Origin of the sequence: Sporomusa termitida, assembly GCF_007641255.1 — a bacterium.
Lineage (GTDB): Bacteria > Bacillota > Negativicutes > Sporomusales > Sporomusaceae > Sporomusa > Sporomusa termitida.
In genome coordinates, this window is record NZ_CP036259.1 from 692059 (window position 1) to 1153431 (window position 461373).

Genomic DNA, 461373 nt, shown 5'->3' on the forward strand with positions numbered 1-461373 from the left:
CATATTGCAGCCTCCAGTACATTAATGCAATCCCTGGTGGATGAAGATAAACGCGGTCGCGTTATGAGCCTGTATTCCATGTCGTTCGGGATGACTCCCTTTGGCAATTTGCTGGCCGGCATCATGGCGAGCTACATCGGCGCAGCGGCAACCGTTAGTACGGGCGGGGCGGTTTGTGTTGCCGGGGCAATACTGTTTTTTTGCCGGCTGCAGGACATAGAAAAACATACCAAAACTAATAATAAAATAGATGAACAAAATGTGATTGTCCCTACGTCCTGTAACAGAGTTTCCGGCGAGAAAATATAGATGAATATACAACTGCAAAAGCGCTGTAATGATTGTAACGACTGGCCGGTTAACCAGAATCGGCATTCGGTAAGTTCGGATGCACTCTTTAAGATTTGGAGGATTAGCAATGGACAGTAAAAAAATATTTTCTGATAAAGTTAATTATTATGTGAAGTACCGCCCGCAATACCCTAATGAATTTATTGAGTATCTTATTAATGGGGTCGGTGTGTCCCCGGCTTCTATTGTCGCTGATGTGGGCGCCGGGACCGGGATTTTCACCAAATTGCTGGCCGGCAAAGTGAAAACAATCTATGCAGTTGAGCCTAATCCGGATATGAGGGCGGCCTGTGTGGAATATTGCCGTGGCTATAAAAATTTTGTGGCTGTTGACGGCAGCGCCGAGGAAACTTCCCTGCCAGGCCACAGTGTTGATTTCGTTACGGTAGCCCAGGCTTTTCACTGGTTCGATGCGGAAAAGGCAAAAAATGAGTTCCAGCGCATACTTAAGCCGCATGGCAAAGTTATTTTAGTATGGAATCGTGATGAGGAAAATGACTTTGCCCAAGAATATGGCGCATTACGCAGAAAGCTATTTCCTGATTCCTGGCAAGATGGCAGCAACGGCAATGGGAAAAATCCCGCTGCATATCGCACATTTTTTCGCGAAGGCAAATATGATGCCAAAATCTTTAAAACAGGCAATACAGTGTCATTGGAACAGTTTATTGGTGCTTCCCTGTCAACGTCATACGCTCCTTCTGAAAAAGATGAGAAATTTCCAGCATTCATTGATGGTTTGACGGCGCTATTTGCAAAATATAGCCAAGACGGGCAAATACGATTCCGTAATCATGCGTATAGCTATGTGGGGGAGGTGTAAATATCACGGCTTTTCAGCCGCAATAATGTTCATGGCATGCTTGTGCGCAAGGCCGGAGGAGTTACAGTCAAATATTATTTCATCACATTCTTTGATCAGCCAATTGCTGTAAAGAGTAAAAAGTTCGCCCGACCGCCAGCTGTGGGCATTCGGTTCCTGTTCCGGGGCAGGGGGAATAAACGGTTTGGTCACAAAGGCCGATAAAACATGAAGTCCCTGCGGGGATGTATGCTGCTGGTAGTTGAGAAATATCTCCTGCCGGAGTTCCGGTTTTAAATAATGGAGAACGCCATTGGAATAAAGGATATCGTAGTTAGATTCCAGTCTGAAATCAAGGACATCGGCCTTAAAGACATTTACATAGACACCAACGTTGTCAGCCAGTCTTTTGGTTTTCTCAATGCCGGCATCGGCTATATCAAAGGCTGTTACCTGATAGCCGTTTCTGGCAAAGAATACGGCGTCTTTGCCTTCACCACAGCCAATGTCCAATAGTTTTAGGGGTTTAGCCGGCGGCAGCATGGATAATATTTTATAACACAGTTTTGAGGGCGCAAGACCCCAGTAATAACCATCCTGGGCATACTCATCCTCATAAATGGTCCGTTTCTGTTCCTGATGCGAGGTATAGCCCATAAGTCTGTCAATGCTTACCTCTAATATACTGGCTAGATGCGGTAAAAGGGTGATATCCGGATAGGTCTGATTGGTTTCCCATTTTGACACGGCCTGAAATGTAATATTAAGTTGAGTAGCTAATTCCTCCTGCGTGATGTTTTTGAGTTTACGGTATCTACTGATATTTTTTCCTAAACTGTTTTTCATAAAGTAAGACCTCGTTTTCATTGTTTTAATTTCATTATATCGGTGAAAATGTAGCTGAACAATAACCGTATGATTGAATACTTGTGAGACTCGACAGGCAGTTGATTGACAAAATTTACCGTATGTGATATGTTGAAAAATAAGCTCGTATACTTTGCTTTAATAGTAGTTGGTTGATTAGTAAAGACTAAAGGCCAAGAAGCTTTCCATCAGGATTGTTTCTTGCCTTTTTATTTAATTTAAAAGGAGCGTGGTAACATGCCGGTTATTACTATTGAGACAGGAAAGCTGGAAAAAGAACAGAAGGTGCTGCTGGTTGAGCGGTTTACTAAAACTGCGAGCGAAATACTGAAGATTCCGGAACAGTCTTTCATTGTCCAGCTTAAAGAGAATGAGAGTGACAACATCGGCGTTGGCGGTAAACTGTTAACTCAGGTGATTGCGGAGCGAAATAGCAAATAAGCCGCTTGTTATCGTAGGTCTGCCCTAAAAAGCAATTCTGCTTAAATCTGCAGGATTCAGCTGCCTGGAGGCAGACGCGCCTTGCACCCGCCAGTAAAGAACAGCAGGATCATATAATATGATTCGGCTGTTCTTTTTCTAAAGGATGAAGGGTGACCTATGACTTGATAGACCTACCAACAAATTGGTGCATGGAAAGTTGCGACTGTTTATAGATTGTCTGTTATACTGACAATAAAGAGAGGATAGCATGATGGACTGGATCGAAAGAATGAATGGGGCGATGAGTTATATTGAGGACAATTTAACGGCAGAAATTGATTTTAAAACCGCAGCGGCAACAGCCTGCTGCTCGGTATATCACTTTCAGCGGATGTTTTCTTTTATTACCGAGATTCCTTTATCGGAGTACATACGACGGAGAAGGCTGACCTTGGCCGCAGCCGATCTGCAAAATACTGATATTAAAATCATTAATTTAGCCCTCAGGTATGGTTATCCTTCACCCGCGCTTTTCAAAAAATGCACGGTGTTACGCCCTCGGCGGCGCGGGCGACAGGAGTTCGGTTAAAAGCTTATCCACGGCTATCCTTTCATATTTCATTGAGAGGAGATCAGGAAATGAATTACAAAATCGTTAAGAAGGACGGGTTTGCGGTTGTTGGCAAATCGATGCGGGTATCTACGGTTAATCAAGACCAATTAAAAACAATTCCCCGGTTTTGGGCTGAAGCTTGCCGGGCTGGAACTGTCGGCAAACTTACTGATATTGCGGCGAACGGTGCGGATGGCCAAACTAACCGAAAGCTGCTGGGGATTTGCACAGATTTTAATGACAATAACGAGTTTTCTTATGTTATTGCCGTCGAAAGTACGGCTAAAGAGGAATATGCAGGGTTTGAGGTTTTTCCTATTCCCCCTGCGGACTGGGGCGTATTTGAGGCAACCGGCCCAATGCCGGGGGCCATCCAGGAGCTGTTTAAACGCATATATACCGAGTTTTTTCCGGCTGGCGGCTATGAAAGGGCTGAGGGGCCTGACCTGGAAATCTACTATGAGGGTGATATTGCCAGTCCGGACTACCGTTCTGAGATCTGGATACCGGTGGTTAAACAGGCTATGGCTGGTGCCAAAGGATAGCCAGGAATTGACATCAATATGAAACAGGAATATAATTTAGCCAATAATAGTAAAGTGGCAATGTTAAGCTGACTGTAAAAAAACAGAGGCTGCGAGTATGAAGTTTTCTACTCGCAGCCTCTTTGTTTTTTTCTATTACTGCAAACAGGCTTATTTACAGCGAATGACAGCCGGGTGATTCGTTGTGTTATAAAGTTAAAAATCAGGAGTGATTATGATGAAAATTATTGGCTTGGCCGGCAGCCCGCGAAAAAATGGCAATACCGACGTACTGGTGCAAAAGGCTTTGGCCGGAGCCCGGGCCCAGGGCAGTGAAACAGAGCTGTTTCATTTAAATGAGCTTGCGGCCCGGGGCTGTCAGGCCTGCTACGGCTGTAAGAAAGCCGGCAAATGTGTCATAAATGATGATTTGACCAACGTATTCACAGCCATTGAGACTGCTGACGGTATTGTACTGGGGTCGCCCATTTATTTTGGGCGGTTTACAGCGCAAACAGCCACTTTTATGGACCGGTTGTACGGCTACATTAAACCTGATTCCACCAGCAGTCTTGGTGCCGGAAAAAAGTTTGGACTGGTATTCACCCAGGGGCAGCCAGACGCCGGCTTATACACCGGCACGACGGAAGCAACCGCCCGGGTCCTGGCCCGCGTTGGTTTTGAAGCTGGCCCCGGAACCCTGGTGGGAAGCGGCTTACGGGAACCTGGCATAGCCCGGGAAAATGAACAGTTTCTCCAAGCCGCTTTTGCTATAGGTCAAGAACTAGCCGGACGGTAGGGGGATTGTATTGTGAAAAGAGGGTTGAGATTTACGCTATCTTAATAGAAACGTAAGATCTCAACCCTGTTTAGTCCCTTATTTGATTATCGTTACCGTACCTTCCCGGCGCGGCGGCGCGGCCGGTGCTGCGCCCGCATTATAGCCGAAGGCTCCTGAGCCGATGATTGTGTAGCCGGCGGGAATGCCTAACTCCTGATTCAGTGCCCGACCTGCTTCTGTATCAAACAGCAGGCGCAGGGAATGAATCCAGCAAGAGCCTATACCTAAAACGTGGGCTGCCAGAAACAGGTTGCCTAACGCCAGACTGCCGTCTGCCTGGGGGGCAATGGCTTTTTCATCACCAGAGACAATAATTAATGTCGGGGCATGATAGAAGGGGCTGAAGTTTTCCGCTTTGGCCCGTTCTATTAACCCGGGATTGCCTGAATTCAAAAAAACAGTCTGCAGCGCATTATTGATTTTACTCAATAAATCCTGTTTTTGCACGACTGTAAAATGCCAGGACTGCTCATTTCTGGCACTGGGGGCAAATTGGCCCGCCTCCAGGATAGTCTGCAATTCGTCATCGGTTATTTGTTCGGGTTTAAAAGTCCTGATACTCCTGCGCTGTACGATGGCCTTTAAGGTTTCACTCATGTCATGTTCCCTCCTAATCATGATTTATCCGACAGCGTACGCCACTGAGCCTGGCCTATCTTTGCGGGCGGGTGTGGCATGGCTTTTGGGATCAGACTTCCACTTCCAGTCTTTTTTCTGCGGGTTCCTGCACAACAAGGGTCATGAGAAAGCCGTATTGATTTGAGGACAGCTTTAAATGAACTGAATAGTTGGATCATTTCTTCCCTTTGATGTTAAAAGTACTGAAGGCTAAGGTATATCAAGCAGGTATACCTTAGCCTTCAGTACTTACCGATCAGCTGTTGCCAACACATGTAATTATAGTTAATTAATAACAGTGACTTGATTATCATTTTACATTTTATAGTACTACAGGCATTGAATGATGTCAATATACCAACAGTCTGTACTGTAAGGGAGAACTGACAGGGCAGTAATAATCGGTTGCTCTGTTGACCTGCATACTGCCTGAATTTTACATTAACCAGCAGGATATTTACATGAACAGTAGTATATTAACATTGAACAGATGACTAATACAACAAATATCAGGTAAGTCACTTTAACAGGAGGCGGCATCTATGTACAATGACACCGTACTTGATCATTTCTCAAATCCGAGGAATATCGGTGAAATCGCCGATGCTGACGGGATTGGTACTGTGGGCAACCCAATAGACGGTGATCTTATAACGCTTTATATAAAAATAGACGGCAACATCCTGGCTGATGTCAAAGTCAAAACCTTTGGCTGTGCCGCGGCGATCGCGGCCAGCAGTATGGTTACGGTTATGGCTTGTGGCAAGACGGTGCAAGAGGCCCTGACGATAACCAACGAAGCCGTAGCTGCAGCCCTGGACGGGCTGCCACCCCAAAAAATAAGGTGTTCCAATATTGCTGCCGATGCGCTTCACAATGCGATTGCCGATTATTGTGCCAAAGCCGGCGGACAGGGAGGTGAGCCGGATGATACTTGCCAGAGAGCAGATAAATAGGTATTTACGGCATATTATTATGCCGGAGATTAGCGGTCCGGGGCAGAAAAAACTGTTGGAGGCGGCGGTATTTGTCTGTGGGGAAAGTATAGAAGCCGCAGCCCCGGCCATATACTACCTGGCGGCGGCCGGTATAGGCCGCATAAACTGCCGGTTGGAAACGGCAACCGGGTTTGACCGGCTTGCGGCCGATATCCGGGATTTAAACAGTGATGTGGCGCTGGCGTTGGCGGACGGAGCGGATAGCCAATTCCGGATTTTTTTAGGCAGTCCGGCATTTATTGTCAGGCAGAGAGCAACTATAGCCCAGGATTTTTTGCCAGCCGTAATAGCCCTCCACAAGGGCTGGCAAGGGGGCATTCAGGTATGTAAGGAACTGGCAGCAGCAGAAACTTTGCTGGCGGCCTTAGCGGCCGGGCAGCAACCGGCTGGCACCGGTGCCAGCCGGTTGCTGCCGAATAGGGTATTTTCCCGTTGCCTTTCAGGCGCATTAGGCGTTATGGAAATCGTCAAGCTAATCCTGGCTATTGGCGAAACAACAGCTAGCCTGCTCTGTTTTGACCTGCTGTCCATGGAATTTAGAAAATCCAGTGGCCAGGATCTTGACCAGCTGGCCGCCGAACTGGGTGCGGTAAAACCCGAAGACTGCCGGGAAACCAGACTGGAGCACGGCAAGGTGCTGATTGTCGGTACCGGCGGGCTGGGTTCGCCGGCCGCCTACGCTCTGGCCGCCGCAGGTGTCGGCACCATCGGCCTGGTGGATTATGACGTTGTGGAGATCAGCAACCTTAACCGCCAGATATTGCATGCCGCTTCCCGGATTGGCATGCCGAAAGTGGAATCAGCGGCAGTTTTTCTGAAACAGTTAAATCCGCAGCTTACAGTTAATGTTTACAATACCAGCCTGACCAAGGCAAACGTTTATGATATTCTTGCCGGTTATGATGTTGTCATTGTCGCCGTCGACAATTTCCCGGCCAGGTTTTTACTTAACGATGCCTGCTTTTTTGCCGGCAAACCGATGATTGATGCCGGCGTGCTCAGATTTGCCGGTAGTTCTATGACCGTTGTCACGCCCGCAGGACCCTGTTATCGCTGCACACTGCCGGCGATTCCCTCTGCCGGCAGTGTACCATCCTGTTCTGAGACCGGGGTACTGGGAGCCTTGCCTGGGATTATGGGCTTCATCCAGTCTGCAGAAGCGGCAAAATTATTATCCGGCCAGGGCCAGCTGTTACGAGGCAGGGTTGTTTACCTGGACGGATTATTCAGCCGTTTTCTAACCCTCCGGTTGCACAAAGCCGACAACTGCGCCCTGTGCGGGCCTAAGCCGACGATTCATGAACTGCAGGAGTATGAGTTTGTGTGTGCCGATGCGGCTGAGCAGACGGCCCCATGAGGCTGTCTGCCAGTCATCAACCGGTGCAGCTTACGAAGGAACAGGCCCGGCGCTTCGTGCTTGCCCACCAGGGCTTATGGCCGCCTTGCCGGTGGGCCGGCAAGCAGGGGATACTTAGTTATATCCGGCGTGTGGGCTGTATTCAGTTTGATCCCCTGAGTATTGTCGGTTATAATCAGGAGTTGGTGCTGCAGGCCCGTGTGGCTGAATTTCGTCCGTCCCTGCTGCAGGAGCTGCTGTATCAGGACCGCAGCCTGATCGATGGCTGGGATAAGAATATGTCCATCTACTGCACGGAGGATTGGCCTTATTTTGCCCGCAATCGAGAACACGCCTTTCATAGTCCGCGCAATAGTTCCGAGCTTGAGCTCTTTTTGCCTCAGGTCCGTAATGAGATTGAAAAACGGGGACCTTTGTCTTCAGCGGATCTTAACTATGATCAGATCATAGACTGGTCCTGGGCCCCTACCCGGATCGCCCGGGCGGCATTGGAAACCCTGTATTTCCGGGGAGAATTGATTATTCATCATAAGGCTCGTACCCGTAAGATCTATGATCTGGCCAGCCGGCAGCTTCCCCGGGTTTTGCTGCAGTCCCCGGACCCCAATAAAACAGAACAGCAGTATCACGATTGGTATATTACCCGGCGGATCGGAAGCATTGGGCTGCTGTGGAATAAGTCTGGTGATGCGTGGCTGGGGATCTCGGGAATAAAGAGCAGCGCGCGTAGTGAAGCCCTGCAGCGGCTGCTTATGCAGGGCAGGATTATTGAGCTAGCAGTGGCAGGGATCAAACCTGTACTGTATATGCGGCGTGAGGATAGCTACTGCCTGGACAGTGTCCTGCATCAGTCTGAGCAGGAATGTCAGGCCTCTATCCTTGCCCCCCTCGATAATCTGCTCTGGGAGCGGCAACTCGTGCAGGCGTTATTTAATTTTGATTACCGCTGGGAGGTTTACAAGCCGGCTGATAAACGTTTATATGGCTACTATGTATTGCCGGTCTTGTATGGCGATCAGTTTATAGCGCGGTTTGAGCCGGCAATAGATAAACAGAGCAGAACACTGGTGATTAAGAACTGGTGGTGGGAGCCTGACGTACAGCAATCAGAACCAATGCGGGCTGAAATTCGCCGGTGTTTGTTGCGTTTTGCAGACTATCTGGGGATTGTGTTTATACCAAGTCAGGCTGATGTCTATAATTAGCCTGTGGCAGGTGTGAGACCCCCGGCGCTTATACTCTCCGGGGGTCTCATTGTGATCTTTATGAAGGAAAACGCTTATGGTCAGCGTGGTAGTTTATTGCCGCAGGCCTCTTTTTTCTAATTCCTGTTCGACACTGGCCAGTTGAATGCAAAGTGTAAATAACTCCATGGCTTGTTTTAATTCCGCAAGCGGCGGGAAGGTGGGCGCCAGCCGGATGTTGCTGTCCTTAGGGTCCCTGCCGTAGGGAAAGGTGGCTCCGGCTGATGTCAGGACAACACCGGCCGCTGCCGTCTTAGCCACTGTTTTTTTGGCACAGCCGGGCAGGGTATTGACACTAATGAAGTAACCGCCCTGCGGTTTACTCCAGGAGGCCAGGTTTTTGCCGCCTAACTCAGCTTCCATAATAGCTATGGCCAAATCGAATTTTGGCTTAATGATTGCCGCATGTTTGCGCATATGGGCTTCAATCCCGGCCCGGTCTTTAAAGAACCGCACATGCCGCAATTGATTCAGTTTATCAGGACCGATGGTCTGAATGCCAAGGTGCTTTTTAAACCAATTGATATTGGCCTCGCTGGCGGCCAGGGCGGCAATCCCGGCACCGGCCAGGCTGACCTTGGAGGTGGACGTGAAGACAAAGACCCGGTCAGGCTGACCGGCCTGTTTGCATTCGGCCAGCATATTTAATAGCCGGGGCGGGGTATCGGTCAAATGATGCACGGTGTAAGCATTATCCCAGAAAATCCGGAAGTCAGGGGCTTTAACCGGCATGGCTGCCAGTCGTTTTACCACCGCGTCAGAATAGGTGATACCGGTGGGATTGCTATGCTTGGGCACACACCAGATACCTTTAATTGACGCATCGGCCGCTGCCAGTTGTTCTACCTGCGCCATATCCGGGCCATCATGCTGATATTTAATAGGTATCAGCTCAATGCCAAGATGCTCGCAGATGGCAAAATGCCGGTCATAGCCGGGGCTGGGGCAGAGAAACTTTACCTGCGGCTGTTTTACCCACGGGGTTTCACTGCCTGGCAGTCCATGCAGCATCGCCCGGATAATAAGATCATTCATCAGGTTCAGGCTGGAATTGCCGCCAATGATGACTTCAGCAGGTTTTGCTTCCAGTAGCTGGGCAAAAAGTTCTTTGGCCTCAGGGAGACCGTCCACACCGCCATAATTCCGGCAATCAGTTCCGTCGGCAGCTTTGTAATTTGTCTGATTGATGCAATCTAAAAGCCCGGCAGCAAGGTCTAGCTGGTCAGGGCCTGGTATACCGCGCGACATATTTAGCTTTAGCTTCTGGGCCTGGAATTTCTCATAATGCCGGACTAATTGTAAATAATATTCCTGTAAGGCAGGGTCATTCATTTTTTCTAACTCAGTCATGTTGCATCACTCCTTTGCACTTTTACATTATACAGGATTTGCTAAATTCCGGACAATAAATTTATAGCATTATTTTCATTTTAAACTATAGTAGTACAAAAAAGCGAAGTTAGGTCTTGACAATAGCAGGGAATCATACTACATTTAATTTAACATGAAAGTTGCCTTGCTACGGAACATTTCGCATAGTTAACTGGCTGATCAAAAAAAATGAAGGCCAAAGAGGTTGTTTGCCAACAGCTTCTTTGGCCTTTGGTGTTTTCTAAAATACTGTTTAAAAATGGGGAGTGATAATATGTCTAAAGTTGCTGTTGCCAGTACTGACGGCATCGCGATCAATGAACATTTTGGCAGGTCTAAAGAATTCTGGATTTATGAAGTAGCGGAAACCGGCGCATACCAGTTTATTGAACGCCGGGAAAAAAATGCTCAAGCTGCTCATGCCGGTAAAGGCCACACCATTGCAGCCCAACTGCTTGCTGATGTGGAGGTTGTACTGGCAACTCAGATTGGCCCCCGGGCCGAGCAGGAATTGCAAAGCCACGGCGTGCTTGCCTTGCCGGTGTCAGGCCCTATTGATAAAGCGCTGAAAACCTATGGCCAAAGGCGTAAATTTATCAAAGATAATATCCCCAGAGCAAGTATCGCCAGTCATCCAGGGGGGTGCGGCGGTTGTGCCCATGGTTGCAAGTAGCCGCAAGATTACTGTCAAAACAATATTGACAATTGAATTTGCGCAGATGTATAATGACTTAAGCGTACATGCAAAGTAGCATTGCTGACTGGTCAAAAGAATCAGAGGCTGTGTTCCATTATTATGGGATACAGTCTTTTTTGTTCTACCAGAATTTATAAATAAATTCTGTAGACATTAGATCGGCTATAGGGGATAAAACCTTATTGGATTTCATAGACCGGGTATCATTCAAAGTTGACCAGACATACTGGAGGCTTGGGTTTACTCTTGTTGCGAGACAGGGGTAAAACCAGGCTTCTTTATTACTTCTTTCAGTAAAGCGAGGCGAAAACTATCATCACCATAACAGATGTAAGCAAGACCTATGTTACGCCCCACGCCAGCATAACTGCCCTGCGCAGCGTAAACCTGCAAATTGAAAAAGGTGATATTTTTGGCATTATCGGCTTTAGCGGGGCCGGTAAATCAACCCTCATCAGGTGTTTAAACAGGCTGGAGGAACCTGATTCCGGATCAATTGTGATTGAAGGTCAGTCGATTACCGGCATGGACAAAAAACACCTGCGGCAGGCAAGACGGAAAATTGGCATGATTTTTCAGCAGTTTAATCTCTTTGATGCGAAAACGGTGTTTGAGAACGTGGCTTTCCCGTTAGAGGTTGCCGGTCATTCCCGGGAATTTATCAATAGTAAGGTAAAACAGCTGTTGGAGCTGGTTGGTTTGGCTGATAAGGAGCAGGCTTATCCACTGCAGCTGAGCGGTGGCCAGAAGCAGCGCGTAGGCATTGCCCGGGCCCTCTCTAACGAACCCAATGTCCTCTTAAGTGATGAAGCCACCTCGGCCCTTGACCCCCAAACAACTCTCTCTATCCTGGAGCTGTTGAAAGATATCAATAAAAAACTGGGGCTGACAATCGTGCTGATCACCCATGAACTGGATGTATTAAAGCATATCTGCAATAACATGGCGGTGCTCGAACAGGGCGAAATTGTCGAAACCGGGCCTGTGGATAAATTTTTCCTTAACCCGGAAAGTGATACGGCGAAACGGTTTATTACGATTCTGCAGGGATTTCAGGCCAAAAGGATATACCGGGAGGGAGAAGGCATTTGAGTGAGGATTTATTGGATTTATTGCTCACTGGTTTCAATGAAACCATCTATATGGTCATTCTCTCCACGCTGGCAGCCTTAGCGCTTGGTTTTCCCCTGGGGATCATTCTGGTAGCAACTGAAAAGGGGCATGTGCTGGAATCGCCCAGAATCAATAAGGTGCTTGGTACAACCATCAATATCATTCGCTCTTTTCCGTTCATTATTTTAATTGTCGTTTTGTTGCCCTTAGCAAGGTTTATCGTGGGCACCACCCTCGGGGCTACGGCAGCGGTCGTGCCGCTGGCGATTGGATCGGCGCCGTTTCTGGCCAGAATCATTGAAAACTGCCTGAAGGAGGTCAGTTACGGCAAGGTTGAAGCGGCAATGGCTATTGGCGCCAACCCGCTCACCATCATTACCAGAGTAATGATCCCGGAGGCGCTGCCCTCGCTGGTCAGAGGCATAACCCTTGCTATTATTGCCATAACCGGCTTTACTGCCGTGGCCGGGGCCATCGGCGCCGGCGGGCTGGGCAGTCTGGCGATTCGGTTTGGGTATATGCGCTTCCGGGATGATATTATGCTTGCCACTGTCGTCGTGCTCATTCTTTTGGTTCAGGGGGTGCAATGGGGAGGTGACAGTCTGGCCAAGTATATTAACAGAAAAAGGTATAAATTTGACTAACAATTATAATAAGGGGATGATTTTGTGTTAAGAAGAAACATGATCTTTAAGGCTTTGTTGGCAATTCTCAGTGTTGTTTTTGCCGGCAGTATATTGGCAGGCTGCTCATCAGGCAATAAACAAAGTGCCCAGCCGGCCGCACAACCGGCAGCAAACCAAGAGGTGACTGTTAAAGTCGGGGCGGCAGTGGTACCCCATGCCGAGATATTAAACTTTATTAAACCCAAACTGAAACAAGAGGGGATTAACCTGGAGGTCGTGGTGCTGGATGATGAGGCGCAATTAAATCCGGCCCTGCAAAGCAAGCAGATTGATGCCAACTATTTCCAGCATGTTCCGTATTATGAGTCGGTAGCCAAAGAAAAAGGGTACAATTTTACTGTGGCCGCCAAGGTGCATGTAGAACCGATCGGCTTTTATTCACAGAAGATCAAATCTAAGGATGAACTAAAAGACGGCGCCACAATCGCGATTCCGAACAATCCCTCCAACGAATTCAGGGCGCTGGTGTTATTACAGGCCAACGGGCTGCTCAAATTAAAAGACGGTGTAGCCAACTTCTCAGCCACCCCGCGTGATATTGCCGATAATCCGAAAAAGCTGAAATTTGTAGAAGTCGATTCGGCGCAGCTTACCCGGTCGCTGCCTGATGTTGATGGTGCTATCATTAATACTAACTTTGTTCTCGAAGCGAAAATAGATCCCCAATCGGCTTTGTTCAGAGAAGACGCCAACTCACCCTATGCGAATGACCTGTTTGTCAGGACCGGCGATGAAAACAGGCCTGAGATCAAAAAGATTGCGGAGATTCTAACCTCACCTGATGTAAAGAAGTTCATCCAGGATAAATACGGTGTTGCTGTAGTACCTGCGTTCTAACCAACTCAGCATATTTTACAGAACGATAGGGGGTTGAGCATGAAGCCTGTTAACCTTACCGAGGCGGAGGTTCCCGTGCGGGAAATCCGCCTCGGGTCTATTACCGGTTTTGAGGGAACAGCCGGCGAACTGGTGCGCTGTGCCCGGGCCGGCAGCCTTACCGACAGTACCCGCAGTTTCAGTCAATGTATGGACTGCAGCTCCATTAATGCTTTTTGCCAGCTGGCGATGATTCAGGATGCTGCTGTTGTCAACCATGCGCCGGTAGGTTGTGCCGGTGATTTCTTTACCTTTAACTTTGTCTACCGGGTAGGCCAGATGGAGAGAAAGCAGCCGGCGGTGATCGGCCGTTATTTTAATACCAACATTGAAGAACAGGATACTATTTTTGGCGCGACGCAAAAACTGGCAGACACCATCCGCGCCGCTTATCAGCGTGTACAGCCTAAGGCCATATTCATTACCACCTCCTGCGCCTCCGGCATCATCGGTGATGATGTGGAAGGGGTGGCCAATGATTTAGCCGGGGAATTGGGAATTCCCGTTGTTGCCTGTTTTTGTGAGGGGTTTAAGTCCAAAATCTGGACGACAGGCTTTGATTCAGCGTATCATTCGATTGTCAGAAAGATCGTAAAGCCACCGGCCAGGAAGTCTAATAAGATTAATATTATTAATTTCTGGGGCAGTCATATCTTTGATCAATTATTGCAGCGCTTAGGGTATGAAGCCCATTATATTGTCCCCTTTTCGACGATCGCCCAGCTGGAGCAGATTGCCGAGGCAGCCGCTACCATTCAGATTTGTCCGACGCTGGGTACCTATATCGGCGCCGCGCTGGAGCAGGTATATGGGGTGCCGGAAATCAAAGCCCCGCCGGCTTATGGCATTGCCGGTACTGATCAATGGCTGCGGGAACTGGGAAAAGTCCTGGACCGGGAGCAGGAGACAGAGACAATCATTGCCGAGGAGCATGAGCGGGTACTGCCCAGGCTCAGCGAATACCGCGACAAGCTACAGGGAAAAACCGCGTACCTTACGGCCGGAGCCGCCCATGGGCATGCCTTGATTGCTGTATTAAGAGAATTGGGTATGACCGTGCAGGGGGCCGCCATTTTCCATCATGACCCTATTTATGATAATGGCGATATAACTGCTGACGCCCTGGCCCATGACGTAACTACCTACGGTGATATCCCTAATTATAATGTCTGCAATAAACAGGCCTATGAACTGGTTAATATCTTAAACAAAGTAAGGCCGGATATTATGATTGCCAGACATGGCGGCATGACGCTGTGGGGAGCCAAGCTGGGAATACCAACACTGTTGATCGGAGATGAACAGTTCGGCTTTGGTTATCAGGGAATCCTTAACTATGCGGAACGCATTCTGGAGACCCTGGATAACCGGGAATTTGTCACAAATCTTGCCAGACACAGCACAATGCCTTATACCAAGTGGTGGCTGGAACAAAACCCATTCTCGTTTCTCAGGGGTGACTTAGATGTCAAAGTTTATTGAACAGCCGCGCTACTCTTGCGCCTTAGGCGCACAGCAGTCGGTCATAGCGATAAAAAGGGCTGTTCCTATCCTGCATTCCGGGCCTGGCTGCGGTGATAAAGTCAGCCGGCTGCTGGGGCAGGGAGAGGGCTACGCGGGCGGCAATACTGTGCCCTGCACCAACGCCAGCGAGGCGGAGATTGTCTTTGGCGGCGAGGGCAAACTGGACAGTGTGATTGCGGGGGCGTTCCAGGTTATTGATGCTGATCTCTATGTAGTGCTTACCGGCTGTACTGCCGATATTATCGGCGATGATGTCGGGCAGGTGGCAGGCAGGTACCAGTCTGAGGATAAACCGCTTGTGTATGTGGAGACAGGCGGCTTTAAAAGTAACAACTATGTAAGCCATGAAACCGTGGTTAAAGCCATTATTGACCAGTATGCCGACAAATTCAAAACAGGCACAACGCCAATTAAAGGGCTTGTCAATGTGTTTGCCTCTATTCCCTACCAAGACCCGTTTTGGAACGGAAATCTGGAAGAGCTCAAGCGGATACTGGCAGGGATCGGGCTGACAGTTAATATTCTGTTTGGCGCAGCGTCCGGGGGCGTAGCGGAATGGAAAACCATCCCCCGGGCCGAGTTTAATATTGTTGTAAGCGCCTGGCCGGGTCTGGATATTGCTAAGCATCTGCACGGTAAATATGGAACTCCTTATATTCAGTTTCCGTATTTGCCAATCGGTGGTGTGGAGACAACAAAGTTTTTGCGGCAGGTTATTGATTTTGCCGGTCTGGATGAAGTGAAAGCCGGGGCTTTTATTAAGGCCGAAGAAGAACGCTTCTATCTGCATATTGAACGGACAGCCGACTTTATGCTGGAATTCAGATATGGTCTTCCCCGCCGATTATATACAATACTAGATGCTTCGTATGCGATCGGTTTCGCTAAATATCTGCTTAATGAACTGGGGATTATTCCTGCCAGGCAGTTTATCATCGACGATACGCCGGCGGAGTTTCAGGCGGCGATCTGCGAGCAGTTTAAGCATATTTCGGAATTGCGCTCGGCCCTGGTGAGTTTCTCAACAGATGGCGGCGCTATTCAGGCGGAAATCAGAAGTGATGTTCATAAAAGCCGGGCCTTGATTATTGGCAGTGGCTGGGAACGGGACCTAGCCAGGGAGATCGGGGCCGACCTGTTGATTGTCAGCGTGCCTGTGGCGTACAGGCTTGTCCTGAATTGTGGCTATGCCGGTTATAACGGCGGCCTGCGCGTTATCGAAGATATTTATGACAGAGTGCTTGATACCTATAGATAAAAAGAATTATACCTACTGTTATTTCCAGGCTGATTAGAAGGACTGAAGGCCGGGATTGCTTTACAAGCATTCCTGGCCTTTGGTATTTCAATACAATGAGAAAATTAGGGAGGGGAAATTATGACATTGCACAGGTTTGTAGTGGTCTCATTTTTGGTATTCGTATTGGGGCTTGCTGCCCTATATTCCGGGGTCAACCGGGTGCCGCTGCGGCAGCAGGGCGGCACACATGAGATGCATAAATCGTTCCTGCAGGTTCCTGCAGCCAGCAATACGAAGCTGGTGGCGACAATACCGGTCACTATCCCTGTAGCTAAACATGTGGGTTAAAAGGAGTTGATCGAATGACAAAATATAAGTTTTTTTCCTGGAGCGCAATCCTGCTCAGTGTCCTGCTGCTTGTTTTACCCAGACTAATTCCTATTTGTAACGGGCTGATGCAAAATGGCAGCCCGATGCATTGCCATTATACCTATCAGGCGGAGTTTGTTATTGCCTTACTTGCACTCATTCTTGCCAGTGCCCTGCTTGTGCTGCGTACAGATGAAGCGCGCCTGCTCAGTGGTTTTGTTATTTTACTGCTAGGCATTACTGTGGTTATCCTGCCCCAGACCTGGGCGCTTGGTATTTGTGAGGCTGGCGGGTGCCAGAAAACGGCTTTTTTCAGTGCTATTGGCGGCAGTTTGCTGGCTTTGGCAGGGGCCGGGATTGTATGGCTGACCTGGCGCAGCAATCAATTTCATGAATAAGGGGTTGGGAAGGAGACTAGACTATGATCGTTCTTATTTGGAAAAGTCTGCTGCACCGCAGGCTCCAAAGCCTGGCCATCGTTGTTTCCATTGCCGTTGGCGTAGCCATAGTCTTCAGTGTTGCCGCTATATATAACGGGGTGGCATCAGGCATGGAGCTTTCCAAGCAACGGATGGGCGCCGATATTGTCATTGTGCCGTACGGTGTGACGCTGGAGCCAAGCCTGCTTTTGTTCGGCGGGGCAACTGCCAATTCTTATATGCCCCAAGAGTATACCGAGGGGGTGCGGGGTGTTGAAGGGGTCCGTACGGTTACACCCCAGTTTTATACCCATTCCCTGACTGCCGATTGTCACGACATTGGCAGTCAAAACAGGATGATCGGTTATGATCCGGCGAGTGACTGGATCATTGCCCCCTGGCTCAAGCAGGTGCATAAAACCGGACTCAGCGATGATGAGGTAATTCTTGGTGCGAAGGTGCCGATTTGGACCCAGGATAAAATATCGATATTGGGCAAGTGGTATAATATCGTAACCATTGCCGAGGAAACGGGAACAACCCTGGATTATTCCCTGCTGGTCAGCATGAATGAGGCCAGACGGGTGGTGGCCAGGGATACCTCGCTCAAGCAGGTGTGGCAAAAGCAGGGGCCGCCGGAGGGCCTGATCTCGACGCTGCTGGTGCAGGTTGATGAAGGGGTGGATATTGATAAGGTAGTAGCTAACATCCAAGCGGTTGGACTCATGAAACCTATTGTGGCGGCAGAAGTCAAAAAACGGATTGCTGATCAGTTTACGGTATTTGTCTTTCTGATTGGCGGCATTGGCTTACTGGCAGTGCTGACATCGTTGCTGCACCTGTTTTCGCGGTTTTATACGCTGACCTGGGAACGGCAGGCCGAATGGGGGCTTTACCTGGCCTTTGGCGCCTCCGGACGGCACATTGGCGCCATTATTGCCGGCGAGGCAGTGGCAGTTTCTCTGGCCGGATCGGTAGCCGGACTGGCGCTGGGCAGCGGGTTGTATACTGCCGGCCTGCACCTGCTGGCCAGTTATCAGTCCTTTCCCTTTGTGCAGCCGTCCTGGCTTTTTTTTGCCGGTACCGCCGTGTTAATTACCGTGGTATTTACCGGGTTGGGGGCTTTGGCTGCCTGGCTGCCGGCCTGCCGGGGCAGCCGTATTGATCCTAGTGTCATTATGACGCGGGGGGAGTTTGACTAAAAGGAGAAGGAAAATATGAGCAACCTGATTGAACTGAGGGATGTTGGCAAACAGTACGGGGAGGAGGTTATCTTAGCGAAGGTTTCTTTTGCTTTGGCCAGGGGAACGGCGGCGGCGATTACCGGTCATTCCGGCGGCGGGAAGACTACCCTGCTGTCAATTATGGGATTGCTGCAAAGGGCAACCTCCGGTACAGTACTGGTAGACGGTCAGGACATTGGCAATTTGGCTGCTTCCCGGCTGGCAAAACTGCGGGGGGAGTATGTGGGCTTTGTTTTCCAAAGAGCCCGCCTGATCCATTCGCTGACCGCGCTGGAGAATGTAATCGCTCCGGCCTGGTTTATCAGGAAGGGGGTAAAAGTCGAACAGGAGGCAAAGGTTTTGCTGGAGAATTTTGGGCTGTCCCACCGCTTGCACCATAAGCCCCAGGAACTTAGCCTTGGACAATTGCGGCGGATTGCCCTGGCCCGGGCCTTGCTGCTTAAACCGCCGGTATTACTGGCCGATGAGCCGACTAATGATCTTGATCCGTCTCTGGCGGCTGAGGTAACTGAATGTCTGCTGGCAGCCCGCACCGGCGGGACCGGTGTTGTTATTGTTACCCATGATGCCGGTTTGGCAGCCCGCGCCGACCAGACCTTCCAACTGGCGGAAAAAACGCTGCGTCCGGCCTAAACGGCTGGTTAGTGAGGGGCGCAGGCAACAAAATAAAGGTGAGCCGCCTGATTTTGCTTCAGGTAAGCTCACCTTTATTATTTCTGGCAATCAATGTCCTTGGCATAAGGTGCCCAGCCTGTTTTTTTGTATAATTAGCCACCGGGTTACCAGGTCGGTCAGCTCCTCATGCCGGCCTGTAAACACATGGTCTGCCTCCAGCCGGATAATCTCTTTCCGGCCCCGGTATTGATCATAGATAACCTCGGAGCCTGCCGGCGGTACTACGATATCCTGAGTCCCGTGGATAACCAGCAGGGGTGAGCGCTGCCGGCCAAGCTGCGGCAGCAGCTCATAGCGGTTTTCCAGCAGGTCTTGCACAAAATTCGGGCTGAGACTGAAGCCCTTGCCTAAAAAGTTGGCAACTGTCCGGCCCTGTAAAGAACGCTGCCAGAGGTCCTGGCCCAGGATAATGTCCCGGAAGTTTTCCACAGGCTGTGTTACCGGCGCTAACACCACCCGGCCGGCAATCCCCGTATCTTCATGCCTGAGCACAATCAGACCGCCCAGGCTGTGTCCTACCAGATAAACCGGCAGACCTTCAAACTCGGGCACGTTCCTTACCCAGCTTACGACATTCCGCAGATCTTCCTGCCAGTTTTTAATGGTTGTATCTGCCGCAAACTCGCCTTCGCTTTCCCCGGAGCCGGTAAAGTCAAAGCGAACGGCAATCATGCCGGCCGTAGCAATGGCATTGGCCAGGTGCAGGTTTAATTGATTGGAGCCGATTTTATCGCTGGTAAAGCCATGGCAACAGATCACAACCGGTGTCTGGGTTACCGTGAAGCTGTGGGCATGAATCATGGCTGACAGTTTACGGTTTTGGCTTATTATCCATTCATGCTGTTTCATTTGTGGTCATCCCCCTTAAAATAAAAGAGGCCAGAAAGCGACTTACGTCGTTTTTGGCCTTTAGTTTTTCTAATCAGCGGTAAGTATTAATTTTATTAAATAAAATTATAGCAGGGGTTGCGAGGTTCGTCAAGAGAGATAAAGGAAGCGTGTGTTTGGCAGTAGAAACAGATAGCTTGCTTTTCTACACCCTGCTGAAACATATTCATCAGCAGCCGGCAAAAAAAGGGAATCAGCAACTTCTTTACCTGCAAACACATGTGATTTATAATGAACTATAAGGTCGTTGCAGGAGGATTTAATATGTCGGAATATTCGTGAATTATATTTCGTTCGCTCCAAGGAACAGACTGCCGTTGGCACCTGACTGAATTGTAGGAGGAAGTGTTAATCTTGCAAACAGATAAAATTGCCCTGATTGCTCCTAACCAGGACTTTACTTTACGGGCTGTGGATTTATTCCGTGACTGGGGAGAAAGGATTCATGTGGCGATGGCCTCAGGCAAAGATGTTATTGCGATCGCACAGCAGCTCAGTGAAAAAGGTGCCGATGTGCTTATTTGTTATGCAACCTTTGACGAAGCCGTGAAAACAACAGTCAGCATCCCGACAGTTTCTCTCCGCCCCGGTGTTCTGGACATTTTACGGGGGGTGCAGCAGACAAAGAACTGGCTGGCAGAAAATAAAGAGGAGCAGGATAACACTAAGCTGGTGGTAGGGTTAAGCGGTGATTCTATTGTTGATAACGCCACACTGATAACTGACATTGTGGGGCTAAAGACTAAGGTTTTATCCGGAGTGCCGGCAGCAGGTCCGGACGAAATCGCCGCCATAGTCAGCGAAGTTCCGAACATAGCTGCACTTGAGAATGTTCAGCCGGAATTTATCACCAACGGAATTCCGGTTTTTCCGGTGGCGGTAGGCCGGGAAGCATTACTGCAATCTGTGCGGCAGGCCCGGGAATTAGTCGCTGCCGGTCGTGCTAATGCGGCCAAACTTAAGCAGTTTCAAGCCATTATGGAGTTTACGGGCGAAGGAATTGTGGCCATTGACAGCCGCCGACAGATCACTTATATGAATCATGCGGCAGAAAAAATGCTAAAGACGAGTGAAGAACAGGTGAACACCAATCTTGCTGCGGCTTTCTTGGCCGATATCAACCTAGACGATACCCTGCACTACGGCCAGACAAGAATCGTGTCATTGACAGGAGGGGATCAACAAGCTTTGGCTTGCCGGGTGGTGCCGATGATTGTGGGCGGGCAAACGATTGGCGCGGTATTAACGATCACCGAAGCGCAATTTGTTTATAAGGATAAGTGGAGTAAAGATCATGGCGGGAAAGGGTATAAGGCTGTCTACCATTTTGACGACTTTATCACTGCCAATGCAAGCATGAAAGAAACCATAGCGGCAGCAAAAAATTATGCCGGTGTGGATTCTACAATCCTTATCAATGGCGACACCGGAACCGGAAAAGAGATTATCGCCCAAAGTATCCACAATTATAGCCGGCGCTCTGGCGGACCCTTTGTTGCTGTTAACTGTGCTGCTTTACCGGAAAGCCTGCTGGAAAGTGAACTTTTTGGCTACGAGTACGGGGCTTTTACCGGTGCACGCAAGAATGGGAAAAAAGGTCTGTTCGAACAGGCTGATCAGGGAACTATTTTTCTCGACGAAATTGGCGAAATATCGTTAAGCATTCAGGCCAGGCTGTTAAGAGTTATTCAACAGCGTGAAATTATGCGCATCGGCGGGGATAAAATTATCCCGGTAGATGTCGGTGTCATTGCGGCGACGCACAGAGATCTACCGGAGTTGATCGCAAAAGGATTATTTCGCCGGGATCTTTATCACCGGTTAAGTATCCTCAGGTTAAAACTGCTGCCGCTGGCGGCCAGACAAGAAGATATTCCCTGTTTGGTCGAAAAAATCAATCATAAGCTGGCGGCAAAGTTGTTGAAACGGCCGCTGCAGTTTAGTGCCCCGGCCTGGAATATACTGAACAGGTATCAGTGGCCGGGCAATGTAAGAGAACTGGAGAGTGTCATTGAGCGGTTAATGATTCTCAAGCAAGATTATGTTGTCACCGGTAATGACCTGGAAAGGGTATTGGACTCAGACTGTGACCGGCAGGATGACGGAATAAGATTGGTGCCAAAAGGAACCATGCAGGAAATGGAGCAGTCAATTATCAGGCAGGTATTGCAGGAAACAGGCAGCCACGAACATACTGCAAAAATTTTGGGAATCAGTACGACTACGATTTGGCGGAAAACGAGAACGTTTCAAAATGAAAGAAGCAATTTCAAAATGAAAGAAGAATAAAAATGGCGGCTATAACTCGAATAACAGGCCTGATATATCATTTTTGCATATATCAGGCTTTCAATTTGAAATCGAGAATTTTTGAAAAAATTATAACAATACAACTATTTAGACAATGATCCGCGCCGTTCTTGCTTTTGCCGGAATAAAATGATTAATCAGAAAAATTGGCGCGATACTTGCATTATATATTTTTTGAAAGTGAGGCTGGATATATTGATGGAACGGCTGGCGATTATCGCAGACAACCTAATCGGGGCCAATGACGCGGGGGTACAATTTCGGAAATTTGGCTTTAGTACACAAGTTGTACTGAACCATTTGGATGTAGTTGGCCGCTGCGCGGGTGTAGACGTTATTTCAGTCAACACCAACTCACGGACCGTTTCGGCCGCGGTGGCTTATGACCGCGTTAACCAAGTAGCGGCGGCGTTGCACAAGCTTGGGTTTAAGCGATTTTATAAAAAGATTGACTCCACGTTACGGGGAAATATTATCGAAGAACTACAAGCCATGATGGATGCACTGGCGCTTACTCTGGCGGTCATCGTACCCTCTTATCCGGCTCATGGACGGATTGTGGAAAATGGGTATTTGCAGCTTGTGCAAGAATGGGGCGGCAGCAGTGTGCCTGTTCCTGTCGGTTATATACCTTCCATTATCAGATGCAGCCCCAGTTTACCGGTGGCTGTTATTGACCTTAATGATGTCCGCCAGGGTGAGAAAAAGATTGTCCAGAAAATTACCGCTTTGCATACCGCCGGCATCCGCGTGATTGCCATTGATGCAGTGACTGAAGTAGATCTGCGGAATATTGCCGTAGCTTTATGCCGCTTGCCGCTCCCGTATCTGGCCGCCGGTTCATCCGGTTTAGCGGGTAGTCTGCCGATTGCCTGGAAGGTTGTAAACCAGGCAATTTTGAGCGCGCGGCAGGGGACCCTGGTGGTTGCCGGAACGTTAAATCAGGTTACCGCAGAGCAAATAACCAGCATGCTGGATTATCCCGATACGGAGTTAATTCCTATTCAGGCAGCGGCTATCTATGCGGGCCGGATTGCGGAAGAACAGGCAAGGGTGATGACAAGTATAGGAGCCGCGCTGATTAACGGCCGGATTCCGGTAGTTGTCATTGATACACTGCTGGAAAACCGCAACCACACAGATGCTCTCAGTCTGTCGGTACAGGTACAAAAGGTTGGTCATATTGTCACTGCCTTATTAGCCCACATTGCCAAGGAAACTGCTGAACAGCATGGTTTATGTAATCTTGTTATATCCGGCGGGGGGACGGCGACAAGTATTTGCCAGACTCTGGGGATCACAGTCATTGATCTTGAGCGGGAATTACTCGCAGGGATACCGATTGGCAAAGCAGTTGGCGGCCATTGCGACGGGTTGCATCTGGTCACTAAAGCCGGTGGTTTTGGCAAGCGAAACTCGCTGCGGAAAGTATTGGAGTTGTTATAACAAGGGATTCATATAGTGTCAATGGCTGCTAATGGCAGGGCAAGGGAGGGATAAGGCAGGAAAGGAATGGCATTTGCCAGGCACTATATAGAAAAATAAGGGGGAAATTATGAAAAAACTGCTTTTGCTGGCCTTGCTGACGGTTAGCCTTGTTACTGTGGCTGGCTGTGGCGGAACCGGCACGAAAAGTGAGCCCGGATCTGCGAAGAAACCAATTACACTCAAGTTAGGACACATACAAAGCGAAGCCGATTTGTGGCATCAAGGAGCCCGGAAATTTGCCGAACTGGTTGAGCAAAAGACGAATGGGGAAGTGAAAGTTCAAATATTTCCCAACTCCACCATTGGCAATGACCGCGATATGACGGAAGGTTTACAGATGGGCTCGGTAGACTTTGCTTTAGTTGCCGGAGTTCTCGGCAATTTTGAGCCGACCTTACAAATCATGGAAATGCCTTATTTATTTAAGGATGAAGCACATTTACGCAAGGTAATCTATGGACCGGTAGGCGATGAACTGTTAGACAAATTACTGAAAAGCTCGAACATCAGAGGGCTGTCCTTCTGGGAGCGCGGCCCGCGTCAATTAACCACAAATAAGCCGGTTAACTCGCTTGCGGACATTAAAGGAATAAAAATCCGGGTACCGGAGATTCCCCCCATGGTCGCCGCCTGGAAAGCTATGGACGCAAATCCCACCCCGATGGCTTGGGGAGAAGTCTACACCGCATTGCAGCAAAATGTGATTGAAGCTCAGGAAAACCCTGTACCGTACATCCATGCCGGTAAAATTTATGAAGTGCAAAAATATCTTGCCATGACCAATCACAAGTATGAGTATGTTGTTATGGCGATGAGCAATAAGACCTGGGAGAAGCTGACGCCTGATCAGCAAACAGCAATTAGCGAAGCTGCCATAGAAGCCACTCAATATGAGAACAAACTGGTTGCCGACAAATCGAATGACCTGTTAAACGATTTACAGGCCAAAGGAATGCAGGTAACCAAACCGGATACTACTGAGTGGGCTAAAGCAGCCCAAACCACGCATCAGGAATTTGCTGAAAAATACGGGCTGGATCTCTATAATAAAATTATCGAAGCCGGCAAGTAATTCTAACTAAATTCTGCTGCACAGCAGAGGACTTCCCCGGGATGAAGTCTCCGGGGAAGTCCTCTTAATTAAGAAAGGGGAAATGCCTGTGTTCTCAGTGTGGGAAGAAAAGTTATACAAGCTTCTCTTAGGGCTATGCTTTTTGTTAATGCTGGCTATGGTATCGATAATTTTTCTCCAGGTCATTGCCCGCTATGCCTTTGGCAACTCATTAACCTGGTCGGAGGAAGCGGGGCGGTACCTGTTTGTATGGATGACATTCCTGGGCACGCCCCTGGCAGTGCGCAACCGGTCCCATGTGGCGCTCGACGTGCTCATCGGCAAACTGCCGCGGCAGTTACGAAAGCCGGTAATCGCTTTTGGCTACCTGGCGATGATGGCGCTGGCCGGTGTTATGATTTATGCCGCGGTCAATATGATGACCCTTGGTTCGCGTCAGGTCAGCGCAGCATTGCAGCTGCCAATGAAATGGGTGTACCTGGTTTTACCGGTCAGCGGTGCGCTGATTGTTTTTTACCTGGCCAAAAACCTGTATGAAGATTGCATACAAGGAGGTCCTAAGGTTTGACGCCTATACTATTTTCAACTTTTATTGCCTTGGTTTTTCTCGGAGTGCCCATTGCCTTTGTCTTAGGTATAGCCTCCTTAGCGGCCATGGTATTTGTTGGTGATTACCCGTTGCAGGTAGTAGTGCAGCGGATGTTTGCCGCAGTAGACTCTTTCCCGCTAATGGCCATCCCCTTCTTTATGCTGGCCGGTTCGCTCATGGAAAAAGGCGGGATTACCAGCCGCATTGTTGGTTTTGCTTTATCGCTGGTGGGTGGCATCCGCGGCAGTTTGTCGCATGTGGTTTCGATTACCGGGGTCATTATGGGCGGTATTTCCGGGTCAGCTGTTGCCGATACGGCCGCTATTGGGAGCATCATGGTGCCGGAAATGGCAAAACGTAACTATCACAGGGATTATTCTGCCGCTTTGGTAGCTGCGGCTGGCAGTATCGGCCTGATTCTGCCGCCCAGTATTGCCATGATTATTTACGGGGTGTCGGCCAATGCTTCCATTGGTGACTTGTTTATGGCCGGGTTTTTGCCTGGTTTACTGTGTGCCGGCGGTTTCATGCTTTACGCCCATTATGTAGCTATCAAGCGCGGTTATCCAATTGAAGGCAAAAAGTCCTGGTCGGAGCGGTGGGTTTCTTTTAAAGATTCGATCTGGGCCCTCCTGATGCCGGTAGTTATTATTGTTGGTATTCGCTATGGTGTTTTCACTCCCACCGAAGGCGGGGTTGTTGCTGCTGTATACGCTATCGTGGTCGGTAAGTTCATTTATAAGGAATTACAATGGAGCGATTTTCCCCAGGTTTTTGGGCAGGCAACGATCAGTACAGCCACAATTTCTTTCCTGATTGCCACAGCCTCGTTATTTAGCTGGTTGCTAGCCTGTGAACAAATACCGCAGCAGCTTACCGCGGCAATTTTGAGTCTTTCCGACAATAAATTTGTTGTTTTAGCCATGATTAACCTACTGCTCCTTTTTGTCGGCATGTTCTTAGACAGCGGGCCGGCCATTATTTTACTGGTGCCTGTGCTGGTACCTGTAGCCCAGTCACTGGACGTTAACCTTGTCCAGTTTGGTTTGATGATGGTCATCAATGTAACGATCGGTTTGTTGACGCCCCCGGTAGGGACAGCCCTGTTTGTTGCCAGTAATATATCTAAAGTACCTTTATTAACCTTAAGCCGGGCGATGCTTCCCTTTGTCGGCATTATGCTGATTGTGTTACTGCTCATTACCTATGTGCCGGAATTGACTACCTGGGTAATTAAAAAATAATAAGCATGGAAGGCGGTAGCAATGAAACAGGAACTGTACTTAATCAAAGATACGGAGCGGCCGGATAAACTAGAGCTTGCCGATATATTCCGCCATATTGACGAGGGGTTCAGAGACCAAACGGCGGGAAAATCACTGGCAGGCAAGAAAATCGGCGTTCTGTCAGGCAGCCGGGGTATCCGTAACATGAAGGAAATTATTAAGCATGTTGCCGGCCTGCTGCAGGCAGCCGGGGCAGAGGCCGTTGTCCTGCCGGCCATGGGTAGCCACGGCGGAGCCACCGCCGCAGGGCAAAAAGCCGTTTTGGCTGATTACGGAATTACTGAGGAGTATCTTGGTGTGCCCATTGTTTCCGGCATGGAAGTCGAACAGGTGGGTGACGTCAACGGCCATCCGGTATATGCCGACAGAAACGCGGTGGCTCTGGATGGTGTCGTGCCTGTCAACAGAGTAAAAGCGCATACCGATTTTCATGGTCCCCATGAGAGCGGTGTGGTTAAAATGTTAGCGATCGGGATCGGGAAACGGGCGCAAGCCGAGGCCATCCACCGCCACGGCATCAGCGGGCTCAGGGAGCTCATTCCGCAAGTAGCCGCCGTCGTGCTGCAGCGGGTGCCGTTAATCGCGGCGGTGGCTATTGTTGAAAACAAGTTTGATGAAACCGCAATGATCGAAGTGCTGGGGGCGGGAAATATTTTCAGCCGGGAGCAAGAACTGCTGGTATTGTCGAAGAAACTGCTGCCCCGGATTCCCTTTGACAATTTAGACGTGCTTGTTGTCCGGGAAATGGGAAAAAATATTTCCGGGGTTGGGGTAGATCCCAATGTTACGAAACGGATGCGCATCGGCGAGGTAGTTGACGAACCGGGGGGGCCAAAACGGATCGTGGCTCTGGATTTAACCAAAGAATCCGGAGGTAATGCAGTTGGCTTGGGAATTCCGGACGTTATTACTGAACGTCTGTATCATAAAGTGGATTTTCCCAAAACGTATATCAATACCATCACTTCCGGTTTCTTAGAGCGGTGTTTCGTACCGGTAAAAGTGTCTAATGATTACGAAGCCGTTCGCGTCGGACTCAACACATGCGGCCGTGCCGCAGACTGGGACTGTGCGCGCATGGTGTTTATAAAAAACACGCTATCGCTTGGCGAGATGTATATTTCACCGGCATTGATCAGGGAAGTGCCGGCAGAATATGTTGTCGAAAAAACTGCTGTAACGAAAGTGTTTGATAGTAATGGCGACTTAATGCTAGCATGGTAAGCAGCAGGCTTGATAAGAGTTAATAATAAGGGGGCTGACTAAATGAGTTGTAGTTGCAAGCGCAGTCGCAGTCAGTATTTACGAACCGTAAATTATCAGGGTGATGGCTTGAGAGCCGGAATGCAATGGGATGATTCCGATCTGGGGAAAATGCAGATTCTCATTGACACTGTTCATGGCGATAGTCATCCTGGCAGCAGCCACTTGGGCGGACTTGCTGATGAGGCTAAAATTGGTGTTTATGAAACACAGGGAAAACCGGCAGTTTATGCAGTTACCGATATCTGTGACGGTATTGCGATGGCCCATGACGGGATGAATTACTCCCTGGCCAGCCGGGAGATTATGTCCTTTATGTTCGAAATCCATGCCCTGGCGTCACCCTATGACGGCGCCATATTCATGGCATCCTGCGACAAATCGGTACCCGCGCAATTAATGACCATGCTGCGTCTTGATATGCCGGCAATCCATGTTTGCGGCGGTTCAATGCTCAGCGGCCCTGAGTATATGTCTTCCGAGATACTGTATGGAGCAGGCGACAAATATGCCAAGGGGAATCTCAGCGAGCAGGAGCTGATGTACTATTCGCGGAACTGTTGTCCCAGTGCCGGTGCCTGCCAGTTTATCGGGACGGCCAGTACCATGCAATGCATGGCAGAGGCGCTGGGACTGGCTCTGCCGGGAAATGCCCTGGCCGCAGCGTACACGACTCATCTGACCCGGTTTGCCCGCCGGTCAGGCCGGCAAATTACCGAGAATGTCCAAAATTCCTTGATTCCCCGCAAGTTTATTACGAAAGAGAGCTTCATGAATGCCCTGATGGTTCACGCGGCGTTGGGGGGGTCTACCAATGCGCTTTTGCATCTGCCGGCTATTGCCCGTGAGGTGGGAATTTCGATCGAACAGCAGGAGTTTGACGCTGTTAATCGTGAAGTACCTGTACTTGTCAGCCTGAAAACAGGGGGACAATGGCCAACCGATTTATTCTGGTATGCCGGCGGTGTACCGGCCCTTATGCGTGAGCTTAAAGATATATTATATCTTGATGCCATGACTGTTACCGGCAAGACTGTGGGTGAGAACCTGGAACAGCTGGCAGCAGCAGGCTGGTTTGCCGAAGTAAACAGTTACCTGACAAATTACAAAATATCAGCAGGTGATATTGTTAAAACCCGGCAAAAGCCGGTGAAGCCCCAGGGTAACATCAAAATTCTCAAAGGCAACCTGGCGCCTGAAGGCGCTGTAATTAAGTTGTCCGGTGTAGATGAGGCCATTCACAACTTTATTGGCACGGCGCGTGTATTTGATTCTGAGGAAACAGCGGTGGCTGACTTGCTTGCCGGGAAAATTGGCCCGAAAACAGCCCTCTTTATCCGGTTTGAAGGACCAAAAGGCTCCGGCATGCCGGAAATGCTGAGAACGACCGAGGCCTTATGGAATATGCCTGAGCTGGCGAGCAGCGTGGCTCTGTTTACCGATGGCCGTTTTTCCGGCGCCACCCGGGGACCGGCAGTCGGTCATATTGCTCCGGAAGGAGTAGCAGGCGGCCCGATTGCCTATCTGGAAGATGACGATCTGATAAAAATGGATGTCGCTGCCCGCACTCTGGATATTGTCGGCATTAAAGGTAAACCGGCCACACCTGAAGCGGTGGCCGCAATCCTGGCCGAACGTAAGAAAACCAAAGTATTCCCGGTAAAAGAGACAACACCGCTACTTAGGCTCTACAAAAAACTGGCCCGCACGTGTACTGAAGGAGCAGGCTTAGAGATTTAGTCAATAACCGAACATGCTAATAAAAAATAGGAGGGTGCTATTATGGCAAAAAAGACAATTAATGATTTCAGTTTCATGGCGGCCAAAGGAGAAAAGATTGTTTACTTAACGGCCTATGACTATCTTACTGCCAAAATGCAGGAAAAGGCCGGCATTGATATGATTTTGGTGGGAGATTCGCTGGGCATGGTAAGTTTGGGCTATGACACCACTTTCCCGGTAACGATGGATGATATGGTTCGCCATTGTCAGGCCGTACGGCGCGGCGCTCCCCAGACCTTTATTGTTGGCGATATGCCTTATATGTCTTATCAAAAATCGGATGAAGACGCTATTGCTAATGCCGGGCGTTTGGTAAAAGAGGCTGCGGTTGACGCCATTAAGCTCGAAGGTGGCGGCGAAATGATTTCCCGCAGGGTTAGAGCCATTCAACAGGCCGGTATCCTGGTCATGGGCCATATTGGTCTAACTCCGCAATTCATGGGACAAATTGGCGGTTATAAAGCGCAGGGGCGCAGCGCGGCGGCGGCCATGAAGCTGGTGGATCAGGCCAAAGTGCTTGAAGCAGCCGGGGCCTTCAGTATTTTAGTCGAAGGAGTACCGCCGGTGGTTGGTAAGGCAATTACCGAAGCCGCCGGCATTCCCATTCTTGGCATTGGTGCCGGATCTTACACGCATGGCCAACTGCTGATTTACGCCGATATGGTCGGCATGTATGATAACTTCACCCCGAAGTTTGTTAAGAAATATGCCGGTGTTGGCGAAGTCCTGACCAATGCCTTCAGGGAATATGCCGCTGAAGTAAGACAGGGACAATTCCCGGTTGATACTGAGCATGCGTACAAGATGAGCGAGGAAGAGACCAAAGAGTTTTTAGTGGCGTTGGCAGGCGGCCACCGCCCCACCCCCCAGCCGGATAAACAAATTTAAATCTGGTAAAAGATAAAAATATTGCAAAATCCTCTTGTGTTTTTGGCAGGTATTCGGTATAATGTGTTAAAAGTTGAATTGATTTATAGGCGACTGATTGGTAGATAACCAAAGGTCAGAACAATACTTCGGCCGAAGTATTGTTCTGACCTCTTTTGGTTTTTCTGGCAATTCTCTAGGAGGAATAACAAATGAGCAAAAAGATTAAACAGATTGCCATCTATGGCAAAGGAGGAATTGGTAAATCAACCACAACCTCCAATATCAGCGCTTCGTTATCGAAGTTAGGTTATAAAGTGATGCAATTTGGTTGTGATCCGAAAGCGGACTCGACCAATACCCTGCGTGGCGGTACCTACATTCCTACAGTCCTGGATACACTTCGTGAAAAAAACAAGGTGCAGGCGGAAGACGTAATTTACAAAGGGTTTAATGGTGTGTATTGCGTGGAAGCAGGCGGGCCGGCCCCGGGTGTGGGCTGCGCCGGGCGGGGGATTATTACGGCCGTGCAGCTGCTCAAACAGTTGAAAGTCTATGATGAACTGGATCTGGATGTTGTTATCTATGATGTGTTAGGCGATGTGGTGTGCGGCGGCTTTGCCGTTCCCATTCGCGAGGGCATTGCCGAGCATGTATTTACTGTGTCTTCCGCGGATTTTATGGCCATTTATGCGGCCAACAACCTATTCAAAGGCATTCAAAAGTACTCTAATTCCGGGGGGGCACTGCTGGGCGGCCTGATTGCCAATTCCATCAATCTCCCCTATGCCAAAGAGATCATTGATGATTTTGTGCACCGCACACAAACACAGGTTGTCGAGTATGTTCCCCGGTCGGTAACTGTAACCCAGGCTGAACTTCAGGGGAAAACAACCATCGAGGCAGCACCCAACTCAGAGCAGGCGAAAATCTACAGCCGCCTGGCGAAACGGGTGGTTGAAACAGTGGAATCCAAAGTACCGTCACCGCTGGAAACAGCTGAATTGCGCGAGTGGGCGGCCAAATGGGCTGATCATTTGCTGGCTTTGGAAACAGGTGAAGTCCGCAGTGCGGCTGCCGGCATCTAACGCGCCTGAGGGGATTGTAACTGTGCGTATCTGAAAAAGCGAGGTGAAACCATATGGCATGCATATGCTCCGGCTCTCTAGGCGGGGATACCCTGGAGAAAACCAGTAAGCATCCCTGCTACTCTGCCGAGGCCCATCATAAATACGCCCGTATGCATTTGCCGGTGGCTCCCCGGTGCAACATCCAATGTAATTACTGCAACCGGAAGTTTGATTGTGTCAATGAGAGCAGACCGGGGGTTACCAGCGAGGTATTGACACCCGGGCTTGCCTGCGATAAATTTGTCTGGGTCAAAGAAAAAATTGCGAACCTGAGTGTAGTCGGCATTGCCGGTCCGGGCGATGCCCTGGCGGACTGGCACTTAACCAGGCAGACGATTGCCGGCATCAAAGCCATCAATGAAGATATTACGTTTTGCTTATCCACGAATGGTTTGCTGCTGCCGGCCTACGCCCCGGAGATTGTGGCATTGGGTGTCCGGCATGTTACGGTAACGGTTAATGCCTTAGATCCGGTTATCAGTGCCAGGATTTATGCCTTTATTACTTATCAGGGTAAGACCTATACGGGCACTGAGGGGGCAGAATTGTTGCTGGCTAATCAGTTAGCCGGCATAGCGAATCTGGTGGCACAGGGTGTGCTTGTCAAAATCAATATTGTTATGATTAAGGATCTCAATGATACACATATACCGGCAGTCGTCAAAAAGATGAAAGAGATGGGTGTGTTTGTTACTAATATTATGCCGTTGATTCCGGCCCCGGGGAGCGCTTTTCAGCATCTGCCCCAGACAAGTACGAAAGAGGTCAATGCCCTGCGGGATGTCTGTCAGCTTGATATTCAGCAGATGCGGCACTGCCAGCAATGCCGGGCCGATGCCGTCGGCTTATTGCACGAAGACCGTTCGCAGGAGTTCCGGATGGGCAACCGCAGCCAGGACAGCACAACAGTGCCCAGCAATGAAGCCCGGAAATCATACCGAATTGCCGTAACGTCAAAATACGGCAAGCTGGTCGACCAGCACTTCGGCCATGCAACCCGGTTTTTTATTTACCAGGGAGACGGGCAGGCGTTCCAGCTCCGGGAAACCCGGGCCGCCGCCCAGTACTGCGCCGGGCTGGCAGAATGTGATACAACCGGCTTGGACAGCCGGCGGGAGCAGCTCATTGACTCACTGCAGGATTGCGATGCGGTGCTGACGATGCGGATTGGCTATCATGCCAAGGAAAAACTGCAGAACAGTGGCGTTTATATTAGCGAATACTGTGACACCGTTGAAACCGGTCTGCGTTACACGGTAAGCCAGCTTGAGGCTCTGCCCCTTAAACAGGCCAGCGGATTTAAGTGAGCCGGAAAAAGTGATTGACAAATACTTACTAATCAGTATAATTGTAGATAATTATACTGAAAGATTATTGGCTGATCAGAATGACTGAAGGCTGAGGTATTATCCGCGGATGTGCCTTGGCCTTTTTATTTGCCTGGTAACCTGACAGTCGAAAATACTGAGGGCTACCAATCTGGCGAAGACATGTTAATACAACGATTTGACTGATCAGTAGAACATGCTGAAGGCAAAGATTATTCTGTTTAGAATTATTCTTTGCTTTTTTGTTTATCAGGAAAATTTTTAAGGAGGATAAGCTATTATGTCTAAAATTGCCAGCAGCATCACCGCATTAATCGGCGCGACACCGCTCCTGCGGCTCAATAAAGTAACCGCAGGAGCTCAGGCTGAAGTGGTTGCAAAACTGGAGTCTTTTAATCCTGGCGGCAGTATTAAGGATCGTATTGGTTTTAGCATGATCAAAGATGCCGAAGAAAAAGGAATTATTAATAAAAATACTGTGATTATTGAACCTACAAGCGGCAATACCGGCATTGCCCTGGCCTTTATTGCCGCTGCCAAAGGCTATCGCCTGATCCTGACGATGCCGGAAACCATGAGTGTGGAGCGGCGCAGTCTGTTAAAAGCCTATGGGGCTGAGCTGGTTCTAACTCCCGGCCCGGCCGGCATGAAAGGGGCGGTTTTAAAAGCTGAAGAACTGGCGGCGGCAACGCCTAACTCCTTTATTCCCCAGCAGTTTAACAACCCGGCCAATCCGGAGATTCACCGGGCCATTACCGCCGAGGAAATATGGCAGGATACAGACGGCAAGGTCGATATTATTGTGGGGGGAGTAGGTACAGGCGGCACCATTACCGGTGTCGGCGAGGTACTCAAAAAACGGAATCCTGCTGTCCAAGTGGTGGCAGTTGAACCCTTCGACTCGCCCGTACTGTCCGGTGGTCAGCCTGGTCCCCACAAGATTCAGGGAATCGGTGCCGGGTTTGTTCCCAATGTGCTGAACCAGGACGTGATTGATGAGATATTTAAAGTAAAAAATGACGAAGCGCTGATCATTGCCCGCCGGCTGGCCAAAGAAGAAGGGCTGCTTGTCGGTATTTCTTCCGGTGCGGCCGCTTTTGCTGCTCTGCAGGTGGCCAAACGCCGGGAGAATACAGGGAAAACAATCGTGGTCATCCTGCCGGATACCGGTGAACGCTATTTGAGTACTGTGCTTTTCGCGGAGGAGTAATTCTCTTTAGCGTGTGCTGCTAACAGCACAATTCCTGTTCATAGACTAACAATAAAGGGGGATCTATTATGACTGACAGCCAGGTGGCAGCAGACAGTGCCGGCACAGAAGCTAAAATTATTGCCCGGAATATCCGGCGAGTCTACTGGGTCAAACGGCAGCCGAACGAAGCCGCAACTGAATTTGAAGCAATTAAACACCTTGATCTCACTGTCAAACAAGGAGAGTTTCTGGCCATTGTCGGACCAAGCGGCTGCGGCAAATCCACCTTCCTGGATATGGTTGCCGGGCTGGCCTTTCCCAGTTCCGGCGAGATCACAATTGACGGCAAATTAATAACCGGACCGGCCCTGGATAGGGGGATTGTCATGCAGGGTTATGCCCTGTTTCCCTGGCGCACGGTCAGAAAAAATGTGGAATTCGGGCTGGAAATAAAAAAAGTCCCGAAAAAAGACCGTAAGGAAATCAGTCAGCGGTACATTGAAATGGTTGGCCTGACCAACTTCGAAGAGCGGTATCCCCATGAACTGTCCGGCGGAATGAAACAGCGGGTAGCCATTGCCCGGGCTTTGGCCTATGACCCGGAAGTACTGCTGATGGATGAGCCGTTTGCCGCTGTCGACGCCCAGACCAGAGAAGTGCTGCAGGAAGAATTGCTGCGCATCTGGGAAAAGACGAAGAAGACAATAATTTTTGTTACCCATGGCATTGACGAAGCTGTCTTTTTGGCGGACCGGGTAGCGGTAATGTCGGCCCATCCCGGGACTATAAAGGAAATTGTCAGCATTAACCTGCCGCGGCCCCGTGACGGCATTCGGTCATCGGCCGATTTCGGCTGGGTCAGGCATAAAATCTGGGAACTGCTCCAGAATGAGCATTTTACAGGCGGCAAGAAGCCGGCGGCAGATCAAAGTGTTGCGGAATCAATATCCTCCTCGGCCGCCCTGTAGGCAGGATCTGCAGTTGAATAACGGGATTAGCTGATCAGACATACTGAAGGCTAGGGGACTTGTTGCTTGGCAAATCCGTCCCTTAGCTTTTTTATTTCACACATCTTGTTTTCGGTTACTGCTTAAAAAATGGGAGGTGTTGTGGGTGGAGAAATTAACGCCTAAGAAGCTGCTGCTACCTCAAGTTATGGAATTGATTCGGCATTCTCTTCATACTGTCCAGTACGGACACTTGATTTTAACAATTCAAGATGGGTGTGTCATTAAGATGGAGAGAACAGAAAGGTTCATTTTCTCCTCAAAAAATAGAAAAGGCTATGTAATCCGTGATGTACCTGAGGGCCAGCATTCTTTACAGTCCAAAATTATTGCTCAGCTGCAGGGGTTGATGTATGGGCAGCTAATCATCCGGATTGAAGACGGCAGGGTGGACCAGATTGAGAAAACGGAGAAACGGCGTATTAATGAATATGAGGGAATACACGGCGATGGCATCTAAAGCAATGGCGAAAGCGATGACAATTACCTATAAGCTGGGGACTGCCTTATATATCAACATAACCAACCGCTGTACCAACCGCTGTGTTTTTTGCGTAAGAACCACAGCGGCTGGTGTTGCTGACGGCCTTAATCTCTGGCTGGAGCGGGAACCCACAGTCACCGAGGTGCTTAGGGACATTCAGCAGTGGGATACTGCAGGCTTAAGCGAGTTTGTCTTTTGCGGTTATGGCGAACCGCTGGCCCGGGCAGACGCTACTATCGACATCTGCCGGGAACTGAAGAAAAGCTATGCTGTACCCATCCGGGTTAATACCAACGGTCAGGCCAATTTGCTTTATGAGCAGGATATTACGCCGTTGCTGGCCGGGCTGGTAGATGCTGTTTCTATCAGTATGAACGCAAAAAATGCCCAAGAGTATCAGGCGATCTGTCTATCGGAATTTGGTGAAAAGGCCTATGCGTCGATGCTGGAATTCGCCGGTAAATGTAAACAATATATCCCGGTAGTCGTATTGACAGTCGTCGATATCATGCCGCCGGCAGATATCAGGGCTTGTCGGGAGATTGCCCGGCAAGTCGGTGTGGACTTCAGAGTGAGGAAGCTTGTTGACTAATTAACAGGGCGATGAACTGGACAACAGTTTATCGCCCTTTTTGTATTTTCCAGGCGGTGGTATGAGGACCGGGTAATCCAGGCTAGGTATGCAGAATAGCCTCCTTTGTTCCCTGCAAGTAGACGGTTGTATTAATGAAAAAAGAAAGGCCATAATGTATTGACAATAAAGATGTAAAGGTGTATAGTGTGCTTTGAGTACAAAATACATAAATTCCTCGACACAAATACATTCTAAAACAAAAGGGCCCAAGTACATACTTGCGGCAGGAATCATCGGTCCGGGGAACAAGAAGGGCAGGAGCAAAGATGCGAAAAAAATTAGTTGCGGCAGCTATGAGTACGCTGCTTATGGCCGGTGTACTGGCCGGTTGCGGCGGCGGCGCCAAAGAAGAAACCAATGTCATCAAACTCGGCGGTAATTTTGAACTGACAGGCAGTGTTGCCAATTACGGCAATCAGGCGGTCAACGGCATTAAACTGGCAATCAAACAGGCCAATGCCGCCGGCGGGATTATGGGCAAGCAGATTACTCTGGTCCTGGCCGACAATAAGTCAGAAGCGGCCGAGGCAACCAATGCTGCCACCAAACTGATTACCCAGGACAAGGTTGTGGCTATTTTTGGACCGGCGACCAGTTCCAATACCCTGGCTACCGTGCAGGTGTCCCAGGACAATAAGGTGCCGGTGCTTACCCCGACAGGCACTAATGAAAAGATTACCGTGGATAATGGCAAAACCCGTCCGTATGCTTTCCGGTCCTGTTTCATTGATCCGCTGCAGGGTACCATTATGGCCAACTTTGCCAGCAATACGCTGACGGCCAAAACAGCTGTCATCTATATTGACAACAGTTCCGATTACTCAAAGGGGCTGGCCCAGTCTTTCGAAACCCTGTTTACGCAAAATGGCGGCCAGGTGCTGGGCAAAGAGGCTTTTCTTCAAAAAGACCAGGACTTTAAGTCTACCCTGACTAAAATTAAAGCTCTTAACCCGGATGTGGTCTTCCTGCCGGCTTACTATGAAGAGGTAGGCAAAATCCTTAAACAGGCCCGGGAGATGGGCATGAATATGCCGTTTTTGGGCACTGATGGCTGGGATGATGCCAAAGTGGTGGAAATCGCCGGCGCGGCACCGCTCAATAATTCATTTTTCAGCAGCCATTTTTCCTCACAGGACACCGACCCTCATGTTGTAAAATTCATTGCCGACTACAAACAGGAATACGGCCAGGAACCCAGCGTTTTTTCCGCTCTGGGCTATGATGCGGGCTTACTGATGATTGATGCCATCACGCGGGCCAACAGCACTGATCCGGCTAAAATTCGCGATGCGCTGGAGCAAACCAAAAATCTGCAGTTAAGTACAGGCCTGGTGACCATCGACGCCAATCACAACCCGATCAAAAGCGCCGTTGTAATTGAGATGAAAGACGGCCAGCAGATATTTAAAGAAAAAGTGACGCCTAAACTATAAAGACCAGTTTTCGATTGCCAGGATGCGGCTTGTCAACCGGATAATTTGCCCAAAAATGGTTGACAGTTTACTGCACATGTGCTACCATATATATATAAGATATATTCTTGCTGACCGGAAAACCGGAGGCAATCGACGGCTGAGTTAGCTTCGATTGCCTCTTTTAGTTTACGGCCCTCCATCAATACTTATTTTTAGTAAAAAAGGTTAAAATATCATTAACGATATGAGAGGATGGGATATCATGGCTAAAATTTATGGGAATTTGACTGAACTAATTGGTAACCCCCCACTTGTCGAACTGAAAAGCTATGCGGCAAAAAGAGAACTTGGCGGTAAAGTACTTGCCAAACTTGAATACTTTAACCCGCTGGGCAGTGTCAAGGACCGTATCGGTCTGGCAATGATTCAGGACGCGGAAGAAAAAGGGCTTATTAATAAGGATACTGTCATTGTCGAGCCTACCAGCGGCAATACCGGCGTTGGCCTGGCTTTCGTCGCCGCCGCCCGTGGCTATAAGCTGATTTTGACAATGCCGGAAACCATGAGCATTGAACGGCGCAAGCTGGTCAAGGCCCTGGGGGCGCAAATAGAGCTGACACCAGGCGCGAAAGGGATGAAAGGCGCCATTGCCCGGGCCGAAGAGATTGTTGCCACTACCCCTGATGCCTGGATACCGCAGCAGTTCAAAAATCCGGCTAATCCTGCCATCCACCGCACGACGACTGCTGAAGAAATCTGGAGCGACACTGACGGGGCCGTTGATATTGTCGTCGGCGGCGTCGGTACAGGCGGCACGATTACCGGTATTGCCGAAGTCCTTAAAGACCGCAAACCCGGCTTAAAAATCGTTGCTGTTGAGCCGGCAGACTCGCCGGTACTCTCCGGCGGCAACCCCGGTCCCCATAAAATTCAGGGCATTGGCGCCGGTTTTGTGCCTGATGTGTTCAAACCCGGCCTGATTGACGAAATCATTACCGTCCAAACAGATGAAGCCTATCAGACGGCAAGAGATGCGGCTGCCAGCGAGGGACTGCTTGTCGGCATATCCAGCGGCGCGGCCCTTCATGCGGCCTCCGAACTGGCCAAACGTCCGGAGAATAAAGGCAAAACCATCGTTGTCATTTTACCGGACACCGGTGAACGCTATCTGTCAACCCCGCTGTTTGGCGAGGAATAATAAAGAGAATAAAAAAGAGCGCTCTGCAGCAGCTGCTGCAGAGCGCTTATTTTTTCATCAGTTTATAAAATTCAAGGCTGTGAATTTGCTTATTCTTGCACTTATTAGAATAAACCGCTGACCTTGCCGGTTTTAACATCAACATCAATGCGGCGATAGGCAGGATCGGAGCTGGTGCCCGGCATCAGGCTGATAGCGCCGGCCATCGGGCAGAGGAACTTGGCGCCGCCATAAACCAATACATCTCTGATCGGCAGCCGCCAGCCTTTGGGCACGCCTTTCCAGGTTGGTTCATGCGACAGGGACAGGTGCGATTTAACCATCATTGTGCAGTAGTCGGCATATTTAGGATCAGACTCAAACTTCTTGGCTTTCTCTTCGGCCAGCGGCGCCCAGTCCACGCCGTCAGCGCCGTAGACTTCGGTGGCGATCCGCTCAACCCGCTGCCGCAGCGGCATTTCCAACGGGTAGAGGTATTGGAAGTCGACTTCTTCTTTGCAGGCATCCATGACCGCATCGGCCAGATCCAGGGCACCGTCGCCGCCCTTTAACCAATGCTCCGAGACCGCGGCGCGGGCGCCGGCCTGCTCGGCAATTCTCTTGACCAGGGCATGTTCGGCCGGCGTATCGGTGTAGAAGGCGTTAATGCATACAACCGGTTTGACGCCGGACTTCTTGATCATGTTGATCAAATGCACCATGTTCTCGCAGCCTTTTTCCAGCAGGCCCAGGTTTTCCCGGGTGTATTCATCAGGCAACGGCCGCCCTGGTACTACGGTGGGGCCGCCGCCATGCATCTTCAAAGCGCGTACAGTGGCTACCAGGATCGAGACGTTTGGCTTCAGACCGCTCAGGCGGCATTTTACATTCCAGAATTTTTCAAAACCGATATCGGCGGCAAAACCGGACTCGGTAACATGATAATCAAAGCACTTCAGGCCGATGCGGTCCGCTATGATCGAGGACTGACCGATTGCAATGTTGGCAAACGGGCCGGCATGAACAAAACAGGGCTGCCCTTCCACGGTGGCGCACAGGGTCGGGTTGATGGTATTGCGCATCCAGGCGGTCATGGCCCCGTCCACTTCCAGGTCGCCGGTCGTAACCGGGTTACCCTGGCGGTTATAGCCAACCACGATGTGTTTGAACCGTTCCCGCATATCGGCCAGATCTCTGGCCACAGCCAGAATCGCCATCAATTCCGAGCCAACGGCGATACCAAACTTGGAGTGCATCATAAAGCCGTCTTTTTTGCCGCCCAGGCCAATGAGGATATTACGCAGGCCCTGGGCGGCAAAGTCCAGCACCCAGCCCATTTCAATATTTTTCGGATCAATATCCAGCCGCTTCAGACCGCGTTTGTCCAGCTCGGCATCGGTATAATTGGCCTCATGCTGCATGCGGGCATTTAAGGCGACCATCGCCAGATTATGCGCATTCATTATGTCGTTGATGTCCCCGGTCAGGCCCAGGGAGAACTCGGTCATCGGAATTAACAGGGCATTACCGCCGCCGGCCGCAGTCCCCTTAACGTTCATAGTCGGCCCGCCGGAAGGCTGACGCAGGGCGCCGCCCACATTCACACCGCGTTTGCCCAGGCCTTCCATAATGCCGATGGAAGTGGTTGACTTGCCTTCCCCTAAGGGGGTGGGCGTGATCGCGGTTACTTCAATATATTTGCCGTCCGGTTTATCTTTCAGACGGTCGATCACCTTCAGGAAATCAATCTTCGGCGTTTTACCATAAGGAATTATTTCATCTTTTTGCAGCCCCATCATCTCTTGGTACTGGGCGGTAGTTGGGATATTCCCCTCTGCCGCTTCGGCTATTTGCCAGTCCTTCAATACTGTAGGATCCCAAGCCATAAAAATACATCCCCCTCTTTTTTAACTACACATTGGTTTACTGTCTGCAGCTTATATCATCAATTGCCTGCAGCTTCTGAAATGGATGGCTGAGCATCTTTTTTAAGAGTAAATTTCTTATTGTTCAATACGAGCGTAATAAGCAGACCCAGCAGCAGGAGTACGGCAGCGGACACAAAGGTATACTGGGCCGCCTGACTTGCAAAATTATCTTTAAGGAAAGCCACAATCTGCGGTCCTACGATCCCGCCGCAGCCCCAGGCAGTGAGAATGGCACCATAAACAACAGGCATCAGCCTCTGCCCGAAGACATCAAGCACAAAGGACGGCATGGAGCCAAAGCCGCCGCCATAGCAAAGCAGGATATAACAGACAAGTACGCCAAAGACCATTGGATTATCAACAAATAACAGGGCAAGAAAAACCACTAACTGAGTACCAAGAATGTAACGGAAGGTCTGTACCCGCCCGATCTTATCTGACAGGCCCCCCCAGAAGAAGCGCCCCAGACCATTGAAAATTGAGCTGATGGCAATCAACGTGGCGCCGGCAGCAGCCAGTCCGGCAACCACTTGCGGGTCAGACAGCGTAGCCGGGTCCATCGTCTTTTTCAATAGATCCTGCAGCAGGGGGGATTGAAACCCAATAAACATGATGCCGGCAATAATATTGAAGAAGAATACGGTCCACATCATCAGAAATTTGCCGGAAAAAATGCATTGTTTGGCGGTAATCGTATCCTCAGCCGCCTGCGCGCCGGCAGAGACTATCGGCGGCGAATAACCTGCCGGGACAAAGCCCGGCGGCGGGTTAACAAGATAATAGCCGGCCGGCAGGGTGATAATGAGCATAACTGCGCCGATATAAGAGAATACCAGCACCAGATTATCGCCGGTTATGGACATGAACAGGGGAGCCAGCAGCTTGGCCATAATCAGGGCCCCGAAGCCAAAACCCATCACAACCATGCCGGTAATAAGGCCCTTCTTGTCAGGAAACCACTTGGCGGCAGTTGCCACCGGGGTTACATAGCCAAGGCCCAGGCCTATGCCGCCAATAAAACCATAGCCGACATAAAGCAGCATGAGGCTTTTCGTATAAAGTGCATAGGCAGCAACAAAATAGCCGAGGCTAAACAGAAAGCCACCGGTCATCGCAAGCTTTCGCGGGCCGTACTTGGGGAGATTAATGCCCCCCCAGGCAGCCGCCAATCCCAGAAAGAAAATAGCCAGACTGAAGGCCCAGGCGGCCTGGGAATTAGTCCAGTTGTTTGCGGCCATAATCGGTTGCTGGAAGAAACTCCAGGCATAGACCGTCCCTAGCGCAAGCTGCAACAAGGTTCCCATGCTGGCTATCAGCCACCGGTTGGGGACGCTCTGTAATTCTTTTCTCATGGCTCTTACCTCCCTTTCTATCGTTGCACTTCTTTTAATCAGGTGATTGTACAGATTTCGATATTGAAAAACAAAAAAACTAGGCGTATAATAAATTTAGGCATAGCAAATAAACCCTGTGCTAAACGGTTTATTGTGACTGTCTATGCTTCACTGGTACGACCGATACCGGTGAAGCACTCTTACTTTTGAGGTACCTTTATAAACAATACTTCCTTCGCCAGAACCAACTCCTTTTTGTTTATTTCAAGCAGCTGAAACTACAAAGTTTTTTGACCGTCCCCCCCTTTCAAAACAAGGAATTTTTTAAACAACAAAAAAACCATCTGGACATAATATAAAATGCTGTCCAGACGGTCGACGTTACTGCGAAAAAATTGCACTTCATGTGGTGAACTCCACTAATACCGTCAGTCATGCAATTTATTTATTCGATTATGTGAATATAATAACATGATAGATCCGGTTTGTCAATGATAATTTTCAAATAAGCCTGAATATTTTTAATATGGCTGAATAATATATTTTTTTTGCAGGCAGAGTGATTCTTTGGGCTGGTTGTCGCTGCTTAACTAACAATCAGGCCATTTTTATAAGCAAAGGCAATCAATTGCATCCGGTTTTGCAAATGTAATTTATCCAGGATATTACGCAGGTGGTTTTTTACCGTGCTTTCACTGAGATATAATTTTTCACTGATTTCTTTATTGCCAAGGCCCTGGCTGATCAGCTGCAGGACTTCGCGTTCCCGTTCGGTAAGCCTGTGGTCAAGGACCGTCTGTTTTTGTCCGGCGAATTCCTGCAGGATTTTGGTCGCCAGCACCCGGGAGATCGGTGCTTCCCCCTGGGCGATACTGATAATATAGTCTAGCCAGTACTCAGGCTCCATATTTTTGAGCAGATAACCCTGGGCTCCCCTTTTAATAGCTTCGAAAAAGTCCTGGACATCGTCGGATACACTGAGAATAATAATTTTTATATGCGGCATGGCGGTTTTAATCATACCGGTAGCTTCCAGTCCGCCACCACCCGGCATGCGAATGTCCATAAGAATAAGATCAGGCAGCAACTGTTTTGCTTTGGCCAGTGCTTCTGTCCCATTGGTTGCCTCACCGATAATTGTAAACAGGGAATTGGCGGAAAGAATGCTGGCAATTCCTTTACGGGACAACAGATGGTCGTCAACGATTAACACCTTAATGGTCATGACGATAGCTCCTTTTTTTAGTTTTTGTAACCGTTACGGTGGTTCCGGTACCGGGAATACTGGTGAGGGTGAGACTGGCGCCAATTGAGCGGATATCCTGCTCCAACATTTTATAACCGAAAGATTGCTTTTGCCGGAGGTTGTCGGCAGCTACAAAGCCCTTGCCGTTGTCGGCGATGGTCATAGTAAAAGCTTCGTTGTTTTCGCTTAAACTGACAATCACCTGCGTTGCCGCGGCATGTTTGCGAATGTTGAATAATAATTCCTGGAAAATATGAAATAACTGTTTGCGCTCATACGCGCTAAAGGGAATTTCGTTGTCACAAGTGATAATGAAATCTATTTTGGCGCCGGTCTGGGCCTCATACTGGCGCAAATGATTTTGAATGGCGGTGATAAGATTGATATTATCATCCAAGGCAACTGTTTGCAGCGCAAAAATATGCTGCCGCAGTTCAGTATCCGCAAAACGAATGGCTTCCCGCAATTCGTTGATTGCTGACAGGGGCTCCTGCTGGTTTTTCCAGGCAGCTTCAATCTCCATTATTTTTACATTCATAAAAAATAGTGACTGGGCGATACTATCGTGCAAATTGCGGGCGATCCGGTACCGTTCCTGCAATACGGCAGTTTCTTGCTTTTCCTGCTGCAGTTTGCCGTACAGGTTTTCCATTAAGGCAAAAATGCCGTGAGAAAACAAAATAAAGATGATGCCTGTCAATACCGCGACCAAAACATTGCCCCAATCCATGGAAATAACATGCAGGAATTTGTGCCTGGCAAATTCAAACAGGCCAATGCAGATTGCCGGTACAATGGCCGCGATCCATTTCATTTTAGTAATCTGCATATGATCCTCCCGGTAGATAAGCGTGATACGAGGACTGGCTATAACGTAGCATTATTTCAGTTCGGCCAGGCCGCCGGCGCGTAAGGTGATACTATGCGTTGCCTTTAAATCGAGCTGCTGCCACTTCAGTTGTTCGCCACAACAGGTAAGGCCCACAATATCCCACTGCAAAACGCGGGGATCATAATTGGGAAAGTGAGCACGTATACTGCGGCCGCTTAGTAATTCTTGCCCTTTTAAGGTGTCTGGCCCCCGGGCGGTACTGTTGGCGGGCATAATCGACAAATCATACAGGTCGGAATCACTGGCATTAATAATGATGAATTCCTGACCGGCGGCCAAAGCGGCAGCGGAAAAGATTGTCAGGAGTAAAGCGATAAGCAGTACGGTAAGGCTATATATTTTCAATTTGCGAATCCTCCCTCTTGTGGTTTTAAGCATAGCTGTCAGAATTAATTCCCCGGGTTATGGCATGCCGGAAACAATGCATAAAGGGATGGCCACAGGGCCATCCTTTAGCGGTATTAACGCCTGTCAATGCTGGTTTTCATGAGCCTCTGCCAACAGGCAGCCGCGTGCTGCCTGGCTGCTTTTTGCCAGCCAGCCGTCTATGCCATGCAAGCGTAAAACAAAGACGGCATAGGCCCCGTCCACAGCAGAGTCGCCAATGACCAATACGCGCTTGTCGCGGGGCAATTCCCGCAAATAGTCGTGCAAAACAGGGAGCGGCACATTCAGGGCCTCTTTGACCGGCGATGTCCGGAAGCTTTCTGCAGCGCGCACATCCAGCAGGAGATCATTAGCCGTTTTACTTTCCGGACTGACAACAAAGGAATGATTTTCCGGCACCGATTTTAATAATTTGTCAATTTTCTGGTGGATCGACACATTGCTGCTGGCGCCGCCGGGTGTATGGCCGGCCGCGTTCCCTGCCTGCGCGTAGGCCGGAGTTAACGTGAAAGATAAAATCAGGGTTAATACCAATAGAACACGATTTTTCATACAAAAGCCTCCTTGTTTGTGGAATTTTACTGCAGGTGTGCTAACGGCAACAGTTTCCGAAGCGGACTTTCACCGTCGTTACTGCCTATACCGGGAAAGCAGCAAAGGCTACAAAGGTCCTGCGACCTTTGTAGCCTTTAGCTTCTTGCTAATCAACTATGTTATATATAATAAACCATTTTTTTGTAATAGTCTACGGTTCAAAAGTACTATTGATACTGTCCGGAGTACTATGCAGCCAGCTGCCGGCCGCTTTTGATAGAAGGCGCGGGCGGATAAAAGAGTATATAAGCAACAGGCTTAATCGATGATTTTGGTACTTACGGGTAGTATGATAGTACTTTAGGATAGTATTCCGCTGCCAAGTAAAGGAGTATAATCAACATCAGGATAAGTGAATATTGGCTGATTAGTAAAAACTGAAGGCCGGGATGTTCTTAGGAACACCTGGCTTTTGCCGTTTTTAGGCCGCGACCGGAAGGGGCGATGTTACAAGCCACAGCCAACGGGCTTGGGGACATAATAAAACGATTAGTAAAGTGAGCAGGTTTATGGTAATGAGTTTACAATAATAAAATAAAGGGATGATGAATGATGAAAAAAGTAGGGACCGTTGTTGTTTCTTCCTTATTGCTGCTGGCTGCGAATACTCAGCCAGTGTTGGCAGCAGAAGGGAAGAAAGTAACATTTACGCTGGCGGAGATCGTTGTTACCGCGCCGGCGGTCAGTAAGCCTTTACTGGTGGAAACCGATCCCAAGTCGCCGCGGCAGCCGGTGCCGGCTGCTGACGGGGGCGGGTACTTAAAAAATATTCCCGGATTTTCCCTGTCCCGGCAGGGCGGAACCGGCGGCGATCCGGTTTTCCGGGGATTAGGGGGAACACGGCTGAATATCCTGCTGGATGACACTTATCAGTTTGGGGGGTGTCCAGGCCGGATGGATCCGACCACCGCTTATATTTTTCCTGAATCATACAGCAAAATTACCATTCTGAAGGGGCCGGAAACCGTTAAATACGGCGGCGGCAATATTGCCGGGACGGTACTTTTTGAACGGAATACGGAGAGGTTTGACAAGGCGGGCATCAGGATCAGCAGCAGTGTGCTTATCGGCAGCGCCGGCCGCGATGATGAATTGCTGGATATTGCAGCCGGCGATGCAGCTGGTTATGTGCGGCTCATAAGGACCAGAGCAAATGCCAATGACTACGAAGACGGTAAGGGCGATAAAGTCCATTCTTTCTATACCCGCAACAGCCTGACCGGGATTTTTGGCTGGACGCCGGATGCGGATACGGTGTATGAATTTACGGCCGACACGAGTGACGCCCAGGCCGCTTATGCCGGTAAAGGTATGGATGGTCCTAAATTTGATCGCAATGACTACAGCGTCAGGTTTGTCAAAAAAAATATTTCACCGGTTGTTGCCGGCCTGGAGTTTAAAGCATTTCATAATTATATCGATCATATAATGGATAACTACTCATTACGGCCCCGGCCCGGGCTGATGGCAATGGCGATGGAAGTAGACCGGGAAACAAACGGCGGGCGCTTAACGGCCGACTTGATTTTAGGGGAAGCAACCACGGCAACGGTAGGGCTGGATTATCAAAGAAATGCTCACCGCGGCCGCAGCAACATGGGCATGGGCTATGGAAAATGGACCCGGGACCTGACATTTACTAATTATGGCCTGTTTGGCGAAGTTAAGCGGCAGCTAAATCCACATGACCGTTTGTTAGGCGGACTGCGGACAGACAGCCTTGCTGTAAGGCAGGAAACAGCGGGAGTAGAGGCGCACAACCGGACCTATGGGGCTTTTCTGCGCTATGAGCATGATTATAAGAGTGCTCAGGCTACTGCCTACATCGGTCTTGGCCATGCCCAGAGACCGGCTGATTATTGGGAACGAAGAGTAAACTTTTTTCTTAAGCCGGAAAAGAATACCCAGCTTGACACCGGTCTCATCTATCGATCAGGTAAATTAAACACCAGTCTGTCTTTGTTTTATGCGGATATTAACGATTTCATCCTGTTTAAAAATAAAAAGGCGGCAGCGGAAAATATTGACGCAGCAGTATATGGCGGTGAAGTCGATTTTGCCTATGCCCTGAACCGGCGCTGGACGGCAACTGCCTCGCTGGCTTATGTACGTGGCAATAATGACACTGAGCATAAGCCTTTGGCCCAAATTCCGCCGCTGGAAGGAACGCTGGCGTTGAAATACAGCGCTGATAAACTGGCCGGCGGCTTGTTGTGGCGTGGGGTGCGGTCGCAAACCCGGTATGACTTAAACAACGGCAGCGAGATCGGCCATGATCTTGGCGCAAGCAGCGGTTTCGGTATTCTTGCCGCCAATATTGCATATAAAGCCGGTGCACAACTTATTTTTGCCGCCGGTATTGATAATCTATTCGACAAGGATTACGCTGAATTCATTAGCCGGGCAGGCGTGCCGATTCCCGCACTGGGCATAGATTCTTCCTTCAGAGTGAATGAACCTGGCCGTACAGTCTGGGTAAAAGCAAGCTATAATTATTAATTAATTCCATTCCTGCCGGCGATGAGGAATTCAATTTGCCAATAAAATCGAAACCCGGGCTTCGCAATAGAACGGTTCTACGGAGGTGGCGATGTCGTCGAGGGTGTTTTCGATATAGCCGTGGCCGGTAAAGGTAAGCCTGTGGACGGCTGCATAGTCTGTCAGCTGCTGCAAGGCCTGCTGTATCTGCGGCCAGTCTCCTTTGTAATAGCCTACCAGGTAACGACCGCCAGGCTTATAGGTACAATTTATGGATTGTGCCTTTTTTTCATCAATTGTGTAAAAACAATGGGTAATCTGACTGAAGGCGTTGGGGCTGGAATTTCTCTGTTGCAAATGCCCGGCCGCCAGCATGTAACCGCCCGGATAGCCGCTGTAGCTGTGGGTATGATAGCAGTCGTACATAAAATCAGTGAGTGTTTTCATCGCTTTTTCAACCGCCATGCCGGCAATGGATTCACTGACCACTATTGCCTGGGGGGGAAGTTCTAAAATCTCAATTTTGGCCGGATCAATCGTCAGTTTTGCTTCCATAGTGCCGATTTTATTCCGCACTACCTTTTGCAGCCATAAGAGCTCGGAAATTTCCTCGGTCAGCCTTTGATTCTGGTTATGAAGGAATTCAAGTAAAGATTGCGGGGTATAGTGGGTCAATTGTTTTTTTATTTCTGCCAAGGGTACCCGGAGTTTACGCAGCAACTGAATCGCATCAAATAATGTAGTTTGCGCAATTGTGTAATAGCGGTAGCCATTTTCTTTTACCACCGCGGGTTTAAATAAACCGATGCTGTCGTAATACATCAGGGTTCGTTTGTTAATGCCGTACATGGCGGCAAATTGTCCGGTAGTAAACTGTTTTTGCAAAAACTCATTCATCATGCAGCCTCTCCTCTTGACTATTCAGTTACTGTATACTTTATAATAACCCAATAAAGTAAAAATGGTCAATTCTGGAAGGAGGCAAGTTGGCAGAGCGGCACAAAAGGCTGCTCTTCCTTTAGTTAAGCAAATGAGGAGGTTAAAGCCGTGTTTTCAGTAAATAGGAGGCGAGGCTGCTGGGCAGGGATAAGTGCGGTAATGCTGATTTTAATGATTGCCGGCTGCGGCGGCCGGTCAGAAACTGCCCAGGTAACCGCAGTGCCGGTTAAAGCCGTAAAGGTTATCCAGCAGGATATCCAGTTAACCAATGAGTATGCGGGGCAGGTGCAGGCCAAAAATGAAGTCAAAATTCAGGCGCGCGTGTCAGGCAATATTGCTGAAAAACTGATTGACGGCGGCGATATTGTTACAGCCGGGCAGCCGTTGTTTCGTATTGACAGCATTCAATACGAAAGCAACCTGCTTTCGGCCCAGGCGCAGCTGGCCCAAGCCGAGGCTAATTGGGAAAATGCAAGGATTGATTCAGAACGGTATCAATCCTTGTTGAAGGCGGCCGCGATTCCGGAGCAGCGCCTGACTACCCAGAAAGCGACCGAGCGGCAGCAGGAAGCGGTTGTGGCTTCCTACCGGGCCCTGGTAAGAAAAGCGCAGGATGATGTAAACAGCACTCTGATTGTTTCCCCGGTTAACGGACGTGCTGATGTAAACGCTGTTGCTGTAGGCACGTATGTGCAGGCCGGGAGTACGACCTTGGTTACGGTGAGCGATTTGGATCCGGTGTTTGTTGAATTTAATATGAGCGAAAATGAATACCTTACCTTGCGGCAGGTGGCGCAAAACGATGTTGCCAGCAGCGGCTGGGGCGAAAATGTGACAATTACATTAAGCAATGGGGCCGTATATCCGCTGAGCGGGAAAGTCACGCAGGCGGACCGGGGCCTGGCCAACAACAGCGGCACCCTGACGTTAAAAGCTGCTTTTGCCAATCCGGAGGGAATTCTGATTCCGGGCATGTTCGCCAGGGTTAAAATCCCCGGCGTACCGATAAAGGCGGCGGTATTGGTTCCCCAGCGGGCTGTGCAGCAGATATTGGATAAATCGCTGGTCATGGTTGTCAATGCCGATAACCAGGCGGAGCCGCGGCCGGTTATCCTCGGGGAAAAGGCGGGCAGTTATTACCTTGTCAGGGAAGGGCTGACAGTGAATGACACGGTTGTTGTGGAAGGTCTGACAAAGGTGCGGGAAGGAGCGGCGCTTGCGGTGACTGTCGTCACTCCGGCCGAGTTGGCGTTAGCGATTAACCCGTAGGAGGTGACCATTGTGGCAAGATTTTTTATCGAACGGCCAATTTTTGCCATTGTTATTTCTATAATGATTGTAGTAGCAGGCACGATTGCCGGGCTGAATCTCCCCATCGCCCAGTACCCGCAGATCCAGCCGCCGACGGTATCGGTGGCGGCTGCGTATATCGGGGCCAACGCCGAGGTAGTCAACCAGACGGTAGCCCAGGTTTTGGAAGAGCAGATCAATGGTGTGCAGGGCATGAACTATATGAGCTCAAACTCCGATGACTCGGGCGCCTACAGCCTGGAGGTTGTCTTTGATTTGGGAGTCGATGGCGATATTGCCGCCGTTAAGGTCCAGAACAGCGTTGCCCAGGCTAACGCCTCCTTGCCGGCCGAGGTAACTGCGGCCGGCATCACCACCAGAAAAGCATCTTCCGACATGGCGATGATGCTGAGCATCTATTCGCCGCAGGGTACTTACGACAGTACATTTTTGACTAATTATTTCAATGTCTATTTGAAGGATGCGGTTAAACGGGTTAACGGTGTCGGGGATGTCATGGTGCTGGGAGCCGATTTTTCCCGGCGTATCTGGATCAATCCCGACCGCATGGCCGAACTGGGGTTAACGGTAACCGATGTGATCGAGGCTGTGCGGGAACAAAATGTTCAGGCGCCGGCCGGTACCATCGGTGCTATGCCTGTACCCAAAACACAGGAATTTCAATATACCGCGAGAGTGCAGGGCCGTTTAGTCAGTATCGCCGATTTTGAAAATATCATCGTCAAGGCTCAGCCTAACGGCTCTTTTATTTATCTGAAGGATATTGCGCGGATTGAAAATGCGGGGAAAGAACTAAATTACACGGCGAAACAGGATGGCGCCGATACGGTTGCGGTGGGCATTCAACTGACCAGTGATGCCAACACAATGAATACCATTCAAGGGGTAAATCAGGCTATGGCGGCGGCAGCGGCCGATTTTCCGCCGGATATGAAATACGGGGCTATTTTTGACACTACCGAGTATATTGCGGAATCCATGACCGAGGTGGTTAAAACCTTTCTGGAAGCCATGGCCCTGGTTATGATTATTGTCTTTATTTTTCTGCAAAGCTGGCGGGCAACCCTGATCCCGATGCTGGCCGTGCCCGTATCGTTGATTGGGACCTTTGGCGCCTTTATGCTGCTGGGCTTCTCCATCAACACGCTGACTCTGTTTGCGATGGTGCTGGCCATCGGCCTGGTCGTCGATGATGCCATTGTCGTGATTGAAGCAGTTGAGCATCACATCCGCTATAATAAACTGACACCGCTGGCGGCCACAAAACGGGCCATGGACGAAGTGTCGGGACCGGTGATTGCCATCGCTTTTGTGCTGGCTGCCGTATTTATCCCGGTTGCTTTCATCGGCGGCATGGTGGGCGTACTCTACCGTCAGTTTGCCCTGACCATTGCGGTGTCGATGGCTTTATCCGCTTTTGTCGCCTTGTCGCTGACCCCGGCCCTGTGTGCTATGTTGTTAAAACCCCATGAAGAGCAGGCAAAGAGCAGGGTTATGGGCAGATTATTCGGCCGGTTTAATGACTGGTTTGACCGGACTACCAGCGCGTACAGTGAAACGGTAAAATCATTAATCGCCAAAGCAAGGTATTGTTGTATCTTTCTGTTGATCCTCCTGGTGGGAACGGTGTACTTATACAAAATTGTGCCGACGACGTTTATACCGGATGAAGATCAGGGATTTTTTGCGGCGGTTGTCAATCTGCCGGAAGGGGCCAGCATGAACAGGACCCAAGCGGTAACCGACCGGGTGGCTGCAGAAATCAGACAACTGCCGGGGGTCGACAAGGTCATTTGGGTTGTCGGCTTTGATTTGTTGTCAAGCGGGGCCAAAGCCAACGCGGCAACCCTGTTTGCCGGGCTGGAGCCGTGGAGCCAGCGCAGGGACCCGGCCACCCAGATCGATTCTCTCCTTAATCAGGTGATGGCCGGCGGGGAACAAGTTCCGGAAGCTTCGATTATGGCCTTTAACATTCCCTCTTTGCCGGGTCTGGGCATGGTAGGCGGGTTTACGCTGGTGCTGCAGGACATGTCCGGCCACAGCAAGGAAGAGCTGGATACGATTACAAGGGACTTTGTCCTGGCCGCCAATCAGCTGCCGGAAGTAACGGCAGTATATTCCACCTATAAAAGCGATTCTCCCGGTTATGAATTTGTAGTGGACCGGGAAAAGGTGAAAAATATGGGGATTGCGTTAAATGATGTATTCACGGCTTTGCAGGTTAATTTCGGCGGCACCCAGGTAAATGATTTCAATATGTTTAACCGTACCTATAAAGTGGTTATGCAGGCCGATACGATGTTCCGCAATGAAGCGGACATGACGCGGTTTATCAATGTCCGGTCAGCGAATGGCACCATGGTTCCGTTAGATACCCTGCTGACCCCGAAGCTGACTACCGGGCCGTCCATTATTTCCCGGTTCAATGCCGCGCGCAGCATTCCGATAAACGGCTCCGTCAGCGAAGGTTACAGCTCGGGCCAGGCCCTGGCTGCCATGGAGAGACTGGCCAGGGAAACGCTGCCGGCCGGATTTAATGTGGAATGGTCAGGGCAAAGCCGGGAGGAAAAAAAGGCCGGCAGCACGACTATGCAGATTCTGGCGCTGGCCCTGGTATTTGTCTTTTTATGCCTGGCGGCGCTGTATGAGAGCTGGAGCATTCCGTATGCGGTTATGCTTTCCGTGCCAACCGGCATTTTCGGGGCCTTACTGTCTCAATATGTTATGAATCTGCAAAACAGTGTCTATATGCAGATTGGGGTAATTATGCTAATTGGCTTAGCCGCCAAAAATGCAATTTTGATCGTCGAATTTGCGAAAGTCAGGGTGGATAAAGGGATGGAACCGGTTAAAGCCGCGATTGAGGCCGCCGCTTTGCGGCTGCGGCCGATTCTGATGACCTCCTTTGCCTTTATTATCGGCTGCCTGCCGCTGGCGCTGGCCAGCGGCGCCGGGGCCGGGGCCAGGCAGGCAATGGGCACTGCGGTTGTTGGCGGCATGACGATCGCCACCGCGTTGGGCATTTTTCTCATCCCCGTATTATTTGTGGTTGTGGAATGGGTTGCGGCTAAATTGCCCGGGAAGAAAAAGCAAGCGGCCGGCTGCTCCGACTGATATTTTGCGAATTAAGAACAGCTCATCTGGCCAAAGTCAGGTGAGCTGGCTTTATACGGGTTTATTTCCATATATTTCTGGTTTTTGGCGCTGTTGTTCTTGACAAAGCAATTGCTCTGTACAATAATAACAGCTAACAAACATTAGCTGAATTTGCCTGCCGTAAAATTCTGTTTTAAAAGAGCTAAAATCATGAACCGCTACTGGCTTGATGTATTGGTGGCAATATTGCAGGAATGCCCGGGTTTCCGGCCTTAAGCATTCTGCCACCCCGGCTGAGTGAAGGCCATGTGGCAGCGCCTGCATGGTAAATGCGAATTCATTGTGAGGAGGAGAAAACCTATGTTAAAGAAAATTGCTTTAAAATTATTGTTACACAAATGGAAACGAGGCGGGTTTAACGTCGTGTTTTGGGATGGCGAACAAGAGTCTTACGGCGATGAGGCGCCGGCATTTACAATTACATTCAAACAGGAACCTCCCCTCAGGATTGGCAGTGACGATGCTGTGCTATTGCTGGGAGAAGCCTATATGGACGGTATCCTTGAGATTGAAGGCTCAATGGACGAGGTGCTGCGCGTTGTTTTTCTTAACAGCCCTCCCGGGGCAAACGCTGCCGACAAAAAAGCAAATGCCCAGTCAGATTCCGCCGCCCAACAGAGAAATATCCACCATCATTATGATCTGGGCAATGACTTCTTCAAACTATGGCTGGATGAAACCATGAGCTATTCCTGCGCTTATTTTAAGACGCCTGACGATTCCCTGACCCAGGCCCAGCTCCAGAAAATCGATCATATCCTGAAAAAAATAAATCTCAGGCCCGGGGACCGGTTGCTGGACATTGGCAGCGGCTGGGGCTGGCTCATTATTAAAGCCGCACAGCAGTACCAGGTGCAGGCTACCGGCATTACCCTGAGTACAGAGCAATACCAGGGGACCAGACAGCGTATCAGGGAGCTGGGGTTGGAGCAGCAGGTGGATATCCAACTAGTAAATTACCAGGACTTTGAAGCCAGCCAGCCCTGTTTTGACAAAATAGTCAGTATCGGGATGTTTGAGCACGCCGGCCGGGAAAACCTGGCCAAGTATATGCGTAAAGTCAGCGATTTGCTGGTGCCTGGCGGCGTATCCCTAGTACATACGATAACCGGCATGTTTGAAGAAACCAGCAATGCCTGGATAGGGAAATATATCTTTCCCGGCGGTTATGTGCCGTCATTGCGGGAAACCGTATGGTTGCTGCCTCAATTCGATTTTCACCTGCTGCATGCGGAAAGTCTGCGCCTGCACTATGCGATGACACTTGACCGGTGGTACAAAAACTTCGCCGGACAGCTTAGCGCTGTCCGGGCCAAGTATGATGAGCGCTTTATCCGCATGTGGAGTTTGTATTTGCGCGGCTGTGCTGCGGCTTTTCGGGTTTCCGGGCTGGATGTCTATCAGTTATTGTTTACCAAAGGCTTAAATAATGACCTTCCTTTAACTTACCGGCATCTTTATCATGATGCAATATAACCTTACCAGCAAGGGACGGGATAAAGAGCGCAATACTCGTTAGTAACCGTGTAATTCGTCAGTCCAAGCCGCCCCTGGCCTGAAAGTGCGGCTTTAGGCCGCTCCTTTACTTGCAGGGGCAAATATAAGGCCGGTCCGGTTTGGGCACAGTTTTGGCAGTGGTAACGTTAACCACGGCCATATTTTTTTTCTGCTGTTTTTCCACCTGAATCGTACCCCTGACGGTCAGCCAGGTGTCTGTCGGATAAGTGGTGGCAGTGCCATATACGTCCCTAGGGAGAGCGTTGGCAATAGCTTCGATAACCGGCATGCTCTCACTCTTCCGTACATGCTACCTAATAATATTTACACTAAATATTTACAATTACAATTCATTGTAGTATAATCGTAAATAGTAATATTATTATTTAAGAGGTAACGCATATGGAAAAATGGATTGCTGCCCTGCGGGCACAAGGCTTTAAGGTTACACCACAACGCCGGGTTGTGATTGAGGCGTTGCAAACAGGGGGCAAGTTTACTACCGCTCAGCAAGTGTTAGAGGCGGTACGGCAGAAGTTTCCCGAGATGAGTCTGGATACCGTTTATCGCAATTTGAGCCTGCTCGTTGAAATCGGCCTGGTGCATGAGGTGCGGACCAAGGGGCGGGAGGGCAATGTTTTTGAGATTGCTGTAGCCGGCCATCATCATCACACGGTATGCCTGCAATGTGGCAAGGCCGAGTGCCTGGATTTTTGCCCTATCCATGAACAGGATTTGGCAAGGGCCGAGGGGGGCGGTTTTAAAATTACTGCTCATTCCCTGGAATTCTATGGCTATTGCGCCGCTTGCCGCCAGACCGGTTGATGCGGTCACATATATAAGGGGGTTGCTTATGAAACTTATGGTAAAAATTGGACTGATGTGCCTGTTGGGGGCGGCTGTGTTACTGGCAGGCTGCGGCGGCAAAACAAAATCCACCCAGTCGTCACCGGATAAGCTTAAGGTTTTCGCGACGGTGTATCCTGTATATGATTTTGCCAAACAGGTGGGCGGCGATAGGATTGAGCTGGTCATGCTGATGCCGCCAGGGGCGGAACCCCATGACTGGGAGCCAACGCCCCAGGATATTATCAAGCTTAAGTCGGCGCAGCTGGTGCTCTATCATGGCGCCGGGCTTGAACCTGTTGATAAGCTGCTGAGTAAAGACGTACTGGCGACCGTAAAAGCTGTCGAGGTGAGTAAAGGCATTACCCTGCTTGCCAGCCAGGAAGACCACGGGCATGCAGACGAAGCGGACGACCATCATCATGATCAGGATGAAAAGACAGAGCACCATGCGCATGAGTCGGAGACAGATCCCCATGTCTGGCTTGATCCGGTCAATGCCCAGCAGGAGGTAAAGACCATTGCCGCGGCCCTGAGTGAGGTGGACCCTGCCAATGCCGACTATTACCAACAGAATGCGGAACGGTTTATTCAGGAATTAGCCCAACTGGACAATGACTATCAAGCCACGCTGGCTAAAGCGGCCAGGCGCGATATCATTACCAGCCATATTGCCTTCGGTTATCTGGCTAAGCGGTATAACCTTGAACTGATTGGCATCATGGGGCTAGCGCCGGATAGCGAGCCTACGCCCGACAAAATGGCCAAAGTCGTTGATTTTTGCCGGACCCACCAGGTTAAATACATATTTTTTGAAACCCTGGTCAGCCCCAAACTGGCTGAAACCATTGCTAAAGAAACCGGGGCAGGCCTCCTGGTGCTCAATCCGCTGGAAAACCTGACTGCCGAGGAAATGAAACAGGGTAAAGACTATTTATCGGTTATGCGGGAGAATTTGGCCAATCTGGCTAAGGCTTTACAATAATAAATACCCAATAATCTACAGGCAGCAAGGGAGTTCCTGTCTGTAATGCTTATTCGCTATTGTGGAGAATAGATATAGAAAACGACTTGGCTTGTGCCAAGTCGTTTTTACTTGCCCCGTCAGAATTTATAAAAATTCGCTGCTATGATCTAAGGGATAAGAAAAATCTTTGACTTCTACCGGCGTCCTCTAGGACCTGGTATAAGCCATGTAGAGCATGTAAAAAATCCTGCTGAGTCAGCAGGATTTGAAAGCCGGTATTAGTCTTTTAACTGGGAAACCAATGCCTGAGGAGCCGTTGCTGACTGCGCCAAGGCGGCAATGCCTGCCTGCTGGGCTGTCTGTAAGTGAATAAGGGGAGCAGCTTCTGCAGCTGCGGTGGCCGCAGCCACCCGCATTTCCGGTTCACTGGCCGGTAACCGGTTGGGTAGCGTATTTTGGCTGCCGCTTAATTCTACTAAATAGGCCGGGCCGATCCGGGTGTTTAGGTCCTCAGTTTTGTCAGCCGCGCCTGTTGCCAAACCTGTCGTAATACGAGTTTCCTGGGTCTTGTCTGTTGCTGATTTTGTAAATTGATAATCGGTATCTGCAATCATAAGGTTTACCGACGGCATAGCCTGCACCTCCTGCAATCTTCACCTTACCCCTACTATGCTACCATACCCATGAAATGTCAAGACAAATCATTAAAAAAGCAGACGGTTTCAGTCAGCCCGGGTCCCGCGCACTTGACGCCGGCGCTTCAGGCCCCTGAACGAAAGGTTTTGTGACAGTCAGCAGCCACATACCGAGCACGATGAGTAATCCCCCCAGCCAGTGGCTCCAGTTTATTTGCTCATCGAGCAATAATACCGACAAAATCAGGGCAGTCAAAGGCATTAAGCCGGAAAATGCCGCTGCCACTGCCACGTCGCAGCGTTTGATTCCCTGGTACCAGCAAATAAACGCCAGGGCTGTAACGAAAAAACCATACCAGGCTAAGGCCAGCCAGCCGCTTACCGGTAGTGATAAAAGTGCTTCTGCCTGGTTTTCTGCTATTGCCGGGCCAAGGCAGATCACTAAGGCCGTACCTGCTACCAGGGAAGCCCAGACAGCGGGCTGTACAATCAGTGCTTGACCGGCCGCAGTTGTAATACTGCTGCGGCGGGACAACAGGTTGAACAGAGACTCACTCAGGGCGGCGCAAAGCACCAGTAGATTGCCCGGCAGGTGATTGTCCGCCCAAACAATACCGGCAGACCATAATCCCTGGATGGTCAAAATGCCGGCAACTGTGCAGCCGATGCCCAGACAGCGCGCCGGGCTTAAGGGTTCCTGCAAAAAAATCCAGCCCAGCAAGGCCGTAAACGCCGGGGTCGCCCCGGTGAGCAAGCCTGCTTCGCCTGCGCTGGTGTGGCGCAGTCCCAGCAGTAAAAACAGCCGGAATAAAAAAATGCCCAGTAATGCCTGCAGCAGCAGTCGGCGCCAGTCATTGCCGGTCAGCCGCCCCAGGCTGCTGAGAATCTCAGGCCCATAGAATGGCACCAGTCCCAGCAGGGCAAAGAACAGGCTGACGGCGGTAATGGTAAAAGGCTCTAATACTTCGCAAACCAGGCGGCCGGCTATGATCGAAGTGCCCGCCAGGCTAAAGGCTGCGGCCAAAAACAGTGCTCCGGCAACTGACTGCATGATAAATCCCCCTCTCTGGCTATTTACGCTTCCAGTTATGATATAATAGTAACAAATTGACTGGTATTAGCCAGAGCCAGTAGAAGGCGAAAATCAGGGTGCCAGTTAGGAGGGCTCATGTGGGGAATTGCGTTGCAGCGTCATAGCGAGGTTGCTTTAGCCCGTCAGCTTTATCAAATACTGCGCGAGAAGATGACCGACGGGCAGCTTAGACCGGGGGAGGCGCTGCCCTCCACCCGGGAACTGGCCAAACAGTTGGCTTTATCCCGGAATACAATCTGTGAGGCCTACGAAATGCTGGCGGCAGAAGGGTACATTATCAGCAGCCAGGGGGCAAAAACCAGGGTCGCTGATGGCTTGCAGCTGGAGAAAGCAGCGCCGGCGTTTACAGAAAATACCCCGCCGGCAGCACCGGCTATTGCCGCTGATTTTCAGACAGGCCGCCCGGATATCCGGCAGTTTCCCAGACATCTCTGGCTGCAATTGCTGCGTAAGGCGACCAATGAACTTTCGCCTCAGCTGTGGGGCTATTCAGGCCCGGCCGGTCTGCCGGTCCTGCGGCGGGAGATTTCTGCCTGGCTGTACAGAAGCCGGGGGCTTGCTGCTGAGCCGCAGGATATTTTCATTACCGCCGGTGCCACCCAGGGGCTGAAGCTGCTGGCCGGCGAAGGACAGGCGATGATTCTGGAGGACCCCTGCCACAGCGGCCTGCGGCAGGTATTGCAGAACCGGGGCATTTCGATTTATCCGGTGCCGGTCGACCGGCAGGGGCTGCAAACCGGCAATCTGAACAGAAACGGCGCGTGTGCAGTCTATGTGACCCCGTCCCATCAGTTTCCCCTGGGCGGGATCCTGCCGGCCAGCCGTCGCGCCGAGCTGGTCCGTTATGCCCGGGAGAACGGGCTGTATTTGCTTGAAGACGATTACGACAGCGAGTTTCGCTATGCGGGACCACCGGTGGCCCCGCTTTATTCCCTGGACCCGCAGCAGGTGATTTACATCGGTACGTTTAGTAAAATCCTGTTTCCGGCCTTGCGTATCGGCTATGTGATTCTGCCGCGCCGGCTGCAGGCACGGTGGCGGCACCTGCGTACCTATGCCGATGTCCAGAACCCGCCTTTTGCCCAGGCCGCCCTGGCTGAGTTCCTGCAGAACCGCAAGCTGGACCGGCATATCCAAAATATGCGCAGGCTGTACGGACACCGGCGCCACATACTGCTGCAGACGCTGACGGCAATGTTTGGCCCTGGCTGGTCGGCCTGGGGGGATACCGCCGGCCTGCATCTGGCCGTGGAATTTCCCGGTATGCGTTTTGATGATATGTTTGTCCGGCACTGCCAAAGTAAGGGGCTGCGGCTGGCGACGGTTGAAACTCACTGCCTCCGTAAAGGCGAGCATCGGGACAAGCTGCTGTTGGGCTATGGACACCTGGAACCGGCGGAAATTAAACAAGGCCTGGCCTTATTGCGTACTGCTTTCCCCGCTTAGCCAAAGGGGGAAAGGACACAAAAAACACTGCCGGCGCGTCAGTCACTAGACTGAGCCGGCAGTGTTTTTTTAGATCTGGGTTACCCGGTTGCTGGTCCTGGCCGGGTCCGGTTAAAACGTATAGTTGATACCGAAGCCGACACCATCAGCGGTGTCTGTATCGTCTTCCTTGTAGGATTTATAGCCAAGGTGCAGAGCGGTTTGATCAGTCAACTGGTAGTTTAGACCGGTTTGCCACTCGGTGGCAAGACTGTTTGTTGTTACCGATGCATAGCCGTCAAGCCTCGGGCCTAAGTTGGTGCTGGCGCCGATGCCGTAAAATACCTTGGAGCCTTCGTCGTAATCACGGTTGCCAAGCATAAGCCGGAAATTCGGGTCAAGCTTGTAATGGGCGTAGATGTCGGTTGTCTTGGCAGAATAGCCGGAGTAAGCATAAGAATTTCTTTCCAGGCCGAGAATTACTTTGTCTGACAATGCATGTTCCAGATAAAAGCTGTCGTCGTTAAGGTCTTCCCCGTATACGGACAGGTTGTAGTGGTTGTAGCCAATGGTAGAATCACCTTGCTGTAAATCAGTCAGCGGCGCGGCGAAGCCGACGCTGGCCGTAAGCATTGTTCCGGTGAGAATAGTCAGGATTTTTTTATTCATGATATATATTCCTCCTCTGAATAGAGTAATCTGTGAGGTTCTACCCAAAGATTACCACAAATGTGTGACAAAAATGTGACAACTGCCAGACCGGGCAAACTATGATTTCCGCGGTTGCTTTTAAGAACTGGCGTCATATCTTCGATATATATAATATAACAAAGAAGCAACAGGGTCAAGGGAGGTGAATTTCAATGCAGAGTATATCCTTAGATGAAATACAGCCGGGGATGCTTTTGGCAAAACCCCTTATTCTGGCGGATGGCACAATTTTACTCCATGAGGGCACCGAGGTAAAGGCCCGATATATCAATTATCTGCGTGATAAAGGGTTTACCTCCTTGTTTGTCGGCGAAACTGCTGTTACTGTTGAGGACGTAGAGGACTGCTATGATTCCAAACATAAACAAGCGGCTATGGCCGCAGCCCATGAGGTAGTGAATCAGTTTCGCGTTGGCAAAGGCATTCAGCTGGACCGGGTAAAAATGATTGTCAGTGACCTGATTGACCAGCTTGGCCAGAAACCGGAAAACATGATTCACCTTCTCGATCTGCGCCGTAAAGAAGAGTATATGTTTTCTCATGCCGTCAACACCTGCATTTTGTCGGTTATGACCGGGCTGGCCATGGGGTATGATGCCAAACAGTTAAGTGAACTGGGGTTGGCAGCCATGCTGCATGATATCGGTAAAATTAGATTTTCCCCGCAATTAGCCCGGCAATTTCCCCATTATTTAACCAAACAGGACAAAGAGGAGTACCGGCGGCATTCTTTCTATTCTTTGGAAATCCTGCGGGAGAACACTACTTTGTCAACTGAGGTTATTAATGCCTGCTTCCAGCATCACGAGCGCTGGAATGGCAGCGGTTATCCCCTGGGGCTCAAAGGGGCTGCTATTTCCGAATATGCGCAAATTATCAGTATTGCCGATGTGTATGACCGTTTGCTGGTGGGGATGCCGCACCGTCTGCCAACACCTATCTATTATGCGGTTGCTATTTTGAACAAAGCCGCCGGCGAGTATTTTAATCCGGCGATTGTCGAGCGGTTCAATCAGAATGTAGCTGTTTACCCCATGGGCAAGACGGTGAAGCTTAGCAATCAGCAGAGTGGCCTGATTCTGGGGGTTGGCATCAAGAGTAAAACGATCCCTGTTGTTCGCCTTACCGCCGGCCAGGACGGCAATGATATCAATCGGATTGTGGAGCTGGATTTGGCAAAAAATCCTGACCTTTTCATCCTGGATATTGAAGAATTATATTCAAGTTATGCCCAGGCCTATGCCGATCGTGCGCATGTGTATCATACAAAAATCGAGCAGGTATGACCGGGCAAGGTACAGGACTAAATAACCAAGGCTGCCGCCGGCAGCCTTGGTTATTAACGCTTGGTTTTTATTGAACGTTATACAGGCCTTTACTGCTCAGGTAGTTGAAGATCCCTTCACCGTGCTTTTGCTCTTCTTTTTGGATATGGTTCAAAGCCTGGCGCACATTGGTGTCGGTAAATTCAAAAATAGCTGTGTCATAGGTGTTAGAGACATATTTCTCTGTCATCAGCATATCTTTACAAAGCATGGCATCGGCAGTGTTCGTGCTGGCAGCAGAGGCAGACGGGGCTGCCGCCGTTGCCTGACCGGATTGAGACTGGGCCTGCGCGGGCTGTTGCCCCTGCTGGGCCTGGTTCATATTGGGAACCTGCCCGTTCATGATGGCGGTTATTGTATTCAGGTGCTGCTGCTCCTGTTGCGCGAAAGATTGAAATAACTGTTTAAGTTGAGGATCACTTGCCTGGGCGGCATATTTCTGATACTTTTCAATACATACTTTTTCATGGGTTTCCTGGTCTTTCAGAAGGGTTGTTTCTTTCTGGGTAAGTTGTAATGCCATAGGTCAGCCTCCCTTGTTTTTTTATCCTGATAGAAAGTATACCTTTCGCCTGGATAAGGGCAACAGCGGCTTACGCTTTCGCCAACGGCTCGGCGCAAGCCGTGTTTTCTTTATAGCTTTCCCAGGATCGCAGTGGTCATTCCCTACCGGCAACATTTTGCTGGCCGCGGTTGCTTTTACAGTTCCCAATAGATACTAAGAAACGAAAAAGTGCGTACTTGCCAAAAAAACTATTATTGTCTATCATTACATCAGATGATAAAAATGGGGAAACTTACTATAAAGGAGTGAAAGTATGAAAAAATCAATCGGTGCCAAGACCTTTGCCATGCCTGCGCCGGTATGGGTGGTAGGGACCTACGGGGCCAACGGCGAGCCGAATATCATGACTGCTGCCTGGGGTGGCATTTGCTGCTCAACCCCGCCGTGCGTAGCCGTGTCTTTGCAAAAGATCCGGGCCTCCTACGACAATATTATTAAACGCAAAGCCTTCACTGTCAGCATACCGTCGAAAAAGTTTATTAGTGAAGCTGATTTTGCCGGAATGGTCAGCGGCAAAGACGCGGATAAATTTGCCGCTGCCGGTTTGACCGCTGTTAAAAGTGAACTGGTGGATGCCCCGTATGTGCAGGAGTTTCCCCTGATATTGGAATGCAAATTAGTGCATACAATTGAGATCGGGCTGCATACCCAGTTTATTGGCGAGATTGTTGATGTCAAAGCAGAGGAAGCTGTGCTGGGCGACAATGGTCTGCCGGTGCTGGGAAAGGTAGATCCCTTTTCCTACAGCCCGCCGGAAAGGTTATATTATGGTGTGGGTCAGAGTGTAGGGCAGGCCTATTCTCTTGGTTTGAAATTTAAAAAGTAAATGAGCGGAGGCTGTCTATGATTGTTTTAGTAGCAACTATGAAGGCCAAGCCAGGTAAAGAAACAGAGCTTGAGAATATTCTTACATCAGTCATGCCCAAGGTAGAACTGGAACAGGGTACGCTGCAATATGTGCTGCACCGTTCGCAGCAGGACGCCGGTAAGTTTCTTTTTTACGAAAAGTACGTGGATAAAGCAGCCCTTGACTTTCATGGGTCTACCCCCTATCTGCAAGAACTGTTTAAAGCAATTGCCGGCCTGTTGGCAGAAAAACCGACTATTGACTTATATGAAGAGGTTGCGGGTATCAGTAAATAAATTGAAATGGCAAGACCTTTATTCAGCCTGCTGCAGGCCGGAATAAAGGTCTTTTTTAGATAAGGCAATATCTGCTTTCTTCAATCATACGGCTGCTGCAGGCAGGTCAGAACTCCAGGCGTACCTGGTAACGGGAGACAGGCAGCCCGTTTTTTTCCCTAGTCGGTTGCATAATTTACAGTCTATGGGTTAATATAAGAAAGCTCTGACGTGCTCGACACACGTCAGACCGGCAAGTTGTCTAGCCGAACGGTTAGCCCGGATCAAAGGCTATAAGAAATAACCGCAATTCCTGAAGTGAACCCCTTTTATTATACCAGTAAATTCCAGACTCAACAATATACGGGGACATTTGTTAGATATTTGGGGACGCCAGACTGTGCGAAAGCAGTCTGACGTCCCTGTTGTCCTCTGCTATCAAAAATAAGAAAGCCATGCCGGTATTCCGCCTGGGAAGGCCCGGCCAGCCATCCAGTATCCAGCCTTGGGACTGAAGTGGTAACGCCAGGTCTAAGCGCAGGCAGGAAGGGCAGTGGGCCGAAAGCGCACGCTGAAGATGCAGAAGGCAACTGAAGACAAAACACTTCATAAAAGTCTATTGCAGAACCGTATCACACTGGCCACGGCAAAAAATATAAACCTCCTGTCAGAGCTCGTGTAGCTCTGACAGGAGGTTTATGCCTTTAGCGGTAATGTCGCTTTTTTTTCTCAATAAACTTGGTGAGCGTTTTATATTTCTTATCTGTACCTATTTAAAATGTAAGTTCTGCCTATTTTAATAGTATCAAAATTGTTTTATAATACAAACATGTTTTGCAAAAGGTCTAATAGTGGTGATAGTAAAACTCAAGCTTTAATAAGACGGGAAAGGTGGAAAAAACAGTATGGAACAACGGTCTTTCAGTCAAACAAAACAACTAGTCTATGCAGCATTGGGCATTGCTCTCGTATTTATTTGTACAGTATTTGTTAATGTTCGTCTTCCCATTGCTGCTAATGGCGGTTTAATTCATTTAGGGAATGTGCCTTTATTTATAATTGCCATTCTTTACGGGCGCCGGTTTGGCGCTTTGGCGGGAGGAATTGGCATGGCTCTTTTTGACGTGGTGGGCGGCTGGTTTCTGTGGGCGCCCTTTACCCTGATCATTGTCGGGTTCATGGGGTATACGGTCGGCGCTATTTGCGAAAAGAACCAGACTCTTAAGGCTTATGTCCTGGCTTTGGCAGCGGCTTGTATTATTAAGGTAGTTGGTTATTATGGTGCCGAAGGGATTATTTACGGCAATTGGCTCGCGCCGATGACATCGGTACCGGGTAATCTCGTTCAGATCGGCGTGGCGTCAGTAATTGTGCTGCCTGTCGTGCTCAAGTTGAGAAAGCATAGAGCCTTTTTATCCGGGCAGGAGGCGGCGGATAAAAAACATCGCCAACTGTCTTGCTAAAACGTACCGGATACTACTTGAAAATCTGCTCCAAAATATATAGCCTTGAGAAAGGAGCGATTTCACTGCCTGACATTCGTGTTCATCTCTACTTTAACGTTAACTGGGGCCAATAGGCAGGAAGCCCTTTACCGGTTGCGCCCCAATGCAATCCCGTGTGCGCAGCTTCGATTGCGCGAATGAAGCTGCAATCACGGGCTTTGTCAAGAGCGGTGGCGATATTGTCAAGATTTTTTAAATATCGGCGTTTTCTCTCGAAAGCCGTGTTTTCTTCTCCCTAGAGTGTGCAGGAATAAGATGAATAATAGCGAATACGGTAATAGAATATTTTTATAATTTAACTATAATTAATCTATTACAATCTGATAGGTGGTCTATGAAAGCTAAAATAGTTGCCGGCATTGATGCCGGTTCTTCGGCAATTAAGCTGACGTTGTATGATGGCAAAACCATGGCCAATAGCCTTTGTCCGGCCGGCTGGGCGCCGCAGGAGCAGGCCGCCGGTCTGCTGGCGGCGGCATTGGCCGGCAAAAGCCCGGCGCAGGCGGCTTATATTGTGGGGACAGGTTATGGCCGGCTCGGTCTGCCGTTTGTAACTAAGGCCATGACGGAAATAACCTGCCATGCCAGAGGGGCAGGTTATTTATTGCCGGCAGCCAGGACGGTCATTGATATCGGCGGCCAGGATGCCAAGGCCATCAGGGTGGATGAGGCCGGCAAGGTTGAGGATTTTGTGATGAATGATAAATGTGCGGCCGGCACCGGCCGGTTCCTGCAGGTTATGGCGCAGGCCCTGGGGCTTGCCATTGCTGACATCGGTGCGATTGAGGCCGATCCGGACGGCCCGGCATGTAGGATAAACTCGATGTGCACTGTCTTCGCCGAATCCGAGGTGATTGGCCTTGTCAACCGGGGCGTCCCCCGGGAGGCAATTATTGCCGCCTTGCATACTTCAATTGCCAATAGGGTGGCAGTTATGGCCGCCGCCATTCAGCCGCTGCCGCCGGTGGCGTTTACCGGCGGCGTGTCCCAGAACCAGGCTCTCCGGCGTCAGCTGGCGCTGCGGCTGGGGCTGTCTGTTATTACCACCGGGCAGGCAATATTTGCCGGTTCGATCGGGGCGGCACTGTATGCCTGGGAGGCTGCCGGTCAGCTTTAAAAACTTGTATAAATGGGGGAGCAGTTTATGGCAGATGCGTTTACGATGCTTAAGGATATTAAGGCAGCAGGCAAAAAGGTTGTCGGTTTTTACTGTGTCTATGCACCGCAGGAGCTTGTGCTGGCGGCCGGTGCCCTGGGGTTTTCCCTGTGCGCGACCAAAGAAGAGGGGATTCCCGACGGGGAGAAGTCACTGCCCCGTAATTTCTGTCCGCTGATTAAATCTTCCTATGGCCTGGCGGTGACGGATAAGTGTCCGTATTTTCTGTATGCCGACCTTATTATTGGCGAAACAACCTGTGACGGCAAGAAAAAAATGTTTGAGCTTATGAAAGGCTTTAAAGCGGTGCATGTCATGAAAATGCCGCAAAGTTATCTGGCTGACAGCGACAAGGCTTATTGGCTCCATGAGGTACAGGTATTAAAGGAACTGCTGGAGGCTGAGCTTGATACCCAAATTACTGATGAAAAACTGCAGGCCGCCATTCAGGTCCTGAACGAAGAACGGCGGCTGATGCAGCAACTGGCCGGCTATTTGAAAAATGACCCGGTCCCCATGACCGGTCAGGATTTCCTGAAGCTGCTCTGGGGCCGGAACTTTGTGACCGACCGGGCCGCGTTTGCCGAGCAAATCAAGGCGGTTATCAGTGATATCGAAGAGAGTGTCGCCAATGGGGAAGCGGCCAGGCCCCAAGGCGCCAAGCGGATTTTGGTTACCGGTGTGCCGACCGGGGTCGGCGCCGACAAGGTGATCAAGATTATTGAAGACTGCGGCGCCGCTGTCGTCTATATTGAAAACTGTTCAGGGATGAAGCAGTATGTTACGCTTGTGGATGAAACCAAGCCGCCGCTGACGGCTATTGCTGAGAAATATCTGGCGATTCCCTGTTCCTGTATGAGCCCGAATCCCACCCGGATGGAGCAGCTTGACCAACTGGTCGGGGAATATCGCGTTGACGGTGTTGTTGATATTACCTGGCAGGGCTGTCATACCTACAATGTTGAAAGCCGGGTGGTAAAAGAATTTTTAAAACAAAACGGCAATACCCCGTTTTTGCAGATCGAGACCGATTATTCCCAGGGCGATGTTGAGCAAATCACAACCAGGGTCCAGGCTTTTCTGGAGATGATGGGATAACTCACATACGCTGCCGGCAGCAGCCGGCAACAGGGCAGCCCGCGCAGGCGGGCTGTTTTTTGCAATGCCGTTTGGCATGCTCCACAATCAGGCCGTGAAACTCCCCGTACAGATACACATCCTGCGGCAGGTGCGCTTCCAGCTGCAGCCGCAAGCCGTCATAAGTGGCCGGGAGGTCATAACCAAGCCGGTGCAATAGGCGTTTTGTATAGGTATCTACCACAAAAAAAGGTTTGTTCAGGGCATACAACAGGATGGAATCAGCGGTTTCCCGGCCGATGCCTTTTACGGCCAGCAGTTCAGCCCGGAGTGCTTCGCCGTCACCGGCGGCCGCTATTTTTATATTATACTCATACTTTTCATACCACTGGGTCAGAGCTTTTAGTTTCAGCGCCTTTTGGTTATAATAGCCGCTGGAGCGGATGAGCTGGGCCAGTTCTTCGGTCTGTACCCCGGCAATAAAGGCTGGCGATAACCGGTCGCCTAAATTGGTCAAGGCCTTTTCCACATTGGTCCAGGTGGTATTTTGCGTCAGAATGGCACCTGCCATCATTTCAAAGGGTGTCTCGGCCGGCCACCAGTTTCGCTGACCATAGGCAGTCAGCAGGGTATTGTATAGCTCATATAATCCACGCATACTATTGCTCCTTACCATTATGCCGGGCGGCGTAGTCGGGAGGACAAAATCCCTGTATCTATTATAATCGGTTTTATGGTTAAATGCCTCCTTAAATTGTAAAAAAAGCAAAGGATATACTTGACAAATGTTCTCAGCTTAGCTATCATTTATACATTACAACCCGCTAATTTCATATTAACTCTTATCCAGAGAGGTCGAGGGACTGGCCCGATGACACCCGGCAACCGGCGTATTTACGCAGAGGTGCTAATTCCAGCAGGAATCAGTAGATATTCCTGGGAGATGAGAGGGATTAGGTATATATTAATATGCCCCCTCTAGCGAGGGGGTTTTCAATTTTTATTACCTAGTGCCTTGACAAAGTCAAATGTTAGGTTATACAACGCATCTTTTCCCGCACTGCTTCGTTGTCGTCGCCTTACAGATTGCCGATCTGCGCGGTTCCTCCGCCTTACATTGCGAAAAAATCTACGTTGTCTAAAACTAACATCTAACTGTGCCAAGGCACTAGTACCTTGACAAAGTCAAATGTTAGGTTATACAACGCATCTTTTCCCGCACTGCTTCGTTGTCGTCACCTTACAGATTGCCGATCTGCGCGGTTCCTCCGCCTTGCATTGCGAAAAAATCTACGTTGTCTAAACCTAACATCTAACTGTGCCAAGGTACTGGTTAAATCATTACAAAGGGGGCTAAGTTCATGGTTGTTACCTTTTTTCCCGGTTTTAGATGGCGGTCACAGCTCAAGCTGGCCCAAATTGCCAGCCCGGAAGATCCTTTTACCCTGGAGCAGGGCGGTTGTTTAACCGAGATAACGGTGGCGTATGAAACCTATGGTACACTGTCTGCGGCCGGTGACAATGTCATCCTGGTGGCGCATGCGCTGACCGGTGACAGCCACCCGGCGGCCCACGGGCCCTATGATGAGCAAGGCTGGTGGGAACCGTTAATCGGTCCCGGGCGGACGCTTGACACCGACCGGTTTTATGTTATTTGCGCCAATGTGCTCGGCGGCTGCCAGGGGACAACAGGTCCCGCTTCGCCTGATCCGGCTACCGGCCGGGCCTATGGCATGGGTTTTCCGGAGATAACCGTTAAAGATATGGTAAAGGTCCAGAAACGGCTGTTGGAAGTGCTGCGGATTCAGCACCTGGCGCTGGTCATTGGCGGTTCGATGGGCGGGATGCAGGCGCTGGAATGGGCGGTAAGCTATCCGGGTTTTATTGATGCCGTTGTTGTGATTGCCGCCCCAGGCTATGCAGCCCCTCAGGCCATTGCCTACAATCGGGTGGGCCGCCAGGCGGTTATGCTTGATCCCGCCTGGCAAAACGGTAATTATTATGGCGGGCCTGGCCCGGAGAAAGGCCTGGCGGCGGCCCGGGCCCTGGGCATGATTACCTATCAGAGCGAGTTGTCTATGGCCTATAAGTTTGGCCGGCGCACACGGAGCGGACAGTTTGAAGTGGAAAACTATTTAGACTACCAGGGCGCGAATATCGTTAAACGCTTTGATGCCAATTCCTATCTCTATCTGTTGCGGGCCCTGGATCTTTTCGATATAAGCGCCGGTTACGCAACGTATGAGGATGCTTTGGCCCGCATCGATGCCCGGATGCTGATTGTCGGGGTCAGTTCCGATATCCTGTACCCGCCGCATCAGCAGGAAGAATTGGCGGCAACCTTGCGCCGGGTGGGCATCCGGGCCGAATTGGCGGTGATTAACAGCCCGCACGGTCATGACGGATTTCTGATCGATTTTCAATTGCTCAGGCCAATCCTTACCCGCTTTATTGATGCCGCCCTGCCGGCGCCGGTTACTGTGCCGATCAGGCAATGGTTCCGGTTCCGGGCGTCCAGCCTGGCCTATCTCGGCGCCCGCCTGATGCCGGCGGTAGAGCTCCGGGAGGTGTGAGCGTAACCCTTTCTCCCTTGTATAACTACAGGTAATTATGCCTATGCATAATAGATATTTTACTTAAGTGGCCGATACCTTTACAATCAATGTAAGCGCCAGTCATTTAGGTAAAGGGGAGAAACATATGCAAGCGTTACTAACATGGCTATTCGGCTATAAACTGCCGTCCAATGATAAGGGGTTAACAAAACCGGGTGTGCTTGTTGATAAACGGGAAAAAATTGTACCCATTCCTGTTACGCAGGACATAACCAGGACCAAGGAATTTTGGGACCGGGCTGTACCCTCGTAACCACAAAATACTCTTGACAGTTATTGGTAAGGCCAGCCATAGTATAAGGTATATAGTTCTTTTTTGAACTATGTACCTTATTTTTTGATGGAGGAGCATATTTTTTTGTGGACATTCTGCATTTAACATATTTTATTGAAGTAGCAAAGCAGGGGAGTTTTACCAGAGCAGCCCAGGCACTTCATGTTTCGCAGCCGTCTATCAGCAAGATGGTGCGCAATCTGGAGAATGAACTCGGGGTTATCCTGATCGACAGGTCAGGCCGGAAAACTAAACTGACTGATGCCGGCCAGGCGCTTTATGAACACGGGATTAACATCATCGCTTCGCTCAACAATGCCGCTGCCGACCTGGATGCGTTGATCGGCTGCCGCAAAGGGCAGATTCGTATTGGGATTCCGCCAATGGTTGAGACGAGCTTTTTTGCGATTGCTATTGGCGAATTTAAGAAAAAATATCCTGATATTCTGATTGATTTAATCGAGGTTGGTTCGAAAGCGATTGAAAAGATGGTGGAAGAAGGTCAGCTGGAAATCGGGGTCGTAGTGTTGCCCGTTAAAAATAAAGCAAACTTTTCGCTGTTTGCTTTTGTTAAAGATCCGATCCAGCTCATTGTTCACCCGGAGCACCGGCTGGCGGCCCGGGATATTGCCCATATTACGGACTTAGCCGATGAGTCGGTGGTTATGTATCGTAAGGACTTTGCCCTGCATGACCATATTATCGAAAAGTGCCGGGAATATGGTTTTATGCCCAGGGTATTGTGCGAAAGCTCGCAGTGGGATTTTATGGTGGAAATTGTGGCCGCTAAGCTGGGGGTGGCCCTGTTGCCCAAAATGGTATGTGCCAAACTGGCGGGTGGTGTTGTGAAAGCCTTGCCCCTGGCGGAGGAAATCAGGCCCTGGCATTTGGCTGTAATCTGGAAAAAAGATACCTATTTGTCCTATGCCGCCCGGGAATGGCTGAATTATACCGCCTGTTTATTTGGTGTTGACGTAAGACTGAAATGAAGCCGGACTCCAGGCCGGCGCAGAAGCGGCCTGCTGAACAAAAAAAAAGCCTTAGACACCTGGTCTTTAGGCTCATGACGTGGGCATATTTAATGCCTGTATATAGTTTACACTTTACAGAACTATAAGTAAAATACATAAAACGAATAGCTTTTATTACCTAAAGTTATATATGCCGTACTGCTGCTGGCTGTGGGGGTCTGGACGATGGTGCGGGTGCGGGACTAAGAGCAGGCAAGGAAACAACAATAAAACAGGCAGGGTGGCTAGCCACCCTGACTGTTTGCTATCCTATAGGGTCATGACTACTTTTCCGAGCACATGACTGACCGGAACGGGTCCGATATAGCGGCTGTCGCTGGAGTTGTTGCGATTATCGCCTAACACGTACACCTGGTTGGACGGGATAATGACCTTTTTCGGAGCGGCTACCCGCATAGTTTCCTTGAGATAAGTTTCGTCAAGCAAGGTGCCGTTACGGTATACTTTTCCATCCTTGATTTCAATGGTATCGCCCGGCTTGCCGACAACCCGCTTTATCCAGATATGATTGTCGACCTCGGCCAGTTTGGCAACACTAAGATAAGTGGAGACCGGGTCGGCCAGGTCGTCTTTTACGCTGCGCTCCCGGAACACACGGCTGTCAATAATAACAATGTCACCATATTCAGGCACATTGGCAAAGGTGTGGGACCACTTCGATACAAAAACATAATCATTGTTATGCAGGTTGGGCTCCATCGAGTTCCCTACTACCCGGGTGGGCTGAAAGACAAAGGCGTTAATCACAATGGCCAGTGCTAAGGCCACAGCCAGGCTATAGGCCCAGTCGGCAATTTCTTTAATGAGTTTCATTATTGAATTCCCCCTAATATTAAAAGTTTAACAGATAGCGTTAGCGGGGGCAAGGGTTATTCCGAATAAGCAGTATGGAATTATTGACAGGCCTGTATATAAGAATACTCTTTTGGTAATAAACTAAGATCAGAAATCAAAGGAGGTACAGGACCTGTATGGCTAATGATACGCTAATCAAAAGTGATGATACGACCAGCCGCGGTGATGTGGAATCAGTGCCTAATAAAGGCGATGCCAGCAGCACGAACAATCCGGACGGGCATTTTGACGTGCATAAGAACGCCAGGAAATATTATGATATCGAAAAAGCCCCGGCCTCTATGCCGGCAGTACATAAGTGGCAGCGGGAGCATATCAAGGTGCAGGATCAGTCGAAAGACGGTTTTCCGCTCAATGTCATTATTGATCCGGCCCTGCGCGAGATGTATCAGCATGTCCATGCGCAAGGTCTGACCAATGTGTTTGATCGCTTTGAACAACAGGAGAAGATTCGCTGCAATTTCTGTTCTTCCGGTCTGTCCTGCCAGCTGTGCGCCAACGGCCCTTGCCGGATCAGCCCCAAAGCCCCCCGCGGCAATTGCGGTGTTGATGCCGATGTTATGGTGGCCAGGAATTTTGTGTACCGCCATGTAACCATTGGCACCTCGGCGAATATCTTTCACGCCCAGCAGGCTGCCCGGGCCCTGAAAGCTGCTGCCGGGAACCCCGACAGCGGCCTTAAAATACGGGACAGTCAAAAGCTTTTAAAATATGCGGAAATGGCCGGCTTAAACAGCCGTGAGGAGTTAAACAAAGTCGCGGTTAATTTTGCCGACTGGGTGCTGGCCGATATGGGCAAACCCTACTGGGAAGAAGCCGCGATGGTGAAAGCATTCGCTCCTGCCAAACGCCAGGAGCTGTGGCGGAAGCTGAATATCTACCCCGGCGGTGGCTTCAGTGAGGTTGGTTTTGCGCAAACAAAGTGTATGACTAACCTCAACGCAGATGCTGTTGACTTTCTGTTAACCTCAGTCCGGCTGGGCATAATCAACGAATACCAGGGCTTGTTCGCCCTTGACATACTTCAGGAAATACTTATGGGCACCCAGAAAATCCGGGCGGCCAAGCAGAATATGGGACTCCTGCAAAAAGATAAGGTCAATATCATTACCAATGGCCATATGCCCCTCACGGCGCATGTGGTTATTGAACTGGCCTCCACGCCGGAATGGCAGGATAAAGCCCGGCAGGCCGGCGCCAGCGGCCTGCAGGTGCTGGGCCATGTCTGTGAGGGGCAGCAGCTGCTCAACTATAGTGATACCGGGGCAATGAGCGCTTACGCCGGCCAGGAGGGCGAGTGGCTTTCGGAGGAATATCTTCTGGCCACCGGTGCCGTGGACCTGTTTATGTTTGACTATAATTGCACCATTCCCACCCTGCCGCTTTATGCCCAGCGGTTTGGCACAATGATGGTAAGTACCCATGAAGTCATCCGCATGCCTGGTACCGAGGTTGTCGAGTTTAAGCCGGCAGAGATGAAACAGCAGGCAGCAAAAATTCTCGATATGGCCGTCAGCGCCTTTGGTAAACGGAAAGCGGAAAATCGTGAGGTATATATTCCCCCCCATGTTTCCGAGGGCTGCATGATTGGTTTTAGCACCGAGTCGGTTAAAGAAGCGCTCGGCGGCACCTGGAAACCGCTGATAGATGCCATTGCTGCCGGTAAAATCCGGGGTATCGCCACAATTGTCGGCTGCACCACCGCCCGCTACGGCCAGGGTGGCAGTAATATTTTCCGCATTACCAAAGGCCTGATCGAAAAAGACATTCTGATTCTATCCGGCGGCTGCACGTCTTCGGTAATGGAATACACCGGCCTAACTAATCCGCAGGCCGCCGAAGAATGCGGCCCCGGCCTGAAAGAGGTGTGTAAGGCCCTGGGAATTCCGCCGGTACTTTCTTATGGCGCCTGTGTCGATATCGGTAAAATGACGCAAACTGCCAAGGAAATCGCCGATGCCTTAGATGTGGATACCAATAAACTGCCGCTTGTTATTGGCGCCCCGGAATATCTGGAGCAGAAGGCGGTTGCTGATGCCTGCACCGCCATTGCTTTAGGCTGGCTCGTCCATGTCGCCCCGGTACCGTCCGTTACCGGCAGCGAGCTGGTGGTTAAGACGCTGACCGAAACCACTGAAACCCTGGGTCTGGGGAAACTCACGGTCGAAACCAGTGCCGACAAGACGGTGCAAATCTATGTGAACCATATTGAAAAGAAACGCAAAGAGCTGGGCCTGAATTAGTAAGACCGGCTAAACAAAAAAAGATTGCCACGGCATTGCTTAGCAGCGGTCAGCCGTGGCAATCTTTTTTCCGGATGTCTTTCTCCGGTATTCTGACGATAATAACGCCGTCGGTTCTGGGAAAAAAATTCGATTAGCTGTCGGAGATAAGCTATAATATAACTGTTATATCATTACCCAGCCTGGTTGTATATTTGAGTGACGAAGAGGAGGGTTTTTCTTTCATGCAAGACCATGAGCATAAAACAGATATGCAGGCGGTGTTAGAGGCCTTTAACCTGCTGGCGCCCTATCTCCAGCAACTATTTGAAGATGATGTTACACTGTCGGTGACCGATAAGCAAAAATACCTGACTATCCTGCACAGTCCCAGCATCAGGGTTAATGTCAAAGACGGCGATCCCCTGCCGGCAGGATCGTCTTCCAGCAAGGCTATTGCCCAGGCAGCGGCCATATCGATGGTAATACCCAAGGAAGTAGTCGGTATTGATGTGCGATCCGTTGATGTGCCGGTGAAAGACAACCAGGGCCAGGTAATCGGGACGATTGGTATTGCTAAAAGCCTTAACCGGCAGCGGGAGGTCTATAATCTGGCCAACAGTCTCTCCGCCTCACTCCGGCAGATTACCGACGGGATCAGCCATGTAGCGGCCGGTATTCAGGATCTGGTTACCTCTAATAAGGAGCTGCTGCAGTATACGGATGAAGCTAAACATGATACCAAGGATACGGATGAGGTCGTGGCTTTTATTAAAAATGTCGCCGGCCAAACCAATCTTTTAGGTCTGAATGCTGCAATTGAGGCGGCCCGTGCCGGTGAGCTTGGGCGGGGGTTTAGTGTGGTTGCCGGGGAAATCAGGAAACTCTCAAGCTCCAGTAACGAAAGCATAAGCCAGATTAATGCCATTTTGCAGCGGGTTCAATCCCAGGTTGGTTTGATTGGCCAGGGAATTCATAAGGCGAATGCGGTGGTCGAGGAGCAGGCCGCAGCTATCCAGGAGATAACGGCTTCCATTCAGGAGCTTAACGCCGCTGCCGGCATTCTGGAAAATATGGCGGAGAAGCTCTGATTCGCGGCTGCAGATAACCGCAGGCTAGGCAAAATGTAACTGGAAGCTCAGTGCTGTGTGTGCTGAGTTTTCTGCTGTGCATTGTACTGGTACCATACTGTAAAAAGACGAAAGTATTCCGGATTTTTTTACAGTATGGTAGAATCCTATTAGGGGTAAGATGAATGTAGGATTAATTGGAGGAATGTATGCGAAATAAGTTTAATCAATACTTTTGGGTAGCTGTCGGCTGTGTTATCGCCAGCATTTCCATTAATGGGTTTTTGGTCCCCCATCACCTGCTTAGCGGCGGGATTTCCGGTCTGGCTATTATTTTTTATTTTTTGTTTGGCCTGCCGATCGGCATACAGATCTTTGTGATGAATATCCCGTTGCTTTATGCTGCCTACCGGCTGCTGGGGAAAGACTATACGATCAACACAATATTTGGCACCATCCTTTTTTCTGTGGCCGTCGATGGCACTCGGTTTTTTTCGCAGTACAACCTTATTGATGACCCTATCATCTCCGCCCTGACCGGCGGGGTGATTTCCGGGATTGGCAGCGGCCTTATTTTCCGGGTCAATGGCAATGCCGGCGGACTCGATATCGTTGCTGCCATTGTCAAAAAATACTATTCTCTTAATTTTGGGGTCGTTGGTTTTGCCATTAACTGTGTTATTATGGTGGTTGCCGCCCTGTTATTCGGGCTTAAGCTGGCCATGCTGACGCTATTTGCCATGTTCGTCACCGCTAACCTGACCGATAAGGTGGTAGAGGGCTTTAACCGCAGGAAAACGGTCTTTATCGTTTCCTACAATACTGACAGTATTGTTTCGTCCATCCTAAAAGAGGTGGGGCGGGGGGTTACTATCCTTAACGGCGAAGGCGCTTTTACCCATCAAAGCAAGCAGGTGCTGTTTGTCGTCGTCAGTCTTACCCAGATTGCGAAGATTAAACAGCTTGTCCACGAGTCTGATCCCCAGGCGTTTATGATTGTTCAGGATGCGGCTGAAGTTATGGGGCGGGGCTTTACGCTGCCGAACTCCAGACAACTATGATGAGCGCAAGTTTGCCCAATATTTTCTCAGCTTTTTATTGCTGTCCGGCACTATTTGCGGTACAATATTGCTATACGGCCAACCAACCAGAATAACTTCCTGGAGTGACTAGGAGGACAGAGCTTTTCGAGCAAAGAAAGGTTCGATAATTCTAGCAACTGATTATGCCCCCGGGAAGCTCCTTCTAACCGGATGTCCGCCTTCAAATAAACGGAGGTGCATTCGTATGAGCGGACAGGAGATTATGTTGTTAGTACTGGTGGGGGTTGGCTGGACAGTGGCATTGTATTATAAGTCATGTAAGCTTCTTGGTATTAATACCAAAAAACAATAAAGTATGTGAATCTACAAAAATCACCATTTATGAGATGTTAATGGTGATTTTTTGTTTATAATTTTAGCCAATCTTTAACGAATATATAGTCTTAATAAAGATTGACAGTTTATCAGTATATATTTAAAATAATGGTACAAGGTTATATAATTTTCCAATATTTTAATTAAAAAAAGAAATCTGTAAAAAAAAATTGTGGTCTGGTAGCGTAGTTAGATATAAGGAGGTGAAAAAGTATCTAATATAAATATCTGAAATCAGGCATAAGCCATTAAAGTAATCACTAAATAAAATTTGGAGGCTGAGTGTGTATGAGTGATAAGGAACAGAAGATTTTAACGACAAATTTGGGTAATCCAGTTTTCCATGATCAAGACTCGATTACCACAGAAAACCCCCGATATACTTTATTGAGTGATACTCATCTCATTGAAAAGCTGGCTCATTTTGACCGGGAAAGAATCCCCGAGCGTGTTGTGCATGCCAAAGGAACCGCAGCCCACGGTTACTTTGAGGTTACCCACGATATTACTAAATATACCCGGGCGGCTTTTCTCTCTGAGATTGGCAAGAAAACAGATCTTTTTCTCCGGTTTTCCACAGTAGGCGGAGAAAAGGGTTCGGCCGATTCGGCAAGAGATCCCAGAGGTTTTTCTATTAAGTTTTATACCGAAGAGGGCAACTATGACATGGTTGGCAATAATACCCCCATTTTCTTTATTCGTGATGCCATCAAGTTCCCCGATTTTATACATACACAAAAAAGACACCCGGCTAAGCATACCAAAGACCCTGATATGATGTGGGATTTTCTGTCCCTTACCCCTGAATCTATTCACCAGGTCACAATTCTTTTCTCTGACCGGGGGACCCCTAAAACCTTCCGACATATGGATGGGCACAGCAGCCACACCTTTATGTTCTATAACCATGAGGGCCAACACTACTGGTTTAAATGGCATTTTAAAGCTGACTTAGGCTTTAAGACCCTTACTGAGGCAGAAGCCACTGAATTGGCCGGCAAAGACCCGGACAGTGCCACCCGGGATCTGTTTGACAGCATCGAAAAGGGTGATTATCCGTCCTGGACCGCCTATGTGCAGATCATGCCGCCGGAAGACGCCGCCACTTACAAATTTGATCCTTTTGATATTACCAAGGTTTGGTATCATGCGGATTATCCGTTAATTCCGGTTGGCAAGATGGTTTTGAACCGGAATCCGGACAATTTCTTTGCCGAAGTGGAGCAGTCTGCTTTTTCACCGGGGAACTTTGTTCCGGGAATCGCGGCCTCACCGGACCGGATGCTGCAGGGACGTTTGTTTAGCTACCCTGACGCTCATCGTCACCGCCTGGGGCCAAACTTTCACCAGATACCGATTAATAAACCTAAGGCCGCCAGTGCCAGCACCTATCAGCGTGATGGTTTCATGACCGTTGATGACAACGGCGGTGCGGGGCCTAATTATTATCCTAACACCTTTGGCGGACCGGCTCCTGCTCCGGAGTATGCGCCACCGGTGCTGCCTGTTACCGGCACGGTTGCGCGGCATGAATATCCATTGGCTGATGTGGATTTTGTTCAGGCCGGAGAACTCTACCGCCGGGTAATGAGTGATACCGACCGGGACCATCTGATTTCGAATATCTGTGGCAACCTGGGGCAAGCCCAAAAAAGAATTCAGCTCCGGCAGGCGGCTTTATTCTATAAAGCAGATGCCGATTATGGAAAACGTGTTGCTGAAGCTCTGGGGCTGGAGGTGGCGGCCGTACAAAAACTGGCGGCAATGTCCCAGGCGGAGCGGGTGCAAGCCACATTGGCCTAGTGAAAGCAGAGCATGGAGAAAGGGGCTGAATGGCAATGGGGAAGAATTTAGGGATCTACCAATGTCCGGCCGGCGACTATATGCCGGCAGCCTATTGCAAGCTCCATGGCTTATGGAAATCAAGCATCAAAAACTAAACGGGCTGAGTTTTTTCCCGCTACAGAAAGCAGATTCGAAAAAAGGATGCCTTCAAGGCATCCTTTTTTCCAGTCGAAATGTCACGGGGACGGTTCTCTTGACACACCCAATATTATATGTAAAGATAAATTGTGGGTGATAATTAATGCCGAGACATGCCAGGCGAAAAAGTCAATCGGGAATTTATCACATAATGCTGCGTGGAAATGAACAAAAGGCAATTTTTGGTGCAAATGAGGATAAGGATAAGTTTGTCAAAATCCTTTGGCAAAAAAAGCAAGACTCTAAAGAAAAGCTGTATGCATTTTGTATTATGGATAACCATGCCCATTTAGTGTTGCGAGAAGATCTGGAAAGTGGTGATCCCGTTCACACGCTCATGAAACGCATTGGCGTAGCTTATGCCAACTATTATAATCAAAAATTAAAAAGGGTCGGTCATGTTTTTCAGGACCGCTTTCGCAGTGAGCCGGTAGAAGATGAAGCCTATCTGCTTTCCTTGCTCAGGTATGTCCATCATAATCCGCAGAAAGCTGGCGACAAACGTGGTTTAAGTTATCCCTGGAGCAGTTATGGCCTGTATATGGGTGGTCCGGTTGACCGCAGCCTGTGTGAGGTGGAAGAAATTCTTGAGCTGTTCCATATTAATAAAGCGATTGCCCAAGAATGCTTTGCCCGGTTTCATCGGGCCGTGGAACCCAAAACCTTCTTGGATGTACCGGAAAGGTCTGATAAAGAACCTGCTGTTATATTACAGGAATTATTGGTTAAACATAGAATAAACCCTGAGGATATAAATAAAAGGGAGTGTTTGTCTGCTCTGAGGCATGTCATCCGGGAACTTGTACAGGCAACAGGCATTTCGCTGCGGCAAGCAGCTGAAATAGTGGGAATTAACAGGGAAAAACTGAGGAAGCTGGTTATGTCAAAAGAACCGTCCCCATGACAGCCCATGACAGAAGGAGATGCAGCAATGATTAAAGAATTTGAAGGAATCACACCAACTCTTGATGAAAAAATTTTTATTGCCGATGGTGCCAAGGTGATTGGAGCAGTGACAATGCAGGCATTCAGCAGCCTGTGGTTTAATGTTGTCGTCAGAGGTGATGTAAACCGGATTGAAATCGGCAAATATTCCAATGTACAGGACAGTAGTGTTGTGCATGTTGCTGATGAGCATCCGGCCCTGATTGGCGATTATGTTACGGTTGGTCACAATGCCATTATTCATGGCTGCACAATTGAAGAGCATTGTTTAATCGGCATGGGGGCAGTCGTGCTTAATGGTGCCGTCGTCGGCAAGGGCAGCATTATCGCAGCCGGCGCCGTGGTTAGAGAGAACCAGGTAATTCCCCCGCACTCTCTGGTAGTCGGGGTACCGGCAAAAATTATTAAATCAGTGCCGGGAGAGTGGGACAGTATTCATGCACAGGCAATAAAATACAAAACGTTGTGGTCTGAGCGCTACAAGGTGATGCCGGCGGCCGGCGGTGAGCGCTATCAGGGGGAAAAAATAGTATAGGGAGGCAAGAGCCATGAAGTTTGACTTTATTTATCAACGCCACAGTGTCCGGCAGTTTACCGGTGAACAAATACCTGAGGAGACGATTAAAGAGCTGATTAAAGCCGCTGTCCAGGCTCCTTCCGGCAAAAATCAGCAAAACTGGCATTTTGTTGTTGTAACCGATAAAAGTAAAATTGCCGAGATTGCCCGGCTGGTTGAAGCCAAAAATGCCGAGCTGAGCACCTATTTAAAAGATGAGGCCAAAATTAAGGCTTTTCGGGGCACTGTCGGCTATCATACCGTTTTCAAGGGAGCACCGGTGTTGATTCTGGTTTATGCCGGTCCTTATGAAACCATTGCTGATATGCTGCTGGCTGACGGTATGATGCCTGCAAGTGAGACTGAACAATACGCCCGGGCCAATCCGGGTATCCAGAACATTGCCGCCGCCATGGAGAACCTGCTGCTGGCTGCTGCCAGCAGTGGTTATGGTACTTGCTGGATGACCGGGCCAACCTATGCGGCTGAGGAAATAACCAGGTATGTCGGCTTTGCCAAAGACGGGTACCATCTGGCCGCAATGACCCCGCTGGGGGTGCCGGCCAATGACAAGATCACAGCAACGCCGCGCAAGCCGGTAGAAGATGTGATGACTATTTTACGGTAGCGGCCGGGGTTAAACACCGCCATAATCATATTTAACAGGCAGGATGCTGATTAATGAGCATCCTGCCTGTTTTTTTATAATGCCGGATAGAAATCCTGCAACCGGGTTTCCTGGCCGGGGTTAAGCACAATGAACTCTTCATCCCATGGGCCTGTCAGCAGTTTTTGTAATAACCGCAGGGAACCGGGAACAACCCCGTACTGCATATTCAGCCTGGCGGCGAATTTTTGGACGCTATTTACCATCTCGCCGATATCATAGGAACCGGTATCGATAATGAGAAACCGGGTGTAATGGTGCAGCAGCTTTTTTACCAGCCGCAGGGCCTTTTGCTCCCCATAATGCTCAACCCAGGCTGTATAGGACCACATAATATTCCCGCCAGGATCAAGCCAGCCTTTGGTCAGGAAATAGGTGCTGATTTCATTGGGGATGCTTTTGCGGGCTTTGGTTGATCCCAGCAGCAAGGTGATGCAGTCATCAATGCGGGGAATGACAAGGGTGGCCTGGGCGGCTCTGAGGCCGGTCAGGCCATTGCCGCAGCAGCCAAAGGCCAGGAGAATTACGTCGTCCGTGCTGCTCAGCCCGTTAATCTGTTCCTGGAGTTGCCGGCGCAGCTCGTCCGGGGTGTTATGCAAGCCGGAAGCAAAGTAAAATACAGGATAGCTGGTACCTGCCTGTTGCCTGGCCAGCTCAACCTCAGCCTGCATCGTCTGGCAGGCCAGTAAAATTGTGGGCATTAGAGCCACCCCCTTCCATTTGTCTCGCCCTAAAACTAAAATCTAACATAACCAAGACACTACTGTTTGTCCAAGACCAGGGCGCTCGCTTCTTTTAGGGTTAAGCCCCTTGTTTCCGGCGCCCAGGCCACACAGACCACTAACCCCAGAAAAGTCAGCAGGGTGCTGAGCAGCATGGTAGTGCTTATGCCCAGGGTTTGTAAAGAATAGGGCAGGGCAAAAGTGCCAATGGCGGCGCCGATCCGGCTGATGGCAGTCACTACGCCGACGGCCGAGGCGCGGATGCTGGTGGGAAACAGCTCGTTGGGATAGATCCAGTCAAGGGCACTGGGCGGGCCGGAGAAAAAGGCATAGACAGCAAAGCCGCAGAAGATCAGCCAGGCCGGGGCTCCGGGCGCTATCCCTAAGACGAACATGGCCAGGGTCATAAAGCTAAAGCTCCAGATGATGAGGGGACGCCGGCCAAAGCAGTTAACAAGATAGATTGACGCTAGCGTCCCGGTGAGAAAAAATATGTTGATGACGGCATAGCCGATGATCCAGTCATTGCCGCTGCCCAGACGGAAGGCCGCTAAAATTTGCGGGGCAAAGGTATAAATGGCAAAACACGGCGCTACCTGGAAGGTCCAGAATAAGCCCACAAACAGGGTTTTTTTGAGATAATCCGGTTCCAGCAGTTTGCGGAGCCGGGTTTTCTCCGTTGCCCCCTCATCCAGGTCCTGCAGGCTGGCATGAGGTCCGTATACCTGTTTAATCACTGCAAGCGCCTCACCGGTTTGTCCCTTGCTGGCAAGCCAGCGGGGCGACTCGGGGGTGCCCCAGCGCCCGCTCACTAGTATAAGGGCAGGGATGGCAGCGCTCCCCAGCATCCACCGCCAGGCATCAGGGCCTGTCTGTAACAGCAGGTAGCCGGCGATACCGGCGGCAACGGCACCCGCATACCAGGCGCTGGCCAGCAGTCCCATCATGGCGCCGCGATACCGGCGGGGTGAGAACTCGGCCAGCAAAGCGGTGGCAATCGGATAATCTGCACCAACCGCCAGCCCAATGAGAAATCTTAGGAAGACTAGTTCTCCGGCTGTAGTAATAAACATTTGCAAAATTGAAAAAATTATAATCCCAATAAGATCAATTTTGTACATAAACTGGCGGCCGGTCAGGTCGGTCACATAGCCAAAGACTGCGCCCCCCACCAATAAACCGATCAGGGCGGCGGCGCCGATCATCCCTGTCCAGAAGGAGTCCAGCTGAAGTTCCGGCTGCAGCTGGAGCAGGGCCATACCGATGATTGTCAGGATATAGCCGTCTAAAAAGGGACCGCCGCTGGTATAAACAGCCAGCTTTTTTAAGAAAGGCGTCAAGGGTGAATCTTCGACGCCGGGCAAGTGAGTAGTTTTTGTCATTTTTCAGCCTCCTTGGGTAGATCATGTTATTAAAAAAATAAAGCAAATATTATGCCAATTGCTGTGATAGAGGAGCGATGCTGAAAAATAAATACCGGTTAGCCCTGCGCAATGGGCTGTTTTTTATCTGAAAAGACTTATTCATTTTGTTTTGTAGGCCGAGGATTTAATGCCCAGCTTACGCAGGCGGTAATGCAGGTCCTGGCGGGAAATGCCCAGTTGCCTGGCACTGTCGCTTACGTTGCCGTTAGTCAGTCGCAGGGTGTTGTGTATTAACTCGGCCTCACACTGCCGGAGGTATTCCACCAGCGGTTTGCCGGTTGTTTCAGCTGCCGGCAGGGTAGCGGGCTTTTTTTCCGCTAAATTATTAAGCATGCGTTTTATTAAAAAGGCGGGCAAATCTTCCAGGACCACCTCGGTTGCCGTGCTTTCAACAATACTCATGGCGCTCTCAATGACATGCTCCAGCTCCCGCACATTGCCCGGCCATTTATATAGGGATAAAAGCTCCAGCAAGTCGGGTGAGATCTGATGAATCGCCAAATGTAGCTGCTCGTTAAAGCGGGCTATAAACTCCTGGGCGAGTACGGGAATATCCTCCGGGCGCTGTCTGAGGGGCGGGATATGTAAAACAACAGGTGTTAAACGGTAGAGGAGATCATCCCGGAAAGAGCCGCTGCCGGCAGCTTCATATAAATTCTGGTTGGTTGCGCTGAGGATGCGGCAGTTGATTTTACGCTCGGTTTTGTCGCCGAGCCGCCGCACCTTTTTATCCTGCAGTAAGCGCAGCAGCTTGGCCTGCAACGGAATACTCAGTGAGTTGATTTCATCCAGGAACAAGGTGCCATTTTCGGCCTGCTCGCATAGTCCCGGGGCATCAATAGCGCCGGAGAAGGCCCCTTTTACCGTACCCATCAGCAGACTCTCCATCAGGGTTTCCGGGATTGCGGCACAGTTGACGGCGATGAAGGGGCGTGAGCTATAGGAGCTGGCATTATGGATTCCCTGGGCAAAGAGTTCTTTGCCGGTGCCGGTTTCCCCATAAATCATTACTGTCGAGGCGGTTGTGGCTATCCGGCGGGCTTGCTTAACCGCCTGCTTGATTAAGGGGCTGATGCCGACAATGTCATCAAGGGTGAAGCTGGTGCCGTTGGGCCGGTTTTTTGATTTGTTCTGATCGAAACAGTTGACAACCTTTGTTAAAAGCTCGTTGATAGAGGGGATATCCCGGTTAATGGAGTACACTGCCGTGAGTTCGCCATCCTCGAAAAATGGATAGGAATTGTAAACAATATCAACCCTTTTTCCGGTATATAAATGATAGGTCATGTACTGCTCCAGAAGCGGTTTTTTACTTTGCATCACGGCCATGCGCTGCAGGGTCCCCGATGGCAGCGAATAGACGTCAACATCCTTCCTGCCCAGCATATTCGACCTTTTGGTAGCCTCGATTTTCTCAAAGGCCTGGTTGTAAATCAGGATAGTTCCATCTTTATTGGCCGCATAGACACCTTCCGATATCGCGTCGATAATTTCGTGCAGCAGCCTGTTTTCCCGGCTTAATTCCTCCCGGCTTTTTTGTTTATGTTCAAGCAATGAAGATCACCCCTTCACGTAGCGTGTAGAGAAAAGAATTTTTTCAGTGACAAGATTCTTTTCATTTGCGTAAATCCCTGGTAGACATACTGTTTATTCCGTATAGGTGAAAAATAATTCTTCACCGGATAGACAAAGTGCTGTTTTTAAAAAGATAACAGCCTTTGCCGGCAATAAGGGGATTTTTCATAAAAATCAAACTATTCGGGGTTTGTTCCGGCCTTGTTGTCAATTATGGCATAACAATTGCGTTAGTTACTGGCGAAACCACACCTGGAGGAGGGGAAATAAGGCAGACCGTACAGGCGGAATCATTTAAATTGTAGTCAGGAGGGGCGTGCAATGAGTACAGAAGAAAAAAAGATTGATCAAATGTTGTTTTGGCCGCCATTATTATTAGTTGCCGTGATCTGCGGGGCAATTATTACGAATCCTGAGGCCGGAACCAATGCCGTAAACACCGTATTCACCTTTTTAACCGGCCAAATGGGCTGGGCTTATGAAATCTTTGTTCTGGCCAATCTGGGGGTAGTGCTCTACTTTATATTTGGTAAATTTGCCAATAAGAGATTTGGCGGCGAAAAACCGGAGTTTAGCACCCTGAGCTGGCTGGGGATGCTTTTCTCGGCCGGTACCTCGGCTGCTATTCTGTATTGGAGTCCGATTGAATTTTACTTTTATCTCACGGCGCCTCCTTTTGGCTTAGAACCGCTGTCCCCGGAGGCTACAGCCCTGGCGACGGCATACCCCCTGTTTCACTGGGGACCCAGCAGCTATGCCCTCTATGTCGGGGTGGGCGTTGTATTCGGCTACCTGTTTTTCGTGCAGGGCAAAGAGGTGTTCCGCCCCAGTACGGCCTGTGAAGCGATGCTCGGCAGCCATGCCAGCGGTTATGTGGGTAAAGCTATTGACATCTTTTATATGGTAGGGATTATTGCCGGGATCAGTACTTCGATTGGCCTGGGAACACCGCTGTTGAGCGAGGTTATTACCAAGATTACCGGTATCCCGCATACGCTGGGCCTGGATGCCGCCATCCTGATTATTTGGACAGTTATTATCGGCATCAGCGTGTACGGGGGACTGGATAAAGGCATCAGGCAATTAAGTGATTTCAGAAACTGGCTGGGCTTTGCCCTGCTGGCTTATGTTCTGATTGTAGGGCCAACGGCGTTTATGTTTAACAATTTTTTTGACAGCCTGGGTGTTATGTTCAATAACTACTTTAGAATGAGCCTGTATACCGATCCTGTGCAGAAATCAGGTTTCCCTCAGGGGTGGACAATATTTTACTTTGCCTGGTTTATCGCCTTTGCTTTGAGCACCGGCATCTATCTGGCACGGATCTCACGGGGCCGAACGGTGCGGGAGTTTACCTTAGGGGCCACCTTCTCCGGTATTACCTGTGTCTACACCTATTTTATGGTTTTTGGCAACTATACCATGGATCTGCAGGCCCGGGGCGTGTTAAACCTTGCTGAAATTATAAAAACCGAGGGAGTGCCACGGGCGATTGTGGAGATATTTGCGACTTTGCCCTTGGCCTCGGTCATCCTGCCGATTATTTTGGTGCTGCTGTTTATTTCCACGGCAACGGTTATTAATAGTATAGCATATACACTTGCTATGGTAACTACTGAAAAATTAAAAGCCGGTGAAGAACCTGCCAAATGGAACCGGGTATTCTGGGCGCTGGTTTTAGGAGGCCTGTCACTCACGCTCATATTCCTGGGCGGCATGAAACCATTGCAGGCTGCCTCGGTTGCCGGATCATTCCCGACCATGTTTATCATGGCGATTATCCTGATCGGCTTCATTAAAAAAGCGGGCCGTGAATGGGAGGTCGCCAAGCCTGAAGGCCTGCCGGCTGCAGGGGACAGTAAGGAGACTGGCCGGCCGGTTAAGCCGGAAAATGAAAATATCAAAGCGTAAAACATAAACCTGTGTAGGAGTGTGAGACGATGTTCAGATTTACTGCAGAACAACATGTGTATGACATTAATGGTGTAAAGATCGGCGGCCAGCCGGGCGAGTTCCCGACAGTGCTGATTGGCAGTATGTTTTACCGGGGCCACAAGATTGTCGAGGACGCAACCAAAGGTAGTTTTAATGAGACCGAGGCCAAAGCGCTGCTGGCGCAGGAGGCCGAGCTGAGCGCCGAGACGGGTAATCCCCGGATTGTGGATGTTTTAGGCGATACCCCGGCAGCGCTGGCCCGTCATGCCGAGTTTATTCTCCGCCACACCTCTTCCCCGTTTCTGCTGGACAGTGTCAGTCCCGAGATCCGGACCGGGGCCTTGCAATTGCTGGGGAAAGACCCGGCTATTACTAACCGGCTGATCTATAATTCGATTGAAGAAAACTATACGGAAGAGGAACTGCACATTATCAAGGAATTTGGCATCAAGACCGCAGTCGTGCTGGCGTTCAGCAAGAAACACCTGAAACCAACCAGCCGGCTGAAGTTGTTGCAGGGCGATGACAAGACCGAGGGCCTGATCGCGGCAGCCAAACGAGCCGGTATTGAACAGCTGCTGGTAGACCCGGGGGTGCTGGATGTGGCCAGCAACAGCTGGACAACCAGGGCTATTTACGATGTTAAAGAGCAATTAGGCTACCCGGGCGGCTGCGCCCCGTCTAACGCCTTATATCTGTGGAAAAAGATGCGGTCTAAAGGGTCCCCGTATTTTGAGGCGGCAGGAACAGCGGTCTTTACCTACCCTGTCACTCAGGGCGCCGATTTCCTCCTGTACGGCCCGATCCTGAATGCCCCCTGGGTATACCGGGGCATTGCAACAACTGATGCCATGCTGGGCTATACCACCAAGCTTACCGGTACCAAGCTGGGGACGGCGGAGCATCCGTTACTAAAGCTGTTTTAACTGTGCAGCCCGGTTCCCCGGTGAGATATAACATGAAAAAGAGGTGTTGGTTATGATTCCGAAATTTAATGTATTAACACCCGCGCAGGTTGATCAGGTTCATGAGCAAACTATGAAGATTTTGAGTGAGATCGGCGTAGAGTTCTCCTATCAGCCGGCGCTTGAAGTGCTGAAGTCGCACGGCCAACGAGTAGAAGGACAGCGGGTGTATTTTTGCCGGCAATTTGTGGAGGCGCAGGTGGCTAAAGCGCCGGCCGAGTTTTTACTCCATGCGCGCACCCCCCAAAACAACCTGACAGTCGGCGGGGAAAATATCATCTTTATGCCTGGTTACGGCGCCCCGTTTATCCATGCAGCAGACGGCAGCCGGCGCAACTCGACCATGGCAGACTTTGATAATTTTGTTAAACTGGCGCAACTGAGCCCGAACCAGCACATGACCGGCGGCAATGCTGCCGAACCGAACGATGTGCCTGATTCGATCAGGCATTTAAAGATGGCCTACAGCTCCATCATCCATTCGGATAAATGCTTTATGGGCAGTGCCTCCGGTTATGATAAAGCGCAGGATAATATTGAAATGACCGCAATTCTTTTTGGCGGCCGGGAGGTTATTAAAGCCAAACCGGCTTTGATTTGCCTTATCAACTCGGTTACCCCCCTGAAATATGACGATCGGATGCTGGGCGCCCTGATGGCGTACGCCGAGGCCGGCCAGGCCATGGTTATTGCTTCCCTGGTTATGGCCGGGTCCACAGGGCCGGCCACAATGGCCGGTGCGTTAGCCCTGCAGAATGCCGAGGTGCTGGCCGGCATCACCCTGGCCCAGAGTATTAATCCGGGTACACCGGTGGTGTACGGCTCAACCTCAGCGATTACGGATATGCAGACAGGCTCACTGTCCATCGGTAATCCGGAAGGGGCCTTGTTTACCTCGGCCAGTGCGCAGCTGGCAAGGTTTTACCGGGTCCCGAGCCGGGGCGGCGGCGGTTTGAGCGATGCCAAGATTGTTGATGCCCAGGCCGGCTATGAATCGATGATGACCCTAATGGCAGCCAGTGTGACCGGGATTAACTTTGTCCTGCACACCGCCGGCATTTTGCAATATTTTATGGCCATGTCTTATGAAAAGTTTATCGTCGATGATGAGATTGCCGGAATGATCCTGCGATATTTGCGCGGTATTGAATTTGCTGAGGATAAATTTGCCTTTGAGGTCATTGCCAAGGTCGGACCGGGCGGGCATTTCCTGACCCAGAAGCATACCCGGCAAAATCATGCCAGGGAGCTGCGGCGGGCAACACTCAGTGACCGCCTGTCTTATGACGGCTGGGGAAAAGAGCGGCTGGACACGAATCAGCGGGCCGAGCGGAAATGGAAGGCGATGCTGGCCGAATATCAGGCGCCGGCACTGGCCAGCAGCACCGACCTGGCTTTGCAGTCCTTTATTAAGACAAGAACGGCTGAATTATAAGGCCAGCCTGGTTTTCGCAAGGTATTGTACGGAAAATAAAAAGATAACGGAGGTATATGGATATGGCTGATATTTTTGCAAATCTTAAGCAGGCTGTTCTTGATGGTGATGAAGAACTGGTGGCCGAATATGCCCAGCGGGTGATTGACGAAAAGATTGATCCGGTCGCCGCGATTGAAAAAGGCCTTATCAAGGGAATTGAGGAGCTGGGGGCCAAGTGGAAAGCGGGCGAAGCATTTTTGCCAGATGTCATGATGGCGGCCGATGCTCTTAAAACCGGTCTTGATATGCTGGAGCCGCTTATTGCCGAGTCCGGCGCCACCGGCGGCGAGGCTAAGGGCAAGGTGATTATTGGTCAGGTAGCCGGTGATATTCATGATATCGGCAAAAATATCGTCGGCGCTTTGCTGACGGCTGCCGGCTACAAGGTGTATGATATCGGTATCGACCAGCCGGCCGAGAATTTCCTGGCCAAGGCGGAAGAGGTCGGAGCCGGCGTTATTGCCGCCGGGGCCTTATTAACCACCACAATGGCTGCGCAAAAGCATATTATCGAATATCTTAAAGGCCAAAATGTGCGGGATAAATATAAGGTTATGATTGGCGGCGGTCCCACCAGCCAGGCCTTTGCCGATGAGATCGGCGCCGATGCCTGGGCTGAGACTGCTGACGAAGCCGTAATGCTGTGCAATAAGCTGATTGCCGGCTAAACTGAATACAAACCGGCCTGCCTTTTGCGACTGCACATAGGCCGGCCGGTTTTTTCCCAGCGCCATAGTTATATCCGGCTTAACCGGAAATACTAATTGTATTGCGTAATAACCCTTGCCAGGATAGGGGAGGCATATAAGATTCCATGCCTATAGAACTGACGGTGCCAGCGGTTTTTAACAGCATAGGTGATCACAGCTATGCTGTGCTGCTGGGAGCCATGCTGCTGGCCGGTGTCGGCGTGCCCTTGCCGGGCGAGCTGACACTGGGGTTTACCGGCTATTTAGTATATACCGGCCAGGTGGACCTGATGCCGGCGATTGCCGCCACCACGGCCGGTGATTTGCTGGGGGCTGTGTTTAGTTACGGTGTCGGTTATTTTGCCCGCACCCGGGTTGTAGCCCAATATTTATATTTTTTCCTGCCGGCCGAGGCCAAGCTGGCTAAGCTTACCTGCTGGCTTAACCGCTACGGTATTGCCGCCTTGATGATCGGCAGGCTGCTGCCTGTTATCCGGGGGGGAATCCCCCTGACCGCCGGTTTTGTCCGGATGAATGCCAGGCTGTACCTGACCGGCAGCCTGATTAGCTCAGCCGTCTGGTGCAGTGCTATTATTTCTTTAAGCCTGGGCCTGGGCCATAACTGGCAGCAGCTTTCCGGTTTGGCAACAAATGCCGGTCTGGCGGCTGCCGGCCTGATCATTATTATCTTTGCCGGCGGTTATATGCTGCGCAGGTTATAAATAGTATATTACTATAAAGATAATATAATGGCAGGTAGTATTGCTGCGGCACTGCTACGGCGGGGGTGAATATGCTGACTGTGAATTTGGTTGCGGCTAAAGCCGGTACGCAGAGCTTCGATGCCGAGGCCCATCGGGGCGGGCGGGATGCCAGGCCGGAAAATACACTGATTGCCTTTGCTTATGCCATGACGCTGGGAGTAACTACCCTGGAAATGGATATGCAAATGACCAAAGACGGTAGAATTGTTATCAGCCATGATCCCTATATGAACAATTATCTGGCTAAAGGCCCGGACGGCCGGTATGCGGAACCCGGGAAATATGATATCCGGACAATGACGTTAGCTGAGATCAAACAGTTTGACCTTGGCACTATGAACCCGGCCGCCGGCGATTATTATGAAAGCCACGGCAAAACCCAGCTAGCCTGTCCGGGGATGAAGATGCCTACCCTGGAAGAGGTTTTTGAATTGGTCAAGGCGTATGGTAATGACCAGGTAATGTTTAACCTGGAGACGAAAACCTACCCTGAGCCGGCTTTGCCGGCGGCTAAGAATAGTCCTGCTCCGGCTGTATTTGTAAAAACAGTCTACAAAATTATAAAAAAATACCGGCTGGAAGACCGGGTTATGCTCCAGTCTTTTGACTGGCGGAATTTGAAAGCGATGAAAAAGCTGGACCCTGGCATTGCCCTGGCAGCACTTACCTGTGAACAGCCTGCCTGGGGCCGTGGCAGTAGGTGCCGTCAACCGGGTGAGCCCAGGGCCTCGCCCTGGATGGCCGGTCTGGATATTGATACTTTCAAAGGCGACTATGTAAAAGCCGCCAAGGCTGTCGGCGCTGATGTCGTATCACCGTACTGGGAAGAGTTGTCTAATGAACTGGTCAGTGAAGCCCATGAGCTGGGCATGAAGGTTGTACCCTGGACTGTAAATCAGCCTATTAAGATGAGCATGCTGCTGGCTATGGGCGTAGACGGGATCATCACTGATAAACCGTGGCTGCTGCGGGAGCTGCTGATCAACAGGGGAATTGCTGTAGCCGCGCCAACGGTCAATGCCGGCAATCCCTACCATACCGGTACCGGAATTGCGGCCGGGGCTGCCAGGATAGGCTTATAATCCCTCTTGGGCAACGGTAGGATTAGGGCAACCTCCCACCAGACCAGGTTCTGATTATTCTATCTTGACGAAATTAATCGAATAATGTAGAATTAAGGCAGAGTAATATAGAGGGAATGAGCATGAATAAGCATAAGCCACCGTTTATGGTGGAAAGTAGCAAAAGTGTCGGGACCGCGGCGATGCTGCTGGCCTTAACCCGGACTATGGCCGACGAGGATACGGTCAAAGCGATGCTTGCCGAACAGGGCTATAAAGTCGTGGTGACGGAAGTAGGCGGGAATTCGGCTGTGTCTGAATTCCAGGGCAAGGTGACGAAGGCGGTGCTGGGAGCCGCGCTGAATACCGGCATCATCACTAAGACCTCAGCCAATTACCATGCGCTGCTGCATGCGACCGATGAAGCCAAACGGGGCATCATGGTCAATGTAGCGAGCAGTGCCAGTATTGCTGTCAAAATAGCCATTGTGCGGGATAGCCAGTGGGTTGCTGTTGCCTTATTCGGGGAATCGGCGATTCATCCGCTGACTAACCATGAGCGGGCAGGTCTGGGGATTATGCATTTAGGTATGTAAAACTAATAGCGAGTGAATGAGGGACAGAGTGGAATTTATTCCAAGCTGTCCTTTTTGTGTTTTTTAAACCCTCTATACCACGCAAATTATTGATAAAGGACAAGGAGTGATTTATTGTGAAAGCACTTGCAGGCATAAGAGTATTAGATTTAAGCCGGGTTTTGGCAGGACCGTACTGCACAATGATGCTGGCTGATTTCGGCGCAGATATCATTAAGATTGAACCACCTGATGGTGGCGACGACTCCCGGGCTTTTGGCCCTTTTATCGGTAACGAAAGCGCTTATTTTATGAGTCTCAACCGGAACAAGCGTTCAATGACCCTGAACTTCAAACGTCAGGCCGAGTGCGACCTGTTTAAAGAAATGGTAAAACAGGCCGATGTGGTTGTTGAGAACTACCGGCCGGGGACCATGGAGAAATTCGGGCTTGGTTATGATGTTTTACAACAGATTAACCCTAAGCTGATCTATGCTGCCTGCTCCGGCTTTGGCCATACCGGGCCATACCGGGATAAACCCGCCTACGATATTATTGTCCAGGCTATGGGGGGCATTATGAGTATTACCGGGGCAGAAAACGGGGAACCGACCCGGATTGGCGCTTCTATCGGGGATGTTATTGCCGGCATGTTTACCGCCTATGGGGTTATGCTGGCCCTGTACCACCGGGAGCGGACCGGGGCCGGGCAAAAAGTTGATGTCGGCATGCTGGATTGTCAGCTGGCAATCCTGGAAAACGCAATAGCCCGCTATGTGACTTCGGGAGCAGTTCCCGGACCGTTAGGCAATCGCCATCCCTCGATTACACCTTTTGCGTCTTACACGGCCAGTGATGGTTATATTATTGTCGGGGCCGGCAATGACCGCCTGTGGGAACGCTTGTGCACCATCCTGGACCGCCCGGACCTGATAAAAGATCCGCGTTTTGATAATAATGGCCATCGTACCGCTCATGCCAAAGAGCTGGGCGATATCCTAAATGGAATTTTTAAGGCCGGGACAATTAAGGAATGGCTGGCCATTCTGGAGGCGGCCGGCCTGCCGTGCGCGCCGATTAACACCATTGATAAGGTTGTCAATGACCCTCATGTTAAGGCCCGGGATATGATTGTGGAGGTGGAGCATCCGGTAGCCGGCAGCCTGAAAATGCCCGGGGTGCCTGTAAAGCTGTCGGCAACGCCCGGCGCTGTTGAAACCCATGCCCCGCTGTTAGGGCAGCATACCGGGGAGATATTAAAAGAAATTTTGGGCTGGGACCAGGAACAAGTTGACTCGTTTTTCAGCAATAAACTAAGTGGCGGCCAGTCCCCGCTTATGCGGGCTGATTAAGATAAAACACACAAATAATTGATTAATAGCGCTTGCCAAAATAATTAGAGTATGTTATTATCTAAGTGAGCACCATCCTTATAGCGCTTTAGATTCAAGCCCAGTGCAGTAGGTAGGAAACATCCCGTTTTCCGTTTGTTGCAAATTGGTTATTAATCTGGCAGGATAGTGTTTTTCGTTTATCAAAAATTAGTTTAAATCGCGTTTGAGCCATCCAGTGTAAGTAAAGTGAAGGTGTAAAATCAATTAGCTTGTTTCAATTAGTAATTTGTGTAAGCTTGGTAAGCAGTGTGTACAGTAAATGCTATAGGGATGGGCGCTCTCCAGGTAAGGAGGAAGGTTAAGCCTTCCTCCTATTATGTTGTAGGTTGCGGTGCTGCCCAGACGGCGTGCAGGGGGATAAAGCTGTGAATATATTTTTTTGGGATATTGACGGGACACTGATCAGAACGTCCAAAGCCGGCTTAGTTGCCTTTAGCCAGGCAACCGAAGAGCTGTGGAACAGGTCAGTGGATTTTGCCAATATCAAGGCAGCCGGCATGACCGATAATTTTATTGCCAGGCAGATTATCCGGTCAGTGTTCAGGCGGGAGGCAGAACCGGCAGAAATTGAACTGTTATGCCGCCGTTATGAATCATTCCTGCCGGCGCAGCTTGCTGCCAGACCGGGCTGGGTTTTACCCGGTGTCCGGGAGATCTTGTCGGGGCTTGCCGGCCAGGAGGACTGTAAGCTGCTGCTGTTGACAGGCAACAGTTCCTGCGGGGCCCGGATAAAACTCAAGCATTTCGGACTGGCCGATTTTTTTGATTTTTCTGTCAGCGCTTTCGCCGGGCAGTATGAACTGCGAGTTGACATAGCCCGCAGCGCGCTTGCCAGCGTCCAGGCCAACTGGGGTACTCCTGACAGGCAGGCAATATACGTGATTGGCGATACGCCGCATGATATCGAATGTGGTAAGGCCATCGGGGCCTACACCATCAGTGTGGCTACCGGAACCTATTCGGGCGAACAACTGGCAAGCTGCTCACCCTGGTGGCATGTTGATACCCTGCCGGCCGCGGAAGATTTTATTAGAAAAACCCGGCTTGTGCCAGGTCCTTCCGGGCGCCGGCAGGAGCCAGCTGGTCCCTGTAGGGTATAGATTTTTCTTATCCCTTAGATCATAGCCTTGAATTCTGATGGAGTAGAAAAAAACAGCAGCCCGCAAGGTACTGAGTGAAGTGCCTTGGGGCTGCTGTTTTTGATTTCCTCAGAATGGATGAAGCGCAATTGCCGTGTGCTCGCTAATAACCCAGTTCTTCGCCTGCCAGCCAGACATGAATAGCAGAGGCCGGCGGACATTTATGAATGACTGTATCCACATTACATAACCGTGTCGGTCCCTGGCAATCGACACAGTAACCGGTTTCCACACAAGGATTGGGCCGGTTTAACCGCTTATTGTTTGCCGGGGCTGCTGTGGCCCGGATACGCTCCCGGGCTTCTTCAAGGCTAGCGGCAATTTTATTGATGCCGGCCAGAACAATAACTTTTTTGGGGCCAAAGATCATGGCTGCGACCCTGTTGCCGGTGGCGTCAGTGTTTACCAGCCGGCCGTCCTGCGTGACGGCATTGGTGCTTGTTAAAAATACATCACAGGTTAATTGCCGGCGCCGGATGTCTAGTATCTGTTCCGGACTTAGACCTGGTTTGTGATGACATAAAACAGTATTGCCCCGGGCTTCCAGCTTTTCCACTAATTCAAGCTGGATCAGGGTCCAGGAACCGCCGATCCCTACGGTCGCCGCCGGCGGGATTACGGACAACAGTTGGTCGATAGCTGCAGCAGCGGTGGGGAAATAGGCGGCAGTAAATCTGTTTTTTTGCAAGGCTGCCACCGTCTGTAAGGCCAGTTTCTCAGTATGCATCATTATTCCTCCCAAAGTAGAACGTATACTTTATTGCTATAATAAACGGTATCATGATACGATATGTATGTAATTTTAAGCAGGTTGCCGGTTTGGCGGCCTGTGAATAGCCTGCAGCGAAACCCCGGGCGCTGTATACCGTCTGAAATATTTGGTATGGGACAAGGCTGCCAGCAAGGCGGCAACAGGCTTAAGGCGCAACAGATGATGCAGCAGCCAGCAGACAAAGGCCACACTGCCAAGGGTATAGATATATTGTATGAGAAAAATCATAATGCCGGGGGCAATCGACATCACCTCATAACCAATCTGGCCGGTCAGCCAGTGCGTTACCGGCAGGGAAACAATATAGGCAAAGAGAAAGACGGTCAGGGGGCTAACCTGAATGGATTGCTGCGGGCAAAAATTCATACAGGCCATGCAGCTGTCACAGGTGTAGGTCCAGTGCGGTTTGCCGCCGACCATGACAATGGAGGCTTTGGGGCAGAGGCGCTGACATAAGCCACAGCCGGTGCAGGTGTTGGACGCAAAGAACAGTTTAGCCAAAACCAACTGGCCAATAATTAAATACATAAGCGATATCCGGGCTAATAAAAGGCCGGTGCAGAGCGGCAGGAGGCCGCGATAAACGGTCTGGCCGGCGGTGATTGCCTGGGCCAGTTTCGTTACCTTGGCCGCGGCTTTAGCAAAAATGATGTTTACATTCTTCTCATTCAGCCCCCAATGCACGGCCGTCCAGTTGGAAGGCATATCAACCGCGGCCACGCCCCTTATTTTATAGCCTTTGAACCACAGGAGCAGGGCGATCAGATAGCCTGCAGTCCCCTCCATACCAGGCAGGGTTAGGCCGAACATTCTGGTGCCTGCCCGTGTTGGCAGGAGTACAGCATGAATACCGTTGCTCTGGGGCAGGCGAAATATATATTTTATCATTAACCAGGGGGCGGTAAAGCCATGAGTTGGATAGCTGAAAACCAATAAGTCCTGAGCCCCGATGTTGACGTCGATTTGTTTATTTTCGTTAACCTGAAATAATTCGGCGGGGACTTGTTTGACAGACTCTGAAAACCATTTAGCAACCTGGTATGAATTTCCTGTCCCGGTCATAAAGAAACCTGTTATTTTAGTGTACATGCAATTCACCTCATTCCTATTATATAATAAACCCATTTTATATTGTTAAATTATTAATTAAGAACGCCGGACCAGTATTCACCTTTGGAGGAAGCGCATCGTAATTGTCGAATTTACTTTTATTAGAGTAAAGATACAGGCTGCAAGTGATACTTGCAGCAGGGAAAAACTTAAAAATGGAGGGAAAAAGGATTATTTACTAACTGAAAGAAAAGAGGAGTCAATGTGAAAAGGACTATTGGAATCCTGGTTATCTCAATGCTGCTGGTATTTCTGGCAGGGTGCGGCGGCGGCAAAAAGGAAGATGCAGCACCGCCAGCGGCCCAATTACAAACAATTACGCTGGGACTTATGCCTGATGTCGATTCTATTCCTTTTATTATCGCCGAGGAAAAAGGATATTTTAAAGAAGAGGGTTTAACAGTAACGCTGAAGCATTTTAAAAGTGCCATGGAACGGGACAGTGCCCTGCAAAGCGGCAATCTGGACGGGGCTGTTTCGGATATGCTGGCCGAGGCTTTTGCCAAGGCCGGGGGTTTTGATACTGTGATTACCTCGCTGACAACCGGCAGCTATAAGCTGGTTGTAAATAAAGATATGGCCGCAGCTTCCCTACAGGACTTAAAAGGCAAGGATGTGGCTATTTCCAAGAATACAATTATTGACTATGTGACAGACCGGGTAATAACCGAGGGCGGACTGACCGCAGCGGATATTAACAAGGTTGTTATCCCGCAAATCCCGGCCCGGCTGGAGATGCTGCAAAACGGTAAGATTACCGCGGCGACCTTGCCGGAACCGTTGGCGACAGTGGCTGTTAACAGTGGTGCCAAGGTAATAAAAGCATCAGAGCAGCTAGGGCTAAATCCGGGGGTGCTGCTATTTACGACCAAGGCAGTGCAGCAAAAAGAGCAAGAAATTCAGGCCATGTACCGGGCTTATAGTAAGGCCGTTGACTATTTAGCGCGGGAGCCGATGGAAAACTATATTGACTTACTGATCACGAAAGGCGGCTTTCCCCAGGCTGTAAAAGGGGTACTCACCCTGCCTCAGTACAAAAAAGCAGCTGCCCCGGCGCAAAAAGACATTGATGATGTCATCGCCTGGATGCAGGCCAGGCAGCTTATCCAGCAAAAATACCAGTATTCAGACTTAGTTGATACCCGGTTTGTCAGATAATGCGATGATTCGAATTCAAGATCTGACAATGAGTTACGAAACCGGCAGCACCCGCTATGATGCGCTCCGGGATATTAATCTGGAGCTTGCGGCCGGAGAAACCTGCGCGATCATAGGCCCTTCCGGCTGCGGCAAATCAACTTTGTTGAAAATACTGGCCGGAATTATTACCGACTTTACCGGCACTGTTGCAATTAATGAGCAGCCGGTCAGGCCTAAGCAGCAGATCATTGGGTTTATTCCCCAAAATTACGGCCTGCTGCCCTGGAAAAATGTTTATGAAAATATTTGTCTGGGGTTTAAAATCAAGCATAAAAAACAGGATGAATATGAAACAGATCTCAATTCGCTGGTCCAACTGCTGGGGCTGGGAGGCCTGGAAGCCAGGTATCCCGGGGAGTTAAGCGGGGGGCAGCAGCAGCGGGTGGCTTTGGCGCGGGCTTTTCTGTTAAAGCCTGACCTGCTGCTCATGGATGAACCGTTTTCCGCCCTGGATGCTATGACCAGAGAAGAGATTCAGAATGTATTCCTACATGTCTGGCGAAAACACTCGGTGTCCACTATCCTGGTTACTCATCATATGGAGGAGGCGGTGTACTTAGGCCGCAAGATTGTTATTATGGCGGCTGCTCCCGGCAAGATCAGCCAAATTGTTGATAATCCCTTATTCGGGGTCGATGGTGTGCGGGACAATAAGGATTTTTTCCAACTGTGTGTTGCGCTGAGAAAGATGATAAAAGAGGATTGGTCAAAGTGAAAGATAAAGGCCCGGGGGTTTGGTATTTTTATGGTATATTCATTTTCTTAGCGATGTGGCAGGTTGTTTCCCTGGCGGTACAGTTGCCGATTATTCCGTCGCCGGGGAAGGTAGTAGGGAACTTAGCCGCCATTTTTATGTCTCACATTGCTATTCACGGTTTATACAGCTTATGGCGCATTTTGGCGGGAGTTTTTCTGGCAGTGCTTGTCGGTATCCCCTTAGGGCTTTGTATGGGCTACTTCCCCGGCTGGGACCGGTTACTGTCGCCAATCGTCTATCTTACCTATCCGATTCCCAAAATTGCACTTTTACCGGTCGTGATGCTGTTATTCGGTTTAGGGGAGCTTGCCAAAATACTGATGATCTTTCTGATTATTGTTTTCCAGGTCATTATTGCTGTCCGGGATGGAGTTAAAGGCATTCCCAAAGAAACTTATTACCCCTTATATTCACTGGGGGCCGGTTTTATGGATGTTTTCAGGGAGATTCTGATTCCGGCGTCTATGCCGAAATTCCTGACATCACTGCGGGTGGCGATGGCAACAGCGGTCTCCGTATTGTTTTTTACCGAGACATTTGGCACCCAATATGGCATGGGTTTCTTTATCATGGATGCGTGGCTGCGGGTCAATTATTTAGAAATGTATTCAGGTATTGTGGTGTTAAGCAGTATCGGCCTTGTTTTATTTGGCACAATCGATTATTTAGAAAGAAAAAAATGCAGTTGGCAATATAAGTAATAATAATACAATATTATTGACAAAAATAAATATTATTGTATAATGTTGGTTAATAATATCGGTTAACGTCAGTTAATATAAGGTCGGTAATATGACTGAACAACCTCTGTGCAGAGGCTTCGGTCTTTTATTTTGTTTATAGATTAGTAAGGGGGAGAAATATGTCGATAAGAACGAAAACAGTTGCGCTGCTCCTGGTTTCCCTGCTGGTTGTTGGTATGATTATTGCCGGTTCGGGTATGTATGTTTTATACCAGCAGACGTTAAACAGTACGCAAGTTTCTATGAATAACCAGGCAGTACAGCTGGCCGGACAGGTGACTGATCTTTTTAATTCCTTTGAAAAAAGCGGCAAGGTTTATCAACAGGACAGTGATTTACAGTCCGGTGATCCAGCGCGTATCCAAGCTAAAATTAACACCTATTTCGGTGTAGCCTGGGGAATTGACCGGCTGAATTTTTTGGATGCCGCCGGCCAAAGGACAGCCCTTGCCCCTTATGATGCCAAAGTTATCGGGGATAATCTCTCAGACCGGAAATTTTACAAAGATACGGTGGGGGATAAAAAATCGCATATTAGCGATATCATTATCAACAGGGTTACCGGTGTCCCCTCGGTTGTTGTCACCCAGCCGGTAACCGGGGACAACGGTCAATTGGCGGGGATGGTACTGCAGGCGGTTAATCTGGAAACCTTGCAGGACTATCTGGCTCAGGTTAAGGTTGGCTCAACCGGGGTAGCTGCCATTGTCAACCATGACGGCACACTGATCGCCCATTCTAAAAAAGAATTGCTTAAAGAGCAGAAAAAAATATCCGGGGACCTGATGGCCCGGCTAAGCAGCAGCCCCGGCCGGCTGATTAAGTATACTGACTTGTCTGAGCGCGAGTCGGTAGCGTTGTTTATCCCTGTCCAAGGTACAGACTGGTTGGCCATCGTGTCTCTGCCGTCAAGTGAATTCCAGGCCGGATTTTTCAGCAGTCTGCAGTGGATGTTAACTGCGTTAGGCATTGGCCTTATCCTCGTAGGTTTTATCGGCTGGTGGTATTTGCTCAAAACATTGCGCCCGATTGAAAGCCTGGTGCAGGAAGCTACCCGCATCGCCGCCGGCGACCTTACACTTTCGCAGCTGAAGCTGGATTCTAATGATGAAATCGGACGACTGGCCCGGAGTTTTGAGCAGATGACCAAAAATTTGCGGAGCCTGATGCTCCAGGTTGCGGAGGCGACGGAACAGGTAAGTGCCTCTTCTGAACAACTAAATGCCAGTGCCGAACAGTCGGCGCAAGCCGCCAACCAGGTTGCTGCCGCCATTGCCAGAACCGGCGCCGGTGTTGAACAGCAAACTGCCGGCGTGGCTAACGTGCTGGTTTTAATTGAGGATATTGCCAGTGGTTCGCGGGAAGGGGCCAATGCCACTAAACTTGCATCTGATATAACCGGCCAGGCCGTACTGGCCACTAATGATGGCAGCAAGGCCGTTGAGAATGCCATTCGCCAGATGAACCAAATTCAAAATACCGTCAATGATTCGGCAATGGTTGTTGCCGAATTAGGGGCCAGGTCCAAGGAGATCGGCGTAATTGTCGAAACAATTGCCGGCCTGGCGGGCCAGACCAATCTGCTGGCCTTAAATGCCGCTATCGAAGCAGCCCGGGCCGGAGAACAGGGCCGGGGGTTTGCTGTGGTTGCGGAAGAGGTGCGTAAGCTTGCTGAACAATCGCAGGCGGCTGCCAAGCAGATTGCAGAGCTGATTGCTGAGATTCAGGGTAAAACCGGGCAGGCAGTTGCGGCTATGTCGGCCGGTACGGAAGAGGTGCAAAAAGGAACGAGTGTTGTTGATCAAGCCGGCATAACCTTTAAAGAGATTGAACGCCATGTTAAAGAGGTGGCCCAAATCAGCAGCGGCATAGCAGCCGGGCTGAATGAGTCCGTCAATGCCAGCACTCAGGTGCTTGCTGCCATCAAAGCCGTTGATGCCGTCAGCAGGGAGATTGCCGGCCAGTCGCAGAATATATCAGCCGCCACCGAGGAACAATCGGCATCCATGCAGGAAATCGCCGCCTCAAGTCAGGCCTTATCCCAGTTGGCGGAAGAACTCCAGCAGGCTGTCGGGCAGTTTAAAATCTAGACCAGAATGTTAAAGCCTGGAATAGCACCTACGCTATTTCAGGCTTCATTTGTTTGCTGCCGCCCGGTCATTTTCCACAATCCCAATACCCCCTGTAGCTGGTCAGGCTAAAATGATTCAGCCTAAAGCCCGCGACAAAGTTTATGAACATACAGGCGTGATAAGAGAAATTTAGTTTACAGGACCGGCCGGCAGGATTGTTGCAATAGATACAGAATCTGTAAGGGGAGAAAATAATCATTAGGAGGTGCAAGCTAGTTGACAACAATACTGGCACTGCTGGGAAGTCCGAAGCCTAATGGTACAAACAGTCTGCTTATTGATGAAGTGCTGCGTGGCGCAGCTGCCGCCGGCGATGTAGAGGTGCAAAAAATTCTCATTAATGAACTTAAGGTTGCACCCTGTCAGTCTTGCGATTACTGTATGCACACCGGCCGTTGCCGCTTGCGGGATGACATGGAGTCTGTCTATGAAAAAATTGTGGCTATGGATGCTTTCATTTTTGCCGCCCCGGTGTATTTTAACGGTATGAGTGCCCAGGCAAAAGCGGTGGTTGACCGCTGTCAGCCTTTTTGGTCGGCAAAATATATTGTAAAAACAGATGTATTTGGCGGACGCAAGCGACCGGGCATATTTATTGCCACCGGCGGCCAGCCCCTTTATAATGAACAGTTTATTGGCTCGCTGCATGTAATAAACCTATATTTTAAGATGATCGGCGTAAACAATAGCGGTACCCTGACCCTGGCGGACCTTGATGCCAGACCATTAGCCGGCCGCCCTGACGATCTGGCCCAGGCCTTTGCGCTGGGCAGGAAGCTAATTGCCGGCGACCGTCATAATGTAAGCTGACCGACGAACAAAAGAAACCTGCATAAGTTGCAGGTTTCTTTTGTTTCGTAATTATTTATCTATAAATTATCTATAAAATAATGTATAATAGATAAAAAAAGATATAAAAGAAGGTGAAGGCTTGAATGATCATGACTTAAAGATAATACAGCGGCTGATGAATCAGGCCCGTACCACCTGGGCAGATTTGGGCGCGCTTCTCGGCCTGTCGGCTCCTGCCGCCGCCGACCGGGTCCGTAAGCTGGAAGAAATGGGGGTTATTAAAGGCTACACGGCGCTGATCGATCCTGAGGCTGTGGGTTATGGTTTGGCGGCTCTCATAGCAGTCACGCTGGACCGTTCCGGGCAGAAACCGGAATTTCTGCAAATGGTTCATACCGTACCGGAAATTCAGGAGTGTCATCATATAGCCGGGGCCGAAGATTATATTCTAAAAGTGCGGTGCACAAGTACCCGCGACCTGGAACGGCTAATCAGTGAAGAAATCAAATCTTTGCCAGGCATTAGGACCCGAACAACCGTAATTTTATCGACCATTAAAGAAACGCCGGTATTGCCGGTTGCCTTTGTGAAAGGATAATAAGCCGTGGAAATAGTTTTGTTTATAAAAGGGCTTATTTTAGGATTTTTGATAGCGGCGCCGGTGGGACCTATGGGCCTGCTTTGTATTCGCCGGACCTTAGCTCAGGGCCTGCTCAGCGGTTGTTTTTCAGGCTTAGGGACTGCAACCGCCGATGCTCTTTATGGCTGTATCGCTGCCTTTAGTCTAACGGCCATAGCCACTCTCGTCCTGGAGCAGCAATTTTATTTACGCTTGTTTGGCGGCGTATTTTTACTTTATTTGGGTTATACCGCATTTACAGCCGCACCGGGAGAACCAACTGCCAAGCCTGGCGACAAAAGACTTTTGACCACCTATATATCCGCTTTCTTCTTAACGTTAACCAATCCGCTCACAATTATGTCGTTTGCGGCTGTGTTTGCAGGCTTAGGCCTGGGTGAGGCCGGGGGCAATTACCAAGCCGCAGGAGTACTGGTTCTCGGAGTGTTTATCGGATCAATGCTGTGGTGGCTGGCCTTAAGCAGTCTGGTGGTGCTGCTGCGCTCCCGCTTTGATCATAAGCGGCTGGCCTGGATTAACCGGCTTGCAGGGATAATAATTGCCGGCTTTGGCCTAGTGAGCCTTATTGCCAGCCTTTCTTAAAGCCGGTAAGGATGTAGTACTGTCTATTTCGGGGATACCAGCTGTTTGTCAGCCTGGCAAGCTGTTGGCTGGCCGGACGGCTCAATCTCATTTACATAATTTTGACCCCATTCGCAGAGCGAGGTCAGGATGGGCAAGAGGCTTTTGCCGGCAGGGGTCAGGGAGTATTCTACTTTGGGCGGTATCTGCGTATAGATATACCGGTTTACCAGGCCGCTTTGTTCAAGTTCTCTGAGCTGCTGGGTCAGCATTTTTTGCGTAACCTTAGGCAGGGCTTTTTTCAGTTCGCTAAACCGCAGGGTATTTTCGCCGAGATACCATAAAATAAGCGATTTCCATTTGCCGCCGATAAGCTCTAAGGTCAATTCCATCGAACACTGATATTCGGAATTTTTAAAATAAATCATAAATATCGTCCTTTCGGTATCTAAATAGGTACTAGGAAACAAATAAGTGCGTACTTGCTGAGTTGTATACCAGTACTTATAATTATAACAAAAGAGTAAGCTTACGAAAATCAAAAAGTGTAAGCCATAAGGAGGATGTAAGATGAAAGTAGTTGCTTTTAACGGCAGTCCGCGGGTGAATGGCAATACTGCGCAGGGGATTACCATTGTGCTTGCGGAATTAAAAAAGGCAGGGATTGAAACTGAGATGATTCAGCTTGGCGGCCGCAAGGTTTTTGGCTGCCTGGCCTGTGGTAAGTGCTGGGAAACCAAGAACAACCGCTGTATTCGGCAGGATGATGAGATGAATGCCTTCATTGAAAAGATTCAGGCAGCTGACGGCATTATTATTGGGTCCCCCACTTATTTTAGCAATGTTTCACCGGAAGTGAAGGCCCTGATTGATCGCTGTGGCTTTGTCGCCAAGGCCAATGGCGGCGATCTGCTCCGGGGGAAAGTCGGTGCGGCCGTGGTTTCCGTCCGGCGGGCCGGTTCCACGTTCACCTATGCGGCCATAAATTTCTTTTTTGGCATTGCCGAAATGGTTATTCCCAGTTCCAGCTACTGGAATATGACCTTGGCCCTGGAGCCGGGTGACATTCAAAAAGATGAGGAGGGGATACAAACCTTCCAGACACTGGGCAGGAATATGGCGGGTGTGCTGCAAAAACTCAATAGTTAATAGAGTATAGCTATATGCTCTGCCTGCTCCGGCAATATAAAAAACCGCGGCTGGTCGCGGTTTTTTATATCCCTTGTACCCGGCCTGGGGCTGTCTCTGAAGTGTATAACGGTTATTACCCCGGCACATACTTTAGAAAGCAGGGAGTAAATTTGAAATGAGGTTATGCATATGAAGGATTTTTGTTCTTTCTACCGTAGTAGCTATCACCCAGGACAATCGTGTTGAAACCGCCAGCTCTGTGCAGGATATTCTGACTAACTACGGCTGTCATATACGGGTCAGACTGGGGCTGCATGATGCAGACCGCGACCAATGTACGAATAGCGGGATTATTCTCTTGCAAATGTGTGCCGATCAAAAAGTAATCGCAGAATTTGAGCAGGCGCTTAATCGGGTCCCCCATGTCAAAACTAAATATATGACCCTGAATTAACCTTGATTTCAGCAGTTAGCCATATTCCAACTCAGTGACCATAATTTTGCGCAGCTTACGGGCCCGGACTGTCCAGGAGTTTTCACAGGCGAACTGAATTCCGGCAGCCCGTTTTTTTTCATCTGCCGCCGGTGAAAACCCTGGCAGCATAGCCTCAGTGATGAACGTAACATATTCAGGCGGTATTTCCGGCAACGGGGTGCTCAAAATCGGGATACCGCCGGCAAGATATTCCCAGAACTTTACCGGATTGACCCCTCTGGTCATTTCCGTAAGCTTAAACGGGATCAGACTGTAATTAAAATTACTCAGATAGCGGGGCAGCTCAGCATAAGCCTGATGGTGCAGATAGTGCATATTGCGATTGGGAAAGGCTATTGTATTTTGGTACAATAACGAACCAATAAACACGAACTCATAATCAGGCAGGCATCTGGCCAGGGAATTGACCAGTTGCATATCCAGCCAGGGGGCGATGGCGCCGATATAGCCGATAATCGGCTTACTGCCGGTGAAGGGCAGGCAATGGATGTCGTGGCGTTGCTGCGCAGTTTTAAAATGTTCGTAATCACAGCCATTAGGAAGCAAATGGACTTCTTTGGTGACGATAGATTTGGCCCTGCTGACAAGCGAGCAGGCCGTGGCCGTGACCACATTCGCCTGTTGTAGCGCCCGGGCATAGTCCGGGAGCCAGGAAATGAATTCGCCGGCCGGTTCATCTACAGAATCAAAGATAATCAGGTCAGGCTTGGCCGACTGGATTGGCGTGATATGCGCCGGATAGGTGAAATAGGCCGTGATTGGAAGGCCGGGGTAATTGCTCCGGGCCCACTTGACGGCTGCAGTAAAATCCCAGCCATTGGCCAGCAGCAGGTTTTCTTTAAGCTGGATAATACCGCCAGGGTGACGCTTATACAGGTTTACATTGCAAAAAATGCAGATGCAGTCAAGCCCCGCCAGGGCTTTCAGTATTTGTTGCGGGCGTTGGTGCAGATAGTCCCAGTCGATGGTTGGCGGATAGATAATAACAGGCTGCATGATATCACCTCCTGTCATTATATTCCCGGGTATGGGCTGTTGGTTCATTATTGCCGGCTTAGTGAAAAAAGCTCGTGTATACTTAATTAAGTTGCACGGGCTTTATTGATTGGCTTTAGTTTATCGGCAGCTTGATTGTGCCGCTTGCCAGCGCAGCGTTTCCCCGGAACCTTAGACTCTTCACCGCTATGAATTACTTGTTAAAATACAGAAAGATTTATTATTGGATTTCAGGTAAAATGAATATAAGCAAGCAGGCGCCTGCTGCCGGTAAGCCCGGGGCAGTATTTGACAAAATTAAGAGTGGACATGGCGGTGCCAGCTGCTGCAGCAGAGTGATGCCACAATTCTTGAGATTGCTTATGCGACCGGTTTTATAAGCCTGTCTAATTTCTACAAGTGTTTTCAGGCCCTAACAGGAGATACACCTAACCGGTTTAGAAAAAAGCGAGGTGACTTATAGTGTCTTTATATTTTTATCAAACCGATATCGGACAAATTGGTATCCGCGAACAGGCGGGCAGCATTACGCAGCTTTATTTTGCCGGCGACCAGGTACCGGCGGCTTGCACGCTATCGGAAACACCGGTGCAGAGAGAGGCCGCCCGGCAATTATCCAGTTATCTCGCCGGCTCACTCGCAGAGTTTACGCTGCCGCTGGCCCCGGCCGGCACTGTTTTTATGCAACAGGTCTGGACCCGGCTGTGTGAGATCCCGTACGGCACAACCGCTTCTTATCAGGATATTGCTGTAAAAATTGGTAAGCCGCAAGCAGCCCGGGCAGTGGGGCTTGCCAACCACCGCAATCCTATTCCGATTTTTATTCCCTGTCACCGGGTGATTGGTGCCAATGGTTCCCTGACCGGCTACCGGGGCGGACTTGACCTTAAGCAAAGACTGCTGGCGCTGGAACAGGGCAGAATTGTCGAAAGGAGTGACTATATCGGTAAATGAGCTGGCTTGGCCAGGCATTGAGATAGATATGCGGTTTTTGTCTGTGGCAAAGTCTTTTATGGATGAATATAAATAGTTAAACAGCCAGGGAGTTGCGTCATTTGCGCAACTCCCTGGCTGTTATTAGAGATAATCAATCTGTCTATTTACGTTGATTTTTGATTTTTTCAAGAATGCCGGTATCTTCTAAGGTTGATGTGAGTTTTTGACTATCGGCCAGCCATTTGTCTTGTGTTTCCTGTGGTCCTAAATATTGAATAGGAAGTCCGATATTGTTCATATTTTTGATAAATTCGGGATCGGAAATCATAGCTTTAAATCCTTCCGCCAATTTGTTTTTTATTGCCGGCGGCGTTTCTTTAGGTATCGCTATGCCATACCAGTTAGTTAGAGTAATGTCTAATCCCTGCTCTTTAAAGGTAGGTGCCTGCGACAACACAGCATCGTCTATTCGTTGTTCCCCTGTTACCGCTAAGATTTTAATGGTACTGTTTTTGACATGTTCTCTAATTACCATCGGATTGACAAAACTAAGGTGCACATGTCCCCCTAATAAAGCAGCGGTAGCTTCACTTGCGCCGGAAAAGGGAACCTGATCGATAGTAATCTTGGCCGTTTGGGCAAACATCTCACCGAGCAGATGCGGAAATGAGCCAATACCACCATGGCCAAATTTTAGTTCCCCTGGATGCTGCTTGGCATAATCTATTAATTCATCAAGTGTTTGCCAGGGTTTGTTCGTTTGGACTGCCAGGACCATTGGTGTTGCTGCAACTTGTACAATGGGCGATAGTGCAGTTGGATAATTGTATTTAACAGATCCATATAGTGGCAGCAACAGCATATCAATACCTGTTATGCCAAGGGTATAGCCATCCGTATTTGCTCCGGCCAATTCATTCCAGCCGATAGTACCTGCTCCTCCCGGGCGATTGACGACTGTCAGCGGTTGGCCTAAGTATTGGGGTGCAAATTTTTCTAATGAGCGGGCTGTTAAATCCAGGCCTCCGCCTACGGCGAACGGCACAATAACAGTAATTGGTTTTTCGGGAAATTTAGCAGCTTTGCTGACCGGGATAGTTTGTGTTTGTATATCGCTACAACCTACCAATACTAATACCATCAAAATTGTTATTGACAAACTAACGAATATTTTTTTGGGTAGCATAGGTTTTCTTTAACACCTGCCTGTCTTTATTTTTTCTGAGCTTTGATTTTTTCTAAAACGCCACTGGCCTGGAGGGTTTTAGAAAGTTGTTGACTATCAGCGGCTGGAATCTTTTCACTTTGCAGATCACTCAGCCTCCCAACATTATCGAAATAAGAAATACACCTACTAGCGAGAAGCTAATTGGTTTTTTCCACATGGCTGCATACCCCCTTGTTACTCACAGATTTTAACAGCTTCCCTCCCTTCGCCGCTTATTGCTTTTGATAAGCCAGCTGGTTAGATTATAGAGGATGACCAAAGCCCCTATTGTCAGCAGGAGGCTGGAAATTGGCCGGGTAATCATTGCCCAGATATCGCCGTCGCAGATGATTAAGCCGCGTACTAAGCCCTGTTCCAGGCTTGGCCCCAGGATTACACCGATCAGCAGGGGGCCTGGCTCAAAACCTGTCCGCCGCAAAAAGAAGCCGATGATGCCGCAGATTACGATTAATACCAGATCGGACATGCTGTTATTGATGGAATATGCCCCGGTGAGGGTCAATAAGGCAATCAGCGGCATGAGGATATTAAGGGGTGTTTTGAGCATCTGGACAAAAACGCCAATTAATGGCAGGTTAATGATTAAAAGCAGTATATTGCCAATGTACATACTGGCAATTAACCCCCAAAACATGCCGGGCTGTTCGGTTATTAAGGCCGGACCAGGGGTAATGCCATGAATCATAAAGCCGCTGAGCAAGATGGCGGTAGCGCCGGAGAACGGCAGTCCCAGCGACAATAAGGGGATCATGGTGGCGGAAACAGCAGAGTTATTGGCGGCTTCCGGTCCGGCGACCCCCTCAATCGCCCCCTGGCCAAATTCAGCCGGATTTTTGCTGAGGCGTTTTTCCATGGCGTACGAGGCGAAGCTGGAGATGGTGGCCGCCGGACCGGGCAGTAAACCAACCAGAAACCCGATGACACCGCCGCGGAACATGGGGGGGACGGAACGCCGCCATTCTTCTTTGGTCGGGTATAGGTCCCGCAGCTTTATGGAGGGCAGGGTGGGCGGTGTGGTGGGTTTTGTCATTACCGTAAGAATCTCGCCGATGCCGAATATCCCCATGGCCAGAATCGATAATTCAAACCCCCGGTCAAGTTCAGGCACCCCCATGGTAAGACGGCTGATGCCGGATAGGCTGTCCAGGCCGACGGTGCCGAGCATAATGCCGGTGCTGACCATCATCATCGACTTGAGGGTGGAAGTGCCGGTAAGATTAGTTAAAATGATGATGCCAACAAGGGCCAGGGCAAAGTATTCCGGCGGACCGAAGGCGAGTGCCGCCTGTGCTAACGGCGGGGCAAACAGGGTTAAGCCAATTACACCGATGGTACTGGCAATAAAAGAGCCAATTGCCGATACGGAAAGAGCCGCCCCGGCCCGCCCCCGCTGGGCCATCGGATAGCCATCCAGACAGGTGACCACTGATGCCGCCTCGCCGGGAACATTGAGCAGAATAGAGGTTGTTGACCCGCCATACTTTGAGCCGTAATAGATGCCGGCAAACATGATTAAGGCCGCCGTGCTGCCCATGGTATAGCTAAAAGGCAGCAGCAGGGCAATTGTGCTGATTGTGTCAATTCCCGGTAATACCCCCACCAGCGTCCCGATAATAACCCCAATCGTGCAGGCCATTAAATTGGCGGGAACGAGGCTGACTGATAAGCCTTGCAGCAACAGGTCTAAGATTTCCATGTTTATCCCTCCTGAGCTATGGCAGAGTAACTGCTAAATAGTAACCAAATACAAGATAGAATATAACCGAGCAGCTGCCGGCCATGGCAACCGGCACCAGCCAGCCGCCGGTATCGGCCACTTTAAACAAATAGAGCAGAAAGATAAACGCCGCCGCCAGATAACCGATAATATTCAGGACTGTAATGTAAACGATCAGGCCAATAATAACAAAGATGAATTTAGTCCAGTCGACCATATCCTGTTTTACCGGCTTACTCAGGCATTGCCGGTTTACGATAAGCAGGACAATGGCCAGCACAATACCGGCTAAACCTGCCAGATTCGGGAGAAATCCGGATTTGGGGGAATCGATAGTGCCAAAAGTCAGTTGTTGAGCACCAAACAGATAAATACTGCTTCCCAGCAAAAAACACAGGGTAACTATTCGTTCAGCCATGTAAATATCACCTCAAGTAAGCACATTTTTTAATACTGTGACTACATCGAAACTATCAGGACTGCTTGAAGCCGATGGTAAAGGTTGTCCCCTTTCCCGGGCTGCTTTCAATACTTAATGTGGCAGAATGGCGCTGGATAATCTGGTAACAAATCGCCAGACCCAAGCCGGTGCCCTGTTCTTTGGTCGTAAAGAAGGGGGTTCCCAGCTTTTCCCTGATTTCAGGGGGAATACCGACGCCACAATCCTGGATGGACAATAATACCTTCGAGTCAACTGCTTCTGTGTAGATGTTAATGATACCGCTTTTAGGCATTGCATCAATCCCGTTTCTTACCAGATTTAAAATAAGCTGGCGTATACTGCTTTGGTCTGCAGACACACTGGGTATATCGTCCAAAATGACCTTAATCTCGCAATTATTCCGCATGGCATCGGCCTGCAGGAGCGGGTAAATATCATGGATAATCGTATTTAAGTTTATGTAGCTGAATTCCATGTTCTTATTTTTGGCAAGTGACAAAAACTCCGTAATAATACTGTTGGCACGGTCCAGCTCATCAATCATCAGGTCGAAATTTTCCTTTTGTTTTATAAATTCATTTTTGATACTGAGAAACTGTAAAAACCCCCGGACGGTTGTCATTGGGTTGCGGATTTCATGGGCAATCCCTGCGGCCATTTCACCAATGATATTCAATCTGTCCAGTTTTGTCATTTTTTCTGTTTGTTCACTGATGTATTTTAGAATCGGGGTGAATTCCTCAATTTCACTTTTATAATTATAAGTACGGCCGTCAAGGATCGATTCGGCAAATGTGCGCAAATCTTTTTTTAATTTTACAAACAACTCGCGAAACACGGCGACACAGACTAATACCATGAGAAACGCACCTAAAAAGGTACTAATTGTCCGCCGCCAAAGTACGGAGTAAACGGCATCCTGATTGATCGAGGCGAAGGCATGACCAATAATAACCCCATTTTCGCTAATCGGTTTAACATAGGCAAGGGAGTTGGCGCCATGCCAAACGACTGAGCTTTTGTTTTTTATCAGCAGTTCAGTATTGGATTCGTTGATTTGTCGCAGCTTGCAAGGGCTGATACCGATAAGTAATGATGTGTCTAATTGTGGCCCAATGGCAACAATACAGTCATACTGACGGGCATAATAACCAAATTTAATGATATCTAAAGGCACAAATATTTCGTTTAGCAGGGGGTGGAGCTGCCGGTTGATAGCTAACACCTGCTCCTGGGCCGGTTGCAGGGGGCTAACCTGTTGGGCGGCAATATCTGCAAAGGAACCGGCGGGCTTTTTCTGGACAAGAAACTCCGTAATGGACATCAGCAATGTGATATTCTTATCGTTCTCCTCTTGTACGTAGAGCCAATGATTATAAGCGGTAACAGTGATCATTAACAACAAAACAACAAAAACTATCTTAAAGTTCAGTTTTGTCGTTAGATTGATTCTTTTCATCGTTTCCGGTCCCTCAAAATTGTCGCACCTCTCGTTTTTTAGTTTACTTAAGTCATCGCCGCATGATTACATAATTCATGATATTTTTTCCTTATAATACAAAATTTACCTATCGTATATTGTAAATGTTTCGCTAATAAATGGGAATATCCTTCTAAAGCTGATATAAATTTGCAATTGTTTGATTATAATAGCGTAAAAAAACGTAAACTGAATCTTGTATAGTTTAATATTGACATGATACGGTGAAAGGGTTATAGTAAAAACAATTCACATACGTGTATATACACGTTAATACTGAAACTTAAATATACTTTTATTCAACGAGGAGGCAGGCTGTGAAACTAGGCATTCTGGCATGCAGCATCTATCAGCCGGAGTTAGAAGTAGTTCTGGCGCAAATAAGACGAGACAGACTATTTGCTTGTGAGTTGGTGGTTACTTATTTACCATTAAAACTGCATTCCAATTTAAAACATTTAAAAGCAGCGATCATTACAGCTTTGGCTGAGATAGCGGCAGACCGCCTTATCCTGCTTTATGGCTCTAAATGTCACCCGGAGTTTGATGATTTTTTACAAAAGTATCAGTTAGGCCGGGTTTGTTCAGGCTAACTGTATTGAACTGATACTGGGGGAGCGAATCAATGCGGCGGGCAGTGCCAAGACCTTTTATTTAACTCCCGGGTGGTTAACTAAGTGGCGGGAACTCTTTGATACGGGTTGGGGAATTGATGAGGTAGCACTTAGGCAGAGTTTCGGGTTTTATGATCAGATATTATTCTTCGATACCGGTGTGAGTGAAATTACCGATGAGATGATCCTGAATTTGTTCGAGTACACCCGGGTGCCCATTGTGGGGGAAACCTGGAAACATTTAAAAGTAATATTCTGGCAGCAATCCGGGCGGCAGTCCCGGCGCCTGCAGGACCATGAATAGCCAGAAATTATTCGCTTTAATAAAAACAAGGGCCAGGGATATTTCTGCCAAGATGCGGGCCGGAGGGCGTCTCTCACCGGGGCGGAATATATCCTTGGGGGTTTTAGTAAACCGGTATCTATCTTCAGCCTCGGCAACAATAATCGGCTGAATGATTCTCGAAGCATTGCATGATATATCCACTCTTAAGCTTGTGTTGGCATACTAAACATGTACCAGGACAAGCTAGGGGACAACCAAGCTGTCCCCTTGTCCACTTAGCGGACCGGTTGCCGCTTCAGTAGAGTGAAAGGGTTATTCTGCCGGCGCCGGCTATTCTTCAGGTGAAAGCTTGGGCGGGAGCTTGGTTGTATCGCCGCCCATGCGGGCTATCAGGTAGATCAGAAGCAAGAGGATGGCGATGGTGCCGGTGATTGTTGCCGGGGTTAAATACTGACCAGGCAAATATTCGTAAAGGCCAAAAAGGCCAAAGCCGATAAAGACAATGGCGGCAAACCACTTTACGGCCCGTTCCGGGATTCTTTTCCCCAGCACAATGCCAATTATGATCCCAATGCCGTCGGCAACCATCATGCCGGTAGTTGTTCCCAGCCATACCGGGATAATCGCATTAAATTGAGCGGCTAATGCCACTGTGGCCAGCTGTGTTTTGTCTCCCATTTCGGCGATAAAGAAGGCAATGGCTACTGTCCAAAAGGGAGTGCGTTTACAGGCTTTGTCCTCGCCGTTGAGTTCATCACCACGGATTGTCCACAAACCGAAGATAATAAAAGAGGCAGCGGCGGCAAGCTGGATGTAATTCATGGGAATAAAATAGGTCAGGTAGCTGCCGACAACCACGGCAAACAAATGATTGAGTATGGTCGCGGCGAATACGCCCCACATGACTGTCCGCCAGCAGTAGCGGGTGGCAAAGGCCATAGCCAGAAGCTGTGTTTTATCACCCATCTCTGCCAGTACTACAAAGACAAGTGAAGTTAAAAATGCTGTCATAATAAACCTCCCCAAATGGTGTTATATATAAAAAACGAGACCTTTAGTATGACAATATTAGTCATACTAAAGGTCTCACTATTGACAACTGTCAACAACAGAGCCAGATGATTACTCACCAGTATGTTGACTCTGTTCTAGAGCTACTCCCCTTTAGGAGTGTTAAGGAATATTATATTGTTTTTATTCTACACTACCACGCAGGTATTGTCAAATAACGAATTTCCCCTGCCGGGGAGAGGGGCACTATTCTGGGTAACCGCGGCGGATTGCCATGAGAATAAAGCAGATAAGACCTGCGAGCAGCGGGTAGATATAGATACTCCGTTATAAATACTAAAGAGCAGATAAGTAAAGAAGGATGAATACCAGTTGTGTCCCCAAAATCAGCTCCTTACCGATCATATCAACTTGCCGGCTTGGCCGGGCCGGTACCGGCGGCGGACAGTTCCGCAATCCCCGGCTGGGCAGCGGGTGGGGCGTATGTAAAAAAAATATGGCAGCACAAGGGGTTTGCTGGTGGAATATCGAAAATGATAAAGAAAGCACTAATAGCTGACATAAGGAAGAGATGAGGTATTTTGGTTGCAAGCTTTGGTAATGTGGTTAGACAAAACCCTGAGCAGAATTTTACTGGCACTATTGATCTTTGTGGCTGGGTTAATACTGGCTGTCGGAATTATTACAAAAAAATTTGAAGTGAATCTCTATGATTACCGGCGGCAAGAGCTTAAGCGTATTAGTGAGGTCGCCCGCAATTCGATTGAGCCGGTTATTGCCCAGTACCGCACCGGGGAATTATCCCGGGAGGCAGTGTTACATAAAGTCCGCGATCGTGTCCGGACCATGACTTACAGCGATATATTTGGGGCAAACTACGTATTTATGAGCTCTTACCAGGGAGTAATGCTTGTACAGCCGTTTGAGTCCGGTCTGGAAGGCAGTGACCAAAGTCAGCTTACCGATGCGCAGGGTTACCCCATCCTCTTGTCGCTTATTGAACAGGCCCGCCAGGGGGCGGGGTATGTTACCTATTTTTATCATCCGCCCGGCCGGGCTCAACCACAGCAAAAGGTTTCTTATGTAGTAGGGATACCTGAGCTTGAAGCCTACATCGGCACAGGCATGTATGTGGAGGATATTCAAACAAGCTACCAGGAGTTTCTTATACAGCTCCAGGGCATATTCCTGTTTTTCTTTTTACTGGTAATGGGAGCGCAATATACGTTGCTGCAGCCGCTGTTTAGCAGCTATCAGCTGTTAATACAGGCTTTTGACCGGTTTAAGCGGAACTCTGGGGAAGCTCCCCTGCTTGCGGCTGCAACCTATCGTCAGGGCTCGGAAGCAGAGAGGCTGATTACCGGCTTCAATGCCATGCTGGCAGAAATGTGGGCCAAAAACACGGCCATGCTGCAGGCCCATGCAGAACTTACCCAAAGCCATGAAGAATTAACGGCCGGTAATGAGGAGCTGATTGCCTTATACACCGAATTGACAGCTGCTAATGAATTGCTCCGGACCAGCGAAGAACGTTATCGCCTGGCGATGGAAGGTGTCAATGACGTTATTTATGACTGGGATCTGCGTACCAATAAAATAGCGTTATCAGAACGCTGGAACAATATCCTGGGGCTGTCTGCCGTGGAGGGGGTTGACATCCGGCTAGGCTGGGAAACGAGGATACACCCGGAGGATAAAGTGATTCGGGAGCAGGCAATGGCTGATCATTTTACGGGAAAAACACCATTTTATGCTGCCGAATACCGGGTGAGGAACCAAAACGGGGAATATTTTTGGGTATTATCACGGGGGAAAGCTTTGCTGAACGGGAACGGCAGTGTAATCCGCCTGGCCGGATCATTCACAGATATTAATGAGCATAAACGGCGGGAGGCTGAAATCTGGCGTCTGGCTTACCGGGATCCATTAACCGGACTTGCTAACCGGCGGCTATTAACGGAACGTCTGCGCAGCGAACTGTTATTGGCGCAAAACGGTCAGGGAAGCGGTACCATGTTATATCTGGATCTCGATAATTTTAAGTTTGTTAACGATTCCTGTGGACATATGCAGGGTGACCAACTCCTGATTGAAGTGGCCGGCACCCTTGTACAACTTGTTGGGGAAGATCATCTGGTAGCCCGTTTGGGTGGTGATGAATTTGTGGTACTGCTGACAAATATAAGTGAGACCACCGTGGTATCCCAGTATGCGGCAACCCTTATCAAAGCCTTGTCCAAAGAAGTTAATCTGTGCGCCCACCCTTTTTTTCTTTCGGTCAGCATCGGCATTGCCTGTTATCCCCGTAACGGCACTGAAGTTGATGAAATACTCAAGAACGCCGATACAGCGCTTTATGCAGCTAAAAATGCCGGTAGGAACGACTACCGTTTCTTTGAAAACTCAATGCAGGAAAACCTGATTCAGAAGCTTAAAATGGAGCGCAGTTTGCGGACTGCGCTCAGCAATGAAGAGTTTCTGCTGTATTTTCAGCCAATCGTGCAGTTAGCCACCGGCCGGGTTGCCGGTTTTGAGGCGCTGTTACGCTGGCATAATCCCCACCGGGGCCTGATATTCCCGGACAAGTTTATCCCGTTAGTGGAAGAGTCAGGACTTATTGTTCCGATTGGCAAATGGGTTATCCAGGCGGCCTGTGCGTTTGCCCGCCGGCTGGCTGATATGACTGTTGACCAGCCTATTTATGTTGCTGTTAATGTTTCGGTAAAACAGCTGGCCTGTGATGATTTCGTCCAGGTGGTTAAGGCCGCCTTGCAGGCAGCGGTGCTGCCTGCTAATAGGCTGGAAATTGAGATTACGGAAACAATCCTGATGAATTCGGATTGTTTAGCGTCAAATATTGCAAAACTTAAGGAGTTAAAAGCTATTGGGGTTCGTATTGCCCTTGACGATTTTGGGACAGGCTATTCTTCATTGACCTACCTGAAACAATTACCTATTGATGTCGTCAAGATTGATAAGGGCTTTGTCGATGATTTGGCCACCAGCGGGAACAATGTTCCCCTGATTGGTTCCATCATTGCCCTGGCGCACAACCTGGGGCTTGAGGTTGTGGCGGAAGGCGTGGAAACCAAAGAACAATGTGAGCTGCTGCAAATCTGGCGCTGCGATTCGATCCAGGGGTACCTGATCAGCCGTCCTGTACCGGAGGCAGAGGCGTTGAGGCTAGTTAATAAAGACAACTTAGCTTGAGGTGGGGAGTTAACCCCAGGTTAAGGGGTTAGCTGTTCTACCTTCCACTGGCAGAAGCGGGCGTTAGAGACGGTTAGTCACAGGCTAACGTTTAGGCGTATAATCAGAGAACCAGGGTCATGTCATACCACTGGGATCCACCGTGGACGGACTGGGAAACTCCGTTATTTACATAGCCAAACGACTCGTAATAAGGGACTAACCGCTCCTTACAGGTCAGAATAATGCTGCTGCGACCGGTATTTCTGGCAGTCTGAATAAAATGCTGCATGAGCTGGGACGCAACGCCCTGTCGGCGGTAGGCGGGGATTACGTCCAGTCCAAAAACAGCCAGATTTTTCCCAGCCGGTATATGCTGCTCAGTGCTATGAAAAAGTTCATCATAGATAAAGGCGCTGTTGGTGGCACAGCCGTTGATAAACCCGATCATCATTCCAGCTGCTTCAGCTACTAAGAAAGATTCAGGGAAGGCTGCGATCCGTTCCCTGAATACTTCCCGCTGGGCGGCTTCGGCAGGCGGGAAACAGACAGCTTCTATTGCCGTTATCCGGTCCAAATCCTCCGGATAAACACTTCTAATGGTAATTTCGGCCATGGGTATCCTCCTCTAGTTTGTCAGTAAGGGTGCAATACACTAAATTTTATTATATCATTCTTGCTATTAGTTGTCGCTTAGTGTCTGTGCATATAGTCTGTACTACATAAGGCCGCCAATAAGCTTTACGGCTGGATGTTTGTTTAAGCCGCAGGCAAGCGGAATCTTTCAAAGGAAGGACTTTGATATGGCCTATAAATTAGTCTGCATTGATGTTGACGGGACGCTTTTAAATAGTAAGCATAAAATTACAGACAGGACAAAAGCAATATTGCTGCAGGCACACCAACAGGGGGTTCATATCGTAATCAGCACAGGCAGAATGTACACTGATGCTGAATATTATTCCAATCTTATTGGCGTCAAATCACCGGTGATTGCATCAAACGGGGCTTTTATCAAAGACAAAGATACGGATAAGGTTATTTATCAGGATGTTTTGGGCGAGAGCTTATCCTTAGAGCTACTGGCGATATTTCGCAAACACCGCACAAAACCATATTTTTGTACGCCCCATAAATTCTATTATGGTACTGTTATGTTTAAATTTTTTTATGTTGCCTCTAAACTGTTGGGCAAGAGGAGTAATAAGCTGGATATGGAATATATTTTCTCCTGGCAGCAGTGGCAAAAAATATTAAATAAAGAGAAAAACAATATTGTAAAATGTGAGATTATATACAGCAATATAGAGGTAATCAGGGAATTACGCAAGGAAATACAAACTATCCAACAGCTGGAGATCGTGGATTCTTCCCGATATAATATTGAAATTACCCGTAAAGGGGTTTCCAAAGGCAAGGCAGTCGCAAGGCTGGCCGCTATTTATGGTCTCAGGCGTGAGGAAATACTAACAATCGGTGATAGTGAAAATGATTTATCCATGATCGAGTACGCCGGTCTGGGCATTGCCATGGAAAATGCTGCGGACAGGGTGAAACGAAAAGCTGACTTTATCACAAGCTCTAATGACAATGAGGGCGTTGCCAATGCAATAAACCGGTTTATTCTGGACAACCGGTTTTAGCGAGAGATATGTAACTCTGACCGCAGGACAAAGAGGCCATTTGTGCTATGCACAAAGGCCTCTTTGTTTGTGGAACAAAATCAATGTCCCCGCCTATTAACTTGAATAGGTGGCAACTGGAGCGAGAGTAGTAGGTTTACTTACTAATAAACTCCTGCACTACATACACCTGTCCGCTTGCGTTGCGCACTACGCCGACGCCGACATCGGTGTAAGCGGAGTTAAGAATATTGGCCCGGTGGCCTGAACTGTTCATAAATGCCTTTTCGGCATTGGCTACGCTTGAATTGATGGCTAAGTTTTCACCGGCCGTTTTATAGCTGATGCCGGCTGCCGTCATGCGGTCGAAGGGCGACTGCCCTTCCGGATTGTAATGGGAAAAATAGTTACGGTCAATCATATCCTTGGCATAGGTGCGGGCCAGGGTTGTTAGCTGCGAGTTGGATTTTAATGTTGAAAGACCGTTTTCTGTGCGGTCCTGGTTCAGCAGGGCCAGGGCCTGCTGCTCATCAGCTGCCGAAGTGCTGGTTGAGCCACTGGAGCCTGTATTGCCAGTGCCTGTGGAACCTTGATTGGACTTGTCTGAAGACTTGCTGCCGTGATTGGTAAGGGCCGAAATCAAGCCGATTGCTACAATCCCGGTCAGAATGTTTTTAGCAGTTTTGTTTTCTTTTAGCGTTTCTTCAACAGTTGTTTCCGTATCTAGAGTTTCGTTGGCCGGAACTTCATTGACAGCAGCCTTATTGGCGGCAGTCCCATCGGCTATCGCTTCGGTAGCAGCTTCTGCTGCATATGCGGAGGTCACAAGTGTACCCCCAAAAGATGTGGTCAAAAGCGAAATGGCAATAATGCCTGAAAGCACTTTCTTTTTAGTACTGAGGTTCACATGCATCCACCTTTCGTTTTGTATAATGGGAACTAGGTAATAGTTATTCGACATTGTTTTATGATATCCTGTTTACATAACATTGTAGATATTGTTAGCTTTGGATATATCTGAGATCACTGTAAAAATAATGGTAGTAAATATAGCCAATGAACAAACAGTTCGGCCTATGGTATAATAGTACAGATCCACAGCCTGCCCTGCCGTTACCCTGGTTTTTAACAAATATAACTTATATTGAAAAGGAGATAATTAGTGGAATTATTTGCAATACTACTCAGTCTTATCCTGCTAATGTATTTTGCCTTCCGTGGTTACTCCATCATCCTGTTTGCGCCATTATTCGCTATTCTGGCGGCAGCGGCCAGTCATTTCAGCCTTATGCCTGTATATACGGAAATCTTCATGACTAAAGCAGCTGAATACTTTAAGATGTATTTCTCGATTTTTCTGTTAGGGGCTGTTTTTGCGAAGGTAATGGAGGATGGCGGTCTGGCCCGGGCGATTGCCGGGTCGATTGCCGGTAGGTTAGGCAAAGAGAATGCTATACTGGCCGTGATACTTGGTTGTGGTTCTTTGACTTACGGCGGCATTAGCGTATTTGTTGTGGTGTTTGTCATGTACCCGTTTGCTGCCGCTCTTTTCCGCGAGGCTGATATTCCTAAACGGCTGATACCTGCGGCTTTATGGCTAGGTACATTTACTTTCAGTATGGGGGCCTTTCCGGGGTCCCCGCAAATTCAAAATATTATTCCCACCGCTTTTTTCGGTACGACAACATGGGCCGAGCCTTTGATTGGCGTCATTAGCGGGGTAAGTATCTTTTCTTCAGGCTGGGCCTGGCTGCTATACAGACAGCGACAGGCGGCAGCACAGGGCGAGGGCTATGGGCTGCATACACTGAATGAACCGGCCAAGTCGGCAGCGGAGCAGCTGCCTGGGCAATGGCTGTCGGTGTTGCCGCTGGCAGTTGTCCTGCTGGCTAACTTATATCTTAGCAACCCTTTTGCCTGGTCCTGGGCTTATCAATGGAATGAAGATATCCTGCTGCCCTTTAAAGCCCTGCACCTGTCACTGTTAAGCAGCAGCCTTGATAAGGTACGGGCAATCTGGTCTTTGAACATAGCTCTGATTCTGGGTATCCTGCTGGCGCTTGTGATTGGCCGCCAACAGTTGCGGCAGAAAGGGGGGGCTGCTGCTGCCCTAAACGGTGGCGCGATTAGTTCCCTGGTCGCAGTTCTTAATACTGCCTCAGGGTATGGCTATGGCAGTGTGGTTGCCAGTCTGGCCGGTTTCCAGGTGATTAAATCTTTTTTAATGGATATTAAGATTGGTACCGGCCCGCTGGTGTCGGAGGCGATTACTGTCAATATTATGGCCGCTATTACCGGTTCGGCATCAGGCGGCATAACAATTGCTCTTGGTATGCTGGGGACTGATTATCTGGCCTGGGCCCAGGCTGCCGGTATGCCGCCGGATGCCCTGCACCGCTTTGCGGCCCTGGCTTCCAGCGGACTCGATTCTATGCCGCACAACGGCGGGCTTATTACTGTTATGGCCGTGTGCGGTCTAACACACAAAGAATCCTATTATGATCTCTTTGTTATTACAATTATCAAGACATTGCTGGTCTTTGTCTTTATTGGCTTGTATCTGGCAGCTATATAGGGGAGTGGGGCGGATTTGCCGCCTTGATCATAGCCGGGATATTCAGCGCATTATTCATCCCCGGTGAATACACTACAGTATAGAAGTTTTATATTGGAGTGGTTGGCATGGGATACCATATTCAGGTAGAAGCAAATATCAATATTTATGTGGAGGACCTTAACCCGGAAGGCTGTAAAACAATCGTGTTTATTCACGGCTGGCCGGCAAACCATAAGATGTTTGAATACCAGTTTGATCAGCTGCCGCGCCAGGGGTACCGCTGTATCGGCATTGATCTCAGAGGTTTTGGCAATTCTGACAAGCCTTGGGATGGCTACCACTATGATCAATTAGCCGATGATATCCGCTGTGTGGTTGAAGCCCTTGGCTTGCAGCAGTTTATCCTGGGGGGACATTCTACCGGCGGAGCTATCGCTATTCGTTACATGGCCCGTCATAGCGGTTATGGGGTAGCTAAGCTTGCCCTGTTTGCAGCAGCAGCCCCCAGCCTTATTCAACGGGCCTATTTTCCTTATGGTCTAGAAAGAGCGGCGATAGAAAAAATCATTGAGGACACCTATAATGACCGCCCTAATATGCTGCAGGGATTTGGCAATATGTTTTTCTTTCAGCACGTCACCGGCCCTTTCTCAGAATGGTTTTTCCAATTGGGATTAGAGGCGGCAGGCTGGTCAACCGCGGCCATTGCCAAAACCTGGCTGGACGAAGAGGGATTATTTTCCGATCTTGGGACAATCCGTGTTCCCACACTAATCCTGCATGGCCTGCATGACCGGGTGTGTCTGTTTCCCCTGGCTGTTGCCCAGCATAAAGGTATAAAAAATTCCCGGCTGGTACCATTTAAATATAGTGGCCATGGATTGTTTTATGACCAGCGCGATAAGTTTAATAAGGAATTAGTAGAATTTATCGAGGAATAATACCATAAATATCAATAACAGATCCTAAGCGGCACCCTTCTCTTCTAACTTTGCAAAAGGGGCACCTGCGGGTGTCTTTTTTATGTTTGCCCGCAGCCCGGGGCGAGTCCTGTTTTTTTACCTATAAAAATATTTGACAAAATTTGTTTTTAAGCATATGATTGGCTTGAATTTCAAGTATAATTTGGTCTTACCAGCGGATAATCAAAGGAGAAATGTGTATGAACTATTTAGAGGAAATCACTCATGAATTATTTACTTTTTTCAATGCTTTTTCTTCCTGGGAGAATTCAGTAATAAAAACAAGTGATTTAGCTGTTTCCGAGGCCCATGCCATCGAAATTCTGGGCAAGTTTGGACAAATGAATATGAAGAGTCTTGCTCAACATCTGGGAGTAACTACCGGTACGACTACCGTCACGGTGGACCGCCTGGAAAAAAAACAATATGCGACCAGGGAATCAATTAAAGAGGATCGGCGCGTGCACTTAATTACGCTAACCGAAAAAGGCCAGCAGGCTTTTGCCGAACATCATCAGTATCATTATAATTTAACAGAGCAAATACTTTCGGTCTTATCGGAAAAGGAAAACGAACAGTTGCTGGCTCTCTTAAAAAAAATTAACAGAGAGGCGTTTTAGCAACTATTTACTATAAATTTATAAATAGTTATAAATTGGCTGTCCTTGAGGCGGCAAGAACCGGTGAGCAGGGGCGTAAGCGACAATTAATATTTTCCTATTTTTTGACATTGACTACACAGTCGGTTGCGGTATAATCAAAATATAGTAGAAATACTAAATTTGCTATGGAGGACGTTAACATGCGGAAAAAAAAGGTTGTCATTGGTATGTTACTGGTTTCCATGCTGCTGCTTACAGCTGCGCCCGTATCGCAGGCCTTGGGTTTAGGTGATATTCTTAAGGTTGGTGGCATGTCTATCCTTATCGATAGATTTGCAACACCGCTTAATAATTTCATCAACCAACTGACATTTAAACATAAGATGGGGACTGAATACGCGACAAAAGTGGTCCCGATTCTATCTGTCGGTAATCACGGGTACATAGGAGCGGCGCAGATAACCGGAGCGCAGGAATTGGTGGACAAAACCAAGGCTGTTATGCAGGTGGAAGGCAACTTTAATAATAACCAGTTCAGGGTAAAAGCATTGATTCCGGTTGATAGTACTAACCCTACCAACTTCACCCGCGTACAGGGGGTTGGGGTTTCGGCTATCATTGACATTAAAATATAAACTCCAGGCATAAAAGAACCTCTTGCTGTAAGTAAAACTTACGGCAAGAGGCTTTTTTTCATGATCAGAAGTATAGCGGTTTCTGATCATAAGTGAGAACGCCTATGCCCTAAAGGGCACCGGCGGCTTCAAGGGCAACAGCGGCTTACACTTTCGCTAAAGGCCCGGCGCAAGCCGGGTTTTCTTTAGCAGGCGTTGCAATGCGGCGGCTACCGTGCGGCTGGCGATATTAATTTATCTTCTTTTAAAATATGGTCGACAAGCCATTCGATAACAAATTTAAGGATTTCTTTTAAATAGGCATTTTGTTCATTATCGATCTTTGCCAGGTCGATGGATCCCATTTTTTCGATAAACTCATTATGCAACACCTTATGTGACAAAAACTTGGGATATTTATTAGCCAGCATATAGGCCTCTTCGGCCGCGAAATGTTCTGTTGTATAATCCCGTAGTTCCTCAATAATAGCTACAATGTGATCATATTTGTCAGTTATTAATTCATTGTTTAATAATTTGTCGATAGCATTGGCGATCTCAAATAATTTTTTGTGTTGCTCGTCAATGGCAGGGATACCGAGATCATAATCATGTTTCCAAATTACCACGGCACTAACCACCTTTTAATAATTTAATAATAACATTTTCTCCATCCTTGGGATAAGTCCTGTTATAGCGTGAATTGTAAGTAAAATAATAAAAGCGCAGGTTGAAGGAATTTTACCTCCGCCTGCGCCCTTGTGCCCTTAGAATTTGATTGTTTTCGCATTACCCTTCATATCCTGGATAGTTGCCTCGGCATTCTCAATATAAAACAACTCAAAAATGGAATCATCCACACTGTACCTATTAGCGAGCGTTGGCATTGTATCAAGTGCCGCCTGCTTGCTTTGTTTACTTGTGTTAAAAACAGCGTTGCCTTTTAAGCGTATCCATTCCCCGGTTTTGGCGGTTGTGGATATTTCAATATTGGGATTGGCTTTCAGTTGCTGGTATACAGGCTTTTGGTTGCTTGTACAAAAATGCAGTTTGCCTTCGAAATTCATTGCAAAACCGAAAGGGCGAACCTTGGGGGTGTTACCGTCCACAGTGGCCAGATAAAAAATTGAATTTTCAATGAGAAATTTCAACACTTCTTCCATGACAAATCTCCTTTACTTTATGTATTTTTATGATACGATTATACAATAAAAGGATAATAAAACAAAGTATGCAGTTATTTCTTACTTAATCAGTAATATATGAGTATTGGAGAGAAGTATGAGCAATAAACACACTGCGCAGGCCGGGTGTCCTGTACTATATGCCCTTAGTCTCATTGGGGGGAAATGGCACCTGCCAGTGATCTGGGCTCTCAGCCGTCATAAGCTGCTGAGATATAATGAATTAAAAAGAAATGTCTGCGGCATAACGAATATGATGTTGTCCCAATCGCTGAAAGATCTGGAAAACAATGGTTTAATTAAGCGGGTTCAGTATAACGAGATTCCCCCCCGGGTGGAATACTCGCTTACCGAAGCCGGTCTGAGTTTATTACCGGCACTGGACGAGTTAGCCAAGTGGGGGGTTAAGCAAATGGTAAGGATATAGTTTGCCTGCCTTACGTGTTAGCATGCTGTAAAACCGGAATTTATATGCTATGCGACTATTTTACCGTAAATTCTGAGTAAACAAAAAAACAGGGGTAGAGAGTAGCAACCTATTCCTGTAAGAAGACAACAGTCAACCTGCCTAAACAGATAAATTAGTGTTTACCGGATGGGGGAGAGGGATGCAAGTGAAAAAACAACCGGTACTTATAGTTCTTATCGGGGGTGTAATTCTTTTGCTTGGCTGGGCGGCAATACATTATTTTATTGCCGGCACGCCTGTCGCCGAGCCGGTTCGCGGCCAGCAGGAAGAAGTTCATGGGCGGCCGCTTACCGAGCAAGACCCTGACGACAGTTTGCAGCCAGCCATTGCTGATCCCGGTCTGGCCAAACCGCAAGAAGAGAAACTGGGGTCGCAGCAGTTTATTCCTGACAAAGACATAGAATCGTTAAATAATGTGGACAATACGCGCTTTAATCTGTCTAACCATACATATACAATAGAGAAAGAGGAGAAAAAAAGTTTTGAGATCATGCCGGGTGTTAATCTGAAAAGCCGGCGCATCCATGTTGAAATCGATGAGGAGGCTAAAGAGTGGATTGAGATTGAACGGAGTCCGTCTAATTCCAATAGTGATTACCAAATACTGCTCAAAAAGAAATTTTAGGCGGTTTCCTTGGTATAATCAAGCTAACCTGTAAATACCTTTAATGTATATTAATGGTATTTTTTTGAGGGTTCCTTAGAGGAAAATATACAATCCGGGGAGAAGTAGCCATAACTGCACCTGCCGCAGGAGCTAAGTAATGGGTGCTTTTCATTTTAAGACAATACCGTGTTGATAATACCTAAAAGGAGTAATTGGCATGAATAATCAGGATAGGCCTAATCTTGGACCGGCAGCTAAGTATAGAATGAAACAAGATCTTGTGAAAAATGCCTACCGTGAATTTCAGGAACAACAGACTTATGGTCAGCGGGTTGCTGACTATGTTGCCAGGGTAGTCGGCAGCTGGCCGTTCATTATTGGCCAAAGTGTCATTATTTTAATCTGGATGGGGGCTAATGCCTATTTGGTTTATATGAAGGTAATGGACCCGGGATATTTTGATGCCTGGGATCCATATCCCTTTATTTTGCTTAATCTGGTGTTAAGCTTTCAGGCGGCTTATACCGGGCCGGTAGTCATGATGAGCCAAAACAGGCAGTCTGAAAAGGACCGTTTAATGGCCGAACTGGACTATCAGCTTAATAAAAAATCGGCAGAAGAAATCGAGGTTATTATGGCGCATTTGGTATATCAGGATGAGGTTATGAACAAACTGATGTCCCGGTTAGAGGAGCGGGCAACAACTGCTGACAAAGATAAATGAGCAAGGCGATTCTGATAATACGAAAAGTCTGCCGGTCAGTATTCTGACTGGTAGGCTTTATTTTTTGGTTACCTGATCAGGGGAACACAGGTAATCAGCGATTTATCACAATTTACCTGACCAACAATAACTTTAATGCCATAGGTCTGATAAATATTTTCTTCTGTAATTACTTCTGCGGGGGAACCCTGCTTGGCAATTTTCCCCCCGGCAATAATGGCGACTGTGTTAGCGGTAAGGAATGCATGGTCAGGAAAGTGTGTCGACATAATGACAAGCATACCTTGCTCGGCCAGGCTGTTGATGATTTTTAGCAAACGGATTTGATTGCCAAAGTCAAGATGCGAGGTAGGTTCGTCAAGCAGCAATATTGAAGTTTGCTGGGCAATAACGGCAGCCAGTAAGACCAGTTGCCTTTCGCCGCCGCTTATCTCAGTATAACGTTTGTCCCGCAAGTGGTATATTCCCAGAGAATTCATGGCCTGCTTGGCGATTTCTATATCCTTTTTACCGGGAACGGCTAAAAAATTAAGGTGCGGTGCTCGGCCCATGAGTACAACATCCAGGGCAACAAAAGGGAATGTTGGTATATGGGACTGCGGGACATACGCGATTTTCCGGGTAAGCTCCTGGCGACTCAAACTACGGATATCCTGCCCGTCAATCTGTATGCACCCTTTGCTTAGCGGCATAAGATTATTCAAGCATTTCATTAATGTTGATTTTCCCGCTCCATTGGGGCCTAATAAACACATAATATTTCGTTCTTGGACGGAAAAGCTGATATCGGCAAAAATGTGCCGGGAGCCATCATAAGAGAAGGTTGCCTCATGTACATCCAATCTCATTACCAGCCCACCTTATTCTTGATAATTAAATAAGCAAAAAACGGTGCGCCGATAAGGGCTGTTAAAATTCCCAGGGGAATTTCGGTCTCAATAAGCGTCCGGGATAAATTGTCAATCATCAATAAATAGCAGGCTCCGATGGATATACAGGCAGGTATTAGTTTCCTGTGGTCCGGTCCTACCAACAGTCGGCCAATATGAGGTATAACCAGCCCAACCCACCCAATTGTTCCCGCCAGACAGACGGCTGCTGCGGTAATGACAGTACATAGGAAAATAATTAGGCCGCGCTCCCGTTTGATATTGACACCAAATGCCAGAGCCTCCTCGTCGCCCATAGATAATATGTTGATCCGCCAGGCCAGTAGGGTCACCAGAAAAATTGAGATGATAATAACAGGCCCGGCTACTGCCAGGGTGGCTTTACTGACGTTTGCCAGCGATCCCATTAACCAAAATACAATTGCCGGCAGTTTTTCGTAAGGGTCAGCAACATACTTAATCAGTGATATCAAAGAGGAAAAAAAAGATCCTACAACCACTCCAGCCAGGATCAGAGCCAAAGTATTGGCCGACTTATACACACTGCTAATTGCATAGGCGCTTACCACTGCCAATAAGCCGAAAAGCAAAGCCAAGACCTGAATGAGTATTGTATGTTCAGCCAGCAAAATTGCTAATGCTGCACCAAAGCCGGCCCCGGCCGCAACCCCCAGGATATAAGGCGAAACCAGGGGATTACGGAATATTCCCTGGAAGGCCGCCCCGGCTACCGATAATCCGGCACCAATGATTAAAGCGGCCAGTATCCGGGGAAATCTAACTTCAAATATTACTTTTTCCGCCATCGGCGTCCATGTATGTTCAATGGTCGTGAATCCGGAAAAAAGAATTTTGACGACACTATCTAGGCTGATCGGGTATTTACCAATAACAAACGAAAGAAAAAATAAAACCACCGGCGTTAGGCATAGTATAGATGTAAGGATTGGACGCTTCAGCCTACGCATTATTAGTGATCCCCGGTATAAGGCACCCCGTAAAATGTAATGTAGAAATCATTTGCTTTTTCTTGCAGATCAATATCTGAGAATTTCTCCGGATGCAGCTTTTTGGCTAACCAGAGTTCACCAAGCGCCATTGATTCGGGGCATGGATGCCCCCAGGGTTTTGCATACTCCGGCGCAACATACACCCGGTCATTTTTGACTGCATCAATTTCTTGCCACGCAGGATTTGTACGAATCTCAGCGGCGACTTTTTTATAGCGATCTTGCACAAAAATAACCTCAGGATTCCATTTCATTATTTGTTCCATAGTAACCTGCTTATAGCCGTCAATCTCCTCAGCCACATTGCGCCCGCCGGCCCGTTCGATAATGACCTGTGTATACTTGCCTGTCCCATATGTATACATATCCGGATTAGCCATATAGCTGGAGACCCGCTGACCAACCAAACCGCTCAGCCTGGTTTTTACCAGCTCGCGACTTTTTAGGGTGTAGTCAACAAGTTCAGCCGCTTTCTGTTCTCTGCCTACTACGCTGCCAATTAAGGCTACCCCCTCTTTAAAGCCTTCGGTGTATGCATTGTCAGGGTCTTTCAGTTTCGGGTTTAATTTTGAAGCTTGTTCATAATCAGCTTTATACAAGGAAATTGCAATTACCGGAATACCCAGCTTCTCAATTTGCTCAATCACATTTTTGGGCATATAGTGGGTCACTAACACCAGGTCAGGGTTTAAGTTTGTAAGAGCCTCAAGGTTGACTGTTTCTAGATCACCGGGAGTAGGCAGGTCTTTTAAGCGCGGATAAATATCAGAAAGCCGGGGGGATATTAAATTTTGCCATTTATTAATGACGCCGACTAGCTTGTCACCGGCCTGCAGTTCTAAAATAATATCAAGTGTATGGTGTTGCAGGCAGACAATTCTTTGGGGCTCAGCGGGAATTATCACCGTACGCCCGAGTTGATCGACAACTGTCCTGGTAGCAGCTTGTAGTCCGGGTACGGCCGTTTGCTGTTTGGTTATCCCCAAGAAGCCGCCGGCAATAATCAGCAACAATATACAGCCCAGTACCATAGTACGTTTGGTCATATTTACACATCCTCTCTTATGTGGTCAAGACACTGGCTAAGATTAAAAAAACGGCGTAGTCGAAAAGGCAAATGCAGGTTGTCCTTTGGCGGAATGATCGGCGGCGACAGTGGGATAAGGCCGGCAGCAACAATGGGAGCAGTCCCCTGGTCCAGGAGAAATTCAAGAAATTGCAGGGCTAGGTCCCGCCGGCGTGTTGTTTCGATCAGGGTGATACTATAGATAATTGGCTGCCCTTTAACAGTCATGACCGTTCCGGGCTGTTTGCCTGATAACTGCAATGCAGCCTGTTCATAATATGATGAATATTCGTCAGCTGAAAAGTTAATTGCATCAGGCAGGTTAATAAACCGGTAGCTGTTTTGGCGTGCCGTTGATTCATAGCCGAAAAAATAGTCTAACTTGCCACTGGTGAGCCGCGAACGAATTATTGCACTATCTGTCAGTATATTTTCCGGCAATAGATTAGTATTCAGGCAGTTGAATAAGCCGGCCTGCTTATAATATCTCTCCGCTAACTGCCAACATAATTTGGTCCGATAGCCGGCCGGGTCCAGTTCCGGGTCAGTATGCCCATAGGTAACGCCAGGCTTTAATAGTATGTTGTACCAATTGTCAGGCTGAATAGCGTTGGCATATTGGCTCTGGTCCGAAAAAGACAGAACGAGCCGGTTTTTTGCCAATTGAATATTAAAGGTTGCATATTCAGGTTTCAGAAAGTCATCAATTATGCTGTAATCGGCCGAAGCAACAATATCGCAGGTGTCAGGATGCTGGATTGCCTTGCGGGCAGCCATTCGTGCACCGCTGCCTTCCAAATGTACTGATATACCGGGATTTTGAAGCTCAAAAGCTAGGGCAATCGGCTGTAGCACCCTGCTTAAACTTCCTGCATGAAATATTGTTAGTTTTTTTGTCAAGCTAACCTCCAATCATGTTGTATTAATGTATGTATATATTTGTCTATAGCAAAAATCAACTAACCCGGAGCATAATTGTGCTTGGTTAGTTGATTGCACCATCGTATCAGCAACTTTTTTAGCCTTGAAGGGAGAATTTACTGTTTTTAATAATAAAATAAAAATTAACAAAAATCAATATAAACAAACTTATTTTTACATATTAATTTATTTTTATTTGTTTATATTGCAATCTGTTTGGCTGCTGGCCTATTCTAAGGCTGTTTGGTAAGAAAATAATCTTAGCGCAACTTTGGGCTAAAGGTTTATTTTTGATTACCAGCGTTATTTTCGGGGCAAGGCAGGAATCCTGCAATGTACGTGTAAAATTATAAAAGGAAATAAATTATAGGAGGGTAACCAGGTGCAAATTTTTGATTTCGCATTGAAAATGGAATTAGACGGGGAACAATATTACCGGAGCCTTGCCGCCCAAGTGCAATACGACGATCTTAAAACAGTCTTAATCGGCTTGGCCAATGATGAGCGGTCTCACTATGATATAATACTGGCAGCCCAAAATAATCATTTTCACCCCCCGGCCGCCGCCCCCTTTTTAGCCGGGCAGCAAAATGTTTTTGCGATTAACAGGGAATTTATTAATCACAATGAAGAATCTATCGTAAAACTAAAAGATGAGCAGATTGACATATACAGAGGGGCATTGATAAAAGAACAGGAAAGTGTGGAGCTTTATAAAAATTTACAAGCAACAGCGGTGACGGAGGCGGAAAGAGCAATCTGTATTACGCTCATGCAGGAAGAAGAAAAGCATGTGGCTGTGCTGGAGAATATCATTGAGATGCTTAATCATGTTCATGACTGGGTCGAATCGGCCGAGTTCAATCTTAAAGAAGAGAAATATTAAACAATAGAGGTGATACCTGATGACGGCCAAGAAAATTGGGGTTCTGGTTGGCAGCCTGCGTAAAGAATCATTTTGCCGCAAGGTTGCTAAGGCCTTGCAGGAACTAACTCCGGCCGGTTTCTCGCTGGAGTTAATTGAAATAGGTGACCTGGCGATGTATAACCAGGATTTGGACGATGAGGGCCATCCGCCTGCTGCCTGGACCGCTTTTCGTGAATGTGCAAGGAACTATGACGCCTTTCTTTTCGTTACACCGGAGTATAATCGCTCAGTGCCCGCCGTGCTGAAAAATGCTCTCGATATCGGCTCACGTCCATTCGGTAAAAATGTACTGGATGGCAAACCAGGGGCAGTAATGAGCGTATCGCCAGGGGGGATAAGTGGATTTGGCGCAAATCACCATCTGCGGCAATCACTGGTTTGCTTGAATGTTCCTACTATGCAGCAGCCTGAGGCCTATGTCGGCAATGCGGCGGTGCTTTTTGACACAAATGGGGATCTTATTAGTGATAATACACGCGCGTTTTTCCAAAAGTTTATGACCGCATTTACAATATGGATTATGACTAATACTGGCAACAACCGTTAATTGATACTGCCTATATATTTCCATGTATTAATACATGAAATCGGCAGATACTATGAGTGTAAAGGGTCTGTAATGGTTGAGCCAAGATTGGTGCCGGGTTTGCAAGAGCTCGGTATTAGTCGGCCAAAGATTGGCGTCGGGTCACATGGTTCGGCGTTAGTCGGCGGGAAGACTGGCATGGGTCTTGAAAGGCTGTACGGTAGCCCAACTGTTGCCGTGTGGTCCCAAGGGATGTATGTTGGTCGAGCTAAGACTGCTATGGGTTGTGAATAATAGGGGTCGTTTGCAGTCGAGAGATTGCAGGCGGTTCAGTAGCTATCTGTGGTAGTCGAGCAAAGGTTTGCAGCGGTTGTGTAATGCTTGTGGGTAGGCGAAAGTCTGCGTATAGGTATGTAATGATCGGTGTAGGCTGTAGCGTAGATCATTGCGGGCTCTTTACTTTATATCGGATTAGCTGAGTCACTCATAAGGAGTGGCTTTTTTAGTTTGTGGAATGCATATAAAAAAAGCAGGCACCTTACGGTACCTGCTGAGTTGAGGGCGTCTATCTGGTATAGGTTCTTGCCAGCCGGCGGCTGGCGGCATTAATGGAAGCTGTAATCTCTCGGGTATAATCGGTACTGCCGCTAATAATGTCAAGCAATGTTTTTTGTTTAAACCGGACGAGATCGAGTTTGGACTGAAGGCCAATTGCCTCAGTCATCATTAGGTATTCATCTGAAATATCTGTGGGAATACCAAGACTGGCAACGTATGCCCGGAGTTTGCCCGTCTCCTTTAGCACCGTTTTACTCTCCATATCGTTAAGCGAGGAGCCTAAATCATCCCAGAATTCAACAGGCTTATAAATTGAGTATTCATATTCCATGAATCGTTGGGTAAAGGTCGCTGCCCCCTCAGAGAATTTGAAACCAAATTTAGCGGCATCCTTATACCAATTGGTTTCCGGGAAAGGTCCGGGAGGATTCACAATAACCGTATCCGGCAGTGCTTCATCAATTAAGGTTACATTGGCCTGAAAAACTTCTTCCATAGAAATTCCCGGTGGCAATGGGCAGGGATAAATCAGCGAGAGCCCGACCCGGCAAGGCAACCTGACTGCGTCGGATGCCAGGCGGATAGTAACGATCGTATTAATAATATCTTTTCGCTCTATCCCCTTATTCATTATTTCCCGGTTAACGCCGTCATGTCCGGTTTCACCGCCCATAAATACAGCCCTGAGGCCAGCCTGAATCAGGAGGCGATAGGTTGCCAAAGTCTCCGCACTCACGTTGGCGGCACGAACAAACATAGAAAAACGGATATTCAGGCCATGGGTTAAAATAGCTTCAGCAATTTCCCGCCCATGAACCATCGGTGTCTCTGAACTGCTAAACCGGAAAAATGATATACCGCGTTGGAGCATTGCCTTAATCTCAGTAATAATATCCTCCACCGGTCGTGGCGTAAAAGGAACAGTGCAGCGGGTATGGGAGCAAAAGTTACAATTATTCCAACTGCAACCCACACCGTCGACAATTGTGTGAAAAAGAATTTTGCCGTCAAGATCGGCAGCGTAATAGTTGGGAATTGTTTGCGCGGCCAGGCCCCGGACAACCTCCGTATGATCGCCGGCAAAGCCGCCTGTTTTTAACAATGGTCCCCCCCATTGGGCGTGGACTTGTTGCAGAAAAATGCTTTTCGAGGGTGTCTGCCGGCGTAAAGTAATCAGCTTTTCCAGAATTTCTTCGCCTGGTCCCATGATAGCGAGATCAAAGTCTGTGTGGGAAAGTACGATATCACCATAAACTTTAACCTGAGGACCGCCGGCGATGATAATTGTTTCCGGACTATACTGCCTGATTTCAGCTGCAAGTTCCCGGCCCCAGGTATAGGCTTCTCCATACCATAGCTTCAGGCCGACAATGGGAATCTGCCGGGCCTGTACATCGGCAGCGATCTGCCGCCGCCTGTTGCGCAGATATTCCCGCCGGCATTGAAGAGCATACGCCTGCAATGGCCAGGCCGCAACTAACATGCCGGCAGCTAACGGTTTTACGCGGTAGAACTTCATTAACAACCGGGTCATTGTTTTTAATAGCCGCAGGCACCACTGGGGTACACCCTTTTCCAAAGCAGTAACCCTTTGATCATCGACAATTTCAGCGTGAATGCCTTTGTACTCCAGATAGGTACGCAGTATCACCAGGCTGTTTTCAAGGGCCGCGTCTGAAACAACCCGCTGCCGCGGGGCATAACTGTTAATCAGCAGGATATCCGGAGTAGTTTTCATTATTGGTCCTCCCTAGACAGGCTTAGGCGCAGTTTGCGGCCCAGATCAGGCTGGAAACGCTGGAGCTTCTCGAAAGCAATCCGGGATATTGTCAGTATTTCACAATCGGCAACTGCAGTGGCATCAACCTGATGGTGAGTCTGGGCAAACAGGCCGACAGTGCCTATGATATCACCGCATTTAGCTTGGGAAACCTCTCCTACCTGAGAAGCAATCCTCATAACTCCGGTAATAAGCAGATTTAGTTCGTTACACACATCTCCCTGGCGGATAAATTCGCTTCCCTGGCGGCATTCGACCGGGGTAGCTATGTGCAGCAGTTTTTTTACTTCATTTTCATTCAAAGTACTCAGTGCCGATAAAGGATGATTGATACGCTGTTTAACGAAATCCCATCGTTTTTGTTTACTGGTAAATATGCCGACAGGGTAGCGAGAAGCTTCAGGAAAGTTAGCCAGAAACCATTCTCTGGCTGCAGTTGAGTTAGTATATTTTTTTGCAATACGTAAATATGGTGAACGAATGGCGGTCAGGTGTTCGATATCCTCCGGCATAAGTAGAATTGGGACCACAAACCCGTAGCCAGGATCCTGAAAGCCTGGCGCAAAAGACTGATAGCCCAATTGTTCATACATGGGGAGAAGATATGGATTGCAGCCGCTTAAGTTGAACTGTATATTGTGTTCGCGCAGGAATTTATAGCAGTGTGTTAAAAGCTGAAAAAATACCGGAGTCTTTCGGTACAATGGATCGACCATCATTTTGGTCCCAAAACAAATATTTTTACTATTAGGACTGAATTTCTGGAAACGTGCGAGTTGAAAGATATGTGCCAGCCCAGTCGGAAAGTCGCTGGCTTTACCAAAAGTTGCCCGGACAGCACCAACAATACGGCCATCTGCTAATTTCGCGTAAGCTTGCTGACTCCACGAATCCAGTTCATCAATTATAACTTTTCGATAATGGTCGGTACTGGGGATAATGCGCTTCATTTCGCCAATATGAATTTGATAACGAAAATGGTAGATAGCTTCTTTTTCTTCGTTTGTATAGGCATCATAAATTTTAACACTTTCCCATTCTGGTTTGGCAGCAGTTTCCAGTTTTTGTTTTTTTGTTTGCATTGTTAGTCACCCCTTGAGTTTTAGTCAATGTATTTCAACAAGCTATACTGTCGCTCACATACAACCACCTCCTAAAAAATTTCGTCCTATCTATTTACCCTTGCAAATGGAAATGATAGAGACGAAAAAAAAAGGCCTTGCGGCCTTCTTTATCAATTAATTGTTTCAAATCTTATGTTTATTGTCGTTCCGGCCGGTCCAGTATTGATGTCCAGTTTAGCGTTATGCCTGTGCGCGATGCGATAGCAGATGGCCATACCCAGGCCGGTACCGGTAGCTTTGGTAGTGAGAAATGGCTTGCCCAGATTTTCAAGAACCTGTTGAGGAATACCTGGTCCTTGATCGGCGACGCTCAATATAGTTCCCTTGCTGTCAATAGTGGTTGTAATAGTCAGTTTTCCGCCTGATGGCATGGCTTCAATGGCGTTGCGAGTAAAATTAAGGATAAGCTGTTTGATCTCTTTGTCATCAAGATAAAGATTGGGGATTTTTCCAAGTTCGAGAACGGTTTCAATATTAAAGGAAACAGCATCGGCCTTAATTAACGGATGGATTGTTAATATAATTTCATTAAGATTGCATTTCTTCATTTCGATGCTTTTATTTTTACTTAATGCGAGATATTCGGTTATAATATGGTTGGTTCGGTCCAGTTCGTCAAGCAATAAGGTAAATTGTTCCTTATAATGCTGAAACTCACGTTTATTACCAAACAACTGCAAATAGCCGCGCACAGTGGTAAGGGGATTGCGAACTTCATGTGCCAGATTGGCAGCCATCTGCCCTACAATGTTTAGTCGGTCAAGGCGCGCCACATCCTGCTCCAGTAGGACTCGTTTAGTAATATCCCGCATTATTCCCTCAATAGCAAGAGGTTGACCATCTGAATTAGCAATAACATTTTGTTTTGGTTCTACCCATAGAATATCACCGTTTTTATGTACCACCCGGAGTGTGGTGAAATCATTGAGACCTATCGGCGGTTTAATTAACTTCTTAAAGTTTCCACGATCGGCCGGATGAATGATGCGCATGACATTGCGAAGTGTTTTTATTTCAGCAGGATCATATCCAGTCAGTTTCTTAACAGACGGGCTGATGTATTCGAATCCAACAGGTCGAATTAACTGATAGCGATAAATAACATCAGTGGCATTATCTGCTAACAGACGATAGTACTTTTCTTTTTCGGCAAGTTCGACTCTTAGCTTTTCAAAGTAAATCAAAACAATACCAATTGCAACTGTAGAACGAAGCAGTGCATCCATCAGATAACCCCAAGGAGCAAACCATCTAATCTGGAATAGGAATGGCATATCTAATGCGTGGATACCGAGAAGGAAAAAACCGCCGGCAGTAAGCCAAACTCCCAGGCCATTGTTAATTTGACTCACTGCTCTCGCGGTAGAGGCATATGCAAAGGCAATATAAATTGCACCAGGCAGCAGGTAAGCTTCGGTAGGTAACCCCATTAACCGGCCTATTACAGAAAAAAATAAGACCAGTATACAACCGGATAACCAAATGACGGAAAATTTTTTCCCGGCTAACTCCATTGTACCAGCCGTCAAAAGCAGACAGTGTGCAAAAACCAGCACCCCATACATTATTCCTAGGTATAATGAAGATTGGTCGATAAAAGCTTTTTCAAGAAAAATAATCCTGACTTCATGTATGATCCATGCAGTCAGCCATTTTACCAGGTAACTATGTTTATATTGAATGTAAAGATAAGCATAGGTCAAAACCATTAATGTACTCGCGATGATATTCGTGGTTAAAGCGGCGTCCATAGACATGGAATGACCTCCTGCTAACCTGTTATATTTCGATATTGACTTAGATGAGTATGGCTAAGAATATAGTCTATTTTTCTAGATAATTACTCAAAATCCTCTATATATTTCCAAAACTTCCAGTAGTAACCGACAGATGTTGTCAGGGTCAAATGGAAAGTTGGACAGGCTTATATGAGAGGAGAAAACCCAAAACAAAAAATATTAACCGCCTTGAACAGTGACAATAGTTAGCTTAATACTGATAAATCACTGTTACAACAAAATGCAAAGAGCCGGAAAGATTGTGTATTTCCGGCTCTTTGCCAATAATTTGAGTGATTAACCTAATGTGCTATTACTCAATTGTAAGCCCGGCACTGGCATAACCCAACACAAAGGTTTCGAGGTTGGCGCCTGTGGCTGATGCGGAAAAGAGGAGGATCAGGCGGGAACCAGCAGTTATCGGGATTGTGAGTCCGGTTACAAGGATGCTGCTGCTAGTGCCGATGGGGGAAGATCCTGTAAACGGTGGCGCTAAGTCTACAGCAGTACCGGCAAGGGGGGTAAAAAGATTATCTGTCGTGAGTGATTGATAAAGTTGTGCGGTTACGGTTACGGTCGTGTCGACAAGGTTTAATGGATTAGATAAGGTAAAGTACGCAGCAATTGCAGAAATTATGCCGTTACGGGAAACAGAAAAGGCATAATTTACCGGTAACCCGTTACTTGTAAGATCGATTACCGGCCCAAGCGCGGTAGGACCTGAATCAGAACTGCCAAAGCCGATGAAATATGGGTAGCTTGGTGAACCATCCGTTAAAGTATCTATTGCAATGTTAAGGCCTGAGGCAAATGGAATCATGGCACCAGCCCCGGTAGCGCCAGTAACACCAGTATCGCCGGTAGCACCGGTGACGCCAGTAACACCAGTATCGCCGGTAGCACCGGTGACGCCAGTAACACCAGTATCGCCGGTAGCGCCGGTGGCGCCAGTAACACCAGTATCGCCGGTAGCGCCGGTAGCCCCTGCACCAGTATCGCCAGTAGCCCCGGTAGCGCCGGTAGGCCCGGTATCACCAGTGGCGCCGGTAGCGCCGGTAGCCCCAGTATCGCCTGCGCCAGTGGCGCCAGTAGCCCCGGTATCACCAGTGGCACCGGTAGACCCAGTAGCACCGGTATTGCCTGCGCCGGTAGCGCCGGTATCGCCTGTAGCACCGGTGGCACCGGTGGCGCCAGTGGCGCCAGTAACACCAGTAGCCCCGGTAGCCCCAGTAGCCCCGGTAGCCCCGGTAACGCCGGTAGCGCCGGTGGCGCCGGTAACCCCTGTAGCTCCCGTATCGCCGGTAGCTCCGGTAATCCCAGTGACACCTGTTTCGCCGGAACTTCCTGTTTCCTCCGCTATTTCTCCTAGTACTAAAAAGGCTTTAGTTGATACCACCGGCGAATAGGTTACATTGTTTGGTGTCCTGCTTACTAAGCTTACGGTTATTGGCACGATATTAACTTGTAAAAGGGCAAAACCAGATACTTCCCCACTTTTTATGGGTGAATCGCCCGGGAGTTCGTCTCCCTGTGAAGTTGAAATGGCAAAAGATATTCCTGCTGGCCCCAAGGTTGACTGGGTTGCTACCCACCAGTTGATAAAGTATCTGCCTGCTTTATTTATTGTGATTACTCCTGTCAGCGGGTCGTAAATTACAGATCCAAAACTACTTATTATGTTTTCAAAAAGTACATTGGTATTTGGTGCGACTGAACCTCCTAGTTGTCTCTGAAGTTGAAGACCTATAGTATCCACGCTCTAACCTCCGTTTAATTTTTGAGATGTATAATAATTTATAAGCTTTGGCTGAACAAGTCAGCCTTCACTAACTAGCCGGGAAATAATTACATAATATAGTATGAAGGTTTTTATAAAACCGTGAGTATCCAGCCGGAAGATCGCGGTATGGAATTGGTCTAAATTTGCTGAAAACGAACATAATAACAAAGAGGACCAAACCAGATATGGTTTGGTCCTTCCTTATAGTCTTTGTTTTCATGACAGCGGCAGTTCTATTTACCGATGGCTAAAATAATTGCACCCCCAGCGATAGAAGGCAATAAATGCCCTGGACATCAAAAAGGTGATTGTTAATGTATAAAAAGTAGTAAACCAACTCCATTCTATGTATTCTATAAGCTCAGTATAGAGTTCAAGCGGATATTCTATTATCGTCATACCCGCGCTAAACAATAAGGCATAGCCAATTATAGGCAACAGGCTTTTGTCTTTGGTAACCTGGTTATACCACACACACAGGATGGGGAATACCCACAATTCAAATAGTATGCAGGTATTGTAATAATGCGGAAACAGCCGGATCGGGTAATCAATCAGTTTGAGATTAACAACCGGGCTGCCCCAGATAAAATCAATAATGCATTTAAACAATAAAACAACAACCCAGTCGCGAAAATACCGCCAGTCGATCAGAAACACCAGTATTAGTAAAGCAAGACCAGCTGCAATTATACTGATTATCCCTTCCAGGCTAAAAATCATGGTGGGAATACCTCTCCATTCGTTTTCACAATTTACTCAATTGCAAAACTAGTCTGCTCTGCGATTCGATGGTGGCACTTACGCGACTATGATAGATTTCCCTACTGCAGATAAATTAAAACTTAGTAACCCTAAGTTTCTGGTTGCCAGTATTTGGTGTCAGCTCTTCAGGCGGTGACAAAGCTTTAAATCCTTTAGAAAAGCTAAAACTATTTCTTCGCGTGTGGCCCAGGAAGTGACAAGACGGATGGCAGAATGTTCGGCATCGACATTTTCCCAGACATAGAATACGTACTTTTCCTGGAGTCTCTTTATCAGCCAGTTGGGCAAAACCGGGAACAATTGATTGGTCGATGAGGGGGTTAGGAAGGTGTAGCCCGCAGTGCTTATTCCGTTTTTCAACACACTGGCCATGGTATTAGCCTGTTTGGCCAGCTCGAAGTATAGACCGTCCTGGAATAGTTCCAGGAATTGTATGCCAAGAATACTGCCTTTAGCCAACAGGGCTCCTTTCTGCTTCATATGAAACCGAAAATCTTCTTTAAGTGAATCCCGGCAGATAACAAGTGCTTCCCCCAGCAGCGCCCCGTTTTTGGTTGCGCCAATATAGAAAGCATCGGCCAGGATTCCCAGATCAGATAGTTGCAGGTCATTTTCCACAGAGCAAAGGGCTGACCCCAACCGGGCCCCGTCAATGTATAAATAAAGGTTTGCTGTTTGGCAAAAGCGGCTTAGTTGTTCCAGTTCGTCTTTGGTATAAATTGAACCAATTTCAGTCGGATTTGAAATATAAACAAGTTTTGGTTTTACCATATGCTCATCGCTATGGGTAACGAGAGCCGCTTTGATATGCAGCGGGTTAATTTTTCCGTCTGCTACCTCAATGGAGATGATTTTGTGGCCGGTAGCCTCGATCGCGCCGGTCTCATGTACCAGGATATGTCCCGTATTAGGCGCAATAATCGCTTCATGGGGCCTAAGAAAAGCAGAAAGAGCGGTGAGATTGGTTTGTGTACCGCCGGAGAATAAGTGTATGTCAATATCGTAACGCCCGATTTTTTGTTTTAAAAGCTTAATGGCTGCTTTGGTATAATGGTCCTGGCCATAACCCTCGTTTTGCTCAAGGTTTGTGTTGCTTAATGCCTGTAATATTCGCGGATGTGCACCCTCACTGTAGTCGTTCTTAAAACTATACATTGCTATACTCCTCCCATCAGCTGCGAGCTTGTATTCGTGCGATATAATATACATAAAATTCAATATCTTGTCAATGGCTGGAGAAAGTCTGGGCCGGTTTTTTCTGTTTGCCCGTGAATATTTCCCAATAGGTATTTGACCACATTAGCTTTTTAGTTTGATGACGGCCAAAATGGCAAATGGCGGCGTCAGCCCCTCCTAGCAGGTTGCGCGCAGTAGCTCTGTTAGGCATCAGCTTTACTATGGAACAGGATTTTTATAAGGGGCGTTAAGCCAAAAAGCACGGGAAAAAGTGCTTATACCGGACCAGGAGGAGCGGAAAGCCTGCCGCGGCCGTTGAATATGCATTGCGCTAGTGATAGGTTGCGCAGGCGCCGGGTGATGGGACTTACACGGAGCGACGATAAGTACCCCCGGCCGGCGGAACTGCATAAATAACAACACAGCCGGTAAACTAAAGGTAGCATTTAGCATTCATTGTTACATGCTATCTGAAGATTATGGAGGTGCTTTGTTATGCAGCAAAATCAAGACAAATCGGCCGCGCCGGGCATTGATAAAAAAATGCGGCAGCTGGAAGAATTCAGCACAGACCATAAAGGCCGGGAGCTGACAACAAATCAGGGTGTAAAGCTTACCAATACCGATGATTCGCTCAAGGCCGGCGTGCGGGGTCCCACGTTAATGGAAGACTTCCATTTCCGTGAAAAAATTACCCATTTTGATCATGAACGCATCCCGGAACGGGTAGTGCATGCCCGTGGTTTTGGTGCCTATGGTTTTTTTCAGGTTTATGAGCCGATGGCTGAATATACCAAAGCTAAATTTCTCCAGGACCCGGCAGGTAAGACGCCGGTTTTTGTCCGGTTTTCCACTGTCGCCGGCTCACGGGGCTCAGCCGACACGGTGCGTGATGTCCGTGGCTTTGCCGTAAAATTTTATACTGAGGATGGCAACTACGACCTGGTTGGCAACAACATCCCAGTGTTTTTCATTCAGGATGCCATCAAATTTCCGGATGTCATTCACGCAGTTAAGCCGGAGCCGCATAATGAAATACCGCAGGCGTCAACGGCACACGATACATTCTGGGATTTTGTTGTCAACACGCCGGAAACCGCCCATATGGTGATGTGGGTGATGTCAGACCGGGCCATTCCCCGCAGCTTCCGGATGATGGAGGGCTTTGGTGTTAATACATACCGCTTCGTCAATGCCCAGGGTAAGGCCCGTTTTATAAAATTCCATTGGAAGCCTGTGTTGGGCGTGCATTCGCTGGTGCGGGACGAAGCCCAGAAGCTGTCTGGCAAGGACCCGGATTTCCACAGACGGGATTTATGGGATGCTATTGAGCAGGGAAATTATCCTGAGTATGAATTTGGTGTACAAATGCTGGATGAGGAGCAGGAATTTAATTTTGACTTTGATATTCTTGATCCGACCAAGTTTTGGCCGGAGGAGTTAGTGCCGGTCAAGATCATTGGTAAAATGACTTTAAACCGCAATGTGGAGAATTTTTTTGCGGAAACCGAACAGGTGGCTTTTTGTCCTGGCAACGTTGTTCCGGGAATTGATTTCAGCAATGATCCACTGCTGCAGGGGCGGCTATTCTCCTATCAGGATACCCAACTCATTCGTCTGGGCGGGCCTAATTTTCATGAAATCCCGGTCAACCGGCCAGTTGTTGCTGTTCATAACAATCAGCGCGACGGTTATCACCGGCTGACTGTGGATAAGGGAACAGTCAGCTATTCCCCCAACGCGCTGCAACAGAACTGTCCGGCTCCTGTTGCGGAAGAAGATGGGTATGTTCATTATGCGGAAAGGGTTGATGGCCGTAAAATCCGGGGGCGCAGCGACAGCTTCCGTGATTTTTACAGTCAGGCCACTCTGTTTTGGAACAGTATGTCAGGCCCGGAAAAGGAACACATTATTGATGCCTTTCATTTTGAAGTCGGCAATGTCAAGGATAAAACATTAAAACAGCGGGTTGTGGATATGTTTAACCAGGTGGCACCGGAGCTGGCCGGGAAGATTGCTCTCGGCATCGGGGCAAATCCACCGGTGGAGCCAGGGGGAACAGGGGTGACAGCAGCTTCTGCGGCTGTGAGCCAGGAAAATACAATCAGGACACCGCTCACCAGAAAGGTTGCTGTGCTGGCCGAGAACGGTTTTTGCTATCAAGGGCTTAATCAGGTGGTTAGTTTGTTATTAAATGCCGGGGTCAGTGCCGACATCGTCAGCAGCCGTATGGGCATGCTCACCGGTACAGACGGCAAGCAAATGGAAGCCGTAAAAGATTTTACGACTGCGAATGCAGTTTTGTATGATGCCGTCTATGTCCCCGGCGGGGCCCAAAGTATCCAGAGTTTATTAAAAACACCCGATGCCCGTGAATTCATCAATGAGGCCTATAAACATGCCAAACCGATCGCTGCTGCCGATGAAGGCGTAGATTTTCTGCAAGCCGCCGCCGGCCGGGCTCAGCTTGCGCCGCCGGATAGTGCCGGGCAACTGGGCACCGGGCAGGGTGTGGTAACTATTCGCGCGGCCTCTGACTGGCGCAGCTTTGGTGAAGAGTTTGTTAAGGCAATCGCTATGCACCGGCACTGGACACGGGCCTAGACAACAAGGAACCGGTGGATAGGTACTGCTTAACTAGCCAGGTACCATAATGGAGTTGGAATGGTAACGTTTCAACTCCATTTTCATTGTTTATCGGCAGGAACAAGCAAAACCAGCAAGGGGTAAATAAACAGACCTTAGTTGCCGGCTGTAAATTATTATTTGGGATATTTTTGCACTGTTTGTTTAATAATAAGGTTGTATTCTGTCAGAAAGGAGTGATTTACATGACGCAGTTAAGTCAACTGGAGCTTCAGCATTTACGGCATATGATCGGTGGCCATGAGACTGTGGCCAACAAACTCGAAGCCTATGCCCAGCAGTGCAGTGATGCCCAACTCAAACAAATGTTTCAGCAAGATGCAGTTGCCGCCAGGAATTCCAAACAGAAACTAATGTCATTTCTTCAATAGCAAAAGGAGGTATAACGGTGAACGATAAAGACATGCTTAATGACTATCTGGCATCGATAAAAGGGAGTCTGTCCACTTATGCCAGCGTCATAGCGGAAACGAATAATGCCCAGCTGCGTTCAACCTTTCAGCAAATGCGGGATCAGGGTGAGCAACGGCAGTATCAGCTTGCCCAGACTGCCATGCAAAAGGGGTATTACAAACCGGCGGCCCTTGCTCAGCAAAGCGAAGTTCAGCAATTGAAAAACGAATTGATGAGCGCCTCAGCTCAATAATTTAAATAGCAGGCCAAGAAAAGTCGCGCTTGCAAGCAACCAGGCGACTTTTCGTTTTTTTCGGTATTGAAGTCTTTGGGTTCAGTTTAACAAAAGGAGGCAGGACTGTGGCTGCCGAACGTCAACGGACAACACTGGTCGCCGGCGCGGAAAACGCCCCTCTCCGACGATATCCGGGCTAAGATTGCCTATCATGAGGTTGGTCATGCCCTGACTGCTTATTATCTGCCCGGGACCGGGGCTTATTTAAGAAGCGGGGTTGCAGGCCGGGAGGATTTGAGTCCTGTTACCAGTGAGCATATTGATGAGGAGATTCAACGGTTGCTGACGGAAGCACACAATACCGTTAAGCAGATTTTAACCGAACGCCTTGCTGTTATGCATAAGGTTGCCGCGTTTTTAAAAGACAAGGAAGTCATTTCCGGCGATGAGCTTAGCCAGATTGTAGGGCAATGCCCTAACTGCTGGGTTTTGCGCAACGCCGGCAGCAGGATAAAAGGGCGTGTCGCAAAACGACACGCCCTTGCTTTGGCCTGGCAGCGGTTATTATGTTATTAAAAACGCGGTTGCGCACTACTTTACTTGTATCCCCGCAATACAGTTTGCCAATGCACTGCGAAAGGCAGCATAAGTGTCAGTTGGAGTTAATAAGGGCTGATAGCCCATATCCTCAGCGGCTTTATCCCAGCTAAGATGCCAGGTTTCATTCAGAAATGCCGGACCATGCCAGTCTGTTGCTGCTACTAACTGCAGTGGTGAAGCCGATTGCGTTAATTCGATAATCGTCTGGCCGATTTCTTTCCAGGATAAAAACAGGCTGCCAATATTGTACGTATTGCCGATCGCCTCCTGGCTGGTTGCGGCAAGCTCGATTGCCGCTCCTAAATCATTCATACTGACAAAGGCTCCGCCAGCCCCAGCCACCATTGGCAAAGGCTGGCCTGTAAGGGCTAATTTCACTAATTCCCGCAGGTGTTTTCCACCGATAGTATGGCCAAAGGCCCACCAGAAACGCAATACTGTCACCGGCAGGTTCTGCTGGCGGCCAAGAGCCAGCGCTAACTGCTCGGCACAAAGCTTGGCAATTGCATACAACGGCTTGCGGGCCCGTTCCGGCCGGCAGGTATAGGTTTCATCAACCGGACCGGCGGGGGGAGTGCCATAAACGCCAGCCGTGCTTGTATAGATAAACCGCTTAACACCGGCTGCAGCACAGGCGTTCAGCAAATTAGCCTGCCCGAGCAGATCGCTGTTAAATAAAACTTTCGGTTCATCGCTGAAACTCCAGGCCAAATTCACAACCACATCAGTACCGCCAACAATATCCTTAAGTAATGCCGGGTCCATAAGATCGGCTGTGCAGGTAGTCACATTATCTTTAGCCTGGGCAAACGGTGCAGCCTTTTTATCAAGAATCACTACTGTATGGCCCTGCCGGCCTAGATAGACGGTGAGGTTGCTGCCGACATCGCCGGCTCCGCCTGCCAACAGAATTCTCATTGTCTGATCTCCTTTTTTTATTGATAAGCCACTGCTTATCATCACTGTACCACTATCTGGTTGTTTAAGGGAGAATATTGTACATTATATAAATAAAAATAATAATTATCTTACCCTTCGGCAGGGGCGGGCTTGCCTTTTGCCGTCGAGCTTATACGGGCCGCACCTAAAACAGCGGCGGTTAGTGTGCCGCTGATCAGCCATTTGCCGGTCGCAGACAGGTCAACGTATTTCATTGTCAGCGGATCGCCGGCAATCATACCGCCCGCTGTCCAGGCCAGTACCGCTCCGCCCAGATAAATTACAACCGGGAACCGGTCTACGATTTTAATGAAAGCGGTGCTGCCCCAGATAATAACAGGAATGGTGATCAGTATGCCGACGGTAACCAGCAGCATATCGCCATGGGCAACGCCGGCGACGGCCATTACATTGTCAATGCCCATAACCCCGTCAGCGATTACGATCGTGCGGACGGCAGTCAGCAGATCGGAATGAGCGCTGATATCCTTATCCTTTTTGTCGGTAAGCAGCTTATAGGCAATCCAGATGAGCAGCATGCCGCCGGCGATCATTAAAGCCGGCAGCTTCAACAGCCAGACAACTGCTACTGTAGACAGGAAGCGGATAATGATTGCTCCCGCTGTTCCCCAGAATATCGCCTTTTTCTGCTTGTCGGCCGGCAGCCGGCGCGCCGCCATGCCGATTACGATCGCATTATCGCCTGCCAGTACAAGGTCGATAAAAATAATCGCCAGCAAGCTCCATAAAAACTCAGTTGTTAAAAAATCCATTGCAACTACCCCCTAAATATTTTCTGATTGGCTCTTAACACTCTCCATACCGGATTGTTATTAAGACGATCAAGAAAAGCAAGGATATCTCCGGAAAGGATTTGCCAAAACAAAAAACCTTACCCGGGTATCAGGTAAGGTCCTGGGTTGGGAAAATAAATAAAAAGACCTTACCTGAATAGGCAAGGTCTTACCAGCAATAATCAGATTGCCAGCAAAGCCGGGCTTGCGCCGCAATGACGAACTTTGCTTGTCGGTTACTCCCCTTGTAAATCATATGCTTTTGTAAGTATTATATGTTATTTCCCTGCTAAAGTCAATCAGTGATTATCGCTTTGGCTACTTTTCCCGGCCTTTTTCTGCGTTTTTTAGCTGAACAGGCTGGCAAGATATATATGCCGCCAATGGCAATATTAATGCCGCTGGTGGTTAGGCTGCGTTTATTGTGCGGCTATAAGAGTGGATGTTGGTGGAGCGTATAAACCTGAACAGGAAATTTGCCGGCCAAAAAACAGAACTGCCTTTTGGGGAGGAGATTCGCCGGACATATAATATGGCGGAAAAAAAGTATCATGAATTATTTCATGATGAACTGAGCAAGAAGCATTATGACTGTAAAGTTCTTGATCAATTTGCGGCCAATTTTACGCCCGATTCTGTATTATGTGATGCTGGCTGCGGTCCTTCCGGCCATATCGGCCGTTACTTATTTGATAAAGGCTGCAATATTTCAGGCTTAATTTTCAATCCGGTACTAGTGTGCAGGTAATCTAAAAAACGTTTGACAGCCGGTGACGCATGGCGTTTGTTTTTCAATACTATACCAAGTTTTCGATAGGCAGGCAGGTCTAATTCTTTTTTGACGATATTGTACGGGGTCCGGTGCAGGACCAGCTCCGGCAATATGCTGATACCCAATCCATTTTCGACCATTGAGATAATGGCGTAATCGTCCCTGGCTGTAAAGCGCACATGGGGGCAGATATGATTTTCCTCAAAAATCGCTGTTATCTCATTCTCCGTTCCTTCTTCCAAAAGAATAAACGGCTCTGCGGCAAGCCTGGTGATGGGGAAATAATCGCAGCCGGCAAGAGGGTGCTGCTCCGGCAATATTACCAGCAACCGGTCCTGGGCCAAAAAAATACTTTCTAAATCTGTGCTGGCCGGGAGGCGAAGAAAGCCGCAGTCTGCCCGGCCTTCCATAATCCAGTTTTCAATTTCGGTGTAATCGCCATGCAACAGTTGAAAATCAATGTTCGGATATTCGCTCTGGAAGGTCTTGATCATATGCGGAAGCCAATGCACAGATACGCTTGTAAAGGTTCCTATTCTAATAACACCGGATTTCAGACCATGCAACTCTCCAATCTCATTCATAAGCTCCCGGTTTGCATGACAGACCTTTTGCACAAGCGGCAAAAGCTGTGACCCCTCGGAGGTAATACATACGCCGGAACGGTCGCGGGTGAGCAAAGTAACGCCCCACTCTTTTTCCAGCGCATTTAACATATGGCTAATAGCAGATTGGGTATAGCCAAGTTTCTGCGCTGCCTTTGTCAGGCTTTGATATTCCACTGTTTTTAGAAAGGCTTCGTATTTTTGAATGTTCATTAATCCCAGCCCTTATTACAAAATGTCATGTTAAAGATTTGAAAAATGCATTTTTATAATTCTTTTCCTCATAGTATACTAATTTCAAAGGCAGCACAAGACCGGTTGGAATTAGTTTGCAGGAATATTGCTGTTTAGTGGGGGAAAAGCATGACATCAAGAAAAGCCGATTTACTTATTGCCACTGTTTCTATTGCCTGGGGAACCTCTTATCTGTTAATGAAATTCGGGCTTAATGGGGTTGAGCCGTTTAATTTAATAACACTGCGGTTCGGGATTGCCTTTGTTACAACGCTCCTTCTCTTTTTCCCGCGTGTAATTAAAGCTGATATGCAAGCAATTGGGTATAGCGCCCTGATTGGCCTGATTCTCTTTAGTGTTTTCACGGCCCTCATGTTTGGGTTGGCGACAACAACAGTCTCATCGGCCGGATTTTTAACAAGTACAACCGTAATTTTTGTCCCGATCCTGCAAGCCCTGATTACACGCAAAATTCCTAAGCCACCAATTATGGCTGGGGTTTTAGTAATTGTGGCCGGGATAGGACTGTTAACGATTGGCGATACGTTTGAAATTAAAAGCGGCTCAATTCTATGTTTACTTGGCGCAATTCTCTATGCTGTCCATATTATAGTCACAAATTATTGTGCGCATAAGACGGATACCCTGCAGCTTGGCATTCTCCAATTGGGATTTGCCGCAGTCTATGGCTTGATTTTTTCCTTTATCTTTGAAACGCCAACGTTGCCGGCGACCACCGCCGAATGGACAGCAGTACTGGGGCTTGCGCTTGTGTGCAGTGCGTTTGGGTTTGTTGTGCAGCCGATCGCCCAGAAATTCACCACGCCTGAACGGACCGGTGTGCTGTTTGCGTTGGAACCGGTGTTTTCGGCATTGTTCGGGTTTATCTTTCTGCAGGAAATTCTTCAGCTCCAGGGTTATATTGGTGCGATGCTTGTTTTAGCCGGGGTATTTATAGCCGGCCTAAAAACAAGCCAGCCTCAATAAGACGAGGGACGGTGGCAGTGTTTTTGAGTTTTAAGCGGTAACAATTAATAGATGGGCCAACAGGTTAGGAAGCCGATAGGAGTAATGCTTTGAGATTTCTTTGGATAATAGTAATTTCATAGTCATTAAGATTTATTTTTTCAAGAAGGGCGCGAGTATTTTTAGGCAGGCTAGTAAAATTATCGGCATATAGTAAAGAATTTATATCAGCTTCAGTCAAGACTTCTTTCAAATTTTTTATTATGCTGTAATTCCGGTTTTGCGGGCATACCATTTGACAGCGCATACAGCCGACTATAGAGTTATGCCAATCACTACTGACCCAATCAGGAAAAGGTTCAGTAGCTTCATTGAGAAAGGTAAGACACTGCGATGCATGAATAATATTTCTTTTTATATCAATGCACTTTGTCGGGCAATTATTTAAACAAGCCGAGCAGGTATCGCAGGCCGGCATTCTCTGTACACCTCGCCAGGCAGCGGCGTCGCTCGGCATATCAGATATTAGCGCGATCAGGCGATAGTAACTGCCCATACCGGCAATATAGGTGATGTTATTTCTCCCATATTGGCTGAGTCCACTTTTTACCGCCAGGAGTTTCAACGGCAGATTGGCGCGAGCTAGCGAGAAGCTCTCTTTCTTTAATTCACTTTCAGCAATCTGGAATACGAGTTTTTCGGCTTCTCCATATACATACGTTGGGGGGATAATGATCGTGTGTTCTGCTTCCCGCCATATAAGGTTAAGTGCGGTAAGCGGCTGTGGCACGGCGATGACAATGATGGATCGCGCACTGGGCAATAGCGCCGAGTAATCATATTGAAATTGATTTAAATATTTTTGTATAAGATTATTGTCGAGAACCTTGGCTTGCAATAAGGCTGCCAGCTCCTGCTGCAGATTACTGAGCAGATGAATGGGCACTACTGTTCCTCTACAGTTATTTTGTTTTAGCCTTATGAGAAGTGTAGTTGCCGGCGAGTTCAAGTAAAAGCTCCTCCTTCTTGTAACTGTTATTTTAATTAATGATAGTTACTGTGATACAATTAGTATAGTACCTTACTGTGTAACTGTCAATAAATATATAAGGGGTTACAGAATGAAGGAATTATGTTTGGATTTTTTAAATACACGCTGGTATCTTACTCACAAAATCAATAAAGAGATATTGGCTGACTACGTGTTGCTTACAGAATTTCTAAAGTCAAGGCACTTACCGGTGGGAGCTCCGCCTTCGGCCGAGTCAATCCAGGATTTATTGGCATTGCGGACCTTTTTGGCAGCTACTCTCACGGGTTATATGCAAGAGAGAGCCATATCGGCAGCAGGCATCAGCCGGATTAATTACTATCTTGCCTTATCAACCTGCCGACGGGTAATGGAGCAAGGAAGGCATGGATTCAATTTAACTATCCAGCCAGTAGCTTGCGATTGGAACTGGGTTATGGCGGAAATCACCGCTTCTTTTGTTGATTTAATAGAATGTGGTGACCATAGCCGCATTAAGCTTTGCGAGAATCCAGACTGTGAATGGTTCTTTTATGACGAAACAAAAAGCCGCACCAAAAGGTGGTGCGATGATAAATGTGCCAGTTTGATGAAGGTAAGAAAGTTTCGGGCTAAGCATAAAAAAAAGACTTTTGTCTAGTCATGAATGTAACAAATCCTGTACCATAGTACAGGATTTGTTTTCTATTTTTGAGGATGAAAAACAAAGGGAATATTGTAAACAGCGGCTGGATATTGTTTACTTTGATAGGTCAATGATTAATTAAACAACGTTTATTATTATATTCTTCGCAGCCTGGGTATATTGTATGACCTTATGAGCAATTTCCGGATAGGAATGGGAAAATCGTTGAAAAGCAATACCCGATAATATTAATAAATCTGTGGAATCAACAGCAGCAATGTCCTCAGTGTGGAAATTATGCTCAGTTAACCCATTGGTGCCAATGTGATGCCCAGGTGAACTGTATTCTTTTACAGGATGTAATAAGGTTAGCGACTTTACCCTGCCTGCAATTAATATATTATAAGTATAGCTAACATCACCCTGGATAGTAATTAAATTGCCTGGATCGCACTGGACGTAACTTCCGCAATTGTGTATGAATTTTTTTGCTTCTGTTACGGATAGTCTGCTTAGCAAACCTATTATCTCAGTTGGCGTTCCAGCCAAACGTTCAGATAGTATATTCCATAGTTTTTCTTCGGTAACGGTTTGGCTATTGATGAAGTTTGAATGGTGGGTGAATTTGTTATGAAACCATTCTACAGACCGGGTATCCACGCCTTCTCTTTTACGTGCTATGCGAAAAAGGGGGGAACGTATTATGCGCAAATGCTGAAGGTCATTGATAAGCAGAACAAGGGGCGTCTGTAGCCCATAACCTGGAAGAAAGAAGTTTTTGCCGTAACGGTGGATACCAAGTTTCTCATAAAGCCGTATTAAGTGCAAATTGCACAGACCGAACATAAAGTTTACGTTATTACTGCAGCAAAGCTCGTAGCATTTTGCTAACAGTTGGTAAAAGGCCCGCGAACTTCTGTATGCAGGAGCAACCATTATTTTAGTAATAAGGGCATATTGCTGTTTGTCACTATAACCTGGACAATCTTGGAATTCGCTTAGAGATAAAAAGGCTGCTTCTTCTAGCGGAAAATCGTCAATAGTGCCAATATTGATCCGCGCAGTTGCAATCAGTTTGGAACCAATTTTGGCAGATAGCAGTATGCCCCATTCATCCAGATTGTCAGATAATATTTTATTTTTCTTATCTGCTATATCAATTTGCTTGAACATTTCTTCTACATAAATCTGGTAGCGAAAATTATATATTTCCTTTTTTTCTGCTGCTGTAATGGCATTGTTAACAGTGATTGATTCTTCAAAATTTTGTTCTGTTACGTAAGATTTTGTTTGTGGGCAGTCTTTTGTCATGATGATCTCTCCTCGTTTTTAAGATTTTAGACTTATAGATAGATCTTTATGTATTCACAGCTAACACCCCCCCGCACAGTGAAGAATACGGAGGCGATGAACATATTCCCTATAAAAATTGTAAGAAGCTGACGAAAAAAGTATAATTTTAGGCATAAAAAAACCTTTTTCAGAGAGTAGGTTACTTCTGAAAAAGGTTTAAAGTTAATTTGCTTTTTTATGCGGCAGGAGGATTGAAGTAGACTAAAAAAGTAGTCCCTTCAGAACTGGTATGGATTTTAATAGTAGCATTATGTCTGTGCGCTATCTGGTAACAGATGGGGATGCCTAGACCCGTACCGGTATTTTTAGTAGTAATAAAAGGGGTGCCTAAGTTTTCTAGTATAGGAGCGGGAATACCCGGCCCCTGGTCACTGACAGATAAGACCGCTTTGCCAGCCTCAAAGGCAGTTTTTATAACCAGGCGGCCTCCTGCTGGCATGGCTTCAATACCATTACGCACTAAATTTAACAACAACTGGCGAATTTCGTTTTCGTCTAAAAGGAGTTCGGGGATAGTATTAAGGTCAAGGGTTACAGATACAGCTGCCGCAGTGGCATCGGCCTGAAGCAAGGGATATAACGCTTCAATGATAGTATTTAAGGAGCACATCCCAAAGTTGGAAAACTTTTCCCGTGATAAAGACAGGTATTCACTAATAATCGCATTAGCCCGGTCAATTTCCTCAATCATTAACTCGAACTTCTGTTTATCGGTTTGGTATTTATCTTTTCTGCCCATAAGCTGTAAATAACCACGCACTGTGGTCATGGGATTGCGGATTTCATGAGCGACTGTTGCAGCCATACTTCCTACCATAGTCATTCGATCCAGCATTGAGGTTATTTTTTCTAAATCCTTCCGGGGGGTAACATCCCGGATAATACCTTGCAAAGCAGTAAAATTACCATATTTATCATAGATCGGCGTACACTTCTGCTCAATCCATAGGGTTGTTTTATCTTTTCGCACCAGCCGTAATGTTAGCGGTGATTCAATTGATCGGGGGAAGTCACGGATAAAATCTTCGGCTAAGCGACGGTCATCGGCATGCAGCAAATCCAAAACTAGATTATTATTTTTGTAAAATTCTTCAGGTGCATAACCAGTGAGCAAATGAACAGTCGGATTGATATACTGGAGTTTGGCTGTAGGGTGGATTTGATAGAAATAGATTGTATCGGCAGCGTTTTCCGCAAGCAAACGATACTGCGTTTCTTTATTTACTAAATCAGTTCTTGTATTCTCCAAATAGACCATTAATGTACCTATCGCTATAAATAGGCGGAATATGCCGCCGAGGGCGTGCGCCCAGGGCAGGAACCATGTGCCACTAAGCGAAATAGGGGCAACCAGATTGAGGAGACTCCAGGCAATGTAGGAATAACCCGTAATCAGATGACCAGTGCCTTTTAGTTGGAAATTATGGATGAAGATTAAGCCAATCCATATACAGACGAAGCACCCAAAATAGATTGAAGGCATTAATTTATAAATTAGCGGCAAGCTCAGACTGTTCATTGTTAAACTTATGACAGCGATGGTAGCAGTTCCATATAGCCACCATTTGTTAAAGGGCTTGTTGGTATAAAGGTAAGTGGCCCACACAAACAGGAACATACTGATTATAATCATCATTTGATATGCAGTCATACCTAAGGCTGACTGTTTCCAAGGCAGTAACCCTAGATCAAATACCATATAGCGCGCTAGCAGGATAAGCCAGCCGGCAGCCCATATGCCCATATAATGCTGGCCATACAGTGCATACAGATATAAATAAATAAGAACTATGGAAGCCGTGCCAATTGATGAGCCAATTACTGCTAACTGAACATAATCCATGACTGCTCCTAATTACCAATTTTAAAATCAAAACTAGCTCCTGTAATTTGATGTGTATCCGCAATTACAGCTTAAGAAAAAAACCATCTAATTAGATGGCCGTTGCTAATATTCGCAAATTAGTTAAATGACTGCATAAAAATATGAATATTTCATGGTACTCTATGCAATTAATTATATAGAATTAAAAATATGCACGTCAATGTCTAATTTTGTCGTTAATTAAGACCTGTGTAGCAGATCATGTTAATAAATCTCTGTCACAGTCCGCAGAGGCCATAGTTAATTACTATGGCCTCTGCCGTTTACCGGTGGTGGTGTCTGCTGGCCCCCTGGGTTTACGCTGGCGGCCAGATCAGCTTACCGTTAAATATGGCCTGTATTGATTTGCACACGCAATTGCAAAACCTCGGTAAAGAATTCGACCGGCACCAAGGTTTTTCCCCGGACGATTTCCGGCGGGTAGGCCAATTCAAGCTCTGTTTCTTGATTTTTATATAAAGTGCTGCCAATGGCCAGCGTCGCTACGGTTTGGTTGTTAGCCTGGAGCTCAATGCTGGCATCCTCATCAGACCAGATAACCCTATAGCCGAGGTGTTCGGCAACAATCCGCAGCGGCAGCATGACAGTATGTTCGTCAGTACGGATGATATTATCACTGTGTAAAGGCAGCTCCTGGCCCTGTATCACAATGACACCGGCCAGGGGGTGAACCCGGATATCATACCCGGGTTGCAGCGCCACCACCTTGGTTGCTCCGGCCTGCCCCGGCATACTCATTGTCATAACATCATACCATACCAGCAGTTCAGAGCCTTTCTTTATATCGGCAATTGCGCCAAATACGTCAGGCCGGATAGTAATAAGCTGATCCCGATTGCTGGAAAGCACCCGTACACTACCGTCAGTGCCTGCTTCCACGCCGGCAACCTGCAGATACTTGCCGCTGCTGCTGTCACCGGTAATCAAGGCCAGGGCGTAGCCCTGGGGCGGCAGGCTTTTCATCAGCCGGGGCCCATAGTAGGCAGTAATCTTGTCGCCTTCCTTTAGTTCGGAAAACTGAATTTTTCCACCATCCACTCCAGCCCGGATATGTGTGTCAGGCTGAATATGAAGGACAATCTCTTCCAGAGAGCCTTTACCGGCAATTGTAACGCTGTTTTCACCGATTGCGGTAATTTCCCCTGCGGTTATCAATACGTTGCGCTCGGGTTGAGGCAAGGCCGGCGCGGCAGTGCCAGGCGCTGCCTGTACGATTAGGGTTATGCTCATTAATAGGGCGATCAATAAATTTTTCATAGTTCCTCCTTTAGTCGTATCTAGTAGTCCGCCAAGTCTAAAGCTATAGGCTGAATTGCGCGAGATTTTTCGCCCAGCAAGGCGAAGGAGCCCTGCATATCGGACATATGTGAGGCGACGACAACGAAGCTGGACGGGAAATCTCGCGCCAAGAACACTGTAGATTTGGGCTTGGTGGACTACTAATATAATTAACGCTGGTTCCGCAGAAAAGTAACTCTTATTTCCGGTTTTGCAGGAGTTTTTTTGTTGGTTTTGAAATATTAGAATAGCCGAGAGTTAACTGTTTTGCCAGTTGATAATATAATACGAAAGGCAGTATGCACAATGAAAAAACACATGAATTTATTTTTTCCCCAATGGCAAGGCGGCGGACAAGATCTGTCAACCTATGAGGGGGCCCTGGAATTAAAGCATAATTATTGCCAAGGGGTCAAGCTTGCAGAAGTGGCAGTCAGCACCGCAGCGGTTAGTGCAGCCAGGCATAACATTGTCGGATATGCCGAGATTTTTCGGCAGCTTGCACAGGCAAAAGATCTGATCAGGCAAACCCAGCCGGAAACAATATTTACGGTCGGCGGGGGGTGTGATGCTGATGTCGCACCAATTGCGTATTTAAATGACAGGCTGAAGGGCGACCTGACAGTCTTATGGTTTGACGCGCATGGCGATATGAATACACCGGCGTCCTCTGCCAGCAGGTACTTTTATGGAATGCCTTTACGGGCTCTGCTGGGGGAGGGGGAAGGCGAAATTGTAAAATTGACGCAGCCCCATTTACTGCCGGCGCAACTTATTATGCTGGGGGTTCGGGATTTAGATGCCGCCGAAAAAGAATATATTGCTGACCAGAATATCCGTGTGTTTGACGTAACAGCTATTGAGCAAAAGGCGGATTCGGTAATTGAAGCAGTTAAAATGAAGGGGTCTGCTAATATTTATATTCACATTGATCTGGATGTACTTGATTTTGTTGAATTCCCCCATGTTCCCGTGCCGGCGCCGGCAGGGATGAGGATTAATACGTTTAAAGAACTCTTAAAGAAGCTTGATCAAGAATTCAAACTGGTCGGTTTGGGTCTTTTTGAATACCAGAATTCCGGAATCGGTCGAATTGACTTGTTGGCGGACATTATTGAAATAGGGGTTAGATTATAGACGGCGAACCGGACAGGGACGTGGTATTATTTTGCTGTGCTTTTCTGCGCCGGGTAGAGCGGGCCTGCTATTGCCGACAGAAGATTCAATACAGTGGGGAACGGGCACGATACTATGCTAAATGCAAAACAATATCTTTCCCTTTAGGTGGGGAATATTTATTGCCAACTAGTTGACATTTCAACTAGTTGGCGATAAAATTTAAGTAGTTGAAATATCAACTACTTAAATGGAGGTTTTACATGCCTAATTTAACAAATGAGATTTTGCGGGAGGTGGGCATGCTGTCCCGCTGTATTCAGTCGATTAGCGACATTAAATTTCGGGAGTTTAAGTTGCAGCGGGGACAGTTTATTTTTTTTACCCGCATTTGCGAAAACCCGGGTATTAATCTAATTGATCTTTCCAATATTCTCAAGGTGGATAAGGCAACAACAACTAAGGCCATACAGAAGCTGCTGGCCGAAGATTATGTATGGCGGACACGGGATAGCATGGACAAGCGGATGTGGCATTTGTTTCCTTCCTTAAAGGCGCAAAAAATTTATTCCTATCTCATTCAGGAAGAGAACCGGAATATTGAAATTTGTTTGCAAGGCTTTACTCAGGCAGAAAGAGACCTTGTTCATCGCCTGCTAAAAAAAATGCGTGAAAACATTGAATTAGATTGGAAAGCGTTAAAGTCATACAATGAAGATTATGATTAATAGGATTTAACAAAGGAGGCATAATCCCTTGCCAAACATTATCATTCGCAGGTTTTCCCCGGAATATGAAGATGAAGTCGTTAAGTTAATCCTCCATATACAGCAAAATGAATTCAATATTCCTATCGGGAAAGAAGATCAGCCGGATTTAAGCGATATTCCCCATTTTTATCAGTCAGGCTGCGGCAATTTCTGGCTGGCCAGTTGTGGTACCGAGATTGTAGGCACGATTGCCCTGATCGATATTGGCAATCAGCAGGGGGCCCTAAGGAAAATGTTCGTGAAAACCGCTTATCGAGGCAAAATGTATAATACAGCGACACTGTTGCTCGGCGAATTACTGGCCTGGGCCCAGGAAAAGGAGCTGCGTGAAATTTACCTGGGTACAACGGCGAAATTTTTAGCGGCCCACCGGTTTTATGAAAAAAACCGCTTCGTGCAAATACCCCGGGAGCTATTGCCCAGCCGGTTTCCGGTTATGAAGGTGGACACAAGGTTTTATAAGTTTGTTGTGTAATAAAAAATGCAGCCTAAACCCTTGCAGAGTAATCTTAAAGCCAATTTTAGTTTATGCTGATGTGGTATTGAAGTAAACTAAAAAGATAGTTCCTTCAGCACTGGTATTAATCTTGATAAGAGCATTATGTCTATGGGCTATCTGGTAGCATATAGGAATACCCAAACCGGCGCCGGTATTTTTGCTGGTAATAAAAGGGGTGCCTAATTTATCAAGTATGTAAGCAGGAATACCTAGTCCCTGGTCACAGACAGATAAAATAACCTGGCCAGTCGCGTGGGTGGTTTTAATAACCAGACTGCCTCCTGCCGGCATAGCCTCAATACTATTACGCACCAGGTTTAACAGCAACTGGTGAATTTCATTTTCATCTAAAAGGAGTTCGGGGATGATATTAAGGTCAAGGGCTACAGACACAGCTGCAGAAGTGGCATCGGCCTGAATCTGGGGTAATAACGCTTCAATGATCGCATTTAAGGAGCATAGCTCGAAGTTTGAAAATTTTGACCGTGATAGAGACAGGTATTCGTTAATAATGGAATTGGCCTGGTCGATTTCCTCAAGCATTAGTTCAAACTTTTTTTTATCAGTCTGGTATGTTTCCTTGCCTCCCATAAGCTGTAAGTAACCACGCACGGTGGTCATAGGATTGCGGATTTCATGAGCGACCGTTGCGGCCATATTTCCTACCATCGTCATTCGATCCAGCGCTAAATCCTTCCGGGATGTGATATCCCGGATAATACCCTGCAATGCGGCAATTTTACCATGACTAGTATAAATCGCTGTACATTTCTGCTCGATCCATAGGCTTATCTTATTTTTTCGCACCAGCCGTAATGTTACTGTTGTCTCAATAGATTTGGGAAAATCACGGATAAAATTTTCGAGCAAGCGCCGATCATCAGCATGTATTAAGGCAAAGACCAGCCTGTTATTTTTGTAAAATTCTTCAGGCGTATAGCCAGTAAGCAGGTGAACCGCCGGATTAACATACTGGAGTTGGGCTGTAGGATAGATTTGATAGAAATAGATGGTATCGGCTGCGTTTTCCGCAAGCAACCGGTACTGCGTTTCCTTATTGATTAAATCCAGCCGGCTTTTTTCTAAAAATACTATTACCGTACTAATGGCAATTATCAGTCGCAGAATGCCGCTGATGATAGTTATGACGAGCGGAAAGGCTTGGATATAAAAAGGCATAGCTATAGTGAGGATGCTCCAGAGGGTGAAGGCGACACCGGTTATGATTCGTCCCATTCCGGTTACCTCCACCTGCCGGAGGAAAACTGCGGCTATCCAGGCCAGCACTATACCGGCAAACCAGGTGGGCAGGATTAAGGTATAAGTAATCGGGGCCGATAATAAAAAGCATACCATACTCAATAAAGAGGCGCTGATCGCTCCATATAGCCAGAATCTGTTAAAGGGTCTGTCAATGAAGCGATAAGTGCCCCAGACAAAGGTCAGGCTACAGCCAATAAACAATAGCTGATATATTAAAAAAAATAATATAGACTGTTTCCAGTCGAATATCCCGGAGTCAAAAAAGATATTACGCATTAACAGCAGGAACCAGGCAAGCGCCCATAGGCCAATATGGCGTTCACGGTACATAAAATATAAATGTATATATACAAATATCATAGACAATGTGCCGGCTATTGCACTAATTATCGTTATGTAAAAAAGATCCATAAATTCTCCTGATAATACAATTATTTACATTTTAATATACCACAAAAGTATGAATTCTCCTTTTTTAATAAAGTATAACCTGATAAAATAGATAACATTGGGTATATTGCGGTATAATAAATATCTATCACACTTTGGTGCCGCCAATGCTTATTTGCGGCGCAAAACTGCTAGTAGCTTGTCAGCTCCTAAAACGGTAGAATAATGGCGAGGCTATTCTTCGCAAACCAAGGCGGAAGGGAGGCATACCGGACGTATGCTGACTGACGACAACGAAGGGTTGCGAAAAATAGACCGTCAGTATACACTGGATTTGGGCTGATAAGCTACAGTGGCATCTGATCAGACAAAGAGGTGAGAATTTATGGAGATTCATAACGACTCTGTTTCACTGGCTGCTTATGAAAGCATGGCTGAATACTACCTTAACGATGTTGATAACAAAAGCTATAATGCTTACTATGAAAGGCCGGCAACCTTGTCCCTGCTTCCCGACATTGCGGGCCAAAGGGTAGTCGATGCCGGCTGTGCGGCCGGTTGGTACACCCAGTGGCTACTGGCAAGAGATGCGGCCGTCACAGCCCTGGATTTCAGCCCCCGGATGATTGAGATGACCAGAAAAAGGGTCGGCGACCGGGCGGAGATTATTCAGGCCGATTTAAACAGACCGCTTGATTTTATCGGGGATCAATCCCAAGATATCATAATTTCTTCCCTGACGCTGCATTACTTAAAAGACTGGACGGTTGTAATGAACGAATTCCACAGGATACTTGTAAAGGAAGGCATGCTCATATTTTCTGTCCATCATCCGTTTATGGATTTTGCTGTATTTAAAAAAGAGAATTATTTTCTCACGGAATTGTTGGCTGACGAATGGGAAACGCCTACGGGAAGGGTGAAGGTCAATTTTTACAGGCGGCCTTTAAGTGCCATTATCTCATCTGTGCTTGGTGCAGGATTTATAATTGATCAATTACAGGAGCCTATGCCAACAGAGAAATTTAAGGAAGAACAACCTAATGAGTATGAAAGGCTGCGCAAAAAACCACACTTTTTATTTTTAAGAGCCAGGAAGCCCTGAGTTATCTTAGGGATGTTGTGTCAGGTTGGACAATTTTAGGCTGATGTTAGATTTGGAACCCTGTATTACTTAATCAGTTTCTAAAGAATACGATATTAAACTTAGAGATGGTTTTTTTGTGTGGGAGATGATCAGCAGATGAATTTTAACGGAGTTTCGGCAATGTCGAAAAACCAGGCCGTTTACAGGCAGGCGGCCTCGAGCAAGCTAAATAAGTGCCCTCACCATTATTGGCGAGGGCACTTATTTAGCTTCAATATATGATGGGGACCAATTGCCAAGCATTGTTTCAGTGGCAAGAAAGATTCTAACTTAACTATAACGGATTAAATTATTGATATTTAATAGTTTCCTAATATCATTTTATAATTTGCCTGTCTTTTTGAGAGGTGAGACATATCACCTACCAGCAGATCTTACTGAAGCAGTTAGCGTCCTCCGCCTCGCCTTGCAAAAAAATCCCCGCGAATCTTTTACGCTTTTAATGTAGCCAGACCACTAGTTGTTTTCAACAACTGTCTCTTTTAGTCTTCCTGCAAAAGATCAAATTGTTCATTAACAATTTACATAAAAAACTCATATGATATTGTAATTAACTCTAGCTAACTCATTTAAAAGGCAGCGCCAGGTCGACAGACTTCGCTGTAACGCGCACAGACAGTTTTAACCAATGTTAATGTGGCCATTGTGATTTTGATTGATTATTGACAATATTGATGTCTGCAATCTTATAGGTAAGTTTGGTTAAGCCTGTAATTTCATTATTTTAATGGAGGGATAATGTGGATACCATAGGTTTACAGCTTCAGCGGCAGCTGGACGGAATCATCAACTCAGGTGCCAATGTAATTTTTGATAATATTTTGGACAGTTTCGGCTTGGTAAGTTATGATCCTGCCACGGGTATTATAACAATTAACAAAGCTGGCAGGTATCTTGTCAATTGGTGGGTGGCAACCCAGTCCACACTCGGAAGCAGCGGTATAAACTTTGCTATTATAACCTCGCAGGGAGCGGAATTTTCGGGAGAATCGCCCATGAAAATAGGCGAAGTTGTTGGTTTTGTTTTACTACAGGTCGACAGCGTACCAATAACATTAAGACTAGTTAATAGAAGTTTAAATACTGCGGCTTACTCAGGCATAGTGAACAGTAAAGCATTTCTAGCATTAGCTGAAGTCCCGCAAGAAACCGGAGTTACCGGAGCCACTGGGGCTACTGGCGAAACGGGAGCTGTTGGGGCTACCGGAGCCACTGGGGCTACCGGCGAAACGGGAGCTGTTGGGGCTACCGGAGCCACTGGGGCTACCGGCGAAACGGGAGCTGTTGGGGCTACCGGAGCCACTGGGGCTACCGGCGAAACGGGAGCTGTTGGGGCTACCGGAGCCACTGGGGCTACCGGCGAAACGGGAGCTGTTGGGGCTACCGGAGCCACTGGGGCTACCGGCGAAACGGGAGCTGTTGGGGCTACCGGGGCCACTGGGGCCACCGGCGAAACTGGGGCTACTGGAGCCACCGGTCCCAATGTATCGCAAGAAGGCTTTTCCGCGTTCATTGATACATTCTCGGCTTCTAATAGTTCACAGCTAATTGATTGGACTGTGACGGCACCTTATTTTGATAGCCCTAACTTTGACGAAGCGACAGGGAATTACACCGTTCCGGCTACCGGGGTATACTCTGTTGCCGCAACTATAAACTATTCAGTCACTGCAGCGATATCGATTTCTCTTGGTGCCGGTGTTAATCCCGCCTTTGTAATCAGAAGAACTAGTCCGACCACTACGGATTTAATTAGTGGATTATTTCCTCTATTAAATGTTAGTGTAACTCTATTAACCTTGAGAACAATACTAGGAAATGGCACAGTTACAATAACCGGCGAAGTTCAATTAGACGCAGGTGATGTTATCGGCCTCTTCTATGTTGCCAATGGATTGGGCCTTGCTATCGACATCGGCGGTGCTTCGACAGGGACTGTATGGTCTGTCTATAGACTGACTTAGCAGCCTATAGCTGCTGGGGCTCAAAAACTTAGGATGATTTCGGGTTAAAAGTACAATAAGATGCGCCTGGTTGCCTATCACGGCTTACTCAGGCGCATTTTATTATTTATCCAACGAGTCTGTATTTAGAAAAATAAGTTGATAGGTTGCTGTGAGCTATAATAAGACTTCTGTCAACCCTATGGGAGTGGCAGGAGTTTTTTATACTTGCATTGAAATTTGCTGAGATAGTTTTTTCTGGGAAAAATGGCCCAATCAGTGGTTATCAATATAGTCTTGCAGTTGGTTGTGCCACTGTACCGTATCGTATATCTGCGGCTCGGTTGCTTCGTTCATTAGGAGATCCACCAAATAGCGCGGTGTTTTGCCACCAATATACATTGATTTGATACACGAAATACAGTAGACGCAAACAGCCTCGCAAGGCATCGAGACTGCTCGTTCTTGCATTTTTTTATGAACCTTGTCTATTGGCAGCGCAGGATAAAAATTGTCGCCACAGCATATGGACTGAGAACCGTAAAACTTTGTTTCCACAACATCAATATTCATTTTTTTTTACAAATTTCGTACAGCCTGATGGACTTGCGGTTTTTCCCGTACAGGACAGGCATCGTGTACCGACACCTTCAAACCTTGGTAGTCTGGGTACTGAAATGCATCCAAGCCATCAAGCACTTCCCATAAAGAGATTGTGGATATGCCGTCATATAAGCTTCTGAAGCGCCTGTCACAGCCAGCACATACATTAATAATCAACGAGCCTGCCTCCAGCTGTGGTTCATGGCGGCAGCATATCTTGTGCAGTGCAGTTACCCCGTAGTTTTCGTTTAAAAACTTTACTATTTTATTTTCGATTTCAGGCTTATATATACTTAAGGCACAACCTGGATTAAAATATGTTTTTTTCTTTATTGTCATACATGGATCTCCCTCACTTTTTTAGTTTAATTATAACGGTAGAAAGACGAAAAATCGTCTCGATTTTGGAGTTTTAATTTTAGTACATTCTCAAGGCTGAAAGTTTAATAAATCTTAATAGGTTGCGTTGAGTGGATTCTGACTATGTTTTAATATAGAAATAGACATTGGGCAATTTGGGGTTAATGCTTTAGCTAGCCTGTATATATGTAGGGAGGAGAGACGTAATGGCCAAGCGTTTTTATGCTGTAAAAACAGGCCGTGTCCCGGGCATTTACCGGACATGGGAAGAGTGCAAAGCACAGGTTGATGGATATCCAAGCGCTAGTTTTAAAGGGTTTGTCACAGAAGCGGATGCCAGGGGCTTTCTTGCCGGACCTTCGCAGTCCAGTACCACTCTTGCTGAAAAACCAAAAAAATGCAAAGCTGGCAAGGCGATTCCGTCACCGGCTCCAGCTCAGCCGCAAAAAGAATATGACGAAGGTAAAATTATTATTTACACAGACGGTTCATGCTTAAAAAATCCTGGTGGGCCTGGCGGGTATGCTGCGGTTATCCAGGTTGGTAAATCTGTTAAGGAATTGGTTGGTGCGGAGTTATCAACCACTAACAACCGCATGGAAATGCAGGCTGCCATCGAGGCCCTGCGATTATTTGATCAGCCGGCTGACATCATTTTACATACTGACAGTCAATATTTACGTAAGGGGTTTGCAGATGGCTGGGTAGAAAAGTGGAAAAGGACGGGTTGGATCACGAAAGCGGGTACACCGGTTCTTAATAAAGAACTATGGCAAGAGCTTGACCGGTTAAGAAGTATTCACAGGGTAGTTTGGATGTGGGTAAAAGGACATCATGGTAACCCCATGAATGAACGCTGCGACGAGTTGGCAGTAGGCGCAGCAATTAACGAGGCTGAAAAAAACGGCTGGCAGGGTAAGAAGCGGGGCTAAATATAGAGAATCCCCCCTTCCTGATATTTAGCCTTGCACACAAAAAGGCAGTACGGCTCCAGGTAATGAAGCCGTACTGCCAGCAAATTATTTTATTTACCCTGTGTTATCCTTACCACCTGTGGGTGGCGGTCAGCAAGACGGCCCGCCCTTCACCGGCAACGCCATACGTGCTGTAAGCATAGGTTTGATACTGTTTGTCGAATACATTGCGGACATTGAGCGCATAGCGCCAGCCGGCCGTTTCATAATGAAGCTGGGCATCGGCCACGACCACGCCGCCCAGTCTGACCGTGTTGGCGGAAAAGTAGGTCGGTCCAATATACCGCACGCCGGCTCCGATTCCCAGGCCTTTCAGCTTTGTTCCCGGCACGGCATAGTCGGCCCATAATGAGGCGCTCTGGCGGGGCACGCCGGTGGTGCGCAGGCCCACTTCCGCAGCCGTATTGCTCTTAGTGGTTTTAGCGTTGAGCAAAGTATAGGAAGCTGTGAGATTCAGGTTGCTCAAGGCTACATTGGCTTCCAGTTCCAGGCCTTTGGAAGTGACTTCACCGGTTTGTACATTATAATATTCATTTTCTGTATTTAACGGGTCTGCGGTCAAAACATTCTGCCTGCGCAAATCAAAGACCGCCGCTGTAAAGCGGGCATTCCTGTTTTGCGGTTCATATTGTACGCCCAGTTCGTATTGCCGGCCGGTAGTCGGTTTAAAAGGATTTTTATTCCGGTCGGCACCGGACTGAGGCTCAAAGGATTCGGAGTAGCTGATATATGGCGACAGTTCGCTGGTGGCATGATAGACCAGGCCGGCCCGGCCGGTAAAGGCATCCTGGTCAATCGTTGTTTTGTCTCCGGTCTGGGGATTGACGCCGTTCAACTGATACCAGTCCTGGCGGCCGCTTACGGTTGCCACCCACTTGCCGCCGAATTTCATCTGATCCTGCAGATAAATCCCGGTTTGTTTGGCCTTGGCTTTATAGATAACCGGCGCATACACCTCAGTGACCGAACCGGTGTAATTTAAGTCGTAAATATCCAGATCGGTGATCGCCCACTTGACATAGCGATTGGTCCAGTCGGCATGACGGTAATCAATCCCTACCAGGGCAGTATGCTCGACCGCGCCGCCCGTCCATTTGGCTTCGCCGTAAGTGTCAAACGTATAGGCATCCAGCGTCTCATCATAAATGTAAGCGGTGCGTTTCAGCGTCCGTCCGTCTTCCTGCAGCGTACTCCCGGTCATATTGTACCGCATGTCCACCTGACCGTAGCGGAAATTCTGATGCAGCGTCCAGACCTTGTTAACTGTGTGGTCCAGCAGATAACCGAAATAGTATTGCTCCCGTTCATAACCGCCCCAGCCATTTTCCCCCAGATTTAGCTTTTCCGAAAATCCGTACAGGCTGTGGTTCGGGTAATATACCTTAAGCGCCTGGCCGCCGCCTGCCAGCCTATCCTTCAAATAATGGGCCTGAAAGGTGATATTAGTGTCCTTATCCGGTTGCCAGCCGAGGGAAGGCGCAATAAATGTCCGTTTCGACCAGGTGTAGTTAGCCGGCAAATCCCGGTCCCTGGCGAGAGCGGTCAGCCGGAAGGTGACCTTTTCCTGCCCGTCAGCCTGGCCGCCAATATCAATGGCGGCACTTTTAAAGCTGTCGGTGCCGCCCTGAAGCTGGACTTCCCTGACCGTTTGGGAGGTCGGCCGCTTGGTCGTCATATTAAACAGCCCGCCGGGCGAGCTGCCGCCATAGGTGACAGAGGCCGGTCCCTTGATAATACCCACTTGCTCCATCCCGTAGGTTTCAAAGTCCCATATCCCGAAATTGCCATTGTCAAACAACTGCAAGCCATCGACAGTGGTGTTGCTGTTACCGACACTGAAGCCCCGGACATAGCTCCAGTTCCAGCGGGTGTCATTGCCGTACAGATTGGCGTGGACCCCGGCGCTGTATTCCACGGCCTGGGCCAGATCAAGGACAACAATGAGCATAACGCAGTTAAACAGCGCCGGTCTGGCGGCCAGGCTGGGGTACCATCAGGCCGGCTCCAGCGATGGTTTGATCTATTCTCTTTCCACCCAACACCCCGGGATAAACAGCTGGATCAGGGATATTTTTCCTGCCGCGGGTTTGCTGGCCACCACAACCTATGCCCAGTTGGAAGAAGCCATTACTTTGATTTACACCCTGCCGCAGTCCTGGCTGTATTTGCTTTCCCTCGACAGCGGCGCTATAACCATCCATGAAAATGGCAAAAAAGCCCGGCGCCTGCAGCGGGGCATTCACTTGCTTGTCTATAGGGAAAAAGCTGTCAGGATGATGTTTCAGCCTGCTGAGCGACTGATATATACCGCGATCGCGGTTAGCGGGGAGTTTCTTGCCGCCTATTTAAACAGCCATCCGCTGGAGCGCCCGTTTACGGTACAGGATGCCGCCCGCTGGGAAAAACGGCATTATGATGCACCTGATATTCAACTAGTTTTCGAACAGCTGAAAGCGGCGGTACGCAACGACAAGCTTTCTCCCATGTATTATGAAAGTAAAATGATTGAAATCCTGGCCCTGATCCGGCGCAATATCCAGGACGAATACTCCTGGAAAAGGCATCAGAAAAGCGAACGCAAAAGCCACGTCACCTATCAGAACTATATATATCTGGAGCGGGTCAAAGCCGAGCTTGACAAGAACATCCTCCAGGCACCCACCATCGGCCAGCTGGCGCTTGTCGCCGGCATGAGCGTACCTAAGCTTTACCGGTGTTTTAAGGAGCAGTATAAGATGACTATCGCCGGTTATGTACGCCGGGAAAAAATGAAATATGCTATGCGTCTGTTATGGAATGATGGGCTGAGCATCCAAAACATTGCTGTCAAGGTAGGCTATGAAAACTCCAGCAAATTTTCCGCCGCTTTTAAACGGGTTCACGGTTTTCCGCCCCGCCATTTCCGTAAATCATTCGGGTTGTAAAACGGCTGCAGGGCTAGTGTGACTATGGGATGGTCCTTTTTGGCACATATGCAGAAAGGCGAAACATCTTTCATTAATGTTTAATAGATTGAATTTAGCCGTACATTCGTCTAGCAATGGTCATTTTATTTCCGAGGGGCCCTTAGTTTTTCTGTAAGCGTTATTTGATACAAGGGGGGAAATATTGTGAAGGCAGAAGACCTCATGATTGAAGTACAACCGGTAGCTCTTGCAGATATTCATGAATTAAAATTTGATGAAAATAAGCATAATTTCGATTTTATACCTGTAATTGACAATAAACAACAATATATTGGTGTAATTACTCAAGAAATATTGCTAAGAGGTCTGTTTACTTTTGAGACAAAATCAAAAGATCAGGTGAAAGGCCTGCTTAAAAATGTACCCTGTATTTTAGAAAACGCTGACGCATGGTATTTAGCTGAAAATGCGAGTCAAGCAGTTGTAGTCGATGGACAAGGGCATATAAAAGGAATCATTACGCAAACAGCTATTATTAATGGTTTAACAGAATTTTTGAATTCATATAAGGAAAAATTTGAAAGTGTAATTAACGCTACTGAAACTGGCATTATTGTTTTGGATAGTAGTGGATTTGTTAGAATCGTCAATCAGACTGTCTCTAAATTGTTGCGTCAGGAAAAAGTAGATATTATAAATCGTTACGTTACGGATATTATTCCTGACATGCCATTTTTACAAAGTATGGAAAAGCAACAACCCCTATTTAGACAAAAAGTTAAAGTTGGCAATGTTCTTGTCATCAATGACATTTTACCCATAAAAAGTAATGGAAAAACTATAGGAGCAATATCTGTTTTTCAGGATATATCCATATTAAAACAAGTTGCTTATGACCTTGATGAATTTAAGAATCTTACCCGTGATTTGGAGTCTATTATTAATTCGTCTTATGATGGGTTGACTGTTACAGACAATAATGGCGTAGTACTGCGTATGAATACTGCGTATGAGCGACTAACAGGCTTTAAGGCTGACGAAGTTATCGGTAAAAATATGAGAGATTTAGTAAATGAGGGCTATTATGACCAGTCAGCTACTCTGCAAGTGATAAAAAATAAAAGGAGTGTCACAATAAATCAAAAAATTAAAGGAGATCGTATTGTCCTTGTTACAGGAAATCCAATTTTTGATGAAAAAGGAGATTTAGTTAGAGTAGTTAACAATGTTCGTGACATTACAGAACTTACCCATTTACGGGACCATATTCTAAAATCCAGAGAACAGACTATGCGTTATAAGACGGAAATTTCCTATCTGCGCTCCATGCATATAGGGTCAAATGAAATTATTTTCCGCAGTCGCTCTATGGAACATGTCCTCTGGATAGCCCAAAAGGTAGCTACTGTCGACTCTACTGTTCTTATTACCGGGGAGTCCGGTACAGGTAAAGAGTTGGTCGCTAAGTTGATTCATAATTTTGGTAAAGGTATTGATTATCCTTTTATTAAAATAAATTGTGCTGCAATGCCGGAAAGTCTATTGGAAGCAGAGCTTTTCGGTTATGAAAAGGGGGCGTTCACCGGAGCTAAAAAAGAGGGTAAACCAGGGCTGTTTGAATTAGCACATAATGGTACTTTATTTTTGGATGAGATAGGTGATATGCCGCCGACGTTTCAAGTCAAAATGTTGCGAGTGCTGCAGGAAAGAGAATTTATGAGGGTGGGAGGAACTAAGCCTATACATGTTAATGTGCGGATTATTGCAGCTACGCACCGTGATTTAGCAAAAATGGTAGACGACGGAATTTTTCGCAGTGATTTGTACTATCGACTGATGATTGTGCCAATCCATTTACAACCATTGAGGGAGCGAAAGGAAGATATTCCAATTTTGATACAGTATTTTATTGATAAATATAACCAAAAATTCAAGTATAATAAATCAATTAGTAGCCAGGTTATTAACAAATTAGTTGAATATCAATGGAAGGGAAATGTGCGCGAATTAGAAAACGTGATCGAGCGCATGATAGTTACAACACAAGCTGAAGAATTAACGATGGAGCATTTGCCCGAATATATCCGCGATAAGGTATTTAAGCCTAGTGCTAATGTCAAAATGAAAGAAGCAATAGAGAAAACAGAGGCTTATTTACTTGCTGAATCTTACAGAAAATACCATTCCTGGGACGAAGTTGCAAAGGATTTAGGAATGGGCCGGGCTACTACATATCGTAAAGCCAGCAAGTATAAATTGATTGATTGATCCTGTCTCGTTTTTGAGATGGGATCTTGTTTTTGAGACTAAGCCTATATACTTGACTTTATAGCAATAATTACTGTTGTTTATCTCAATTTTGAGAAAAATAAGAATAAATTTATTTGTAAAATACTTCGAATTCTTTAGAATTCAAAGTATTTTTTTATTGGTATATTTCTTGCAATACACTTTACATGTAATGTGTATATATCGCATTTTCCCCCTTCCCTGTACATAATAGTAATGTGAACTACATGAAGATGCGAAAAAGTTTAATAGAAAGAAGGGAGCTCAAAAAAAATCTATAGACTATTTTAATTATGGTAAAAATTGCAAAGGAGGTAAATATGACTAACTGGCGTGAATATTATGAAAGCAGAAGGCTAACGGCGGAAGAGGCAGTTCAAAAAATCAAAAGTGATACACGGGTATTATTTGCTCATGCAGTAGGTGAAGCCTGCAGAATTACGGATGCATTAGTAGCTAATAAAGATTTGTACCGTGATGTGGAAATTGTCCATTTTGTTCCAATGGGCAAAGGTGAATACTGCAAACCGGAAAATGCGGAGCATTTCAGGCATAATGCAATGTTTGCCGGCGGCACTACCAGAAAAGCAATTGAAGAAGGGAGAGCCGACTTCACACCGATCTACTTAAGTGAAGTGCCTTTACTATTTACGAATGGAACAATTTCCATAGATACATTTATAACGCAGGTATCACCCCCAGATAAGCATGGATACTGCAGTTTCGGTGTTTCCGTTGACTACTCTATGGCTTTAGTGAGAAGCGCAAAGCTGGTTATTGCTCAGGTTAATGAGCATATGCCGAGAACTATGGGCGATAGCTTTGTACATGTCAGTGAAATCGATCATTTTGTTGAATACAACGCGCCTATTCCGGAGCTGGGAAGACCGACATTAACTGATGTTGAGATAAAAATAGGAGAAAACTGCGCCTCGTTGATAAATGACGGAGATACATTACAGCTTGGTATTGGCAGTTTGCCGGATGCTACGCTGCTTTTCTTAAAAGATAAAAAAGATCTGGGAATTCATTCTGAAATGATTTCAGATGGAGTTATGGAATTGATTGAGGCTGGAGTGATTACGAATAAAAAGAAAAATCTGAATCCCGGAAAAGTAGTAGTGGCTTTCTTAATGGGTACAAAAAAATTCTATGATTTTGTGGATAACAATCCTGCCATACAGATGATGCCGGCTGATTATACAAATGACCCTTTTATAATTGCGAAAAATGATAATATGGTTTCAATTAATTCCACTGTAGAGGTGGATTTTTATGGACAGTTGGCGTCAGAATCGATAGGAAAGCGCCAAATAAGCGGTACGGGAGGCCAGGTAGATTTTATTAGAGGTGCCAATCGCTCAAGGGGCGGAAAATCCATAATTGTTATCAATTCCACCGCGCAGAACGGAACGAAATCGAAGATAGTACCTTTTTTTAGTGAGGGAACGCCGGTAACTTGCGGGAGAGCAGAGGTCGAATATATAGTTACGGAGTATGGTATTGCTCGTATTAAAGGTAAAACCTTAAGCGATAGAGCAAGAGATTTAATAAGTATTGCACACCCCAAATTTAGAGGCGAACTTATTAAAGAATGGGAAAAGTTTTTTCACAGTAAGTTTTAATCATTGCGGTATACCGGCAAAGATCATCCTCAAGCCGAAATCCTAGTAGCATTGGAATGTAACGGCTAAACAGGGACAGGTAAAGCCAATGGCTAAGTACTTTTGCGAATTGTTTAAGTAAAGGAGAGACTTACAATGGGAAGCTACCAAAATATACTTGTCGAGAAGGAAGATAACGGGATATGCACAGTAACTATAAATCGTCCCAAGGTTCTTAACGCGCTAAATCCTGAAACGATGCGGGAATTGGATGATGCGGCCGATAAAATTGCCGCGGATTTAAGCATCCGGGTCGTCATCATTACCGGCAGCGGCAATAAGGCTTTTGTCGCCGGAGCGGATATCGCCTCCATGTCGACGATGGGTTTATGGGAAGGACGTGAATGGGGCGTACTGGGTGGAGGCGTTTCGCAGAAGATTGAAGAACTTCCACAAATCGTTATTGCCGCAGTTAATGGATACGCATTGGGCGGCGGGACTGTTTTGGCTACCAGCTGTAATATTCGTCTAGCCGCCGATAATGCGGTATTTGGCTTGCCCGAGGTAAAGCTGGGGATTATGGCCGGGTTTGCCTGCACGCAGACTCTGCCAAGGCTAATAGGTGTACCGAACGCAATAGAATTAATGACTACCGGTAAACACATAAATGCTCAAGAAGCGTACCGGATTGGGCTGGTAAATAAAGTCGTGCCGGCGAATGAGTTGCTGGCAGCCGCAAGAGAAATGGCAAAGCAGATCGCTGCAAATGGTCCTTTGGCAGTTCGGCTGACTAAACGGGCAATTTATGAAGGCCTGAGCATGGATTTGGCCGCTGGCAGAATTTATGAACGTGAACTGCATGGCCTGTGCTTTACGACGGAAGATCAGAAGGAAGGAATGAGAGCTTTTCTCGAAAAGCGCAAACCAAATTTTAAGGATAGATAAGTTCGGGGTTCGGACTATATTGGATTAACCAATAAAAGGGGGGGCATAACTTGGCAACTGCGGTTCTAAAAGAAACATGGTGGCGATACAGATGGTGGGTGGCAATTGTACTGACTCTTTGTTACAGCGTCCAATATTTGGACAGACTGGCAATGGGCATTGTCGCGGCACCGATGATGCAAGAGCTTGGCCTGACGTATGCCGATTATGGCAACGGAACTTTTTTGATGCTTGTGTTCTATGGTCCGATGCAGGCTGTGGTTGGGGCGTGGTGTGACAGATTTGGCGCAAAAAGAATTTTACTTAGTTCGATTGTAGCCTGGAGTATTCTCACATGGTGGATGACCCATATTCAAAGCATCAATGAGTGGTATTTGCGTCAAGTTCTTTTTGGAATCGTCTGTGCGACGGAATGGGTGCCAAGCGCACGAATCGCCGCACGGTGGTTTCCCAAGCGGCAAAGGGCACAAGCCCAGTCAGTTTTATCCTGTGCCTGGATATTGACCCCAGCCTGGGCTCCCATTCTTGTTACCGCGTTGGTAACCGCGCTCGGGAGCTGGCGTCCCTTCTTTACCATTGCCGCTTTGGTCGGCATAGTTCCACTGCTGTGTGTTCTTGCCTGGGTTTATGAAAGGCCGGAGCAAAAGAAAGGGTTGTCGGCAGAAGAAATATGCGAGAGCTATGAGGATGAAATTGCAAGTGGTATGTATACTGCGGAAGAAGTTGCCAAAGGCGCGATAAGCAGCGAAAAAATTGCGACGCAAAGGGTTTCGTTACTGGAGATTGTGAAACATCCCGGGTTTATCAACTTATGTATAGCCTTTATTATGGTTCAAGCCGTATTTTGGGCAACTGTGAGCTGGATTCCGCTTTACTTGAAGGAGACATTCGATTTTAGTTTGACGGCAATGGGATGGTGGGCCTCAGCCTATTTCGCAGGTGGAGTGCTAGGCTCCTTTATCGGTTCCCGATTGAGTGACAGATTTTTCAAAGGCAAGCGCAAACCCATAGCCGTCTTTTCGCTTGTCGGCACGGTTCCCTTTTTGCTGATGTTCGCTTTGTTGGAAAAAGGCGTAAGCCCTGTTACTCTGCTCCTGACTTTGACGGTATGTGGTTTTATCGCAAACTCCGGCTGGGGTGCATGGAATTCTTGGCCGGCGGAAATTTTTAACGCGGAAGTATACCCGAAGGCACTTGGCTTTATGACTGCAGTCGCTTACTGTTTCGGAGCAGCTGGGGCCCCGTTGGTTATGAGCAGATTGGTGGTGAAAACCGCTGCCGGTACTTCGTATACGTATGCGTGGCTTTTCATCGCTGCGCTCGCAGTCATAGGCGCTATTCTAATCGCGACGGCGAAAGAAATGAAGGAAATGAAGATGCAAAGCACCACTGCCAATTAAGCGGGACAGAATCAGCGAAGTGAAAGGAATGGTTATAACAATGAATTTCGAATTTAACGAGCAACAAAAAATGATTCAAAAAATGGTGCGGGAGTTTGCTGAAAAAGAGATAGCACCGGGCGTAGCTGATCGTGAAGAAAAAGAAGAGTTTTCAAGAGCCATCTATGATAAGGCGGGTGAATTAGGGTTAACGGGTATTTGTTTTCCTGAAGTTTATGGCGGCTCAGCTGGCGACTATATCAGTTACATCATTGCCAACGAAGAGATCGCCCGGGTAGATGACTGCGTGCAAACAGGTTATGCGGCATCGATCTCCTTATGTGCGATGCCGATTTATAATTACGGCACGGAAGACCAAAAACAAAAATACTTGGTACCCTTAGCTGCGGGGGACAAACTGGGTGCCTTTGGGCTCACCGAACCCAACGCCGGGACCGACGCTGCCTCTCAGCAGACGACGGCGATTCGTAATGGGGATCATTATGTTCTGAACGGCAGCAAGATATTTATCACAAATGGTGGCGCGGCTGAAATCTATGTTGTGTTTGCCATGACGGATAAATCAAAGGGTGTGAAGGGAATCACCGCATTTATTTTGGAAAAGGGAATGGCAGGGTTCACCTTTGGCAAGAAAGAGCACAAAATGGGTATCCGGTCTTCCCAGACGCAGGAACTGATTTTCCAAGAAGTGGTGCTTCCTAAAGAAAATGTACTTGGCAAAGAAGGCGAAGGGTTTAAGATTGCGATGAGCACGTTGGACGGCGGGCGGATCGGTGTGGCGGCCCAGGCTTTGGGTATAGCCCAGGCGGCACTGGAGCATGCGATCAAGTATGCGAAAGAAAGAATACAATTTGGTAAGCCGATTTCCAGCAATCAGGCCATAGCCTTCATGCTCGCGGATATGGCAACCCAGTTGGAGGCAGCCCGCCTGCTTACCTACCGTGCCGCCTATTTGAAAGAGAATGGTCAGCCTTTTGCCAAGGAAGCGGCTATGGCAAAAATGTATGCATCAGATGCAGCGATGCAAATTACAACTGATGCAGTGCAGATTTTCGGCGGCTATGGTTTTAGCCGTGAATACCCGGTAGAGCGTTTAATGCGCAATGCGAAAATTACTCAGATTTATGAGGGAACCAACCAAGTGCAGCGCATGGTTATTTCCGGTGTATTGCTGCGATAGATGAGAAATAACTAAGCTATAGTATTGTTACGACTAGAAATGTTATCGGAGCTCTTTTAACAAAAGCTTAATATGAGCATAACACTTTTTAACAGCAACTATGTCATGATAGATTCGAAATATATAGTAACGAAATAATCATATTGGGGGTGTCGCAAAACGCTTTATACAGAAAAGCGTACTGCGGCCCCCTTTTTTGTATGAGTATACAGAAACCCGGCAGGTAAACCAATAAAAATAGAAGTCTCAGCCGGCTTGCAGGCATAACAAATCAGAGGAAGCCCTCTTCCCCGAAAGACCTGTCAGGATGGAGTTGTCAGGAAGCTTTAGGAATATGCAAATACATTCCACGGGAGTGTTTTGTAAACTGTGTAAATGGAATAATCTAGATAATAATTGTACAAACTTATCCTGCTTTACTGACACGCAGGATAAGGCAACGCAGAGGTGCGGCCAGAGCGGCGTGTGAGGTTTGCGGGGCGACGGATCCGAAAAGTTCGGAACCGTCGTTTCTTATGCCGGTCATGGGGGTGTCCGTCGCCTTGGGAAACCCAAAGCGATAAACCTCGGGGTCCGGGGCAGAGCCCCGACACGCTCTTATGAGACTTTACGCTGCTGCAGCCTATCCTCGAAAAAGATAAGCAACTGTCCTACTATGATTCCCCAATCACGGATCGGCATACTCCATTTCTTGGAAATCTCCTGGATGGACAGGAATACCGATTTTTTAACGGCATCGTCGGTGGGATATACGGTCTTGGTCTTGGTGTATTTGCGCAGCATCCGATGGAAGCCCTCTACGGCGTTGGTGGTGTAAATTAGGGTTCGGACTTCTTGCGGATACTTAAAATAGGTGGATAGTTCCGTCCAGTTGGCCTGCCAGGATTTTAGGATCTGTGGGTATTTCTTGCCCCACTTGTCGCCAAATTCCTCCAGACGATACTCCGCATCATCCAAGGTCGGCGCGCCATAGACCCGTTTTAAGTCAGCCATGACCGGCTTGATGTCTTTATAGGGGATGTACTTTGTGGAACTTCTGATTTGATGAATGATGCATAGTTGCTGCTCAGTTCTGGGGAATACGGTTTCAATAGCGGTGGAAAAACCGGATAGATTGTCCCGGCAGGTAATCAAAATATCTTCCACGCCACGATTTTTTAACTCGTTGCAGATGGTCGTCCAAAAGCTGGCGCTTTCGTTTTCCGACAGCCAGATGCCCAGGATTTCCTTGCGGCCGTCCATGTTGACGCCTAACACCGAGTATAGGCATTTATTGATGACCCGGCTGTCTTTACGAACTTTGAAGACGATTCCGTCTAGAAAGACAATGGGATAGATCGGATCCAAGGGGCGGCTCTGCCATTCGGCCACAGCCGGCATGATTTTGTCCGTGATGCGGCTGATGAGACTGGGGGAGGCTTCTACGCCATAGATGTCGCGCAGATGATCTTCAATGTCCCGGTTGGACATGCCTTTGGCGTACATCGCCAAAATCCTAGCCTCAATATCATCGGTACGGGTTTGGCGCTTTTCGATCACTTGCGGCTCAAAGGTCCCGGTTCGGTCACGGGGAACGTTGATTTCACTTTCGTCCCATTCGCTTTTCACGGTCTTTTTGCCATAACCGTTGCGGCTGTTGCCGCTGTTGTTGCCTAAAACGCTGTTCTTTTCATAGCCTAGGTGTTCGTCCATTTCGGCCTCGAGCATCTTTTCTAGGGCACCGGCAAATAAGTTTTTGAGCTTGACCGTCAGTTCGGCAGGGCTAGTGCACTCTTCACTCAAGAGGGCTGCAAGCTGCATTTCTTTTTCGTTTAACTGTGTCATGGGATACATCTCCTTTTTGTTATTTACTGTGGCTGTGCTCGTTTAGCCACGGCGACATGACTATTGCCGAAACAGGCAAAAAAGCCCGGCAACTCAGGCCGGGCATCCATTTACTCGTCAACCGGGGTCAGCCGTTTAAAATCATTTACGGGGCGGGAAAGTGGCAATGTTATACCGGCATGTGGCTGTTCAGCGATTACATCGCCACCCAACTGGACGGAAGGCTGCCGGGCCGGAGTTTTACCCTGGCCGACGCGCTGGCCTGGCAAAGTCCGCAATATGATACGCCGGAATTGCTGCTGGTCCTTGAGAAGCTTAAAGCCAATGTCCGCCACGCCTCCGCCCCGCTGCCGTACTACGAACACAAAGCCTGTGAAGTGCTGATGCTCATCCTACGCAATATTCACTACGAAGATTGCTGGCAGAAGCACCGGAAAACACGGCGGAAAAATTATTTAACGTATTATGACCGCACTTATATCATAAAAGTGAAAGAAGAGCTGGACAGGAATATTTTGGCCCCGCCGTCCGTCGACGAGCTGGCCGTAATGGTCCAGATGAGCATCAGCAAGCTGCAGCATGGCTTTAAACTCTGGTACGGAATCTCCATTGCCGGATATATTCGCGAGGAAAGGATGAAGTATGCCCTGCGGCTGTTGTGGGACGACGGGCTTAGTATCAAAAATATCGCCGCGATGGCCGGCTACGAAAATGCCAGTAAATTTACCGCCGCTTTTAAACGGGTGCATGGTTATTCCCCTTCGTACATCCGCAAATCATTTGGATTGTGATGTAAGGCAGAATCAGCCTGTCTCATCTCCGTTGCCGGAGCAGACAGGCTGATTGGTTGTAAGAAAGTGTTCTACCAGCGGCGGGTGGCGGTCAGCCGGAAGGTGCGGCCGGGGTTGACGTACTCATAGCCTTCGGCGGGAAAGGTTCCGATGACATATTCCCGGTCAAACAGATTGTGCACGTTGAGGGCGTAGCGCCAGCCACCGCTGTCATAACGGACCATGGCATCGGTCAGGACTACGCCGCCCAGTTTAACAGTATTGGTATAGTCATAGCGTGAACCGATGTAGCGCAGGCCGGCGCCAAAGCCCCAGCCCTGTGCAAGTATGCCTTGCTCCTGCGCCGGAGCAGCTGTGTCCAGCCAGAAAGAGGCGCTGTGCTTGGATACATTGGCTGTTTTGCGGCCAATATTGGCCGCAGCGGTATCTTTGGTGATCTCATGTTTGGGCATGTAGGTATAGGCGGCGGTAAGATTGAATCCTTTTAGCGCCGCAATATTGGCTTCCAGCTCCAACCCCCGGGCGGAGGTTTCGCCGGTCTGAACCTGATAACGAGTCTGGCCGGCCTGATTTAACGGATCGTCCGTCAGCATATTTTGCTTGCGCAGATCGAAGATTGCGGCCGTATAACGGATGCTGCTGTTTTCCGGTGCGTATTGCACGCCCAATTCATATTGGCGGCCGGTGGTAGGGTCAAAAGCATTCCCGTAACGGTCGGTTCCCTGCTGGCCCTCAAATGATTCATCATAGCTGATATAGGGAAACAGCCCGTTGCCGGCGTCATATACCAGGCCCAGGCGGCCGGTGAAAGCGCTCTGGTCGATGCGGGTATAGGTGTTGGTCAGGCGCTCCAGCCGGTTACTGTCATAGCGGTCATAACGCCCGCCTGCCGTTGCCGTCCAGCGGCCGAATTTGAGCTGGTCCTGCAAATACCAGCCGGTTTGTTTTACTTTGTATTTCCACATATACGTAAAATCAGGATCGGTAATTTTCTGGCCATAGTTCATGGCCGTGAGGTCAAGATCGGCGACGCTGCCCCAGGCATAGTTGTAGTCATAACCGGTGTTCTGATAATCAAAGCCCAGCAGGGTAACATGCTTAACGGCGCCGCTGGACCAGTCGGCCTGAAAGTAGGTGTCAATAATATTGGCACTCAGGTCGGTATCAAGATACTCGGCTGAGCGGCTGGCGACGCCATTGGCTGCGCTGTCAACATAGATCACCCTGGATTTTTCATCTATGGTTGAGTGGCGGGCACTTTGGGTTACCGTCCAGGTATCGTTAAAGCGGTGTTTAAGAATATATCCCAGTTCCTTATCGTTTTTGGTAAACCGGTCATAATCGTGCTCACCGTAGAACCTGGTGCCGGAATAGCCGTATAAACCGTGATTGGGCAGGTAGCGGTATGGATTGATGTCCGGTGCGCCTTTGATATCGTCCTTTTGAAAATGCGTCAGGATGGTCAGGCTGGTATTATCGCTGGGCCGCCAGGTAAGGGCAGGGGCGATAAAGTGCCTCTCGGCTTTGCCATAGTCCATAGAGGTATTTTCATCAGAGGAGCGAGCCGTCAGCCGGAACTCTGCATTACCCTGCGCATTGACTGCTCCGCCCAGGTCAATGGCCCCGTTGAACAGGTTATTGCTGCCGGTCTGGAGCTGAATTTCCCGTAAGGGTTGACTGGTTGGCTGCTTGGACACCTGATTGACGACACCGCCGGGATTGCCGGCGCCATAGAGGATGCCGGCCGGGCCGCGCAGCACCTCAATCCGTTCGAAGCTATAGGTGTCGTAGTTGGGGTTTGCCACGCCAACGCCCTGGAGCATGCGCAGGCCATCGGTATGGGTGACAAAGTTATTAATGAAGCCGCGGATCTGAGCCAGAAAGTGGCGGGAGTCCCGGTTAGCAGTGGCATCGCTGAAGCCGGGCGTATAGCTTAAGGCGTCAAACAAATCGGTGACACCGCGGGCTGCCATTTGTTCGCCGGTCACTACGCTGAGCGAGCGGGCGGTTTCTTCCAGCGGCGTATCGGTTTTGGTAGCGGCACTGCTGCGTTTGGCAATATAACCGTCATCCGGGGCACTGTCTCTGGCGGCAGTTATTTCTACTTCGTCCAGGGAAAACTCAGGCGATTGCGGCGATTGTTTTGCAGTCTGGCCAGCTGCGCTGTTTTCTGTCGCATCCGGTCCATTTGTCGCAGCGGCCGGCAGGGGCCAGAACAGGCTGAGGCCAAGTAAGGCATAAAGCAGGCGCTTGGCCGTTGGCGGGGAATTTGATTGTTGCATGCGCTTTTTGCTCCTTCAGATAAACTCAAACAGAGATTGAAAATGAATTTCATTATCAACAAGAGAGAAAAAATACTGTTAGTTCTGGTGTGCCGGCACTGACTAACTTGTGGCTAATTATACCAAAGCAATTTTAGCCCGGTCAATGGGCGGGCAGGGGACCTGTTTGCAGGTGACTACAGGCGGAAAACGGAATCAACCGATAATTTTTCTCACTTGAGAGGCAACACACGGTCTTGGTTTGCGTTTTTACGGTATAGTCCTCTGTCAGCGGGGAACGAAACGGCATGGCGTTTACCTTTTCTAGCATGATATGATAATAGGCAAAAGCGGGGCAGGCAGTTCCGGGGGAATCAATTAGCCGGTGCTGCCGGTCGGAAAGGAAGCAGGCGTGAGCACCAATGAATATGCCGGCGGCAGCCGGGAATTGGCGGAGCAGTTAGGCTGCACGGCAAAAAAGTACAGGAGCAAAGGCGTCAAATACAGCCTGCCGCCCGAAAATGGCGACAGCTGGCTGATTGATGTACAGCCTGAACCGGGCTGGTGTGTTACCGATGCCTATTTTAGTCTGCAAAAGCCGGTTACCAGGGGCTATGAGATTGCCCAGCCCGGTTTGTGGCTGTGCTCTCTGGCAGCCGGTGATATGACGATCATCGAACAGGGCAAAAAAAGCAGGCAGCTGGGGCGGGGCATTCATCTGCTGGTCAACCGGGGCAAGCCGTTTAAAATCCAATTCGGCAGTCCGTCTAAGCTCTGTTATACCAGCGCCTGGCTTTTTGCCGATTTTATTGCGGATTATTTTCAGGAACGGGGCCGGGGCGAGCGGCTGACGATCGAGGATGCGTTAACCTGGCCGGAGCATTATTATAATACGCCGGAGATTTTGATGGCTTTTGAACAGCTCAAGTATACCATCCGGATATCCATTGCGCCGTTTATGTATTACGAAAGCAAAATGATTGAAATTCTTTCGCTGATATTGTGCGGCGTGCAAAACCAGGGCTATGCGGAGATGTTTACCAGGCTCAGGCGCCCCAGCCATTTGACTTATGAAAACATAAAACTTCTCTGGCGGGCCAAAGAAGAACTGGACAATAATATTTTAGCGCCGCCGGACGTCGCGCAGCTGGCACGCCTGGCAGGGATGGGAACGACCAAGCTGCGCCAGTCATTTAAGGCGTATTATAATATGACGGTTGCCGAATATATCCGCCGGGAAAAAATGAGCTATGCCCTGCGGCTGTTATCCAATGACGAGATGAGTGTGCAAAATATCAGTACTCTGCTGGGCTACCAAAGCCCCAGCAAGTTTACCGTTGCCTTTAAACGGGTTCACGGCTTTACGCCGCGGGCGGCCAGGAAAACCTTTAATATTTAGCAACAGGTGAGCAGGACACTGGGGACGGTCCTTATTTGTATCTGCCATTGTTCTCAGAGCGAGCAATAAGCCTATACTCACCTGTTTCTTGTCTGGACGAATAGCCTTGCTGTGCCCGTGATTAATCATCACTCCATCAAAATCCTCACCGTCACATATGTCATAGTCGCCATACATTACGATATTCGAGGTATCGCTATGGAGGCAGAATAGATCCAAGTCATATTTAGCTTGATGAAAACCTTGAAGAAGGAAGCTATTGAAGTCATTTCTAAGCTGCCGGAAACAGCCAATCTTGAAGAAATCATGTATCGGCTATATATCATTGACAAAGTAAAAAAAGGATTGGCAGCAACCCAAACGAGACGAAAGCCATATGAGCCTATTACCATATCGAAAAGTGTAACCTGATAATATGAGAAAAAAACTCAAAAAAGCAGGTATAAATTTTGTTATTATAGAACATAACTCTAATAATGAGACTTTTTGTAATGGAGTGAAGCCGGCATGCTGTGTCAGTTCACATTTAAAAATTTTAAAAGTTTTCGGGATGAGGCTGTTCTGGATATGCAGGCTGTGGCCATTTCCGAGCATGAAAATTCTCTTCTTGTCGATTCCGACGGGCAAAGATTTTTGCCGCTTGCTGCGCTTTATGGTCCTAATGGCAGTGGCAAGAGTACGGTGCTAGAGGCCTTTGTCGTTTTGGTCAGCATCATAATGAGGCCTATCTACGTTCTTAAAAATGCGAACGAAGTTAAAAATAAGAACACCAATCTGACTACGCCCTTCAAGTTTGATCCGGAAACAATAGAAGCGCCAACCGAATTTACCTTGTTTTTCCGGACTACTGGCGTAGAATATCGGTATAATTTGCACATTAAAAAACAAGTTATTATCTATGAAAGCCTCTATAAACAGAACATTAACGGAAAAAGAGCCAGTAAAATCTTTGTCCGCAATCATAATGCAGAAAAAATTGACACAGGTCCATTACTCAAATCTATGGAGAACATTGGAGTCGCAGATACCATTCCTTTCTTAGCGTATCTGAAAATTTTAAAAGACATTGACACAATTAATGAAATTATTGCTTGGTTTGAAAGATGTGAATTTGTTAATTTCGGTAATCCATTTTATGAATCAAGGATATTCTTGTTTGAGAACGACAAAATCCAAAATATTATGTTTAAAATAATTCAGGAAATGGATAGTGATATTTCCAGTTTTCGTTATAAAAAGGGTGATAAAGAGGACGAATATGAAATTTTCACTAAACATGTTGTGCAAGAACAAGAATATGAATTAGAACTTCAGGAAGAGTCTAGTGGCACAATTAAGCTGTTTGCCTGTCTGCCTTTCGTTATTCAGGCGTTAATGCGGGGCGGTGTAATCGTTATTGATGAACTGGATGCCAAGTTACATCCCAAACTGATCCGCTATATTATCGAGCTGTTTAGTAATCCCTGCTCAAATCCGCATAAGGCGCAACTGATATTTACTTCCCATGATCTATCGACCATGAAAAAAGAAGTTTTCCGCCGCGATGAAATATGGTTTGTTGCCAAAGATAGCAGGCAAAGTTCTAAGTTGTATTCATTAGTGGAATTTAAAGATCAGGCCGGCAATGGTGTGCGGAAAGACGCTACTTTTGATAAACAGTATCTGGAAGGAAGATATGGCGCAGACCCTTATCTGCGGTGCTGCCTCAACTGGGAGGCAGAGTTATGAGTAAAAAAGCGGTCAACGCTTTAGGGCGGGAAAAACGCCGGATGCATACTATTGAGCCGCTTACCTATTATTTAATTATTTGCGAGGGAACGAAGACAGAGCCGGAATATTTTAAAGAGATTAGAAGTCTGATTAATGCTCAATATGATCACCGGGTTGAAGTAAGGCAAGTTGAAATCCAGATTGAGGGCGAAGCTACAAATACGGTTTTCTTATTGGAACGGGCAAAAAATATGTTGCTGAGTTAAAAGGGCAAGTAAATCAGGTCTGGTTGGTATATGACCAAGATGATTTTCCGCCGGAGAGATTTGATAATACCAGTTATGCGGCCGATAAATTATCTAAAACGGGTGACATTCAGTATAAAACTGCTTGGTCGAACCAATGCATAGAGTATTGGTTTTTGCTCCATTTTGAGAATTTGCAGGCAGATATTGACAGGGAGCAATATAAGAAGAAATTAAGTCAACATTTGCGCAGACATGGATTAGGCGAATATCGGAAAAACCTTACTAATCTGTTTAGCCTGCTCAAACAATATGGTAATCTGGAGTTAGCCATTCGCTTTGCAGAAAACAGACTAAAAGAATTTGGTAAGCAGAAGCCATCAATGCAAAGGCCAGCTACCAAGGTGCATGAATTAGTGGTGGACCTACTGAAATATATACCGAAGTAATTTGATTTGCAAATCCGCCGGGACATGATATTATAATATTTAGTTTTAGTCATGTTTTATAAAGCATATGAATTGAAATGCTTGTATTTTGATTATTGTTTGTTGCGTTCATTATGAACGCAATTTTTTTTTAACAGTTCGCTTTAATAGCTTTTGATTGACAATAAATAGATGTGTGATAATGGTTTTAATTAAAAGTAAAGAATATAGAGTATCTTAAAACTAACAGGGGGAGATCAGAATTATACAAATGAAAACAAGATGGTTTACACTAACCGCTTCAACAGGTGCCTTATATTGATTTATCAAATTATTCGTGAAATCATTAAATAATCTTCTTCACATTTGTAAACACTCTGAGGCCACAGGGAGCTTTTAGAACTCGGAATCACTACAAAACAAAAAATACATAAATATTTTTTTAATAAATCTAAAAAAGTATCTAAATTGCAGGAAATATATCAAAATAAAGGAAATATATACAAAAAATTACCTTATCTTTTCCATATTTACTAAAAAATACACATATATGTAATTGATTTTTAAATGGCAGGGACTTCTTAGGTTCAATACCTCTCATCTCGAAACATATCCCCTGTCCCCCTGTTTCTCCCAGCTTGTAAAATAAATTTTTCCGTCCTTGGTTGCCCGGTCGCTGACATCTAAAGCGTCGCGGCTCCAGCCGCTGCTGCCGGTTTGCAGCTGAATTTCGCGCAAAGGTTCGTTTGTGGGGCGTTTGGTTACATAGTTGACGATGCCGCCGGGACTGCCGGCGCCATACAGTATGGAAGCCGGGCCGCGCAGCACTTCCACCCGCTCCATGGCGTACAAGTCAAAATCACTGCCGTAATTGCTGCCCAGATGGCGGGAGCCGTTGTTATGGGCAGTGGCTACGCTAAAGCCGCGCAGGTTCAAAGCCGGTCCAGTTTCTTCACTGTACTGCAAAGCAGTAACCCCCGGCGTATACCCTAGGGCCTCGGCAAAGTTGGTAACGCCGCGGTTAGCCAGCTGTTCCCGGGTGATCACGCTGATCGACTGGGCGGTTTCGCTGAGCGGCGTATCGGTCTTCGTGCCGACGCGGCTGCGTTTAGCGACATAGCCGTCGGTTACGCGGCTGGCGGTGATCTCAACGCCTGCCAGCGTAAACTCACGCGGCAAGGCGGCTGCCGTGGCGGCAGTGTTATTGCCGGCGGCCTGTTCTGCCGGCGAAGCGGCTTCCCCGGCTGCATAAGCAGCCAGGGGCCAGACCAGGCTGCCGCTGAGTAAGGCGCAAAGCAGGCCCCGTTTGCTCAGATAATTGCTTTTCATAATTTCACCCTTTGTTGTGTTGGTGTAGCAGGAGTTAACAATGGTGTTGATAACGATAATGAATATCATTGATGAAGTTGCAAGCTTGCGGATTCATTATAGCAATACCGTTTTTACCCAGTCAACGCTCCCGGAACGCCTACAATAGAGGTAGGGAAAAGGGAGACAGGCCTTATTGAATGATAGTGTTTCTCAGTTTGCGGGGGTTTAGAGTATTGGCCGGCTTCAGAATTTGGATTGGTCTTACTCCATTTTGGAGCATTGTTGGTCTGCATAATAGGTTGTTTCCATCAAAGCCATTTGTTATCATAATAGATAATCGATCTCACTTGGAGGATAGTATGGATACTAGTGTATACTTAACAGGCAATTGCGAGCTGGCTGAGCGGTTTGGCGCGAAACCGGAGGCCTTCCGCAGCGGGACTGCGTATCGTTTGCCTTCGCCCCACGGCGACAATTGGCTGGTCGATATTTATCCCGCCCCCGGCCTCATTTTGACGGATACGCATTTTTCCCTGCCGGAACCTGTTGTCTGGGAATATACCATTGCCGAGGCGGGGCTGTGGCTGTGTTCATTTAATGGCGGTGATATGACCATTGTGGAAAAGGGCAAAAAAGCCCGGCAATTGCGGCCGGGCATTCATTTGCTGGTTAACCGGGGACAGCCGTTTAAAATGATTTATGGTGCGGGCAAATGGCAATGTTATACCGGCATGTGGCTGTTCGGTGATTACATCGCAACCCAGCTGACCGGACGGATGTCAGACCGGAGTTTTACTCTGGACGAGGCGCTGACCTGGCAAAGTCCGCAGTATGATACGCCGGAGCTATTGCTGGTATTTGAACAGCTGAAAGCCAATGTCCGCAATGCTGCCGCCCCACTGCCGTACTACGAACACAAAGCCTGCGAAGTACTGCTGCTCATCCTGCGCAATATACAGGATGAGCATTGGTGGAAGAGGTATCAAAAATCACAGCGGAAAAATTATTTATCTTATCATGACCGGAAATATATCATAAAAATTAAAGAGGAACTGGACAGGGATATTCTGTCCCCGCCGCCGGTGGACCAGCTGGCCATAATGGTCCAGATGAACATCAGCAAGCTGCAGCATTGTTTTAAACTTTGGTACGGGGTATCTATTGCCGAGTATATTCGCGCGGGAAAGATGAAATATGCCCTGCGGCTGTTATGGGATGACGGGCTTAGCATCAAAAATATTGCCGCTATGGCAGGCTATGAAAATGCCAGCAAATTTGCCGCCGCGTTTAAAAAGGTGCATGGTTTTTCCCCTCAATATATCCGTAAATCATTTGGATTATAGTACAACTACAGTTCCATAGTTGCCGCGAGTAATAATGTGCGTGGGGCATCGATATTAATCCACTCGCCGGAAGTCCCGGCCCAATACTCTTTGTTAAAGACGTTGATTACTGTTGCCCGGAGCGTAACCGGGGTTCCTTGTTGCCGGAAGGTAGAGCATGCGCCCGCGTCTGCAAAAACCAACATCACTGGCGGCGAACCCAGTGATGCTGGTTGGTGTTTTTTTACAGCTCCATTGTGGCCGAAACCAGCAAAGTGCGTCCCTGACCAATGTGAAAGCCGCCGGAATGCCCTTGCCAGTTTTTTAGGCTATGAAAGCGCCAGCAAGTTTGCCGCCGCCTTCAAAAAAGTGCATGGCTTCACGCCCAGCCAGTTTAGAAAATCATTCGGGCTGTATAGCCGCTAGCGGCAGCGGCCGCAGGGTAAGCGTCAAAGCACCCCGCCTGATCCGCCGGCCCGTCGCCGCCGTTGGTAATACACTTAGCCGCGTTTTATAATTCCTAGTGGCCGAAAGAGGACAACTGGCCAGTCAGTATAAGAAAAAGCCGTCACTGCTTGCCTGAGAAGTCAGTGACGGCTTTGGTTTGGCTGCTGCCGCTTACCAGCGGCAGGTGGCGGTCAAAAGGAAGGTCCGTCCCTCGCCCTGATAAGTGGTTGTGCTGTTAAAGCCGGCGATTTCATGAAAGGTATCAAATACATTGCGGATATTGAGCTTATATTGCCAGTCGCCGGTGTTGTAGCCAGCGGCGGCGTCGGCCAGCCAGACGTTATCAAGGCTGATGGTATTGCCGGTATTCTCGCGGGAGCCGATGTAGCGCACGCCAAAACCGCTGTTCCAGCCTGGCCGGTTCTGGTCGCCGGCCGTGCCCAGCCACAGGGCGGCGGTATGCTTGGCCACGCCGGCTGTGCGCTTGCCGATGTTGGCCGCCTGGGTGTCCTTGGTCACCTTATTGTTCAGTATGGTAAAGGAGGCCGTCAGCTGTAAGTCCTTAAACGCCGCCATAGTGGCTTCCAGTTCCAGCCCTTTGGCGGCAATTTCGCCGGTCTGGATGCTGAAGTTGGTATTGACCGGATCGGGGGTCAGCACATTTTGCTGGCGAAGGTCGAACAGGGAGGCGGTAAAGCGGGCGTTTAGGTTGTGGGGCTCATAGTGGATACCCAGCTCGTATTGCCGGCCGGTGGTCGGGACAAACTGGTTGCCCAGGCGATCCTGGCCGGACTGCGGCTCAAATGATTCAGCGTAACTGAGATAAGGGGACAGTTCGCCGGTCGCGTGATAGACCAGTCCGGCCCGGCCGGTAAAGGCGGATTGATCGATCCTGGTTTTCGCCCCGGTTTGCGGATTGATGCCGTTTTGCTCATACCAGTCCTGGCGTCCGTTGAGGGTAGCCGTCCATTTTGGGCCGAAGCTGATCTGGTCCTGGGCGTAGATCCCTGTTTGTATAACCTTGCCCTGGTAGTCCGGGGCGGTGGCCGGCAGCGTCCAGGCGTGACTGTAGTTTACATCATAAATATCGATATTCGCCATGGTGCCGCCGTAGCCGGAGCGGTTTTTCAAATTGCCATGCCGGTAGTCAATGCCGAAAATGGCATGATGGCTGACCGCGCCGCTGGCCCATTTGCTTTCCCCGTAGGTGTCCAGCTGGTAGGAGGTGGCGGTGTCGTCATATACTTTTAGCCTGCCGTCGCGGATCACCGTCCGGCCATCGTTCGCCAGCGACCACCACAGCATGTTGTAAGCAGTGCTGGTCTTGCCATAGCGGAATTTTTGATGAAGGGAAAAGGTGTCATTGACCTGGTGATCCAGAAAATAGCCGTAATAGTATTGCTCCCGCTGATAGCCGCTGTAGCCCGGTTCTCCCAGGAATAATCTGCCCGAATGGCCGAAAAGCGTGCTCCCCGGATGGTAAATGGAGATGTATTCATCCGAGCCGTTCAGTTTATCTTTTAAATAGTGGGCCTGCAAGGTAATATTGGTGTTGCCGGCAAGTTTCCAGGCCAGCGAGGGGGCAATAAAGCTTCGCTCGAAGCTGCTGTAGTCGTGCGGCAAATCGTGATCGCGGGTCAGGCCGGTCAGCCGGAAGGTCAGCTTATCCTGCCCTTGGACCTGACCGCCCAAATCCAGCGCCAGGCTGCGGTAATTGTCAGTGCCGCCCTGGATTTGGATTTCCCGCAGTTGTTCGGCGGTCGGGCGTTTGGTTACAAGGTCAAACATGCCCCCTGGCGCGCTGCTGCCATAAAGAGTGGACGCGGGACCGCGCAAAACGGCCGCTTGTTCCAGGCCATATACTTCAAAATCCCACAGCGCAAAGTTGCTGTTTACCAGTTGCAAGCCGTCAGCCCGCCTGGCGACATCAAACCCTCTGACCATGCTGCCATTCCAGCGGGAATCAGTACCGGGGGTAATGCCGGCGTTATATTCGAGCGCCTGCTTGAGGTTGACCGCACTGCGGCTATCCATTTGCCTGCGGGTGATGATGCTGATTGATTGCGGCGTATCGCTAAGCGGTGTATCAGTCTTGGTACCGGCGGTACTGCGGCTGGCAACATAACCCCGGCCGACAGTTTCTTTGCTGGCGGTAACCTCAATGCCTGCCAGGGCAAATTCGTTCCGCGGCGGCTTGCCCTCAGCCGCGGCGGGGTCGCTCTGTTCAGCGCCGGCCTGCGTTGCGGCAGCTGCCGCGGCGGCCGGAACGGCGCCTGGCCATTGCCAGAGCAGGCTGCCGCCGATTAAGGCGCAAAGCAGCCTTTGGCCGGCGGAGAATAGCGGTTTTTTCATATCATCGACTCCCTTGGTTCAGTAAGAGTAATTTTGCTGCTGGCCTGACAGCAGATTACCTGGAATGAAATGTAATAGCAGACGTCTGCTTTTGATTTACCAGTACCTTGTCAGTTCTAAAACGGTAGAATAATGGCGAGGCTATTTTGCGCAAATCAAGGCAGAGGAGGGAAGCATACCGGACGTATGCTGACTGACGACAACGAAGAGGTGCGGAAAATAGACCGTCAGTATTCACTGGATTAGGGCTGACAAGGTACTAGCGGCAGTCAGCCAGGCTAAGCTTAGCAGTTCAGGACTAACTTAGGCCTAGTATAACAGGGGGGTTTTTCGGGAGTCAATTGAGGTCCGGCCTGTTACTTGGAGGGTCAAGACAAGCGCTAAGCAGGCTGTTAAATGAGAAAAATTCTCGTTTAACAGCCTGCTTGCAACGGTAATTTCCTGATTTAAAACAGTATTCTCGTGATATTTACCGGTATTGAAATTCTGCGGAAAACTGTTTTTTTATAATCATTGCATGATATGATAAAGAAGATTAGACAAAGGGAAAAGGATAAAACCGGGATTGACGGAAAGGGGGACAAGCTTGGGTAACGAATATTTTACGGGCAGCGCGGAGCTGGCCGTTCAATTGGGCTGCACCCAACAGGCCGTGAATAATATTGTTGAGTATGCCCTGCCGCCGGCAGGCGGCAATAGCTGGCTGTTAGAAGCACACCCGGCGGCCGGTTTATTTGTTGCCAACGCCTACTTTATTTTGCCGGCGCCGGTTGTCCGGGAATATGCCGTGCGCCACCGGGGCGTATGGCTGTGCGCGTTGAGCAGCGGCGTTGTTTCCATTCTGGAATCCGGCAAGAAAGCCCGGCCGCTGCAAAACGGCATTCATTTGGTGCAAACGGGAAAAAAGCCGTTCAAGATTGTATATGGCGAGGGCAAACGCATTAGCTTTACCGGTATCTGGCTGTTTGATGATTTTGTTCAGGCCAGGCCGCCTGAACCGTCTTATTTCCTGCCTGATTATGGCGATTGGCAGTTTGCCCAGTATAATACGCCGGATATTTTGCTGCTGTTTGAGCAGCTGAAGTATGCTTTACGGATTGCCGGTGTGCCGCTGAGCTATTACGAAAGCAAGGCCGGCGAACTGCTGGCGCTTATCCAGCGCAACAGCAGGGACGACTGGTTTTGTGAACGGCATTTGCGGCAACAGCGACGACGCCATGTCACTTATCAGAATAAGCGGTATATGTTCCAGGTCAAAGCGGAGATTGATAAAAATATCATGGCGCCGCCGCCGGTAAGCCGGCTGGCGGTTATCGCCGGCATGGGCGCAACCAAGCTGCGCCAGTGCTTTAAAGAGACCTTCGGCCTGACCATGGATGCCTATATGCGCCGGGAAAGGATGATGGCCGCCATGCGTCTGTTATCCAATGACGATCTGAATATCAAAAATATTGCGGCGGCGGTCGGCTATAAAAACACCAGTCAGTTTATCGCCAGCTTTAAAAAAGTCCATGGGTTTACCCCCAACGCATTCCGGAAGCTGTTTGGCTTGTAGCCGCCCGGCAGCGGCAAAGCCTGCTTGAAGGGATGACCATTTGGCAGCATACATGCTCTTATCTTTGCATGTCGTGAAGATGAGCGTGCTTACCAGCGGTGTGTGGCGGTCAGCCGGACCGTGCGGCCGGGGCTGACGGTTTCATAACTGCTGCCTGTCCAGGAGCCGATGACGTATTCCTTATCAAACAGATTATGGACATTGAGCGCATAGCGCCAGCCGCCGGCGTCATAGCGCACCATGGCGTCGGTCAGGACAACGCCGCCCATTTTAACGGTGTTGTAATAGTCCTGGCGCGAGCCGATGTAGCGCAGGCCGGCGCCGAAGCCCCAGCCTGCGGCTTGCTTATCCGCGCGCGCCGCCGGGGCGGCTGTGTCAAGCCAGAGTGAGGCACTGTGCCGCGGCACGTTTTCCGTGCGTTTGCCAAGGCGGGAGGCAATATTGCTTTTGCTTACCTCATGCTTAGGCATGTAGGTATAGGCGGCAGTAATATTCAGATCTTTCAGAGCGGAAATATTGGCTTCCAGCTCCAGGCCCCGGGCGGCGGTCTCGCCGGTCTGAACCTGGAAGCTCTCGCTGCCGGTGTTGAGCGGGTCGGCAGTCAAAACATTTTGCTGGCGCAAGTCGAAAATAGCGGCACTGTAACGGATGCTGGCGTTGGCCGGCGCATATTGGACCCCCAGCTCAATCTGCCGGCCGGTGGTTGGCTCAAAGGCGTTGCCATAGCGGTCTGTGCCGGCCTGTCCTTCGAAGGATTCATCATAACTGAGATAGGGGAACAGTCCGCCGCCGGCGTCGTAAACCAGCCCCAGGCGCCCGGTAAATGCGTTTTGGTCAATGCGGGTGTGCGCATCGGTTTTGATATTGCGCGTATCCTGGTCAAACCTATCGTAACGGCCGGCGGCAAGCGCCGTCCAGCGTCCCCATTTCAATTGATCCTGCAGATAAAAGCCGGTCTGCTTCATTTTGACATCCGGCGAGGTATAGGGAGATAAGGTGGTGGGGACCGTAACCTGTTGGCCGTAGTTCAGGCTGTTGAGGTTAAGATCGGGCGCCTCACCGGCAAGCCAGACATTTCTATACTCATTATTTTGATAATCAAAACCCAGTAAAGTGGTATGATCAACGGCGCCGCCGGACCATTTTGCCTGGAAATGGGTATCAATGACATCAGAAGAGAGCTCGGTCTGCGAATAATAGGCTGTACGCTTGCCAATGCCGTCTGCTACGCTATCTAACGACAGGTATCTGAAATCCGCGGCAATGTCGGCGTGACGGGCGCTTTGGGTTACCGACCAGATAGCATTGAAGCGGTGTTCAAAAACATAACCAATTTGCTTGTCATCCCGGATAAACCGGTCATAACCGGGTTCGCCGTAAAAAAGGGTGACGGGGTAGCCGTATAGCTTGTGCCCCCTCAAATACCGGTAGGGATTGCTGTTATAGCTGCCCTTGATATCATCCTTTTGATAATGGGCCAGGATAGTCAGGCTGGTATCCTCAGCCGGTTGCCAGGTCAGGGCGGGAGCAATCATTTGGCGCTTGGCGGAGCTGTAGTCGGCCGGCAGGTCTTCAGCGGCAGTCAGGGCGGTCAGACGGAAAAGCACGCTGCCCTGTTCGTTGACAGCGCCGCCTAAATCAATGGCCGCGCTGCGCATGTCATCATTTCCGGCCTGGAGGCGGATTTCCCGTAAATCCTCGCTGGTTGGCCGCTTAGAGACCTGATTGATGGCGCCGCCGGGATTATTGGCGCCATAGAGAATGCCGGCGGGGCCGCGCAGCACCTCAATCCGCTCGAAACTATACGGATCATAGCTGGAAATAGCGAAGCCCCCGTTGGCCATGCGCAGGCCGTCGGTAAACAGCGCCTCGCTGCTCACAAACCCCCGGAGACTGCCGCGGAAAAACCGCGAATCCCGGTTATAGCTGGCGTCGCTGAAGCCTGGCGTATAGCCGAGAACGTCAAACAGGTCGGTGACGCCGCGGGCGTCGAGCTGCGCCCGTGTAATTACACTGATGGAGCGGGCGGTTTCTGTCAGCGGCGTGTCGATTTTGGTGCCGGCCCGGCTGCGTTTGGCGACATAGCCGTTGTCGGCCGCGGCCGCTTTATTCGCCGTAACCTCAATGCCTTCCAGCTTAAATTCACGCTGACCGGCCGTTGCTTCAGCCGCTTGCTCATCGGCTGCATGGGTTGCGGGCGGTGCAGGTTCTCTTGTTTCGCCGGCTGCATAGACGAGCGCAGGCAGATGCCACAGCAAGCTGCTGCCAAGCAGGGTATAGAGCAACCGTTTTTGTACTGCCCGGGACATATTTCTTTTCATGCTTTCTTGGCTCCCTCTGCGATATAATTGGTTGTAGGATTGGCGCCATTTGACATTGATAATCATTATCGATAATGTAGCTTGGTAGAGGCGGTGGGTTAGTCTGCTAAGCCGGCTTTGCCTAACCTGGATTCAGTATAAAAGGTCGTTTGGGATTCGTCAATGCGGGACAGGCAGGGGTGCGATCCGGTTCAAAAATGAATAATTTACAGTTTAGTGATAACAATTCTCAGGTTTGCGGGGCTTGAACGGCGTTATTTTGGTACAGTCTATTGTAATTTTGGAATAGAATATTGCTTTGCCGCTGTTTTGTTTAGGCGCGCAACATGGTATCATAAAAGCAGGCAGGTTATTACAAGAAAAAATGTATTGGCTGGCGGAGGCGGAAGCGATGGAGAAGGTGAGACAATGGGGACAGATGAATATTTTAACGGCAATGCCGGCTTAGCAGCGCAGTTTGGCTGCACAGCCAGCAGTTGGGGCAAGGGCATACGCTACGGACTGCCGCCGGAAAACGGCAACAGCTGGCTGGTGGATATCAAGCCTGTACCCGGTCTGGTTCTTACCAATGCTTATTTTACGCTGCACCAGCCGGTTGCCAGAGTGTACGAAATTGAGCAGCCCGGTCTGTGGCTGTGTTCCTTGGCCTACGGCGATATTACGCTTGGGGAGCGGGGCAAGAAAGCCAGACGGCTGGAGCGAGGCATTCATTTACTGGTTAATCAGGGGCAGCCGTTTAAAATGATCTATGGCTGTGAAGAGGATCATCGCTATACCTGTGCCTGGGTTTTCGCCGACTTTCTGGCGGGATATCTGCAGGACCGGCGTTGGACAGAACCGCTGACCATCACGGATGCTTTGACTTGGCCAAGTCATTATTACAACAGGCCGGAAATAACACTGGCTTTCGAACAGCTCAAACTTACTATCCGGGGTGGAATGGCGCCGTGGATATACCTGGAGAGCAAAGTTATTGAAATTCTTGCTCTTATCCTGCATAGTGTAGAGCTGAAGGGCTATTCGGATCGGTATCAAAAAACAAGGCGGGTTAATTATATTACTTATCAAAATAAAAAATTTCTCTGGCAGGTTAAGGCTGAATTGGATAAGGATATCCTGAACCCGCCAACTGTTCCGCAATTGGCCATGCTGGCCGGAATGGGCACCACCAGGCTGCGCCAGCTGTTCAAGTCCTACTACCGGATGACGATTAGTGAATATGTACGGCGGGGAAAAATGGATTATGCACTGCGTCTCTTATCCCATGATGAGATGAGCATTCAGAATATCGGCACTCTGCTGGGGTACGAAAGCCATAGCAAATTTACGGATGCATTTAAAAAAATTCACGGTTTTACACCGCGGCACTTTAGAAAAGCACTATATCTGTGAAGACCGGCAAAAAGTTTCTTTTTGCCATATAGCATATAAATGCTAGGATTAGCCGGCAAGGAAACAGCCCCGTGTAGGTGTCCGGAGGCGGTCGAAATAGAAAACGGTCAGCATACCCTGCAAAATCGGGCGATGCTGGCCGTTGTTGCTTATTTCTCTGGTTTTGCCAAGGATTTACTCTGTGGGCTATAATGGTAAAAATTTATTGCATAATTATGTCAGGGTAAGATCACAGTATCCGCATTGTTAGTCGCTGGGCTCATCATATCAAATATTTTTCCTGGATTCAAAATATGGTTGGGGTCAAACGCCTTTTTAATCGCCTGCATAAGTGCTAGCTCAACAGGGTCAATAATCCCACGCAAAATTGCTTTACGCTTTAGGCCAATTCCGTGCTCTCCTGACAAACGCCCACCCAAATCATAAGTGGCTGAATACAGCTTTTCTCTAAATTTGTTCACTTCATTTGGCCACTCAAGGGCTGACACTTCCCCGGGAATGATTCTTATATGCATATTACCATCCCCGGCATGACCGGCAATACGAAACTGAAACTGGAACGCTCTAGTCAATGTCTTAAGTTGGCTGACAAAGGCTTCAATCTGGTCTACTGGTACAACAATGTCTTCCGACACACCGACCGGATGATCGACCTCAATCGCTTTTCCCCAGGCCCTGCGAGCCGGCCAGATCTTTTCGCCCTCTATTTCAGCCACAGCGAGACAGCCACGGATATGACAAATTTCTTGCAGCTTTATCCACTTTTTCTGCACTTCCGCCTGAGTGTACGCTTCCAGTTGTATAATCAGGCAATCGCCGATAGCGTCGACAAATATTTTTTGCTGCTGATAGCGTTCTAAGTCTAATACCGTCTGCCGGTCAATCAATTCAATAGAGATGGGATCAATCACGGTATCTGCAAGTAGATCACCCACCAGTGAAATGGCTGCAGCTAAATTCGGAAATACCGCCAAAAAATTAGGCAACAACGGCGCCAGCTTTTGCAACTTTATCGTTACCTGAGTAATTATGCCTAATGTTCCCTCCGAACCGGCAATCAGCCTGACCAAACCATAACCGGTCGAGTTTTTCTTTAAACGCCCGCCTAAGGTAACAATCTCCCCTTGAGGGGTCACGACCTCTAATTCATAAACCTGATCGCCTGTAACGCCGTACTTTATTGCTTTGTTACCGCCTGCATTTGTGGCAATATTGCCGGCAATAACACACTCATCGCTGCTGCAAGGATCACCAGCATACAGCAACCCATGTTGGTGGGCCACCTGTTGAATGTCCATTGTCCGCACTGCCGGTTCTACTACCATATACCTTGCCGCAGGATCGATATGCACAATCCGATTCATGCGCCGCAAGTCCAGGACAATACCGCCGTTTAACGGCACTGCCCCTCCCGCCAGACCGGTGCCGCCACCTCGCGGCGTCACCGGGATAAGCAGGTTGTTTGCTATTTTTAAAATTTCTGCCACGTCTTGCCTATTTCCCGGGAAAACTAAAACCTCCGGATAGCTTAGTCCCTCTTTGCGCGTACCGGCATCATAGGCATACTGCTCTGGAATAGCCTGGCCCCAGATCACGTTTTCTGTGCCCACAATTGTTCCCAGTTGATTAACAATTGTTTTGGTTACCTTGGCATATCTAGGCATAGACCATCCCCCTATCGTTGGTTTCCATTAACTTAATATTTTGTAGCCGTTGCAATGCCGTCTGCAAAGTCTCCGTTTTTTTGCAAAAAGCAAACCGCAGAAAAATCTGTCCATTGCTTGGCGGGGTGTGGTAAAACCCGGATAAGGGAATGGCTGCCACCCCTACTGTTTCGATAAGCCGTTTAGCAAAAGCCACATCATCAGTCCAACCAATGCTGCTAAAATCAGCCAGCAAAAAGTAGCCTCCTTGGGGTATACTGCAAGGAATATTCAGCTTTTCCAAACCCTCAAGCAATAAGTCCCGCCTGGCCTGATAATCTCTTTTAAGTTCCTGATAATACGTTTCGGGGAAATGAACGGCCTCAACCGCCGCCTGTTGTAGTGGCGCTGCGGCACTGATTGTTAAATAGTTGTGAGCAATCCGTATCCCTTTTGTAAGGTAATCAGGCGCAGCTATATACCCGAGCCGCCAGCCGGTCACACTGTATGTTTTAGAAAACCCATTGATAACTATCGTACGCTCCCGCATACCAGATATGTTCCAAAGCCTTGGCAGTGTAAGCCCATCAAAAAGAATCTCATCATAAATTTCATCAGTAATGGCCAGTAACCCGTATTTTTGGCAAAAATCGGCGACAATAGTCAGTTCGTCCTGGTCAAAAACCCTGCCGGTAGGATTATGGGGTGAATTAATAATAATGGCTTTGGTTCTAGGAGACCATGCTGCCGCCAACAACTGGCGCTCAATGCGGAAATTGGGTAGACTTAGCTCGACATAGACTGGCTTGCCGCCACTTAACACAACATCAGGCCCATAAATAGTAAAGGCTGGCTCAAGAATAATTACTTCATCACCAGGGTTAGTAACAGCAAGCAGTGTTGCCGCCATTCCTTCGGTAGCACCACAACAAACGGTAATCTCCGTTTCCGGATCAAAATCCCCCCCAACTTGCTGCAGCCTGCCGGCAATCCCTGCCCGCAATCTTTCTACGCCTTGAGACGGAGCATATTGATTGAAATCCGCCAGGATAGCCGCGTTTGCTGCCGCTTTAAGTTTAGGCGGGGCCGCAAAATCCGGCGTACCGCCACCCAAATTGATTGCGCCGCACCGGTCGGCCAGGGTCGCAATTTCTCTAAACACTGGCAGGTGCAACTGGTGTACCCGATCGGCCAGGCTTACTATAAGGCGACGATTATCTACCATTTCAGTTCCCCTGTAGAATAAGGCTATAGTTATCTGGTGGATATACATTGCCGGCCATATCTTTGTCAGGTGCAGGATCAGCCCATTGTGGTAACAACACATTTTTCAAACCAATCACTCCTACTTTTTGCAAAATAAAAAGGCTGTATCCCCCCTATTAGGGGACACAGCCTCTAGTTCACAGACTAGTCAGCAAAGGCAGTTGTTTATTTATTTTGGAATTATTTTACATTAAAATGAGATAATTGTCAATACAATTCTTAACCGCCCCCTCATTTGCTATTCTAATATTTTTCCTTCGCAGGGTGGCCCGTATCACTTCCGCGCGTCAGCACAACTTCACTGTGTAATTTGCATTTTTTTAAATCAAGCCCTGGGCTACTCTTAATTTGCCCGCAAGCTAACATTTGGGTAAAGGTTTTTTGTGACAAATATAACTTTTCGCGTAAAATCGTTGATATTTTTAATTGACATGAATATTTGCAAATGATGTGCAGCTCTGTGGGCTTGCCAATACAAATTTCGTCTCCGGTTATTCTGTAACTCGGTAAGCCGGCTTCTGCTCCATTCCTACGCAAGAGTTCAATATCCATAGCGTATTGTTCGACAAGCTTGCTGTCGTTCGTGTAAAACTGTTCTAATAGCTCTGGACTTAAGCTTTGAGGCTTGATACGCGAATATACAGTTGCGTTCCAGGTTGTATCGCAATGCGAGCATTTATAGATTAGCCAAATATCCAAATACTTCCTTTGCGCATTGACTCGAAATAATCGGGAACAGATATACTCACTTTTTTTACCACATTTTTTGCAGTATCGAACTGCTAATGGTGGGGAGAGATATTGTACCTCCCATATGATCTTTTGCATGAACGTAATTCCTTCCTATGGGTGTCATTAATGAACAGGAAGGTATAAAATGGTGGCGTATAATTGTATAGTATTTTCAAAATGATTCCTCCTAAGTATTTTAAAGAAACTCATACATACAAAACATACAAGATTCTCACTTAATTGTAGCATTTAATGAGAAAAAGCCTACCTTAAACACTATTGATAAAAGAAAATGAGCCGTTACAGTCATGTACACTGTAACGGCCATTCTTAAATGCCTTTTCTTTTTGCTTGCCTAATAATTCTTTGAATGCTTTTCAAAGATAGAAAGTATTTTTGCGACAGATATTCCAAATTATATCCAGCTTGGTAATCTTTATAAATTTTCATATTCCTTAGTGCTAATTCTGTACGGATAGAAGTTCTGCTTCCCCATTCTTTTATGTTACTTGATTTTCTTGGAATATAAATACATTCTCCGTCTACATATTCCTGTACCAATTCAAGTAATTCCGGGGGTAAAATATGCTTTGCTTTTTTATAGCTCATCTTGCTCTCCTAAATAATTCATTAGGAATAGCAAAGGCTTTTTTATTATAAAAATTTAGTTTAGTTGCAAAAGCCTTTGCTATGCAACAATAACGACTGGATCAAACATAAGATCTTACCTCCTTAAATGTCATAATAAGCATAGCACTAGCGCCAATTACCGTCAAGCAGCTACGGTTCAAAAAGCAATGCGGGTGGACGGGGCATTGCAGCTGGGCAATTTCGGACGCTCACCTTGCGGCGAAATAAATGGCAGCGTGACAATATGTGTAAAGAATCAATAGCCAGCATAATATACTGTACTCATTTTTGGTAAGAAAAAAGGGCATTCGAATTATCGTGTTGAAAAATAACCATTATAAAGGCGGTCAAAAAATCCGCTGAATCTAAACTATATCGCCAAATCTGCCCCTAAGTTTATATTGGCACATATAAATGAGTTCCGCGACGAAGACTGCGTGAAACTCATAAAAGGTGGCATAATTTAAGTGTCGAAGAATGCGCCAAGACGGGTTTGTTTGCAGGAGGTAATGCCATGAGACAATTTGGTAATTATATAATTACGTTTCTAATATTCGGAGTTTTCATGTACTATATATTGCCCAGGTTCCGCAAAGACATGACGGCTCAGCAAAGGATGATCAAGACGATCTGGGGATCGCTGGTGTTTACTCTTGTTAAAGTGATACTTGATTTGCTCTCGTCTTTTTAGTGAAATGCACTCGGAAATTTTGCATTGAAACTATTTAAGATATGAGGTAGTCAAGGTGGGTCGTTTCTGAAGGGATATCAGATACCGAGAACCGCATCATTGATAACCTTGAAAGATAGGGAGGGTTCCTGCCCTACTGGTTGAATTCCTACAGGTTGAATCAGTGCATCGGGGCGATATTATGCCGAAACTTAACAGGGGATTACCTCGCTTCCATACTTGGGGACGGCCTATTGCTCGGGTACCATGCGATAGCTTGAAGGTTTAAATTATAAGCGCCATTTGTCAGTCAGAGACAAATGGCGCTCTTGGTACTTGCTAATACTCTTTTGACACCAGCATGGAAATGAAATATTGGCAAAAAGGAACTTCCCCCAGTGTCCTGCAAATTGTCAGTTCAACAGATAATTGACTGCACCGGGCGCAAGGAGGTGCAGCAGTATCAGGATAACGGACAGCAGGGCTGTACGTTTGTGGGAGGTAAAGCAGCCAGGTTTTCGGGTAAAATAAAACAGCGCTCCTAGAATAGCCGTGATGATGAGCGTGGCCGCCGCCAGGCTTCCGGTGTGAAGGCGGAAAGCGCCCAGGACAAGATAGCCGTGAACCGGCGGGGCTACCATCAAAATAATACCAAGCGGCTTGTGGATACGCCGCAGCAGTTTCGTCCATTGAGTGAGCGTTTCTCTTTTGAGAACCGGGACAGATTGATTGAGATTCCGCAGCCAATAGGGAGCTGTGACGGTTAAAAACAGGATGACACTCACCCAACCCAGCACCTGATACATATTATCACCTCGTTATCTCATTTGGCTACAGACCCAACTACCGGAACTCCCGACAGTTTGCTTATTCCGTGAGGAGATTTGTTTTTAATTATATCAGTCAGATCCTGTCCGGCCTGGTAGCCGTTATGCTCGCCGTTTTTCCAAGCGGGCCGTTCGGTAACGTCGTAAATTACACCATCAACAGCAACGTAGGCAGGTTTGCCGTTTTTACCATTGTAGGCGGCTAGTTCATCAAGCGTAAGAATCAGTTTTGTCTCTGGCGGAGAATTGGCCGCATTGTTCGACTGCTCCTGCCGGGTACAGCCTGTAGCTACGATGAGAAGGGCAACGACAAGCGCCATAAAGAGGATAATCAGCTTTTTCATTTCGTTCACCTCATTTATTCACTGTTTTTTTGCAAACAGATGATTTTATTTCCTTATTATAGCAATTTATTTTTTATAATACAATCCCTTTTAGCCGCCGCTTTGTGGGTTGTAGAGGTAGTTTGATTTATGGCACTGGAGCCGGCGGAGTATACGAATAACCCTAATGGAAAGAATGAGACAAGCTTTAAAATTTATAAGTCAAGTTTTAATATGACATATGGTTGTCTTATTACCTTGTGTACAATAAAGAAAAAACATGAGGTGATAAAAAGCTATGACTATGGACTTTATTAAAGTCAATCAAGGTAAATGTACCAGATGCGGCGTGTGCGTGACCGTTTGTCCAGGGGTTATTGGCATGGGGGACAATGGACCGCAGGCAATACGGGATCTTTGTGTGAGCTGTGGCCAATGTGTGGCTGCTTGTCCTGAGAGAGCTCTCGATAATACGCATGCACCTTTAGTCAATCAAGTTTCCCTTGGGAAAACGCGATTCTTGATCCAGATCTAACTGCCAGTTTTTTGCGGTCGCGCCGGTCTATCCGCAATTATCAGCCTAAGGGTGTGCCCCGGGATAAGATACTGCAACTTCTGGATACTGCCCGGATGGCGCCGACTGCCTGTAACTCGCAAGGAGTCGCCTATCACATAGTAGATAAGCAGGATACTTTGCTGCAGATTTCGGCAGCCGTTATTGAATGGACAGAAAGTGAGCTGAAAAGTTCCCCCGCGATGGCCTCAGCAAAATATGCACCCCATCTGTCTATGATGGTGGAGCAATATCGTCAAAAGGGGGAAGACGTTGTTTTGCGCTCGGCCCCCTGTTTAGTTGTAGCTGTTACAGATAAGCATTCTTTTGGCACCGGGAGGGATAATACTTATATATCATTTGCCTACTTGCAGCTGTTCACAACGTCACTGGGTTTGGGGACGTGTTGGGGCGGATTGTTTGAATACTGTGCCGCTGCCGGATATGAGCCTCTGCTTACATTGCTGAAGCTGCCGAAAAACATGCAAGTGACCAGCGGCATGATGGTTGGTTATCCGCAATATACCTATCAACGGTTGGTGGCTAGAAATCCATTGCAAGTCACTTGGCAATAGTGTCTTTTTAAGATTCGTTATTTTGCTTAGTCCGGTGGTGTAACTATAAATTTGGAGGCAATACTATGTCTATATATACAAAGGAGATATGACATGATTATAAACAATCTGCTACTTAAGCTTAAAGACAGAAGCCCGGAAAATATTACAAAGTCCCGGGGTGTGCTGTTGAGCATGCAGGGAAAGATAGAAGAACTTGTTGATCTAAAAGTAGAAGTCAATGTACGTCCGGGAGCATCAGCATATGACATTTTGCTAATTGCTAAATATGAGTCAATGGCGGATTTTGAGGCGTATTTAGTTCATCCAGTACATGTTGAAGTAGGCAAATACATTGCAAATGTGCTGGAAAGTAGTGCAGCCGTATGTTATGAATCCTAGAAATATTTTGACCGGGGAGGAGGCAGGCTTCTTGTCCTGTTATAAAATATAGAAAAGCTATTTTAATATCTGCTTGGGACAAGTGACCTGTCGTGCGCCACGAAGGCGATGGTTGAGAACAACAAGCATCGCTAAGCTTAACTAGAGATGGAGGAAGGCCCTCCGAACCGCCATTCAGGTGGAGGACTCAAACCACCGTAAGCTGCTGTGGACAAAAGCCATGGTAGTGAGCGTTACGGAAAAGGCGAACTGAGAGTTTGTCAGGTAAGTGCCAATGGAGACGAATAAAAATGAACCGCTGTTGAAGTATCGAAACTTGCAGGAGTCGTCAAAACCAGGAGCAGACAGGTATCCTGGGAAGAGTCTGGAGGAAACCTGATTACCGACCAGAGGGCGACCGGTATAGAGGCGGCGTGAATGTGGTACAGGCTTTAGTTAGGAACGTGGGAACCTACGACCCTGATGAGAAAGGAAAACTCCAAGCGGAGACCCCGCAAGGAGGAAAGTACGGATGCGGGGTATAGGGGCGGAATAGCTCGTAGTAGTGAGGAAACTTTTGAAATGAAAGCGGAGCGAAGGAGCCATGTTATCTGGTTTTGAAAATTGGTCAACCAATAGGGAGGAACTAATGGACAAAACAAAATCGTTTGTAATTCCCCGAGAAGCAGTAAAACAAGCATACGAACAGGTAAAAGCGAACAAGGGGTCAGCCGGAATTGATGGGCAATCCATAGAAGGATTTGAAGAAAACCTGGAAGAAAACCTGTATAAGCTGTGGAACAGAATGTCCTCTGGAAGCTACTTTCCACCGCCAGTCAGAGCGGTAGAAATACCGAAAAAGAGTGGCGGGAAAAGAATGCTAGGAATACCGAGTGTAAGCGACAGAATAGCACAAATGGTCGTGAAAATATACTTGGAACCCATGGTAGAACCACATTTTTGTCAGGATTCGTATGGCTACAGACCAGAGAAATCGGCTATAGATGCAATAGCGATAACCAGACAGAGATGTTGGAAATACGATTGGGTATTGGAGTATGATATCAAGGCATTATTTGACGCGATAGACCATGAGCTACTCATGCGGGCAGTAACGAGACATACGGATTGTAAGTGGATAATATTGTACATCAGGAGATGGTTAGCAAGCCCATTGGAAAACAGCAGATGGAAAAATAATGGTGAGAAAAGCGGGAACGCCACAAGGCGGGGTAATTAGTCCGGTACTAGCGAACCTATTTTTGCATTATGCATTTGATAAATGGATGGCGCGAAACAATCCACAAAATCCATGGGCAAGATATGCAGATGATGGAATAATCCACTGCAAAACCAAAGAAGAGGCAGAAAAGCTACTCGGTAAACTAGACCAGCGATTCAGAGAATGCGGACTTGAACTTCATCCAGATAAGACGAAGATTATTTATTGCAAAGACAATAAACGTACAGGGAATAATCAGGAAATAACATTCGATTTTCTAGGATACACCTTTCGGCCAAGAAGCGCTCAAACAAGAGAGGGAGAGCGGTTTCTTAACTTTTTACCAGCAGTCAGCAGGAAAGCAAGCAAAGCCATGCATCAGACGATACGCGGGTGGAAACTTCACCGGAAAACCGATAAAGAACTTGCGGATATAGCCAAAGTAGTAAATCCAGTAATTAGAGGCTGGGTTAACTACTATGGCCGCTTCTACAGGTCTGCGATGTATCCAATCCTGCGAAAATTAAACCAGAGCTTAATTAGATGGGTAGCAAAGAAGTACAAGCGAGTCAATGGCCGCCAAAAGCAAGCGCAAAACTGGTTGGCAAAAATAGCGCAGTGTGGACCTAGTCTTTTTAGCCACTGGCAAATGGGAATTATTCCAATGATTAGATGATGGGAGCCGTATGAGTCGAGAGGCTCAAGTACGGTTCTGAGAGAGCCTGGGGGTGGAACTCCTCCGGGCTACTTACCCCTTTGGGCTTATGCCCTGCTTATTGCAAGGTAAAAACCGTCACTGATTGACTGTTGTCAAAGGTGACGGTTTTTGAGCTTGCATGACTATATTCTTGTCTGGCCAGCATAAAAAGTTACTTAAAAAATTCGTATAACCCATAACAGTATAATCGCTCCGAAAGTTGCCATGATGATTTCACCGATTGTGCCATAGGTACTGATCCCTAAAAGGCTAAACAAATATCCGCCGATAAAAGAGCCTACTACACCGATGACTAAATCACCGACAAGGCCAAAGCCTCCGCCCTTTATAACCTGACCAGCCAACCAACCCGCAATAATACCAATTATCAGAAACCAAAGCATACGTAATCCTCCGTCTCAGTTTTAAATTAACCACCCTCAAAATCACTTAACAGAAACTGTATCGATTGACGTCTCATTTGTTTCTGAAAGAGTTTCAATGGAAGCCAGCACAACGCCATGGAATGTAAGTCTCTTAGTGCCATATAGCCAAACCGAATCGTTTTTTTCAGTACGCATAGGCTTACCCCAACTAAGATGTACCTGCTCTTTAGTCATGCCTTCTTCTATATCCCCATTTTCAATTTGCGCCCACAAAGCATAAGATCCGCCCAGACTGATTTTGGGGTCTGCCGCAAACAGATCAGCTTGCCACGGGGGAGCCTCAGTCCACGCTTCAACTGGAGTATTGGTCCAACTGTAAGCAATGGGGAGAATCGCTTTTTCCCCGTTTACTGAAACAATCAGCCAAATCGGTTTTTGCGATTGATTGCCTGCATACACATCGACGACGGTAACCGGGCTGCCAATTGGCAGGGAGACTGACCTTGGCATTGTCGTGTTAGTCCAGTATAGTCCAGACAAATCTCTAAACTTAGGGTAAACCGTAGTTCCTAAGAATTGTTGCCGGGCATTAGTCAAATCAGAGGTTAACACCAGGCCTTCTAATTGCCCGCGCATGGTACGGGCAGCCAGCTTCTCGCCGGTATCATCTACCGTCATAGTAACAATATATTCCTTTTGATTATAGCCAGCGGGAAAAGGTACTATTCCGGTAACTGTAATTTGTTTGCCAACATATTCAGCGTAGGGAATTCGAACCGAACGGTCCCCCTGGAAACCATGAACTGCTTCTTCGCCTATAAAAATCTCGTAGCCTGCCGCTTGCTTATCGACAGGTAAAGCAAGAAAAGTGAAGTTATGGCCTACCCATTGTTCGACCATTACATTAGCTGCCGGGTTTGCACTGGGTGCCTTGGCCGCCCCAACAGAACCAACTGCCCCCAACCCTGCCAGTAAACTCAAAACCAAGAAAATACGCAAGCTGAACATTTTCATTTGTTTTCCCCCAAATTTTTATTTATTGCTATAAAAATGTGAAACCAATCGCCCGGATAAGAGCAGCTTTATTGATTAGCACATGTGCTTATGCTTGAATTTATGCATAAGAAAAAGCCCCCATGCTGGATATTCGGCGCAGGCCGGCGAGTATGATATAATATCACACCCAGTTTTAAATATCCCCTGGCGGCTAAAACACAATATTGCATTGTAGTAATCGTCGGAAACTTCAAATACCTTATAAGTCATTATACGATATATAGTAGTTTATGTCAATAATAGTTTTCCTTGAATAAACAATCGTATATTGTAATTAGACAATAGTGAATATCTTGCAAAATACCTGCTTAAAACCATTCTGGCAACTTCAATTACTTTGATTTATAATGGATATGGGGAAAAAGAGACACAGTGTAAACTAATGGAGGATTTTTCATGAGTAAAGTCAGAGTTTTAATTTCACTCATGGCCATTGGGAACTTATAGCAATGATGACATAAAAAATGTTGTTTCTAAAAGTGATTTTATAACTGGCTATCGTCTTAAACCTGATGCACTTGGTATCAAGAGCGATTCTATCATCCAAATTAATGCATCTGATTCAAAAGGTAATGGCTGTGTTTTCTTTATTAAAGATAATGATACCTTAATTATAGCCGGCGGTGGGGCATTTTTTGAGCTTGTTAGGGAAACGTAAAAGCAAGAGGGTATGCGGTAAAAAGGAGTAAAACTATAATGAAAAAACCGGCCTTAACATTTAATGAGGTGGCGAGCCTTTATCATGCAATTCGCCCCCGTTATCCGCAAGAATTATTTAATGACCTTTTCCGGCTGACCAGCCTACCTCAGCATGCTCGTATTCTTGAAATTGGCGCAGGTACTGGAATTGCAACGCTTGAACTGATAAAACGAGGTTTTCATGTAGTTGCATTGGAACCAGGCGCACAAATGGCTTCATTTCTTAAAGAGAATTTAAAAGAATATAAGCCGGAAGTGGTCGTTTCAACATTTGAGGCTTGGACACCACCAAAAGAACCATTTGATTTAGTAGTTTCGTTTACCGCTTTTCATTGGCTTGATCCACAAACACGTTATCAAAGGATTTATAATATTCTTGCTCACAAAGGGTATTTAGCGATAGTAAAGTATCATCATGTAGCGGGTGGAGATCAGGAATTTTTTTATGAAGTACAAAAGTATTATCAAAAATATAAACCAAATGACTTAGAATTAAAATTGATAGAACCTAGCAAATTTAAACCCCATTACCAAGATTTTTATAATAATGCGTTGTTTAAAGAATCAATTACATGTAATTATCTTACAGAGGAGACTTATAGTTGTGCAGAATATGAACAACTGCTATTAACCTATTCTGATCACCGTATGCTCGAAGAAAAGAAGCGTTTAATGCTTCTTAATGATATTGGCAAGTTAATAGACCAGAATTATGGTGGTCAAATACGTAAATGCTATCTGCATCAATTGATAGTAGCCGGAAGGGACAAGGGGACAGGTACCTTGTCCCGAGAATAAATACTAGTTTGCCCCGTCCCCCCTTTGATGGACAGTAGAAACGCGTAGTATACTGGAATCAGAGAGGGGAATGAAAATGGTGAAACAGTTTAGCGCCGAGTTTAAACTGCAAGCGGTGAAAAGAGTAGAAGCGACCGGTGGGCCGGTATCCAAAGTGGCAGCCGAGTTAGGGATCAATGAGAATACGCTTCATGGGTGGTTGAAAAAGTATCGGGAAAAACCTAATGCCCCTTTTCCCGGCAGCGGCAAGCTCAGTCCAGACGATGAGCGGCTAAGAAAGCTAGAACGAGAAAATCGTGACCTGCGGGAGGAAAATGAGATTTTAAAAAAGGCGGCAGCGTACTTCGCGAAGAACCAGAAATAAAACGGTTCAAATTTATCAAAGCTAACCGCCAAACCTATCGGGTGGAGAAGCTGTGCAAAGTGCTGGGGGTATCCCGCAGTGGCTACTATGCATGGGAAAATCGCCCGAAAAGCCAAAGGGACTTAGAAAACGAGGCCATCTTGGCGCAGATTGAGCAACTTCATCAAACGAAACGCCATGTTTATGGTTGCCGTAAAATCTATCAAGAGTTGCGCCGTAAGGGTCTGAGAGTAAATCATAAGCGGATAGAACGCCTGATGAAGCAGGCGGGCATTCACTCTAAAACAGCCAAAATATTCAAGGCCACTACGAATTCGAAACATGCCCTTGCCGTTGCCGAAAACCTGTTAAACCGTGAGTTTACAGCCTCCAGGCCCAATCAAAAAATGGTCAGTGACATCACCTATCTATGGACGGAGGAAGGCTGGCTGTACGTGGCTGCCATCATTGACCTATGCGGGCAAAGAGTGGTCGGATTATCCATGAGTGAGCGGATGACCAAAGAACTGGTCATGCAGGCGTTAGACAGTGTCTGCAAGCGAGCTCGGCCGCCCCACGGCGTACTCATTCACTCCGATCGTGGCAGCCAGTATTGCTCTAAGGATTATCAGGATGTACTCAAAGAGCGCGGATTTATTTGCAGCATGTCCAGGAAGGGCAACTGTTGGGACAACGCACCAATGGAGGCATTTTGGGGCAAGATGAAATATGAATGGCTGATCGGGCAACGGTTTCAGACCCGCGAACAGGCCAGGGCCGCCGTATTTGAATATGTGGAAATCTTTTATAACCGGCAACGAATTCATGCCACCAATGGATACCGAACTCCCGAAGAGTACTATTTGTTGGCTATGGCTGCTTAAATCAGCGAAATAGTAAGCTATCCTGTGAAAAACTATGTTATCCTTGTGCTTTTTCTGTCTATTGAACGGGGGACGCCGCAGTATCCCATAGGCTGTTTTTGAAGACATTTTTGACTCGCAAAGCATTGGCAACTCCTTATCCCGCTTTTTGAAATTTGTATTAAACAACTATAGTGGAAAATACAGGATTGGCTAATGAATGTAAAGGTAACATTTGTTTGACTGATTTATGCTAATCCGGGAATAATAACCTGAATTATATTTTCTTTGAGATAGGAGAAAGTTATGCCATCCGCCTATTGGTACTATGGATTAGTTGTTATCGCTCTGGTCCTGCTGGCTGCTTCGCTAATACATAGAAAAGATTGGAAGTTACTGGTGTTGCAGCTAACTATTGCTGGCATAATTCACCCGTTCGAGATCGTAGTATTGATACTAATGGATGCATATCGCTACTTGCCCGGTATTCTGGCGGACCTAAGGCTGGATAACTATTTGGGATCATACATATCTAACTCCCTCATTGTGCCGGCTTCTGCGGTAGCCATAAATGCATTTTCCCTTTCCTGGGGATATATGGTGGGTATTGCGGTTATCTTCACTGGTATCGACTGGTACTTCGCAACCCTCGGCATATATCAGCACTTTTGGTGGAAATCAGCTTATACCGGCATCGGGCTTATCATTCTCTATGGAATAAGCAGGAGGATTTGGTCAGGGCTTCAGGAAAAGAGGCACTGTACAATTTTTAGACTCGCCGTCATTTATCTAACCTATGCTTCCATCCATAATTTAATCGTTTTCTTAGCAAACAAAGGGGGACAATTATTTAGATTTCAAGTTTCCCTGGCAGGGGATCCCGAAAAGTTTCACCAGGGATTTTTTTACCTCTATCTTTTGATCACTAGCGTGATTATTACATTATTAATAGGTCTGAAGTTGCCTTTGCATTACCGGTTGCTTGGTATTGCCTTTTTGACTTTTGTATACTGGATTATAGGAGAATATCATATTTTTGTTCCCCGGGTTGATGCTATTTCGGCGTGGCAGCTTATCTTAGTGCCAATAATTGTGGTGCCTATTGTAATGTGTCTTTTTCGTATCGCTAAATTGGATTATATCTTTCCTGAATAGATAAAACAGAGCGCCCGGGTAATAGTGGCTGCCGCCGGTAACGCCGGGCTGTGAGTGCGACTGTACGCAGCAAATGATTCCGACTAGCCTCAGCAGCTAATGAACAGCAGCAGGGCAAACAGAGACTGCAGCAGCGATAGATTGCAGTGCAACGGTTAAGTATCTAAAGTACCGCAGCGGGCAAATAGCCCGCTGTCTTTCATATTAGATAGAACAACGACTACCGCCAGCATTCGTCTATTCGTCAAATAGAGCGAGCTACAAAAATATCCGGAGGATGATATCAAAAAAAAGTGACAAAACAGGAACATCCCCAAGTGTCCGGCGACAGTGTTGAAAACTGATGCGTAAACCAGTATAATTTAAATACTATGGCTTGATTGCTTATTCTAAGCATAAGTAATCAAGCTCAACTACCGATTTTTAAATGGTATTTACACTTGGCGAATAATGTGAAGTATTAGATTAAAGCAGATAGGCGGATACGTTTATGAATATTTCAAAGCAAGATGCGTTGCTATGGTTTGATTTTTTTTCACAATTGTCTGAGGAAGAGGAAATTAGTATAAAACATGAAGAAATCATTTACTCGACCTTTGCGCAAATTGAGGCAGCAATTGATCATAGAAATAATACGCTAATGTCGGAAATTAGAAGTTTGAAAACCTTGGAAAATAGAACTTTTTTTGTGGGAAATGAAAGCAAATTCCCCACAGGATGTCGTTCTTGTCTGTTGGGTACTGGTTTGAGTGCAATTAGGAAAACGAACAAATGTAATTTAGAGTGTAAGTTCTGTTATAATTATGGCGAACTAGAAGATATTCATCCAGTTGGCGAAGGTATGTGGGAAATTGGCGGCACAAAATTTTACGAGAAGGATATTGATTTGCTTCTTGCCATTCACCAAAAACCCACTGGCATTTCCTATGTTTATTTAGAGCCATTCATGGAAATTGAAAAATACTATTCGCTTATAAAAAAATTTAGTGATGCTCGAATTCATCAACATTTATACACAAATGGCACTTTAGCTACAGAAGAGACCTTGAAAGCATTAGGTGAAGCCGGTCTTAATGAGATACGTTTCAACCTAGGTGCTTCTAATTGCTCGGACAAAGTAATTGAAAATATTGGCTTAGCGAAAAAATATATCACAAGTGTAGGTATTGAAACGCCAATGACGCCTGAGTTTTTCGCAGTATTTTTTAAGAAAAAGCAAGCAATCTTCGCGACCAAACTCGATTTTATCAATTGTGCGGAATTACATTTAAATGAGAATAACATAGGTAATTATTATGGGGAAAATATGTATATTTGCCGACATGGCTATATATCGCCAATTTGGAGTAGGGAATTAACTTTGAAATTCATGAAAATAGCTGATGAAGAAAACTGGGATTTAGCAGTTCATGATTGCTCAAACTACACAAAGTTTGCAAGAGCTTTAAATTTGAGCAGCAAAGCGAATATGTGGTTCGGAGCCAGTAATTATGCCTGTGAGTTTTCTATGATTCCCTACGAAATATTTATACCAATACTCAATGATGACAATTTCAAATTTTTAAATGAAGAAGAATTGCCTGACGACTATAAACCGGAAATGATAGATTTTTAGCATGGTGTGTCATTTGGTTTTTTCTTAAAAAGCCAGTTACACCTCAATAAATGCTATATTCGGATGCTTGGATGGGAAAAGGATTTTGTAGAGGAAGGGGATTTTCTAGACATCCGTTCTCGGTTGGGCGGTGTTAAGATCGCCTTTCAAACCAACTGACTACGTTTCGCCTGTTTGGCCAGAGCTGCTGTCATTGGTGACATGTTCATTAAAGTAACATGTTTTCTTGGCGTGGGAATTTTATTCTGATACTCAAAAATATGACCTCAACCATAGTCGGGGGTATGGTCAAGGTCATATTTTCTATTGGCGTGCCTTACATTAGTTATTGCGGTGGTTTTTTACCAAACCATTTCAGGTAAATTTTTTCATATTCGCCATTTTTCTTAAGTTCCGATAAAGCGTTATCTATTTTAGCAGTGAGCTCTGGATTTTTTTTCGAAGTTGCTATGCCGAGATCTTCCGAGTTGATAGGTTCACCAACAATTTTGGCGTCTTTATTGCCTTTGTTAATCACATAGTACTCATTTACCGGTGCATCATTAATGACGGCATCTACACCACCATTCTTTAATTCCAAGAATGCGTCCGTTATGCTGTTAAACTCACTTATTGTGGCATCCTTTATTTTATGAGCTTCTTCAGCTCCGGTTGAACCAATAGATACCCCCAGCCTTTTTCCTTCCAAGTCTTTGAAACCTGTGATGGTCTTATTATCTGCTTTGGCAACAATTGAGAGACCGGCTGTATAATACGGTTGGGAAAAATTAACCTTCTGAGAACGTTCGGCAGTGATTGTCATGTCGGAAATGGCTACATCAATGGTACCGCCTTCCAATGCCGGAATCAGACCGTCAAAGTTCATACTTTGGATTTCTACCTCATAGCCGAGCTGTTTACCTATAGCTTTAATTAAATCAATATCAAAGCCGACATATTCCCTGCTTTTTTCATCCTGAAAACCGAAAGGAGCGTAAGTGGTGTCCGAACCCACCCGCAATAGGTTGGCAGTGGAAGTCTGCTTGGCTCCACAGCCACTGAGAATTACGCTCAAACTAAAGAGTATTGCCGCTAATAAAGTCAGCCATTTTTTTGACATGCAATGATTCCTCCCTGCAAAATTATTTTTTATGTAGTTTGTCTTCCTTGCGTAAGGCGTAAAAATTTGAGGTATTTTGAAAAGTCCCCCTTATTCAGTTTAAAATATAAAAGGCTAAGAACAAAAAAGTTCTTAGCCTTTGGTTTTCCAATCAGCCAGCACAATAATTACAATTAATATTGTGACAAAAAACGTTAGCCTTGTCAAGTAGGAAATAACAGTACTTTTCATTTGCGTATGAAAGTAGTAATATGAAAGAGGTTATCTGTTATATTAAACTATTTATTGTTAAGAGGTTGCTATGAGCACGATAAATTACATAAACTTGACTTCCACCATTTTAAAAAAAGCCAAAGAATTTGGGGCGACCCTTGCTGGTATAGCCAATATTGATGATTTGCGGCAAGCCCCGTCGTTTACGGTAGCGCCGAAAATGCCCGAATATAATGGTGTGGGCGCACGCGAAGAGAAACTTCACACGAAAAGTTTAGGAGAAGTCGATTGGCCAAAAGGCGCCCAATCTGTTATCGTTATTGCCTATGCTCACCCCCAGTCTCAGCCTGAACTTGATTATTGGTATGGTAGATCAAATCCCATTGGTAATAAGAGACTAATTCGCATTGTGAATGATTTAAAAGATTGGTTGCAGGATAACTACAAAATAGAATCGGTGGCATTGCCGTATCATATCGAAAAAGGTGGTATTTACTTAAAAGATGCTGCTGTTTTGGCTGGTATGGGTTGTGTTGGAAAGAATAATCTGCTGATTACACCTGAATACGGATCTCATATACGTTTGCGGGCATTGGCTATTAACCAAGAGCTTTCTTCTAGTGGGCCAATTCCTTTTTATCCTTGTGTTCAATGTGAAGAATATTGTCGAAAAGGTTGTCCACAGCAAGCTTTTAGTCAAAAAATATACACTTTCGAGGAGTTCGGTGAGGAAAATTTGCCAGGCCGTACCGGCCATTATAATCGTTTAGTCTGCAATATTCAAATGAAGCTTGATGAAGAAAGGGCTGAAACTCAGATCACGGAGGAATGTAAACAACTCGTTAAAGTAGTTAAGTATTGCCGTAATTGCGAATACGCATGTCCAATTGGAATGAGTTGCGCTAATTAAACAATTAGTTAATTTATTGACTAATGCTTATTGAGGTTCATTCGGGCATGTTATAGAAGAAAAATTCAAAGGTGTACGAAGCTAGAGTTTATCTGGGTTTACTGGAATCTGACAATGGCATGTAATGAAGGTAACGATAAGCCTTATGTAAAAGTGACATCAGTCATGCCGTTGCAGGATGATTAGGCTAACAAGAGCCAATAACGGAACAAAGTTATTAGCTGGAGGAATATCATTGGTCAAAAAATCCGCTAAATCTAAATTGTTATCGCCAAATCTGCCTCCCAAATTATCCTTGGCACATAATACTGAGTTTCACGACGAAGACTGCGTGAGACTTAGTATTATACAAGACTGTACATTTGAAACTCAGACTGCTGAAAACATTGCTATTGACCAAGTTTTATTTAAAAACGTTGATTTTAATCACCTTCATTGGCCCTGCGCTAAACTAACCGACACTGTCTTTGAACAATGTGATCTCTCCAATGTGGACTTCGGTCAATGCTTTATGGACCGGGTCCGGTTAACCAACTGCAAGTTGGTTGGTATCAACATGACGGAAGCGTCTCTAAGAAATGTTGTCTTTGATAACTGCAATGCCGCTTACGCCGTCCTGCGTTACTTCAAGTGTAAAAAAAGTAACTTTCACAACACTTCTTTCGCTGAAGCTGATCTCTATTCTGCCACGCTAACTGACGTAAGCTTTGTCCGCTGTAATCTCGATAAAGTTCAATTTTCGGGTACTAAACTTGCGGGAATTGATCTTAGCACTTGTCAATTTTATCAACTAGCCCTAACGGCAGATGATCTTCGCAATTGTATCATCGCTCCCGAACAAGCCATCGCTCTTGCTAATATCTTTGGCGTGGTTATAAAGGAGTAGCGGGGCAGGGACATGGGGACAGGTACCTTGTCCCAGAATAAATACTAGTTTGGAGGTGATTTAATGCCAAGAGAAGCTAGAGAGAAAAGTGAAAGTGGAATATATCATCTAATGTTAAGGGGAATAAATAAACAAAATATATTCGAAGAAGAAGAGGATAGAAAAAGATTCTTGGAAACGCTCGGAACTTATAAAAAGCTGAGCAATTATATGTTATATGGCTATTGTTTAATGGATAATCACATTCATTTATTGATAAAAGAGCAAGAAGAATCAATATCGCAAATAATAAAGAGAATCAGCAGCAGTTATGTGTATTGGTACAATCAAAAATATGAGAGATGTGGGCATTTATTTCAAGAACGATATAAAAGTGAAGTAGTAGAAACAGACGCGTATTTTCTCGTGGTTTTGCGTTATATCCATCAAAATCCGTTACAAGCCGGAATTACACAAAATGTAAGTAAGTATCTATGGAGTAGTTATCATGACTATATCGGGAATCCTGGAATTAGCGATATAGATTTGGCGTTAGATATTTTTTCAGATGATAGAGCAAAAGCCGTAGCATTATTCAAGGATTATAACCAGGAAAATAATATGGATAAATGTTTAGACTATATAGAAAAAGTAGTACTATCAGATAAAGCAGTAATTAATTACTTAAATGAAATGGGAATACAAAACATTAGTCAATTACAACAGCTACATAAAGAAAAGCGCGATGAAATAATACGCAGGATGAAAAAAAGAAAAGGTATTACAATACGGCAATTAGCAAGGGTTACAGGAATAGCAAAAAGTGTAATAGATAGAATATAGACGCAAAAAAAAGGGACAGTGAACCTGTCCCCGTGTCCCTTTAGTTTAGTGTATCCGGTCCATTCTGAATGATATATTCCCGAAACTGCAGCGCTGCTTTTGAAAAGTATCGTTTCTCCTTCCAGGCAAGATAAAGGAAGTTGTTATAGTCAAAATCCTCAATTTTTATTAAAACAAACGGCAAATTCGGTACATACTTCCTCGGTGCTGGAAAAAAGGCTACGCCAAACCCGGCAGCTACTAAGTTAACAAGTCCCTGAGCGCTGTCACTTTTACATATAACCTTTGGTACAATTCCTCTTTTGAGACACATGGAATAGCAGAATTCCTGAATACTATGATCCGCCTTTAGGGTAATGAAAGACTCTCCGGCCAGTTCCTGGAGAGAAACAGTATGCCGGTTAGCCAAACGATGCGCCGCAGGTACAGCCAGAAAAACATCTTTTTCCACCAAGGGAATGCAAACGACGTCTGACCGTTTAATTTTCTTAATCACAAAAATAAAATCAACTTCTCCGTTTTCCAGTAAACTCAATTTGGCATTCTCATCCGTTGTCTGCGTAAGCTGAAAATTTACTTTTGGATGAAGTTGGGCAAAGGAAGCTAAGAGGTCACAAAAATGCTTGTTCATAGCGGTAGACGCAAAAGATACATAGCCAAATTTGCTTCCTGACAGATCGCCAATCTCCTGGCGTGCTGCCTCAAGTTCATTCAGTGCGCGGGTTGCCCTCATTAATAATACTTTTCCGTATTCGTTCAACACAATATTTCGCCCGGCCCGGTTAAACAATGGAACGCCTACATCTGCTTCCAAGCGAGCGATAGTTGCACTAAGAGCAGGTTGCGCGATTTGTAAGATTTGCGCAGCCTTTGTCATGTGTTCAATTTTGGCCACCGCCTGAAAGTATTTCAACTGCAATAAATCCATAGGAGTCTCCTTTGATTAACACACAATTTGTTATGATTTAATTATAAAATATGTACTAGTATTTATCAATTTTTTAATTTATACTTTAACAAACAATATGATAATGATTCGCATTATCGTTTTATAAGTTGTTTTCTATCAAAAGGAGAGGCAGCGCAGAAAGGAGTGAAAATACAACGATATCTGGTTTAATCATGGTGCTTCTATATGGGACTGAGTCACCGGCCATGTTACAGGAAGCCGGGGGCAACATGGAACCCACGGCATATGGCGGGAGCTCATGATGGGATAGACGGAATGTGGTACGGTGGGAGAGCGGAATAGAGCCGGATATTACCGGTATAAACAAGCTGCATAGGTGAGATTCATCTAGCGGGTAAGGCTTAATTTTTACTGTGGAGGGAATTTCAGTGAGTTTTGATAACAAACCGAATAAAAGCAAGATCGGGATTTTGGCGATCAGTCTTAGTGTTGCAATGAGTTTGCCGGCTTACGCCGCTGAAGAGGATTATGTTTACCAGTTTGACGAGGTGGTGGTAACGGCTTCCGGCTTCGAACAGGATATTGCCGATGCGCCGGCCAGTATTACCGTTATTACGAAGGAAGAAATCAACCGCCGCGGCTATACCGATCTTGGGGGCATATTGTCCGATGTGGAAGGGGTTGATGTGCGCGGCTCCTCTACCGGCAGAATGGGGGTGGCGAATATCAGCATCCGTGGTCTGGGCAGCGAATATACGTTGTTTTTGATCGACGGCATTCCTCAAAATGGGACAACGGATGTCGGACCTAACGGCTTTATTGCCGGGGTCGGCAGCTTCGTACCGCCGCTGGCGACCATCGAGCGTATTGAGATCATTCGCGGTCCGATGTCGACCTTGTATGGTTCTGAGGCTTTGGGCGGCGTGGTAAATATCATTACCAAAAAGGTGGACGACGAGTGGCGCCATAATCTGACGCTTGATCACACCTTTTACGAAGATTCGGACAGGGGAAGCATCTCCCGTTATTCTTTCTATTCGAGTGGCCCCGTGACCGAAGATAAAGTGGGGCTGGCCTTGCGCGGCAACTTTCTCCGGCGGGCCGGATCCTCTGGTAAGGATGCTCTGGGCAATGTATTGCCCGACGCAGGAGCGGCCGCCAATCCTTCTCCACTCAGAAACTACAGTCTGGGCGGCAAAGTAACGTGGAAACAGGATGACCAGAACAGTCTCTGGCTGGACGCCGATACGGCCATCAGCGATTACGGCGGAAAGGTGGACAGGCGTATTGAACGCGACAAGCTGACGGTAGGCAGCGATAATAAAGTTTCCTATGGCGACTGGCACACAACCCTGACCTATAACAGCACCGAATTGAAAGGATATATGCACAACAATACTGACCGCAAGCTGAAGAACCCTAACATTATCTTTGAGACCAAACTGGTTGCGCCGGTCAGCGAGGTGCATAGGTTGACCGTTGGCGGCCGGTACTGGCATGAAAAACTGGAGGATGGGGCGTTGACCATCGGCGGCGTGGGCAAACTCAGCAATCAAACCGCCTCGCTGTTTGCGGAAGACGAATGGCGGCTGCAGGATGATCTGGCCCTGACTTATGGTGCGCGGTATGACCGTCATCGTTATTTGGGCGGACATGTCAGCCCGCGGGGCTACTTGGTCTGGAAGGCCGATGACAAGTGGACGCTGAAAGGCGGCGTCAGCACCGGTTTTAAAGCCCCTACCCTGTCGCAGTCGGTGGACGGTGTTAGCGGCTTTACCGGCGGGGCTGGCAATCCAGATCCGATCCATGTTTACGGCAACCCCGACCTCAAGCCGGAGGAAAGCGTAAATAAGGAAGTGGGCTTTTATTATCAGTCTCCTAGCGGCTTCAGCGCAAACGCCACCCTGTTCCACACTGATTTCAAAAATAAAATCAATGGTGGTGTTGACCTTGGTGTAATTGACGGCCATCAGGCGCAAACTTACGAAAATGTAGGCAAAGCCAAGACCAACGGGCTTGAATTCGGCAGCAAGATTCCGCTGGCTGAAGACTTGTCACTAAACCTGAACTATACCTATACAATGACCGAACAGATCGGCGGCGATAATGACGGCGCTCCACTCAACAATATACCGAAAAATGCGGTAAACGCGCGGTTGAACTGGCAAACGGACGAAAAGACCACCACCTGGCTGAGGGCGGAATACCGCGGCAAGATGAACCGCTACACCAGAAAACAGCTTAGCGCTACAGAACAAGGGGTTGTCGACGCGCTTGGCCAGTACTTTAAAGCCTATACCGTGCTTGACCTGGGCGTATCCCGTAAGCTGTCCGAGAATGTCACGCTGAATTTCGCAGTCAATAATGTGCTGGATAAAGATTTCGGCGAAGCCGTCGTTATCAATGGGGGGACTTACTATAAATATTTCTCCACGGGAAAAGAATCAGCCGGCACCTACTTGACGGGGCGGAACTATTGGGTATCCATGAACTACAATTTCTAAATCGCCCAAGCGCTTCCTTGGCAATGCAGATGCGGAATCCGAATCTGCATTGCTGTTTTTACCGGTTTTACTCTGTTTCTTAGTCTGGCTTCCAATGCGACAGCAAGCGGGGCGATATTACATGAAACAAGAAAAAGGGGTTATTTAAACAATGAAACACCGCTATAAAATTAACAAGTGGACAAGCCTGGTTTGCGCTATTTTTCTTTTGAGTATAGGCGCAGGCGCCTTTGGCCGGGAAGCAGGGGCATTTAATCAGACTAGGATACCTGCGACCCCGGACGGTTTGCCGGCGGATATTGCCAGTTCTTCGGTGGACGGACTGCCTGAATACCAGATTAAAACCTTTGATCTTTACTTCCAAAAACATGGCGGCAAGTATCGTATTTTCGTTTCAGTGCCAGTTGGCCCCGTGCCCGCCAATGGTTACCCGGTGATATACCTGCTTGACGGAAACATGACTTTTCCGATGATGCGGGCTGCCCAAACGGATGCCGGCTTTTGTCCGGTAGTAACGGTTGGGGTAGGCTATCCAGTTGATTCGGGTACCGACATTGACAGGCGTTACTTCGATCTCACGCCGCCTACCTCGCCGGATCTGATCCCCAACGGGCTTAAGGGCAAGCGGCCCCTCGCGACCGGCGGTCAGGACACCTTCTTCGCCTCCATCGAAACGGAGCTGAAGCCGGTTATTGAGAAGCTTGCGCCGATCGACCGTCGCCAGCAGACCTTATTCGGCCATTCCCTGGCTGGCTTATTTGTCCTGCATACCTTATATACCTATCCCGCCTCGTTCCAAACTTATGTGGCCGCCGATCCGGCCATATGGTGGAATGGCGGTTCGGTTCTATTGGAACACTCCAACTTTTTGGAGAGCGAACAGGCAAGGAATGAAAAAGCGCCTGTTCGCCTGTTGGTAGAAACCTCCGGCAAACAGGCTCTGCGGAAAGGGATCTCTAAGGCTGAAGCCGCCTCGCTGGCGAAGCTCCGCTCCGGACCAAGGGGAAAGGAGATCGCTGCCGCCTTAGGGGGACTACCCGGCCTTCACATAAGCTTTAAGGAGCAGGCTGACGAAAGCCATGGCTCCATGTTGCCTTATGCTGTGGCGGATGCGCTCTCTTTTGCCCTGAAGCCGTCCAAGTTGGAGGAGCGGCAGAAGGCGGCGATAGAGAAGATAATGGAATAAGGTTGGACGTTTTGTATAAATAATTTAAGATAAATGAGAAACTCCTGCTAAATTTGTATTAATTTGGCAGGAGTTTTGTTTTCTGTAGCTAATATCTTGAGAATAGGGAAAAGTATATAGGAATTTAAATCCAATTTAACGAATGGGTGAGCCATGGCTATTCTTTAATAGTAGCTGTGGCTTTTAAATTTGCGCAGATTGACGGAGAAGTGTTGTATACATTGCACTTTTTAAGGGAAAAAATTGCTTGTTTAAGAATGTGAAGGTGATACTCATCGGCGGTAGCCCCATGAGTGGGAAAACAACCCTTGCAACTAAATTGGCGCAACGATATGGATATAATAGGGGATACCTATATAAAAATAACCAAAGACTTAACGAAAGAGAATTTGGTAGAAAAAGCTGTAGAATTGTTGGGATGAGAGGAGGAATTGTTTGTGAAAAAATGGTATAGTGGAGAATGGAGCTTTAAAATAATCGTATTATCTATTAAACCCAATAATGAGCCACAAAATCATTGCCGAAATGGTCATCAGCCTGGTGATCAATACATCTGCGGTTATGCTTGTCCCGGTGGTTTTTGTTCCAAAAGCATGTTGAAGTCTTTTCCGCTCATGGAGGCAGTACGTAGTGGCGGCAATTTGCGTAACCTTGGCGGATGCCAAGAAAATATAATAGAATTTGACTGTCCGGATGGTATTGTAAAGTTTAGATTAGAAGCAATTAAGCAGTCGCAATAAACCTTAAGAGAGACGCTAAATCCTTTTGACTCTATGAAGCGGGGGAGGGATTTGAACACCAGTGGGCTATAATGAAGCTTTATATTGTGGAAGGAGCAGTAAAATGAATAACATAAATCAAAATAGCATACCCACAATCAAATTGAAGTCAATTGTACTTGATTGTCCCGATATTCAGGCTTTGTCTGATTTTTATATTCGGATGCTTGGATGGGAAAAGGATTTTGTAGAGGAAGGGGATTTTCTAGACATCCGTTCTCCGGTGGGCGGTGTTAAGATCGCCTTTCAAACCAATACTAACTATGTTGCGCCTGTTTGGCCAGAAGAACCTAATGCGCAGCAGCAGATGCTGCACATCGACTTTGCGGTACCAAGTAAGGAAGATATGGAACGTGCTGTGAAACACGCAATTTCATGTGGCGCAACGAAAGCAGGCATTCAGTACTGCGACGAGTGGACGGTCATGCTTGACCCGGTGGGGCATCCGTTTTGTTTTGTCGTTTGGTGAATTTATATTCACGTCATCATATACCGAGTATATGCATTTTCTGCGTTAGTGCAAGAAGCACACACTTAATATTAAAGCAACCTTTAATTCAAAAATTAATAGGTTGTTTCTATAATAAGATAATACCTTATTACAGAATAATGGCGAGGCCCCCCTGATAATGATATAATAAAATTGCTATATACTATTACTACCAAAATGGATGGTTGAGAAAATGAAACAAGAATATCCTGACCAGTACATATGTTTTAGACTTAACAAAGCTATGCGTGTAATCCAGCGGTATTACGAAAGACATCTTACACCGTTGGGGATTACTCCCTCGCAATTCTATGTACTGAGTTATTTATGGGTAAATAACGAAGCAAAATTTAAAGACCTAGCTAAAAGTGTTAATATTGAAGGTTCAACTCTTACGGGTATTTTGGATCGACTTGAACGAAACAGATTTATTCTCCGTCAAGATGACCCTGAGGACCGTCGTTCAATAGTAATTTCTTTGACCGCAAAGGCCAGAGAAGTTATTCCTCAAGGAATGGAGTTTGTTAGACAGCTTGACGCTGAAGTGTTGAGGAATCTATTGCCTATGAACATGATAAAGCCTTTCAAGAGGTTATATTAAAGAAAGCGTTATCTGGGCAATTAACATATAGAAAAAAGTGATTAGAAGAGATATGGCTACACTTTAGGCGGACAGTTTTTATAAGGAAGGACCTGTAAACTTTGAATAGACATAGGGCCAAAGCATTGCCTTATGTCTATTTTGAGTGCCTTACATGTTGTGGAAAATAACCCTGATGATGGTAAATATTTCAAGAGGTAGTAATGACAATGGGGACGTTAGACTGTTTTCGCACACTCTGACATCCCCGGATGTTCCTTATGTCGCTTATGAACAGAAACGAGCATTTAAATTATTGATTGAGGAGATTGTATATGACAGGGAAGATGAGCTGGATATTTTGTATAAATAGAAAAAGAACTGAGGAACTCCTGGTGACCTTGTAGTGATTTGGCAGGAGTTTTTTGTTAAATAAGGAATTTTTTTAGAAATATTATCAATTATTGAGAAGCCTGATTTGGAGGAGCAGAAAGTGAAAGCAGACTTTGGTGAAATATCAGGTTCAGATAAGTGGAAAACAGTTGAGCCCATTAATAAAGGGTGGTCTGATGATAAAAAATATCACATTGTAACTAATCGAGGAATGGAATTGCAATTGCGTATTTCTGATATCTCCAAATATGAAGTTAGAAAAAAAGATTATGAGACATTGAAACGTCTTGATGAAATGGATGTGTTAATATCAAGACCAATAGATTTTGGTGTTTGTAATAGCGGAAAGCATGTCTACTTTGTGTTATCGTGGCTTAGCGGGGAAGACTTAAAAGATGTTCTTTGCACTTTAAATAATGACGAACAGTATAAACTTGGGGTAAAGGCAGGAGAAGCATTGAGAAAGCTGCATTCAATTCCTGCACCGGCAAATTACAGTCTATGGACAAATCGCTTTAATCGTAAAATTGATCGTAATATCAATAAATATTATGCATGTGGTATTGAAATTCATGGTGCTGACAAAATTATAGATTATATTGAGACAAATAGATCTCTTCTGGAGAATCGTCCGCAAACATTCCAGCATGGTGATTTTCACATTGGCAATATGGTAATTACTCAAAATGGTGAAATAGGTATTATAGATTTTGATAGATTGGACTATGGTGACCCATGGGAAGAGTTTAATCGTATTGTTTGGTGTGCAAATGTAAGTAGTGTATTTGCAGCAGGACGGATAAATGGATATTTTGAAAATGATGTACCGGAAGTATTTTTTCGATTAATGGCACTTTATATTGCATCTAATCTTTTATCATCTGTACCGTGGGCTATTCCATATGGACAAGAGCAGGTTGATATCATGTGTGACCAGGCAGGTTATGTATTGAAATGGTATGATCAATTTCAAACGTTTGTTCCAAAATGGTATTTACCATACAGTAATTGTATTGGCCAATGATGTTGGTCATGAAAAGTATGCTTCACACAACGAATATTAGCACTAGACAATTTAGCACAACCAGGAACGATATTACATTATTATTTAATATCTAAATCATGCTTGGTAGGGTATGGTAGAAACGGTTTAACTAGAATCGTCAACTATGCTGTCGCTGCATTGTGAGGAAATCAATCGCCTAAACGTATGTTTGGGTGAATTTTTTATTAAGAGGTGTTTTTTCATAAAAATACATAAAAATTTGGAACCAAAGCTTTTTAGTTATGTAATGAAATCGAGAAGCGCCCTTCACACCTGCATAGCGAGCGCTAAGCCTTGCCGGTCAACGCACGGAACACAAGCGAAGTTGTTTTTAAACGCCGGAAAGGCGAGTTTGGATTCCTTCGCAAAATTTTAAATAATTTATTGACTTAAAAAAGGTGGGAGCTTATTATTGTAATTGATATTGATTGTGATAATCAATATCAATTACAATAAGCTGACTGATTAAGTCAACTTATTGTCTGAAATCATTATAATTTTTCTAATGCTGCTCGTAAAATTATAGTTTCAGGTTTAAACCACCGGTTCCAGCGAGGACAGGCTTAGCGGCAGCAGAGACAGAGAAAAAATAGGAAAGGAGTATAGACTTCAGGTCATTTTAGTAGGAAGTTTGTGATAGCACTACATATCATTACCGTAAGCACAGGTAAAAGACACATTGCCTTACAATTGGGAGGAAACTAGCATGGGTAAACAAAAAACGCCTAAAATTTTATGCTCGCTGATGAGCGGCGTTCTCCTGTTCGGCCTGGCCGGACAAGTTTCGGCAGCGGAGTCTGTACCGGAAGAATTCAGCTTTGATGAGTATGTCATTACAGCCAATAGGATGCCGGTTAAAGCAACCGAAGTGGCGGCTAATGTGACGGTCATTAATCGGGAAGAAATCGACAGGGGCAATTATGCCAGCGTACCGGAAATGTTGAGAAAGGTTAATATTGCTGTTGAGGAGGGCGGGGGCGGTGCTATTCCTTTTCTAAACGGGGATAAGCGGGTGCTGATCCTGGTGGATGGCCGTAGGATGAATTGGGATCAGATTATCATCAGCGGCAGTGCAGGGGGATTTAATCTTACTAACATACCAGTTAAAAATATTGAGCGAATTGAAATCGTACGCGGCCCGTCATCTTCTTTGTATGGCAGCGATGCTGTAGGCGGGGTTATTAACATCATTACGCGCAAGACAACTGGTGGAAATACCACCTTAACGACCGAAGCCGGCAGCTGGGGGCAGAGGCGCTATGCTTTTTCGGATGAAAATAAATTGGACAATGGTTTTAGCTATTTTATTACGGCTGAAAGAAAAAAACAGGATAATTATAAATATAAAGATAAAGACGGCTATACTAAAGAATTTGCCCAAACTTATGGAGAGCAGGATTCAGTAAATTTTCGCTTAGACAAAGAATTAGATAACGAAAAATCCTTATCATTGCAGTTTAATTATATGGATAAGGATGGCGGTTTCAGTATGAAAGCCCCTGGATATTATCACAATTATCCCTACGGCTACGGCAGTTCGCGGGATAATAATGTTGCCTTGACTTATAACTTGAGCAAAGATGGCTTTTTCAGGGTTTATCGCCATAGTTCCAGTGATGAACACACTTCTTTTGATGGTTCTACAATTAGTTACCAAGTTGACCGCAGTGCCGTCGGCATGGAATGGCAGCAGAGAATGCAGTTAAATGACCAGCATACTTTAGTCGGTGGAGCTGACTGGCGGCAGAATGACTATGAGTATGTTAGTCAAGTTATTGATGATTCTTATACCACAAAAGCAATTTATCTGGAAGATAATTGGAAGTTGCCCCATGATTGGACAGTGACATTAGGTTCGCGTTATGATGATCACAGCATAATCGGCAATCATATTACCTCGCGTGTAACGGCAAATCGCAAATTGAATAAAAAAACAAATGTGTTTGCCTCTTGGGGACAATTTGTAAAATCGCCGACAGTAGAAGATTTATTCAGTAATGCCCCCTGGTTCGTGGGAAATCCTGACCTCCGTCCGGAGACAGGAGATACCATCACACTTGGTATGAATACAGAATTTGACCGGAATACAAATTTGCAGTTAAGTGTTTTTAAAAGCCGGGTAGAGGACGCTATTGCTTATGACTATACAAACCAGCCAGGATTTGCCTATAATATAGATGAACAGAAACGACGGGGGTTGGATTTAACCTTAGCTCATAAATTATCGGATCAATGGAGCGTCGCTGCCGGTTATTCCTATGTAAAAGTGGAAAACAAAGATGCAAGCACAGGTTCAACTGGGTTTACGAATGACATAGACAATAGCCAGCCCAACGGATACCGGCTTAATGTTCAATATACGCAGGCGCAGTGGGATGCAGGGGTAACATTGCGGGCTGCCAGCGGTCGGGACGCAGAGTCTTTTGGCAGCAGTCATTATGCCGTTCTTGATATGACTGTTAATTATCGAATTAAACCCGAAACCAAGTTGTATTTAAAAGGCTATAATTTATCAGATGAATCCTATTCGGTAAAAGGAGGAAGTACTTGGGGTACTGGTTTGGCTTATCCGATGGCTAAACGCAATTTTATTTTTGGTTTGGAGCACCGCATTTAAGATACAATGGAGTGGTTTAGCGGGCACTGTCCAGATTTTTAGTGGACAGTGCCCGTTTTCATTCATATCAGTGTTACCTGTAGGTAGTTGTTTATATAATCAACATTCTTGGCGAGACACAGACGACTGGAAAATAGCTACGGCCGTAAGTCTCATCGAGCTTATTGCGGCACGCAGAAACCCTTGCCGTATAATGCCACGCACGTGGTCACCTTTTCAAGCGCTTAAAGCTGTGGCGGAAAGGCAGCAATAAAATAAAAGCGGTATATTCGCAAGGAGATCCCAATGCGCAGTCTTTTCAGGCATCCTTTCAATTCAATGAAGCTTTGCTGAAGATGTTTGGCTTACATGTAGTTGATACCATTTTACTAACAGGCGGCGGAGACCCCAACACCGCGGCTAATAATCAAAAATTTTTATCAAAAGCTTATGAAGCAGGAAAAGCAAACCGATAGGCAACGGTACGCATTGCGAAGTAACCAAGAGAGCTTTTTTACCAGGGGATTGTTTTTGTAGAAACTTCCTGCCGTCCGGCTCATCTGTACTTGCATTTTACCGCAAACAGGCTATAATTAGAAATAGGTGGAAATTAAAAAGTCGACGTGACCTGAAAGTGCTGGAACACTTCCAGGCCCGCGCAAGGTGCACACACACCTACACGTAACAGCCAAGCTGTCCACGACGACATATCTATTATACACCGCTCTTCTGCCGCCGCACAAGCGGGGGAGCGCGGGGTTAATAGCCGTTGCCGCAGACGTGCCGGGCTGTGAGTGCGACTGGACGCAGCAAATGATTTGGACTAGTCTCATCAGCTACTGAGCAGCAGGCAGACCAGACCAGGACCTACGGGTTTGTGGCCGCCTGGTTGTTTGGCCGGGTATACTGGCTTATTAGCGTTGAGTATGTAACAGACATCGACACAGGACGCATGTGTAGGGTAAACCCTTTGCATGCGTTCTTTTTAATTTCCCCTATAAAAGCTGACGGCCTACCGGCCGCAGTCTGAATATAGGGGGTATATGTATGTCTGATGAAATAACGGGTTCCGGCTCAGCCGCTTGTCCCCGGCCAACATCCGTCCTGCCGGCAGCGCCGGACCGGGAGCCGCAGCAGACCGGCGCCGAGCAGGAGGACCGGCTTATGCTGCAAAGCATCTTAAATGAGGCCTTTAATCAGTATATCTTTACCAGGGTGGACAATATCCTCAAACTGGCCGGCACCAACGATGCCGGCTACAGCAAGACGGTCAGTAAGGTCGGCGCCATCCTGGACCGGCTGCTGGCCCTGGCCGGGGAACTGGAGAGCCAGTATCCGGAATTGCTGGAGCTGGTATGGATTTCGAGTCGTTCACAGCCCTGGAATCCGGCCAGTCGGCGGAAATCGCCTACAAGCAGGGCTTGCGGGACTGCGGCTATATTCACCAGGAATTTATGGCCTTTCTGCAGCAGCGGTAGGATTGGTGGGCAGTGGCGGTTAATTTCTCCTATCAAGCATCCGAAATGCCCGCAGCGGGCAAACGAGTCCATTTTCTCATTAATTACTTCATATTTAAGGCTAGAAAGACGAGTGCTTCTGGCATTCGTCTATTCGCCATAAAGCGAGCTACAAGGATAATGAAAAAAAGTTGTCAAAAGGGAACGTCCCGTGCGCCAAGAAGCACACGGAGTATAGCGGGTGGGAATCCCGCCTGGGAAGGCCTAGCCAGTCACCCAGTATCCAGCCTTGGGACTGAAGCGGTAACGCCAGGTCTAAGCGTAGGCAGGAAAGGTAGTAGGCCGAAAGCGCAAGCTGAAGATGTAGAATCCCGAAATCCCTAATGGGAAAGGTCGATGCATGGGACGAGCAGAAGACAATACCGAGTTTAGCGATAAAGGCGAGCTAAGCCCGGCGCCCCGGGATCGAAGGTCTTGGCATGCTACACACTGTTACTCCGTGTGAACTTGGGAGACCCTGCCGCTCTCCGATAGGAGTATGGCCGACAAGTTGAAGACAAGGAAGCCAAATAAGTGGCAGGGAGTCGGATTACGTAGTAGTACCAAGGAAACAGGGTAATGCCTGCGGAGGGAAGGACGTAACATAGTAGAGCCCTTGGAAAGAGAAACAATGGCTGCACTAGAGGCAGAGAAACCATTGGAAACAAAACTGACAAGGATAGCTGAGTTGGCCAAACAATAGCTATGGCTAAGCGTAAGTAAATGCTGCTATGAAGAGCCGGATGCCTTAATAGGGCAAGTCCGGTTCTGTGAGGGGGGCCGTCGCGAGGTAGGCCTCTACTCGACCGAGTGTCTATATATTTACCACCGATGCTGAAGAAAAGCGTTGCGTGACTAAGGTAGCTAGTAAAATGGTTACTTCTTAGATAGTTGGAGGGTCAAATTATATGCGATATGAATTTTCATCACAAGTTTTTGCAAAAGATATTTCTGAACTCAGAAAATCTGTCGGTTGGAATAGTATGGAAAATTGTTATGAAATTTCTTTAAATCGATCATATTTCTATATTTGCTGCTATGAAGAAAGTAAACTTATTGGATTTCTTGATGTAATAAGTAATGGTGCTACAGATGCTTATATTCAAGATGTTATGGTAAATCCTGAATATCAAGGGAAAGGAGTCGGAACAAGTCTTATGAATAAGGCAATAAAAAAATTGAAAGAAGATAATATATATATGATCTCAGTTATATTTAAAGAAGCATTATTACCTTTTTATAAGAAATTTGAATTTAACATAATGCTTTCAGGACAATTAGAAACACACCAATTATATAAATGATAAATCTATCCCATGTAAACTAATAGATCTTTATAATTAGCAAGGGTTACAGGCATATCAAAAAGTGTAATAGATAGAGTATAGACACAGACGAATGGGACAAGGAACCTGTCGTGCGCCACGAAGGCGATGGTTGAGAACAACAAGCATCGCTAAGCTTAACTAGAGATGGAGGAAGGCCCTCCGAACCGCCATTCAGGTGGAGGACTCAAACCACCGTAAGCTGCTGTGGACAAAAGCCATGGTAGTGAGCGTTACGGAAAAGGCGAACTGAGAGTTTGTCAGGTAAGTGCCAATGGAGACGAATAAAAATGAACCGCTGTTGAAGTATCGAAACTTGCAGGAGTCGTCAAAACCAGGAGCAGACAGGTATCCTGGGAAGAGTCTGGAGGAAACCTGATTACCGACCAGAGGGCGACCGGTATAGAGGCGGCGTGAATGTGGTACAGGCTTTAGTTAGGAACGTGGGAACCTACGACCCTGATGAGAAAGGAAAACTCCAAGCGGAGACCCCGCAAGGAGGAAAGTACGGATGCGGGGTATAGGGGCGGAATAGCTCGTAGTAGTGAGGAAACTTTTGAAATGAAAGCGGAGCGAAGGAGCTGCGGCGTCCCCCGTTCAATAGACAGAAAAAGCACAAGGATAACATAGTTTTTCACAGGATAGCTTACTATTTCGCTGATTTAAGCAGCCATAGCCAACAAATAGTACTCTTCGGGAGTTCGGTATCCATTGGTGGCATGAATTCGTTGCCGGTTATAAAAGATTTCCACATATTCAAATACGGCGGCCCTGGCCTGTTCGCGGGTCTGAAACCGTTGCCCGATCAGCCATTCATATTTCATCTTGCCCCAAAATGCCTCCATTGGTGCGTTGTCCCAACAGTTGCCCTTCCTGGACATGCTGCAAATAAATCCGCGCTCTTTGAGTACATCCTGATAATCCTTAGAGCAATACTGGCTGCCACGATCGGAGTGAATGAGTACGCCGTGGGGCGGCCGAGCTCGCTTGCAGACACTGTCTAACGCCTGCATGACCAGTTCTTTGGTCATCCGCTCACTCATGGATAATCCGACCACTCTTTGCCCGCATAGGTCAATGATGGCAGCCACGTACAGCCAGCCTTCCTCCGTCCATAGATAGGTGATGTCACTGACCATTTTTTGATTGGGCCTGGAGGCTGTAAACTCACGGTTTAACAGGTTTTCGGCAACGGCAAGGGCATGTTTCGAATTCGTAGTGGCCTTGAATATTTTGGCTGTTTTAGAGTGAATGCCCGCCTGCTTCATCAGGCGTTCTATCCGCTTATGATTTACTCTCAGACCCTTACGGCGCAACTCTTGATAGATTTTACGGCAACCATAAACATGGCGTTTCGTTTGATGAAGTTGCTCAATCTGCGCCAAGATGGCCTCGTTTTCTAAGTCCCTTTGGCTTTTCGGGCGATTTTCCCATGCATAGTAGCCACTGCGGGATACCCCCAGCACTTTGCACAGCTTCTCCACCCGATAGGTTTGGCGGTTAGCTTTGATAAATTTGAACCGTTTTATTTCTGGTTCTTCGCGAAGTACGCTGCCGCCTTTTTTAAAATCTCATTTTCCTCCCGCAGGTCACGATTTTCTCGTTCTAGCTTTCTTAGCCGCTCATCGTCTGGACTGAGCTTGCCGCTGCCGGGAAAAGGGGCATTAGGTTTTTCCCGATACTTTTTCAACCACCCATGAAGCGTATTCTCATTGATCCCTAACTCGGCTGCCACTTTGGATACCGGCCCACCGGTCGCTTCTACTCTTTTCACCGCTTGCAGTTTAAACTCGGCGCTAAACTGTTTCACCATTTTCATTCCCCTCTCTGATTCCAGTATACTACGCGTTTCTACTGTCCATCAAAGGGGGGACGGGGCAAGCCATGTTATCTGGTTTTGAAAATTGGTCAACCAATAGGGAGGAACTAATGGACAAAACAAAATCGTTTGTAATTCCCCGAGAAGCAGTAAAACAAGCATACGAACAGGTAAAAGCGAACAAGGGGTCAGCCGGAATTGATGGGCAATCCATAGAAGGATTTGAAGAAAACCTGGCAGATAACCTGTATAAGCTGTGGAACAGAATGTCCTCTGGAAGCTACTTTCCACCGCCAGTCAGAGCGGTAGAAATACCGAAAAAGAGTGGCGGGAAAAGAATGCTAGGAATACCGAGTGTAAGCGACAGAATAGCACAAATGGTCGTGAAAATATACTTGGAACCCATGGTAGAACCACATTTTTGTCAGGATTCGTATGGCTACAGACCAGGGAAATCGGCTATAGATGCAATAGCGATAACCAGACAGAGATGTTGGAAGGGACAAGGGGACAGGTACATTGTCCCAAGAATAAATAGAATATTCGCCGCGAAGGGAGGGGAATAAATGCAGCCTAACGGGATCACTGTCAGGGAATGCCTGGCGCTGAAAGCTTTCAAACGGTTTGAGGTATTGACCGGTGAAGTTGGTCTGGATAATCTGCTGAACCGGGCGGGCGTTTTAGAGTCCCCGGATGCCATCTACTGGGCCAAGGAAAAGAGTTTTATCCTGACCATGGGTTATGTTTTTAAGGATAATGTGAGCAAGCTGGTGGAATTGCTGCCGGAAATGGCGCAATGCGGCATAGCGGCTCTGGCTATCAAAGTTGACCGGTTCATTTTCCTGTTAACGCCGGAGGTAGTGGAAAAGGCGCAGGAAGTCGGTATTCCTATTTTAAAGGCGCCGTCCGACATGACTCATCATGAGGCATTCCAGGCGTTTTATGAAGAGTTGTTCAACCGTCAGTATGCCAGTCGGCTGCGTGAAGCGCAGGCCGCCTATTTTGGCAGATCCGTCGCGACGCTGTGTGTGATGCCTTTCCTTGACGGGCTGGCCAAACAGATCGATTTGCCGGTTGTTTTGCTTGATGCTGCGGAAAGAGTCGTTGCTGCTTCTTTACGCAATCCTAAGCTCAAACTGACTGCCGGCAATAGTTTTGACAAGTACAGGCACTATTTTACTCTGGACAAGGCTTTTGCGTATCCTCTTCAGGCAGGGCAGCAAAGAGTTGGCTGCTTAATCGTCCTTAGCCGGGAAGCGGTGCTCCCACCGGTGGTAAACATCATTGTCAGCGCGTCTTTGGCCCTTTTTACGCTGCAGATGATGTTCGATATTCGCAAAAAAGGCTTTACGGAAAGGGAACTCATCCTCGCACTGCTAAAGAATGAGGCCTGTGATGAGAAAACCGTCGTCCGGGAACTGGCGCAATATAATCTGGATGCGCAGCAAAAATACTTATGTGTGGTCATGGTCGCTGAAGAAGATAAAACTATGGAGCTGCCGGGGGACAGAGCAGAGCTGCCCGCAGGGGAACTCTTTCAATATGCAGCCAGGCTAATCCAGGAAGAATGTCCGGGCGCCAAATGGGTGGCGGAGGACGCCGAACTGATTGCCCTGCTGCCCGCCGAACATTATAGTGCGGTGCAAAAGAAAGTGAAAGTCCTGGGGCAAAGAATCGCCGCCAAAAGCAAAACGGTATTTCCCGGCTGGCGTTTGTCGTTTGGCATAGCGTCCGCGGCCATACCCCTGATGCAAAGTCACCAGGGGTACCGGGAGGCAGGCAAGGCAGCTAAGATTGGCTTAAGGGTGAATGCCGAGCCGGTCGTTTGTTTCGAGAACCTGATGTCTTATGCGATTTTGAGCGAACTCAAGGAAATGGATCAGGTGAAACAGCTCTATCAGCGCTTTATCGGTCAGATTATTGATTATGACCGGCAGCATCATGCCAATTTATTGGCAACCCTGGAGGCTTACTGCCAGCATAATTTCAGAATAAAGCCTACCGCCGTGGCCATGAATATTCATTATAATTCACTGCAGTATCGCCTGAAAAAGATTGAAGCGATAACCGGACTGCGGCTGGATACCAGTTCCGGCATCTTTGAACTGATCATGGGACTGAGAATGAAGCAGTTGTGGGGTTAGCGGCTAAAAAATGCAAGAGTTTGTGTTTTTTAATAAAAATACAAACTCTATTTTGTTTTTATAAACAAAATAGGGCAAGGGCTGATTAGAAAAACTGGTAAAAATTGTTGGATCAGACAAAGGTCCTCTATTGCTTTGGCCTTAATATTACAGTAACGGAATTTGGGGAATTAATTTTTGCCGGCGGTCAAACCGGTTTATTGCCGGCCGGTTTGAAGCGCTCAACCCAACAGGAGTGGTTAATATGATAAGACATGAATCGGTAAAGCCTGCTCAAATGATAGCCGCCAACTACGCCGAGGCGGTAACCTGGCGCCGGCAGCTTCATCAGCAGCCGCAGCCCTCGTGGCTGGAGTTTTATGCTACGGCCTTCATCGCGGAAAAATTGTCCGCCTGGGGATATGAAATTAAAATGGGACAAGACATTATTGAGGCTGACAAGCTAATGCTGCTGCCTGCCGCGGAAAAACTGGAGGAGGAATATCGCCGGGCGTTAAGCGCCGGCGCCAACGAGGCATATCTGGCGCCGGCCCGCGGCGGTTTTACCGGCGTGGTGGCTACCCTAAAAGGCGATAAACCGGGTCCGGTGATTGGTTTCCGTTTTGATATTGACGCCAATGAAATTACCGAAGCCCAGGATGACGGTCATTATCCGGCCAGCGAAGGGTTTGTCTCGCAAAATCCCGGTTACGCCCATATGTGCGGCCATGACGCGCATGCCGCCATCGGCCTGCTGGTGGCCAAATGCCTTGCCGACCACAAATCGCAGTTATGCGGTACGGTAAAACTGATCTTTCAGCCGAATGAGGAAAATCTTTCCGGCGCCGCAGCCATGGTGGGCAAAGGTGTTGTGGATGATGTCGATTATCTTTTGGGCGGCCATGTGGGAGTGGCCTTAAAGCAATTAGGGAAAATTTCGTTTCGCATTCACAGCATGATGGCGCTGTCCCGCTTTGAGGTAAGTTTCACGGGGCGTTCTTCGCATGCCGCGCTGCGCCCAGACGAGGGAAAAAACGCGCTGCAGGGTGCCTGCGCCGCTATTACCAACCTGTATGCCATTCCCAGGCATGGCTCAGGCGAAACAAGGATCAATGTGGGCTATCACCAGGCCGGCACCGGCTGGAACGTAATCCCCGACAAGGCGTATTTCCGGCTGGAAACACGCGGGGTCAGCAATGAAACCAATCAGTATATGGTGCGCAAGGCGCGGGAGGTTATTGACGGCGCCGCCAGAATGTACGATCTGGCCTATGAGATAAAGCCTGCCGCTGTATGCGGCGCCGGGGAAAACCCGCCGGACATGGTGCTGCTGGCCGAGCAAGTGGCGAAAAAACTGCCCTGGGTTGAAGACATCACGGCTGATTGCGCCTTCAACGGGTCGGAAGATGTCACTGTCTTTATGGACCAGGTGCAGAAAAAAGGCGGTAAAACCCTTTTTGCCGTTTTTGGCACGCCGATTTACGGCGGGCATCATAATTGCAGGTTTGATCTGGATGAACGGGTAATCGGCAACGCCGCGGAGTTTTTCCTGGCCATGCAGCAGGAACTCTCCGGCCAGCCATTATAGAAAGCAGTAAGATGAGGAGGTTTTGTTTGTATGGGGCAAGGATTTAAATGGAGACAAAGGCATACGGCTGTACTGATTGTATTCATGGTCTGGATTTTATCCTACATGGACCGTATGGTGATGGCGGCAGCTATTCCCTATATCGCCAAAGAATTCAACCTGTCCCCGGTAGCCATGGGCGGCGTTTTAAGCGCCTTTTTCGCCGGATATGCCCTTTTTCAGATTCCCGGCGGGATTTTAGCCGATAAATTTGGCGCCCGCAAAGTAATGACCGGCGCTATTGTCTGGTGGTCGATGTTTACGGCCTTCACGGGAGCGGTAGGCTCTCTGGCCAACATGATCTGGATCCGGGTGCTGTTCGGTATCGGCGAAGGCATAGCGCCTGCGGCAACCTGGAAGGCGCTGGCTGTTTGGACGCCGATGCGTGAAAGAGGTACAGCCAATGGGTTCATGATGGCCTCCAATGCTCTGGGACCCGCCCTGGCGCCTTTGTTTGTCGTCGCAATAATGGCTTCCTGGGGCTGGCGCGCCGTTTTTTACAGCCTGCTTATTCCCGGCATTCTGCTGGCTGCCTGGATCTGGTACGGCCTGCCGGATAAACCCGAGGACAAGAAGGGGATTTCTCCGCAGGAACTTGAGGAACTGAAAGAAGACACAGCCGCACTCAACACCAGCAAAACAGCATTGCAGATGTCGTTCTGGGAGGTTGTGGCCGAACCCGCTGTCTGGAAATCGTTTCTGATCTTATTCTTTTCTAATATCACGGCCTGGGGTTTTATCCAGTGGCTGCCGTCCTACCTGGTTAAAGCCAGGGGCTTTGAACTTGTCAAGATGGGCATCACCGCGTCACTCCCCTTCTTCGCCGGCACAATCGGCTTTATTTTCGGCGGCTGGCTGACCGACGTTCCGTTTAAAAATAATCGCCGCATTCCCCTGATTATCAGCCAATGGTTTACCGCATTGTTTTTGTATCTTACTTATACGGCCGTGTCCTCGGAAATGCTGGTAATCTATCAGACAATCGCCGGCTTCTTCCTTTTTACCGCCACCGGCATTGTCTTCGGTCTGCCGATGAGCGCCATATCCAAGGACATTGCCGGCAGAGCCATGGGCATTGTCAATACCGCCGGCCAGGTAGCCGGGTTTCTCTCACCCATTATTGTCGGCTATCTGGTGCAGATTTCCGGCGGTGGAGAGCGCAGCTTTGACACAGCTTTCATCTTTCTAATCAGTACTATGCTGATTTCCTCACTTGTCGCTATGACTTTCACCCAGCGGAAAGCGGAGCAAAGCGCCGCGGGTAAAGCGTCGGCTACGTAGGTCCGGGCTAATAGATAATCCTGACCGGACGCATTAACAAGGGGCTGTCGCAATTAGATTTTTAAACCTATGAGAGACAGCCCCTTGTTATTTTGTCTCTTATATATTTTTAGCTGTGAACACTGATAAATCTGGGGACAATAAGTTGGTGAACCAATAGAAAGAAGGGGACAGGTACCCTGTCCCAAGAATAAATACTGGTTTGGAGGTGATTTAATGCCAAGAGAAGCTAGAGAGAAAAGTGAAAGTGGAATATATCATCACCTGTCCCGTCCCTTCCTTTGCGACAGCTGGATAGGCGGTGCGATAGGGTAAGGCGCTAGTGCGGAAAGGAAGATGACAATGAATTGCATGGATTTGTTTAATATAATAAAAAGCAACGGTGATTCTGCACAAGCAGCTAAAATGAGTGCTTATATGCGCGATCAATTTTTATTTTTGGGTATTCCAACGCCTAAACGCAAGGCGCTTTGCCGAGACTATTTTAAACAAGAGAAAAAGAAAGCGCCGGTAAATTGGGATTTTATTACTTCTTGCTGGGAAGAGCCATATAGAGAATTTCAGTATGTGGCAATGGATTATTTGGTTTTAATGCAAAAATATCTGATTTCCGATGATGTCCCGAAAATCAAGGAATTGGCTATGAAAAAATCTTGGTGGGATACGATTGACGGACTTGATCGAGTGGTTGGAAATATTGCGCTGGTTTATCCGGAAGTCAATCAAATTTTGTTGGCATGGAGCAAAGATGAAAACCTTTGGCTGAGGAGGATTGCAATCGATCATCAGTTAACACGTAAAGACAAAACCGATATAGAATTAATGGAGAGAATTCTCGTCAATAACTTAGGACAATCGGAGTTTTTTATCAATAAGGCTATAGGCTGGAGCTTAAGAGATTACAGCAAAACAAATCCTGATTGGGTGAGAAATTTTGTTAAGCGGTATCAGAATCAACTGGCGCCGTTAAGCATAAAAGAAGCAAGTAAATATATTTGATATCCCCTTGTCCGCTGGAGGCCTAAAATACAAACAGGTATAAAACAAGCGGTCAATTTTTATATCAAGTGCCTAGTCGAAAGTCGATCGCATTTATTATAAAATATAAGAGTATACTCTTAGCAAAAGGAGTTGATGACAGTGATGCAAAATACCCCCTCCCCGTATGCGGCTAACAGTAAAATCACGGCGCTTGCGCAAAGTTTTTTCATGCAGGTTTACAGTTGGATGGCCGCTGGCCTTTTAGCAACAGGCGTTCTTGCCTATTACACCGCCCATTCGCCGTTCCTGCTCAGCCTGATCTTTGGCAATAAGCTGGTTTTCTTCGGGCTGATAGTGGCGAATCTGGGCATCGTGTTTGGACTCAGCCGCTCGATTCAGTCTCTCAGCGCGACGGCGGCCAGTTTTCTTTTCTTTCTCTACTCGGCCTTGAACGGGCTGACGCTGGCATCCATCTTTTTGGTATACACGAATGAATCTATTGCCACCGTCTTTTTTATCACCGCCGGCACGTTTGGCGCCACGGCGGCCTACGGCTATACGACCAAAGCCGACTTAAGCAAGTGGGGCAGCATTCTCTTTATGGCTTTGATCGGCCTCATCATCGCTTCCGTGGTAAATATGTTTCTGCAAAGCCCTGCTATGATGTGGGTGCTGACTTATGCCGGCGTGCTGATCTTTGTCGGGCTGACCGCCTATGATACGCAGCGGCTTAAGCAAATGGCCTACAGTCTGGATGATGAAGAGACGGTCGGCAAGTTTGCGGTGCTCGGCGCGCTTACGCTTTATCTCGACTTCATCAATCTTTTTCTCTACCTCTTGCGTATTTTCGGCAAGAGGCGTTAAAATGGCAACCGGCCTTGCCGCTAACGCGCATAGGTAAAAAAAACGTTACAAAGGATAATCTTAATCAATCACTTCCACGGTAAAAGTGTCTGTTTTTAAAGCCGTCTCCGCAGAAACTCCTTCCGGCCGTCTCATCTGTACTTGCAATTTACCGCAAACAGGCTATAATTAGAAATAGGTGGAAATTAAAAAGTCGACGTGACCTGAAAGTGTTGGAGCACTTCCAGGCCCGCGCAAGGTGCACAGACACCTACACGTAACAGCCAAGCTGTCCACGACGACATTTCTATTATACACCGGGCTTCTGCCGCGGCACAAGCGGGAAGCGCGGGGTTAATAGCCGTTGCCGGCGACGCCGGGCTGTGAGTGCGACTGGACGCAGCAAATGATTCCGACTAGCCTCAGCAGCTGATAATCCGCAGCAGGGCACCCGAACCCCCAGGTTTGTGACCGCCCTTGTTGTTCAGGCCGGGTATGTCCGGCTTATTATCGTTGAGAATGTAACAGACATCGACACAGGACGCATGTGTAGGGTAAACCCTTTGCATGCGTCTTTTTAATTTCCCCTATAAAAGCTGACGGCCATACCGGCCGCAGTCTAACTATAGGGGGTATATATATGTCTGATCAATTAACTGTATCCAGCCCAGCCGCTTGTCCCCGGCCAACATCCGTCCTGTCGGCAGCGCCGGACCGGAAGCCGCCAGAGCCCGGCGCCGAGCAGGAGGACCGGCTTATACTGCAAAGCATCTTAAATGAAGCTTTTAATCAGTATATCTTTACCAGGGTGGACAATATCCTCAAACTGGCCGGCACCAACGATGCCGGCTACAGTAAGACGGTCAGTAAGGTCGGCGCCATTTTGGAGCGGCTGCTGGCCCTGGCCGGGGAACTGGAGGGCCAGTATCCGGAATTGCTGGAGCTGGTCATGGATTTCGAGTCGTTCACAGCCCTGGAGTCCGGCCAGTCGGCGGAAATCGCCTACAAGCAGGGCTTGCGGGACATCGGCTATATTCACCAGGAATTTATGGCCTTCCTGCAGCAGCGGTAGGATTGAAGGGCAGTGGTTAATCTCCTAGCAAGAATCTGAAATATCCGCAGCGGGCAACAGAACCCGATTTACTTCATTAATTGCTTTATACTTAAAGGTATGCCGCTAACATTCGCCATAGAGCGAGCTACAAGAATAACAAAAAAATGTCAAAAAAGGAAGTCCCTAAGTGTCTTAAATAACTACTATTAAAAGTAAAACTCTTGCTGAATTTGTATTAATTTGGCAGGAGTTTTGTTGTTTTTATGGGAATATATTACTTGCGTGAAATGACTAATATATAAGAAATTGAGAGGTAAGGCGATGAATGATAATAGCACTGTTTCTCATGAAAGGCTAGAGTTAATATATGAATCCGCATTACGGCAATTCCAAAGTGGCAGGAGCTTAGCAAGAGTAGCAGTTAATTCTTCAAGCAAAAGGCTTGGAAGAAGATGAAGCGGAACAATTGGCTAATAAGGCTTACTATGAATTATTATTAATCAATGTAGAGATGGAGGATTATAGATGTTTACCTTTTGGGCAATGATTGTAATTGCAGCCTATGGCATACTTTCTGGGATAATCATTATATCTACAATTGTCCTTTTGGGCTATTTGGATTTATTGCCAAACCAGGAAGACCTAGTTGGGAAAGTTCTGATTATCTGGGGCGGTATACTGCTCGTTTACTCATATGCTCTGCATACTTTAACAATGTTTATGCTACAGCCTCTTATTAATTTTACTCGAAAGAAAGTCCGGGAGTTACCTTATATACGTCGCTGGAGGTAAGTCAGAATAAAGTATGCACGCAATTAAAATTATATTGGGAAGTATGTAACGAGAGATACGAGAACCGCTAAGGCTCTATGGTACGCTAGGCAGACGTTCTGGTGTAAAAGGTCAGAGTTATTGACAACCATAGAAAAAAAGCAAAACTTGCTGTACACTCATACACAAGTTTTGCTTTTGGGCTAAAAGACGAATTAAGAGGCGATGGCATGAAAGAAATGAGTTTAGAAGAATTGTGGCAGCTTTATCCTATTATTCTTAAAGACCATAACCCCAATTATCAATCGTGGTACGCCGAAGAAAAGCAGCGGCTACTGCACAGCCTGCATGACTACGATATTTGTCGTATCAATCATATCGGCAGCACGTCTGTTGCAGGGCTTATTGCGAAACCAACCATTGATATTCTATTGGAATTACCTAAAGACTATGCTGTGAATGAGATTGCTCAGCTGTTGCAGAACGATGATTGGATTCTAATGCAAAAAAATGATAAACAAAGAACGCTTGATCTGGGAAAGGGATATATGCCCACCGGCTTTGCAGAAAAGGTATACCATCTTCATGTGAAACCGTTGGGAGATTGGAAGGAACTTTATTTTCGAGACTATCTGCGACAATACCCTAATGTTGCACGGCAATACGAGGCGTTGAAGCTGGGGCTTAAAGAGCGGTTCGAACATGACCGTGATGCCTATACCTATGGAAAGTCGGATTTTGTCATGGAACAATCGCAAAAGGCTAAATTGGAATTTGCAGGACGTTATTTGCCACCTGAACACTAATTCGCCTTGCAGGCAGTAGACGCCCCAATCCTAAGAAGCCCCCACTTCTTAGGTGGTGGTATGTCACATAATTCACATGCAGAGGAAGACTTATGAAGAATGTAATTTGTAAAAAAATATACCTTGAATTGAGAACGCCGGGTAATGGAGATTTTGTGGCCGACATTGACAGAATCCGTCAAGCTTTAAAACCGGAGTATGGAGCGGTTCAGATTTCTATTGAAACCATTAAATTGTCCTATAAGCTGCTGCGGGATTTTGACTGGAAGCTCACAGTCACCTTAGTACAAAAAGGTTTTGCCTGGGAAATTGTAAACCTTGAGCGGGGAAATACTGCAGATAAGAATTTTGCTTATGCAGCTGATCTTGGGAGCACAACGGTTATCATGCAGCTGATTGATCTGAATACTGGCAATATTTTGTGGGAAGAAAGCGGGGTCAATCATCAAGTCCGTTTTGGTGAGGACATCCTTAGCCGCATCGTTTACGTTAAGGATAATGATGCCCATTTAAGGGAAATCCAGCAATGTACGCTGCTGAATTTTATTGAACTCATGGATAAAATTCAAACTGCCACAGGCATTTCTCCGGACCAATGCGGCGCATTCATTATCGGCGGCAACACTACCATGATTCATTTTCTGTTGGGGATTGACCCTTGGTTTATTTTCTATACTCCCTATACGCCAGCTTTTAACCGGACCGGTTTCTTTACTGGCCGTGAAATAGGTTTACCCTTTAATGGCTTAGTATACTGTTTTCCCTCTACAGCTAATTATTTAGGCGGCGATATTATCAGCGGGCTGTTGGCGTCCAAGATGTATGAACAAAGTGAACTGGCTCTCTATATGGATATTGGCACGAACGGCGAAATGCTTTTGGGCAACAAGGAATTTCTGTTTTCAGCTGCGGGTGCGGCAGGACCTGCCTTGGAAGGCGGTATCAGCAAGCAGGGAATGCGGGCGAAAGCAGGGGCGGTAGATTCGGTGCAGATTGTTCAAAATCAGTTGCAGATTACTACCATAGAGAAGGCAAAGCCAGTGGGTATATGCGGTTCAGGGATTGTTGACCTTCTTGCTGAAATGTTGCTGGCAGGCTGGATTGATTATTCGGGTCGGTTTATTCCCGGCAGATCAGAGAGAATCCTTAGGCGGGACGGGGAATATGTCATTGTTTACGCCTGGGAGCACGAATCAGCCTTACATGAAGATTTAATATTCAGTCAGGCTGATATTTTAAGATTTATGGATACAAAAGCGGCAGCGAACACCATGGTAGCGTTTTTAGTGGAGGCATTGGGTATTACACCGGATAAGATTCAACGGGTATATCTGGCCGGAGCCTTTGGCACCTACATAAATATTGAGTCAGGGATTACTATTGGGTTATATCCCGACCTGCCCCGAAAGAGGTTTGTTCAGCTGGGAAACGGCTCTATAAAAGGAGCCTGCAAGTTGTTACAAGATGCAGATCAATTATTGGTTGTGGAAGATCTAATTAGCAGTATAATCTATCTTTCCTTAGCTGAGGCGCCGGATTTTCTGAATAAAATGTCAGCGGCCAAATTTTTGCCCCACACGGATTTTTCCTTATATCCCACGGTTATTGAAAAGATCAAGAGCCGTAAACACTTGGAAAGTAGTTCCCGTTAATCGTCTGTCCAGCGATTGGACAATCCCTATACTTTTGTGAAATTTTTTCATTTGTAGCGAATTAAACAAGGTAAAGTTAGTGTTTGCCAAGTACGTTAACCACCTGGTCAACGAAAAAGTCCATACCTGTTAGCGCGCATAACTCCAATAGATACTATTTGTTTAAAAAGATAAATAGGGAGAGAAACAATGGAGTCTGATTTGAAAAGAAAAGATTATATTAGTGGGATGAATACTTTATGGGAATTGCATTAATTTCAGCAATGAGAAGTAAAGATCCTAATACGCAAGTTGGAGCTTGTGTTGTCAATAAAGATAATAAAATTGTTGGGATAGGATATAGTGGTTTGCCTATTGGATGCTCAGACGATGAATTCCCATGGGGAAATAAGGGAACATTCTTAGAAACAAATTAAAATCGTTTATGACATGAATACTGTTACTTTTGATTTAGTAAAAGATCCTGAGATGAAATTTGCACGAATAAGTAAATATATTTAAAAGAAGACGATATTGATAAAATTTTATCTCTAGAAGAGAAGAGGGAATTCAAGTTTGGTAGTTCACATTTATTTTGCCATCATTGCTCACAATGTCATGGCTATCAGCCAAATTTATATGATAGACTCTTCAAGGAATAAATATACCATTCACAGCAAACGAATGGGATAATGAACCTGTCCCTGTGTCCCTCCTGCAACGTTTTCGCACAGCCTACAGTTCCTTTCCGTCCATATTAAAATTTATTTGAGGTATCATATGGAGAACAGGATTATAGCTGACTTAAAAAACAGTTATGGGTTAACTTACAATCAAATTACTCCTGTAACAGGAGGATTGCTCAATAAGAAATGGAAAGTTTCTACAGATAAAGGGGAATTACTGATCAAGCAATATAGCACAAAGCGCTTTGACAGAAAGAATTTGAAATTAATCGAATCCCGACTTCAACGGCAAATTTTTCTTCAAAAAAAAGGCTTTTCTTGTCCGCTTATATGGCAGAGTGGAGGACAAGTAATCCGCTGGTTAAACGAAGAAACGGTATATATGGTAATGGAATTTTGCAAAGGAGACATTAAAAATTCCGACTCAATATCAATAAATCAAATGTATAGTCTAGGAGGCACTTGTGCTTTAATGCATAGAGCACTTTCACAATTACCACAGCCGTTAGTGAAGAGTTTACCTCATTTTGGAGGCTATACACTGGATTCTCTGTGGGAAAAGTTTAGATCTAGATTAAATAAATGCTCATCGGAGGATCATAGTGGATACCGGCAAACCTTACTTGCTTTAGAGCCCATTTTGAAACGGTTAAGTCCCGAATTTTTTGACAAGTTTTCCAAAGGATATGCTCATGAAGATTTTCATTCAGGTAACATTCTGTTTAATATTGATTGTGTATCTGCTGTCGTCGATTTTGATCGCAATTGCTGGAGTTATATTTTACATGATATCGGAAGAGCGATACTGTCTTTTGCACTGGAAGAAGATAAAATGAACATTGAAAAGATATACGCTTTTCAAAAGGGTTATTCACAATATTTAGCGATCACATTATCTGATATTGCAAATGCTTTGCGACTCTCTTGGTGCATTGAAATAGTGTGGTGGATACAACCAGAATTTTTTGAGGAATGTGACAAAACTCCAAAGCGTTTTAGAGATGAAATGTTATGGTTGACAAAACACTGGTTTGAAATGGATTCTATATTATATTCATATTAAGTTGGAGTGTGTTATGCTGGTATGTTCAATTTTTATAAACTTTACATTGACTTACCACAACATTCCAATTACAATAAAAACAACACCTAACAAATAACAACTATCCATTATATAGCGTATGTAAAACCCAACCTAAGCAAATCCTAATTGGTAGCTATAAAAACGAGGTGATTTAAGTGACCGTTAAGCACGTTAACCACCTGGCCAATGAAAAAAGTCCATACCTATTGCAGCATGCACACAACCCAATAGACTGGTATCCCTGGGGCGAAGCAGTCTTCGCGAAGGCCAAGGAAGAAGACAAGCCGGTATTTTTTAGTTGTGGCTATAGTACGTGCCACTGGTGCCATGTTATGGAGCGGGAATCGTTTGAGGATGAAACCGTTGCCGCGCTGTTGAATAATTATTTTGTGGCGGTTAAGGTGGACCGGGAGGAGCGGCCGGATGTGGATCATATCTATATGGCTGTTTGCCAGGCGGTGACCGGACAGGGCGGCTGGCCGCTGACGATTGTGATGACGCCGGATAAAAAGCCGTTTTTTGCCGGTACCTATTTGCCGAAGCATGCCATGTACGGGCGGCCGGGGCTGCTGGAAGTATTGTCAATGCTCAAGGAGCAGTGGGACCAGAACCGGGACAAGATTGAGGAGATTGGCGAAAAGCTGGCTCAGTCATTAAGACACCGGCCGGTCCAGGTGGAGCCGGGACAGTTGTCGGTGGAGACGCTGGAGCAGGCCGTGGCCCAGCTGTTAAGTGATTTTGATCCTAATTATGGCGGCTTTGGGCCGGCGCCCAAGTTCCCGACCCCTCATAATCTCCTGTTTCTGATGCGCCACTGGCGGCGGACGGGGGATAAAAAAGCCATTGCCATGGTGGTAAAGACTTTGGATGCCATGAGCCGGGGCGGGATTTATGATCACCTGGGCTATGGCTTTGCCCGTTACTCCACCGACAACAGGTGGCTGGCGCCGCATTTTGAGAAGATGCTGTATGACAATGCGCTGTTGTGTTATGCCTATGTCGAAGCCTATCAGTGCACCGGCGACCCGGACTTTGCCCGGATTGCCGAGGAGATTATCGCCTATGTAATGCGGGATATGACCAATCCGGGCGGGGCTTTTTATTCCGCCGAGGATGCCGACTCGGAAGGGGTGGAAGGCAAGTTTTATGTCTGGAAGCTGGCGGAGATTACGGCCGTGCTGGGACCGGAGCTGGGCCAGCTGTTTGCCGATGTGTACGATGTTACCGCTGATGGTAATTTTGAGGGCGAAAACATTCTGAACCTGATTGAGCAGGATTTATATGATTATGCGGCCCGGCACAGCCTTGATATTAGTGAGCTTGACGCCAAGCTGGCGGTCGCCAGGGTCAAACTGTATCAGGCACGGGAGCAGCGGGTCCATCCCTTTAAAGACGATAAGATTCTGACAGCCTGGAACGGGCTGATGATTGCCGCCCTGGCCAAAGCCGGCCGGGTGCTGCAGAGAGAAGAGTATGCCAAGGTGGCGGAACGGGCCATTGACTTTATCTTTGCCAAGCTGACGGCGGAAGACGGCAAGCGCCTGCTGGCCCGGTACCGGGAGGGCAATGCGGCCTATCTGGGATATGTTGATGATTACGCGTTTATGTTATGGGGACTGCTGGAGGTGTACGAAACCACCTTCAACCCCAAATATCTGCGCCAGGCCATTGCGCTGAGCGCCGATCTTAAAGAATTATTCTGGGACCAGGAAAACGGGGGCTTTTATTTCACCGGCAACGATGGCGAGGAATTGCTGATGCGCCAAAAAGAGATCTATGACGGCGCCATGCCTGCCGGCAATTCGGTGGCGGCGCTGGCCTTGCTGCGACTAGGGCGCTTGACGGAGAATGCCGAGTATATCAGCATGGCGGAAAAGCTGTTCAGCTGTTTCAGCAGCGAGATTTCCCGCTATCCCCGGGCCTATACGTATTTCTTACTGGCCCTTGATTACTATCTGACCCCGCCGAGCCATATCGTGATTGCCGGGGAGAAGGCAGATCCCAATGTGCAGGCCATGCTGGCGCTGGCCGGACAGAGTTTTATGCCGGCAACGACGGTTGTCTACAATGACCCGGACTATCAGGCCGACAACTGGGAGCTTGTGCCTGTGGCGGCCGGGCAGGGGGCTGTTAACGGTCAGGCAACCGGCTATATCTGCGAGAATTTTGCCTGCCGGAAACCTGTACATACGGTTGAGGAATTTAAACAGGTCCTGCCCAGGCAAAATCTCGAAGAATAAGCCGTACAGCTTCTGGCAGCGGCTGACAAAAAATCTTGTCTGTTTTTCAAAAAATTAGTAAAATATAGTTGAATGGAATAGGAAAGGGGAGCAGCACATTGATTACTGCAAAATTACAAAACGCTATCAACAACCAGATCCAGGCAGAAATGTATTCCGCTAATCTCTATCTGGCCATGTCGGGGTACTGTATGTCGAAAAACCTGAAGGGATTTGCCAACTGGCTCCGGGTACAGTATCAGGAAGAAACGATGCATGCCTTAAAGTTTGTTGATTATATCCTCGAGCGTGGGGGCCAGCTGGAACTAAAGGTGCTGGAGGCGCCGCCGACCGAGTTCGGCAAACCTATTGAGGTATTTGAGAAGATATTGTCCCATGAAGAGCATGTCACCAGTCTGATTAATCAGCTGTATGCGGTTGCTGTTGAGGAAAAGGATGTGGCAACCCAGATTTTCCTGCAGTGGTTTGTGACCGAGCAGGTGGAGGAAGAGGCTTCGGCCAGTGAGGTGCTTGAACAGTTAAGAATGGTCGGTGACAGTGCCGGTTTGTTCTATCTGGATAAAGAACTGGCGGCCAGAGTCTATCAGCCGCCGGCTGCACCTGCTCAGTAGCAATAAGAGACCCCGGTGCGGGGTCTTTTGTTTAAACAAACCCCTTCGGGGGCAGGAGGATGTTTATGAACAGAATTGTCATCATTGGGGCGGTGGCGGCCGGGCTTAAGTCGGCCGCGAAGATCCGCCGGGAAGACCCGGCAGCGGAAATTATTGTTCTGGAAAAAGGCTCGCTCATTTCTTATGGCGCTTGCGGGATGCCCTTTTATGTAGGCGGCTTGATTGCCGATATCAGTGATTTTGTAAAAACCACGGCCGGCGCAGTGCGCAATCCGGAATTTTTCAAACAGGACAAGGGTGTGGATGTACGCATTCGTACATTGGTCACGGCTATTAACCGGGCAGCGAAAACGGTAGCGGCCAGAAATCTGGACACCGGGGCCGACACGGTATTTCCTTATGACAAGCTGGTTATTGCCACCGGCGCGAGCCCTGTCAGGCCGCCGCTGCCGGGGATTGAACTGGGGGGGATTCAGCAGTTCTGGCACCCCGATGATGCGGCGGCGGTCCGGGCCGGGATCGATAACGGCCAGATCAGGCAGGCGGTGATTATTGGCGCCGGGCTTGTGGGTATGGAAATGGCCGAGGCTTTTACATCCCGTGGGGTTGCGGTAACGGTAATTGAGATGCAGGATCAGGTGTTTCCCGCTTTCCTGGATACCGAGGCGGCGGCCGCAGTGGCCAGTTATGCCCAGGCCGCCGGCATCACGCTGCGGCTGGGCGAGAAGGTGGAGCGGTTTGACGGGGACAGTACGGTTAAGGCGGTGGTAACCGATAAACGGGTTATTCCGGCTGATGTTGTGATACTGGCGATTGGCGTCCGGCCGAATACGGAACTGGCCACAGCCGCCGGTCTGGCTATCGGTCCCTCCGGGGCGATCGCGGTGAATGAATATTTGCAGACAAGTGACCCCGATATTTACGCCGGCGGCGATTGCGCCGAGAATACCAATATCATCTCCGGCAAAAAGGTGTTTGCGCCCATGGGTTCAACCGCCAACAAGCATGGCCGGGTGATCGGTGAGAATATCGGCGGCAACCGCGTTGCCTTTCGCGGGGTGCTGAATACGGTTGCTGTCCGGCTGCTGGAGTTTCATGTCGGCAAGACCGGCCTGACCGAGCGGGAGGCGAAAGCCCTGGGCTATCAATATGTAACCGCAACGGCAGCCGCCCCGGATAAGCCCCACTATATGCCGGACTCTAAACAGATAACGGTAAAGCTGATCGTTGAGGCTGCCAGCCGAAAGGTCCTTGGGGCGCAGATCTTCGGCAAGGGTGATGTATCGAAACGAATTGATGTTATGGCGGCAGCGCTCACTATGGGCGCAACGATTGATGACCTGTTTGATATCGACCTGGCCTATGCGCCGCCCTACAGCAGCCCGATTGACAATGTGGCGATTGCCGCCAATGTCGCGATGAATAAGCTGCAGGCCAAGTAAAGGGAATACCGGCTCCGGCTGCCGGGGAAAAATAAATGAAACCGGTTTGGGTAAAATTCATGACGGCGGTTCACACTACTATTGAGGTGAACTGCCGTCATGAATGTGTTTGTACCCAAACGCGCTTTTTTTGAACCTAAAGCCCTCGATTATCCCCTGGGGAAGGAAATATATGAAAAACTGCAGGACCTGGCTGTGCCGATCCAGTTTACCGGCTCTCATAACCGGGTGACAGGGATCCCGGGCAACACGGCCCGTGAAGCTTTCCGCGAGGCTAAGCGCACCTTGGTCGTCGGCGTCAGAAAGGGGACTAAGTTTGCCAGCTGCAAGCCTTCGGCGCATTATCAGCTGCCGCTCAACACCAGTTGTCCGAGTATGTGTGAATATTGTTATTTGGCAACCACTCTGGGCAAAAAGCCGTATCTCCGGGTATATGTAAATACTGAGGATATTTTTACCCAGGCCGAAGCCTATATTGCGGAGCGGGCACCGGCGATTACCTGGTTTGAGGGGGCGGCCACCTCTGACCCGATTCCCACTGAATATCTGACCGGCCTTTTGTTCAAAACAATTGAGTTCTTCGGCCGCCAGGAGCTGGGGCGGTTCCGTTTTGTTACCAAACATGACAAGGTGGACAGCCTGCTGCGGGCCCGGCATAATGGGCATACCCGCTTCCGGTTCAGTCTAAATGCGGCCGCGGTGATTGAGAAATATGAGCATGTAACGCCGTCCATGCTGGAACGGGTGGCTGCTGCCGGCAAGGTAGCCGGGGCGGGCTATCCGGTAGGCTTTATTATCGCGCCGATTTTCTATTTTTCCGGCTGGCAGCAGGAATATGACCGGCTGGTGGCGGCACTTGACGCCCAATTGCCGGCTGCGGCCAGAACGGATTTGACTTTCGAGCTGATTTCCCACCGCTTTACCAAACGGGCTAAAAATAATATTTTGGACTTATTTCCTGAGACCGATTTGCCGATGACGGAAAGTGAGCGGAAATATAAATATGGTCAGTTTGGTTACGGTAAATATGTTTATCAGCCGGAGGTTCTAAAGGAGATTAAAGAGTTTATGCTGGAACGATTGTCAGCTGTTTTTCCTCAGGCTAAAGTCGAGTATTTTGTCTGAAAATGCCTGGCGGTGTTTACAATCAAGCAATGCGTTTCCTGTCGTTATTTGGCAGGACTTTTTTTTTGTTTCAAGAATCCCTTAATTATTGTCCCAAAAATTACGATATACAATTATGTGATGATGTTGTTGCTTATATGTTATTGGGAGGGCTTTCATTGGAGAAGTCAACGGTTATCGGAATCGTTCTGGGGATTTTTGCTATTATTGCCGGTATGGCGCTAAAAGGCGCAAGTCCTGCTGCACTTATAAACCCGGCAGCGTTTATAATCATTTTGGTGGGTACCGCAGCCAGCTTGTTTAATGCATTCCCTATGGAACAACTCAAAAATTTCCCCGTATTGGTTAAAAAGCTGTTTAACCAGGAAGAGCGGATCGCCAAAGAGCAATTGCTCAGATTATTTGTCGATTTGTCGCAGGTTGCGCGCCGGGAAGGGATTCTGGCGCTGGAAAGCAAGCTTGAGGATATTAAGGACCCGTTTTTAAAGAATGGGATGGGCATGGTTATTGATGGGATGGATGTGGATTTTGTCAGAGATGTGCTGGACGCTGACATTGAAGCCATGGAAGAACGCCATCGCAATGGCGCCCTGGTTTTTTCTCAGGCCGGTATGTATGCGCCGACTTTGGGCGTTTTAGGAGCGGTAATTGGTTTGATTGCCGCCCTGGGCAGTCTTGATGATATTGAAAAACTGGGTCATTCCATTGCCGCGGCGTTTGTGGCCACTTTGCTGGGGATATTTACCGGCTATGTGCTCTGGCATCCTTTTGCCACTAAGCTCAAACTGATTTCGAAAGAAGAAGTGGAAGTTAAACGGATGATGGTGGAAGGGATCTTGTCGCTGCAGGCGGGTGATTCGCCGATGGCGATTGAATCTAAATTACTGGTATTTATTCCGCAAAAGGTCCGGGAGCTGCTAAAGCCAAAACCGGAGGATAAATAGATGAGCAGAAAGAAAAAAGAACACCATGAGGAGCATGCGGATGAGACCTGGCTGATTCCTTATGCCGACCTCCTGACTTTGCTGCTGGCGCTGTTTATTGTATTATTTGCCTCAGCCCAGCTTGATCAGAAGAAATTTGATCAGATCGCAGCCTCTTTCAGTGTGGCTTTTAACGGCAGTCCGGCGCTGCTGGAGAATCTTAAGCCGCAGCAGCCCGAGCACAGCCAGGCCAACCCGGCTGTGCCGCAGATACCGGCCGTAATGACCGCTATGAACGGGATCAATGAAAAGGCCTACATGCAGGAAACGGCGCAATTAATCGAGTTGAAAAAAATGCTGGATAAATATATTGTTGACAATGGTCTGAGCGGTGATTTATCGACAACGCTGACTGATGACGGGCTGATGATCCGCATTCAGGATACGGCTCTGTTCCCGTCAGGCAGTGCCGAGCTGCGGGCCGAATCCCGCCGTTTTGGTATCCAGATTGCCCAATTATTGTCGCCGCTGACGCAGAAGGTTACTGTATCCGGTCACACGGATACGGTGCCGATCAACACCAGGGAGTTCCCTTCCAACTGGGAGCTTAGTTCACGGCGGGCCGTAAATTTTATGAAGTTCCTGATGGTACAGGAACCCGGGCTCAGGCCGGAGCGGTTTAGCGCCACCGGCTATGGTGAATACCGGCCGGTGGCCGGCAACGATACGGCTGAAGGCCGGTCTGCCAACCGGCGGGTTGAGGTATTCATCCAGCGCAATTACCGGCCCTGAGACAAGTTAATAAGTACCTGTGATTTGTTCCGAGCGAGGCAATGGCTGCCTCGTTTTTTTATTTCCCCCCGCCCAGCCAAAAGGACGGGCAGATGCAATTTTTTCCACTGTGAAAAATTAATATAATTGCCGGGAATCGCCCAATACTATACTGGATCGACCAAGATGGGTCAGTTACCTAATCCCTTTTGGCGTAAAGGCGGCAAGCAGGGGAGGAGACAGCTATGCAGCTTGTAATTATTCCGACATTTAATGAGCGGAGTAATATTGCCCGGTTATTATGTTTAATTTACAGTGCTGTGCCCGGCATTCATATTCTGGTGGTGGATGATGCCTCACCTGACGGTACCGGTGAGCTGATTGAGCAATTACAGGCGGAAAAATACGGGGATACGCTTTTTCTTCTCAAACGGCCAGGCAAACTTGGCCTGGGGACGGCGTACATTGCCGGTTTTAAGTGGGCCCTGGCGCGGGGGTATCAGCTTATCTTTGAAATGGATGCTGATTTTTCCCATAATCCTAAGTATTTACCACACTTTGTAACGGCCAGCGCGCAGTGTGATGTTGTCCTGGGAAGCCGCTATGTGGACGGGGGCGGGGTAACCAACTGGAATCCTCTGCGCCGGTTGATCAGTATGGGCGGCAGTATCTATTCCCGCCTTATTCTTAATATCCCCTTCCATGATCTGACCGGCGGTTTCAAGTGTTTTCACCGCCAGGTGCTGGAGGCCATCGACCTTGACAGAATCCAGTCAACCGGCTACTGTTTTCAGATTGAGATGACCTACCGCGCTTACTTATTGGGGTTTAGGATTAAGGAAGTTCCCATTGTTTTTGAGGAGCGGCGGGGGGGAGAGTCCAAAATGTCTGCTTCTATTTTCCGGGAGGCGCTGTTAATGGTTCTTAAACTGCGGGTCAGACAGAGACTTTTACGGCAAAGCACGGTTATGGAGCCCAATAACCTGAGTTAAGCAGTCTTAATATCCGCCTTGTACAGGTAAGTTATTGCAGCTAGGTGAAAAACCTAGTTTTTTTATTGGCCGTTTTGGGTTATAATTAACGTTGAAGTCGTATTGTAAATTTATGGAAGGTGAAATATGATCATTGGTATTGGCACTGACATTGTTGAGATAGACAGGATCAAGACGGCTGTGGAACGGGAGGCGTTTATACAGCGGGTGTTTACGGCCGGTGAGGCGGCCTATTGCCGCAGCCGGGGTGTGCAGCAGGCGGCTTCCTTTGCGGCCCGCTTTGCCGCCAAAGAGGCTGTGGCTAAAGCGATTGGCAGCGGTTTTGCGGGCGGGAATATTAAGGATATTGAGGTGGTAACCGCCGATAGCGGCAAACCGGCCATTATTCTGCACGGTGGTTTTGCTGTACTAGCCGGTGAACTTGGTGTTACTGCCATCCACATTTCCCTGACGCATGCCCGGGAATACGCGGCAGCGCAGGCAGTTTTAGAGGGGGAGGGAAAGTGATGAAAGCGGCAACAGCGGCAGTAATGCGGGAGATTGACCGGATTGCCATCAATGAGTACGGTATTCCGGGGGCTGTATTGATGGAAAACGCCGGGGTGGCGGTGGTGCGGCATTTGGAGACAATGCTGGCACCACTGTCGGAGCGGAAGTTTTGTATTTTAGCCGGCAAAGGCAATAATGGCGGTGACGGCTATGTGATTGCCAGGCACCTTGCCAACCAGGGGGCCAAGGTTAAGGTGTTTCTGCTGGGTGAAAAAGCAGCTGTGGGTGGTGATGCCAGGCTTAATCTGGACATCATTGATTTAATGGGGCTTGACATTATTGAGATTACTCATGAACGGGTATGGGACAAGGTAAAAGTTACCGTGACCTTTGCCGACTGTCTGATCGATGCCCTGGCCGGCACCGGGTTCCGCGGCGAACCCAGCGATGATATGGTCCAGCTTATTGATATGATTAATGCCGCCGGTAAACCGGTCGTAGCGGTGGATATCCCCTCCGGTGTGGATGCTGATACCGGCCGGGTGTATGGCAAGGCTGTGCAGGCTAGCCATACGGTGACACTGGGCCTGCCGAAGCCGGGGCTGTTTTTGTATCCTGGGGCTGAATGCGCCGGTCAGCTTACGGTGGCTGATATCGGCATCCCTGCGGCCATTGTGACCGGGCAGGAAATCAAGCAAAATATTATTATGGCCGATATGATCGGGGCCATACTGCCCCGGCGCAGCCCGGCAGCCCATAAGGGCGAGAACGGGCGGCTGGCGGTTGTGGCCGGTTCGCGCGGGCTGAGCGGGGCCGCGGCCATGACGGCCGCAGGAGCGCTGCGGGCCGGGGCCGGTCTGATTACCCTGGCGGCACCGGCCAGCCTGCAGGCTGTATTGGCAGTCAAGCTGACCGAGGTAATGACTAGGCCGCTTGCCGAAACTTCAGCCGGTGCTGTTGCCCAGGCGGCGGTGCAGGAGATTATCGGACTGGCGTCAGCCAGTGATGTGCTGGCTATTGGGCCGGGGCTTGGCTGTGAGGAAGAGACCAGGGCACTGGTCCGGGCCGTGGTTGCTGCTGCCTGCTGCCCGCTGGTCATTGATGCCGATGCATTAAATGCGCTGGCCGGCTATACCAGTATTCTCACTGACTGCAGCGCATTACCGGTATTAACGCCACACCCGGGGGAGATGGCAAGGCTGACCGGTCTCTCTATTCAGGCTGTAAACGCTGACCGGGTGAAGGTGGCCCGGCAGGCAGCCGGCGAATGGGGCAGCATTGTTGTGCTTAAAGGGGCCCGTACAGTTGTTGCTTTTCCGGATGGAGAAGTATATATTAATACTAGTGGCAATGCAGGCATGGCCACCGGCGGCACCGGCGATGCCCTTACCGGAATTATTGCCGGCCTGATCGCCCAGGGGCTTTCCAGCCATGATGCGGCGGTGGCCGGGGTATATATTCACGGTTTGGCCGGTGACGTGGCGGCAGCTGCCGGCATGGTCGGAATGACGGCGACAGATCTGATAAAGGCTGTGCCGGCAGCCATGTACGGCATAAAAGGCTATTAAAGTATATAAAAAAGTTGACAGTGGTATATAACTGCTTATATAATAATATTATCTTTTAATATGCTCCATACTGGCGGGGGTGAAGGTGTGGCAGAGTTACGGCGAATCATGATAAGTATCCCGAATGCATTGTTGCAGGAAGTCGACGGCATAATAGCTATGGATAAATTGAGCAGAAGTCAGTTTGTCAGAGAAGCCATGCGTCTTTATATAGAAGAGCGCAAGCGAAAAGCTGTACGGGATATGATGAAAAAGGGGTATCAGGAAATGGCAGTCATAAATCTGGCATTGGCCGAAGAAGGCCTGTTGGCTGATATTGACACATTTGAACTGATGCCCGGCCTGCTGGCGGAGCGTGAATAGCGATGATTGTCAAGCGCGGAGATATTTATTACGCTAATTTGAGTCCTGTGGTCGGATCAGAACAGGGAGGCCACAGGCCGGTTCTGGTCATTCAAAATGATGTTGGCAACAAATACAGCCCCACGGTTATTGTAGCGGCGATCACGTCACAGATATCCAAGGCCAAACTGCCCACACATGTTGAAGTAAATGCCAGTCAGTATAATCTTGAGAAAGATTCGGTGGTGCTGTTAGAGCAGCTCCGGACTATTGACAAGCGGCGTCTCAGGGAAAAAGTCACCCATTTAAGTGAAGAGATTATGAGCAGGGTGGACGAAGCGATACGGATCAGTATTGGCTTAGTTCAATTGTAGGGCTAGGTGTAGGCGGGAAACTGCCTATTTTTAGTTTGTCCTGCTAAGTTAGACGCTGCCGGTTGGGACAGCTTTACAGGAGGAGAGAGAATTTAATGAAACTAACCCGCCCATGGTCCTGGCTGGTTATAGCTGTGACCTTGTTTGCCGTTATTCTTGCGGCTGGCTGCGGCGGTGCGGGGATAACCGCCCGGCCTGCCGGTGCGCCGCTGACTGTCCAGGTGCTGGATGTTGGTCAGGGAGATGCCATTCTGATCCGTACCCATGAACAGGTGGTGCTGATCGACACCGGTGATGTCCCGGCCCGGGATAAGCTGGTCCGTATGCTGAAAAGTCAGGGCATTGCAACTGTGGACAAGCTGATTATCACGCATCCGCACGCTGACCATATTGGCGGTGCCGCCGCGCTGTTTGCCAACTTTACTGTTAGGCAGGTATATGACAGCGGCCAGAAAACGACCTCCAACCTGTACCGGCAATATCTGACTCAGATCAGCAAGCACAAGATCCCGTTCACTGTGGTTGCGGCGGGAACAACTATCGAATTAGGCAATGAAGCAGTGCTCAGCGTTCTGGCACCGGAGCAGCCGTTTATCGGCGGCTCTGAACCGGATTTGAACAATAACTCGATTGTGGCTAAGCTAATCTACGGCAATTTTTCAATGCTGCTGACCGGTGATGCTGAGAAAGAGTCGGAGGCGCGGCTGCTTAAAAAAGACGCCGCCCGCCTGAAGAGCACCTTACTGAAAAGCGGCCACCATGGCAGCAAGACATCTTCGACGCTGCCTTTCCTAAAGGCGGTGAATGCTGAGGCCGCCTTCATCTCACTGGGGGCCGGCAATGAATACGGACATCCGCATAAAGTAATCCTAAAGCGATACAGTGACAGAAAAATGCAGGTATACCGTACTGACACAGAGGGAACGCTGACGGTTACGAGTGATGGCAGGACCTATGTGATTACGAAGGAGCGATAAGCCTTTATGAAAGTAAAAGCGGTTATTGACCGGTTTGAGGGGAATAAGGCGGTATTATTAGTAGGGGAGCAGGAGACGGGGGTCAACTGGCCCCGGGAGCTGTTGCCGGCAAGTAAGGAAGGTGATATTCTGGCAGTAGAGGTCACTGTCGATGCTGAAGCCACCAAACAGGCCCTGGCGGAGGCTGATGCCCTGTTGGAACAGATTATTCGACAACAAGGAAATGAAAAATAACTAGCTGGCCCGGGTTTTAACAAATTCAGGACAAATGTTGTAATTTTTTAGAAAATGAGACCCAAGTCCTGCAGGAATTTTGACAAAGAGCACGAATATTATCAGGACACTTCGCGGTTTGGAGGTGCCTTGATTGCGAAAGATAGCGTTACTGTTTTTGTTTGTCCTGTTTATGGTTTCCTGGACAGGGGTATATGCCGCTCCGGATACAGCTCCCGCAGCTAAGCCTGCTATCAGCCTGCCGAAAGTAAGTGCCGGCAAAACTGTCGAAGCTCGCGGTTCCAGCCGTCAGCCGGTTTTGAGTCAGGTCAGGTGGGCGAATCATACCGAGGCCCTAACCGGCTCGGCGATGCTGCGGCTGGTTATGGATGTATCCGGCCCTGTGGAAGCAAGCGGTGTTGTTATTGCCGGACCTACGCCGCAGTTAAGTGTGATAATAAAAGGGACAACCCCGGCTAAGACGATTAAAAACCTTACCTTTGACGGCAAAGTGATCGAGAAAGTAAGCTTTGCGGCCAGTGGTCAGGATACCAAGGTTATTGTTGACCTGCCGAGTATGGCTGACGATCTGGACTACCGGGTATTTACCCTGCCCAGTGATCCCCAGGCCAAGAGGCCTTTCCGGGTTATTGTTGATATCAACGAGCCTGTGCCCTTGCCTGATTATTCCTTCACACCCGGTCTGAAAAACAAGGTAATTGCGCTTGATCCCGGTCATGGCGGCAGTGATCCCGGGGCGATTGGTCCCAGTAATTATATGGAGAAGACGGCAACTTTGGCTGTGGCTAAGCGGGTCCAGGCCTTGCTGGAGAAGGCTGGGGCCAAGGTGATCATGACCCGCGAGGAGGACTGTGATGTTTTTGGTCCCAAGGCAACAGCTGCTGAAGAGCTTAATGCCCGGTCGACAGCTGCTAACAGCCGCAAAGCGGACGTGTTTTTAAGTATCCATATAAATGCCTTTACCGACCGCTCTGTAGGCGGTACGTCCACGTACTATTATCAGAAAACAAAATATGATTTGATGTTGGCCCAGGCCTTGCAAACAAGTCTGGTGGAGGCAGGTAAACTGCAGGACCGCCGGGCGAATCCGGCCAACTTTTATGTAATTAAGCGGACCCGGATGCCGGCGGCGCTGATTGAGCTGGCGTTTATTTCGAACCCTGATGAGGAAAAACTCCTCCGCCTGCCCGATTTTCAACAGAAAATGTCTCTAGGAATAGTTCGGGGGCTGGAACGGTTTTTTGACCAGGCTGCCAAGCTAAACTAAAGAGGTGGGTACTATTATGAAAAATAATTTGAGATTGCTAATAATGGCCTTCCTGCTGACAGTAACGGTTATGGCTGCCGGGTGTGACAGTTCGGCACCTGTTAATCAGCCGGCAGCGGGGACGCAGGAGAAAACCCCGGTCCAACCGGAAACCAATACGGCTGCCAGTCGGACGATGCAGCTTGTTATTTACCATGCGACTAAAGACGCTATGCTGCTTGTGCCTGAGGTTCATAAAGTGCCTGTCAACAGCCAGCCGGCCCGTACTGCCATTGAGCTGCTGCAGGCCGGAACGAAAGACCCGGCACTTGTCAGCGTTATGCCGGCCGGGACGAAAATGAAAAACCTGACAGTCAAAGACCATGTTGCCTATGTGGATTTTGATGATAAACTCATCAAGAAAAACGTGGGCGGTTCGGCCAGTGAAACATTGCTGGTTGGCGCTATTGTCAATACCCTTACCGAGTTTCCCGATATTCACAAGGTGCAGATCTTGGTTGAGGGTAAAAAGATTAATACAATTACAGGCCACATGGATACCAGTGAGCCATTGAGCCGATCCGAGAAGATCATCAAAAAGCCATAATGAAACAGCAGTTCTTCGCCGGAAGGACTGCTGTTTTTAATTTAGCTCCGTTTTAATGTCAGCCCGTGTTTGTGCAGTTTTTTGAGTACCGCTGTATGCGATAAGCCTAAAGCGGTTCCTAACTGCCGGGAGGTTGTGTGTTTGGCCATCGCTTTCATGAGGACCTCCTGCTCAACCTCATTGATGATTTCCTCCAGTGTCCGGTTGCAGGCCTGCGGGAGGGCCGGCATCGCCGGTGAATAATCCTGGTCAAAAATAATATGCTCGGCCTGGATGATGTTGCCGATGACGATGGTGACGGCACGTTCAATCACGTTCTCCAGCTCGCGGATATTGCCGGGCCAATGGTAGCCGGTCAGCTTTGCCAGCGCCTGCTGGCTGATCGTGTCGGTCTCTTTATGGAGACGGGCGGCACAGCGTTTGAGAAAAAACTGGGTTAACAGGGGAATATCATCCTTCCGTTCACGGAGCGGCGGGATGAATAACGGAATTACATTTAGCCGGTAATACAGATCTTCCCGAAAACTGCCTTTCATGATCATGTCTTCCAGATTACGGTTGGTTGCTGCCAGGACCCGGACATCCACCGGAATTTCGCGGTTGCTGCCGATCCGCCTGACTTTGCCCTCCTGCAGCACTCGCAGCAGTTTCGCCTGCAGGTGGGCGGGGATTTCGCCGATTTCATCCAGAAAAATAGTGCCGCTGTTGGCGAATTCAAACAAGCCGGGTTTGCCGCCCTTGGCGGCACCGGTAAAGGCTTCGTCCTCATAGCCGAATAGCTCGCTCTCCAGGAGGGCATCAGGAATTGCGGCACAGTTCAGCGGCACAAAGGTTTTTTTACTGCGGGGCGAGGCGGCATGCAGCGCCCTGGCAATCAGCTCCTTGCCGGTGCCGGTTTCGCCTCTGATGAGTACGGTAGACTCCCCTCTGGCAATGGATTTGGCAAAGGTAACGACCCGTTGCATGGACTGGCTGGTAAATAGGATTTCATCAAAAGTTACTTTTAACTGGCTGGTTACAGTTAAGACCAGTTCGCGGACGGCGCTGATGTCTTTAATAATGGCTACGGCGCCAATGATACGGCCGTTTTTATCAATAATAGGACGCCCGCTTGATAAATAATGGCTTTTGGTTTTTTCCAGCATAACCTCACGGTTGTTATAGCGGGTCCCGGCGTGTAGTGCCTCCAGCAGCGGACTGTTGGCAGGAAAGATAGCAGTAAATGCCTGCCCTAACACCTCACTGGCCGGTAAGCGCACAATTTTCTCAGCCGCCGGGTTGTATTGGGTAATACGGCCTGCAAGGTCAATGCCGATAATGCCGTCACTAACGGCGGTCAGTACGGCGTTAAGCTGCTCAGCCCGTTCCTGATGCGGCATGAGATTAATCTCGCTTACTGCTGTTACCAGCTCGATCATACTTAGTTCATGGATAAGCGATTGTTTCCCGAGAGCAGCCAGCGGCTCGATCTCAACATAAATGGTGTTAAGTTCAAGCTCCATGGAGATGATATTGATTTCCCTGGCCGCCAGCGCGCGTGAGATATCAAGGACAAGGCCGAGTCTGTCAATATTGGATATTTTTAAGCGCAGCTTATCCATTTTTAGGCCTCCTGACGTTTGTGTCCATTACCTATGGAATAAATTTGCTGTTTTAACCAGGAATTCCTTTGTTGCGTACAACTTTTTTTTGGTTTGTGGTATACTACCCTTGCAGGAAATGCTTGCCTAAAAGAGAAGTAATTAGGAACATTACGCAGCCATGAAGGTGGTGTTTTCCTGTGGATGAGCTTAGCGATATAGGTGAATTTGGTCTGATTGATTTAATCAAACAGGATACGATCAATGATCACAGCAGTGTGATCGTTGGCATTGGTGATGATGCAGCGGTGGTTTTGCCTGCGCCCCGTCAGCTGCAGTTGCTGACGGCCGATATGCTTGTTGAAACAATCCACTTTGACCTAACGACAACAACGCCCTGGCAGCTTGGCTATAAAGCGATTGCGGTTAATCTGAGTGATATTGCGGCTATGGGGGGCGCCCCCCGGCATGCGGTTGTGTCAGTGGCTTTGCCCCCGTCTATCCCGGTGGAATTTGTTGTTAATCTATATAAAGGCATGAAAGAGATATGCCGTGAGTTTGGCGTCAATATTGTCGGCGGCGATACCGTTGCCAGCCCGCAGGGGCTGGTAATTAATGTGACGGTAACCGGTGAGGTCGAACCGGCTAAGCTGGTGCGCCGTTCCGGGGCCAAGCCCGGTGACCTGGTGGCTGTCACCGGCAAGCTGGGCAGTTCGGCCGCCGGCTTAGCCCTGCTGCAAGCCGGTCAATGGGAGGATGAGGATTTTGCCTGGCCGCTGGTTACGGCCCATCTGACGCCCCGGCCCCAGGTCAGAACCGGCCAGCTGCTGGCAGCCCTTGGCGCTACCAGTATGGACGATATCAGTGACGGACTGGCGAGTGAAGCCCATGAAATAGCTAAGGCCAGTCAGGTCGGGATTAAGCTGTTTGCCGGTCAAATACCGCTGGCACCGGAACTGGCAGCGGCCGCTGCCAGGTTTAACAAACGGGCAACTGACTATGCCCTGTTCGGTGGTGAGGATTTTCAACTGGTGTTTACGATGGAACCAGGCAAATATGAAACACTGTTGGCCCTGCACCCCGACCTGCCGGTGACCAGGGTGGGCGAGGTGGTTGCTGCCGGCGAAGGTGTGACCCTTGTCGACGCAGCAGGCTGTGTGCAAGAACTTAAACCCCGGGGGTTTAATCATTTTCGCCAGGAGGGGTAATACCTTATGCTAGTTATTAAGACCCACTCGCCTGATGAAACTTATGCATTTGGCAAAAATATGGCTAAATTATTAAAATCAGGTGATGTTTTATGTCTGGCCGGTGATTTAGGTGCCGGCAAAACCCTGTTAAGCCAGGGCATTGCTGCCGGTCTGACTGTGTCGGCGCATGTTACCAGTCCGACTTTCACTGTCCTTAATGTATATGAGGGAATAACCGGCAGTGGTCAGGAACTGCCGGTATATCATTTTGATCTTTACCGGCTGCAACACCCGGCTGAACTCGCCGATATCGGCTTTGATTATTATCTTGGGGCTCACGGCATCGCTATTATTGAATGGCCGGACAAATTCCCGGAATTTTTGCCGGCCGAACGACTGTGGCTGACAATTAAGGCCGGTGATGGCCCCAGTGAGCGTATTCTTTGTCTCACGGCTGTGGGGACAAGATATGTAGAGCTTTGTGAGGAGTTGAAACAGATTGCCGATTCTTGCTGTTGATACAGCCACACTTGTGTCCAGTGTTGCCATTGCCACACCGGCTGCATTGGTGGCTGAACTTACTGTTCAGACCCGCAAGACCCATTCTGAACGGTTAATGCCCCATATTGCCAGTCTGCTCACTATGGCAGAAGTTTCGCAAAACAATCTTAAGGCAATTGCCGTAAGTAACGGCCCCGGCTCTTTTACCGGGCTCAGGATTGGTTTGGCCACAGCCAAAGCCCTGGCCTATGCGCTTAATATTCCCGTAATCGGGGTGCCGACTTTAGCCGCAATGGCTTTTGCCTGCCCGGCGCCGGGGGTATTGCTGGCACCGATGCTCGATGCCCAAAAAGGGAATGTATATCTTGGTTTGTACGAATGGTGCAAGGGGGTTATGGCTGAAGTGGAACCGCCGCGGGTTGTGGCTTTTGCTGAGGCCAAGGCCGAGCTGGCGGCTAAGGATAAGCCTGTCCTGCTGCTGGGTGAGGCTGCTGTCATGTACAAAGACGAGATTGAATACCCGGCGCCGCCCCATGTTGTTATGCCCCGGGCCGGCAGTGTGGCAGTTCTGGCCCAGCAGCTGTATGACCAGGGGGTAAGGCATGATGTAGCTGCGCTGGAACCGTTATATATCAGGCGTTCAGAGGCTGAGGAGCTGTGGGAACGGCGGCAATCACAGGAGTGTCGCTGAGATGCCGGAATTAGCTCTGCGGCGCATGCAGAAGGGTGATATTGATGAGGTACTGATTATTGAACAGGAGGCCTTCGCCACGCCCTGGTCACGGGCTGCTTTTGAAGAAGAAATCGGCAATAATGACCTGGCCCATTATCTGGTTATGACTGATGACAGCCGCATTGTGGGCTATGGCGGCTTCTGGCTGGTTATGGATGAAGCCCATGTGACGAACATTGCCTTGTTGCCAGCCTACCAGGGACGAGGCCTGGGCTTGCTTTTACTGGAGAACATGATTCTTGCCGCCAAAGTCAAAGGCGCAGTCAGTATGACGCTTGAGGTCCGCCCCGCCAACACCGCCGCCCGCAAGCTGTATTCACGGCGCGGCTTCATCGAGTGTGGCATTCGCCCCAATTATTACGCCGAACTGGGGGAAGACGCGCTCATTATGTGGCTCGACAAACTATAGGTATAAAAAGAGGAGCCACGGTTAGATTGTGGCCCCAGGGTGATTGTGTAAGATAACATATGCGGGTCCCGGTAAAAAGGTGACAAAATAAGCAGGGCGGCCGTAGCCGCCCTGTGCTTTACAATCTATCGGAGAGTAGATTCATACTGCTCAATCATTTTACGAACCATGTGACCGCCTACGCGACCGCAGTCAGCAGAAGTCATAGTATTCCAGCCTTGGCTGCGAACGCGCTCAGCTATACCTAACTCATTGGCTACTTCCATTTTCATTTGGTCCAGAGCGTTTTCCGCACCAGGATTAACAGGTTTATTTGAGCGTGCCATATATTCGCACCTCCTTTCCCGGACTTTATGTTGTAGTCCTTGGTTTTAATTTGGCTTACTTTCGGAATTTAATACATCATTTACACCATGTAATAATTAGCAGACAGCTAATGGAGGTCTTTCAATGAATCAAAGTTTAACATTGGCGCTGGAAACAAGCTGTGATGAAACATCGGCGGCTGTAGTTGCCAACGGACGTACTGTATTGGCCAATATTATTTCCTCGCAAGTACCGACCCACCAAAAATTTGGCGGTGTTGTCCCGGAGATTGCCTCCCGTAAACATATTGAGAATGTTATTCCGGTTATAGACCAGGCTTTGACTACGGCGGGAACAACACTGTCAGCTGTTGACGCGATTGGTGTTACCTATGGCCCCGGCCTGGTCGGTGCCCTGCTGGTCGGGGTGGCGACGGCCAAGGCGCTGGCATTTTCTTTGGATAAGCCACTCATCGGGGTGAATCACCTGGAAGGGCATATTTTTGCCAATTTTCTGGCCCATCCTGAACTGGAGCCGCCCTTTGTAGCGCTGGTAGTATCCGGCGGCCATACCTCGCTGGTTTATTTAAAAGATTATAATGAGCTTGAACTGCTGGGCCAGACCCGTGATGACGCTGCCGGTGAGGCTTTCGATAAAATTGCCCGGGTCATGAACTTTCCTTATCCGGGCGGTCCTTATATTGATCAGGCCGCTAAACAGGGAAATCCGGCCGCTATTGCCTTTCCCCGGGCTTTTGCCGGCAAGAACGGGGAAACCAAATTTGCTTTTAGTTTCAGCGGCTTAAAATCAGCGGTATTAAATTACCTGAACAGTGCTGCCCAGCGGGGGGAGACGGTCAGTATTCCTGATGTGGCGGCCAGCTTTCAGGCCGCTGTTGTTGATGTGCTGGTTATGAAAACGCTGGCCGCTGCAGAACATGCCGGGGTTGATAAAATTGTTCTGGCCGGCGGGGTGGCTGCTAATTCATCGCTGCAGGCTGAATTAACACTACAAGCCCCAAGCCGGGGCCTGACCGTTTTTTATCCGCCGCCGGTGCTGTGTACAGATAATGCGGCAATGATTGCCTGCCGGGCTCATTATCAGTATGTGGCCGGTGATTTCTCCGACCTTAATCTGAATGCGGTGCCTTCTCTTACATTAGGCGACCGGCAGTGTGGACAACTTCCGGCAAAATAATTGTGGATAATGTGGGTAAGATGATAAAAATAGTGTATGATCCGGCAATAATGGGTCATATTGTTGGGGATAACCCTGTGGATTTTGTGGATAACCCGGGGATAACCCTGTGGATTTTGTCAAAAGCGGCAGTGGATTGTAACTTTGTAAACTTAGTACCAGATAACAAGGAATTTTTAAGGTTACAGTTGAATACATAAAGGATTAAGCCGGTCTTAGGTTTTGTTGCAGGGAACGGGGGAAAAGTTTATGGGTGTAGCGGCAGATATTTGCCGGAAGATAACAATTTTAACTCCAAGCCAGACTCAATTTATTGACAAAGTATCAAGCGTCCTAGGGCTGGCTGCCGATCTGGCACATGCTCAGGTTACCCTGTACGCTGCGGCCCGCAATGAAAACTTTTTGGCTATTGTCGCGCAAGCTAAACCCAATACCAGTTATATTGATTTTAAAACCAATATTTTAGGCAGTACCGTTCAGTCGAGCGAGGAGCCTTTGGTATGGCGAACGCTGGTTTCCGGTGCCAATATTGCCGGGCAGCGTGAGTGGGCGCTTGGTATGGATGCACTTGAGATGCGGGTTTTCCCGATCAAAGACCCGGCCGGCCAGATCATTGCTGCTGCCAGCTTTGAGACCAACAGCCAGGAGGCCAGCGCCAATGGGCATGGCATGCTTGTGGACACTGCTTATATGCTATTGACGATGGCCGCGGACGGTGGCCCGCTGGGCCGGAAAATTTACCGGCCGCTGGCACCCCGCGACGGTATTGTTATCATTGATGAACGCGGTCATATTGTATTTGCCAATTCTGCCGCCGATGCTATTTATAAAGTGCTGGGCATCAACCATATTATCGGCCGGCGGGTATCTGACCGGCAGGTTAATATGAAACTGGCCCAGCAGGCCCTGTCGACAGGGCTGCCGGCGGAAAAAGAAGCCGAAGCCGGCAACATGATCCTGGTGCAGCGGGCTATTCCAATATTTGTCGGCGGCCTGGTGGTGCGCACCGTCTTTATTGTGGCCGATGTTACCGAGCTCAGAAAAAAAGAAAAAGAGCTGCTGGTCAAATCGGCCGTTATTCAGGAGATACACCACCGGGTCAAGAATAATCTCCAGACGATTGCCAGTTTACTCAGATTACAGGCCCGGCGTACGACCACGCCGGAAGTGAAAGCAGCGCTTAGGGAAAGCGTCAACCGGATATTGAGCATATCGGTTGTGCATGAATTTTTATCGCAACAGGACCGGGAATATATTGATGTGGCTGAAGTCACGAAAAATATTTTAGATTTGGTTATTCAAAATATGCTTGAGCCTGATTTTAATATTGAAACAGTGCTCAACGGGCAAACGGTTATTTTGCCGTCTGAGCAGGCCAGCAGTCTGGCCCTGGTAATCAACGAGCTAATTCAAAATTCGATTGAGCACGGCTTTGTCGGACGTAAAGAGGGATTAATTGGTGTGGATATTGCAACAACACCGGATAGTTATCAGATAGATATCTATGACAACGGTATTGGTCTTCCTACGGATTTTTGCCTGCAAAGTACCAGCAGTCTGGGCCTCCAAATTGTCAGAACACTGATAGAAAACGACCTTGGCGGTAAATTCCGCCTGTTTTCCAGTGCCGGAACCCACGCTTTTATAAACATTCCCCGGCTGGCAGAAGGGGCTAAAGAGGCGAAGGAGGAATAACATTGGACGCTTTGCGGATAGTGATTGCCGATAATGAGTCAATTATTAGGATGGACCTGAAAGAATTATTGGAAGAAGCCGGGCATACCGTGGTCGGCGAAGCGGCAGACGGAGCCAAAGCCGTTGAACTGGCCCGTAAACACCGTCCTGATCTTGTTGTTATGGATATTAAAATGCCGGAAATGGATGGCATTACCGCTGCTAAAATTATTTCTAATGAAAAACTGTCGCCTGTGCTCCTTTTAACTGCTTTCAGCCAGAAGGAAATAGTGGAAAAAGCCAAGGACTCGGGTGTATTAGCGTATCTGGTCAAGCCTGTTAAAGAAGCAAACCTGTTTCCGGCGATGGAGATTGCCTTATCGCGGTTCCAGGAGTTTGCGGAATTAGAACGGGAACTGGAAGAGGTTAAAAACTCACTGGAAACGCGGAAAGTTCTTGACCGGGCGAAGGGAATACTGATGGATGCGTATAGTTTAACTGAAAGTGAGGCCTATCGCCGCATTCAGCAATACAGCATGAGCAAACGCAAATCAATCCGGGATGTGGCGGCGGCCATTGTTGAGTCAGCCACTCGTAAACGATAATAAGGATATTTGCTGCCGGGCAGGGGTTTTAACAGCCTCTGCCCTCAGTTTTGATACTTTTTTAAAATTTTTATGTATTTTTTACCGAAATGACTTGATTTTTTGGAGCGAATTTTATATTATAAATTATGGAATTAGCACTCAACTTAAGCGAGTGCTAACAACAAACAGTTAATTTTAACACACTATAAAGGGAGGTTCTTTACATGATTAAGCCATTAGGCGACAGAGTTGTAATTGAGGCTTTGGCAAAGGAGGAAATGACCAAGAGTGGTATCGTTCTTCCTGACACAGTCAAGGAGAAGCCGCAAGAGGGTAAAGTTGTGGCTGTTGGTTCAGGAAAAACTCTGGAAAACGGCCAAAAGGTTGCCTTGGATGTTGCAGTTGGCGACAAGATTATTTTCTCTAAATATGCCGGCACTGAAGTCAAGGTTGAGGGCAAAGAATATCTCATCATCAGTGAAAGAGACATCCTGGCTATTATTGAATAATCAGCTAATTATTATAAGATGAAAGGTAGGTAATACATAAATGGCTAAACAAATTTTGTTTGATGAAGAAGCACGCCGTGCACTGGAGCGGGGCGTAAATGCTCTGGCTAATGCTGTTAAAGTTACTTTAGGACCGAAGGGCCGCAATGTAGTGCTTGACAAGAAATTCGGCGCTCCGGCCATCACTAATGACGGTGTAACCATTGCCCGTGACATCGATCTGGAAGATCCGTTTGAGAATATGGGGGCTCAGCTTGTTAAAGAAGTTGCCACCAAAACTAATGATGTTGCCGGTGACGGTACAACCACCGCTACTCTCTTAGCCCAGGCCATGATTCGTGAAGGCATGAAAAATGTGGCTGCCGGTGCTAATCCGATGATCCTGAAAAAAGGTATTCAACAGGCTGTCAACGTGCTTGTTGAGGAAATCAAAAAGAGCGCCAAGAAAGTAGAAACCAAAGACGCTATCGCGCAGGTGGCATCAATTTCAGCCGGGGACGAAGAAATCGGTTCACTGATTGCTGAAGCTATGGAAAAAGTGGGCAAAGATGGTGTAATCACTGTTGAAGAGTCCAAAACCATGGGCACTGACCTTGAAGTTGTGGAAGGCATGCAGTTTGACCGTGGTTATATCTCTCCTTATATGATTACCGACCCGGACAAAATGGAAGCTGTTTTAAGCGATCCCTATGTCCTCATTACTGACCGTAAGATCGGGGCAATTGCCGACCTGCTGCCGGTACTGGAAAAAGTCGTTCAACAGGGCAAAGAACTGCTGATCATTGCCGAAGATGTCGAAGGTGAAGCCCTGGCTACTTTGGTTGTTAACAAACTTCGCGGCACTTTCCGCGCTGTTGCCGTTAAGGCTCCTGGCTTTGGCGACCGCAGAAAGGCTATGCTGGAAGACATCGCCATCGTTACCGGCGGCGCTGTGATCACTGAAGAACTGGGACGTAAGCTTGACAGCGTAACCCTTGAAGATCTTGGTCGCGCCCGTCAGATCCGCGTGTCCAAAGAAGAAACCACTATTGTTGACGGCAGCGGCCAAAATGACGAAATCAAAAAACGCATTAACCAGATTCGCGCGCAAATTGAAGAAACCACTTCCGACTTCGATAAGGAAAAATTGCAGGAGCGTTTGGCCAAACTGGCCGGCGGTGTAGCCGTCATCCAGGTAGGTGCTGCAACCGAGGTTGAACTGAAAGAAAAGAAACTCCGCATTGAAGATGCTCTGAATGCAACCCGTGCGGCTGTGGAAGAAGGAATTGTTGCCGGCGGCGGTACTACCTTCATTGATATTCAGGCAAGCCTGGCCAGCCTCAAGCTTACCGGCGATGAAAAAACCGGTGTTCAGATCGTGCGACGTGCTATTGAAGAGCCGGTACGTCAAATCGCCAACAACGCCGGCTTAGAAGGCTCAGTTGTTGTTGAAAACGTTAAGAAAGCCGGTAAGGGCTTTGGCTTTAACGCTCTGACCGAAGAATATGTTGACATGATTGCAGCCGGTATTGTTGATCCGGCGAAGGTTACCCGTTCAGCCCTGCAAAATGCTGCCAGCATTTCCGCGATGGTTCTTACCACTGAAACTCTTGTTGCCGATAAGCCTGAAAAAGACGCCGGCGGTGCTCCTGCCGGTATGGGTGGCATGGGTGGCATGGGCGGTATGGGCGGCATGGGCGGCATGATGTAGCAAGTACCTGGAGCCTCCGTAAATTGAGGTTCTAAGTATCGCTCCCACGGCTAATGTTGCCATTTGGTTACCGAAAATGATAAAAAGTTAGAAGCTGTCCATAAGTTATGATCAAACTTGTGGGCAGCTTCTATTCATTTTATAGTTTGTTTATAAAACTTAAAATGTTTGCGGGGACTGAAATTGCTTGCTTACCAATCTGCGGCTCTACGTCAAACCTCTGTCATTTTTTTGTCACATTTCCATATTATGATGGAAGTAGTAAATTTAGGAGGAAATGCTTATGAATAGCCTGGTTAAAAAAACAGTGGTTTATTCCCTGGCCGGGATCATGCAATTTGGTATGTTTGCAACTGTAGCTGAAGCTTCATCTTTATATAACGATGAGTCGCAACAAATCGTACAACTTGGCCGGCATGACCGGCATGATCGCCGCGACCGTGACCGGTATGAACGGGACCGGCACGACCGCGAACGCTATGAACGGGAGCGGCGGCGGGAGCATAAAGAGCGCTTACGACGGGAAAACGAACGCCATGAGCGGGAAATGAGACGCCGTGCGCATGAGAACGAACGGGACTGGCGGGAACGGCAAAGGCGTGAAAAAGAACGCCATGACCACCAATTGCGTGAAATAGCCGCTTTCTTGATTGGTATTGCAATCGGCAGTTCGTCCAAGGATTAGATATTGTGGTTTGTTTATTAGCCATATCCCGGGGATATGGCTATTTTAATTTCATCCAATATTTTCTAAAGAAATTCAAAGGAATGGATGATATAGTAAAAACATAATAACAGAAGGAAGTGTATCTATATGAAAATGGCAATGAAAAAAATAATCGTTTACTCTATGCTTGGCCTCCTGCAGGTTGGTATGTTCTCTTCCGTAGCGGCAGCAGCACCAGGCTCCTTACATAATAATGGTTCACAGCGCATAGCCAATCTTGACCGTAATGACCATGACCATAAGCGGAATGAGGACCGGCGGCGCAATCATGACGAGCGTAAACGCCAGGAAAAAGAACGCCATGAACGGGAGATGAAGCGGCGGCCCCATGAAAGCAACCGGGAATGGAAAGAACGCCAGGAACGTGAAAAAGACCGCCATGATAAGGCGTTACGCGAAATCGCCGCTTTATTAATTGGTATTGCTATTGGTTCCGGATCTTCTAATAACTAATCATTCAAAGGAAGCCGTTCAGCCTGCGGGGTGAGCGGCTTCTTTTTTTATACGGCTGAGCCGGAGAACGTGATCTTAATTCTTGTCTGCGGATTACCGGTGTATTGAGCCTGATTATAGTCTGTGGAAAACTGGGGATTATATGGTTATGATCATGATTTCACTGCTGCCTGCCTGGGCGGATCTCTGTTTGACATACTAGAACTGCGATTTGAGGGTAAATAAACAGATGCTGATCTTCTTTTTTAGAGTGCTTCTTATTTCTTCATTCTTGATTACGGCAATTAAATTAGGAGATTGGAAAAACTGGCAAAGATATTATCCGACCATTCTATTTGTTATGGTTGTTAATTTGGCTTCAAGTTTTATAACTTATCATCATATTTTGTGGAACTATAATCCGGACATCTTCGTACGGACGCAAACAACCATAGAGCTCCTTAATGCGTTTGTTCTGCTGCCGGCAGTGGCCTTTATATTTTTGTCTTTGTTTCCGTTTGCGAGAAGCAAAGTTTATCAAGCCGGCTATATTGCATTATGGATTTTGATTTTCAGTTGCATAGAATTGGTCGCCCATTACATAGTCGGCAGTCTGTCTTATAAAAATCAATGGTCCTGGTTTGACTCCTTTATTTTTGATATTGCTTTGTTCTCCGTTACCCGGCTGCATTATTCGCGGCCATTTTGGGCCTGGGGGATCAGTCTGATCATTACGGTTATCATTTATACCGGTTTTGGCTTTAGCGCCGGTGAGTTTAAATAGAATCAAATAAGTATTGGACTACCCCTTCCCTGAGAAGGGGTTTCCTTATATACTAATACTATTAAGGAAAAACTTTCCGTCTATGGAGGTAATACCGGTGGAATATAAATATATGGAACAAAGTCGATTGCCAGCCTGTACCTTGGATGAAGCCTTATTTTTCAAGCTGTGGGAAATCTTTGGCCAGGATGGTGAATTTCTCTGGCATGCTGCTGTTGGCACCGGTGATGACCTCCTGGGCAAGAGAGAGGAGCGGTCAACACAGACTGTTCAGAGTCTGGACGAACTGATTGCCCTTGCTAAATCGTTGTCCCATATTGATCAGCTCTCACTGACAATTGAAGTACCGGACCAAGGCACAATGGCTTTGTCTTTTAAGAATTTTGTTCCTGTCAGTGGCAGGATCATTGTCACCGGCCAGGAGGAAAAGTGGGTACAGGACCGTTTTGATGCCTGTTTAGCCCTGTTCAATGCCAGAAAAAAGGATTTGAATACATTAATCTATACCCGGCTGGGATTTGGCGTTGTTCAAACAGTCATACCGCTAAGCAGTATGTTTGTCGTTGTTATGCTGGCGGCCGGTCTGTTGATTCCTGCGGAAATCAGGCATAGTGAATGGTTGTGGTGGATAACGGCTGCGACCGTTGTTATTACTCTGCGCCTGGCCTATACTGTATCAGATAAGCTTATTTTGTATTGTATGGCAAACTACCCGTATATAAAGTGGCAAGAGCGCTAGTACCTTATCAGCTCTCGCCATTATTCTACCGCTTTAGAGCTGACAAGCTGCTAGCATAAACGCCCTGCCTGCCGCATACATACTACTGTAGCTGCGGAAGGAGGGAAAAAGATGATTATTAACTTGCGCCGCCTGTTTGATCACCGGAATATTTTTTACAGCATCATCGGCTTGTTTGCGATATCGGCTATGTATGTGCAAGTGACAGATGTAATTGCCGGCGGTCCAATGGCTATTGCCGGAACGCGTACCGACCAAAAGGTAGTAGCACTTACATTTGACCATTCGTGGGGCAATAAGTTTACACCGTCGATATTAGATACATTACAGAAAAATAATATTAAATCGACATTCTTTATTATGGGGCCCTGGGCTACGAAGTTTCCGGAAGTAGCTCAGCGTATTGCCAAAGACGGACATGAAGTGGCAAGTCATGGTTACCGGCATGAAAACTACGGCGACATGTCACCGGAGTGGATCAAAGAAGATATTTCAAAAGCCCATGCCCAGATTAAAGAGGTTACCGGCGCCGAGCCACGGCTGCTGCGGCCGCCGAATGGCCACTATAACCAGAAGTCACTAAAAGTTACCGATGAACTAGGTTATAAAACAATTATCTGGAATGTGGATTCACTGGACTGGAAAAACCCCGGGCGGGATGTCATTGTTGAGCGGGTCATGAAAAGACTTAAACCGGGCGCGATTGTACTCATGCATGCGTCCGATACCCCTGTGCAAACAGCTGAGGCGTTGCCGATTCTGATTGAACGGATTAAGGCTGAGGGGTATACTTTTGTCACTGTCGGCGAGCTGTTAGAAAAGTACGGGGATAAAGGGATACAGAGACATTAATAGGACTGAACCAAGAGTGGAGTTTCCACGCGCTTGTAATGTCTGGTGGGGAGCCGGCCATTGCACGGACGCGGGGGAGTGATCACTCTTTTACTTTTATTAGATCTGTGCAGGAATTTGGCGATATATAGCGAAACTGATATGATTGCATAAAGTACCAGGGTTATGCCGATAACTAAAATTACTGGCAGTTCCTGAGTGCTTGCTACACAGTGTGAGGTATGATGCCTTATATACAACTGCTGAATGATCAGTTGGCAGCGGCTGGCTATGGCCTGCGCCTTTTGAGCATGTACCCGGCTTGAATTTTTCCGCTGTGGGTGTATGAGGCCTTAATCCAAATAGCGCTAATTAGAGGAGGATTCCACGTGACGACAGGAAACCAGGAAATGATTTTAGTAATGGATTTTGGCGGCCAATACAGCCAGCTGATTGCCAGACGAATCCGCGAATGCGGGGTTTATTGCGAAATAGTCCCTTTTAATACCAATATTGAAAAAATTCGTCAGCTGGCACCTAAAGGTATTGTTTTTTCGGGTGGTCCGTCAAGTGTATACGGCGACGATGCGCCCAAATGTGATTCGCAGGTATTTGAAATTAACTTACCGGTGCTGGGAATTTGTTATGGTATGCAGTTGACGGCCCATACACTGGGCGGCAAAGTGGCCCATGCCACTACGCGCGAATATGGCAATACCCGCCTGTATGTCGATAAAAATGAGGGTATATTTGCGGCTATCGACCCGGAGACACAAGTGTGGATGAGCCACGGTGATTATATTACCGAACCGCCGGCCGGATTTTCGGTTACGGCTCACACTGGCAGCACCCCGGTGGCAGCTATGGAAAATCGCAGCCGGGGGATTTACGGCGTACAGTTCCACCCGGAGGTAGTCCATACTCCGGAAGGAATGAGAATGCTCAAAAACTTTTTATTCAATATTTGCCATTGTACCGGTAACTGGAATATGGGCTCTTTTGTTGATCAGGCTATTGCCAGAATTAGGGCCCAAGTGGGCAATAAACGCGTATTGTGCGCATTAAGCGGCGGGGTGGATTCCTCCGTTGCGGCTGTTTTGGTGCACCGGGCAATCGGTGACCAACTGACCTGCGTATTTGTTAATCATGGCTTTTTACGCAAAGGAGAGGCTGAGCAGGTTGTTAAAACCTTCCGGGACGGCTTTAAAATGAATCTAGTGTATGTAGACGCTGTTGACCGCTTCATGGCGCGGCTGAACGGCATTACTGAACCGGAAGCAAAACGCAAAATTATTGGTGAGGAATTTATCAGGGTGTTTGAAGTAGAGGCCGCTAAATTAGGTGAAATCGACTATCTGGTGCAGGGCACGTTATACCCTGATGTTATTGAAAGTGGCACTGCCACGGCTGCTGTCATTAAGAGTCATCATAATGTTGGCGGTTTGCCTGAAGATATGAAGTTTGAGCTGATTGAGCCGCTAAGGGATTTATTTAAGGATGAAGTGCGGGCCTTAGGTCTTGAAATCAATTTGACTGAGGATATCGTTTATCGTCAGCCTTTCCCGGGGCCTGGTCTGGCGATCAGAATTATTGGTGAAATTACGGAAGAACGGCTGGAGATTCTGCGGGAAGCCGATGCTATTGTCTATCAGGAGATTAAACAGGCCGGCCTTTACCGCAAAGTCTGGCAGTCGTTTGCTGTTTTGCCAGCGATGAAAAGTGTCGGGGTTATGGGGGATGAACGGACATACGCCTATACGGTTGGCCTGAGAATTGTGGAAAGCGAGGATGGTATGACAGCTGACTGGGTACGCCTGCCCTATGAAGTCCTTGATGCAATCTCGCGGCGTATTGTCAATGAAGTCAAAGGGGTAAACCGGATTGTTTATGATATTACCTCTAAACCACCTTCTACAATCGAGTGGGAATAGGATAAGTGTCGTAGGGCACTGCCATTTATCCGCCAAAGGGCAAAATGGCTTAGCCTGCCCGACATAGACAAAAAGACCTTGCAGAAGCTTTTCGAAGCTTCCTTGCAGGGTCTTTTTTTATCCTCAACCTGCGTAAATACTGGAATGTTCTGCTTTTCGAAAAGAAAGTCACCATGGAGTGGCGGGCATACCTGGCAAAGCCAGGGAGAATATAGGAAAATGCCCTTTGGAGAATAAATGGCAGTGCCCCACGACATGGTGATATTTTCTTTTTGGCTTTTTGGGAAAAAGCATAATGCTGTGATTTCCATGGATGTTGGCTTGAAACGCCCGTAACATGGGGCGGAAGCGCATATTCATGATTTTCTGTTTCCCAAAAATCTAATCTCCAATTCCCCCAAAACCGTCCATTTTCATTTTGGGGAAGTGTTTTTGGGAAAATGGAGTCAAGCAGCAGAGCGTTCCACACAAGGAGGTTTTGCAAGGTGAGGAAGAAAAATTTCAAGGGGCGTTGTGAGAAGCGTGTCATTGCCAAGTGCAGTGAGGTATGTAGGACATATGACGCCATACAGTACGCCTATGCGGATGTTCTGCAAGCGAGTGATGAAGTAAAAGAGATCAAGTGTAATGTCCCGCTTGATGGGCGGGACATTAACGAATACACATCGGATTTCATTTGCGTCAAGTCTGATAATGATTTGATGGTGCGTGAATGTGTATTCCGTAAGTTTCTGATGAAGCCGCTTACGGTCAAGCTACTGGATGCCTCAAGGGAATACTGGTTAAGGCATGGGGTCACAGATTGGAGGCTAGTCATTGATGAAGAAAAATGATTTGTTCAAGGACGGTAACAACATTATCAGGGTTTTAGAGGTAAAGCCTGACAAAATCCTCATTATCGACTGCATCAAAAGGACTATGCCCGTATGGGTGGAATCTTCGGTTTTGGATTCCTTCTCTGGCTGCACTGATGAAGTACTGAACGAGGTAATGAATTTTACTGCTGCTGATATTGATGCTTTGGATGCTGACCAGAGAAAAGCAATGTATGACCGTTACACGTTGATTGCACCGATCCTCCCTTTTATAGCGGATGAAAGAATGCGTTCTAAAGTTATCGGTTCCACTGCTATAGAACACAACATATCAAAGCAAACCATTAGGATCTATTTATGCCTGTATCTGGTCTATATGAATATAACAGTTCTTGCCTCAAGGAAGCGTCTGGATGATGATTTAGAGCTCACACAAGATGAAAAAAATATACGATGGGCTTTGAATAAATTCTTCTATACCACGAAAAAGCAATCTCTTATGACTGCTTATACCATGATGCTGAAAGAGAAGTATTGTGACAGTATGGATGTTCTGTCAAACGCATACCCGACTTTTTATCAATTTCGTTACTTCTATCGTAAAACAAAAAAGATGCAGAACTTTTATATTTCCAGAGACGGATTGAAGAGTTACCAGAGAAACAACAGGCCTCTTATTGGCGATGGTATACAATCGTTTGCTCCTGTCATTGGCGTTGGTATGCTGGATTCTACTGTATGCGATATTTACCTCATCAATGATGCTGGCAATCTTGTGGGCAGACCCATTCTAACGGCCTGTATTGACGCTTACAGTGGTTTATGTTGCGGGTATGTCCTATCATGGGCGGGTGGCGTGTATAGCCTTAGGGGGCTGATGTTGAACATTATAGCGGATAAAGCCGCTTGGTGTAAGCAGTTTGGTATTTCTATGAATGCAGAGGATTGGTTTTGTGACAAACTTCCTGCTACGTTGGTTACGGATATGGGGAGTGAATACAAATCTGAAAACTTTGAGCAAATTGCAGAGCTGGGCGTTAAAGTAATTAATCTCCCCTCGTATAGACCTGAATTGAAAGGCATGGTGGAAAAATTCTTTGATGTGATTCAGGCAACCTATAAAAAGCACCTGAAAGGAAAAGGTGTGATTGAGCCTGATTATCAAGAACGGGGAGCACATGATTACAGGAAAGATGCCTGCATGACCATGACGGACTTTGAGAAGATTATTCTTCACTGTATCATTTATTACAATTCCCAGCGGATAATTGAAAATTTCCCCTATACGGAAGCCATGATTGCCGCGAATGTGAAACCCTATGCAAGCTGTATCTGGAACTGGGGTAGATCCCAAATGGGAGCCAATTTAATTGAAGTAGGCACTAAAGAGCTTATTCTTACCCTTCTGCCGAGAACTACGGGTAAGTTCAGCAGGTTTGGCCTGAAAGTCAATAAAATGCGTTATCACTGTGACGGGTATACAGAGCAGTATCTTAAAGGCGGTGAGGCTACAGTTGCTTATAATCCAGAGGACGTTACTTCTGTATGGTTGTTGGAAAATGGAATATATGCCAAGTTTACCATTATTGAATCCAGATTTGAGGGTAAAGATTTGACTGCTGTACAGAGTTTACAGATAGCTCAGAGAGACATTGCCAAAGGAGCCAACCAGGATAATCTACAGGCTCAGATTAATCTTGTGCGGCATATTGAGGCAATCGCTGGCAGCGTCAGGAGCAGTGCCGATGTAAGCGTTAAGAATATCCAAGATAACCGCAAGCGTGAACAGCGTAAGCAACATAGAAACTATATGAAAGGAGCCAAGCCATGACAAATCTTTCAGATATCATCAACGTCCTGCCTCGCATGAAATCAGGGAATGAGTTGATAACTGCATTGGAAGTATTGCCAGGGTACAATTCTGAAATCCGTAATGGTGATGTTTCCGTAAGGCTTATGGCGTTATCGGACTTATACAGGGTGTATATTCCCTCGCAAATGTCGCTGGAAATCTACAGCAAACTGTATCTGGCCCTCTTGCGTTCTATGCAAAAAAAGGGAACGAAGCTGGCGGTTCAGCAGCAGAATCAGAACTACAGAGCTATCATGCAACAGGAATACAGCGGCATCATGGGCGGCTCTGACAGCTTTACGATCATTGGAACGTCTGGTATCGGTAAAAGTTCCGCTATCAGCAGAGCTATTAATTTGATTACAGAAAATCGAGTAATTGAAGCTGAGAATCCCTATACCAATGTTGTACCATGTGTGATTGTGCAATGCCCCTTTGATTCGTCTGTAAAGGGTCTGTTACTGGAGGTTTTGCGTAAAGTTGATGAAGTTCTGGATACCAAATACTATCAGAATGCGTTAAGAGCAAGGGCTACAACAGATATGCTCATTGGCTCTGTCAGTCAGGTGGCTCTTAATCATATCGGTATGCTGGTAGTGGATGAGATTCAAAACGTAGCCAACAGCAAAAACGGCAAAAGCCTGATCGGGTCTTTAACGCAGCTTATCAATAATAGCGGAATCAGTATCTGCATGGTAGGCACTCCTGAAAGCACCAGGTTTTTTGAATCGGCGATGCAGCTTGCACGACGTTCAGTGGGATTACAGTACACTACTATGAGCTATGACAAATATTTTCAAGAGTTCTGCAAGGTTATGTTCAGATATCAGTACGTGAAGCAAAGAACGGAAATCACGGATGGAATCATTGAATGGCTTTATGAGCATAGCGCAGGAATTACATCGGTTGTGGTAGCGTTGATTCATGATGCACAGGAAATCGCTATTTTAAATGGCAAAGAAATTTTGAATCTGGAATCTTTAAACGAAGCCTATCAACAGCGTTTATCTCTGCTTCATGGCTATATTCAGCCATCTGTTTCTCAAGGCAAGCAGACCTCTAAAATCAAGAGAAAAGCGCCTGTCCCTACTGCAATAGTTACGGAGAATGAAACTTCATATGATCGTATTAGTATTGCTGATTTGGTTGCCAAAGCCAAGAATGAAAGTATAGATATGGTGCAGCTTTTAAAGTCCAATATGCTTGTTGTGGAGGTAGCTGTATGATAGCTTATTTCCCTGCCGCATATCCAGATGAGCTACTTTATAGCCAGTTGGCACGATACTACACGAAATCAGGATACATGGCCTACACCTTTGCTGCCGAAGAACTGTTTGCATCAAAGTCTGTACGCCCAGATATGGATTTTATCAATAGTTACACTCCTGCCGCAGTACAGGCCATAACAAGGAATATATCCATGGAAGCAGTCATTGAAAAACATACCATGTTCCCTTGCTATGGGCGGTTTTTGCCGAGGGAACGCAGACAAAAAGCATTTCAGTCATTGGTATCTATGATGGGAAATTACTATAATCTCTTGCCGATACCTCAAAGCAAGAATGGCCAAGTTCGCTGTTTGCGCTACTGTCCGGCTTGTGCAGCTAATGACAGAGAACAATATGGAGAAGCATATTGGCATCGGATTTATCAGCTAATAGGGATTCATGTTTGCCCGGTTCATCGGTGTTACTTGATGGATAGCAGTGTGATGATCAGTGGGAAGGCTACGCCCTCTTTAAAAACAGCAGAGGAAATAATACCACAATCGGAATCATGCGTATTTGCGGATAACGAAATTGAAATCCGCGTAGTCGCTTATATGGCAGAGGTTTTTCAGGCTGATGTTGACATGGATTCATGTGTTACGGTTGGTGATTTTCTTCATTCTCAAATGGCTAATACCCAATATCGGTCTGTACGTGGAGAGCAGCGTAATATTGCACTCTTTCATGCGGATTTTACAGAGTATTATAGGGATTTGTCCCAAAACTGGTTTACGGAGTTATGGCAGACACAGAAGGTGTTGACGAATGATAGAGTGAACTTCTATGAAATCTGTCTCATGGCTATGTTTCTTGGTATTACCGCTGATGAACTGGTACATATGGAACTGCCGGAGAAAACACAACAACAGCTTTTTGATGAAGAGGTTTACAGACTTCATGAACAGGGTTTGAAGTATCCAGCTATTGCGAAAGCTCTCAGTGCACCATATGCGACTGTTAAGGCTATCGGTGAACGGAGGTATGGAACTTATCATAAGCCACCTAAAGCGTCACTTAAAAGCGGCGCAAAGCCTCAAAACTGGAATCAGATTGATGAGAATACACTACCACTTGTAAAAGAAGCTATCAGCCAGCTACAGGGTGATGGAACAACCAGACCTAAAAAGATTACTACTGTTGCTGTTGAAAAAATCTTGCATCTTTCCAGCAAAAAAATATCTCTTCATCTGCCAAAATGCCTCGCTGAGATACAGCGGCATAAAGAATTACAGGAACAATATTGGGCTAGGGAAGTAGCTTGGGCTGCACGTCAGGTAGAAGATAGTGGTGTCACTTTGACGTGGCGCAAAGTACGGGATTTAACGAATATGCGTCGTAGAGATTTTGAAGTCTGTCTGCCGTATATTCCTGATTACGCAGATGGTGAGTTTGCTGAGCAGATACTACACCTGCTGTGAATTAGTCAATAGTGGTGAGCGGTGAACGAATTGAGAAGATTATAAGTTTTTGAAGTATTTTATTCTCTCTTTTGGCGTTGTTTGTGGAGGCTCTAATTCTATGGTAAAATAAGCTAAACTATCGTAAGAAGACAAGACCAAAACTTTAAATGGAATAAATTTGTAAACAGGTTTTTTATGAGAGAATTTTCTTTAAAATCGCAAAAGAGGCTATAGCTTGGGTGTGTAGAACCAGGAAAAATCTCTTTGAATCTAGAGTAATAATTGATTGGTATTTTTGTAAGCGTGAGGATTTGGCATATCGTAAGAAGGACGGCTTTGAAATGATGAATAATGGATGCAAGATCCTTATATTGCGTACCAAGGTAGCTGGTTATAGAGATGATTTCTAATTGATTGTTCGGACATAAAATGTATTGGAGGATTGAATAATGGTTATCACTCCTAGAGGAAAGCAGGAAGAGGTTATGGCTCTTCCTGCAAAAGGACATATCGTTGTTTTAGGGACTGCTGGTAGCGGCAAAACGACCATTGCTTTGCTGCGCGCTCATCATCTTGCCAATATTCCAAATGGTGGGAAAGTCCTGCTCGTCACATTTAATGGTGCTTTAGTTGAATATATGCGTGGGGTAAGTAGTTCTCGGTCGACAAAGCTTGTAGTAGAAAATTATCACAAATTCGCCCGTGGCTATTTATATAGTCGCGGGAAAATGCCATCATGGAATGGAATTCTGGGTCCCGAAGAAAAAGCGTACTATATAAAACAAGCCGTGGAACTTTTGAAAATAAACTACCCGAAAGAGTCAACTTTTAATCGCCCCAAGGAGTTTTTTATCGAAGAGATTACCTTTATAGAAAAATTTGGATTTGCTAACCTCGTTGAATATAGTGAAGCTGAGCGTATCGGTCGTGCCTCCTCCAATATTAAGCGCGAAAATCGAAAATGGATTTTTGCGGTATACGAAAAGTACATAGAACTTCGCGAAGCCGCTGGTCGGAAGTATGATTGGGATGACATGGCGTTCTACGTCTTCAACGAGTTGCAGGATGATGTTGGCGAACGTAGATACACTCATATCATTGTAGACGAGGGGCAGGACTTCTCGCCTATGATGATTAAATCATTGGTAGAGGCAGTAGCTGATGGTGGCTCTTTTACTTTCTTTGGGGATGTGGCACAGCAAATTTATGGCAGTCGTTTGTCTTGGCGTGATTCAGGTGTGAATGCAAACAAGATATGGAGATTTAATGTGAATTATCGCAATCCTGCGACTATCACGACATTTGCGAAAGCCGTAACTCAAAATGAATACTGGCGGCAAGATGGAGATATGGTCGAGGCAACTGCTCAGATTGCTGAAGGGCCAAAGCCTATACTTGTGAAGTTCTCTGACAAGAAACGTGAGGTGGCTTGGGTCGTTGAACGGGCAATTGCTACAGGAAAGACAGCATCTACTGTAATTATCTGTAGAAATAGAACTGATATTGATACCTTATTACTTGCTCTAAAAAACAAGGGCTGTGCTGCAATTGAGATTAACAAGGACACTCCTGGTTTTGCTCATTTGAAGAAGTTATATATTACAACCTATCATTCTGCAAAGGGGTTGGAATTCGACAATGTGTTTATTCCATATCTGACTGAGGAAAAATTCCCTGACCCTGATATCGTTTCAGGCGCGGTTTCCAATGAAGATGCGTATGCAGATGAGATAAAACTTCTTTACGTTGCTGCAACCCGATCTAAATATGGACTTTATATGACTTACAGTGGCGCATTGTCACCGTTGTTTCCAGAGGATTCTGACAGCTACGATTTCCATGATGAGGAGGAAGTGATATGAGTGCATATGATATTTTGACGGCACGCAGAGTCACTCGTTTATGCCACTTTACGAAACTTCAGAGTCTAACGCATATCATCACTTCTGCGAATGGTGTTTTGGCGAGCAGTTCAATACGCCAAGATACAAAAACCGTGAACGACACTGTTCGTTATGACGGCGAATTAGATTTTGTGTGCTGCTCCGTGCAATACCCAAACTCGTGGTTCTTAAAAACGGCTATGCAGAATAATCCGGATAAAATTTTTAAAGATTGGGTTGTTCTATATGTCGACTTGAGCATACTAAAATATAAAAACGCAAAATTCTGTCCTTGCAATGCGAGCAAATCATGTGGAGCTTATATAAATGAAAACATGGATAACATCGACTCTATTTTCGCTACTTCTGTTTCCACTTTTGCTTATTCAAGGCCACTGAAGATGCTATCTTCCTGTCCGACAAATGGGCAAGCGGAAATATTGATAGAAAATAGTATACCGCGAGAATATATCACCGGCATCGCTGTTGGAAATGAGGAAGTTGCAAAGCGAGTCTATGCAATACTGAAAATGTATGATGTGGGGCATATCTCCCTTTACATCGCTCCAGATGTGTTAACTCCGAATTGGAGCAGTATGATTAGGAATGGTTGTCGACCAGACGAGATTCAGTGCGACTGGTCAGAGGAGGAGTAAACTATGTCTACGGTAATACCAACTAAAATAGAAAAATGTAAAGGAGCAATGCTGACCACCGCAATTGGTGACGCTCTGGGATGGCCTAATGAGCCGCGCTCTAAAAACAGGGCGAAAAATCCAAAGGTCGTCGACTACTTTGTTGAGTGGACGCGTAGTTCTAATAGTCCACGTTGGCATGATGAGAAGATTCTACCCGGTGAGTATAGCGATGATACTCAGTTGACGCTGTCTGTGGCACGAAGCATCATTGCAGGCGACTGGGAGAAGTTTCTCGCTGAAAAGGAACTTCCATTCTGGTTGAATTATGAGCGCGGCGGCGGTAGTGCTTTATTGAAAGCTGCCAAGTCCTATAAAGAGGGATTTTTTCTGTGGCAAACTAACCATACTCGCGGCTACTTTAATGCAGGCGGTAACGGTGCGACAATGCGTATTCTACCACATGTCATTGCGTCAGCGAAAACGCCCAATACCACTAAGCTAATGATGGATGTCATTAAGGATACACTTATAACTCATGGCCATCCACGCGCATTTTTAGGTGCAACTTGCTATGCATATGCACTGGATTATCTTTTGAGGAAAGAGACGGTTCTGGAATATGGAGAACTCGTTACTGCCGTAATTGATGGTCAAAATGACTGGGGCGCGAACCTTAATCCTGATATTTTTGGAAATTGGCTTAGCATTACCCAACAACATTGTGAATATGATTTTTTTGCGGAATGGGAAAACACCCGTGCCCGTATGGTAAGGCAACTTGAGTTTATAAGGGTTTCGCTAAAGAAGGGATTAATCCTTGACGATACAAAAGTACTGACTGATTTAGAGTGTTTTGGAAAGGCAAACGGCGCTGGAGATGTTGCTGCTTTAGCTGCCATCTATTTGGCGTCAAGATATGCCAATAATCCATCTCTCGGGATTAAAATTCCGGCGTTTTCGTTTGGTGCAGATACAGACACAATTGCCTCTATAACTGGTGGATTATTGGGGATGCTTAGTGGCACGAATTGGATTCCATCAGAATGGAAAGTAGTTCAGGATTATGATTGCCTTATCCAAATGACAGAGTTGCTTTTAGCAGATAACAAAAAAGAAGCTACCAAGGAGGAGGTTGCAGAAGCGAAAGCACAAAACAATCAATGGATAACTACACCTATTGGTAAGATGAGGTTTATTGATTCAAAAAGCGTTCCAAATGGTAAGCACGGCATCGTGATAATCGAAAAGTGGCAAACTATGCTTGGACAAACCTTATACACAAAGGCGTTTCAGGCTAATGAGATACAATCACAGTCTCGCCACCTTGACGGTCAGATACAGATGTACCAACAGCCTACTATTTTCGATGATATGGCTTCACAGACGCAGGTCAAATACGGTACGAAGCCAGCAGTATTACCTCAGGTAGCTCAGCATGAACAACAGAGTGTTACTGTACAAAAACAGTCACGGCAATTTGTCCTGACTTCGATGGCTATAGATGATTTACTTGGAAATCCAAAATTCAAAACGAATATTACCATCGGTAAAGTGTTGAAAATTATTAGGAGTTTGATAGATGGTAAAAAAACGAGTGCAGCTATTGCAAAGCAGTTTAATGTTGAGCAAGCAGTTGTCGAACAAATAGACAAATATGTACTATATACTGATCAAACATAAGAGTGCTATTAAAATCCCGCTATGTTTATAATCGTTACTGCACTACAGGAGCAGGCGGCGTCCTAAAATCTTGATAGTTTATGACTAACCATCTGTAAACGGGGGCAAGAGGCTGGAATTTTGGGATAGACCAGAAAAACGGCATTACCCTTACTCCGCTCTGCCGACATTGGACGCAAAACCAGCTTGAAACGTAAAATGTTCATTGCTGCTCTTGATGTTTCTTCTTTGGAAATAATTTTATTCCCATTAAAGTAAGTGCTTTTGCCGTGTCCAAATATAAACTTTATTGTCAACAATCAATTTATGCACAGCAACAGCGAGTTTTGCCAGTTCTTTTTGCAGTTCATTTATAGATGTAATCGTTTTTCGCTTTTTTTGCCGCCAAGCAACAACTGGTTATCTTTAGAAATAATAATTTCTCTGTCAATGAAACTGAAATTAGTTATGACAGGCTCGCCGGTTATTAACGAATAACCGAGAAGAGTTCCGTTTTTGTCTCTGAGAGGGTGAAGATGGTCGTCAAGGAATATTCATACGGATTCCCTTTCTCGTAAAGTATTATCAGCAAGCCAGAAATAGCACACATTAAAATTTATCATTGAGAATGAAAAATAGTTTGCAATAAATAAAGTCGTATCTTAGGCATTTTCAACCATATATTCTAAGCTTGATATACAATTACAATACAAAATAAATCCCCTGCTGTAACGGCAGCGAGGATTTATTTTATTTCAGGAGGTTTAGAAAATGGTCATTATAGGACGACATATCAACCGCAACACTACCAATCCGCTCTTGGAATATCTGCTCAACGACAACGGCGATACAATGGAGTTTATCAATGAGGATGCAGCACTAAGGTAGTTTTGAAATAAAAGGCTATACGGATGATAAGATTTACTGTAGACAGGCAACACCCGGAGACGCTGCTTGCAGAAGATTATGCCAACGGCGAGTATGACGATTGTCCGGTGTGCGGCAGGATGTTCGCATGTTACGGAAAAGCAGCGTGCCCAAATTATCATGCTCCGTATAGTAGGGAACTTATAAAAACAAATAAAGACACCAACTCAAAACCCTTTCCCATTTAATCGGGAAAGGGTTTTTCCTTATTGTCAGTAACAAAGGTTCCGTTTTCAGAAGAATAAACAGCTCCCTATTCCGGTCCTAAAAAGGAAACGTTTTATGGAGCTTAAAAAATGCTTATTTGGGATTGGACTTAAGGGGTTTCTACTTGTTTCAAAAACAAATATCCGCTTCTAAAAAATTAAAAAGGTCATTTATACGGGAAAAAAAAAGAAACTTCGAGCGGAGAATGTAGCGGTTCCTAAAAAGTACCTTTATGCGAATGGATTTAAGGAAATAAGCACTGCTATACTTTTAATGCGTAGGGAGGGGATATTATGATTAGCATTGATTTAGATAATAAAAATGAAGAAACTGTCTATAAGGCATTCAGTGTTGATGGCAATGAATCCGAAGCTTTAAATGACAGCTACTTAGAACTTTACGAGCTTATCGGTCGTGATGCTATGCTTAAATTGTTCAAATATTTCCGTGGTGATAAAATTGATTGCCCTATGAGGTTATATCGCCCTGATTTTATAGCAGAGTTAGTAAATCAAACAACAGATAGACGTGAACGCGCTAAGATAGCCAGAGCCGGCGGATATACCATAAAGTTTATAGAAGGCGTACTGGGCAAACGCAGAAAAGAAAACGAGTCTGAGGAATAAAATCTTCTTTTCTGCTTATGACCGAATATTAACTTTAGAGTGGATTGAACCATGTTTTGCCATAAATGAGGTAACAAATAAGGGCATGAGTATTCGTCCAAAGAGGGACCTTGAAAGCGATACCATATAAGTTGGCGTTGTTATTCGCGTAAGCGGTTACATAACAAACATAGTATAAAAAAGGAAGGAGAAGCAAAACATCACTAAAAGTGGACAAAATAGTACGTATTCAAATTTGAAAAGGGGCGAAAGAATAATGAGAAAAACAATTATACTTGCAATGGTTACGGTAATTATGTTGACAGCCAATATCGCATTAGCGGCACCGTTAACCGATTATTCAGCCGGAAAAACCGCTATTGATTTAACGTGGAGATCTTCTGATACTAAAACTAGTGGAACAGACGATGATGGAAGCTCCTGGGAAACATCGTTTGGTAAAAAACGTAATCTTGATTGGGGAATTACAACAGGTCTAGGTAATAATTTTGCTATTCAATATAATGGGCTTAATGCGAAATCGAAAGACGCAGTTTCCTGGAGTGCTACTGATGAAACTGGTATCTCCAACCTAAAACTAAAAAACCAAGAACTTAATGTACTTTATAAATTAAATAAAAACCTATCCGTTTATACAGGCTTAGTTTCAGTTAAAGCACAGGAAAATGCAACTATAACTTATACTGATGGAAGCCCTACTGAGAATGAAACCTATACTAGCAAAACTAAAAAGGCAATGCAATTTGGTTTTGTTGGTAGCACAAAGATAGCTGATAAAACAACAGCATATGCTGCTGTTGGAGTTGCTTCTAACTTTACAAATTGGAAAGTTGGCCTATCGCAAGAGATTAGCCCTAACATTGATTTCAACGTAGACTATCGTGGAATCAAAGTGAAAGAATTAGAAGCTGACGGCGAAAAGTTTGATGCAAGCTCCAAAGGCTTTGGGTTTGGTGTAACTTATAAATTTTAAAAAATCCAAGGCATGTTCTATTGCCTTGGGAGATTATAGGATTAAAAGCCTTTGGCGTTGGTTCTTTATCTTCTGTTATGGTTATTACTGTGAGTTCTGCTCTATATCGCAGCATCTAGACAGTTCCGCTAATAACGGGTGCAAAGTAAAGACAGTGCTGGCAGCACTGTCTTTTAGCATTATTTCATGTGAATTTATGATTTGGGTGTAGTTGTAGAGAAGAGCTTTGAGTTTAAAAGCAGCAGCAAAAGACTATGAACAGAAGAATGGTTGCTTTGTTTTCAGTTTTCTGTTAACAACTAGAATGATTAGGTGTGTAATAAAAAATACAGGATTTTTATCATAAATGGAAGGAAGGTCGGTTGTTTATATGGGGCTTTTCAGTTCAGCACTTTCTGGCTCAGCCGGGCTCAAGAGAGAATATGAGAACATGAGTAATCAAGAACTTAAGCGCAAGTACAATGAGCTTAAGGAAAAGGCAGCATCTCCATCGGCAAATATAGTCGTAAAAGGGTCTTTTGCAGCAGTATGCCAGGTGCTAAAAGAACGCGGTCTAATTTAAGGTTAACACACATGAATGAGAAGGGGACGTTCACTAATTGTCACTAACACATTGACAAATAAGGAATGTCCCTTTGTATCGTTTCTTTGTGAACCGCTTAAGTGTATCGCTAAAATTGGTGCGCCAATGCCCAAGGAACAAGTACAGTATACATCGTTATGTCTGGCTTTTCTACGGCTTACCAAGGTGGAATTTCATTTACCGGATTGGATTCTTCAATAGATGATTCCGTAAAATTTGGAAGCAATCCATCGGATTATATTAAATAGAAGGGGCAAGAAGAATATGAATACGTTATTAGTAATATTGCTATTGGTTTCTTTAATTGCTATGGTTGTTGGTCTTGTCAAACCAGGTCTGGTAATTCGGTGGGGAGAAAAGAAAACAAGACCGAGGGTACTGGTGATTTATGGTGGTTTATTTATAGTTCTTTTAATAGTCCTGGGAATGACGGGAAGCCCCAATAGTGAAAAAGCTAGTAGTCCTGATGGAAATAAAGCGGCTAAAGAGACCGTAAATAAAGAACCGGAAACAAAATATACATATGACAGTGCAGAGATGCGTGTTGGAGATTGGTGCATGGAACATCAATTTCCTAATAATCCTAAGCTTTCTATCAGTAAAGGAAAACCAGACGGTAGCTTCTATGAAAACGATGGTAAAAAATACTACTTATTTACCTTAACAGGATTGCAGCGCGCAGTTGATATTCTTGTAGATCCTTATACAGGAGATTTACTCTTCAATGATGTAGGGATTAAACCATACTCACTAAATACATGGTATGGTCAGTATCGGAAAGATTATGAGGGGGCAAATAAGACTTCATCTGACTCACGCCTAGCTGGTAGGTGGGTAGCAGACGATGGTGCCAGACTGGATTTTTCCGGTAATGGAATCGGAATAACCAACCTAAATTTATGGTCTTATGAATTTGGGCTTGGGGATAAAAATATAACTTGGAGAACAGAAAATGGTCGTTTAATAATTGCAGCAAAGCGCACCGTAAAGAGTAAATATTCATTAGGAAAGCAAGGATATGGTGATATTTTAACTATGGAGCACTATGGAAATTTCAAACGTACAGAGGGGACAGATGGACTATACGGAACGTGGATGCCTATTGATAGCGGTGGCGGTGGTATTCAGTTCTTTGAAGACAAGACAGGAAATGACCAAATTAATCGTTTGGGGAAATTTACCTGGTCAACAGAAAATGGATATTTAACGAGAACGTATAGCCAAGAACGTGTATTTGATTATACCATGGAAAACTCTAAGCTTATCATTTTCGGTAATAATGGCAACATTGTGTTTACAAAGGTAGGCTCATAAACAATTCGATTAGGGCGGGACGTTCATTGCGTTCCATCTTTTTTTTGATTGTTTCGTTGTAACTGTCTGACCATTGCTGTTGCTGTAAAACGCAGTAATCCAATCTCCTTTTCGTTCCTTTATATATTATAAAGAGGAGTAGGCGCAAGCCAAATCACCAGCTTCCCTATGCTATTCAAGCATATAAAAGCGATAAAACGGAGGAGGGATATTACCATGGGAAAAATCAAAATAGCGAGGATTATACTGTCGGCATTGTCGGCAATCGTCACTGCGGCAAAAGCTATCGTTGACTTTATTGTTTGTATCAACAAGTTGAAGACAGAAACTGCGTAACTTTTTACTCTGTGTCATTTAGGCAGAATGGCATGAAGCAGGGCTTCCCATCACGGGAGGCCCTGTTCTTTTATGTCCAAAACTAAGGAGGCAATGAATCCAATGAAACCAAAAGAAGAAATACTTGACGTGCTCAACAATTCAGTATGTACGGAAAATTACTATAAGGTTTCGCCAATACCCGGCTTTCCGGTTATTACGGACGGTGTTCTTGTGCTGACCGAAGCGGCGGATTGTTATTGGCTCCTTGACGTTATCGGAAGCTATCAGAACAACACCAAGCTGGATAAGAATTTCCAGGTATGGACATTGAATGTCAATACCGAAAACAACAGTGCGGTTATTCGGGGGTACAACGATACAACGCTTATTGTTACGCAACAGATACCCTGCACCGACTTCCCGCCCGAAGAAGTAAAGCTATACCTGATTGACGGAGTTATCCTGCTTCCTTCTGAATATTGATTTTCTCCAACGCCTTGCCTAATCGGGAGGCGTTATTTTATTGGAAAAAACACTTTAACAAAAAAACGGAGAGAGGATGAGCCTTATGTATGAAAAGACCAGACAACAAGTGTATGGCGTACTCGAAAAATATGACAAGAGTTACAGTATCAGCAGCATGAATGCTAACCTGCAAGCTTGGCAAAACAACAAGGGGTGGCTTGCAGACCTTTTGCGCCGTCACCCGAACTGGAACGAGGAAGCTCTGGCCGTTGTACTTGAGGTTACACACAGCCGGGAAATCGACAAGTCTATCGTTAACTTGTATAAATACGAACTCAGCAAGTTAATTACCGAACTGGAGGTGCCGGAAGATGATCGGACTAAGTTCGTCTTATCGCTTGACGCCATTGCTTTTACCTATGCCAAAACCCTCCCCGGCGCAGAAACGGCAGCGATTGTGAAAAAGCATTGCGGGATTACTTGTTCGGTCGGACAGAAAACCAGCCGCATTATCAATGCGATATGCAAAAAGTATGGTGTAGACAAACACCCGGAATATAACGCGCGGTTCGCAAAATTAGCAGATGCATTAAATCCCCTGTTGAGTAAGCGTACTGCGCTTTTGTCTATTCATCCTTGTGATTACCTGGAAATGTCCAACCGCAAGAATAGCTGGAGTTCCTGCCATTGTCTGGACGGCGGCGAATATCACGGCGGAACGTTGTCTTATATGAACGACGAATGCAGCATGGTTTTTTACACGGTAGATGATGACGTGACCGAGGCGTTTCATACGGTTCCCAAACGTACACGTCAGATATTTTGTTTTCACAGCGGAATTCTGATGCAATCCCGATTGTATCCTCAGACAGATGATGAGGATACCCGTGAGATGTACCGCAATATCGTCCAACAGATTATTGCGGACTGCCTGATGGTCCCGAATCTGTGGACGATGAAACGGGAGCAGGAAGAGGTCAGCCGCCGAGTCGGTACGCATGAGAATGCTTTGCATTATCGGGATTATGAATACGAGTGCTATAAGGCGAACATCTCTTTGTTAAAGAACGCAAACGTAGGCGAGGATGATTCCCTGCGCATCGGGCATACCGCCTACTGCATCGACTGCTCTGAGGCCATTTACGATAGCAACAGTCTCTACTGCGACCGCTGCTCCGATGACGGTTACATTATCTGTTACGACTGCGATCACCGCGTTCATGAAGATGATGCCCGTTATGTTAATGGACATTGGTATTGCGAGGAGTGCTGCTCCTACTGCGAGCATTGCCACGAATATACAACCGGCGAAATGACCGAAGTTCACGGCCGTCAGGACTATTCGTATTATGTGTGTCAGGATTGTCTGGATAATTACTATCAGTGTGAGAACTGCGGGGACTACTTTGATGAAGATAAAGGTCAGCAACTTGACGACGGCTTCTGCTGCGACGATTGTCTGGAGACAAATTATTCTGTCTGCGACAGTTGCGGTGAATATATGCGTACCGATGACGCGGAGGAAGTTGACGGCCAATACTACTGTGAAAATTGTGCCGGGGATATCCGCTCTGAAATGGAAGAAGCCGCCGACTGGTCGGCAGCTTCATGAGGGAGGATACAGAAATGTTGACCTTTGAAGAGATTATAAGAAAACCGCAGCATGCGTTAAAAAAGATGCTTATGTCCGAACTGACCCGCATGGGGTACAGAACCCGGACGAAGAAGGGCTTTATCTATGCCAAGGGCAGTTTACCGGTCCTGTTGGTTGCCCATTTGGACACAGTTCACAAAGAACCTGTGAAAACGGTCTGCTACTCTGCGGTTAGCGGTATTGTGATGTCACCGGAAGGGATCGGCGGCGATGACCGTGCCGGCGTATATATGATTCTGCAAATCATCAAGAAATACCGCTGCCACGTCTTATTCTGCGAGGATGAGGAGATAGGCGGTATCGGGGCGCATAAGTTCGTCGGAAGTGATATAAAACCGGCGGTCAATTATATCGTAGAGCTTGACAGGCGCGGTTCCGACGATGCGGTGTTCTACGACTGCGATAATCCGGCGTTTACGAAATTTGTGACAGGCTTTGGGTTCAAGGAGGAATTTGGGAGCTTCAGTGATATCTCGGTCATAGCGCCTGCCTTGCAAGTAGCGGCGGTTAACATCAGCGCCGGATACTATTGCGAACATTCAAGGCATGAATATGTGAATTTACCAGTTATGGAGAAAAACATAGAACGGGTCGGCAACATGCTTTCCACGCCATCAGAAAAGTTCGAGTACATTGAAGCTGTCTCTTTCCGCCGCAGTTTGTGGGGCGGGAGCTATTACGAGGATATGCTTGATTTTGAGCGATATTACCGTGGCGTAAATGAAAGCGAAATCAAAACACTTATGCTGCTGCCGGATACGGCTTACGTTATCCAGGCAAACGGCGATATGGAAGAATGTGATGAACAATATTTAGTAGACAGCACAGGACATGTTTATGAGTACCTTTACGATCTTGATGTGGCGGTTGCGATGAATGATTGTGAAGCTCGTTCGGAAAATGGTATGCCAGTCAGGTTTAAGGAACAGGACGCTATCGAGGTTGAGGTTGTTCCGGTGGAATTTGTTTTCGATGCCTATGAAGATTTAGGCTAATTAAGGTTATTAAATCGTTGGGGCAATTTGATGATTGTAGTAAGTAGTGAGACTGATTCGATTAAAATCCCAATAGGGTTGCCATAAAAAATGGTACATGCCAAAAATCCAAAAACAACTCTATTGGGACACTTTTCCAATGTGCCGTTAGGCTACAGTCTAATGGCATATTTTTATGGGGGAATCTGAATGAAGATCGGCTATATACGAGTAAGCACAACAGAGCAAAACACTATTCGCCAGGAGGTTTTATTAAAAGAGCTGGGTGTGGATGAGCTTTTTATCGACAAGGCCAGCGGCAAAAACACCGACAGACCGGAGCTTAAACGGCTGCTCACCTATGTCCGGCATGGTGATACTGTCATCGTTGAGTCGATAAGTCGTTTCGCCCGTAACACGCGTGATTTACTGGAACTCATTGAACAACTGACGGCCAAGCATGTCGAGTTTATATCCAAGAAAGAGGCTATTGATACGACAACACCGACCGGAAAGTTTATGTTGACTATATTTGGCGCTGTAGCGGAATTGGAACGCGAGTATATCTTACAGCGTCAGCACGAGGGCATCGCCATTGCCAAAGAACAGGGAAAATACAAGGGGCGTAAGCCTATTGTACATCCGGAATTTAGTAAGATCGTGTCTAAATGGAAATCGGGCAGCATGACAGCGGTTGAAGCTATGCGCAAGCTAAACATGAAACCGTCTACGTTTTATAGGAAAGTAAAGAAAATATGATGCGCAAATTTACTGCCCAATCATATCTAATACATTCATGGCTGACAAAATCCAAATATGGTTGTCAGAACAAATATTGAAGAAAAGGAGCGGGAGCAGGAAGCCGGTTAAATTGCAGCAGCAGCCTGGTAGTTTGTCTTATGACAGGGATACCAGGCTGTTTTATTTATGGAGGGTTGCTTGAATGCACACGATCACGCAAAAGATGAATGAAATTGCCGGACTGGAAAACCAATACGGCTCGGTATTATTTCGGATGGGGCTTACTCAGTTAGTCGATGTTGGGGTTCGGCATCTGACTGATGATAATGTCGAGGCAAGTATCCGGCAGATCATAGCCGAAGGGGAAATAAACAAAGCGAACGGCGTTGTTACGATAATGACCCCGGAGTTTCAATGTCAAATCGTTCGCTGTGCCGCTGAACTTGCCAAGTTTAGCATTTGGGATTTGTTTGCTTATATTAAAAAATATGTTCCCATTTCCAATTAAAAAGTGAAATCCTGCGGCCGGGAGTGATAACTTCCGGCTGCATAACTATTAGACAGGGAAGGGGGTTTATGCTATGCGAGTAATGGCATACATACACAGCTTAAAAGACAAAGAGCATGACCGCCATGTATTAGGTGAAGCTACTATTATCAAAAGTATCGGAGACAATCTTTATCTTGCTGATTATAATGGCGTGAAATGCACCGCAATTTTCAATCCGTTTGTAGGACGGTATTATGTTGATGATATCTATGGTTTGCGTATGGCTGGTGAATGCTGATGCTGAACCAAACCAACCTTTCCGGCATGGCTGATGAAGAACTGCTCGCAGCCATCTTAGAAAAATCTGTTGTACAAGAATTGATGGCGCAATACGGCAGTGTTCAGCAGCTACTTTGGCAAGCGTCAAAACAAGAGCTGGAAGCAATCAAAGGAATTGGAACGGCTAAAGCCAGAAAAATTCAATGCTTGGCAGAAATCGCTAAGCGGATATACCGGGTTAATAATGAGTTACCGCCAGTGATCAAGACTCCCGGCGATGCTTTTAAGCGTATGGAGGATATGCAGTTTCTTGCAGTTGAACAGTTTCGGGTAATTTACCTGAACACGAAAAATGGCATTATTGCCGAAGAAGTAGTCGCCCAAGGCACAATTAACTCTACCATCGTAGGAGGCCGAGAACTCTTTCGCAAAGCAGTACGGTTATTGGCTGCTTCTATCATCTTGGTTCACAATCATCCCAGCGGTGATGCCCGGCCAAGCCAGGAAGATATTGATATTACTAGAAGATTGGTTGAGGCAGGTAAGTTGCTGGATATTACTATTCTTGACCATGTTATTATTGGTAAGGGAAAATTCGAGAGTTTAAAGGAACGAGGAGTATTATAATGAATAGTAATTATCAATATAAGAAGCTTATACCACATCTAAGATTGATAAGAAAATAAAGTTAATGCCCTATTGTTGCATCAACGCAATAGGGCATTTCTGATTTTCAATCCAAATTAGGGAAGGATTAAAACAATTAAAAAGCAATTAATAATCAAGATACATATTGAACGCGATGATGTTATTGAAGTACTGATAATCCAGGATATTTATCATGCTAAGAGGATGATTAATGATATCTTGGAGAATAAGGAGCTAGCTGAACAACTCGCTGAGGTGGTTAGACTATTTTGCTTGCAAGCCTTAGATACCTTGAGCGGAGAATATATTGAGCTAGAATAACTAAAGGGATTTGGTGAGATTCATTTAGAAAGATCGTGGATGCACATAACCCTGATATATTAATGCTATTAAACATAATATTTTTTTCATGAACACGAAAACAAGAACTAAGGCATAGATCCACAGGAGATCAGTCAAGATTTGTTGAATTTAATGCCATAAAAAAGAATTTTAATAAGATTGTGCCTTTTTAAAGAAAGGGAGGAAGCATGACTAGACTATCCCAGATTGAAAAAGGAATTTTTATGAAGCTATTCAATAGAGGTGGTTATGTTTTAAATTTTTCCACAAATGAATTTGATGTGTTTACATTGGAAAGTGTTGGGGTCCCTTTGTGCGAGATTTACAAACAATCCAAAGGGAAATCATTAATGACTTATATTGGCGAAGCTTCCGAGGATGATACTATTAAGTTGTTGAAAGATTTATTAGATTATTACGAAACTCATTACGAATACGAAATTGAAAACGATGATGAATATTCTAAAATATATAGCCGATGTAAAGATATAATGGAACGCATCTTATATAACAAAAATCCTCTTGCTTCAGCTGCTATTAGATTGAAGGAGAAATTTTCAAGTGAGTATCTTTCTGCCCAGATTGATTTAATGTTAAAAATGCAGTCTGAAAATCCAACAGAAGCAATCGGGAAAGCTAAGGAATTGATTGAAAGCTGTTGCAAAACCATTCTTGATGAAAAGGGAGTAGAATGGGACAAGAACTGGGATGTCGGGCAGTTGACTAGCGAGACAGTTAAGCTTCTGAAACTAATGCCCAGACATACCAGATACAGTGCCAGCATCAACTGAGATGAAAGCTATTTTGGGTAATTTGCGCGCGATAGCTACAAACTTGGCAGCGTTGCGCAACCCCTATGGTAGTGGTCATGGGAAAAGTGCTACATACAAAGGACTTGAAGAGCGACATGCTAAGCTTGCCGTTGGCAGCAGTATAACGTTTGTTAATTTCCTTTGGGATACTCATGAAAGGAGGGATATTTGAAATCATGAACCGAATTAGTGAAATAACAAAACGCGATATTCTCGATTTGTTTAAAAACGGGATTGATATACCCGATCTTTGGGATACGAAAAGAGTTACCTATAATTATTTCGGGCGGCTAGAAGAGATCGAATTTCTCAAGAGATTATATGATCTGAAAAATATGGCAAGCTTGGATTCAAGGTTGCCTGATGCAGAAGGTGATATCTGGCAACATACGGTAAACAATGATGATTACCCTTTTTGTTGGGTATTTGAAGATGTACGCTTCCAATTGCTAAACGGAAGCGATGAAATGTACTTAAAATTCATCTGTGAGATATTTCATCCAACAGTCAGATTTGAAAAAGGATATTGGAAAGAGTTTCTTACGGAGATAAACAGATTATTGCAAAATGATGCGTATGAACTTTATCCTTCAGTAAAAATATCTAATCGTGATGTCTATGGGTGGAGAATATTTCAACCAGAAGAAAACAAGATGTTTATTCCTTACTCCCAACGGAATGCAAAAGCAATAAAAGATAAGAAAATTGGCTTATCTATTACTCGTAGTGCGAGAAATCAGATTTATCAATTTTTAGAAAGATACAATGACATCTACCGAGAAACAGATGAAACAGGATGGCAGTATGACATATCAACAGGCGAAAAAGTTTTTAATGATATACGCCAGTTTTACATTCCTAGGTGTTACAATGATCAAAAACAGTATCTTGAAACTGGTAGTCTACAAGATTTTGTAAATCACAGTTCACCTTATTGCGTTCTGGATTCGATAGAGATTTTTGAAAAATATAACCATTCACACGAATTTGAAACGCAAATTAATACGATATTAAAGTTAAATGGTATTTCTTTAAAGTTAGATAACGGTAAAATCACAAGTACGTTGGATGTTCAAATAAAAAGCAGTACATTGGCACCAATTTAAGAAGCCGGACTTAAAGAGTTACTTCAAGAAGCCACTAAATATTACGACGAAGGTAATTTCAAAATTGCTGTTGAAAAACTTTGGGATGCTTTTGAAAGGCTAAAGACATATTACTCTCCAACTTTAGATAAGAAAAAATCCATAAATAAAATCATTTGGGATATGGGTAGCAACAAAAATCCCTATGTAGAGCTGTTTGAAAAAGAATTCCATGAGCTTACGGCGATTGGCAATAATTTTAGAATTCGTCACCATGAAACTACAAAAACAGATATTGAGGATAATAGGTACTATGATTATTTTTATAAACGCTGCCTATCATTAATTTCGGTTGCGATTAAATATTTGGATAATGGGAAAATGCTGTATTAAAATGAGGGTAATAGGAATTTTTCATATGTTGATAATGAGTTGCCAATACACGAAACTTAAGTGGCCATTATCCATAAACTGCTAGTAGGTGAGTAATTTTAGGAAGTTTGTTGAATCATAGTTTGGCTATAATGATATATTGAAACTTCAAACTAACTGCCAATTATTTATACTAGAGGTGTTTCTATGATTAAAGCAGAGTTTGGGATTATTGATAAAGTTGACTTTCATAAAGATTATTCAGAATATGAGCCGCAAAGATATCATTGTATTTATATTGATGACGATGTCTATATAAATGACTGGTGGGAGCGATTATCTACAATGAAAACGTATTTTCATTGTATGGATAGGCCTGAATTTGCTTTAGCCCGATGGGGTGTTACATTAATACCGCCTGAATCTTTGCCTATTTTCCTAGATATCGTTATAAGTGATCCTCGTATAGAAACGGATAGACATCTTTATGAATTAGCAAATAGGATTCGCGAAGCTATTGACGCAAACAAATTTATGATTCACTACGGACTATAAGTTAGAGTTGATTTTTTAAAAAATCTATTTTTATTCAGCTAACTTGTTTATGATAAACAGCCAACGGACGGATAAATTAGTGGAAGGGTTTTCCTCTTATATTATCGAAATAATAATTTTGTAAAACACAAAGCGAGTGAAGCCTGTAGCCAAAGAGTTCCAATTAAACTAGGAAGTGTTAACGTTGAATATTTTTTCGATTGGTAATGGAAGAGAGTATGAACTAACAAGAGAGAATTATATACAAAAAACACATAAACAATTCCCATTTTATCAAAATCCTAAGAGTTATAAAAAACCATATTTTGCAATTTGCCCAGCATGTAATAATCCAATTCAAATAATAAATTTGTTTGGAACACAATACGGGAAGAAAAAACAGGGAAACCTAATATGCATGGAAGACATTATCCGCGGAATGTAACAGGCTTACCGGTGTATAATCAAGTAAATTATAGTGTTTGTCCGTTACATAAACCTACGGCTTTCGGAATTACCCAAATTAGGGAGTGTGAACTTGTTAACGAGGAAATAAAGAAGTTGATTGAAGATAATAGGAGTCAACTTGCTTCAAATATTAGAGATATAACGGGAATTCTTTTGAAAAATGAAAGGATCTATCAAATGATAGATGAGTATATAGTTGCTAAGGATTACTGCTATACGCATACCAATAAATATAATATTCCATATAGCGTATTATACACAAGAAAAGCTATTGAGTTATTCGGGCAAAGGATTGATTCATCGGAGTTAGGGAATCGAATTCACTTGGCTATAAAGGAAAGAAGCGGGAAGTTTGACGTGGAAGAGGGACGTATTGTAAAAAAAGTAGAGGAATTTGTTTCGTTGCATTTGTTAGTTTCAAATCATAGGATTAGAGGTAGTAAACAGTATATGACAATATGCATTGGGGAAAAGAATGGTCATGAGGATACTCATTGTATAATTCAAGAAGAAATAGAAATGAAACAATACATTTACCGATTAAAAAATTATGTAGAGTAAATAAGCCGCCAATCCTAAATTTAGGATTGGCGGCTTTAGTTATCCATTGCAAGGATACGCTGTGTGCATCTTCATGTTTGCCAATAACGGGACGGGTGCTTAGGACAATCTAAAATGCCTTTAGCCATTACAAAAGTAACATCGAAGATAACTACCTAAGGTTGTGGGGCGCTGAATACGGAACTGTGTAAATGGCATCGATACTACATATAACGAGTAGGATGGCGGTTAGTCACCGCCTCCTGCTCGATTTTAACGGAAGGGCTGTTTTTAATTTAATCAATTCTTTGCCTCAACTCCAAATTAAAAAATAATTTGGAGGAGGTCAGACTATGAATGATATTAAAATCAGTTTGGACCACATGCGGTATAGCTCAAAGCCCGATAAATGGGAGGCAAAAGAGATACACAGTAGGATTGGAAGAAAAGTTAAACAGTTGGATCGAAAGTACATTAGAAGTTATATTGAAAGTATAGGCCAGTATGGTCAAACCTTTTGCCCAGCAACGTTTAAAAATGGTGAGAATAGAAAAGAGAATTTTGAACAAATGCAACTGCTGGTATTAGATTTTAACAATAATAACGCCAATAGAATCATCTCATGGAAACAAGTTAAAGAGAAAGCTGACAACTATAATCTACCGATCTCATTTGCTTACCATACATTTTCTTCTACTAAAGACCATGAGAGATTCAGAATTGGTTTCTTAAACAATGCTGTTGTCAACGCCGGATTAAAAATGACCGAATCGCCGGTTGAAAAATGACCCACTCGCCGGAAGTAAAAACGCCGGAGCCCGTAACCGCCGATCAAGATATCGTCGGTTTGTCCGCTGCATGGATGTCAGCCGGTGGCACCGTTTTTACGCCGGTCTTCAATCTATCCCTGAGTCTATAAGTGTCTCCGCGAATGTTGATGACATGGGCATGATGCAGTAACCGGTCCAGCAAGGCCGTTGCAATTACGGTGTCGCTCATTAATTCGCCCCAGTCGCTAAAGAACTTGTTGCTAGTAAGTATTATGCTGCCCTTCTCGTAGCGTGAGCAGATTAGCTGGAACATTAACTCCGCTGCCTCGCGGTCGAGCTGCGCATACCCAACCTCATCAATGATCAGTATGGCTGGCCTTGTGTAGACCCTCCATCGCCGGTCCAGTTTACCGGTCAGCATGGCTTTTTTCAAATCAGCAATGAGCTGAGCCAAGCTGACGAAATATACTGTGAGGCCTGCTCTGAGCGCCTCAACCGCCAGGCCAACGGCAAGATGGGTCTTACCCACACCAGGCGGACCGAGAAACACTACATTTTCTCGCCGTGCCGCAAAGGCTAGTGTTGCCAGTTCTTTCATTTGTCTGCTATCTATGCCTGGCTGAAAGTTGAAATCGAAATCATCCAGTGTTTTACGGTGCGGAAGACGAGATAATTTCATCCTTGTTTCTTCGCTGCGCCGTTTACGCTCGGCGTTCTCTACTTCGAGAAGCCCTCCGAGGAATGATAAATAAGTTAGTTCACTGTGAGCCGCAGCCTCAAGCCGTGCATCCAGCAGCTCAGATGCCGTGCTAAGTCCCAGTTCTTTTAAAAGGTCACGGGTGTGTTCCAGTTCTATCATCAGATCACCCCGGCAACCCTGTCATACAAGCTGAGCGGCCTGATTTCAACCGTCGGGTTGTCCGTCTGCTTCGCATACGAAAACGGGGCTGCCATCCCATTTCTTTCTGCCAATCCTTCATACTGGCCTTTGAGCCAGACGATTCTGCCCGATGTATATACCACTTTATGATGGGCGATTCTCACTTCGCCGTCATAAGCCTCAAATTTGTCACCGGAAATTCGCACTCTGACTTCACGTCCGCTATACTGCCAAGGTACGCCGTATTTAGCTCCATCAAAGCTGACAAAACCATCGCGCGTCACTTTTCGCAGTTCCCAGCGATAGTTATCGCGAACCGCTTTATCCGGTAGAGGCAGGAGCGGCTCCTTCTGTAAAGCATGAAGTGGTATTTCGCCCGTAGTACCATGTGGTTTGCTATCCACTTTACGGCACCACTCCAGTGCCTGAAGATTCAGGTCGTCAACATCCAGAAACTGTCTGCCTGGAAGGAAGTTGTTTTTTACATAGTCCACAAGCCGTTCTACCTTACCTTTAGTCTGAGGCCTTCTCGGCCGACAAACTTTTGGTAGGAAGCCCATATCGGCGGCAAAATCCTCAAAGCGCTTATTCCAGAGCGGCTTGCCGGCCTCGCTGCCATCAATGACTGTCTTCATCCTGTCAGTGAGAACAACCTGGGGAACACCGCCGAAATATTCGAAGGCGTTTACCATGCAGCGAAGCAGGCTGTAGAAATCGCAGCGTTTCGTGAACTCCACATACTTACTTCTTGAGCTACCCATGATCATCACGAATACCGGCGTTTTATGAACGATGCCATGCTCATCCAGGTAGTGAGTGATGCCCCAGTCCATCTGAGCCTGTTTACCGGGAGGGGTTTCATATCGCCTTACCGCCGGTGAATTCCTTGCTGGACGCATGTCCTTCACATAGTCCTTAAGGATGGTAATGCCGCCTGTATAACCAAGGTTTTGTAGGTGTTCATAGATTACTACACAGTTGAATATGCCGTTTTGTACCATTTCGTCGATTATGGACTTAAATGGATCGAGTTTAGAAGGCCTTGTCCGACCTTTCAGCCGGTGCTGTCCTGTATCACCGGCAGCATATTTCTTTGCCGTATTTTTCGATATACCTAATTCTTTGCCAATTGTATACGGGGATTGACCCGCCAAAGCTTTTTGCCGTATCATAAGTATTAGCCCACTCCTTAACATTTGCTACCTCCTGGTGATCTTGTCAATCCCCATGGTAGCTTATGATTTTGGTGTGGGTCAATTTCTTTTCGGCTCTATGGGTCAATTATATCCCGGCGGTGACACTGTTGTTAATTATGCGAAAGTAGCAGAGATCATGTTGGATGCACTGTTAACAATATTTCCTGAAGCAGATATAACTTCTAAAGATATTTCACAAATGTACTATGGAGGAAAAAAACTAATATACTTCGATGAAGCCATTCCAATGATCAACATTGATTCATTAATCAGTAATATGAGTTTGTATTTGTATGATCGTTATGGAAAAAAGCATTACAAAGATAAAATATATAATTTTTTGATCGTACAGGACTTGCATTAACTAATCAGAAGATGCTTGATGTTTCTGTAGTAGAAGAACTGGAAGAATTTGATCATAATAGAAATGGTACTTTATCACCAAATACTTTATATATAATAGGATCTGGTGATAAATCCCCAAAATATAAATTATATTACAAGATCGTTGTTAATAACTGCATCAATAGTAATGATCATAATACTATCAATAACTCATCCTCATGCAAGAAAAAAACAAAGATACATTTACCATATCGATCATCTGATCTAAATAAGATTAGTTCAGTCTGTCAATTGTTCAAGGAATTTGAAGATGGTAAACGAAGACTGGATCAAGATGAATTGTCTGGATTAGCAACCAATTTGATTCAGATTGAATCAGGCTCAACAAGATTTATGGATATTCTCAGGACACATTTTTATTTCGATGATAATATTAAGAAATATTCTGATTGGAATTATTATCTGAACTATTTTAAGAAAAAGGGCTGTAAATCTTCTTCATGTGATAATTATTGTCCTCATAAAAATCAATGTAATCATGCAGGAGATATTCTATCTACTACAAAACCGGAACGTCATACAATAATAAAGTTAGCTAACTGTAAAGAACAACTATATCATAGAGGTGAAGCAGCGGAAGATTTCGCTCAGAAACTTAAGACGGCATTCGAAACGGATGATAATAAAATTCATATCCTTAATGCCCCCACAGCCCTGGGAAAGAGTACGTCAATTTTAGAGTATATGGAAAAACCAAATCTGAGAATTTTGATTGCATTTCCGACAAATGACCTGAAAAATCAATTATATGCAAAAGCGATAGGTAGAGGTATTAAAGCGGTAAAAACTCCTTCTTTGCTTGAAGTAAAAGATAAATTACCCTCAAATATTTGGAATCACATTGAGAGTTTATATCAGATTGGAAAACATCATGCAGTATTCGATTATATCAAAGAGGTAATAGCAAAGAGAGATGTTGACAAACGCTGTTCAGATATATTAAAAGAGTATCTAAAAGATCTGACTAAATTTTATACCTCAGATTGTCATGTTTTTACTACTCACAGCCGATTACTTACTATTGATTATTGGGAGTTAAAAAAATATGATGCGATAATCATTGACGAAGATATCATCTTGAATTGCATGATACGGAATCAAGTCGAAATACCGATTTCAAAGTTAGAAAAGGTACTGGATGAAATTGATTCCAACAGTAAACTAGCAAAAAAAATAATAGCGGCAGTCGAAGCTGCCAAAACAAAATCATGGTTCACCCTGTCAAATATTGTATATGATAACGCATACGACGGTATATCAACCCCCATTGATATACCGTCGCTTTGTCACGCTGAAAAAATTTATTTTAAAAACAAATTTGATGAAAATAATTTATTTGAGAGTAATTGTCATGAGGACAGTATTGTTTTTTTCAAACCATTGAGATTAAAAAATAATATAAAATACATCATGTTATCGGCGACTGTAAATCAAAAAATCTGCAATTATTATTTCGGAGCGAACAGAGTGAAGTTCTATAACTGCAAAAAGGCTGAGTATGTAGGCACACTTAATCAATATTATAAAAACACAATGAGCCGATCAGACATAGACAAGAATCTCGGTATTGTTGATAAGATAAAAAAATTTACTGATTTTGTAGACACTATTACTTTTAAAAAATATGGCAAGGGAAATTATCATTATGGAAAAACAACCGGAATTGATACATTGAAAGGCAAAAATATAGATGCTATAGGAACACCTCATCAGCCCGTGTGGATTTATAAGTTGTTTGCCCACACGATGGGATTTAATTTTGATGAAAATGCCAAGTTGAAGTATCAGGTAGTAAGGCATAACGAGTTCGGATTTTGGTTTATGACCTTCGATAATGATAGTGAATTGTTGCGAAACATACAATTTTGGATGATCGAATCTGAGTTAGAACAAGCTGTCGGTAGAGCAAGGCTATTGAGAGAGGATTGTACTGTTAATGTGTTCTCAAATTTCCCGCTCAGCCAGGCGGTTATGAAGGAAGCCGAATACAAATAATTGATGCTTGTTTCATTATCAGGGTGATTCTTTTTATCGCTAATAGTAAGTGGTTTTATATAATGTTAATTATTTTATTTGTGATATACTTAATAATGAGGTGATTATATGGAATTTTTGGATATCTTGAATAAAATAGTGAAATATGCACCTATTTTTATAACGATCATAGGTGGGGTGTGGGCAAGTTATAAATTTAATAAACAGCATGAGTTTAATAAAAAATTGCTAGTGCAAAAGTCAGAATTAGATAAGAGCTTAAAGGAATATGAACAGCAATTTACTATTTCATTAGAAGGATATAAAGGTCAATTACAAGAGTTGTCAGAGAAACAAAAACATCAGAATCAACGCCGTTTGGCAGATTTTAATTTATATGCTGCTAAGAAGCATGAACGTAGCATTGAACTTTATGAGAAATTGTGTCATGCCAAAAATAAGGTGCTTTGGCGAAATAGTCCATTAAGGCAGTTACCAGCATTTACAGATTATAATCGTGAAGATATGGTAGAATTCCTTGAAAAATATAATTTAACTAGAGCATACCGATTTTTTGGAGCAACCTGAGTATAGCTTTTTAGGAACGTCATGTACAGCAATAAATCAATTTTTATATCTTCTTATAAAAGATGAGTTAAGCGAAATAACGGGTAACTTTGCATTGCCGTATTTATGCAAAAACATAGCAACTGGCGAGTTTGGAGTTGACTACAATTTTAGCATTGAATATACGAAGGAGCTTGTGCGAAATGACTCTAACAGCGTATTAGCACCCTCTTTTTTTGACACATATGTTGGCATATGGTCTTGTTTTGAGGATGCTATAATTTCAATAACTAAAAAAGATGAGATTTTAATAAACAACGAGCTTGTGAACAGCAACTTTAAAAAGTATAAAAAATTTATTAAAAAAATTCTTTTTACTGATGTCGAAAATGATTTGTTGTCAGATAGGATTGATACAATTTTGGATCAAAAAAGAGAAGAGATCATAAAAGAGAATCCTATTTATATTTCTTTTCCCGACAGAATGAATTATCTGTTTAAGAAAATAAAAGAACAATATAGACGTGATATAAAACAAGATAAAAATACCCTGCTTTTTTTAGGAGCACTTAGAAATACTGTACATAACAACGGGCGGCACTTAAAAAAAGATATGGAGATTAAGTTGGGTGACAAAGTGTTCCAGTTAAGAAAAGATGAGGGTGTTTATTTCGATCATCATATTGATTCCGTGATTTTAATTAATGAATTATTTGATATATATTGCGAAATATTACGATATGTTACTCAACAGAAAATTATTGAATCTAACGAACTATTAGAGTAGGGTATAATGCTCCGCTCCGATTATTTTCGGCATTTGATCAAGCGGTAAATCAAAAAAGTGTGCTTATTAAGGTGATTCCTTGATTTTTTTATGGGAAACTATTCGATGTGCGGGCGGATATAAAATACTTCTGTGATGTTCTGCTTGCTGAAAAAGACGGTTACAATGGAGTCAAAAGATAAGATGATTAAGCTATTTCAGAATATTAATAGTCGAGGTGAACTTACATGAATTTTGACAATATATACAATTTTAAAAATCCCATAAGACATTTTGTTAATATCAATTCTCTAAAATACCCAATTGATATTACTACCTTTCCCGTAAGTAATTTATCATGGACACTCCCCATTCCGTTCAAAATACAAAAAGAAGGAGAAAAGTTCCGTACAATAAAACTCCCTAATCCAATCAGTTTTATGCGTGCGTATCATTATTATTCTTCTTTACCAAATTTTTTGGATCTTCATTTAATTGATCCTGATCACAAAAGGTTATCTGCAAATCTTGATACTGGTGATTTTGTTTCAGGAGAATATGATCGACAATTAAATAATGATTTTATGAATCTCTGTTTATATGATTCTCTTCTCAAGCTAGACATAGAAGAGTACTACGGGAAAATATATACTCATTACCTAGATTTAAACGGCTTGGGAGATTTTGTTCTGGCCGGTTTAAATAACGGACGTACTGGTGGCATAATCATGGGAAATTATCTTTCTTTATATTTTGCTGAAAGTATGCTGAAAAAAATATCTGCGGATTTTAACGATAAATTATGTGCTAAGAACATTTCATTTCACTTTGAATATTTTTCAGATGATTTCTATATCTTCTGTAACTCAAAAGACATTAATGTGATTACTACCATCTTTGATGAATGCTTACAATCATACGATTTTAAGCGAAACGAGAGTAAACAGGAAATTTGGTCTTACGAAGCTTACAATAGTTATAACCTTTTAACACGATATTGGAAATCTATTATACGTCACTGGAATCTAGAACTTTTAAAAGACTACAAAATAGCAAACCAAAATAATACTACTGCTTCACATACACTTTCATTTTTAAATCAAATCATCTACAGAGTTTCGTCTTTATCTGGTTTAAAAAACAAAAAATCACTAATCAATAACTTTTTTAAGACAAAATATTTCCAAGAAACAAATTTCAATGAGTATACTGTAAAATCATATGATTATCACCAATTGTGCTTTCTGTTAAGTCTAGCGCCAGAATCACTTTTGTATACTTCGCACATTTTTAATCAGATGGACTCCTTCGATAACGAAATGATTAAAGAATTTTTATCATTAAGATATAAAGCTGCTTTAGAGTCTCCATTAAATGATGTGCAACTTTACTATTATTACGCAATTAAGACATATGGCTTTTCTGACCTACTCTCCTCAATGTCATCATTGGTAATAGATTCGGAAAATCAAATACTTATATCTTATTACCTAAAAGATACTTTATTCAGTCAGGGTGAAATAGATGCTCTAAAATTATTGGAAGATGAACAGTATTGGTTTCAAAATTATCACTTAATTCTTTATTCCCCAGACCTTATTTCTGATTTAGATAATAGTATTGTAAAGTATTTGATTCCCCAAAAGGCCATATCAAAAACTGAAAAAGAAACTACTTATAAAAATTTCTACAGTGAGAATTTAACATCTGGAATTGCATTAATACAAGAAGTTCAAACTATCACATCAAATGTACAATCCTATCTTACATTACGTCATCAGGAAACAGCTGTTGATTTTGCTGATACAGATTCTGAGGATGATTTTAATTCTGAAGATCATATGGATAATATATGACCGCAGCCAGACTTGCTGGACACTTAGAACAGCTGATACTCTAGTAATAGATGATGTATTTCAAGTGATGGGAATTGGTAAACAAGTTTAGAAATGCTTGTAGATGATGTTAAAAAACGAGGATATGCTTTTGTAGGGGTTACTGTAAAGAGTATAAATGTTTTGGCTCGGGAAGTAGTAGCTTGGCTGTGTAAAAATGGTTTTCTGAGACTGATTTTGGAACTTCTATAAGTGTTGCACTTGCTTTAAAGATTTTTGAAAAAGGTCAAGATTTAAATTTAATAAAAAGACTAGAATGAGTAAATATCAAGTTGATAGTGGAATTATCCCCAATTAGGCTTACCCCACAGAGTAAAATTTATCAAATCTTTCCGCAAAACTGTAGCATTCTGTTTTTCATGCTTGCAATTTGAAGAATTGCTAGTTAAAATGGGAGTCATAAGGTTGAGTATACTATGTCGTGGGGCACTGCCATTTATTCGCCAAAAGGCAAAAAGGCTTAACCTGCCGACATAGAAAAAACGACCTTGCATTAAAGCTTTTCGAAGCTTATGCAAGGTCATTTTTTTATCCTCAACCCGCGTAAATACAGGGATTTCTGCTTGCTAAAAAAGGCGGTCACCATGGAGTGGCGGGCATTCCTGGCAAAGCCAGGGAGAATATGTGAAAATGCCTTTTGGAGAATAAATGGCAGTGCCCCACGACAATAAGAAAAACCCGTAACGCCTTGTTTATTCAAGGCTTTACGGGATAGTTTTTCACCTAGCGTACTAGAATATCGGGCGACACGCCGCTTTTGAGGCTACCCTATTGTGCCAGTCGGCTTTTCAGCGGCCGTTTTCTGCTTCTGTTTTTTCTCCTGGATACGTCCACCCTCCTTTTTGGCTTGGCAAATCCTCCCAACCAGAGCTTCAATACCGCAAACGGGAGTTTTCCTAATGAAAAGCGTCATGGTAGGCCGGTGTGACCCTGCGAAAAGGTGAACCAGTCACCCCCGCGCACCGTCACCATGACAGATTTATTATGTCTGTCATGGTACCCCGGGGATAATACTACTTGATTCAGCTGTCATAAGCAAAAACGCAGACCAGATAATATTTGGTCTGCGTTTTTGTTGCAATTTAATAAAGTTAGCTTGCAATACGAAGCGCGGCATACTTTGAACGCCAGCTTGCTTACACGCACGGAAAAGAAATTGGCTGCTTTAAGAGGGCCGGATGGACGATTCCAAAACGCTACAATGCCGCAGTATAATTATATACTGCGGCAGATCGTTTGACAAAATTCTACTTATTTTCATTATAAAACAAGCCATTCGACACTGTCAAGGCAAATTTGACAACCCTTGACGGCGGCTTCATATTATAGATTGGGCGGATGACGGCAGCCTGCAGTTCAATTTAAGGTTGTAATTTACCTATTCGCCGTCAATTTTATCGTCAGTTATCGAAGGGAGCCAACTTATGCCAAGACGCGGAGAGAACATTTACAAACGCAAGGACGGGCGCTGGGAAGGGCGCATGGCCAAACCGGGTGGCGGGTATCGGTATGTCTATGGAAAAAGTTATAAAGAGGTAAGGGAAAAAAAGAAACACTATCTGGAAAGCCCGTTAGCCCATGCCCCCAAAACAAATGGAGCAATTTCCGGTGCAGCCGATCTGTTTGGGCACTGGTTGGAAAGCGACGTTTTGGGCCGCGTAAAGCCGTCAACCTATGAGAGTTACTACTGGTGCATACGGAAATATGTCATTCCGTTTTTCAGAGATACTGCAACGGACCGTATTACAGAGTTTTATGTCGAACAATTTGCAAAAAGTATTTATGCCAATGATGTACTTACCCCGGCGTATAAAAAGAAAATACTTTCGGTTTTCAAAGTGGCTCTGGGGGAAATATTGAAGGATTCAGACCATTTAAGACCGATTTTAAAAAATATAGGACTTCCACATATTGATAATCCTGCGGTTCAGGTTTTTTCGGTCCAGGAGCAGCGACGTATTGAGACTGAGGTGTTGAAAATGAACGATAAGAGGGCCCTCGGCGTTTTTCTGTGCTTCTATACGGGTATCCGGTTAGGAGAACTCTGCGCTTTAAAATGGGAAAATATTGATTTCGAGGCGAAAACCGTATCTATTGTAAAAACGGTATCCCGCACAAAAAACTTTGCGGAAAATGGAAATAAGACAATTTTGATCACTGGCACGCCCAAAAGCCAGAATTCGACCAGAAAAATTCCGATTCCTGACTTCCTGCTCAGTCTCACCTGCAAATTAAAAAACGCCGCAAAAGCTGAAAGCAATTATATTCTCTCCGGGTCGGATACGTCAATCGATCCGCGTACCTATCAGCGGCTGTTTAAAAGAATTCTCGTCAGCGCGGGAGTCAAGGACCGTAAGTTTCATGCCATCAGACATACCTTTGCGACCCGCGCGCTGGAAGCAGGCGTCGATATCAAGACGCTGAGTGAAATTCTCGGACATTCCAGTGTCATTATCACACTCAAGGTTTATGCTCATTCCCTGATGGAGCAAAAGATAGCGGCAATTAATAAATTGAATAATTTATACATTATCGCACACCCCGGATAGCGAGCCATTCGCCGTCGCCGATTCCGTCATGAAGACGTGAAAAGCAAGTAAACATGCGATGAAGCAACAATTTGCCGCAGTATATAATTATACTGCGGCGGAGCAAGATAATTCTACCATTAATTTAGTATTTTCCGCTGAATGGATTTTTTATGCGGTGTTTCTATAAATAAGCGCATAAAAATTCCAATTGTGAAAGCACGCAAAACGGTACCTTGAATCAATAAAAGCCGCCAAAAGATTAAGGCAGGGAAGCAAATGAAAAATATAAAGATTCTGTTAATCGAAGATAATCCGGACGATGTTGAGTTACTGAGGGAAATGTTTTTAGAGGCGCATTGTTCGCTGGCGGGTTTTATGCATGTAGACGAGCTTTCTGCGGCTTTGGAACTGTTGGAAAAAGAGAGCTTTGAAATCGTCCTCATGGACATGTCTCTGCCGGACAGCTCCGGCTCACAGACCTTTTACAGCCTTCGCGACCAAATACCTGAAACGCCCATCGTGGTCATTACAGGCACGAAAGACGAAACCATCATTCAGGATCTGCTGCAAAACGGCGTGCAGGACTATCTGGTCAAAGGAACCATAGATCCGAATTCGCTCATGCACTCCGTCAACTATGCGATTGAGCGGCAACGGCTGCTTGTCAGCCTGAAGCAGAAAACATTGGAAATCCAAGCCCTTAAAGAGAGTCTGGAACATATTATAAGCAATAACGCGGATGCCATGGTCGTTGTAAACCGGCGGGGAGTCATCTGTTATGCCAATCCGGCCGCCGCCGAAATTTTGGTTCATGAGCGGGAAGAGCTGACCGGCAGGGAGTTCGGCTTTCCCATTGCTCCCGGCAAAGCGTCCGAGCTTAACATTGACCGGAAAGACGGGTCGACAATCGTAGGGGAATTGCGCGCGGTGGAAATAACCTGGAAGGATTCGCCCGCTTATCTGGCGTCGATCCGGGATATCACGGAACAAAGACAGATTCAGGATGAAATAGCGGATTTGAGTTTTCGTGACAAATTGACGGGCTTATACAACCGCGCCTTTCTGGAAGCGGAAATCAAGGGCATGAATACCGAAAGAAACCTGCCGTTGTGTGTGATTATGGGCGATGTCAATAATTTAAAGCTGGTCAATGACGCTTTAGGACATGGAGAAGGCGACAAGCTGCTGATTTCCGTAGCCCAAATACTGAGAAAAGCTTGCCGCAAAGATGATATCGTCGTGCGGCTGGGCGGCGACGAATTTATTATTTTACTGCCTAAATGCGATGAGGCGGCGGCGATGAGAATCACAGACAAGATACGGACGTCTTGTGAAGCCATCGCTGCGGATGGGATCCCGGTTTCCATCGCCCTGGGGATTGCGGTGCAATATAAACCCGGACAGTCCGCTTTGGAGCTGTTGGATATGGCGGACAAGCGGATGTACGCCAACAAGTTCGCCGAAAGCAAAAACAGGTATAGCTCGGTCATTGCCATGCTGGAAAAGTCCTTATATGAAAAAGACTACGTAACAGGAGAGCACACCGCGCGGGTACGGAAGCTGTGTGTCCGATTTGGAACTGAACTGCAGCTGAGCAAGAATAGCATTGACGAGCTGAAGCTGTTGTCTTCCCTGCACGATATCGGCAAAATTGCCGTTCCTGAAGCCATTCTTAAGAAAAAAGGACCGCTGACCGATGAAGAGTGGGAAATTATAAAAAAACATCCTGAAACGGGATACAGAATCACAAAAGCCATATATGGCATGGATCTCATTGCCGAAGATATTTTTTCCCATCATGAGAGATGGGATGGCAAAGGGTATCCACAAGGGCTTAAGGGGGAGCAAATACCGCTTGCATCAAGGATATTGTCGATTATAGACACCTTTGACGTCATGACGCATGACCGCCCGTACAAAAGCGCGATGAGCAAGCAAGACGCCATGAACGAAATCAAAAGATGCAGCGGTTCCCAGTTTGATCCAACCCTGGCGACGCAATTTATCAGTTATCTGGAGCACGGTGAAAGCATGGGTGGCGGTGATGAAAATTTAAAAACGCAGGGAAGGTATCAATATGGATGAGAATGTTACAACAGCCGGAAACGGCGACATGAGCGTTACTGACCTGAAAGAATTGCTCGGCGTCCTCCTCGCATTTAAAAAAGGCGACTTTTCCGCGCGGATGCCGATTGACAGGACGGGTATCGGCGGCAAAATAGCGGATACTTTGAATGAGATCATGGAAACAATCGGCAGTTTCTCAAACGAACTTGAGAAAGCCGCCAATGCAGTGGGCGCGGAGGGAAAGACGGCCTATCGGTTCGCAAATAACGGGTCCGGCGGTAAATGGTCGGCCTGCACGGAAGCGGTCAACAGTCTGCTTGCCAATGTAGTTCAGCCGACCAATGAAATGGCGCGGGTGATCGGCGCCGTAGCCAAAGGCGACCTTGCCCACGCTGCGGCAACCAGAATTGAAGAGAGAAAGCTCGCCGGTGAATTTTTGAATACAGCCGCGATGATCAATACCATGGTGGATCAGTTCAACGCCGTTGCGGCGGAGGTCACACGGGTCGTGGCCGAGGTCAGCAGCGAAGGCAGGCTGGGCAAACGGGCCCAAGTGCCGGGGATTGCCGGCGCCTGGAAAAAACTGATTGATCACGTCAATCAGCTTGCCGAAATCCTGGCAACGCAGGTATCTGCCATTACAACCGCCACCACGGCCATTGCGAAGGGGGATTTGTCATTTTCCGCTGCGGTTGAAGGGGCGGGAGAGATTGGCGTATTGAATAACGTCAATGAAATGATTGCAAATCTTAAGGAAACCACCAGAAAAAAAGCCGAGCAGGATTGGCAAAATACAAATCTTGCCAGATTCAGCAGCCTGCTGCAAGGACAGCGCGACCTGTCAACGGTCTGCAAGGTTGTGCTGACCGAATTGGCGCCGCTGGTCAAAATGCAGCATGGCGCGTTTTATATCCATGAAACGGAAGAACAGGCATTAAAACTGTATGCAAGTTATGGCTTTCAGGAAAGAAAGCATATTGCCAATCAATTCAAACCGGGCGAGGGACTCCTGGGCCAGTGCCTGCTTGAAAAGCAGCGTATTCTGCTGACTAACGTTCCCGGTGATTATGTGAAAATCAATTCCGCGCTGGGAGAAGCGCCGCCGCTCAATATTTTATTGCTGCCCATCATTTTCGAGCGAAACGTGCTGGCTGTCTTGGAGCTGGCGTCTTTTCATTTTTTTAATGATAAGTATCTGAGCTTTCTTGACCAGATCTCGGAGAACATCGGAATTGTCATCAACACGGTGCACGGTACGATGCGTACCGAGGAACTGCTCAAACAGTCCCAGACGCTGACCGAGGAACTGCGGCAGCAGCAGGAGGAGCTCACTCAAACCAATGAGGAGCTGGAAGAAAAAGCGCAGCAGCTCGCGGACCAAAAGACCGAGGTCGAGCTGAAAAACAGTGAGGTGGAACAATCCAAACGCGTGCTGGAGGAAAAAGCCGAGCAACTGGCGGTGACCTCCAAATACAAGTCGGAATTCTTAGCCAATATGTCTCACGAACTGAGAACGCCGCTGAACAGCCTGCTGATACTGGCGCAGCAGCTCAAGGAAAACGCCGCTGGCAATCTGAACGAGAAACAGACTAAATCCGCCGGCATCATATATGATTCGGGCAATGAACTGCTGGCTTTGATCAACGATATTCTCGACCTTTCAAAGATTGAATCGGGCACCGTGATGCCCAGCTTCTCTAATCTCCTGCTTACGGAGATCCGGGATAATATGGAGCGCACGTTCCGGCATGTTGCGCAGGATAAGGGACTGAGCTTCGGCATACTGATTGATGCGGACGCGCCGGGTTCTATCCTTACCGACGAAAAAAGAATGATACAGGTCCTAAAGAATTTGCTCTCGAATGCGTTTAAATTCACGGCGGAAGGAAGCGTTTCCTTAAAAATCGGGCCCGCGGCGGCAGGCTGGCCCGCCGGGCACGGCGCGCTTGACGGCGCGGAACGTGTTCTGGCTTTTGAGGTCGCCGACACGGGCATCGGCATACCCCAGGACAAACAGAAAATCATTTTTGAAGCCTTCCAGCAGGTTGATGGGAGCACAAGCCGGACCTACGGCGGTACGGGGCTTGGATTGGCCATCAGCAGAGAGAGCGCCCGGCTGCTTGGAGGCGAGCTGTGCGTGCGCAGCACTCCGGGCCAGGGAAGCGCGTTTACGCTTTACCTGTCCGTAGCCCCGGACCCTGACCGGAACGGCGGCAATGTACTCAAGCCCCTTGCCGGAGAAGTGCGGACAAATAACGAAGTATCCTCCCGGAAAAAAATTGCCGGTGCATCCGAAACCAATTTTGAAGACGAACGGCATGACCTCGCGCCTGGCGGAGCTGATATTCTGCTGATTGTGGAAGACGACGTTAAATTTGCCGGTATCCTGTCCGCAATGGCAAAATCAAAAGGCTTTAAGGCAGTCGTCACCCTCAAGGGCGGCGATGCGATCGAACTCGTCCGTAAGTACATGCCCGCCGCGGTCATTCTCGATCTGCGCCTGCCGGATATCGACGGCTGGGCCATCCTGGAACGCCTCAAAAGCGATATTGATATCCGGCATATCCCCGTTCATATTGTTTCGGCCGAGGACGAGCGGATCCGCGGGCTGCAGAAGGGGGCGCTGTCTTATCTGAACAAGCCCGTCAGCAATGAAAATCTCAAAAAAATGTTCGAAAACATCGGGACGGGTTTGAATGGCAGTGTCCAGAACCTGCTCGTCGTCTCCGATAATCATAAAAAGTGGAACGTAAAGCAGATTTTGCATGACATTGATGTGAAAGTCACCGCAAAGAGCGCGGGCGCCGAAGCAATGGCCGCGTTAAAAAAGCAACCGGCGGACTGCATCATCCTCGGCGGCAAACTGGCCGATATGAGCGCGGCGCAATTCGTGGGCGAGCTGCAAAAAGATGCGGCAACCGCTGAAATCCCCGTCGTCGTCTATGCCGGAGATGAAATCGAGCCGGAAGAAGAACGCAAGCTCAATGAACTGGCCGGAAGCGCGATCCTGAAGGAAGTAAAGTCCCCGGAGCGCCTGCTGGACGAGGTCACCCTGTTCCTGCACAAAGTAATCGACGGCCTGCCCCAGGCGAAAAAGGATATCATCAGGAGAATTTATCAGTCAGACGACGTGCTGCAGGGCAAAAGAATCCTGGTCGTGGATGACGATATGCGCAATATTTTTGCGTTGACCAGCGTGCTGGAGCGGCATAACGTCAGCGTATTGTCCGCAGAAAATGGAAAAGATGCGCTGGTTATCATAAAAAACGAGCCGGCCGTACAGATTGTGCTAATGGATATCATGATGCCGGGGATGGACGGGTACGAGACCATCCGCGCGATCAGGAAAATGCCCGAATTCAGAGCGCTTCCGATCATTGCCCTTACCGCAAAGGCCATGAAGGGGGACCGCGAAAGATGCATCGAGGCCGGCGCTTCGGATTATATCACCAAGCCTGTTGACACGGCCCAGATGCTCTCGCTGCTGCGGGTATGGCTGTATAAATAAGGCTGTCCGCGCTGCTGGAAGGACGAAAATGGATAAAGAACACGCCTGCGACACGGTGGAAAAGATTGAAATACAGCTGTTCCTGGAGGGTGTGTTTCGCCTGTACGGCTACGATTTCAGGGATTATGCCTCTGCCTCCATGCGACGAAGGATATTGCAGCTGATGGAAATAGAGAAAGTAAGCACGGTATCGGAATTGCAGTCCATGGTGCTGCATCACGAAAAATGGATGGAGCGGCTCCTGATGGCGGTATCGGTCAATGTCACGGCCATGTTTCGTGATCCGCCTTTCTATACCTCTTTCCGCGAAAAGGTGTTGCCGCTCCTTGCTTCCCTGCCCTTGATACGGATCTGGCATGTGGGCTGCTCGACGGGCGAAGAGGTTTACTCCATGGCGATTTTGCTTAAGGAAGCCGGTTTGTATGACAAAGCCAAAATTTATGCAACAGACATCAACGAGGTTGTATTGAATAAGGCGAAGAACGGCATATACCCGCTTTCTTTGATGAAGGAATACACGGACAACTATATTATGGCGAAGTGCGGCGGCGTTTTTTCCCAATATTATACGGCTGATGACAAAAACGCGGTGTTTAACGAAGGAATGCGGAAAAAAATCATCTGGGCGCAGCATAATCTGGTAACCGATTCATCCTTTAATGAATTCGACGTCATTCTATGCAGAAACGTGATGATCTATTTCAATAAATCCCTGCAAAACAAAGTGCATGAATTGCTCTACGGCAGCCTGAAGGCAAACGGGATACTCGGGCTTGGCACCGCCGAAACGCTGCGGTTTACCGTTTTTGAAAATCGCTATAAAGAGCTGGATCGTAAAATGAAGCTATTCCAAAAGGTGATGTAAAATGAATTACGGCATTGTGGTGGCGGGAGCTTCCCTCGGCGGGCTTCACGCCCTGCGTACATTGCTGCAAGGATTGCCCAAGGACTTCCCGTTGCCTGTGGCAATCGTACAGCATAGAGGGAAAGATTCCGGAGAACCGCTGAGCACGTATTTGCAGAGCTGCAGCGCTTTGGAGATCGTCGAAGCCGAAGATAAGGATAAAATCGTTTCCGGGCGGGTTTATGTCGCGCCTGCGGATTATCACCTGCTCATTGAGGACGGTTGGTTTTCGCTGTCCACCGAGCCGCAGGTGCGGTATTCGCGTCCGTCGATCGACATATTATTTGAATCGGCCGCCTATGCCTACGGCAAAAAAGCCATTGGCGTGCTCCTGACCGGCGCCAATCAGGACGGTGCCGCCGGCCTGAAAAAAATAAAAGAACGCGGCGGCCTGACGATCGCCCAGGACCCTGTAACGGCTGAGTGCGGCGTTATGCCCGGCAGCGCGATTGCAGCCCGCGCTGTGGACAGGGTGCTGCCGCTTGAACGGATCAGCGGGTTTCTGCGGGAAAAAGCAACGCGGGCTATCCCGCAGGGAGAGAAAATATGAATATGAATAATACCTATACGCCCAATATCCTAATTGTTGACGACGATCAAAACAAATTGCAGATATTGGCGGATATCCTGCTGGATATGGAAGTCAATATCGTAACAGCCGCTTCGGCGAACGAAGCGTTCAGGCTGCTCATGAAAAATGATTTCGCCGTCATTCTCCTTGATGTGAAAATGCCTGGCATCGACGGCTTTGAAACGGCCGGGCTGATCAGGAAACGGGCAAAATTCCAGGATACCCCGATTGTTTTTATTACATCGTACAGCCCTGATGAAATCGATATTAAAAAAGGCTACGCTTTGGGATCCGTGGATTACCTTTTTGCTCCCGTTAATTCCGAAATATTAAGAGCCAAGGTATCCGTATTCGTCAAGCTGGCCCGCCTCAAAGAAAAGTCCAATGCGGTACAACTGGAAACGGAAGAAATAAACAAAAAATTAAGTATATCGAATGAAAAATACAGTCTCCTCAAAAGCACCAACGAGAGGCTGAATTTTATCTTCAACTCGATGCCTGTCGTCATATTTACATTGGCAGCCAGTGAAGATTTCAAGGTTACCTTTGCCACCCGCAATACATTCGAACAGTTGGGGTACGAGGCCGGTGAATTCATCAAGCATCCCGGCCTTTGGGTGGAATGCATCCACAGCGAAGACATGGAGCAGGTTTTTTCATGCTTTCCCCAACTGTTTGACGAAGGCCGCTGTACCTTCGAATACCGGTTTAAGCGGCAATGCGGGGATTACATATGGGTGCAGAATGTGCTCAGGCTGATCCGCGAGGACGGCCATGACGCGCCAGTTGAGATCATCGGCTGCCTGAGCGATATTTCGGAAAGAAAATCAACCGAAAAGCAATTGGCGCTTAAAACAGCGGAGTTGGAGCGTTCTAATGCCGAACTGGAGCACTTCGCGTACATTGCGTCCCATGATTTGCAGGAACCCCTCAGAGCAATCAGCAGTTACCTTCAGCTTATTGAAAAAAGGGGCTGCTATGAAGCGTTTGACGAAAAGAGCAAGGACTATTTTACACGGGTCATAAAGGGCGCCAAGAGAATGCAGGCTATGATTGACGATTTGCTGCAATATTCGCGGGTCGTTTCCAACAAGGCTGCTTTTGTGTCTTGCGACTGCAATGAAATCGTGGAAGAAGCCATTCATAACCTGGGGGTTTTGATTAAGGAAACCGAGGCGCGTATCAACTGCAAACCGCTGCCGGTGATTGAGGGAAATCAAAACCAGCTGCTCCGGTTTTTTCAGAACATGATCAACAACGGCCTGAAGTTTCATAAGGAAAATGAGGCGCCGGTCATTGACATAACAGCCGAAAAGGATGGCGGTCACTGGATTTTTTCTATTTCAGATAACGGAATCGGCATCAAGAAAGAATCTCGGGATAGGATATTTGACGTTTTCCAGAGGCTGAATGCCAAAGACAAATATCCGGGCACCGGCATCGGGCTGGCCGTGTGCAAAAAAATTGCGGACAACCACAAAGGGCGAATATGGGTGGAATCCGAGTTGGGAACAGGCTCGACCTTCTATCTTGCCATTCCGGAAGCAAGGGGGGGAAGTTGGAATGAACAATATGAAGCCAATCGAGATCTTATTGGTGGAAGATAATGAGGACGATATCATTCTGACAAAGGAGGCCTTTGAGGAAAACAGGCTGACCAACAAGCTGAACATCGTAAAAAACGGCATGGATGCTTTGCGATATTTAAAAAGGGACGCGCCCTATTCAAAAGCCGTAAAACCCAATATTGTTTTACTGGATATCAATCTGCCGGAAATGTCGGGAATTGAGGTGCTGCAAAAAATCAAAAGCGAGGATGATTTAAAAGATATTCCCGTGGTGATCCTGACTACCTCTAATCTCGAACGGGACATAGTAAAAAGCTATAAGCTCCATGCCAACTGTTATATCAATAAGCCCGTCAATCTGAATGACTTTTTTGAAATTATTAAGGTATTCGGGAAATTCTGGTTTTCTATTGTGACGCTTCCCGATAAAAAATGAGACCGATAAAATTTTTATAAGGTGCCCGTTGTGAAATAAAGAGAGGGGGCTACAAAAATGACTAAACGTTCTACTGAAATAATTTCAGAGTGTTTTACCGAACAGGAGTCGGCTTGTTTTACCAAAAAAGATATTTATGATAGTAACGGTAGATTGCTGCTCAGTAACGGTCAAAGAATTACCAGTGAGATAATAAGAAAGCTGCAAAAGCTTGGCGCCTTCCTCCCGGAAAAGTCAGGTGATTCTGCTGATAAGCCCGACGTTATTCTGGCCCAAGCTGTTCAGACCTTCGGCGCCAGAAAGAATATCCGCAATGATCGCATAACGGAACAAACTTATCGGATATTAACGGCAATAGTATTTGAATCGAAAGATAAGCCCTGGTGGATGTATGTGAACGCGTTGAGCAACTACGTGCAATGGCTTTATACCCATTCCATCGATGTTGCCATAATTTCACTGATGGTGGCGGTAGAATTGGGATACAGCGAGAAGGAACAGGGGGACCTGGGCCTGGGCGCTATGATGCATGATATAGGCAAGCTGCTGGTTCCAAAATCCATCATACAAAAGCCCGGCCCTCTGACCGACATGGAAATGTTCACCATCCAGCAGCATTGCGAGTTGGGTATGAGTTCCCTAAAACCATTTAATCTTCCGGAAGAGTGTACGGATATTGTTCTGCAGCATCATGAGCACCTCGACGGAAGCGGCTATCCCCAGGGGCTGAAAGGCGATGAAATAGCCCGCAATGCCCAAATCGTGATGATTGCTGAAATGCTTGACGGGATCTCCTCCCCGCGGCCCTATAAGCAAGCGCAAACAATACACGCTGCTATCGATATACTGAAAAGTGACGAAAAAAAGTATCCGCAGGAATTGGTCCTTTTGCTGGCAAAAGTATTGGGATTATGATTGTTGCTTTTTCTGCTTGCCTTAATCCTAAGCTGGGTTCAAGTCGCCCATGTGTATATTTGCTCTATTTGAGCGCAATCCTCGACCTCAAGGATAAAAGCATTGTCTCTTTCGCCATGGGCCGTAATAACAATACCAACTCGTATTTGATACCTTTGATTTAGCCGTTTCCCAATACCGGATGCCCACCCAGTGTTTCATAGTGACCGTGGTTTCAATATACAAGTAAGAAATTTAAGACCAGATTAGATAAGGCTGGAATGATACAAAGCATGTCGCGCGTTGGTCGCTGCATAAAAAATAGACTCCGTGATTGACGGAGCTATGAAATACGGTTTTATTTTTTCATCTGTCTACTTGACAGGGGGCAGTTCACAGGCTGAATGAAGGCCGTCTTTTTTTTTATGTGCTTACTTTCAACTATCTGTGAAGACTGGGTTTTCACTGCCTCCTAAATACCAGCCATATTTTTTTTAGGCAAGAAGGAGAAAAAGCAATGTGTGTAGAATAAGATGAATTAGAATATGCTAATTAAAATTATAAACTTAATTAGCATATGTTATTTTTAAAATGATGCAATTGTACCAGCATTTACTAAGATCTATATGGAAACCTTAGGGCGATAAAGTATTGATTGGAAAGGGTAGTGAGATATGGCTAAGTTTGTTTATCTATTTAAAGAAGGAAGATCTGAGATGAAAGCCCTGCTAGGCGGTAAAGGGGCTAATTTGGCCGAGATGACCAATATCGGTTTGCCTGTACCGCCGGGAATGACCATTACCACTGAAGCTTGTATTGAATATTACCATCTGGAGCGCAGATTGCCTGAAGGCTTAATGGCAGAGATTAAGAGTAACTTAAAAATTGTTGAGGAGCAGGCCGGCAAGAAATTTGGTGATCTTGCCAATCCCCTGTTAGTATCAGTGCGTTCAGGGGCCATGTTCTCAATGCCGGGCATGATGGATACCATCCTGAATCTGGGGCTTAATGAAGCAACCGTACAATCGGTTGCCAGAAATACCGGCAATGCCCGCTTTGCTTATGATGCCTACCGGCGTTTCATTCAAATGTTTAGCGACGTTGTGCTGGAAATTCCAAAATATGATTTTGAGGATCTGCTGCATAACCAAAAAGAAGTTCAGGGTGTTAAATACGATCAGGAGCTTACTGCCGAATCGTTACGGATAATCATTGACAACTATAAAAAATTAGTATTGGACCGGACCGGGCGCCCCTTCCCGGAAGACCCGATGGAACAGCTGACTTTGTCGGTGGAGGCGGTGTTCCGCTCCTGGAACAATGACCGGGCGATTATTTACCGCAACTTGAATAAGATTGACCATGACCTGGGAACTGCGGTTAACATTCAATCAATGGTATTTGGCAACATGGGCAACGACTCCGGTACCGGCGTTGCTTTTACCCGTAATCCCTCAACCGGAGAAAACGTGTTATATGGTGAATTTTTGACTAATGCCCAGGGCGAGGACGTAGTTGCCGGCATTCGTACCCCCCGGCCGATTGCCCAGCTAAAAGATGAGATGCCGGAGCTGTACAACGAGTTTGACCGGATTGCCCGCTTGTTAGAGAGCCACTATAAGAATATGCAGGACATCGAGTTTACCATTGAACGGGGCCGGCTGTATATACTTCAGACCCGCAACGGCAAACGGACAGCCCAGGCCAGTGTCCGCATTGCTTATGAATTAGCCAGCGAAGGCTTGATAACCAAACAACAGGCCCTGCTATTGGTTGATCCGGGCCAGCTTGATCAATTGCTCCACAGGCAGATTGACAGTCAGGGTGAACTTAATGTGATTGCCAAAGGCTTGCCGGCCTCGCCGGGCGCCGCTTCCGGGCAGGTGGTATTTGACTCCGATGAGGCTGAACGTCTGTCTAAAGCCGGTAAAAAAGTTTTGCTGGTGCGTACGGAAACTACCCCTGATGATATTCATGGCATTGTTGCTGCCCAGGGTATCCTGACAAGCCGCGGCGGCATGACCAGCCATGCGGCCGTGGTCGCCCGGGGCATGGGCAAACCCTGTGTCTGTGGCTGTGAAGCCATCCGGATTGATTATATTAAAGAAGAATTTAGTGTTGGCGCTGTTGTTGTTAAGAAGGGGGAGCTAGTCTCTATCGACGGGGCAACCGGCAGGGTAATTTTAGGTCAGGTACCGATGAAAGACCCGGAAATTTCAAGTGAATATACGACGCTGTTAACCTGGGCGGATGAAGTAAAATACCTTGGGATTCGGGCCAATGCCGATACCCCGGAGGATGCCAGAAAAGCACGTCAGTTTGGGGCAACCGGCATTGGTTTAGTCAGAACAGAGCATATGTTTATGGGGCAGGACCGGCTGCCTTATGTGCAGCAAATGATTTTGGCGGAGACTTTGGAAGCAAGGCAGGCGGCCCTGGCTTATCTGCTGCCCATGCAAGAGGGGGACTTTTATGGTATTCTGCAGGCAATGGCCGGTTTGCCGGTGACCATTCGCCTGCTGGACCCGCCATTGCATGAATTCCTGCCCAGCCTTGAGGAATTGTTGATAGAAACCACTGAACTGAGGGTAACCGGAGAAAACCCTGTTCTACTTGAGGAAAAATTGCAATTACTGAAAAAAGTGCGCAGCCTTCATGAGTTTAATCCGATGTTAGGGCATCGTGGCTGCCGGTTGGGAATCACCTTCCCCGAGGTTTATGAGATGCAAATACATGCTATTTGCAATGCGGCAGCACGATTAACACAAGAAGGCCTGGAAGTTTTGCCGGAGGTTGAGATACCGCTGACCATTGATGTCAGCGAAATGAAATTCTTTAAAACCAGAATAGACAATATTGCTGCGGCTACGATGGCAGGCTATAATGTCAAATTCCATTACTCTGTAGGAACAATGATTGAACTGCCACGCGCCTGCGTTATAGCTGGCGAGCTGGCAGAGTACTGCGATTTCTTCAGCTTCGGTACAAATGATCTGACGCAAACAACCTTTGGGTTTAGCCGCGACGATGCGGAAGGAAAATTCTTGCCGGACTACCTTGAAAGAAAAATCCTGAAAGAGAATCCTTTTATCTCTATTGATCGTAAAGGTGTCGGCGCCCTTATGACTATGGCTGTGCAGGGCGGACGCAGGGCTAAACCCGATTTGGAAATCGGCATTTGCGGCGAACATGGCGGCGAACCGGCTTCGATTGCTTTTTGTCATCAGGTTGGATTAAACTATGTTAGCTGCTCGCCTTATCGCGTGCCTATTGCCAGACTGGCTGCTGCGCAAGCCGCAATTAGTGAAGGGGAGATCATCGGCACAAGGTAATTAATCATAAAAGAGGAACCTCTAAAAATATACCTCCAGGTGCATATTTCCGCACCTGGAGGTATATTAATACCAGTAAATAGAAATAGTAAACTTATTGACATAGTAACGAACTATGTGATACTATAAGTAGGTCACTATCGAGAACGACAAAATATTCCAAAATAGCTGATTATATTTGTATTATGGAAATAGTTATTTTGAAAAAATATATTGACACGGTGATTTACACGTGATAATATATAAAAGCTGTCGCGTTCAGCAGTATCAAAAAGCGACACGAAAATAACAGCTATAACAAGCTTTACTTCTATGACTAGTGCATCCATGCACGTCGGTCCCGGGCAAAGCGTATCGTCCATGATACGCCCGTGATTCTAGCGCATCCATGCACGTCGTTCCCTGAAAACTGAACAATGTAAAGAAATGCATCATACAAAATGCCAGATGTGCGGTGTGCTGCTTGCAGCACAAGCAAAACAAATTTTGATTTAATTGAGCTGATAAAACGGCTTCAATATATATAGTCGTAACCGACTATGCACTTTATTGGAGAGTTTGATCCTGGCTCAGGACGAACGCTGGCGGCGTGCCTAACACATGCAAGTCGAACGGAGTAGTTAGCAATAACTACTTAGTGGCGAACGGGTGAGTAACGCGTAGACAACCTGCCTCTTAGCTGGGGACAACACCGCGAAAGTGGTGCTAATACCGAATGTGGTAACTCGGTTGCATAACAGAGTTAAGAAAGATGGCCACTCTGAAGAAGCTATCGCTAAGAGATGGGTCTGCGTCTGATTAGCTGGTTGGTGAGGTAACGGCTCACCAAGGCGACGATCAGTAGCCGGTCTGAGAGGATGAACGGCCACACTGGGACTGAGACACGGCCCAGACTCCTACGGGAGGCAGCAGTGGGGAATCTTCCGCAATGGACGAAAGTCTGACGGAGCAACGCCGCGTGAGTGAAGAAGGCCTTCGGGTCGTAAAGCTCTGTCGTTTGGGACGAACGTATCCTATGTGAATAAAATAGGATAATGACGGTACCAAAGGAGGAAGCCACGGCTAACTACGTGCCAGCAGCCGCGGTAATACGTAGGTGGCAAGCGTTGTCCGGAATTATTGGGCGTAAAGGGCGTGTAGGTGGCCTGGTAAGTCGTGTGTCTAAGTGCGAAGCTTAACTTCGTATGGGCGCAGGAAACTGCCAGGCTTGAGTGCAGGAGAGGAAAGTGGAATTCCCAGTGTAGCGGTGAAATGCGTAGATATTGGGAGGAACACCAGTGGCGAAGGCGACTTTCTGGACTGTGTCTGACACTGAGGCGCGAAAGCCAGGGGAGCGAACGGGATTAGATACCCCGGTAGTCCTGGCCGTAAACGATGGGTACTAGGTGTAGAGGGTATCGACCCCTTCTGTGCCGGAGTTAACGCAATAAGTACCCCGCCTGGGGAGTACGGCCGCAAGGTTGAAACTCAAAGGAATTGACGGGGGCCCGCACAAGCGGTGGAGTATGTGGTTTAATTCGACGCAACGCGAAGAACCTTACCAGGGCTTGACATTGAGCGAAAGGTTCAGAGATGAATCCCTTACCTTCGGGTAACGCGAAAACAGGTGGTGCATGGCTGTCGTCAGCTCGTGTCGTGAGATGTTGGGTTAAGTCCCGCAACGAGCGCAACCCTTATCCTTTGTTGCCAGCGCGTAAAGGCGGGAACTCAAGGGAGACTGCCGCAGAGAATGCGGAGGAAGGCGGGGATGACGTCAAGTCATCATGCCCCTAATGTCCTGGGCTACACACGTACTACAATGGGCTTAAACAAAGCGAAGCAAGCCTGCGAAGGTAAGCAAAACGCAGAAATAAGCTCTCAGTTCGGATCGGAGGCTGCAACTCGCCTCCGTGAAGTCGGAATCGCTAGTAATCGCAGGTCAGCATACTGCGGTGAATACGTTCCCGGGCCTTGTACACACCGCCCGTCACACCACGAAAGTCAGTCACACCCGAAGCCGGTGGGGTAACCGCAAGGAACTAGCCGTCTAAGGTGGGGCCGATGATTGGGGTGAAGTCGTAACAAGGTAGCCGTATCGGAAGGTGCGGCTGGATCACCTCCTTTCTAGGGAGAACCGTTTGGGGTAACCCCCAAACTACTTCCAAGGTCGGTACATTTGGCAGATGCATTAGATACTAGACGGAGCTTATGTGCTTGCTGTAGTATCCCTTTACATTGTTTGGTTTTGAGGGAATGGCTGTGTTGCCAAAAGTTACTTGTTGCAGAACACAAGCAACGATGCTAACATAGATATTCCTGAAAACATGTTCCTTGAAAACTGCACAGAAGAAAGCAAAAGTAAAATTACCTCTCATATGCAAATATGTAGAAGTAACTTAACGAAGCGCAATTAGGATTTATTTAACAAACTTAAACCTAGCACAAGCAAAGTTTAAGTTGAGGCGAAACTGGCTAGCGTGTATCAGATGCTAGGCGGAGGGAGGACGCGAACGGAGTCGTACTGGAAGTACGTCGAAGAGAGTGCCCGGACTGACAACGAAGCAGATGATGCGCGATAGACAGTTGCAGCTTTGCAGCAAAAGTCAAGTTATATAGGGCATATGGTGGATGCCTAGGCGCCAAGAGCCGAAGAAGGACGCGGTAAGCTGCGAAAAGTCATGGGGAGCCGCAAGCAGGCCCTGATCCATGAGTCTCCGAATGGGGGAACCCAATGGTGGTCATGCACCATTACCTAACGCAAGTTAGGAGGGCACCCGGGGAACTGAAACATCTAAGTACCCGGAGGAAAAGTAATCAAACGAGATTCCCTAAGTAGCGGCGAGCGAACGGGGAAGAGCCCAAACCTGTTTGGATGTTGGAGTTTAGACATTGGACATTGGATAAAAGGAACGTAAAATATTCTTAGACTTCCAACATCTAAAATCTAACATCCAACATCCAAACAGGGGTTGAGGACTGGCAACAATCAAACCAGGCTTAGCCGAAGCATCTGGAAAGATGAGTCGCAGAAGGTAACAACCCTGTAGGCGAAAAGCAGAGTTTGAGGGTCAGAATCCAGAGTACCACGGGACACGAGGAACCCTGTGGGAAGCAGGGGGGACCACCCTCCAAGGCAAAATACTCGTGGCGACCGATAGCGCATAGTACCGTGAGGGAAAGGTGAAAAGCACCCCGGGAGGGGAGTGAAAGAGAACCTGAAACCGTATGCCTACAAGCAGTCGAAGGCCCGTATGCGGCTGACGGCGTGCCTATTGAAGAATGAACCGGCGAGTTACAGTATCCAGCAAGGTTAAGTGGCAGACACGGAGCCGAAGCGAAAGCGAGTCTAAAGAGGGCGAAAGTTGGATATTGTAGACCCGAAACCGCAGTGATCTATCCATGGCCAGGTTGAAGCGCAGGTAAAAATGCGTGGAGGACCGAACCCGTGAGCGTTGAAAAGCTTTGGGATGAGTTGTGGATAGGGGTGAAATGCCAATCGAACGCGGAGATAGCTGGTTCTCCCCGAAATAGCTTTAGGGCTAGCCTCAGGAAATTAAGTACAGACGGTAGAGCACTGATAGGGCTAGGGGCCTAATGGGTTACTGAACCTTGTCAAACTACGAATGGATGTACTCGAACCCTGGGAGTCAGACTACGAGTGATAAGACCCGTGGTCAAGAGGGAAACAGCCCAGACCATCAGCTAAGGTCCCGAATGCCGTACTAAGTGGCAAAGGATGTGGAGATACAAAAACAACCAGGATGTTGGCTTAGAAGCAGCCACCATTGAAAGAGTGCGTAATAGCTCACTGGTCGAGTGTCGCTGCGCCGAAGATGTCCGGGGCTAAAGTACGGAACCGAAGCTATGGCATTCCTAACGGAATGGGTAGGGGAGCGTTCTATACCCGGAGAAGGTATACCGTAAGGAGTGCTGGAGAGTATAGAAGTGAGAATGCCGGTATGAGTAGCGAAAAGACAAGTGAGAATCTTGTCCACCGAAAGCCTAAGGATTTCTGAGGAAGGATCGTCCGCTCAGAGTTAGTCGGGCCCTAAGCCGAGGCGAAAAGCGTAGGCGATGGACAACTGGTAAAAAGTCCAGTACCACCTGGAATCGATTGAGCGAGGGAGTGACACAGGAGGGTAGGCAAGCGCGAGGATGGAAATTCGCGTCTAAGCTTGTAGGGTGCATCACAGGCAAATCCGTGATGCTAAAACCTGAGGAGTGATGGGCAGCTGTTAGAGATAATGGCGAAATTGCTGATCCCAGACTGTCAAGAAAAGCTTCTAGTGAGAGACCAGGTGCCCGTACCGTAAACCGACACAGGTAGGCGGGGAGAGAATCCTAAGGTGCGCGGGAGAACCCTCGTTAAGGAACTCGGCAAAATGTCCCCGTAACTTCGGGAAAAGGGGAGCTTGTAAACCGTGTAGATCAGAAGCGAACGAAGCGGGAATGAGTTGCAAAAAAGAGGCCCAAGCGACTGTTTACCACAAACACAGGTGCCTGCTAAAGCGAAAGCTGACGTATAGGTGCTGACACCTGCCCGGTGCCGGAAGGTTAAGAGGAGAGCTTAGAGCAATCGAAGGTTTGAATTGAAGCCCCGGTAAACGGCGGCCGTAACTATAACGGTCCTAAGGTAGCGAAATTCCTTGTCGGGTAAGTTCCGACCCGCACGAAAGGTGTAACGACTTGGGCACTGTCTCAACGAGGGACCCGGTGAAATTGAAATACCTGTGAAGATGCAGGTTACCCGCGACTGGACAGAAAGACCCCATGGAGCTTTACTGCAACCTGACATTGAGTTTTGGTAAATGATGTACAGGATAGGTGGGAGACTAGGAAGTGTGGACGCAAGTCTGTATGGAGTCGATGTTGGGATACCACCCTTTATTTACTGGAGTTCTAACTCAAGGAGTAACGAAACTGAGGACAGTGTCAGGCGGGCAGTTTGACTGGGGCGGTCGCCTCCGAAAGAGTAACGGAGGCGCCCAAAGGTTCCCTCAGCGCGGCTGGAAATCGCGCGAAGAGTGTAAAGGCAGAAGGGAGCTTGACTGCAAGACAGACAAGTCGAGCAGGGACGAAAGTCGGGCTTAGTGATCCGGTGGTACCGAGTGGAAGGGCCATCGCTCAACGGATAAAAGCTACCCTGGGGATAACAGGCTAATCTCTCCCAAGAGTCCATATCGACGGGGAGGTTTGGCACCTCGATGTCGGCTCATCACATCCTGGGGCTGAAGTAGGTCCCAAGGGTTGGGCTGTTCGCCCATTAAAGTGGTACGTGAGCTGGGTTCAGAACGTCGTGAGACAGTTCGGTCCCTATCCATCGCGGGCGTAAGAGACTTGAAAGGAACTGCTCCTAGTACGAGAGGACCGGAGTGGACGGACCGCTGGTGTACCAGTTATCCCGCCAGGGGTAGAGCTGGGTAGCTACGTCCGGAAAGGATAAACGCTGAAAGCATCTAAGCGTGAAACCAGCCTTAAGATGAGGTCTGTCATTCGCAAGAAGTAAGGCCCCTTGAAGAAGACAAGGTTGATAGGCCAGGAGTGGAAGTGGAGCAATTCATGGAGCGGACTGGTACTAATAGGCCGAGGACTTGACTTAAACCCTCGTTTTGCACGACGTGCAAACATAAGCAGCGAACCAGCTTGCCGCGAGCCGAAAGGCGAACCGGGAAGTTGCGTGAGTCGCTTAGTTAGAGGTATCATTGATAATCCTAATTGTAGCGGGAACAAGAGTAATAAGGAGGTTCCGCGCTCCGCTTGGAACTAAGCGATTCACGCAGGTTCTAGCGTCGCTAACGCTCCTAATAACCTGGTTCTCTGCTTATCTTCTGTGAAGTTTTTAGGGAACATACTCTAACGAGATGTTCACCTATTAATAGGGGCGTCGCCAAGTCGGTAAGGCAACGGACTTTGACTCCGTTATGCGTTGGTTCGAGTCCAGCCGCCCCTGCCAAACCTTGGTAGCTGCTGTGCTGTTTTGGATTGTCTCCTGTTGCATATTGATTCAATGGGAGTATGCTTTTGACCTACTAGCTCAGTCGGTAGAGCACCTGACTTTTAATCAGGGTGTCCCGCGTTCGAGTCGCGGGTGGGTCACCAATGAACTCCGAGGCTTCCCAAACTAGGGTCTGGGAAGCCTTTATTGCGATTATTTCGAATAAGTTCAATCACTACCGCCTGTATGGCTGGCTGCCGGCCAGCAATTAAGGATTGAGAATATCTTACTGAGTTTTTTCCATAAAATCAAAAATACTATTGCATAATATTATGTTATCTGGTACAATAATTAGGTCACGTAAATTCGGCCCGTTGGTCAAGCGGTTAAGACACCGCCCTTTCACGGCGGTATCAAGGGTTCGATTCCCTTACGGGTCACCATAAGCAGCGAACCAGGTTCTCACGAGTCGATAGACGAAATGAGAACCTGTGTGATAAGCAGAGAGCCAGATTTTTAGGAGCGCAGCGACGCGGAAATCTGTGCGAATCGCTTAGTTCTGAGCGGTAGCGAAGAACCTCCTTTCTCGATATCAAAATTAATATGGGCGATTAGCTCAGCCGGGAGAGCGCCTGCCTTACAAGCAGGATGTCGGCGGTTCGATCCCGTCATCGCCCACCATTCTCGATAGTCGATACCTCGACTTTCGACATTCGATAGAAATCGAACATCGAAGATCTAGAGTCGAAAATCGAATAAGCGGCCCTGTGGTGTAGCGGTCTAACATGCCGCCCTGTCACGGCGGAGATCGACGGTTCAAATCCGTTCAGGGTCGCCATCTTTCCTTAGTTCCCTGCGGGTGGCTAGAAATGTCCATATGCTAGGCGCGACGAGAACCGTAGCGGAGGCGTACACGGAGTACGTTGAGCAACGGATCGCAGGAGCAACAACGCAGATGGGCGTTTATAGACAGCTGCACACGCCTCGGTAGCTCAGTCGGTAGAGCAGAGGACTGAAAATCCTCGTGTCGACAGTTCGATTCTGTCCTGAGGCACCATTTTGCGGAAGTAGCTCAGCGGTAGAGCATCGCCTTGCCAAGGCGAGGGTCGCGAGTTCGAATCTCGTTTTCCGCTCCATAGTGACGGCGACATAGCCAAGTGGTAAGGCAGAGGTCTGCAAAACCTCTATTCCCCAGTTCAAATCTGGGTGTCGCCTCCAAAATTTATGCCGGGGTGGCGGAACTGGCAGACGCAACGGACTTAAAATCCGTCGGAAAGAAATTTCCGTACCGGTTCGATTCCGGTCCTCGGCACCAGTAATTAAAAGACTTCGCAGTCATGCGAAGTCTTTTTTTCCTTTAAAAATGATTCCAGGAATATACAGTGTTTACATTTAGCAGGATTATATTGTCAATGTACAGAAGATAATATATAGGTAAACAACAGGCAGTGCCATAAGATGTGAAGGGAGATGAATAATGAAAAATAATAAGATGCATCAGGAGAGTCAGCTGTTTTGGTATAAAGATGCCATTATATATCAATTGCATGTCAAGGCCTTTTATGACAGCAATGGTGACGGTATTGGTGATTTCCGGGGATTGATTGATAAATTGGATTATCTCGCTGACCTGGGTGTAACCACACTTTGGTTGTTACCATTTTATCCATCACCCTTGCGGGATGATGGGTATGACATTTCCGATTATTTAAAGATTAATTCCCTGTACGGAAATATGAATGATTTTCGTGTTTTCCTCCAGGAGGCTCATGCACGGGGCATTCGTTTGATTACTGACTTAGTGCTGAACCATACGTCTGATCAACACCCGTGGTTTCAAAGGGCCAGGACATCTCCGCCTGGTAGCCGCTGGCGTAATTACTATGTGTGGAGCGATACAACCGATAAGTTTAATGGTGCCAGGGTTATCTTCAATGATTTTGCGTCATCAAATTGGACATGGGATTCTGTGGCCCAGGCTTATTACTGGCATCGCTTTTATCCTCACCAGCCGGACTTGAATTATGATAGTCCGGATGTTCGCCGGGAGATTTTAAAAACGGTCGATTTTTGGCTGCGCCTCGGTGTTGACGGTTTCAGGCTGGATGCGGTTGGTTATTTATATGAAAGAGAAGGGACCAGTTGCGATAATTTGCCGGAAACTCACGCGTTTTTAAAATATCTTCGCAAATATATTGACGAAAAATATCCTGACAGGATGTTATTGGCTGAGGTAAATCAATGGCCGGAAAACGTCATTCCTTATTTTAATGAGGGCAATGAATGTCATATGGTGTACCATTTCCCTATCATGCCGCGTTTGTTCATGTCACTGGGAATGGAAGACAGCTTTCCGCTTATTGAAATAATCCGGCGTACACCACCCATACCAGATACTTGCCAGTGGGCTATATTTTTGCGGAATCACGATGAATTGACCTTGGAAATGGTCACTGATGAGGATCGTGATTATATGTACCGTATGTATGCCAAGGATTCCCGGGCCAGGATTAATTTGGGAATTCGGCGCCGGCTGGCACCGTTATTGGGGGATAATCGCCGCCGCATAGAGTTGATGAACGGGTTATTATTTTCATTGCCGGGGTCGCCGATTATTTATTATGGCGATGAAATCGGCATGGGAGATAACATTTACCTCGGTGACCGTGATGGAGTACGTACACCCATGCAGTGGAGCGCTGACCGCAATGCCGGTTTCTCCTGGACTAGCTCTCAGCGCTTGTATTTACCGGTGGTGGCAGACGCTGAATATCATTATGCGGCCGTGAATGTTGAGTCTCAGCAGAACGAACCAAGTTCCCTGCTCTGGTGGATGAGGCGTCTTATTGCCTTGCGTAAGCGCTACAAGGCTTTTGGCCGAGGCACTATGGAGTTTATTGAGTCGGACAATCGCAAAGTACTGGCTTTTGTCCGCCACTATGAGAATGAAACAATTCTGGTTGTTGCCAATTTGTCACGGTTTGTAACCTATGCACAACTTGATCTGACAAACTACCAGGGATTGGTTCCTGTTGAAATGATTGGCAGGACACCATTTCCGGCCATAAATGAGGAGCTTTATTTTGTTTCGTTAGGCCCACACACTTTCTTTTGGTTCACGTTGGAGGAGCCACGCAGCCTGCAGCTGCGGCCTTTATGTACCGGTTCTGTTGAATTATCACCGGTGATAACCGTCAAAGACTGGGGTGACCTATTTGGGCGAGCCCTGCAGCATGAGCTGACAGAGGCTTTTTCAGCCTATTTAAATGCCTGTAGCTGGTTTGGCGGTAAAGGCCAAACAATTAAGGCGGTAACAGCCCGTGAATTTATTCCGCTGCCTGATACGAGTGCCCAGATGGTATTTATTAGCGTGGAATATCTGGAGGGCAGTCCGGAGGTATATTTGCTTAATTTGGCGCTGAAAGCTGCAGATGAACTGGGCGGGAGACCCGCTGTCTGCAGGGTCATCCTCCGCGTCCGCAAGGAAGAGGAAGAACGTTTGTTATACGAAGTTAGTGATGATAAAAAATTTCATCAGACTATGTGGGCAGTAATTGACAAGCGGCGCAAATTAAAGGGGCAAGCAGGTGAAATGGTTTCCAAACACAGCAAATATTTTAGGGTGCTTGTGAAAGAGAACCGGACAATTCCGGATTCACAAACACTGGCTAATGAGCATAATAACAGCTCTATATTGTTTAAACCATTGTTTGTTCTTAAAATATTTAGAAAAATAGAGACCGGCATTAATCCGGATCTGGAGATATTGCGGCATTTCTCCGAGATCGGATTTGGTTACGCTCCTAAAGTGCACGGCTCGATGGAATATTTTAATGACCGTAATGAGGTGACTACGATCGCTGTCTTGCAGCAGTTTGTACCACATCGTGGCACTGCCTGGGATTGTGTGCTGGATCACCTGGGGGATTTTTATGAGCGTATTTTAAGCAGTCGTCAGCCGCCGTTATTGCCAGTCCCCTTTTGGGCGGCAGTGGAAAAAGCGATTCCTGATGATGTAAGCCAAATGACGGGAGCGTATCTGGAATCTCTGGTACAGTTAGGTTTACGGACCGGGGAAATGCATATTGCCCTGGCCGGTGGGGGCGATCAGCTGGAATTTACGCCAGAACCATTCAATGATTTTCACCGTCAGGCACTATACCACGGGGTAGCCCAGGAGTTAAGCGGTGTCAAGTGGCTTCTGAAAAAACAAATGCCCTCTCTCGAGCAGGAGGATCAACTGCTAGCAGCTAAGATTCTTGAATATGAACAGGAAGTCATGCGGCGGATAGAAAATATGAAAGTAATGGAATTCAATGCCGCACGGATCAGATGTCATGGCGACTACCGGTTGGAGCAGCTGTTATATACAGGCCATGACTATATGATTATTGATTTTGAGGGCAACCCGGAACGTCCGCTTAGTGAACGGCGCTTGAAACGTTCACCGCTGCTGGATGTGGCAAGCATGCTGCATTCCTTGTATTGTGCTTCACAGGCTATTCATCTGGGAATCGTACCGGGCATCGAGGTTTCAACAGAAAACCAGGAACTTCTCCAACGCTGGAGTCAGTCCTGGTACAATTGGGCCGCCGCCTCTTTTCTTAGAGGATATGTAAACTCTGTCAAAGATACTGGCCTGTTGCCGGTTGACCGGCAGCAATTAGAGGTTTTGCTGGATGTATTTCTGTTGCAGCGGGGTCTCTATCAAGTAGTAGCTGAATTGAAAAATCGTCCGACCTGGATTGGCATTGCCCTGAGTGGCTTGTTATGGTCAATTGAGTTTGATAAGCCAAGGTTACCTGTGTAACCGCAAATTATGGAGGTGAAGGAGATGGACAATAAATCAGACATTAAGCGTCTGTTGGTAGTATCCAACCGTCTGCCTGTTACAATTGATAAAAAGCAGGAGGGGTACATTTTTAAAGAGAGTGTAGGGGGGCTTGTTTCCGGTTTCAGCGCCTATTTTAACTCTTTACAGGATACCACCTTTTCTGAGAAAGATTCGGTTTGGATAGGCTGGCCTGGAATATCGGTTGATGTTGAGGACCAACAGTTGATCAGTGAGCGTTTATCTCAGGATTTTAGTGCCAGTCCGGTCTTTTTGGATGAAGTCACTATGGATAAATTTTATCTCGGGTTTTGCAACAAGACAATCTGGCCGCTATTTCATTATTTTTTTAGTCTGACTAGATTTGAGGATGATCTCTGGGAGCAATATGTGGCAGTGAATAAGGTTTTTTGTGAAGCCGTCTGCCGGATTGCCCGCCCCGGTGATGTAATCTGGATTCATGACTACCATCTTATGCTGTTGCCGGCAATGCTGCGGGAGCGAATGCCTGATGCTCCAATCGGCTTTTTTTTGCATATCCCATTCCCGGACTACGAAATTTTTCGTCAACTGCCCCGCCGCTGGGGGGCGGCTATTTTAGAAGGCTTGCTTGGCGCTGATCTTATCGGCTTCCATACTATTGACTATACACAATATTTTTTGAATAGTGTAACCCGTATCCTTGGTCTTAGCCATACACTTGGCCGGGTTCGGGTTGGTGGAAGAACAGTGCGGGCTGACACTTTTCCTATGGGAATTGATTTTACCAAATATAATAATACAGCCAAGCAATCACGGGTTATTCGCGAGTCTGAACGGTTGCGGCGGCTGCTCGGTGACCGGAAAATTGTCCTTTCAGTAGACCGGCTGGACTATACCAAAGGCATAGCCAACCGGCTGGAAGCATTTGCCTTATTCCTGGAACAGCATCCTGAGTGGCAGGAAAAGGTAATACTTGCCCTAATCGTAGTTCCGTCTAGAGTGGGCGTGGATCAGTACCAATCCATGAAGAGGAATATTGATGAGACCGTCGGCAGGATTAATGGCCGGTTTGGTACGCTCCGCTGGGTGCCGATTGTTTATCAATACCGGTATCTACCGTTATCGCCACTTGTTGCTTTGTATAGTGCCAGTGATGTTGCTTTGATAACCCCGCTGCGGGATGGGATGAATCTAGTGGCTAAGGAATATGTCGCTTCTAAAGCCGACAAACAGGGCGTATTGATTTTGAGCGAAATGGCTGGTGCTGCCAAAGAACTGGACCAGGCAATTATGGTTAATCCTAACAGTATTGAAGAAATTGCCGACACAATTAAAGAAGCGCTTGAGATGCCGGCGGAGGAACAACAACGCCGGAACCAGAGCATGCAGGTGTTGCTGGCCAAATATGATGTTATTCGCTGGGCTGATCTATTTATTAAGCAGTTGCTTGGTATCCGGGAGGCAGAGAGAAAAGCGGCCTCTAAAATTGCTGGCAGGCAAGTACGCGATTCCATTTTCAATGAATACAAAATGGCGCGGAAACGCCTAATCTTACTTGATTATGATGGTACGCTGGTACCGTTTGCCAATGAGCCGCTGCTGGCTGTTCCCGGTGACTGTCTGCTTGAGACCTTGCATAAACTTGTAAGTGATGAACAAAATGATGTGGTTATTGTCAGTGGGCGCGGCAGGGAGACCCTTCAGCAATGGCTGGGGCATGTTCCCTTGTATATGATTGCTGAGCACGGTGCCTGGCGGAAGAAAAAATCAGACAAATGGGAGAAGATCATTCATATGCCGGCAGACTGGCGTACACAGGTCTTACCTATTTTTCAATTTTACGTCGATTTATTGCCAGGTTCATTTATTGAGGAAAAAGATTGTTCTATAGTTTGGCATTACCGAAAAGTTGAAAAAGAGATTGCTGAGTTTCGGGCTAACGAATTGAAATGGGAATTAATTAATTTTACTTTGCATACCGATTTACAGGTACTGGAAGGTAATAGGATTTTGGAAATCAGGCATAAACTGAGTAATAAAGGTGCGGCAATAAAACCCTGGCTTGATCAGGCCGCTTATGATTTTATCCTGGCGGCAGGCGACGATAAAACCGACGAGGACTTGTTTGCAATCCTGCCGGCAGAGGCTTGTTCAATTAAGATTGGTATGGGTGACACAAAAGCCAAATATATTATGCACAGCCAGGAAGATTTCTGCGGGTTATTGGCAAAGCTGGCCGGTAATGAAAAATAACAGAGCAACTGAAAATAATTTATATGATAAGACTGTGCAGATTAATGTACAGTCTTATTATTTTGTGACTACTGATGGGGTAAAAAAAGAAAAGCCGGCAGCCGGCTTTTCTTTTTTTCTAAATGTTCCCCATTAATTGACCGGTTTGGGATAAGTCGTAGCCACCCATACCAGCTACTTCATTACGGAATGAATCGGAGCGTATTACTGTCAGCAGAGCCTGAAAATGAGGCTTATCGGCATCTTCCTTACGAAAGACAATATCATAGCGTTCTTTCTTTTGTAAAACAAAGTCAATGCCATCAACCTGCAGGGCCGCTTTTTCAATGCCGATACCAACATCGGCTTCTCCCCTGGCAACGCAGCTGGCGACTGCCAGATGGCTGGTTTCTTCCCTGGCATACCCTTTGATCTGCTGGTAATCAATCGTAAGGACGTGCAGCATTTCGTCCAATAAAACCCTCGCGCCGGAACCGCGCTCCCGGTTAATGAGTGTTACATCAGAGCGGGTTAAGTCGTGCCAAGTGTTAATGTTTTTAGGATTACCTTTGGCGACATAAAAGCCGGTATTACGGTAGGCCAGGTTATAGGCCAGCGTCCGGTGGCCGGGTAAAAACCTGCGAATGTAGGGTGTATTATAGGTGTCGGTGTCGCTGTCCCATAAATGGGTGGTCACAACATTGGCCGTACCACGGTAGAGGGCTAATAACCCGTCAATGCTGCCGGAATGGTTGCGGAAACAACGGATGCCCGGCATAAGTCTTTCCAGGTGCCGGGTTAGGATATCGAGAATAATATCCTGACCGCAAATAATGAGGCTGTCCGGTTCAGCGGCAGGACGTTCTGCCGCTGCTGGGGCGGAGTGCTGCTGGAGCGGGCTGTTCTTTTTTGAATTTTGAATATACAGCTCTAGATCCGGTGCCTCAACCCGGACCTTCCGGCCAATACGGTAAGCGGGGAAGTCACCTCTCTTGATCATTTCATAAACCGTGAAGCGGGATATTTTTAGGATTTTGGCAACCTCATCCGGTGTATAAGAAGTTGTATCGCTCATAGCTGCACCTCGATAAAAATTTCTATTAAATACTGACAGGCTCTTGCAATTATCATACAACAAATATTATAATAACACCATAGAGATTATGTTCGTTCTTGTTGGTTTATATTCGAAGTATTTAAACGCTATAGCATATTTTGTTGTTATTGGTAGCAATTTCAGTTGTGTTAATCAGCTGAATTGATACATAGATGTATCAACTAACTTAGTTGCAGTTTAATTATGTTAGTTGATCTTTGTTTTTGGGAGCGGTAATTGCCTGCGGACAGAACGAATATAAAAGGGGAGAAGAGGATGCAAATGAGGAACAAAAGGGTATTTCTAATTCTGGCTTTGGTAGTAGCCACAATCTTCAGTTTGGTTGGCTGTGGAGGGGAAAAGCAAACCCCGCCTGCCGCCCAGGTGCAGCCAGTAGAACTAAATATCTCGGCTGCAGTAAGCCTTAAGGACACGCTGGCGGAAATTCAAAAGAATTATCAGGCCAAGAATCCGCATGTTAAACTGGTTTTTAACCTGGGAGCCTCGGGGGCGCTGCAAAAACAAATTGAGCAAGGTGCTCCTGCCGATATCTTTATCTCAGCTGCTCCCAAGCAGATGAATGAATTGGAAGAGAAAAACCTGATCAATAAAGCCACACGTAAAAATCTGGTTGAGAATAAGCTGGTTGTTGTTGTACCCAAAGAAACTAAATTGAGCATAACAAAATATGAAGATCTGACCCAGAACGGTGTGCAAAAGATTGCTTTGGGCGAGACCGCTACAGTGCCTGCCGGTCAATACGCCCGGGAAGTATTACTGAAACTTAACCTGTGGGATCAACTGCAGGACCGGGTTGTGTTTGCCAAGGACGTCCGCACGGTATTGGCGTATACTGAGACAGGCAATGTCGAAGCCGGGATTGTCTATAAAACTGACGCTGTCGCCAGCGATAAGGTAAAAGTTGCTGCTGTTGCTCCTGAAGGCAGTCACCAGCCCATTGTGTACCCGATTGCTGTGACCACTGGTACCCAGCAGCAACAAGCGGCTGAGGCTTTCAGTGAATATCTGTTTAGTACAGAAAGCAAGGCGATATTTGAAAAGAATGGCTTTGTCATGAGTAACTAGCCTGGGCGTTGGCGTTGATTTTTTAAATACGGCTTTTGTTGTAACGGTTTAAGCCATGAAGCAGGTGACAGTATGATAGAATGGCAGCCGGTCTTTTTATCAGTCAAGGTTGCGCTTGTCTCTTTAATTTTTGTATTTCTCTTCGGGGTATCTGCCGCTTATGTGATGCGAAGCTTTGAGTTTCCCGGTAAAAGCATGTTTGAGGCGTTTTTTGCCCTGCCGTTAGTATTGCCGCCTGTTGTAACCGGTTTTTTGCTGCTGGTGCTTGTTGGCAAACAAGGACCTATTGGGCGATTTTTATCGGAAAGTTTTCATGTCCAGATTATTTTTACACCTTATGCCGCTATCCTGGCGGCTACAGTGGTTGCTTTTCCGTTAATGTATCAGAGTACCAAAGCCGCCTTTCAGGGTGTGGACCGCAAACTGGAAGATGCTGCCAGGACGCTGGGCGCCGGCCGTTGGCGGGTTTTTCGGACAATAACCATTCCCTTGGCCTGGCCGGGACTGGTAGCCGGGCTGGTATTATCTTTTGCCCGGGCGCTGGGCGAGTTTGGGGCTACAATTATGATTGCCGGCAATATTCCCGGTAAAACCCAGACTATCCCGCTGGCGATCTATTTTGCGGCCGAAGCCAATGATTTATCACTGGCCGGTGCTTATGTCCTGCTGATTAGCGGCATCACCTTCTTGCTGATTTTCTGGTTAAATGTCTGGTCTAAAAAACGTGGCCGGGATTCGTCCGTAAAGGGGTTGTTCTGATGTTGCGAGTAGCTGTGAAGAAAAAACTTGCTGATTTTACGCTGGATATTCAGTTCTCTGTGGCGAACAATATCCTGGTTTTGTTAGGTCCTTCGGGAGCGGGCAAAACAACGATCCTCCGGGCGATTGCCGGTCTTTTGCGGCCGGATGAAGGAACGATTGCTCATGGTGAACGCATTTTGTTCTCTTCCTCGGCCAAAATGTTTGTGCCGCCGCAGCTGCGGCGGGTGAGCTATATGTTTCAGGAATTTGCCCTGTTTCCGCATATGGATGTAAGAACAAATATTTGGTATGGTGTCAAAAAATATCATAAGGATGCAAATGAACTTTATGAGCGGCTGCTTGCATTGCTGCATATTGAACACCTGGCAGCACGGTATATTGATAACCTGTCAGGGGGGGAGAAACAACGTGTGGCTTTGGCCCGGGCGCTGATGGCCGAGCCGGAAATTCTCCTGCTTGACGAACCTTTATCCGCTCTTGACAGTGATACCCGTCTGGAACTGCAGGAGGAACTGAAAAGAATTCAGGGGCTGTGGCAGATCCCCTTTGTTCTCGTCACTCACGACCGGGCGGAAGCTAAGGCTTTAGGGGATGAATTTCTCTTTATGGAAAAAGGCAGGCAGGCAGAGCATCAACCTCTATGGCAAGATGCGCTGCTTCAATGTTAAAATATTAAAGTATAGGCAAGGAATCAGGCCGCAGCTAAGGATGGGTATGCGCAGACGTCATACAAACTAGAAAAGGGCAATTGACAGAAAAGCTTCTTACTCTTGTTATCAACAAGATAAGAAGCTTTTTCTGTTCCCCTGTTCTGCGTTGGCTTGCCAGCTGGCGAAACGGGCTGTATTCCTTACTTTTGTAAATAAGATTCATGAAACAGATGCAGGTGAATTATGTTAAATAACGAATATTCGAACATATAGCATTTTTTAATATTGGAGGCGGACATATGTACAAGTTATCTGATTTTAAAACCGCGACCAAGATTTACGGGTTAATTATGTTTATGGTTCTTTGTTTATTGGGAGTGGGTTTGGCTGGCTTATTCTCGGTCAATATGCTGAGTCATGAATTGACCATGATGTATTATGCCCGGCTGGTGCCTGTCCAGCTGCTGGGTGAGGTCCGCTTGCTCAGCAAAGATTCGGAATCTAAATTACTGGAAATCATGCTGACAGCAGATGGAAATAAACACAAAGCGATTATTGACAATATTCAGGATAATACTAACCGGATTAATAAATTGCAGGCAGACTATAAGAAAATTGATCTTGACACCTATCAACAGAACAAGCTGAGTGAATTGGAAAAAGAACTGACAGATTACCGGCAGGCACGCCAGGATATTATTAAGCTTGCCACAAGCGGTCGGCAAGATGCGGCGTTTGTCTTGTATACCCAAAGTATGCCGATATTTATGCAGGCTACAGAATTAAGGCGTGACTTGATCGACTACAATAAAGATACAGCAGCAGCAACTAACCGGCAGGGGCTTGCTGATGCAGCGCGGGTAACAAAGGTAATAGCTATAGTTACAGGTTGTATGATTCTGCTGGCCTGTAGCTGTGGCTGGCTGATCGTAAGGGTAATTGCCAACCCGTTAAAGCTGTTGATGAAAACGGTGGCCGCAGTGGCCGGCGGCGATCTGGGCCAGCAGGTTGGCTTTAATTCCCGGGATGAAATTGGCCAGCTGGGAATTGCTTTTAACAGTATGACAACAGACCTGGGACGTTTAATTGGCCAGGTAATTGACACAACCGGGCAGGTCGCGGCGTCATCTCAGCAATTAACGGCCAGTGCTGATCAATCGGCTGTAGCTGCCAGCCAGGTTGCCTCGTCCATTACAACTGTCGCCGAGGTTTCCCAGGATCAATTTCGCTCCATGAAGCAAACGCTGGGGTCTGTCGAGGATATGGCGGCAAGAATCCGGTATATGGCGGCAAATGCCAGTGAGGTAGCCCTTGCTACAGATAAAGCCGCTTTGTCAGCTCAGCGGGGGAGTCAGGCGGTTGAAACTGCCATTAATCAGATGGGCTGTATTGAAAAAACAGTGCTGGAATCAGCCGCAGTGATTACAGGCTTAGAGGCCCGTTCAGCCCAGATCGGGGAAATCGTGAGTGTAATATCAGGTATTGCCGGTCAAACCAATCTCTTGGCTCTTAATGCTGCGATTGAGGCCGCCCGTGCCGGTGAACAGGGGCGGGGCTTTGCGGTAGTTGCGGATGAAGTCCGTATGCTGGCAGAGCAATCGCAGGTGGCTGCCAAGAAAATCGCCGCCTTGCTTGGGGAAATACATATGGACACTAATAAAGCGGCTGTAGCCATGCGAGATGGCACCAAGGAGGTTAAAACCGGCACACAGGTAGTACATTCCTCTGGTGAGACATTCCAGGAGATTGTAGGTTTAATTGAGAATGTCTCAGTTCAGGTTCAGGATATATCGACAGAGATTCAGGCTGTGGCAGCGAATAGCAAACAGATTGTAGCAGCCGTACAAGCTGTTGAGGAAACAGGTAAAGCCATCCTCGGGCAAACAGAGACAGTCTCGGCTGCTACGGAGGAGCAATCAGCGGCAATGGCGGAAATTGCCGCTGCCAGTCAGGCTTTAGCCAGAATGGCCGAGGGATTGAGTGCGGCGACACGCAGGTTCCGGATTTAGCAAGCGCCATTAACCCAAACGCGCCGGGGACGGCGTGTTTGGGTTAATGATGTTTAAAAATACCAAATTTTGTAATACTAAGTATTATAGCAAAGGAGTGATACTTAGTGGACAAATGCGGGCATAACGGTGAGCAGAATGAGTCTAAGCTACTGTGTGTTACCTGCAACACAACCCAGTTTGAGGTGATCGAGAAAATAGGGGCAGATGAAGTGGTGGCCCGGTGCGGCTCGTGCGGACAGGAAACCGACCTGGGGGTGATTGTCGGCGCCCGTTATGGCGGGGCCGTGGAGGTCATTGCCGCGCTCAGGACCTTATACGCTGTCAGCCATTATAAAGCCCGGAAAAACAAGGACGAGCTGGGGGTAGTCAGATACTGCAAAAAACATGATCAGCTGCAGGCGATTATTGCCGGAACAATGTATCATAATCCCTTGGATATGGCGGCTGATTTATACAAGCTTATTGAGAATACGCCGATTGATATTGTTGAGGCCAAACAAATCATCGCTAATATGATAAAGAAACGTAATCATGATTAAGTATCGGTGTAATCAAAGTCTACGATGCCATTTTGGATATTGTGAATAGCGCCGATAATCTGGAGACCTTTGGCAGTAATTGCTTTTCTGAGAACAGGGCTGGCTGACTTTAATTTGTCAATGTTAAAGTCTATGTTAGCCCTGATTGCATTTGGCAGCAGTTCACCTGTACAGTGTTTGGCGCTTTCAACGGCCGGGACGATAGCCTGCAGGATTGAGCAAAGATGGGATGGAGCCTCGGCCCCGGTCAGGGCAGCTTTAACCGCACCGCAGTCCTGATGTCCCAGGATTAAGATCAGCCGTACTGCCAGAAGCTCAACGGCATATTCAAGGCTGCCTAAAACAACTGTGTCCACCACCTGGCCGGCGGTCCTGACAACAAACAAATCCCCGAGCCCCTGATCGAAAATGATTTCCGGGGGGATGCGTGAATCTGCGCAGCCCAGAATTATGGCAAAGGGCTGCTGTCCTTGGGTCAGCTCCAGCCGTTTTTTATAGCCAATGTCAGGCTTGGCATATCTTTCGGTTACATAGCGCTTGTTGCCGGCGATTAGTTTCTCCAGGGCTTGATAAGCATCCATAAAAACATCCCCTTCTTATAGTTTTAGTTTGGGTTCCGGATAATAAAAGCGGTACCGTTACAAGTAAAAGGTGCTTACTTGTAGCGGTACCACTAAGAGATCCTACAGCGCAGATGATCTGCGGCCAGATCCGGCAAAAAAAGTTGCTTGTTGCGCTTGGTGAAGACTAGTTTGGGGTTTTACTGGCAGGAGAGGGACTAAGTTGCCGATATCTTTTAAAATTGTAAACAGCAGGATGGGGTTAATTAATTCGGCAGTGTACCCGTAGGTGGTGATATAATGCTGACCGCGGTAACCTGTCAGGGCAACATGGCCGCTTTCCGCAAGGTTGGTTTGCTGGCGGAGTAAGCTTGTATGCATGGTATCTAACAAGTCAAAGGCGCGGGTGTGGTCAGTCAGTCTACCCTGCTTCCATAACCCCCGGTAGATCCTGCCGAGAGGCAGGTTTTCTGTTTCCGCTTGTGATCCTGGCTGGTCTTGGGGTAAGCTGTTCAGCAGGTGGCCAATACAGTCAAAGGCTGGCTGGAAAACGATGAAGGTGATAAACCAGCGGAAATTCTGCTCGTGCAGATGAGAACCCGGCCGGCAGCAGGTAAGTATTTGAAGTATTCTTTTGAAAAATTGACTGCGTTCATCGTCCACAGTATATTTATCACATGTAAACAACAGTTTCGAACGATAGAAATCGATTAATTCCTGCAATAGTGCAGGTTCTGAAACAGATGTCATATGTGTATTCATATTAGGCGATGCTCAGGTCTTCCCCGTTAAGGATTTTTTTCATATTTTTCATGGGGCACATTTTGCCGCACATTGTACAGGTATCTTCACACTCCGGTTGTGACTCCGCCCGGTATCTGCCGGCTTTTTCCGGGTCGATAGCCAGTTCAATCATCCGGGGGAAGTCTACATCAGCCCGGGCGGCGCTCATCTGATTATCCCAGGTGCGGGCACCGGGAATTCCTTTAGCGATATCGGCGGCGTGAGCAGCTATCCGGGAGGCAATAATCCCTTCTTTCATGTCATCCAAATTGGGTAGGCGCAGGTGCTCGGCCGGTGTTACGTAGCAAAGGAAGTCTGCCCCATTGGCAGCGGCGATTGCGCCGCCAATTGCACTGGTGATATGATCGTAACCGGGAGCAATATCAGTGACCAGCGGACCCAAAACATAAAAGGGGGCGCCATGACAGAGCCTTTTTTCCAACAGCATATTGGCGGCAATTTCATTAATAGCCATATGCCCGGGGCCTTCAATCATCACCTGCACATTCCGGGCCCAGGCGCGCTTGGTTAATTCACCAAGGGTAATAAGCTCTTCAATCTGGGCAGCATCGGTTGCATCCTGGATGGAACCGGGCCGGCAGGCGTCCCCCAGGCTCAAAGTGACATCATATTGCTCGCAGATATCCAGCAGGCGGTCATAATACTCATAGAAGGGATTCTCCCGGTTGTTAAGCTCCATCCAGGCAAACAGTAATGAACCGCCGCGGGAAACAATATTGGTCAGCCGTTTGTTCTGTTTCACCCGTGCGGCTGTTTTCAGGTTCATACCACAGTGGATTGTCATAAAATCCACACCATCTTCAGCATGACGTTCAACAACGGAAAAGAATTCATCGACAGAAATATCTTTTAAATCTTTGTCAAGCATGCCGACAGCGTCATACATCGGTACAGTGCCGATCATGACCGGCGAGGTTTCTATCAGCCGGCGCCGGAATTCGCGGGTTTTGCCATAACAGCTTAGGTCCATGATGGCTTCGGCCTTCAATTCAATGGCTTTTCGAGCTTTTTGCAATTCAAGCTCAATATCATAACAGTCTTTGGAAACCCCGAGGTTGACATTGATTTTCGTGCGGAGTTTTTCGCCGACGCCCATGGGATGAAGGCTGGTATGATGACGGTTTGCAGGGATAACAACCCTGCCGCTTGCCACTAATGCACGCAGCAGCTCGGGCTCAAGCTGTTCCTCCCGGGCTACAATACGCAGCTGGTCGGTGAGGATGCCCCGTTTGGCGGCATCCATTTGAGTTGTGTACATAATCTTTTCCCCTTCCTCTGTAATTATATTTTAGCTATAGGCAAAGGTGAGGGTAGGCAAGCTTCTTTAATTTGACATTGAAAAGCTTTCCTACGGTGGTACTAACCACATCAGGTTCGAGGGTTGGAGTTTTAGTCCTCTCAGCCGTTGGGCACCCCTAGCTATAACTAAGTAACAATGAACATGCTGTCTTATCAGACAGTACTGGCAGGTTAGGCTTTTACCGTTTTCAGCAGCTCGACCAGCAGGTCGCCTGTTTCCACAGGATCCTGCGGTTTAACGTACAGTTCTTTGATGATGCCGTCAAAAGGAGCCTGGATCGTTGTTTCCATTTTCATAGCTTCGGTAACGACCAGGGGATCTCCTTTTTTTACATGATCGCCTTTTTCGACCATTACTTTGACCGCTTTCCCGGTCATGGAGGCACCAAGCTGATTAGGATTGTCTTTTTCCGCTTTAATACGGGAAATGACAACCGTTTTAATATTCTTATCCTTGACAATAACTTCCCGGGGTAAGCCGTTGAGTTCAAAATTAACAACCCGCGTGCCGTCCGGCAGTGGTTCCTCAAACGAGATAAACTTAACGACAAGCGTTTTTCCTTCCTCAATATCGACCCTGATTTCCTCTCTGGGTTTTAAACCGTGGAAGAAGGTGGGTGTATCGAGCATGGCTACTTCCCCATAGCTATTGATAAAGCCGGCCCAGTCGGAGAATACTTTCGGATACAGGGAATAAGCCAGCACATCGGCAGTGGTAACCGGACGCTGCAGGGTGCCTGCCAGGGTATCCCTGATTTCAGTAAAGTTGGCCGGTTCCAGCAATTCACCAGGACGCCTGGTTAACGGCTTCTTCCCTTTCAGGATGATGCGCTGCAGCTCTTTGGGGAAACCCTGGTACGGCTGACCGATTTGACCGGAAAAGAATTCCACAACCGAGTTAGGGAAATCCAGGGTGTCGCCTGTTTCATAAATCGCATCCTCTGTCAGGCTGTTTTCCACCATAAACAAGGCCATGTCACCGACGATTTTAGAGGAGGGGGTTACTTTCACAATATCCCCAAACATATCATTTACCTGACGGTAGGCCTCTTTAACCTTATCCCACTGGCTTTCCAGGCCCAGTGATTTGGCCTGCTGCCGCAGGTTGCTATACTGGCCGCCCGGCATTTCGTGCTGGTACACCTCCGGATTGGGAAAGAAGAGGCTGCTTTCAAAATCTTTGTAATAGGCGCGGACATCTTCCCAGTAATGGGATAATTCATTCATTCTCCCGATATCGACAACAGGCTGCCGCGAATGTCCCTGTAAAGCGTAATACAGGCTGTTGCCGCTTGGCTGTGACGACATGCCGGACAACGAGGAGACCGCCGTGTCGACAATGTCTACGCCGGCGTCAATGGCCCGGGCGTAGGCATAAATGGCATTGCCGCTGGTATCATGCATATGCAGGTGAATCGGGATTTCCACAGTATCTTTCAGGGCGGAAACTAAGCGGTAGGCCGCCTCCGGTTTTAGTAAGCCGGCCATATCTTTGATGCACAGCATATGCGCGCCGGCCTTTTCAATATCTTTGGCCATATTTACATAGTAGTTTAAATCGTATTTAGTCCGGGCCGGGTCCAGGATATCGCCGGCATAGCAGATCGCCACTTCGGCCACTTTGCCGGACTGCCGCACGGCGTCAATGGAAGCCGTCATACCGGCCAGCCAGTTGAGGCTGTCAAAAATCCGGAATACGTCGATGCCGGCTTCGGCGGCGTGAGCCACAAAAGCGCGAATGACATTGTCGGGGTAACTGGTATAACCCACCGCGTTTGAGCCGCGCAGCAGCATTTGCAATAAAATATTAGGCGTGCGTTTTCTCAGCTCCGCCAGACGCTGCCAGGGATCTTCCTTGAGAAACCTGTAGGCAACATCAAAGGTGGCTCCCCCCCACATTTCCAGCGAAAAAAGATTTGGCAGCATATGGGCGGTAGGTGAAATAACCTTCAGCATGTCATAGGTACGCATCCGGGTGGCAAGCAGCGACTGGTGGGCGTCACGCAGGGTGGTGTCGGTTAATAATACCTCTTTTTGTTCTCTAACCCAGGCCATTAGCCCATCTGGTCCGCGCTGATCCAGAATTTGTTTGGTGCCATCAGGCAGCGGGCCCGGGGGCGTTAGTGGCAGTCTCAGCGGCGGGAACCCAGGCTTGGCACGCTTAGGCAGTCCCTCAAAGCCGTTAACTGTTGTTTCGGCCAGGTACTTAAGCAGCTTAGTCCCTCGGTCCTGCGGGATAGGAAAGACAAAGAGTTCAGGGGTGGTATCGATAAAGGTGGTGTAATAATGACCGCTCAGAAAGTCAGGATGATTGACTACATTATAGAGAAAAGGGATGTTGGATTTGATGCCGCGGATGCGGAACTCATGCAGGCAGCGCTTCATTTTCGCGATTGCGCTTTTATGGGTGAGACCCGAGGTGGAGACCTTGACCAGCAGTGAATCGTAATACGGGGTGATAACGGAGCCGGCATAGGCATTGCCGGCATCCAGGCGTACCCCAAAGCCGCCGCCGCTGCGGTAGGCTGTTATTTTGCCGGTGTCGGGCATAAACTGGTTCGCCGGATCTTCTGTCGTTACCCGGCACTGAATGGCATGGCCGTTGCAGGTTATGGAAGCCTGGCTGGGAATGCCGATATTCTCGTCGCTCAAACGGGCCCCGTCGGCAATATACAGCTGAGACTGAACGATGTCAATGCCGGTGATCATTTCGGTAATCGTGTGTTCTACCTGGATACGGGGATTAACCTCGATAAAATAAAATTGCTCGTCCGGTGTAACCAAAAACTCAACCGTGCCGGCACTGACATAATTAACTGCTTTCATCAGCTTGACGGCCGCATTGCAGATAGCATGGCGCAGTTCGTCGGCGAGGGAGATGCTGGGAGCGATCTCAATAACTTTCTGATGGCGCCGTTGCACGGAACAGTCCCGCTCATAGAGATGAATGATATTGCCGTGCCGGTCCCCCAGGATCTGAACCTCAATATGCTTGGGAAACTCCAGCAGGCGCTCAAGGTAAATCTGATCATCGCCAAACGAGGCTTTGGCTTCCGATTTGGCGCGCATATAGGATTCTTCAAGCGCCGCGGCCGTCCGGACAATCCTCATTCCGCGGCCGCCGCCGCCTAAAATTGCCTTAATGATAAAGGGATAGCCATATTGCCGGGCAAAGTCCCGGACTTCTTCGATACTGTTTACCGGGCCGTTGCTGCCGGGGATTACCGGCAGGCCTGCGGCCACTGCCTGGGCCCGGGCATTTATTTTATCGCCAAACATGGCTAAGTGTTCTATGTCCGGGCCAATAAAGAGGATGCCTTCTTCTTTACAGCGTTTGGCCAGATTAATGTTTTCCGCTAAAAAACCGTAGCCGGGGTGAATGGCGTCTACACCGCGGTTTCGGGCAACACGCAGGATGCTTTCGATATCCAGGTAGGCATCAACCGGGCTTTTATCCTCGCCGATTAAATAGGCTTCATCGGCCTTATAGCGGTGCAAGGAAAAGATATCTTCTTTGGAATAGATTGCGATTGTGCGTATTCCTAACTCATTACAAGCGCGTATAACCCTGATGGCAATTTCGCCGCGATTGGCAACAAGTACTGTCTGAATTTTTCTCATCTAATTCCCTCCCAATGCAAGCAATAGTGCATGATAAAAATACAACTGTCATTGGTAATTTACCACCGATTTACAAAAAACACAAGCTAATATTGGGAAAAATATCAGCCTTATCATAATAAATCATACGGAGGGTCCGGCAATCTATAAATCTACATTTTTCGCATATTCCACATAACTTTTTACTAATTCTTTTAATTCCTTGCTTACCGTCTGTTGGATAGAGCCTGACGATAATGGCTCAGTGCTTGCATTTTCCGGGGCTGCTGCCTGGGGTTCAGCGGCTTCCGGGGGTATTTCAACAGGCCGGGGACTTTCCGGTGTAGGCTTCTTCTGTACCACTTGTGGTCCCTCCAATCAACTATAATTTGATAAATCAGAAAATTTATAGTGGAAAATACTGTAATGTAGTTATATAATAAGTAATAGTAAGTATTCTAGTCAATTAAACTACAAAAAAAACAAATAAAAAAACAAAAAAACATGAAATCAGGTGGTAGCGAATGGGGTGGCTGGTGCGGATACTCGAATCCATTAAACATGAGATCATTACAGGCACGGTTTGTGGCCTGGATATGGAGGGGGAACCGGCTTCTTATGTCAGAATACCAAGAGATACCTTTGCTGAAGAGCTTAGTCAGCTGACTGAAGCCCTCATAGAATCTGTGCAGAGTAATACTTTTACCCCCCTCACGGTCCATATCAGCTGGATGTGCAAGCTGCGGCTGGAGCAGGGTGTCAGGTTGTCTGATATTATGGCTTTTTTTGATTTATATGAAACCGCTGTTAAAGACGCTATGTCAATTTATCTGCAAGAGGATCTGGTCAGCCTGAACAGGTACCGCCGGGAGATTGATTCTTTGCTGGACCGGGTCCGGGTTTTTGTTTCGGAGTATTTTTTTGCGCTGTATGAAGAAACGGTGTATGAGCAGTTTGAGCAGTTAAGAACAATTAACGAAATTACGGCTTACCTTACTTCTTCGCTTGATCTGAATGAGGTCCTGGACTTTATTGCCGTCAGCTCAATCCGCTTATTTAAGGCGGACTGCGGCAGCATTTTGCTTATTGATAAAAACGGCACCCTGCATGCGCCGGTTACGGCAGGCTGGCATGATGCCGGCTCGTCTGCCGTTATTGCCGACACTATTGCTTATTCAACAGCGGTTATGGAATGGAATTATGAAGACTTATTGTCAGACCATATGCATAATACCTTTAAAAACGAGAATCTTTCGCAAGTAAAGGCGATCAAACTCTATCTGCAGGAGCTGACGATTGGTGTTCTGATTATTGGGTACCGGTCACACCGGCGCACTACACCGGTTGACCAAAAACTACTGGAGACATTTGCCAATCATGCGGCTATCGCTGTTCACAACGCCCAATTATATGGTGATGCTGATTTTAAATTGCAGCAGCGAATCCAGGAAGTAACGGTCATTCTGGAGCAGAAGCGCGCGATTATGCATTGTATGCGGGAAGGTGTGATTGCCATTAATGCCGACGGCTACATCGACTTGGCTAATCATGAAGCCAAACGTCTGCTGGGCCGGGACGATAATATTATTGGCCGGCATATCCGTGATATTATTCCCAATTCCCGGTTGCCGGTCGTGCTGAAAAACCGGCAGGCAGAATATGACCAGGAGCAGGAGGTCGGTTCGAAGGTTATTATTACCAACAGGGTGCCGCTGCTGGTGGGCGGGGCAGTCATCGGCGCGATTGCGACCTTCCGGGACAAGCAGGATGTAAAAATACTGGCAGAGGAGCTGGTCGGGTTAAAAAGCCTGCTGGAATCCATGCGGGCCCAGTCGCACGAGTTTGCCAACAAGCTGCATGCTATATCAGGCTTGATTCAGATGAAACAGTATGATAAGGTAGTTGAACTTATCACACTGATGTATAAAAGTCAGCAGGATTTGGTTAGTTCTATTGTCAAGCGCATTAAGGACCAGGCAACAGCCGGGCTGCTTATCGGCAAAATCAGCCAGTCCAGCGAACAGGGGATTTCCTTGCGGCTTAACCCCCGCAGCAAACTGGGTGATCTACCGCCTGCTTTCAGCAGCCTGTCGATGGTGACCGTGCTGGGCAACTTAATCAGCAATGCGATGGAGGCGGTCGCGCAATTGCCTGTCGAACGGCGGGTGATTGATGTATACGTCTTTGAGGGCAAACAGCACCTGAATATTAAGGTAAGCGATTTGGGCAAAGGTATACCTGAACCTTATAAGAGAAAAATATATCAGCGTGGTTTTTCCACAAAACAAGGCAATCGGGGGGTTGGCTTAGCGCTGGTCAAGCAGGAAGTAAAGATTTGCGGCGGCAAGATTACTGTTAATTCACGGGAAAATGAAGGGACAACATTCTGGATAAAGATACCGGTAGGCTAAACAGCAGGGAGGGGGCCGAAATATGGGAATCGATATTGTTATCATAGAGGATGACCCGATGGTGCTCGAACTTCACCGGCAATACATCAGCCAGGTGAAAGGATTTAGGTTAGTGGGACAAGCTGCCAATGCTGCGGACGGCTATAGCATTATCAGGCAGATTAATCCCCAATTAGTGATACTGGATGTTTATATGCCTGGCGACAGCGGCATTGAGCTGCTGCGCCGGGTGAGAGCCGAGGGGATTAATATTGACGTTATTCTGGTTACGGCAGCTCACCGCTCAGAAACCATTCAGCAGGGGATGCAGTGCGGTGTGGTGGATTATATTATCAAACCCTTTACTTTTCAGCGTTTTAAAAAAGCCCTGAAGAGTTACCAGCAATATATCGACAGGATAAGAAACAGCCAGCAGCTGTGTCAAAAAGATATCGACTGTTTGAAGGGTACGTCCGTCAAGGATAGTACCCCAAACAGTCTTGAGGATCTAAAAGAGAATATTCCTAAAGGTCTGGATAAAGCAACCCTGGAGTTGGTATTAAAGAGTATTAATATGCAGGCCGGCTACTTTACTGCCAGTGAAATATCCAGGCTGGTTGGGATATCACGCGTAACGGTCCGCCGCTACCTCAACTATCTGTACAGCTGTGGCTGGCTAAAGGGAATCCTGTCCTATGGACCTGTCGGCCGGCCGTTGCATAAGTATATTAAGGATGAGCCTTTTTCAATATAGTACAATACCTTGTACTTTATCGGGCGGAGATGGTAAATAACTCAGGAAAACGAGTTGTTTTACCATCTTCTTTTGTGTTTTTATGAGGCAAGCTTATGAATTATATTTACAAAATTATCCTTATTTACCATACAGTATTCAAGTGAAGGCTTATACCTTATAATTACAACTGTAAGATGTTGCCAAGATAGACCAGCTTCTGGAGGAGGCTAGCCTGACAATGGAAAAAACCCTATCCTTTAGAGTAGCAGATGCTATGCCGGAAGATGTTGGCCAGGGCTATATCCGGATTGATACTGCGGAAATGGATGAGCTTGAAGTTATAATTGGTGATATTGTTGAAATTCAAGGCCGGAAAACCACGGTGGCCAAAATAGTCCCATGTTTTAGCCAGTTTAAAAATCAAAACCTGGCGCAAATTGAATCAATTATCAGAGAAAATGCCGGCGTTGGGATTGACGAACGGATAACCATAAGAAAAGCTGTCCGTCAACCAGCGCAGACAGTGATTTTAAGCCCGCTGGATGTGACTATAGATTTTAGTGACGCCCAGGACCTTAAACATTTAGAGCGGGTGTTAACCGGACTGCCGTTCTTAACAGGCGACCGGATCAAAGTTAATCTGGCCGGGGCAAGAAGTCAGTATTTCACTGTTATCGGTACAGCACCCAAAGGACCGGTTGTTGTCAATGCCGGCACAAAAATTAAAGTAACCAAAGCCGATGGCGGCGAAGACCGGAGTTTTCGGGCGTCCTATGAAGATGTGGGCGGTCTGGACAAAGAACTGCAGCGTGTCCGCGAAATGGTAGAGCTGCCGCTTAAATATCCGGAGATTTTCCGCCAGTTAGGGGTGGATGCTCCCAGGGGCGTTCTGCTTTACGGCCCGCCGGGTACGGGGAAAACCCTGATGGCCAGGGCGGTAGCCAGTGAAACCAATGCTACTTTTATGCACGTCAATGGCCCCGAGATTATTAATAAGTTTTATGGGGAAAGTGAGGCGCGGATCCGGGAGATCTTTGAGACCGCGCAAAGGCGGGCACCGGCCATCATTTTCATTGATGAAATTGATGCCATTGCCCCCAGGCGGACTGATGTAATCGGTGATGTGGAAAAACGGGTTGTTGCCCAACTGCTGGCCCTCATGGACGGACTGAAAAACCGGGGTCAGGTTATCGTAATCGGTGCTACTAATGTGCCGGATATGGTTGACCCGGCCCTCCGGCGTCCCGGCCGGTTTGACCGCGAATTATCCATTAATCCGCCTGATAGAGTCGGAAGATTAAGAATATTAAAAATACATATCCGCTCCATGCGGGTTGACGCTTCCGTCAATCTGGAGAAACTCTCGCAAATGACGCACGGGTTTGTCGGTGCCGACATTGCCATCCTTTGCAAAGAGGCCGGCATGAATGCAGTCCGGCGGTTATTACCGCAAATTGATTTTACCGCCGGGATTAATGAAGCTGATTTAGACAAACTCAACATAACCATGGATGACTTTTATGCCGCCTTCAGGGAAGTTGAGCCTACGGCGACCAGAGAGTTTTTCTCCGACCGCCCCAACCTGAAGTGGGAGCAGGTCGGCGGTATGGCCGATATCAAAGAGAATCTTAAGACCATGATTGAGCTGCCGCTGCAGCACCCGGAATTGTTTAAAGAGTCGCAGAACAATATGCCCAAAGGCTTTATGCTGACAGGGCGGCCGGGAACAGGTAAAACGCTGCTGGTTAAGGCTCTTGCCGGCTCCAGTGAAGCCCACTTTATAGCAGTAGATGCGGCAACCCTTAATTCCCGCTGGTTTGGTGAAGCCGAGAAAGGCCTGCGGCTGATTTTTAAACGGGCCAAACAGATTGCTCCCTGTATTCTGTTCTTTGATGAAATTGATGCTCTGGCCCCGGTGCGCGCGGTAACAGACCGTAATGGCACAGACCGGCTGGTAAGCCAGCTGCTGTTGGAACTGGATAGTCTGATGGATAGTGCCCATGTGATTGTGATTGCAGCAACCAACCGGCCGGATATGGTAGACCCGGCCCTGATGCGGCCCGGGCGATTTGACTTTATCCTTGAACTGCCTTTGCCCGGTAAAACGGAGCGGCGGGAAATATTCAAAATTCATACTGAAAAAATGAATCTGGCCGATGATATTGATTTCAATGGCCTGACACAAGCCACCGAGGGAGCAGCCGGGTCTGATATTGAGGCCATCTGTAAGCACGCATCATTATCAGCCATGAAACGCTTTGTTAGTCAATCGCAGAGTTTAGCTGCATTGTCAGGTGCCTATAAGGTACTGGGCGAGGATTTCAGCTCTGGTCTGCGACAAGTATTAAAAAAATAAGCTGGCAATATTGCCAACGGGGGTGAGTATCAAATCTACATTGGAGGGGTTCTGACGGTCACCTGTTGCCAAATCTTAAAGTAATAAAAAGGGGGAGAACAAATGACGCTGGCAGTTGCTGTTGACGCCAAGATGCAGGAAGTTACTGTATGGACCAGGGGGGTCACCCTGGCCAAAGAAGCTCGCGACACGGCTACCCTGCTCGCCAAAGCAGGTAGTCTCGAAGGAAAGTATAACCAGTCTTTCGACAACTACGTTGACTTGCCTGACCGGATTAATGTACCGGTGAAGAGTTATGCCCGCATTAGTCCTGAGCCGATTGAAACCTATTACGAGTATGAGAATTATCGTCCAGATGTTGTTGTGCTGGCTGAAGAAACACTTGTAAAAGGCAATCCTGTTTTAAAAGGCTGTAAGGATGGCACCGTTGTTATTATCAATACCAAGCGGGATATTAACAAATTGGTCAAATACCTGTCACCCCAGGAAAACCTGAGTAAGGTTAAAGTGGTCGCTGCGATTGACGCCGATGCCTTAGGCGCTGGTGTTTTCCATACCTTTGATGGTACTGAAGGCTGTATTGACGACACTAAGATTGGTGCAGGTGTTGGTGCGGCCATGGCTGCTGCTGCGGCAAAAGCCAGCGGTATTGTTAAATTAGAGTCTCTGCTCAAAATTGCTGAGAACAAAACAGCTGTTCAGCAAGGTTGGGATACAGTAGTCATATTACCGCTGTGCAACGGCGAAGCCGGTTGCCCTGTAAATCCGAGCAGGCTGGAACTGGAGTGGAAATAGTCGGTTTGATGATGATAGGGTAAATTTCAAGGAGGTGTAACCATGGCAAAAGTTTATAAACAAGTGCCATTTGCGGCTATTGTTCCTTCCCCTCAAACAGAAAATGAGGGTATGATCACTGGTAACTGGCGGTTCCTCCGCCCGGTAGTTGATAAAGAGCAATGTACAGAGTGCAAAACCTGCTATATTTATTGTCCTGATGCCTGCGTGAATTTTGCTAAGGCTGATGGCGTCAGCTTTAATCTGAAGTATTGTAAGGGTTGTGGTATTTGCAGCAACGTTTGTCCGGTAGGGGCAATAAGTCGAGTGCCTGAACTTGATTTTGATGAATAAGGAGTGAATAAGATGCCAATTAAGAAAAAAGGTACAGGTTTAACTGCGGTTGCAGATGCCTGGCAGCTTGCTGATATTGATGTTTCGGCGTCCTATCCTATTCGCCCATACACTGCAGTCATGGCTGAATTGGCAAAACGGATTGCCAACGGGACTATGCAGTGTGAAATGGTCCATGGCGAAGGGGAGCATGCCCAGTTTTCTATCGCCCACGGCGCTTCGATGGCTGGTGCCCGGGCCACAACCGGATCTTCCGGGGTAGGTGTTACCTATGCATTTGAAACCTACTCCCCAATCGCCGGCAGCCGTTGCCCGATTCAGGCGCTTGTTGGCGACCGTACCCTTGATCCGCCCGGTGATTTTGGTTCTGAGCATACTGACTGCCTGACTCTGCGTGATAATGGCTGGATCTTTGGCTGGGCCCAGGACGCACAGGAATCTTTGGATAATAGTCTGATGTATTTCCGGATTGGTGAGGATCCTGACATCATGTTGCCGCAAATTGTGGCAATGGACGGTTATTTTGTCACCCATATTGCTCAGGATTATATTATGCCTGATCAGGACCAAGTTGATAAATTCCTGCCTAAGTTCAATCCGAAATTCCGCCTTGATGTAAAAAACCCTGTGATTATGGGGCCGCAGATCGAGCCGGAAATGGGACCGCCGCTGGAGTGGGACCGCCATGTAGTAATGACTAAGGTTAAGGAAAAAATCGTTGAGGTAACGGAAGAGTTTGGTAAAGTGTTTGGCCGCAAATATGCTCCGTTCGTGGAAGAGTATCTGACTGAAGACGCTGATATGGTATTTGTGCTGCAAGGCGCACATGCCGTAACCTGCCGCAGTGCGATCAAGTATCTCCGTGAAGCTGGTTTCAAGATTGGCTTGTGCAGACTTCGTTGGTTCCGGCCGTTCCCGGATACCGCCCTTGCTCAAATTCTGACTAAGTTTAAAGTTGCCGGCGTTATTGATACGGGAACATCCTATGGCGCACCCTGCAGCGGTGGGGTACTGTCAACAGAGGTTAAAGCTGCTATGTCTGAAGTTGCGGGCAAGCCGATCATTCAAAGCTTTACCTCCGGCTTGGGCGGCGAGACCATTACCCACGAAGAGTTCTTCGCAATGGCTGAAATGATGAAGCAAACCCTGCAAGCCGGCAAGATTATTCAAGGCGGCACCTGGGTTAACTTCAATGATTATCATGAAGGCGCTTCTCAGATCAATGCTGCGAAACATGAAGCTGCCCCCAGTAAATAATAAGGAGGAGTAAACGATGGCAGTTGCTGAATTAGTTAAGTCAATTGCACACACGACTGATTTGCGGGACACTTATGTTCCCGGTCACCGTACTTGTGCTGGTTGCGGTCCTGCGCTTGCGTATCGCCTGGTAGCAAAGGCTGCAGGTGAAAATACAATCTTTATTGGTCCAACCGGCTGTATGTATGTTGCCAACACCAGTTATGCCTGTGGTCCCTGGGCCGTGCCCTGGACACATGCCCAGATCACCAACGGCGGCGCCGTAGCTTCCGGTATTGCCGAAGCTTTCCGCATGATGATCAAAAAGGGTAAAATCCAGGATAAGTTCCCCAATGTTATTGTCATGGCCGGTGATGGCGGCTGTTCTGATATTGGTCTTCAGGCTATGTCGGCTATGTTCTATCGCGGGCACAAGGTTCTTTGCGTAATGTATGATAATGAGTCCTATGCCAATACCGGTATTCAGGTTTCTCCGTCTACCCCGTATGGTGCTACGACTATGTTTACCCCGGCCGGTCCGGCCATTCCGGAAGCCAAGAAACATCAAATGAAAGACCCCATGCCGATATTCCTGGCCGGCGGTCATCCTTATCTGAAATATGGGGCAACAGCCTCCATCGGCTATCCCATTGACCTTATGAACAAGATCCGCCGAGGTCTTGCTGAAGACGGTCCGGCGTTTGTTCATCTGCATTCCCCCTGTCCGAAAGGCTGGTCTTTCCCGCCCGAACGGACTATTGAGATTGCCAAACTTGCGGTTGAGACCGGCATGTGGAATCTTTACGAAGTTGAAAACGGCGACTGGGCTCATAAGAAGTTCAGTGTTATGCCGAAGAAACTTAAACCTGTTGACGAGTATCTCCAGACTCAGGCCCGTTTCTGCCATCTGCAACCTGAGCATGTGGCCAAAATCCAAAACTTCGTCAACAACCGCGCCAAAGCGCTTGGTATGGAAGTTCCCCTGCCGCCTGCTCAGTAAGGCTGCATAAAAAACTCTATAGGCATTAGCCGTAAGTCCCTGGTTTCTCATGAACAAAAGGAACCAGGGGCTTACTAATGTGAACATGCTTTGTTAAAGAATGAACAAAGTATTGGAGGAGGCACGGTTGTATGGATAAGGGTGTTGCCTTAACCTTTACGAACTGGATACTGGCTTTCCTACCTATCTTAGTTTTGCTATCTACCATTTTACTATTTAAATGGGGCGCGCCGAAATCCGGCGCAGTATCCTGGTTTACAGCGGTTATCATTGGTTTGTTTGTCTTTGGCGGCGATTCGCGGTTACTGGCTTTAGCCAATAGCAAAGGCATGGCCATGTCACTTTATGTATTGCTTATTATCTGGGGTGCCGTTTTTCTCTATAACCTGGTTGAGAAGATTGGCGCGATCAAAGTAATTGGCGACACCATGATCAAAATAACGGAGGAGAAGCTGCTGCAATGCCTGCTGATGTCCTGGTGTTTTGCCAGCTTTATGCAGGGGATTGCCGGTTTTGGCGTACCTGTTGCCGTTGTCGCGCCAATTATGCTGGTCATGGGTTTCCCGCCGGCGATTGCGGCCGCTACCTGCCTGGTAGGGCACTCCTGGTCGATTAGCTTTGGCTCAATGGGATCTTCCTATTACACAATTCAGTTGGTTACCAAAATCCCCGGCGAGATTATCGGCCCCTGGATGGCACTTTTGTTTGCAATACCTATTTACGCGACCGGTATTGCCGTGTGTCATATTTACGGCGGCTTTGCTGCTGTCAAAAGAGGTTTGCCTGCTGTTCTGATCACCGGTACGGTTATGGCTTTTATGTGCTGGTTCATGAACAAACTCGGCGCTGCTCAGCTGGCTACACTGATTCCGGCGCTGTTTGGCTGCGGGACGATGGCTGTTCTGGCTAAGACAATCTACCGGCATGAGGCCGATGCGGAAGAGAAGCAGCAGGATGCACCGCTGATGGGCTTTAATATGGCGTTTTCGCCGTATTACATCCTGATCGCACTCTGTATTATGACCCAGATTAAAGCGATTGCCAGCTTTTTTGCTCCTTATACCTGGGGACTTAATTATCCCGCAGTGACAACAGCGGCGGGTTTTGCCGTCAAGGCCGAAACGATGTATTCAAAAATCAACATCTTCTCGCATCCGGCCCCGCTGTTGGTTGCTGCAGCAATTTGCGGCTATGTTATTTTTAAAATTGCCGGCAAATGGAAAGCGGGAGCCGCCTCTGAGGCTGTCAAAGCCACCTTTTCCCAGTGTGTGCCTACCAGTATCGGCATAACAACCATGGTCATGATGGCGTTAATTATGAACGATACCGGTATGACTAACATGCTGGCGCAGGGGATTGCGAATTCAACTGGTGTTCTGTTCCCCATATTCTCGCCGTTTATCGGTGTGCTGGGAGCATTTCTCACCGGTAGTAACACCAACTCGAATGTAATGTTTGGCGCATTACAATACGAGACGGCCAAGGTGCTCGGGATTAGTGCTGTCATTATGTCGGCCGTTCAGTCTGTTGGCGGTTCGGTCGGCTGCGCAATCGCTCCGTCCAAGGTGCTCATTGGTTCGGCCACCGTTGGTCTGGATGGCCGTGAAAGTGAGGTTCTGAACCGGACGATACCTTACTGTATAATCATTTCGCTGCTGGTGGGCATCAACGCCTGGATTTTTGCCTACATGTTGTTTAAGGATCTGCCTTAGTGCAACTAAAAACGCGGAAGAGCAAAAGGAGGTATTGGGATGTCGACAAACCCTACACCTGGTCTAAATCAAAATGTTGTTTTGAAGCCGGTCCCCTGGGGGAAGAGATATCGGGCTCCATTAATGAATGCAGCTTTCTGGGCATTCTGGCTTGGTTTTGCTTTGGCACACCAAGGCGGTGTGGCCAATAACAGCTTATTGATTAATCTGTCCTATCTGGTATTTGCGCTGGCCTGTTTAGTACCGTTGGTTACAAAAAAATAGGGGTTTCAGGAAATGCCGTGTTTACGGCATTTCCTGTTTCCAGAGGCTTACAAAAAAAAATCAAAATTATATACATGGGAAGGAGGCGCGTTAATGTCTAACGGCGTACCGCAAAAAGAACCCCAGGCTTTGCCAACAACCTGGGCAGAGCATCTTGTTCCGTCAGGACGTGAATATTGCCGGAAGATAACCACCGTGGGTAAGTGCGGCGTAGCCTCACCGCCGGCATCAGAGTGTTTTTGGGCGTTTGTTGGCTCCTTTGCCGGTATTGGTATTGTTGCTTATTTAACTTTCCTGCAAGGCATTCCTGTTTTGCTTGCCTCACTGGGGGCATCGGCCTGCCTGATTTATGGCGCGCCGACGGCACCGTTTGCTCAGCCGCGGAATGCTATTGCCGGCCACTTATTGTCGGCTGTAATCGGGGTTCTGATTTACCAGTTGGCCGGGGCCCACTGGTATACGGCCGCTCTCAGCGTAGGGCTGGCCGTAGCCGCTATGGTGGGAACGAGAACCATTCACCCGCCGGCCGGGGCCACCGCCCTGATTGCCGTAATTACCGGGCAGGGGTGGCTGTTTCCTCTATTGCCGGTAGGTGTGGGTATTTGTATATTAGTGATTGTCGGCCTAGTCATTAATAATCTGGCCGCAAAACGGCAATATCCGTGTTATTGGTGGTAGAAAGCAATGCCTGAGCACCAATGGCTCTGCCCTGGAGAGGGGCGGTTAGCCCGGAACTGTTCAATATGTATATTCTGAAATCGAGTTTGCCGGGGCTAACGACAGGGGGGATTGCCGGGGGCAGTGTGTTAGCCTGCTGCCTGCATAAAACCCCTATTCCCGCCCCGTTGCAGGAAAAAATCAAGGTGAGCGGCAGCGGTTAAATAATACAATGAATAAATAAGAAATTTGAAGGAAGCCTGTCAACCACGGCTTTCTTTTATTTAATTGTGGAAATACTATAGCGATGATATGCTTGACGGAGGTAGAAAAATGGTCAGCTCATTACTTGAGATTGATTTAGATAAAATCAAGTATAATACGGCGCAGGTAAAAAAAATATGTGGCCGGCAAGGCATCAAGGTGCTGGGCGTAACGAAGGGCTTTAGTGCAATTCCGCAAATCGTAGCGGCTATGGTGGCAGGAGGCGTGGATGGTCTGGCCGATGCCAGAATGGAAAACATAATAAAACTTAGAAACTACGGTTTTGATCAGGAGATGACCCTGCTAAGGATACCTAAGCTAAGCAACGTCGCCGACGTTGTGCACTATACAAATGTCAGTGTTAACTCTGAGATTACCGTCATCAAAGCCTTGTCGCAGGCGGCCGGGAAGCTGCACAGCCCGCATCAGATTGTACTAATGATTGATGTTGGTGATCTCCGTGAAGGCGTAATGGCCGAGAATGTGCTGGCGACGGCGAAACAGATCTCGCGTTTACCGGGGGTCAGGCTCATTGGCTTAGGCACCAATATGGGCTGCTTTGGCGGCGTTTTGCCCAGTATAAATAATTTAGGCTTACTTGTGGAACTGGGAACTTGTATTGAAAAGCAGCTCGGCCTGCAGATTGAGATTATCTCAGGCGGGGCGACCTCGACCTTATCACTGGTTGAGACCGGTATAGTTCCGGCCGGTGTCAATCAGCTAAGAATCGGGGAAGGCATATTATTAGGGACAGACAGTACAAATAATAGAAAGATCCCCTGGCTTTGTGATGATGCTTTCCTGCTGCGGGCGGAGGTTATTGAGTTTAAGGCTAAGCCATCGGTCCCCATCGGTGATATTGGCAGAGACGCTTTTGGGAATATACCACAGTTCGCGGACGAAGGCCTCAGGAAGAGAGCCATTCTGGCTTTGGGAAAACAGGATGTAAACATTGAAGGCATTACACCGATTGATGAAAATTTAAAAATTCTGGGGGCAAGCAGTGACCATCTTATTGTTGATGCCACCGATTCGGCAGCAAACATCCATGTGGGCGATGCCATCTGTTTTCGGCTGAATTACTCAGGGATCTTATCAGCCAGTCAATCGAGATATATCGGGAAAAAATTTTACGGAGGTAACTATGGTTGAGCTGATTACCGCCTTTGACAAGGCAATCATCCGTCGTTTAGTCGAACTGGAAGCAGATGCTTTTGGGGCCGGGGGGATGAATGAATGGCAGTTAGTACCGCTAATACGGCACGGTCACGTTTATGTCACCCGCAAGGCAGGAGAAGTGATTGGCGCGGTGCAATATATGCTAGATTGGCACAATCCGAAAAAAGCTTATATGATAGGAGTGTCTATTGCCAAAGAACAGCGGGGCCAGGGTGTTGGTACCGGTTTTATCAAAGAAACATTTACTCCCTTAGCGGCAGAGGGCATTGAAGAAGTCGAATTGACCGTAGATCCTGCCAATGCAGCCGCCGTCAAGGTGTATAAAGGTAAACTGGGTTTCACGGTTACCGAATTTAGGCGGGACGAATATGGCGATGGCGAGGACAGGCTGGTAATGAAATTATCTTTGAAAAAATGTAAATAGTTTCCTGGACATGGCGCTTGACTATCTTATTATTCTGGTATATAATAATTTTTGCCCCATAGGACAAGTGTTAGTATATCGGGCACTGAACAATATTCATTTAGACGGCGATATAGCCAAGTGGTAAGGCAGAGGCCTGCAAAACCTCTATCCCCTAGTTCGAATCTGGGTGTCGCCTCCAACTTTTTTATGCATATATGAAATCTAAGACTACCTGCGGGTAGTCTTTTTGCTGTTTACCTTGCAGAATTGATAAAGCGCAGGGCAGGGCGCCGCTGCTCATTGACCGGCAGATTTTTTTATTGACAATCACGTATTCAATAGTATATCATTACATATGAACATATAAGCATATATAAAGAGGTGTGCTATGAAAGATTCGGAACGTGACATTTGCGAGCAATACTGTATTCATCCCCAGATCATAGAACGGCTGAAAACAGCTATACTGGACGATAGTATTGTGCTGGACATGGCGGAAATGTTTAAGATATTGGGTGATTCTACCCGGATTAGAATTTTACATGCCTTATCCCAGCAGGAATTGTGTGTGTGTGATATTGCGGAAACGCTGGGAATGAACCAGTCGGCCGTCTCTCATCAGCTGCGGACCCTGCGGGGGGCCCGCCTGGTAAAGTATCGCAAAGAAGGCAAAGAAGCGTGGTATTCTCTGGATGATGATCATGTAATCTCATTAATGTGCCAGGGCCTTGAGCATATTTCTCACAAACGCTAGGAGGTAGAAAAGATGCATAAACAGGAAGAACAACATTGCGGCTGTGGCTGTTGCGGCGAAATGGCCCTGACGGCTACTGCCGGGGCGATTGCGCTTGACAAAGCCCATTTGCTGAATACCACCTTTCAGGTTGATGGCCTCGATTGTGCCGACTGTGCTGCTAAGGTCGAAAAAGCGGTCGGCCGTATTCAGGGTGTCACTGAAGCCCGGATGAATTTTGCCGCCGCCAAAATGAAGGTGAGCTATGACAGTACTGTAATGGGCGCAGACGAAATTGTCCAGGTGATTGCCGGGTTTGGCTATGATGCCAAAGCGGTCAGCGAGGTACCGGGATACCAGAAAACGGTGTTGCGCTTAACCGGCCTTGATTGTGCCGACTGCGCCGCCAAGCTGGAAAAGCGGGTTGCTGGGCTTGACGGTGTGCAGGCCGTGGCCGTAAATTTCGGTGCCGGCAAAATGACGGTGGAACACACGATTACTGCGCAGGAAATTATTGAAACTGTAGAGCAGGCCGGTTATCAGGCGGCTCTTGATCAGGCCCCGGGCAGTACGGCTGCTGAAAAGCAGGTTTGGTGGCAAAAGCCGCGGATGCTGGCAACGATTGTGTCCGGTCTGCTGCTGGCAGTCGCTCTTGTCCTGGACTGGACCGGGGCGGGTGAGCAGCTGCTGATACCTGTTTATGTTCTGACCATGATTATTGGTGGTTATCATGTAGCCAAGAGCGGCTTATACGGCCTGAAAAGTATGACGCTGGACACCAATTTCCTGATGGTTATCGCTGTGGCCGGGGCGGCGGCGATCGGTGAGTGGAGCGAGGGTGCAACCGTAGTTTTTCTTTTTTCTTTTGGCAATGCCCTTCAGGCTTACACAATGGATAAAACCCGCAGCTCTATCCGGGCGTTGATGGAGCTGGCCCCGCCGGAAGCCCTGGTTAGGCGCAAGGGTGAAGAGCTACGCCTGCGGGTGGAGGAAATTATTGTCGGTGACATCATGCTGGTTAAACCCGGTGAACGCCTGGCGATGGACGGGGTGGTGGCAAATGGCAGTTCCACTGTCAACCAGGCAGCCATTACCGGTGAATCCATGCCTGTGGAAAAACAGGCCGGGGATATTGTGTATGCCGGCACGGTCAATGAACAAGGGGCTCTGGAAATCAGAGTGACCAAGCTGGCGGAAGACTCCACCCTGGCCAAAATCATGCACATGGTGGAGGAAGCCCAGGCGGAAAAAGCGCCAATGCAGCAATTTGTTGATGTTTTTGCCAAATATTATACCCCGGCCGTCATCGTGGCCGCGGTGGGCCTGACCATTATTCCCCCGCTCTTTTTCAATGCATCCTTTGATTTGTGGTTTTACCGGGCATTGGTACTGCTGGTAATTTCCTGCCCGTGCGCTCTCGTCATTTCAACGCCTGTATCGATCGTTTCGGCGATTGGCAATGCTTCGCGCCATGGGGTGCTCATCAAAGGCGGTGCTTATCTTGAACAAATGGGAAAAATCCGGGCCGTTGCTTTTGACAAGACAGGTACTCTAACCGTTGGCAAGCCAATGGTGACCGATGTTATCCCCTTAACCGGCGGCTTCGATAAACAACAAGTGCTGGCCCTGGCCGCTGCTGTTGAAAAATGGTCGGAACACCCGCTGGCGGAAGCGATTGTGGCCTGTTACGGCAATCAGGCCTTACCGCCGGTAACCCAGTTTAAAGCCCTTGTTGGCCGGGGCGCGCAGGCCGAGCTTGATGGTCAGACCGTCTATGTAGGCAATCAAAGGCTGTTTGAGGAGTTGGGCTGTTCGCTTGCCGCTTATGAAAGCAGCTTATCGGCCCTTGAAGGGCAGGGAAAAACAGTTATGCTGGTAGGCAACGGCGCAGAATTATATGGTATTGTTGCTGTAGCCGATACCCTGCGCGATAACAGCCCGGCAGCCGTGGCGGCTATTAAAGCGGCCGGGGTCGAACAGGTCGTTATGCTGACCGGTGATAATTGCCGGGTCGCAGAGGCTGTTGCCGGCAATCTGGGGCTTGATGCCTTCTATAGTGAACTGCTGCCGGCCGATAAAGCCGCAACCCTTAAGCAGCTGGCCGGCCAATATGGCAGCGTAGCCATGGTCGGTGACGGGGTGAATGATGCCCCGGCGCTGGCGACTGCCGCTGTGGGTATTGCCATGGGGGTTGCCGGTTCGGACACGGCCCTGGAAACGGCTGATATTGCGCTTATGTCTGACGATTTGAGTAAACTGGCCTATGTAATGAAACTCAGCCGGAAAACAGTGGCGATCATCAAGCAGAATATTACCTTTTCGCTGGTGGTGAAACTGGTGTTTGTCATTGGCACCTTTGCCGGTTTTGCCAATCTCTGGCTGGCTGTGCTGGCCGACACCGGCGCCGCCCTGCTGGTGACCTTAAACGGGATGCGGCTGGCCCGGGATCTCCGCTAGGCAGGTCAGATTAATTAGTAATTATGGAATCTTTTCACAATAATATATTGCAGTGATCTCCAGAATACGTTATAATTTTAGCGAATACCGATCTGAAGGTCGGAACAGTTACTTTTTTAACAGCTGAAAAATTAAAAGCACTGAAGCATATCCACGAAGGGTAAGCAGGACGCCGATGGTCGTCCTGCCCCTTCGTATTTTTGTTTTTCCGGGCAAAAGGTCCTCTTAGCACGCCACTGGCTCTGCAGGGTGCTACCACTAGTGATGAATCAATAACGGATTGAAACTTACTGGGATGGTCGTGCCGACAGCTATAATGCGTATGTGCAGAAAGAATGGCCGGCAGAAAAGGTTATGAGAAGATTATTTAATATTGGAGGAGAAACATGATGCAGGCAGACAAGCTTTATGATGTATGGTGGCAAAACCGCGCCGAAGGGGAACAGCAAATGGAAGAACGGCATCAGCGGGGCTGGCAGGAGGTTATTCAGCTTATTCAGGAACAGGACCTTTCCCACATGGCGGTGCTTGATTTCGGCTGCAACCAGGGGGGGTTTTTACGACACCTGCATCAGGCTAAGCCCTTTAAGGAAGGTGTTGGCATTGATCTGGCCCAGGCGTCGATACAAGTGGCCAATGCCCGTAAAGGGGATCTGCCGCTGACCTATGTGGCTACAACTACCCCTGAACAGTTCGCCAACAGGTTTGATCTGGTCATCAGCCAGGCGGTCATTTATTTGATTAAAGACCTGAAAACCCACGCCTGGAAGGTTAAGCAGCTGTTAAAGCCCGGGGGGGTTTATTATGCCACCTACACCGACTTAAGCACCAATCCCAGTCTGGAGCATTTTACCAAATGGATTAACGACAACAGCCTGGTAGAGTCTAATGCCCACACGCTGGATTTTATTGCCGGCACCTTTGCCGCCGAGGGCTTTCACGTGGAGATACAGCGGCGGCGGCCGCAGGGATTTATTGATATTTCCCGCGACGAGGATGGTTTTTTATGTATTGCCGACAGGATGCAGGCAACGTATGAACAGGCGTACCTTTTCCGGTTTTCGCTGGCGGAGAAATAAGGGTACAAAAGTTCAGTCTGTACTTTTAAAGCCAATATAAGGCCGGTAAACAGCAGCACTAATTTTTTTAAAAAAGTAAATCAAATAATAGGATAAATCAGGATAATTAAAGAATATATGTATTAATAAACAGGAGGTGAATTTGCATGAGTCGTCGATTCTATGTCCGGTTGCTTATCGGTGTAGCCGGGAGTCTGATTTGCTTTTCTTTAATCATGCCCGGGGCAATGGCCCAAACCAGGACATTGTCCAAGGACACCAAACTTCATCCGCAGGGCTGGAGTGTTGGTGATTTCATCAAATTCAAAAAAAATACCGTGGTTAGTCTGAATGAAATGGGAGAAGTGGTCTCGGGGACGCTGGATAAGGATACCTTGCTGCCGCCGCGGGGCTGGGACCGGGTGATTAATGATTATTACGCGACAACCGTCCACGCCGATATCAGCCCGTATTTCCACCGCTTTTACTACCGGCCGTTTATTGGCCGGGACTATAAGGTGGTTATCCCCGGTTATGGTCATTTGTTATATAAAGGCGGTACTGTTGTCACCTTTAGTGAACAGGGTGACATTATCGCCGGGACAATTGCCGATAAGGCAACCATTCGTTTAATCGCCGACAAATATGGCTTTGTAACCTTTAAAAGCGATACGGTTCTGACTTTTTTTGCTGCCGGTGCCGTCCAGTCCGGTATTTTGGATGAGGATACCCATCTGCGGCCTGTTGGCTGGAAAAAACGGATTACCGGTGACGATACGGCCGGATATATTAAATTCAGCAAAGGCAAAACCATTACTTTTAATGAAGCGGGCGAGGTGGTTGCCGGAACCATAAAAGAGGCGGTGACACTGCCGACTGACAAGGGGACGGACCAGGAATTTCCTGCCGGTTCGCTGGTAGAGTTTGATGATCTGGGGGCAAGCACCAGCCGGGATAAATATGAGCAAAGCATGTCAAATTACTAAAATAATAGACAGTTCCGGGGGGCGTACCCCGCAACTGTCTATTATTTATACCGAGGAGGAGGATACGATTCACAAAAGAAAGATAATTTTTTCACTATTTACAAAAAGGCGACACCATTGTACAATATTAAGGAATAAGGAGTTTGAAAACTCCAGCAAATTATGATGTTTACCGCTAAAAAATGTAAAAAGATAATTTGGGCATGAAGCCGCTGCGGACGTGAAGTCCCCGTTGGTTTCCATGCCTTTTTTTATGAAAAGACAGAGGTTTCTGAAATGAGAACGTTTGCGGAATAAGTGTAAAAAGGAGAGGGAGAAGTAACTGTGTCAGAAACGACAAAAGCGCTTAACAAATGTAAAAGGGTTGCAGCCGTACTCATTGCTGGCATGCTCCTGGTGAGCCTGCTGGCCGGCTGCGGGTCGCAGTCAGGCCAGACGCCGGCTACAGAGAAGGTGCTGAATTTTTCCTGGGCGAAGGATATTGGTTCCTTAAATCCCCACATGTATAATCCCAATCAGATGTTTGCCCAGGCTTTGGTGTATGAATCGCTGGTTCAGTACAGCGACGCAGGCAAGATTGTCCCCTGGCTGGCCGAAAGCTGGACTATCTCGCCTGACGGCAAAGAATACATATTTAAACTGCGTCAAGACGTAAAATTCTCAGATGGCTCTGCCTTTAACGCCGCCGCTGTCAAGAAAAATTTTGATGCCGTACTGGCGAACGGCAAACGGCATGACTGGCTGGCCTTTATTCGGCAGATCCAAGAAACCCAGGTCATTGACGACCATACATTCAAGCTGGTGCTTAAAGATGCGTACTATCCTGTACTGCAGGAACTGGCGCTGATCCGGCCGCTTCGCTTCCTGGCTCCGGCCGCTTTTCCTGACAACGGCAATACCGGCAAGGGGATTAAACAGCCGGTGGGAACAGGCCCCTGGGTGCTGAGTGAGTATAAACAGGGCGAAGTAGCGGTATTTGTCCGTAATGAACATTACTGGGGACCTAAACCCAAGGTCGATAAACTGGTAATAAAAATAATTCCTGACAGCGAGTCGCGGGTGGTTGCTTTTGAAAAGCAAGAGCTAAACCTGCTTTATGGCAACGGCAGTATTAGTCTGGATGCCTTCAAGCAGCTCCAGGCTGCCGGCCAATATGAAACCAAGCTGTCAGAACCGCTGGCCACCCGGGTGCTGGCCATCAACTCCAATAAAGGGGCAACTAAAGAGCTCAAGGTCCGTCAGGCATTGCAGCATGCCGTCAACAAAGATGCTTTTGTCAAAGGTGTTCTGTTCGGGACCGAACATAAGGCCGATACCCTGCTGGCCACAAACTTCCCCTACTGCAATCTGGGCCTAACACCATATGAATACAGCGAAGACAAAGCCAGGGCCCTGCTGGATGAAGCGGGCTGGAAGGTGGTTCCCGGCAGGGATTTCCGGGAGAAAGACGGACAAACGCTGGAACTGGAATTTTGCTATGAAAGTACAAATGCCATCCAAAAATCGGTGGGCGAGGTTTTGCAGGGCGACCTGAAAAAGGTCGGTATCAAGGTCAAACTCACCGGTGAGGAGCAGGGGTCGATTGATCAGCGCCAAAAAGACGGCAACTTTAATATCATTTACGGCGATACCTGGGGGGCCCCTTATGACCCCCATTCCCTGGTAGGCTCGATGCGGGAGCCGGCCCATGCCGACTATCAGGCCCAACTCGGCCTGCCAATGAAAGCCGAGCTTGATAAGCTGGCGTCCGCTGTATTAGTCAGCACCGATGAAACCAAGCGGCAGGAGTTATACAGACAGATCTTTACCACCCTCCATGAGCAGGCCGTATATCTGCCGTTGTCCTATCTGGCAAATTTGGCGGTATATCCTAAGAACCTGAGCGGAGTTGCCTTTATGGGCAGTCAATATGAAATTCCTTTCGGTACGATTGATATTCAGTAATTTATGAGGAAATCGAGGTGGCAGTATGTTTGCTTATGTTGTCAAACGCCTGCTCAGCCTAATCCCGGTACTGGTAGGTATCTCCATGATTACCTTTCTCATACTGCGCCTCACGCCGGGAGACCCGGCGGAGGCGTATCTGAGACTTTCCCAGATACCGCCGACGGAGGCCGCCGTAGCGGCAGTCCGGGAGGAACTTGGCCTTGACCGCCCGCTTATTGTCCAGTATGGGGATTGGCTGGTAAAGGCACTCACGCTTGATTTTGGCAAATCCTATGCCACCCACCGGCCGGTGTGGGACGAAATGATGTTTCTGCTGCCGGCGACAGTTCAATTAGCCGGGGTATCGCTGGTTTTTACGCTCGTCCTCAGCATACCGATGGGTATTTTTTCGGCCTTGTATAAAGATGGTTGGTTTGATAATTTTTGCCGGTTTATTGCCTTTACCAGTGCCGCTATGCCTAATTTCTGGCTTGGCTTTATGCTGATGTATTTCTTTGCCCTTAAGCTTGATCTGTTGCCCACCCTGGGGCGGGGGTCATGGGCGCATTTTATTCTGCCGGCCCTGACGCTTTCCTTTAGTTATATTGCCACCTATGTCAGGCTGCTGAGAACCAGTATGCTGGAAAATCTGGAGCAGCCGTTTGTGTTGTATGCCAGGGCCAGGGGCTTGCAGGAAAGCCTGGTTATAGGCCGGCATGTCCTGAAAAATGCGCTGCTGCCGCTTGTTACCGCTCTGGGGATGAGTATCGGCCATCTGCTGTCCGGCTCGGTGATTGTCGAAAGCGTTTTTTCCTGGCCGGGAATTGGCCGGTTTTGTGTATCCGCTATTTTAAACAGGGACTATCCGGTGGTTCAGTGCTTTGTACTGATGATGGCCGTTGTTTTTGTTATTGCGAACCTGTTTGTTGATATTGCCTACGCGTGGCTTGATCCGAGGATCCGCCTGAAAGGGGAGTCCTCATGAGGTTAAAGAGTACCTTGACCGGACTGGCGCTGCTGATTATTTTGTTAACTGTGTTAATGGCGATTTTCGCACCGCTCCTAGCGCCTCATGATCCTAATGATGTTTCTTTGGAGAGGAAATTAATGCTGCCTGATAATAGTTATCTGTTAGGAACGGATCATCTGGGTCGCTGTATTTTATCCCGCCTTATTTACGGGGCCCGGGTTTCGCTGGGGGCGGCGTTTGCCGTGATGTCTGCGACTCTGGCCATCAGCACCGTGGTGGGAGCCGCGTCCGGTTATGCCGGCGGCAGGGTAGATGCTGTTATCATGCGGCTTTGTGATATATTTTTGGCATTTCCCAGCCTCATTCTGGCTTTGGCATTAGTCGGCGTGATGGGGCCGGGGTTACCCAATGTCGTGCTGGCGCTGGCGCTTTCCCAGTGGGCCTGGTATGCCAGAATGATCCGGAGTATGGTGCTTAGCCTGAAAGAAAGGAACTACGTGCTGGCTGCCAAAGTGGCCGGGACGCCACAGTCCACCATTATTGTCAGGCATATTCTGCCGAATATCCTGCCGCAGATTGCGGTGCTGGCCACTCTGGATGTAGGGTGGGTGATCCTGCATATTGCCGGCATGTCATTTCTAGGTTTAGGGATACAGCCGCCCACACCGGAGTGGGGGGCGATGATTAACGACGGGCGTCAGTTTTTGCGGGGTTATCCCTGGCTGATGGCTTACCCCGGTTTGATGATTCTCAGTGTGGTTATGGCTTTTAATCTCCTGGGTGATGCTTTGCGGGACATGAGTGATCCGATGATCAAGAAAAATTAGCCCGGTGGGGCTGATGCCGCTGAAGCTTATTTACAGGGGAAAAAGGCAGGAAAGGACGGTAACGCGTATGGGAAAGCAGCCGCTGCTGACAATAGAAGATCTGCAGGTGGTTATTACACGCAAGGATAAAGCTGTGCCTGTCGTGCAGCAGCTCAGCCTGCAGATAGGGCAGGGTGAGATTTTTGGGCTGGTGGGTGAAAGCGGCTGTGGCAAAACACTGACCTGTCTGTCGATTTTAAATCTCCTGCCTGCCGGTATTGTCCGGACCGGCGGGCTGATTCAACTGGCCGGGGTAAGTCTTAACGACCTGACAGCGGCACAATGGAGGCAGCTCCGCGGGAACCGGATTGCGTTGATTATGCAGAATCCGATGAGTGCTTTTGATGCCATTCGCACAATTGGCGATCATTTTATCGAAACCTTGCTGGCCCATGGGAAAACAGACCGCCGGGCTGCCAAAGCAACGGCAATAGAATATCTGGCCAGAGTGGGGCTGCCGGAGCCGGGGCTGCTGCTGCGGCAATACCCTTTCGAATTGAGCGGCGGTATGCTGCAGCGGGTAATTATCGCTATTACCCTGGCCCAGCAACCGGATCTCATTATTGCTGATGAGCCAACTACTGCTTTGGATGCTGCCTCTCAGGTCCAGATTCTTGATCTTCTGGCAGCGGTGAGGCGTGAATTTGGCACAAGTATGCTGCTAATCTCGCATGACCTTGGTGTCATTGCCCGGCTGGCTGATTCGGTAGCTGTCATGTATGGCGGCCGGATTGTTGAACAAGCCGCAGTCGCCGAACTGTTCGCCCAGCCGCTTCATCCTTATACTCAGTCGCTGCTGAACGCCCGCAACAGTATTGGGCTGCCACGCAGCCAACGCCTGTCCTTCATAGCGGCAAATGAGGGCGGCTGTTCGACCGGCGGCTGCGGGTTTTCCGGACGCTGTCCGCGGGTTAGTCCTGCCTGCCGTGCATCACTTCCCGGGAAAGTGACGGCCAATGCCGGCGGCCACTGGGTACGCTGCCTGGACATAAGCGCAGCTCAGATGGGGGTTGGCTGATGGCCGTTAGCACGCCCCTGCTTGCATTACAGGGAGTCAGCAAGCACTTTCACGGCGGCGGCATCTTCAAGCAGGGGCGCAGGGTGCAGGCGAATAAAGAAATCAGCCTTTCACTGGCGGACGGGGAGTGCCTTGGTCTTGTCGGTGAAAGCGGTTCCGGCAAGAGTACTCTGGGCCGTATCATTCTGGGCATTGAAAAGCCCGAGAGCGGGGCGGTGTTTTTTCAGGGCGTTAATTTGTACGGGCCGGATAAAGCCGCCGTCAGGGCGGTGCGGCGGGACCTGCAGGTCGTGTTTCAGGACTGTTTTAGTTCGGTCAATCCGCGCCTGACTGCCGGGGAGAGCATTGCTGAACCGCTAAGAAATTTTGCCTGCCCCGGTTTTCGGGATGTGCTCCTGGCCGTCGGGGAATTATTAGAGCTTGTGGGGCTTACCCCCGGAGATGCCGCTAAGTACCCTCATCAGTTCAGCGGCGGCCAGTTGCAGCGGGTTTGTATTGCCAGAGCTATTTCCCTGCGGCCCAAGCTGATTGTCCTGGATGAGGCGGTCAGCAGCCTGGACGTACTGGTGCAAGCCCAGATTCTCGATTTATTGTCTGATTTACGGGCCGAACGGGGAATGTCCTATGTATTTATTTCGCATGACCTGGCGGCGGTAGCTCATCTGTCCGACCGGCTGGCTGTTATGTATGCCGGTGAGATTGTGGAAAGGCTGGACAATATGGAAAACCTTAACTGTCTTACCCATCCGGTGTCCCGGGCACTGTTAGCAGCTATACTGCCGGCGCAGCCTATGAACAGGGATACTCGCTAACCGTACTGATATATAGTAAATTAACACGAAACGAGGTTGCCTATGGACTTGAACAATAACAATAGCGACTGGTGCATTCGCCGGATTACTGCGGCTGATATCGGGCCGGTACTCGACTTTATCCTGCCAATGCTGCAGGAAATATATCCCCATATACCCGGCGTAGCCGACCGGTGGGATTTGACCCACCTGGAGGAAGCCTATGTTTTACCGGCGAAGGCCGCGTTATTTGCCGCTTTTGACAGTAATGGCCAGGTAGTCGGAACTGTTGCCGTCAATCCGTATGATGACCGGCTTGCTGCCGTTGCGGGCTGCTATGATTGTTCAGTGACAGCTGAGGTATCACGTTGTTATGTAAAGACCTCGCTGCGCCGTCAGGGGATTGCCTGCCGGCTGGCAGCTAGTATCGAGGAATATTGCCGGACTCATGGCTACAGGCGCATCTGTCTGCACACCCACAAATTTTTGCCTGGCGGCTTTCCGTTTTGGCTGAGCCAGGGCTATCTGGTCCGCAGGGAAAACACAGATGCGCTGGCGACCGTATATATGGATAAAGATATCTGCGCTACAGGTTGACTGTAGCGTTTTTCCATTTATGGAAATTATTCTGACTGCAAGCAGGATTTTTTGGTTTTATAGAGAATGTTATATTTGTAATAAATTGAATATTTAGTCACTCCGACTCTGTTTACCTAATAGAAGTTAGGATAACCAGATCGAGGTTTTACCCGGGAACCGGTAGACCTTCCGATACGAAAGGAGTATATATTACCTACTATTAAGGGACAGGGTGCTCGCTGCTTTTGGCGTACTCTGTTTTTTTCTTGCGATAGGTTTATTAGTGTCTTGACCCCATTATCTTTTTAGTTTGATGACGGCAAAAATGGCAAATGGCGGCGTCAGCCCCTCCTAGCAGACCTCTTCCAGTATGCGTCGTCAGTGCTTCCTTGCCCTTTACCATTTTGTCTCGCCCTAAACTAAAATATAACAGGGCCAGGACACTAGCTCGTGTTCAATGAAAAATATAATAGTCACAATATTAGGAACAGGTAGGTGGGTACATGAGTTGTTATGTCGAACCCAGTATTAATTGTATTTCGGAAGCTTGGCAACAATTTACCAGCAAGACCCCCAATAACAATCAGGTCTATGATTTTTCGGTCCGGTCAGAGATTCTGGACTCATGGACGCGGTGCCGCGATGCCGGGGTTAAGCCCAACGATGCCTGTATCCATCTCCAGCTTGACAGTATCAGCCTGCGGGTGATGCTCAGAGAAAACCGGGAGCTTATTAATATTGCCAAACCGTTTATGACTAATTTGTACGAGGTTGTCGAAGGCTCCGGTTTTGTGGTGGTATTAACAGACCGGCGCGGTTATATCATGGAGCTATTTGGGGATGAGGATGCGCTGACCAATCCGATGACAGTAAGCTTTTTCCGCGGTGCCAGCTGGTGCGAATCTCAGGTAGGCACAAATGCAATCGGAACAGCGCTGGTTATAAAAAAACCGATTCAGGTATCCGGTTCTGAGCATTACTGTCTTGAGCATCACTCTTTGACCTGCTCCGCGGCACCCATTCTTGATACTCAGGGGCAAGTACTGGGGATATTAGACGTTTCCGGCGCGGCCACGGCTGCCCATCTTCATACGCTGGGCATGGTTGTGGCCGCCGCGGAGGCAATCATGGCGCAAATCAGCATTCAGAAAAAGAACAATGAATTAAGCGTAATGAATAACCGGCTGACAAATATCTTCAATACCATGTCAGATGGCGTGATTTTAGTTGACAAACAGGGGGTAATCAGCGAATTAAATCCGGTAGCGAAGCAAATTCTCGGGTCCGGCTTAAACAGAGTTGAGGTTAGACCGGGAATTCTGGTGGAAAGCATTTTGGGAGCGAGGAATACGCTGATTGAAAAGATACTAAAGCGTAAGGAACCATGTGCGGAAATGGAACTGATGCTGGAGACCGGTAACGGGCTGAGCCACTGCCTGGCCTCCGGCGAAACGGTGACCGATGCCCAGGGGGCAGTAACCGGCGGGGTTATTATTCTCCGGCCGATCAAACAGATTCAAAGCCTGGTAAACAGGTTCAGCGGCCATTACGGGACACTGCAGTTTAGTGACATCATCGGTGGCAGTAAAGCCTTGCTGGAAGCCGTCAGGGTCGCCTCGCTGGCTGCCGCCTCTATGTCCAATGTCCTGCTCCAGGGTGAAAGCGGCACCGGCAAGGAAATTTTTGCCCAGGCCATTCACAACCGGAGCAACCGTCAGGCCGGGCCTTTTATTGCCGTAAACTGCGGGGCGATACCACGTGAGCTTATCGGCAGTGAATTGTTCGGGTATGCGGAAGGGGCCTTCACCGGGGCTAAACGGGGGGGAAAACCGGGAAAATTCGAGTTGGCCTGCGGCGGTACTCTTTTCCTGGATGAGATCGGCGATATGCCGCTTGAACAGCAAGTGGCCCTGTTACGGGTTCTGCAGGAGCGAAGAGTGATGCGGATTGGCTGCGATAAGGTTATTCCTGTCGATGTCCGGGTGATCTGTGCCACAAATAAATGCCTGATGACGGAAGTGGAAAAAGGTACTTTTCGTAAAGACCTGTACTACCGGCTTGATGTTATCTCCATTACCATCCCGCCCCTGCGGGAGCGGTCAGATGATATCGTTGCGCTGTTTAACTATTTTCTCGATAAACAGGATAAGCATTGCCGGCGATTTGTTGTCAACCCGGAGGTTATTGAGCGGATTGTACGCTATGACTGGCCCGGCAATGTCCGGGAACTGCAAAATGTGGTGGAGCGGATCGTCAGTCTTACGGAAGGCCAGGTTGTGACTTTGGCCAACCTGCCGCAGGAGATCTGCAACTGCAAGGCTACTACCACCCACTCCCGTGAGCGGCTGCAGTTTCCGGCCTCTAATATTGTTGAATCCTTTTGCCGCCGGGAGCAGCGCCGGCGGGTCCTTGATGAAAATGAAAAACAGGAAATTCTGGAGTTATTGTATAATCATGGCGGCAATGTCAGTATGACCGCCCGGGATATGGGGGTTTCCCGGAATACACTCTACCGGAAAATGAAACAGCATGCTATTTATAAAGAACTAAAATGCAAAGTAGAACAAGTGTCACTTTAAAGTGACACTTGTTGCGGCAAATGTAGCATGGCGCAACACTAAGCTAGGAGGAATCAGCCGTCGAAAGACGGTTGATTCCTTCTATATTTTATTAAACAGGTTAACCTTCCACCTGAATAAGGGCAACAGCCGCCGCCGTTTTGGCCAAGTCGGCACAAACCGTGCTTTCTTGACCGTTTATTGCATTTGGCACAGATCTTGCGTTTATATCTGGTATAACGCTTAAGCCAGTGATCAAAGTAACAATTAGGCAGCAGAGCAGGGAGGGTGGTTGATGAGAGTAGTTCCCGTCTATCAGGCGGAAGGCATGGTTCTTTGCCACGATGTGACTGAAATTATTCCCGGCAAGTGTAAGGAAAGAGCGTTTAAGAAAGGGCATATCATCAAAAAAGAGGATATTCCCAGGTTGCTTACGATTGGTAAAGAACATATCTACGTCTGGGAGGTAAATGAACAAAAGCTGCATGAGAATGACGCGGCGGTAAGACTGGCCAGGTCCGTAGCCGGTCCGGGTTTGCAACTGGCAGAGGCTGCCGAGGGTAAGGTGGAATTAAAGGCCGGGATTAACGGTTTATTAAAGGTAAATACGGAAGCCCTGGAAAGAATTAATGATATTGATCAGCTGGCTGTGGCGACTTTACATTCGAACCAGATGGTCGCTGTTGACCGTAAGGTCGCCGGCTGCAAAATTATTCCGCTGGTCATTGCAACAAATAAGCTGCAAAGAATTGAGCAGATTTGTGCTGCTTATTATCCGGTGGTAGAAGTCAAACAGCTGCAGGCCTGCAGGGTAGGGGTGATCACTACCGGCAGCGAGGTGTATCATGGCCGGATTAAGGATTGTTTCGGACCGGTGCTGACAGAAAAGTTTCAGTGTCTGGGCAGTTCTGTTTTACAGCAGATTTTTGTGCCTGATGATATCGCGATGATTGCTGAGGCTATCCACCGCCTGCTGCAGGCCGGTGCTGATCTGATAGTCACCACCGGCGGTATGTCGGTTGATCCTGATGATGTAACCCCGGCCGGTATCCGGGCCGCCGGCGGCCGGATTATTACCTATGGGGCGCCGACCTTGCCGGGGGCTATGTTTATGCTGGCCTATTTCGGGTCAGTGCCTGTTCTCGGTTTGCCGGGCTGTGTCATGTACCACCGGAGTACAATCTTTGACTTGGTTGTGCCACGCCTGCTGGCAGGCGAAGAACTGACCCGCAAGGACATCACCAGACTTGGGCATGGCGGCTTGTGTCTGTCCTGCGAGGAATGCCGTTATCCTGAATGCGGCTTTGGCAAAGGCCGGTAAAGCCCGCAGTGAGTGTGTATTTCGGGGAATTCAGTCCCCTGAGATATAGGTTAGTGATAAAGGAGAGAAGAAGCAGATGCAAAAAAAAGTGCTAAATATCAATGGTTTACCCAGAACATTAATTGTTGACACGGAAGCCAGTCTGGCCAGTGTGCTCAGGGAACAACTGCTGCTGACCGGCTGCAAAGTCGGCTGTAATCAGGGACAATGCGGTACCTGCTCGATTATTCTCGACGGCAGGGTAGTAAGATCCTGTGTTGTTAAAATGAAAAGAGTGCCTGATGAAGCCAATGTGACTACCATTGAAGGCCTGGCCACTCCCAACAATCTTCATCCGCTGCAGGTTGCCTGGATGGCCTATGGCTGTGCACAGTGTGGTTTCTGCAGCCCCGGCTTTATTTTGTCGGCCAAGGTTCTGCTTGATGAAAATCCCAATCCTACCAGAGCCGATGTCCGCAACTGGTTCCAGAAAAACCGTAATGCCTGCCGCTGCACAGGGTATAAGCCGCTGGTCGATGCCGTGATGGCCGCTGCCAAAGTGATCCGCGGTGAAGTGCGCAAGGAAGAACTGCTGTATCAACCGGTTGGCAATAAAATCTACGGTACTACCTACCACCGTCCGTCCGCCTTGCAGAAGGTTACCGGTACCTGGGACTTTGGCGCCGATGTCGCGCTGCAGATGCCGCCGGGAACGCTCCGGCTGGCGTTGGTTCAGGCCGAAGTATCTCATGCCAATATCAAGGGTATTGATACTGCCGAAGCAGAAAAGATGCCTGGTGTTTATAAAGTTGTTACCCATAAAGATGTAAAAGGTAAAAACCGTATTACCGGTCTGATTACTTTCCCGACGAATAAGGGCGATGGCTGGGACCGGCCGATTCTGTGTGATGAAAAAGTATTCCAGTTTGGTGATGCCATTGCCATCGTGTGTGCCGATACGGAAGAACATGCCCGGGCAGCGGCCAAGAAAGTCGTCGTCGACCTGGAAGTGCTGCCTGCGTACATGAGCGCCCCGGCCGCCATGGCTCCTGATGCCATTGAAATCCATCCGGGCGTACCTAATGCTTATTTTGAACAGGGTATTGTCAAGGGCGCAGACACCAAACCGCTTATGGAGAAAGCCGATGTGGTAACCGTTGAGGTTGACACTTATTGCAGCCGGCAGCCGCATATGGCGCTTGAACCTGACTGCGGGTGCGCTTATTATGATGAAGAGGGCCGTCTGACCATTCATTCCAAGAGTATTGCCCTGCATTTACACCATGCCATGATTTGTCCGGGAGTCGGCATTGAACCGGATAAACTGCGGCTTGTCGCCAACCCGACAGGCGCCACCTTCGGCTACAAGTTCAGTCCGACCAATGAAGCTTTGCTGGGTGTGGCTTGTATGGCTACCGGCAAACCGGTTTCCCTTAACTTTAATATGTATCAAATGATCACTTATACCGGCAAACGCTCGCCGGTGTTTATGAAATGCAAAATCGCTGCCGAGAAAACAACCGGCAAGCTGGTGGCTATGGAAACCGACTGGGCAATGGATCATGGCCCGTACAGCGAGTTCGGCGATTTGGCCACACTGCGTCAGGCTCAGTTTACCGGTGCCGGTTATAACATACCCAACATCCGCGGCAAAGGCCGCACTGTCTGCACCAACCATGCCTGGGGCTCCGCTTTCCGGGCCTACGGCTCACCGCAGGCATTCCTGGCTTCAGAGATTGCGATTGATGAACTGGCAGAAAAACTGGGGCTGGACCCGCTGGAATTCCGGTTTAACAATATCTACCGGCCTGGCGATACGACACCAACCCAGCAAGTACCGGAAGTATTCTGCTTTGAAAATATGTTTAATACGCTGCGGCCCTTGTGGAAAGAGGCAAAACAACGCTGCCAGGAACTGTCTACGCCGGAGAAGAAACGCGGGGTAGGCCTGTCGCTGGGGATTTATGGCTGCGGCCTTGACGGTCCGGACGGCTCTCAGGCCTGGATTGAGTTGACTCCGCAAGGCGTTTCGGTTGGGTCATCCTGGCAGGATCACGGCCAGGGCGCCGACCTTGCTGCCTTAACCCATGCCCATGAAACCCTCCGCCAGATGGGGATTACACCGGAACAAATCAAGCTGGTGATGAATGACATGGCGTTTACCCCGGCCAGCGGCCCGTCGGGCGGCAGCCGGCAAAACGTTATGACCGGGAATGCTATCAGGGTCGGGTGCGAAATGTTAGTAAATGCTATGCGTAAACCGGACGGCACTTTCCGTACCTATGACGAAATGGTAGCCGAAAACATTCCTCTCCGTTATGATGGCAAATGGGCGGCCTCGATGTGTACGGACTGCGATCCGGAAACTGCCAAGGGGAATCCATTCGCTGTCTATATGTATGAAGTATTTATGCCGGAGGTTGAGGTTGATATTAAGACAGGCAAGGCCAGGGTGGTTAAATTTACCACAATTGCCGATATTGGCACCCTGACCAACAAGGCAACTACCGATGGCCAAATCTATGGTGGTCTGGCCCAGGGGATTGGCCTGGCCCTGACGGAAGATTTTGAGGACCTTAAAAAACATACTAATCTGGTAGCGTGCGGTTTCCCCTTTGTCCAGGATATACCGGATGAGATGGATATTATTTACAATATAACTCCCCGGGAACACGGTCCGTATGGGGCCGCCGGTGTGGGTGAAGGGCCGCTGACCGCACCCCATCCTGCCATCCTGAACGCTATCTACAATGCTTGCGGTGTACGCATTTATGCCGTTCCCGCCCTCCCGGAAAAAATTAAAGCCGGCCTGGAAGCACTTGGTGCCAAGCGGGAGGTTGCCGGCGGCAAATAATAAAAATTAAAGAATTTGTATAGGCCTAAAGCGAACTGGAAAACCGGCCTGGCTTTCAGTTCGTTTTAGGTTTCCCTGTACCAGGGAAAGGATGAGCGGTGTGGATCAGAAACTACTGCGTCAGCGGGAAGCCAAATGTGTGCAGGAAAATCCGCCTGGTTGTACGGCTGCCTGCCCTGTTCATGTCGATGTCCGGGGAATCGTTAACGCTGTACGTAAGGGGGATTATGCGGCAGGCTTTGCTTTGTTGTACAGAATCATCCCTTTTCCGGGGATTATCAGCAGGATTTGTGAACAGCCCTGTCAGCAGGCCTGTAAGCGTAATGAAGTGGATGAGCCTATTTTTATCCGGGCTTTGGAAAAGATATGTGTTGATAACAATACAACTATACCTAAAATTATGCTGCCGCTGCCGAAAAAACAGAAAGTGGCGATTGTTGGTGCCGGGTTAAGTGGTTTGACCGCCGCCGTGGAACTGGCCCGCAAAGGGTACCAGGTGACTGTTTTTGAAGCAGCAGACCTGTTGGGCGGCAGCATCCGGAAATTTCCGGGAAATAAATTACCCCTGCCGGTCATTGAGGATGATTTAGCCAGGCTGCAAAAATTGCCCCTGACGATCAAAGCGGCTATGCCGGTTACGCGGTTAGACAGCCTGTACCCGGATTTTGATGCCGTTTATCTGGCGACCGGCAACCAGGCCGCTTACTTACAGTTAGATCTCCAACTGGACGCTGCGGGGATGATTATAGTCGAGCCCTTATCGCTGGTAACAAGCAACAGCAAGGTTTTTGCCGGTGGCAGCCTCCGCCGTGAGGCTAACGGTTATTCGGCGATTCTCTCGATTGCCGACGGCAAGGTGGCGGCAATCTCGATTGACCGTCTGTTCCAGAACGCTTCCCTGACCGCCAACCGGGACACAGAAGGACCGTTCAAGAGCACCCTTTATACCAACATTGACGATGTAAAACCTGAGCCTATGGTCTGTGCGGCTGCGGCTGACGGGGGCTATACCAAGGAGGAAGCCGGTGCGGAAGCCGAGCGCTGCCTGTTGTGCCAGTGTCTGGAATGTGTTAAGGTCTGTGAATATCTGGCCCATTACCGGGCTTACCCCAAGCGGTATGTGCGCGAAATATATAATAATTTATCAATTGTAATGGGCATCCATCATGCCAATAAGATGATAAATTCCTGCAGCCTGTGCGGCCTGTGCGAGCAAGTCTGCCCGCAGAAATTAAATATGGGTGAGGTGTGCCAGCAGGCGCGGCAAATGATGGTGGACAAAGGGAAAATGCCGCCGTCAACCCATGAATTTGCCCTGCAGGATATGCATTTCAGCAATAGTGACCGCTGTTTCCTGGCCCGGCATCAACCAGGCTTTGCCACAAGTACGGTTGTGTTTTACCCCGGCTGCCAGCTGGCGGCGTCATCACCACAGTACGTAAGCCAGGCTTACCAATTTTTGTGTGAAAAAATGGCCGGCGGGGTTGGGCTGATGCTGGGGTGTTGCGGTGCTCCGGCCAAATGGGCCGGCCAAGAGCAGGAATACCAGGAAACGCTCCGCCAGATTGACCAGAACTGGCGGGAGTTAGGGAGCCCCAGGGTAATTACTGCCTGTCCAAGCTGTTACAGCCTGTTTAGGCACCACGTTCCGGATATGGCTGTCGAGAGCTTATGGACAGTGCTGGACCGTATTGGCTTGCCGGCCGGGGCGGGGGCGGCCGGTCTTGGGCAGAAACTGGCAATCCATGATAGTTGTACCACCAGGGATGAGCCTGAACTGCAAAATAGTGTGCGCAGTATTATGTCGAAGCTGGGGCTGCAGGCTGAGGAACTGCCGCTTAACCGTGACACTACTGTCTGCTGCGGTTATGGCGGTTTGATGATTTATGCCAATCAAGAGGTGGCCCATAAGGTCATCCAGCGGCGGATTAAGGAGAGTGAGTCAGACTATCTGACCTACTGTGTGATGTGCCGCGATAATTTCGCCAGTCAGGGCAAACGGGTTCTGTATCTGCTGGATGTAATTTTTGGCAGCGATGCCAATCACCTTGCGGCCCAGGCCGGTCCAGGTTATTCAGCCCGTCAGGAGAACCGGGCCCGGCTGAAAACAACGCTGCTGCGGGCGGTGTGGGGGGAACCGGGTGTGGAGGAGGCCCAGGCAAAGTTTAAAGTCACCATTCCCGAGGATGTATTGCGGGTTATGGAAGAAAGAAGGATTCTTGTTGACGATGTAACCCGGGTGATTGACCATGGGGAAACCAGCGGCAATAAGCTCAAGGACCCGGTCAGAGGCCATTATATCGCTTATTTTCAGCCGGCTAATGTAACCTACTGGGTCGAATACCTGCCGCAGGATGACGGTTTTGTTGTGCGGAATGCCTATTGCCACAGACTTGTTATTACCAGCTAGTGGAGGAGACAGCCGATGAGCACTTACAAGGTTCAGCAGCAGCAAATGGTTATTATTTGTGTTAAGTGTGGTATTCAGCTGACATTGGGGCAAGTGACGCTATCCTATCTGGAAAGCAGCTTTCCGGTCGAGCTGTATAGATGTTCTGCCTGTGGCTTAGTGTACATACCGGAGGAATTGGCCAATGGTAAAATGAAGCAGGTGGAAGCCGCGCTGGAGGATAAGTGATGATTCATCACCATCCCGGCGGGTTACCGTTAACGAAGCGGGTTGTTGAGTGCGCGGCCTTTGCGCCGGGGGCCCGGGTTGTGGATATTGGCTGCGGTACCGGTCAGACTGTGGAATACTTACGCAATACCTGTGGCTTACAGGCAGTGGGAATAGACTTGGCCGAGTCACGGCTGGAGCAGGGGCGGGCCCGGGTGCCGGGCTTACCCCTTATGAGAGCGGCCGGCGAAGCATTACCCTTTGCGACTGCCTCAATGGACGGGGCGCTGGCTGAGTGCAGCCTGTCGGTTATGACGGATAGCAGCAGGGTTTTGGCAGAAATACACAGGATACTTGTTGACAGGGGAAAACTGGTGATTACCGATCTGTATGTGCGCAAGCCGGCTGCCGCTTGTCCGGCCGGTGCCGGCCCAGGCGGCGAATTGCGGAAGCAGCTGGCGGATGCCGGGTTTCGCATTCTGGTATGGGAGGATCAGACGGCTTATTTACGTGAATTTGTGGCTTGTTATCTTATGCAGTATGGTTCAATAGCAGAGCTTTGGCAATGCACAGCGAATGGCAAGATGAACAAACAAATGGGATATTTTCTGCTGCTGGCCGAAAAATGCCAGACGAAAGGGTGAGGCTTATGACTGATCAACCATGTCCGCGCTGTCAGGCCCCGATTAACAGCGTACCTTTGTATCAATGCTGCCGGTGCTTTACGATCTATTGCAGTAACTGCCGGGAGACGCAGGCGGGGCGGGCCTGTCCGAAATGTGGAATGGGCTCGCGGTTAATACTGGCCCAGGGAAAGTAAAAATAAAGGTTTTCTTTGGGGGGTGAGATGATGAACGAGCAAGAGCAACAGGTTTCTGCCGATAAAATTGAGGCTGACTCTATTATCGTGGAAGTTACCGATAAAAGCACCGGCAAAACGTTCAGGCGCAGCCTGCCGGTGCGGTATCTGGAAAACGATAACGGCATAATTTTATATGGGGAAACAATGGATGCTGTCCCGACTCAGATTAGTCTCCTGTCGGAAACGGCTCTGGCAAAACTCAGTGGTTTGATTGGCCGGGGTCCGGACCAGCCACGGTGCAGCTAAGGAGGGAGACGATGACAGAAACGTTCTTTCAACTGATGGAGTTATCACAGGCCGGGTTTTACTGCAGCCAGATCCTGCTTATTATCGGCCTGGAGGCCCAGGGCAAGGAGAATCCGGATTTGGTGCGGGCCATGTCGGGGTTAAACGGCGGGCTGGGCTTTTGCGGCAAGACCTGCGGTGCTTTGACCGGTGGTGCCTGTCTTATCGGCCTTTATGCCGGCAAGGGAACAGCTGAGGAAATGGAAGACAGCCGTCTCAACGATATGATCAGAGAGCTTGTGGGATGGTTTGAACAAGAGAATCTCCCCCGGTTTGGCAGTATCAATTGCCATGATATTTTAGAGGGCAATCCTGCTAACCGGATGTCACGCTGTCCGCAGCTGGTGATGCAGACCCTGGATAAGGTTAGAGACATTCTGGCAGCTAACGGCTACAGCCTATAAGGCGGGGCTCATCGGGCCGCAGCTGTCAGAGAGCGGGGGTTGTGTATGCAAAGGTTCATTCAAGTCAGGGCCGGGCGGGAAAACGGGCCAGGTAAGATTGTCGGCCTGGTGGTGGCGGCAGGCTATTCATCACGTATGGGCGACTTTAAACCGCTATTGCCCTTAGGAGAAAAAACAGTCATTGAAACGGCTGTGACCAGCCTGCGCCAGGGCGGAATCAGCGATATCCGGGTTGTGGCCGGACACCGGGCTGCTGAACTGCGGCCTGTATTAGAGTTGCATCAGGTTGATATTATCGAGAATCTGGACTATGCGCAAGGCATGTTTTCCTCTGTTGTTACAGGTTTAAAAACATTTGCCGGCAAGGCGGATGCCTTTTTGCTGTTGCCGGGTGATTGCCCGCTGATCAGAAGATACACCATCAGGCAGTTGGTTCAGGCCTACCGGCGGCTGGCGCCAGCCGTTGCCTACCCGGTATTTAACGGGCTGCGGGGACATCCGCCGCTGATTAGCGGCCGCTGCTACGGCTCTATTCTTACTGATCCTGGCGCTGCCGGGCTGCGGGGGATACTGGACCGGTTTGCTGCTGACGCCGTAGAGGTTAACGTAGCCGATCAGGGGGTGGCGCTTGATATCGACACACCTGATGATTATAAGCAGCTGCAGGCTTTTTATGCCCGCCAGGAGATACCCACTGCCGACGAATGTTTGGCCATGCTGCACAGATATCAGGCTGATGACCGGGTAATGCGCCATGGGCAGGCAGTGGCCGAGGTCGGCCGGCGTATCACCGGGCTGCTTAACCAAGCGGGACTTAATCTTAGTGAGGAACTGGTGGTTGCCGGCGGGCTTGTCCATGATCTGGCCAAAGGAAACCCGAATCATTCCCGGCGGGGTGAACGGCTGATCACCTGTATGGGATTTCCGGCGTTGTCAGGCATTATAGCATCCCATATGGACCTGGAGTTTACCCCGGAGTATGTGCTTGATGAAGCGGCGGTGGTATTTCTTGCCGATAAATTAGTCCAGGGCGACAGGATCGTATCGCTTAGCGAGCGGTTCAAACCGGCTTTGACCCGTTTTGCGGACAGCCCGGAAGTTATCAGCTCTGTTTTACAAAGGCAACGTACGGCCGAAGCCATCAGGGACCGGATCGGAAGTATGTTAGGAATCAGTAGTTTCGAGGCAATGGTCGTTAATTAGGGGGGAAGAGCGTTGTGAAGCCTGTCTACTTAAATAATGCAGCGACTGCATGGCCTAAGGCACCACCGGTAGACGAAATGGTGGCTAAATGCATAGAACAGCTGCCATTCCATGCCGGACGCGCCGGCTTTAGCGGGCCCGATGTACCGGGTGAGTGTCGCCGGTTATTGGCGGGTTTGCTGCAGATACATGAACCCAACCGTATCGTTTTTTGTCCTAATGCTACACATGCCCTGAATATTGCCCTGCAGGGCATACGCTGGCAGCCGGGGGCGGCAGTAGTCACTACTGCCGCTGAACATAACTCTGTCCTGCGGCCGCTATACTTTCTGTCTAAGACCAGGGGGATTAATGTCCATTTTATCCCTGTGGATAAAATGGGACGGGTTATTACGGCGGCGTGGGCAGCCGCTATGCGGCAGGTTAAACCGCAATTGGCTGTTTTTACGCATGCCTCCAACGTCACCGGCGCGGTTAATGATGCAGCCCTGCTGGCCCGGCTGGCCAAAGAGGCCGGGGCGGTAACCCTGCTGGATGCCGCGCAAAGTCTGGGAATTATGCCGGTGCTGCCGGCAGTCTGGGGGATTGATATGGTAGCTTTTACCGGTCACAAGTATCTGTTGGGGCCTACAGGGACCGGGGGCTTATACATCGCCCCGGCAGCAGAGCTTCAACCCATATGGGTGGGAGGGACCGGGATTCACAGTGATCTGGAAGAGATGCCGCCGGTTATGCCGGCCCGTTTCGAGGCCGGGACCCCCAATGATTCGTCCTTTGCCGGTCTGGCGGCAGCTGTGGCCTGGGCGAGCCAGTGTAAGGCCGATGCTGCCGGCCTGCTGGCAAAGACGGAGCGTTTAGCCAGCGGTCTGGCAGCAGCCGGAGCCAGGGTCATAACTGTGGCAGCACCGCGGACGCCGGTAATTTCTTTTACCCTGCCCGGGTGGGAGGTCGAGGATGCCGGCGATGTGCTCCATAAAAGTTTTGGTATTGTTTGCCGCACCGGTCTGCATTGTGCGCCCCGGATTCATTCCTGCCTGGGGACGGCGCCGGCGGGAACCGTGCGGTTCGGCTTGTCGCGGTTTACCACCGAAGAGGAAATTGATTATTGCCTGGAAGCCATAGGCACGATGCTGCATGAAACCGTATGACTGGAAGAAGGCGGAAAACTGCTTTGGCGGGGCTAATATATATGAATACCGGCTGGCAATTAAAACCGATGAGGTGCTGATAACAGGCCTGAGCACAGCCGGTACGGTCAAATATCACCGGAATTTTCCCCGGCCTTTTTTTCAGGCCAATCTTAGTGATGGAACACTGGTAAAAGGGGTAATTGCCGATTCGGTGATTAAAGTTAGTTTTCCTCAGGTTGATTGGGAGGGCAGCAAAAAGCAGTTTGAGAGTTTCCTGACCGACCTGATCAACCGGCATCCTGGAAGGGAGCGATAATCTAGCTATGAATGCAATTTACAGGCAACAGGAAATTGTTCTTTCGGCAACAGAGAGTGTCTGTCCGGAGTGTTTACAGCGTATTCCGGCCAGGCGGGTAGCCAGGGGGGACAGTGTGTTTCTCCGGAAGTCCTGTCCTGAGCATGGCGAATATCAGGTATGTGTATGGGAGGGAGACCCTGACTATTTCAGCTGGAATAATGTGCAGACCCCGGCTATACCACAGGCCGATACAACCACAGGCCGCCGCGGCTGTCCGTTTGACTGCGGCTTATGTCCGGAGCACCGTCAACAAACGTGTTGTGTGCTGCTGGAAGTGACCGGCAAGTGCAACCTGCATTGTCCTGTTTGTTTTGCCTCAGCCTCACCTGCCGGCGGCACTGAGCCGGATCTGGCGGTTATCGAGGGCTGGTTCCGGCTGCTTATGGACAAAGGGGGTCCGTATAATATCCAGCTGTCAGGCGGCGAGCCGACAGTCAGGGATGATTTGCCGGCGATCATCACCCTGGGCCGCAAACTGGGGTTTGAGTTTTTTCAAATCAATACCAACGGTCTGCGGCTGGCGGCAGAGGACAGCTATACCGCCCGGTTGAAGGCGGCCGGTTTAAATTGTGTGTTTCTGCAGTTTGACGGCATGGATGACGGCGTGCATACAAAATTGCGCGGCCGGCCGCTGCTTGCTGAAAAAAAGCGGGTGATTGAGGCCTGCGCTGACCATGATATCGGCGTTGTGCTTGTGCCGACCCTGGTACCGGGGGTCAATGACATGCAAATAGGGGACATCCTGCAATTTGCTGTCAGTAAGATGCCGGTAGTGCGGGGGGTCCATTTTCAGCCGGTCAGCTATTTCGGCCGCTGTCCGGAAAATCCCGGCGATGCTGACCGGCTGACCATTCCCCGGATTATCCGGGAGATTGAACGGCAGACAGCCGGACAGATGAAAGCCAGGCATTTTTTCCCTCCCGGCGGTGAACATGCTTATTGCTCTTTTCATGGCAATTTTGTGTTGCTGGCTGATGGCAATTTGCAGCCTTTATCGCAGGCTAAAAGCAATACCGGCTGTTGTCAGGCGCGGGCCACCCAGGGCTCCAGGCAGGCCCGGCAGTTTGTTGCCAGGCAATGGTCGGCAGCCGGAAACAGGCAAACCGGCAAGCCGGAACAAAGCCCCTCGGCGCAGCTGGCTGGTGATTTAACCAGCCTGGATGAATTCCTGGAACGCATCAATACCTATAAGTTAGCTGTATCCGGCATGGCGTTTCAGGATGCCTGGACCCTGGATTTAGAGCGGCTGAAACACTGCTTTATCCATGTGGTCGGCGCCGATAACAGGTTGATTCCCTTTTGTGCCTATAATCTGACCGACCGGCAGGGGCGGTCTCTGTACAGGGGAAAACCATGACCGGAAAAATACCGGTAACGCCGTTAGAGGCCTGGATTACAAACAAAATAAAAACAGCAGCCGGTTGTCCAACCCGGGAGTCGCTTAAGCGCTGGCAACTGGCCCGGCTTAATGAAACACTTGCCCGGGCGCGGGCCGCCAGTCCTTTTTACCAGCGCCACTGGGCAGCGGTGGCACCGCAGGCGCTCGTGCAGCTGGAGCAGCTGGCCGGTTATCCTTTAACAACACCGGCTGATGTGGGGGAACAGGGCCTGCAGATGGTGGGAGTATCCCAGGGGGAGATCAGCCGGGTGGTGACACTGAATACCTCAGGTACTACGGGCAGCCCCAAACGTCTGTACTTTACGGCTGCGGACCAGGAGCTGACGATAGATTTTTTCCGGTATGCGATGGCAACCTTTGTGCAGCGGGGGGACCGGGTCCTGATCTTGCTGCCGGGCGAACGCCCGGGCAGTATTGGCGATCTTTTAGGCAAGGGGTTAGGGCGCAGTGGTATTGGTGCTGTTGCTTTTGGCTTTGTTACAGAGTTAGCGGCGGCTGTTGCCGCCATGTGCCGGGAGCAGGCGACCTGCCTGGTGGGGGTCCCTGTGCAAGTGCTGGCGATGGCCCGCTACTGGGAACAGGTCCGTAAGGGTGACTGGTCGCCGCAGTATATATTGTTAAGCACTGATTATGTCCCGCAGGCGCTTGTCCGGGAATTGGAACGAATTTGGCGATGCGAGGTATACGAGCACTATGGCATGACCGAGATGGGGTTTGGAGGCGGGATCGAATGCGCCGGGCACAGGGGTTATCATCTGCGGGAAAACGATCTGTATTTCGAGATCATTGACCCGGTTTCGGACCAACCGCTGCCGGACGGCGAATATGGCGAGCTTGTCTTTACTACCCTGACGCGGCAGGGTATGCCGCTTATCCGCTACCGGACAGGTGATATCTCGCGTTTTATCCCCGGTCAATGCCTGTGCGGCAGCCGGTTGCGGCGGTTGGAACGCATACGAAGCAGGGCAGCAGGCAGGGTAACCCTGGGGACTGATATGTGGCTGACGCTGGCTGAACTGGACGAAGTGCTGTTTACAGTGCCTGGCATCGTTAATTTTCATGCTGCGATGAGTTACGGGGACGCCGCGGCCAGGCTGGTGATCACTGCGGCGGTGGTGGGAATAGCACCTGAAACGGCACTGCTGACAGCGGCCTTGCGTAACCTAGCAAGCATCAGGACAGCGGCAGCTGCGGGGCAGCTGGAGATCCTGATCAAGATGGAAAAATACGGGGACGGTTATGCCACAACCCCTGGCAAAAGAGTGATTCATGTTGCTGGCAGGGCTGTGGCCGGGAGAGGGAGCGATGGCAGGCTATGAGCGGCAGGAATATATATATAATCCGTCATGGGGAAATTGCAGCCCCGGATCAGGTCCGCCGGTATATAGGCCAGCTTGATGTTCCTTTATCGGCTGAGGGAATTCGGCAGGCCCGGCTGTTAAGCACGGCATTAGCCGGCAGAAACATCACCACTATTTTCTGCAGTGATTTGCTGCGGTCAGTGGACACGGCCGGGATCATCTCCCGGCATATTCATATACAACCGGCAGTCAGGGCTGATATCCGGGAGATTGCTATGGGCGAGTGGGAGGGCAAAACTTTTACAGAGATTCAGCAGGCCTATCCGGAAGAGTACCGTAAACGGGGGCAGAATCTTGCCGATTACCGGGTGCCGGGCGGGGAGAGTTTCCGTGACGGCCAGGCCCGGGTGGTCGCCGCCTTTGCCGACATCCTGGCAGTCAGTGAAGGGGATATTCTCATAGTGGGGCACGCCGGCATTAACCGCCTGCTGTTTTGTTCTGTTCTGGGAATCCCGATTGGCAACAGTTTTCTTATCGGCCAGGATTATGGCTGTTTAAACAGACTGATGCAAAGCGGCGGGGGCTATTGTCTAAAGGTATTAAACGCATCTGTGCATAGCCAGCCTTAAAATCGTACAAATTACCTGGAGAAACTCTGTATTTTCACTGGAGGTACCGGTCGTTTGCCACACGGAAATATGCTGGCTCATTTTTTTTTCAAGGCGGCTGGCCTTCCTGGCGGCCGAAACGCTGCTGCTTTAAGGATAGTTGCCCTTGCCTACGGTTTTCACACCCTGTTAGTATTAGCCGCGCTGCTGCTCACTGACCTATTACCCGGCCGGGAAGCAGCCGGCTTTCTTAACCCCGGTGCCGGGCAAACGCTGCCGTTCATTGAAAAATTTATTAAATGGGATGCTCACTGGTATACATATATTGCCGAAACTGGGTACAATATCCAAAGTATTGTTTTTTTTCCGGTCACAATCCTGCTGATCAAGGCCGTGGCCGGCAGCGGTTTAGGTTATGTGGCGGCCGGCTTTGTTGTCTGCAACCTGTTTACATTGCTCAGCTACTATGTGATGGCCAAAACATTTTTACTGGATTTTTCGGCAAAAGAAACCCAGCGGGCGCTGTTGGCCTATGCCACATTACCAACTTCGTTTTTCTTAAACAGTGTTTATACTGAACCGGTGTTTATTGTTTGGTCCCTGGCCTGTTTATATTGCCTGCGGACTGACAAGTGGTGGCAGGCCGGTTTATTTGCCGCGCTGGCGGCCCTGACCCGTAATCTGGGGGTATTGCTGACTGTTGTTTTAGTATACGAATTTATTAAGCACTATTATGATGACCGTAAATGGAAACCGTCGATGCTGGCGGCATTTTTGCCGGTATTGGCATTCGGGGCTTTTTGTGTCTATAACAACAGACTATTCGGTGATCCGCTGGCTTTTGTCCATTCCCAGCAAGCCTGGGGGCGGCAGTTTGGTTTTCCCTGGGATAATTTCTGGAACAATCTTGGTTTAATACAAGCAGGCGTTCCCTTGGTTGAGACCGGCCTTTATCTTGATGCCGTATTGACCGCGCTGACTGGTATTGCCCTGGTATTTGCGACAGCCGTGCCCGGCTACAGGCTGCCCGGAAAGTATGTACTTACGGGGTGGCTGTGGTTTTTACTGCCTTTATTCTCCACCTCACCTGTTTATCCGTTGTACAGCATGGCCCGTTTTGTACTTGTAATATTTCCCCTTTATTTATTTTTAGCCAGACTGCCAACCTTATGGTTTTTTGGCTTGCTCTGGCTGCAGGCTGCCGGGCTGGTCCTCTGTACGGCGCTGTTTATTAACTGGTGCTGGCTGGGCTGATGTATTGACATTTGTTATTTTCTCATGGTAAAATTGTTTAGAATTTAATAGGGCTCTTATCTAGAGTGGTCGAGGGACTGGCCCGATGACGCCCGGCAACCGGCAGCTTCTGCAGTGGTGCTAATTCCAACAGGACTTATCCTGGCAGATAGGAGGAAAGTGTGTAAACAGCTGCCCCTTTCCTCGGAAAGGGGTTTTTTATGATTAATACACTTAAACAGGCTTGTCACAGGCACGGTTACGGCTTAGAAAGCGATATTGCCGGTGAAGACCGGGACATTAGCTTTACATATGACAAGTCTGCGGTTTTTATGCGGATTAATTGCTCAAACCAGCCTGGCCAGGCCGGGGTCACGGAGGTTTTTTCCGCGCTGGCGAAAGCCGGCATAGCTGTTGATATGGTCTCAGTTCAGCCCTGCCAGATTAGTTTTACTGTACAGAGCAGGTTGGCAGATTTAGCAGCGGCGGCTCTTGCAAAAATTGCGGTGCAGCCTGATATGATTACTGACTGTGTAAAGCTGTCGGTGCGGGGGCGGTGCGAACAGCCGTTGCTGAGTACCATTATCACGGTGACAGAAATATTGGCCCGGGCCAATGTCCCGTTGTTGCGGTTAGCCGAGTCTTATGGCTTAATTGAAGGTTTAATTGCCCCCAGGCACATAAGTGCCGCCTGCAAGGCCTTAGCCAGACAGTTCACCTGTTACGGGCAGGGGAAAAAACATAGCTGTGCGGCTTGCCGGCAACAGCCATGACCAGCTTTACGTGACACCGCGTGCAGTTTATGACGATATTGCAAATATTGGCAAATGAAAATAACTGATTGGATAACCAAGGCTAAAGAAGCTCCCTTAGCAGGAGCTTCTTTAGCCTTGGTTATTTGTAATAAACAATTTCAGATAATGAAGAGTGGGGAAGATGGCAGCAAAAATGATGACACCTGGTACAACAAGGAAGCCTGAACATTGCCCGGGGCAGGCTTCCTTGTTGGCATTGCGTAATTTTGTCCCCGCTAAGGCAAACTAGGTCTGTTGCTGTCTGGGGTAGTTTGATATAATGGAATTTGTCAAGCCGTAACGTGAAGTGGCTTTGTTTGCCGTGGCTGAGGCCTATTCAAGCGCTAAAGCGCTGAACAGATAAGACTGGCCATGTCATGCCTGGTAGGCTTGACACAAGCCAGTCTTATCTTAGTGGAATTGTTAATGAGAGACACTAGCAGCCTGCGGTGTCTATGTGGAATAAGCTGCTAAGTCCGTTAGGCTGCTGCTTTTGGTTTATCATTCGTCGAAGGGGTGCAGATATTGTTTGTTCATAATCTTATTTTTCAGGGCGCAAAAGACAATACCGTATTTACCGGCAGAGACAGTGTGTCCTATGGCCGGTTGCAGGAACAGGTAGAGAAATACCGTAATTATTTGTATGCGGCCGGTATCCGTATAGGAGAAAATGTTGGCCTGTTCGCCCGCAATTCACCGGAGTTTGTGTATTGTTATATGGCGATTGTCAGTCTTGGTGCCGTTGTTGTCCCGCTTAATTTTCAGCTGACTGCCCGGGAAATTGCTTTTATTGTTAAGGATGCACAGATGAAAAAGCTGGTTACTATGGAACACCTGGCTGTTGACACTGAACTCAGTCAGCAAAACTACCGGCAGACTGTTACCCAGCTTGTCATACCGGTATTAAAACAGCGGCTGGCCTATGAACACCTACCGGCTGCTCCGGTTGACGACAGCAGTCTTAATGCAGACAGCCCCTGTGCCGTTATCTATACCTCCGGCACGACAGGATGTCCGAAAGGTGCTGTTTTGACCCATAATAACCTTATTGCCAATGCCAGTGCGTTCCGGGAGATGCTGCCGATTACTGCTGACGATAATGTATTGTGCGTGCTGCCCATGTACCACTGTTTTGCCTGGACCTGTGCTGTTCTTAACGCTTTGCTCTGTGGTGCGGCCATTACAATCCTGGAGGCTTTTGCGCCGAAAGAAACCATTGCCGCCGTTAAAGAGTACAAGGTAACGGTTGCCTATGGTGTGCCGCCAATGTATAACCTCCTTACCCGGATTGGTGAAGCGGGTGATTTTGCCGGTGTTAAATATTTAATTTCCGGTGGCGCTTCGCTGCCGGAGAAAGTAGCCCGGCAGTTTGCGGAGAAATATGGCTTGCAGATTCTGGAAGGCTATGGCTTGTCTGAGGCTTCGCCGGTAGTCGCTCTTAACCCTGTGCACCAGCCTAAATACTGCTCCATTGGCAAGGCGCTCCCCGGCCTGGAGGTTAAAGTGGTCGATGCTGACGGGCAGGAGCTGCCGCCGGGTGAGGTTGGCGAGATTATTGTCAAAGGGCCAAGTGTTATGCAGGGCTATTTCAACCTGCCGGCCGAGAGTGCAGCGGCGCTTAAAGACGGTTGGCTCTATACCGGCGATCTGGCTTGCCGGGATAAGGAGGGATATTTTTTTGTTGTTGACAGATTAAAGGACCTTATTATCGCCAACGGTGAAAACATATATCCGCGCGAAATTGAGGAACTGCTGTACTCTTTTCCTGGCATTGCGGAGGCCAGTGTGATTGGTGCGGCTGATGAATTGCGTGGTCAGGTGGCACTGGCTTATGTAGTCATTCAGGAAGGGTACAATTTTGATAAAAAGGCAGTAAGGGAATATCTGCAGACCAACATTGCCGCTTATAAAATACCACGGGATTTTATCATTGTTGACGCCCTGCTCAAAAATCAGACAGGCAAGATCTTAAAGCGTGTGTTGCGTGACCAGACGCAATAAGCAATTCAGAACTTGTAACTTTAGGAGCGCGGGGGGAAGGCGGAGCATGTGCTCAGGTTGTTAACAGGCGGTGATATCAACGAGGTCCGCTTATATTTGGAACGAAATTATCTGGAGTCCGTGGTGCTCAACGGCAATATTACACGCTGCGGGCTTGATAATAACCGGATAGACCGCCGCTGCGGGGATTACTATGGCTATTTTCAAGCAGGCCTGTTACAGGGTATAGTGGCTTTTTATAATCTGGGCAGCGTTATCCCTCACTTTGAGTCGCCGGGCGCTGTACCCGGCTTTGGGGAACTCCTGCGCCAGCGCCGGTTTGAAGTGCTGGCTGGAATGAAGCGGGTAGTAGAACCGCTCAATCTGGCTCTGCGGGGCCATAAAAGGATTCTTGACTATGAAGACAGCAATTATCTGCTTAACCGGGAAAGTAAGCTGCCTGCTGTTCCTGCTTCGGTCCGGCTTGTCAATGCGGGCGAAGTTGAGAGGTCTGCCGCCCTGGGGTTTATTGTCAAAGCATACCGACAGGGGTTTAGCCGCCGCTTTAACCATGAATTGGCTGCAAAACTTATTGATGACCGCAGTCCGGGGGAGGATTTCATTTTCTTGCTTGAGGATGATGTACCGAAAGCCCAGGCCATGATCCAGGTAACAACAAACCGGGTTAGCCAGATTGGCGGCGTATATACTAGTGAAAGCAGCCGGCAGCAAGGATTTTGCAAAATCCTTGTTGCCGAGCTAGGCCGCCGTATTCAGCAAGCCGGCAAAATATCGGTGCTTACGGTGCGGAAGGACAACAGTCCCGCCGGTAAGGCTTACCAAGCTATCGGCTTTGCTCACTATGATGATTATTTGGTCATCAAATATGGTGTTTGAACTGGAGGAGTCTTTATGCGCTTAGCGGTTGGTGTTACCGGCGCCAGCGGCGCCATTTATGGCTATACCTTAATAAAAGCGTTGTCAGGACTGGGGGTTGAGGTGCATGCCGTTTACACCGATATGGGCTGTAAAGTGCTTGCCTATGAGTGTGGGCTTACGCTGGCGGAGCTTACGCCGTATGCTGTGGTTTATGACAACTCGGACCTGTTTGCCGCCGTGGCCAGCGGCTCGTTTAAAACAGGCGGCATGGTTGTGGTTCCCTGTTCAATGCATACTTTGGGGGCCATGGCAACGGCCAGCGGCCGGGACCTGCTCACCCGGGCGGCCGATGTTACACTTAAAGAAGGACGGCGGCTGATCGTAGTGCCGCGGGAGACACCGGTGACAGCCATCCATTTGACCAATATGCTGACCTTGGCTCAGGCCGGGGCGGTAGTAATGCCTGCGGCTCCCGCCTTTACCCATAAACCGGGAACTGTGGATGAGCTGGTAAACGGTATGATTGGCAAGATACTTGATGGCTTTGGCCTGGAGCACTCACTATACAGGGGCCGGGGGTAGTTTCAGCAGGGGCGGGATTGATGTGATATGCTCCCCAAAAGACAGGCAGGAGAAATAATAAAAACCTGTTGCCGAAAGGGGAGTATTTTCATGCCTAAAAAGAGTCAATATAGCAGTGCAGAAAAGTTGGCAATCCGCGTATAAGCAAGGAGCAATCAGTCATAGATCTGTTGCTTATAAATGCAATGGATCTTGCAAATATTAAACGATGGCAGCAGCGTGTTCAATGCATGGAATCGAAGATCTGGCAAATAGATGCCGGAATCAGAGGTAGCCAGCAGAACGGAAACTTGCGGCAGTTCATGAATATCTTCCGGGGAGTCATCTCCGCAAGAAATCATAGAAAAATAAGCCATTAAGCCCGGCCCGGCTAATTCGCCAGCCTGATCAAGAGCCCTGAACGATATTTCATGCCCTGACAATTTAAAGGAGACAAGCTCTTTTTGTTGAATATTTCCTATATTCAGTTATTTTTTGGTGTGATCATTATATAGCCCGGATGCAAGTTATATCAGATAATCCTGCGCATACCGGCGAATGAGCCGCATAAACAAGAGTTCTCACTGTTACTACCTTTTTTTGTTCCGCTTTATGCACGAAAGCTGGTATTAATCTTTGGGGGGGACGATATTGGCAGAACTCAGTCTCATTAGTCAGGAAGTCCAGCAAATTGCCGAGGCCATCAGTTTGGCGGTTGGCTGTGATGTCGAGGTTATAGACGATGCGAGAACCCGGATGGCCGCAACCGGGACGATAAAACATACACAAGGGCAAAAGCTGAGCCATGGACATGTTTACCAATATGCGTTGCAAAATAAGCAGACGGTCATTGTCGATTATCCCGGCAGGCATTTTCTCTGTTCAAGCTGCATAATAGCAAAGGAATGCTATTACTTGTTAACCATTGCGGCGCCGATCCTTGTTGATGGTTCACCGGTCGGAGTTCTGGCAGTAATCGCTTTTGACACGGAGACGGCCAATCAAATCCGGCAGAAGATGGTGAATCTGACCGATTTTGTGGAACGAATGGCCAGTCTTATGGCAGCCAAGATTAAAGAGTATCGCTTGCTCAAATCACTCGACCTGGCGATGGCCGAATTAACAGGGATATTGAATAAAGTAGAAAAAGGCCTGGTGGCATTTTCTGCTGACGGCAATGTACTGCACTTTAATAAAACCGCCGTCGATTTGCTGGGGCTGGGCAATCATCCGGATATTGCCAGGGGTATTCAAGCTGCTGCGGGGCATTTTATCGGCATGGATTCCCAAAGCAGGCCAAGCGTAGTTACCCTCGGCCTTAAATCTCTCTTGCTTGATGTGGAGACCATTGCGATTTCAGGCGACGCGCAAAGTGAAACACTTACCCTGGTCAGTTTTCGTGATTACGCTGCTGTCAAGAAGACAGCCAGCTGTATGACAATCGCCGCCCGTCCCATCACGTTCACCGATATCCTGACCCAGAATGCCGGCATGCAAAAGTTAATCAACTTTGCCAAGAAAATTGCCAAATCATCCTCAACGGTTTTACTTCGCGGCGAAAGTGGCACCGGCAAGGAATTATTCGCCAGAGCCATTCATTATGAAAGTGGCCGCAGCGGGCCGTTTATCCCGATAAATTGTGGAGCAATTCCCGAGACTTTGCTGGAAAGCGAGTTTTTTGGCTATGATTCAGGGGCGTTCACCGGGGCAAGACGCGAGGGGAAACCCGGAAAATTTGAATTAGCCGAGGGCGGTACGCTGTTTCTGGATGAATTGGGGACAATGCCAATCCATCTTCAGTCGAAGCTGCTGCGGGTGCTGGAGGAGCGCAGGGTGGAACGGCTGGGAGGAAAACAATCCTTCGCGGTAGATGTTCGCATTGTCGCTGCGACGAATGAGAACCTGGAAGAACTGGTACAAGCCGGCAGATTTCGCGAAGATCTCTTTTTCCGGGTGAACGTGATTCCAATCTATCTTTTGCCGCTGCGGGAAAGGGTTGAGGATATTCCTCTGTTAGCGGCATACTATCTTAATCATTATTTCGAGAAGATGGGCAAAAAAATCGATCGCCTCGCCGTTGAGGTAGAAGAAGCCATGATGACATACGAATGGCCTGGTAACATTCGTGAGTTTGCCAATGTGCTTGAATATGCCGTTAATGTGGAAGAGAGTAGTGTGCTGACGCTCAACAGCCTGCCCTCACAATTCGACAAGGCACCGGCCAAGGCCAGCAATCCGCAATATCAAACGAAAAGGCAGGAGTTGCGAAACTTATTGCATGAACATGGCTGGGGCAAGGCAGGAAAACAGCAGGCCGCGGAAATATTGGGAGTTAGCCTGGCTACCATATATCGATGGGTCAATGCCTTTAACCTGAAGCCAAAATAGACAAGCGCCTAGCGGATGCGGGTAATTTCTTATACTATTGAAGCGAGAATGTTTTGAGAATATTTTGAGAATATTTTAATAACCCTGGCAAAATTAATATTTGGTCGATTAAGAACCCTTGTAAAATAAGGGTTCTTAATTTATCGCAGCCCTAGATCCTCTTGGCATGCTTATTGCAAAGTAGTATAGTCACTCGGTTGTAAGCAGCAAACAAGGCGGCGCTTCATTACTTTCTTAAAATACGGGAGTAAATATTGGGGGAGGGAGGATATTTAGGAGGCTGGCTATAAGGACCAATGCTTCATTTGCTAAAGAAACAGCCGAGAAATCAGCGGGGGGTAAAGCCATGCGAACCGGGTTTATCCCCAATATGGAATCAAGCTTAGATTATCCCGAATTTGAGGTAAGTTATTAATGCCAAGGAAAGGTGGGGGGAATTATGCCATTCGGACCATATACCATGCTGCTGGATTTTTGTATAGTGGCTGGCTTGTTGTTTGTTGGTCAGCTTCTCAGAGCAAAACTTCGGATAATTCAAAACTTGTACCTGCCGGCATCCGTTATTGCCGGTGTATTAGGAATTTTACTGGGGTCACAATTTCTCAATATTTTGCCCTTTTCCAATAATATAGGCTCATACCCGTATATGCTGGTTGTCGTGCTGTTTGCCACCTTATTTCTCGGCAATGAGAAAATGGATTCGCCGAAAAAAGTTGTTTCCGAGGTCGGCGACACTTTTTCTTATAGTATGATAGCGGAAATAGGTCAGTTTGGTATAGCGCTGCTGTTTGGCATACTGGTTTTCAAGCAGTTTTTCCCCGACTTACACCATGCATTTGCCTTAATGCTGCCGGCCGGCTGGGCCGGAGGCTATGGTTATGCAACTGCTATCGGCGGGGTCTTGCAAAACTATGGGTTTAAGGACGCGTTGACGGTGGGGTTCACAATGGCTACCGCCGGGATGCTGTCAGGCATATTCGGCGGTTTGCTGTTCATTAATATTGCCACAAGACTGGGCATAACCCGGTTTGTAAAAGCAATGGCCAAGCTGCCTGAAAGCATGAAAACCGGTCTAATCCCGCCGGAGGAACGCAAGCCTATCGGAATGGGAACTGTAAGCTCGGGTTGCATTGACCCGTTAGCCTGGCATCTGGTGCTGGTGTTGATTGCTGCAGCCTGCGGCTATTACTCCAACCAGTATTTTAAGGTTATTATGCCTAAATACGATGTTCCCATGATGTGTTTGTCAATGCTGGCCGGCGTGCTTTTACAGCTGCTTTTGAACCGGATGAATTTAGGTCAGTATGTTGACAAGCAGGTTACAACGAGAATTGGCAGTTGCGTAACCGATTTCATGGTTTGTTTTGGCATCGCCTCAATCAAGATTTCCATAGTCGCTCAATACGCAGTGCCGTTAATTTTGCTGTGCATTCTGGGCTTTGTCTGGTGCGGCGGCTTCTTATGGTTCTTAGGGCCCAGAATGTTCCATAATTATTGGTTTGAGCGCGCGCTGTTCTGCTGGGGCTGGGCGACGGGCGTAGTGGCAACAGGGGTTACTCTGTTGAGGATCATTGATCCGGAATTCCGCAGCAAGGCGCTGCAAGACTACGGGTTGGCGTATATTTTCATTGCCGTGGTTGAAATATTCCTGGTTTCGCTAACGCCGGTGTTTGTCGGTCTGGGCTATGTGGGAGAAACCGCGGCTGTGCTGATTGGGGTATCTTTATTCATTTTCGTTCTGTCGATTAAGGCCGGCTACTGGTATAATCCCAACCGGACGGAACTGCGGCCGGGCGAAGAAAAAATAAATATGTAAGTATTTCTCTTGTCTCTGTCAGCAGGCAGAGACTTTTTCCTGGCTAAGAGGGAGCTATTGTTGACAGTGCCCACTACATATAAAAATATCTGACACAAAACAGAACTAATATAATTGACTTTATGCGGGTAAACCTTATAGGAGGAAAGGGTATGGTTAATTTGACAGAGTTTGAACAGAAAATGCTTAATGGCCAAGCGGGAGAGTTTAAGCAAAAAGCCTTGCAATTTATTGTAAACTACGCCGATGTGCTGGGAGCCAAAGATTTATGTGAAATCAGCCGGGCAACGCTGTTTATCGGTGCGCAACATTATCTGGAAGGCTTTACAACCGATGATTATAATGAAATTTTTTCGAAATTTTACCTGAATAGTGATAAACCTATCCCTATCGGTCAATTTGATGAAAGCTGTGCCGTACAGACCTGTGTGGCTGCCTGTGTTACCAGAGATTTTGCAACCGTTCATTTAAGCAAGGAATTTTTTGATAAGAACAATAATTTTTATGCTATTACCAGGGAAGCAGGAGCTTCAGAAGTACATACCTGCACACCGTATTTTTCCGGCTGGATTCCTTTGCCAGGCGAGCATTTTGTCACCACAGAATCCAGCAATGTCTTATTATGCAACTCAGTCTTTGGCGCGTGTGGCAATGCCGATGGCATTGAAGCCGCGGTTTGTTCGGCGATTTGCGGCAGAACACCCCGGTGGGGTTTGCATATTAAAGCAGAAAGATATGGGAATGTTGTGTTTACTATACAATGTCCTTCCCAAACTTCTTTCGACTGGGACGTTATTGGCTATACTATCGGCAGGTTTCTGCCCCGGGCAGGCAAGCCGGTCATTGCCGGCAATTTCAAGAGACCGGACATTAAAAAGCTGAGACAATGTTTTTCCTCGCTGGCAACATCTTCTAATGCCGAAATTTGCCACGTTGTCGGCATTACACCCGAGGCCAGGACAGTGGACGATGCACTGGGAGGCAAAGAGCCAGCCGCTTATTTTGCTATTACGCAAAAGGATTATGAGGACACACGCCGGCTGGTGTGCGATCCGGGCAGCGGACCTGTGGATTTTGTCAGTATCGGCTGCCCGCATCTGGCTATTGAGGAAATTAGAGATATTGCAAGATATTTACAAGGAAAAAAAGTAAAACAAGGTGTTGAATTGTGGATTTGGACAACAAAATCCAATCAGGCCTTGGCCGATTATAACGGTTTTACTAAAACGATTGAAGAAAGCGGTGCCCATTTGCTGGACAGCAGTTGCCCGATATGCATGAAGCATGAAGCCCACAAACATGCAAAAGCCATGGTGCTTAGCGGAATTAAGCAGGCAAAAGGCCTGCGAGCGCAAACTGCCGCCACTGTATATTGCGGAGAAACGCTAACATGTATTGATGCTGCAATTTTGGGAAGATGGGAGGCGCCGGCATGAAAACAATCATTCTCAAAGGCAGACCGGCCTTTGGCGGTATTGCCGGGGGCGAGGCGCTGGTATGTCCGGACAGCATTGCCGGCAATACCGGCAGCCTGGGTGAAACCGACGGGATAATCTATGAACACGGCAACCCCAACAGAGGCAAATGCATTAAGGATACTATTTTAGTTCTTCCGTGCGCCAAAGGTTCATGTGGCTGGTCCTGCCACTTTAAGTCCGCAAAAATCAACGGCAATGCGCCTGCCGGCTGGGTAGTAACGATAATTGATTCCCGCATAGGGGTTGCCATTGCGTCCTTAGAAAAACCAGCTGTTTGTGATTTTGCGGAAGCTGACCCTGTGAAAATTATTAAGACCGGGGACTGGGTTAAAATTGACGGCAGTACAGGTATTGTGGAAATTACCCCTAAATAATGTTCCATTGGTTATCTCTGCCACCAGGCAGAGATTTTTTTCTAAGCTCGCCACACCTGCAAAACAGGTGCAGGAATGGGTAGTGTTACGAAATATATCTACTTTTTTTCCTGTCTCTGCTATAATTTAGGGTAAATAATAATTTGACGAAAAATTCAATATTTTTTAAGAACTATTTGATAATAATTTGAGAACAATTTGAGAATAGCTGGAACGTTGTGGCGATGCGCCTGACCGGCCGCTTACAAAACTCTTTGTAATTGGAGGGTGTCTTGGTTTCAGCCCCCTTTTATCTTTTTGGCACGGTTATTGCGATAACAATATAACAACCTCGGTTATAGGTTGCGAACAAAAGAATTGTACCCTTCTTTTGTTCGTTATGAGGGTAAATATTGTTGGAGGGATGATCAATTATGCCTGGCAAGAAGACTACTTTTTTGTATCTGTCCGAGCAAGACATGTTGAAAGCGGGAGTTCTCGACGGTAAGCAGTGTGTGGATACTATTGATGATATGTTTAAGGTGGTCGGCGAGGGCGACTACATTATGGGCGGAATCAGTGAGAACGAGCATGGTCAGCGGATTTACTTCCCGGAAGAAAAGCGGTTTCCCAATATGCCGGTGGCCGGGCCTGACCGCCGGTTCTTATCAATGATTACCTATCTGGGCGGCAGGTTTAACCTTTGCGCCTGCAAATGGTACGGCTCGAATATTGAAAATACCAAACGCGGGCTCCCCCGGTCGGTGTTAATGGTAACACTGAACCATGTGGAAACCGGTGAACCCTTTGCCTATATGTCCGGCAATCTGCTCAGCGCCATGCGGACAGGTTCGATCCCGGCCGTCGGCGCCAGGTATCTTGCCAGCAGGGAGGCCAGAGTCGCGGCCATCATTGGCGCCGGGGTTATGGGGCGGGCGACCGTTACTTGCTTGCAGGCGGCCCTGCCGCGCCTGGCCAAAGCAGTGGTCTATGACTTGGTGCCAGCGAAAGCCGCAGCGTTCTGCGCGCAAATGAGCAATGAGCTGGGGTTTCCCTTCGAACCGGCAGACTCCATGGAAGCAGCCGTTAGAGCCGGTGACGTGATTAGCATCGCCACTGCCGGCAGTGCCAGGCCCCTCCTCCAAAAAGAATGGGTTAAGCCCAATGCTTTGCTTGCCACACAAGGGACGGCAGACATTCCCGATGACTTGTTTACTTCTTCCCGGATTGTGTTTGATGAGATAAAAATGCATCAGGCCTGGAAAGAGGAGGAAGAGAAAATTCCACCGGCAAAACGTCTGGGCTTCCCGGGGGCAAGCGTATTCCGCCTGTGTGAGCAAGGCAAAATTAATGCAACCGACTTGGTCAGCCTCAGTGAAATCGCCTGCGGTAAAAAACTTGGCAGGGCGAACGAAGCCGAACGCTTTATATTGATCATTGGCGGCATGCCTGTGGAAGATGCGGCCTGGGGACATACGCTGTACCATAATGCCCGCAAAATGGGCATTGGTCAAGAGCTTGTCCTGTGGGACGAACCACACTGGCTGTAATTATATACAATATATAGGAGCTGAGAGAAAATGGCGAGACAACCAAGACGCCCTATTAATTATTTCCCGGGAGGACTGGTTGGGGGCATTTATCAGCCTCTGACCCAGGACGGAATTGAGAGAATCCACGCAGCTACCATGCAAGTTTATGAGCAAGCCGGCATCCAGGTCAACTCGGAAAGAGCCTTGCGCGCTTTCCAGGCGGCAGGTGCAGACGTCGATTTTAAGCGTCACCTTGTCAAGGCCAGTGAAAGCTGGATCAAGGATAAGATTAAAACAGCTCCGGCCAAAATTACTCTGTATGGCCGGGAAGAACGCCACAATTTGGAGCTTGACGGATTTAAGGTGTATATCGGGACCGGCGGCACGGCGGTTAATGTGCTTGACATCGATACCGGCGCCAGACGGCCTTCGACCCTTACCGATGTACAGATGGCGGCCAGGCTTGTGGATGCGTTGGATAATATCCACTTCTATGTAATTTCCTGCCTGCCCACTGAACTGGCCAAGCAAGACATTGACGTAAACCGTTTTTATGCGGCTATCCGTAATACAGGCAAACACGTTATGGGTGGTGTTTATACTCCGGCAGGCGTCAAAAATGTAGCCAAATATGCGGCAATGATTGCCGGCAGCCGGGAAGCATTATTGAAAAAACCCTTTATTTCTTTTATTACCTGCATAATGAGCCCGTTAGTCATGGATAAGGATTATACTGAACTAATGATAGCCGCCATAGAGACAGGATTGCCGCTGGCGACCCCGACGGCACCCATGGCCGGCAGCACTGCCCCCGGTACTTTGGCCGGAACGCTGGTGCAGATGAATGCCGAAGCATTAAGCGGCGTGCTGCTTACGCAAATCCTAAACCCCGGGCATCCGGTGTTGTACAGTTGTGTTCCCACTACTACCGATTTACGGACAGGCGCTTTCTGCTTCGGCTCGGTGGAGATGGGGCTTATGAATGCAGCCTGCGCCCAACTGTCCCGCTTCTACCATTTGCCTAACTATACGACGGCCGGCGTAACCGAAGCGAAAATACCTGATGCGCAGTCCGGGTACGAAAGCATGGCCAACATCATGCTGGCGGCGCTGGCAGGTTCCAATTATATCCATGATGCGGCAGGCCTGGTTGAATCCGGCTTGAGTATTGCGTTCGAACAATATGTTATGGATGACGATATTATCGGTATGGCGATGCGCGCCGTTAAGGGGATTGAGGTAAACGACGACACACTGGCCGTGGCTGTAATTAATGAGGTTGGCCCGGCCGGCAATTATTTGGCCAATGATCACACCACCATGCACATGAAGCCGGAATTTTTCTATAACAAGGCCGCAGACCGCAACTCAAGATCAAGGTGGGAAATGAATGGCTCCCTTGATGCCAGGGAGCGGGCGCGGCGTATGGCCAAGGAGATTCTGGCGACCCATAAGCCGTTATGTATAGATAATAAAGCCGAAAAAGAAATACTGGCGACCGTGCCGGGAATGCAGCAAAACTGGCTTGACTAGTTAAAACCGTCTTTTTCGGTTGCGAATTCTGAATTGCCAGAAACAAACTGTGCAACTGCGCTACAGGTGAATATCGATAAAATTGGAGGGCATATGCAAATGATTAATTTCCAGGATATTGAAGACGCCGTTGTTGACGGGCAACATAAGGAAATCCCCAAGCTGATTGCCCGGATGCTTGAACAAGGTGCGGCGCCCAGCGATATAATTAAAAACGGGTTGCTGGCGGGAATGGCCGTTGTAAGCCCCCTGTTCAAAAGCGGCGAAATGTTTATGCCGGAAGTCATGCTGAGTGCCAAAACCATGAATGCAGGCCTGGACCTATTAAAACCGCTCATTGTGGAAGGTGACATGGAGATTGCCGGTAAGGCAGTTTTGGGTACGGTTGAGAGTGATTTGCATGATATTGGAAAGAATCTGGTAAAAATGCTGCTGGAAAGTTCCGGCTTTCAGGTGATTGATCTGGGCATTGACGTACCGGCAGAGAAATTTGCCGCAGCCGTTGCCGAGCATAAACCGGATGTGCTGGGCCTGGCGGCCCTTCTGACCACTACCATGCCCAACATGAAAAAAACCATTCAGTTATTAGAAGAAAAAGGGTTGCGAACCAGTGTCAGAGTGCTTATCGGCGGCGCACCGGTGTCCGCGGATTTTGCCCAGGCGATTGGTGCCGATGGTTATGCGGCCGATGGGGCAGCAGCAGTTGATTTTTGCCGCCAGCAGCAATAGTTTTTAAAACCACCGGGGGAGTGATTGATTTTGTTAATAGTCGGCGAACTGATAAATGCCAGCCGCAAGCTTGTGCAAACTGCGATTAAAGAAGCAGACAGCGCTTACATCCAGCAGGTTGCCACCGGGCAATTTACTGCCGGCGCCCATTATATCGATGTCAATGCCGGTGTTTTTGTCGAGGAGGAAGCTCGGTACCTGAAATGGCTGATTACCCAGGTGCAACAGGCTGTGGATGCGCCCTGCTGCATTGACAGCCCGGATCCCCGGGCGATTGAAGCTGCGCTGTCGGCTCACAAGGGGATACCGATGCTGAATTCTATATCCCTGGAGAAGGATCGATATGATGTGTTTTTGCCCCTGGTTGCAGGAACTGATTTCAAAGTGGTCGCCTTATGCATGAGTGATGAAGGTATGCCGGAAACAGCGGCGGCCAGGCTTAACATTGCCGACAAGCTGATTAATGAACTGGTGAAAAACGGCATAGCACCGGCGAATATTTATGTTGATCCGCTGGTGCAGCCGCTGTCGACCAGCGATACCTACGGCCGGGAGTTTTTACAGGCCATCGAAGCAATCATGACTGCCTATCCGGGCGTCCATACCATCTGCGGTCTCTCCAATATCTCCTATGGTTTGCCTGAGCGCAAGCTTCTAAACCGGACTTTTGGCATTATGGCGGTTGACCGGGGACTTGACGGTATGATTACCAATCCGCTGGACAAAGAATTCATGGCCGGCATAATTGCCGCCGAGGCATTACGGGGTAAGGATGAATATTGCCGTAAGTATCTGTCGGCCTATCGCAGGAAAAAGTTTGAGTTTTAAATTGGCCTGTTTATCTCTGTCAGCCCCTGACAGAGATAGCTTTTGGGTGTGCTTGAAAAAAGCACCTTGTCATAACAATAGAGCACTTGAGAACATTTTGCGGATGTTTTATAGGCCGCTGGCAAAGGCGGATGGGTGGGTCAACACCATTGACAAGCAAGGGGTGTAATATTGGGCAGGCACTGAAGATACTGGCATAGTTATTGCAATAATTTAGTTTATGGCCTGTTCTGAGTCTGGCTTTTAGCTTAGCTGCTGCTGTCACACCGTATTGGCATAAGTAATATGAAAAGGGGGCTCATAAATGCATGCAAAGCTGCGGCTATTTACCCTGTGCCTGGCATTAGCAGGCATGGTCACTCTGATTTTAGCGGGGACCATGACTAATACCGTATCAGCGCAAAACCGTGGTAACAAATTACAGCCGTTCAAGGTTGCTGCCATTCAGTTTAATCCAATACTTAACGAGCGGGATAAAAATGTTGACGAGTTATTAAGTATAATCGAGCAGGCTTTTAAAAACGGAGCTAAACTGGTGGTAGCCCCGGAGATGTCGACTACCGGCTATTACTACCGGGACCGCGAGGCTATACGTCCTTTTGTTGATACCATTCCCGGAACAATAACCAAACGGGTAGGGAATCTAACCAGTAAATACAATGCCTATGCCGTTTTTGGCATGGCGGAAAAAGATGCCCGGACCGACCTGTTTTATAATGCGGCAGCGCTGGTTGGTCCGGCGGGATATATCGGCAAGTACAGAAAAACCCATCAGTGGGAGACGGAAGAGCATTGGGCTGCGTGGGGAGACTTGGGAGTGCCGGTATTTACTACCGGTATCGGCAGGATAGACATTAATATCTGTATGGATTCCGCTTATTTTGAATCCGCCAGGTTAGCGGCGCTGGGCGGTGTGGATATCCTGGCTTTCCCGACTAACTCCTCCGCCCAGGCTATTGCCGCTTTGCCGGCAAGGGCGCAGCAAAATGGGCTGTATATTGTCAGTGCCAATCGTTCCAACACGGAAAATGGATTTCATATGATCGGGGCCAGTGCAATCTGGTCACCAACAGGGGTGAAACTGGCGGAAGCGCCGTTAGCAGCGGATAAAAGCAAAGCCGTTGCTGAACCAATGATCCTTTACGGAATAATCGATCCCCAAGCGTACAAAAACAAAAATAAACAGATACTGGCAACCCGGCGGCCGGAACTGTATAAGGATTTAATGCTCTATATTGCACCGTGGGACTACACTAAAAATACCATCCCCCATGACCTCAGGGCAGGTATTGTCCAGTACGAGCCGGTGGTCGGTGATAAAACGGCCAATAAAGCCAAGGTGGCCCGGCTCATTTCCGCGGCGGTAGAGCAGGCCCGCCGGGAGAATAACAGCCTGGATATTATCGTTTTGCCGGAACTCTCTTTGACCGGCCCTATGGATAAGCAGAGTATTGCGGCCGTAAAATCCCTTGCTGAACCGGCAGACGGCGGCAGCGCCGGGTTTATGGCTGAACTCGCCAAAACTAGCCAGGTAGCGATAGTATATGGCCTGATTGAGCAAGCGGGCAATAAACTGTATAACGCCGCGATTGTTGTCGACAAAGCCGGCAGCGAAATTGGCAAATACCGCAAGACGCATCTCAGCGACAGCGATAAAAGATGGGCCACTGCCGGTGACAGACTGGCAGTATTCAGCGCCCCGGAACTGGGCAAGTTCGGCCTATTAATTGGTGAAGACGCGCTCTATCCGGAAGCGGCCGGGGTTTTGGCCGTTAAGCGGGCTGATTTTATTGCCATACCGGCGGCCTGGCATGGCCAATACGGTTCTTATATGACAATTCATCCGGATATGTCGGCCAATAAGTATCCCGCAGGCTCGATGGTTATCTGGGATGCCGCAGCCATAGGCGCGCAGGCGTATACTTTGGTTGCTAATTTTATGGGGACCACAGCGGGATATTCAGGCCATAGCAGTCTGTATACCCTGGATCCGCTGTATGGTCTTGATCAGCCGGCTGTGGCAGCAGGCGACAAAGAAGAAGTCTTGGTGGTTAACTTTAAAACCATTCAGCCGCAATGGTGGTTTAACCAGGAGAAGCTGCTGCTGTCAAGGCGGACCCCCTATTACGTTCCCCTTGTACAATAACAGCTCTTATTCAAAAACAGACAAACTCCACAACCCGCTGGCCTTAGGCTAACGGGTTTTTTCCGGCGATGCCAATAGCGAATACCGCAATCAGGCCGGCGAGGCAGGCAGCGGGGATAGAGGGGGCAGTAACCTTGCGCAGCTGGATGAACTGGTGTGGAGTTATAAGTATACCGGCAAAAAAATGAAGGATTTGCCAGAATTTTGCCGAAGAATATTGACAAGCTAATTAATAGCCTATTGGCAGAAGTCAATAGGCGGTCTGCTTTACAGCCTGGCGCCGTATGCCGGTAATCTCAGGCGTGTCTTGTTTAGTTTTCCCGGCCGCGTTATCCTGGCGCCGGTAGATTATAAATAGCATTGGAGGAGTAGCTGTGATTTTCGGACACATTTCAAACCTGGCCAAGGATGCGCCATTACTGCCCCGGGCCCTTGTCAAGGGGCTTGCATATCTTACAACAGCCAACCTGTCTGCGCTGCCGGCCGGCAAGCATGAGCTTGAAGGCCAGGACATGTATGTGGCGATTAATGAATATGAGACCCAGCCCCGGGCAATGCGCCGGGCGGAGGCGCATGTGGAGTATCTGGATATCCAGTATATGGTTGCCGGCGAAGAACTGATTGCGTACAGTTTGCTGGCCGACGACAATGAGGTATTGTCAGATGAGCTGGCAGCCAAGGATGTTATTTTTTTTAAAACCGGGCAGCCGGAAACAGACCTGGTAATGACTGCCGGCATGTATGCCATATTTTTTCCCTGGGATGTGCATCGTCCGAACTGTGCGTGGCGGCAGGCGCAGCCGGTTAAAAAGGCGGTTGTTAAAATCAGGATGTCCCTGCTGAAATGAGCGCCGCCGGTGGTTTCCGAACAATAATTCCAAAATCATTCTTAAAGTTCGATTTTTTCATTGACATATTTTGTCCACTCCTGGTACAATACAAGTAAATCAATATGCTCGTATATATTTGAGGATATGGCTCAAAAGTCTCTACCTGGCGACCGTAAATCGCCCGACTACGAGTGAAAGTGCGCCTAGGGTTCCGCATAGCTTCTGTGCTGTGGTCTGTGACCAAGTGGCGCAGGTGTTGTTTGTTAACACTACACCGATGGGATAAAAACCCTGGCGGGGAAGTTTCGCTCTATAGTTCATGCGAAATTCCCTGTCAGGGGTTTTTTGGCGTTTTCGGATAAACTGTAGCGTTGGCGGTAACACCCACTATATTGCCGAAGGGGAGAAAAAAAGAAATGTTGGAAAAGTTTTTTAAACTCAGTTCCCGCAAGACAGATGTCAGAACAGAGGTAATCGCGGGCATTACCACCTTTATGACTATGGCTTACATATTGTTTGTAAACCCTAGTATTCTGGGGTCAGCGGGAATGGACAAGAATGCGGTACTTCTGGCTACTGCAATTGGTGCCGGGCTGGTATCGATCATGATGGGTGTTTTTGTCAATTATCCGATTGCCTTGGCACCAGGCATGGGTCTTAATGCTTTTTATGCTTTTACGGTTGTTATTGGTATGGGAGTCCCCTGGCAGGTTGCGCTTGGTGCTGTATTTATTTCCGGTCTTATTTTTATTTTGCTTACTGTAACGCAAGTGCGCCAATTGCTGGTTGAGGGTATGCCCACTTCTTTAAAACATGCAATTACAGTGGGGATCGGCCTGTTTATCACAATTATCGGTCTTAAGCTGTCAGGCATTATGACTATCCGCCTATCACTGATTCCGCCTACTCTGGAAAAAATTGTGGCCGCTAAAGGCAATGGCACCCCCCTTAGCTTTGAAACTATTATTGAGATGGGGCAGCTGGCCCAGCCGGAGGTATTATTGGCGGTGTTTGGCTTTCTCTTTATTGGTGTGCTGATGGCCCGTCAGGTAAAAGGCTCCATGCTGATTGGCATTTTTATTACCACCGTCATGGGAATAATCATGGGTATTGTTAAAATTCCCGCCGGCTTTTCGCCTGTTGCCATACCGGATTTCAGCAATAATGCCTTTTTGGCACTGGATATCATGGGGGCCTTGAATATGGGCCTGCTGGCAATTATATTTACCTTCACCTTTGTGGAATTGTTTGATACCATGGGTACCCTGGTAGGTACTGCTTCTAAAGCCGGCCTGATGGACAAGAACGGGAAATTCCCCGGTATTGGCAAAGCCATGCTGGTAGACGCCACCGGTGTAAGTCTGGGGGCTATGCTGGGAACCAGCACAATTACTGCCTACGTTGAGAGTGCTGCCGGGGTGGGGGCGGGCGGCCGAACCGGGCTGACGGCGGTTGTCTGTGGTGTGCTTTTTCTCCTGGCCCTGTTCTTTACACCGCTGGCCGGACTTATTCCTGATGCGGCTACTGCTCCGGCCCTGATCATTGTCGGGGCATTAATGATCGAGTCGATCCGGCATATTGACTTTGGTGATCTGACGGAAGGGCTGCCGGCGTTCCTGACGATTGTCATGATGCCCTTTACCTATAGCATCGCTAACGGCATTTCCGCCGGTCTGGTGATGTATCCGCTGCTAAAACTTGTTACCGGCCGGGGACGCGAGGTTCATTGGATCGTCTATGTTCTGGCGGTGCTTGTTGTATGCCGGTTCGTATTCCTGGCTGAATAACGGGAAAACTAAACCCAGATATTTTCATAAATATCTGGGTTTAGTTACAAGGTTTCACGGAAGATGCTCACTATAAATTTAATATACACTTCGGCGTGCGGCCGCAATGAGAGGATGAAATATGAAAGTAGCAATTATTATGGGCAGTGATTCCGACTGGCCGGTGCTGGAACCGGCGGTTTCTCAGCTGCATGAGTTTGATATTGAGACCGAATTACTGGTGGCATCGGCCCATCGCACACCTGCTAAGGTACACAAATTTGTGGCCGGGGCCAGAGACCGCGGTGTCCGGGTCGTTATTGCCGCGGCCGGGGCTGCGGCTCACCTGCCGGGGGTTATTGCCAGCTTTACAACCCTGCCGGTCATCGGCATTCCGGTTAATGCCACTCCGCTCGGGGGGATGGATGCGCTATTAAGCATCGTGCAGATGCCTGCAGGCATTCCGGTTGCGACTATGGCTATTAATGGTGCCAAAAATGCAGCCTTGTTTGCGGCCCAGATATTAGCGGTACATAATGAGGTCCTTGCCGCTAAACTGACGACTCATCGTGAACAGATGGCAGCGGAAGTAGAAAAAAAAGATGCCCGCCTGGCTGAGAAGCTTGCTGCGCGCAATTAACATTCTGCTGTTACCCAATATTGTCTGTATACAGCCAAATAAAGATTTTCCGGCAGGGTGTCAGTGAAATCCCGCAGCGGACTAACACCTGCTGTAAGAAATCCAGATTGGCATTTATATCATTGAATATTTTAAGGAGGCAGAAAATGATAACGCAAAAACCTATGTATGAGGGAAAGGCAAAGCAAGTATTTGCTACTGAGAATCCGGATGAATTGATGGTGTATTTTAAGGATGATGCTACCGCCTTTAATGGTGAAAAGCGCGGTACCATTGACAATAAAGGGGTCTTTAACAATAAAATATCGACCTTTTTCTTTAATCTGCTGGGAAAAGAAGGTATTCCCCATCATTTTATCAAAATGCTCAGCGAACGCGAAATGCTGGTAAAAAAGCTGGCTATTCTGCCGGTAGAGGTTGTTGTCCGCAATATTGCCGCCGGCAGCCTGGCTAAGCGCATTGGCTGGGAAGAAGGGCGAAAGTTGCCGACTGCAATCATAGAGCTTTATTACAAAGATGATGAACTGGGTGATCCGCTGATCAATGACTATCATATTCAGGCCCTTGGTCTGGCAACACCGGCTCAGGTTGAAACCATGGAAAAATACGCTCTGCGAATTAATGAAATTCTTGCCGCTTTCCTGAAAGACAAAAAAGTGGAGCTTATCGACTTTAAGCTGGAATTTGGTGTGCATAAAGGCGAAGTACTCCTCGGGGATGAGATCTCGCCTGATACCTGCCGGTTCTGGGATAGTGAAACCGGACAAAAGCTGGATAAGGACCGCTTCCGCCGGGATTTGGGCAATGTTGAAGAAGCCTACCGGGAAGTACTGAAAAGACTAACAGGTGAGAAATCCTAATGCTTTACGATATACAAAGCGATAAATGGCGGGAAGAGTGCGGCGTATTCGGCATCTTTGCCAGGCGGGAGAATGTGGCGCTATCCACTTACTGGGGCCTGTATGCGCTGCAGCACCGGGGGCAGGAAAGTGCAGGCATTGCTGTTACTGACGGTCAGGTCATGGATGTCCAGCGCGGTATGGGGCTGGTGAACGAGGTATTCCGGCATAACCTGCCTGATCTACCGGCGCGTATTGCTATCGGTCATGTTCGCTACTCGACCACCGGTTCCAGCCTCTTGCGCAACACCCAGCCGTTGTTAGTCAATTATTCCGGCGGCCAGATCAGTCTGGCCCATAATGGCAATCTGACCAATGCCCATGAAATACGGGAAGAGCTGGAACGAAAAGGCAGTGTATTCCAAACCTCCATTGACAGTGAAGTGCTGGTAAACCTTATTGCCCGTTCCGGCAAACCGGCAGTTGAGGACAAAATCATTGACAGCCTGACTAATGTTCATGGTGCCTATTGCCTGGTTATTATGACCGAAACCAAGCTGATTGGCGTGCGTGACCCGCACGGGTTCCGGCCGTTGTGCCTGGGGCGGCTGGGCGATGGCTGGATATTGGCCTCCGAATCCTGTGCGCTTGATACGGTAGGCGCAGAATTTGTCCGCGACATTGAACCGGGTGAGATGGTCATTATTGATGACAGCGGCGTGGTAACGCGGCGCTTTGCCGAATCTGACCGGCGGGCCGGCTGTGTTTTTGAATATATCTATTTTGCCCGCCCGGACAGCGTAATCGACGGCCAGAGTGTATACCAGGCCAGGTTCAGCATGGGCCGCACCCTGGCGCGGGAGAGCGGCTTCCAGGCCGATATCGTCATCTCGGTACCGGATTCAGGGACAACCGCTGCTCTGGGGTACAGCCACGAGTCGGGAATTCCTTTTGCTGAAGGCCTGATGAAGAACCGTTATATCGGCCGGACCTTCATCCAGCCGGAGCAGAAAAAGCGGGATATGGGGGTCCGGATTAAACTGAATGCTGTTGGTTCGGTAGTTAAAGGCAAATCGGTGATCATGGTGGATGACTCCATTGTGCGGGGAACCACCAGCGGTAAGATTGTCCGCATGCTGAAGGACGCCGGCGCCACCGCCGTGCATATGTGTGTAAGCTCCCCGCCCATCGGTTTTCCCTGTTATTACGGTATTGATACCTCAGCCCGCAAAGAGCTGATTGCTTCTTATAAAAAAGTAGAGGAGATCAGGCAATTTATCGGGGCTGATTCACTGCATTATCTGAGCCTGGCAGGCCTGCATGCATCAATTGACCGCATTCAGCAAAAAACCTTATGCAATGCCTGTTTTAACTGTGATTATCCGGCCCGGACACCCGGTGACGGTGATTGTGCAAATAATAAGTTTCTGTTTGAACCAACAGTAAGTAAATGCTAGAGCAGGAGGTCGAAAATGACCGATAAGCAAAAAACAAATGTTGAACTTACCTACCGTGATGCGGGGGTGGATATTGACGCCGGCAACAAAGCCGTGGAATTAATGAAACGGCATGTGCGCTCTACTTACCGCCCCGAGGTGCTGGGGGATATCGGCGGCTTTGGCGGTTTGTTTGCCCTTAATGCCGGTAAGTACCGCCAGCCTGTACTGGTAAGCGGTACCGACGGTGTCGGCACCAAGCTTAAAATTGCGTTTATGACCGATAAGCATGACACCATCGGCCAGGATGGTGTGGCTATGTGTGTGAATGATATCCTGGTCCAGGGGGCGGAACCGCTCTTCTTCCTGGATTACCTGGCTGTTGGCAAGCTCGAACCGGAAAAGGTGGCGGCGATTGTCAGCGGGGTGGCGATGGCCTGCCGTGAATCAGGCTGTGCGCTTATTGGCGGTGAAACTGCCGAGATGGCCGGTTTCTATCCGGATGGTGAATATGATATCGCCGGCTTTGCCGTGGGGGTTGTTGACCGGGAGAAGATTATAACCGGTGAGAAGATCGCACCTGGTGATATGTTAATTGGCCTGCCTTCCAGCGGTATCCATTCTAACGGCTATTCCCTGGTACGCAAGATCTGTTTTGATGTAAAAAAGCTGAGTGTTGCTGACTTTATTCCCGAACTCGGACGTACGCTGGGCCAGGAGCTGCTGGAACCGACCCGGTTATACCCCAAAACCTGCCTGCCGCTGATTGAAGAATTTGATATTCATGGCATGGTGCACGTTACGGGCGGGGGCTTTTACGATAATATTCCGCGCGTATTGCCTGCCGGCTGCGGGGTTGAGGTAGATTCCCGCGCCTGGCCTGAGCCGGTTATCTTTAACCTTCTGCAGCAGTGGGGCGGGGTTGCCAAAACCGAGATGTTCCGGACCTTTAATATGGGAATTGGCATGATTTTGATCGTTCCTGCCGAACAAGTGCCGGCTATCCAGGCCAATCTTGCGGCTCGGGATGAAAAATCCTATATTATCGGCAGGATTATTGCCGGTGCGGGCCAGGTCGAACTCAAGTAGGGGGCTGTATTATGAAAAAAACGGTAATCGGTGTATTGGCATCAGGGCGTGGCAGCAATTTGCAGGCGATCATCGACGCTATTCAGGCCGGCAGGCTTGATGCCAAAATTGGTGTGGTTATCAGTGATAACCCGGAGGCCAATGTGCTCAAACGTATGGCAGGAGTAGATATTCAGGCTTTGTGTATTGACCGGCGGTTGTTTGCCAGCCGCCGGCAATTTGAGGACGCTGTTGCCGAAGAACTTGCCATTCACCATGTTGAACTGGTGGTATTGGCCGGTTTTATGCGTATTCTAAGCCAATATTTTATTGACCGTTTTGCCGGAAAGATCATGAACATTCACCCTTCACTGCTGCCGGCCTTTCCCGGTGAAAATGCGCAGGCGCAGGCCCTGGCTTATGGGGTAAAGGTTACCGGTTGTACAGTCCACTTTGTTGATGCCGGGATGGACACGGGTCCGATTATTTTGCAGGAAGCCGTACCGGTTCTGGGAACTGACACCGTTGAAACCTTATCTGAACGTATCTTGCACGCTGAACATATTCTGTATCCCCGCGCTCTCGCTTTATACTGCGCAGGGCGACTGACTGCCGCAGGCCGGCATGTAAACATAATAGACAAAGAGTAAGTGATAGCGAGGAATCCTGATGAAAATAAAACGCGCGCTTTTAAGTGTGTCGGATAAAACCGGCATTGTTGAGTTTGCTACTGCTTTACATAAACTTGGGGTGGAAATTATCTCTACAGGCGGTACGATGCAAGCCATCAAAAATGCCGGCATACCTGTTACCTATGTTAGTGAAGTCACTGGTTTTCCCGAGATTATGGACGGCAGGGTAAAAACGCTAAACCCCTATATCCATGGCGGTATATTGGCGATGCGAGATAATCCCGCTCACCAGGCAGCGATGAACGAGCACAATATTACCGGGATTGATCTGGTGGCTGTTAACCTGTATCCCTTCCGCCAAACGATTGCCAAACCGGCGGTGACGTTAGCAGAGGCTGTAGAAAACATCGATATTGGCGGTCCGGCTATGATCCGGGCCGCGGCCAAGAATTTTCACTATGTAACAGTCATTGTCAACCCGGTGCGGTACGGGGAGGTTATAACCCAATTGGCAGCCGGCGGTGAGATTGATGGTAAAAGCCGGCTGGCACTGGCGCAAGAGGCCTTTAGCCACACTGCCGGTTATGATGCCTGTATTGCCCGTTATTTGAGCGGGCAGCTTGGACAGGGGCTGTTCCCGGCAACACTGCAGCTGGTGTATGAAAAGGCCCAGGAGCTGCGTTATGGGGAGAACCCGCATCAGGCGGCCGGCTTTTATCGTGAGCAGCATTACTCCGGACCGGGTGTGGCCAACGCCCAACAATTGAATGGCAAAGAGCTGTCTTTTAACAATATTGTTGATGTCGAAGCGGCCTATGCACTGGCCGCCGAATTTGAGCAGCCGGCCGCCGCCATTATCAAACATACCAACCCCTGCGGCACCGGCACCGGGGCAACCTTGGCCGAAGCTTACCATAAGGCGTATCAGGCTGACCCTTTGTCGGCTTATGGCGGTATTATCGGTGTAAACCGGGAAGTGGATCAGGCAACGGCCCAGCTGATCAGCGAACTGTTTGCCGAGGCCGTCATCGCCCCGGCCTTTAGCCAGCCGGCCCTTGCCATTCTGACAAAAAAGAAGAATGTCCGTTTGCTGGCTGCCACTCTGCCCCGGCCTGACAGCACCCGGCTTGATGTAAAATCAGTGGCCGGCGGGGTGTTATTGCAGCAAACCGATATGACAACTGTCAGTCCGGACAGCATGAAAATCGTCACCAGGCGCCAGCCGTCGGCCGCAGACTGGGAGCAGCTGCTATTTGCCTGGAAGGTTGTCAAGCATGTTAAATCCAATGCGATTGTTATTGCCAATAATAATCAGACCTTGGGCGTTGGCGCCGGCCAGATGAACCGGGTCGGGGCAGCCGGCATTGCTTTGGCCCAGGCCGGTGAACAGGCCAATGGGGCTGTGCTGGCTTCAGATGCATTTTTTCCCTTTGCCGACACGGTGCAGGCGGCGGCGGCAGCCGGTATCAGGGCCATTATTCAGCCTGGCGGTTCAGTGCATGATGAAGATTCAATTAAAGCGGCTGATGAATATGGTATTATTATGGTATTTACCGGTATGCGGCATTTCAAACACTAATAAATAAAGGGTCAGGCAGCGCGCCTGACCCTTTGCTTATTAACCGGTGATTTTTATTCCAGCTCTACCACTACCTGGGCATTGGCTGTCAGCGTCACCAGTCCGGCTGAAACCGGTGTGGCATCGGCCATCAGGCTTTGGCTGTACATGCGGCCGGTCAGTTCCGGTGTCTGCAGATTAATACCGGCTTCGCTAACACTTTTAATCCTGACTATCCGTTTGTTTAAGGTTGTGGCAATTGCTTCGGCTTTGCTCATTGCCTCGCGGACGGCTTGAGCCAGGGCGGCATTTTTCACATCGGCTTCATCCTTTTTACCAAAGCGGATATTGTTGACTTGATTGGCGCCGGCCTTAAGAGCGGTGTCGATGATTTCGCCTGCCTGTTCGGGCGCAGCGGTTACCGTGATGCTGTTGGTAATTTGATAACCGATAATGCTGGGGATGCGGCGGCCATTATCATCATTTTTGTAAAGTGGCGTTACGGTATAGTGCGCCGTTTTTATGTATTCAGACTTAATTCCCAAGTCTGCCAACTGGCGGCGCAGGTTGGCTGAGATTTCAGCATTTTTTGTCTGGGCAGCGGTCACCGTAGCTGCTTCGGTCAGGGTTCCGAGATTGATATAGGCTATATCGGGGGCGATTTCTTCCTGATGACTGCCGCCTACCTGTACTTCGGTGCTATTGGGGTTTTTTTCGGCAGCTATAGCGGCCGGCAGCGCAGCTGTCATAATTAACAGCGCCATGGTTAACACTTTAATGAACTTATACATGTGTGATCAACTCCCTTTGCCTATATAAACGGATGCGCGGCGGGAAAGTAACGCACAAAACCGAAAATATCTGCATGATGCTAAAAATAGGCCGGAGGCATTGTTATGGCACAACTTGCGGGGCGCTGGCAGGCGCTTACTCTTAGATTAGGGGTTAATAACCAGGCTGGGAAAGCAATTCTGCAGGTATTGCTGGACAGTTATCAGCAATACTTCCGGCAGTATCATGGCAGTTCTCATCTTCTTGATTGTTTCCGGCATCTGGATGAGATTAAGCCGCAGCTGGTGCAGCCTGAACTGGTGGAATACGGGTTATGGTTTCATGATATTGTCTGTGTGCCCGGGGCCACCAGCAATGAAATCTTAAGCGCTGCCGCTGCCCGGTACGCGGCGGCGGAGCTTGGCCTGCCGGCTCAATTTAGCCGGCAGGCGGTTCAGCTTATCCTGCTGACAGCTCACCGGCGGCCGGCCGGCGACCGGGACGGGGCTTATCTGGCAGATATTGATCTGGCTGTTCTGGGACGGGACTGGCCGGGCTTTCTTGCTTATGAGCGTCAGATCAGGGCCGAATACAGCTATCTGCCGGCGGCAGCCTATTGCCAGGGGCGGCAGCAGGTTATTAAACAGTTGCTGCAGCGGGACGCAATCTATCAAACCCAGTATTTCCGGGAAAGGTACGAACAGGCGGCGCAAGGCAATCTAGTGGCGCTTAGTGAGCAGCTTATAATTAGCAGCCGCTAGCGGTGCCGTTACCGCGTAGACCGGAACCGCCATGTTTTATGGTAGTAACCTCCTGCTGTTGTTATTAGATAATGGGCGTTACCGCCGGCCGCGGCTGACTGCCGGCATTGCTGTCTACGAGAACCTGTAACGCGGTACTTAAGCGTCTAATGCCTGCCAGCAGGCGTTCTTCCGGATGGGTGGCAAAGCACAGCCGCAGCTCGCCGGCGCCGGCAGCGTCGGCATAGAAGGCCTCGCCGGGAACAAAAGATACCCCTCTTTTGCCTGCTTCATGCAAGAGCTGCCTGGTCAGGAGCCCCTGGCTGAGGGTGCACCAAAAGTAAAAGCCGCCGGCCGGCAGGGTGAAAGTCAGATGGGGGCTGCAGTATTGCTCCAGGGCGCCGGCTACTAAGTCACGGCGCTTTGTGTATTCCGTGCGGACTGTATGCAGATGGTCCTCAAGCAGGCCTGCGGCCAGGAAATCAAAGAGCAGCTTTTGGGACAGATTGCTGCTGTGCAGGTCTATGTACTGTTTTGCCAGGGCAAACCGGTTAATTACGGTCTCAGGCGCAGTCACCCAGCCAGTGCGCAGACCGGGAAAAAGGATTTTGGAGAAAGTGCCAAGGGTGATGACGCCGCCAAACGGATCAAGGGCCTTAAGCGAAAGCGGGGGCTGCCTGTCATAATACAACTCGCCGTAGGGATCATCCTCAACAATAACCAGACGGTGTTTGGCTGCGAGTTCTAATAATTTGCGCCGTTCCGCCAGCGGCATAACCCGGCCGTTGGGGTTTTTAAAGGTCGGCATAACATAGAACAGTTTGGGGCGGTAACGGACCAGGTAGTCTTCCAGCAGCTCAAGGGGCAGGTTGTTTACAGCCGGCAGGCTAAGTAAGCGGGCGCCGGCGGCACTGAATACCTGGATGGCGCCAAGATAGGTGGGCGACTCAACAATTACATAGTCGCCCGGTTCCAGAAAAACTTTGGCAATTAAATACAGCCCCTGCTGCGAACCACTTACAATCATTGTATTAGCCGGGGTAATATCATAGCCTTTGGTTAGCAGCCTGGCGGCTAAAATACGGCGCAGCGGCATGTAGCCCTCGGTTGGGATATGCCCCAGTTCGGCCGCGCAGAGGTGGGAGGATTGCTGGCTAAACAGCCGGTGAAAGTGCTTAAGCGGATAGAGGGCCGGGTCAGGCATGCCGGCTGCCAAGGAAATACTGTCCTCTGTGTAGGCCGATGCCATCAGTTCCCGTAAAATTGATGACAGCTGGGTATTGGGACTGGGGGTAAATAACTGTGACCAGGGGACAGACGGGTTGGGCGGCAGAGTTGTCAGCAAATCAGCCACATAGGTACCGCTTCCTACCTTAGTGATGATCAATCCCTGCTCCTCTAACCACCGGTAAGCATTGATTGCTGTTGTCCGGCTAACCTGTAAAAGAACAGCCAGTTCCCGCTCCGGCGGCAGTTTACTGCCGGCCGGCAGCAGGCGGTTGTTAATTTTTTCAGCAAGCAGGCCGGCAATCTGCTTGTAGAGCGGTATTTTTGAGTCGGCACTAAGAAAACCTTTGTCAATAATTTTGGATATATCCATTTCTGAAAAAAACTCCTTAAATATCCAATTATTCTTATTGATTTAATAATTGGATATTTACAATGTTTTTCCTGCCGGGTAATATAAAATAAATTACAGAAGGTGGTGTGATTATGGATGAGTATAGGCAAGGGGTACGTGACAGCCTGCCGGTTATGCTGGGGGTTGTGCCTTTTGGCATTACCTGCGGGATAATGGGCCTTTCTGCCGGCCTTACGCCTGTAGAAACAGTCCTGATGTCGTTACTGGTATTTGCCGGCGCGGCCCAGTTTATCGGTATTACCATGTTAGGCGCAGGGTTGTCCGGCTGGGGCCTTATTGTATTTACTACCCTGTTAATTAATCTGCGGCATTTGCTGATGGGGATGTCTTTGGCGCCATATCTGCTAAAGCTGCCGCTGGCCCGGCAATTGCTGCTGACTTTTTCCCTGACGGACGAGGCCTACGCAGTTATTATGAGCCGCACGGACCGGGAAGGGTATAATGCAAATTACCAGATGGGGAGCAGCTGGGCATTTTATATTATTTGGGCGGCCTCGACAACGGTCGGTGTACTGGTAGGCAGCTATATACCTGATCCCCTGGCCTGGGGACTTGACTTTGCAATGCCGGCAACCTTTTTGGCAATGCTGATGCCGCGGCTGACTAATTATGTCAGTATTGCTGTCTGCTCTGTTGCTGCGATTGTAGCCGTAGTGGGAGCTGTATACCTGCCCGGGAAATGGTATATAATAGCCGCCTGTTTGGCAGCAAGCATAACAGGCGGCTTATTAGAAAAGGAGGACAAGCATGCGTTCTGAAATTCTGCTGATCATTCTCGGGATGGCGGCGGTTACCTTTTTGACAAGGTTTGGGGCCGTTGCCTTATTAAAACAAACCGGTCTGCCAACCTGGTTTGAACGCTGGTTTAAACATCTTCCGACCGCTGTTTTAACAGCGTTGATTGTACCGGGGTTAATTTTGCCGCAAGGCTGGATTGATTTGTCACTGCATAATCATTATCTACTCGCGGGAATACTGACGGCTATTGCGGCTTATCTGGGCCGGAACGCCATGCTTACAATGGGGCTGGGTTTGATCTCGATATTGTCGCTGCGGTGGTTGGGAATATAGAGACTGTATTACGGCCGGCATTTTTAGCGTATTGCAGTGCCTGTTCAACCTGGGCAATAAGCTGCTGAACCGATATGGGCTCACCGGTATAGGTACTGATGCCGATGCTGACCGTAATCTTATGACCAGGCTGATGTTCTTCATCAGGGAAGGGCAGTTTTTCAATGCTGGCCCGCAGTCTGTCAGCAGCGGCCATGGCCTGTTGTTTGTTAACAGCAGGCAGAAGGATAATAAACTCTTCGCCGCCAAACCGTCCGGCTAAATCATTAGTGCGTATATAGGTTTTTAGTAATGTAGAGATTGTAACCAGCACTTCATCGCCCCGGATATAGCCGGAATGATCATTATAGTGTCTGAAATGGTCAATGTCCAGCATAAGCACGCTGAGTGAGCCGCCCTGGGCAGCTACTCTTGCCATTTCCTCATCAAGCAGTTTAATTGACTGACTGGTGTTGCACAAACCGGTTTTACAGTCAATGAGGGCGGCCTGTTCAAGAATGTTTTGAACATGGGCAAGCTCGGCGGCCTTATTTTTCAGTTTGGCAGTCATCAGATCCAGATCTTTTTCAGTTTCACTGATTATGCCAACAGGCAGACGGTATAGCAGGGTATTGGTCAACAGGCCCAGACCCACGAAAATCCCAGCTAAAAGTATAGTAGACATAATAACAGGGGTGGCTGGTGAGGTTAACTCAACGTAGCCGCAGGCTGTGCCGTGAACGGTGATATCCACACGCTTCGTAACATCAACTATTGATGGTGTAGCTGCCGGGGCTGAGGTTTCACCGGCCAACCGGTTGATGGTAATGGTAAGATGCTTAATATTGGGCTGTTGCCGATATTCCGAAGTCAGCTTGTTAAGCTGTTGCAAGTTGTACTGCTGCTCATACGGGGTGTTGCTGATGATTGCCTGCGCTTCCCGGGCAATTTGCTCAGCGAGTGCTGCTGTTTCGGCCTGTTTGGCTTTCCAGGCCCAGCCGAGATAAGTCAAGGGCGTGCACAAAGAGATTAAAAGGCCGGTGATTAAGGCCAGAACAAACATCCGGGTTGCCAGTGGTTTACCGATTTTTTTATCTTTCGGCATAAGTCCCTCCATCTAAGAACTTGACTACTTGGTACTATACTATATGCTTAGCAAAATTAAGTTGACACATTTTTGTAATATGTAAACAGAATAAATAGTGGCGCTTGCCCAGTCTGCTGCATAGGATATGGTGTAGGAAATCTTTTTTTGGAGGTGCGACAACCTATGCCGATCAATGTAGAGGATCGTAAACCTAAACATCACCATCACAATAAACCCCGGCCGAATATGCTGCATGTGCATACTTATCTTACGGAAGTGGATGTGGCTGATGATCATCAGCACATTATTCTGGGGGTTAGCGGTCAGGCCCAGGAACGGGGGAGATCCCATACTCACAGAATCCATGGCCGGACTTCATTTATCGTTGAAGAAGGCGAATGCGGTCATTGGCATACGGCAGATGTCATGACAGGTCCGGCTATTGAGATGCCTGACTGTAGTCATGTTCATTATTTTGAAGGTACGACCAGTGAAGATGATGATCATTGCCATACTTTTACCGGTGCTACCGGTCTTGGACCGTCTAGCCGTGACGATGATCACGATGACTGTTGCGAACACGACCATGATGATGACTGCTGCGACGATGATGACGACTGTTGCGACGATGATGACGACTGCTGTGATATGCCAAAACATAAATATAAATATAAGTATGGTAAGCGGCCGGAAGAAGAATAACGGTTTTGAAAAAGCAGCCTGCAGCAATTTTGCTGCAGGCTGCTTTTTCTGGCCGTAAGCGTGCGTTTTGGCTATTGACCGCTACAGCCGCAAGCGCTAAACTAGAAACTATAGGTTGGGTAAGTTTTACAGCTCCTTTGTTATTACAGATGTATCTTTCTATATGGCTTTTGGGTGATGAATTTTGGCTGAACAAATCATGCGAATTAGGGGAAGCTATAGAAGTTAAAATAAGTAAAAGGGGATGATATAATGGAGTTATGGTATACAGAATACCAAACTGAAAATTTGGGCCTTTCCGTTCGGATTAAGGAAACCCTTTATGCCGGCCGGTCAGAATATCAGGAGGTCGCGGTAGTTGACTCGCTTGAATTTGGGCGGATGCTGGTATTGGATGGCGTATTCCAGACCTCGGTTTTTGATGAGTTCATTTACCATGAGATGATTGCCCATGTACCGTTGTTTGTGCATCCTGATCCCAGAACGGTTCTGATTATCGGCGGGGGCGACGGCGGGACGGCCCGCGAGGTTGTTAAACATCAGTCGATTGAAGTGGCGGAGATGGTGGAAATTGACGGCCTGGTTGTTGATGTCAGCAAAAAATACCTGCCTGAGATTAGTGTGGCTTTAAATGACAACCATCCCAAGCTGCAATTGAAAATTGGTGATGGGATCAAGCATATGGAGGAAGTGGAAAACAAATATGATGTTATTATCGTAGACTGTTCTGATCCTATCGGGCCGGGGGCCGGGCTGTTTACCCATGCATTCTATCAGAATGTACATAAGGCCCTCAGGCCTGATGGTTTATTCGTGCAGCAGACTGAATCACCTTTTTTTCATCAGGACCTGATTAAACGGCTTAAGGCCGACATCGCCTCCCTATTCCCCATTACCCGCCTGTATTTGGCTAATATTCCCCTATATCCAAGCGGGTTACATTGCTTTACCATCGGCTCCAAACAATATGACCCCCTCCATACCGACAGGAACCGGATTCCGGATAACCTGGATACACGGTATTACAACCGCGAGCTTCAAAAAAGTTGTTTTGCTTTACCCAACTTTGTGCAAGATTTACTTAAATAAATAGTTTAATAGTGAAGAAAAAAAGCGAGCTGTGGCCGGCTCGCTTTTTGCATTACTGCAGATTTTCAGGATTTAAGCCTGTCAGCTCAGGGAGTGTGAAGCGCCCATCCTTACGGATCAGCTTGTCGTCAAACCGGATTTCACCACCGCCGAAGGCCGGGTTCTGGATACAAACCAAGTCCCAGTGAATGGCTGATGTATTCCCATTAAAGGCGACATCGTAGGCGTTGCCGGGGGTAAAGTGGAAACTGCCTTTAATTTTTTCGTCAAATAAAGTATCCTTCATAGGTTTATCAATGTAAGGATTGACACCTAAGGCAAATTCGCCGATAAAGCGGGCACCTTCATCGGTGTCGAAGATGCTGTTGATTTTGTCAGTGTCATTGGCTGTCGCTTTGACAATTTTCCCGGCTTTAAACTCCAGGCGGATGTTTTCATAAGTAAATCCCTGGTATACAGCCGGCGTATTATAGGTAACAACACCATTCACCGAATCCCTGACAGGAGCGGTATATACTTCACCATCGGGAATATTTCTGAGGCCGGAGCATTTTACCGCCGGAATTCCTTTTATCGAAAAGGTAAGCTCGGTTCCGGGGCCGGTAATACTAACTTTGTCGGTTTGTTCCATGAGGCTGACCAGGGGGTCCATGGCTTTCGCCATTTTGCTGTAATCCAGGTTGCACACATTGAAATAGAAGTCTTCAAAGGCTTCGGTGCTGGTGCCTGCCGACTGCGCCATGGAGGCGTTGGGCCAGCGCAGGATGCACCATTTGGTTTGGGGGACGCGGATATCAAGATGCACCGGCTTTACCCAGTCCTGCTGGTAACGTTGCAGCTGGGCGGCGGGAACATCGGCCATTTCTGTGATATTGAAGCTGGCTCTGATCGCGATGTAGGCATCCATCTCGTGCATACGGGCCTCTTCCCAGGACGCGGTCAGTCTGAGTTGTTCACTGGTTGCACTCAGCAGCAAGGCCCGTTGCAGCCGGCTGTTTTTAAGCTCCAGAAAAGGGATGCCGCCCACCGCGTACGCCTCATCTACCAGGGCCTTAGCCAGCGGCAAGGCATCATCAAACATCTCAATTAATATTTTTTCACCCCGTGCAAGGCTGGTTGAATAACCAATCAGGTTCTTGGCAAGTGTTTTTATCCGTGGATCCAAGGGGTTACCTCCTCTTATGATTTTTGGCTGCTATATCAGTATTTGATGTTTTAACAAAAATATCCTTTTATTTCTAAGGATTTAATACAAACTGCAATAACGATTAAAATATACACGACTACTTGCATTTTTAATTTACCTAGTATATAATTCATTATGTTGTAAGATTCCTCGATAGCTCAGTTGGTAGAGCAATCGGCTGTTAACCGATCGGTCGTAGGTTCGAGTCCTACTCGAGGAGCCAGCTGGCCCGTTGGTCAAGCGGTTAAGACACCGCCCTTTCACGGCGGTATCAAGGGTTCGATTCCCTTACGGGTCACCATAAGCAGCGAACCAGGTTCTCACGAGTCGACAGACGAAATGAGAACCTGTGTGAGTCGCTTAGTTCTGAGCGGTAGCGAAGAACCTCCTTTCCCAAAAATCCAAAACACGGGCGATTAGCTCAGCCGGGAGAGCGCCTGCCTTACAAGCAGGATGTCGGCAGTTCGATCCTGTCATCGCCCACCATGCAAAAGAAGCTTTCAGTCTAACTGAAAGCTTCTTTTGCATTTGTTTGTGAAAAATTTGGCAATCTTAGCATTCTTTGCAGGAAAAGTCTGAATTTTGGCGAATTGTGTCAGAAAAAGGTGGTGACCAATCTTGCTTTCCGGAAGTAAGAATAAAATGGTGTCAAAAATGGTTGGCACCATTCTGATAACAATCATTGGCGGCTTGATTGTTAATTATTTTCATTATCAATATCGGATTGTAATGGTTGGAGAGCGGGACCGTCTGGCTGTAGCGGCCAATTACCTTGATATGTATTTTGATACCAGGCTGGCAGGAATCAAGATGTTAGCTGCCGGCCCAGGTGTTAAGAGCCTTGAGCCTGAGCTGGCCCGAAGCGATTTATTGGCAGCAATGGATGTGCTCGGGGTGGCTAATGTTGCCGTATATGACCGGAATAGTCGCTTAGTTGCCGGCCTGGGGCAGACTTCAGGCGCCGGTGAATTACTGCCTGAGCAAGAGAATAATAAATATTTTCAGACTGTTCTGTCAGGAGAGGCTGTAGTTTCGGACCGAATGGTTTACGGAAGTCTGGAGCATGCTTATATTAGCATATTAGTTCCCGTCACCGATGGCAGTGACCATGTAACCGGCGTTCTAGCAGCACATGTACCTGTTCAGGAAATAAGTAAGTCGGTTGTGCAGGCACAGATGCCGGAGAACCAATATATAGTTGTTATCGATAGCAATGCTCAGGTGATCCACCACCCCCGGCTGGTGGACCTGTATCCTGAGAGCGCCTCATATAAACAACAGTTTACCCGTATGCTGAACAATACATCAGGTATAATGGAATTTAATTCGTTTTTGGATGGGCTGGACAAAGTATTCATATATACGAACTTGAGTAGTGCAAACTGGCGAATGATTATGGTTATGCCGCTTAATGCTCTGCATGCCCGAGTTCTGAGCAAATCGCGGGAAGACGCCGCTAGTTTCTTTTTTCTAGCTATTTGCTTGGGACTTTTATACGGGGTCTGGTGTCAGGCCAAGCGGCACGAGCGGGAGCAGGAACAACTGCGAATGGAGCGGCTGGTCTGCGTTAATCAGTTAGCTGCCGGTATTGCCCATGAAATCAGAAATCCACTTACGGCAATAAAAGGCTTTATTCAGCTGATGGCCCGGCGCAATGACCGGCCGCCGCGGGCAGAGCACCTGGATATTATCGTTGATGAAATTGGCCGGATAGATAGTTTGATTAGTGAGTTTCAAATGCTGGCGCGGCCACCGAAAGAACCGTTATTCGAAAAAGTGAATATTTGCAAGCTGCTGCAGGATGTTACCCTGCTGATGGAGGGGCAGCTGCATAGTAAAAATGCTGCTGTCACGGTAATACTGCCCGTCTTAGGCTGTACTACCGTCGGCGACATCTGCCAGCTTAAACAGGTATTTATTAATTTGTTAAAAAATGCTGTAGAAGCAGTGCCTTATGAGGGGCAGGTTATTGTGGCTATTAGCCGGCAGCAGGGGATGGTGGCGATAACAATAGAAGATAACGGCAATGGCATCCCCCGTGAAATTGTTGAAAAGCTGGGAACTCCTTTCTTTACGACCAAGGAATGCGGCACCGGGCTGGGTTTATCAGTATGTTACAGCATTGTGCAGAATCATGGCGGCAGAATTATCGTTGACAGCCAGGTGGGAAAAGGCACTGTTTTTACTGTACTATTGCCAGTGACAGGGGATGAGAGTGTGCTGCTGACTGTAGATGAGCAATGCCGTTTTGGTGTATAAGATGTCACCGTCTTTGCATAAACCTCGCACTTTTTTATACTTGATATAGAAATATGGTCTAAAAGGCATACGTGGTCAGAAAATCTTATGGAGATATTCACCTAACAATAATCGCTGAGATTCCAGAGATTAGTCAGGAAAAAGATGGCCGGGACATTATTATACAAATGCTGGCCGATGTATCAGATGAACTCTTACATGATTTTCAGCCGCTCAAATAAAATAACAAGGCCACGTTGATAAACGCAGCCTCTAAATATACCTGATACGAGAGTAATATACTCGTCACGCTGGAGAAAGATACGTAAGGTCCTTAGTTCTGCCCAATACCTGTGCATTTGTAATGTTTCGCCTTGGTTGTCCTTGCGTCCGTGCCTAAGTACCAGTTCCTGTATAATCAGCGTATTTCTGCTATTTTTACACAATCAAGAGCGTGCAAGAATCAGACTTGTGCTCTACCATAAGAAAAGACCAGACAAATCATAAGATTCATCCAGTCTTCAACCCTTGAATTCTCTGGCTCGTATGGTGCGCCCGGCAGGAATCGAACCTGCGCTCCCGGTTCCGGAGACCGGTGCTCTATCCCCTGAGCTACGGGCGCATTATGTTGTCTTAGCCACGAATAAGATTATAACACACCCAATCAATCATGTCCAATAAAATCAACATTTTTTTTAAGGTTTTCCCCCGACCGGGAAAACCTTATTTTACGTCGGTTGGTGTCTGGCAATAAGGACACAGGCGCCATTCACGGTTAAGCTCCTTGCCACATGCAGTACAGGCAGGTTTCAGAGAAAAACTGCAATAGGGACACGCCTTAAAATCTTCTTTCACCAGGCCCCCGCACATGGGACATTTAATGGTTTCTTCCACCGGCACGGCCTCAATATCGATAATATCATCGTGGCGGCGCGGTTGCACAGGCTGTTTTCGCCCCAGCAGCAGATATAATGGCAAAAACACAACCAGCGCCGCCAGTGTTCCCACCGACCACAATAACGCTGTTCCGGTCTCATGGCCCCGCCCTTTGGCATCATTATATACCCAATACGCGGCCAGCGCAGCAATCAATAGTCCAAAAGTCGTCATCATCAGCAATCGCCTCCCCTGCAGCATAATTATACCATGCCTTATCCCAACAGGCAAAAGACATCCGTACCTGCAGCTAACCGACCTCAATGCCGCCGTCCTGCCCTGACCGGCAACGCTTTGTTCATCAGTATTATAGCCTGTCCTGTATTAAAATGGCAACTATTTTTTAAATCCCGCCAAAAACAATCACAATTGCGCCAGATACCCGCATACGGCTGAAAATAAACTCCTATCCGGCTTGATATTTCTCCCTTATAAGCCTATTATTAGTAAATAACGTTTTTTAATACAAAGGAGAAGTATATATGCAGCAAGACCAGCAGAAAGAACGACTTTTGACAAAACCATTGCTTCTTTTAACATTTGGGCATTTAATTACCGATTTCGGTCAGGGCGCATTACCTGTACTGCTGCCATTTCTAAAAACAGCCTTTACCCTAAGCTATACGCAGGTCGGCATCATTGTTCTTGTCCAGAATCTAACCTCTTCCGTAATTCAGCCAATATTTGGCTACCTTACCGATCGCGTTTCCCTACCGTGGTTAATCCCTGCCAGTGTGCTGCTCGCAGGCATCGGCTTAGCGATCATCGGCCTCATGCCTTCGTATTATACCTTACTGATAGCTGTAATTATTGGTGGTTTGGGAATTGCCTGTTTTCACCCGCAAGCCTCAAAATCTACCCACCTTATCAGCAGCGCAGCCACCAAGGGCCGCAGCATGGGTCTATTTTCCGTAGGCGGCAATCTAGGGCTGGCACTTGGTTCAATCGCGATGTCAGTAGCGCTTAATGCGCCGGGCGTATTAACAAACACCTTATATTTTATCATCCCGGGGCTAATTATGTCATTCTTGCTGTATAGCAACCTGCAGTATCTTTCACCGCAACAACCAATCGTCCAGCCAGCCGCTGCTTCTCATCCGGCGGCAGTAACCAGACAGCCGCTAAACTACAGCCTGCTCGCCATCCTCTTGGGATTTATATTTATAAGATCCAGCATTCATACCGGCCTGACTACCTATATACCAATGTACTATATCGACTTTTTATCAGGCAGCCCGGTATATGCCAGCTATCTTTTAGCCGTTTTCCTTTTCGCCGGGGTTATCGGCACCTATGCCGGCGCCGCTTTGAGCGACCGCTTTGGCCGGAAAACAGTCATTATGGGTTCTATACTCACCACCTTGCCATTAATCAGTTTATTTCAATACACCAGCGGTTTTGCAACCCTGCTCATACTTGCCTTAACCGGCTTAGCCCTCATATCCTCTTTTGCCACAACCGTAGTTCTCGCCCAGGAAATGATGCCCGGCTATGTCGGCATGGCTTCAGGCCTGACGATTGGCTTCAGCATCGGCCTGGGCGGCATCGGGGCTACTATTTTAGGCTATATCGCCGATCATTTTGGTGTTCCCAGCGTATTTACCGTTTTAGCCGCATTACCGCTTATCGGCGTGGCACTGGCTTCATTTTTGCCTGGCAAGCTGTTTAAACGGTAAATACGCTTGTTTAAAAGCGCAGTACTCTCACAAGTATAGACTGTCCCTAGTAAAGACAAGAAGCTGTCCGGTACATAGTAAACCAAGAGCCCCTGAGAATGTTTTTCATAATTACGTTTTAGCGGATTTTGCGCTAAAAAATCAATGACAGCAATTCTCTAAGCTACAATTATTTTGGGTGATTATAATGTTATATAAAAGGATAAGAGAGCTGCGCGAAGACAGAGATTTTAAAACAAAAGGAAATGGCCTTGATTTTAAATTGCAGTCAAAGAGTGTATAGTAATTATGAGCGGGGCGACTTAGATATTCCAACTGAAATACTAATAAAGCTGGCCAATTTTTATAATGTTAGTATAGACTATATTCTTAATCGAACAGACGTAAAAACCCCTTGAAAACAATATTTTATTGGCAAAGGGCTGTTAAGAACGTTTAACAAGCCTCGCTCTCCGGGAACGGAGGGCGCCGGTTCGATTCCTGCCGGGCGCACCAAAAGAGCGTAAGGCTTTCCAGCGACTTTGCTGGAAGGCCTTTTTAGACGCTTATTGATGAATGACAATTGGGACAATTGGGGACGTTCCTTTTTTGTCAAGAGTTTGTTATGGTAAGAATTTGCGCATAAAGGAACAGCGATACAGTAAGGTATGGAAGCCCCAATCCCTCCTTTACGCGACTTGTTTTTTCGTTTTTTCGAAAACAGGGCTGGTGGATAAACTGGAAGAATACGCGCGTAGTAGTTATAGCGCATCTATTTGGCGAACTTGAGCTGAAACAAGATTTGCGCCAGAGCTGAAAGGGCGCGATGCCATGGTAAAAATAAAAGAGGCGGACTTCGATTCGCCAGATTAAGAGAGTGACCGGCATCTCCCGGGGTGTTGTGGCAAAAAAAAGTTGACAAAAAAGGAACGTCCCGTGCGCCAAGAAGCACACGGAGTATAGCGGGTGGGAATCCCGCCTGGGAAGGCCTAGCCAGTCACCCAGTATCCAGCCTTGGGACTGAAGCGGTAACGCCAGGTCTAAGCGTAGGCAGGAAAGGTAGTAGGGCGAAAGCGCAAGCTGAAGATGTAGAATCCCGAAATCCCTAATGGGAAAGGTCGATGCATGGGACGAGCAGAAGACAATACCGAGTTTAGCGATAAAGGCGAGCTAAGCCCGGCGCCCCGGGATCGAAGGTCTTGGCATGCTACACACTGTTACTCCGTGTGAACTTGGGAGACCCTGCCGCTCTCCGATAGGAGTATGGCCGACAAGTTGAAGACAAGGAAGCCAAATGAGTGGCAGGGAGTCGGATTACGTAGTAGTACCAAGGAAGCAGGGTAATGCCTGCGGAGGGAAGGACGTAACATAGTAGAGCCCTTGGAAAGAGAAACAATGGCTGCACTAGAGGCAGAGAAACCATTGGAAACAAAACTGACATGGATAGCTGAGTTGGCCAAACAATAGCTATGGCTAAGCGTAAGTAAATGCTGCTATGAAGAGCCGGATGCCTTAATAGGGCAAGTCCGGTTCTGTGAGGGGGGCCGTCGCGAGATAGGCCTCTACTCGACCGATTGTCAAATCTCAGAACAATAACAGCCTTGGAAAAAAGACTTGACTGTATGACCGGTATATAGTTTACTCTTATAAACCAGAAGTACGTGGTACATGTTGAAGGATAGATTCCAAAAGACAACTATACTTGTCAATATTTACCTCAAATGATAGGATGAGGTGTGTAATGAGTTAAGTGGTTTACCTTACTATGAATTACATATTGCTAAGTCAGGTGCCCTTTTCAGGGCTTAATAGGGAAGTCCGGTGCAATACCGGCGCGGTCCCGCCACTGTAATGGTGAGCAAACCCGAAGATATGCCACTGGGACAAGAGTCTTGGGAAGGTTCGGGAGAGCTATGATCCAGAGCCAGGAGCACTGCCTGTCTGAAGATCGCCGTTTTGCCTACGAGTGATGGGTGGAGATTACATTTGCGTTTGCTTGCTTTGGAATGTTCCTACGTGAGTCTGCGCAGCTTGTCCATTTACTCCTGGTCCTAGACCAGGAGTTTTTATTTTGGATCAATGCTGTAGAATCCCTCCCCCGGCTGCCATGGACGGGACCCATTTTTTACGTCTCTTTTCTTCTGGCATCAAATGGCCTCAATTTACTCAATTATAGTCACTATATTTTTATCTTGAAAGGAAGAATGCTGATGAAAAAGAAAACAGTTCTGAAAAATCGTATGTTGATGACGGCCATCGTTGCCGGTTTATGCTGTGGGGGCGGCACAGCCGTTTTAGCTGCTGATACAGTGGAGGATTTTACACTTGATTCGATAGTAGTAACGGCTACCCGTTATGAGAAAGCAGCTGTTGATGTTCCTGCATCTACTACCATTTTGACGAATCAAGATTTAAAAAATACTGGTGCTGAGAATATACACATAGCTTTGCAAAAAGTCGCCGGCCTTGCTTATACTACATATGGCCCTAATGGGAATCCCTATTCCACTATGTCAAATTCAATTACTATCCGCGGAGTAAGTAATGGCACCTTGGTATTAATAAATGGAATCCCGATTAATATGTCTGGCAAATATTATTTGGATTCTATTCCGGTAGAGAATGTGGAACGTGTGGAAATAGTAAAAGGTGGCGGCGCTGTTTTATATGGCAGCGAAGCCATGGGCGGCGTTGTAAATATTATTATGAAAAAGCAATTTGAAAATACCGTGTCGGCAGGTATTGGTAATTTTGGACAGCGAAATTATAATGCAACATTTAATTTAGGTAAATTAAATGTTGGCTATAGTAAAGACAAATGGGGCAAACTGGATAAGATTCAAACCAATAAAGACGCTGCCGGGGATAGGAACAGCACTTTTAAGGGTTCTGATAAAAACAGTGTATTTTTAGAATATAATTTTGCTGATAATTTAGCGTTTTTATATAATTACATGGATAATGAAAACGGCTATCAAACATGGTTTGGCGACAATTGGAAAAACAGCAATGCTGCTCAGGCCGGCGATTTGCAAAATGATAAAACCTATACAAACAAGTACCATATAGCGCAGCTTAAATATAGTGAGGAAAATTGGCAGGCCAGTTTGTATTATAACCAAAATGAGCCTATTACAAGAGGGTTTACCAATTATTCCAGTAAAGGAGTCTTGAACCCATCGCTTGATGCGACTGATCAAAAGGACAGGACTTACGGGATTGATGCCCAGAAACATTGGCAGATAAATGATAGGACCAATACTATTTTTGGCTTTAATTATAAAAATGAATATTTTAAGCAATCTAATGCGACTACCTATATGCAGCAGGAAAGAAAAGTTTTTGGTGTGTATGGACAATGGGAACAAAAGCTGAATGATGTAAATTCGTTTATTTTAAGTGCCCGTGAAACCTGGACTGCTGGTGCTGACAAGGATGCAGATTATAGTAATTTTAGCGCATCTGGACAATTTATTCATAAATTAGGTGAAAAGGATAGGGTATATGCCAGTATTGGCCAGTCGTTCATTTTACCTACCTTTAACCAAATGTACGGCAGCACATATAATCTTTTGCCGGCACCGGAATTAAAGCCACAAACCGGCGTCAATTATGAAATTGGCTGGAAAAAAGCTGATGACGGTCATAGCTGGAAGGCTGCGGTATATCATATTGATATTAAAGATAATATTAGTGCAACATGGGAGCCGTCAACAGGTATATCAAAATATAAGAATGAAACTTTTAAAAACACCGGTGTTGAGTTAACCTGTGATATAACCGGGGAAAACGGGTGGTCGTATAGCTGGGGAATTAATTATGGAAATCCTAAAGTAAAAGCCGTAGGCCATAACCTTGTTGCCAAAGAGTATTGGGACAGAAAATATGGACGCTTGCAGTTGACTGGCGGAGTAAGTTATCAAAAAGATAAATGGAGTACAAGCTTAAACGGGACCTATTTAACAGAACGTGTCGGCACGCCCTCGGCTGCGCCTTCTATGAAAATTAAGCCATATTTCTTGACTAGCCTAAGCTCCACTTACAGAATGGATAAAGATAACGAAGTTTCCCTATCTGTAGATAATCTGTTGGATAGAAATGATATTTTAAGCCATACAGGAACTAATTATTATGCAACCCCTTGTAACTACTTATTAAGTTATAAACATAGGTATTAATCTAAAGCAATAAAAAAAGACCGCGCACGTTCGATTCCGGCCGGGTGAACCATAAGAAATTCAAGCCTTCCGGCAATTTGGCTGGAAGGCTTTTTGATGAACGGTATGACAATTGGGGACGTCAGACTGTTTTCGCCCAGTCTGACGTCCCTAATTGTCTGCCTAAAAAAGGAGAGATTTCCCCTCCTTTATCAACTGGCATATTAAACTCAGAATTTATAGGTAACGCTAACGCCCAAGCCTTTGCTTTTGGCATCGAATTCATCACCGGAGTTTTTAAACTCAAGGTTGTCGAATTTTTTATAACGATAGAACAAATTCAGGTCCGTGTTTTCCGCGAGACCATACCCAAGACCTAACTCGTAAGAATAATTGTCATCGCCTAAAGCAATGGTTCCCCAGCCGTTAAGCTTGTCCGACAGTTTGGTAACTCCCGTAACGCCAATTTGCGCAACGGTCGTAGAATCAATGTCGGCGGACCCTAATCCCGATATGGTTAAATCGCCGTTCAGCCGTTGTATACCTACAAAGGCGTAAGCATTGGGATCTAATTTATATAGCAGATTGAGTTCATGCACTTTGCTGTCCACTTTGCCGGTATAACCGTACAAATAGGTGCTACTGGAATCTAAGTTTTGGTATTTATACTGCAGGGCAAATTTGTCACTGAGACCTGTTGTGACACCAAAATCTAAGTTGGTTTTTTTGTCCCAGTCAATTGAATCACCGCTAGCGGATGTTTTTATCTCAGAGCGAATTATGCCGATTTCGGCCGACGAAGTGCCTCTTTCAAAATCGGTATAAGGGGATGCGGACGCGACAACACATGACAGTATCATTGACATCGCGGCGACTAATAATATTTTTTTCACGGTAAACAGCTCCTTTGTAAGTTTTAGCCAGTTGATATTCAATTATATACTTACGGGGGTTCGTGAACAAGGAATAATAAATAAAATTCAAATAATTCTGAGCAATGATAAGTAAATAAAAAGTATTACTTTCCCTGGCTAAGGGCGATTTTAAAGCTACGGGACCTTAATTCCTGCTTGTCTTACCCGCCCGCCGCGGTCTATAATAGCTTTAAGGGAAGGTGTCAGTATGGAAGAATTGTTAAAACAGATTATTGCCCGCCTTGACAGGATGGAAGAAGGTCAACAACAAACAAACAAACGCCTTGACAGGATGGATTCGCGCTTTGACCGAGTGGATTCGCGCCTTGACAAGATGGATTCACGCTTTGACCGAATAGAATCCGACATGGCAAGCGAACGCCAGCAAATTGAAATTAGTCAAATTATTCACGCTCTCAAGCATAATTCAGAGGAAGTTAACGCTCAGCTTCACAATTTAGGCCATAATTTCAGTGTATTGACCGGCGAAGTTTCAAACATTAAGGAAAAGTTTACAAATTTTGAAGAACAAACACACCGCCTGGCAGACGATGTTTCCTTTTTGGTTCGTAAAGCTGCCGAACATGACACCGATATTCGCCGCTTAAAGAAAGTCTAATACCGTCGTTACCACCGGCTATTGTGCCGGTTATTTTTTTGCCTTGAGAGCGGCCCTTTTATTCTATAACAAACCTTAATTTCGAGCGGTATGAACTTAACTGAATTTTCCATACCATATCTCTGCCTTTTCATTATATATGTAATCGGTCTGGGGAGGGAACGCTGCCGGCCGGGCCTAGCCTGCGTCTATTGTAGTTGATAATGAATATTTCTTCCAGCCAGACCTCAAAATAACAGAGAGGGAAAAATGGGAAAAAAATTGTCTATATTCAGTATTTTGCCGTCCGGGATGCCGAGGGCGAATTTCTGGCGTACTTGAGGCCAGGCAGGATATCCAGCCGCTGCAGCAGATTACGGACTAAGTACCTGCCAAAATGTATTACGCCGGACAGGCAGTCAATTTAATAAAGAATAAGTTGATTGTGCGTGTGATTGGATGTTATAAGAGCAAGGGCGCATTCCATTATTTGATGAAAACGATGGGATGCGCTCTTTAGCGCCGAATGTTGCGATCCTTCCAGCGTCAGCCTGCAGGATATCTACATCTACAAAGCGAACAGCACAAACAGCGGTATCATCTTACAATCAGCCGGTTTGCAACTGAGGTGCCGGCCTGTCTAGACCATAAGGGGGAAAGTGTAAATGGGATTGCCTTTTAAACTCAAGTCCAAAGAAGAGAAGTATTGCCGGCACCTGCGGGAAAATACAAAGGAAATAAAAAATGCCACAGCTATCCTGTTTGAGGCCCTGGATAACCCGCTGGCTGTTGCGGACATAATGAGCCGCATGGATGCAGTGGAAGAACAGGCGGATAAAGTGACTGGCCGTATTATGGCATTACTGGAAAAAGCATTTGTCACCCCCTTTGACCGTGAGGACATTTACACCCTGGCGCAAAAGCTGGATGATATCGTTGACCATATCAAGGAAACGGTGGAATGTCTGGCGTTGTACAATGTCGGTCCTGCTCCTGCCGGTGCCATGGAACTGGCGGTTTTAATCGCCAAGGCCGGCCGGCAGCTGGATAAGGCGATGGGACAACTGCCCAAACTTAAGTCCCAGCGCGACAAAATTGAAGCAAGATGCAAGCGGATTGCCGGGCTTGAAGAGCAGGGAGACAAAATTTACCGGCAGGAAATGGTGAGACTGTTTGGTCAGGTCAAAGATCCGATTGAACTGATAAAGTGGAAAGAAATTTTATTACATCTGGAAGATACACTTGATCTCTGTGAGAAAGTAAGCAAGCTCATTCAAGGCATCATCCTGAAATATGCCTAATTGGCAATGCAACGCTCCCAGGTTCCTTTCTGTATACAATACATAGGCCGGCTTTGTTTTGTTTTTGGCGAGGACAGGTGTATGATAAAGTAAGGTTGCCGGGTATTTCGGCAGCACCGGGAGGTGTTCGCAATCCCTGGTTTCACGGAGCATATGCATCCAGGCTGGCCGGGCCTGATTTTGCTTGGCTATCTTATCGGCATAATAACAGGCCTGTTTGGCATTGGCGGCGGCTTTTTATTAACCCCGTCTTTAAAAATAATATTTCATGTTTCCTATCCTGTGGCTATCGGCAGCAGTTTGCTGCAGATTTTTTGCACGTCTTTGTTTTCTGCCTATAAACACTGGCAGCATAAAAAACTTGATACCAAAATGGGTGCCCTTACCGCGGCAGGCAGTCTGATTGGGGCTGAAGGCGGTGTCCGGCTGCTGCGGTTTTTTACTGCGCAACAACCGGTCGCGCTTGGCGGACAGTCTGTGCTGCTAGCAGATTTAATAATCAGTCTGGGGTTTCTTATGTTTTTGCTTCCCACAGCTGTATTTATGTACAGGGAGGCCTGCGCGAGCCGGCAGCGCGGAACTGATGAACCGCAGAGCGAGCTGTGGAATTGTATTAAGAACTGCCAGTGGCCGCCATTAGCGGCATTTGAGCAGTCCCATATACTGAGCTTAAGTATTTGGATGCCGATCCTGCTCAGCCTGTCAGTCGGGCTGCTTACCGGTCTGCTGGGCATTGGGGGCGGGTTTATCAGCTTCCCGCTGTTAGTTTATTGTTTGGGTATGCCGACTAAAACTGCCGTCGGCACAAGTACTCTCCAGGTCCTGGCAGCAAGCGGCTATGGTGCCTTTCGTTATATACAGGCTGGAAATGTGGATTTCCTGCTGGTTTTGCTTATGCTGCTTGGCTCAACGCTGGGAGTCCGTACCGGGGTAAGGTTGTCCCGGCGAATCAACGCCTGTGATACCCGTACCTATTTTTCCGGGTTATTGGTAGTGGCTGTTTTGTTGATTGTGTATGATTTACTTAAATGCTTTATACGGTAATAATCTGCAAACAAAGATAAGAGATATTTAAGGGCCGGTTAAGCACAGGTTTTTGTGCTTAACCGGCCCTTATCTGGCTCAGTGTAAGGAGTGGCGGCAGCCAGCACACACTCACCCTATGTCCTGCTGCGCAAGGTGTTAAAATAATTGTGAGTAAAATTAAAAAAAATATTAACAAAAATTACAAGTTAGATAATATGATTTTTTATATAATAAAACTTGAAAATTATCTTGTAGTGATGATAAAATACTAATAATTAAGCTTTAAGTGTAGTTAACTAAATTTAATAATCTTATGCAAACTTATTGAAAGATAAGGACGCAAAGCTATGGGTCTACGTACTTTGTATATGACTGCCAGGTTGCACCTGCAACCTGGCAGTCATTTTGTCTGTAGTTTTTAATAAAGAATATTGTTAACGAATCCGAATTTAAAAATATTGAATTGCAAATTGAAAAGAAGTGAATCGAACCGTTGACAACTGCGGTATGGCAATAAAGGGATTACCGATTGACTAAATCATTATCAGGGCGGTGAAGTAACCTGTGAAAAAGTTGGTAAGCGTACTGTTGGCAATAACCGCGTTAGCCGGTGTATTTACAGGCAATCCAGGCAGTGATAAGCCGGCAGGAAGGGTATATGCGGCCAAGGCTGTAGCTGAACAAACTGATTTTGCCTATGGGCGGGCCCCGCTGACAGCAAGCAGCATAGCCGCTGCAGCTGCCACCGGCAATAATAAAGAAGACAATACCGGTATTGGCCAACAGGAGAACCCGCATCCTGGTGATATTGACCCGGCAACCTATGCCAGTCTGATCGATGAACTAATGCAGATAGGCCACCGGCGCAGTCATCCGGATCACAAGATGAATATTGACGGTGAAATTCGATTGCATTATGCGCAAAACAGCGGCCCCGGCCGCTGGGACCGGGATGCCGCCGGCATACGGACCCGTCTGGGCTTTAATGCTGATATCTTTCGGGATTGGCGGGCCTATGGCCTGCTGGACGGGCAAAAGAGTATAAGCAATTATAATAATAGATTGAGTCTTGCCCGCCTGTATGTAACGGGAACAATCGGCACAACGGCGCTGCGAGCGGGCTCTTTCGGTTATCTGATGGCGGAAGGCAATGTGTATGACAGTGGATTTGACGGTGCCCGTCTTGACTTTGGCGGACCTGTGAAATATACGCTGAGCTATGGTGAGACTAATGACACAATAAAAACCTATGTGGCCACTGCCCGTTATCAGGATTTTGATTACAATCTGGAGGCCGGTGTGTACCATTATCAGACAGATAGCAGCATTCGCCGGCAAACCACAATCCGCACGCTGAGCGGCAACTATAATTTCAGTAATTTTGGCCTGGGAGCCATGGTTTTGGATTCCAGCGTGAAAGATAACCGGGGTGAGGGTATTGGCTATGTATTCAGTCTTAACTACGGTGATCTGAAAACCTGGCGGCCAGGCACCTATAGAATATTTTATAAATATTACAATCAGCCGCAGGGTACGTATATTGCCCATCAGATGAACGGCAGAGGCAATTCGATGCAGGGCTTTAAGGGCCAGGGCGCAGGCCTTAACTATACCTTGGCCGAAAACCTTGTCGGCGGTATTGAATACTACGATCTGACAGACAAGATAAGCGGGGAAAAGGGCGAAACCTGGTGGAGCCACATCACACATTATTTTTAACTAGTAAGCAGGTGAATTGCGGCAATGAGAAGCATAGAGGGCATTCTTGCCCAACAAGACTATCTGGCTGTTGTCGGCCTGGGCTATGTTGGCCTGCCGCTGGCTGTTGCCTTTGCCGACAAGGTTAAAACGCTGGGCTTTGATAGTAATCAGGAAAAAATTCATATTTACCAACAAGGGGTTGATCCTACCCGGGAAATCGGCGATGAAAAAATCAGCAGCACTACCCTGGAATTTACCACAGATCCGGTAAGGCTAAAAGAGGCCAGGGTGATTATTGTGGCTGTGCCAACACCGGTAAATGGCGATAAAACACCCAATCTGGCGCCTGTTATCAATGCCAGCAAAATAATTGGCCAAAATTTATCACCGGGCAGTATTGTTGTTTTTGAGTCCACTGTGTACCCGGGTGTTACCGAAGATGTCTGTATACCAGTACTGGAAAAAGAATCAGGCCTAATATGCGGTAAGGATTTTAAGGCGGGTTATTCACCCGAACGGATCAATCCGGGAGACCGGGTGCATAAGCTGGAAAATATCTGCAAAATCGTGGCCGGTATCGACACGGAGACCGCAGAGGCCATTACGGCTGTCTATGAGCTGATTATTCAGGCCGGTGTTTATAAAGCACCGAGCATTAAAGTGGCTGAAGCGGCCAAACTGGCTGAGAATGCCCAGCGGGATATTAATATTGCTTTTATGAACGAATTGGCAATGGCCTTTGACCGCATGGAAATCAACACCCAAGATGTGATTGCGGCGATGAACACCAAATGGAATGCCTTGGGGTTTTATCCGGGCCTGGTCGGCGGGCACTGCATCGGTGTCGATCCGTATTACTTTATTTATCAGGCCGAGCTGCTGGGCTATCATTCGCAGATTATTGCCGCCGGCCGCAGAATAAATGACAACATGGCCAATTTTGTTACTGATAACATCATTAAAAAAATGATCCAGGCTGATAAGGATGTTAAAAAATCCAATATTTATATTATGGGGATAACCTTCAAAGAAAATTGTCCGGATATGCGCAATTCGAAGGCTGTCGACGTCTGTAAGCACCTGGCGGCCTATGGCATTAAAGTAAAAGTGGTCGATCCGTTTGTCGATAAAACAGAATGTAAGCAGGAGCTTGATCTGGAGCTGGTAGCGCTAAAGGATGTCCGGCAGGCCGATTGTCTGGTGTTTTTAGTGGCCCATCAGCCGTTCAGGGAGCTGCAGCCGGCAGAGCTGGCCGCCATGTATAAACCGCAGGACCAGCAAACCCGGCCTGTCCTTATTGATATCAAAAGTATATTTCAACAGCAAACCGTGACAGAAAAGGGTTACTGCTACTGGAGTCTTTAAGCATAAGGGGGTGACTCTACGTGAGGAATAAAAAGATGGCAGCATTACTGCTGCTGCTCAGTGTCTGTCTGCTGGCAGGGGGAGTTTTCCTCAAAGATTTGTTTACGGCGCAGACCGGCGATGAATACCCTACTATTACCGATTGGAAGCGTTCTTATCAGGCTGAGGCAGAGATTGCCCAGGCTTTAGAGCAGCTGCAGCAAAGCCCGGATAAAGCAAGTGTTATTAGCCGGGGCAGCAGTGCTCAGCAACAGCTGGCCCTTACCTTCGACGGTCTGGCAGACCGCGGTACGATGCAGCGGATTTTAGACTTACTGGCTAAATATCAGGTTAAGGCCACCTTTTTTGTCGATGGTCTGCAGACGGCCGAAGATCCGCAAACGGTTATCAATATTAAAACAGCCGGCCAGAGAGTGGAAAACTATACCCTGTACGGTATGGGCAAGATGGAGAAACTGCCTGTGGAGCGGCTGATTAAAGATTTTAGTCAGGCTCAGAAAATTATCAGCATCACGACCGGCCAGGGGCCTAATCTTTTAAAATGCAATGATACACAATATACCGACCAGTTGCTGCAAGCGGCCAAAGCCGCCGGCTTTAAAAGCGTTGTCAGCAGTGAATTTTATTTAAACGCCACACAAATAACCTCGTTTGCGGCCGCAGAGGCTTTTGTCGGCACGCTGCGGCCGGGGAGTATTGTTGCCGTTAAGCTCCTGCGTAATGCTGAGCCGGTTATTAATGAACAGGGTTTGGCGGCGGGCGCCCCGGCAGTAGACAAACAGCCGGGGCTGAAAGCGCTGCCGGCATTAACAGACCAACCGGAAACAGCGCTGATCGCTGCCGTGGAAAGGTTTCTCATTGTCCTGAATAAAGCAGATTACGCTACCGTTTATGTGGAGGATTTCTATCAGCACAATGGTGCCGGCACCGCAAAAATAACACCAGCGGTTTCTGGGCCGGCCAAAATAGCTGCTCTTATCCGGGCGCAGGTGGCAGAGCTGTTCGGCAGCCGGACTGCTTATGCGGCGGCAGCGACCGGCGATAACCAGGCCCGGGAAATTAAGACAATATTCACCACTGAGCCGGCAATTGCCTACACGTTCGGCGGCTTGGCCAATGAAACCGCAGTGGCCGATGTACTTGGCAGACTGAAAGAGCTGGACATTAAGGCGACTTTCTTTGTGGCCGAACCGGAAATGCAAAAACATCCCGTTGTGCTGCGGCAGATAATTGCCGACGGCCACGAAATCGGGATTGCGATCAGGCCCAAAAACGGAGAAACCGCAGCTGAAACCGGCAGCACGATTAGGCGGAACCGCCAAGCCCTGCAGGAGCAGTTTGGTGTGGAAACCAACCTGGTAAAACAGCCCTGGGGGGCCGTAACCGCTGCCGCCAGAGAGGCCGTCGCCAGCCTGGAGTGCAGACTGATCGGCCAGGCGGTTAATGTTGTCCAAAGCAAACATCAGGACTATACCTCGGCCGATCAGGTGATGGCCGAGATTTTTGGCAGATCGGTGCATTCTTTGGCCCGTGGTCAGATTGTGCATTTTCGGATGGACTATTATACCAATGACAAGCTGATTGGTGACTTGGCGGCAATTATCAAACAACGGAAGGTCGACAACATTGCCTATGCGACAGCCTTTGATAACCCTGCCAGTAATCCTGCCAATGACTCACAATATAGGATTAAGCCTGTAGGCGAAATTCTTAGCCATACCCAGCTGCTGTACCAGTATCCGGTGGACCCGGCTGCCGTTCCTGCCCACGTAAGCGCCGACAGACCCGGGCTGCGGGTTGATGAGGCTAATGTCCTGCCTGAAGTTTTCAAACGTTATATCGGGAATAAAGACGTTGCTTATGGAAAAAGCACACTGGGTTTTTCGAAAATGGAAGCCCGGCGCCTCGATAACAGTGGCTTGATACACACCGGGGATAATGTTGTTTTCCTTACCTTCGACGACTGGGGAACCGATGCCGCCATCAATAAAATACTCTATGTCCTGCGCAAGCATAAAGCAACCGCGACGTTTTTTATCCTGACCAACAATGTGCTGCATAACCCGAATCTGCTGCGGGCGATTGCCGCGGAAGGCCATAATATCGGCAATCACTCTGATCAGCATAAGCCGATGGCTGCCAGGGATCCCAAAACGGCCGGTCAGGTGATATTGCAGGATAAGCAGGAATACAGCCAGGAATTGGCCTTAGCCTATAAAAAACTGCAGGCTGTCACCGGTGATATGGCTCGGCATAGCCAGCCTTTGCTGACCCGGTTCTTTCGGCCGCCAACCCTGGCTATCAGCAAGGCGGGGGTTGAAGCCGTGTTTGCAGCCGGTTCCGAGTACATTGTTTCCGGCTCGTGCAGCACCAATGATTATAAAGCGGAAAGTGTCCCTCAGCTTGTAAATATTATTAAAGACGGAATTTATACAAAAAACGGGGAAGTGAAAAAAGGCTCGGTTGTGGTCATGCATATGACCGACAGTGCGGCCTATACGGCCATGGCCTTAGATATACTGCTGACTGCCAATGAAGCCAAAGCCGACGCTGATCCTTCTAAGTTTAAAGTCGGCAGGCTGGCCGATTATTTAACAGAGGGCTATTCGCAAATAAACCGTAGACAGACCCTGCAATTAACGGCTCCTGCCGGTCAAAATATATAAGCCTGTGGCCACCAGACAGCAGGAGGATGATCAGGCGGCAGCACAGAAAGGGCGGTGAAGTTGAATGTGATTAAGTTATTTCCACAAGAAAGCAAAGCAGAACAGGACCTTTTGCTTGTTGCAAAACCTGACCGCAGGCGGCTTGCCAAAGTGCCTGACCAGGAGGGGCTGCGCACCAATACCGACCGGCGCCGGGGAAGCAGTACTGCGGTTGCGGCTGATTTTGCCCAGATCATTGACAATGAAAATAAAGGCAAACGGTATGTGGTGGATTATGCCGTTGCCATCGAATATAGTGCTGCCGGCCAAAAAATTACCGGTGCCGGTAAAGGGGCTGATATATCGTCAAGCGGTATGCTGCTGGAGGTCCCGCCGGCTGTTGCTCAGGCTTTAAGCCAGTCACCGACAATCAGGCTGAAGTTTGTTATAACCCCCGGTTCGATGCCGGAAGGGTATGAGATGAAGGTCGATATTGCCGCCCGCTATATCCGCTGCAGCCAAACCGCAGGCGGAGCCTGCCTGTGTGGCGTGGAATTTACCGAATCGCTGGCCCAGTATGCCACCCGGAAGAAAAACTGGTATATGCTGTCGATCGCCTCGCTGCTGCTGTTCTTTATAACGGCCTGTATCCTGCTGATGCGGGCGGAAAGCGTAATTTACTTTAAATTCAATAAGCTTTTGTATACGTACAGTATTATTGCCGCCAGTTTTTTGCTTACCAGATATCTGTTCGGTTCTTTTTACCGCCCGGTTCCCCTTGATAAAAACTTTACGCCGGGAGTCACGATTGTAATTCCTTGCTTTAATGAAGAACAATGGATACAACGAACGATTGCCGGCTGTATTAATCAGGATTATCCGATCAATAAACTGGAGGTTGTTGTTGTTGATGATTGCTCGACCGACAGCTCGTTCGCCAAGATCCAAGCAATCGTCGAAGAACTGAAAACTACAGAGCACCGCTATGATATGGCAACAAGGCTGCATTATGTTCGCCAGGAAAAAAACGCCGGCAAGCGGGAGGCGTTAGCCAAAGGAACCTTAATGGCTAAGCATGAACTGGTTGTGTTTGTGGACTCAGACAGCTTTCTCGATCCCTTTGCCATCCGGAATATTGTCCAGCCGTTTAAGGATACCAAAATGGGCGGGGTTTCCGGCCGTACCGATGTTGCCAACACCTATACCAATGCCCTTACCAAGATGCAGGCTGTCCGGTACTATATCGCCTTCCGGATCATGAAAGCGGCGGAAAGCTATTTTGATGCCGTGACCTGTCTGTCCGGCCCGCTCTCCTGCTACCGCAAAGAATTGGTTGTAAAATATCTGGATGCCTGGCTGAACCAACAGTTTTGCGGTGAAAAAGCCACCTTTGGCGATGACCGCAGTATGACTAATTTTATATTAAAAGAGAACCGTACCGGGTATCAGGATACTGCCATTTGCAACACCATTGTACCCAACACGTATCGTGTTTTTTTAAAACAGCAGATGCGCTGGAAACGGTCCTGGCTCAGGGAGTCGCTGATTGCCGCCACCTTTATGTGGAAAAAAGAACCGTTTATGGCCTTATCCTTTTATATGGGGCTGCTGGTGCCGCTGCTGGCGCCACTGATTGTTATCTACAACCTGCTGTATATTCCCGTTGCCCACCGGGTGTGGCCGTTGACCTTTCTGCTTGGCCTGTGTTTAATGGCCTGGCTTATGAGCATGGCCCAGCTGCTGCTGCGAAAAAGCTCAACCTGGATTTACGGGTTATGGTTTTGCCTGTATTATGAGGCCGTGCTCTTGTGGCAGATGCCGATTGCCTGGGTTACTTTCTGGAAAACTACCTGGGGAACGCGGCTGACCCCGGCCGATATTGAGGAACTGGCGAAAAAGAACTATGGAAAGCAGAAGGGTATAAGCCGATGACGATAGACAATGAACAATTCACCGCCCGCAAAGACCGGAAAAAAAGGGTCCGGGTTGGGCTCCAGCTGCTGATTATCCTGGCCGTGCTTGCCGGTTGTCTGGCCGCTTTATATACCTTTAAAACCTATAAGCCTTATCCACCGCCGACTACGGCCGGGGATAAAGGCTTTATCGCCCTTGCTTATTTTGGCGTGGAGAGAACAGGCAGCCAGAGCCTGATCGGCGCGGGGCGTTTGCGTGAGCATTTACAGGCCCTGCAAGCTTTGGGGTATGTAACCGTCACCCAGCAGGATATTGTGAACTACTATCAGTCAGGGCAGGACCTGCCGGCAAAGTCATTGTTTTTACTGTTTGAAGACGGCCGGCGGGACACGGCTGTTTTCGCCCAGAAGATTCTGGAAGACCTTAACTTTAAAGCAACCATGCTGACTTACCCGGAGAAATTTGACAAAAAAGACACTAAATTTTTAAGACCGGCCGAACTGACCGAGTTGGAAAGAACAACCTTCTGGGAAATGGGGACAAATGGCTACCGGCTTGCCTTTATTAATGTATTTGACCGCTATGATAATTATCTGGGAGAACTGGACCCCTTGCAGCACGCCGCGGTGGCGCCGTATTTAGGGCGTAAATACAATCATTATTTAATGGATTATATCCGGGACGAGTATGGGATTCCCCGGGAGAGCTACAACCGGATGAAAGCCCGGCTTACGTATGATTATGAAGCCCTGCGCGACAGTTACAGCAAGTCCCTTGGTTATGTACCGGGAACCTATATATTAATGCACGCCAATACCGGCAGCTTCGGCAATAATGACAAAGTAAGCGCCGTAAATGAATACTGGATTAAAGAACTGTTTACAATGAACTTTAACCGGGAAGGGTTTAGTTTTAATCAGAGAAACAGCAGTATTTACGATTTAACGCGGATGCAGCCCCAGGCGTACTGGCATACCAATCATTTGCTGATGCGTATCAAGTACGACATTAATCAGGAAATGACCTTTGTCACCGGCGATGCAGCCAAACATAAAGCCTGGGAAACGCGGCAGGGAGCGCTGGAGATTCAGGATGAAACAATGATTTTGACATCTTTGCCGCAAGCTAACGGATTAATGCGTTTAAAGAACAGTGAGGATTTTAAAGACCTGAAGCTTTCCGTAAGACTCAGAGGCAATAAACTGGGGCTGCAGAAGCTCTATCTCCGGGCCGATGAAAACCTGAGCCGGTTTTTATCGGTATACCTTCTGAATAATATTCTCTATGTTACGGAAAAAAACACCGGGACCGAAACAGAATTATTCAGCTTAGACCTGGATAAACACGATGGCCAAGAGGTTCTGTCCGTCCCGGAGGATAAAAAAGCGGCCGAGCTGCGGGCATTGGAGACTTTGCTAAAGTACGCTGATTCGGCTGCCAAAGCAAAGCTTTATGCCGAACGCCTACAAGCTAAAAAACTGGAGGAAGCCCCCGGCGTAGCGGCCGGAGCAGCGGCCTATAGGCCGCTGCTCAGTGTTCATGACCGGGGTGACCGGCTGTTGGCGCTGGCCCTCAAAGGGGACCGGCTTAGTATTAAGATTGATGATAAAGAGGCTGTGCAGGCGCTGCCGGTAGCCGCCGCCAAGGCCGGCGCCGTTTATCTTGAGGCCGCCTGGGGCGGTTATGGCTGGAGTCAGAGAAATCTGGCCGATGACGTATACGACGGCGTATTTGAACAGCTGACGATTACCGGAAATACGGGGGCAGACAGGGAAAAAATTTTGTTTGACAGCAGGCTGCAGGGCTTTGCGGCGGTTAAGCTTACCGTCAGACAGCTGTGGGCAGGCCTGATAAACTGGTTTATTGTAAACTTGTAGGCAAAGGGGGAGCTATGTAAATGAACAGCACAGGCTGGACAATCTGTAAGGCAACCATACTGGCAGCTGTCTTGGTTATTCTGATCGGCTGTAATTATAATGGCCAGTCGGCCGGCAATCAAATGTTGAAAGAGCCGGCCAAGCGCTCGGCCTGGTTAGCCTACTGGGATCTGGAGGCAGGCGCAAAAGACCTGGCAAGGATCGGTAAAAAGCTGGATCAGCTCTCTTATTTCGGTGCCTATTTTGCTAAAGACGACACTCTGTTCCTGCCCCGTGAGCTGAGTGCCCAAAAAAGTGAGCTGCAAGCGAAACAGCGGGGTTATGAAACCTATCTTACTTTTGTCAATGACCTGCACAAGGCCGACGGATCGGTCGTGATGAAAGATACGGAGGTTCTCCGCCGGGTGTTTGCCGACGAGGCGGCTATGGAAAAGCATATTGATGAGATTATTGCCATGACTTTACAGGCCGGCTTTGATGGTATTGAAATTGATTACGAACGCGTATGGAAAGAGGCTGAAGCCGGACAGTTATTCTTAACCTTTGCCGAAAAGCTTTATGTCAAAGCCCTGAACAATAACCTGAAACTAAGGCTGGTGCTGGAACCGGGTACGCCCTTCGCTGCCACCCGTTTTCCCCGGGGGCCCGAATATGTGGTTATGGCCTATAACCTCTATGGCATGCACAGCGGACCCGGGCCAAAGGCCAATAAGGAGTTTATTCAAAAGACAGCGGCCCTCATGCAGACTTTGCCTGGGGAAAAATCATTGGCCTTGTCCACAGGCGGCTGCCTGTGGAGCGATAACGGGGAAAAGCGGTTTCTGACGGAAATCGAGGCCAAAACCCTGGCCGCGGTTTATGAGGCGGAGCCATTAAGGGATGACGAAAGCCAGTGCCTGGTTTATTCTTATCAGGATAACGGCATTTCCTATCAGGTATGGTATGCTGATGTCAAAACATTAAATTATTGGCTTGCGGTTGCGCAAGAGCAGGGGATAAATAATATCAGCCTGTGGCGTTTGGGCGGTAACGTGGCTGTTAATAAACTTAAATAAAAACCTCAGGCAGCGCCAAAGGCCTGCCGGTGATTTGGGCCGGCAGGCCTTTTGGTCATTAATCAGGCTAATAGGCCGCCAGTTGAGTTCACGGCAGCTGCTTTAAGACGGATAAGCAACCTGAAAAGAGATTTGGTTGATATAGGCGCTTGTATCCTGGGTAAGCCAATGATTTTTCAAGGGGAGAAGATAGATATTGCTCATAATTGTCAGGCGGTTAAGGGCAATGAAGTCCATTATTTTTTTATATACTGTTGGTGCCTCTTGATAATAGGTTCCCCGGAAGCGCATTGTCAGATATAAGCCTGCCGGCCGGACGCAGCAGTGCTTTTTGGCGGCAGTATGGGCAACCGGTGTGAAATACTGGATGGTTTTATTAAACTTTCCGGCCAGAAACTCATTTTTATCGATAATCCAGCCGGTAGTAAATTCCTTGAAGTGTTTTTTGGAGACGGCGGTTTGATTGTGGCGGGATAAAATCCTGATCCGTTCCCGCACAGACACCCCTTCTGTTAGCAATTCGCTGACAAATAAAGTTTTTTCCGGCTGATAATTTAATTGAATTTGATCAAACAGGGTTTGGCGGATTTTAGCTATTGTTTTTAATGACAACTGTAAACTGTTTTTAATTTTAGTGGTTTCTTCGATTAGCTTATCGCATTCTTTGTCTTTATCCAGCAGCAGCTGCTCGAAATTCTCCAGGCTGCGGTGCTGGAGATAATTTTTGATAGCCTGAATAGGAATATTTAGCTTGCGCATATTGAGAATAATTTCCAGTACAAGGTATTGAGAAACGGAATAATAGCGATAGCCGTGCTGGTTTACAAAGGCCGGAATCAGTAATTCATTTTTGTCATAATACAATAATGTTTGTTTGGGGATACCATAGAGCGCCGCCAGTTCGCCGGCGGTAATGTAATTCTCTTTGTCATTTGCCATATTCCGTATTTCTCCTATATCAAATAATGTACCGGTCTTAAACAATGCCGTAAGTGCGTGCAGCTTAATGTTGTAATCATTATTATTGATAAAGCGGGGTGTGTCAAGAATAAACCGAATAATTCGGTTGCGCTTCAGGCGGGGAGCTTGAAACCGTATGACCGGTATATAGCGGCTGATTTAACCTTCAGCCAGCTCAGCGTCTCCGCAGGGCAGCTTATTTTTATCCTGCCAGAATTATAAACAGTGAATGTTATGTCCGGGGAATATGGAAAATCTTTATCCTAAGGCACAGGCGGCTGCTGCCGGCGTCTCCCGGACTTGACAGAAGCCACTAATTAGCCTGTTGTGACTGAGGCGGTAATGTCAGGTTTATAAAAGACTTGACTATATAACCGGTATATAGTTTACCTTATTAGTTGACATATGCTTTACGCAGATTAATTTAATAGTGTGAAAACAGGTGCCGAAAGGCTTAATAGGTAAATCGGTGCAACGCCGATGCGGTCCCGCCACTGTAACGGGGAGCGATGCCACAACATGTCACTGAAGGTCAGCTTGGGAAGACGTGGCTGAGCAATGATCCGGAGCCAGGAGAACTGCCTGTTTTTATTTACCAACAGCCTACGAGTGATAGGACGGTAATTCAGGGTACTGACAAGTGTTATTTGCCATGTCTTTGCGTGCGCAAAACCAGACCTGCCGACAGTACCTTAAAACCTTTCTTCAGCGCGGAAGAAAGGTTTTTTTACATAGATAACATGAGAAGAGTAAGGGGTTTTGTTGATGACAAGAAATGTGTCCCGGAAAAAAGCGATGAGACTGGCAATAGTTTCGGCCCTAACACTCTCGGCCGGCTGCCTCGGGCAGGGCACGGTGCAGGCTGAAGAGATGAAAACCTATTTTTTCGATGAGGTAGTCATTACAGCGACGCGGACACCGGTAAAGGAGTTTGATGCCAATGCCAATATTACGGTAATTACGAGTAAGGAGATTGAAAGAAATCATTATGCCAATCTGTCGGAGGCTTTGCGGGAAGTGCCTGGGGTTATTGTCAACAACTACAGTTTAGCCGGGTATTATGGCAGTAATGGCATGAAAATTAATGGCGCCGACGAGGTTGTTGTGTTAATTGACGGGGTTAAGGTTAATTCGGCCGGGGCCAAGTTTTCGCCCTCGATGTTTGCCAACCTGGATAATATTGACCGCATTGAGGTGCTGAAGGGTTCTGCTTCCACCTTGTACGGATCTGACGCCAAAGGCGGGGTTATCAATATCATCACCCAAAAAATTGAGGGCAACAGCTCGAAAGTAAAGCTGGAGGGCGGCAGCTACAATGGCGAGAATTATTCGTTTATGCATGAAGAGCGGCAGGGGGACTGGGGCTGGCGGGTAATTGCCAAGAAAGCCCTGCTTGGCGATTTTAAAGATGGCCGCGGCCTTACGGTTCCGGCCGCTTTGAATGCCGATATGACAGGCGTCAAAATCACCAAAGATTTCGGCGAGAAGTCGGATCTGACCTTTACCTATGATGCCTATAAGGCCGATTACAAATTTCAGTCCCTGTGGGACAGCCGGTTTAAAACGGGGACAACCGATAATTATAATGGCCGGGTGATTTATAATACCCGTTTGGACGAGAACACGACCAATCAATTCGCAGTCGGCATAAATATGTACGATGATTTGTATCAACTGGACAGCGGCGCTTTTTATGCAACCAAGGTTAAGACCATGAGGATTTCCGATCAGTTTACCAAAAACTTGGCCGACACGCATCTGGTGACAACCGGTTTTGAGTTTGCTGAAGACAAGGTAATTTCCTTTAACGGGATAAAATTAACGAACCGGGCCCTGTATCTGCAGGATGAATGGAAGATTACCGGCCAGTGGAAACTGACCGGCGGCTTGCGGTATGACAATAACTCCGGCTTTGGCAGTCATACTACCCCCAGTATCAATCTGGGCTATAAATTCAGCGATAAAACCAATATGTACCTGGGGCGCAGTGAGTATTTTATTCCGCCGTCGCCAACGCATTTATATAATACCAGCTACGGCAATCCGAACATTAAGCCGGAAACGGGCCATACGTCCGAAGTCGGCATTAACCACCGGCTTGATGATACCTTGGTGGCGTCGGCCCATATTTTTAAACGGGATTCGAAAAACCGGATCGGCTATGTTTATCCCCGGTACACTAATGTTGGCGATGAGAAGGCCGACGGCTGGGATATTCAGCTCCGCAAGCAATTTTCCAGCGCTGTCAGTGCTTTTGTCGGCTATACCCATACCAATGTGGAGGCGACACAACAAAGGGCGGCCAATGTGGACGGCTATATACCCAAAGGGGCCTGGAATGTGGGCACTGATTACAGTGCCGGCAAATTAGACGTTTCGCTCGTCGGCAAAGGCATTATTGACAGGCCCGGTCCCCAAACTGCTGACGCCGTGGACGATTTTTTCCCGGCCAACACCTACTGGGTCTGGGATATCGGGGTCAATTACCAGGCCGGCAAAGCCGTTAAAGCCTTTGTAAAAATAAATAATATCTTTGATAAATTTTATGCAGAGCACTCCAATGCCCGTTATTACTGGAGCTCAACCCCGGCTGGACAATGGTGGAGCGCCCCGGGCCGGAATATCCGCGTCGGTATGGAGTATACATTCTAAGCTATTGACTGTATGACCGCTATATAGCGTAGAATGGAAAAAACTACATTTGGAAATGAGGTAAAAGCATGAGTTTGGAAAAAAACCATCCTCAATATGAGATTCCCAGTGAGCCCCATGCAAAATTACGTTATGAAAGTGCAAAAAAGCATGCTCAATCTGCCAAAGCGGCCGGGAAATCCGCCGGGGAAATTCATGAGATTTTTCGTAAAGTAATGAATGCTGACCTGAAAAATTTGGCAGACCTCCCGCAAGACGAGGCCCACCAAAAATATCGTTCGGCCCTGATGCATGCCCGGAAGGCAATAGAGAACGGCAAAACTCCGGCAGAGGCTCATAGTCTATTCAGGAATATTATCACTGCGCAGACTACCGGTCAGGGGCATCATTAGCAATGACCCAAAACCACCCTTACCGGGTGGTTTTGCTGTTCATAAAGAAACGTAGCAATGGTATATGGTAAATTGGGGAGGTGTGAAAAATGGGCAAAATTTTATTTTTAACAAACATTGATCGCCAACTTTATTTATGGAACCAGGCCGGCAAAATGCTAACAAAACAACAGCCGGAGATCCTATGCAGCAGTAAAATGATTCAGGACTCGACACCCTGGGGTGAAGAATGGCAAGGCCGGCTGGCGGCTGCCGATATAATCATCTTTCGCTGGATGGGAACCGGGCTGGACTGCCGGTTTTTGCAAAATGCCTCAGCGTTTATGCAGCAAGATCAAATCCGGCATCTTTTTTTGGTGGAAGATGCCGGTGATGATGTCGTGCAATATGGTGTTACCCAGAGCCAGGAAGCTTTGCTGCGCCAGTATTTTGCTTATGGCGGCATTGACAATTTTTATAACTGTATTTTGTGGATGAGCTGTGAATTTTGCGGAGGCGCCTATACGTTTAAAGAACCCTGCCTATTGCCCTGGAATGGCATCTATCATCCGCAGGCCCCAGCAGTCTATCAAGATTTCAAGCAATACAAACAGGACTTTTGTCAGGCCGGGCGTCCGACCATTGGCCTGGTTTTTTATCGTGATGAGTGGATTTTAGGTGATTTAGCCTATCAAAAGGCAATAATTCAGGAAATAGAAACAAGCAATATGAATGCCGTCCTTGTATTTACCAACGGCCAGCCTAATCCGGAGGTTAATGCCCCGGGAGCCCAGGCGGCGTTCGAGAAATATTTTTATGAAGACGGCCGGGTTGTGATCGATGTATTAATAAACTGTATAAAGTTTTCTTTAACAACAACCCAGGCCTTAGAGCTGGCGGCGATCCAAAGGTTAAATGTACCGCTGTTACAGGCCTATACCCTGAGTAATGCTTATGAGGACTGGGCGGGGAGCACCGCCGGCATGACGCCGATGGACATTTCGGTCAGTGTGAGTTTGCCGGAATTTGACGGCATTATTCATTCCGTACCCATTGCGGCTAAAGAACAGAATGACCGGGGACTTGCTGCCTATGTACCCATGCCCGAGCGAATCTCGCTGCTGGTACGGAAGGCGGAAAAATGGGCCCGTTTACGCTCTAAACCGAATGCGGAAAAAAAGGTCGCCATTATATTTCACAATTATCCGCCGTTAAACTCCAATATTGGCAGTGCGGCCGGACTGGATTCGCCGGAAAGTGTGCGCCTCTTACTGGCCGCAATGGCAGATCAGGGGTATGTGATTGATCACATTCCGGCCGACAGTAAAAGCTTTATGGACGAGCTAATTGCCCATGCCACCAATGACCGCCGCTTTATTACGGCAAAGCAGATCAGAGAAGCCGAAGGTCAGTTAACCACTGCTCAGTATTTGAAGTTTTTTAAACCCCTGGCCCCAACAACGCAGGACCAGCTGGAACAGGACTGGGGGGAAGCGCCCGGTACTGTATTTAACTATGACGGGCAGTTGTTAATACCGGGAACCTTAAAAGGGAATGTCTTTATTACCGTTCAGCCGCCCAGAGGGTTTGGCGAAGACTCGTCTAAATTGCTCCATTCGCCCGATTGTGCGCCCACCCATCATTATATCGGCTTTTATCACTGGCTGCGGGATATATGGGGGGCCGATGCGCTGGTCCACGTCGGTACCCATGGGTCGTTGGAATGGCTGCCGGGAAAAGGGGCGGGGCTGTCCAGACAATGCTATCCTGATATTTCGATTGCCGATATGCCGAATATTTATCCGTATTGGATTACGATTGTCGGCGAAGGAGTTCAGGCCAAACGGCGCAGCGCCGCCTGCCTGATCAGCTACCTGACGCCACCTATGAGTCAATCCGGGACCTATGATGAACTGGAAGAGTTAGAAAAGATAATGGATGAATATTGTCACTTTAAAACAACACAGCCTGATAACGTGGAAGCGGTCAAAGCCCTGATCAGGGAGAAAGTTGCGGCTGCTGACCTGGCCGGGGATATGCCGGAAAAGGCCGGCGAAAGTTTTGATGAATATATTGGCAGGGTACATGCCTATGTGACTGATATTAAGAACATGCAAATCCGGACCGGCCTTCATATTCTGGGGTGCGCGCCCCAGGCTGATGACCTGATTGAGTATTTATTAGCCCTGACACGCCTGGAAAATGGAGAGATTCCTTCCTTGCGGCAAACGTTGGCGGCGATAGCCGGCTATGAGTATTATGAGCTGTTGGAAAACAGCAGTACCATGGTGGCTGACGGCACCAAAACCTACGGGGCTGTTATTGATGAAATACAAATACAAAGCCAAGAAATTATTTTGACCCTGGCTGCCGGGCAGTTTCAGGCCGGAGCGGTACATACCATTGAACAGCTGGCCTGGGTCCGGGATTTATCTCCGGACCAGTTGGCGAAAATACGGATAGTTGCCGAGTATGTCTGTAATCAGCTTGTACCGTCTTTGTTGCAAACCAGGCAGGAAATTACTAACTTAATGGCAGCTCTGAGCGGGGGGTATATCGAGCCAAGCGCCGCCGGCGCGCCTACCAGCGGCGGGGCGGACCTGCTGCCGACCGGGCGGAATTTTTACGGCATTGATCCCCGGGTCTTGCCAACCCCTGTGGCCTGGGAGATTGGCAGGCAAATGGGGGATGAGGTAATCGCGCGGTATATTGCCGAAGAGGGACATTATCCTGAGTGTGTGGGCATTGTATTGTGGGCAGGCGCCAATATGCGCAGTCACGGGCAATGTATCGCTGAATTTTTATATCTGCTGGGGTTAAGACCGGTCTGGCAGCGGGGCAGTATGAAAGTGATTGATGTGGAAGTTATCTCTATTCAGGAATTAAAACGGCCGCGCATTGATGTAACAGGCCGGATTAGCGGCATGTTCCGTGATAGTCTGCCGGCAGCCATTGCCTGGCTGGATAAAGCTGTGGAGATCGCTGCCGGTCTGGAGGAAAGCCCGGATATAAACTATATACGCAAACATGTCCTGGCCGATGCCGCGGCGCTGGAGGACCAGGGCGTGGCTAAAGCAACAGCCTGGGAGCAGGCCTGTTACCGTATATTCGGTGATCCGCCCGGGGCCTATGGGGCTGGGGTCGGGGAGCTGCTGGAATCGAAAAACTGGACAACTATTGATGATCTGGCCAATGTTTATATCCGCTTCTCCGGTCATGCCTATGGCGCCAAGGGCAAGGGGACCTATCAGCCGGAGTTGTTTAAGAAAAGGATGGCAGGCCTGGATATAACCATCAAGAACGAAGACAACCGGGAATGCCATATGTTAAGCTCGGATGATTTTAACGCCTATCACGGCGGGATGATTGCCACCGTCCGGTCTTTGCGCGGTACAGCCCCGCGTTCGTATTGCGGTGACAGCAGTGACCGGCAAAAGGTGCTGATGCGTAGTTTGCAGGAAGAAGTAAAGCGATTGTTTCGGGGGGAGGCCATCAATCCCAAATTTATCCAGGGAATGAAAAGACATGGCTATAAGGGGGCGCAGGACCTGGCAAACTATGTGGCCCACAGCTATCAATGGGATGCAACCAGCGGGGTCCTCGAAGACTGGATGTACGAAAAATTTGCCGAAAAATATGCCTTTGCCCCTGAACTGCAAGCGTGGATGCAGGAGGTGAATCCGTGGGCATTACAACGCCTGACCGAGGTATTGCTGGAAGCTGAGCAACGGGGCTTATGGCAGGCCAAACCGGAAACCAGGCAGGAATTGCAGAAATTATATTTGTCATTGGAAGGCGAATTAGAAGACCGCAGTGATAGCGACTGATAGCTGAAGACCGTTAAAATTTAAGCTGCCGCATACTAAACATGATTCCAATAATTATTAACTATAATAGATATAAATATAGTTAATAACTTTGCACAGGAGGATAAGTTTTTGGCAGCAACGGTCATTCCCTTTCCCACCAAAAAAGGCCAGGATTTGTCTCAGGTAGAGTCACTTATCCGGAAATGGCTAAGTAAACTATCTCATAGTAATGACATGACTGAGTACATTGTTGAGCGCATGCTGATTTATGTTGAGCAATACGGCAGCAGGTTGTTTGAGCCGGCCTTTAATCTGCCGGTCCCGCCTCATTTCTCGCAGGCGGAAGCAGAAGCTTTATTAGGCTCCCTGGAGAAGGGGGTCGACGATATTGCCGTCCAGGTCCAGGAGATGGTCAGCAGGATTATTATCGAACGGTTTTTCCTCGAAATAGAGCTGTATGAAAACAGGCAGGGCGGAAAAAATCATATAAAATAGCCATACAGTTTCGGGACTGTATGGCTATTTTGTTAACCGGTCTGCAACTTACCGGGGCGGCATTTCCTGCCCGGGCCCGCACGCCGGTTTAGCGGAACGGTGCGGCGGGCGAAGCGCAGCCGCTACCGCTTGGGCCTGGTCTGCAGACAGCCCGGCGGTTTGCTGTAGCTCACTGATTAAATCCTGTTTATCCTGTCGTTTTTTTTCCATTTCCTGCCGCTGCTGTTCGGCTTTTTGTTGGAAAAAATCAAGCAGCTTGTCGGCCTGTTCCTGGGAAATGGTTTCTTCCTTCACCAGTTGCGCCAGGGCTTTCGCCAGCTGCTGTTCCCGGCCGGCTGGGTCAGGTGGCTGTCCCGGCCCCGCCAGGGCGCAATCCCGTGGCGGCTGATCTTGCGGCGCATTTTGGGCGAGCGCGGCTGTTCCGAGGGAGAGCAGCAGGCACCCTGTCACCATGGTGCTGACAATTCTTTTGGTTAACCTGGTATTCATAAACAACTACCTCCTGTAACGACTGGATTTACTATTAGTATGACGGGGTTTTGTTACAGTTGTGTCACAGGATTATATAAAATATGTTATATTTTTCCGGCCTTGTCCAGCTCGAACCAGAAGGTGACGCCCTCGGCCGTGTTTTCCACACCGTAGCGGTTGCCGTGCTGCTGCTGAATGGCCAGGACAATCGACAGGCCCAGGCCGTACCGGCCATGTTCGCGGGTGCGGGCTTTATCTACCTTGTAAAAACTTGTCCATAGCTTGTCCAGGCTGGCCCCTGGTATTGGCTGCCCGGAGTTAAAGACCGAGACCCTGATTTTATTGCCTGTATCCATTACCCCAATTTTGATGACTCTGGCAAAATCAGCATGCTCGATAGCATTGGTAAACAGGTTGAGCAAAACCTGCTCGATCCGCAATATATCCCCATTGACATAATAACAGCCTGTGTTCTCCACTGCCAGCGTAAGCTCTTTTTTCGCCAGGATGGTCTGATATTTTTTTATCATGCCGCCTATCAGGGCCAGAAGATCAAAATCCGATCTGTTCAGCTGAAACAGGCCTGATTCGATTTGGGATAAATTTAGCAGGTCTTTCACTAATTTATCCATTTTTTCCGCTTCGTCAATGATGATGGAACAGTAATAGTTGCGGCCTTCCTCGTCGCCGGCTACATTTTCCTTTAAGCCTTCGGCATAGCCCAGGATAAGAGCTAACGGTGTTTTTAGCTCATGGGAAACACTGGAAACAAAATTCTTGCGCATGCCATCCAGGGCCCGCTCTTTTTCCACATCGGCCATTAACTGCTGATTTTTTCGGCTAAGCTCAATAATTGCACTGTCCAGTTGTTCTGACAGATGATTGATGCTTTGGCCGAGTTCCCCCAGTTCGTCGCTGCGGGTTACGGTACATTTCAGGGAAAAATTAAGGCAGGCCATGTTTTGGGCGATCCGGTTCAGCTCCAGGATCGGCTGGGTAAACCTTCGGGCCACGAGGAAAGCCCAGGTACCGCCTGACAACAATACCAGTATGCCGGTAAAGGCCATAAACTGGGCAGCCGCAACGGCGCTTTCCGACACCGGTGCCAAGGGTTGCCTGATGATCAATATATCGTTATTGGCCAGCTGCCGTTCCAGAGCCATAAATTCAATCCGCAGGTTCAAATCCTGCTGCATCTCTAACACTGTCCGGCTGTCAATGATTTCTTTGCTTTTGAGTTCATAGGGGGGCCGGCGGGAGGGGAAAAGGGGCGTCCGGCGGGATTGGCCCGGGCGGGGCGGCAAGGCCGGGGCCGGTGGGGTATCCTGAATTTTTTGATTAATGATCCGGGTAAATGAACTGTATTTGATGTAACCGTCCTGGGTAAAGATGATAACGCCGGCGCCGAGGGTATTGGCGATCCGTTCCAGCTCCAGGCTTATTGCCTCCGGTTTTCCCTGGTACAGTTCATCGATAAGCTTGCTGTTCGCCAGCAGGATATCCTGCTTTTGCCAGATATAGTATTTCTCCAGACCAAGACGGATCAGGCCCCAGGATAGTAATACAAAAAACAGCAGCAGCCCGCTGAGGACGACAAACAGTTTGGTGCGAATGGATAGTGTCATTTTCCGGCCTCAAATCTGTAGCCATAGCCCCTGATGGTCTGGATCAGGCTGCTTTTGTCGCCTAACTTGCTGCGCAGCCGGTTAATGTGGGTGTCAACAGTCCGCAAGTCACCGAAGTAGTCGTAAGTCCAGACCTGGTCCAGAATCTGCTGGCGGCTCAGGGCATTGCCCATATTGTCGGTAAGGTAAATCAGGAGCTCATATTCTTTGGGGCTCAGGTCAATGAGGGTTTGATCGATAAATACCTGACGGGCGGCCGGCGCAATTGTCAGCCCGCCGGCGGCGGCCGGTTTATCTGTTCCCATTCGCCGGAACAGGGCGTTAACCCGGGCCGTCAGGATTTTCGGACTGAAAGGCTTGGTAATGTATTCATCGGCACCAAGTTCAAAAGCAAATAACTGATCCACCTCTTCCCCTCTGGCGGTAAGCATGATAACCGGAACATTGCTGTTTTTCCGGATTTGCCGGCACACTGTCCAGCCGTCAGGCTCAGGCATCATGACGTCCAGAATGACAAGATCAACCTTGTGGCCTGCGAGTATGTCCAGGGCGGTATGGCCGCTGTCCGCTTCCAGGATGGTATAGCTTTCCCGCCGGAGAAAATCAGCCACTAATTTACGCATACGCAGTTCATCATCGACAATCAGTACCGTTTTGTTCATAACCGGGGTCTCCTCGTTACTTTATATATAAACATAGCATAATGGAGTTACAGACTGAAAGTCAATTGCTTTATGGGGTAAATAAAACCAGGGCGGGAGAGAAAATATTAGCAGTTTATACAGGGCCTGTAACAAAACTGTAACAATCGGCCGCCATACTTATAGATATACCGAAAGCACCAGGCTGCAGCGGGAAACCATCCTGCCGGAGGTGCGCGCAGCTTACTTAAGTATGCGGAAGGCGGAAAAGCGGATTGATATCAAGCAGGTAGCTGTTGAGCAGGCCGCAGAAAGCCTTACCATTGCCGAGGCCCGCTACCGGGCCGGGGGTAGGGACAAATCTTGCTGTTTTTGATGCTGTCGTCGCGTTAAATCAGGCGAAAATCAACAGTATCAAGGCCTTATATGATTACAATACCGGCAAAGCCCGGCTCGATAAGGCCATAGGGATCGCAGCTATATAAGAAATGAGGTTAAGTTATGCTACTGATTTGGCAAAAAGTTAAGCAATATAAAAAGTGGCTGGCCGTGCTTGTGACAGTTCTGCTGGCCGGAGCCGGGGGGGTGATGTATCACGGGAAAAGCAGCCTGCCTGCCGCCACGGAGGCGGCCGTTGCTGTGGAACGCGGCAATATCCAGGCCGCCGTAGCCGCCACCGGCACAATTTCAGCGGTCAATACGGTTGAAATCAGTTCCCGGGTAACCGGATTAATCACTGCGGTACATGTGAAAGAAAATGATTTTGTTAAAGCCGGGCAGGTCTTACTGGTGCTGGATGATTCCAGTGTCAGAGCCCAGGTCGCCCAATATAGTGCCCAGCTGGCAAACTATGCCGGCATCTATAAACGCAGTCAGCAGCTGACCGCCATTGGCGGGCAGTCGGTTCAGCAGCTGGATGCCGACCGGACAAATTATCTCGTCGCCCAGTCAAACTATGACAACTATGCAACGCAACTGGCTTACTATGTCATTACAGCGCCGATTGACGGTGTTGTTATCGGCAAGCCGACACCTGCCGGCCAGACTGTTGCCCAGGGTATTTCCACGCCCCAGGTGATTATGACCATTGCCGATATGTCGAAAATGCAGATTAAGGTTCTGGTCGATGAAACCGATATCGGCCGGATAAAAGACGGTCAAACGGTGTCCTTTACCGTGGATACCTATACCGATAAGACCTTTACCGGCAAAGTGACCAAAATATCCCGGGAAGCGACCACCTCATCCAATGTTGTCTATTATCCGGTATATGTGGATGTTGATTTGCCGGCGGGATTACTGTATCCCACCATGACGGCCCGGGTAACGATTAATGTCGGCGAAAGCCGGAATGTGCTGGTTGTGCCGCTGTCGGCTGTCAAAGAAGACAAAGGGCAAAAATATGTACAGGTTATGACTGCCGGTGAAAGCCGGAAAACCACAGTTCAAACCGGTTTGAGCGATGATGAGCAGATTGAAATTATCAGCGGCCTGAGTGAGGGTGACCGCATTGTCCTGCCGGCAGCCAAGATTCAGACCAATACCAATGCCAATCAGGGGCCGCCGCCGCCGATCTAGTGTCATGGCCAAGACACTTGTATCTCATCTCTCAAAAACTACAGGTTTTAAGAAAGATGAAGTACCGGAGAGGGGAGCAACATGAGTATTGTTTTAACAGACATAATGAAAATATATCCTATGGGCGATACGGCTGTGCAGGCTTTGGCCGGGGTGACATTAACCATTAAAGCCGGTGAATTCGCCGCCATTATCGGTCCGTCCGGATCAGGCAAGTCCACCCTGATGAATATTATCGGCTGTCTGGACCGGCCCAGCAGCGGTTCATACCGGCTGGCAGCTGTGGAAGTGGCCGCAATGACCGATGATCAACTGGCTGCGGCCCGTAACCGGCAAATCGGGTTTGTGTTTCAGAATTTCAATCTCTTGTCACGGATCCCGGCCTTGCAGAATGTGGCGCTGCCCCTGGTCTATGCCGGGGCCGATAAGCATACCCGGCTGGCCCGGGCTGCACAGAATCTGGCCGAGGTTGGTTTGGGCGAGCGTAGCCATCACCGGCCTAATGAGCTGTCCGGCGGGCAGCGGCAACGAGTGGCCATTGCCCGGGCGCTGATCAATGACCCCCCGATCCTGATTGCCGATGAACCCACAGGCAACCTTGATTCAAAATCAAGCCGGGAAATTATGGAGATTTTCTGCCGGCTCAACCAGCAAGGCCGCACCGTGATTATGGTGACCCATGAGCCGGAGATTGCTGCCTATGCCCGGCGGGTTATCCAGGTACGGGACGGTAAAATCCTTACAGACGAGGTTAAACAGGGGGTGGGAGCATGTTCTGGGAAAGTGTCTTCATTGCATTAGACGGGCTCAAGACCAATAAGCTGCGCACTGCGCTTACCATGCTGGGCATCATTATCGGGGTTGGGGCTGTGATTGCGATGGTATCGGTCGGCTTAGGGGTACAGCAGAAGGTGCAAAACTCAATTGCCGGTCTGGGCAGCAACCTGCTGATTGTTATGCCTGGTGCTAATTCTCCCTCCGGTGGTGTACGTCTGGCGGCCGGGTCGAATATTACGCTGACAAAACAGGATGCCCAGGCCATTGCCCGGGAGATTGCCGGTGTTAATTATGTGGCACCGTCTGTCAGCCAGCAGTTTCAGATCATCTACGGCAATCAAAACTGGAAAAGCACTATCCAGGGAACGACCCAGGATTTCCTGCAGATTCGGAATTTTACGGTAGACACCGGTTCTTTTTTTAGTACCAGTGATGAAAACACGCGGGCCCGGGTGGCCGTGCTTGGCCAGACGGTAGCCACGAATTTATTTGGCGGCGCCAGTCCGGTGGGCAAGACAGTGCGGATTGGCACGGCTCCGTTCCGGGTGATCGGCGTGCTGGCCGGCAAAGGTCAGTCTTCGATGGGGCAGGATCAGGACGACATCGTCCTGGTGCCTCTGACCACTGCCCAGGACCGGCTGCTTGGCCAGGCCTATCTCAACAATATCAGCATTCAGGTCGAAAACGATAAAATAATGGATAAGGTGCAGGCCGATATTACTGCCTTGTTAAGGGCCCGCCACCGTCTGGCGGCAAATGTTGAAAACGATTTTTCCGTGCGCAACCTGACTGCCCTGATGACGACCATGCAGGAAACCACCGGTACAATTACTCTGTTTCTCGGCGCTGTTGCCGCCATTTCGCTGGTGGTCGGCGGCATTGGGATTATGAATATTATGCTGGTTTCCGTAACCGAACGGACCCGGGAAATCGGCATCAGAAAAGCATTAGGGGCGACCTATAGAAACATACTCCTGCAGTTCATCATCGAAGCCATCGCCATTGGCGTTACCGGCGGCCTGATCGGCATCACCCTGGGCATTGCCGGGGCCCGGCTGATATCGCTGGTGGCCGGCTGGAATACTGTCATATCGGGGGCGGCCATCCTGGCAGCTTTTGGCGTTTCCGTGTTTATCGGCCTGTTTTTTGGTATCTACCCGGCCCGCAAAGCTGCCTTGCTGGACCCGATTGAGGCCCTCCGGTATGAATGAAATAAATGAGCACAAGCAAGGCAGACGGTACAAGCTAATAAATCTTAGGCGCAAAACACTCAATCCCTGGCAGTTAAAAAGACTGCCGGGGATTTTTTTGCTTTTGATTCACTAAATAAAATCTAAACATTTTTTTGCGAAAATATTGTTGAAAAAAGTTTTTAAACGTCTCAACAAACTAAGTCAACCATAAGGAGGAAAACATATGAGCACAACTTCAGTTTCAAACTATTGGAAAACGCCGACTACCACCGCGGCCGACACTACCAGCACCACCGGAACAAGTTCACTGGATTTTAACGATTTCGTCGAGCTGCTGGCAACAGAACTCAGATACCAGGACCCGCAGGATCCGGTAAGCAGTACCGAATATGTGGCTCAGCTGGCCCAATTTGGAACATTGGACAAGCTTAATACAATTGGTAACAGCGTGGATGCCTACCAAGCCTACGGCTTAATTGGCAAGTCTGTTACCTATGCGACAACCGATGCCGCCGGCGCGGCCGCAAGCGCCACCGGGACAGTGGATTCAGTTTCGATCAAAAGCGGCACTGCCTATCTGAATATTGGCAGCATGCAAATCACACTTAGCTCGGTTTCCCAGGTTGCTGAGGCAAGCAGCTAAGCCGCCTGTTAACCCCGGCAGAATTTATAAAAAATTCAAGGCTTTGATCTAAGGGCTGAAAAAAATCTATACCCTAAAGGGTACAGGCGGCTTGGCCGGCGTCCTAAAGGGCTTGGCATAAGCCAAGTTTTTCTAAAATTGCGGGCAAGGAATCAGCTGGACTCCGGGCGCGGGAGGCTGATATCTATTTCTGAACGACTGATGAAATAGAATTTTGGGAGGCAATGTATTTATGATGACTTCGATTTATTCGGGGGTTTCCGGTCTTAAAGCGCAACAGACGAAACTGGACGTGATTGGCAACAATATCTCGAATGTGAGTACGATCGGCTACAAATCACAAACAGTAAGTTTTGCCGATTTGTTAAGCCAGACAATTAGTGGCTCCACTGCAGCCAATGCGGCCACCGGTACCAGCGGCACCAATGCCAAGCAGATTGGTACCGGGGTAAGCGTCGCGTCGGTAGCGACCAATATAACCACAGGCAGCACCCAGTCTACAGGCAACTCCAGCGATGTTTCCATCAGCGGCAGCGGCTATTTTATCGTCCAGGGCGGCGGCAGCGGTGAGTACCAGTTTACCCGGGCCGGCAATTTCGGGGTAGATGCCAGCGGCAATCTGACCGTAAACGGGTATACAATCTGCGGCTGGCTGGATTGTACGCAAAATGCTGACGGCACTTATACCTACAATACCCAGACCGACGTGGAGCCAATCAATATATTCGCAGACAGTTATACCGGCAATAAAAAGATCAGCGCGCCGGCGGCCACGTCGACAGCTGCCGTCAGCGGCAGCGTAAACTCCGGCGCCGATGCCCAGGCCGCGGCGGCAACAACCGGCAGCTCGGCCAATGCCACCCTTAACGCAACCGGGCTGACAGCGGTAACTGATGACGCCGGCACCACCTTTGCCGGCACTATTACGGTGAACGGCACCAGTGTCACCATTACTGCCGGCGACACGGTACAAACCATTATTGATAATATTAATGCCGCC

The 461373-nt window shown here is 47.8% G+C and carries 414 protein-coding genes, 14 tRNA genes, 2 rRNA genes, 3 pseudogenes and 8 riboswitches (2 of these 441 cut by a window edge); of the genes and pseudogenes, 340 read left to right on the top strand and 93 right to left on the bottom strand.

Translation table 11 applies throughout. The annotated features are described in order from the left end of the window. Positions 1–309, top strand: partial view of an MFS transporter gene (locus tag SPTER_RS03055; RefSeq protein WP_211367422.1) — the 3' end only. 996 nt of this gene lie to the left of the window's left edge; the window shows 309 of its 1305 coding nt (coding positions 997–1305); its start codon lies beyond the left edge, outside the window; the stop codon is at positions 307–309. 109 nt (positions 310–418) lie between these two features. After that, entirely contained in the window at positions 419–1174 is a 756-nt protein-coding gene (locus SPTER_RS03060) for a class I SAM-dependent methyltransferase (RefSeq protein ID WP_170233127.1), read from the top strand. Between the two features lie 3 nt (positions 1175–1177). Here SPTER_RS03060 and SPTER_RS03065 read toward each other — a convergent pair whose 3' ends face one another. Next, a complete protein-coding gene (locus SPTER_RS03065) occupies positions 1178–1999 on the bottom strand; it encodes a class I SAM-dependent methyltransferase (protein WP_144349002.1) in 822 nt (273 codons plus the stop codon). Between the two features lie 258 nt (positions 2000–2257). On the opposite strand from SPTER_RS03065, the gene dmpI reads away from it, so the two are divergent. The 4 genes from dmpI to SPTER_RS03080 all read left to right on the top strand — a co-directional run bounded on the left by dmpI (position 2258) and on the right by SPTER_RS03080 (position 4379). Then, on the top strand, positions 2258–2461 hold the full coding sequence (dmpI, locus tag SPTER_RS03070) for a 4-oxalocrotonate tautomerase DmpI (RefSeq protein WP_144349003.1): 204 nt from the start codon (positions 2258–2260) through the stop codon (positions 2459–2461). Between the two features lie 250 nt (positions 2462–2711). Next, on the top strand, positions 2712–3032 hold the full coding sequence (locus SPTER_RS25000; RefSeq protein ID WP_211367424.1) for a helix-turn-helix transcriptional regulator: 321 nt from the start codon (positions 2712–2714) through the stop codon (positions 3030–3032). 50 nt (positions 3033–3082) lie between these two features. Further along, a complete protein-coding gene (locus tag SPTER_RS25005) occupies positions 3083–3601 on the top strand; it encodes a GyrI-like domain-containing protein (protein WP_211367426.1) in 519 nt (172 codons plus the stop codon). A 214-nt stretch (positions 3602–3815) separates the two neighbouring features. Then, positions 3816–4379, top strand: coding sequence for a flavodoxin family protein (locus SPTER_RS03080; RefSeq protein ID WP_211367428.1), 564 nt, complete (start codon positions 3816–3818; stop codon positions 4377–4379). 78 nt (positions 4380–4457) lie between these two features. On the opposite strand, the gene SPTER_RS03085 is transcribed toward SPTER_RS03080, so the two are convergent. Continuing rightward, on the bottom strand, positions 4458–5018 hold the full coding sequence (locus SPTER_RS03085) for a nitroreductase family protein (RefSeq protein WP_144349004.1): 561 nt from the start codon (positions 5016–5018) through the stop codon (positions 4458–4460). 563 nt (positions 5019–5581) lie between these two features. Between SPTER_RS03085 and SPTER_RS03090 the strand changes: the two genes are divergently transcribed. The 3 genes from SPTER_RS03090 to SPTER_RS03100 are packed head-to-tail and all read left to right on the top strand — an operon-like array spanning position 5582 to position 8599. Continuing rightward, complete coding sequence (locus SPTER_RS03090; protein WP_144349005.1) at positions 5582–5995, top strand: iron-sulfur cluster assembly scaffold protein; 414 nt, start codon at positions 5582–5584, stop codon at positions 5993–5995. Continuing rightward, positions 5967–7394, top strand: a complete 1428-nt coding sequence (locus SPTER_RS03095; protein ID WP_144349006.1) for a ThiF family adenylyltransferase — start codon at positions 5967–5969, stop codon at positions 7392–7394. Before SPTER_RS03090 ends, SPTER_RS03095 begins: the two co-directional genes overlap by 29 nt. Then, complete coding sequence (locus SPTER_RS03100; protein WP_144349007.1) at positions 7391–8599, top strand: winged helix-turn-helix domain-containing protein; 1209 nt, start codon at positions 7391–7393, stop codon at positions 8597–8599. The genes SPTER_RS03095 and SPTER_RS03100 overlap by 4 nt, the downstream gene beginning before the upstream one ends. 93 nt (positions 8600–8692) lie before the next feature. Here SPTER_RS03100 and SPTER_RS03105 read toward each other — a convergent pair whose 3' ends face one another. Then, positions 8693–9988, bottom strand: a complete 1296-nt coding sequence (locus SPTER_RS03105) for an aspartate aminotransferase type Ic (RefSeq protein WP_144349008.1) — start codon at positions 9986–9988, stop codon at positions 8693–8695. Between the two features lie 295 nt (positions 9989–10283). Between SPTER_RS03105 and SPTER_RS03110 the strand changes: the two genes are divergently transcribed. The 10 genes from SPTER_RS03110 (at position 10284) to SPTER_RS03155 (ending at position 18810) form a co-directional block, all read left to right on the top strand. Continuing rightward, a complete protein-coding gene (locus SPTER_RS03110) occupies positions 10284–10682 on the top strand; it encodes a NifB/NifX family molybdenum-iron cluster-binding protein (protein ID WP_144349009.1) in 399 nt (132 codons plus the stop codon). A gap of 444 nt (positions 10683–11126) precedes the next feature. Then, a complete protein-coding gene (locus SPTER_RS03115; protein ID WP_246105595.1) occupies positions 11127–11798 on the top strand; it encodes a methionine ABC transporter ATP-binding protein in 672 nt (223 codons plus the stop codon). Then, positions 11795–12463 (top strand): methionine ABC transporter permease, encoded by a 669-nt coding sequence (locus SPTER_RS03120; protein ID WP_144349011.1) that lies wholly within the window; start codon positions 11795–11797, stop codon positions 12461–12463. Before SPTER_RS03115 ends, SPTER_RS03120 begins: the two co-directional genes overlap by 4 nt. Before the next feature lie 39 nt (positions 12464–12502). Continuing rightward, entirely contained in the window at positions 12503–13342 is an 840-nt protein-coding gene (locus tag SPTER_RS03125; protein ID WP_144352721.1) for a MetQ/NlpA family ABC transporter substrate-binding protein, read from the top strand. A 39-nt stretch (positions 13343–13381) separates the two neighbouring features. Then, positions 13382–14863 (top strand): nitrogenase component 1, encoded by a 1482-nt coding sequence (locus SPTER_RS03130; protein ID WP_144349012.1) that lies wholly within the window; start codon positions 13382–13384, stop codon positions 14861–14863. Continuing rightward, positions 14847–16163, top strand: a complete 1317-nt coding sequence (locus SPTER_RS03135; protein WP_144349013.1) for a nitrogenase component 1 — start codon at positions 14847–14849, stop codon at positions 16161–16163. Before SPTER_RS03130 ends, SPTER_RS03135 begins: the two co-directional genes overlap by 17 nt. A gap of 120 nt (positions 16164–16283) precedes the next feature. Further along, positions 16284–16493, top strand: a complete 210-nt coding sequence (locus SPTER_RS03140) for a hypothetical protein (RefSeq protein WP_144349014.1) — start codon at positions 16284–16286, stop codon at positions 16491–16493. Positions 16494–16507: 14 nt separating this feature from the next. Beyond that, complete coding sequence (locus SPTER_RS03145; protein WP_144349015.1) at positions 16508–16912, top strand: DUF4418 family protein; 405 nt, start codon at positions 16508–16510, stop codon at positions 16910–16912. Between the two features lie 23 nt (positions 16913–16935). After that, the gene (locus SPTER_RS03150) at positions 16936–18135 is read left to right on the top strand and encodes an ABC transporter permease (protein ID WP_144349016.1); all 1200 of its coding nucleotides are present in this window, start codon (positions 16936–16938) and stop codon (positions 18133–18135) included. A 15-nt stretch (positions 18136–18150) separates the two neighbouring features. Next, on the top strand, positions 18151–18810 hold the full coding sequence (locus tag SPTER_RS03155; RefSeq protein ID WP_144349017.1) for an ABC transporter ATP-binding protein: 660 nt from the start codon (positions 18151–18153) through the stop codon (positions 18808–18810). A 90-nt stretch (positions 18811–18900) separates the two neighbouring features. Here SPTER_RS03155 and SPTER_RS03160 read toward each other — a convergent pair whose 3' ends face one another. Further along, positions 18901–19701, bottom strand: a complete 801-nt coding sequence (locus SPTER_RS03160; RefSeq protein ID WP_144349018.1) for an alpha/beta hydrolase — start codon at positions 19699–19701, stop codon at positions 18901–18903. Between the two features lie 155 nt (positions 19702–19856). Between SPTER_RS03160 and SPTER_RS25575 the strand changes: the two genes are divergently transcribed. The 17 genes from SPTER_RS25575 to cysK (SPTER_RS03240) all read left to right on the top strand — a co-directional run bounded on the left by SPTER_RS25575 (position 19857) and on the right by cysK (SPTER_RS03240) (position 38785). Further along, positions 19857–19982, top strand: coding sequence for a hypothetical protein (locus SPTER_RS25575; protein WP_281289494.1), 126 nt, complete (start codon positions 19857–19859; stop codon positions 19980–19982). Between the two features lie 112 nt (positions 19983–20094). Then, a complete protein-coding gene (locus tag SPTER_RS03165) occupies positions 20095–22029 on the top strand; it encodes a sigma 54-interacting transcriptional regulator (RefSeq protein ID WP_144349019.1) in 1935 nt (644 codons plus the stop codon). Positions 22030–22230: 201 nt separating this feature from the next. Beyond that, positions 22231–23496, top strand: coding sequence for a four-carbon acid sugar kinase family protein (locus SPTER_RS03170; protein ID WP_246105596.1), 1266 nt, complete (start codon positions 22231–22233; stop codon positions 23494–23496). Between the two features lie 109 nt (positions 23497–23605). Beyond that, positions 23606–24610, top strand: coding sequence for a TRAP transporter substrate-binding protein (locus tag SPTER_RS03175; protein WP_144349021.1), 1005 nt, complete (start codon positions 23606–23608; stop codon positions 24608–24610). An 88-nt stretch (positions 24611–24698) separates the two neighbouring features. Then, a complete protein-coding gene (locus tag SPTER_RS03180) occupies positions 24699–25178 on the top strand; it encodes a TRAP transporter small permease (RefSeq protein ID WP_170233129.1) in 480 nt (159 codons plus the stop codon). Further along, positions 25175–26443 (top strand): TRAP transporter large permease, encoded by a 1269-nt coding sequence (locus SPTER_RS03185; RefSeq protein ID WP_144349023.1) that lies wholly within the window; start codon positions 25175–25177, stop codon positions 26441–26443. Before SPTER_RS03180 ends, SPTER_RS03185 begins: the two co-directional genes overlap by 4 nt. A 21-nt stretch (positions 26444–26464) precedes the next feature. Then, a complete protein-coding gene (locus SPTER_RS03190; protein WP_144349024.1) occupies positions 26465–27709 on the top strand; it encodes a nickel pincer cofactor-dependent isomerase, group 22 in 1245 nt (414 codons plus the stop codon). Between the two features lie 42 nt (positions 27710–27751). Then, positions 27752–29488: a dihydroxy-acid dehydratase gene (ilvD, locus tag SPTER_RS03195; protein WP_144349025.1), complete on the top strand. Its 1737-nt coding sequence runs from the start codon at positions 27752–27754 to the stop codon at positions 29486–29488. 42 nt (positions 29489–29530) lie between these two features. Further along, on the top strand, positions 29531–30418 hold the full coding sequence (gene panB / locus SPTER_RS03200) for a 3-methyl-2-oxobutanoate hydroxymethyltransferase (protein WP_144349026.1): 888 nt from the start codon (positions 29531–29533) through the stop codon (positions 30416–30418). A gap of 191 nt (positions 30419–30609) precedes the next feature. Beyond that, entirely contained in the window at positions 30610–31485 is an 876-nt protein-coding gene (nifH, locus tag SPTER_RS03205) for a nitrogenase iron protein (RefSeq protein ID WP_144349027.1), read from the top strand. A 53-nt stretch (positions 31486–31538) separates the two neighbouring features. Beyond that, on the top strand, positions 31539–32834 hold the full coding sequence (nifB, locus tag SPTER_RS03210) for a nitrogenase cofactor biosynthesis protein NifB (protein ID WP_144349028.1): 1296 nt from the start codon (positions 31539–31541) through the stop codon (positions 32832–32834). A 301-nt stretch (positions 32835–33135) separates the two neighbouring features. Then, positions 33136–34065, top strand: a complete 930-nt coding sequence (gene cysK, locus SPTER_RS03215) for a cysteine synthase A (protein ID WP_144349029.1) — start codon at positions 33136–33138, stop codon at positions 34063–34065. Between the two features lie 68 nt (positions 34066–34133). Continuing rightward, on the top strand, positions 34134–35015 hold the full coding sequence (locus tag SPTER_RS03220) for an ABC transporter ATP-binding protein (protein WP_144349030.1): 882 nt from the start codon (positions 34134–34136) through the stop codon (positions 35013–35015). A gap of 145 nt (positions 35016–35160) precedes the next feature. After that, entirely contained in the window at positions 35161–35514 is a 354-nt protein-coding gene (locus SPTER_RS03225) for a DUF2292 domain-containing protein (protein WP_246105458.1), read from the top strand. After that, on the top strand, positions 35480–36130 hold the full coding sequence (locus SPTER_RS03230) for a TatD family nuclease-associated radical SAM protein (protein WP_246105459.1): 651 nt from the start codon (positions 35480–35482) through the stop codon (positions 36128–36130). Before SPTER_RS03225 ends, SPTER_RS03230 begins: the two co-directional genes overlap by 35 nt. A gap of 308 nt (positions 36131–36438) precedes the next feature. Beyond that, on the top strand, positions 36439–37605 hold the full coding sequence (locus SPTER_RS03235) for an ABC transporter substrate-binding protein (protein ID WP_144349031.1): 1167 nt from the start codon (positions 36439–36441) through the stop codon (positions 37603–37605). A gap of 244 nt (positions 37606–37849) precedes the next feature. Continuing rightward, positions 37850–38785, top strand: a complete 936-nt coding sequence (cysK, locus tag SPTER_RS03240; protein WP_144349032.1) for a cysteine synthase A — start codon at positions 37850–37852, stop codon at positions 38783–38785. A 104-nt stretch (positions 38786–38889) separates the two neighbouring features. Here cysK (SPTER_RS03240) and SPTER_RS03245 read toward each other — a convergent pair whose 3' ends face one another. From SPTER_RS03245 to SPTER_RS03270, 6 genes are all read right to left on the bottom strand, one after another. Then, positions 38890–40650: a formate--tetrahydrofolate ligase gene (locus SPTER_RS03245; protein ID WP_144349033.1), complete on the bottom strand. Its 1761-nt coding sequence runs from the start codon at positions 40648–40650 to the stop codon at positions 38890–38892. Positions 40651–40709: 59 nt separating this feature from the next. After that, complete coding sequence (locus tag SPTER_RS03250; protein WP_144349034.1) at positions 40710–42044, bottom strand: L-lactate MFS transporter; 1335 nt, start codon at positions 42042–42044, stop codon at positions 40710–40712. A gap of 340 nt (positions 42045–42384) precedes the next feature. Next, positions 42385–42472: riboswitch (ZMP/ZTP riboswitch) on the bottom strand. Between the two features lie 140 nt (positions 42473–42612). After that, complete coding sequence (locus tag SPTER_RS03255; RefSeq protein ID WP_144349035.1) at positions 42613–43251, bottom strand: response regulator; 639 nt, start codon at positions 43249–43251, stop codon at positions 42613–42615. Next, positions 43241–44101 carry a sensor histidine kinase gene (locus SPTER_RS03260; RefSeq protein ID WP_144349036.1) on the bottom strand — a complete coding sequence of 287 codons (861 nt, stop codon included), beginning with the start codon at positions 44099–44101 and terminating at the stop codon, positions 43241–43243. Before SPTER_RS03260 ends, SPTER_RS03255 begins: the two co-directional genes overlap by 11 nt. Before the next feature lie 51 nt (positions 44102–44152). Next, complete coding sequence (locus SPTER_RS03265; RefSeq protein ID WP_144349037.1) at positions 44153–44509, bottom strand: hypothetical protein; 357 nt, start codon at positions 44507–44509, stop codon at positions 44153–44155. Between the two features lie 126 nt (positions 44510–44635). Continuing rightward, positions 44636–45103 carry a rhodanese-like domain-containing protein gene (locus SPTER_RS03270; RefSeq protein ID WP_144349038.1) on the bottom strand — a complete coding sequence of 156 codons (468 nt, stop codon included), beginning with the start codon at positions 45101–45103 and terminating at the stop codon, positions 44636–44638. A gap of 591 nt (positions 45104–45694) precedes the next feature. Between SPTER_RS03270 and SPTER_RS03275 the strand changes: the two genes are divergently transcribed. Next, on the top strand, positions 45695–47644 hold the full coding sequence (locus SPTER_RS03275; RefSeq protein ID WP_246105460.1) for a TonB-dependent copper receptor: 1950 nt from the start codon (positions 45695–45697) through the stop codon (positions 47642–47644). Between the two features lie 30 nt (positions 47645–47674). Here SPTER_RS03275 and SPTER_RS03280 read toward each other — a convergent pair whose 3' ends face one another. Then, positions 47675–48523 (bottom strand): MerR family transcriptional regulator, encoded by an 849-nt coding sequence (locus SPTER_RS03280; protein WP_246105461.1) that lies wholly within the window; start codon positions 48521–48523, stop codon positions 47675–47677. A gap of 198 nt (positions 48524–48721) precedes the next feature. Between SPTER_RS03280 and SPTER_RS03285 the strand changes: the two genes are divergently transcribed. The 3 genes from SPTER_RS03285 (at position 48722) to SPTER_RS03295 (ending at position 54505) form a co-directional block, all read left to right on the top strand. Beyond that, a complete protein-coding gene (locus SPTER_RS03285) occupies positions 48722–49831 on the top strand; it encodes an efflux RND transporter periplasmic adaptor subunit (protein ID WP_425474352.1) in 1110 nt (369 codons plus the stop codon). Between the two features lie 12 nt (positions 49832–49843). Then, entirely contained in the window at positions 49844–52987 is a 3144-nt protein-coding gene (locus SPTER_RS03290) for an efflux RND transporter permease subunit (RefSeq protein ID WP_144349040.1), read from the top strand. A 342-nt stretch (positions 52988–53329) separates the two neighbouring features. Then, positions 53330–54505: an SAM-dependent methyltransferase gene (locus SPTER_RS03295; protein WP_144349041.1), complete on the top strand. Its 1176-nt coding sequence runs from the start codon at positions 53330–53332 to the stop codon at positions 54503–54505. 106 nt (positions 54506–54611) lie between these two features. Here the strand turns inward: SPTER_RS03295 and SPTER_RS03300 are convergent, their stop codons facing one another. Then, complete coding sequence (locus SPTER_RS03300; protein ID WP_144349042.1) at positions 54612–54815, bottom strand: TIGR03943 family putative permease subunit; 204 nt, start codon at positions 54813–54815, stop codon at positions 54612–54614. Positions 54816–54928: 113 nt separating this feature from the next. Between SPTER_RS03300 and SPTER_RS03305 the strand changes: the two genes are divergently transcribed. Then, positions 54929–55351: a Fur family transcriptional regulator gene (locus SPTER_RS03305; protein ID WP_144349043.1), complete on the top strand. Its 423-nt coding sequence runs from the start codon at positions 54929–54931 to the stop codon at positions 55349–55351. Between the two features lie 28 nt (positions 55352–55379). Continuing rightward, positions 55380–56357: a metal ABC transporter substrate-binding protein gene (locus SPTER_RS03310; protein ID WP_246105462.1), complete on the top strand. Its 978-nt coding sequence runs from the start codon at positions 55380–55382 to the stop codon at positions 56355–56357. A gap of 260 nt (positions 56358–56617) precedes the next feature. Here the strand turns inward: SPTER_RS03310 and SPTER_RS03315 are convergent, their stop codons facing one another. Both SPTER_RS03315 and SPTER_RS03320 read right to left on the bottom strand, forming a co-directional pair. Continuing rightward, positions 56618–56971: a hypothetical protein gene (locus tag SPTER_RS03315; protein WP_144349044.1), complete on the bottom strand. Its 354-nt coding sequence runs from the start codon at positions 56969–56971 to the stop codon at positions 56618–56620. Positions 56972–57065: 94 nt separating this feature from the next. After that, positions 57066–58025 carry a DMT family transporter gene (locus SPTER_RS03320; protein ID WP_144349045.1) on the bottom strand — a complete coding sequence of 320 codons (960 nt, stop codon included), beginning with the start codon at positions 58023–58025 and terminating at the stop codon, positions 57066–57068. A 117-nt stretch (positions 58026–58142) separates the two neighbouring features. Here SPTER_RS03320 and pdxR (SPTER_RS03325) point away from each other — a divergent pair, with 117 nt between their 5' ends. Continuing rightward, positions 58143–59513, top strand: coding sequence for a MocR-like pyridoxine biosynthesis transcription factor PdxR (pdxR, locus tag SPTER_RS03325; protein ID WP_144349046.1), 1371 nt, complete (start codon positions 58143–58145; stop codon positions 59511–59513). 111 nt (positions 59514–59624) lie between these two features. Here the strand turns inward: pdxR (SPTER_RS03325) and SPTER_RS03330 are convergent, their stop codons facing one another. Next, positions 59625–60161 (bottom strand): hypothetical protein, encoded by a 537-nt coding sequence (locus SPTER_RS03330; RefSeq protein WP_144349047.1) that lies wholly within the window; start codon positions 60159–60161, stop codon positions 59625–59627. Positions 60162–60355: 194 nt separating this feature from the next. On the opposite strand from SPTER_RS03330, the gene SPTER_RS03335 reads away from it, so the two are divergent. Continuing rightward, positions 60356–61489 carry an HD-GYP domain-containing protein gene (locus tag SPTER_RS03335; RefSeq protein WP_144349048.1) on the top strand — a complete coding sequence of 378 codons (1134 nt, stop codon included), beginning with the start codon at positions 60356–60358 and terminating at the stop codon, positions 61487–61489. A 67-nt stretch (positions 61490–61556) separates the two neighbouring features. On the opposite strand, the gene SPTER_RS03340 is transcribed toward SPTER_RS03335, so the two are convergent. Continuing rightward, on the bottom strand, positions 61557–62051 hold the full coding sequence (locus SPTER_RS03340; protein WP_144349049.1) for a spore coat protein: 495 nt from the start codon (positions 62049–62051) through the stop codon (positions 61557–61559). Between the two features lie 295 nt (positions 62052–62346). Here SPTER_RS03340 and SPTER_RS03345 point away from each other — a divergent pair, with 295 nt between their 5' ends. The 5 genes from SPTER_RS03345 to SPTER_RS03365 all read left to right on the top strand — a co-directional run bounded on the left by SPTER_RS03345 (position 62347) and on the right by SPTER_RS03365 (position 66974). Beyond that, positions 62347–62919: a flavin reductase family protein gene (locus SPTER_RS03345; protein ID WP_144349050.1), complete on the top strand. Its 573-nt coding sequence runs from the start codon at positions 62347–62349 to the stop codon at positions 62917–62919. 17 nt (positions 62920–62936) lie between these two features. After that, positions 62937–63236: a putative quinol monooxygenase gene (locus SPTER_RS03350; RefSeq protein WP_144349051.1), complete on the top strand. Its 300-nt coding sequence runs from the start codon at positions 62937–62939 to the stop codon at positions 63234–63236. 884 nt (positions 63237–64120) lie between these two features. Further along, entirely contained in the window at positions 64121–64678 is a 558-nt protein-coding gene (locus SPTER_RS03355) for an ECF transporter S component (protein WP_144349052.1), read from the top strand. Positions 64679–65054: 376 nt separating this feature from the next. After that, positions 65055–65837: an acyl-CoA dehydratase activase gene (locus SPTER_RS03360; protein WP_144349053.1), complete on the top strand. Its 783-nt coding sequence runs from the start codon at positions 65055–65057 to the stop codon at positions 65835–65837. A 27-nt stretch (positions 65838–65864) separates the two neighbouring features. Next, a complete protein-coding gene (locus SPTER_RS03365) occupies positions 65865–66974 on the top strand; it encodes a double-cubane-cluster-containing anaerobic reductase (protein WP_211367430.1) in 1110 nt (369 codons plus the stop codon). A 1-nt stretch (position 66975) separates the two neighbouring features. Here the strand turns inward: SPTER_RS03365 and SPTER_RS03370 are convergent, their stop codons facing one another. Beyond that, positions 66976–67611, bottom strand: a complete 636-nt coding sequence (locus SPTER_RS03370) for an endonuclease III domain-containing protein (RefSeq protein ID WP_211367432.1) — start codon at positions 67609–67611, stop codon at positions 66976–66978. A 181-nt stretch (positions 67612–67792) separates the two neighbouring features. Next, positions 67793–67903: riboswitch (SAM riboswitch) on the top strand. Positions 67904–68314: 411 nt separating this feature from the next. On the opposite strand from SPTER_RS03370, the gene metX reads away from it, so the two are divergent. From metX to SPTER_RS03380, 3 genes are all read left to right on the top strand, one after another. Further along, positions 68315–69526, top strand: a complete 1212-nt coding sequence (metX, locus tag SPTER_RS03375) for a homoserine O-acetyltransferase MetX (protein ID WP_144349056.1) — start codon at positions 68315–68317, stop codon at positions 69524–69526. Between the two features lie 127 nt (positions 69527–69653). Continuing rightward, positions 69654–69821 carry a hypothetical protein gene (locus tag SPTER_RS24525; RefSeq protein ID WP_170233130.1) on the top strand — a complete coding sequence of 56 codons (168 nt, stop codon included), beginning with the start codon at positions 69654–69656 and terminating at the stop codon, positions 69819–69821. Positions 69822–69928: 107 nt separating this feature from the next. Next, entirely contained in the window at positions 69929–70831 is a 903-nt protein-coding gene (locus tag SPTER_RS03380; protein WP_144349057.1) for a LysR family transcriptional regulator, read from the top strand. 291 nt (positions 70832–71122) lie between these two features. Here SPTER_RS03380 and lepB read toward each other — a convergent pair whose 3' ends face one another. Continuing rightward, complete coding sequence (gene lepB / locus SPTER_RS03385; RefSeq protein ID WP_144349058.1) at positions 71123–71686, bottom strand: signal peptidase I; 564 nt, start codon at positions 71684–71686, stop codon at positions 71123–71125. A gap of 158 nt (positions 71687–71844) precedes the next feature. Between lepB and cooS the strand changes: the two genes are divergently transcribed. The 8 genes from cooS to SPTER_RS03420 all read left to right on the top strand — a co-directional run bounded on the left by cooS (position 71845) and on the right by SPTER_RS03420 (position 80550). Further along, complete coding sequence (cooS, locus tag SPTER_RS03390) at positions 71845–73971, top strand: anaerobic carbon-monoxide dehydrogenase catalytic subunit (protein WP_144349059.1); 2127 nt, start codon at positions 71845–71847, stop codon at positions 73969–73971. Positions 73972–74429: 458 nt separating this feature from the next. Then, positions 74430–75041: a methyl-accepting chemotaxis protein gene (locus tag SPTER_RS25580; protein WP_425474353.1), complete on the top strand. Its 612-nt coding sequence runs from the start codon at positions 74430–74432 to the stop codon at positions 75039–75041. A gap of 188 nt (positions 75042–75229) precedes the next feature. Beyond that, positions 75230–76081: a YitT family protein gene (locus SPTER_RS03400; protein ID WP_144349061.1), complete on the top strand. Its 852-nt coding sequence runs from the start codon at positions 75230–75232 to the stop codon at positions 76079–76081. Positions 76082–76726: 645 nt separating this feature from the next. After that, positions 76727–78241, top strand: a complete 1515-nt coding sequence (locus tag SPTER_RS03405) for a catalase (protein WP_144349062.1) — start codon at positions 76727–76729, stop codon at positions 78239–78241. 35 nt (positions 78242–78276) lie between these two features. Further along, entirely contained in the window at positions 78277–78378 is a 102-nt protein-coding gene (locus tag SPTER_RS25195) for a class II SORL domain-containing protein (RefSeq protein ID WP_246105463.1), read from the top strand. A 194-nt stretch (positions 78379–78572) separates the two neighbouring features. Further along, positions 78573–79325: a transposase gene (locus tag SPTER_RS03410; protein ID WP_170233131.1), complete on the top strand. Its 753-nt coding sequence runs from the start codon at positions 78573–78575 to the stop codon at positions 79323–79325. A gap of 27 nt (positions 79326–79352) precedes the next feature. Next, positions 79353–79901 (top strand): gamma carbonic anhydrase family protein, encoded by a 549-nt coding sequence (locus SPTER_RS03415; protein WP_144349064.1) that lies wholly within the window; start codon positions 79353–79355, stop codon positions 79899–79901. Positions 79902–79914: 13 nt separating this feature from the next. After that, positions 79915–80550, top strand: a complete 636-nt coding sequence (locus SPTER_RS03420) for a nitroreductase family protein (RefSeq protein ID WP_144349065.1) — start codon at positions 79915–79917, stop codon at positions 80548–80550. Positions 80551–80624: 74 nt separating this feature from the next. Here SPTER_RS03420 and SPTER_RS03425 read toward each other — a convergent pair whose 3' ends face one another. The 3 genes from SPTER_RS03425 to SPTER_RS03435 form a co-directional block, all read right to left on the bottom strand. Then, positions 80625–81290, bottom strand: a complete 666-nt coding sequence (locus SPTER_RS03425; RefSeq protein ID WP_144349066.1) for a DUF1638 domain-containing protein — start codon at positions 81288–81290, stop codon at positions 80625–80627. A 59-nt stretch (positions 81291–81349) separates the two neighbouring features. Further along, on the bottom strand, positions 81350–82693 hold the full coding sequence (locus SPTER_RS03430) for an MFS transporter (RefSeq protein WP_144349067.1): 1344 nt from the start codon (positions 82691–82693) through the stop codon (positions 81350–81352). Positions 82694–82834: 141 nt separating this feature from the next. Continuing rightward, complete coding sequence (locus SPTER_RS03435; protein WP_144349068.1) at positions 82835–84289, bottom strand: sigma-54 interaction domain-containing protein; 1455 nt, start codon at positions 84287–84289, stop codon at positions 82835–82837. 342 nt (positions 84290–84631) lie between these two features. Here SPTER_RS03435 and caiT point away from each other — a divergent pair, with 342 nt between their 5' ends. From caiT to SPTER_RS03480, 9 genes are all read left to right on the top strand, one after another. After that, entirely contained in the window at positions 84632–86221 is a 1590-nt protein-coding gene (gene caiT, locus SPTER_RS03440; protein WP_144349069.1) for an L-carnitine/gamma-butyrobetaine antiporter, read from the top strand. Between the two features lie 29 nt (positions 86222–86250). Further along, positions 86251–87171, top strand: a complete 921-nt coding sequence (mtgA, locus tag SPTER_RS03445; protein WP_144349070.1) for a [methyl-Co(III) glycine betaine-specific corrinoid protein]--tetrahydrofolate methyltransferase MtgA — start codon at positions 86251–86253, stop codon at positions 87169–87171. A gap of 52 nt (positions 87172–87223) precedes the next feature. Further along, entirely contained in the window at positions 87224–88645 is a 1422-nt protein-coding gene (gene mtgB / locus SPTER_RS03450) for a glycine betaine--corrinoid protein methyltransferase (RefSeq protein WP_144349071.1), read from the top strand. 62 nt (positions 88646–88707) lie between these two features. Continuing rightward, positions 88708–89355 carry a glycine betaine-specific corrinoid protein MtgC gene (gene mtgC / locus SPTER_RS03455; protein WP_144349072.1) on the top strand — a complete coding sequence of 216 codons (648 nt, stop codon included), beginning with the start codon at positions 88708–88710 and terminating at the stop codon, positions 89353–89355. A 146-nt stretch (positions 89356–89501) separates the two neighbouring features. Then, positions 89502–90098, top strand: a complete 597-nt coding sequence (locus tag SPTER_RS03460) for a DedA family protein (RefSeq protein ID WP_144349073.1) — start codon at positions 89502–89504, stop codon at positions 90096–90098. A gap of 71 nt (positions 90099–90169) precedes the next feature. Then, complete coding sequence (locus SPTER_RS03465; RefSeq protein WP_144352727.1) at positions 90170–91222, top strand: glycerophosphodiester phosphodiesterase; 1053 nt, start codon at positions 90170–90172, stop codon at positions 91220–91222. Positions 91223–91344: 122 nt separating this feature from the next. Further along, a complete protein-coding gene (locus SPTER_RS03470) occupies positions 91345–91797 on the top strand; it encodes a HutP family protein (RefSeq protein WP_144349074.1) in 453 nt (150 codons plus the stop codon). A gap of 116 nt (positions 91798–91913) precedes the next feature. After that, positions 91914–93128, top strand: coding sequence for a CaiB/BaiF CoA transferase family protein (locus SPTER_RS03475; protein WP_144349075.1), 1215 nt, complete (start codon positions 91914–91916; stop codon positions 93126–93128). 407 nt (positions 93129–93535) lie between these two features. After that, complete coding sequence (locus SPTER_RS03480) at positions 93536–94270, top strand: HAD family hydrolase (protein WP_144349076.1); 735 nt, start codon at positions 93536–93538, stop codon at positions 94268–94270. Positions 94271–94412: 142 nt separating this feature from the next. Here the strand turns inward: SPTER_RS03480 and SPTER_RS03485 are convergent, their stop codons facing one another. Then, positions 94413–95039, bottom strand: coding sequence for a lactate utilization protein (locus tag SPTER_RS03485; protein WP_144349077.1), 627 nt, complete (start codon positions 95037–95039; stop codon positions 94413–94415). Between the two features lie 72 nt (positions 95040–95111). After that, positions 95112–96170 carry an EFR1 family ferrodoxin gene (locus SPTER_RS03490; RefSeq protein WP_144349078.1) on the bottom strand — a complete coding sequence of 353 codons (1059 nt, stop codon included), beginning with the start codon at positions 96168–96170 and terminating at the stop codon, positions 95112–95114. A 258-nt stretch (positions 96171–96428) separates the two neighbouring features. On the opposite strand from SPTER_RS03490, the gene SPTER_RS03495 reads away from it, so the two are divergent. The 7 genes from SPTER_RS03495 to SPTER_RS03525 all read left to right on the top strand — a co-directional run bounded on the left by SPTER_RS03495 (position 96429) and on the right by SPTER_RS03525 (position 103037). Next, a complete protein-coding gene (locus tag SPTER_RS03495; protein WP_144352728.1) occupies positions 96429–97349 on the top strand; it encodes an ABC transporter substrate-binding protein in 921 nt (306 codons plus the stop codon). A gap of 4 nt (positions 97350–97353) precedes the next feature. Then, positions 97354–98106, top strand: a complete 753-nt coding sequence (locus SPTER_RS03500) for an ABC transporter ATP-binding protein (RefSeq protein ID WP_144349079.1) — start codon at positions 97354–97356, stop codon at positions 98104–98106. 53 nt (positions 98107–98159) lie between these two features. Beyond that, complete coding sequence (locus SPTER_RS03505) at positions 98160–98849, top strand: ABC transporter permease (protein ID WP_425474354.1); 690 nt, start codon at positions 98160–98162, stop codon at positions 98847–98849. Between the two features lie 161 nt (positions 98850–99010). Then, the gene (locus tag SPTER_RS03510) at positions 99011–100981 is read left to right on the top strand and encodes a methyl-accepting chemotaxis protein (protein ID WP_144349081.1); all 1971 of its coding nucleotides are present in this window, start codon (positions 99011–99013) and stop codon (positions 100979–100981) included. A gap of 258 nt (positions 100982–101239) precedes the next feature. After that, complete coding sequence (locus tag SPTER_RS03515; protein ID WP_144349082.1) at positions 101240–101833, top strand: flavodoxin family protein; 594 nt, start codon at positions 101240–101242, stop codon at positions 101831–101833. 121 nt (positions 101834–101954) lie between these two features. After that, complete coding sequence (locus tag SPTER_RS03520) at positions 101955–102413, top strand: Lrp/AsnC family transcriptional regulator (RefSeq protein WP_144349083.1); 459 nt, start codon at positions 101955–101957, stop codon at positions 102411–102413. Positions 102414–102419: 6 nt separating this feature from the next. Next, positions 102420–103037 carry a LysE family translocator gene (locus SPTER_RS03525; RefSeq protein WP_144349084.1) on the top strand — a complete coding sequence of 206 codons (618 nt, stop codon included), beginning with the start codon at positions 102420–102422 and terminating at the stop codon, positions 103035–103037. 23 nt (positions 103038–103060) lie between these two features. Here SPTER_RS03525 and SPTER_RS03530 read toward each other — a convergent pair whose 3' ends face one another. After that, the gene (locus tag SPTER_RS03530) at positions 103061–103444 is read right to left on the bottom strand and encodes a winged helix-turn-helix transcriptional regulator (protein WP_144349085.1); all 384 of its coding nucleotides are present in this window, start codon (positions 103442–103444) and stop codon (positions 103061–103063) included. A 142-nt stretch (positions 103445–103586) separates the two neighbouring features. Here SPTER_RS03530 and SPTER_RS03535 point away from each other — a divergent pair, with 142 nt between their 5' ends. Then, positions 103587–104165, top strand: a complete 579-nt coding sequence (locus tag SPTER_RS03535) for a flavodoxin family protein (protein ID WP_144349086.1) — start codon at positions 103587–103589, stop codon at positions 104163–104165. A gap of 241 nt (positions 104166–104406) precedes the next feature. Beyond that, on the top strand, positions 104407–104601 hold the full coding sequence (locus SPTER_RS03540; protein WP_246105465.1) for a hypothetical protein: 195 nt from the start codon (positions 104407–104409) through the stop codon (positions 104599–104601). A 15-nt stretch (positions 104602–104616) separates the two neighbouring features. On the opposite strand, the gene SPTER_RS03545 is transcribed toward SPTER_RS03540, so the two are convergent. Next, positions 104617–105639 carry a glycosyltransferase family protein gene (locus SPTER_RS03545; protein ID WP_144349088.1) on the bottom strand — a complete coding sequence of 341 codons (1023 nt, stop codon included), beginning with the start codon at positions 105637–105639 and terminating at the stop codon, positions 104617–104619. Positions 105640–106015: 376 nt separating this feature from the next. Here SPTER_RS03545 and SPTER_RS25825 point away from each other — a divergent pair, with 376 nt between their 5' ends. Next, the gene (locus SPTER_RS25825) at positions 106016–106102 is read left to right on the top strand and encodes a hypothetical protein (protein ID WP_425474355.1); all 87 of its coding nucleotides are present in this window, start codon (positions 106016–106018) and stop codon (positions 106100–106102) included. Continuing rightward, the gene (locus tag SPTER_RS03555) at positions 106102–106593 is read left to right on the top strand and encodes a methylated-DNA--[protein]-cysteine S-methyltransferase (protein WP_144349089.1); all 492 of its coding nucleotides are present in this window, start codon (positions 106102–106104) and stop codon (positions 106591–106593) included. The genes SPTER_RS25825 and SPTER_RS03555 overlap by 1 nt, the downstream gene beginning before the upstream one ends. Positions 106594–106735: 142 nt before the next feature. On the opposite strand, the gene SPTER_RS03560 is transcribed toward SPTER_RS03555, so the two are convergent. From SPTER_RS03560 to SPTER_RS03575, 4 genes are all read right to left on the bottom strand, one after another. After that, a complete protein-coding gene (locus tag SPTER_RS03560) occupies positions 106736–107716 on the bottom strand; it encodes a tripartite tricarboxylate transporter substrate binding protein (RefSeq protein WP_144352729.1) in 981 nt (326 codons plus the stop codon). A 274-nt stretch (positions 107717–107990) separates the two neighbouring features. Continuing rightward, positions 107991–109499: a tripartite tricarboxylate transporter permease gene (locus SPTER_RS03565; RefSeq protein ID WP_144349090.1), complete on the bottom strand. Its 1509-nt coding sequence runs from the start codon at positions 109497–109499 to the stop codon at positions 107991–107993. A gap of 16 nt (positions 109500–109515) precedes the next feature. Next, a complete protein-coding gene (locus SPTER_RS03570) occupies positions 109516–109938 on the bottom strand; it encodes a tripartite tricarboxylate transporter TctB family protein (RefSeq protein WP_144349091.1) in 423 nt (140 codons plus the stop codon). Between the two features lie 55 nt (positions 109939–109993). Continuing rightward, a complete protein-coding gene (locus tag SPTER_RS03575) occupies positions 109994–111421 on the bottom strand; it encodes an ATP-binding protein (RefSeq protein ID WP_144349092.1) in 1428 nt (475 codons plus the stop codon). A 338-nt stretch (positions 111422–111759) separates the two neighbouring features. Here SPTER_RS03575 and SPTER_RS03580 point away from each other — a divergent pair, with 338 nt between their 5' ends. The 3 genes and pseudogenes from SPTER_RS03580 to SPTER_RS25200 all read left to right on the top strand — a co-directional run bounded on the left by SPTER_RS03580 (position 111760) and on the right by SPTER_RS25200 (position 112360). Further along, on the top strand, positions 111760–112035 hold the full coding sequence (locus tag SPTER_RS03580; RefSeq protein ID WP_144349093.1) for a DUF1638 domain-containing protein: 276 nt from the start codon (positions 111760–111762) through the stop codon (positions 112033–112035). 28 nt (positions 112036–112063) lie between these two features. Further along, positions 112064–112216, top strand: a pseudogene (locus SPTER_RS25830) (DUF1638 domain-containing protein); the annotation flags it as partial. Then, positions 112217–112360: a hypothetical protein gene (locus SPTER_RS25200; protein ID WP_246105466.1), complete on the top strand. Its 144-nt coding sequence runs from the start codon at positions 112217–112219 to the stop codon at positions 112358–112360. A gap of 312 nt (positions 112361–112672) precedes the next feature. Here the strand turns inward: SPTER_RS25200 and SPTER_RS03590 are convergent, their stop codons facing one another. Beyond that, positions 112673–113353, bottom strand: coding sequence for a TMEM165/GDT1 family protein (locus tag SPTER_RS03590; protein WP_144349095.1), 681 nt, complete (start codon positions 113351–113353; stop codon positions 112673–112675). A 361-nt stretch (positions 113354–113714) separates the two neighbouring features. Between SPTER_RS03590 and SPTER_RS03595 the strand changes: the two genes are divergently transcribed. Then, the gene (locus SPTER_RS03595) at positions 113715–113912 is read left to right on the top strand and encodes a hypothetical protein (RefSeq protein ID WP_144349096.1); all 198 of its coding nucleotides are present in this window, start codon (positions 113715–113717) and stop codon (positions 113910–113912) included. A gap of 41 nt (positions 113913–113953) precedes the next feature. After that, positions 113954–116563 carry an EAL domain-containing protein gene (locus tag SPTER_RS03600; RefSeq protein WP_144349097.1) on the top strand — a complete coding sequence of 870 codons (2610 nt, stop codon included), beginning with the start codon at positions 113954–113956 and terminating at the stop codon, positions 116561–116563. A 103-nt stretch (positions 116564–116666) separates the two neighbouring features. On the opposite strand, the gene SPTER_RS03605 is transcribed toward SPTER_RS03600, so the two are convergent. Further along, positions 116667–117158, bottom strand: coding sequence for a GNAT family N-acetyltransferase (locus tag SPTER_RS03605; RefSeq protein ID WP_144349098.1), 492 nt, complete (start codon positions 117156–117158; stop codon positions 116667–116669). A gap of 187 nt (positions 117159–117345) precedes the next feature. Between SPTER_RS03605 and SPTER_RS03610 the strand changes: the two genes are divergently transcribed. After that, on the top strand, positions 117346–118185 hold the full coding sequence (locus SPTER_RS03610; RefSeq protein WP_144349099.1) for a Cof-type HAD-IIB family hydrolase: 840 nt from the start codon (positions 117346–117348) through the stop codon (positions 118183–118185). Between the two features lie 136 nt (positions 118186–118321). Here the strand turns inward: SPTER_RS03610 and SPTER_RS03615 are convergent, their stop codons facing one another. Next, complete coding sequence (locus SPTER_RS03615; protein ID WP_246105467.1) at positions 118322–118990, bottom strand: CAP domain-containing protein; 669 nt, start codon at positions 118988–118990, stop codon at positions 118322–118324. A gap of 336 nt (positions 118991–119326) precedes the next feature. Here SPTER_RS03615 and SPTER_RS03620 point away from each other — a divergent pair, with 336 nt between their 5' ends. The 4 genes from SPTER_RS03620 to SPTER_RS03635 all read left to right on the top strand — a co-directional run bounded on the left by SPTER_RS03620 (position 119327) and on the right by SPTER_RS03635 (position 122920). Continuing rightward, a complete protein-coding gene (locus tag SPTER_RS03620; protein WP_144349100.1) occupies positions 119327–120739 on the top strand; it encodes a GntP family permease in 1413 nt (470 codons plus the stop codon). A 107-nt stretch (positions 120740–120846) separates the two neighbouring features. Further along, the gene (locus tag SPTER_RS03625; RefSeq protein ID WP_144349101.1) at positions 120847–121662 is read left to right on the top strand and encodes an alpha/beta fold hydrolase; all 816 of its coding nucleotides are present in this window, start codon (positions 120847–120849) and stop codon (positions 121660–121662) included. A gap of 221 nt (positions 121663–121883) precedes the next feature. Next, positions 121884–122303 carry a MarR family winged helix-turn-helix transcriptional regulator gene (locus SPTER_RS03630; protein ID WP_144349102.1) on the top strand — a complete coding sequence of 140 codons (420 nt, stop codon included), beginning with the start codon at positions 121884–121886 and terminating at the stop codon, positions 122301–122303. Between the two features lie 182 nt (positions 122304–122485). Further along, positions 122486–122920: a hypothetical protein gene (locus tag SPTER_RS03635; protein ID WP_144349103.1), complete on the top strand. Its 435-nt coding sequence runs from the start codon at positions 122486–122488 to the stop codon at positions 122918–122920. Positions 122921–123129: 209 nt separating this feature from the next. Here SPTER_RS03635 and SPTER_RS03640 read toward each other — a convergent pair whose 3' ends face one another. Next, positions 123130–123528, bottom strand: coding sequence for a bacteriohemerythrin (locus SPTER_RS03640; protein ID WP_144349104.1), 399 nt, complete (start codon positions 123526–123528; stop codon positions 123130–123132). A 138-nt stretch (positions 123529–123666) separates the two neighbouring features. After that, on the bottom strand, positions 123667–124062 hold the full coding sequence (locus tag SPTER_RS03645) for a pyridoxamine 5'-phosphate oxidase family protein (protein WP_144349105.1): 396 nt from the start codon (positions 124060–124062) through the stop codon (positions 123667–123669). 118 nt (positions 124063–124180) lie between these two features. Between SPTER_RS03645 and SPTER_RS03650 the strand changes: the two genes are divergently transcribed. The 3 genes from SPTER_RS03650 (at position 124181) to SPTER_RS03660 (ending at position 125883) form a co-directional block, all read left to right on the top strand. Then, positions 124181–124510, top strand: a complete 330-nt coding sequence (locus SPTER_RS03650; protein WP_144349106.1) for a winged helix-turn-helix transcriptional regulator — start codon at positions 124181–124183, stop codon at positions 124508–124510. Between the two features lie 187 nt (positions 124511–124697). After that, the gene (locus SPTER_RS03655) at positions 124698–125177 is read left to right on the top strand and encodes a hypothetical protein (protein WP_144349107.1); all 480 of its coding nucleotides are present in this window, start codon (positions 124698–124700) and stop codon (positions 125175–125177) included. A 199-nt stretch (positions 125178–125376) separates the two neighbouring features. Next, positions 125377–125883: a DUF1003 domain-containing protein gene (locus tag SPTER_RS03660; RefSeq protein ID WP_144349108.1), complete on the top strand. Its 507-nt coding sequence runs from the start codon at positions 125377–125379 to the stop codon at positions 125881–125883. A gap of 68 nt (positions 125884–125951) precedes the next feature. On the opposite strand, the gene SPTER_RS03665 is transcribed toward SPTER_RS03660, so the two are convergent. From SPTER_RS03665 to SPTER_RS03680, 4 genes are read right to left on the bottom strand one after another with little or no spacing between them, the layout of a single operon-like run. Beyond that, positions 125952–126731 carry an ABC transporter ATP-binding protein gene (locus tag SPTER_RS03665; protein ID WP_211367436.1) on the bottom strand — a complete coding sequence of 260 codons (780 nt, stop codon included), beginning with the start codon at positions 126729–126731 and terminating at the stop codon, positions 125952–125954. After that, positions 126731–127741 (bottom strand): FecCD family ABC transporter permease, encoded by a 1011-nt coding sequence (locus tag SPTER_RS03670; protein ID WP_144349110.1) that lies wholly within the window; start codon positions 127739–127741, stop codon positions 126731–126733. Before SPTER_RS03670 ends, SPTER_RS03665 begins: the two co-directional genes overlap by 1 nt. Before the next feature lie 2 nt (positions 127742–127743). Then, on the bottom strand, positions 127744–128829 hold the full coding sequence (locus SPTER_RS03675; protein WP_211367438.1) for an ABC transporter substrate-binding protein: 1086 nt from the start codon (positions 128827–128829) through the stop codon (positions 127744–127746). A 2-nt stretch (positions 128830–128831) separates the two neighbouring features. Then, positions 128832–129749, bottom strand: a complete 918-nt coding sequence (locus SPTER_RS03680) for a substrate-binding domain-containing protein (RefSeq protein WP_170233132.1) — start codon at positions 129747–129749, stop codon at positions 128832–128834. A 403-nt stretch (positions 129750–130152) separates the two neighbouring features. On the opposite strand from SPTER_RS03680, the gene SPTER_RS03685 reads away from it, so the two are divergent. Next, entirely contained in the window at positions 130153–130656 is a 504-nt protein-coding gene (locus SPTER_RS03685; protein WP_144349112.1) for a ferritin family protein, read from the top strand. 19 nt (positions 130657–130675) lie between these two features. Next, on the top strand, positions 130676–131245 hold the full coding sequence (locus tag SPTER_RS03690; RefSeq protein ID WP_144349113.1) for an NADPH-dependent FMN reductase: 570 nt from the start codon (positions 130676–130678) through the stop codon (positions 131243–131245). A gap of 544 nt (positions 131246–131789) precedes the next feature. Here SPTER_RS03690 and SPTER_RS03700 read toward each other — a convergent pair. From SPTER_RS03700 to SPTER_RS03725, 6 genes are all read right to left on the bottom strand, one after another. After that, positions 131790–133520 carry a B12-binding domain-containing radical SAM protein gene (locus SPTER_RS03700; RefSeq protein ID WP_144349114.1) on the bottom strand — a complete coding sequence of 577 codons (1731 nt, stop codon included), beginning with the start codon at positions 133518–133520 and terminating at the stop codon, positions 131790–131792. Continuing rightward, positions 133520–134644 (bottom strand): cyclic nucleotide-binding domain-containing protein, encoded by a 1125-nt coding sequence (locus SPTER_RS03705; protein WP_144349115.1) that lies wholly within the window; start codon positions 134642–134644, stop codon positions 133520–133522. Before SPTER_RS03705 ends, SPTER_RS03700 begins: the two co-directional genes overlap by 1 nt. A 152-nt stretch (positions 134645–134796) precedes the next feature. Further along, positions 134797–136443, bottom strand: a complete 1647-nt coding sequence (locus SPTER_RS03710; RefSeq protein ID WP_144349116.1) for a PAS domain-containing sensor histidine kinase — start codon at positions 136441–136443, stop codon at positions 134797–134799. Between the two features lie 334 nt (positions 136444–136777). Continuing rightward, positions 136778–137860, bottom strand: coding sequence for an exosporium glycoprotein BclB-related protein (locus SPTER_RS03715; protein ID WP_246105468.1), 1083 nt, complete (start codon positions 137858–137860; stop codon positions 136778–136780). A 621-nt stretch (positions 137861–138481) separates the two neighbouring features. After that, positions 138482–138967, bottom strand: coding sequence for a CBO0543 family protein (locus SPTER_RS03720; RefSeq protein WP_246105469.1), 486 nt, complete (start codon positions 138965–138967; stop codon positions 138482–138484). A gap of 159 nt (positions 138968–139126) precedes the next feature. Further along, complete coding sequence (locus SPTER_RS03725; RefSeq protein ID WP_144349118.1) at positions 139127–140164, bottom strand: threonine aldolase family protein; 1038 nt, start codon at positions 140162–140164, stop codon at positions 139127–139129. A 516-nt stretch (positions 140165–140680) separates the two neighbouring features. Between SPTER_RS03725 and SPTER_RS03730 the strand changes: the two genes are divergently transcribed. The 4 genes from SPTER_RS03730 (at position 140681) to SPTER_RS25205 (ending at position 144035) form a co-directional block, all read left to right on the top strand. Further along, complete coding sequence (locus SPTER_RS03730; protein ID WP_144349119.1) at positions 140681–142789, top strand: catalase; 2109 nt, start codon at positions 140681–140683, stop codon at positions 142787–142789. A gap of 227 nt (positions 142790–143016) precedes the next feature. Next, positions 143017–143202, top strand: a complete 186-nt coding sequence (locus tag SPTER_RS03735; protein WP_144349120.1) for a hypothetical protein — start codon at positions 143017–143019, stop codon at positions 143200–143202. 17 nt (positions 143203–143219) lie between these two features. Then, positions 143220–143477 carry a spore coat protein gene (locus SPTER_RS03740; RefSeq protein WP_144349121.1) on the top strand — a complete coding sequence of 86 codons (258 nt, stop codon included), beginning with the start codon at positions 143220–143222 and terminating at the stop codon, positions 143475–143477. 276 nt (positions 143478–143753) lie between these two features. After that, the gene (locus SPTER_RS25205; RefSeq protein WP_246105470.1) at positions 143754–144035 is read left to right on the top strand and encodes a hypothetical protein; all 282 of its coding nucleotides are present in this window, start codon (positions 143754–143756) and stop codon (positions 144033–144035) included. A gap of 15 nt (positions 144036–144050) precedes the next feature. Here the strand turns inward: SPTER_RS25205 and SPTER_RS03750 are convergent, their stop codons facing one another. The 3 genes from SPTER_RS03750 to SPTER_RS03760 form a co-directional block, all read right to left on the bottom strand. Next, positions 144051–144977 carry an NAD-dependent epimerase/dehydratase family protein gene (locus SPTER_RS03750; protein ID WP_170233133.1) on the bottom strand — a complete coding sequence of 309 codons (927 nt, stop codon included), beginning with the start codon at positions 144975–144977 and terminating at the stop codon, positions 144051–144053. A gap of 110 nt (positions 144978–145087) precedes the next feature. Continuing rightward, entirely contained in the window at positions 145088–145771 is a 684-nt protein-coding gene (locus SPTER_RS03755; protein WP_144349124.1) for a TerC family protein, read from the bottom strand. Between the two features lie 702 nt (positions 145772–146473). Next, positions 146474–147382: a LysR family transcriptional regulator gene (locus SPTER_RS03760; protein WP_144349125.1), complete on the bottom strand. Its 909-nt coding sequence runs from the start codon at positions 147380–147382 to the stop codon at positions 146474–146476. A gap of 150 nt (positions 147383–147532) precedes the next feature. Here SPTER_RS03760 and SPTER_RS03765 point away from each other — a divergent pair, with 150 nt between their 5' ends. Further along, positions 147533–148390 carry a DMT family transporter gene (locus tag SPTER_RS03765; protein ID WP_144349126.1) on the top strand — a complete coding sequence of 286 codons (858 nt, stop codon included), beginning with the start codon at positions 147533–147535 and terminating at the stop codon, positions 148388–148390. Between the two features lie 64 nt (positions 148391–148454). Here the strand turns inward: SPTER_RS03765 and SPTER_RS03770 are convergent, their stop codons facing one another. Next, positions 148455–149315 carry a 4Fe-4S double cluster binding domain-containing protein gene (locus SPTER_RS03770; protein ID WP_246105471.1) on the bottom strand — a complete coding sequence of 287 codons (861 nt, stop codon included), beginning with the start codon at positions 149313–149315 and terminating at the stop codon, positions 148455–148457. 190 nt (positions 149316–149505) lie between these two features. On the opposite strand from SPTER_RS03770, the gene SPTER_RS03775 reads away from it, so the two are divergent. Then, positions 149506–150039 carry a CGNR zinc finger domain-containing protein gene (locus tag SPTER_RS03775; protein ID WP_246105472.1) on the top strand — a complete coding sequence of 178 codons (534 nt, stop codon included), beginning with the start codon at positions 149506–149508 and terminating at the stop codon, positions 150037–150039. Between the two features lie 123 nt (positions 150040–150162). Here the strand turns inward: SPTER_RS03775 and SPTER_RS03780 are convergent, their stop codons facing one another. From SPTER_RS03780 to SPTER_RS03790, 3 genes are all read right to left on the bottom strand, one after another. Then, entirely contained in the window at positions 150163–151335 is a 1173-nt protein-coding gene (locus tag SPTER_RS03780) for an N-acyl amino acid synthase FeeM domain-containing protein (RefSeq protein WP_144349129.1), read from the bottom strand. A 217-nt stretch (positions 151336–151552) separates the two neighbouring features. Continuing rightward, complete coding sequence (locus SPTER_RS03785) at positions 151553–153220, bottom strand: ATP-binding protein (protein WP_144349130.1); 1668 nt, start codon at positions 153218–153220, stop codon at positions 151553–151555. Between the two features lie 366 nt (positions 153221–153586). Continuing rightward, entirely contained in the window at positions 153587–154519 is a 933-nt protein-coding gene (locus SPTER_RS03790; protein ID WP_144349131.1) for a stalk domain-containing protein, read from the bottom strand. Positions 154520–154846: 327 nt separating this feature from the next. Here SPTER_RS03790 and SPTER_RS03795 point away from each other — a divergent pair, with 327 nt between their 5' ends. From SPTER_RS03795 to SPTER_RS03805, 3 genes are all read left to right on the top strand, one after another. Further along, positions 154847–155677 (top strand): arginase family protein, encoded by an 831-nt coding sequence (locus tag SPTER_RS03795; protein WP_144349132.1) that lies wholly within the window; start codon positions 154847–154849, stop codon positions 155675–155677. Between the two features lie 242 nt (positions 155678–155919). Beyond that, entirely contained in the window at positions 155920–156384 is a 465-nt protein-coding gene (locus SPTER_RS03800) for a MarR family winged helix-turn-helix transcriptional regulator (RefSeq protein ID WP_246105473.1), read from the top strand. A gap of 28 nt (positions 156385–156412) precedes the next feature. Further along, on the top strand, positions 156413–156901 hold the full coding sequence (locus SPTER_RS03805) for a GNAT family N-acetyltransferase (RefSeq protein WP_144349133.1): 489 nt from the start codon (positions 156413–156415) through the stop codon (positions 156899–156901). Positions 156902–156952: 51 nt separating this feature from the next. On the opposite strand, the gene SPTER_RS03810 is transcribed toward SPTER_RS03805, so the two are convergent. Beyond that, on the bottom strand, positions 156953–158518 hold the full coding sequence (locus SPTER_RS03810) for an ATP-binding protein (protein WP_246105474.1): 1566 nt from the start codon (positions 158516–158518) through the stop codon (positions 156953–156955). Positions 158519–158963: 445 nt separating this feature from the next. Between SPTER_RS03810 and SPTER_RS03815 the strand changes: the two genes are divergently transcribed. After that, positions 158964–159683: a class I SAM-dependent methyltransferase gene (locus SPTER_RS03815; RefSeq protein ID WP_211367440.1), complete on the top strand. Its 720-nt coding sequence runs from the start codon at positions 158964–158966 to the stop codon at positions 159681–159683. A gap of 782 nt (positions 159684–160465) precedes the next feature. Beyond that, entirely contained in the window at positions 160466–161689 is a 1224-nt protein-coding gene (locus SPTER_RS03820; protein WP_211367442.1) for a hypothetical protein, read from the top strand. 255 nt (positions 161690–161944) lie between these two features. On the opposite strand, the gene SPTER_RS25010 is transcribed toward SPTER_RS03820, so the two are convergent. Together SPTER_RS25010 and SPTER_RS25015 are read right to left on the bottom strand one after the other, a co-directional pair. After that, entirely contained in the window at positions 161945–162241 is a 297-nt protein-coding gene (locus SPTER_RS25010) for a hypothetical protein (RefSeq protein ID WP_211367444.1), read from the bottom strand. A 6-nt stretch (positions 162242–162247) separates the two neighbouring features. Next, positions 162248–162610 carry a hypothetical protein gene (locus SPTER_RS25015; RefSeq protein WP_211367445.1) on the bottom strand — a complete coding sequence of 121 codons (363 nt, stop codon included), beginning with the start codon at positions 162608–162610 and terminating at the stop codon, positions 162248–162250. Between the two features lie 227 nt (positions 162611–162837). Between SPTER_RS25015 and rnhA the strand changes: the two genes are divergently transcribed. Beyond that, positions 162838–163563 carry a ribonuclease HI gene (rnhA, locus tag SPTER_RS03830; protein ID WP_144349135.1) on the top strand — a complete coding sequence of 242 codons (726 nt, stop codon included), beginning with the start codon at positions 162838–162840 and terminating at the stop codon, positions 163561–163563. A gap of 112 nt (positions 163564–163675) precedes the next feature. Here rnhA and SPTER_RS03835 read toward each other — a convergent pair whose 3' ends face one another. Further along, on the bottom strand, positions 163676–165553 hold the full coding sequence (locus tag SPTER_RS03835; protein WP_144349136.1) for a TonB-dependent siderophore receptor: 1878 nt from the start codon (positions 165551–165553) through the stop codon (positions 163676–163678). Between SPTER_RS03835 and SPTER_RS03840 the strand changes: the two genes are divergently transcribed. The 6 genes from SPTER_RS03840 to SPTER_RS03865 all read left to right on the top strand — a co-directional run bounded on the left by SPTER_RS03840 (position 165546) and on the right by SPTER_RS03865 (position 173929). Next, positions 165546–166529, top strand: coding sequence for an AraC family transcriptional regulator (locus SPTER_RS03840; protein ID WP_144349137.1), 984 nt, complete (start codon positions 165546–165548; stop codon positions 166527–166529). The genes SPTER_RS03835 and SPTER_RS03840 overlap by 8 nt on opposite strands. Before the next feature lie 186 nt (positions 166530–166715). Then, positions 166716–168779, top strand: a complete 2064-nt coding sequence (locus SPTER_RS03845; RefSeq protein WP_246105475.1) for a sigma-54-dependent Fis family transcriptional regulator — start codon at positions 166716–166718, stop codon at positions 168777–168779. 341 nt (positions 168780–169120) lie between these two features. Next, positions 169121–170425, top strand: coding sequence for an acetyl-CoA hydrolase/transferase family protein (locus tag SPTER_RS03850; RefSeq protein ID WP_170233134.1), 1305 nt, complete (start codon positions 169121–169123; stop codon positions 170423–170425). Positions 170426–170560: 135 nt separating this feature from the next. Next, on the top strand, positions 170561–171349 hold the full coding sequence (locus SPTER_RS03855) for an enoyl-CoA hydratase-related protein (RefSeq protein WP_144349139.1): 789 nt from the start codon (positions 170561–170563) through the stop codon (positions 171347–171349). Between the two features lie 50 nt (positions 171350–171399). Further along, positions 171400–172749, top strand: a complete 1350-nt coding sequence (locus tag SPTER_RS03860; RefSeq protein ID WP_144349140.1) for an MFS transporter — start codon at positions 171400–171402, stop codon at positions 172747–172749. A 40-nt stretch (positions 172750–172789) separates the two neighbouring features. Then, the gene (locus tag SPTER_RS03865) at positions 172790–173929 is read left to right on the top strand and encodes an acyl-CoA dehydrogenase (protein ID WP_144349141.1); all 1140 of its coding nucleotides are present in this window, start codon (positions 172790–172792) and stop codon (positions 173927–173929) included. Between the two features lie 597 nt (positions 173930–174526). Here SPTER_RS03865 and SPTER_RS03870 read toward each other — a convergent pair. Then, entirely contained in the window at positions 174527–175753 is a 1227-nt protein-coding gene (locus SPTER_RS03870) for an IS256 family transposase (RefSeq protein ID WP_144349142.1), read from the bottom strand. Positions 175754–175809: 56 nt separating this feature from the next. Here SPTER_RS03870 and SPTER_RS03875 point away from each other — a divergent pair, with 56 nt between their 5' ends. Then, on the top strand, positions 175810–176544 hold the full coding sequence (locus SPTER_RS03875) for a helix-turn-helix domain-containing protein (RefSeq protein WP_144349143.1): 735 nt from the start codon (positions 175810–175812) through the stop codon (positions 176542–176544). A gap of 71 nt (positions 176545–176615) precedes the next feature. Here SPTER_RS03875 and SPTER_RS03880 read toward each other — a convergent pair whose 3' ends face one another. After that, the gene (locus tag SPTER_RS03880; protein WP_144349144.1) at positions 176616–178826 is read right to left on the bottom strand and encodes a TonB-dependent siderophore receptor; all 2211 of its coding nucleotides are present in this window, start codon (positions 178824–178826) and stop codon (positions 176616–176618) included. A gap of 364 nt (positions 178827–179190) precedes the next feature. Here SPTER_RS03880 and SPTER_RS03885 point away from each other — a divergent pair, with 364 nt between their 5' ends. From SPTER_RS03885 to SPTER_RS25590, 5 genes are all read left to right on the top strand, one after another. Further along, positions 179191–180204 carry a helix-turn-helix transcriptional regulator gene (locus SPTER_RS03885; protein ID WP_246105476.1) on the top strand — a complete coding sequence of 338 codons (1014 nt, stop codon included), beginning with the start codon at positions 179191–179193 and terminating at the stop codon, positions 180202–180204. Positions 180205–180438: 234 nt separating this feature from the next. Next, positions 180439–180615 (top strand): hypothetical protein, encoded by a 177-nt coding sequence (locus tag SPTER_RS24530; protein WP_170233135.1) that lies wholly within the window; start codon positions 180439–180441, stop codon positions 180613–180615. Positions 180616–180711: 96 nt separating this feature from the next. Further along, positions 180712–181932, top strand: coding sequence for an AAA family ATPase (locus tag SPTER_RS03890; protein WP_144349146.1), 1221 nt, complete (start codon positions 180712–180714; stop codon positions 181930–181932). Then, positions 181929–182180, top strand: coding sequence for an RloB domain-containing protein (locus tag SPTER_RS25585; protein WP_144349147.1), 252 nt, complete (start codon positions 181929–181931; stop codon positions 182178–182180). The genes SPTER_RS03890 and SPTER_RS25585 overlap by 4 nt, the downstream gene beginning before the upstream one ends. A 23-nt stretch (positions 182181–182203) precedes the next feature. Next, the gene (locus tag SPTER_RS25590; protein ID WP_170233136.1) at positions 182204–182608 is read left to right on the top strand and encodes an RloB family protein; all 405 of its coding nucleotides are present in this window, start codon (positions 182204–182206) and stop codon (positions 182606–182608) included. 576 nt (positions 182609–183184) lie between these two features. Here the strand turns inward: SPTER_RS25590 and SPTER_RS03905 are convergent. Beyond that, entirely contained in the window at positions 183185–183985 is an 801-nt protein-coding gene (locus SPTER_RS03905; protein WP_246105477.1) for a TonB-dependent siderophore receptor, read from the bottom strand. A 272-nt stretch (positions 183986–184257) separates the two neighbouring features. Here SPTER_RS03905 and SPTER_RS03910 point away from each other — a divergent pair, with 272 nt between their 5' ends. Together SPTER_RS03910 and SPTER_RS25215 are read left to right on the top strand one after the other, a co-directional pair. After that, positions 184258–185241 carry a helix-turn-helix domain-containing protein gene (locus SPTER_RS03910; RefSeq protein WP_144349149.1) on the top strand — a complete coding sequence of 328 codons (984 nt, stop codon included), beginning with the start codon at positions 184258–184260 and terminating at the stop codon, positions 185239–185241. 90 nt (positions 185242–185331) lie between these two features. Further along, complete coding sequence (locus SPTER_RS25215) at positions 185332–185646, top strand: helix-turn-helix domain-containing protein (protein WP_246105478.1); 315 nt, start codon at positions 185332–185334, stop codon at positions 185644–185646. 192 nt (positions 185647–185838) lie between these two features. Here SPTER_RS25215 and SPTER_RS03925 read toward each other — a convergent pair whose 3' ends face one another. Continuing rightward, positions 185839–188019 (bottom strand): TonB-dependent siderophore receptor, encoded by a 2181-nt coding sequence (locus SPTER_RS03925; RefSeq protein ID WP_144349151.1) that lies wholly within the window; start codon positions 188017–188019, stop codon positions 185839–185841. 586 nt (positions 188020–188605) lie between these two features. On the opposite strand from SPTER_RS03925, the gene SPTER_RS03930 reads away from it, so the two are divergent. Then, a complete protein-coding gene (locus SPTER_RS03930; protein ID WP_144349152.1) occupies positions 188606–189574 on the top strand; it encodes a helix-turn-helix domain-containing protein in 969 nt (322 codons plus the stop codon). A gap of 89 nt (positions 189575–189663) precedes the next feature. Here SPTER_RS03930 and SPTER_RS03935 read toward each other — a convergent pair whose 3' ends face one another. Beyond that, complete coding sequence (locus tag SPTER_RS03935; protein WP_144349153.1) at positions 189664–191895, bottom strand: TonB-dependent siderophore receptor; 2232 nt, start codon at positions 191893–191895, stop codon at positions 189664–189666. Between the two features lie 408 nt (positions 191896–192303). On the opposite strand from SPTER_RS03935, the gene SPTER_RS03940 reads away from it, so the two are divergent. Both SPTER_RS03940 and SPTER_RS24535 read left to right on the top strand, forming a co-directional pair. Then, complete coding sequence (locus SPTER_RS03940; RefSeq protein ID WP_144349154.1) at positions 192304–193287, top strand: helix-turn-helix transcriptional regulator; 984 nt, start codon at positions 192304–192306, stop codon at positions 193285–193287. Positions 193288–193326: 39 nt separating this feature from the next. Next, on the top strand, positions 193327–193479 hold the full coding sequence (locus SPTER_RS24535; RefSeq protein WP_170233137.1) for a hypothetical protein: 153 nt from the start codon (positions 193327–193329) through the stop codon (positions 193477–193479). A 26-nt stretch (positions 193480–193505) separates the two neighbouring features. On the opposite strand, the gene SPTER_RS03945 is transcribed toward SPTER_RS24535, so the two are convergent. The 6 genes from SPTER_RS03945 to SPTER_RS03970 all read right to left on the bottom strand — a co-directional run bounded on the left by SPTER_RS03945 (position 193506) and on the right by SPTER_RS03970 (position 199399). Continuing rightward, on the bottom strand, positions 193506–194951 hold the full coding sequence (locus SPTER_RS03945; protein ID WP_144349155.1) for an FAD-binding oxidoreductase: 1446 nt from the start codon (positions 194949–194951) through the stop codon (positions 193506–193508). Continuing rightward, entirely contained in the window at positions 194944–196155 is a 1212-nt protein-coding gene (locus SPTER_RS03950; RefSeq protein ID WP_144349156.1) for a pyridoxal phosphate-dependent aminotransferase, read from the bottom strand. Before SPTER_RS03950 ends, SPTER_RS03945 begins: the two co-directional genes overlap by 8 nt. 284 nt (positions 196156–196439) lie before the next feature. Further along, positions 196440–197024, bottom strand: a complete 585-nt coding sequence (locus SPTER_RS03955; protein WP_144349157.1) for a DUF1062 domain-containing protein — start codon at positions 197022–197024, stop codon at positions 196440–196442. A 234-nt stretch (positions 197025–197258) separates the two neighbouring features. Continuing rightward, positions 197259–197537, bottom strand: a complete 279-nt coding sequence (locus SPTER_RS03960) for a CD3324 family protein (protein ID WP_144349158.1) — start codon at positions 197535–197537, stop codon at positions 197259–197261. A gap of 1104 nt (positions 197538–198641) precedes the next feature. Continuing rightward, a complete protein-coding gene (locus SPTER_RS03965) occupies positions 198642–199034 on the bottom strand; it encodes a hypothetical protein (protein ID WP_144349159.1) in 393 nt (130 codons plus the stop codon). Positions 199035–199051: 17 nt separating this feature from the next. Further along, positions 199052–199399, bottom strand: a complete 348-nt coding sequence (locus tag SPTER_RS03970; protein WP_246105479.1) for a cytochrome b5 domain-containing protein — start codon at positions 199397–199399, stop codon at positions 199052–199054. Positions 199400–199682: 283 nt separating this feature from the next. On the opposite strand from SPTER_RS03970, the gene SPTER_RS25835 reads away from it, so the two are divergent. From SPTER_RS25835 to SPTER_RS25225, 5 genes and pseudogenes are all read left to right on the top strand, one after another. Next, a complete protein-coding gene (locus SPTER_RS25835) occupies positions 199683–199913 on the top strand; it encodes a 4Fe-4S binding protein (RefSeq protein WP_425474356.1) in 231 nt (76 codons plus the stop codon). Positions 199914–199924: 11 nt separating this feature from the next. Continuing rightward, positions 199925–200506, top strand: a complete 582-nt coding sequence (locus tag SPTER_RS03975) for a nitroreductase family protein (protein ID WP_425474345.1) — start codon at positions 199925–199927, stop codon at positions 200504–200506. Positions 200507–200599: 93 nt separating this feature from the next. Continuing rightward, entirely contained in the window at positions 200600–200887 is a 288-nt protein-coding gene (locus SPTER_RS03980; protein ID WP_144349160.1) for a Dabb family protein, read from the top strand. An 856-nt stretch (positions 200888–201743) separates the two neighbouring features. Then, positions 201744–202320: pseudogene (locus SPTER_RS25220) on the top strand (reverse transcriptase domain-containing protein); the annotation flags it as partial. 141 nt (positions 202321–202461) lie between these two features. Continuing rightward, positions 202462–202764, top strand: a complete 303-nt coding sequence (locus SPTER_RS25225; protein ID WP_246105598.1) for a group II intron maturase-specific domain-containing protein — start codon at positions 202462–202464, stop codon at positions 202762–202764. Between the two features lie 197 nt (positions 202765–202961). Here SPTER_RS25225 and SPTER_RS03990 read toward each other — a convergent pair whose 3' ends face one another. Together SPTER_RS03990 and SPTER_RS03995 are read right to left on the bottom strand one after the other, a co-directional pair. After that, positions 202962–203189, bottom strand: coding sequence for a GlsB/YeaQ/YmgE family stress response membrane protein (locus tag SPTER_RS03990; protein ID WP_144349161.1), 228 nt, complete (start codon positions 203187–203189; stop codon positions 202962–202964). A gap of 42 nt (positions 203190–203231) precedes the next feature. Further along, complete coding sequence (locus SPTER_RS03995; RefSeq protein ID WP_144349162.1) at positions 203232–204185, bottom strand: hypothetical protein; 954 nt, start codon at positions 204183–204185, stop codon at positions 203232–203234. A 475-nt stretch (positions 204186–204660) separates the two neighbouring features. Here SPTER_RS03995 and SPTER_RS04000 point away from each other — a divergent pair, with 475 nt between their 5' ends. The 5 genes from SPTER_RS04000 to SPTER_RS04020 all read left to right on the top strand — a co-directional run bounded on the left by SPTER_RS04000 (position 204661) and on the right by SPTER_RS04020 (position 209700). Further along, positions 204661–204885 (top strand): hypothetical protein, encoded by a 225-nt coding sequence (locus SPTER_RS04000; protein WP_144349163.1) that lies wholly within the window; start codon positions 204661–204663, stop codon positions 204883–204885. A 38-nt stretch (positions 204886–204923) separates the two neighbouring features. Beyond that, positions 204924–205724, top strand: a complete 801-nt coding sequence (locus SPTER_RS04005; RefSeq protein WP_144349164.1) for a class I SAM-dependent methyltransferase — start codon at positions 204924–204926, stop codon at positions 205722–205724. A 79-nt stretch (positions 205725–205803) separates the two neighbouring features. After that, a protein-coding gene (locus tag SPTER_RS04010) for an IS3 family transposase (protein ID WP_246105599.1) occupies positions 205804–206951 on the top strand; the annotation gives its coding sequence in 2 pieces (ribosomal slippage) (positions 205804–206059 and positions 206059–206951; 1149 coding nt in all). A 285-nt stretch (positions 206952–207236) separates the two neighbouring features. Further along, positions 207237–208085: a hypothetical protein gene (locus tag SPTER_RS04015; RefSeq protein WP_144349166.1), complete on the top strand. Its 849-nt coding sequence runs from the start codon at positions 207237–207239 to the stop codon at positions 208083–208085. A gap of 490 nt (positions 208086–208575) precedes the next feature. After that, positions 208576–209700, top strand: a complete 1125-nt coding sequence (locus SPTER_RS04020; RefSeq protein WP_144349167.1) for a radical SAM protein — start codon at positions 208576–208578, stop codon at positions 209698–209700. Between the two features lie 325 nt (positions 209701–210025). On the opposite strand, the gene SPTER_RS04030 is transcribed toward SPTER_RS04020, so the two are convergent. Further along, positions 210026–210799 (bottom strand): basic amino acid ABC transporter substrate-binding protein, encoded by a 774-nt coding sequence (locus SPTER_RS04030; protein ID WP_144349168.1) that lies wholly within the window; start codon positions 210797–210799, stop codon positions 210026–210028. 301 nt (positions 210800–211100) lie between these two features. On the opposite strand from SPTER_RS04030, the gene SPTER_RS04035 reads away from it, so the two are divergent. The 3 genes from SPTER_RS04035 to SPTER_RS04045 all read left to right on the top strand — a co-directional run bounded on the left by SPTER_RS04035 (position 211101) and on the right by SPTER_RS04045 (position 213630). Beyond that, complete coding sequence (locus SPTER_RS04035; protein WP_144349169.1) at positions 211101–211922, top strand: epoxyqueuosine reductase; 822 nt, start codon at positions 211101–211103, stop codon at positions 211920–211922. A gap of 235 nt (positions 211923–212157) precedes the next feature. Beyond that, positions 212158–212808 (top strand): pentapeptide repeat-containing protein, encoded by a 651-nt coding sequence (locus SPTER_RS04040; RefSeq protein ID WP_170233138.1) that lies wholly within the window; start codon positions 212158–212160, stop codon positions 212806–212808. A gap of 63 nt (positions 212809–212871) precedes the next feature. Next, positions 212872–213630 carry a transposase gene (locus tag SPTER_RS04045; protein ID WP_144349171.1) on the top strand — a complete coding sequence of 253 codons (759 nt, stop codon included), beginning with the start codon at positions 212872–212874 and terminating at the stop codon, positions 213628–213630. Positions 213631–213670: 40 nt separating this feature from the next. Here SPTER_RS04045 and SPTER_RS04050 read toward each other — a convergent pair whose 3' ends face one another. Further along, complete coding sequence (locus SPTER_RS04050) at positions 213671–214558, bottom strand: LysR family transcriptional regulator (RefSeq protein ID WP_144349172.1); 888 nt, start codon at positions 214556–214558, stop codon at positions 213671–213673. 410 nt (positions 214559–214968) lie between these two features. On the opposite strand from SPTER_RS04050, the gene SPTER_RS04055 reads away from it, so the two are divergent. The 9 genes from SPTER_RS04055 (at position 214969) to SPTER_RS04105 (ending at position 226913) form a co-directional block, all read left to right on the top strand. After that, positions 214969–217044 carry a TonB-dependent receptor domain-containing protein gene (locus tag SPTER_RS04055; RefSeq protein ID WP_211367447.1) on the top strand — a complete coding sequence of 692 codons (2076 nt, stop codon included), beginning with the start codon at positions 214969–214971 and terminating at the stop codon, positions 217042–217044. Positions 217045–217195: 151 nt separating this feature from the next. Next, positions 217196–218230 carry an alpha/beta hydrolase gene (locus tag SPTER_RS04060; protein WP_144349173.1) on the top strand — a complete coding sequence of 345 codons (1035 nt, stop codon included), beginning with the start codon at positions 217196–217198 and terminating at the stop codon, positions 218228–218230. Positions 218231–218667: 437 nt separating this feature from the next. Beyond that, complete coding sequence (locus SPTER_RS04065; RefSeq protein WP_144349174.1) at positions 218668–218970, top strand: TIGR04076 family protein; 303 nt, start codon at positions 218668–218670, stop codon at positions 218968–218970. 103 nt (positions 218971–219073) lie between these two features. Beyond that, a complete protein-coding gene (locus SPTER_RS04070) occupies positions 219074–219478 on the top strand; it encodes a VOC family protein (RefSeq protein WP_144349175.1) in 405 nt (134 codons plus the stop codon). 214 nt (positions 219479–219692) lie between these two features. After that, positions 219693–220100 (top strand): MarR family winged helix-turn-helix transcriptional regulator, encoded by a 408-nt coding sequence (locus SPTER_RS04075; protein ID WP_211367449.1) that lies wholly within the window; start codon positions 219693–219695, stop codon positions 220098–220100. Positions 220101–220572: 472 nt separating this feature from the next. Next, the gene (locus SPTER_RS04080; protein WP_144349177.1) at positions 220573–221496 is read left to right on the top strand and encodes an aminoglycoside phosphotransferase family protein; all 924 of its coding nucleotides are present in this window, start codon (positions 220573–220575) and stop codon (positions 221494–221496) included. Between the two features lie 727 nt (positions 221497–222223). Then, positions 222224–224134: a TonB-dependent receptor plug domain-containing protein gene (locus SPTER_RS04085; protein WP_246105480.1), complete on the top strand. Its 1911-nt coding sequence runs from the start codon at positions 222224–222226 to the stop codon at positions 224132–224134. A 1026-nt stretch (positions 224135–225160) separates the two neighbouring features. Continuing rightward, positions 225161–225733 (top strand): hypothetical protein, encoded by a 573-nt coding sequence (locus tag SPTER_RS04100; protein WP_144349178.1) that lies wholly within the window; start codon positions 225161–225163, stop codon positions 225731–225733. Positions 225734–226517: 784 nt separating this feature from the next. Continuing rightward, positions 226518–226913, top strand: a complete 396-nt coding sequence (locus SPTER_RS04105; RefSeq protein WP_211367451.1) for a GNAT family N-acetyltransferase — start codon at positions 226518–226520, stop codon at positions 226911–226913. Positions 226914–227596: 683 nt separating this feature from the next. Here the strand turns inward: SPTER_RS04105 and SPTER_RS04110 are convergent. Next, a protein-coding gene (locus tag SPTER_RS04110; RefSeq protein WP_246105599.1) for an IS3 family transposase occupies positions 227597–228744 on the bottom strand; the annotation gives its coding sequence in 2 pieces (ribosomal slippage) (positions 227597–228489 and positions 228489–228744; 1149 coding nt in all). Positions 228745–228863: 119 nt separating this feature from the next. Here SPTER_RS04110 and SPTER_RS04115 point away from each other — a divergent pair. The 26 genes and pseudogenes from SPTER_RS04115 to SPTER_RS04245 all read left to right on the top strand — a co-directional run bounded on the left by SPTER_RS04115 (position 228864) and on the right by SPTER_RS04245 (position 255581). Beyond that, positions 228864–229319 carry a reverse transcriptase domain-containing protein gene (locus SPTER_RS04115; RefSeq protein WP_144349179.1) on the top strand — a complete coding sequence of 152 codons (456 nt, stop codon included), beginning with the start codon at positions 228864–228866 and terminating at the stop codon, positions 229317–229319. After that, entirely contained in the window at positions 229320–230897 is a 1578-nt protein-coding gene (locus tag SPTER_RS04120; protein ID WP_144349180.1) for a PucR family transcriptional regulator, read from the top strand. A gap of 244 nt (positions 230898–231141) precedes the next feature. Next, positions 231142–232464 carry an amidohydrolase gene (locus SPTER_RS04125; protein ID WP_144349181.1) on the top strand — a complete coding sequence of 441 codons (1323 nt, stop codon included), beginning with the start codon at positions 231142–231144 and terminating at the stop codon, positions 232462–232464. A 30-nt stretch (positions 232465–232494) separates the two neighbouring features. Then, complete coding sequence (locus SPTER_RS04130) at positions 232495–233784, top strand: MFS transporter (protein ID WP_144349182.1); 1290 nt, start codon at positions 232495–232497, stop codon at positions 233782–233784. Between the two features lie 342 nt (positions 233785–234126). Then, positions 234127–234783: a DNA alkylation repair protein gene (locus SPTER_RS04135; protein WP_144349183.1), complete on the top strand. Its 657-nt coding sequence runs from the start codon at positions 234127–234129 to the stop codon at positions 234781–234783. A 144-nt stretch (positions 234784–234927) separates the two neighbouring features. Continuing rightward, positions 234928–235629, top strand: a complete 702-nt coding sequence (locus SPTER_RS04140) for a Bax inhibitor-1/YccA family protein (protein WP_144352742.1) — start codon at positions 234928–234930, stop codon at positions 235627–235629. Positions 235630–236248: 619 nt separating this feature from the next. Next, positions 236249–236680, top strand: a complete 432-nt coding sequence (locus tag SPTER_RS04150) for a hypothetical protein (protein WP_144349184.1) — start codon at positions 236249–236251, stop codon at positions 236678–236680. Positions 236681–237663: 983 nt separating this feature from the next. Further along, the gene (locus SPTER_RS04155) at positions 237664–238239 is read left to right on the top strand and encodes a GrpB family protein (RefSeq protein WP_211367453.1); all 576 of its coding nucleotides are present in this window, start codon (positions 237664–237666) and stop codon (positions 238237–238239) included. Between the two features lie 92 nt (positions 238240–238331). Next, positions 238332–239891, top strand: a complete 1560-nt coding sequence (locus SPTER_RS04160; protein ID WP_144349185.1) for an ASKHA domain-containing protein — start codon at positions 238332–238334, stop codon at positions 239889–239891. 239 nt (positions 239892–240130) lie between these two features. Beyond that, positions 240131–240298 (top strand): annotated as a pseudogene (locus SPTER_RS04165) (cytidine deaminase); the annotation flags it as partial. Positions 240299–240650: 352 nt separating this feature from the next. After that, a complete protein-coding gene (locus SPTER_RS04170) occupies positions 240651–241619 on the top strand; it encodes a phosphotransferase (RefSeq protein WP_144349186.1) in 969 nt (322 codons plus the stop codon). Positions 241620–241795: 176 nt separating this feature from the next. After that, positions 241796–243880 carry a thioredoxin domain-containing protein gene (locus tag SPTER_RS04175; protein WP_144349187.1) on the top strand — a complete coding sequence of 695 codons (2085 nt, stop codon included), beginning with the start codon at positions 241796–241798 and terminating at the stop codon, positions 243878–243880. A 98-nt stretch (positions 243881–243978) separates the two neighbouring features. After that, complete coding sequence (locus tag SPTER_RS04180) at positions 243979–244491, top strand: ferritin (RefSeq protein WP_144349188.1); 513 nt, start codon at positions 243979–243981, stop codon at positions 244489–244491. 65 nt (positions 244492–244556) lie between these two features. Beyond that, on the top strand, positions 244557–245933 hold the full coding sequence (locus tag SPTER_RS04185; RefSeq protein WP_246105481.1) for an FAD-dependent oxidoreductase: 1377 nt from the start codon (positions 244557–244559) through the stop codon (positions 245931–245933). 99 nt (positions 245934–246032) lie between these two features. Beyond that, positions 246033–247058, top strand: a complete 1026-nt coding sequence (splB, locus tag SPTER_RS04190; RefSeq protein ID WP_144349189.1) for a spore photoproduct lyase — start codon at positions 246033–246035, stop codon at positions 247056–247058. A gap of 158 nt (positions 247059–247216) precedes the next feature. Further along, complete coding sequence (motA, locus tag SPTER_RS04195; protein WP_211367456.1) at positions 247217–248002, top strand: flagellar motor stator protein MotA; 786 nt, start codon at positions 247217–247219, stop codon at positions 248000–248002. Beyond that, positions 248003–248773 carry a flagellar motor protein MotB gene (locus SPTER_RS04200; RefSeq protein ID WP_144349190.1) on the top strand — a complete coding sequence of 257 codons (771 nt, stop codon included), beginning with the start codon at positions 248003–248005 and terminating at the stop codon, positions 248771–248773. It begins immediately after the preceding gene. A 224-nt stretch (positions 248774–248997) separates the two neighbouring features. Further along, the gene (locus tag SPTER_RS04205) at positions 248998–249744 is read left to right on the top strand and encodes a polyprenol monophosphomannose synthase (protein ID WP_144349191.1); all 747 of its coding nucleotides are present in this window, start codon (positions 248998–249000) and stop codon (positions 249742–249744) included. 126 nt (positions 249745–249870) lie between these two features. Then, positions 249871–250251 carry a holo-ACP synthase gene (gene acpS / locus SPTER_RS04210; RefSeq protein ID WP_144349192.1) on the top strand — a complete coding sequence of 127 codons (381 nt, stop codon included), beginning with the start codon at positions 249871–249873 and terminating at the stop codon, positions 250249–250251. Then, entirely contained in the window at positions 250251–251801 is a 1551-nt protein-coding gene (locus SPTER_RS04215) for an NAD(P)H-hydrate dehydratase (protein ID WP_144349193.1), read from the top strand. The genes acpS and SPTER_RS04215 overlap by 1 nt, the downstream gene beginning before the upstream one ends. A 60-nt stretch (positions 251802–251861) precedes the next feature. Further along, positions 251862–252164: a CopG family ribbon-helix-helix protein gene (locus SPTER_RS04220; protein WP_144349194.1), complete on the top strand. Its 303-nt coding sequence runs from the start codon at positions 251862–251864 to the stop codon at positions 252162–252164. Between the two features lie 2 nt (positions 252165–252166). Then, positions 252167–252517 (top strand): type II toxin-antitoxin system PemK/MazF family toxin, encoded by a 351-nt coding sequence (locus tag SPTER_RS04225; protein WP_144349195.1) that lies wholly within the window; start codon positions 252167–252169, stop codon positions 252515–252517. A gap of 95 nt (positions 252518–252612) precedes the next feature. Beyond that, positions 252613–253494, top strand: coding sequence for a ComEC/Rec2 family competence protein (locus SPTER_RS04230; protein ID WP_144349196.1), 882 nt, complete (start codon positions 252613–252615; stop codon positions 253492–253494). Positions 253495–253500: 6 nt separating this feature from the next. Next, complete coding sequence (locus SPTER_RS04235) at positions 253501–253728, top strand: DUF3006 domain-containing protein (RefSeq protein WP_144349197.1); 228 nt, start codon at positions 253501–253503, stop codon at positions 253726–253728. A gap of 133 nt (positions 253729–253861) precedes the next feature. Then, complete coding sequence (locus SPTER_RS04240; protein ID WP_246105482.1) at positions 253862–254995, top strand: N-acetylmuramoyl-L-alanine amidase family protein; 1134 nt, start codon at positions 253862–253864, stop codon at positions 254993–254995. Between the two features lie 16 nt (positions 254996–255011). Further along, positions 255012–255581 carry a GerMN domain-containing protein gene (locus SPTER_RS04245; RefSeq protein WP_144349198.1) on the top strand — a complete coding sequence of 190 codons (570 nt, stop codon included), beginning with the start codon at positions 255012–255014 and terminating at the stop codon, positions 255579–255581. Positions 255582–255622: 41 nt separating this feature from the next. Here SPTER_RS04245 and SPTER_RS04250 read toward each other — a convergent pair whose 3' ends face one another. Continuing rightward, a complete protein-coding gene (locus SPTER_RS04250; protein ID WP_144349199.1) occupies positions 255623–257182 on the bottom strand; it encodes a sigma 54-interacting transcriptional regulator in 1560 nt (519 codons plus the stop codon). A gap of 179 nt (positions 257183–257361) precedes the next feature. Here SPTER_RS04250 and thiL point away from each other — a divergent pair, with 179 nt between their 5' ends. From thiL to rimI, 4 genes are read left to right on the top strand one after another with little or no spacing between them, the layout of a single operon-like run. Continuing rightward, positions 257362–258369, top strand: a complete 1008-nt coding sequence (gene thiL, locus SPTER_RS04255) for a thiamine-phosphate kinase (RefSeq protein ID WP_144349200.1) — start codon at positions 257362–257364, stop codon at positions 258367–258369. 6 nt (positions 258370–258375) lie between these two features. Beyond that, positions 258376–258870, top strand: coding sequence for a tRNA (adenosine(37)-N6)-threonylcarbamoyltransferase complex ATPase subunit type 1 TsaE (gene tsaE / locus SPTER_RS04260; RefSeq protein WP_144349201.1), 495 nt, complete (start codon positions 258376–258378; stop codon positions 258868–258870). Then, a complete protein-coding gene (tsaB, locus tag SPTER_RS04265; protein ID WP_144349202.1) occupies positions 258851–259543 on the top strand; it encodes a tRNA (adenosine(37)-N6)-threonylcarbamoyltransferase complex dimerization subunit type 1 TsaB in 693 nt (230 codons plus the stop codon). Before tsaE ends, tsaB begins: the two co-directional genes overlap by 20 nt. Position 259544: 1 nt before the next feature. Then, entirely contained in the window at positions 259545–259994 is a 450-nt protein-coding gene (rimI, locus tag SPTER_RS04270; protein ID WP_144349203.1) for a ribosomal protein S18-alanine N-acetyltransferase, read from the top strand. A 125-nt stretch (positions 259995–260119) separates the two neighbouring features. Here the strand turns inward: rimI and SPTER_RS04275 are convergent, their stop codons facing one another. Beyond that, positions 260120–260320, bottom strand: coding sequence for an alpha/beta-type small acid-soluble spore protein (locus SPTER_RS04275; protein WP_144349204.1), 201 nt, complete (start codon positions 260318–260320; stop codon positions 260120–260122). Positions 260321–260444: 124 nt separating this feature from the next. On the opposite strand from SPTER_RS04275, the gene tsaD reads away from it, so the two are divergent. The 37 genes from tsaD (at position 260445) to SPTER_RS04445 (ending at position 296056) form a co-directional block, all read left to right on the top strand. Then, positions 260445–261497 carry a tRNA (adenosine(37)-N6)-threonylcarbamoyltransferase complex transferase subunit TsaD gene (gene tsaD, locus SPTER_RS04280; protein ID WP_144349205.1) on the top strand — a complete coding sequence of 351 codons (1053 nt, stop codon included), beginning with the start codon at positions 260445–260447 and terminating at the stop codon, positions 261495–261497. Between the two features lie 11 nt (positions 261498–261508). Then, positions 261509–261697 carry a hypothetical protein gene (locus SPTER_RS04285; RefSeq protein ID WP_170233139.1) on the top strand — a complete coding sequence of 63 codons (189 nt, stop codon included), beginning with the start codon at positions 261509–261511 and terminating at the stop codon, positions 261695–261697. Between the two features lie 49 nt (positions 261698–261746). Beyond that, positions 261747–263192 carry a sensor histidine kinase gene (locus tag SPTER_RS04290; protein WP_144349207.1) on the top strand — a complete coding sequence of 482 codons (1446 nt, stop codon included), beginning with the start codon at positions 261747–261749 and terminating at the stop codon, positions 263190–263192. Positions 263193–263194: 2 nt separating this feature from the next. Beyond that, the gene (locus SPTER_RS04295) at positions 263195–263776 is read left to right on the top strand and encodes an ANTAR domain-containing response regulator (protein WP_144349208.1); all 582 of its coding nucleotides are present in this window, start codon (positions 263195–263197) and stop codon (positions 263774–263776) included. A 206-nt stretch (positions 263777–263982) separates the two neighbouring features. Beyond that, positions 263983–264267 (top strand): co-chaperone GroES, encoded by a 285-nt coding sequence (groES, locus tag SPTER_RS04300; protein ID WP_144349209.1) that lies wholly within the window; start codon positions 263983–263985, stop codon positions 264265–264267. 40 nt (positions 264268–264307) lie between these two features. Continuing rightward, positions 264308–265957 (top strand): chaperonin GroEL, encoded by a 1650-nt coding sequence (gene groL, locus SPTER_RS04305; protein ID WP_144349210.1) that lies wholly within the window; start codon positions 264308–264310, stop codon positions 265955–265957. Between the two features lie 283 nt (positions 265958–266240). Next, positions 266241–266642, top strand: a complete 402-nt coding sequence (locus SPTER_RS04310; RefSeq protein ID WP_144349211.1) for a hypothetical protein — start codon at positions 266241–266243, stop codon at positions 266640–266642. A 129-nt stretch (positions 266643–266771) separates the two neighbouring features. Next, positions 266772–267137 carry a hypothetical protein gene (locus tag SPTER_RS04315; RefSeq protein ID WP_144349212.1) on the top strand — a complete coding sequence of 122 codons (366 nt, stop codon included), beginning with the start codon at positions 266772–266774 and terminating at the stop codon, positions 267135–267137. Positions 267138–267477: 340 nt separating this feature from the next. Then, entirely contained in the window at positions 267478–267900 is a 423-nt protein-coding gene (locus SPTER_RS04320) for a CBO0543 family protein (RefSeq protein ID WP_246105483.1), read from the top strand. A 97-nt stretch (positions 267901–267997) separates the two neighbouring features. Beyond that, entirely contained in the window at positions 267998–268639 is a 642-nt protein-coding gene (locus SPTER_RS04325; RefSeq protein ID WP_144349213.1) for a hypothetical protein, read from the top strand. 111 nt (positions 268640–268750) lie between these two features. Beyond that, positions 268751–269491 carry a polysaccharide deacetylase family sporulation protein PdaB gene (gene pdaB, locus SPTER_RS04330; protein WP_144349214.1) on the top strand — a complete coding sequence of 247 codons (741 nt, stop codon included), beginning with the start codon at positions 268751–268753 and terminating at the stop codon, positions 269489–269491. A gap of 389 nt (positions 269492–269880) precedes the next feature. Next, a complete protein-coding gene (guaA, locus tag SPTER_RS04335) occupies positions 269881–271401 on the top strand; it encodes a glutamine-hydrolyzing GMP synthase (protein ID WP_144352747.1) in 1521 nt (506 codons plus the stop codon). A 485-nt stretch (positions 271402–271886) separates the two neighbouring features. After that, positions 271887–272234, top strand: a complete 348-nt coding sequence (locus SPTER_RS04340; protein ID WP_144349215.1) for a hypothetical protein — start codon at positions 271887–271889, stop codon at positions 272232–272234. Further along, positions 272221–274047, top strand: coding sequence for a DDE-type integrase/transposase/recombinase (locus SPTER_RS04345; RefSeq protein WP_144349216.1), 1827 nt, complete (start codon positions 272221–272223; stop codon positions 274045–274047). Before SPTER_RS04340 ends, SPTER_RS04345 begins: the two co-directional genes overlap by 14 nt. After that, the gene (locus tag SPTER_RS04350; protein ID WP_144349217.1) at positions 274044–275294 is read left to right on the top strand and encodes a TniB family NTP-binding protein; all 1251 of its coding nucleotides are present in this window, start codon (positions 274044–274046) and stop codon (positions 275292–275294) included. Before SPTER_RS04345 ends, SPTER_RS04350 begins: the two co-directional genes overlap by 4 nt. Further along, entirely contained in the window at positions 275291–276754 is a 1464-nt protein-coding gene (locus SPTER_RS04355; RefSeq protein ID WP_144349218.1) for a TniQ family protein, read from the top strand. Before SPTER_RS04350 ends, SPTER_RS04355 begins: the two co-directional genes overlap by 4 nt. 431 nt (positions 276755–277185) lie before the next feature. Further along, positions 277186–278598: a 3'-5' exonuclease gene (locus tag SPTER_RS04360; RefSeq protein ID WP_211367458.1), complete on the top strand. Its 1413-nt coding sequence runs from the start codon at positions 277186–277188 to the stop codon at positions 278596–278598. Beyond that, entirely contained in the window at positions 278595–279275 is a 681-nt protein-coding gene (locus SPTER_RS04365) for a DUF4433 domain-containing protein (RefSeq protein ID WP_144349220.1), read from the top strand. Before SPTER_RS04360 ends, SPTER_RS04365 begins: the two co-directional genes overlap by 4 nt. A 3-nt stretch (positions 279276–279278) precedes the next feature. Continuing rightward, positions 279279–280937: an ADP-ribosylglycohydrolase family protein gene (locus tag SPTER_RS04370; RefSeq protein ID WP_144349221.1), complete on the top strand. Its 1659-nt coding sequence runs from the start codon at positions 279279–279281 to the stop codon at positions 280935–280937. A 1406-nt stretch (positions 280938–282343) separates the two neighbouring features. Beyond that, entirely contained in the window at positions 282344–282676 is a 333-nt protein-coding gene (locus SPTER_RS04375; protein WP_144349222.1) for a hypothetical protein, read from the top strand. Between the two features lie 256 nt (positions 282677–282932). After that, positions 282933–283649 carry a porin family protein gene (locus tag SPTER_RS04380; RefSeq protein WP_144349223.1) on the top strand — a complete coding sequence of 239 codons (717 nt, stop codon included), beginning with the start codon at positions 282933–282935 and terminating at the stop codon, positions 283647–283649. Positions 283650–284496: 847 nt separating this feature from the next. Continuing rightward, positions 284497–285546 carry a hypothetical protein gene (locus SPTER_RS04385; protein ID WP_144349224.1) on the top strand — a complete coding sequence of 350 codons (1050 nt, stop codon included), beginning with the start codon at positions 284497–284499 and terminating at the stop codon, positions 285544–285546. A gap of 438 nt (positions 285547–285984) precedes the next feature. After that, entirely contained in the window at positions 285985–286347 is a 363-nt protein-coding gene (locus tag SPTER_RS04390; protein WP_144349225.1) for a DUF6876 family protein, read from the top strand. An 85-nt stretch (positions 286348–286432) separates the two neighbouring features. Then, positions 286433–287941 carry a hypothetical protein gene (locus SPTER_RS04395; protein ID WP_144349226.1) on the top strand — a complete coding sequence of 503 codons (1509 nt, stop codon included), beginning with the start codon at positions 286433–286435 and terminating at the stop codon, positions 287939–287941. A 14-nt stretch (positions 287942–287955) separates the two neighbouring features. Next, a complete protein-coding gene (locus SPTER_RS04400; RefSeq protein WP_211367460.1) occupies positions 287956–288978 on the top strand; it encodes a zinc-binding metallopeptidase family protein in 1023 nt (340 codons plus the stop codon). Between the two features lie 189 nt (positions 288979–289167). Next, a complete protein-coding gene (locus SPTER_RS04405; RefSeq protein ID WP_144349227.1) occupies positions 289168–289716 on the top strand; it encodes a recombinase family protein in 549 nt (182 codons plus the stop codon). A gap of 184 nt (positions 289717–289900) precedes the next feature. Further along, positions 289901–290206 (top strand): hypothetical protein, encoded by a 306-nt coding sequence (locus SPTER_RS04410; protein ID WP_144349228.1) that lies wholly within the window; start codon positions 289901–289903, stop codon positions 290204–290206. Positions 290207–290279: 73 nt separating this feature from the next. Then, a complete protein-coding gene (locus SPTER_RS04415) occupies positions 290280–290486 on the top strand; it encodes a hypothetical protein (protein ID WP_144349229.1) in 207 nt (68 codons plus the stop codon). After that, positions 290480–291094, top strand: a complete 615-nt coding sequence (gene radC, locus SPTER_RS04420; protein WP_246105484.1) for a RadC family protein — start codon at positions 290480–290482, stop codon at positions 291092–291094. The genes SPTER_RS04415 and radC overlap by 7 nt, the downstream gene beginning before the upstream one ends. Before the next feature lie 551 nt (positions 291095–291645). Beyond that, a complete protein-coding gene (locus tag SPTER_RS04425; RefSeq protein WP_211367462.1) occupies positions 291646–292248 on the top strand; it encodes a hypothetical protein in 603 nt (200 codons plus the stop codon). Position 292249: 1 nt separating this feature from the next. After that, positions 292250–292441 (top strand): abortive infection family protein, encoded by a 192-nt coding sequence (locus tag SPTER_RS25840; protein WP_211367464.1) that lies wholly within the window; start codon positions 292250–292252, stop codon positions 292439–292441. A gap of 4 nt (positions 292442–292445) precedes the next feature. Then, on the top strand, positions 292446–293375 hold the full coding sequence (locus tag SPTER_RS04430) for an AbiJ-related protein (RefSeq protein ID WP_211367466.1): 930 nt from the start codon (positions 292446–292448) through the stop codon (positions 293373–293375). Positions 293376–293537: 162 nt separating this feature from the next. Then, positions 293538–293747 (top strand): hypothetical protein, encoded by a 210-nt coding sequence (locus SPTER_RS25025; protein WP_211367468.1) that lies wholly within the window; start codon positions 293538–293540, stop codon positions 293745–293747. 186 nt (positions 293748–293933) lie between these two features. Then, on the top strand, positions 293934–294281 hold the full coding sequence (locus tag SPTER_RS04435; protein ID WP_170233140.1) for a hypothetical protein: 348 nt from the start codon (positions 293934–293936) through the stop codon (positions 294279–294281). A gap of 184 nt (positions 294282–294465) precedes the next feature. After that, positions 294466–294705: a hypothetical protein gene (locus tag SPTER_RS24540; protein ID WP_170233141.1), complete on the top strand. Its 240-nt coding sequence runs from the start codon at positions 294466–294468 to the stop codon at positions 294703–294705. Positions 294706–294716: 11 nt separating this feature from the next. Then, the gene (locus tag SPTER_RS04440; protein WP_170233142.1) at positions 294717–295289 is read left to right on the top strand and encodes a hypothetical protein; all 573 of its coding nucleotides are present in this window, start codon (positions 294717–294719) and stop codon (positions 295287–295289) included. Positions 295290–295621: 332 nt separating this feature from the next. Further along, positions 295622–296056, top strand: a complete 435-nt coding sequence (locus tag SPTER_RS04445; protein WP_144349232.1) for a hypothetical protein — start codon at positions 295622–295624, stop codon at positions 296054–296056. A gap of 43 nt (positions 296057–296099) precedes the next feature. Here SPTER_RS04445 and istB read toward each other — a convergent pair whose 3' ends face one another. Beyond that, positions 296100–296897, bottom strand: a complete 798-nt coding sequence (gene istB / locus SPTER_RS04450; protein WP_144349233.1) for an IS21-like element helper ATPase IstB — start codon at positions 296895–296897, stop codon at positions 296100–296102. Beyond that, positions 296897–298114 carry an IS21 family transposase gene (istA, locus tag SPTER_RS04455; protein ID WP_144349234.1) on the bottom strand — a complete coding sequence of 406 codons (1218 nt, stop codon included), beginning with the start codon at positions 298112–298114 and terminating at the stop codon, positions 296897–296899. Before istA ends, istB begins: the two co-directional genes overlap by 1 nt. Before the next feature lie 31 nt (positions 298115–298145). Here istA and SPTER_RS04460 point away from each other — a divergent pair, with 31 nt between their 5' ends. From SPTER_RS04460 to SPTER_RS24545, 28 genes are all read left to right on the top strand, one after another. Then, positions 298146–298478, top strand: a complete 333-nt coding sequence (locus SPTER_RS04460) for a hypothetical protein (RefSeq protein ID WP_144349235.1) — start codon at positions 298146–298148, stop codon at positions 298476–298478. Between the two features lie 11 nt (positions 298479–298489). After that, entirely contained in the window at positions 298490–300514 is a 2025-nt protein-coding gene (locus tag SPTER_RS04465; protein WP_144349236.1) for a hypothetical protein, read from the top strand. Between the two features lie 108 nt (positions 300515–300622). Next, complete coding sequence (locus SPTER_RS04470; RefSeq protein ID WP_144349237.1) at positions 300623–301081, top strand: hypothetical protein; 459 nt, start codon at positions 300623–300625, stop codon at positions 301079–301081. Next, positions 301068–301847 (top strand): hypothetical protein, encoded by a 780-nt coding sequence (locus tag SPTER_RS04475; protein WP_144349238.1) that lies wholly within the window; start codon positions 301068–301070, stop codon positions 301845–301847. The genes SPTER_RS04470 and SPTER_RS04475 overlap by 14 nt, the downstream gene beginning before the upstream one ends. A gap of 227 nt (positions 301848–302074) precedes the next feature. Then, a complete protein-coding gene (locus SPTER_RS04480; RefSeq protein WP_144349239.1) occupies positions 302075–303682 on the top strand; it encodes an RNA-dependent RNA polymerase family protein in 1608 nt (535 codons plus the stop codon). 1463 nt (positions 303683–305145) lie between these two features. Beyond that, positions 305146–306270 (top strand): tyrosine-type recombinase/integrase, encoded by a 1125-nt coding sequence (locus tag SPTER_RS04485; RefSeq protein ID WP_170233143.1) that lies wholly within the window; start codon positions 305146–305148, stop codon positions 306268–306270. A gap of 258 nt (positions 306271–306528) precedes the next feature. Then, complete coding sequence (locus SPTER_RS04490) at positions 306529–308337, top strand: HD domain-containing phosphohydrolase (RefSeq protein WP_144349240.1); 1809 nt, start codon at positions 306529–306531, stop codon at positions 308335–308337. After that, positions 308330–311827 (top strand): response regulator, encoded by a 3498-nt coding sequence (locus SPTER_RS04495; protein ID WP_144349241.1) that lies wholly within the window; start codon positions 308330–308332, stop codon positions 311825–311827. Before SPTER_RS04490 ends, SPTER_RS04495 begins: the two co-directional genes overlap by 8 nt. 28 nt (positions 311828–311855) lie before the next feature. Next, the gene (locus SPTER_RS04500; RefSeq protein WP_144349242.1) at positions 311856–312692 is read left to right on the top strand and encodes a CheR family methyltransferase; all 837 of its coding nucleotides are present in this window, start codon (positions 311856–311858) and stop codon (positions 312690–312692) included. A gap of 1 nt (position 312693) precedes the next feature. Then, entirely contained in the window at positions 312694–313281 is a 588-nt protein-coding gene (locus SPTER_RS04505) for a chemotaxis protein CheB (RefSeq protein ID WP_144349243.1), read from the top strand. Further along, entirely contained in the window at positions 313278–314909 is a 1632-nt protein-coding gene (locus tag SPTER_RS04510) for a sensor histidine kinase (RefSeq protein WP_144349244.1), read from the top strand. Before SPTER_RS04505 ends, SPTER_RS04510 begins: the two co-directional genes overlap by 4 nt. Further along, entirely contained in the window at positions 314866–315306 is a 441-nt protein-coding gene (locus SPTER_RS04515) for a response regulator (RefSeq protein ID WP_211367470.1), read from the top strand. The genes SPTER_RS04510 and SPTER_RS04515 overlap by 44 nt, the downstream gene beginning before the upstream one ends. Positions 315307–315363: 57 nt before the next feature. Further along, positions 315364–316221 (top strand): HD-GYP domain-containing protein, encoded by an 858-nt coding sequence (locus tag SPTER_RS04520; protein WP_144349245.1) that lies wholly within the window; start codon positions 315364–315366, stop codon positions 316219–316221. A gap of 695 nt (positions 316222–316916) precedes the next feature. Then, positions 316917–319532 (top strand): pyruvate, phosphate dikinase, encoded by a 2616-nt coding sequence (gene ppdK, locus SPTER_RS04525; protein ID WP_425474346.1) that lies wholly within the window; start codon positions 316917–316919, stop codon positions 319530–319532. 546 nt (positions 319533–320078) lie between these two features. Continuing rightward, positions 320079–321635: ribosomal RNA gene (locus SPTER_RS04530) — 16S ribosomal RNA — on the top strand. 477 nt (positions 321636–322112) lie between these two features. Next, positions 322113–325110 (top strand): 23S ribosomal RNA (locus tag SPTER_RS04535). Together the 16S and 23S rRNA genes with 9 tRNA genes alongside form the textbook arrangement of a ribosomal RNA operon. A gap of 278 nt (positions 325111–325388) precedes the next feature. Then, positions 325389–325464: transfer RNA gene (locus SPTER_RS04540), tRNA-Gln, on the top strand. 70 nt (positions 325465–325534) lie between these two features. After that, positions 325535–325610, top strand: a tRNA-Lys gene (locus SPTER_RS04545). Between the two features lie 204 nt (positions 325611–325814). Beyond that, a tRNA-Glu gene (locus tag SPTER_RS04550) sits at positions 325815–325889 on the top strand. Positions 325890–326051: 162 nt separating this feature from the next. Then, a tRNA-Val gene (locus SPTER_RS04555) sits at positions 326052–326127 on the top strand. A gap of 80 nt (positions 326128–326207) precedes the next feature. Next, positions 326208–326284 (top strand) — tRNA-Asp (locus tag SPTER_RS04560). 143 nt (positions 326285–326427) lie between these two features. Next, positions 326428–326503 (top strand) — tRNA-Phe (locus tag SPTER_RS04565). 4 nt (positions 326504–326507) lie between these two features. Continuing rightward, a tRNA-Gly gene (locus SPTER_RS04570) sits at positions 326508–326582 on the top strand. A 7-nt stretch (positions 326583–326589) separates the two neighbouring features. Beyond that, positions 326590–326664 (top strand) — tRNA-Cys (locus SPTER_RS04575). Positions 326665–326672: 8 nt separating this feature from the next. Next, positions 326673–326761: transfer RNA gene (locus tag SPTER_RS04580), tRNA-Leu, on the top strand. Positions 326762–326923: 162 nt separating this feature from the next. Beyond that, entirely contained in the window at positions 326924–330256 is a 3333-nt protein-coding gene (treS, locus tag SPTER_RS04585) for a maltose alpha-D-glucosyltransferase (protein ID WP_211367472.1), read from the top strand. A 24-nt stretch (positions 330257–330280) separates the two neighbouring features. Further along, positions 330281–332512, top strand: a complete 2232-nt coding sequence (locus SPTER_RS04590; protein ID WP_144349247.1) for a bifunctional alpha,alpha-trehalose-phosphate synthase (UDP-forming)/trehalose-phosphatase — start codon at positions 330281–330283, stop codon at positions 332510–332512. Next, positions 332502–332648: a hypothetical protein gene (locus tag SPTER_RS24545; protein WP_170233144.1), complete on the top strand. Its 147-nt coding sequence runs from the start codon at positions 332502–332504 to the stop codon at positions 332646–332648. The genes SPTER_RS04590 and SPTER_RS24545 overlap by 11 nt, the downstream gene beginning before the upstream one ends. Here SPTER_RS24545 and SPTER_RS04595 read toward each other — a convergent pair. Then, positions 332631–333566, bottom strand: a complete 936-nt coding sequence (locus tag SPTER_RS04595; RefSeq protein ID WP_144349248.1) for a substrate-binding domain-containing protein — start codon at positions 333564–333566, stop codon at positions 332631–332633. The genes SPTER_RS24545 and SPTER_RS04595 overlap by 18 nt on opposite strands. A 303-nt stretch (positions 333567–333869) precedes the next feature. Between SPTER_RS04595 and modA the strand changes: the two genes are divergently transcribed. The 5 genes from modA (at position 333870) to SPTER_RS04620 (ending at position 338636) form a co-directional block, all read left to right on the top strand. After that, the gene (gene modA / locus SPTER_RS04600; RefSeq protein ID WP_144349249.1) at positions 333870–334673 is read left to right on the top strand and encodes a molybdate ABC transporter substrate-binding protein; all 804 of its coding nucleotides are present in this window, start codon (positions 333870–333872) and stop codon (positions 334671–334673) included. 72 nt (positions 334674–334745) lie between these two features. Beyond that, positions 334746–335432: a molybdate ABC transporter permease subunit gene (modB, locus tag SPTER_RS04605; RefSeq protein WP_144349250.1), complete on the top strand. Its 687-nt coding sequence runs from the start codon at positions 334746–334748 to the stop codon at positions 335430–335432. Next, positions 335432–336103, top strand: coding sequence for an ATP-binding cassette domain-containing protein (locus SPTER_RS04610; protein WP_144349251.1), 672 nt, complete (start codon positions 335432–335434; stop codon positions 336101–336103). Before modB ends, SPTER_RS04610 begins: the two co-directional genes overlap by 1 nt. Positions 336104–336384: 281 nt before the next feature. After that, positions 336385–338094, top strand: coding sequence for a methyl-accepting chemotaxis protein (locus tag SPTER_RS04615; RefSeq protein WP_144349252.1), 1710 nt, complete (start codon positions 336385–336387; stop codon positions 338092–338094). A 107-nt stretch (positions 338095–338201) separates the two neighbouring features. Further along, entirely contained in the window at positions 338202–338636 is a 435-nt protein-coding gene (locus SPTER_RS04620) for a hypothetical protein (RefSeq protein ID WP_144349253.1), read from the top strand. On the opposite strand, the gene SPTER_RS04625 is transcribed toward SPTER_RS04620, so the two are convergent. From SPTER_RS04625 to SPTER_RS04645, 5 genes are all read right to left on the bottom strand, one after another. Continuing rightward, entirely contained in the window at positions 338633–339217 is a 585-nt protein-coding gene (locus tag SPTER_RS04625) for a carbonic anhydrase (protein ID WP_144349254.1), read from the bottom strand. The two genes, SPTER_RS04620 and SPTER_RS04625, sit on opposite strands and share 4 nt — an antisense overlap. Before the next feature lie 102 nt (positions 339218–339319). Next, complete coding sequence (locus SPTER_RS04630) at positions 339320–339958, bottom strand: hypothetical protein (protein ID WP_144349255.1); 639 nt, start codon at positions 339956–339958, stop codon at positions 339320–339322. A gap of 1 nt (position 339959) precedes the next feature. Continuing rightward, positions 339960–341261, bottom strand: coding sequence for a phosphomethylpyrimidine synthase ThiC (gene thiC / locus SPTER_RS04635; protein WP_144349256.1), 1302 nt, complete (start codon positions 341259–341261; stop codon positions 339960–339962). A gap of 67 nt (positions 341262–341328) precedes the next feature. Then, positions 341329–341427, bottom strand: a riboswitch (TPP riboswitch). 43 nt (positions 341428–341470) lie between these two features. Next, the gene (locus tag SPTER_RS04640; RefSeq protein WP_144349257.1) at positions 341471–344920 is read right to left on the bottom strand and encodes a pyruvate carboxylase; all 3450 of its coding nucleotides are present in this window, start codon (positions 344918–344920) and stop codon (positions 341471–341473) included. 144 nt (positions 344921–345064) lie between these two features. Further along, positions 345065–345262, bottom strand: coding sequence for a hypothetical protein (locus SPTER_RS04645; RefSeq protein ID WP_144349258.1), 198 nt, complete (start codon positions 345260–345262; stop codon positions 345065–345067). Positions 345263–345423: 161 nt separating this feature from the next. Between SPTER_RS04645 and SPTER_RS04650 the strand changes: the two genes are divergently transcribed. The 44 genes from SPTER_RS04650 (at position 345424) to SPTER_RS04855 (ending at position 391958) form a co-directional block, all read left to right on the top strand. After that, positions 345424–347310 (top strand): ATP-binding protein, encoded by a 1887-nt coding sequence (locus SPTER_RS04650; RefSeq protein ID WP_246105485.1) that lies wholly within the window; start codon positions 345424–345426, stop codon positions 347308–347310. Between the two features lie 22 nt (positions 347311–347332). Then, positions 347333–348043 carry a response regulator transcription factor gene (locus tag SPTER_RS04655; protein WP_144349259.1) on the top strand — a complete coding sequence of 237 codons (711 nt, stop codon included), beginning with the start codon at positions 347333–347335 and terminating at the stop codon, positions 348041–348043. Positions 348044–348263: 220 nt separating this feature from the next. Then, positions 348264–350381 (top strand): CDC48 family AAA ATPase, encoded by a 2118-nt coding sequence (locus tag SPTER_RS04660; protein WP_246105486.1) that lies wholly within the window; start codon positions 348264–348266, stop codon positions 350379–350381. Between the two features lie 102 nt (positions 350382–350483). Beyond that, positions 350484–351176 carry an oxalate oxidoreductase subunit delta gene (locus SPTER_RS04665; protein WP_144349261.1) on the top strand — a complete coding sequence of 231 codons (693 nt, stop codon included), beginning with the start codon at positions 350484–350486 and terminating at the stop codon, positions 351174–351176. A 42-nt stretch (positions 351177–351218) separates the two neighbouring features. Further along, positions 351219–351509 (top strand): 4Fe-4S binding protein, encoded by a 291-nt coding sequence (locus SPTER_RS04670; RefSeq protein WP_144349262.1) that lies wholly within the window; start codon positions 351219–351221, stop codon positions 351507–351509. A gap of 12 nt (positions 351510–351521) precedes the next feature. Beyond that, the gene (locus tag SPTER_RS04675; RefSeq protein ID WP_144349263.1) at positions 351522–352766 is read left to right on the top strand and encodes an oxalate oxidoreductase subunit alpha; all 1245 of its coding nucleotides are present in this window, start codon (positions 351522–351524) and stop codon (positions 352764–352766) included. 16 nt (positions 352767–352782) lie between these two features. Continuing rightward, positions 352783–353745, top strand: coding sequence for an oxalate oxidoreductase subunit beta (locus SPTER_RS04680; protein WP_144349264.1), 963 nt, complete (start codon positions 352783–352785; stop codon positions 353743–353745). A gap of 131 nt (positions 353746–353876) precedes the next feature. Further along, a complete protein-coding gene (locus tag SPTER_RS04685) occupies positions 353877–355457 on the top strand; it encodes an L-lactate permease (protein WP_144349265.1) in 1581 nt (526 codons plus the stop codon). A 39-nt stretch (positions 355458–355496) separates the two neighbouring features. Next, positions 355497–355721 (top strand): hypothetical protein, encoded by a 225-nt coding sequence (locus tag SPTER_RS04690; protein WP_144349266.1) that lies wholly within the window; start codon positions 355497–355499, stop codon positions 355719–355721. A 93-nt stretch (positions 355722–355814) separates the two neighbouring features. Next, positions 355815–356399 carry an HPP family protein gene (locus SPTER_RS04695; RefSeq protein WP_144349267.1) on the top strand — a complete coding sequence of 195 codons (585 nt, stop codon included), beginning with the start codon at positions 355815–355817 and terminating at the stop codon, positions 356397–356399. A 20-nt stretch (positions 356400–356419) separates the two neighbouring features. Beyond that, positions 356420–356602, top strand: a complete 183-nt coding sequence (locus SPTER_RS24550; RefSeq protein WP_170233145.1) for a hypothetical protein — start codon at positions 356420–356422, stop codon at positions 356600–356602. Positions 356603–356711: 109 nt separating this feature from the next. Continuing rightward, positions 356712–357794 (top strand): alanine racemase, encoded by a 1083-nt coding sequence (locus SPTER_RS04700; RefSeq protein ID WP_144349268.1) that lies wholly within the window; start codon positions 356712–356714, stop codon positions 357792–357794. Beyond that, positions 357787–358245 (top strand): GNAT family N-acetyltransferase, encoded by a 459-nt coding sequence (locus SPTER_RS04705; protein WP_144349269.1) that lies wholly within the window; start codon positions 357787–357789, stop codon positions 358243–358245. The genes SPTER_RS04700 and SPTER_RS04705 overlap by 8 nt, the downstream gene beginning before the upstream one ends. A 106-nt stretch (positions 358246–358351) precedes the next feature. Beyond that, a tRNA-Cys gene (locus SPTER_RS04710) sits at positions 358352–358426 on the top strand. A gap of 189 nt (positions 358427–358615) precedes the next feature. Then, positions 358616–358981: an ArsR/SmtB family transcription factor gene (locus SPTER_RS04715; protein WP_144349270.1), complete on the top strand. Its 366-nt coding sequence runs from the start codon at positions 358616–358618 to the stop codon at positions 358979–358981. A 12-nt stretch (positions 358982–358993) separates the two neighbouring features. Then, the gene (locus SPTER_RS04720) at positions 358994–361417 is read left to right on the top strand and encodes a heavy metal translocating P-type ATPase (RefSeq protein WP_144349271.1); all 2424 of its coding nucleotides are present in this window, start codon (positions 358994–358996) and stop codon (positions 361415–361417) included. A gap of 386 nt (positions 361418–361803) precedes the next feature. Then, positions 361804–362496: a class I SAM-dependent methyltransferase gene (locus SPTER_RS04725; RefSeq protein WP_211367474.1), complete on the top strand. Its 693-nt coding sequence runs from the start codon at positions 361804–361806 to the stop codon at positions 362494–362496. A 146-nt stretch (positions 362497–362642) separates the two neighbouring features. Continuing rightward, positions 362643–363461, top strand: a complete 819-nt coding sequence (locus SPTER_RS04730) for a hypothetical protein (RefSeq protein WP_144349272.1) — start codon at positions 362643–362645, stop codon at positions 363459–363461. A 324-nt stretch (positions 363462–363785) separates the two neighbouring features. Continuing rightward, entirely contained in the window at positions 363786–365405 is a 1620-nt protein-coding gene (gene nikA, locus SPTER_RS04735; RefSeq protein WP_211367476.1) for a nickel ABC transporter substrate-binding protein, read from the top strand. Between the two features lie 25 nt (positions 365406–365430). Continuing rightward, entirely contained in the window at positions 365431–366372 is a 942-nt protein-coding gene (nikB, locus tag SPTER_RS04740) for a nickel ABC transporter permease subunit NikB (protein WP_144349273.1), read from the top strand. Further along, on the top strand, positions 366369–367184 hold the full coding sequence (nikC, locus tag SPTER_RS04745; protein ID WP_144349274.1) for a nickel ABC transporter permease subunit NikC: 816 nt from the start codon (positions 366369–366371) through the stop codon (positions 367182–367184). Before nikB ends, nikC begins: the two co-directional genes overlap by 4 nt. Before the next feature lie 67 nt (positions 367185–367251). Beyond that, positions 367252–368241: an ABC transporter ATP-binding protein gene (locus SPTER_RS04750; RefSeq protein ID WP_170233146.1), complete on the top strand. Its 990-nt coding sequence runs from the start codon at positions 367252–367254 to the stop codon at positions 368239–368241. Then, a complete protein-coding gene (locus tag SPTER_RS04755; protein WP_144349276.1) occupies positions 368241–369053 on the top strand; it encodes an ATP-binding cassette domain-containing protein in 813 nt (270 codons plus the stop codon). Before SPTER_RS04750 ends, SPTER_RS04755 begins: the two co-directional genes overlap by 1 nt. A gap of 42 nt (positions 369054–369095) precedes the next feature. Beyond that, positions 369096–369629 carry a GNAT family N-acetyltransferase gene (locus tag SPTER_RS04760; protein ID WP_144349277.1) on the top strand — a complete coding sequence of 178 codons (534 nt, stop codon included), beginning with the start codon at positions 369096–369098 and terminating at the stop codon, positions 369627–369629. A gap of 485 nt (positions 369630–370114) precedes the next feature. After that, positions 370115–372190 (top strand): sigma-54-dependent Fis family transcriptional regulator, encoded by a 2076-nt coding sequence (locus SPTER_RS04765; protein WP_144349278.1) that lies wholly within the window; start codon positions 370115–370117, stop codon positions 372188–372190. A 274-nt stretch (positions 372191–372464) separates the two neighbouring features. Continuing rightward, positions 372465–373490, top strand: coding sequence for a molybdopterin-binding protein (locus SPTER_RS04770; RefSeq protein WP_144349279.1), 1026 nt, complete (start codon positions 372465–372467; stop codon positions 373488–373490). A 76-nt stretch (positions 373491–373566) separates the two neighbouring features. Then, complete coding sequence (locus SPTER_RS04775; protein WP_144349280.1) at positions 373567–376323, top strand: molybdopterin-dependent aldehyde oxidoreductase; 2757 nt, start codon at positions 373567–373569, stop codon at positions 376321–376323. Between the two features lie 100 nt (positions 376324–376423). Continuing rightward, on the top strand, positions 376424–378733 hold the full coding sequence (locus tag SPTER_RS04780) for a pyridine nucleotide-disulfide oxidoreductase/dicluster-binding protein (RefSeq protein ID WP_144349281.1): 2310 nt from the start codon (positions 376424–376426) through the stop codon (positions 378731–378733). A gap of 15 nt (positions 378734–378748) precedes the next feature. After that, positions 378749–378961: a DVU_1557 family redox protein gene (locus SPTER_RS04785; protein ID WP_144349282.1), complete on the top strand. Its 213-nt coding sequence runs from the start codon at positions 378749–378751 to the stop codon at positions 378959–378961. Then, a complete protein-coding gene (gene trsM, locus SPTER_RS04790; protein ID WP_144349283.1) occupies positions 378961–379584 on the top strand; it encodes a DVU_1556 family methyltransferase in 624 nt (207 codons plus the stop codon). Before SPTER_RS04785 ends, trsM begins: the two co-directional genes overlap by 1 nt. Before the next feature lie 203 nt (positions 379585–379787). Beyond that, positions 379788–380048, top strand: a complete 261-nt coding sequence (locus tag SPTER_RS04795) for a hypothetical protein (RefSeq protein ID WP_144349284.1) — start codon at positions 379788–379790, stop codon at positions 380046–380048. 11 nt (positions 380049–380059) lie between these two features. After that, positions 380060–380491, top strand: a complete 432-nt coding sequence (locus SPTER_RS04800) for a DVU_1555 family C-GCAxxG-C-C protein (RefSeq protein WP_144349285.1) — start codon at positions 380060–380062, stop codon at positions 380489–380491. 45 nt (positions 380492–380536) lie between these two features. Next, positions 380537–381694 carry a DVU_1551 family NTP transferase gene (locus tag SPTER_RS04805; protein WP_144349286.1) on the top strand — a complete coding sequence of 386 codons (1158 nt, stop codon included), beginning with the start codon at positions 380537–380539 and terminating at the stop codon, positions 381692–381694. Positions 381695–381708: 14 nt separating this feature from the next. Further along, positions 381709–382842, top strand: a complete 1134-nt coding sequence (locus SPTER_RS04810) for an aminotransferase class V-fold PLP-dependent enzyme (protein ID WP_144349287.1) — start codon at positions 381709–381711, stop codon at positions 382840–382842. After that, on the top strand, positions 382829–383140 hold the full coding sequence (locus tag SPTER_RS04815) for a hypothetical protein (protein ID WP_144349288.1): 312 nt from the start codon (positions 382829–382831) through the stop codon (positions 383138–383140). Before SPTER_RS04810 ends, SPTER_RS04815 begins: the two co-directional genes overlap by 14 nt. Positions 383141–383147: 7 nt before the next feature. After that, complete coding sequence (gene trsS, locus SPTER_RS04820) at positions 383148–384539, top strand: radical SAM (seleno)protein TrsS (protein ID WP_144349289.1); 1392 nt, start codon at positions 383148–383150, stop codon at positions 384537–384539. Continuing rightward, positions 384536–385900 (top strand): DVU_1553 family AMP-dependent CoA ligase, encoded by a 1365-nt coding sequence (locus SPTER_RS04825; RefSeq protein WP_144349290.1) that lies wholly within the window; start codon positions 384536–384538, stop codon positions 385898–385900. Before trsS ends, SPTER_RS04825 begins: the two co-directional genes overlap by 4 nt. Then, positions 385897–386511, top strand: a complete 615-nt coding sequence (locus SPTER_RS04830; RefSeq protein WP_144349291.1) for a histidine phosphatase family protein — start codon at positions 385897–385899, stop codon at positions 386509–386511. The genes SPTER_RS04825 and SPTER_RS04830 overlap by 4 nt, the downstream gene beginning before the upstream one ends. Before the next feature lie 54 nt (positions 386512–386565). Then, positions 386566–387744 (top strand): mannosyltransferase family protein, encoded by a 1179-nt coding sequence (locus SPTER_RS04835; RefSeq protein ID WP_170233147.1) that lies wholly within the window; start codon positions 386566–386568, stop codon positions 387742–387744. Between the two features lie 53 nt (positions 387745–387797). Next, positions 387798–387899, top strand: a riboswitch (SAM riboswitch). Between the two features lie 45 nt (positions 387900–387944). Beyond that, positions 387945–388496, top strand: a complete 552-nt coding sequence (locus SPTER_RS04840) for an ACT domain-containing protein (RefSeq protein ID WP_144349293.1) — start codon at positions 387945–387947, stop codon at positions 388494–388496. Positions 388497–388550: 54 nt separating this feature from the next. Next, positions 388551–388703, top strand: a complete 153-nt coding sequence (locus SPTER_RS24555) for a hypothetical protein (RefSeq protein WP_170233148.1) — start codon at positions 388551–388553, stop codon at positions 388701–388703. A gap of 339 nt (positions 388704–389042) precedes the next feature. Beyond that, a complete protein-coding gene (locus SPTER_RS04845; RefSeq protein ID WP_144352754.1) occupies positions 389043–390518 on the top strand; it encodes a class I adenylate-forming enzyme family protein in 1476 nt (491 codons plus the stop codon). Positions 390519–390566: 48 nt separating this feature from the next. Further along, a complete protein-coding gene (locus tag SPTER_RS04850; protein ID WP_144349294.1) occupies positions 390567–391394 on the top strand; it encodes a GNAT family N-acetyltransferase in 828 nt (275 codons plus the stop codon). A 15-nt stretch (positions 391395–391409) separates the two neighbouring features. Next, positions 391410–391958 (top strand): UbiX family flavin prenyltransferase, encoded by a 549-nt coding sequence (locus tag SPTER_RS04855; RefSeq protein ID WP_144349295.1) that lies wholly within the window; start codon positions 391410–391412, stop codon positions 391956–391958. Between the two features lie 155 nt (positions 391959–392113). On the opposite strand, the gene SPTER_RS04860 is transcribed toward SPTER_RS04855, so the two are convergent. Beyond that, positions 392114–392380, bottom strand: coding sequence for a hypothetical protein (locus SPTER_RS04860; RefSeq protein WP_144349296.1), 267 nt, complete (start codon positions 392378–392380; stop codon positions 392114–392116). 208 nt (positions 392381–392588) lie between these two features. On the opposite strand from SPTER_RS04860, the gene SPTER_RS04865 reads away from it, so the two are divergent. The 17 genes from SPTER_RS04865 to purH all read left to right on the top strand — a co-directional run bounded on the left by SPTER_RS04865 (position 392589) and on the right by purH (position 413530). Further along, a complete protein-coding gene (locus SPTER_RS04865; protein ID WP_144349297.1) occupies positions 392589–394325 on the top strand; it encodes a sigma-54 interaction domain-containing protein in 1737 nt (578 codons plus the stop codon). A gap of 439 nt (positions 394326–394764) precedes the next feature. Then, the gene (locus tag SPTER_RS04870; RefSeq protein ID WP_144349298.1) at positions 394765–396141 is read left to right on the top strand and encodes a sodium/glutamate symporter; all 1377 of its coding nucleotides are present in this window, start codon (positions 394765–394767) and stop codon (positions 396139–396141) included. Between the two features lie 152 nt (positions 396142–396293). Beyond that, the gene (locus SPTER_RS04875) at positions 396294–397577 is read left to right on the top strand and encodes an aconitase X (protein ID WP_144349299.1); all 1284 of its coding nucleotides are present in this window, start codon (positions 396294–396296) and stop codon (positions 397575–397577) included. Then, positions 397574–397993, top strand: coding sequence for an aconitase X swivel domain-containing protein (locus SPTER_RS04880; RefSeq protein WP_144349300.1), 420 nt, complete (start codon positions 397574–397576; stop codon positions 397991–397993). The genes SPTER_RS04875 and SPTER_RS04880 overlap by 4 nt, the downstream gene beginning before the upstream one ends. Positions 397994–398406: 413 nt before the next feature. Further along, a complete protein-coding gene (locus tag SPTER_RS04885; protein ID WP_144349301.1) occupies positions 398407–399522 on the top strand; it encodes a tyramine oxidase subunit B in 1116 nt (371 codons plus the stop codon). Positions 399523–399552: 30 nt separating this feature from the next. Continuing rightward, a complete protein-coding gene (locus tag SPTER_RS04890; RefSeq protein WP_144349302.1) occupies positions 399553–401037 on the top strand; it encodes a trimethylamine methyltransferase family protein in 1485 nt (494 codons plus the stop codon). A 99-nt stretch (positions 401038–401136) separates the two neighbouring features. Next, entirely contained in the window at positions 401137–401766 is a 630-nt protein-coding gene (locus SPTER_RS04895; RefSeq protein WP_144349303.1) for a corrinoid protein, read from the top strand. A 24-nt stretch (positions 401767–401790) separates the two neighbouring features. After that, positions 401791–402594 carry a methyltetrahydrofolate cobalamin methyltransferase gene (locus tag SPTER_RS04900; protein WP_246105487.1) on the top strand — a complete coding sequence of 268 codons (804 nt, stop codon included), beginning with the start codon at positions 401791–401793 and terminating at the stop codon, positions 402592–402594. 304 nt (positions 402595–402898) lie between these two features. Further along, a complete protein-coding gene (locus SPTER_RS04905; RefSeq protein WP_211367477.1) occupies positions 402899–404740 on the top strand; it encodes a nitrilase-related carbon-nitrogen hydrolase in 1842 nt (613 codons plus the stop codon). 374 nt (positions 404741–405114) lie between these two features. Further along, a complete protein-coding gene (locus SPTER_RS04910) occupies positions 405115–405588 on the top strand; it encodes a NanQ anomerase/TabA/YiaL family protein (protein ID WP_170233149.1) in 474 nt (157 codons plus the stop codon). An 88-nt stretch (positions 405589–405676) separates the two neighbouring features. Then, positions 405677–405778: riboswitch (purine riboswitch) on the top strand. Positions 405779–405986: 208 nt separating this feature from the next. Further along, on the top strand, positions 405987–407357 hold the full coding sequence (locus SPTER_RS04915) for an NCS2 family permease (RefSeq protein WP_144349305.1): 1371 nt from the start codon (positions 405987–405989) through the stop codon (positions 407355–407357). Positions 407358–407478: 121 nt separating this feature from the next. Then, entirely contained in the window at positions 407479–407976 is a 498-nt protein-coding gene (purE, locus tag SPTER_RS04920) for a 5-(carboxyamino)imidazole ribonucleotide mutase (RefSeq protein WP_144349306.1), read from the top strand. Between the two features lie 146 nt (positions 407977–408122). After that, entirely contained in the window at positions 408123–408836 is a 714-nt protein-coding gene (gene purC, locus SPTER_RS04925) for a phosphoribosylaminoimidazolesuccinocarboxamide synthase (protein WP_144349307.1), read from the top strand. Then, positions 408836–410272, top strand: coding sequence for an amidophosphoribosyltransferase (gene purF, locus SPTER_RS04930; RefSeq protein ID WP_144349308.1), 1437 nt, complete (start codon positions 408836–408838; stop codon positions 410270–410272). Before purC ends, purF begins: the two co-directional genes overlap by 1 nt. A 15-nt stretch (positions 410273–410287) precedes the next feature. Further along, the gene (purM, locus tag SPTER_RS04935; protein ID WP_144349309.1) at positions 410288–411340 is read left to right on the top strand and encodes a phosphoribosylformylglycinamidine cyclo-ligase; all 1053 of its coding nucleotides are present in this window, start codon (positions 410288–410290) and stop codon (positions 411338–411340) included. Between the two features lie 11 nt (positions 411341–411351). Further along, complete coding sequence (purN, locus tag SPTER_RS04940; RefSeq protein WP_144349310.1) at positions 411352–411969, top strand: phosphoribosylglycinamide formyltransferase; 618 nt, start codon at positions 411352–411354, stop codon at positions 411967–411969. A 19-nt stretch (positions 411970–411988) separates the two neighbouring features. Further along, positions 411989–413530 carry a bifunctional phosphoribosylaminoimidazolecarboxamide formyltransferase/IMP cyclohydrolase gene (gene purH / locus SPTER_RS04945; RefSeq protein ID WP_144349311.1) on the top strand — a complete coding sequence of 514 codons (1542 nt, stop codon included), beginning with the start codon at positions 411989–411991 and terminating at the stop codon, positions 413528–413530. 53 nt (positions 413531–413583) lie between these two features. Here purH and SPTER_RS04950 read toward each other — a convergent pair whose 3' ends face one another. Further along, entirely contained in the window at positions 413584–414300 is a 717-nt protein-coding gene (locus tag SPTER_RS04950; RefSeq protein ID WP_144349312.1) for an SIMPL domain-containing protein, read from the bottom strand. Between the two features lie 105 nt (positions 414301–414405). On the opposite strand from SPTER_RS04950, the gene SPTER_RS04955 reads away from it, so the two are divergent. Further along, positions 414406–415041 (top strand): HD domain-containing protein, encoded by a 636-nt coding sequence (locus tag SPTER_RS04955; RefSeq protein ID WP_144349313.1) that lies wholly within the window; start codon positions 414406–414408, stop codon positions 415039–415041. Positions 415042–415105: 64 nt separating this feature from the next. Here SPTER_RS04955 and pdxR (SPTER_RS04960) read toward each other — a convergent pair whose 3' ends face one another. Then, positions 415106–416620 (bottom strand): MocR-like pyridoxine biosynthesis transcription factor PdxR, encoded by a 1515-nt coding sequence (gene pdxR, locus SPTER_RS04960; protein ID WP_144349314.1) that lies wholly within the window; start codon positions 416618–416620, stop codon positions 415106–415108. Between the two features lie 113 nt (positions 416621–416733). Here pdxR (SPTER_RS04960) and SPTER_RS04965 point away from each other — a divergent pair, with 113 nt between their 5' ends. Continuing rightward, positions 416734–417420, top strand: a complete 687-nt coding sequence (locus SPTER_RS04965) for an AzlC family ABC transporter permease (RefSeq protein ID WP_144349315.1) — start codon at positions 416734–416736, stop codon at positions 417418–417420. Beyond that, positions 417410–417733: an AzlD domain-containing protein gene (locus SPTER_RS04970; protein WP_144349316.1), complete on the top strand. Its 324-nt coding sequence runs from the start codon at positions 417410–417412 to the stop codon at positions 417731–417733. Before SPTER_RS04965 ends, SPTER_RS04970 begins: the two co-directional genes overlap by 11 nt. On the opposite strand, the gene SPTER_RS04975 is transcribed toward SPTER_RS04970, so the two are convergent. Then, positions 417678–418817 carry a GGDEF domain-containing protein gene (locus SPTER_RS04975; RefSeq protein WP_170233150.1) on the bottom strand — a complete coding sequence of 380 codons (1140 nt, stop codon included), beginning with the start codon at positions 418815–418817 and terminating at the stop codon, positions 417678–417680. The two genes, SPTER_RS04970 and SPTER_RS04975, sit on opposite strands and share 56 nt — an antisense overlap. A gap of 165 nt (positions 418818–418982) precedes the next feature. On the opposite strand from SPTER_RS04975, the gene SPTER_RS04980 reads away from it, so the two are divergent. Genes SPTER_RS04980 through speE form a run of 3 tightly spaced genes read left to right on the top strand, consistent with a single transcriptional unit; the run spans position 418983 to position 420590 of the window. Further along, positions 418983–419501, top strand: a complete 519-nt coding sequence (locus tag SPTER_RS04980) for a YmaF family protein (RefSeq protein ID WP_144349318.1) — start codon at positions 418983–418985, stop codon at positions 419499–419501. Positions 419502–419506: 5 nt separating this feature from the next. Further along, positions 419507–419749 (top strand): hypothetical protein, encoded by a 243-nt coding sequence (locus SPTER_RS04985; protein WP_144349319.1) that lies wholly within the window; start codon positions 419507–419509, stop codon positions 419747–419749. Positions 419750–419753: 4 nt separating this feature from the next. Further along, positions 419754–420590: a polyamine aminopropyltransferase gene (gene speE, locus SPTER_RS04990; protein WP_144349320.1), complete on the top strand. Its 837-nt coding sequence runs from the start codon at positions 419754–419756 to the stop codon at positions 420588–420590. A gap of 52 nt (positions 420591–420642) precedes the next feature. Here the strand turns inward: speE and SPTER_RS04995 are convergent, their stop codons facing one another. Next, positions 420643–421755 (bottom strand): aminopeptidase, encoded by a 1113-nt coding sequence (locus SPTER_RS04995; RefSeq protein WP_144349321.1) that lies wholly within the window; start codon positions 421753–421755, stop codon positions 420643–420645. 168 nt (positions 421756–421923) lie between these two features. On the opposite strand from SPTER_RS04995, the gene SPTER_RS05000 reads away from it, so the two are divergent. The 5 genes from SPTER_RS05000 (at position 421924) to SPTER_RS24560 (ending at position 424256) form a co-directional block, all read left to right on the top strand. Beyond that, positions 421924–421999 (top strand) — tRNA-Asn (locus tag SPTER_RS05000). A 3-nt stretch (positions 422000–422002) separates the two neighbouring features. Continuing rightward, positions 422003–422077 (top strand) — tRNA-Glu (locus SPTER_RS05005). A 109-nt stretch (positions 422078–422186) separates the two neighbouring features. After that, positions 422187–422262, top strand: a tRNA-Val gene (locus SPTER_RS05010). Positions 422263–422430: 168 nt separating this feature from the next. After that, positions 422431–424035, top strand: a complete 1605-nt coding sequence (locus SPTER_RS05015) for a PAS domain-containing sensor histidine kinase (protein ID WP_170233151.1) — start codon at positions 422431–422433, stop codon at positions 424033–424035. 71 nt (positions 424036–424106) lie between these two features. Beyond that, positions 424107–424256 (top strand): hypothetical protein, encoded by a 150-nt coding sequence (locus tag SPTER_RS24560; protein WP_170233152.1) that lies wholly within the window; start codon positions 424107–424109, stop codon positions 424254–424256. Between the two features lie 305 nt (positions 424257–424561). On the opposite strand, the gene SPTER_RS05020 is transcribed toward SPTER_RS24560, so the two are convergent. Then, positions 424562–424636: transfer RNA gene (locus SPTER_RS05020), tRNA-Arg, on the bottom strand. A 101-nt stretch (positions 424637–424737) separates the two neighbouring features. Continuing rightward, entirely contained in the window at positions 424738–425127 is a 390-nt protein-coding gene (locus SPTER_RS05025) for a zinc ribbon domain-containing protein (RefSeq protein WP_144349323.1), read from the bottom strand. A 305-nt stretch (positions 425128–425432) separates the two neighbouring features. On the opposite strand from SPTER_RS05025, the gene SPTER_RS05030 reads away from it, so the two are divergent. The 3 genes from SPTER_RS05030 to SPTER_RS05040 all read left to right on the top strand — a co-directional run bounded on the left by SPTER_RS05030 (position 425433) and on the right by SPTER_RS05040 (position 430783). Further along, entirely contained in the window at positions 425433–426626 is a 1194-nt protein-coding gene (locus tag SPTER_RS05030) for an MFS transporter (RefSeq protein WP_144349324.1), read from the top strand. 245 nt (positions 426627–426871) lie between these two features. Beyond that, positions 426872–427024, top strand: coding sequence for a helix-turn-helix domain-containing protein (locus SPTER_RS05035; protein WP_246105488.1), 153 nt, complete (start codon positions 426872–426874; stop codon positions 427022–427024). Positions 427025–428375: 1351 nt separating this feature from the next. Continuing rightward, positions 428376–428560: riboswitch (cobalamin riboswitch) on the top strand. A 255-nt stretch (positions 428561–428815) separates the two neighbouring features. Further along, on the top strand, positions 428816–430783 hold the full coding sequence (locus SPTER_RS05040) for a TonB-dependent receptor plug domain-containing protein (protein WP_170233153.1): 1968 nt from the start codon (positions 428816–428818) through the stop codon (positions 430781–430783). Positions 430784–430992: 209 nt separating this feature from the next. On the opposite strand, the gene SPTER_RS05045 is transcribed toward SPTER_RS05040, so the two are convergent. Then, positions 430993–431655: an outer membrane beta-barrel protein gene (locus SPTER_RS05045; protein WP_144349326.1), complete on the bottom strand. Its 663-nt coding sequence runs from the start codon at positions 431653–431655 to the stop codon at positions 430993–430995. A 229-nt stretch (positions 431656–431884) separates the two neighbouring features. On the opposite strand from SPTER_RS05045, the gene SPTER_RS05050 reads away from it, so the two are divergent. The 9 genes from SPTER_RS05050 to SPTER_RS05090 all read left to right on the top strand — a co-directional run bounded on the left by SPTER_RS05050 (position 431885) and on the right by SPTER_RS05090 (position 445158). After that, on the top strand, positions 431885–432295 hold the full coding sequence (locus SPTER_RS05050; protein ID WP_144349327.1) for a hypothetical protein: 411 nt from the start codon (positions 431885–431887) through the stop codon (positions 432293–432295). A 644-nt stretch (positions 432296–432939) separates the two neighbouring features. After that, positions 432940–433575, top strand: a complete 636-nt coding sequence (locus SPTER_RS05055) for a DUF47 domain-containing protein (RefSeq protein ID WP_144349328.1) — start codon at positions 432940–432942, stop codon at positions 433573–433575. Positions 433576–433728: 153 nt separating this feature from the next. Further along, a complete protein-coding gene (locus SPTER_RS05060; protein WP_144349329.1) occupies positions 433729–434619 on the top strand; it encodes a sulfite exporter TauE/SafE family protein in 891 nt (296 codons plus the stop codon). Between the two features lie 286 nt (positions 434620–434905). Beyond that, positions 434906–434989, top strand: a riboswitch (cyclic di-GMP riboswitch). 176 nt (positions 434990–435165) lie between these two features. Beyond that, positions 435166–436320 (top strand): S-layer protein, encoded by a 1155-nt coding sequence (locus SPTER_RS05065; RefSeq protein ID WP_144349330.1) that lies wholly within the window; start codon positions 435166–435168, stop codon positions 436318–436320. A 24-nt stretch (positions 436321–436344) separates the two neighbouring features. Beyond that, complete coding sequence (locus SPTER_RS05070) at positions 436345–437667, top strand: nucleotide sugar dehydrogenase (protein WP_144349331.1); 1323 nt, start codon at positions 436345–436347, stop codon at positions 437665–437667. 20 nt (positions 437668–437687) lie between these two features. Continuing rightward, positions 437688–440333 carry a polysaccharide deacetylase family protein gene (locus tag SPTER_RS05075; RefSeq protein ID WP_144349332.1) on the top strand — a complete coding sequence of 882 codons (2646 nt, stop codon included), beginning with the start codon at positions 437688–437690 and terminating at the stop codon, positions 440331–440333. A 66-nt stretch (positions 440334–440399) separates the two neighbouring features. Further along, positions 440400–442244 (top strand): glycosyltransferase family 2 protein, encoded by a 1845-nt coding sequence (locus tag SPTER_RS05080; RefSeq protein WP_144349333.1) that lies wholly within the window; start codon positions 440400–440402, stop codon positions 442242–442244. Further along, complete coding sequence (locus SPTER_RS05085; protein WP_144349334.1) at positions 442241–444103, top strand: polysaccharide deacetylase family protein; 1863 nt, start codon at positions 442241–442243, stop codon at positions 444101–444103. The genes SPTER_RS05080 and SPTER_RS05085 overlap by 4 nt, the downstream gene beginning before the upstream one ends. 20 nt (positions 444104–444123) lie before the next feature. Further along, entirely contained in the window at positions 444124–445158 is a 1035-nt protein-coding gene (locus tag SPTER_RS05090; RefSeq protein WP_144349335.1) for a glycosyl hydrolase family 18 protein, read from the top strand. 102 nt (positions 445159–445260) lie between these two features. Here SPTER_RS05090 and SPTER_RS05095 read toward each other — a convergent pair whose 3' ends face one another. Continuing rightward, positions 445261–446097, bottom strand: coding sequence for a MerR family transcriptional regulator (locus SPTER_RS05095; protein WP_144349336.1), 837 nt, complete (start codon positions 446095–446097; stop codon positions 445261–445263). A gap of 444 nt (positions 446098–446541) precedes the next feature. Beyond that, a riboswitch (cobalamin riboswitch) is annotated at positions 446542–446718 on the top strand. A 165-nt stretch (positions 446719–446883) separates the two neighbouring features. Here SPTER_RS05095 and SPTER_RS05100 point away from each other — a divergent pair. From SPTER_RS05100 to SPTER_RS05115, 4 genes are all read left to right on the top strand, one after another. Continuing rightward, positions 446884–448770, top strand: coding sequence for a TonB-dependent receptor plug domain-containing protein (locus SPTER_RS05100; protein WP_144349337.1), 1887 nt, complete (start codon positions 446884–446886; stop codon positions 448768–448770). 68 nt (positions 448771–448838) lie between these two features. Next, entirely contained in the window at positions 448839–449162 is a 324-nt protein-coding gene (locus tag SPTER_RS05105; protein WP_144349338.1) for a hypothetical protein, read from the top strand. Between the two features lie 89 nt (positions 449163–449251). Further along, entirely contained in the window at positions 449252–452968 is a 3717-nt protein-coding gene (gene cobN / locus SPTER_RS05110) for a cobaltochelatase subunit CobN (RefSeq protein WP_144349339.1), read from the top strand. A 111-nt stretch (positions 452969–453079) separates the two neighbouring features. Continuing rightward, the gene (locus tag SPTER_RS05115; RefSeq protein WP_144349340.1) at positions 453080–453445 is read left to right on the top strand and encodes a hypothetical protein; all 366 of its coding nucleotides are present in this window, start codon (positions 453080–453082) and stop codon (positions 453443–453445) included. A 48-nt stretch (positions 453446–453493) separates the two neighbouring features. Here the strand turns inward: SPTER_RS05115 and SPTER_RS05120 are convergent, their stop codons facing one another. The 3 genes from SPTER_RS05120 to SPTER_RS05130 form a co-directional block, all read right to left on the bottom strand. Further along, positions 453494–453934: a hypothetical protein gene (locus SPTER_RS05120; protein WP_144349341.1), complete on the bottom strand. Its 441-nt coding sequence runs from the start codon at positions 453932–453934 to the stop codon at positions 453494–453496. 86 nt (positions 453935–454020) lie between these two features. Further along, positions 454021–455541 carry a sensor histidine kinase gene (locus tag SPTER_RS05125; RefSeq protein ID WP_144349342.1) on the bottom strand — a complete coding sequence of 507 codons (1521 nt, stop codon included), beginning with the start codon at positions 455539–455541 and terminating at the stop codon, positions 454021–454023. After that, positions 455538–456203, bottom strand: coding sequence for a response regulator transcription factor (locus SPTER_RS05130; RefSeq protein ID WP_144349343.1), 666 nt, complete (start codon positions 456201–456203; stop codon positions 455538–455540). The genes SPTER_RS05125 and SPTER_RS05130 overlap by 4 nt, the downstream gene beginning before the upstream one ends. Positions 456204–456435: 232 nt before the next feature. On the opposite strand from SPTER_RS05130, the gene SPTER_RS25230 reads away from it, so the two are divergent. The 6 genes from SPTER_RS25230 to SPTER_RS05160 form a co-directional block, all read left to right on the top strand. After that, the gene (locus SPTER_RS25230; RefSeq protein ID WP_246105489.1) at positions 456436–456558 is read left to right on the top strand and encodes a hypothetical protein; all 123 of its coding nucleotides are present in this window, start codon (positions 456436–456438) and stop codon (positions 456556–456558) included. A gap of 125 nt (positions 456559–456683) precedes the next feature. After that, positions 456684–457760 carry an efflux RND transporter periplasmic adaptor subunit gene (locus SPTER_RS05140; protein ID WP_211367478.1) on the top strand — a complete coding sequence of 359 codons (1077 nt, stop codon included), beginning with the start codon at positions 456684–456686 and terminating at the stop codon, positions 457758–457760. Positions 457761–457841: 81 nt separating this feature from the next. Further along, entirely contained in the window at positions 457842–458561 is a 720-nt protein-coding gene (locus tag SPTER_RS05145) for an ABC transporter ATP-binding protein (RefSeq protein ID WP_144349344.1), read from the top strand. Then, complete coding sequence (locus SPTER_RS05150; protein WP_144349345.1) at positions 458531–459748, top strand: ABC transporter permease; 1218 nt, start codon at positions 458531–458533, stop codon at positions 459746–459748. The genes SPTER_RS05145 and SPTER_RS05150 overlap by 31 nt, the downstream gene beginning before the upstream one ends. Before the next feature lie 205 nt (positions 459749–459953). After that, positions 459954–460373: a flagellar hook capping FlgD N-terminal domain-containing protein gene (locus tag SPTER_RS05155; protein WP_144349346.1), complete on the top strand. Its 420-nt coding sequence runs from the start codon at positions 459954–459956 to the stop codon at positions 460371–460373. 232 nt (positions 460374–460605) lie between these two features. After that, positions 460606–461373, top strand: the 5' end (the start) of a protein-coding gene (locus SPTER_RS05160; RefSeq protein WP_144349347.1) for a flagellar hook protein FlgE. Its footprint extends 924 nt past the window's final position; 768 of the gene's 1692 nt are visible here — the first part of the coding sequence; its start codon is at positions 460606–460608; its stop codon lies off the right edge, out of view.

Coding starts and splice junctions, on each gene's coding strand:
- SPTER_RS04200 (WP_144349190.1), top strand. CDS start 248,003: ATGAGCAGAAAGAAAAAAGAACACCATGAGGAGCATGCGGATGAGACC.
- SPTER_RS04905 (WP_211367477.1), top strand. CDS start 402,899: ATGCATGCAAAGCTGCGGCTATTTACCCTGTGCCTGGCATTAGCAGGC.
- SPTER_RS05015 (WP_170233151.1), top strand. CDS start 422,431: ATGGTTGGCACCATTCTGATAACAATCATTGGCGGCTTGATTGTTAAT.
- SPTER_RS03275 (WP_246105460.1), top strand. CDS start 45,695: ATGATGAAAAAAGTAGGGACCGTTGTTGTTTCTTCCTTATTGCTGCTG.
- SPTER_RS03650 (WP_144349106.1), top strand. CDS start 124,181: ATGAGCAATAAACACACTGCGCAGGCCGGGTGTCCTGTACTATATGCC.
- SPTER_RS04345 (WP_144349216.1), top strand. CDS start 272,221: ATGAAGAAAAATGATTTGTTCAAGGACGGTAACAACATTATCAGGGTT.
- SPTER_RS04220 (WP_144349194.1), top strand. CDS start 251,862: ATGCTCCATACTGGCGGGGGTGAAGGTGTGGCAGAGTTACGGCGAATC.
- SPTER_RS04895 (WP_144349303.1), top strand. CDS start 401,137: ATGATTAATTTCCAGGATATTGAAGACGCCGTTGTTGACGGGCAACAT.
- purN (WP_144349310.1), top strand. CDS start 411,352: ATGAAAAAAACGGTAATCGGTGTATTGGCATCAGGGCGTGGCAGCAAT.
- purC (WP_144349307.1), top strand. CDS start 408,123: ATGATAACGCAAAAACCTATGTATGAGGGAAAGGCAAAGCAAGTATTT.
- SPTER_RS04950 (WP_144349312.1), bottom strand. CDS start 414,300: ATGTATAAGTTCATTAAAGTGTTAACCATGGCGCTGTTAATTATGACA.
- SPTER_RS03490 (WP_144349078.1), bottom strand. CDS start 96,170: ATGTACACTAAAATAACAGGTTTCTTTATGACCGGGACAGGAAATTCA.
- SPTER_RS03945 (WP_144349155.1), bottom strand. CDS start 194,951: ATGCCTAGATATGCCAAGGTAACCAAAACAATTGTTAATCAACTGGGA.
- SPTER_RS04050 (WP_144349172.1), bottom strand. CDS start 214,558: ATGGATTTATTGCAGTTGAAATACTTTCAGGCGGTGGCCAAAATTGAA.
- SPTER_RS04395 (WP_144349226.1), top strand. CDS start 286,433: ATGTATGAAAAGACCAGACAACAAGTGTATGGCGTACTCGAAAAATAT.
- SPTER_RS04685 (WP_144349265.1), top strand. CDS start 353,877: ATGGATAAGGGTGTTGCCTTAACCTTTACGAACTGGATACTGGCTTTC.
- SPTER_RS24530 (WP_170233135.1), top strand. CDS start 180,439: ATGAAAACCTTGAAGAAGGAAGCTATTGAAGTCATTTCTAAGCTGCCG.
- modB (WP_144349250.1), top strand. CDS start 334,746: ATGATAGAATGGCAGCCGGTCTTTTTATCAGTCAAGGTTGCGCTTGTC.
- SPTER_RS03220 (WP_144349030.1), top strand. CDS start 34,134: ATGACTGACAGCCAGGTGGCAGCAGACAGTGCCGGCACAGAAGCTAAA.
- SPTER_RS03755 (WP_144349124.1), bottom strand. CDS start 145,771: ATGGATTTTTTAACAACTGAGTTTTTATGGAGCTTGCTGGCGATTATT.
- SPTER_RS03465 (WP_144352727.1), top strand. CDS start 90,170: ATGCTGACTGTGAATTTGGTTGCGGCTAAAGCCGGTACGCAGAGCTTC.
- SPTER_RS04630 (WP_144349255.1), bottom strand. CDS start 339,958: ATGAATACACATATGACATCTGTTTCAGAACCTGCACTATTGCAGGAA.
- SPTER_RS04460 (WP_144349235.1), top strand. CDS start 298,146: ATGGTAGCTTATGATTTTGGTGTGGGTCAATTTCTTTTCGGCTCTATG.
- SPTER_RS04750 (WP_170233146.1), top strand. CDS start 367,252: ATGGGAAAGCAGCCGCTGCTGACAATAGAAGATCTGCAGGTGGTTATT.
- SPTER_RS04155 (WP_211367453.1), top strand. CDS start 237,664: ATGAAAGAAATGAGTTTAGAAGAATTGTGGCAGCTTTATCCTATTATT.
- treS (WP_211367472.1), top strand. CDS start 326,924: ATGAAAAATAATAAGATGCATCAGGAGAGTCAGCTGTTTTGGTATAAA.
- SPTER_RS04980 (WP_144349318.1), top strand. CDS start 418,983: ATGCCGATCAATGTAGAGGATCGTAAACCTAAACATCACCATCACAAT.
- SPTER_RS25010 (WP_211367444.1), bottom strand. CDS start 162,241: ATGAATATTGATGTTGTGGAAACAAAGTTTTACGGTTCTCAGTCCATA.
- SPTER_RS04100 (WP_144349178.1), top strand. CDS start 225,161: ATGTCTGATGAAATAACGGGTTCCGGCTCAGCCGCTTGTCCCCGGCCA.
- SPTER_RS04970 (WP_144349316.1), top strand. CDS start 417,410: ATGCGTTCTGAAATTCTGCTGATCATTCTCGGGATGGCGGCGGTTACC.
- SPTER_RS03255 (WP_144349035.1), bottom strand. CDS start 43,251: ATGACCATTAAGGTGTTAATCGTTGACGACCATCTGTTGTCCCGTAAA.
- SPTER_RS03890 (WP_144349146.1), top strand. CDS start 180,712: ATGCTGTGTCAGTTCACATTTAAAAATTTTAAAAGTTTTCGGGATGAG.
- SPTER_RS03660 (WP_144349108.1), top strand. CDS start 125,377: ATGAATAATCAGGATAGGCCTAATCTTGGACCGGCAGCTAAGTATAGA.
- SPTER_RS03090 (WP_144349005.1), top strand. CDS start 5,582: ATGTACAATGACACCGTACTTGATCATTTCTCAAATCCGAGGAATATC.
- SPTER_RS03310 (WP_246105462.1), top strand. CDS start 55,380: ATGAAACTTATGGTAAAAATTGGACTGATGTGCCTGTTGGGGGCGGCT.
- SPTER_RS04595 (WP_144349248.1), bottom strand. CDS start 333,566: ATGAGCGATACAACTTCTTATACACCGGATGAGGTTGCCAAAATCCTA.
- SPTER_RS04870 (WP_144349298.1), top strand. CDS start 394,765: ATGCCATTCGGACCATATACCATGCTGCTGGATTTTTGTATAGTGGCT.
- SPTER_RS05035 (WP_246105488.1), top strand. CDS start 426,872: ATGGCCTTGATTTTAAATTGCAGTCAAAGAGTGTATAGTAATTATGAG.
- SPTER_RS03110 (WP_144349009.1), top strand. CDS start 10,284: ATGTCTAAAGTTGCTGTTGCCAGTACTGACGGCATCGCGATCAATGAA.
- SPTER_RS03965 (WP_144349159.1), bottom strand. CDS start 199,034: ATGTATCAGGTGCTGGGTTGGGTGAGTGTCATCCTGTTTTTAACCGTC.
- SPTER_RS05130 (WP_144349343.1), bottom strand. CDS start 456,203: ATGAACAAAACGGTACTGATTGTCGATGATGAACTGCGTATGCGTAAA.
- modA (WP_144349249.1), top strand. CDS start 333,870: ATGAGGAACAAAAGGGTATTTCTAATTCTGGCTTTGGTAGTAGCCACA.
- trsM (WP_144349283.1), top strand. CDS start 378,961: ATGATTCATCACCATCCCGGCGGGTTACCGTTAACGAAGCGGGTTGTT.
- SPTER_RS04725 (WP_211367474.1), top strand. CDS start 361,804: ATGATGCAGGCAGACAAGCTTTATGATGTATGGTGGCAAAACCGCGCC.
- SPTER_RS04225 (WP_144349195.1), top strand. CDS start 252,167: ATGATTGTCAAGCGCGGAGATATTTATTACGCTAATTTGAGTCCTGTG.
- SPTER_RS04245 (WP_144349198.1), top strand. CDS start 255,012: ATGAAAAATAATTTGAGATTGCTAATAATGGCCTTCCTGCTGACAGTA.
- SPTER_RS04365 (WP_144349220.1), top strand. CDS start 278,595: ATGAGTGCATATGATATTTTGACGGCACGCAGAGTCACTCGTTTATGC.
- SPTER_RS04315 (WP_144349212.1), top strand. CDS start 266,772: ATGAAAATGGCAATGAAAAAAATAATCGTTTACTCTATGCTTGGCCTC.
- SPTER_RS24555 (WP_170233148.1), top strand. CDS start 388,551: ATGAAAATAACTGATTGGATAACCAAGGCTAAAGAAGCTCCCTTAGCA.
- SPTER_RS05155 (WP_144349346.1), top strand. CDS start 459,954: ATGAGCACAACTTCAGTTTCAAACTATTGGAAAACGCCGACTACCACC.
- speE (WP_144349320.1), top strand. CDS start 419,754: ATGGAGTTATGGTATACAGAATACCAAACTGAAAATTTGGGCCTTTCC.
- SPTER_RS04075 (WP_211367449.1), top strand. CDS start 219,693: ATGAAACAAGAATATCCTGACCAGTACATATGTTTTAGACTTAACAAA.
- purE (WP_144349306.1), top strand. CDS start 407,479: ATGAAAGTAGCAATTATTATGGGCAGTGATTCCGACTGGCCGGTGCTG.
- SPTER_RS04880 (WP_144349300.1), top strand. CDS start 397,574: ATGAAAACAATCATTCTCAAAGGCAGACCGGCCTTTGGCGGTATTGCC.
- SPTER_RS03665 (WP_211367436.1), bottom strand. CDS start 126,731: ATGAGATTGGATGTACATGAGGCAACCTTCTCTTATGATGGCTCCCGG.
- SPTER_RS24550 (WP_170233145.1), top strand. CDS start 356,420: ATGGCTCTGCCCTGGAGAGGGGCGGTTAGCCCGGAACTGTTCAATATG.
- SPTER_RS03340 (WP_144349049.1), bottom strand. CDS start 62,051: ATGGCATTACAACTTACCCAGAAAGAAACAACCCTTCTGAAAGACCAG.
- SPTER_RS04815 (WP_144349288.1), top strand. CDS start 382,829: ATGAAACCGTATGACTGGAAGAAGGCGGAAAACTGCTTTGGCGGGGCT.
- SPTER_RS04410 (WP_144349228.1), top strand. CDS start 289,901: ATGCACACGATCACGCAAAAGATGAATGAAATTGCCGGACTGGAAAAC.
- cysK (WP_144349032.1), top strand. CDS start 37,850: ATGGCTAAAATTTATGGGAATTTGACTGAACTAATTGGTAACCCCCCA.
- nifB (WP_144349028.1), top strand. CDS start 31,539: ATGGCATGCATATGCTCCGGCTCTCTAGGCGGGGATACCCTGGAGAAA.
- SPTER_RS03815 (WP_211367440.1), top strand. CDS start 158,964: ATGGAGATTCATAACGACTCTGTTTCACTGGCTGCTTATGAAAGCATG.
- SPTER_RS05145 (WP_144349344.1), top strand. CDS start 457,842: ATGAGTATTGTTTTAACAGACATAATGAAAATATATCCTATGGGCGAT.
- SPTER_RS03430 (WP_144349067.1), bottom strand. CDS start 82,693: ATGACAAAAACTACTCACTTGCCCGGCGTCGAAGATTCACCCTTGACG.
- SPTER_RS04470 (WP_144349237.1), top strand. CDS start 300,623: ATGGAATTTTTGGATATCTTGAATAAAATAGTGAAATATGCACCTATT.
- SPTER_RS04415 (WP_144349229.1), top strand. CDS start 290,280: ATGCGAGTAATGGCATACATACACAGCTTAAAAGACAAAGAGCATGAC.
- SPTER_RS03285 (WP_425474352.1), top strand. CDS start 48,722: ATGCTGATTTTAATGATTGCCGGCTGCGGCGGCCGGTCAGAAACTGCC.
- pdxR (WP_144349046.1), top strand. CDS start 58,143: ATGTGGGGAATTGCGTTGCAGCGTCATAGCGAGGTTGCTTTAGCCCGT.
- SPTER_RS03530 (WP_144349085.1), bottom strand. CDS start 103,444: ATGATTTATTTTAAAAATTCCGAATATCAGTGTTCGATGGAATTGACC.
- SPTER_RS03300 (WP_144349042.1), bottom strand. CDS start 54,815: ATGCCGGTTATCGAAGCTATTGCCAACGCTCTCCCTAGGGACGTATAT.
- purM (WP_144349309.1), top strand. CDS start 410,288: ATGACCGATAAGCAAAAAACAAATGTTGAACTTACCTACCGTGATGCG.
- SPTER_RS03330 (WP_144349047.1), bottom strand. CDS start 60,161: ATGAATAAAAAAATCCTGACTATTCTCACCGGAACAATGCTTACGGCC.
- SPTER_RS03690 (WP_144349113.1), top strand. CDS start 130,676: ATGACGGCCAAGAAAATTGGGGTTCTGGTTGGCAGCCTGCGTAAAGAA.
- SPTER_RS04350 (WP_144349217.1), top strand. CDS start 274,044: ATGACAAATCTTTCAGATATCATCAACGTCCTGCCTCGCATGAAATCA.
- SPTER_RS03810 (WP_246105474.1), bottom strand. CDS start 158,518: ATGTACCGTGAACGCCATATTGGCCTATGGGCGCTTGCCTGGTTCCTG.
- SPTER_RS04250 (WP_144349199.1), bottom strand. CDS start 257,182: ATGGATAAGCTGCGCTTAAAAATATCCAATATTGACAGACTCGGCCTT.
- SPTER_RS03065 (WP_144349002.1), bottom strand. CDS start 1,999: ATGAAAAACAGTTTAGGAAAAAATATCAGTAGATACCGTAAACTCAAA.
- SPTER_RS03855 (WP_144349139.1), top strand. CDS start 170,561: ATGGGAAGCTACCAAAATATACTTGTCGAGAAGGAAGATAACGGGATA.
- SPTER_RS24535 (WP_170233137.1), top strand. CDS start 193,327: ATGCTAGGATTAGCCGGCAAGGAAACAGCCCCGTGTAGGTGTCCGGAG.
- SPTER_RS04290 (WP_144349207.1), top strand. CDS start 261,747: ATGGGTGTAGCGGCAGATATTTGCCGGAAGATAACAATTTTAACTCCA.
- SPTER_RS03305 (WP_144349043.1), top strand. CDS start 54,929: ATGGAAAAATGGATTGCTGCCCTGCGGGCACAAGGCTTTAAGGTTACA.
- SPTER_RS03875 (WP_144349143.1), top strand. CDS start 175,810: ATGACTATTGCCGAAACAGGCAAAAAAGCCCGGCAACTCAGGCCGGGC.
- SPTER_RS03750 (WP_170233133.1), bottom strand. CDS start 144,977: ATGAGAATTCTGTTGGCAGGCGGAGCCGGCGATGTCGGCAGCAACCTC.
- SPTER_RS04760 (WP_144349277.1), top strand. CDS start 369,096: ATGGACTTGAACAATAACAATAGCGACTGGTGCATTCGCCGGATTACT.
- SPTER_RS04640 (WP_144349257.1), bottom strand. CDS start 344,920: ATGAGAAAAATTCAGACAGTACTTGTTGCCAATCGCGGCGAAATTGCC.
- SPTER_RS03060 (WP_170233127.1), top strand. CDS start 419: ATGGACAGTAAAAAAATATTTTCTGATAAAGTTAATTATTATGTGAAG.
- SPTER_RS03370 (WP_211367432.1), bottom strand. CDS start 67,611: ATGCGTGGATTATATGAGCTATACAATACCCTGCTGACTGCCTATGGT.
- SPTER_RS03735 (WP_144349120.1), top strand. CDS start 143,017: ATGACGCAGTTAAGTCAACTGGAGCTTCAGCATTTACGGCATATGATC.
- caiT (WP_144349069.1), top strand. CDS start 84,632: ATGAGTACAGAAGAAAAAAAGATTGATCAAATGTTGTTTTGGCCGCCA.
- SPTER_RS04400 (WP_211367460.1), top strand. CDS start 287,956: ATGTTGACCTTTGAAGAGATTATAAGAAAACCGCAGCATGCGTTAAAA.
- SPTER_RS05090 (WP_144349335.1), top strand. CDS start 444,124: ATGAACAGCACAGGCTGGACAATCTGTAAGGCAACCATACTGGCAGCT.
- SPTER_RS03405 (WP_144349062.1), top strand. CDS start 76,727: ATGAGTGATAAGGAACAGAAGATTTTAACGACAAATTTGGGTAATCCA.
- SPTER_RS03940 (WP_144349154.1), top strand. CDS start 192,304: ATGGGGACAGATGAATATTTTAACGGCAATGCCGGCTTAGCAGCGCAG.
- SPTER_RS03795 (WP_144349132.1), top strand. CDS start 154,847: ATGAAAAAACACATGAATTTATTTTTTCCCCAATGGCAAGGCGGCGGA.
- SPTER_RS03320 (WP_144349045.1), bottom strand. CDS start 58,025: ATGCAGTCAGTTGCCGGAGCACTGTTTTTGGCCGCAGCCTTTAGCCTG.
- SPTER_RS05100 (WP_144349337.1), top strand. CDS start 446,884: ATGACAAGAAATGTGTCCCGGAAAAAAGCGATGAGACTGGCAATAGTT.
- SPTER_RS04765 (WP_144349278.1), top strand. CDS start 370,115: ATGAGTTGTTATGTCGAACCCAGTATTAATTGTATTTCGGAAGCTTGG.
- SPTER_RS04890 (WP_144349302.1), top strand. CDS start 399,553: ATGGCGAGACAACCAAGACGCCCTATTAATTATTTCCCGGGAGGACTG.
- SPTER_RS04510 (WP_144349244.1), top strand. CDS start 313,278: ATGAATATGAATAATACCTATACGCCCAATATCCTAATTGTTGACGAC.
- SPTER_RS03870 (WP_144349142.1), bottom strand. CDS start 175,753: ATGACACAGTTAAACGAAAAAGAAATGCAGCTTGCAGCCCTCTTGAGT.
- SPTER_RS03910 (WP_144349149.1), top strand. CDS start 184,258: ATGGATACTAGTGTATACTTAACAGGCAATTGCGAGCTGGCTGAGCGG.
- SPTER_RS03130 (WP_144349012.1), top strand. CDS start 13,382: ATGAAGCCTGTTAACCTTACCGAGGCGGAGGTTCCCGTGCGGGAAATC.
- SPTER_RS05120 (WP_144349341.1), bottom strand. CDS start 453,934: ATGAATACCAGGTTAACCAAAAGAATTGTCAGCACCATGGTGACAGGG.
- SPTER_RS25840 (WP_211367464.1), top strand. CDS start 292,250: ATGAAAGCTATTTTGGGTAATTTGCGCGCGATAGCTACAAACTTGGCA.
- SPTER_RS04690 (WP_144349266.1), top strand. CDS start 355,497: ATGTCGACAAACCCTACACCTGGTCTAAATCAAAATGTTGTTTTGAAG.
- SPTER_RS04430 (WP_211367466.1), top strand. CDS start 292,446: ATGAACCGAATTAGTGAAATAACAAAACGCGATATTCTCGATTTGTTT.
- SPTER_RS03675 (WP_211367438.1), bottom strand. CDS start 128,829: ATGACCAAACGTACTATGGTACTGGGCTGTATATTGTTGCTGATTATT.
- SPTER_RS03560 (WP_144352729.1), bottom strand. CDS start 107,716: ATGGTATTAGTATTGGTAGGTTGTAGCGATATACAAACACAAACTATC.
- purF (WP_144349308.1), top strand. CDS start 408,836: ATGCTTTACGATATACAAAGCGATAAATGGCGGGAAGAGTGCGGCGTA.
- metX (WP_144349056.1), top strand. CDS start 68,315: ATGGTTGTTACCTTTTTTCCCGGTTTTAGATGGCGGTCACAGCTCAAG.
- SPTER_RS03610 (WP_144349099.1), top strand. CDS start 117,346: ATGGCCTATAAATTAGTCTGCATTGATGTTGACGGGACGCTTTTAAAT.
- SPTER_RS05040 (WP_170233153.1), top strand. CDS start 428,816: ATGAAAAAGAAAACAGTTCTGAAAAATCGTATGTTGATGACGGCCATC.
- SPTER_RS04840 (WP_144349293.1), top strand. CDS start 387,945: ATGATTAATACACTTAAACAGGCTTGTCACAGGCACGGTTACGGCTTA.
- SPTER_RS04355 (WP_144349218.1), top strand. CDS start 275,291: ATGATAGCTTATTTCCCTGCCGCATATCCAGATGAGCTACTTTATAGC.
- radC (WP_246105484.1), top strand. CDS start 290,480: ATGCTGATGCTGAACCAAACCAACCTTTCCGGCATGGCTGATGAAGAA.
- SPTER_RS04680 (WP_144349264.1), top strand. CDS start 352,783: ATGGCAGTTGCTGAATTAGTTAAGTCAATTGCACACACGACTGATTTG.
- SPTER_RS04505 (WP_144349243.1), top strand. CDS start 312,694: ATGAATTACGGCATTGTGGTGGCGGGAGCTTCCCTCGGCGGGCTTCAC.
- SPTER_RS04445 (WP_144349232.1), top strand. CDS start 295,622: ATGAATGATATTAAAATCAGTTTGGACCACATGCGGTATAGCTCAAAG.
- SPTER_RS03730 (WP_144349119.1), top strand. CDS start 140,681: ATGCAGCAAAATCAAGACAAATCGGCCGCGCCGGGCATTGATAAAAAA.
- SPTER_RS03790 (WP_144349131.1), bottom strand. CDS start 154,519: ATGAAAAATTTATTGATCGCCCTATTAATGAGCATAACCCTAATCGTA.
- SPTER_RS04435 (WP_170233140.1), top strand. CDS start 293,934: ATGATTAAAGCAGAGTTTGGGATTATTGATAAAGTTGACTTTCATAAA.
- SPTER_RS25580 (WP_425474353.1), top strand. CDS start 74,430: ATGGTAATACCCAAGGAAGTAGTCGGTATTGATGTGCGATCCGTTGAT.
- SPTER_RS04875 (WP_144349299.1), top strand. CDS start 396,294: ATGGTTAATTTGACAGAGTTTGAACAGAAAATGCTTAATGGCCAAGCG.
- SPTER_RS04125 (WP_144349181.1), top strand. CDS start 231,142: ATGATAAGACATGAATCGGTAAAGCCTGCTCAAATGATAGCCGCCAAC.
- nikB (WP_144349273.1), top strand. CDS start 365,431: ATGTTTGCTTATGTTGTCAAACGCCTGCTCAGCCTAATCCCGGTACTG.
- SPTER_RS03535 (WP_144349086.1), top strand. CDS start 103,587: ATGAAAGTAGTTGCTTTTAACGGCAGTCCGCGGGTGAATGGCAATACT.
- dmpI (WP_144349003.1), top strand. CDS start 2,258: ATGCCGGTTATTACTATTGAGACAGGAAAGCTGGAAAAAGAACAGAAG.
- SPTER_RS04030 (WP_144349168.1), bottom strand. CDS start 210,799: ATGTCAAAAAAATGGCTGACTTTATTAGCGGCAATACTCTTTAGTTTG.
- SPTER_RS03950 (WP_144349156.1), bottom strand. CDS start 196,155: ATGGTAGATAATCGTCGCCTTATAGTAAGCCTGGCCGATCGGGTACAC.
- SPTER_RS03760 (WP_144349125.1), bottom strand. CDS start 147,382: ATGAACATTCAAAAATACGAAGCCTTTCTAAAAACAGTGGAATATCAA.
- SPTER_RS04615 (WP_144349252.1), top strand. CDS start 336,385: ATGTACAAGTTATCTGATTTTAAAACCGCGACCAAGATTTACGGGTTA.
- SPTER_RS03590 (WP_144349095.1), bottom strand. CDS start 113,353: ATGACAGCATTTTTAACTTCACTTGTCTTTGTAGTACTGGCAGAGATG.
- SPTER_RS04085 (WP_246105480.1), top strand. CDS start 222,224: ATGGGTAAACAAAAAACGCCTAAAATTTTATGCTCGCTGATGAGCGGC.
- SPTER_RS04215 (WP_144349193.1), top strand. CDS start 250,251: ATGAAAGCGGCAACAGCGGCAGTAATGCGGGAGATTGACCGGATTGCC.
- SPTER_RS03835 (WP_144349136.1), bottom strand. CDS start 165,553: ATGCTCATTGTTGTCCTTGATCTGGCCCAGGCCGTGGAATACAGCGCC.
- SPTER_RS04405 (WP_144349227.1), top strand. CDS start 289,168: ATGAAGATCGGCTATATACGAGTAAGCACAACAGAGCAAAACACTATT.
- SPTER_RS04465 (WP_144349236.1), top strand. CDS start 298,490: ATGCTTGATGTTTCTGTAGTAGAAGAACTGGAAGAATTTGATCATAAT.
- SPTER_RS03245 (WP_144349033.1), bottom strand. CDS start 40,650: ATGGCTTGGGATCCTACAGTATTGAAGGACTGGCAAATAGCCGAAGCG.
- SPTER_RS03995 (WP_144349162.1), bottom strand. CDS start 204,185: ATGAAAATGTTCAGCTTGCGTATTTTCTTGGTTTTGAGTTTACTGGCA.
- SPTER_RS03510 (WP_144349081.1), top strand. CDS start 99,011: ATGTCGATAAGAACGAAAACAGTTGCGCTGCTCCTGGTTTCCCTGCTG.
- SPTER_RS04170 (WP_144349186.1), top strand. CDS start 240,651: ATGGAGAACAGGATTATAGCTGACTTAAAAAACAGTTATGGGTTAACT.
- SPTER_RS03135 (WP_144349013.1), top strand. CDS start 14,847: ATGTCAAAGTTTATTGAACAGCCGCGCTACTCTTGCGCCTTAGGCGCA.
- SPTER_RS03095 (WP_144349006.1), top strand. CDS start 5,967: ATGATACTTGCCAGAGAGCAGATAAATAGGTATTTACGGCATATTATT.
- SPTER_RS04045 (WP_144349171.1), top strand. CDS start 212,872: ATGCCAAGAGAAGCTAGAGAGAAAAGTGAAAGTGGAATATATCATCTA.
- SPTER_RS04185 (WP_246105481.1), top strand. CDS start 244,557: ATGAACAGAATTGTCATCATTGGGGCGGTGGCGGCCGGGCTTAAGTCG.
- lepB (WP_144349058.1), bottom strand. CDS start 71,686: ATGAAACTCATTAAAGAAATTGCCGACTGGGCCTATAGCCTGGCTGTG.
- SPTER_RS04370 (WP_144349221.1), top strand. CDS start 279,279: ATGTCTACGGTAATACCAACTAAAATAGAAAAATGTAAAGGAGCAATG.
- SPTER_RS03400 (WP_144349061.1), top strand. CDS start 75,230: ATGCGAAATAAGTTTAATCAATACTTTTGGGTAGCTGTCGGCTGTGTT.
- SPTER_RS03935 (WP_144349153.1), bottom strand. CDS start 191,895: ATGAAAAGAAATATGTCCCGGGCAGTACAAAAACGGTTGCTCTATACC.
- splB (WP_144349189.1), top strand. CDS start 246,033: ATGAATGTGTTTGTACCCAAACGCGCTTTTTTTGAACCTAAAGCCCTC.
- SPTER_RS03710 (WP_144349116.1), bottom strand. CDS start 136,443: ATGTCTATGGACGCCGCTTTAACCACGAATATCATCGCGAGTACATTA.
- SPTER_RS04060 (WP_144349173.1), top strand. CDS start 217,196: ATGAAACACCGCTATAAAATTAACAAGTGGACAAGCCTGGTTTGCGCT.
- SPTER_RS04015 (WP_144349166.1), top strand. CDS start 207,237: ATGCCATCCGCCTATTGGTACTATGGATTAGTTGTTATCGCTCTGGTC.
- SPTER_RS03125 (WP_144352721.1), top strand. CDS start 12,503: ATGATCTTTAAGGCTTTGTTGGCAATTCTCAGTGTTGTTTTTGCCGGC.
- SPTER_RS03575 (WP_144349092.1), bottom strand. CDS start 111,421: ATGAAAAGAATCAATCTAACGACAAAACTGAACTTTAAGATAGTTTTT.
- SPTER_RS03280 (WP_246105461.1), bottom strand. CDS start 48,523: ATGATGAATGAGTTTTTGCAAAAACAGTTTACTACCGGACAATTTGCC.
- SPTER_RS04625 (WP_144349254.1), bottom strand. CDS start 339,217: ATGGATGCTTATCAAGCCCTGGAGAAACTAATCGCCGGCAACAAGCGC.
- mtgA (WP_144349070.1), top strand. CDS start 86,251: ATGTTCAGATTTACTGCAGAACAACATGTGTATGACATTAATGGTGTA.
- SPTER_RS04770 (WP_144349279.1), top strand. CDS start 372,465: ATGAGAGTAGTTCCCGTCTATCAGGCGGAAGGCATGGTTCTTTGCCAC.
- SPTER_RS04730 (WP_144349272.1), top strand. CDS start 362,643: ATGAGTCGTCGATTCTATGTCCGGTTGCTTATCGGTGTAGCCGGGAGT.
- SPTER_RS04035 (WP_144349169.1), top strand. CDS start 211,101: ATGAGCACGATAAATTACATAAACTTGACTTCCACCATTTTAAAAAAA.
- groES (WP_144349209.1), top strand. CDS start 263,983: ATGATTAAGCCATTAGGCGACAGAGTTGTAATTGAGGCTTTGGCAAAG.
- SPTER_RS03505 (WP_425474354.1), top strand. CDS start 98,160: ATGTGGCAGGTTGTTTCCCTGGCGGTACAGTTGCCGATTATTCCGTCG.
- tsaD (WP_144349205.1), top strand. CDS start 260,445: ATGAATCAAAGTTTAACATTGGCGCTGGAAACAAGCTGTGATGAAACA.
- SPTER_RS25225 (WP_246105598.1), top strand. CDS start 202,462: ATGCATCAGACGATACGCGGGTGGAAACTTCACCGGAAAACCGATAAA.
- SPTER_RS04380 (WP_144349223.1), top strand. CDS start 282,933: ATGAGAAAAACAATTATACTTGCAATGGTTACGGTAATTATGTTGACA.
- SPTER_RS03470 (WP_144349074.1), top strand. CDS start 91,345: ATGAATAAGCATAAGCCACCGTTTATGGTGGAAAGTAGCAAAAGTGTC.
- SPTER_RS04515 (WP_211367470.1), top strand. CDS start 314,866: ATGAACAATATGAAGCCAATCGAGATCTTATTGGTGGAAGATAATGAG.
- SPTER_RS04150 (WP_144349184.1), top strand. CDS start 236,249: ATGTCTGATCAATTAACTGTATCCAGCCCAGCCGCTTGTCCCCGGCCA.
- SPTER_RS04795 (WP_144349284.1), top strand. CDS start 379,788: ATGATGAACGAGCAAGAGCAACAGGTTTCTGCCGATAAAATTGAGGCT.
- SPTER_RS03250 (WP_144349034.1), bottom strand. CDS start 42,044: ATGAGAAAAGAATTACAGAGCGTCCCCAACCGGTGGCTGATAGCCAGC.
- SPTER_RS03625 (WP_144349101.1), top strand. CDS start 120,847: ATGGGATACCATATTCAGGTAGAAGCAAATATCAATATTTATGTGGAG.
- pdxR (WP_144349314.1), bottom strand. CDS start 416,620: ATGGATATATCCAAAATTATTGACAAAGGTTTTCTTAGTGCCGACTCA.
- SPTER_RS25025 (WP_211367468.1), top strand. CDS start 293,538: ATGGGTAGCAACAAAAATCCCTATGTAGAGCTGTTTGAAAAAGAATTC.
- SPTER_RS04650 (WP_246105485.1), top strand. CDS start 345,424: ATGGGGTGGCTGGTGCGGATACTCGAATCCATTAAACATGAGATCATT.
- SPTER_RS04490 (WP_144349240.1), top strand. CDS start 306,529: ATGAAAAATATAAAGATTCTGTTAATCGAAGATAATCCGGACGATGTT.
- cooS (WP_144349059.1), top strand. CDS start 71,845: ATGGCTAATGATACGCTAATCAAAAGTGATGATACGACCAGCCGCGGT.
- SPTER_RS04705 (WP_144349269.1), top strand. CDS start 357,787: ATGGTTGAGCTGATTACCGCCTTTGACAAGGCAATCATCCGTCGTTTA.
- SPTER_RS03460 (WP_144349073.1), top strand. CDS start 89,502: ATGCCTATAGAACTGACGGTGCCAGCGGTTTTTAACAGCATAGGTGAT.
- SPTER_RS03545 (WP_144349088.1), bottom strand. CDS start 105,639: ATGCAGCCTGTTATTATCTATCCGCCAACCATCGACTGGGACTATCTG.
- SPTER_RS04675 (WP_144349263.1), top strand. CDS start 351,522: ATGCCAATTAAGAAAAAAGGTACAGGTTTAACTGCGGTTGCAGATGCC.
- SPTER_RS03230 (WP_246105459.1), top strand. CDS start 35,480: ATGAATATGAGGGAATACACGGCGATGGCATCTAAAGCAATGGCGAAA.
- SPTER_RS03880 (WP_144349144.1), bottom strand. CDS start 178,826: ATGCAACAATCAAATTCCCCGCCAACGGCCAAGCGCCTGCTTTATGCC.
- SPTER_RS03780 (WP_144349129.1), bottom strand. CDS start 151,335: ATGACAAAAGACTGCCCACAAACAAAATCTTACGTAACAGAACAAAAT.
- SPTER_RS03570 (WP_144349091.1), bottom strand. CDS start 109,938: ATGGCTGAACGAATAGTTACCCTGTGTTTTTTGCTGGGAAGCAGTATT.
- SPTER_RS05050 (WP_144349327.1), top strand. CDS start 431,885: ATGGAAGAATTGTTAAAACAGATTATTGCCCGCCTTGACAGGATGGAA.
- SPTER_RS03865 (WP_144349141.1), top strand. CDS start 172,790: ATGAATTTCGAATTTAACGAGCAACAAAAAATGATTCAAAAAATGGTG.
- SPTER_RS04610 (WP_144349251.1), top strand. CDS start 335,432: ATGTTGCGAGTAGCTGTGAAGAAAAAACTTGCTGATTTTACGCTGGAT.
- SPTER_RS03605 (WP_144349098.1), bottom strand. CDS start 117,158: ATGGCCGAAATTACCATTAGAAGTGTTTATCCGGAGGATTTGGACCGG.
- SPTER_RS04005 (WP_144349164.1), top strand. CDS start 204,924: ATGAAAAAACCGGCCTTAACATTTAATGAGGTGGCGAGCCTTTATCAT.
- nifH (WP_144349027.1), top strand. CDS start 30,610: ATGAGCAAAAAGATTAAACAGATTGCCATCTATGGCAAAGGAGGAATT.
- SPTER_RS03925 (WP_144349151.1), bottom strand. CDS start 188,019: ATGAAAAAACCGCTATTCTCCGCCGGCCAAAGGCTGCTTTGCGCCTTA.
- SPTER_RS04275 (WP_144349204.1), bottom strand. CDS start 260,320: ATGGCACGCTCAAATAAACCTGTTAATCCTGGTGCGGAAAACGCTCTG.
- SPTER_RS04480 (WP_144349239.1), top strand. CDS start 302,075: ATGAATTTTGACAATATATACAATTTTAAAAATCCCATAAGACATTTT.
- SPTER_RS03970 (WP_246105479.1), bottom strand. CDS start 199,399: ATGAAAAAGCTGATTATCCTCTTTATGGCGCTTGTCGTTGCCCTTCTC.
- SPTER_RS04020 (WP_144349167.1), top strand. CDS start 208,576: ATGAATATTTCAAAGCAAGATGCGTTGCTATGGTTTGATTTTTTTTCA.
- SPTER_RS04070 (WP_144349175.1), top strand. CDS start 219,074: ATGAATAACATAAATCAAAATAGCATACCCACAATCAAATTGAAGTCA.
- SPTER_RS25230 (WP_246105489.1), top strand. CDS start 456,436: ATGCGGAAGGCGGAAAAGCGGATTGATATCAAGCAGGTAGCTGTTGAG.
- SPTER_RS04670 (WP_144349262.1), top strand. CDS start 351,219: ATGGCAAAAGTTTATAAACAAGTGCCATTTGCGGCTATTGTTCCTTCC.
- SPTER_RS05055 (WP_144349328.1), top strand. CDS start 432,940: ATGGGATTGCCTTTTAAACTCAAGTCCAAAGAAGAGAAGTATTGCCGG.
- SPTER_RS03800 (WP_246105473.1), top strand. CDS start 155,920: ATGCCTAATTTAACAAATGAGATTTTGCGGGAGGTGGGCATGCTGTCC.
- SPTER_RS04755 (WP_144349276.1), top strand. CDS start 368,241: ATGGCCGTTAGCACGCCCCTGCTTGCATTACAGGGAGTCAGCAAGCAC.
- SPTER_RS05025 (WP_144349323.1), bottom strand. CDS start 425,127: ATGATGACGACTTTTGGACTATTGATTGCTGCGCTGGCCGCGTATTGG.
- SPTER_RS04485 (WP_170233143.1), top strand. CDS start 305,146: ATGCCAAGACGCGGAGAGAACATTTACAAACGCAAGGACGGGCGCTGG.
- SPTER_RS03295 (WP_144349041.1), top strand. CDS start 53,330: ATGTTAAAGAAAATTGCTTTAAAATTATTGTTACACAAATGGAAACGA.
- SPTER_RS25585 (WP_144349147.1), top strand. CDS start 181,929: ATGAGTAAAAAAGCGGTCAACGCTTTAGGGCGGGAAAAACGCCGGATG.
- SPTER_RS03160 (WP_144349018.1), bottom strand. CDS start 19,701: ATGAAACAGCATGAATGGATAATAAGCCAAAACCGTAAACTGTCAGCC.
- SPTER_RS04695 (WP_144349267.1), top strand. CDS start 355,815: ATGTCTAACGGCGTACCGCAAAAAGAACCCCAGGCTTTGCCAACAACC.
- SPTER_RS03485 (WP_144349077.1), bottom strand. CDS start 95,039: ATGATGCATACTGAGAAACTGGCCTTACAGACGGTGGCAGCCTTGCAA.
- SPTER_RS05125 (WP_144349342.1), bottom strand. CDS start 455,541: ATGACACTATCCATTCGCACCAAACTGTTTGTCGTCCTCAGCGGGCTG.
- SPTER_RS04160 (WP_144349185.1), top strand. CDS start 238,332: ATGAAGAATGTAATTTGTAAAAAAATATACCTTGAATTGAGAACGCCG.
- SPTER_RS03425 (WP_144349066.1), bottom strand. CDS start 81,290: ATGCCCACAATTTTACTGGCCTGCCAGACGATGCAGGCTGAGGTTGAG.
- SPTER_RS04665 (WP_144349261.1), top strand. CDS start 350,484: ATGACGCTGGCAGTTGCTGTTGACGCCAAGATGCAGGAAGTTACTGTA.
- SPTER_RS04720 (WP_144349271.1), top strand. CDS start 358,994: ATGCATAAACAGGAAGAACAACATTGCGGCTGTGGCTGTTGCGGCGAA.
- purH (WP_144349311.1), top strand. CDS start 411,989: ATGAAAATAAAACGCGCGCTTTTAAGTGTGTCGGATAAAACCGGCATT.
- SPTER_RS03565 (WP_144349090.1), bottom strand. CDS start 109,499: ATGGAAATCTTAGACCTGTTGCTGCAAGGCTTATCAGTCAGCCTCGTT.
- SPTER_RS03145 (WP_144349015.1), top strand. CDS start 16,508: ATGACAAAATATAAGTTTTTTTCCTGGAGCGCAATCCTGCTCAGTGTC.
- SPTER_RS04135 (WP_144349183.1), top strand. CDS start 234,127: ATGAATTGCATGGATTTGTTTAATATAATAAAAAGCAACGGTGATTCT.
- SPTER_RS04590 (WP_144349247.1), top strand. CDS start 330,281: ATGGACAATAAATCAGACATTAAGCGTCTGTTGGTAGTATCCAACCGT.
- SPTER_RS03105 (WP_144349008.1), bottom strand. CDS start 9,988: ATGACTGAGTTAGAAAAAATGAATGACCCTGCCTTACAGGAATATTAT.
- mtgC (WP_144349072.1), top strand. CDS start 88,708: ATGGCTGATATTTTTGCAAATCTTAAGCAGGCTGTTCTTGATGGTGAT.
- SPTER_RS03495 (WP_144352728.1), top strand. CDS start 96,429: ATGCTGCTGGTATTTCTGGCAGGGTGCGGCGGCGGCAAAAAGGAAGAT.
- SPTER_RS03725 (WP_144349118.1), bottom strand. CDS start 140,164: ATGTATAGTTTTAAGAACGACTACAGTGAGGGTGCACATCCGCGAATA.
- SPTER_RS03720 (WP_246105469.1), bottom strand. CDS start 138,967: ATGATTTTTAGCCTGGAAGGGATAATCAGTATAATTGCAGCTGGTCTT.
- ilvD (WP_144349025.1), top strand. CDS start 27,752: ATGAGTTGTAGTTGCAAGCGCAGTCGCAGTCAGTATTTACGAACCGTA.
- istA (WP_144349234.1), bottom strand. CDS start 298,114: ATGTTAAGGAGTGGGCTAATACTTATGATACGGCAAAAAGCTTTGGCG.
- SPTER_RS03500 (WP_144349079.1), top strand. CDS start 97,354: ATGATTCGAATTCAAGATCTGACAATGAGTTACGAAACCGGCAGCACC.
- SPTER_RS04855 (WP_144349295.1), top strand. CDS start 391,410: ATGCGCTTAGCGGTTGGTGTTACCGGCGCCAGCGGCGCCATTTATGGC.
- SPTER_RS03235 (WP_144349031.1), top strand. CDS start 36,439: ATGCGAAAAAAATTAGTTGCGGCAGCTATGAGTACGCTGCTTATGGCC.
- mtgB (WP_144349071.1), top strand. CDS start 87,224: ATGATTCCGAAATTTAATGTATTAACACCCGCGCAGGTTGATCAGGTT.
- SPTER_RS03365 (WP_211367430.1), top strand. CDS start 65,865: ATGGCAGATGCGTTTACGATGCTTAAGGATATTAAGGCAGCAGGCAAA.
- SPTER_RS03270 (WP_144349038.1), bottom strand. CDS start 45,103: ATGAAAAATCGTGTTCTATTGGTATTAACCCTGATTTTATCTTTCACG.
- groL (WP_144349210.1), top strand. CDS start 264,308: ATGGCTAAACAAATTTTGTTTGATGAAGAAGCACGCCGTGCACTGGAG.
- SPTER_RS03190 (WP_144349024.1), top strand. CDS start 26,465: ATGAAACAGGAACTGTACTTAATCAAAGATACGGAGCGGCCGGATAAA.
- SPTER_RS05150 (WP_144349345.1), top strand. CDS start 458,531: ATGTTCTGGGAAAGTGTCTTCATTGCATTAGACGGGCTCAAGACCAAT.
- cysK (WP_144349029.1), top strand. CDS start 33,136: ATGTCTAAAATTGCCAGCAGCATCACCGCATTAATCGGCGCGACACCG.
- SPTER_RS04360 (WP_211367458.1), top strand. CDS start 277,186: ATGGTTATCACTCCTAGAGGAAAGCAGGAAGAGGTTATGGCTCTTCCT.
- SPTER_RS03335 (WP_144349048.1), top strand. CDS start 60,356: ATGCAGAGTATATCCTTAGATGAAATACAGCCGGGGATGCTTTTGGCA.
- cobN (WP_144349339.1), top strand. CDS start 449,252: ATGGGCAAAATTTTATTTTTAACAAACATTGATCGCCAACTTTATTTA.
- acpS (WP_144349192.1), top strand. CDS start 249,871: ATGATCATTGGTATTGGCACTGACATTGTTGAGATAGACAGGATCAAG.
- SPTER_RS05140 (WP_211367478.1), top strand. CDS start 456,684: ATGCTACTGATTTGGCAAAAAGTTAAGCAATATAAAAAGTGGCTGGCC.
- panB (WP_144349026.1), top strand. CDS start 29,531: ATGGCAAAAAAGACAATTAATGATTTCAGTTTCATGGCGGCCAAAGGA.
- SPTER_RS04320 (WP_246105483.1), top strand. CDS start 267,478: ATGGTTGTTAATTTGGCTTCAAGTTTTATAACTTATCATCATATTTTG.
- trsS (WP_144349289.1), top strand. CDS start 383,148: ATGAATGCAATTTACAGGCAACAGGAAATTGTTCTTTCGGCAACAGAG.
- SPTER_RS04375 (WP_144349222.1), top strand. CDS start 282,344: ATGATTAGCATTGATTTAGATAATAAAAATGAAGAAACTGTCTATAAG.
- SPTER_RS24525 (WP_170233130.1), top strand. CDS start 69,654: ATGCAAGCGTTACTAACATGGCTATTCGGCTATAAACTGCCGTCCAAT.
- SPTER_RS04130 (WP_144349182.1), top strand. CDS start 232,495: ATGGGGCAAGGATTTAAATGGAGACAAAGGCATACGGCTGTACTGATT.
- SPTER_RS03410 (WP_170233131.1), top strand. CDS start 78,573: ATGCTGCGTGGAAATGAACAAAAGGCAATTTTTGGTGCAAATGAGGAT.
- SPTER_RS04805 (WP_144349286.1), top strand. CDS start 380,537: ATGCAAAGGTTCATTCAAGTCAGGGCCGGGCGGGAAAACGGGCCAGGT.
- SPTER_RS03785 (WP_144349130.1), bottom strand. CDS start 153,220: ATGGATTATGTTCAGTTAGCAGTAATTGGCTCATCAATTGGCACGGCT.
- SPTER_RS03315 (WP_144349044.1), bottom strand. CDS start 56,971: ATGCCGTCGGTAAACCTTATGATTGCAGATACCGATTATCAATTTACA.
- SPTER_RS03080 (WP_211367428.1), top strand. CDS start 3,816: ATGATGAAAATTATTGGCTTGGCCGGCAGCCCGCGAAAAAATGGCAAT.
- SPTER_RS03360 (WP_144349053.1), top strand. CDS start 65,055: ATGAAAGCTAAAATAGTTGCCGGCATTGATGCCGGTTCTTCGGCAATT.
- SPTER_RS03345 (WP_144349050.1), top strand. CDS start 62,347: ATGAAAAAATCAATCGGTGCCAAGACCTTTGCCATGCCTGCGCCGGTA.
- SPTER_RS03155 (WP_144349017.1), top strand. CDS start 18,151: ATGAGCAACCTGATTGAACTGAGGGATGTTGGCAAACAGTACGGGGAG.
- SPTER_RS03850 (WP_170233134.1), top strand. CDS start 169,121: ATGACTAACTGGCGTGAATATTATGAAAGCAGAAGGCTAACGGCGGAA.
- guaA (WP_144352747.1), top strand. CDS start 269,881: ATGATTTTAGTAATGGATTTTGGCGGCCAATACAGCCAGCTGATTGCC.
- SPTER_RS03175 (WP_144349021.1), top strand. CDS start 23,606: ATGAAAAAACTGCTTTTGCTGGCCTTGCTGACGGTTAGCCTTGTTACT.
- SPTER_RS03350 (WP_144349051.1), top strand. CDS start 62,937: ATGATTGTTTTAGTAGCAACTATGAAGGCCAAGCCAGGTAAAGAAACA.
- SPTER_RS04715 (WP_144349270.1), top strand. CDS start 358,616: ATGAAAGATTCGGAACGTGACATTTGCGAGCAATACTGTATTCATCCC.
- SPTER_RS25005 (WP_211367426.1), top strand. CDS start 3,083: ATGAATTACAAAATCGTTAAGAAGGACGGGTTTGCGGTTGTTGGCAAA.
- SPTER_RS04800 (WP_144349285.1), top strand. CDS start 380,060: ATGACAGAAACGTTCTTTCAACTGATGGAGTTATCACAGGCCGGGTTT.
- SPTER_RS04825 (WP_144349290.1), top strand. CDS start 384,536: ATGACCGGAAAAATACCGGTAACGCCGTTAGAGGCCTGGATTACAAAC.
- SPTER_RS03980 (WP_144349160.1), top strand. CDS start 200,600: ATGATTATAAACAATCTGCTACTTAAGCTTAAAGACAGAAGCCCGGAA.
- SPTER_RS03140 (WP_144349014.1), top strand. CDS start 16,284: ATGACATTGCACAGGTTTGTAGTGGTCTCATTTTTGGTATTCGTATTG.
- SPTER_RS03420 (WP_144349065.1), top strand. CDS start 79,915: ATGAAGTTTGACTTTATTTATCAACGCCACAGTGTCCGGCAGTTTACC.
- SPTER_RS05070 (WP_144349331.1), top strand. CDS start 436,345: ATGAGAAGCATAGAGGGCATTCTTGCCCAACAAGACTATCTGGCTGTT.
- nikC (WP_144349274.1), top strand. CDS start 366,369: ATGAGGTTAAAGAGTACCTTGACCGGACTGGCGCTGCTGATTATTTTG.
- SPTER_RS05105 (WP_144349338.1), top strand. CDS start 448,839: ATGAGTTTGGAAAAAAACCATCCTCAATATGAGATTCCCAGTGAGCCC.
- SPTER_RS04205 (WP_144349191.1), top strand. CDS start 248,998: ATGCAGCTTGTAATTATTCCGACATTTAATGAGCGGAGTAATATTGCC.
- SPTER_RS03150 (WP_144349016.1), top strand. CDS start 16,936: ATGATCGTTCTTATTTGGAAAAGTCTGCTGCACCGCAGGCTCCAAAGC.
- SPTER_RS03355 (WP_144349052.1), top strand. CDS start 64,121: ATGGAACAACGGTCTTTCAGTCAAACAAAACAACTAGTCTATGCAGCA.
- SPTER_RS05030 (WP_144349324.1), top strand. CDS start 425,433: ATGCAGCAAGACCAGCAGAAAGAACGACTTTTGACAAAACCATTGCTT.
- SPTER_RS03990 (WP_144349161.1), bottom strand. CDS start 203,189: ATGCTTTGGTTTCTGATAATTGGTATTATTGCGGGTTGGTTGGCTGGT.
- SPTER_RS04235 (WP_144349197.1), top strand. CDS start 253,501: ATGAAAGTAAAAGCGGTTATTGACCGGTTTGAGGGGAATAAGGCGGTA.
- SPTER_RS04310 (WP_144349211.1), top strand. CDS start 266,241: ATGAATAGCCTGGTTAAAAAAACAGTGGTTTATTCCCTGGCCGGGATC.
- SPTER_RS04500 (WP_144349242.1), top strand. CDS start 311,856: ATGGATAAAGAACACGCCTGCGACACGGTGGAAAAGATTGAAATACAG.
- SPTER_RS04655 (WP_144349259.1), top strand. CDS start 347,333: ATGGGAATCGATATTGTTATCATAGAGGATGACCCGATGGTGCTCGAA.
- SPTER_RS03085 (WP_144349004.1), bottom strand. CDS start 5,018: ATGAGTGAAACCTTAAAGGCCATCGTACAGCGCAGGAGTATCAGGACT.
- SPTER_RS25195 (WP_246105463.1), top strand. CDS start 78,277: ATGGGGAAGAATTTAGGGATCTACCAATGTCCGGCCGGCGACTATATG.
- SPTER_RS03100 (WP_144349007.1), top strand. CDS start 7,391: ATGAGGCTGTCTGCCAGTCATCAACCGGTGCAGCTTACGAAGGAACAG.
- SPTER_RS03600 (WP_144349097.1), top strand. CDS start 113,954: ATGTGGTTAGACAAAACCCTGAGCAGAATTTTACTGGCACTATTGATC.
- SPTER_RS04495 (WP_144349241.1), top strand. CDS start 308,330: ATGGATGAGAATGTTACAACAGCCGGAAACGGCGACATGAGCGTTACT.
- SPTER_RS05060 (WP_144349329.1), top strand. CDS start 433,729: ATGCATCCAGGCTGGCCGGGCCTGATTTTGCTTGGCTATCTTATCGGC.
- SPTER_RS04830 (WP_144349291.1), top strand. CDS start 385,897: ATGAGCGGCAGGAATATATATATAATCCGTCATGGGGAAATTGCAGCC.
- SPTER_RS04915 (WP_144349305.1), top strand. CDS start 405,987: ATGTTGGAAAAGTTTTTTAAACTCAGTTCCCGCAAGACAGATGTCAGA.
- SPTER_RS25015 (WP_211367445.1), bottom strand. CDS start 162,610: ATGACAATAAAGAAAAAAACATATTTTAATCCAGGTTGTGCCTTAAGT.
- SPTER_RS04390 (WP_144349225.1), top strand. CDS start 285,985: ATGAAACCAAAAGAAGAAATACTTGACGTGCTCAACAATTCAGTATGT.
- SPTER_RS03960 (WP_144349158.1), bottom strand. CDS start 197,537: ATGAGCTATAAAAAAGCAAAGCATATTTTACCCCCGGAATTACTTGAA.
- ppdK (WP_425474346.1), top strand. CDS start 316,917: ATGAAAGCCCTGCTAGGCGGTAAAGGGGCTAATTTGGCCGAGATGACC.
- SPTER_RS05085 (WP_144349334.1), top strand. CDS start 442,241: ATGACGATAGACAATGAACAATTCACCGCCCGCAAAGACCGGAAAAAA.
- SPTER_RS04955 (WP_144349313.1), top strand. CDS start 414,406: ATGGCACAACTTGCGGGGCGCTGGCAGGCGCTTACTCTTAGATTAGGG.
- SPTER_RS04140 (WP_144352742.1), top strand. CDS start 234,928: ATGCAAAATACCCCCTCCCCGTATGCGGCTAACAGTAAAATCACGGCG.
- SPTER_RS03670 (WP_144349110.1), bottom strand. CDS start 127,741: ATGCGTAGGCTGAAGCGTCCAATCCTTACATCTATACTATGCCTAACG.
- SPTER_RS03955 (WP_144349157.1), bottom strand. CDS start 197,024: ATGCAAAAGATCATATGGGAGGTACAATATCTCTCCCCACCATTAGCA.
- SPTER_RS04425 (WP_211367462.1), top strand. CDS start 291,646: ATGACTAGACTATCCCAGATTGAAAAAGGAATTTTTATGAAGCTATTC.
- SPTER_RS04775 (WP_144349280.1), top strand. CDS start 373,567: ATGCAAAAAAAAGTGCTAAATATCAATGGTTTACCCAGAACATTAATT.
- SPTER_RS03705 (WP_144349115.1), bottom strand. CDS start 134,644: ATGCAAACAAAAAAACAAAAACTGGAAACTGCTGCCAAACCAGAATGG.
- SPTER_RS03765 (WP_144349126.1), top strand. CDS start 147,533: ATGACATCAAGAAAAGCCGATTTACTTATTGCCACTGTTTCTATTGCC.
- SPTER_RS03905 (WP_246105477.1), bottom strand. CDS start 183,985: ATGATATTCATTATCGTTATCAACACCATTGTTAACTCCTGCTACACC.
- SPTER_RS03645 (WP_144349105.1), bottom strand. CDS start 124,062: ATGGAAGAAGTGTTGAAATTTCTCATTGAAAATTCAATTTTTTATCTG.
- SPTER_RS04105 (WP_211367451.1), top strand. CDS start 226,518: ATGCGATATGAATTTTCATCACAAGTTTTTGCAAAAGATATTTCTGAA.
- SPTER_RS04120 (WP_144349180.1), top strand. CDS start 229,320: ATGCAGCCTAACGGGATCACTGTCAGGGAATGCCTGGCGCTGAAAGCT.
- tsaE (WP_144349201.1), top strand. CDS start 258,376: ATGCTAGTTATTAAGACCCACTCGCCTGATGAAACTTATGCATTTGGC.
- SPTER_RS03415 (WP_144349064.1), top strand. CDS start 79,353: ATGATTAAAGAATTTGAAGGAATCACACCAACTCTTGATGAAAAAATT.
- rnhA (WP_144349135.1), top strand. CDS start 162,838: ATGGCCAAGCGTTTTTATGCTGTAAAAACAGGCCGTGTCCCGGGCATT.
- pdaB (WP_144349214.1), top strand. CDS start 268,751: ATGATTATTAACTTGCGCCGCCTGTTTGATCACCGGAATATTTTTTAC.
- SPTER_RS04785 (WP_144349282.1), top strand. CDS start 378,749: ATGAGCACTTACAAGGTTCAGCAGCAGCAAATGGTTATTATTTGTGTT.
- SPTER_RS04700 (WP_144349268.1), top strand. CDS start 356,712: ATGGTCAGCTCATTACTTGAGATTGATTTAGATAAAATCAAGTATAAT.
- SPTER_RS04660 (WP_246105486.1), top strand. CDS start 348,264: ATGGAAAAAACCCTATCCTTTAGAGTAGCAGATGCTATGCCGGAAGAT.
- SPTER_RS24545 (WP_170233144.1), top strand. CDS start 332,502: ATGAAAAATAACAGAGCAACTGAAAATAATTTATATGATAAGACTGTG.
- SPTER_RS04385 (WP_144349224.1), top strand. CDS start 284,497: ATGAATACGTTATTAGTAATATTGCTATTGGTTTCTTTAATTGCTATG.
- SPTER_RS04975 (WP_170233150.1), bottom strand. CDS start 418,817: ATGCCGAAAGATAAAAAAATCGGTAAACCACTGGCAACCCGGATGTTT.
- SPTER_RS04885 (WP_144349301.1), top strand. CDS start 398,407: ATGCCTGGCAAGAAGACTACTTTTTTGTATCTGTCCGAGCAAGACATG.
- SPTER_RS05095 (WP_144349336.1), bottom strand. CDS start 446,097: ATGGCAAATGACAAAGAGAATTACATTACCGCCGGCGAACTGGCGGCG.
- SPTER_RS03260 (WP_144349036.1), bottom strand. CDS start 44,101: ATGCAGATTACTAAAATGAAATGGATCGCGGCCATTGTACCGGCAATC.
- SPTER_RS03630 (WP_144349102.1), top strand. CDS start 121,884: ATGAACTATTTAGAGGAAATCACTCATGAATTATTTACTTTTTTCAAT.
- SPTER_RS03595 (WP_144349096.1), top strand. CDS start 113,715: ATGAATACCAGTTGTGTCCCCAAAATCAGCTCCTTACCGATCATATCA.
- SPTER_RS03840 (WP_144349137.1), top strand. CDS start 165,546: ATGAGCATAACGCAGTTAAACAGCGCCGGTCTGGCGGCCAGGCTGGGG.
- SPTER_RS25835 (WP_425474356.1), top strand. CDS start 199,683: ATGGACTTTATTAAAGTCAATCAAGGTAAATGTACCAGATGCGGCGTG.
- SPTER_RS04115 (WP_144349179.1), top strand. CDS start 228,864: ATGGACAAAACAAAATCGTTTGTAATTCCCCGAGAAGCAGTAAAACAA.
- SPTER_RS03635 (WP_144349103.1), top strand. CDS start 122,486: ATGCGGAAAAAAAAGGTTGTCATTGGTATGTTACTGGTTTCCATGCTG.
- SPTER_RS04520 (WP_144349245.1), top strand. CDS start 315,364: ATGACTAAACGTTCTACTGAAATAATTTCAGAGTGTTTTACCGAACAG.
- SPTER_RS04230 (WP_144349196.1), top strand. CDS start 252,613: ATGAAACTAACCCGCCCATGGTCCTGGCTGGTTATAGCTGTGACCTTG.
- rimI (WP_144349203.1), top strand. CDS start 259,545: ATGCCGGAATTAGCTCTGCGGCGCATGCAGAAGGGTGATATTGATGAG.
- SPTER_RS25000 (WP_211367424.1), top strand. CDS start 2,712: ATGATGGACTGGATCGAAAGAATGAATGGGGCGATGAGTTATATTGAG.
- istB (WP_144349233.1), bottom strand. CDS start 296,897: ATGATAGAACTGGAACACACCCGTGACCTTTTAAAAGAACTGGGACTT.
- SPTER_RS03700 (WP_144349114.1), bottom strand. CDS start 133,520: ATGAAAACTACTCCGGATATCCTGCTGATTAACAGTTATGCCCCGCGG.
- SPTER_RS04965 (WP_144349315.1), top strand. CDS start 416,734: ATGGATGAGTATAGGCAAGGGGTACGTGACAGCCTGCCGGTTATGCTG.